Genomic DNA, 461,373 nt, shown 5'->3' with positions numbered 1-461,373 from the left:
AGCCATTAAATTTATTACATCTGGTGTTGCTTTCTCCGCTAGGGCGATAAAGTCACCTTCATTTTCCCGATCCTCGTCATCACAGACAATGACAACTTTTCCTTGTTTTAAATCTTCTAAAGCCTCTTCTATTGTATTAAACATTTTGCATCACTCCTTTCTATTATTTAAGCAAATCCGTTATCAGCTAAAAATTGAGCTGTTATGCCGGATGCTCCTTTTTTCCCTTGATCACTTTTTATACCAGTTATAAAATGACCCACATATTTTCCAATCATATCGCATTCTAAATTGACAATATCGCCTGAACCTTTTAGACCTAAGATCGATTCAGATAATGTATGGGGGATGAGTGAAATCGTAAAAGTATGCTCTGTCTTGCCAAAGACGGTAAGACTTGTACCATCAATTGCAACTGAGCCTTTTAAAATAATGTAGTCTAATATCTCTTGATTGGCTTCAATTTCATAATAGATGGCATTTTCAAATGCTTTTTTACTTTTAATCACCCCGGTCCCATCAATATGTCCGGATACGAAATGACCCCCAAATCTTCCCCCGGCCGCCATCGCCCTTTCCAGGTTCACCTTAGAGCCGCGCTTAACTGAATTTAAACTGGATGCCTTCACTGTTTCCGGCATAACATCTACGGTAAACTGTTTTCCGGTAAAGGAAGTGACTGTTAAACATACACCGTTGACAGCGATACTGTCACCAAGATGAACATCATCAAGAATTTTCTTCGCCTCAACGGTAAGAACGAAAGAATCTCCCGTTCGCTGAATATTTGAAACTAAACCAATTTCCTCAATAATTCCAGTAAACATAGTGTTCTCCTCACTTAGGTTCCGCAATTATCCGGATATCATTGCCGATGCGGCTCACTTCTTTTATTTTTAAAGAAACAACCTCTTCCATTGTTTCAAAGCCTTCACCGCCAAAAGAAGCTGGAGCCATTTTACCACCGATCAATTTAGGTGCAATATAGGTGATCACTTGTTGAAATGCACGTTCCTTTAAAAAGCTTCCATGCACCTCCGCGCCTCCTTCAACAAATAATGATGAAATGCCCATTTCTCCTATTACTTTTAACATTTCACGGATGATTATTTGCTTTTCCGGCAATTTAATCAGCTTAATCCCTAAATCATGGTATTCTTTTTCCCTTTTCTCATCAATGCCAGAGCAGGTAACAATCCATGTCGGCGCCTGACCATCCGTTACAACGTTTGCAGTTAGAGGAGTTCGAAGATTCGTATCAAGGATAATTCGAATTGGATTTTGGCCGCCTGAAGGCAACCTTGTTGTCAAGCTGGGATTATCCTTAATGACCGTATTGACTCCTACTAGAATGGCGTCATGCTGATGGCGGAATACATGAACGTCCTTCCTTGCTTCCTCACCGGTAATCCATTTGCTTTCGCCTATTGCGGTGGCTGTTTTTCCGTCCAAACTGTTGGCGGTTTTTAATGTTACGTATGGCAAACCGGTACTAATGTTGTAAAAAAACATCCTATTCAGCTCACGTGCCTCTTCCTGAAGCAGCCCTACCTCCACCTCAATCCCGGCATTTCTTATTCTTGCAATACCTTTGCCTGCCACCTGGGGATTAGGGTCCGTAGTTGCAACAAATACTTTCTTAATTCCTGTACGAATGACTAAATCCGAGCATGGTGGTGTTTTACCAAAATGGCTGCAGGGTTCTAGGGTGACATAGATGGTTGCATCCTTTGCTTTTTCGCCAGCCATTTCAATGGCATGGACCTCTGCATGGGGCTCGCCCGCTTTTAAATGGGCACCCATGCCAACGATTTGATTGTCCTTTACCACTACTGCTCCAACTACTGGATTGGGAGCAGTCTGTCCCAAAGTGCTTTTTGCCAAATTCAATGCTAGGCTCATGTAGTCTGTATCATTCATAATGGCGTTTCTCCTTCTATCAGAACATAAAAAGACCCTGAAAAAATTTCTTCAGGGTCCTAATAAAGGCAATAGGAAATTGAGGCTTAAAAAAGAGGGTTTTTTAACCAATTTTTAATCCTGCTTATTTTTTCCTTCTCCCATCCAGACTTTAACTGTCGGCCCTGGAGTTTCACCAGATCCACCGTTTAACTAATGTTAACCGGGTCACGGACTAAGAAGCAATGCTTCATCACCGCCGGTTAGGAATTTCACCTGACCCCGAAGGAACTATTTAATTTTAAATTATTTTAAGTATATCGAATTCAATCCAGAAAGGGAAATGATTTGTTCATAATTTATAGGGAATTTTCGACTTTCCTTTTTTTACGATAATTTTGTTAATATTTTCTTACCGGCAGATAAATGTCAAAAATCAAATTCCCTACAGCATACTCAGGCTTATATTCCTCTTTATAAATTTCTATGCTTAATGCCTGGTGATCCTGTTCATATCCATAGTCTTTCATCCACGAAAAAATCTTCCGGTATGTATTTTCAACCTCTTCCGCTTTCCCCTTATGGGTAGTAAATACGTAATTTTTACGTGGAATCGTGAATCCAACCATGCCTTCAGGAACTTCAGTAATTTCTTCCACTGGTGCAGTAACAAAATAGGTAAACTCAGTTTCCCTGCTATGGAATGGAGCAATCAAAACAGGTTCATTCGTTTTATTTTGTACTTCACGTAGTCGCTCTTCCATCACAGTAAATAGATTTGGAATCTTCTTAGTTTGTGAATATGTTCCATTCCATGCAATCCCAACAACCTTTAATTCCTCTTTTTCTACCACTTTTACCTGCAAAATAACTCCCCCTTTTACAAACATCCTATTTTTATAATTCTTAATTTAGTACCGAAATTCCTGCCTATAATCAAACAAAAAAAGCATCCAAATTAAAAAGGGATGCTTTTGTAAAATTATTTTAGAATATTAGGTATCTTTAATCTGTATTAATCGGCAATGCTGTACTAAATTTTATCTCACGTAGGGATAAACTTGTTTGAATCCGATTTACACCAGGGAGTAAGTTCAACTTACGAATAAATTTCTCCAGTTCCTCGCGATTTCGATTGGCAACTTTTAAAAGATAATCATATTCCCCTGTTAAGCAGTGGCATTCCAGAATTTCCGGCATCAAATTCAGCGCCTTCTCTAAATATTCGAGTTGTTCCTTTTGGTGTATATTCGTACTTACAAAGATAAAACAAAGTAAATCAAATCCAAGCTTCCTAGAATTCAAAACTACAACCTGACGGTCAATATAGCCTTCATTCTCCAAGCGCTTAACTCGAGCATGAGTCGCAGGAGGAGAAAGATTCACCCTTCTTGCCAATTCTGCATTACTAAGTTGTGCACCCTTTTGCAGTAAATCTAAGATCTTTCGGTCAAGTAAATCTAACGGTTTATTCCCTTCCATTACATCAAACATCTTATCCCTCATTCCTTGTACCGAATATTTGATTGTTTACCACCATTTTATAACACATCAAATTAACAATAATACATTTTATACTTATTTTACTTTTAATTATTCTTATTATATCCATATTTACAAAATAAATCATAAAAAAACCGATATTTCTGTTACTATTATTAATATAATATCATTGAAAAGGGGCAAATCATAATGCCAATCTTTTATGTTTTTTTATTGCTTCTTACCAGTCTTCTATGGGGAGGAAATTTTGTTTTCGGAAAATTTCTTGTCGGTCATGCCTCACCGATGACCATCACAACATTAAGGTGGATGATTGCCATCCTTGTCCTATTGCCGATTGTTTTAAAGCAGGAAAAAAAGCTAATTCCCCCAAAATCATCCATTATCCCATTACTATTTATGGGATTAACAGGAGTTGTTTTTTTCAACCTATTTCAATTTTTGGCACTTGAAAAAACCTCTGCAACAAATGTTGGATTGATTTCTACCTTAAACCCGATTTCTATTGCAATCTTTTCTTCCTATTTGTTAAAAGAGAAACTAAAAATATTGCAGATATTTTCAATGGGAGTCTCTTTTTTAGGGGTATTAATGGTATTGGCGAAGGGGGAATTATCACATTTATTATCCCTTCATTTTAATATTGGGGATTTGTGGATGATTGCAGCTGTCATCATTTGGGGGCTTTATTCTATTTGTAGTAAATGGGTGATGAAAAAAATGTCACCCATGCTGGCAACTTTCTATTCTGGGGTATTTGGTTTGGTAATTTTGATTCCATTCAATATATCCAGCTTCCAAATTTCCAATCTCAATTCAAGCTTCCTTTGGGCCATTCTATATACTGGGGTAATTTCAACTGTTGTTTGTATGGTACTATGGAATATTGGGGTTCAAAAAATCGGCGCAACGAGTTCGGGAATCTTTTTAAACTTTAACCCTATTTTTACATCCATCCTTGCCTATTTCTTTTTAGGCGAAAGAATGTCCTGGTCAGAATTTGGCGGCAGTGTCATTGTTATTGCCGGATGTTTCCTATTTTCTTGGTTAAGGTCAGGTATGAACGGAAAATCAACAAAAGTACATGTTAAATTTGGGTCATAGAAAGAAGGTTGTTCACTTTGAACAACCTTCTATCAAGTTATACTAGATTACTTGATTCCCTGTGGAATGGCTAAATATAATCCTTTGGCAATGCGTTCGCCATATTCAGGGTCTGCTTTATAGAAATTCTGGATTACTCGTAGCTTAATATCCTCCCTCTCGGCATGAACAACCCGCTCCGGGACCCATTCCCGGTTAAAATGGGCCAATTTTTCAATTAAATGTACGTCTTGAATTAATGTCGGGCCGCGATTCCTTGCTGTCATTAAATTTTGATTATCTCCTACCGGTGCCCCTTTACTACTATTAAATTATTAAAATTACAAGTTGTTATTCCAATTCTTTTAAAATTAATGTCCAATTTTTTTAAATGTGCAAATTTAGACGGATGTACAAACCAAATCAAGCTTTCAACATTTACTGTAAATAAGACTGACAAGAAGGTGTAGATAATGCCTGCAATATCGGGAAAAGAATATATTGATAGAATCAATCATAATCATGCAGAGATTTGGATTGAGGGTAAACAAGTAAGTGGAAATATTTCTGAACATCCTGCATTTGCTGGTGTCATGAAAAGCCAGGCAAAATTATTTGACCTGCAGGTTTCTATGAACAACATGACCTATACATCTCCTACCAGCGGTAATCAGGTTGGTGTTTCTTTCCTTGAACCAAAAACAAAGGAAGATTTGGCCATTAGAAGAGAAATGGTGCAAAATTGGGCGAGAACGAGTGCCGGGATGTTGGGACGATCACCGGATTATATGAATACAGCAGTGATGGCTTTTGCTGCTGCTGCACCTATTTTTTCAGATTCCTCAAAACTATTTGATCAAAACCTGCGGAAGTTATATGAAGATGCACGAGAAAGAGATTTGACCTTTACTCATACGTTTATAAATCCACAAGTCAATCGTTCTCAAGCTTATACAGAGGATTCAGTAAATGTCATCTCGGCCAAAACCGTAAGGCAAAATGAAGATGGTATTTTTATTAAAGGTGCACGACTTTTAGCAACACAAGGCGGAATTACTGACGAAATTCTCGTGTTTCCGACGCATATGGCTTCAATTAACAAGGATTTTGCCTATGCATTTTCAATACCAAGCAACACTTCTGGACTTAGGTTCCTTTGCCGTGAGTCCTTCCGTTACAAGGATAGTCAATTTGACCATCCTCTCGGCTCTCGGTTTGATGAGATCGATACGATCGTTGTTTTTGATGATGTTTTCGTTCCTTGGGAACGTGTCTTTTGCTACCAGAATCCGGAGAGTTCCTATAGGATTTTTTCCGAAAGCAGTTTTTATCCACTAGTAGGTCATCAAGTAACTGCACGGAGGGTGGTAAAAACCGAATTTATTTTGGGTGTCGCACAAATGCTTGTAGATACAATTAATGTCGGGGAATACCAGCATATCCAGGAAAAAATTAGTGAGATCATTGTTGGACTAGAGACGATAAAAGCATTGCTGTTGGCCTCCGAAGTGAATGCGAAACTAGATCAATGGGGAACGATGACTCCTGATTTCACCCCATTAGGTACAGCAATTATTAGTTATTCTCGTCTTTATCCTAGGCTTTGTGAGATTTTACAGCAAATCGGGGCTAGCGGACTCGTTTCGATTCCAGGTGAAGCGGATTTTTCATCAGAAATAAAGGGAGATCTTGACCAGTATCTACAGGCTGCAAATGCCAATGCATTTGATCGTGTTACACTTTTTCGCCTGGCGTGGGATATTAGTATGAGCGCTTTTGGAACAAGACAATCCCTTTACGAACGCTATTTTTTCGGTGATCCTGTTAAAATGGCCAGTAATGTATATCAAACCTACCACCGGGAACATTCAATTGGATTCGTGAAGGAATTTCTAAATAATCACTAAAACATAAAGAAAACACGCCTCTGTCTTCGCCCTTAAGGGCGAAGACAGAGGCGTAGTTGCACTTATACTTTTCCACTAAAAATTGCTTCTACGTCGAGTTTCTTCTTCGCAGCAATTTTATAATTTCTTAAAGTGCAAAAAAACAAACTCCACTAACTGGAGTTTGTTTTATCATTTTTATGCTTTATGCACATTTACAGCTTGTGGACCGCGTTGTCCATTTTCGATATCAAAGGTAACTTCTTGGCCCTCGTCTAATGTTTTGTACCCTTCGCCTTGAATGGCAGAAAAGTGAACGAATACATCATCTCCACCATCACGCTCAATAAATCCAAAGCCTTTTTCACTGTTAAACCATTTTACTTTACCATGTTCCATTTCTTTTGTAGCCTCCTAGCATTTAGCCAATACATGTTTTGCAAAAATATACTTGCTAGAATAGCTTTTCCCAAAAAAATTATTTTTAAACCATAATCATCAATTTTGAAAAAATTTTATTTTCTCAGTGCCCATTTTCGAATTGCTTTTGCCACTCCATCTTCATTGTTGGCTGCGGTAACCCATTCAGCAGTATCTTTCACGATTTCCTGTGCATTGCCCATCGCCACACCAAGACCCGCTTCTTTAATCATCGCTATATCATTTAAACTGTCCCCGCAAGCCATGACATTCTCCATATCAATTCCAAGACGTTCACAAACCATTTTTAATCCCTTGGCCTTATTTATACCAAGCGGATTGACTTCAATATTCTTAAGAGTTGAATTGCTCAGCTCAAATTCACCTTTGGATTGAAGCTCTTTATTAATGATTTCTCGAATTTCATCATCATCAATATCAAATCCAAATTTTAACCACTCAAAGCTATGCAGGTCCTCCGGCATATCATTAAACCAGTTTCGTTCCGTGCTGATTGCCCAAAACTTCGTATTATGCTGCTTTGACAATTCCCACATCCATTGGATTAGGTCAGCCTTCATTAGATTTCTTTCGACTAATTCACGCTTTTCGTCCCAGACCTCACTCCCATTTACAGTTACAAGAAAGGATGTGAGTTCAAGTGAATCTGCATGCTCCCTGCATGTTCGTAAGGAGCGTCCTGTACTTAGGACAACATAGATTCCCTTTGCCTGCGCTTCTTTTATAGCCTCACGGTTTCCCACTGAAACTTCTCCCTTATCATTTAAAAGGGTTCCATCCATATCAAGGGCAATAAGCTTGATATTAGGTTTATTTATGAAATTATCCATTTATATACTCCCTTCTCTCTTTACCGTTTAGAGTAACATCTTCTTCATGTCATTATCAAAAAATGAGCTTTTCACTTTACATAATTTTATTACTTTTAGCGAGTTAGGCTTAAAAGATGGCAATCATCAAGGTGATGATAACTAAAAATAATAAACACCCCACGATCAAATCGCGGGGTATTTTTATCATTGCTGTTTATTTAACTATTGGCTCTGCTAAACCTGGTTGTTGATTTCCGATCCAGGCACTTCGCTTCAATCAACGTTGTTCAAAATCAACATTGTCCTTTAACACAGCCTAACTATTATTAATGGTGATGGTGATGGTGATGATCACCTTTTGATGGATTGGTAATTAACCATTCTTCTTTTGGCACCTGGAAAAATTGAATCCAGATACCGTCCAAATATTCATCGCCTTTTTCAAGAATAAAATCAATGTCCTTATCTGTTTTTACTACCTCATCCTTTTCAGTCGGTGTATCCAGCATTAAATCATAATGAGCATGATCCCCATGCATATGGGTAACAAATACACGAAACAACTTCCCTTGTGCCTCTTCTTGTTCCAACATTTTTTTCAACGCTTTTGCTGCATTTCGATTAATTTTGACTTTCACTTTTATTCTCCTATTCCAAAATAATTTAATTTTATTATCCCATTTATATATCAAAATAGACACCTTTTATCCACATTTTTCCTCAAATTCCGCCACTTTCTACCCAAATGTCAAAAACTTTAACAAATTTGTCACAAATATTTTCAAAAACCTATACAAACATCACAGACAACTTGCTAAGATGACTTTAAGAAGAATCACTCTAAATTAATTAAAATTAACAACCCAGGTAAAGGGACCATGAAATGGCAAGTCAAATCACAATATTAAAAGATTAGTAGGGTTGGATCTTGTACAATATTGTGAATGAATTCACACATTTATTTGTGAAAATATGAACAACTTTATTGAAAGGAGCGTAAAAAATGTTTAAAAAGGGTTATTTGATTCCCCTATTAGCTTTTTTACCGGTATTATTTTTAAGCGGCTGTGAGCCAAATATGGTTGTTTTTCAACCTAAGGGGCCTGCAGCAAGAGAAATTTTAGGCCTGATTAACTGGTCACTAATTTTTATGGCACTTGTTGTAATTGTTGTTATTGGCTTGTTTGTATTTATTGTGTGGAAATATCGCGCAACAGATAAAAATAAAGATTACGAGCCACCAGAAGAACATGGCAGTACAAAATTGGAAATCACCTGGACTGTCATCCCGATTCTGATTGTTATTGCGCTTACCATTCCGACGGTAAAATCAATTTATAATCTTGAAAAAGTTCCGAAAGGATATGAAAATAAAAAGCCAATCACAATCAATGTTACTTCCGCAGATTGGAAATGGATCTTTAGTTATCCGGATCAAGGAATTGAAACGGTGAACTATTTGAACGTTCCAGTTGGTACCCCTATTAAATTTAAGCTTACCTCTGCGGGTACGATGAACTCTTTTTGGATTCCTGCTTTAGGCGGTCAAAAATATACAATGGCAAAAATGGAAACTCAACTTTACCTTGTAGCTGATCAACCTGGTGAATATATCGGGAAAAACACAAACTTTAACGGAAAAGGCTATGCAGGAATGGAATTTACTGTGGAAGCCCAATCACCGCAGAAGTTTGACAAATGGGTGAAGGATGTAAAGAACACTGCACCAAAATTATCGGAAAAGAAATATGTTGAACTATTAAAACCATCAAACTTAGGCCGTCAAACCTTTTCAAACACACACCTAGCCTATGTTGATCACGGTGATATGCATTCGAAAACTTACACATTCCCTGAATTGTACAGAAATCACGACTACCCAGGGAAAATTTTTAAAGAACCTGATAACCATGAAATGCACATGGAGGGTCAGGCAGAAGGAAAGTCAATGGAAATGAATAATATGGATATGAAGGACATGGACATGAGTGGAAATTCCAATGGAGGTGACCATAGTGGACATTAAGTGGGATAAGTTTTTTATTACCGGAGACCCTCTAATCTTAGGCTCTCAAGTTGCAATTGCTTTAACCATGATTGGTATTGTTGTAGGTGTAACCTATTTTAAAAAATGGAAATGGCTGTGGCAGGAATGGTTCACAACTGTTGATCATAAACGGATTGGAATTATGTATATTCTTGTCGGAGTACTCATGTTTTTCCGCGGTGGCATTGACGGGTTATTAATGAAAGCCCAAACCGCCACCCCAGATGGAAAAATACTTGATGCACAGCACTATAATGAAATTTTCACAACACACGGCGTCATAATGATCCTCTTCATGGCTATGCCGTTCTTAATCGGATTAATGAACGTGGTTGTTCCTTTGCAAATCGGTGCTCGAGACGTTGCATTTCCGCAATTGAATGCATTAAGTTTCTGGTTAACTTTTGCCGGAGCGATGCTGTTTAATATTTCGTTTGTTATCGGTGGTTCTCCGGATGCAGGTTGGACTGCTTACTTCCCTCTTGCAGGAAAAGAATTTACTCCTGGTATTGGGAATAACTTTTATGCCGTTGCCATCCAGATTGCCGGGATTGGTACATTAATGACGGGGATCAACTTTATCGTCACAGTTTTAAAAATGAGAGCTCCCGGTATGACGTTAATGAAAATGCCCATGTTTACTTGGACATCCTTCATCGCATCAGTAATTATTTGGGCATCCTTCCCTATTTTCACTGTTGCTCTTGCATTAATGACATTTGACCGGATTTTCGGAACGCATTTCTTTACCGTTTCAGGTGACGGAAACCCAATGATGTGGGCGAACCTGTTCTGGTTATGGGGTCACCCCGAAGTATATATTGTTGTTCTTCCGGCGTTTGGAATGTTTTCAGAGGTTATTTCAACCTTCTCTCGTAAAATGCTGTATGGTTATAAATCAATGGTTTTCTCGATTGTTGGTATCGCCCTTTTAAGTATGCTTGTTTGGGTCCATCATTTCTTTACAATGGGTGCAGGGCCTGCAGTTAACTCTATTTTCTCGATTACAACGATGATGATTGCTATCCCTACAGGAGTTAAAATGTTTAACTGGCTGTTTACAATGCGTAAAGGACGCATTCAATTTACAACAGCAATGCTTTGGGCATTAGCGTTCGTCCCTTGCTTTTTGATTGGAGGCGTAACCGGGGTTATGCTTGCAATGGGTGCAGCAGATTATCAATACCATAATACACTATTCCTAGTAGCGCATTTCCACTATGTATTAATTCCAGGTGTTGTATTTGCTGTATTCGCTGGACTTTACTACTGGTGGCCAAAAATGTTTGGTCATATGCTGAACGAAAAGCTTGGAAAACTTCATTTCTGGTTCTTTGTAGTTGGTTTTAATATGACCTTTATGCCAATGTTCTTCCTTGGATTAGACGGTGCCGTCAGACGTGCTTATACGTACTCTGCGGAAACAGGTTTTGGACCATTGATGCTCGTTTCTGCAATTGGTGCAGGAATTCTTGCGATTGGCTTTGGTTTCTTATGTTATAACATTTATTGGAGTGCAAGATATGCGGACCGCAATATTTCAAGCGATCCATGGGATGCACGAACACTTGAATGGGCTACAGCTTCCCCTGTTCAATTCTATAATTTTGCCAAACTACCTGAAGTGAAATCAATTGATGCCTTCTGGTACATGAAGAAACACAATGAAGGTCTAGAGTTAAAAGAAGATGACTTGGAAGAAATTCATATGCCAAACAATTCAGGTCTTCCAATTGTGATGGCAGTTGTCATGGGAATCGCAGGATTCTTCCTCATCTTTGAATGGAAAATCGCTGCACTTGTCGCACTTTTAGGCATCTTCGCCTGCTTGATTTGCCGTTCCTTTGATTATAAGGATGGCTTCCATGTACCGGTAGATGAAATTAAAAAGACAGAAAAAGCATGGAGAGACCTCCAAAAAGGAGTGAAGAAAAATCATGTCAGCTAATGTAAACACTGCGCTACCGCTTGAATATCAAACAGAACAAAGCCGAATGAATATTTTTGGTTTCTGGATTTTCTTAGGTGCGGAAATCATTCTATTTGCAACACTCTTCGCAACCTATGCAGTACTTGACCACCGTTATGCCGGTGGTCCTACCCCACATGAACTTTTCGAAATTAAAGGGGTTATGATTGAAACCATCCTGCTCCTAACCAGTAGTTTTACGTGCGGCTTAGCCATTTATGAAATGCACCGAGGTAATAAAAAAGGTCTATTAACCTGGATGATTATTACTTTATTATTGGGTGCCGGGTTTGTTGGGATGGAAATTGAAGAATTTATTGCCTACGTTCATGAAGGTGCTACGATGCAAACTAGTGCATTCCTTTCAGGATTCTTTGTCCTCTTAGGTACACACGGATTGCACGTAAGTATGGGAATTGGCTGGGCTGTTATGGTAATGATTCAAATTGCGAAAAAAGGTTTGACACCAGTAACAGCCCGTAAGGCTTTTATTATCGGTCTATACTGGCACTTCCTTGATGTTGTTTGGATTTTCATCTTCACATTTGTGTATTTAAAAGGGATGGTGGCTTAAGATGGAGAAACATTCACATGGTACACCACTAACACAAGTATTAGGATTTGTTTTTTCATTAGTTTTAACTTTTGTCGCACTCTTTGTAGCTTTAAAAACAGGTTTATCTTTCAATGCCATTATGTGGATTATCGGCACTCTCGCTGTCATACAAGCCGGTCTGCAGCTGTTTATGTTCATGCACTTAAGAGATGGTGAAGACAGTGCAGCACAAACGATTAACGTGATATATGGTGTTTTTATTGCCGTCGTTACCGTTGCCGGATCGATTTGGGTTATGTCATTTGGTGGAATGTAAAATTGTTTAAAAACCTAGTCTACATACAGACTAGGTTTTTTCATAATTTCTTTACTTTAATCGGACTTACCATTAAAACAGCCAAAAGAATCGTGATCCATGCATTGGAATATGTAAACAATCCCATTCCGGCTAATGGCAGGCCAGCAGCTGGAATCGGCAGACCCTTAAAATACCCAATGGTTGGGTTCACACTAAACCTTGCCAACCTTAGAGCACCCATAGTAGGGAAAAGAATAAAGGCTAGAGAAGTTAAAATAGACGGTGCTGCGATTGAATGAAATATAAGCGCAGGTGCTACCCCAAAGCTAACAATATCCGCCAGTGAATCCAATACCACTCCAAGTTCGCTGTTCACCTTTAATTTTCTGGCAACCCGTCCGTCGAAGAGATCAAAAATAGCCGATAAAAAAATAAAAATCGAGGCACCTCCAATAAATCCACTCATATTAAAGGTGATAGAAAAAACACCACATAAAAAATTTCCGATGGTAAATAAATTGGGCACTGCTTTGACAAGATGATTAACCAACTTCCCTCCCCCTTCATTAAGCAAAACTCCTCTTATCTATAATTTTCTTTCGTTTTCTCCTTTATTCACTTTTTGAGAAGAAATTTATTTCCATTCTTTTAAATTCAACTATACCGAGAGATGGGATTGTACATATATTGATAATATGAAGAAAAAGGGAGGCAATATCATTTTGAATCGTATTTTTCCGGTTCGCTACTTAGGAAAGTTCAAGGAGGGTTTTTCAAAGCCTCAACTATTTGAAATGAATGACGGAAATACTTATCTTGTAAAATTTAAAGACAATCCCCAAGGAACAAGGGTCCTCGTGAATGATTGGGTGGTGGGGAAACTTGCACAGTTATTAGGACTGCCTGTAGCATCTTTTGAGGTGGCTTATTTCTCCAAATCTGATTTTAAAAAGTTCCCGGGTCTTTACCGGTATGGGTTTACACCTGGACATCAATTTGCCAGTCTTTTGCTTAAAGATTGTACGGGCCTTTGGGAGCCTCGAATTAATGAAGAAATTGTCAATCGCGATGCATTGCCGGGTATTATTGTATTCGACTATTGGGTGAATAACAATGATCGGGATACGGGAAATGTTCTGTTAGAAAGGCTTTCTGACAACAAATGCTATCTTCATTTAATTGATCACGGTTTATGTTTTCCAGGATATGCACTTTCAAAAGATATGTTGAAAAAAGTCCCCATGAATTTACTAAAACAGCCTGTTCATACATGGGGTGTTACTCAAATAGACGACCCCAAATCACTTATGCAATTTACAGAAAAAGTCCTTGCACTTCCTTCTGAGCAAATCTTATCGGTCATCAACACCATACCTGACGATTGGGATGTATCTTCTTCGGAAAAGAAAGCAATGTACCAATATCTCCTCTCTGCAAAAAAGGCACTGCCTATTTTAATATTAAAATTCATCAAAAAATATTTCCGTGATTAATGAATCAGGTTGATTGAAATATTCAAAAGAAGTACAGTTCAAGTGAATTGTACTTCTCTTTTTTTGAATTTTATTTTTTTGGACCGCTTCGCTTAATCCTAACTAATTGATAACTTATAAAAGCTACATAAAGCGGAATGGCTACGTATATGAAGTAAGGAAAACGATGCTGCTCTTTCTTAAAGACAATATAAATAGCATAACCAAGGAATAAGGTGATAATAATTCCATATTTCGGCAAAGGAATATCCTTTAGGCTTGGGATTTTAATGGTGCTGACCATTAAATAACAAATGACAAAAAAGGCAATCGGCAGAATAATCGCTGGCATTTTGCCGTGAAATAAGGTTAAAAGCGTTAGTAGTCCCCCACCTGCTGTAATGGGGACACCCGTAAAATAATGTTGTGATGATTTGACCGCATTAATATTGAATCGCGCCAATCGGTATGCACCAAATAACGGGAATAATCCTGAAATCGCCATCCCAAATATACCAAAATCAGAAAAATAGGAATAATAGGCCATCATCGCCGGCGCAACACCAAAGGTTACAATATCGGCAAGTGAGTCTAATTCCTTTCCAAGGTCACTTTCGACATTCAACATCCGGGCAATACGCCCATCCATACTATCGAGCATCATTCCAATCAGAATCAAAATTGCCGCATTTTTATAATCCCCAAGCGCCGAATACATGACAGATAAAAATCCAAAAAATAAATTTAAAAGCGTAAAAAGGTTAGGAATACTGTTTCTTATAATATGTATCACTCCAATTTTTTCAAAAACCTCTCACTCATTATATCCCTGCTTCCTATTATACCGTTTTTCTTTATAAAATTGAAAAACCCAAATAGCAGCAGTCAGCCAAAAAATGCTTGCAAAATATCCCCCAATAATATCACTTGGATAATGTACCCCTAGATAAATCCGGCTTATACCAATGGCAAGAATCATAAAGCAACTAACAATAATTAAAATGGTTCTCCCAATCCTGGTTGAAATATGGCGCCAAAGTAAGAAGGCAATCACACCGTAAAAAGCAAAAGCACTCATAGCATGACCGCTAGGAAAACTATAACCGCTGATCTCAATCAGACGGTGTAAATTAGGACGTGCCCGCTGAAAAAAATGCTTTAAAACACCATTTAAAATTCCTGCACCAGCTATGACACTTACAAATAAGATCAATTCCAAGCGATGATGCAGTACCTTGTAGAGAAAAATCAAAAGGGCAAGAGAAAGAATGATAACAACCTGTGTGGAACCAATAAAGGTAAACAATTTCATTACCTTTGTAAGACCGGGCGTTTCGAGTCCTTGAACCGCCGAAATAACAGTACTGTCAAAATGCCCTATTTTTTCATCACTAATAAGTATGGAAATCATCCCAAAACCAATTACACTCACCAAGCTAATAATAAAGGCAATAAATAAATATTTTTTTATATTCATGAGCTTACTCCTTTTATGATAGAAAAAAGAGGTCCGGTCAGAACCTCCTGGTTTTTCTACGTTTATCTCATGATTTTGTTTCAACTAAAACATCCTTTTTTGAAAAAACAAACAATTTTTGCCCTAAATAATTAAGCACGGTATAAAGTCCAGTACCGACAAGGACCGCCAAATCGGTTCTTATTTTTTCAGTAAAGAATTGATTTGAAAGTAGGATGGCTGAAACTAAATTTTTTCCTAAATCATAAGAAATAAAATAACAGCACAAAATGACCACAATAAAACGGATGGCAGTTTTTGAAACAGCATTCTGACTTTTAAATGTAAAGCTTCTATTTAAAAAGAAGCTTACAATCGCTCCAATGGAATTACCGATGAAGGTTGAGATCCAGTATGAAAAGTGGAACGCATGTAAAAGAAGATACATGACCGATAACCCAACAATCGTATTCAAAATCCCTACCATGACAAAACGAATAAAAGTATATTTCATACCTGCTCCTAATGACCAATTGCCTCTTTTATTTGCTGATTTGTTTGACTAACGGAAAAGCTGTCTCTTTCAATCGCATATCTTGGACGTTTCTTCACTTCAAAATATATTTTGCCAATATATTCACCAATAATACCTAACCCCAATAGCTGCAAACCTCCAACAAACCAAATGGAAATGACTAGTGATGTCCAGCCTGAAACAGTATGTCCTAATAGGTCTTGAATTAGTGCATAGACTCCGGCAAGAATACTAATAAACATCGCCAAGAAACCAATAAAGGTTACAAAGCGGATTGGGGCTACACTAAAGGAAGAGATTCCATCGAATGCAAAGGCAAGCATTTTTTTTAACGGGTATTTTGATTCTCCCGCAAACCTCTCCTTACGATCATAATATACCTTTGCAGATGAGAATCCCACAAGTGGGACCAAGCCGCGCAAAAAAAGGTTCGTCTCTTTGAATTTAAATAATTCCTCAAGTGCCCGTTTACTCATAAGCCGAAAATCCGCATGATTAGGAACTAATTTTATCCCAATTCTCTCCATAAAACGATAGAACCCGACAGCAGTGGTTCTTTTAAAAAAGGTATCTGTTTTCCGGCTTTCTCTCACTCCATAAACAATATCATACCCTTCCCAATACTTTTCAAGAAATGCTTGGATTACGCTAATATCATCCTGTAAATCAGCATCAATGGATATGACACAATCCGATTTCTTCGCTGCCGTTTCAAGACCCGCCATTAATGCATTTTGATGTCCGACATTTTTAGCAAGCTTTAAACCTTTAACAAAAGAATTATGTCCACTCTCACTCTCTATTAACTCCCATGTCCTGTCCTTGCTGCCATCATCCACAAACAATAATTTACTTTCCCTTGAAATAAGCGAGTCAGCGATTAACATTTCCAATACATGTGATAATTGGGTAGATGTTTCCATAAAGACATCTTCTTCATTATAACAAGGTACAACGATGGTTAATACCGGTTTATTCATGTTAAGACTCCTTAAACCACATTATTTTACTTCATAAAGATAAATTTTCCAAGCAGAACTCTTTTGGTTAAATGCCTTTTTAAATTCCAGCTGGTTTTCTTTGGCGTTTAGAATTGGAACAGCCGAGAAAATATATTTTCCTCCCATCATTTTCAATACCTTCGTATTAAGCTGCAGATGATGGATTTCGACTTTTGAATCCTTTGTAAAATCGTACTTCTTTCCTAATTCAGAAACAAAAATATAACATCTCCCGCCCCAATGGTCGAAATAGGATTTTAAAGTGGGACTCTTATCCAATTCTTTTGCAATTATTTTGCGGAACTGATGCTTGTACGCTAGTGGATAAAAATTATTATAAGTATCCAGCGTATAAAAACCATTGTATTGAGCGATAGCAGGATGAATTCCGATACTGACAACACGATAGCTATTTTGCGGCTTACCAATGTACTTTTTAATATCGGAAAATTGAGTAGTTGCATAAAATTGTTTAAAGGTCGGTGTTCCTGCCACACGATAATAGATTTCATTATTTGCCCCAAAAAGCACTAGGAGCTGCGCTGCCAGACATAATTTTACCAATAGTTTCCAACGATTACCCCTCCTCCATAGAATATAGGCACCGACGGCAAACATCAGGTATATAATCAATGGCCTTAAAAAATGAAATCTAGAAAAATTAAAGGTATTTAAAAAAGACACTCTTTCTTTTAACGGTATCCATCCTTTGTAAAACCAAAAAGCATACCAAACAGATAGTATAAAATTCAAAAGAAATAGGTAAAGAAACCGTTTTTCGATATGACCTTTCTGTCGATTCTTTATGACCCAAATCACAAGGAAGGATAGCGGAACAATCACAAATGTATGCAGGGTCATTACATGGGTGTGTCCAAGAAAATAATTTTTGAAAATTAAACGAATCGTACTCCAGAAACCATTGGTTGATTCAAAAAATTCATTCCGATTTGTCGGGGCCTCAGGAAACACTAAAGAATAAACAAGGCGGTACTCGATTATTAAATAGATTAGTGTCATGGCAAAAATGCTGCCAAAGAAGACCCAGTTTACTTCTTTCTTAACCACTAAATCCCGGAGCCAGAGCAACCCAATCGCTGTAAGAAAAAAGAAAAATCCAAGCACAAAACTTGAATAAAAAGGAAGCAGAATGAGCGTAAGCCACTCCTTCCAAGAGTACCTTCCTTCTCTTATATTTAAGAAAGCCCAAAGTGCAAGTGGCATACCGAGAGTGCTCAGCATTCCCGAAGGCCAAAATGGCGTAAGTGCAAATGCCAGCGAAACATAGATACGGATTAAATAAGACTCCTCCGTCTTAACAAAATGTCTTTTTAATAAAAGGTACATACCCAAAAATGCAAAAATCCTTGTAATTGCCTGACTGATTGAAAAGGCAAGCATCGACGAAAACAAATTATGCAGCCACTGGATCCCACTGAATTCTGTCCCAAATGCATTTCTTGGTAATCCATTAATGATTTGCGGGATAACCGAGTTTATTCCGCCAAACAGTTGTCCACTATCATTAAGCACTTTATACCAAGAAATATTCGAATCCAAATTATCATGAACCCGGATATGTGAATTTTCACCTAGAATAAATAATGGTGATAAATAAAGGGCTAATAAAAAGGCTGCAAAATATAAATGCTGTTTTTCTTTACTCAAATTTGTCCAGAATATCTTCATTTTCCCACCGATTCTTAAATCATATTGTTCTATTCCCTTTTTACTTTCCAATTATCTCGAACTATTTTTCATTTTTTATAAGAGTAGTATTGAAAATCTTGCTTTCAAGTTTTTCATAAACATTGATAAGAACACCAATAAACTGATTAAATTTCCCCCATCTTACTGTTAGTAGATAAACTACAACTGCAGTTACTATTCCAATTACCATACCGGCGATGACATCTAATGGATAATGAACACCTGTCCAAATGCGAGAAATTCCAATTCCTGCAGCTAAAATCAACCAAATCCAGCCATCGCGCTTTTTCCATAGCCAAATAGTCATGGCAATCACAAATGCTGCGGTCGCATGGTCACTTGGAAAAGAAGCATTCTTTGCGTGTGAGATCAGCATAATTACATGATGGGAGACAAATGGACGGGAACGATAATAAAAGTCTCCAATAATCATGTTTGTTGCTAATGCAAGACAAGCTGCAATACAGGCAGTTGCAACCATTTTCCGATTTTGCTCTTTATGAAAAAACCAATAAAATAGAATACCTGCAAAAAATAAATACTCTGCTTTATCAGCTAAAAATACCATGAATGGATTCATAAAATGGTCCGTAATGGCTAAATGATTAACCCATTGAAATGCTGTATAATCTAAGTGTGTTAACATTCTTCCACCACCTTTATCTCACTCTTTTAAAATATTCCTAGTAAAAAACATTTTTACCCACACATGATTAGAATAGACCTCCAGCATAAATTTTGTATGAATCGAGTATTAAATATTTATTAAATTCGATTGTAAAAGAGGGTTTACCCATTAAAAAATTGAAATGATAAAAGAAATGGAGGGTGAGATGAATTTATGTCGTGGCTTATTTTTGCCCTATTATCTGCTGTATCTGCTGCCTTTGTTTCAATTTTCGGAAAAATAGGATTGCAAAATATTGATGCAAATACGGCTACCGCCATTCGAGCGATTGTGATGGCATTCTTTTTAATGGGGGTTGTTGTGTTTGAGGGGAATCTCAATAAAATCCCTGGTATTTTACATGATAAAAAGGCTATTTTATTTATCACTTTGAGTGGTATCGCAGGTGCTGCTTCGTGGTTGTTCTATTTTTTCGCCTTAAAATTAGGCAAGGTTTCTCAGGTGGCTCCTGTAGATAAATTAAGTGTGGTTATTGCAACATTGCTGGCCATTTTCCTTTTTGGGGAGAAGCTTAGCTTGGTGAATGGAATGGGAGTAGTATTAATTGCGATAGGAGTGATTTTGACGGCATTTCATTAAAATGAAAAAGTAAAGGCAAATATAATATGCCTTTACTTTTTTAAGTGTATATTATGAAGCTTTCGATTCTTTTTTCGCTGATTCCCTTGAAAGAAACCATCCTCCTGCAGCAATCCCAACTAAGACGAGATAAAAGCTCATTTTCCACTCGGTTGAATGAGCAAATTCTTCATTTAAAATCGCAAGTGCTGGATGTGAAAGTGTATAGACAACAAGCTTTACCCCTACCCAACCGACAATCATAAAGGCCGCCATTTCTAGACCAGGGCGTTTCTCCAATAACTGGACAAACTTGTTTGCGGCAAAGCGCATAATGATTAATCCCAAGAAGCCTCCTGCAAAAATCACCAAGAACTTACCCCCATCAAGACCACCTATATTTGGAAGCTTTGTTTCAGGCAGCACCACCGCCATAGCCACCGCCGCAAGAATGGAATCAACCGCAAAAGCAAGATCGGCTAATTCAACTTTTAAAACTGTAGTCCAAAATCCACTCTTTTTTGGCTCTTTCGGCTGCTCTTCCGTTTTACTCTTCACTAACTTACGGAAAATATGATTTCCCGCCATGAATAACAAATAGATGGCTCCTATTGCCTGTACCTGCCAAACATCCACAAGATAAGAAATGACAAATAATGAAGCAAAACGGAACATGAATGCACCTGCTAAACCATAAAATAAAGCTTTTTTTCGTTTTTCCTCCGGAAGATGTTTCACCATGATTGCCAGCACCAACGCGTTATCTGCTGCTAAAAGACCTTCCAAAGCCACTAGAACCAATAATACCCAGCCATACTCCAATAAAACTGTAAAATCCATTAAACAAACCTCCTTAAATTTTTTAAATTTCTCCTTTTGCCATTTGAATATTGCGAAAGCTCAGTATCTACAAGAATGTGAGCTATAGCAATAAAAATAGGCCTTTACCCGTGGGTAAAAGCCTAACTTTTCCCCTGTAATGGCCTAAAAATACAAAAAGACCTTTACCTGAGAATAAATGTTTGATCATTTACCCTAAGTAAAGGTCTTGCTAACAACGTCATTGTTGCCAATAAAGCCGGAGAAATCTGATTTCTCGAAATGACGACTTTACTGTACAGCTACTCCCCTTTAAAAGGAAATATTTAATTACTATAATTATATATTTAGTGTTTCATATTTGTCAATAAAATTACAACCCATATACCTCAGAATATTTCTTCTCCAAGTATTCAACTAAATATTCTGCATTCAATTCTTCACCCGTTACCTTTTGAATCAATTCATTCGGGGTGTAGAGCTTACCATATTGATGAATATTTTCCTTTAACCAATCTTGAATAAGATCAAATCTTCCCTGTTCAATATGATAATAGAAATCTGGCAGGTCTTGTTTAATCTTTCTTAGTATTTGTGCCGCATACAAATTCCCTAATGAATATGAAGGGAAATAGCCAATTCCGCCAAATGACCAGTGGACATCCTGCAGCACTCCCTCTGTATCAGTGCCTGGTGTGACTCCCAGATAATCCTGCATTTTCTCATTCCAGATAGCTGGCAGATCTTTTGCTTCAATTTCTCCCGCCATTAAAGCTTTTTCTATTTCATAGCGAATCATAATGTGAAGATTATAGGTTAATTCATCTGCTTCCACTCGAATAAACGATGGCTGTACGGTATTAACAGCACGGTAAAACTCCTCAACCGTAACATTTTCAAGTGCCTCCGGAAATTGATTTTGAATCTGCGGATAAAAATAATTCCAAAATTCTTTACTGCGACCAACCATATTTTCCAAGAATCTTGATTGGGACTCATGAATTCCAAAGGAGGCACCGCTTTGAAGAACAGAGCCTTCAAATTCCGGATTGATATTTTGCTCATAAATTCCATGACCCGCTTCATGAATCGTGCCAAACAAAGCTGATCGAACATTATGCTCTAAATAACGGGTTGTTAAGCGGACATCTCCGGTATTGACTGTTTGGGCAAAAGGGTGGACGGTTTCATCCAAACGCCCCGCCTCCAGATCAAACCCAATCAGCGGCAATATGAAGCGGTTAAATGCTTTTTGTTTTTCCACATCATAGGATTGGTCAAAAATTTCCGCTGGTGTTGGCCTTCCTGATTGTTGAATTCTTTCTAGTAAGCTCACAGTTGATTCTCTTAATTTAGCAAACAATGGATCGAGTTTTTTAACGGTTAGGCCCGGCTCAAACTCAGCTAACATCGCATCGTATGGATGCTCTTCATAACCATAAATTTCGGCAAACTTTCTTTTATAATTTATAATTTTCTCAAGGTAAGGTAGAAAAAGATCAAAATCATTTGTCCCCCTTGCCTCTTCCCATGCGTCATTTGCTTGAGCAGTCAAGATTGAATATTCCTGAAAGAGGTCCGCCGGAATAGTTTTTGCCTTCTGATAATAATCTTTATACTCCCTTACTTTTGCCATCGTAACAGCATCCAATGATGAAGCGCTTTCATTTACACTAAGCACGTCTATTAAGCTCCCCATCTCCTCTGAAACCGACAGTTTAAATACTTCCGTCCTTAATGTACCGATAGCCTTCGCAAAGGTATGCCTACCTTTTTTGGGTGCCATCACCTTTTGATCCCAGTCTGATAAACCAATGATGCTAGAAAAATGTGAAATTTTTTCATCTAATACTCTAAATTTTTCTAAAGCCTTTTGAACAGTTGGATCAACCACTTTATTCTCCACTATGTATGACCCCCTAATGGTATTAAACAAGCTAATTCAAAACCAGCCCATTCCCTTCTAATTATAAAATAATCCATCCAATATGGGAAAAATTTAAAAAATCTTTTTATTGACAATTTTTTTAATCTTGGTTTCCTAATGCATTTAATTCCCAGTTCCCCTGTATAATTTTTACATCTAAAAGAGAAAAATATAAATTATCTTAGATCTTACATAGGCCATCATGTTTTATAGGAGGCAGCAAAAAAATGTTGGAAGTTAGAAAAACAATTGGAAAGCCCGAACAACGAGTGGATGTCATCGAAAAAGCCACTGGGACGGTAAGGTTTATTGGAGATTTTTCCATGCCCAACCTGGCCCACGCTAAATTGGTTACAAGTACACAGGCACATGCCAAGATTAAGTACGTTGATGTAACAGAAGCATGGAAGTGCCCCGGTGTTCGGTCGATTGTAACGGGAAATATGTTCCCCTTTCACATCGGTCCCATTTTAGCGGATCGGCCACCGCTTGCTTTTAATAAAGTACGATACTATGGAGAACCGATAGCGATTGTTGTCGCCGACCATGAACATCAAGCTAAAAAAGCAGCAAAGATGGTTAAGGTAGAATATGAACCATTGCCAGTTGTGAATTCTGTTCAAGATGCATTTAAAAACGATGCTCCTTTAATTCATGAAAACTCAGGGCAATATGTAAAAATTATCAGTAATGTTTATCCTGTTCAGGGGACCAATATCGGCAGTCATATCAAAATCCGTAAAGGTGATTTCATAACTGCCTGGGAGAACTGTGCAACAAAAATAAAAGAAACCTATTCTTTTAATCTTTCCGACCACGCAGCAATGGAAACGCGCGGTACCAGAGTTGAAATCAACCCGGCGGGAAAAGTTGTAGTCCATTCCAATACACAATCACCCTACACGATTAAAAAGGTGTTAAATCAATTTTTCAATATTCCGGTTGGAGATATTGTTGTACATGTCCCATTAGTGGGCGGAGCGTTCGGCGGCAAGGGAACCGTTCAACTCGAGCCGCTTGCTTATTTAGCCTCAAAGTCAATTGGCGGGAAAATGGTTAAACTCGAATATGAACGAGAAGAGGATTTGATCACCGCTCCCTGCCATATTGGTCTTGATGCGACCATTTCACTAGGAACGGATAAGGACGGGAAAATTATTGCGGGGCAGTATACCTTCCTGATTGACTCCGGTGCATACACGGATCAGGCTGCCGGGATTACGAGAGCAATGGCGCTGGATTGTACTGGTCCATATGATGTACCAAACGTTTGGTGTGACTCTTATTGTATGTATACGAACCACCCGTATGCGACCTCTTTCAGGGGGTATGCACATCCTGAATTAACCTTTGCTGTCGAGCGTACAATGGATCAGCTTGCAAAAAAATTAACCATGTGCCCGATTGAACTGAGAAAAATTAATGCCATTAAACCAGGGAATACTTCCCCGACGCAAACAGTACTTAATGCGAGTAATATTGGCGATGTCGAGAAATGTATTGAACGGGCCAAGGAACTTGTGAAATGGGATGAGGGTCAGCGAATCGAAACTGATACTGAAATGATTAAATCAAAAGGAATCAGTGTTTTTTGGAAAACCTCCACAACGGCTACCAATGCGCAGGCAGGTGCCATTATCACATTTGAAGCAGATGGCAGTGTAAATTTGAACTGTGCTGCCATTGAATTGGGCCAGGGTACCAAAACAATTCTTGCTCAGATTTTAGCTGAACGATTAAAAATGGATATGAACAAAATTCATGTCACGATGGAGGTCAATACCCAGTACGATCCCCATCAGTGGCGGACGGTGGCCAGCAGTACCACCTTTTTAGCAGGAAGAGCGGTAATGGCAGCAGCAGATGATGCCATCTCCCAATTAAAAAGAACAGCTGCTATCGCTCTGCAGTGTTCGGAAGAAGATCTAGAGCTGGGCGGCGGCCGTGTCTACCTAAAACCAAGCCCTGAATACGGTGTTAAATTTGAGGATATCGCTCTCGGATATAAGTATCCAAATGGCCATGCCGTTGAAGGTCAAGTGGTCGGTCACGGAAAGTATATCCAAAGACATCTGACACCAATGGATAAGGAAACCGGATTCGGCAAGCCGGGGCCTTGGTGGTCCGTTGGCGCCCAGGCTGTGGAGGTCGAATGGAACCCGAAGGATTACTCCTACAAGGTTATTAAAGCAGTAACCGTTTTAGACGGTGGAACGATTATTAATTATCAAACAGCGACACAGCAAATGAGAGGCGGGATGTATTTGGGTTTAAGCTTTGCCAGCTGTGAGTCATTTCATTTTGATGAAAATGGTGTGGTACAAAATACGCAATTAAGGGACTATCAAATGCTGCGTTTTGGCGAACAGCCGGCAGAATACCTAGTTGACTTTGTTGAATCCCCAGCAGCTGACGGGCCATATGGAGCCAGGGGGATTGGTGAATATGGTGTAATTGGCATGGCCGGCGCACTTGCGAATAGTTTATCGGCTGCAGCCGAAGTAGAGTTAAATTACCTGCCATTAATTCCGGAACCCATTTGGAAAATGAGAAAGGAGAACATGAAATGATTCCTTTTGACTTTGAGTACTATAGACCTGAGACGATACAAGAAGCTGTCCAAACCTTTGAGGATATCCAAAAACAAGGTAAATCCGTCCTGTACTATAGTGGAGGAACTGAATTTATTACGTTTTCGCGTAGAAATCATCTTACAGCAGATGCCGTGATAGATTTAAAAGGAATCCCGGAATGCAATGTTTTAGAAGTTCAAGAGGAGCAATTGGTTATCGGTTCCGGTGTAACATTAAATCATATAACGGAATCCAATTTGTTCCCTTTATTAGGGGAAGCCGTAAAAAAAGTGGCAGACCATACCTCACGGAATAAAATTACCATCGGGGGTAATCTAAACAGCCGGCTCATTTATCGGGAAGGGATATTACCCCTGCTTTTATCCAACGCAATGGTTAAATTGGCCGGTTCCGAAGGCGAAACTCTAATACCTTTGGAAGAGGTCTTCCAACAGAACTTACAAATCAGTCAAGGTCAGTTCCTTGTACAAATTTTAATAAATAAATCCTACCTTCACCTCCTGCATTTTAGTTTAAAGAAAACAAAGAGTACGAAGGTTGGCTATCCAGTTGTATCTATCGCCGCCTTAGTAAAGGACAAAAAATTACGGACCGCTTTCAGTGGGATTTGTAGCTACCCGTTTCGATCAATGGAAATTGAAAATATTTTAAATGATTCTTCTCTTCCCGTTGATGGTCGCGTACAGCGGGCTGTGGAACGGCTGCCTTCAACGATCGTACATGATATACAAGCCTCCGCAGAATACCGGGAATTTGTTTTTAAAAATGCGTTATCGGAAACGATTGAAGCTTTAAAGGAGGCCATTACATGATCTCAAATGGTTCAGAAAAAACAGTTGCCAAGCTTCATGTAAATGGAGGGACCAAGGAAGTAATGATTCGAAGTGCAGATACACTATTACATACCTTACGGGAGCAATTGGGACTGACGGGTGCTAAAAGGGCTTGTGAAAATGGTGACTGTGGAGCGTGCACGGTATTAGTGAATGGAGAACCACATCATTCTTGCCTGTCACTGACAATTGAAACGATTAACAAGTCAATTAGCACCATTGAAAGTCTATTAGATTCCCCTATCCAAAAGACCTTTATCGAAAAGTGGGCCATCCAATGTGGTTATTGCACACCGGGATTCATTCTGAATTGTCATGCCCTAGCGGAAAAACATCCCGATGCTGATGATTCTGTTATTGAAGAGTGGATGGAATCCAATTTGTGCAGGTGTACTGGGTATCATGAAATAAAAGAGGCGATTGGGGCTGTACTAGCGGAGGCAAAAAATAACCCAGCTTCATAAATCGAAGCTGGGCACTATTTTTAGCCTTTTTTAAAGCTGTTATTTCCTTGATTCAGGCTGTCAATTAGGCCAAGGGTTTGTGAAGCCTGCTCAATTTGCTGCTGGACCTGTTCTAATTGTTGCTGGGTTGCAGTGGTCGATTGTGTAATGGCAATCCCTTGCATTTGGTTTAACTGCTGGGTCGCCTGCTGCAGCTGTTGCTGAGCTTGCTGCAGTGACTGGAGATTATTCATGGAAGCACTTTGTTGTATAGTTGATGTTGCTTGCTGCATCGATTGAAGCGCCTGTTGTTTCTGGGTTTGAAATTGCTGCTCCATCATGGACTGATTTTCCTGCAGCTGTTGTTGCTGCTGTATCATTTGCTGCTGCTGAAAGCTTTGCGATTGCTGCTGAGCATGTCTTTCCACAAAGAGTACCTCCTTTAATTTTCTCTCTTCTTCTAGCTTTCATTAATCAATTTCCTTTTATCCATCATTTTTTTAAAGCCCTATTTACAAAAAATTGTTGAGAAGGTAATCCTTTACACCTATGCAGCTCCATCTGTAAAATAAATAGTAATAATACCAACTTATGGATAGGGCATAATAAAATAGACTTAGCACGGTTGGCATAAAGGATGTGTTACAAAAATGGAGAAAAAGCAAAAGTCCCACTTTCCTTTTCGAATTAATCTATTGTTTTTTTGCGTTTTTCTATTATTTTCTGCACTTATACTACGTCTTGGTTTTGTACAAATTGTTTACGGCGAGAATTTCAAGCGTGACCTTGAAAGGAACGAGGATATTACGATAAAAAATCCTGTTCCAAGGGGAAAAATGCTCGATCGTAATTATAAAGTGATTGTCAATAACATCCCGAAAAAAGCCATTACCTATACAAACATGGGATCCGACCAAGAGGAAATGCTGAATACTGCAAAGACTTTAGCAAAACTTATCGACAAAAAAACTGATAAACTGACAGATTGGGATAAAAAAGATTATTGGATTTTAAAATACCCCGAGTTAGCGGACGACAAAATCACTAAAAGTGAAAATGAACTATACAAAGCAAAAAAATTAAAAGATAAAAACTTATATGAATTAAAAATAATGCGGATTACCAAGCAGGATTTAAAACAACTTACACCAGAAGACCTAGAAGTGGCTGCGATTTTTCGTGAATTCCGAAATGGTTATAAATTCACCCCGCAAATCGTTAAAAATGAAGATGTAACGGAGAAGGAATTTGCAGTTGTCAGCGAAAATCTTCAGTCCCTTCCTGGCGTGGATACGGCAACGGATTGGGAAAGATCCTATAATTTTGATAAGACCTTAAAATCTGTTTTAGGTAAAGTTACGAAATCAGATGAAGGGCTGCCTGCGGATCAACTGCATTATTTTTTATCAAAAGGTTATAATCGAAATGACCGTGTCGGAAAAAGTTATTTAGAAGCCCAATATGAAGATATCCTGCATGGATATAAATCACGGGTTAAAAACGTCACCGATACACAAGGAAATGTGGTAGATACTGAGGTTGTATATGATGGCCAGCGTGGGAAAGACGTTGTTCTAAGCATTGATATGGAATTGCAGAAAAAGGTCGAACACATTATTGAGGAAGAGCTCTGGTCATTAAAGAGACTGCCTGGTACTCATTTCTTAGATCGTGCCTATGTTGTTTTAATGGACCCTAAAACTGGTGAAATTTTAACAATGGCGGGAAAACGCATCGTTCGGGATGAGAAAACTGGAAGAACCGAAATGATTGACGATGCACTTGGAACTTTTACCACAACGTATAATGTTGGTTCTGCTGTTAAAGGAGCTACTGTATTAACTGGTTATAAAACAGGGGCAATCTCTCCTAATACCTATTTGAGCGACGAACCAATCAGAATTAAGAGTACGCCTGTTAAGAAATCATGGATGTATTTAGGGACCTTAAACGATCTTAATGCCCTAAAACTGTCCTCTAACGTCTATATGTTCCGGACAGCCATCAAAATTGGCGGGGGAAATTATATTCCCGATCATCCATTATCACTAAAACCAAATAGCTTTGATATTATTCGTAATTCCTTTGCAAGCTTTGGTCTAGGAACGAGAACCGGAATTGACCTTCCAAACGAACAAGCAGGGTTTAAAGGTTCAAGTAGATTGCCGGGATTTTTACTTGACCTTGTCATCGGACAATATGATACCTATTCTCCAATGCAAATGGCTCAATATGTTTCGACACTTGCCAATGGCGGCTATCGGATGCAGCCCCATATGGTAAAAGAAATTCGAGAACCATTAACTGGCTCTGAGGTGGTCGGTCCTGTTTTTAAACAAATCCACCCGAAAGTTTTGAATATGCTTGACATGAAACCAGAGTGGATAAGCCGAGTTCAGCTAGGGTTTAAAAAAGTGTTTCAAGAGCCCGGTGGGACCGCCTATCCGTACTTTAAGGGTGCCCCCTATTCTCCGGCAGGAAAAACAGGAACGGCGGAAGGATTTTATGACGGGCCTGACCGCTGGAGATATGGTAAAGAACCACCGGGGGTTATTAACCTAAGTCTTGTGAGCTATGCACCGAGCTACAATCCTCAAGTTGCCATGGCTGTGCTCGTACCATGGGCCTATACAGGTCAATCAGAAAATAAAGCAAATTTCCGCATTGGCCGTAGGGTAATGGATACTTATTTTCATTTAAAACAAAAATAATCATCAAAAATGGCTCGGAGTTCATGACTCCAAGCTATTTTTCATTTAAAGATATCCTTTTTTGCAAATAAGATTAGGATTCATAATTATTCCAAAAAAGGGAAACATAATCGGAAAAGAAAGATGCCTGGGAGTTGGAATCAATGGTTTGGTTTAAAAACAAACAAGGACAATATGATAAAAAAGAAGCATTGGAACAATATCTTCAGCAATCAAAAGATTTTAAAAAAGTTTCTTATGTCAATCAGAAAACCAACAACCATTTTAGCTTTTCATTTATTTCCACTCTCATTGATGAGTCAATTATACAGAAAAGCGCACTTCCTTACTTACTTGAAAAATCGTTTGAAACAATCGAGGACATAAAAAAAATCATCCCCCTCTCGGACGTGGAAATCAGCGAGGATCAAAGTATTATCGAACAAAAATTATTTAATGGATATATTCTCCTGACGCTTGAATCAGAAAAAAAGAAATTTGCGTTTTTAGCTGCGCAAAAAGAAATTGTCCGAAGTGTCACAACTCCAGAGGTAGAGTTTAGTGTTATCGGTCCGAAGGAAGCATTTGTTGAATCAATCGAGCAAAATATTAACTTAATTCGTAAAAGGCTGCCTATTAAAGAACTTATTTTAGACGAGTTAACAGTAGGTTCTCTTTCTAAAACAAAAGTGGTGATAATGCACATTGACGGCATTACAGATCCCGTCAATGTCCAAACAGTTAAAGAACGGATAAAAAATGTTGAATTTGATGCGATTACTGACAGTTCCTATATTGTTCAATTAATATCGGATAATAAAAATTCCCCTTTCCCGCAGCTTCTAGATACGGAGCGTCCGGACAGGGTTACAGCAATCCTGGCAGAAGGTAAAGTTGCCATATTTGTTGATGGATCTCCACATGTTTTAATTACGCCAACAACATTGGTTGAATTTTTTAGCTCATTCGAGGATTATTTCTTAAACTGGATTTTATCATCTTTTTTTCGGCTGATTCGGTTGTTTTCCGTTGCATTTTCTATTTTAATAACCCCAGTGTATGTAGCTACATTGTCTTACCATTACGAACTAATACCTACGGATTTGATGAATACATTGGTTACGTCCCGGCGTGCCATTCCACTTCCCCCTATCCTTGAGGCTCTATTTTTAGAGCTCACCATCGAATTGCTCAGAGAGGCAGGGGCAAGACTTCCGACCAAGGTTGGGCAGACCATTGGTATCGTAGGCGGTATCGTTATTGGAACTGCGTCTGTTCAAGCAGGATTGACAAGTAATGTCCTCCTGATTATCGTAGCACTTGCAGCACTCGCGTCTTTTACAACACCCGTTTATAAAATGGGCAATTCGATTCGTTTACTGCGCTTTCCATTTTTGTTTTTTGCTGAATTGTGGGGACTGATTGGAATCGTATTCTGTTTTTGTATATTATTAACCCACTTAATACGACTTACATCCCTTAATCGGCCTTTTTTAGAACCACTCTATCCACCTAGAATGAAAGACCTTAAAGATTCACTTATTAGGCTTCCATTCAGCAAACAATCACACCGGCCGTTAACTTTAAGAACACAAAACCCTATTCGTTTTACTCCGAGTAAAAAAAGTAAAAAAAGTGATATTGACGAATAGGAACCGGAGGAAGGAATATGGAACAAGTACTGCCTGAAAAAGCAAAAGTATCTCCTTTCTTAGTATTTTTTCTCATTCATACGATGCAGTTTGGTGTCGGGGTCCTCGGCTTCCAACGCATTATCGCATTAACAACGGGATATGATGCATGGATTTCCGTTGTGATTGCCGGTTTAAGTGTAAATATCATTATTTGGATGATGTACAGAATCTCAGAAACAGTAAATGGAGATATAATGTCAGTCCATACCTTTATATTTGGGAAAATAATGGGTAACCTCCTGTCCTTACCATTTGTTTTGGTATACTTGCTTGCGGCTATTATCACGTTAAGACCTTTTATTGAAGTCATTCAAGCCTGGATGTTTGAAGATTTAAGTACCTTTTGGTTTTCCTTGGCTTTTTGTGGATTAGGAATCTATATATTATACGGAGGTTTTAGAACTGTCGCAGGTGTAGCATTTTTTGGAGTAGTGCTTCCAGCATATTTACTATTCACCTTCCTGTTTACCCTTCCATATGCGGATATCAGGAATTTACTTCCAATCTTTGATCATTCGATAAAGGATTTGGCTTTTGCCTCCTATCAAATGTCCTTTACTTATTCTGGGTTTGCAATACTATTGTTTTTTTATCCCTTTATTAAAGAACCAGAAAAATCTAAGAAATGGGCCCATCTGGGCGCCCTTACTACCACTATTATCTATACACTTATTTCTATTGCGACCTTTTCCTTTTTTTCAGAGGGACAGTTGCAAAAGTATATCTGGCCGACATTGACCATGTGGAAAATAGTCGAAATGCCTTTTGTTGAGAGATTTGAATATATCGGCATTGCCAATTGGATTATCATCATTCTTCCCAATTTTTGTATTGCGCTTTGGTGTGCCGCACGCATTTTAAAAAGGATAACAAACCTGAAGCAAAAAAATGGTGTCATCCTCTTATCATTAATTGTATTAATAGTGAACGTTTTTATTAAGACAAGGCAGCAAATTAACACCATTACCGACTATTCTGGAAAAATATTCTTTTACATTAATTATGGATATGTTCCATTACTTTTTTTTCTGATATTGATTATGAAAAGGGTGAAGAAAAAATGAAGAACATCATCATACCCGTTCTAATCGTATCCCTTGTGCTTGGTGGTTGTGTACAAAAGAGAATCTTGGATGATGTCAATCTTGAAACGGGAAGTGCCTATGATTATGTGGATGGTAAAATTCTCGGAACGGCCTTAGTTCCGATCTATTTACCAGATCAAGCTGTGAAAAACAAATCCTTCACGGCCTCCTCTGCCTTAAGCAGAGACCTCTTAAGAGATATCCAGCGCCAATCCTCAGATCCACTCGTGACGGGGAGCATTAAGGTGGTTCTTTTTGGGGAAGAGCTTGCGGAAAAAAAGGGAATTTTAGATTTGATGGACTCATTTCAGCGGGATCCGAGCATTGGCGCCGGCCTTTACTTGGCTGTAACCGAAGGGGAAGCAAAGGATTTCATTGAAGGTAATTATGGAGAAAGAGGAAATGCAGTTTATTTAACCAATCTCATCAAGCATAATATGGAAACAATGGATGTTCCTAAAACAAACCTGCAGCGTTTTTTATTTGATTTTAATCAATTAGGTAAAACGCCTTATCTTCCAAGGCTAAAAAAAATCGGAAAGGACCAAATACAAATAACCGGTATCAGTTTTTTTCGATATGGTCATGTTGTTTACTCGATTCCTGACGAAAAAATGTTCTTCTTTAAGCTGCTTGTTGACGATTACAGTAAAGGAACTTTAAAAGTAACATTAGGCAAGGAAATGGCAGCCATCGAGAGTATCCGATCAAAATTCAAAATGAAGATTACCTCCAGGGATCCTTTAACCGTCAATGTACTGATTAAGCTAAATGCAGTGTTGAAAGAATACTCGGGAACAAAAGTTACCCCTAAGGAAACTAAGGAAGTAGAAAAAAAGGTAGAAGAAAAAATTGAATCAGAATGTAAGAATTTAATAAAAGAATTTAAAGAAAAAAATATTGACCCTGTAGGTTTTGGCCATTTTATAAAAAGCAAAACAAGAAATTTTAATTTTTCTAAATGGAAAACCGACTATCCAAATCTCAAAGTAAATGTTCATGCAGATGTAAAGATTATGGAATCTGGGGTTATTGAGTAGATCATGAAGGACACCTACCTGCTGCTAACAGAGACTGTGTCCTTCATTTTTTTCATTTTTCCTTTAATACTGATTTAATCGCTTTTTCAATCTCCGCGTATCCTGTACAGCGGCAAATATTGGACCTCAACCACTCTTTAATTGTTTGATCACATGCATCCGGGTGCTGCTTAATTAAGGAATGACAATTCATGATGAACCCAGGTGTACAATAGCCGCACTGAAACGCAAAATTATCAACAAAGGCCTTCTGGATCGATGCATTCTTTAATCCTTCAATACTGGTAATCTTTTTTCCAACAGCCTCCACAGCCAACATTAAGCATGATTTCATCGGCCAGCCATCAACATTTACGGTGCATGCACCACAATCCCCATTTAAACAGCCCGGTTTAGCTCCTGTCAGCCCAAGTCTGCTTCTGATAACAAATAATAAGGTGTCAGCAGACCGTACTATTACAGGGTGATCTTCCCCATTAATATGAATAACAATCGAATGGGATCCCAATCAAGCCACTCCTCTCTTCTAGTTCTCCCGTCAAACCGTCGCCCCATCAAGTTCGAATATTACATCTTCAAATAAATGTCGTAAAACAAATAAACGGTATTCACTTGACCCTTCGATATCACTTAAAATGGGTTCGGGTAAGCCCGATAAAGCACGAGTAATACGCTCAGAAACGGGCAATGAACGGTTATTTAACGAGCTTTCTATTTTTTCCGAGCGAAATGGAAATGGACAGAGACCACTCACTGCCACACGGATTTGGCCATCAATTTTTAATGCATTAATTGTAATTAAAGGATACCCGGTATCCCATTGCTGTCTCCGCTTGATGCTGATAAACGGGGCTTCAATATACCTTTTCTCTGTCGCTAATTGAATTAGAAATTCACCCCTGTTTAATTGCAGCTGTTTTTGAAAAATATCATTCAGGGAAGCTACTTTTACTCCTTCAGGACCAACGCTGACCGCTTGACTATCCGCTAATAAAAATGGCAGTACTGTCTCTCGGTAAAAAATTTGTGCGCAAATATTGCCGCCAAGCGTAATTTTCCCCCGCGCCGTATGGTCTGCCACTTCGCTGGCTGTTTTCGTTAATAAGGGAAATGGATCTGCTTCCTCAATTTGCGTAAGGGTTAGGGAACTTCCCAGAACAAGATAATCCCCATCCATCTCCATAACATGAGATTCTGCCAATCCCTTTAGATCAATAACGGCTTCCGTATAAACAAGATCAATTCTTCCAAGGGTTATTAATTCAGTCCCGCCGGAGATAAACATCGGTTGTTTTCCCTGCTGGTCCAAATATTGGTATAAATCCACTGCTTCCCTTACCGATGTTGGTCTATAGTAATCAAAGTCAAATGGAATCATCACTGTGTCCCCCCTTTGTCTTCCAGATTAGCTCCGGAATCAGAGGTAAATGATGAAGAGATACTCCGGCTGCGATGGAGAGGGCATTCCCAAGTGCACCAGGCATTCCCATTAAACCATGCTCCCCAACACCGCGAGCCCCATATGGTCCATCAAGCTGCGGGGTTTCAACAAAACCGACTAAGAATTCGGGGTTTTCTCCATAGTGCAACGGTCGGTACGTTCTAAGCTGTGGATTCAATACCCTGCCAAGTTCATCAAAATAAAATGTCTCCCTGCCGGCAAAAGCGAGACCCATGCTCATCGCCCCCATCACCTGGCCTTCTGCCGCTTTTTCATTCATGACCTTTCCGATATCAACTACAGTTGCAGCTTTTACAAGACGGTAAGTAAAGTTCCTTCGGTCAAACTCTACTTCCACTCCATAGGCTGCCACGGTCCATTCCGGCCCTGGCTTTCCTGCGCCAGTTTCCGGATCAATCGTTGTGAGATGCCGTAAAATATAATTCCCCTTACCGATGATTTGTCCGCCAATCGCATTTCCATTCGGATATTTATAACCATAGCCAACGTCTTTAAATTCAAGTCCAATGGAAGGATCATCCCGGAGAAAAACCCGGCTGTTTGCCACTTCAAGGTCCTCAATTGGTGCTCTTAAAACACAGGCTGCCACTTCCTTTAACTGGCGAATGACATCATCTGCTGCTTCTAAGACAGCCCTCCCTCCCATAAACGTTCCCCTGCTTGCAACGGTTTTCCAATGCTCGGGTGTTGTTTGGGTATCGACTTCCATTCGTACGTGAACTTTGTTTACGTCCATATTCAATCGCTCTGCAAGAATTTGCGCCAGAATCGTCTTTGTCCCTGTTCCAATTTCAACGACACCGGACATTAAATTAACGCTTCCATCTTTATTAAAGGTTATAATTGCACCAGAAGGAGCATCCGAATCGACAGTAGATGTCTTCCAACTGCAACTTACTCCCTTTACACGTACATAGCGGTCATCAATCTCTTTAATAGCTCCCTCCTCCCAGTTGAAAATTCCTCTTAATCTCTCAATACATTTCTGTAAGTTTCCTACATTACTTTTATTTAATAGAACCCTAGAAGGAGTTGTGTTTCCCGGCTTGATTGCATTCTTATAGCGAAGCTCTAGCGGGTCCATCCTTAATTTTTGGGAAAGTAAATCCATTGTTCTTTCAATCGCAAACGAAATCTCAGAATGGCTGAAACCTCTAAATGGTGAAGCATATGGATGATTCGTATACATACAGTAGGAGTCACACCAAACATTTTCGACATGGTATGGTCCCGTACAATCCACGGCCCCTGATCTTGAAACATCGATGGCTTTATCGGAATAGGCCCCGCCATCCCACCAATAGCCTATTTCCATTACTTTTATATTCCCGCTTCGGTCAGCACCAATTTTAACCTTTGCATCTAATCCAATATGACAGGGAGACGTGAGGATATCCTCTTCTCTGTCATTCAATACCTTGACCGGTCTTCCGCCCACTGCCTTTGAGGCTAAATATGCAAACACTTCAAGCTGGACTGGTGCCTTGCCGCCATAAGCTCCACCAACAAAAGGAGTATGAACAACAATTTTCCCCATATCCTCACCAAAGTAGTCAGAAATAAGTCTTTTGACCATGAAAGGGGCCTGCGATGAAGTGGTAATGTTAATGATGCCATCGGGCAGAATCTCGCAAATCGCACATCTTGTTTCCATTGCTACATGATCCGATGGTGAAAAGGAAAAACTAGCCTCGACTGTTGTTTCACTTTCTTCCCAGCCCTTCTCCATGCTGCCCTTGCGGATTTTATAATGAGTAGCAATATTGGTGCCCGGAACCGGGAAGGATACCTCATCCTTTTTATATTCACCTAACAGTGGGTGTAGAAGGGGAGCATTTTTTTGAAAAGCCTGTGTCGGCGAATTGACTACCGGAAGTAATTCATATTGAACCTTTACCCGACCTGCTGCTTTTTTTGCCTGTGGTGCGGTATCCGCAACTACAAGGACCACGGGCTCTCCATGGTAACGCACCCTTTCATTAGCGATTGGCGGGCGGTCACGTACGCTTTCTCCGATTAGAGGAAGATTTGCACTTCCTTTTACAATGGCCCTAACCCCTGGCATTTTTTCTGCTTCTGTTGTATCAATGGACACGATTCGCGCATGCCCATATGGACTGATGACCATTTTACAGGAAAGCATTTTGACTGATTGGTGGTCATGCGTGTAGCGAGCCCTTCCTGTCACTTTTTCCTGTGCTTCCTTACGTATGACACTTTTCCCAATAATCTCCAATACTGTTTCCCTCCTAACAGCACAAAAATTCCTACCCTATTTATATTCATGCTTTATATCATCCTAGAAGGTTAATTTTTAACTTTGTGAACGCATAATCTTTTAAAAACATCCTTTGTTAGGAGCGGTTGGTGTGAAATTAACCAAATTTATAGACCCTTTGCCAATTCCACCCGTACTAAAGCCAAAATGGAAATCAGCAGATTACACGTATTATGAGGTAAAAATGGAGGAGGTAAAACAAAGTCTGCATAGCCAAATTCCTCATACACCCATATGGGGATATGAAGGATTATACCCTGGTCCCACCTTTGAAGTGGAAACTGGTGAAAGGGTCTTTGTGAAATGGATGAACAATCTTCCTGAAAAGCATCTCTTTCCAATCGACCATACGGTTCACGGCGCAGAAAAGGTTAAACCAGATGTTCGCACTGTTGTTCATCTACATGGGGGCAGGACAGAACCGGAGAGTGATGGCTATCCAGATGCATGGTTTACAAAGGGATTTGAAAAAAAAGGTCCCTTTTTCACGAAAAAAATTTATGAATATGGGAACCTGCAAAGTGCAAGGGCACTTTGGTATCACGACCATGCAATTGGGATTACCCGATTAAATATTTATGCCGGGTTAGCAGGATTTTATCTCATCCGCGATCCGCGTGAACGATCACTAAATCTCCCTAGCGGAAAGTTTGAAATTCCCTTACTGCTTCAGGACCGTTCCTTTTATGAAGATGGTTCCTTATTTTATCCTGAACAATCATCAGAACATCCGACTGAATTTACGCCCTCCATAATTTCTTCCTTTTTTGGGGATACCATTGTTGTTAATGGGAAGGTCTGGCCCTTTCTTGAAGTGGAGCCAAGAAAATATCGACTTCGCTTATTAAATGGAGCAAATGCGAGGTTTTTTCATTTGTTTCTCAACTCGGGACAACCGTTCTTTCAGATTGGCACAGACAGCGGTCTTTTGGAGCGGCCCAATAGAGTTCAGTCACTTCTGCTCGCCCCGGCTGAGCGGGCTGATGTGATCGTTGATTTTTCCAAGTTGAATGGAAAGTCCATCCTTATGAAAAATGATGCACGTACACATTTCCCAATTGGAGATCCCGTGGACCCTGGCACCACTGGGACGGTGATGCAGTTCCGTGTAACAAAACCACTTTCAAGCATGGATACAAGTGTGATTCCACCCTTTATGGAAACAATTCATCGTCTACCGGAGTCTACTGCCCATAAGCAAAGGTTTTTACAATTGAGCGAAGAAAAAGATCAGTTTGGCAGGTCGCTATTTTTATTAGATCAAAAAAAATGGGATGATCCGATTTCCGAAAATCCTCAGGTTGGGACAAATGAGATTTGGTGCTTTGTGAATACAAATGGGGATGATCATCCTATTCACGTCCATCTTGTTCAATTTCAAATTTTAGACCGACTGCCTTTTGATGTGAAACATTATAAAAACACGAGGAGAATTAGATACACTGGTTTACCCGTAGCCCCTGATTCGGGAGAAAGGGGCTGGAAGGATACCGTGAAATGCCCACCTGGTCACATAACAAGAATTATTATTCCATTTTTCCCTTTTACAGGCCGATATGTATGGCACTGCCATATGCTTGAGCATGAAGACTATGAAATGATGAGGCCATATTGGATTCTCCCGCCATATTAGTTTTCTTTTAATAAGGCCGCAGTTTGATTGAATAACGCGATGAAGTATTGCTGGTTTTCCAGTTCCTTTGCAATTGAAACATGCAGGTACTCACTCGGCGGACTACGGTCTGCCGAAGTTTTCTGAAATAAAGGAGCCAAGGCTTTCACTTGGTCACCCCAGACTTTTTGATTCTCAGCTGTCATACTTCCGGATCTAGCCCATGCCATCAAGATTTCCACACTCTGAGCTAAATATGAATAACCCTTTGTTAAGGAGTAAATCCTTTGCTGGTCGAGAGCCAGCTCTTTGATACTTTTACTTGCATATGGATTGTATTTAAGACTTTCTTGGGCATTCTGAATCATTTGCTTTGATTGATGAAGTTCTTCGAGAAGTTGATTTATTTCTATTTGGAGTTGTCCCCCCGCATTCTGATCAAGCCCATGATGAATCCAATCGGAAACCTTGGTAAAGGTGGCTGTTAAATGTTCTGTAAGCTGTATAAGATTTTTTTTTGATTGCTTTGTAAAATTCGGAGGATAGACAAGCATATGGATTATCACAGCTATCATTGCACCAATTAATGTATCTCGAAAACGATCGATTGGATAATCCCCCGCTCTCTGCCCGACGACAAAAACTAGCAATATCGTTAAAGCGACCTGATGGATCGCCGTTTCATCACTTTTCAACCATTTGGCAATGAAGCATCCGATAAGGATTAGAATCCCTATCGTCCAACTTGTTACATTGATATAGGGTGCTGCCAAAACGGTAACGGAAATCCCGATAATGGTTCCTGCCATTCGATGATAGGAGAATCGAATCGAACGATTAATGGTTGCCTGCATACAAAGAATCACCGAAATCGGGGCAAAATAGGGATGATGCGACCCAGCAATTTGCGCAATTTGCCAAGAAATTGTGCTTGCTACGGCCATTTTCCAAATGAGAAGGGGTTTATTTTGTTTATGTTCAAATGACGGGCTCCCCATATCTTCTCTACCTCACCTTTTGTTAATTACATTTAATCATTATCCTTCCCGCAATGATTTCAAGGTATCCAGTGATAATCTTGTCTAGACACTGGTTCGTTAGGAAATGCTAGGGTTAGAAACTTTATGGGTATGGTGAATTAAATGGGGTTAGTATATTTTTTATTAATAACTTGGTTTGCATTAAGTTTTTTCTTGCTAATGAAAAAAAGTCTTTCAAATACTATTAATATCCTCACCTTTCTGTCTTTTCAGATTGTTCATATTAATTTCTTTACAATTTTTACTTTTACTTTAAACCATTTAATTCCAAATACAAACCCAATGGCTTTTACCACTATTCTTCTTTTTCGTGATCTATCTCTTCCGATTTTTCTCCTCATCTACGTAAATCTGTTTTTCTCATTTAAAATGAAATGGGCTAAAGTAGGCATTACTGCTGCAATCTTTTTAACAATCCAAGCTGCCGAAAATTTATTTTTGCAGCTGGGATATTTTCATTATCGTCATTGGTCCCATTTCCGAGAAGCTTTATTTAATATTAGTTTAATACTTATCTGCCTCCTATTTGCGTACCTGTTTAGGAAAATATTTTCAAAGGAGAAAAATTTGAATGATCATCTATCAAATTTATGATCGTCACTTTAATATTAACGAATATTTTATTCTGTTCATGATACTTGGGGGCTTTAGTTTGGTATATTTCATGCCAAAAATAATGCCGATGTCTGCAATGCTATTCTGTCTTCTATTCGGACCATTTTTTGGAATGTTCTTTGACCATTCCATTGCTGTTCCACCACTTGATTTTTATGATGTTGGCGATGTATCAGACTATGAATTTTTTGATATTTTGTCCTATATGATGTATTGTCCTTTTGGATACCTCTTTATTTATTTCTTTGAAAAATTTAAAGTTAGCGGACTACTGTGTATGGTATATATTTTGGCGTGGACCGTTGGTGCCATAGCGCTTGAATGGCTGTGTGTAAAAATCGGAATTTTTCATTATAAAAATGGCTACGGGTTACGTTATTCCATTTGTGTTTACGTATTTGTTGAAAGCCTATTAGTTATCGTCTATCATTATTTTTTTAGAAAAAGAGTTTATCGCTAAGATTATGTTTATCGAAACACCTAGAAATTCGTTTGCAAAGGGAATGAACACATGAAGAAAAATCGCGCCTTATTTTTAACGGCGGTCGCTTCTGGTACCATGCTGAACCCGTTAAATTCATCAATGATTTCACTTGCCTTAACGAGCATCCAAAAGGATTTCCACCTTTCATTTACAACTGTTTCCTGGTTAATTTCATCCTTTTACCTTGCTAGTGCTGTTGCTCAACCTGTTACTGGAAAAATTGGTGATTTAATTGGCCGTAAGAAGACCTTTATCACGGGATTGTTTCTTGTTGCCATATCAGCTTTTACAGCACCGTTTTCCACAACCTTTCTAATGTTATTGTTCATGCGTCTGATTCAATCGATTGGCAGCAGTGCTATTTATCCTTCTGGGGTATCGTTGATTCGGGACAATATTAAAGATAGACAAGCTTCAGCATTATCGGTTCTTTCTATTTTTGCTTCCGCTATGACAGCACTAGGTCCAACGCTTGGAGGATTTTTGATTGTATGGGGAGACTGGCCGGCGATTTTTTGGGTAAATGTCCCCTTCCTCCTTATTAGTTTGCTACTAGGATGGTATATGTTCCCAAAGGATCCTCCACGAGAGAGAGAAAGTATGAAAGAGTTTCTTTCTCATCTTGATTTATTAGGGATCGCTTTTTTTGCGGGCGGAATGGTCTTCCTTTTATGGTTTTTGTTATCATTTGAATCAAAAATTCATTATCTATCCGGAGTCGCAGGGTTAATATTTTTCTTATTATTTGTTTGGCGGGAGTTACATGTGAAGGTGCCATTTATTGATGTACGGATTTTTAAAACACATCGCCAGCTTTCATGGGTTTATCTGCAGTTTATCGTGTTAAATATCTTTTTTTATTGTTTATTTTTCGGTCTCCCCCTTTATTTCCAGGATGCCATGCATTTTGGTGTGGAAAAAAGCGGTTTGTTTATGCTGTTTATGTCTGGGATGAGTATTATTATTTCACCCATCACCGGTAAATGGATTGATAAGTCGGGGGTTAAGCAGCCGATTATATTTGGTGCGCTGCTATCTGTTTTAGGTGCTATTATTTTGTCTCTTTTCTTTATCAAGGCAGCCAATTGGTGGCAAATTGGGTTGATTTTGGCAATAATGGGTTTGAGTTATGGGATTGGAAATGTTGTTTTGCAAGTGGCGATGTTGAAAGAAAGTCCGAAAGAAATGCTTGGGACCACTTCAGGTTTATTTCAAACCTGCCGATATTTGGGCTCGATTTTATCTTCAATAGTTCTGGGATTAATTTTTGGGTCCGAGGTTTCGTCGGAGAACATGGAAATACTTGGGGGCGTGTTGATTGGAATTGGTGTGGTTAGTTTCATGATGAGTTTGTGGTTTACCGGTGTTAAGAAGAAGAGAGTTAATGTAGGGCTTGGGTAGGGTGCAGGCTTGTTCGTTTAGTGTTTTTGTCAGTTCCCATGCAGGTGATTTTCTGCCATTTGGTGGGCATCGAGACCCGTGTTAGTTCCCGTGCTGCCAATTTTTCAGACCCAAAAAGCACTATCAATTATTACCTTGCTTATTGTCCGCCTCAAACGGACAATAAACCCGTTTTGTCCACGAACGGTGCCTGTCACCGCATTATGTCACCGCAATAGTTTTTTGATATGTTCTTTTGGGGTCCAGCAGTTGAATTTGTAGTGGGTTTTGGTTTCGTAGCGTAGCCGGCTGCAGTAATAGTGCATGTTTTTTTCTTTTTTCTCTGCCTTAAAATGCTGGCATGTGGCACAGCAATGGTAATCTTTCATAATATTCTCCACCTTTAATTTAAAACTTACATTTCCAAAACTATTAAAGTTTCCTTCATAGTTTGTTCATAAATTTTCGTTAAGATAAAAACAGGTTCAGGACGAACCTACACCGCTCCCCTTTTAATATAGATTTGTATTGTCAAGCCCGGCAGGCATTTGCCGGGTCATTTTTTTGCCCAACAAACTATAACTTTCGTTCCATATAAAGATCCCGATTTTCAATCGTCTTAAACCCATATTGTGCATACAGTCCGTGGGCATCATTAGTAGCCAACATTAATTTCGCAGCGTCCTTTAAATCAGACTGTTCCGTAATGATTTCCATCAGCCATTTGGATAACTCTCTACCGCGAAATTCATCAAGAATGAAAACATCCATGATCCAGCCAAACCTACAAAAATCACTGACTGCACGGGCAAAGCCGATCTGTTTAGCATTTCCTTGGGCTGGATTTCCCTCGTATACCCCAAAACAAATCGATGAATTCTCGATTGATTTTTTTACAACTTCAAGTTTAATTCCTGGTACCCAATAGGATTCCTCACTTAAAAAATGATGAACCACTGAGACATCAAGGTATTGTTTTTCCGTACAAATAAAAAAACCATCTTTTTTCCAAATTGACATGTTTATCACCTTTCAGAAAAACCATTTCATTTATGGGTATACGAACCCCGTTCCCTGTCAATAACAATACCAATCAAGTAATAAAATGGGGTGGTCATAAATGAAAGGCATTTATTTTATAAATGAACAAATAAAAATAAATAATTTATCGAAGGAAGAAAGCTTTACCCTCCAAGAACAAAGCATTTTAAATCATATTCAAAGCAAAAGCATTCAAATTGTAAAATTAAATCCTAACCAAATCTATCAACATTATTCGATTCCTCATGCACTGCTTTATGATTTGAAAAAGAACAAAGCCCAATTGGATTGTTTGGTCTTCTATTCCCCAGAAGTGATGGAGGATTTTATTTACTCTTACCCGGCCAGGTGGCTTATTTTAAAAAGCTACTTCAAAAAAATCGTCACCTTAGAAGGAAAAAATAACGAGATATCGATTAAAAGCGTTATTTAAGTGTCTTAGCTTTCTTGCGGTAGACAATAACAAAGTTAATCAGAAAGATAACTAATATATAAAAGCCATATAAACCAAAGGATAAGAGCTTATTGCTGCTTAGCGTTGCACCAACAAACGATAACAACAATATATTCGGGATCTTACCGATGGTTGAAGCGGTAAAGAATATGAGCCAATTTACTTTACTAAGACCACAAATAATATTTACAACCGGTGCTGGAATAATTGGAACTAATCGGCAGGCTAAAATGGCAAGAAAGGAATTGCGATTGAGAAATTTCTCATATTCCTGAAACTTAGGATATTTCAAGAGCTTTTCCTGGGCATAATCCCTAAATCCATATCTGGTGATAAAAAAGAAAACTATTGTTCCAGCCATGGCTCCTATTAAAGAGATAAACATACCTTGGGCTGTCCCAAATATTGCCCCAATCATTCCGGCTAACACAGGAAATGGAATCAGCGGGAAAAAGACACAAATTGCTACTAAAAGCATACTGATAAAAATCGAAACTGTCCCGCCTTGCTTTATCAAGTGGACAAGGTCATCTTTCTGCAAGTAGCCGAGTACAATAATCAAAATTAATACACTAATACTGACTAGTCTTTTTAGCATCTATTTCTCCTCGGTTAAAATTTTTATTCTTAGCTATACTACATATTCATTATTTTAATAGAAGAATCCTTCTTCTAACATTAAGACTTTTCAAATGCATAAAACGGCCTTTTATCGTTCGATAAAAGACCTTCCTCGTTTTCTATCAAAATGCTGTTTTTGCACCTAAATATCTAGGCTTCCAATAGGTATTATTCATATCACTAACCGTAACCCCAGATGATGAGGTTGCACTGATAAATTGGTTGTTGCCCAAATAGATTCCAACATGAGTAGGGCCTGGTGCATACGTTTCAAAAAATACTAAATCACCTGGCTGCGGGGCGCTGATTGTTTTTAATCCAGACCATTGTGTCGCAGCAGTTCTTGGGATCGTTATCCCAACTTTATTAAATACATAGCTACTAAATCCGCTGCAATCAAAACCGGTTGGAGTACTTCCCCCCCATAAATATGGAGTTCCAATATATTTTTTTGCCTCAGTCATTACGGACTGTGCCCTCGTTTCTACCGAAGGAGCCATAGCAGTCGTTCCCTTTACCTTTAAAGTTTGTCCCACATAAATGGTATCAGAAGTTAACCCATTCAAACTTTTCAATGCTGCAACCGTTGTATTGAAAGCGGTAGCAATTTTCCAAAGCGTATCTCCAGATTTTACCGTATAGGTAGAATTAGTGACAGCAGTAGTCTCTATTTGAGCTGAAAGTAATAGCTTCTGATTTACATAGATAGTATTAGTAGAAAGGTGGTTCAAGGTTATTAGATTACTAACCGTTACATTGTTAGCTTGCGAAATCTTCCAAAGTGTGTCGCCAGATTTAACAGTGTATACATTTTCTTCTGCACTAGCCGAACCTCCAAATGCTGTAAATAATAATCCGGCAGCAGCAAAAGCTGTTAAAAGTTGTTTTTTCATGGTGGCACTCCTCTTTATTTATTGTTACTACCATCATAATAGAAGATGTAATGTTGGAAATAGCCGTAAAATTTGGAGGGATTGGCTATCTATTCCTATATTGGTAGAGAAAGCACTTAATGTAACAATCATTAGAACCAATTCCAACCTTTATCATAATTGGATTCAGGGCTGTTTTCTTCATAGAACCCCAATGGATTGTAACATTCTTGTAATATATTTTTAATAGTTTAAAAGGGAGAATAGACAAATATCTGTAAAAAGGATTTAGAAATATTGTAACAAACCATCCATTCACAACTGAAAGACAAATTTATAATAAAACTTGAGAGATAATTCTTACAAAATACATAGAATTTTGGTGATAAAGATGCATGGTTTTGAGAAAGGACATCCATCAAGTAATGGCCATCCTTATGGTTTAGGTAAAATCATTGATTACAATCAAAATCCGTTTATTGTGATTTGGGAGGTAACACGGGCATGCCAACTTAAATGTGTCCATTGCCGGGCAGATGCCCAACTGACACCAGACACCAGGGAGCTGACCCATGAGGAAGGCCTTAACCTGATTGATCAAATCTTTGAACTGGATAACCCAATGCTTGTATTTACTGGCGGGGATTGTATGATGCGTGAGGATCTTTTTGAGTTTGCTGATTATGCAGTTAAAAAAGGGATGCGTGTCTCAATGACTCCCAGCGCCACTGCAAACGTTACAAAGGAACGCATGGAGCGAGCAAAAGCGGTCGGTCTTTCCCGCTGGGGCTTTAGTTTGGATGGCCCGACACCCGAAATTCATGATCATTTCCGCGGAACACCAGGATCCTTTCAATTAACGTTTGAAAAAATAAACTACTTAAATGAACTTAACATGCCGCTTCAAATTAATACGGTCATTTCCCGTTACAATTATGATTCATTAGAAAAAATGGCCAAGCTTGTCGGAGAATTAAAAGCAGTGATGTGGTATATTTTCTTACTCGTTCCAACCGGCAGGGGCCAGTTAGATGCTTGCATTACTCCCGCAGAGCACGAAAAAGTTTTCCGTTGGCTATATGAGTTAAGCAAAACGGCACCGTATGATATTAAAACAACTGCTGCCCAGCACTACCGACGTGTCGTACTTCAGCAAAAAGCACGTGAGCACCTCATTACAAACGGCGAAATTTGTTACGAAAATTCGATAACCACCGACTTTGCTTCGATGCACGACGGCCTGAAACGAGCTCCTAAAGGGGTGAATGATGGTAATGGCTTTCTTTTCGTTTCCCATATTGGGGATGTCATGCCGAGCGGATTGCTGCCAATTGTCGGTGGGAATGTTCGCAAGACGCCTCTTGCGGATATTTACCGTGATTCAAAAATATTTAAAGAACTAAGGCAGCCGGACAACTATCAAGGGAAATGTGGTGTATGTGAATATAACAAGGTTTGCGGCGGTTCCCGCTCGAGAACCTATGCCGTAACAGGGGACTATATGGAGAGTGAGCCTTACTGTGTTTACATTCCACAGGCACTTAGAAATCAAGCACCAATAACCGTTTAAAGGGAAATCGGGGCATCCTCTGAGCAAGGATGCCTTTTTTAATGAAGGAATTGATCATTTCGTTTATCAATATATAAGGAACCGTCCTTTTGTAATTCCGCATAAAAGACTTCAGAAAGAATTGTTCCGGCTCGTGTTAATTGCTCATCTACCCAATTTCTGTCTATATTTAATTGCTGTAAATTCTCTTCAATTACCTTGCCATCTGTAATTATCTGCATTGGTATCGGTGCTTGTTGTTGTTGTTTGACCTGAAATGGCAGTTGTTCCTGCTTCAATGGCTGTTTCGCTTCCTTAAGCATTACCGATAATTCCCCACTTGTTTCGAAAATGGCATAATCAACATCTTGAAAAGAAAATACATCTTTTTTACGAAGAAGCATCTGTAACTGATTTATATCCAAGCTCGATTTTTTTAAAGCCTTTTCTAATACCTTCCCTTGTTTTATGAGAATGATCGGTTCCCCTTCAACTATCTTTCGAAACTTTCTAAACTTTAGATCAACAATACCTACCAATACCGTTAACCCGGTCCAAGTTAAAAGGCTGACAATTCCTGTTGAAACTTTAATACTTGAATCAATGGTCATAGAACCGGCCACCGCACCAATCGAGATACCTGTAATGTAATTAAAAAAGGTCATTTGTGAAATCTGTTTTCTACCCATCAAACGTGTTAATAGAATCTTCGGGAGTTAACATTAGTTTAATATGAGATTTATCCATGAGCCCAACTTTATTGATTTCAAAAATTTCTTTTTTAGCCTCAATGATGGGAAGAAATGGGTCCACTCCTTTTTCAATTAATTTTCTTTTCATTTCAAAAATAAATTGTGAGATTATGTAGGGAGTTTCCGATCCGTCTTTTCCAAGAGACAAAAATAAAGAATTAGAAGGAATCGTTTCTGATTTAGGTCTTACCTTTAAAACGGCCTCCGCAGTTGGTTTCCCGATTGCAGCCCATGCAATTTCCTGAATATCCCTTCTTCTGGTAAGCCAATAATGAATACCTTTATTCCCTCTTTGTTTTAGTACCTTTTCTCCATATACAACCAGCTTTGCATGGCTGAAATCAATCTCTCGATCCACCTTTGTTTTAATAATTCGTACAGCCTCCCCCATAGAATTTGCTTCTTCAGTAACAATCACATATTCACTTGGTGAATCTTTACTTATAGCAGGAATCGCAAATTTAAGGCTGACAAGGTATTTTTTTGAACTGTTTTTCGCAAGATCAACACCAATGCTGACAACAAAAAATCGTTTATCAATATCTTTAAAACCACCTCCGCAAAGAAGCAAGACGACGATGAAAATAATCACTATTTGGATCTTTTTTAAAGAACTCTTCAAGCTGTTTTCCTCCTTGCCCATAAGAAGAAAATGACGATTGTTACAACTTCAAAACAAAAGCGAATTTGCAGCCAGTAAACAGTAAACTTATTTAATAGAACCGTATTTAAATACTGCACCCCAGCAACGGCACAAACAATAAATATCGAAAGCACAATCCATTCCTTTTTCTTGCTTCCTTTATTCTTGAAAGTTCCCTTTAATAATTCAAAGGACGCATGCCAGTGAACCGATATGCTTACAAGGGTAATACTCATATAAAACATTAAAAACAGAAAGATTACCCGTTCAATTGGGCTGTATACCAACCGCAGGCAATCCGCAGTTGAAATCCACGGATATAGAAATTCATTCGCCCCATCAGACCCTTGAAACCCGATGGGAATTAAGAATGTAGTAAAAAGGTTAAAAAGGCCTAGAAAAAAGACGGCAATAAAATTCCAGATTTTCAATTTCCCTTTAATCACACGATTAAAAATCATCAGATTTGTATACCCGGAAAAAACATACGTTGCTGCCGCAAGTGCTTTTAAATTTGGAAATTCAAACAGATGAGTTCCAACCTCGAACATAGAGTCCCAGCTTAATTGGTCACTTGTTAGGGCTTTAAAACCGTAACGAGCATAACAGGTATAAGTGAACGATTACTTTTTTTGATCGCATCCAAAAGCTGTTCGCCCGTTTGAAACATGTTAATGTCTACAGATGTGAGAAATTGCTTAATACGATTTAATACATCTGGGTCAGCGAATTTTTTATCATGCAGAATCATTACCTTAGTTTTGGAGATTTTCCCCACTTCAGTTGTCTCAATTGTTAAAGTAGTTTCGGGATATCGCTGACGAATTAGTCCCAAGTTTGTTGGCAAGCTTTCACTAAAACCTGATTGTGGTCCTTGAATAGTGGTCTCAACGGTTGTATCTAATACAGAACTATTCCGATCCACCTTGCTATCGAGCATGAAAATGGCATCCTGATAGAAAAGAACTGTCACTCCCCTGATTAACTCATCAAGTGTTTTTTGCTCATTTTCAAACGCCTTTATCTTTGGCTGTGATTGAAGATACGCTAAAAAACTATCAGGAGTAAGTATTTCAAAAAATGGTTTTATCAAATTGTTCTGAAGGATATTTTTATCACTAATCGATTTAATATAAAAAGTTTCAATGTATTTATCCTTAGTATGAAGTTCTTTAAAAACCACATCTTCTGCCTGCTGAATTTTGCTTCTTAATGATTCTTTAATCGTTTCGATTCGATTAAACGTCATTTTATTCCCCCGCGTTCCACTTCTTTCCTTTTAACTTTCCTTGAAAATGGGATTTTATTCCGAAATCCCATTTATCGACCAGTATGAATAATTGGGATGAGTTTCCATTACTTTGCCAAGATATAAAAATGGACCTAGAGTAGTTTGTTACGATAAAAGAATGATTTCCTGTTTTTTTCTTCAAATTCGTTTATAGTTAGTTTTAGGAATTTGAATGTGATAAGGAGTTACTATGATTAGAACGCTTGCAATAAACCAGAATTATGAATTAGTCAAGAACGTAGAGGTTTCAAAGCTGGTGAAGGGAGAGTTTCGCTGGTATTGGATTGATTTTCAAGAGCCAAGCGAGGAGGAAACGGATATGCTGCGGGAACCCCTGGACTTTCACCCATTGGCGATTGAGGATTGTATTCATACATTACAGCGACCAAAGCTCGACTATTATGATGACTATGCCTTTTTTGTCACACAGTCACTGAATCCCCAGACGATTACTAGAGAAGAAGTGGATTTTTTTCTCAGTAAACATTATATTATTACATTTCATCATAGATCCTGCTCAGAAATAGATGAGGTTTGGAATCGATTCAGCTTAGGAAAGGCCGTAAAAAAATGGGATCCTTCCCATGTGCTTTATAATGTACTCGATAAAATGGTTGATAATTATTTTCCCTTGGTCTATCAAATCGAAGATACATTAAACGAAATAGATGAAAATTCAAAGGGACGTTCAATGGAGGCTTTGCTGGAGGATCTATTTGATGCCAGACATGACCTTCTCTCACTACGGCATACGATTACCCCGATGCGTGATTTGCTGTATCGAATTATTAATTCACAGCGGTTGACAAGTATTCAAGGCAGGATTGCTTATTTTTCTGATATTTATGATCATTTACTAAAACTGTCGGAGATGATTGAAGCAAACCGTGAGCTGACGACCGATATTCGTGATAGCTATATTTCGATCAACTCACACCAAACGAACCATGTGATGAAAGTTTTAACAGTTATCACTACGATTTTTATGCCGATAACCTTCATTGCTGGACTCTATGGAATGAATTTTCATTATATGCCGGAATTAACCTGGAAATACGGGTACTTTGCCGCACTTTTTCTTATGGCGTTAATTAGTTTGGGGATGTATCTCTGGTTTAAGAAAAAGGGCTGGTTTAAATAAGGAACGGTCAAAAGGGAACGGTGTCCAGTTCCCTTTTGACCGTTAAATTGACTTGAAAACAATCTCCTGAAGTTCTGTCCAATTAACGATTCTTGGAAGCTTCAAATGTCGATTATAGGATTGATCTTTTATATAAACCCTTAATGTTTCGTTCAAAAGTGTATTTAAAACCTCTGGTTTATCATCAAAATAATAATCAAGTTTTAATCCTTTAATGATTTCAACTTTTTCATTGTCTTGCATCCCGTAGAAAAACCGATCATTTTGAACAGGAAATCCTCTTCCCTTTAACCATTCCCTTGTACGTTCTCCATGTTCTTTTGGTCTTGAAGTAATATAGTATATTTCATGTCCTTGCTTTTCTAACTCTTGTAATGTTTCCACCGCCTGTGGGAATGGAGGACATTCGGTGTAATAAATTTCCTCTAATGAATCGTTCCATAGTTTTTTCCCTTGTTCATCCGTTAATCCAAACGGTTCATGAATTTCCACTCTATTTAATCCATGGAACACATTGAGTGGAACATTTTGATTCAACTTTTTATTATAAAGATGAAAGGCATGGCCCCTTAGATCGATTAATGTATCGTCAATATCAAAACCAATTTTCATTTAAAAATCCCTCATTTGTAAATCGGGTATCCTACGAATTTAAAATCTTTGCCAATTTTTATAAAAGAGGTGTCCTTTAGCTCGACAGCATCTCTCATTTTATCTATCCCCTCTCCTTCTAGAAAGGTAGGTGCCTGCCCTCCGCCAACTAATTTGGGAGCAAAATATAAAATTACCTTATCAATTAATTTATTTTCTAGGAATGATGCATTAATCGAACCTCCCCCTTCAATTAATAAAGAAGAGACAAGGTTTTCGCCCAATATTTTTACTACTTCCTTAGGGTCTACAAAGTCTGCAATTGGAAAAATCTTTATTCCTAATGACTTCAGTGATTTCCACTTTTCCTTATCGTAGTTCATGCTCGTGAATATCCATGTTTCCGCTTTTTTATCCTTCACTACCTTCGATTCTAAAGGGATTTTTAATGTGGAATCCATAATCACTCTAATAGGATTCCTTCCATTCGGAATGCGTGTTGTCAACTCTGGATTATCTTTAATGACTGTGTTAACTCCCACTAAAATAGCCATATTTTCATTTCTAAGTTGATGGACATCTACTCTGGCTTCTTCAGATGTAATCCATTTGCTGTCGGATGTACGAGTGGCAATTTTACCGTCAAGCGAAGTCCCAGACTTTAATGTAACAAAAGGTTTTTTCTCCACAATAAATTTGTTAAATACCTCATTCATTTGTTGGGATTCTTCTTGACAAACCCCTATAATTACTTCAATTCCGGCATCCTTTAGTATTTTGACACCATTACCTGAAACAACCGGATTCGGGTCAAGAGTTGCTATCACAACTTTATTAATGCCCGCTTCAACAATTGCAACTGCACATGGCCCTGTTCTTCCATAATGAGAACAAGGTTCAAGTGTTACATAAATGGTGCCCCCTTTAGCCTTATCACCAGCCATACGAAGAGCATGAATCTCAGCATGCGGCTCTCCCGCTTTTAAATGAGCACCGATCCCTACCACTCTGTTCTCATTTACAATTACAGCCCCAACTAGAGGGTTCGGATCTGTCTGACCTTTCATTGCACGAGCATTATTCAAAGCCAAATCCATAAAAAATTCATGACTAGTCATTACAACAAGTCCCTTCATCTTCCAAATGACCTGACTTATTAATTTTAGTCTTCAAATACTTCTCGTTATATTCGGAAATATCCCCCCATAAAGGTTCTCTGCCTGAAACCACTAAGCCAGCGTTTTTTAATGCTTGAAGTTTTTTTGGATTGTTTGTAATTAACGTTACTGGCTTGGACCTTAATGCTTTTAATACTTGTATTGAATCGCTATAATTTCTGGAATCATCCACAAAACCTAAAGCTTGATTAGCTTCAACTGTATCGTAGTCATTTTCTTGAAGGATATAGGCCATTGCCTTGCTGAATAATCCAATTCCACGTCCTTCATGGTTAGCTAAATAAAATAAGGCTCCATTACCATGTTCCACAATCATTTTCATGGATTGTTTTAATTGAAACCCACAATCACATCTTTTACTTCCAAAAATATCACCTGTATGACAAATCGAATGCATTCGAATAATCGCATCATCTGCATATTCGAAATCTCCATAAGCCAAAACACTTGATTGCTGAAATTCTGCTAAATTAACTGAAGATAATTTTTCAATGATCCGTTCAAAATCCTCTGTTACTTCGTCACAATTTAACCAGCAATACCACTTGAAAATTACCGTTTCGCCATATAAGTTAACAGGGAGGCGTATCGGTCCGACTAAATATATTGCCCCTTTTTCTGTTTTAATTAATTGAATTTTATCTCCTAAAACCGAAAGAACTTTAGTGTCTAATTTGGCTTGTTTCATTATAAATGAATCCCCCTTACGTTTTTAATTATCTTCCCCAGGATTGTAGTAATAAGGATTATTTTTATTACTTTTAATTTCATTATTATCAATAAATAATTTTCCATTGTCTAAAAAAGTGGCTAGCATAATGTTTTCTACCTTTTCACCCAATTTTTTAACCTCGTTCATTAGCCAACCTTGTTCAAGTTTTAGATATTTTAAATTATGATAAATAATTTGCCCGTCCATGATCAGTGGAATGGGAATATATTCTTTCTTTATTGTTAGCTTTAAATCATTAGGTTGAACTGGTCGATATTTGGACTTGGGAATCACGCTAATACTTCCTGTTTCTTCCATCACAGCAAGAGCAATATTCCTTGTGTCGGTGTAGCCTTTTACTCTTAAGTGTGACAATAATTCATTTATCGGCATACGCACCTTTTTAAGTCCTTTTCGATCAATATCACCGTTTCGAATCAAGACTGTTGGACTTTCATATAAAATCCATCTTAATTTATTATGTATGGATAATCGGATAAAGATCTTATATAAAATGACTGTGATTACACCATAAATGATGGCTTTTCCTAGATTACTATCCTCAACGGGCGTACTAATTATATTCGTTAGGACAAAAATATACAATAAATCGAAAGTGTGCATTTGGGAAACTGCCTTTTTTCCTGTCACCCTTAAAAACAAATATCCTGCCAATAAAACAATTAATGTACGGTATACGATTTCCAACTTAATCTCCCCTAAAAACACCACTTTTTGCAATCATCTATTTGAATTATTCCCTAATCTGTGTTAAAAACTGCAATAAATATAAAATGCACATCAGATTTTTACCGAGGTAAAATCTCATGTGCACACGTATAATCAATTCAAACTAACTTACTTCCAATTCTTATAATCCACCTTGCCACCTGTTAAATCGATGGTATTGCGCTCACCTTTATAATATTTTTTGCCATCTTTCTCAATAATTAAATTTTCATAGGTATACACCTTTTGACCGTTTGGAAGATGGATGACAACCTTCCTCCCTAAATCCTCCGACGGTGCTTCAATTCGAATCGTGCTAAAATAAAAATATCGAAAGACAAAGAAACCTACTGTTAAAATAATACAAGCAAGAATGAAAAAGAGTGGACCTTTTCGTGAGTATTGCTTCGGCTTATCATGGTATAGTTCTAATCTGGTCATTTTTCTCCCTCCGCCAGTCTGTAAATCACTAATTTTTAATTTCCCCTTACCTATTAAATTGGTCCATTTATGTCCAATTTTCTTTTGTTTTATCCATAAAAAGAATTAATCACTGCTAACCTATGCGCAAACCTGAAAAAAATTGCCGAAAAAACGATTTTTGTCATCTAGATTTCAATTAGTTGTATAATAAAAAAGAATGATTTTGAAAGGAGAATCGCCTTGTCAAACGCAAATACAGCAGAAACCATGAAATTAATTGCGGACCTTGTATCAATCCCAAGTCCGTCCGGAAATACAAATGATGTTATTACATTCGTCGAAAATTTCCTCACAGAGTTACAGGTTGAAACAAAAAGAAATCGTAAAGGCGGATTGATTGCAACCATCCCTGGGAATGATACGAGCCGGCATCGGATGTTAACCGCCCACGTTGATACACTTGGGGCAATGGTGAAGGAAATTAAAGGAAACGGGCGTCTGCGAATTGATCTCATTGGCGGATTTAAATACAATTCAATTGAGGGTGAATACTGTCAAATTGAAACCAGCAGTGGAAAAAAATATACAGGGACCATCTTGATGCATCAAACCTCGGTCCATGTTTATAAAGATGCTGGTAAACTCGAGCGCAACCAGGAAAACATGGAAATCCGGATTGATGAAAAAGTACATAATGCAAAAGATATCCGTGCCCTTGGAATTGAAGTCGGGGATTTCGTTTCATTTGATCCACGGGTCGAAATCACTCCAAGCGGCTTTATTAAATCGCGGCATTTAGATGATAAAGCAAGCGTCGGAATACTTTTACAATTAATTAAGCAAATCAAATATGAAAACATTCCCCTGCCCCATACAACTCATTTCTTAATTTCTAACAATGAAGAAATCGGCTATGGCGGCAATTCCAATATATCACCAGAAACAGTTGAATATTTGGCTGTTGATATGGGGGCAATGGGTGACGGGCAATCTACGGATGAATACACGGTATCCATCTGCGTCAAGGATGCCAGTGGTCCATATCATTATGAATTAAGAAAAAAATTAGTCCGTCTTGCAGAAGAAAATAAAATTCCCTATAAACTTGATATTTACCCATTTTATGGCTCGGATGCTTCAGCTGCGATTCGCGCCGGACATGATATTGTTCATGGATTGGTAGGTCCTGGAATTGATTCGTCCCATGCGTTTGAACGGACACATCAATCATCTATTGAATCAACAGCAAAACTGTTATTCCATTATGTGCAATCAGAAATGGTTTAATAAGAAACGGAGGCTTCGACAAATAAATGTCGAAGCTTTTGTATTTTTGTGATAAAGTTTTCAAATTGACCGGAAACAAAATGACCGTTTTTCTAGTATTTTTTAGAATCGGTATGTGGTTGCAAAAAGTGTACTAAAGAATTAAAATAAATTGCCGATGCAATAATTTTGCACCGGGTTTTTCAATGTTTTTTATATATACAGTCAGAAAAAATTAATAGTGCTCTCATTTATTTTTAATGCAAGAAAATACGATGGGGATTATGATTAAAACGTCAAAGGAAGCATTCACCTGTTTCCTTGAAAGGGCAAACATTCACACTAAAAATCTCAAACAAACTAATATTTTTTCAAAAAAAAGTTCATTTCACATATAAAACGTACACATATTTGACAAATTCAAACGCGGGGTAATTAGTATGATTGATAAACTAAAAGATTTTTTCTATCGTGAAAAAGTGAGGTGGGTCAACAGATTTATTTACTACCTGATCATCCTCCTCTTATTGTTTTTCATGTACGGATTCAATGATGCAAGTGCTGGATCCTATATTTACAATGATTTTTAATGGGGGTACTACCTATGAAACTATTATCAAATATTAAAAAAATGGCGGATACAAAGCCGGAAACACTAGCGTTCGTTTCGCAGGACCAAACAATCAACTACGGTGAGCTTTGGAAGAGAGCGGAACAAACTGCCTCGTTTATTTTAAACACAGAACTTAAGCCGCTATCGCCCATTCTAATTTATGGGCATATGGAACCAGAAATGCTTGTTGCTTTTTTAGGCAGTGTCAGGGCCGGTCATCCGTATATTCCGGTGGATACTTCGATTCCGTTGGAACGGATTGCAAAAATCATCGAGAGCTCGAAAACGAAACTAGTAATTAATGTGTCTAAAGATACCCTACTGGTTGAGGATACATCTGTTCAGGTTGTAAACGTAAGTGAAATCAAAAATCATTCTTTTTTACCCGTTACAATGGATACTTGGGTAAGAGAAGATGAAACTTTTTATATTATTTATACGTCAGGAAGTACGGGAAATCCGAAGGGTGTGCAAATTTCCGCCGATAACCTGCAAAGCTTTGTAGATTGGATGGTGGAAGACTTCCCTATCAGTGGCGGGCTGCGCTTTTTAAATCAAGCACCTTTTTCATTTGATCTTTCCGTCATGGACCTTTACCCTGCACTCGCAAGCGGTGGGACCATTTGGGCAATTACAAAAGAAATGATTGCAAAACCGAAAATTTTATTTGAGGAATTAAAAAAATCGAACACACAGGTGTGGACGTCAACACCTTCATTTGCCCAAATGTGTCTAATGGATCCTTCCTATAATCAAGAACTGCTACCGGAATTATCCGTATTTCTTTTCTGTGGGGAGATCCTTCCTGTTTCGGTCTGTAAGCAACTGAAGGAGCGATTTCCGAAGGCGAAAGTATTTAACACATATGGTCCAACAGAGGCAACGGTTGCGGTAACTTCTGTTGAGGTGACCGAAGAAATTTTACAGGAATATCAAACCCTTCCTGTCGGTAAGGCAAAAGGCGATACGCAAATTGTGTTATTGGATGAAAACCAAAAGCAGATTCTAGATGATGAAAAAGGTGAAATTATTATTGTTGGTCCAAGTGTCAGCAAAGGATACCTTGGGCAAAAGGAACAAACAGAAAAGGCCTTTTTCATGTATAACGGTGTGCAAGCATACCGTACCGGTGATGCTGGTTATATGAAACAGGGTCAGCTTTTTTATAAAGGGCGAATGGATTTTCAAATCAAATTGCATGGCTATCGTATGGAGCTAGAGGAAATCGAATACCATATAGCAAAATCGAAATATGTGAAATCAGCAGTTGTTGTTCCTGTCTACCAAAATGACAAGATTGATTATTTATCCGTTTTGATAATTCCAGCAGAGCACAACTTTGAAAAAGAATACCAACTGACCGGTGCAATAAAAAAAGAATTGGCTGAAGAACTTCCTGCATATATGATACCAAGAAAGTTCTCCTATCACGCGGAACTACCGATCACACCAAATGGAAAAGTCGATCGAAAACAAATTCGTGAAAAGGTATTATTATGACACCATATGGTTCATTTTCATTCTTTTTCATCCTAGCGATTCTTTTAGCACCAACGGTCATTCTTGGACTGCAAGGAAAGAGATTTCATACCTATAATATGATTGTCTCCGTTCTTGTCTTAGCCATTATTTTTTCATCAAAGCTTACCGGATTCATCGCTTTAATTATTTTTACTATATGGCAAGTTCTGTTAATTCAAGGCTATATCCGCTATCGGAAAAAGGCGAATAGCGGTTTGGTTTTCACTTTGGCAGTAATCGCTTCGATCCTGCCGTTAATGTTTTCCAAGTTCATGCCCTATTTTTCACCGATAAATTGGGCCTCCTTTTTAGGAATTTCTTATTTAACCTTTAAAGCAACTCAAATGATTATGGAAACAAGGGACGGGCTGATTAAACAAAATATCCCGCTCCATCGCCTGCTTTATTTTATTTTATTTTTCCCGACGATTTCATCTGGTCCGATTGATCGCTATCGCAGGTTTGATAAAGACCTAAAACAGGAATTAACAGGCGAAGATTATAAGCTGCTTTTGTATAACGGGATTAATAAAATCTTCCAGGGTTTTTTATATAAATACATTATTGGTTATTCGATCAATCACTTTTTTCTTGCCAATCTAAGATTTATCGCAGCCAATCATTTCGAGAGCCAGCTATATTATATGTATGGCTATAGCTTTTATTTATTTTTCGATTTTGCCGGCTATAGCGCGTTCGCCATTGGCGTCAGCTATATTATGGGTGTTAAATCACCGGAAAACTTCAATTTGCCGTTTATCAGCCGGAATATGAAGGATTTCTGGAATCGCTGGCATATGAGTCTTTCTTTCTGGTTTAGGGATTATGTCTATATGCGGTTTGTTTTTTGGATGACGAAAAAGAAATGGATTAAAAATCGAAATATTACTTCCAATCTTGGCTATGTTTTACTATTCCTGCTCATGGGTTTTTGGCATGGGCTTGAGATACAATACATTGTGTATGGAATTTATCATGCGCTGTTAATGGTCTGCTACAATATGTTTGAGCAATGGAATAAAAAACATAAATGGTGGCCGCAAAATAAATTTACACAGGTTGTTAGTGTCCTGCTAACCTTCCATGTTGTTTGCTTTGGATTTTATATTTTCTCAGGACATTATATTCATTAAGGAGTTTGATTAAGATGGAATTTAGAGAACAAGTAATTGAGTTACTAGCAGAAATTTGTCAGGATGATGCTGTAAAAGAAAATCCGGATATCAACTTATTTGACTCTGCTCTACTTGATTCATTTGGAACAGTAGAATTGCTCGTTCAAGTCGAAGAGCGCTTTGGTATTACCGTACCAATTACCGAATTTGACCGTGATACTTGGGATACTCCTAATAATATCGCCATACAGTTGGCGGATATGAGATGAAACAACCCATTTTTATGCCGCTTTTCCTAGCCTTTTTTGTTTTAATTGGGCTAGTTATCATTCCAAATAAATGGATCGAGAAACTGATTCCGAAGAATAGTGTCAGCGAGGCGGCAACGCAATTAAATCCCTTCATGTTTCAAGGGAAGTATGTGCAATCGAAAATGCTAGAGGATCCCAAGTATCTGCCAATTTATGGTTCATCAGAGCTGGCAAGGCTGGATCGCTTCCACCCTTCCAATTACTTTAAAGTAGCCAATGATGGGTTTACCCCGTTTCTTGTTGGACGGGGGGCTCTGAATCATTGATTCATTTTTTAAATTTTTCCGAGCATATACATCAGCTCCAGGGAAAGAAAATCGTGTTCGTCTTGTCTCCTCAATGGTTTAATCCTAAAGGAGCGGATGAATCACATTTCGTACCAAACTATTCTTCACTGCAAGGATATGACTTTGCTTTTAATCATACAATTAATCCTGAAGTGAAGAAAAAAGCAATCAAGCGTTTATTGACATATTCCTCCGTAAAGGATGATCCAATGCTATCCACCCTTTACAAAGCGGAGATTTCCCAAAATCCTTGGACAAAAAACGAAGCTATTTTCATTCGTCCGTTTGCACTTGTTTATAGAAGTTTACTAGAAAAAAAGGATTTATACTACACATTAGCAGGCGGTATAAACCGTAAGCGGGATATCAGTCATAAGCTGCAAAATAAATCATGGCAGCAGCTTGAGCATACAGCAGACCAATTCGGAGCAAAACGAGCAACGAATAATCATTTTTATATCGTAAATTCACAGTATAATAAAATTAAAGGTTTTATGCCTTCTTTAAAAAATAAAAACATCCATGCTTCCTATGGAAAGTCCAGGGAATATGGCGACTTCCAGCTTGTGTTAGACGTATTAAAGCAAGCTGGTGCAAAACCATTATTCATCTCGGTTCCCGTCAACGGGCAGTATTATGATTATACCGGTTTCCCAAAACAAGGACGCCTCGCCTATTATCATAGAATTAAGAAACAAATTGAGGCTGCAGGTTTCCAGGTTGCCGATTTCTCCGGACATGAATACGATCCCTATTTCATGAAGGATACCATTCACATCGGTTGGAAAGGCTGGGTTTACACCAACAAGGCTATTAAACAATTTTATGATAGCAATGATAAAAAGGTTGTTTCATTGAATTAAACTAAAACGCTTGGGCTTTAATTGTAGTCCAAGCGTTTTTTCTATTCCATATCCTTTTCAAAATTACACCTATTACTCAACCAATGGGCTATCAAATAGATAATAAAATAAAACGGAACAGAATAAAGATATCTCCATGTTAATGGTTCATAAATACCAATCCATTTAAAAAAGGGTTCTCCAACGAAGGAAGTTAGTACGGCAAACAAAAAGGCTTTATAGACTGGTCTCATCAGCGGTTTCACTTGGATTAAGAACATGACAGACACAGGCATCAACGCTAAGTCATAAGGTAAATAGGCTGGAATTAATGGGATTATCGGATATAGGTAATTCCATGCTTTAAGCTGCATTCCAATAGCATCCAATGAAAGTGAAATGACCATGATGAAAAAGCCTGCAAATAATAATCGATTAGAACTGTTCTTTTTTCGAAAAATCCACCAGCTCCCCCAACATAGGATAACCAGTCCTAAACCAAGCCACCAACGCCATGAAAAAAGAATTTCCTCCATCCATATATCATTTCTGATTTTAAAACCTTGATGGATTAGCTCCATACCCTTATTCATTTCGTCATAAACTTTATTTTTCATAAAATCACCTAAATGTAAAATAAAGTCTATTTTTTACTTTTTAACAATAATTATACATAAATAAAAAAGCCCTCTATTTGAGGACTCTTATTTTGTCTTTTGAAATTTTGTCATATTGGCATTTTTATTTACTTTTTGCAAACCAAATAAACGGCAAATACCAGAAGCCAATCACTCCAGCACTTTTCCATGAACACATCCCCTTAAAACACATCTATCTGTTATCCCTTCTATCCGGTTTGGGTTTTACTACCCTATCTTTGTTCCTGCCTTTAGGTAATACATCTAGAAGTACTTTCCTTTGCTTTTCAATAGACAACTCTAATCAATGAAACAATCGTCATTAAAATAAATCACTTCAGTCAGAATTTTATAACCTTGAATCCCAGCTAAAACTTCTCTTGCTTCTTTTTCAGTATTAAACTCAAACATTTTAATGTTATTCTGTGAATGGACAGTAATAACCCACATAAAAAATTTCCTCCAATTAATTTTTAATTTCTAATAACTAAACAATGCAAGTTCTATGCCAATCTTTACTTTTTATAAAATTCTAAATTTATAAAGTATAAAAACAATGATTTGCCAATTTTTTTTGCGTTTATATAGATAAAAAGTTCATTTAGCGCATAATAATTTGGCAGAAGAAAATATTGCCTTCTTTGGATTAAATTTAGATAGTAGGAGATTATTTGACAAACCTCCGGTTCATTGAAATTAAGTAATTCTTATAATGGTTTCAAATCAATAAAAACAACAAAACACGCTGAAAAAAGAAACTCAGCGTGTTTTTAATAGCCATTTTTAATTAATCGCAGTTGTAAAGAATTTTTTAAACCGTAAACTAGCAATCACTAAACCTATTAATCCAAATGCTAAAAGGATCAGGACGGTTATCCAAATATCCCCCAAATGTGCACCGCGAATCATGACGTTTTGCATGCCCTGCTGTGCCCAATACTGAGGAGTGAATTTGCCGACAATCTGTGCAAATCTTGGCAGGAAATCATAGGGAAACCATAAACCTCCAACAACAGCACCGCCCATCGTAATGATTTGCACGAACGCAACGCCTTGATTTTCACTGCGAACAAATACAGACAATAGTAAACCTAAGCCGGTTGCGCATATCGCCAAACTTATAACAATTAAGATAATTGAAAGCAGGTCTCCAATATGCAAGCCATATACCACTTTTCCAAACACTAATAATACAGTGGATTGAGTTAAAACGACCAATATATTAGGCACCCACATTCCTATTAAATAATGGTAGGATTTCATCGGTGTACTCCTTAGACGCGAAAGCATCCCTGATTCTTTGTCTTTAATGAAATTTCGAACAATTGTGATCATGATAAAAAATACAAACATGACCGTATATCCTGGGACAACTTGCGTAATCATATTTAATTTAGCGGCATTTTCTTTGATTTCTTTCACTTTGACTGGCGGTGTCAAAGTGATTTTTGCCTGATCAGTGTTTTGCCCTAAGGTTTGAAGCGTTTGTGAGAGTTTCGCTTCTCTAAACGATGTTGTCATATTCTCGAGTACCGCTTTAATCGGTGCAACGGCTGAATCTGCTGTTGCATCTCGGAATAACTGGATTTCTGCAGGTCTATTTGCCTTTAAATTTCTCTCGTAACCTTCTGGAATAACCAAAAGTGATGTGGACCGCCCCTCTTTTATTTCTTTAATTTGTTCTTTTAATGAGAGAGAAGAATCCTTTTTTAATTCAAAACCGGGAATTTGCCTTAATTGCTTTAAAAACATTTGAGACATCTCGGAGTGGTCTTGGTCATAAAAGGAAATGGTGATTTTATCTGAGGTGTTTCCAAAAATCGATGAAAAAATGACTATAAAAAAGATGGGAAGTAAAAACAGCCAAAAAAAGGTCCCTTTTTCCTTTAGGACTACTTGAATTTCTTTACGAATAATGCTTTTGATCATTGGCAAGTTCTCCTTTTCTTCGTTAATCTCGGAGGGTCGTTCCTGTTAAGGATAAGAAAACACTTTCGAGTGAAGGTTTCATCATTTCTAATGCCTTTACCTTGGTTCCTGTCTCCGTAACAGCTTGAATGGTATGTTCCATTGAAGGTAAAACCTCATCCGTTTCAAGCAGCCAGCCCTTCTTATGTTCGCTAACCTTATTGATACCTGGGATTACAGGCGGATGTGACTGATTTTCTAACTCAAGGTAAATCGCTTTTGTTGCATATAAGCGTAGTAAGTCATCCAGATTCCCTTGGACAATGACCTTACCATGATCAATAATGGCAATATCATCGCAAAGTGACTCCACTTCTTCCATATAGTGAGTGGAATAAATAATCGTAACACCCTCGGAACGAAGATTCTTTATAATTTCAAAAATATGATTGCGCGATTGCGGGTCAATCCCGACCGTTGGTTCATCAAGAATAATCAATTTTGGTTTGTGGAGCATTGCGGCGGCAATATTAATCCTTCGTTTCATCCCTCCTGAATACGTATGAATAGGGTCATTTACCCTTTCACTTAACCCCACCTGCTCTAACACTTCCTTAATTCTTTCCTTAAGCAGCCTTCCCTTTACCCCATACATTTCTCCAAAAAAGATAAGATTGTTATAAGCCGAAATTTTATCGTATAAGGTAATTTCTTGGGGAACATAGCCGATAAGCCGACGAATTTGATCAGCGGATTTGCGGATATCCTGTCCAAAAACATCTACCTCTCCTGAATCCGCATCAATAATTCCGGTAATAATTTTCATCGTTGTTGATTTTCCTGCCCCATTTGGACCAAGCAACCCAAAACAGCTGCCTTCCTTTACTTGAAAAGAAACATTATCAAGGGCTGTTTTTGCTCCATATCTTTTTGCCAGGTTATTTACTGTGAGAGATCTCTCCATTTCTATCCTCCAAAAAAATCCATTTTTTACAACCCTTATATTATACTTTTCTATGAAAATTGAAATACCTAATTTGGTAAAAGAAAAAATTTAATCATTTTCTAATAATTTAGGGAATCTTAAGAAATAATTAATACTTATCATTTATAATTAGCAAGAACAAAATTTTGAGGTGGTGTTAACCATTAAACAGATCAATAAAACGGGGCTATTGGCACGTTATATTTCTAATCCAAAAGAACGAAGAATTGTTTTAATTTCCTTCATACTATCAGCGATATTCATCATTATTGGAGTTTTGTATGTTGCCCTTTCTTATCAAACCTTAATGATGGAGGAAACACGTCAATATAAGGAGAGTTTTAAACAATTAGGCTCGATTTCACGAATTGGTTTCTTTGCAGTGATTGCCATTTATCCTGTCTTTTTATTATTAAAATGGAAAAAAATAAAGGGAATTCGCCTTGGAGATATTCAATTAAAAACGGTCTTACAGTTTCTTGCTAAATGGGTACGGAAGTGGCATGTACCGGTTGCCTTGATCTCTACAGCAATAGTCCTCCTGCACGGGTACTTGGCCATCATCAGAGGGTTTAAACTGGATTTTACCTATATTAGCGGAATAGTTACGACCATTATTTTGTTTTTCCTGATGGTTATGGGATTAAAACGGTATAAACGAATCGACAAGCAGTGGCATTTGAAGCTGGGTATAGGATTTTTTATATTATTTATGATTCACGCTACCTTTGCTTAATATACTGTACAATCTAAGATAAAAAGTTATAATGAGGATAGAAGTAATTAACCATCTTCGCAAGGAGTGTTACCATGTTTTCAAATATTGGAGTACCAGGATTAATCTTAATCTTAGTTGTTGCATTAGTCATTTTTGGACCAAATAAGCTCCCTGAAATTGGACGTGCTTTTGGGAAGTCGATTCGCGAATTTAAGAGAGCAACCGAAGGAATTGCCGACGATTTAAAGGAAGAATTTAAAGAGGATATTAAAGAAGCCAAACAAATTGATTTGAAAAAATAAAAGGCAAAATGCAAGATGATTGATCATCTTGCATTTTTTTGTTGGTTTTAATACTCGTCCAGATTTCCAAAGGAGCCGAAGAACTCGTAGTGGATCTGTTCTTCAGGGACATTCCATTGTTTTAACGATTGATTGACAACTTTCATAAATGGCGAAGGGCCGCAAAAGTAAAAATCTGCGTCATTGGAAGGTAAAATACTTTGCAGCCATTCAAGTGTAAAAAAGCCTTCCTTATCGTAATTCTTCATTTCATGATCGGTTTCCGTTGGTTTTTCATATATGACGAAGGATTTCACGTTTTTATGTTCCGCGGCAAGGCCGTTGACATGATCCTTAAAAGCATGCATATTGCTGTTAATCGCCGCATGAATATAATAAACTGTTCGATTCGGATTTTCGTTCACGGTTGTATTCAACATACACATCATTGGTGTTAAACCAACTCCGCCGCCGATTAAGACTAATGGCAGGCTGGAATCCATATTTAAGTAAAAATCACCAGCAGGTGCGGAAATCGGGATAATATCGCCTTCGTTGACATGATTGTGTAAATAGTTGGAGACAACTCCATCAGGAATTCCTTCTTTTCTTGAGTCCTCACGCTTTACACTTATTCGGTAATAATCCAAACCAGGTCTGTCCGATAAACTATATTGTCTTAAATTTGTGTATTGTTCTCCGCTCATTTTATCCATTTTCACAGTAAGGTATTGACCGGGAATAAATTTAGCGATTTGTTCGCCATCTTTCGGTTTCAGATAGAACGAAGTAATTACCTCACTTTCTTTCACCTTTTTGTCGACGACGAAATCACGGAAACCTGCCCAGCCCCCCGGCTGCGATTCGGTTGTTCTATACATCTTATCTTCCATTCGAATGAACACATCCGCAATAACCCCATAGGCATCCGCCCATGCATTCATGATATCATCTGTAGCTGCATCGCCAAGGACTTCTTTGATGGCTCCCAATAAATTTTCACCAACAATCGGATAATGCTCTGGCTTAATTTGTAAGCTTCTATGCTTTTCGCCAATTCGCTCCAGGACCGGCATGATTTGACTGAAATCTTCGATGTTTGCGGCGGCACCATAAACAGCATCCGCCAATGCTTTTGGCTGATGACCTGTGATCTGATGTGCCATGTTAAAGATATTTTTCAGCTCAGGGTGCTGTTTAAACATTCGCTTGTAAAATTGCTTTGTAATCGCCTCACCATGTTCTTTTACAACCGGTAAGGTCGCTTTAATAATTTCTAATTTTTTAGGATCTAGTGATTTTACTGTATTGATAACTTCTTTCCATGATTGTTTTGCTTCCAATGTAGTGTTTAAACTCAAGATAAGTTCCCCCTTCATAGAAAGTATGTCCGGACTAAAAGAATGGCATTAGAGTAGGTTTTGCATGTTTAATTAAAGGCTTTGTTATACTAGGTTGTTGATTCCCATCCAATCAATGTTTTCTAATGATCAACATTCACATTTAACGTAGCTAAATAATAAAACATCCCCTAAGTAATATAGGGAATGTTTTGAGGGATCATCTTCTTGATTTATCTGCAAAGGTTTGGAATTGACCCATAAGCTTTTGCCGGGATTTTTTATTTCTAAGTAAATATGCAGCACCAAGTGCAACAGTAGTCATCATTAAATTTTTTCGATTCATTCTTATTCCTCCTCGTGATCTAGCCTTCAATTATATATCTTCCCTCTACTTTCTGTTTTTAAAAGTGGTAATCAAAATTTAACTGTTTCGTAAAACTATACATTTACGTTTTTGAAAAATTAATGTATTCTAAAAATATAAATAATTAAATTTTCAGTTTTTAATAGAAGGTGGAAATTATGTATTTTCACATTGTGGTTGCTGTGCTTTGCTGGGTGTTGGCTATTTCGATTCCTACACTGTCAGATAGGTATATAGTTGCCTTAATGGTCTTAGGTTTTATTGCTCTTCTTTTCTTTTTGAGAGAACTTCTAAGGCAGGTTAATGAAAATTTTCTTGTTCAAGTGGAAGAAGCAGAGAATTCAGACATTCATACTCTTTCTAGTTTTCAAGGAAGATTTTTGATGATCCGCGATGAGGAATCACCGTTTTCGGATGAATTTACCTATATTATTTTTCAAAGCGGATCTGTTGAAATCCCTTTGTTTTGCAGGAATCTTATGATCATTCAAAAGGCCGCACAGGCAACCAGCGAAATAATTGTCTACTATAAGGACAATGTCTTAGTGAATGTGGAAGAATTGGATGATTGAAAAAACAATCCTGCTTTTTTGAACCAAAAACGCTCATTCACAAAGAATGAGCGTTTCGCAAAAAACTATTTTGCCATTAAATCTTTTAACATTTGGTTATGTGCTTTGTATTGCTCCAATAGTTGATTTAGGTACTTTTTAGCCTCTTCGTTGTTTTTTTCTGCAACGGCTTCCTCTATTTCATGGTAAGTTTGCCAATGACTCATGTCCTTGCCGCCATGAACTTTTTTAAGGAATTCCTCTTTGGTTATCTTTCCTTCATCATACTGCTTGCGGAACTTCTCCATTTTTTCCATGCGCTCTTTTTTCCACTGCTCGCGCTTTGCTGCATTTTGCGGGCTTAACCATATCATCATCAGAACCTTTTTCTCTGAGAACATTTTCGTCCATGCCTCTTTTTTCTCAGGGGTATATTGGTTCACCCAGCCTAAAATTTTCCCTTCTCGCGCAGCCATTTTTGCCTTCCAATCTCCATGCATAAAATGGTGACGATGATTATCTTTATCACAGCAATCTTCCTTATGAATATCATGACCTTCATGATCAACAGGAATATGTTTGTGTGCTGATGCTAGACCTGGTACGGCCAAAAACAACCCAAGAATCAATACAAAAAGTTTGTTCTTCATATAAATCTCCCTCCATTAGTAAAATCATCCATTTTTTAAATGGCACGAATTTATGATGCCCTTTCGCTTTAATAATATTCAATAAAAAAATCCCTCCATAAAGAAGGGATTTTAGAATGAAATTAGAATTCCTGCAAGTTCATCAAATCTCAGTTTACATCCATTCCATAAATTCAAGGCGGTTGCCAAACGGATCATGAACATGGATTCTGTTTGCACCTGGCAAATTATCATCTTCCGTAAACGGTACATTTTTATTTTTTAAATGTGCTTTTAAATCCTCGATATTTTCAATCACAAATGCAGGGTGGGCTTTTTTCGCTGGTATAAAGGGGTCTTCTACCCCAATATGAAGCTGGAAAGTGCCAAATTCAAACCAAACTCCGCCGCGTTTCTTTAATTCTTCCGGTTTTTCTACTTCGTTTAAACCAAGAATCCCATTAAAAAATTCTCGGGCATGATCCTCACACCCTTTTGGTGCTGCAAGCTGGACATGATCAATTTTTTTAAATGAAAAGGCCATTTTTATCCCTCCGAAACATATTATGGGTGCATAGCCTTATTTTACAAAATTTTTAAAATTCCATCAAATTTTATTCATAAAAAAGAGAGCTATCTCTTTTTAAAGAAAATAGCTCTCTTTTTGTTATTTACCTATAAACTCCTGTGTCCAATAATTACCCTTAGAGTTAAAACCAACCCCAATATTCGTATAGTTAGGGCTTAAAATATTTTTCCGGTGGCCTTCACTATTCATCCAAGCAGTGACAACTTCTTTTGCAGTAGGTTGTCCCATGGCAATATTTTCACCAGCTGATTTATAGGTTACACCAAAGTCCCGCATCATATCGAACGGTGAACCGTAGGTTGGACTTGTATGTGAAAAATAATGTTTTGCTTCCATATCATCTGATTTAGTCTGGGCAACTTTACTTAATAAAGAATCTGCTGAAAGTGCTGGAAGCCCATTTTTCTTTCTTTCCGCATTGGTTAAATCAATGACCTGTTGCGCCATATTGCTTATCCCAGCTGGTGCCTGAGTGGTTGGCTGCTGGGCTGGAGGTGTTGTAGTTTTTGGTGTAGTCTTATTTACAGTGCCCTGATTCCCTGTATTTGGATTCGTAACTACACCATTTTTACCTGTACTAGGTAAATTCGTTTTTGGATTTACTGCATTGGGATCAAAACTATAGTACCAAAAGTTTCCTTGTTGGACCCGCTTACTATGTGGAAACTGATGACTTGGCGTATCCGTACTAAAGGAATTCGGGTCGATGGTAATAAACCCATTTTTATTGGCATGAATCTCAGTTGTTGACATCATTTTCCCAAATTCGGTAACCCGATTGTCCCAGCCATTACCATTATTCCGATCATTCCAATCGTAGTCCCTGGTTGACACATTTGGATTGGTTAAATCCCCAGTTGAAACATTACGCGGGTTTAATACCCCCGGATGGTTCATTTCGTCATTTCGGTCATTCCATGTACGATTGTCGTTTAAAGGGTTATTTACTCTTGTTAAATCTTTGTTCAAAGCACTGCGATTATTTACATCATTTGTTGAGACATTTCGATTGTTAACACCTGTATTATCAACATCTGCCTTATTAGTGGAACAAGCTGCTAATGAAGCAATGGCTAATGAAGCAACAACTATTTTCGTTTTTTTAAAGCCCATCGTCACATACCCCCTTAGATTTTAGAAGATACGTTTATTATCTTTTCCACTAAGGATAAAAGTATCGATGGGAATTGCTATACTAATACACATCTTTTTTCATAAAAACAAAAAAAGATACAAAAATGGCTGCAACCCACCAAATGAGGAGGACAGCCAATGAAAAGGATAATGTCATCCCTTCAATCGGTGGAGCCATTCCCCTTAAATAGTCAGTTAACCGTAAATTGACCATAAAAAAATATTTTGCTGACTGCCAGGATGAGACCATGTTGTTTAAAATTGCACCTGAAATAAGAGCTGCAAGCATAATTCCCATCCCCGCTGCCGTACTGCGGATTAAAACGGACAACATAAAAGATAACGTTCCAACGACAATGGCTACAAACCAAACCAAGCCAAAATCCATTAATAAAAATTGCCAAAGCTTTAGTATTTTAACGGAGGAAGTGTTAAGCCCCGACTCACTTACATTAAATCCTGTTAAGATAGGAGTCCCCCATCCTTTGTAGCCAAAAACAAGACCGGATATTAAATAGGAAAAAATTCCGGTGATGGCAATAATTAATGAAACGGCGAGGCAAAGGGTAATATATTTACTCATTAGAATTTTCCATCGTTTCACAGGTCTAGTCAGAAGGAGCTTTATCGACCCGAGACTATGCTCAGATGAAACTAAATCACTGGCAATCACCATCACCATGAGCGGTATAAATAAGTCAATTGAGTTTTCTAAAAACATTCTAATAAAGGTTGGAGCACCCGGTGCAGATGGATTAATATCATGATCCAAATAATATTGTTCCTGCTGCAGGGTTATTTGCAGTTGTTTTTTCCACTCTTCTGAAATTCGACTGCTGCTTAATCGATTCGTCGTATCGACAATTTGCTGCTGCAAAATAGTCCGCCAATCACTTGTGCCCAATTTTTCTCTTTGAGTTTGGACTTGTTTAAACTGCGCGTATGTAAATAAAATAACGAGGACACCTATTATTAAAGCAATGACCACAATCCGCTTTTTAGCGATTAATTTCATCATTTCATTTTGAATCAATTTATTCAATCGAATCACCTCCGGTTAATTCGAGGAATAAGTCTTCAAGTACAGGCATTCTTCGGCTCATTTCTGTAATAAACACCCCTGCTTCCACCAATTTTCGGTTCCACACCGGTGTCAACTGATCATCGAATTCCGTTAAAATAGCACCGTCCTCTGTTTCTTCAATGGTTGTTAGTGAACTTAAGATCTCTTTTCCTTTTTCAAATGGATAAATACGCCATTCCATTCTTTCACGATTCGCTAACAAATCCTGAACTGTATCAATCTTAATAATGGAACCTTTTGAAATGATTGCTACACGGTCGCATAATTGCTGAATTTCACTTAACAAATGGCTTGATACAAGGACTGTAAGGCCTTCATCAACTGCTAAAAATCGTATAAATTCACGCATTTCCCGAATTCCCGCAGGATCTAAGCCATTTGTTGGTTCATCCAGGATTAGCACTTTCGGCTTTCCTAAAAGGGCTTGAGCAATTCCGAGACGCTGCCTCATTCCAAGCGAATAGGTCTTCACCTTATCATAAATTCGATCGGTTAAGCCAACAAGCTTGCTCACCTCTTTAATCCTTTCCTCACCAATCCCTTCAAGCATTCTCGAAAAATGAAGCAGATTATCATATCCTGATAAATAGGGATATAATTCAGGATTTTCCACGATACAGCCAAGGTTACCCATCGCTTCTTGAAAGGAATTTTCTATATTATAACCGCAAATTTTTATAGAACCTGAAGTTGGCTTAATTAAACCCACCAGCATGCGTATTGTGGTTGTTTTTCCTGCACCATTTGGACCTAAGAATCCAAATACTTCACCTTCTTTTAACTCGAAGGACAAGCCTTTGATAATTTCTCTCTTACCGATTACTTTTTTTAGATTCTGTACAGATAATGTGATATTCCCCATCATGACACTCCTTACCAGGTGAGCAAGGCCGCAACGCGTTCAGCAATTAAACGGTACCCCTTCGTATTTGGATGAAACTTATCTGAATACAGATAATCATTCACTTTTAATTCAAATAAATCAAACGTTGGCACAAAAATAATTTTTGGATAGGCAGCACTGATTTCTGCACTGTCATAATTCCAGTGACGAATCACTTTTGACATTTCTTTTCCTTGATCAAATTCGATGAAGGGATTATATAAACCAATGAAAAATACATTAGCAGTACTGTTCACTTTGCGGATCTGCCCAAAGATGTATTTTAAATTATTGAGGTACTTTTTCTCTATGGTTGCAAGACTGCCGGCTTGAAAGTCCATTATTCCTTGTCCGCCGCGGAATAAATCGTTGCCGCCTATTGTCAACAAGATGATGTCTGCTTTTTGAATTTGCCGCTGCACCTCTGTTTGCTTTACTTGTTTTCTTAGCCCGTCGGATTGCTGTCCATTTATTCCGAGGTTGGTAAGCTGTACAGGCCGCTTGGTTTTCCCCTTTATTTCATCTAGCAAATCACCAACATAGCCTTTTCCCGTTTCATCCCCGGTTCCTCTTGTGAGCGAGTCACCAAGCGCAACTATGGTTAAACCTTTTGAATTTTTAGCTTTTTTCGCAACCGTTGCAATCGGAACTTTTTCCGGTTTACCGGCATAATACTCCCCAACAGACCAGCCAAGACCGACCAGCCAGAGAAGGCAAAACAAGATCGAAATAAGGGTAATCGAACGGATTATATTTTTATTCAAACCTATCATCCCTTCTGGCAATTTCTACCTTCATTTAATCATAAATTGTTAGAGAATCAAACTTTTTGATTCTGTTAAAAGACTGAATCACATTACAGTGAGTCAATCCTTTTTAAACCCGAATCCGGGACCTCTTTTTCGAAGAATCGATGGTTGTGAGCAATCGGAAAATTTCTAATAGCATGGTTGTCAAACCAAGCCAGACCCCGCCAAATACATAGCCTGCAGCAATCTGACTTGGGTCTTGGACATGAAAGTAAATCCGGCTAATCCCCATGAACAATAGTAATACAATCCATAGAACAACAAGTATTGTATGGACCAGAAGGTATTTACTATGCCGCAGCATGATAAAAAAGAAAAAGCCGTAAATCACAAAGGCCATTAGAGATTGTTCACTCGGAAAACTATACGGAAACCGTTCCAGCAAGGAGGGTTCGTCCGGTGACAACCGGTGGAAAACATTCCGAAGGATTTCTTCGTATATTTCCCCGCCGGCAACGGCAATGAACAGAAAATAAAGTTCAATCAGCTTATTCTTCCCTTTCCAAATAATCCAGAGAAGTGTATAAAAGATGATGCTAACTAACATCGTTGCCGTTCCAAGCTTCAAAAAGAAATGCATTAATAGATCAAAGTGATTTTTAAAAATGTATGAAATTAACATATTGATGACAGTATCTAATTCATTGATGTCGTTCTCAAGATAGTTTTGAATCAGGTTAATCATTAAAATAATGAAACCTAAGGTTACAAGGGAAATTCCGGCAAGGAATAGCTCAGTCCTCCTCCGTGTATGAAAGATTTCAAGCGCTCTCTTTCCGATGAATACCAGGGTAAGGATAATTTCCTTCTGAAATTTTTTAAAAAGATAGAAGAGGACTAATAGACCCGCAATAATAATACTTCCAATAATTAAATATTTTTTGATAATTTCATGAAAAATTTCCCATTTAGGTCCTAGCATTTTTCCTAACAAAATAAAGGTAGAAACCCAAATGAGGGAACCAATCGCTGAAAAGGTTGAAAAAATGATGAAGGGCAGCCGGGTAATTCCCGAAAAGTAACCGGTAATATGTCTGACCCCCGGAATAAATAAGGCTACAATCAGCAGCTTATTACCGTACTTTTTAAACCAATTCGAGGTTGAATTCAACCGCTCCGGTCCTAAGTGAATTTTTGAGCCGTATTTTTCAAAAAACGGCATTCCTAATTTCGCCCCAATCCAATAAGCAATCATCATCCCTAATAAACATCCAACAGAGGCACAGAGCACACTTGCTAACCAGTTCAACTGGCCTTGATAGGCCAAAAATCCTGCGTATCCCATAAGGGCCTCAATTGGTATGGGCAGTGCCATGATTCCCAAAACTAATGAAAGAAAGAGAACCAAGTAGCCGTAATCGTTCATAAAACTGGTTAAATACTGCAATTTGTGCCCTCCTCTCTTATGTTATAATGGTATTTTATCCATACATCTACAATATAGTAATCGTTACCCAGAAATTTAATAGAAAAAACCGACTTCCGTGTTAGGAAATCGGTTTGCCTTTTTGATTATACTAAGCTTCCTTTTGGTCCAAAGAATTCAAAATGGATATTTTCTTCGGCTACTCCAAGATCTTTTAGGGAGCGGTAGACGGACTGCATAAACGGAACTGGTCCACAGAAATAGAATTCGGCATCCTTGTAGGTGACATTTTCTTCAATCCAATCACGGGTTACATAGCCTTCCACATCAAAACTATTATTTTGGCGGTCCTCTTCTGTTGGTGAATCATAGAAGAAGAAGGAATTCACTTGCTCAAGCGCTGTAAGTGCTTCAACTTCGTTTCTTAAAGCATGGACATTTCCGTTGGCAGCTGCATGAATAAAGGTAACCTTACGTTCTGGCTGCATTTCTACAACCGTTTTTAACATACTTAACATTGGCGTGATTCCCACACCGCCGCTTAATAAGGCAATTGGTGTATTTTTCGTCGTGTCTAAAACAAAGTCGCCTGCAGGTGCACTCACTTTAAGTACATCTCCCTCTTTGACTTCGTCATGAAGATAATTAGAAACCCTCCCATCTGGATTAGCAGTACCAGCTTCGCGTTTAACGCTGATCCGGTAATATTCTTTTCCAGGTGCATCTGAAAGGCTGTATTGACGAATATGGGTAAACTTTTCTCCTTCAATTTCAAGTTTAATGCTAATATATTGACCTGGGATAAAGTGGGCAATTTCTTTTTGATCCTCCGGTACTAGATAGAAAGAGGTAATGACATCACTTTCTTCTACTTTGCGGTTAATAATGAAATTACGGAAGCCATCCCAGCCGCCTTTTTGGTTAGTTGCTTCATCATACATTTCTGCTTCAACACTGATAAAAGCATCAGCGATGATACCATATGCTTTTGCCCACGCATCAATAATTTCGTCCGTCGCTGCATCGCCTAATACATCTTTAATCGCTAATAATAAATGTTTTCCTACAATCGGATAATGCTCTGGTTTGATACCAAGGCTGCGGTGCTTATGTGCGATTTGTTGTACAACCGGTAAAATCGCTTCTAGGTTATCAATATACATCGCTGCAGCATAGACTGCACCGGCAAGTGCTCTTTGCTGTCTGCCTTGTTTTTGGTTTGCATGATTGAAAATATTTAAGAGTTCAGGATGATTTCCAAACATTAATTGGTAAAAACGAGTCGTAATTTGCTCTCCATGTTTTTCTAAAACGGGTACAGTGGATTTCACAAGGTCAATTGTTTTTTGGTCTAACATTTTCATACACTCCTCACGTTTTTAACGGTTATCTCTAATCCCAATGTGATTATATGAAATAATTCATTTGAATAATGTGATTTAAATCACACATAAAAAAATAAATCGAGGTCCGAAAATTAAAATTAATACTTTTATGTTCCCAAAGTTGGTATTTTTATGTAATATTTAAGGAAAAAGGTCTTGTGCATTTACCAAATAATAGTTGAAATGGAATAAAAAACATGAATAAAAAACTTTTAATTTTTTTAGTATTTATTTTTGTCACTGGTGTTATTTATTTAGCAATTTTACAACTTAAGATAACTCAATCCAGTCATACGATCGTTCCTAAGAATGCAGATTATGTGATTGTTCTAGGGGCAAGAGTGAAAGGAACTGTTCCTTCCCTCGCGTTAAAATATCGAATTGAGGCTGCAGCCAACTATTTAATAAAAAACAAAGACACGATCGTTATTGCCTCTGGTGGATTAGGTCCAGGGGAAAAAATATCTGAAGCCAAAGCGATAAAAAAAGGATTAATGCAAAGGGGAATTAAGGAAACACGAATAATTTTAGAAAATCATTCGACAACAACATATGAAAAAATTCAGTTTTCGAAAAGGCTAATTCCTTCAAGTGCCAATACCGGTATTCTCGTGACCAATACTTTCCATGTTTACCGTTCACTTGGTATGGCCCGTGATCAGAAGCTAAATGTTTATGGTCTGGCAGCCAAAACACCTGCATCTGCTGTTTTGAAATCTTATACGAGAGAGTATTTAGCAATTACGAAATATTATTTGGAGAAGTATATTTTTTGATGGAAAAGAGCACCTGCTGTTTGCAGATGCTTCTTTTTCTTTATCTTATTTTTGAGAAAACGCAAGTGTCTCTTAGTTCTTTCCCATCACCGGATAAGGCGTCATTTTTTAAAATACCTTCTAAAGTAAAACCTAATTTTTCAGGGATTGCCCGGCTTTTTGTGTTCTTGGTGTCACAGCGGATTTCTATCCGTTTTGCCTTTAGCTTAGTAAATGCAAATTCGGTAATTCCTTGCACTGCTTCCGTTATATAACCCCTTCGACTGTATCGGGTATCAATCCAATAACCAATTTCAAATTTGGGTACGGTCCAATTGATTCTATGTAATCCGGATGACCCGATAAATTCACCTGTTTCTTTATCGAAAATATGAAGCCTTAAATCCTCGCGGGTTAAGAATTTGGCATGTGCATCACGGATATTGACTTCAACATCTTCTTCGGTTTGATTTTTGTGTGCCCATGGCATCCATGGCTTTAGTTCATTAATTGATGCCTGTGTTGCTGCGTAAACGAGTTTTCCATCTCCAGGGAGCGGCATTCTGATTCGTAATCTTTCTGTGCAAATTTGTTCTGGAAAATCTAGTAGGATTGGTTTCATTTTTGATGTCCCCTTTCAATGGTAATTAATTCGGTGAAGGGAGGGGGAAATCCTTTTTAATTACTTGGTTTATAATAGACTCTTCCCTTGTTTTTCCCGGTATAAGATAAATTCATTGACTTTAGAATATGGTTTGCAATACTTATGGAATCGATATGTAAAAAGTTTCGAAGTTCTGAGTTCGTGGTGGAAGGTATAATGAGAAGAAAATAGTCTTAGAGAGCTTGGATATGAGCATCTTTTGACCGAGTTCCACATTTTGGACAGTACCAGGTTCCGTAGCGATATTCCATACCGATAAAATTACAGTCTGTAATGGGACAATGTGCACTAGTTTGAATATCTTCTATAGAAAGATCAAAGTATGCAAGAATATCGCGATCTTCTGGTATATGATTAGCTAGTAATAGGCGTGTATTTCCCAGTTATCCTTTTATATTTTCCACTTTCCTGAGTTATTTGCCACCTGCGAGAGTATATTTTCCACATCGGCTTTTTTGTTTGCCACTCCACTTCACTCCATCCCTCCCCTATTACACAAAAAAAGACCCTCCCAAATATAATGGAAGAGTCTTAAAAATTAATAAGCTTTTGCCCAATACACCATCTTTTCTGCTTTACCGCCGCAGCATACGCATGTATCGGATAATTGCTCTTGTTCGAAAGGCATACATCTAGATGTTGCACTTGTTTCTTCTTTAATTTTTTCCTCACACGCTACATCACCACACCACATGGACTTAATAAATCCGCCTTTTGTTTCTAGCGTCGTCTTGAATTCATCGAAATTCAACGCAACAGACGTCCTTTCTTCACGGTGGGTCAATGCTTTGTTATATAAATTCGTTTGAATATCATCGAGCAATTCAACAAGCTTGGTTTCTAATTGGTCCATTGGGACAACAACTTTTTCTAAAGTATCGCGTCTAACCAGTACCACTTGCTTGTTTTCGATATCTTTTGGTCCAACTTCTAATCGTACTGGTATACCCTTCATTTCGTATTCATTAAACTTCCAGCCTGGCTTCTTGTCACTGGCATCAATTCCAACGCGGGCAACTTTAGACAGCGACTCCTTCAAATCATAGGCAAAATCAAGGACGCCTTCCTTATGCTGAGCAATTGGCACAATCATCACTTGAGTCGGTGCTGCTTTTGGCGGAATCACTAGACCGCGGTCATCACCGTGAACCATGATTAAAGCACCAATAATACGAGTCGTGAATCCCCATGAAGTTTGGTGAACATGCTGAAGCTTACCTTCTTGGTCGGTATATTGAATACCGAAAGCTTCCGCGAATCCTGTTCCTAAGTGGTGGGAAGTACCTGATTGTAAGGCTTTACCGTCATGCATTAAGCTTTCAATGGTATAGGTAAATTTCGCACCGGCAAACTTTTCTTTTTCCGTCTTTTGACCTTTTACAACCGGAATCGCCAAAATATTTTCACAAATATCGGCATACACATTTAGCATTCTAGTTGTTTCTTCATGTGCATCCTCATCAGTCGCATGACATGTGTGGCCTTCCTGCCATAAAAACTCTAATGTACGCAAGAATGGGCGGGTAGTTTTTTCCCAACGTACAACGTTTGCCCATTGGTTATATAGTTTTGGCAAATCACGATAAGAATGGATAATATTTTTATAATGTTCGCAAAAAAGAACTTCTGAAGTTGGACGAACAACTAATCGCTCTGTTAATTCTTCAGAACCGCCATGTGTGACAACAGCCACTTCCGGAGCAAATCCTTCCACATGGTCCTTCTCCCTTTGTAGCAGACTTTCAGGAATAAACAGCGGCATATACACATTTTCATGTCCTGTTTCTTTGATTCTGTGATCAAGCTCATTTTTAATATTATCCCATAAAGCATATCCATACGGACGAATAATCATCGACCCGCGTACGCTGGAATAATCAATTAAGTCCGCTTTTGTGACAACATCGGTATACCATTGGGCGAAATCCTCGTCCATGGCTGTAATGTCTTTTACAAATTCTTTTGCCATTTTGACACCTCATTAAATTTTTAAATATAAAAAGGCCTAGAATCCCCAAAAAAGGGACCAAGGCCTTGGCGGTACCACCCTAAATTCATAAAGCACATGCTTTATACACTCATCATGATAACGGAATTAATCCGCGTGTATCTTCAAAAAGGATCCGATACAGAACTCAGAGGCAGGTTCAAATGACCATCTTAAGAAACCTTCCACCAAATGGTTTCCTCTCTAGATAAGACAACTTCATTTTACTAGTCCCCGTCAATGTTTCAATTAGTATTTTTGAAAAAATTATATATTTCTCGACACAAATTGTCAAATCCTATTTTGGAATATATTTCTGAAGGGATTTCCCAGCCTGATAAAATCGGTTAAAATGTCAATAAAAGGAGTGGATTTCCATGAAACAGGAGCAAGAGGATTTAGATAAGGAAGAGGAAGAAAAAAAATTCCTTCTTGACTATATAAAAATGCAAAATGAGGCATTAAAGCGGATTTTTAAAAATACATTCGATAAAGAAAAAGATAAATGATCAGCCTCCAGACGTGCCTATGCGTCTTTTTTATTGTCCTTCAGTTTTCATCAAACGTTCAAAAAATCCCTATAAAAAAGAAATTCCATTTCAATTATTCCCTTTATAATATACTTATCTTGTTTAATTTTTCATCCCATCTCAATATGAGGAGAATTACATATGAATATTTTATCCATAATCACCACTGCTGTTTTAAGCATCATGACTGTATATTGTCTTTATCTGGTTCACCGTGAGAAAAAGAAAATTACCTGCATGTCCGGCATGATGATTGCAATGGTCGTGGCGATGATGGCCGGACTCCTATCCGGATATTTAATTGGCCTCTATTCGGGTGATATGTTTCTTTCAAGTGGTGCTAGTATGATTATTGGTTTCTTTATTGGATTCCTAGCTGGACAGCCGATAGGGTTAATGGCAATTCTTGATGGAGCCCTTGCCGGATTAATGAGCGGCCTAATGGGGGCAATGCTCGGAGTGATGCTTCAGTTTGAAAATCCATTTATCATGCTTGCTATTTTGCTAGGATTATATATCATCATCATGGGTCTTGTTATTTTATTTGTATTGGTAGAAACAAACAAAAAGTTTTCGCTCGATACCCAGGCAATTTCTCCTTTTGCGATTGCTTCTGCCGGCGTGGTTACTGTTTCATTATTTTTATTTATGTATGGAAGTGACTATGTAAAATTACCAGGTGATGATGCATATGCTCAAAATAGCGCCTCAATTACGCAAGAGGAAATCGATGTATCCAATGAACAAACACCAAAGATTCAAATGAAGGTCACTGAACAGGGCTACTCTCCAAACGTCATCACTGTGAAAAAAGGAGTTCCCGTCGAGCTCATCGTTGATAATCCGTTAGAAAATAGCTGCTTATCCACTTTCACAATGCCTGAGTTTAATATAAACAATGTCAATTTAAAAGTTGGAACAACCAATCTCTCTTTTACACCGAACAAAACGGGTGAATACACCTTTAGCTGTGGAATGGGGATGTTTAAAGGGACCGTGATTGTAAAATGATTTTGGGCTTGGTCATGAAACCAAGCCTTTTTTCATATTTATTCTAGTATATGTTGTTTTCCTTTGGAGGTGGATTTGTGGTAAAAAATGAAAAGGAGATTTCCCCTGGCACACACAAAAACAAAAATGATGTGAAAGTGAATAATCAGTTCAGCTTAACGATTAACTTTGGAGATTCATTGAATTTATTAGCATTAATTACTGGAATTTTTGTGATTAGAAGAATTGGAAAAAGGAACAGAATGAAGAAAAAAGAACAAAAAGCTGCCGGCTGAATGGCAGCTTTTTTACCAATCTTACAGTACTTCGGAAGGGTCTTCGCTGCGATTTTTCCGTTTTCTTTCAGCACTAAGAACTTTAATGGATAAATAGATTCCAGTTCCTGTCAGGGCCATCAATGCTATTGCTACTAAGTCAATCAGCCATTTGATGTTTGTTGTACCAATTCTCCCTTCATGAAGTCCACGAATTATTCCCATCATTCCTTGAGATTCTCTTTTGAACATGCCGGGAGTAAAATTCCTATTCCCTCCGAATCCTCTCCTGCCTTGGAATTGGCCATTATTATTCATCCCTGGTTGTCCAGAAGCCTGACTTGATCCTTGTGAATTTGACCCTTGACTAAATTGTTGATTAAATTCTCCAGGCTGGAAATTTCCGCGAATTCCTTCACCTTGAGTTTGTCCAATTAACCATGGCTCGTTCATCAACAAACCAGTAAGTGATTCCATAAAAATAAAGATGGATGCAATCAAACCAATCCATAAATGTGCTCTTCTAGTTTTTTTCATCGCAAAAAATCTCCCTTCCCGGTTCAGTTGGATAAAAATATTATGAAGGGACTTCCTTAACTTTTTCTTAAGAAAAGGCTGTGTTTAACTTGTTTTTGATTTCCGCTCTAAGCAATGTCCTTTTAAAAATCAACAATGTACTATAACACAGCCAAGAAAAAAGAACCCAAATCAACTCTTCTGGGTTCTTGGAAAAATAATTTCGATCGTTGTTCCTTTTCCATCACTGCTTTGTATTTTTGTTTTACCATGGTGCTTTTCAATAATCCATTTTGCAATCGACAAGCCCAATCCCGTACCTTCCACGGATGTTCGCGCCTTATCACTTTGGTAAAAACGATCAAAGATTTTCGGGATATCTGCCTCCGGAATTCCAATTCCATTATCCTCTACCTTCAATATAATCGAAGAATAGCTTTGCCGGCAGGATAACCGAATTTTGCCGCCTTCGTTCGTATATTTCGTTGCGTTATCCACCAAAATTACAATCAACTGATGAATCCTTTCTTTATCCGCAAGAAATTGAACCGGTTCCTGAACATCTAAATGGATGGTCTTCCCTTGATACGAAACAAACTCTTCATAGTGCTGATAAATTTCCTTCAACAACTCGTCTAACCGAAAACTCTGCTTCTTCATCTCAATTTGATCTGAATCCGATCTAGCCAACATTAATAAATTGCCAACAAGCTTTGAAAGTCTCCTAGACTCCGTTGAAATCGTGGAAATGTCGAGAACTTTCTCCTGAATCGTTGCTTGAGGAGAGCGAAAAAGCAATTCTGTTTTTGCCTGGATAACCGCAAGAGGCGTTCTTAATTCATGTGAAGCGTCTGAGACAAATTCCTGTTGTTTTTGCCAGGCATTTTTTATCGGTACCAATGCTTTTCCCGCTAAGAAATAACCTATACCCACGGCACATATAACCCCAATTCCACAACCAATCATCATAATTAATAACAGGCGGTTTAATAATTCCTTTTCGGAATTGGTATTTCGAATCACTTGAACGGTTACTTTTCCTAAAAGCGGAACATCAATTTTTGTGGAAATATAGCGATAAGAAAAATTTTCAACATTCACATCTTGCAAAGAATCCAATTTCTTCGGTCGGATGCGTTTTTCATTATCTTTAAATAACACGGATTCCCGGTTTTGGTCAGTTATGAGATGATTGTTTTCATCCCATATTAATGTCATAATCCGCGGGTCTCGGTGCATAAATTTCGGCCCATTGTCATCATCAAGCCCTTGATCTTGATGATACTGTTCATTCTGAAAATGATTCACAGATTCCAACAGGGATCGATTCACATCCTGATATAATTTTTTCTCAGTATAAAAATAAATGATACTTCCAAGAATGCTAATTAAAATGATAAAGACTAAAGAATTTAACAGAGTAAGCCGTATATGTGTTTGCCGAAACATTCGCTGTCCCCTTTACTCCTCATTCAGCATATAGCCGACACCGCGGATAGTTTTGATATCTGAATGATAGCCGAATGGCTCCAGTTTTTTGCGGAGATGGTGCATAAACACTTCAACAATTGCAATCGTTGTGTCTGAATCAAAGCCCCACACCCGGTCATAAATTTGTTCTTTTGTTAAAATCGCCCCTTTATTCTGAATGAGGTATTCTAATAATTCATATTGCTTTGTTGTTAATTTAACTGGTTCCCTTTCAACCAGAATATCTCTTTCTTTTCCCAACAATTCAATACCGCGATATTTGATGGTTTGATCGGTAGTGAGACTGCCGCTTCGCCTTAATAAAGCACGAATTCGCGCTTTTAACTCAGCTGCCTGGAAGGGTTTTACTAAATAATCATCACCGCCGCTGTCCAACCCCTTTACGCGATCCTCTAACGAGTCCCTTGCAGTTAAAAAAAGAACCGGAGTCTTCAAACCTTCCTTGCGAATCAACTGGAGGACTTCGAATCCATCGATTTCGGGAATCATTACATCCAGAACAATGGCATCATGTATATTTTGCCTTGCTAAAAACAAGGCATCGTCTCCATTTGATGCCTGATCAACTTCAAATTCATCTGACAATAATTCAACAATGGACTCTAACAATGGCAGATTATCTTCAACAACTAATAAACGCATGATTTGCGCTCCTTTTAAAAAAAATAGTCTAGCTCCTATTATAAAGGAAACAAAGCGACCGCAATATACGATCGCTCTTTTTCCATCATTTATTCATAACGAAGAGCCTGTATCGGGCTTAATTTTGATGCCTTATTGGCTGGGAATACACCAAACACAACACCGACCAAAAGCGAGAATATAAAGGACAAAACAATCACCGATGTCGAATAGGCAATCGTTAAGTTCATCAATGAGGCAATGATCTTTCCGAATCCAATTCCAGCAAGAATGCCGATGATTCCCCCCATTGAACTTAAGACAACCGCTTCAATTAAAAATTGCAGTAGGACATCGCGCCGTTTGGCACCGATTGCTTTCCGGATACCGATTTCCTTTGTCCGTTCTGAAACAGAAACAAGCATGATATTCATGATTCCAATACCGCCTACTAACAAGGAAATGCTTGCAATTCCGCCAAGCATCATTGTCATCGTATTAGAGACTGAGCTTAATGTGTCCATGACATCTTGCTGATTGGTAACGCTGTAAGAATCACTTTTATTCGGGTACAAGCTTGCCATCTTTCGCTCCACTTCATTCATGACAAAATCCATCTGGTCTTGGCTTTTTCCTTGTAAATATACTTGGTTTATACTCGTACTTTTCACTAAGCGCTGACCGGTACTTAACGGAACAATAATGACATTATCTCCACTTTGACCTAAGGAACTTCCTTTTGATGCTAAAACTCCTACCACTTTAAAAGAAGTGCCATCCACTTGGATATATTGGCCGATTGGGTTGTCTACCCCAAAAAAGGTTGAAGCTGTTTCTGAACCTATGACAGCAATTTTCTGTCGATATTCAATATCCAAATCATTGATGAAGCGGCCTTGAGTCACCTTTGCATCCCGAACAGAGGAATAGGTAGCATTAGTGGCAGTTAAGCTAACTTGTGAATTGATCCGGTCCTTTTTCACATTAACACGTCCCGAAACAACCGGGGAAATGGCTTTAACTCCATTTAATTTGGTTAATTGATCAATTTTATCCTCTGTTAACGATAAATCTGTTCCAAATGTATTGATGGTCAACAAATTGGTCCCCAGCTGATTGATACTGCTTGTTACATTTTTCGCAGAACCCTGTGCAATCGAGACTAATATGATCACGGATGAAACACCGATGATAATCCCCAGCATTGTTAGAATAGAACGGAGTTTATTGCTTTTTATGCTGCGAAGCGCCATTTTAATAGATTGGTAAATGCTCAAAGGGGCTCACCTCCATTCTCAAAAAGCTGCCCGTCCTGGATGCTGACCATTCTTTTTGCCTGTTTGGCGACTGCAAGGTCGTGGGTAATTAATATTATCGTGTGACCAACTTCATTTAATTCCTTCATCACTGTAATAATTTCTTTACTTGTTTTACTATCCAATGCTCCTGTCGGCTCATCTGCCAGAAGGATGGAGGGAGCTCCGGCAAGGGCCCGGGCAATCGCCACCCTTTGCTGCTGGCCGCCTGATAGCTGTGATGGTAAATGTCCTGACCTTTCCAGCAATCCTACCTTCTTAAGACTATCCAATGCTTTATCCTTGCGCTCTTTTGCCGATACTCCGCGATAAAGCAGAGGCAATTCAACATTTTCAATTGCCGTTAATTTCGTTAAGAGGTTAAAATTTTGAAAAATAAATCCTATTTTTTCATTACGAATGATAGCAAGCTGGTTATCATTCATTTTGCCAATGTCTTTTCCATCCAGTAGATAGGTTCCAGATTCAGGTCTGTCGAGACAGCCAACCATATTCATTAACGTCGATTTTCCTGATCCAGACGGACCAATGATGGCTAAAAATTCTCCCTTATTAATTTCAAGGGAAACATCATTCAGGGCATGAACAGTTTCTCCGCCAAGCTTATAAGTTTTCATGAGATGACTGATTTGGATAATCGTTTTTTGCATTAATTACCAGTCCTTCCGCTAAATCCTTGTCCTCCGCCATTTCGGTTAAAACCGCCTCCGTTTCCAAAACCGCCTATACCGCCGCCAAAGCTGCCTTGCATCATACGGCGATTCATTCCGGTAGTGGAAGAAGAATTTTGCACAAGCTGCGGTAATTTAACAATTTCTCCTGCTGTTATACCTTTGGTAATTTCCACATAATCTTCATTGGCTAATCCCGTTTTTACTACTTTTTGCTGAGAAACAGCTGTATCAGTGTTTCCATTCTGTACTAATACATATTTTTGATTATTCATTGTATGGACAGCATCAATCGGAACATAAATGGCATCTTTCTTGCTTGCAGTTAGGATACTTGCTTCCGTACTCATACCTACTTTTAAATTACTTGGCTTCGTAATATGAATGGTTACATCAAACGCAGAAACACCATTTGTCGAAGTTCCTTCATCCGCAATGGAGCTTACTTTTCCAGTGTAGGTTTGATCCGGATATGCATTAACTTTGATGCTGACTTCTTGACCTTTCTTCACTTTCGGAATATCAAGTTCGTCAATTTGCACAACGGTTTGTAAATTTTTATAGTTTGTTAGATGAGCGACAACTTGTCCGTCCGTCACCCGCTGACCTGCCTGGACGGAAAGGGATGTGATTTCACCGGATGCAGGTGATGTAATGGGATCACTTCCGTCTGTGAAAGTAATCAATTCTTCCCCTTTTTTGACCGATTCACCAGTTGATACCAACACTTCATCGATTTCATTGTTGTTAATCGGAGAGTTAATATCCTCAGATGTTACCGGCTGGACTGTACCTGAACCGCTGATTTTCACTTCCATTTTACCTTTTTGAACAACAGCTGTCCGAACTTGAGTAGTTACTTCCTGCGCACTTGTTCTTGAGTTATACCACTGAAATCCTACGAAACCTACTACTAGAATACAAAGAACGATAATAATTCCTTTTTTCATACATACTTACTCCTTTTCTTATTGTCCAATAGGACACTGATAGTTTGGAATAAGCCTATTATTCAAATTAATTCTTAACTTTTCCTTAAAAAAAACCCACATAAGGGCAGAAGTAATTAAAAATATGTACTTATCTATCTAAAAAAAATACTGCCACTCAAAAATGGCAGTATACCTTAAATAGAATTTTTACCAATTAGAATCAGTTTCTAGCCGCTTCATAAACTCTTCTGCAGCATTGTATCCTTGTTGCTTCAAAAGCCAGTTATTTGCCGCAGCTTCAATTAAACCCGCCACATCACGGCCAGGTTGGAGCTGTATCTCAATATGAGGAATTGGAACTCCCATATATTCTGTAAATTCAGGTTCGTAATCCAATTCATTATTAAGAGAATTTTTCTGCCATTTTGTCAGTTCAATATCAAGCGCTATCCTCGTTTCCTCCTGAAAAGCTTTAATTCCGTATACGCGGACCACATTTAACAGCCCGACACTACGTAAGGCTAGAAATTCCTTTGTTTTCCCATCATGCGTACCGAGAATCGTACGTGGGCTGAGCTTTTTCAACACAACTAGATCATCAGCGACCAGCTTGTGTCCTCTGCCGATCAATGTGTGAGCAATTTCACTTTTGCCGACACCAGATTTTCCCCGAAGTAAAATACCCATTCCAAACACATTGATACAGACACCGTGTACGGCGATTTCCGGAGCTAATTCTTTCACCATATAAGCGTCAAGTTCGGTAATAAATTCAGAAGTCGTTCGAGGTGTGTTTGTACATAATAACGGGATACCCTCTTCTATACAAGACTTTCTTAAATAGGTCAGCCCTTCATCCCCAGCAGTAACAATAAAGCAAGGAGGATGATATTTGACGATATTTCCAATGCGCATCTGACGTTCCTCAATGCTTAACTTATGCAAATAATTTACTTCTTTTCTTCCCAGTATTTGAACACGTTCAGTCGGAAAAAAATCAAAATGTCCAACGAATTCCAAACCCGGACGATGCGACCGTGATTGCTTGATTTTTTGTTGTAATTGGTTTTCACCAGTTAATACCTTCAATGAAAATTTTTGCACTAAATTTTCTACCGTTAATATTTTCACATCTATATAGCACTCTCCATCTCTTCAACCCTCTTATACTTGATTTTACTTATAAAAAGAACGAATACAAGGTCACTTTTTGTATATTTTCAAAAAATTGTACACTAAACATTGAAAAAGCACCAGCCTATTGCGGCTGATGCTTCCATTTTTTAAAATTTAAACTACATGCTTTTTATTCTTTTCAGCCTTTTCATAGCCATTGGCCCAGAAATCTGCATTCTTAATTCCTAGTTTAGCAGAATTAAATTCCGGATCCTTCCCTTGCTTCAGCTGCTCTTCATAATCCTTTAATGCAAGCAAAGCCGGCTTAAATAGGATAAGAATGGCAATTAGGTTTAACCATACCATAATACCAAGACCAATATCCCCCATAGCCCAAGCTGTAGATGCAGTTTTTACTGCTCCATAGAACGTAGAACCCAATAGAACTATTTTTAATAATGTCATAGCTAATTTTCTGTTTTTGCCTTTTACTAGATAAGCAAGATTTGTTTCTGCAATATAGTAGTAAGCAAAAATCGTTGTGAAGGCAAAGAAGAATAGTGCAATGGAAATAAATCCTGAACCGAAACCTGGTAAAATCGTATCAACCGCTGCTTGAGTATATCCTGGACCTGGTTCGACGCCTTTTAGATGTTGAACTAAGAATTTTCCTGCTCCGTCTACAGTATTGTAAGAATTTGTAAACAAAATCATGAAAGCTGTTGAAGTAACGACTAAGAATACATCAAGATAAATCGAAAATGCTTGTACAAGACCTTGTTTTGCAGGGTGAGATACCTCTGCTGCAGCTGCTGGGTGTGCACCAGTACCTTGACCTGCTTCGTTTGCATATAGTCCGCGTTTTACGCCCCACATGATCGTAGAACCAAGAATACCGCCGAACACTTCTTCCGTTCCAAAGGCACTCTTAAAAATAAGTGTAAACACTTCTGGGATTTTATCAAAATTCACCACAATAATGGCAATCGCAATTAGTAAATATCCAATAGCCATAAACGGAACAACCAATTCTGCTACTCTTGCAATCCGCTTGACTCCACCAAAAATAATCAGACCCATAAGTGCAATAACCACAATTCCAGTAACGGCATTGTTAATACCAAAAGCATTCTTAACGCCTTCTGCGATTGAATTTGCCTGAATACCTGGCATTAATACTGCCATAGCAAGCAGTGTTGCAACTGCAAAAATTACAGCAAACCATTTAATTCCAAGTCCCTTTTCAATATAGAACGCAGGACCGCCTCGATACTCTCCATCTTGCTTTTCTTTATAGATTTGAGCAAGTGTGGACTCTACAAAGGCTGAGGCTGCACCGATAAATGTAATAACCCACATCCAAAAAACGGAACCTGGTCCACCAAACGCAATTCCTGTTGCCGTTCCAGCGATATTCCCTACACCGATACGACCAGATAATGACATGGCTAATGCCTGAAAAGAAGAAACACCCTCATTTGAGCTTTTGCCTGATAATAATAGACGAATCATTTCTTTAACATGGCGAATCTGCAGGAATCTTGTTCGGAAACTAAAGTATAATCCTACCGCTACAATAAAGATGACTAACACTGGGCTCCACAAAAAACCATTAATAATTGTTACCAATTTTTCTACCATAAAAATCCCCCTTTTTATCTATATCTGAATTTTCGTAATTCTCTAGTTGCTATTAAAAGTATAAATGACAGCAGTTGATATTTCAATAAAATATCCGTGTATCCTTCATAAAAAATCTGACTTTACTAAAATATCTTTACTATCCTAATTTTCCGCCATTTCTCATATTATTTAACCTTTTTGCAGTAACAATTAGTTTCCGAGTATATTTATCGAAAATTCACAATATTATTATTTCCTATTCGGAATATCTTTAATAAAAATATGAAACCTATCATCTATTTTTCCGTATTAATTAACAGGGAAATTTCTAGAATTACATATCTCGTTTTATAATAAAATTATTATGCAAGTGGATAGGAGTGAAGGTTGTGGGTGTTTCGCTTAGTAAAGGTCAAAAAGTAGATTTAACCAAGTCTCACCCGGGTCTTGAAAATGTTGTTGTAGGATTAGGCTGGAATATTAGTAATATGGGTTCCAATTTTGACCTAGATGCTTCCGCGTTCCTGCTCGGGCAGAACGGAATGGTGCAAAATGATTTGGATTTTGTTTTCTATAATAACCCTTCTGGAGGAAACGGATCGATTCTATACAGTGGCGATAACCGAGTTGGTTCTGGGGTTAAGGATGATGAGCAAATTAAGATCAATTTAAAAAACGTTCCCTTTCATATTCACCGGATTGCTTTTACGATTACAATTCATGATGCTCAAGTGAAACGTCAAAATTTTGGACAAATTTCCGATTCCTATGTACGAATTTTTAATGAACTAACCAATGAAGAATTGTTACGCTTTAATCTTGGCCGTGATTTCACAGTGGAAACGGCGATTGTGGCGGCAGAATTATATCGACATAATGGCGAATGGAAGTTCAATGCAATCGCTAGCGGCTTTCAGGGCGGATTGGCAGCACTTTGTAAAAATTTCGGTGTAACTGTTGATGATACTCCGGCACCGCCTTCTAACCAACAGCCGAATTATCAACAAAGCCCTCCTGGCCAACAACAAAATCAATCTTTTCAGCCAATTCAGTCATCTGTTACACCTTATCAGCAATCAAATCAAGCTTATCAACAGCCTGCCTATGGATACCCAGCTGCGCAAACCTATCCTCAGGCTCCAAGTGCTCATTCAACCTATGGTGGCGATGATATTATTTGCCCTCGCTGCCATTCATCTAATGTCCGTACAGGACAAAAGGGTTTTGGGCTGGGAAAAGCGGCAATTGGAGGGCTTATTCTTGGGCCAATCGGATTATTAGGTGGCTTTATTGGGAAAAATCAGCTGAAATTTACTTGTAACAGCTGTGGAAACTCCTGGTCCCCTTCTCAGACGGACTATGTAGAATGGGCCAATACGCAAAAAAGAAGGGCACAAGAGGTATTCAACCGTTATAAAAGTCAAGATGTTTTAGAGGCAGTTGTTGCTGCGTGTGCATTAGTTTCGATGGCAGATGGTCATCTTGATGCATCAGAACGACAAAAAATGCTCGAGTTTGTTCACCAAAGCGAGGAACTACGTGTTTTTGACTCACAAAAAGTCATTCAGAAATTTAATTTATTTGTATCTAAAATTGAACAAGATCATATGATGGGCCGTGCAGAGGCATTTCGTGCATTAGGTAAAGTAAGAACTAAACCGGAAATTGCAAGATTGATTGCCCGTTATTGTATCGCCATTGGGTATGCAGATGGAAATTTTGATCAGTTTGAAAAGCAAATGGTATCGGATATTTGCCATGAGCTTGGATTAAATCCTGGAGAATTTCTTTCCTAACAGGGTAAAAGCCGCAATCCTAGTGGATTACGGCTTTTTTCATTTCACCCAAATACGTTTATTTTCAACCCTGTTTGTAAACCCCATTGAGTCTAATTTTTCTAAAAAAGGAATCATGTATTTTCGAGAAAGATCTAAAATTTCCTTTGCATTTCCAACTTCAAACTCTCCACCGGTACCACTGCGAAGTTTTTCCACTGCTGCATTGAATACCTCCCCAGCATAAGCAAGTTGTTCATCTAATAAAACAATCAATTTCTTATCTTCTAAGAAACGCTCTAAATCCAATTCCAACGATTCAGGAATACCTGCAGCCGAAAAATAATCTTTTAGATTACGAACCTTTAAGCCATCTTTTTTCAATGCTTCAAGCATATTTTCCGAACGTTTTTTCCAGTTCTTTGGCACATGCGAAATAAAACTAGAAATAGAAACAAATTGATCTTTTCGTTTAAAAACTCCATTATTGATACCGTTATCTAGTACGAACTCCAATAATGCCTTCGGTATCCGTTTTTGCATGGTTTGAAGCAACTCTGCTTTATTCATCCCGGATTTCATTGGGTGCAGCTGCTGATAGTCCTGCAAGCGGTCATAGATTTCCTCTTCGATTGAATGGATGAGCGTCATCATTGTAAACTCTTTACCATTATATAAAATAAATTCTTCATCCATTAATTGCTCCGTTAACTTCACTTCGTCAAGTGCAGTTCGCTTAATTAATTCTGTAATGGAAAGACTTTTTGCTTCCATTAAAGCTGTAAAGATTCGCTCTTTCGGGGAACCTGCCTTTTTCTTCTCCAACTCTTCAATCGTCTGATTTCCAAATTTATATTTATCTCCTCGAGGATCAATAACCCAGCCCCCGCCGATCGTCTCCGCTGGGCTTGGCCTGCGAAGAATAAAGCGGTCTCCGCGTTTCGTGAGAATTTCTTCTTCTAACCTAAGCTGGCAAAGAATTTCATCCGTCTTCTCATCAAGCACATTTCGGTCAAAAAAGACAATTCTCCCCATTACCTCTGAAGTTCCAATGTGAAGCTTAATAGGCATCCGCTGTTTGACAATATGCTCAAGTTCTTCTACAACCCGTATCGCAACATCCAATGTTTTTGACACGATAAAATGTTCGGATGATACAAGAACATGTCCTCGTTCCAATTCTTCCTTTGCAACCCCTGATATATTAATGGCGGCCCTTTGTCCAGCGAAGGCTTTTTGTGCCGGTTGGTGGTGAACCTGAATTTGCCTAGCCTTGACATCAAGCCCTGTGGGCATAATTTTTAATGTCTGTCCCTCTTCAACCGTCCCTTCATATACAGTACCTCTTACCACCGTTCCCTGGCCTTTGACCGAAAAAACCTGGTCAATCGGCAGGCGAAAAGCCCCCTTGGCATCGCGCATTTCTTTTTCCTTTAAGGTTTTAATGATTAATTCCTTTATTTCTTCAATTCCTTTTTTAGAAAGACTGTCCACTAGAACAAATGGTGCATCTTCAAATACAGTTCCTGAAAGTTCACCTAAAATATCATCCTTGACCAGTTCAATGAATTCCTCTTCTACACGGTCAATTTTAGTAATGGCAATAATCCCGTTTTGGATTCCTAGGAAACGAAGAATTTCCAGGTGTTCACTTGTTTGCGGCATGACGCCTTCATCAGCCGCCACGACTAGTAACACCAGGTCAATTCCTGCAACCCCGGCAATCATTTGCCGAATAAACCGCTCATGTCCTGGAACATCAATCACTGATATTTGTATTTCATCATCTTCATATAATGGAGCAAATCCGAGTTCGATTGAGATTTGACGTTCTTTTTCTTCCTTTAAGCGGTCGGTATCGACATTCGTGAGGGCTTTTGTCAAGGATGTTTTCCCATGATCAATATGCCCCGCCATCCCAATTGTAAAATACCTTTTTTCCAAGCCTGCCACCTACTTTTTTGTTCTCACCTTTACTGTAGCTTTAATGGTTAATTTGTTCAAGCGAACATTTTTAGACAGAAAAGTAAGCCCCGACTGCCCCGCAGTATTCACCCTTTTTTAAAAACACTCCCGTAAGTCCTAGCCTGTTCATGTAAAATTCAAGTCCTTTTCGTAACGACTGGTTCCCGACCAATGTGCTTCCGATAAAGACCACTTGCTTTACTTGATGAATGGCCGCTGCCTGGAGCGTTAATAACACAATTGTTTCCGTGATCATATTTGAAAGGGCCGCCATTTGATCTGCATCTGTGTGCTTCACCTTATTCCCTTTTGCAAAATTGGCAGCGGTTAGGTTCCCATCAATCGGTGGTTCGGCCGATTCATAAATATCCCTCACCAGTAAATCCACTTTGCCTTTGTCACCTTCATTTGCTAGCATTGTCAGCTCTTGAAAATCCTCCACTTTCGTTAACAAAGAACCGAGCCCTGTAAAGGTTCCTCCCCCCATTCCGCTTCCAAGAATCCGTTCATACTCACCCCCTTTCACAACATGCCACGATGTTCCAGTTCCAATATTGACTAATAGAAAGGGATCCTCCAAATTTCCCCCTTCCTCTTGTAAAAGTAACTTTGCTCCCTCACATGTCGCTTGAAATTCCGGAATGATGATTTCATCTGGAAAAAAATCTTGTTGAATTATATGTGCTTTTCCACCTGTCAAAGCAGCTTTTACATTCGGTGCAACAATTTTTAACCAAGCTATAGCAGTTTCCATCTCAAAAATTGGAAACTTTTTATAATGCATTCTATTTTTTTCTTGATACACAATCTTAATCAACGTGCCGCCCGCATCTATTCCCACTTTCAAACTAAACACTCCTTTATTGTTGCTTTTCATTAAGTATTTGACAATTTACTTAGGTTTCCCTTCCCACCTCTCATAAACCTTAGGGTATATAATGCCTCGTTTCCTCTTTATCCTAATAGTTAAATGCCCTTTTTTAGAATTCGAATATTTTTTCAAGCAAAAGCGTACACAAATTTTTCAAAATTTTATATAATAGGGATATAGAAAGTTTGCACTAGGGAAACTTTTATTGACGAACGAACAAACCTTGGTACAACGAAAAATAAACTTAAAGAAAGGATGGTGTCTTATGAGCCAAACAGATTCAGTTACTGTTCAGAGGGCTCAGGCTGCAGAAAGCAGAACGGTCTCAGCAGCAAGAGATGCCATTAATGGAAAGGTTAAAGGCATCCGTGCATTGCTTCCGTTTCTCGGACCTGCATTTATTGCCTCCATCGCCTATGTAGATCCAGGAAATTTCGCAACCAATATTCAAAGTGGTGCGAGCTTTGGTTATAAAATGCTTTGGGTAATCGTTTTAGCTAACTTGATGGCTATGTTGCTACAAAATATGTCAGCAAAATTAGGAATTGCTACTGGCAGAAGTCTTCCAGAGGTTTGCCGGGACCATATGCCAAAATGGATGACCTACGGCATGTGGGTGGTTTCAGAACTGGCCGCAATGGCTACCGACCTTGCTGAATTCTTAGGTGCAACGCTCGCACTAAATTTACTAGCCGGTATCCCAATGCTATATGCAACGATTATCGTCGGTATTGTCACCTATCTTATTCTAATGTTAGAAAAATTCGGATTCCGCCCGTTAGAAAAATTCATTGCCGCATTTGCTGTTCTTATCGGCTTATGTTATTTAGTTGAAACCGTCATTTCCAAACCGAATCTCAGTCTAATTGCCTACCATAGTGTCACACCGTGGCTCGGCAACAAAGAAAGTATTATACTGGCAGTTGGTGTAATCGGTGCAACAGTCATGCCACATGCAATCTATTTGCACTCCAGCCTGACGCAAAATCGAATTGTACCACGAAATGATATGGAAAAAATCAAAATTCAAAAGTTTAGTACAAAAGAAATCATGATTGCCATGACGCTTGCCGGGTTTGTCAACTTAGCCATGATGTATATGGCTGCATCCGTCTTTAACACCACTGGAAACAGTCATATTGCGGATCTTACTACGGCCTACCATACCTTAACACCGCTGCTTGGTTCAGCCGCAGCAAGTGTATTCTTGATTTCATTACTTGCTTCCGGTGTTTCAAGCTCTGTGGTGGGAACGATGGCTGGTCAGGTCATTATGCAAGGATTTGTTGGATTTACGATTCCATTATGGATTCGACGATTGGTTACAATGCTTCCAACCTTTATTATCGTTGCTATGGGGGTTGATCCAACCCGGACACTAGTTATCAGTCAGGTGGTTCTAAGTATTGTTCTACCTTGTCCGATTATTGCGCTCATCTACTTCACCCAGAAGAAGGAATTAATGGGTGTGCTAACGAATAAACGAATAACTACGATTTTATCAACAATCTTTGCTATCGTGATTTTAGGGTTAAACTGCTGGTTAATTGTTCAGACATTTTTTGGATAAAAGTAAAAAGCACACGAGTTAGATATCGTGTGCTTTTTGATTGTTCAATGTGTTTACCGACCTTTGAAGGACATTTCCATTCCTTTTTAAAACGTTTTGGTCTTCATCGTCCTTATGAACAACATTCCACGAAAGCTTCACTGCTCTTTTGGCCTTCATCGTCTTTATGAAGAACATTTCACGAAAGCTTCACTGCTCTTTTGGCCTTCATCGTCCTTATGAAGAACATTTCACGAAAGCTTCACTGCTCTTTTGGCCTTCATCGTCTTTATGAAGAACATTTCACGAAAGCTTCACTGCTCTTTTGGCCTTCATCGTCCTTATGAAGAACATTTCACGAAAGCTTCACTGCTCTTTTGGCCTTCATTGTCCTTATGAAGAACATTTCACGAAAGCCTCACTGCTCTTTTGGCCTTCATCGTCCTTATGAAGAACATTTCACGAAAGCCTCACTGCTCTTTTGGCCTTCATCGTCCTTATGAAGAACATTTCACGAAAGCTTCACTGCTCTTTTGGACTTCGTTGCCATCCAAAGTAACGTTATCAGGGACCTGTTCATCGAATTCGTTATTTATTCCACCTTCACCTTAATCGTATCGATTGCATTATAACCATACCCCTTACGGTTCCAAACCGCTTCCTTTGGCTGCTTCCCGCCTTCTGATTCCATAGCCCTCGAAAGGATGGTGTACTCCCCTTTTTCAAACACCTCCCATTTATATTCCCAACGAACCCAAGCATATTTTTCCGGCGATTGCACCAAATTAGCGAAGCTCCAAGTCATCCCCCCGTCCACACTCACTTCAATTTTCGTGATCACCCCTCTCCCAGTCCAGGCAATCCCTGCAATAGTATGAAATCCGGTATTAAGAATTTGCCGATCAATTGGCTGTTGAATCGTTGAGTTTATTTTCATTGTTGTCACAGGTAATTTTCCCTCATCTGAATCCTTTTTGGGGTAATAAACATAATCAACCGCCTGAAAAGGGCCTTTAAATTCATGGTCAATCACGGTGATTTTTTTAATCCATTTTACCGAGGCCATCGCATACCATTCCGGGACAATTAACCTCAGAGGAAAACCGTGCTTAAAAGGAAGCGGCTTTCCATTATACTCATAGGCAATTAAGGTATCGGGATGAAGTGCTTTTTCAATCGGCAAACTCCTACTAAAATAAGTAAGATCGTTTGAGTCTGTTCGTACGCCAAAGTCATATCCCTCAAAAACTACTTCCTTCGCTGCTTCTAAGACACCCGTGTACCTAAGCATCGTCCTTAATGAGACACCCTTCCAAATTCCTTGGCTAATCGCCCCTTTTTGCCACTGCTCACCAAATACCATTGGTTTAAAGAAACCTCTTTTATTCCCTGCACATTCAAGAACTGACTTTAACGTCTTGGACGGTAATGCTTGAATTTCCTCTAGCGAAAAGGTTCTCGAAAAATTCACGAGTCCACCTATAGACAGCCAGTAAAAGGAAGATACAAAATTCGGATATGAAAAATGGTTCCTCCGATAAAACAGTTTTTCAGTTACAAAATCTTTATGGATAAATTGAATCGGTGTTTCCTGATTCTCAGGATCTAACGTTTTGGTGATCAAATATGATTTCGCACCCGTTTTTTGTGAACTTTGCATAAATCTCCTCTCTAAAACTTATATTTTTTTACTTCATTCATATGAAAAAATCCACAAAAAAGAAGACCTAACGAATGAGTTTACTTTAGAGTATTTACAAATTCTAATAGAGGGAGTAAGATATGATTCGTAATTTAATTTTTTGAATCGCTGAGTTCCAATTGGGAACGGGGGAACCATCATTGAAGAGTCTTACAAAAACTTTTCTATGGGGTGAATCTTAAAAAGATATTTCTATTCTAATGCTTGTCTTTTTAAGTAGGGTGACTCTTACATCCGAATCCGTCAGCTAACCTCGTAAGCGTGTTAAAGAGATATCATTTTAATCGTGCAAGCAGCATGTTTATTTCATGATGCAAAAAAACCGCCACGAGGAGATTTCTCTCTTCCGTGGCTTTTTTATTTTTTTAGGTGGTTTGTGAAAAACCCACACTATCATACTCTTAAATAATGTTTTTCGGGAGATGTCTTACATATGACTAAACAGTTTGCAGTAATCGGTATGGGCCGCTTTGGTTCGAGTCTTTCAGCTGAGTTATTTAAAGACGGTGCTGAAGTTTTAGTGATTGATAAAAATGAAAAAAGGATTCAAGAAAATTCAGATTTCTCAACACATGCAGTAGTTGCAGATACAACAGATGAGAGGGTAATAAAAGAGCTAGGTCTTCGAAACATGGATGTAGTTGTGGTAGCCATAGGAGACGATATTCAAGCAAGTATTTTAACTGTTATGATTTTAAAAGAATTAGGGGCCAAACAAGTTATAGCAAAGGCAGTAACAAATCAGCATGCAAAAGTTCTTACTCAGGTCGGGGCTGATCGGGTCGTTTTACCTGAACGAGAAACTGGCATCCGAATTGCTAAGAATCTTTTGTCACCTAATGTCCTTGATTTTATTGAACTATCCGATGAATATAAAATAGAAGAAATTGTTGCCTCTTCATTTATGATAGGTAAAAGCCTTCGTGAATTGGATATTCGGGCAAAATACCAATTAAGTGTTATCGCCATTAAAAGTAACGGAAAGATGAACATCTCACCATTTCCAGATGACACGATTAATCCTGGTGATACTCTTGTTGTCCTGGGTGAAAAGAAACTATTAAAGAAATTCGAAACAAAAACTGAAAAGGCACTATTTATCATATAAAAAAGGAAAAAGAGCTAGGATCGCTGAAAACAATTGATCCACAAGCTCTTTTTTTACTAGGCTCTGTTAAACCTGGTTGTTTATTTCCGCTCCAGGCACAAGCGGTTCGTGGGCGGTTCGGGGAGCCTCCTCGTCGCTTCGCTCCTGCGGGGTGTCTCCCCTGTCCAGTAATCCCACAGGAGTCTTCGTGCCTTCCGCTCCAATCAACGTTGTTTAAAATCAACATTGTCCTTTAACACAGCCTTTTACTAAATAATCCCCCTGATTTGATTACCATTTTCCATAAGCTTAGCTGTATTCTCCTCGTACAAACCCAGTGCCCATTCCCGAATTCGGTCTGAACTTAATTTCTCCCATTTTTCTAAACTAGGAATCTCCTCTACTCCAAATGCAAGTTCCGATAATCTCTTCAAAATGACCAAAGAAGAATAGGAATGCGGTAGAAACGGATCATTTTTCTTTTCATAATAAAATTTATTTATAAGTTTAAATGAATTTGGTTCGTAAATTAATTCAACCAGCTTTGCACGGTATTCTAAATCCTTAGCCTGAAGATGGGGGAAACGAGAAAAATCACTGAAATGCTGGGCCTCGTGCTTCAAATAACTGATTTGAAATTCCCTGCAATCCTGATTCTCCTTTTTATGCTCCGGACGGTCCGCTACATAATAAAGTCCATCTGGTTTTGCCCAGCCGCCGGCAAATTTTTCACCAAATGTAGCATAATGGGCCCAGCTTTGTAAAATAAAATCAGACAAAAAATAAACCGTTACTTTTTGGGTATGGTGTGGCAGTTCAACTGTAAAGTTCTCTTTATCGGTTGTTTTCCAAATATATGGGCCCCTATATGGCGGTGTTACCCCACCGACAAACTCATAACCTTTTTCTTTAAATTGGATCGATAATTGCTCCTCCAATCTATCCAATTCCTCATCTTGTTGATGACCATAAATTAATTCTGAAAGTGAAAGCCTTAGTCGATTTTCTGAATAAATCACACTTTTATGCGTCAACACCGACCTGAAATATTCGAAATAGAAAGAAAGAACCTTTTGGATCCACGGATCCTCGGATTTAAAACGATCATTCGGATTTTCACTAAAAAAACGTTGATAATATTTCGATTCCAGTTCTAGAAATTTAGCATTTTTATCTGGAACTGAACGGAGATATTTATATGCTGCGATTACATCTCCTTGTAAACAATAGGCATACAATTTTGACTCATCCATCCTAAGGCTACCCTCTCCTGTTTTGCATCATAACTTTGATTGTACCAAACTTTTTTACATATAAGAAAAAATAAGTTTTTCCTCTAAGTATTTATTTAGTGAAAAGTTAATCTCCAAAAATCGGATTTTACCTCAGCTTTTAACAAAGCCTAAGTAAAAAAACAAAAAGCTACCTAAGCAGCTTTTTTAAATCCTATTATTTAAATTGGAAATAAATCAGATGATAAGTAACGTTCACCGGTATCCGGTGCCAATCCTAAGACATTTGCATCGGATGGAAGTTTCTTGGCAATTTCTAAAGCATAATAGATAGAAGCTGCTCCTGAGGCACCAACTAAAATTCCTTCTTCAGCAGCCAGACGACGTGCAATGTTCTGGGCATCCTGATCCTCAATTAATAAAATTTTATCGTAAATAGATTGATTTAAAATTTTTGGTATAAACCCAGGGCCCGTCCCAGGGATTTTATGCGGGCCAGGACGTCCTCCGGATAAAACGGGTGACCCCGCAGGTTCAACCACAAAAATCTTTAGATTTGGTATTTTTTCTTTAAGAACTTCACCCGTACCAGTAACGGTACCGCCTGTGCCAGCCGTACAAATGAAGGCATCTAATTTCCCCTTAAATGCCTCGTAGATTTCAATCGCTGTTGTATCCCGATGAGCATCTGAATTCGCACTGTTTTCAAATTGCATCGGAATAAAATAATCAGGGATCTCTTCAGCAATACGGTAAGCTTCTTCAATTGCTCCACGCATGCCGTGTTCTGATGAAGTTAAATGCACCTCTGCACCATAAGCTTTTAGGATTTTAATTCTCTCTTCTGTTGCATTATTCGGCATCGTAATGATACAACGGTACTTCCTAGCGGAACAAACCATCGCTAAGCCTATTCCGGTATTTCCTGAAGTTGGCTCAATAATAACGGTTTTTCCGGGAGTAATTTTCCCCTCTTCTTCGGCTACCTTAATCATGTTAAACGCAGCACGGTCTTTTACACTGCCTCCGGGATTAAAGGACTCCAATTTAATGTAAACAGAAGCACCACTTGGGTCTGCCAAATGATTTAACTTCACGATTGGAGTATGCCCAATCAGCTCTAAAATAGAATTATGTAGTTTCATAATAGCACTCCGTTTCATTCAGTATATTTCTATTGGAATTATAAGCTTTTGCTCTCTATAATTCAATTATCGAAGTTTTAGAAAAGAAGAAGCAACCTCGCCTCTTATTTTAAATTATTTTACTAAAAATCACTATAAACCTATTTCGTTCATTCCCAACTTCATTTTTTATTCACAAATACTTTTTACCTTCCATACTATAAAAGAGAGCAATATCTATTGTAAAATGGCGTTAATATTGTATAATTCATAGTATAGACATCGGAATTAATGGATTAGGAGGTTAAGTATGGGGCTTTTTAAAAATCTATTTATTGATCGTTGCCCTAAGTGCAATAAAATATTAGAAACTCATCAATCAAAAACTTTAAAAGGGATTGTCATCAAATCCTGTCCGGATCAACATTATCAAAAAGAATTTCATCCAGCTTTTGAAACATATATTGAAAGTCATAAGGTTTCTTAACTCAACAACCCAGCAGAATCTGCAGGGTTGTTTTCATTTCCAATCTGCCTTTCTTTTTTCAAAAGTACTGATAAACAAACCTGGAACAACTTCAATGTCCTGAATTAACTGATAACCATTTTTTAAGTAAAGGTTTTTAGCAGGCGTATTATCTCTGCCAGTCGATACTTTAAAAATCGGAATTTCTTTTTTGTCCTCCTCCAGACATAATAATAATTTTTGAGCAATCCCCTTTCGAAAATACATGGAATCAACAATCATTCTACAAATCGTGAGTTCATTCCCTTTGAGTTCGTATGATAATGCTCCTGCTAGCTCCTCTCCTTCAAAATAACCAAAAAAGGTTTCTTTCGATTCTAATAATTCCTCAAAAGACTCTTTTAGGGGAGGTATTTCATAAAAATTAATTAACTCAGCCTCAATTAGATAGGAGGCTCTTTGGAGTTCATATAATTCTTTAACAAGACGTTTATTTTCAAAATCAATTTTTTCAATCATTCATTACCCTCCTAAAGTGAAAATTCCTTTTACATGGAAAAGCAGGTCAAGCATCCACTCATATTATTTCTATAAACATACACTATTTGAAAGGAAATAAGGAGGCAAACAAATTTGGAAAAACAAAATTCACGAAATTTTGGCGGCTCTGCGTATCACCACGGGCATGGTGGCTATTATCCTGGTACAGGTTATCATCATGGGCACGGGGGTTATTATCCTGGACAAGGTTATCATCATGGCCATGGCGGATATTATCCTGGGTATGGATATCATCACGGGCATGGTGGTTATTATCCTGGGTATGGGTATCATCACGGGCATACTGGTTACTATCCTGGATATGGGGCCCATCATGGGCATGGTACCTACAAGCCTGGTAACCGCGAAAAATGATTATGAGCAGCAAACCACAGGTAGTCTCTTGGGAACTACCTGTTTTTATTCCAATTAGAAAACTTTTATTGAACAAACTTATTGCATAATAATAATAAATCATGGGATATGTTCAAAATCATATAAATGTTAAACTAGTTCTATCAGGAATTCTAAAATGGAGGTTTTTAAATGAATTTACAAGATATTATCAAGTTAGATTTTGCCTATTTGGAAACCTTTACGACTCGTACAGACACCACTTGGGGTGCCTTGTTTTGTAATGAAAAGCAACCTGTTTATTATGATGCAAATCATGCTCATATTGATCAAGTTTGCGAGCAGCCTCAATTAATTATCGATGAAGTAATCAATTTCTATCAATCTAAAAATATTATTCCAAGGTTCTATATTTATAATATAGAGTCCCAACAAAATTTAATATCCCAATTAAAATTAAATCACTTTGGCTTTGAGGAATTAAGTAGTCCTGTTCAAATGTGGGATCAAAAGATTGTGGAAAAAGAAGTGAATGAGAATGTAACGATTGAATTGGTAACGGATGATAATTTTGCAGAAGCACTACATATAGAATGCTGCACTAAGGAATTGGGTGGCAAAGCAGTTAGAGAAAAAGCGTTTGAGGTGGAATTTAATCATCCTAATTTTGAACATTATTTACTCCGTTATAACGGGTCGGCTTGCTCAACTGCTTGTATTTTTGTAAGCGGAAATCAGGCCAGGATGGAAAGTGTTGCTACATTAGAAGAATTTCGAGGCAAAGGCTTAATTGGTGAACTTATTCACTATATTCAGGTTGAGGTTGCTGAAAAGGGGCTTGAAAACCTTTGGGTGTTTCCGATCAATGAAAAGGTGGAGAAAGTGTATCAAAAGTACGGCTTTCGAACGGTTACGAAATTAAAAACGGGACATGCATTTTTGGGTGGAAAGAGTATCGCGGAATTACGAGATTGACTTCAAAAAATAGAAAAGTAAAAAATGCCCAGAATAAAGAATCTAGGCATTTTTGTATCATCATTTTGGATAAAGAATCTCATCAATAATCCCGTATTCTTTTGCTTCCTCGGCGCTCATGAAAAAGTCGCGGTCGGTATCCCTAGCTACTTTTTCAACCGGCTGACCGGTACGATCCGAAATAATTTGATTCACATGCTCCCTTAATTTCAAGATACGTCGTGCGGAAATCTCGATTTCGGTTGCTTGCCCGCGTGCACCCCCAAGGGGCTGATGAATCATGATCTCACTATTTGGGAGTGCATATCGTTTTCCTTTTGTTCCTGCGAGCAACAGCATCGCTCCAAACGACGCCGCCATTCCTGTGCAAATCGTCCGAATATCCGGTTTAATATATTGCATCGTATCAAAAATCGCAAATCCAGCTGAAGTCGAACCGCCGGGACTGTTAATATAAAGAGAAATTTCTTTATCAGGAGCATCAGCTGCTAAAAATAATAATTGTGCTACTACACTGTTAGCAACTTGATCATTAATCTCATCACCTATGATAATAATCCGATCCTTTAGCAAGCGTGAATAAATATCATAGGACCGTTCCCCACGGTTGGATTGTTCTATTACATATGGAATCGTACTCAAATAAACTCCTCCTTAAAAGCGTAATTGGCTAAGCAGCCATGCAGAGAGCGCTTATAGGAAAGTGAGTTTGTTTTAAAGGTAAAGTAACAAGTTTAGGCGAATCAACAACACTTTTTATTTGAGGAACCATTTCAATTAGAACGGTTGGATCTTGAAGCTTCAAAGCTTCGTAAAAAAGCTCTGAAAGCACCTCGCGCTCCTCTTCATCCCAATATTTTTCAGCTGATCCCTCTTCTTTCGCTTTTTCTAAACGCTGCTTTGACCGATGAAGATTCGCTTTCACAGCCATTTCGGTGGTATTTAAAAGATCAGCAATTTCCTTGAGCTGATATTGAAAACCTTCCTTTAGCAAAAAAATGACTGCCTGCTTCGGAGTAAACTGCCTTAGCATGATGTCGACAGTAGCCATGATATTGTCTAACTGACTCCTTGCCTCTTCGTAATTAAGCTCGACCTCCGCCTCAATCGATTCATTTTTCCTTTTACGAATCTGGTCAACCCAATGATTGTAAGCCATTTTATTTAATAAAGCAGAAGACATTTTTTCATTAATGGTGTAATTCTTTAATGCCTTCAAAATGGTCTCTTGGGCAATATCATCACCATCCCATTGGTTTTGGGCAAGAAAATGACAATAGCGCTTGAGTTTTGGATAATATTCAATCCATAAAGATTCTTCCTCGTTATCTACTGGACACGAATTTACTCGGTTTAACATTGTGTTCACTCCTTTAGCACTCTCTATCCTTTAAACGTTTCAAGGGGGCTAAAAAGATACGGGGTAAATAATTTATTTTATGTTTTAATCCACATATTGATTTAATTTTTATAATTCAATCTGTTTAATGATTTTTGCAGGATTGCCGCCAACAACAACATTGTTAGGGATATTTTTTGTGACAACCGAACCGGATGCGATTACCACGTTATTGCCGATGATTACACCAGGATTAATCACAGATTTTCCTTCAATCCAAACATTATCACCAATCGATACCGGTTTTCCGTATTCCTTCCCGGAATTCCTTTCTATCGGATGGATTGGATGTGTAGCCGTGTAAATATGAACACCCGGAGCAATGAAGCAGTTAACACCGATTCGAATTTCACATACATCTAAAAATACACAATCGAAATTTGCATAAAAGTTTTCTCCGACATGGAGATTAAAGCCGTAATCACATCTTACATTTGGCTCTACAGATATATTTTCACCTGTGGACCCAAATAGTTCTTTTAATATTTCTGAGCGTTTGCTGATCTCCGTTTCAAGTGATTGATTAAATAAACGGATTAGTCTCCGTGCATTTTCGCCATCCTTTACTAATACCGGGTCAGCTGGGTTATACAGCTCCCCATCTAGCATCTTTTCTTTTTCTGTTTTCATCCAAATTCTCCTTAAAAGGAATCTTAATTTATAGTAATATTCCATCAGTAGACAGTCCAATGAAAAGACGAAAAAAGAGTTGCGAAATTTTTCACAACTCAATTCTTCGATACTTGTCAGCGATAAAAGTCCAATCCTCAACAAACATGGTCCAAAGGTTTGGGCGGCGTCTTACTGCTAATGGATGGTACCCTACGGCTGTTTGAAATCCTTGAACTCGATGCATCTTGCCCCGTAAGCTTTTAACATCTACTAAAGGATCATGGAAAAAAGGTTGAACCGCAACATTTCCTAAACACACAATTATAGCAGGATGTTTTACTTCAAGCTGTTCTTTTAAATGGCCCATACAGACTTTGCGGGTTTGTTCTTTATCATAAGCACGTACTGGTTTTCTTTTTAAAATATACGTAATATACAAGTCATCCTTGTCCAAGCAAACCTGATGGACTGCCGCTTGTAATGCTTGCCTTGTCCCGCAAACAAAGGGTGTTCCTTCCCGATCCTCGCGGGCTCCCGGGTTATCGAGAATGACCATAATCGGAGCATCAGGATTCCCTTCGCCCCAGACCATTCGGGTACCATGCTGTATGAGACCGCATTCTCCGCAATCCTTTAGCAGTTCAGGAGTTGGTTCCTCCGGCCAGAGTGATGGACAGAAATCTGTCATTAGGTTCCCTCCATAATATGTAGTACATCTTAGTGTCCCATTTTCAGAATGGTTCAAAACCTTTCTGACTGATTAAAATCTGATTTTCAGAAAAAAATGGCTTTAACCTTTCATACACCAACCGATATGCTTCTGGCCCGTACCATTCTGTTAAACCCAAATTCTCATATATCTGCTCAATCCCCAGACGCTTCGTCCGTCTACCGCCGCTGCCGTCTCCCATAAAAAAATCATCGATACAAACCCGATTGACTAATGATTTTAATTTTTCTGGAAACCCTTCACTGCTTGGTAAAACCGGTGCAATCGTTGCCTGTGTTGGAATCCCTGCATCTTTTAGTTGCTCGAGCGTTTTTAATCTTGCTCCGATCGGTGGAGCATGAGGTGTAAAATGTGTGCGAATCTCTTCTAAATCCGTTTCAATCGTCATACTGACCCGTACCCTGTCTTCTAATCGAAGCAGAAGGTCTATATCTCGGCAAACAAGCGGACTCCTTGTTTGTACCATTAAAAAATCAGGCGGTTCAATGGTCATGACCTCCAGCAAGGATCTCGTTAATTTTTCCTTATACTCAATCGGTTGATAGGGGTCAGTGGCGGAGGACATAAAAATCGTAACCCTTCCTTTACCCTTTTCTCTTCTTAGTTCTTTAATAAGTAAATTGGCAGCATCCTGCTTGATATCCACCCATGTGCCCCACTCTTTTTTTCGAAAAAGCGAAACCGGCATTTGCCGGACATAGCAATAGGAACAGGCAAAGGAACAGCCAGTATACGGATTCAGAGAATGCGTATATCCACCAAGATAACCCGTTCCTTTGTTTAACAGCGTTTTCGGATTTTTATAAGAAAGCTCACTTTGCGTCATGAAAAATAATCCCAAGTGTATATCTTGTTCCCGACGTAATTGTACTGACTCCATGCTTTAAGGTTGTTCGATAATACCCGTTTGTTCCCAATACAGGTCGGTTGTTTGTTGGAAAAATTAATCCCGCACCTTGTTCTAAGGTAATAACATGTCCTCGGCTTTGTGCTCTCGGGCGCTGCTCCACTAACAGGAACTCTCCGCCAGTATAATCTAACTCTTTTTGATTCAAGGCAAATACGACTTGGAATGGAAAAAAGACATCACCGTATAAATCCTGATGAAGGCAGTTGTAACCACCGGATTCATATTTTAATATCAATTGCGTGGAGCGAAGCTGATCCTGCTGGTGACACTGTTCAAGAAATTCGTCCAGTGACCGAGGATACGTAGCATCTCTCCTCAACTGTTCATTCCAGCGATTTGCTATTTTAGCAAGTTCAGGGTAAAAACCTTCTCTAAGTTGTTGGAGTTGGTCCGGCAATGGGGCCAGATAATATTTATACTCCCCAACTCCGAACCTGTATCTGGCCATATTAATTGTGCTTCGAAAATAGTATTCTTGATAATAGGTATTCACTATTTCATTACATTCTTCTTTTTCCAGTATCACAGGCAGGTGTGCGTGACCATTCTCCTCCAGTTCAGTTTGAATATTTTCCCAATTTAACCCCAAAATTCGATCTTTGATCCTCATTTTATTTTTCCCTGCCTTCTCGTTCAATAGTAAGCAGATGTTTTTTCATTTCCAATCCACCACGGTACCCGGTTAGCGAACCATTTTTTCCAATGACCCGATGGCATGGAACGGTAATTAGCACCGGATTAGCGCCAATTGCGGTCCCGACTGCTCTAACTGCAGCTGGTTTTTGGATATGTTTCGCAATATCTGAATAGGTCCTGGTTTCCCCAAAGGGAATTTCACAAAGGGCGTTCCAGACAGAGACCTGAAATTCTGTTCCATGATAATCCATTGGTATGGTAAATTCTTTGCGGTATCCATGCAAATACTCAGTTATTTCCACTACATATGGCTGTAATTTTTCATCATCACGGATTAACGTGCTGCTGGGATATCGTTTCTCCGCCCAAGTAGATAGCTCTTCAAACGGTTGATTTTTTGAACCTACAAAACAAAGCCCTTTTTGGGTTGCTGCTATATTGAGAGTCCATCCTTCATGTTCCATTAATGTCCAGTAAATTGTCGATTTACTCTTTGAACTCACTTTTTTCCCACCTCCTTGTTCCGATATTCAACGGGTGTTAGCCCGTTTTTCTTTTTAAACAATGTTATAAAATATGGTGTATTCGGTAATCCAACCAATAAGGCAATTTCAGCAATTGTTTTTTTTGAATGGATTAAATAGTTTCTGGCTGTATTTACCCTTATTTGCTGAATGTACTCTACCGGGGTTACTCCTGTTATTCTCTTAAATGTTCGATGCAAATGATAGGGACTGCCATGACAAACATCAGCCAATATTTCCAGTGTAAGTTTATCAGTGTAATTTTGATCAATATAGTTTTTTATCTGGACAACCCATTCCTGGTCAGGAAGCCGGTCACCAGTTGGTTTACATCGTTTGCATGGACGGAAATGAGCGGTCAGGGCCTCTTCCGCATGTTTAAAAATAAGGACATTTTCCTTTTTTGGTGGTCTTGATTTGCATGATGGCTTGCAAAAAATACCCGTACTCTTCACTGCATAGAAAAATTGCTGATTGTAATTGGCATCATTGAGTAGAATCGCCTGCCATTTTTCTTCAGTCAGTTCTTCAGTTCCTTGCCCAATTTTCATTTCCATCACCTCTGAAAATAGTATACCTTCTCTGAGAGACAAATTTACAGATTTAATATGTAATAGCAAGATATCGAAATCATTTTTATGTTAAAAATAGAATAGGGATTTTTTAAAAATTGGAGGTTTTACTTTGATTAATTGGCAAGACCATGAGCATGAACTAACCTTGTTTACTCCAAAGGAATTTAATTTTAAAGAAAATCTAAATTACTTAACGAGATCCCCTATTGAATGTATGTATATGATAAAGGACGAACGGATCTATAAGGCTATATCGATCGGGCAGGAGATATCCATTATTGAAATAAATGCGGATGCAGAAGATAATTTAATGATCCGTTTTTTAGGAGATTCCGCCCCTCCAAGTAAAATGACCAGAACGGCTGTAGCCTACTATGTGTGGGAGTGGTTTGATTTGGAGAGAGATTTGGTACCGTTTTATGTGATGGCAAAAAAAGATTCCTTGTTAAAAGGGACAGTCAATTCGTTTTATGGATTACGGATTATGGGGATTCCTGATCTTTTTGAGGCGCTTTGCTGGGGCATCCTTGGCCAGCAAATTAATTTGACTTTTGCTTATACTTTAAAAAGGCGACTCGTTGAAAACTTTGGGCAGTGTGTGGAATTTGAAGGTGAATCCTATTGGATATTCCCTAAACCTTCCGAAATTGCCAATTTACAGGTAGAGGATTTAGTTGGGTTAAGAATGACCGTTAAGAAATGCGAGTATTTGATTGAAGTAGCCAATTTAATGGTAAAGGGAAAATTAACAAAAGAAATTTTATTGGATGCTGGAAATTTAAAAGGAGCGGAAAAAAAGTTAGTTAGTATTCGCGGGATTGGACCATGGACGGCCAGTTATGTCCTGATGCGCTGTTTACGGTTTCCTGAGGCCTTTCCAATTGATGATGTCGGACTGCATAATGCGATTAAACATATATTAGGAACGGATAAAAAGCCAACAAAAGATGAAATTTCAGATTTAGCTGCGAACTGGGACGGCTGGGAGGCCTATGCAACTTTCTATTTGTGGAGGGTTCTATATTAAATATTAGATCACAAAAGGGGGAATCCAGATGAAAATTCGACTTTCTGACTTTAGCGAAAACTGGGGAGAAATGTTTCAAGCGGAGGCTGAATTGCTAAAAACTATTTTTGTGAATCAGATCATTACATTTGAACATTTTGGGAGCACCTCCGTGCAAGGCATGAAGGCAAAACCTGTGATTGATATGATGTGTATTGTAAAAGACATTGAAAAAATTGATTTATTCAACGATAAAATGAATTCTTTAGGCTATGATGTTGCTGGGGAATTTCAGGGAGAAGATTATTCCGAAAAGGCGGGGAGAACAGGACACATCATATCCACTTTTAACAATTCGCTAACCCTCAAATTGAACGCCATTTAATATATCGCGATTACCTGCGATCCCATCCTGAGGATGCAGCTAGGTACAGTCATTTCAAAGAAGAGTTGGCCCAACGTTTCGAGCATACCAGAGAATATAGCGCGGCCAAAAAAGGATTCGTGAAGGAATTGGAACAGCAAGCACTCCGGTGGTTTGCAGAAAAATTCCAATGAATATGAATAAAGGAATCAACACCCATTTTACTTCAATAGAGGAAATCAATATGTATTTTGAGAAGTTATAACAAGATGGTAAAGTTCTTATGCCACTTGGACCTACACTTGTAAGTCAAACTTTTGGCTGGGTAGAAGATCAATATGGAGTTTCATAGCAGCTGAATCTCCCCAAAAATTAAAACAAAAAGGATGGTCTATAATAATATTGGACCATCCTTTCTACAATTTTCTTAAAGAACTGGTATCCAGATTTCCGAATAGTAATCGTCGCCGGATGGGTCTCCTTTTGGATAAACTTCCATCTCGAGTGAGGCTGCATGCCTATAGCCGCTGGTTGGAAACCATTCGGTAAAAATTTGTTTCCAAGCGTTTTGCATAGCATGGGGCATTGCACCACGGACTTCGAAAACAGCCCATTTAGAGCTAGGAATTTTTAAATGGTTTAGTCCTTGTGGAACCTCACCTTCAAATTCCGCTGCTACCCAATAATCCATTTCATCTGAATGTTGATTGGAGTTAGCCACACATACCCCTAAAACACCTTTTATGTTTCCATTATTCAAATGGTAAAGACGTTCACTCGTTCCATTTGCATTCACCTCATCCCAGAGTTTTGGAATACCATCGAGATTTTCTCCATTCACCAGTAAAAATTTCCGTTTAATCCCTACGATTGTAAATGGGTCTTTTTCAATCATTCTGTATTTCATCGTTTCTGCTCCTTTTTAAACAAGCAATAAAATGGTATATTCTAACTATACATAATATTTGGTGAATAGTGTTTAGTCAAACTAAATCGGAAGAAGGTAAGCTATGGGATATGACGTAATTGTTGTAGGCGCTGGTATTGCAGGTTTAGTGACAACAGCCGAACTTGCTGAAGCCGGTAAAAAAGTACTACTTTTAGATCAAGAACCGGAAGCTTCCCTTGGAGGCCAGGCCTGGTGGTCATTTGGCGGTTTATTTCTTGTCGATTCACCTGAACAGCGCAGAATGGGAATTAAAGACTCACGCGCGCTTGCCTGGCAGGATTGGGTAGGTGCTGCTGGATTTGACCGGTTGGAGGATGAAGATTATTGGGGGATGAAATGGGCGGAAGCTTATATTGATTTTGCCGCAGGAGAAAAACGGCAATGGCTTTACGAAATGGGTGTGCGATTTTTCCCAGTTGTTGGATGGGCGGAACGTGGAGGATACCTTGCTGATGGGCATGGTAACTCTGTACCGCGGTTTCATATCGTTTGGGGCACAGGTCCAGGGTTAGTAAAACCTTTTGAAGAAAGGGTCCGGAAAGCGATGAAGAATGGAATTGTCGCCTACCGTCCGCGACACCGCGTTACTGAATTAATTACCGAAAATGAAGCAGTAACTGGAGTTCGTGGTGATATCCTTGTTCCAAGCTCGGTCGCCCGTGGTGAAGCAAGCTCACGAGAGGTTGTTGGAGATTTTGAGTTCCACTCACAAGCAGTAGTGGTAACGAGCGGCGGCATCGGCGGCAATCATGAACTGATTCGAAAAAATTGGCCTGCACGGCTTGGGGATGCACCCAAAAATATGATTTCCGGTGTTCCAGAACATGTCGATGGTAAAATGCTTGCCATCACAGAGAAGGTCGGAGGCCGCATTGTCAATCGAGACCGGATGTGGCACTATACGGAAGGCATCAAAAACTGGAATTCAGTTTGGCCAATGCATGGAATTCGGATTTTGCCCGGCCCTTCCTCCATTTGGCTTGATGCAACCGGCAAGCGCTTTCCAGCACCGAACTTCCCTGGGTTCGACACATTAGGAACACTGGAAGCAATTATGAAAACAGGATATGATTACTCGTGGTTTATTTTGACTCAGAAAATAATTGAAAAAGAGTTTGCACTATCTGGCTCTGAACAAAATCCCGATCTGACTGAAAAGAGTATCAAAAAAGTTTTATCCCGTGTCCTTCCAGGCCCTACTCCACCAGTTAAAGCGTTCATGGATAAGGGTGAAGATTTTGTAGTGTCAAATACTTTGCCTGAACTGGTTGCCGGAATGAACAAACTTTCGGGAACGAATTTGCTTAAATATGAAGAAATTGAAAGACAGATTTTGGCCAGAGACCGTGAAATGGATAATACCTTTACAAAGGATTTGCAAATAACGGCTTTACGCGGTGCCCGTAACTATCTTGGAGATAAGCTAATACGAGTTGCATCTCCTCACAAAATCCTTGATCCGAAAATGGGACCGTTAATTGCAGTCCGACTCAATATATTGAGCCGTAAAACGCTTGGCGGCTTGCAAACGGATTTATCCGGCCGTGTTCTAAATATATCAGGGAATCCCGTCCCAGGTCTTTTTGCTGCGGGTGAAGTTTCCGGTTTTGGAGGCGGCGGTATTCATGGGTATCGTTCATTGGAAGGGACTTTTGTCGGCGGATGTCTTTTTACAGGAAGGCAGGCGGGGCGTGCCTTAGCAAAAGAATTAAAATAGGTGCAAAAGCAGCGGGTTACACCATGAACTTCGCTGCTTTTGCACCTATTTCTTTTTCAAATAAAAGATTTCTTCGTTTTTGTCATTCCATTTAATGGTGACCTTCATCGGTTCACTTGCATCTATCACAGCGCATCCTGAACAAGCATGAGAGATTCTAATAGTCGCCCCTTTATGATCCTCTTCCTTTCGTTCCGATTTTCCCGAACTATTTTCAATTATGACTTGAAGATTCTTAAAATTGGTATTTTTATTTGCATTTTTATAACCAAAAATGAAGGTTCCATCTTCTCTATTCCCTTCAATATTAGCGGAATATTGGCCTTCCCAGTGTTTACTACTGCCAGAAAGAAAAACCGATTGATTGCTACATGCTGCGAGGCAGAAAATGATAAGAAGAACAAACAGTTTTTTCATCGGATCCCCCAATCTAACGGTTTATATTACATATTCAACATAAGGTAAAATTATCCTTTTTTGAGGCTTTTAATTGATGGTTAGATTAATTATTTTTGGAAGATTTATTTGCCCGTTTTAAAGTTTGTTTGTCACTTTATGCAATATATTTTCTACAGTACCCCATCGCAAAAAACACCGCACTGCTTAAAGTACGGTGTTTCCTATTCATAAATTAATTCATAAACACAAATTCCGTCCTGCTTCCTGTCTGACCGGCAATTACTTCGAGTCTGGCATCAATCCGTTCTTTTAGCTCAGGGACATGGGAGATGATTCCAACCAACCGGCCGCTGCTTTGGATATCGATCAACGCTTCAATTGCCTGATCGAGCGATTCAGGGTCGAGAGTTCCGAACCCTTCATCAATAAACATCGTTTCCAACGAAACGCCGCCAGCGTAGTTTTGAACGACATCCGCAAGCCCCAATGCTAATGAAAGTGCAGCCTTAAAGCTTTCCCCGCCAGATAATGTTTTTACATGACGCTCCTGGCCTGTATATTGGTCAAAGACTAAAAGCTCTAAGCCACTTTGAACATTCCCTTTCGAACGGTCCGTTTTCCGACTAAGATGGAACCGTCCAGATGTCATCCTACGTAAACGAACATTCGCCTCTCTCAAAATATCATCTAAGAAGGCGGCAAGCACAAAGCGTTCAAAGGTAATCCGGAAAGTATTTTTTCCGCTGGAGATATCGGCAAGATGACCAATCAGCTTATGCCTTTCTTCCAGTACCTTCATTTGTTCATTCAAACCGACAATACGTTGATATATTTCTTCGTTATCACGCTTTTTCATAATAAAATCGGTACGATCATGATTCAATTGGTCTACCACTTGGACTAATTTTTCCAGGTCCTCTCTTATAGCTGCAACATCAGGTGTTTTAACATCCTTCAATAGCCCCTGTAACTGTTCGAATTGGTCGGTAACGGATCTTACATCCTCGCGGTAACCGCGGATTTCCATTTCAATAGCTTGGATTTCTCCATCTGATAGTTTCGCTGCGCTATAATCTCCCCATTTTTCAAAACCTTGCACTGATAACTGATTTAGGAACGCTGCACGTTCTGTATCAAGTTCAGCCGCTTTTGCAGTGAGAATTTTTTCAGCATCTACTAATCTTGCAGATTCAGCGGAATGACGTTCCTTTACTACTTGTAATTGTTGTTTAGCAGCCTCGAACTGTTGAAGTAATGACTCATGAAGTTTCTTGGCACCTGTAAGTGCCTTTTCATACTCAGCTTCCGTTCGAAGGTTTTCTGGAATACTTTTCATCATTCGTGTCAAATCAGTATTCTTTGCTGTAAAACGAACCCTTAGATCCATAACCTCATTGGCAAGTTGTTGAAGAGCATTCTGTAAGGCCGTTTTTCCCGTTTCCGCTTTCTCCAAATTCTCTTGCACCTGTCCAAGGAGTTTGATTTGTTCACCAAGGTTTTTCTGAACCCGATCCAATCGCTCTTTTTCAAATGTAACCTCCGATTTCACATCATTCAAATCATTCTCTGTAAAATCGGCCCGATAAAAGTGTATTTCCTTGAGAATTTCATCCAATGCTTCCCGTTGCCTTTTTTCTTCTGAAAGGCGTTCGTAGTAACTGGATTCATCCTTCGATTTATCCTTTTCTAATAGAGTTACCTGATCCTTAGCTGCCTTTAAATCTTGTTCATTAGGAATAGAATCTTCATGAAAGGGTGCAGGGGATGGATGATGTTCGGAACCACAAACTGGACAGGCTTCTCCCTCATGAAGCTTTGCTGCCAAAAGTGCAGCTTGCCCATGAATCCATTTATTCTCTAAGGTTTCAAGATAAGTCTTTGCATCTAAATATCGAGCAGATGTGTTTTCATAACGCCCTTTTACAACCTTCAAATTATTTTCAGCTTTTTGATGTAATACCAGTGTTGTTTCATATTTCATGAGACGTTCAATCTCTGACTGAAGCCGATCCAATTGACCTTTATTTTCTGCAAAGGCAATCTGACCCTTTTCAATTTCCGCTTTTTGCTGAGAAAGAGACTTGAACTGTTCTTCTAGGTGCGCTAATTTCTTTTCTGTTTTTTGCTGCTCTTCCTGCTTTAGTTTCAGCTGGTTTTCAATATGTCTTTTCTCTTTATCGAGTGTTGCAAAGGAATAAACATCCTCTTTCATGTGAACAAGATGATTGATTTCTTCCTGGGCAGCCTGACGCTCCCCTTCCCGCTCGAGTTCTGCTTGCACCTTGCGTTCACTTTGTTGGATAAGGGTAGATAATTTTTCAATTTCGGTTTGAATAGCAGTAACCGAATCTTTCGCTTCATCCATCTGTCGCTTTAAACGATGACAAAGCTCCTCCTGTTTTGCTAAAAGTGCAGCCTTCCGCGCTTTTTCAACTTGTTTTTCTTTGCCCGCAAAAGTATCTCCTTTTGCTTCCAGCTCGTTTTTTCGAATCCGCAGCTTCTCCTTAGTCTCAAGCTGTTTCAGGATCGCTTCTGCCTCAAAAAGCTGTGCCTTCCGCCCATCCTGTTCCTGTATTTTTTCCTTCACTACTTGTTCCAATTTTTTAAGTTCTTCCGCCATTCCGGCAATTTCCTTCAATAATATCGGTAAGATGATCGTGTCATTCTCACTTCCCGCTTCCACGTATTCACGAAGCTCCTCATTGGTTACAGCATGTATTCGGTGAATTGCTTCATTTCTCGCTTTGACCTGCTCCTCAACAGATTTTTTCAGCTCAACCGCTTCATTCTTAAGTTTTTCCTCAACCAATTTATAGACCTGTGTATGGAAAAGCCGCTGCAAAATGACTTCTTTATCTTTACTATCAGAAGTTAACAGTTTTCGGAATTCTCCTTGAGGAATCATCAAAATCTGGCGAAATTGATTGCTGTCAATCAGCATGATTTCTTTAATTTTTTCCTCAACATCACTGACTTTAGATGCAATCAGCTTTTTCTCACCGGTTTCATCTACCATGAATAACTCCGCTTTTGCACCTATTTGCGTATAGCCATCGCCTTTTTCTTTCTTTTTTAATTGCTGGGGCATGCGTGTAATCGAATACCGTTTGTTTCGAAGGGAAAAATCAAGTGAAACCTCGGTCAATAATTCATCCGATGCAAACTGACTGCGAAGTTCCGGTCCATTGCGGTCTTCACCGCTTGCTTTTCCATAGATCGCATAGCTGATAGCATCAAAAATGGTTGTTTTACCCGAACCGGTTTTTCCTGAAATGACAAACATCGTTCGATTGCCAAGCTCCTTAAAGTCAATCGACTCAGAACCCGCATATGGCCCAAAGGCCTGCATCGTTAGTTTTATTGGCTTCATTTCGCTCCCTCCTCTTTTAAAACTTTTTCAATCACTTCAGCCATAACCGACTTTTTGTCGTTTGTAAATTCGGCTGAAGTCATTTCGTTATAAAATTGCTCGAATAATTCAATCTCTGATTTTTTATCCCCTTGCATTGCATTGTAGGATTGTTTTTTCTTCATATCCGTTAAATCGATTTTCCGTTCAAGATGCAGCACATTTGGGTATACCTGGCGCAATTTATTAATCGGGTCGATTAATGCCCCTTCATCTAATAACGATATTTTCAAATAATCATGGACACGTTGTTTTTCGTAAAATGAAGGGTCTAATAATTCGTCCAGATGTCCTTCAAGCTCCCGCATATCATGTGTAGGGGTTAACGAACGGTAACGATGTGTAAACTGACCTTTGTCATCCATTTCAATAATGGAAATAGATTTATTTTGTTTCGCTTCAGAAAAAGAATATTTTAGAAGTGAGCCTGAGTATTTCACCTTTTGGTGGTTAATCGCATCAGGACTATGAAGATGTCCAAGTGCGGTATAGGAAAAGGGTTCAAATAGTTCCGCACCGACACAACCGGAACCGCCGACAGATAATACTCGTTCAGAGACCGATGTCTTTCCTCCCAACACAAAGGCATGCCCGACCAAAACGTTCGGTTCGTTTGGATTTAACGTTTCCTCCATTTTACCGATGAGTGCCTTCATTGCATCATGGTGGGAATGGATTGAATCATCCTCCAGAAGCTGACGGACGACACCAGGTTCTGCATAGGGTACAAGATAAAAATTAACACCATTCACTTGGACTGGTGTAAACGTATTGGTTAGTTTCCCTGATAAATAAAATTGACTATGCTTGTACCATGAACTTCCAAATGAGAGCCGCTCTGCACTGTCATGATTTCCTGCAATTGAGACAATCGGCGTTTTCAGTTCGACATTGATTTTAAAAAGGATTTGATCTAATAATTCGACGGCATCTGTTGGCGGGACGGACCGGTCATATAAATCTCCAGCAATTACAACGGCATCCGGCTGTTCTTCAGCAACAACTTGCACAAACTGTTCAAGAATTTCGCGCTGATTCTCGGTCATATAGACGCCATGCACCAATTTCCCTAAATGCCAGTCGGCAGTATGGATAAACTTCATTCTTTTCACCCCGTTAGCTAGATTTCAATACTACTATTATAGCAAAATACCATATGTAATAGTTTGGGAAATCTAAGAAGGAAATGAAGGTTTTGTGGATGGCTTGATGGTGAGTGGGAATGGAAAGTATTTTAACTAAACTGGAAAATAAAATGTATTAAGTAGAAAGTATTTTGACCAAACTGGAAAGTAACCCACCCAAACTGGATGGTATTTCAATAACACCCAGAACATTCACCAAAAATAAAAAACAGCCCGATAAATCTACCGGACTGTTGGAATTGGTTTCGTTAAATTACTTTTTAGTTACGTTAGCAGCTTGTGGTCCACGAGCTCCTTCAACTACTTCGAAAGAAACTTCTTGACCTTCTTCTAAAGTTTTGAAACCTTCAGATTGGATTGCAGAATAGTGAACGAATACGTCGTTTCCGTCTTCAGCTTCGATGAATCCGAAACCTTTTTCAGAGTTAAACCATTTTACTTTACCGTTTTTCATGTAAAAAAATCCTCCTATTGGCCTCCATAGAAACCATGTGTAAAATTCACCAAATTACAACGTGATAGCTTTACTTTCACTTTCTTATCCAAACTTCGGTTAAAACTTTGAACAAGCTTTTGCATAAATCTAATCTCGTGCAACGGCTGATTAAAATTTAACATTTATTAGGTATATTGTCAAGAAAGGAACAGTTGACACAAATCTACAATATCCTACATCCATCGCAGTAAATCGTTCCTATTCCATTGTTTATTACCTCATTAAATCTTCTAAAAGGACAGGGTAATGAAAATAAAAGAGAAGGAAATTGTCGAATAATATTTGAGCTATAAATAGGAAAACGCCGAAGAACTTAATTCTTCGGCGTGAGCGTCAACTCTTCTTCTCCATCTTTAAATTTATCTAATATAGAGATGGTATCAACAAGGTGGTTATTAAAGATTTGACGAGCTACAGCTAATAATTCAATAATCATAGGATCTTTTAGGGTATAAATCACTTTATTTCCTTCTTTTGTCCCTGAGACAATATTTTTTGCCCTTAAAACCTGCAACTGCTGGGAAACAGCGGATCCTTCACTGCCAACTAAGGTTTGAATTTCATTAACATTTTTATCCCCTTCAGCTAACAGTTCTAAAATGCGGATTCGTAATGGGTGGGCAAGCGCCTTGAAAAACTCCGCTTTAAATTGCTGCATTTCTAAATTCAAATTTTCCACTCCTTTCTAGAAGGTAGCCGATAACTTTTTCCTACCTTCTGCAGCCCCAGAAGCAGATAACTTACTACACTCCCTAAAGGCAAAATGTTTACAGCCTAAACATTTGTTTTTGTTAATCTGTATGAGGGCGTACTGAATCGCTTCACCTGTATGCTCAAAGAAATGATCCTCTCCAATCATTTGATAGAGGCCGGTCTTCTGTAGAACTCTTTCCGGCTGTGCATTCAGACCTGATATGATAACTATACCACTTTTTGAAAAATGACGGACAATACTGGCTAAAATCGCCTCACCCGTTGTGTCCATAAATGGAACCCGTCCCATTCGCAATAAAAGGATTCCTGGACGGTAGTTAATCGTACTCATGATTGTTTTTTCAAAGGTTTGAGCTGCCCCGAAAAACAATGGTCCCTCCACATTAAAAATACTAATTTGCGGACAATCATGTGTATCCGTCACCATATTTGTATCCACTTTTTCATGCTTATGCTCGCGGTTTGGCAAAGCCTTTGCCGTAACCGTTACATCACTCATCCTCTTCACAAAGATAAGCGCTGACATTACAAGACCTACTTCCACCGCAGTTGTCAAATTGACAAAAACCGTTAATAGAAAAGTAACGAGCAAGGTTAAAGAATCCATCGATTTTGTTTTAAATATTTGGGAAAACACTTTTCTTTCACTCATGTTCCAGGCAACCACCATTAAAATCGGCGCCATACTCGCTAGCGGGATATAGGATGCATGGGGGGCAAAAAATAAGAGCACAAGTAAAACCACGATCCCATGAATAATCCCGGAAAGCGGTGAAACAGCTCCATTTTTTATATTGGTTGCTGTTCGGGCCAAAGCCCCGGTTGCCGGAATTCCACCAAATAATGGCGTTATCATATTAGCTATTCCCTGCCCAATCAGTTCCTTATTGCTGTTATGGCGGCTATTTGTCATTCCATCCGCAACAACAGCAGATAATAGAGATTCAATCCCGCCAAGCATGGCAATGACAAAGGCCGGTTTTAACAATTTCACAATCATTTCCACACTTAAATGTGGAATCTGAATTTGTGGCAATGTACTAGGGATTTCCCCATAGGATGTTCCAATTGTCGCTACTTGACCAGGATAAAAAAATGTTGCCGCAAGGGTGGATACGACTAAACCAATCAGCGGGCCGGGCACCCTTGGCACGATCTTTGGAGTCAATATAATTGTGATCAAGCAAATCCCAGCTGTTAAAATACTGTAAAAATTGGCAGTACCAAGATGAACAAAGATTTCCTTAAGGTTGAGAATAAACTCTTCATGTTTTTTGATTCCCGAAAGCCCTAAAAAGCTTGCCACCTGCCCTGTAAAAATCGTTACGGCAATCCCGGTGGTAAAACCAATTGTGACTGGACGCGGAATGTATTTGATGAGCGAGCCCAGCTTAAAAATCCCCATCAATGTCAGCATAATCCCGGCTAAAAATCCAGCAATTATCAGGTTTTCATAGCCATAAGTCATGACAATTCCGAAAAGAATCGGAATAAATGCTCCGGTCGGACCGCCAATTTGATACTTCGAACCGCCTAATAAGGAGATAAGGATCCCTGCGACAATCGTCGTATAGATTCCATACTCCGGCTTCACCCCTGAAGCGATGGCGAACGCCATTCCTAAAGGAATCGCGATGACGCCTACAATTAATCCCGAAATGAGATCTTTTGGTACACTGCGTATGGAATAATGATGGAATCTTTTGTCAATCAACATATGAACCCTTCTTATCTTCTTATTTTTATATATCTGATTATTTGAATATAGGATAACACGAAGGTTTTAGCAATACTTTTTTCAAAAAAATTTCACTTGTTTTCTATTTTCGCAGATGCTATAATAACAGAGCGATGAGCTGAGTTGTGTAAGCCGAAGAACATTCCTTCATGGAACACACTATGTGGAGTGTGGTTCTTCGCCTCAATACGCGAGAAGGCGCCTTCTTTGAAAGGCGTCTTTTTTTGTTCAATTTCTCCAAATTCTATTAGCACTTCTTTCCTAAATCTTTTACAATAAAGATGGAAGCTTGATTTGAAAAGTGGAGGGATAGACATGAATAACCACGAAATTGATTATAAAATTTATGGGGATGACATGCAGTTTGTAGAGGTAGAATTGGATCCGCAAGAAACGGTCATTGCTGAAGCCGGAAGCTTTATGATGATGGAAGATGACATACATATGGAGACAATCTTTGGTGATGGAAGCGGCGGCGGTGGCGGCCTAATGGGCAAACTATTCAGCGCCGGAAAACGGATGCTGACCGGTGAAAGTCTATTTATGACTACCTTTACGAATCAAGGCGTAGGTAAAAAACATGTTTCCTTTGCAGCCCCTTATCCCGGAAAAGTAATTCCGATGGACCTAAGTGAGTTAGGCGGTAAAATTATTTGTCAAAAGGATGCTTTCTTAGCCGCTGCAAAAGGGGTTACTGTAGGGATTGAATTCCAACGAAAAATTGGGGTTGGTTTTTTTGGCGGTGAAGGTTTTATTATGCAAAAACTTGAAGGCGATGGACTAGCGTTTGTTCACGCCGGTGGTACGATAATTCGCAAAGAACTACTTCCTGGTCAAAGCCTGCGTGTCGATACCGGTTGCTTAGTGGCATTAACGAGTAATGTTCAATATGATATTGAATTTGTAAAAGGAGTCAAAACAGCTTTGTTCGGAGGCGAAGGTTTATTCTTTGCCACCTTGCGTGGACCGGGTTCTGTTTGGATTCAATCACTGCCGTTCAGCCGGCTTGCTAGCCGTGTGTTTGCAGCAGCCCCTTCCCGCGGAGGCGCTAAAGATGAAGGCAGCATTGCCAAAGGCATTTTTGATATGTTTAATGGAGATTGATAGAGAAAGCAGGGCCGTATTTTTGGCCCTGCTTTTAATCTGTTTAAAATAAAAGTGACGAATTTTTCTTGTTCGTCACTTTTAAAAACATTATTTGGTTGGATTCTTTGGACTATTTTCAAGAATTTGAATGTTTTGATCCCTCTCCCCGCCATCTGAAAGCTCTTCGGAAAACTCGTGATTTGCTTTGTTCCCTAATAGCATCTCAGAAGAACGAATGGTCTTTGGTGGTAAATTATTATTAGCTGCTGCCTGCTCGTTCCATTTTCCCATCAAAATCACCTCAAGCTTAGTATTGATATTTTTCATTCCTTTATGATAAAAATACAAAAAACGCTCAAAATGAGCGTTTTTTGTATTTTATATAACCATTTTTTTGTTTTCTTTTAACTGCAGTTCTTGACTTTCTGTTCCATCCTGCTCACGATTCTTCTTAATTTTGAAATGATAAATTAAGTAGCAGGCAATGACAAACGGAACTCCCAGGTAAAGCGCCAAGCGTTGATCCTTATCAAACGCTAAACTTGCAAGAACGATAATGTTTAATGTTAAGCCTAAAATTGGTACAAGCGGGAAAAACGGGGTTCTGAATTTTAGGTCCTCCACTTTACCACCCTCACGGATAAACTTTCTACGAAAAGCAATTTGCGAAGCTGTGATAGAGATCCAGCCTACTTGGGCGCCTAAGCCTGCTACTGAAAGCAGCCATAAAAATACAGTTTCTTCAGCAAAAAATCCTGATAATAAAGATAATAGTGCAATAACCATCGTAATGACAAGTGCGTTAATTGGAACACCGCGTTTAGAAACTTTCGTAAGAGCGGGGCTAGTCATTTTCTCTTTTGACATCGCAAACAACATCCGAGTTGCTGCATAAAGGCCAGAGTTTGCAACTGATAATAATGCAGTCAGGATAACAAAATTCATGATGTCTGCTGCATAAGGGATACCAATGCTATCAAAAACAACAACAAATGGACTTTCGACTACCCCTGCTTTATTCATTGGGATAAGTCCTGCTACAACAAAAACCGCTAATACAAAGAAGAAAAGTGTACGCCAAACTGTTTGTTTAATTGATTGCGGAATAGTTTTCTCGGGTTCTTCACTTTCTCCTGCTGCAATCCCGATCAGTTCGGTGCCCTGGAACGAAAAGTTAACCGTAATCATGGTAATAAGTAAAGCAGTAAGACCATGCGGTAGAAGTCCATGTGCAGTGAAATTTGATAAGAATGGTGCAGGCGTTCCGCCCTTCATATGGACTAATCCAAACATCGCTGCTCCACCTAACACAATAAATAAAACAATGGCAGCAATTTTTATGCTTGCAAACCAAAATTCAGCTTCAGCAAATGCACGTGCGGAAAGTGCATTTAGAGCGAATAGGATGATTGCAAAAACAGCACTCCAAATCCAAACTGGTGTATCAGCAAACCATCTTTGCATCATCTGACCGGCAGATAGTAATTCCAAAGCAACTGTTACTGCCCATCCTAACCAATACAACCATCCAAGTGCAAACCCAGTTCCGGGACCAATAAATTTAGTGGTATAGGTTTGAAACGAACCGGAAACTGGCATGGCAACCGATAGTTCTCCAAGGCATAGCATCGTTAAGAACATTATAAATCCGCCTACGATATAAGAAAGAATGGCACCAGTTGGTCCTGCCTGGCTAATGGTATACCCAGATCCAAGGAATAAACCAGAACCGATTACTCCCCCTAGGGAGATCATGAAAATATGCCTTGCCTTCATCGTTCGTTTTAATTCGTGATTGTTGTTTTCTGGAAAATTCATAGAATTTCTCCTTTCATCCCTGATGTGAATTCGCTTTCAATATGATAAAAAAAATGAAAATAGCGACAATTCTATGCAATAGGGAACGCTTTCAATGTTCCTGCTTGCAATGAGTAGAATAAGCTAATTTGAAAAAATGCGCAAGAGCCAATTCTTGTTAATTTATCACTATTTCTCTTTTAAATATGCAAGTTTCATGCCAACTATAATTGTTTGATTTATGAACTTTTTCGACAAAATGCGCCAAATTTCTTTGCGTTTATATAAATATTTTTGCACATTACTGCAAAAAAAATGCTCCTTCCAAACAAAAGGAAAGAGCATTATATATTTTTACATACAATGTTAAACCGACTCTTATACCCAGCCACGGAAGCGTGATGCTTCTGCAACTTTTCGAATTCCTACCATATATGCTGCTAATCTCATATCTACCTGATGAGTTTGAGCAGCTTGGTAGATATTTTCAAACGATTCGACCATTACTTTTTCAAGCTTCTCTTCAACTTCTTCTTCTGACCAATAATAACCTTGGTTATTTTGTACCCATTCGAAATAAGAAACAGTTACACCACCGGCACTTGCAAGAATATCTGGAACAAGAAGAACGCCACGTTCAGTTAAAATTTTTGTTGCTTCAAGTGTAGTTGGTCCGTTCGCTGCTTCTACAATAATCGAAGCTTTAATTTTATCTGCATTGTGAGCAGTAATTTGGTTTGAAATTGCAGCAGGGATAAGAATATCACAATCTGATTCAAGTAATTCTTCATTTGTAATCGTATTTTTAAATAGCTGAGAGAATGTTCCGAAACTATCTCTACGATCTAACAGATCATTAATATCAAGACCGTTTTCATCATAAATAGCACCATACACATCCGAAACGCCAACAACTTTTGCACCTGCGTCATGCATGAATTTTGCAAGGAAGCTTCCAGCGTTTCCGAACCCCTGAATAACAACGCGTGCGCCTTCAAGAGCCATACCTTTTTTCTTAACTGCTTCTTTAACACACATTGTAACACCAGCTGCCGTTGCAGTTTCGCGTCCTTGTGAACCACCAAGCACTAATGGTTTACCTGTGATAAATCCTGGAGAGTCAAACTCGCGTAAGCGGCTGTATTCATCCATCATCCAAGCCATGATTTGTGAGTTTGTATAAACATCTGGTGCTGGAATATCTTTTGTAGGTCCTACGATCTGGCTGATTGCACGTACATAGCCACGGCTTAAGCGTTCAAGCTCTCTGAATGACATTTTTTTGGGATCACAGATAATACCGCCTTTACCTCCTCCATATGGAAGGTTGGTGATTCCACATTTTAAACTCATCCAAATTGACAGTGCTTTTACTTCTTCTTCATTTACCTCTGGGTGGAAACGCACGCCGCCTTTGGTTGGACCCACTGCATCATTGTGCTGGGAGCGGTAACCAGTAAAAATTTGAACAGTTCCATCATCCATTCTTACTGGAATGCGCACAGTTAATAAACGAATTGGCTCTTTTAATAACTCGAACATTTCGTTTGTATATCCTAATTTTGAAAGTGCTTTTTGAATCACTGTTTGGGTTGAGTAGAACAAATTTAATGCTTCTTCTTCTTGTTGTTGTTCTTTTGTCATTTGATCTATCACAGTATTTGCGGTCATGATTGACACCTCTATAAATGTAATGGTATTGGTTTAACAAATAAAATTATTTAGATAATACTTTTTCAATTTTTTCGAATGCCCAATTGATTTCTTCTTTAGAAATAATAAGCGGTGGGGCAAAGCGAATTACTGTATCATGTGTTTCCTTACAAAGGAGACCTTCTTCTTTCAATTGTTCGCAATATGGTCTTGCCTCTTCTGTTAATTCAACCCCAATAAATAATCCTCTTCCTCGAACATCTTTAATCATTGGATTGTTGATGGTTTTTAATTTTTCAATGAAATAGTTACCTAATTCTAAAGAACGTTCAGCTAATTTCTCATCTTCAAGTACTTCTAAGGCTGCTATGGATACAGCACATGCAAGTGGGTTTCCACCGAATGTAGATCCGTGTGAACCTGGGTTAAATACGCCTAATACATCTGAGTTTGCAACCACACAGGAAATTGGGAATACCCCGCCTCCAAGTGCTTTACCCAAAATCAACATGTCTGGAGTTACCTCTTCCCATTCAACTGCAAACATTTTACCTGTACGAGCAAGACCTGCTTGAATTTCATCTGCAATGAATAATACATTGTTTTCTTTACATAGTTCAGATGCTGCTTTTAAGAAACCTTGTGGTGGGATAATGATTCCTGCTTCCCCTTGAATAGGCTCGATGATAAATGCAGCTGTATTTGGAGTAATTGCAGCTTTTAATGCTTCAAGGTCACCATATGGAACTAATTTAATTCCTGGAAGCATTGGCCCGAATCCGCGCTTATATTCTGCATCAGATGACATACTTACCGCACCCATTGTACGTCCGTGGAAGTTGCCAATGCACGCAATAATTTCCGCTTGATTTTCAGCAATTCCTTTTACATCGTAGCCCCAGCGGCGAGCTGCTTTTAAAGCAGTTTCCACTGCTTCTGCACCAGTGTTCATAGGCAATACCATGTCTTTACCAGTTAATTTACTTACTTTTTCATACCATGGACCAAGTTGATCACTGTGGAATGCACGTGATGTTAGTGTTACACGGTCTGCTTGGTCTTTTAATGCTTGAATGATTTTTGGATGACGATGTCCTTGGTTTACTGCTGAATACGCACTAAGCATATCCATGTATCGAATACCTTCTGGGTTTTCTACCCATACTCCTTCAGCCTTCGCAATTACGATTGGCAGTGGATGGTAGTTATTAGCACCATATTTTTGTGTTTGCTCAATAATGTTAGATGATTTTTGTGTTGTAGCTACTGTCATGTTATATTTCCCCTTTCATTTCGTTGCATTAAATTAATATGCAAGTTTCGTGCCAACTTTATTTTTTGCGGTTTGAAAAGGGTTTCAGCTTTTTGAGCGCCATATTATTTTGCATATATTGATTTTTCAATCACTTAAACGCAAAAATATTTTGCGTATCACCTATTTTTCCGTTAATATAGAATCATAGAGAAAGAAGCAAGGGGAATGACTATGGAGAAAAAATCTATTGAATACTTAGAATATGTAAATCAGATGTACAAACAGATTTTGGATGAAGTGGATGTTGGTGTTCATGCCGTGGACGGTTCGGGAAAAACCATTATCTATAACAAAAAAATGATGCAAATGGAATCGATGGATATCCAAGACGTTATTCATAAAAATCTATTAGATGTTTTCCGGTTCAAGGATAATCAATCTAGTACACTCGTAAAAGCTTTACAAGAAGGTAAGGAAACGAAAAATGTAAAACAAACCTACTTTAATAATAAGGGACGAGAAATTTCAACCATCAATAACACGATTCCAATTTATACCGACGGAGATATTCAAGGTGCAGTAGAAATTGCAAATGATATCACAAAGCTTGAGCGCCTTATGAAGGGAAATATGAATGGTAAGGGTGCACCAAGTTTTACCTTTGATAGTATTATTGGGGAAAGTCCGGCAATCAGAGAAGTCATTGAAAGTGCAAAGCGGGCAACGCGTACCTCTTCCTATGTGTTAATTGTCGGTGAAACCGGAACTGGGAAAGAGCTTTTTGCGCAAAGCATCCATAACGGCAGTAACCGCTTATCAGGTCCATTCATTTCCCAGAACTGTGCGGCTCTGCCTGATAATTTAATCGAAAGTTTGCTTTTTGGGACAAAACGCGGGGCGTTTACAGGTGCAATGGATACCCCAGGACTATTTGAACAAGCAAATGGCGGAACTCTGCTGCTGGATGAAATTAATTCCTTAAATATGAATCTGCAAGCAAAATTATTGCGCGTTCTTCAGGAAAAAACAATAAGAAGGATTGGGGATACAAAGGATACTCCAGTGGATGTCCGTGTCATCGCTAATATTAACGAAGATCCGATTGATGCGGTTGCCAATAATCATATGCGTAAGGACCTTTATTACAGGCTTGGGGTCGTAACTGTTTTTATCCCTCCATTAAGGGAACGGAAAGATGATATTCCATTACTCGTCGAGCATTTTATTCAAAAATATAATAAACGATTCCATATGAATGTAAAAGGATTGCACGAAGAGGTACAGGAATCCTTTCTTGAATATGACTGGTTTGGTAACGTTCGTGAGCTTGAACATGTTATTGAAGCGGCAATGAACAATATGATGGATGAGGAATTAATCCGCTATATTCATCTTCCTTATCAATATCGGAATAAAATGCAGTTAAAAGAACGGATGATTCCAATTTCCTCCGTTGAAACCTTTATTAACCGCAATGAGGAAGTTGCTGTTCCATTGAAGGAACAGATGGAGTTATTTGAAAAGTCTTACATCGAACATGTTTTGAAAAAGAATGATGATAATATCTCTAGAACAGCAAAATTACTTGGGCTAAGCCGACAAAGTCTGCAGTATCGAATGAAGAAACTGAATATCGAATAAAAATTAGGCGGTGTGCAAAATTTTATTGCACACCACCTTTTGGTTTTAAGATTTGCCCGCTACTAAGGTGTACGTTTTCGGTAAGCCAATATCATGGATTTTGTGATTAGGTTCTTCTTCTAATACCGTTATTCGAAGGCCGTTTTGCCCTACAGCAGTTACTACTTCCCCTAACATCCATTTCCGCTGTAATGACTTCGAAAGCTCCGTCTGGTGTTCGGAACCCATATGCTTCGAAAAAGCGACATTGACTTCTTCTAATGACGGATCAAAATAATTCCCCGTCACTTTATGTTTCTTCCCGCTTGAAGTAATGAGCTTTGTTGAGATGGGATGAAATTCATGAAGAATAAAGATTCCACCTTTAGAAAGCTTGGAATAAATGGTTGAAAATAACGGATGTAAGTCAATAAAATAATGTAATACCCCTAATTCCAGTAAGACCATGTCATAATCTTCGTTTTGAATGAGATCTGAAAGGTTTAAGACATCTGAGACTACATACTCTAGTGTAACTCCTGCTTCTCGGGCTACTTCTTTAGCAAAACGTTCATTTTCCACAGAAAAATCAACAATCGTTACATTTGCCCCCAATAAGGAAAGGGCTACCCCCTTAACCCCGTTCGATCCCATTAAATGAAGGATTTTTTTATCTTTTAGATCCCCCATATATTTTAAAAATGGATGCAGACGCCATTCCGGATTCTCTATTATTTTTATCGCAGCATTGGCAGGCTCTCCATATCGATTGATTAATGCTTCGTAATTATTTTGATTCCATGCCCTCTGATTGGCTTTTGTCATTTGTTTTTGATTATTTAAGAGATAAGAATGAACTTTTTCAGCTAGCACCGGATTAACTTTGGGGTTATTCAAGTATGTATAAAATGATAAGCACCAAACCATTACTTCCTCTATTTCTACCGCAATTCGGTAAGGGTTGGTTCGGATAGTTGTATTATATTCGCAATGAATATGTACCCTATTTTCATTGTAACCAAAAGTGAACGAAGCACTTTTGACATCTTTTTTAATCTCAGAAGGCAAATCATCTAGAAACAAAGCATAAACCTGTTCAAGCGCATCCCATTGGACATCAATAAAAATAGATTTCGAACTTTCCATCTGAATTCCCTGTATAGCCAAGGAAGTTGGACCAACAAATTGATAAGAGATATTTTTTTCTTCAAATAATTTAGCGAGACTAAGAATAGTTTTCATAGTGCCTGGCACCACCCGAATTTTGTCGAATTTTATTTCACAAACTTAAGTATTAATACATAAACTATTAATAAGAGGATTGCTTTTTAAGATATGAATCATTATAACAATTAAGTAAAATTCTCTGCAATGGAATCTAATTATTATAACGGATTCTGTTTTTAAAGGAAAAATACAAGCATAAATATTCCATTTTTTACTCATACTAATGAAAAACTGAGGTGATGGAAATGGGATTACTCAACTCCTATAATCAATGGAGAGAAAATAAATACCAAAATTTTGTCTCCAACATGAAAGACCAAGGCAAATGTCCTGATTGCCAAGGCAGAGGCTACACCGTTTATCCCTATAATGAATTTGCTTATTTCAATTCCTTTGAATGCCCAGGCTGTCAGGGCAGCGGTACGTATACAGATTGGGAGGAAACGAGATAATCATTAAAAATCAAACCCTTCGATGGAAAATCGAAGGGTTTTTTGCTGAAATCATTTTCTATTTCTTGTAAAAAACTACCTAAAGGAATGTATCTAGTATCATTGCTACAGCAAACGCTACAAATGAAAGAATCGTTTCTAACACGGTCCACGTTTTAAAGGTTTCTACCACACTTAATCCTAAATACTCTTTTACCATCCAAAAGCCGGCATCGTTCACATGCGAAAACATTAAGGAACCTGCACCTGTCACAATAACCAGCAATTCAAGGTTAACCCCCGACATATGCTGAATGACCGGTGAGACAATTCCGGCTGCAGTGGTGAGTGCGACGGTTGCAGAACCCGTAGCAATTCGGATTAAACCCGCAATGATGAAAGCAAGCACCAATGGTGACAAGGATAAATTATTTGCCATTTTAGCAATGGTATCCCCTACCCCACTCTCAATTAAAATCCCTTTAAATCCCCCACCTGCACCAATAATGAGCGCAATCGATCCAATTGGGAGCAGGCATTCTTCGGTTAATTTTTTAATCAGGCCTCGGTCCATTCCCTTGCGCATCCCGAGAAAATAATAAGCCACAAAAACGGAAATGAGAAGCGCAATAATCGGACTGCCGATAAAAGTAAAAAATTTCATTAACCCTGGAGTCAATCCCAAATATGGTGCTACAGCCGATAAAACCATCAAAATAACCGGAAGAAGGATAATAAAAAAGGATATCCCCGTTCCAGGTAAGGAGGTGGACCTGGTTTCAATTTTAATTAATTCAGGCTCTCCTTCTGGAATCACCCGTTTATGAACCCATTTTGCAAATATCGGGCCTGCGAGGATTGCCGGTATAATTGCCACAACGAGAGAATAGATTAAGACTTTTCCAAGATTGGCTTTATAAATACTAATGGCTGCTAATGCCCCTGGGTGCGGCGGGACAAGGCCGTGAACAATAGATAAACCTGTAATACACGGCAGTGCGATTAGTAAAATATTTTGCTTTGATGTTTTCCAAATGGAAATGACCAATGGTAATAAAATTAAAATTCCTACTTCAAAAAATACGGGAATACCGATAATAAAACCAGATAGTAACATCGCCCATGGCAGGTTCTTAACTCCAAATGCTCGAATAAAAAATTCTGCTATTTGTGTCCCTGCACCTGTGTCGGCCATCATTTTACCCAATATGGTTCCTAAGGCAAGGATCCCAATTAAGTGTCCTAAAACACCGCCAACTCCTGTCTCATAGGCTGCAACAATTTTATCAAGCGGCACTCCCGCTACTAGCGCTAAAAACATACTGGCTACAAGTAAACTAATAAATGCATGCCACTTAAAAACCGATACTCCGACCACGACAATGAGAATCGAGATGACTGTCATCAACAATAAGTATGTATCCAAATATATTCACCGTCCTACTAATATGTTTTCCTGAATTTCTCCAGGAAGATAGTGAACAATTAATCCTCCTATGAATTTCTATTAGATTAGGTGTATTGTTTACCATGTCACAAATGAAAATACAAATTTTTTCTCCCGCATATTAAAAAGGTTTTTGGAAACGTTAAGCTTATGTCTGTTCAACATTTTCTAGGGGGTTAAACAATGTCTGTGTTTGTTTACCAAACGTTTGAAATAAAACAAGACAAATTTAAAGAAGCCATTGAAAATTTAAAAGAAATTAAAAAATTTAGGAACGAAAATTATAATCATCAAGTAGAAATCTTAACACCGATTTCGGGAAAAGATCATACGTATTCCTTTTTTTCCACTTATGAGGGGCTGGCAGAAATGGAATTACAGAACAAAAAAATGTTTGACGATGAGGAATACTTAAAATTAATCAGTGAGTTCTTTTTAGAAAATGTTGTTCAAGGAAGTATGTATACACAAATCTTTCGGACCATTAATGAAGGGAAAGGGTAAAAAATGGGTCCAGCTCCCTCTACGATGGAACTGGATCCCCTTGCCTATTAAAAACTGGAATTCAAAATATCCCTCCTCCTACGAAAATGATATGATTATCACCGAGATTACTATATTACAAGGATGAATTACATGAACAAATTAGTTGTCTTCGCACTGATTTCCACTATAATTCTTGCCGGCTGCAGCTTAAAAGAGGCCAACGCTAAAATGGGCAAAGAAAATAAACAGATAGGCCATTCTTCGAAAGCGCGGTTAAGGATCCAAAATGATTCTTTTCCGGAAGTGGACAATCGGCCTATTTTTCAACCGAGAGCCACTATTTCTATAAGTCCTATTACTTTTGAATCTATAAATGCAATCATTACTACAGAAGATCTTAAGGAAAATGTTCAAGAAATTCGTTACCATATTTGGCGTACAGCTGACGGCCCGCAAGACAGGAAAACCTTTTCTTCTGCTGACGCCGCCAGTGATTTTTCATTCGAGTTTAATACAAATGAATTTTCAGGAAAACGCGGTGAGTACCAAGTGGCGGTCTATGCCGTTCAGGGGGATGGTTTAGATAAGCTTATTGCAAAATCTACTTTAACCTTCCAACAGCATGTCCCGATTTTGATGTATCATGCCATTGATAATTATAATGGTATTGGACTGCGGGAATTATTTGTTTCTCCCGCTAATTTTGAAGATCAGATGCGCTATTTAAAGGATCACGGCTATTCCTTCCTGACTTTTGAACGCTGGGGCGAGGTCAATAAAGTAAATAAGCCAGTTCTAGTTACCTTTGATGACGGAATGAAAAATAATCTAAATGCTTTATGGGTCCTGCAAAAATTACAGGATGACACCTTTCATCCGGTTGCGACCGATTATGTTATTGCTGGGTCGATTGATAAAACTCCTACGCGGCTATCTTCTGCTGATATAAGAGAAATGGTGGATTCCGGTATTTTCTCCATTCAGTCTCACACGATGTCACATGCTGATCTGCCCATGGTGACAAATTTGGAAGAAGAGCTTAAAAGCTCAAAGGAAAAAATCGAACAGGTTACCGGGAAACCTGTAATAGCCATTGCCTATCCCTTCGGTCATGTTGATCGCGCTGTTGTCGAAGAGGCAAAGAAATACTATCAATATGCAACAACTACTAAACCGGGAGAATTTATTGAAACAGGTGAGCCAGACGAAATGCTGCTCATGAGGCGGGTACGGATTTCTAACTCAACGACCATTAATCAATTTGCTGCGTTAGTACAATCATGGTAGTAAGCTATTGATGTGCTTCCTTTTTTATTTGTTAAATGGACACTTTACACTTAGTCTTGGAAATTTTGTCTATAAAACCTCTTTTAAAAAAATCGCTATTAAAATACGAGGAAAGAAAATAAAAAAACCAAACAATGCCATGCACTGTTTGGTTTATTTTCTTGAGGAACGATTGTATTTTCTTAAAAGCTGTCCGAATAATTCTCGTTCTTCTGCCGACCATTCCTCTAAAACTTCACTGATTCTTTCAATTCGTGCTTCCTGATGCTCAAAAAATTCCTTTTTCCCTAATTCCGTTATCTGAAGGGTGTAAGCCCTGCCATCCAATGGGTCCGGTATTCGGTATACATATCCTTTTTGTTCAAGGGCAGCCGTCTGCCTGCTTACCGTAGAAATATCCAACTGGAATTCATCCGCAAGGACCTTTGCTCCTGCGGGTCCTTTTGAAATAATCCTATGTAATAAAAGATAGGCGGAACGATCAAGATGCCCAATATTTCTATTTGCCGAAGTCACTCGGCGGATTAGGATTGCCAGCTCAAGATCTATGGTTACCACTGAATGATCTCCCATATATATCCACCCCGCTTTATCAATTCTTTATCAACATCGTACCACACGGAATATTATTTTGGAATCAATTATCTATAGTCGAACTGAAACTGTAAATATTCTCCATCAATTAGAATACACTATTGACAGGAATAAAAATGGTTGTATAATACAAACATATACTTTTATTATACAACTTGTTTAACATGGGAATCTATGTACAAGGAGGGGTTAGATGCAAGCTCACGATATCATGATTAGTCAAGTACACAAAGTAAAGGATACAGACACAGTCCGGTCTGTGATTGAGAAATTTATTGAATTTGGAATCAGCGGTCTTCCAATTGTAAATGACAGGAATGAAATTGTTGGTTATATCAGTGACGGGGATATTCTAAGATTTATTGGAAAACATGAAGACCGAATCGTTGACTCTTTCTATTATGCATTCGTCATCAAAGGGGATAATGAGGAATTCGAGGAAAGAGAACGAAGAATCTTGGCGTTAAACGTAATGGAAATTGCCCAAAAGAAGGTTTATAAGGTTTCTTGGGATGAGGAAATGGAGAATATTGCGGCTGTTTTAGGAAAAAAACAAATTAAAAAAGTTCCAGTTGAACGAAATGGAGTTTTAGTTGGGATTATTAGCCGCGGGGATGTTATTCGAAATTCATTTAAAGGCCTTCTTTAATCTTCATAAAATTAAATATAAACAAAGGGGAAATGTATATGTCATCATCACCAGAATCTGTTGCTTCTTCGCCGACAAAATCGGCCTCAAATGTAGAAGCTAAGGCAGGTTTACTAAGTCAACCAAGAGCAGTATGGGCTGTTTTTTTTGCCTGTATTATTGCCTTCATGGGGTTAGGCCTTGTTGACCCAATTCTTGTTACCATAAGTGAAAAACTCCATGCAACACCAAGTCAAACCACTCTTCTATTCACAAGCTACAATGCTGTTATGGCTGTGGCCATGTTGGTCACTGGAATGATTTCTTCCCGACTCGGCATCAAATGGACACTCCTCTCCGGTATCGTTATTATTGCCATTTTTTCAGCTCTTGGCGGGTTATCAAATAATATTTGGGCACTTGTTGGATTACGCGGCGGCTGGGGTCTTGGAAATGCCTTATTCGTTGCTACTGCCTTGGCAGCGATTGTTTCACTATCAAACAGCGGTACTGCAAAGGCGATTATTTTATACGAAGCAGCTATTGGGCTTGGAATTTCCGTTGGTCCGCTTCTTGGCGGCTGGCTCGGCGGCATGTCTTGGAGAGGTCCATTTTTAGGTGTAGCTTCTTTAATGGTTATTGCTTTTATCGGTCTTATTGCCTTAATGCCAAATGCTAAACCGAAAAATGTTTCTCAAACTAAAACATCTTTAAAGGATCCATTTAAAGCATTAAAGCATCGTTCTTTATTGGTTTTTGGTATTGCAGCTGCTTTATACAACTTTGGCTTCTTTACACTGCTTGCTTTTGCTCCATTTGTTATGGGATTGGATGAACATGGAATCGGTTTTGTTTTCCTTGGCTGGGGAATTTTGCTTGCCGTTACTTCCGTCTTTATGGCACCAATTCTTCAAAGAAGATTTGGAACCGTTAAATCCATGTGTTTCATGTTAACCATATTCGCAATTGTGTTAGCAATCATGGGAATCTGGACCTCTACACAATGGGTGATAATTGCAGCGGTTATTTTTGCTGGAGCATTATTGGGAAATAACAACACTTTAATTACAACTGCCGTGATGAATTCTGCTCCTGTTGAGCGCTCTACTGCATCTGCTGCATACAGTTTCTTACGTTTTATTGGTGGAGCAATTGCTCCCTATTTCGCAGGAAAATTGGCTGAATGGTATAACCCTAGTACACCGTTCTATGTTGGTGCAGCGTTTGTTTTATTATCAGTTATCTTTATTGCATTAAATCATAATCATATCAAACATGTCGATAACGCTGAAGTCGGTCATTGATTTGATTAGAGGGTCTGCCCCGTTTTGGGTAGATCCTTTTTAATGGATCTTGTTTTTCTTAAAGCGGCCCCGAACATCTGATACATCCGCAATCGCCAAAAATGCGGAAGGATCAATATCCTCCACCAAATTTTTTAACTTTGATTCCTCAAGTCTTGTAATAATACTAAAAATAACCTTTTTATTGTCACCAGAAAAAGCACCTTTCCCTTCAAAATAGGTAACTCCTCGACCTAAACGTTCAGTAACTGCCTGTCCAATGACATGTGCTTCTTCGCTTATGATCCAAACAGATTTCGATCCCTCCATTCCGGCTACCACTGTATCAATCGCTTTCGTGGCGAGAACATATGCCAATAAGGAGTACATAGCTCGGTCCCAACCAAATAAAAATCCGGAAGCACCTAAAATAAATACATTAAAAAACATGATGATTTCCCCGACGGAAAAGGGAACCTTTTTATTGATGACGATTGCAAGAATTTCAGTGCCATCTAAAGCACCGCCATTTCGAATTACAATTCCAACGCCTATACCAGCGATAATACCGCCAAAAACAGTTGCAAGAAGAATATCATTTGTAAAGGCAGGAACGGGGTGAAAAAGAGAGGTAAAAATAGATAAAACGAAAATTCCATATATCGTTGAAATCGCGAATGATTTACCTAGATGCTTAAATCCTAAATAAACGAAGGGCAAATTAAAAAGGAAAAGAAAAATTCCAAGCTGCCATCCTGTTATATGTGACAGCATAATCGAAATTCCGGTAATACCCCCATCAATAACATTGTTCGGTACTAAAAATATTTCTAGTCCGGTCGCCATTATTATAGCTCCAATGGTAATGGCTATCGCTCTGCGAATGATTTTATTTAATGGATACTTACGTTGTTGAATCGTATTGATCCCTTCGGTCATATCATCACCCTTACTATTTATGTTTTTAAGTTACCAATTCATTAATAAATATATCTATCTTTATTATATCATATTTTTTACAAAAATATGAACTTCAGTTCATTTTTAGAGCACTAAAAAACCAGCACGCGGCTGGTTATCTTATATATTCAATATCTTTCAAGTAATTCTATGATTACTTTAAATGTCGAAGTAGTATCCATATAGGCATATCGCCCTTTGCCATTCCAGAAGTTTCCCCTTTGGATGACAGGATAACCCATTTCCTCAAGCATTTTTATTTTTTCATCCATATCCTCTACCACAAATGAAATATGGTGGACACTTTCCCCATATGTATCAAGATGTTTTTTCCACGTGCTTGGGGAATCTCCTGGTTCAATTATTTCGAGTTGAATGAGTGGAGTATTAATAAACATATACTTGGATTTGCCTTCTGTTGGCTCCCCTTCAAAAACAACCTGGGTAAGATCGCATGGACCAGATTTTATCACAGCTGGTTTTTCCACACCTAACAACTTACAATACGCTTTAGCAGCAGCATCTAAATCCTTCACAACAATCGCTAGCTGCTCTACTTTATTCGTGCCAAGGAGCGGAGGAGTATATACCTCCGTACTTGGAGTTGTATCCCTTGGTTCCGCACTTTCAAGCAATTCAACTAAAATCTTATGATCCTTCAATGTATCCACATAAACGTATCGTCCATCACTAGAGGTAAATTCACCGCTCTGCAGTAGAGGATAACCATTTTCCTCAAAAATAGAGAGCGTATCTTTAATGGAATCTACATCAAAGGCAAGATGATGAATTCCTTCGCCAAAGGTATCCAGAAATTCACGCATAGTCCCTGGTTCTTCATTTGGTTCGATTAATTCAAATTGGACAGTCGGGGTATTCATAAAAACCAGCTTACTACGTGAATCGGTAGGCTCCCCGCGAAAAACAACCTTAGAAACTTCTCGGTCTCCTGTTAAAAACCATTTTTGCTTTGGTATCCCCAAAAGTTTTGAAAATGCCTCTGAAGCCTGTTCAATATCGTGTACAACAAAGGCAAGTTGATCGATAACATTATTTCCAGCCAATGGCTGTTTTGCTGTCAACGGCTCATTCATTTAAACCCCTCCCCATTAACAAATCAACCAAGACCGCGTACAGAAAGACCCCCGTCGCTTGAAATCACTTCACCAGTAATGGCTTTAGCCTGATCGGAAGCAAGCAATACATAGGCTCCAACATGATCTTCAGGCATCTGGGCGAGTTGAAGCGGGTTTCGCTTTTTAATGCTTTTTGCTTTCGTCTCATTATCCACAATTTTAACGAATGGATGAAGTGGTGGAATAACCGTGAGTTCTGTGAGTGTGCCTCCTGGTGCAACCGCATTTACCCGAATATTTGGCGCGAGTTCGAACGCAAGCTGGCGCATTAGTCCGACTTGAGCGTGCTTGCTTGCTGTGTACCAAACGCCGCCGCCATCAGGATAGAAACTTGCACCTGAAACAGAAAATATAATATTTCCATTTGTTTTTTGTAATTCTTCAAGAGCTGCTTTCACCCCGAAAAATGAGCCTTTTAGGTTAATATTGAGCAGAAAATCATATGCATCGGAAAGGGCCTCAGGAGTCACATCAGCAAATTTAGCAAAACCATCGAAAACACCAGCATTAGCAATAAAAACATCTAACTTTCCAAATTTTCCAACAGTCGCTTGAACAGCTTGCTCATTGTCTTCGTATTTGCTTACATCGCCCTGACAAGTAACAATATTTTCACCAAATTCTTCTTTCATTTTCACTAACTTTTCTTTAGAGCGGCCGATTATGCCCACTTTTGCTCCTTCTTGTATAAACCGCCTTGTGACGGCTTCTCCAATACCTGAAGCGCCGCCTGTAATCAAAACTACTTTATCTTTTAAATCCATCGCCATTGAACATACCTCCCTGGTTATCTACCGTACTTGAATAAGCTGCTATACGAAGATTGCAAGATTTCTTGTGTTTATAGTTGTTTGATCAATAATGAATTCTCTTTTGGAAAGCTTCCACTCCCCATCAACGTAGGTGAATTCATCGTGCCGTTCCCCTGAAATCAGATCATGATGAATATCCGTACTTCGGCTTCGGTAGATAGTTAAATAGCTGTTCACTACCGCTTTTTCATTTGGAGTGAATTCCAGTAACTGTACATTATTAACAGATCTCCTTGTACGCGATGGCGGGATTTCAGCCCAAGCATAATCGGTTTTTAAACGGTCTACTCGAATTTTCAATAATTCATAGTCATCATCAAAAGCAAACATATTTAACGAATAATCAGGACGTTCTACTCCTTCTTTATTGACCCTCACCGGCATTTGATAAGCAATATTCGGGTGCAGTAAATTAAACCATCCATCAAAATCAATATCATCAAGAAACTTTGCTTCACGGTATAACCATTGTTCAAATTCATATGTCGCCAGCATTTTTTCCATACTCATTCTCGATTCCCCCAATCAACGAAATCCCTTACATTAAAAACCTGCCAAATAATTTAAACATGGCGGATTACTTCGTCATCAAATCCAACCAATAACGATAGAAGTTCCTTTGATTCGCCTCAGTAAACTTATCATCAAAAGCAACACCTGGACCAGTAAAATCTTCAACAGGCTTTCTGTGCAAGCCCATGGTATAGTTAAAAGTAAGTTGTTTTACGAGTGGCATAGTTCCTGATGCTGCTGCTGTGATATCCGTGAATACCTCTGTATCATCCTGTTCAAAAATTCCAGATGGACTGAAGGTTAAAACAAATGACTCGCGGGAACGTCTTTTCCAATCCTCTGAAGCGTTCTTCTCTATCAAGAACCAGGTAATAACCTCCATCTTATCAACACCAACTGGTCTCCAAAGTCGAACAGATGTATTTGAAATTAACTGTCCTTTTACCTTGGTATGCGAAATTAAGAATGAAAGGTTTGGAAAAATATTTCCAATCATATTTTTTAGATTAGATAATACTTCATACTGCTCTTCCGTCAAATTAGACTTATACTCTTCTCTCAATTCCTCAGGAAAAGCAAAATCAGGATTCGGAGTACCAAGGTTTAAACCATGTCCATGATCAGTATAAATTTGGTATCCCTTTTTAGAATAAGTCGCGCTTGGAACCATTCCTAGTTTTGCAATGGATCCATGTGTAACCATTGTGTGGTAGGAATCACCAACAAAGTTATCTGCTCCAATTTTCCAGTTTGAATGAATGATGAATCTTTGCGGCGGCCCCAATACTTCCATTTCTGCCCGACCCGCCAAAATATCCACATACCATTTAAACTCGCCTAAAAACTCCTCTAATGGTTCTGCCTCATCATTCCATGTTCCAAAAAGTAAACCTTTATAGGATTCAATTCTGATTTTATAAAGTCCAAGACGTGATTTATCTAAATCCTCACCGTAAATATCTTTTTGCAGCGGCACGCCGACACAATCACCGTTATTTTTAAAATTAAAACCATGATACGGGCAGGTAAACATTGTCTTATTTCCGGCATCGGCACGGCAGAGCTTCATTCCGCGGTGTGTACACATATTATAGAGGCCGCGGATTTCTCCGTCAGCACCTCTTGAAATAATAACGGAATAACCGGCAACATCTCTTGTGATGAAATCATTCTTTTTCGGAATTTCTGATTCATGACCAACGAACAACCAAGTTTTTAAAAAGACTTTTTTATGTTCAATATCATAAACAGTGGGATCCCCTAAAAGATAAGCTGGAATTGCGCCTATTTCGGGTTGTACAGATTCTTTTAAGTAGTCGATTGCTTCTTTTTGCGACATTTCTTCTAGATTCACGTTGGTTTTTAACATCTGCTTATTCCCCCTAAGTATTAGATTTTCTTTCATAATGCAAGTTACCCGGCTTGCTATATTATATTAAAAGAACATCTCCTGCAAAAGTTTAGCATTTATCCAACTAATATGGAGGCATCTTTATTTTTCAATGATGATAGGACACTTAATGCAGCTAAGTAGCTTGTTTTTGGATTATTCGGCATCGGATTGTTTTCCACCTGTAAGGATAACTTCCCAAAAGAGCCAGTTGCTTCTATTATATGATTATTTTTTTCTACTCCAGGATCGGAGATAATTTTTACACTCGTTTGCTTCGGTCCCAGACCTGCTAAAGATAAAATGATAGAAACATTAATATTTTTCGGGAATAATTCAATTGCGTCGGCAGCTGAACCTTCGAACATTACATGTTCACGATCAGTTGGTGCCCCTGGCAATGCTCGTGGAGGTTTTCTCGTAATAATGGAAACAGATTCAAGTTCCCCGATTGATTTTGCCGCTTTAAGAACATCCAACCCTCCTATCGCACCGGATGGTAAGTAAATTTTTGTTCCTTTTTCATGACATATTTTTTCAAGGCTCTGATAAAAATCAACATCAGCTAGGGCTCCCACACTACTTAATACTAAGTCTTTTCCACTTTCAAGAGCAGATGCAGCAACGTCTTTTGCCACTTGGACGGTTGCTGCTTCAATGATAACATCTACATTTGATTGTATAAGTGATTGCATCGATGAAAAACGTTCTGTACTGTATTGTTCAGCCAATTGCTTTGCAGATATTTCATTTCTTGTATAAAGTCCAACAATTTTAGAGTTTGGCAAAAGCCCTTCAATATTGATGCTCTGGAGGAGGAACTTTCCAATGTTTCCTCCTCCAATTAACCCAATTCTCATTTAATATTCCCCCTATTAGTTCGCAAATCCGTATGAGTCTGCGAAATATTCCAAGCCGCAATGTCTTACTTCACGGGATAATCCGCTTTCTTTAAGGCCAGGGAAATCTAAATGAAGATCTTGGAAGATAGTATGGTTATTATGGAAAACTGCTCCTGCCTCTAACCGGTCTGCCAATGTCGCTGCCAACGCCTCGTCCTCTGTCCAAACAGATGCTCTTAAACCAAACTCACTATCGTTCGCTAGCCGGACTGCTTCATCTGCATTAGAGAAAGATAGTATTGGAATCACTGGGCCAAATTGTTCGGCACGAACAATTTCACTTTGCTGGTCTACACCGGTAATAATAGTAGGTAAAATATAATAGCCTTGCTCCCAGGATTCCGGATCTAATTGAATCCCTCCGGTAATTACATTTGCACCCGATTCCTCAGCGCGTTTAATGAGACCTTTTACATAGTCATATTGCGATTTATTATTTAATGGACCCATTTCAACATCTGGTTGAATTCCATTTCCAACTCGAATATGGCTGAATTCCTTCTTTAATTTTTCAACAACTTCCTCATATCTGGATTCATGCACATAGATTCTTTTAATCGCTGAACATACTTGCCCTGCAGCACGTAAAACTCCAAAACGAAGGCGCTTAATGGCAGCTTCATCCAAATTAGCATCTGATAGAACAATCGCCGCATCATTGCCGCCAAGTTCCATATAAAGTTTCTTAACCGTTCCTGAAGCAGCACGGATAATTTCTTTACCCGTCTCAGTACTTCCGACAAAAGCGATGGTACGAACCCTAGGGTCGGTGCAAAGCGCATCTCCAATCACAGCGCCTGAGCCCGTTACGACATTGATGACACCCTCAGGAAAATAGGATGCGACTACTTTTAAGAAAGTCATGATCGTCAAAGGACAGCTCGTCGCTGGCTTCACAACCACTGTGTTTCCTGTTAAAACAGCTGGAATCACGCGTTTGAACGTAAGAATCATTGGCGAATTCCAAGGCGAAATGATGGCTGCCACTCCGCGTGGACGCTTGCGAACCTGTACCTTCTGATTCCCCGGTAAGCTTTCAGGTTTCCACCATTCTATTAATTCTTCAGCACCTTGAATCATAATATCTGAACAGCGGAGCAAATCTTTTTTCGCTTCCACTAATGCTTTTCCATTCTCCCGAACAAGTAGTGAAACATTCTCTTCTACGATTGTTTTGATTTCTTCTGCCGCCATTTTCATGCGGTGTGCCCGATCCTCCAGTTCACTTTGAGACCAGCTTTCATATGCCTTAGCAGCAGTTTCTACCGCCAAATCGACTTCATTTTTCGAACAAATGGCCACCTCACCGACTACTTCATTATGATCGGCGGGATTGATGACATTAGCCGTTTTTTCAGCTTGAAACCATTTTCCGCCAATAAGATATTTGCCTGATACATATGGGTGTGTTGATATCACGTCAATTCCTCCTTATAACTTTTTCGGTTTAAACGCTTCTGCTGCGCCTGGAGGTCCTCCAAATGGTTTTGCCATTGGGCCAACCGCTTCCATATCGACAACGATCATCGTAGGATTTTTTGTGTTTACCGCCTTTTCGAGCTCGGTTACAAATTCTGCCGGGGAACCGATTCGAGCAGCATCAAATCCCATTGATTGAGCTAATAACACAAAGTCAGGGCTCATTAGATCCACCGCAACCTGACGTCCATAGGCATTACTTTGAATATTTCTAAGCACACCATATCCGGCATCATCAAATAGAACAACGATCATTGGCAGTTTTTCCTGAGCGGCAGTTGCCATTTCCCCAACATTGACCATAAAACCGCCATCTCCAGCCATGAGGACAACAGGGCGATTTTTATCGGCCATTTGAGCACCGATGGCAGTAGGCAGCCCCTGCCCTATTCCACCGCCTGATGCGTGAATCGATGTTCTTGGTTCATAAATTTCAAATAATCGGCTTCCCCAAACATTTGCCTGAACGGTAACATCCCGGACTAAAATAGTGTTTTGAGGCATTATTTTGCGCATTCCGTCAAGAATTTGTTCGTACGGACCAAGTGTTGCTCTTAACTGGGAACGTAATTCCTCCCGTACAGACTGCACTTCGTCTAAATATGAAGGATCTGGATTAACTGCAGTTTTATCTACTCCCTGATTTAATGCCTGGAGAATATGCTTGGCATCCCCTACTAAACTATAAGTAGCTTCATAGTTTCGATTAACTGCATGAAAGTCCGCATCTATGGAAATATGTTCTGCTGGAACGGCGACCTTCCAGTTCGAGGTTTCGTTTCCTCTAAACCGAACACCAACACTAATTAATAAATCAGCGTCTTTTATTAAATTTTTAGTCAACTCATATGCTGCAAAATGGCCGATACATTGAGGATGATCTTCCGGGATACTTCCTTTCCCAGATTGACTTGTAACCACTGCTGCACCAATTTTTTCAGCTAACTCTTGAACTTCTCTAGATGCACCTGATGTAATTACACCTCCGCCTGCCCAAATAACCGGTCGTCGAGCATTCTTAATTTTCGTTACGACCTCTTCGGGAACGGATGGAATCGTTTGATTAGCAGAAGCAATTGTTTTAATTTCTTCCATTGAATGATTCGGTATAATGGCAGATTGAAAATCAATCGGAATTTCAAGTGTTACCGGGCCGGATGGATAAGCGAATGCTTCCTGAATTGCTTGTCTAACAACCGCTGCTGCCTGCTCAGGTCTTCTCAAACGAAGCGCCTTCTTAGAAGCTCCTTCCATCATTGACAATTGATCTTTACATTCATGGATGTAGCCTCTTCCTGTTCCTAGATAAGAAGATGCTACCTCACCTGTCAAATGAAGAACGGGAACTCCAGCTGCCCATGCTTCAATTAAAGAACCCGCAGCATTTCCTGCTCCTGTTCCGGTACTTGTAATTACCACTCCCAATTTTCCTGTGGCTCTAGCATATCCATCTGCCATATTGGCTGCACCGCTTTCACCACGGGAACATACTAAGTGAATACTACCCTCGCGAAGAATCGCATCGTAGATTGGCATATTGTGAATGCTGACAATTCCAAACGCTACCTCCACACCAGCACGTACAAGTTCTTTTACGACCGCATCTGCTGTAGTAAATTCCATTTGCTTTTGCTCACTCATCATTTATTCCGCCTTTATCTAATATTAAAGCGCTTTCCCCAGCGCTCCAGCTGTTTCAATTGTTGAACCCGCTACATAACTTGCCTTGTTTGAAGCAAGGAATAAAATTACACTTGCAACTTCTTCAGCTTCCCCTACTCTTCCTAACGGGATATTTCTCTTTTTCGCTAAGTCCGCATAATAATCTTCTGCTTTCATGTCGGGAGCATTTTTCATTCTTCTTCGCTCCCATTGATCCGTACGAATTAAACCAAGACTCACTGAGTTGACTAAGATATTATCTGCAGCCAGTTCTTGAGATAAGGTTTTACTTAAGTTTAAGAGACCAGCTCTTGTTGCCGCAGTCGCAACCATATGTCTTTCCGGTTCTTTCGCTAATGTGGCATTGATATTAATGATTCTGCCTCCACCTTGCTTTACCAAATATGGATGAACTGCTTTTACTGCATAAATGATGGCAAAATATTTTAATTGAATTTGCTGCTCCCATTGCTCATCAGTGACATCGAAGAAATGTCCCATGACGCTTTGGCCTGCTGCATTTACAAGTATATCAATACCGCCAAAAAATGTTGCTGTACCTTCGATAAAATGCTTAACTTCTTCTTTATTTGTTACGTCACAGGTAGCGGAATAAATGGATTCTGCCGACCCAAACTTTAACAGGTGATCGTATGCTTTTTCTTTACGCTCTGCATTTCTGCCGCAAACCGCAACTTTGGCACCTTCTTGTAAAAACATTTCTGCTGTTTTTAACCCAACACCAGATGTTCCCCCCATTATCACCGCTACCTTGCCCTTTAATCCTAAATCCATCATGACACCCCTTTTACTAAAGCCTTTAAACTAGCGTATCTACAACTGCCCAGCCAGGATCAGGAATGCCTGCCATAGCTTTGCGAGCTTCCGGTTTTGGAGGGCCGGCAATACCCCATTGATCCATCAGGTGCGGAACACGTTTCCAGACACGCGCTCTCCATTCTGATTCATCTTCAATTGTTTCTAAATAACAGGTATATTCCATTACAAACTTTCCTGGGTCTTGGAAGTAGCAAAAAACATTATCTCCAGGACCATGACGGCCAGGACCCCAAAGTTCTTGGTAACCCGCTTTTCTAACGTTTGAAATTCCTCTCATAACCTCATCCACAGTATCGACTTCATAGGCGATATGATTTACAGAGGCATGTTGATCTTGGTTAAAGGCAATCGAATGATGTTTTCTGTTACAGCGAAGGAAGGACATTTGATGCTCGCTCCAGTCCGTAACCTTAAATCCTAAAACATCTGTATAAAATGCTGTAATCATATCAAGATCTTTCGTGTTCATAACGACATGGTTCAGTTTTACCGGGTCAACATTTTTCTTATTCCAAATCGAGGTATGAATTTCTACCCACGCGGATAATTCAATACAACGATTCTCCGGGTCAAGAAAACGCAGCCCATAACCTTTACCTTCTTCATCCAAATATCCCGGTTTCGCAACAATCCTAACACCTTTTGAAGCTAGCGTCTCTGCCGCTTGGTCCACCGCGTTCTTATCAACCATCCCAAAAGCAATATGATGGAGTCCTCTTTTTTCACCTGCGTGAAGACTTAATATATGATTTTCAGGGCCGGCCCCGCGAAAATAAACCGTATTCTCATCCTGTGCTACTTTATCGAGACCCCAGATTTTTTCATAAAAATCGGCCTGTTCCTGAAGTACCGGTGTAATTAATCCTATATGCCTTAAATGTGTGATTCCTAACATGATGCCACCTCCACTATTCCTCTGCTTTTCCCTATTCTATATGTTTATAAAGTAGACAAGGATGATCCCGCATGTTAATAAAGAGGACCATCCCTGTCGAACGAAAATTTCTACCAATCAGGGAGTATGTTTAAGCTTTGAAACAACTGCCCATTTTTCATTATTTTGCGTTAATGATTGCTTCTCTTTCCTTTGCACGCTTAATTCGAAGTTCCTCTAACGCACTACCTTTTGGATACGTAGGAAGATTTGGCTTAACAGCACCCAGCATAACAAGCATCAATGCTTCTTCATCGCTGTCGTTTCGAAGTCCGCGGTATACCCCAGGAGGTGAGCTGATGCAATCCCTTTCATTTAAAACGATTTCATGAACTTCATCGCTGCCTTCTTCTTGAATTAGAGCAGTGATGCTTCCTTTAATTACAAAGAAAACTTCTTCAACATCGTCATGTAAGTGAAGCGGGCCTTGGCACCCTGCAGGTAAAACCATTGTGCTCAAAGTAAAGTGTTCAGCCTGGATTACATTTGCATCATTGTTAGCTGTAGCACCACGGCCGATGTATCTCATTTGCGCTCTCTTGTAAGATGGGTCAACTTCTTCTTGGAATTTTAAAACGTTCCAATCTAGCGTACGATCTTTTAATCTCGCAACATATTTTTTTTCGAACCCAGCTAAATCAAATTTTTCAGTAGACATTTTTACAACACTCCTCATTTATGTTTTATATTTGAAACATTGTTTTCTTTATAATCTAATATTAAATCCCAACACTATAATTGTCAATTATAAATATTGAGAAATTTTTAAATATAAAAATATGTTTTATATAGGTAACATATAGCGTAAAATTCGAAAATTTATGCCGAAACTCGATTTTGAGACATTTTTTCAATTTTAATTTCCTCAGCTTCTTTTTTCAAAGTAAATAGGTATGCAATGATTCCAAGTGAGGCGGTTATGATTAACATCAAAATCGATGGTCCAAAATCTCCATGAGAAAGATCCACCATCCAACCCATGATATAGCTTGAGAAACCGCCGAGAATATTTGTGAAGCCCATTAGCCCAGCTGCACGCCCTGCAGTCTCAGGTGTTGAAAATTTAACAATAAATAAATTACTTAAATGGAAGACACCGCCTTGAGCTCCCATTGCTAAGCCCATACAGACACCGGCTACAACAGGTTGTGGAGTCAAAATGGCAATAGTTAAAAATAATGCTGTTAAAACAAATAAAATGGTTGCAAGTAAGCTTGGACGCTTTGTTTTATCAGATAGAATTCCACAAAGGATGACAAATCCCAAAGCAAAGAGCCAAGATAAAGAGGTAATTCCGGTCATGGCTTCTTTCGAAAATCCTTTCGCCCCAACTAAATAGGTTGGAAGCCAAACACTAATACCGAAGAATAAGAAGGATGCTACTAACATTCCGAACCACACAATCCAATAACGGAAGTCTTGAGCAAAGTTTTGTTTTTTCGTGTTTACGGATGAATCTGACTGGCGAATATAGGCTAATTCACTTTTATCAAGTCTTGGATGTTCTTCCGGAGTATCTCGAGTCAGGAAAATAAACATTGGCAGTACAATTAATAAGTTAAAACCGGCAAGCAAGAAAAACGCTGCCTGCCAATGGAAAGTTGCAATGACAGTTGTGATGATGATAGCACCACAAGCTGGGCCTAGATAGTTTCCGGCAAGCCAGGAAGATTGTGCTTTCCCAAATTCACGCTGATTAAACCAATTAGAAATAAATTTTCCGCATATTGGGATCATCATCCCCTCGCCAATTCCCAATATGATCCGGCTTACTATAAACATTTCATATGACGTCGATAATCCCCCAACAACCATGGTAATTGCCCAAAGAATTAGACCAAGGATTCCGGTTTTTCTCGCTCCGAGTTTGTCAATAATAAACCCCCAAATAACATTTGATAAAGCATAGGAAATCGTAAAAACAAAAGTAATCATCCCGACTTTTGCCATTTTATCTGCACCCGTTAAGCCTAGATCATTCAGGAAAGTCTGATCCGTTTGGATGATAGAAATACCTAATTTATCAATTTGCCCAAAAAACCAAAAGAAGAATATCGGCACAGCTATATAAACCCATCTTTTGTTACCATTTAACATGAAAAACACCCCTTTTGTTTTACTTAGAAGAATGTACACGCTTCCAAAACTCATTTTATTATTTTACAATAATTTGTATAAAAACGAACTAGTATTCCTCCTTTTTTTAAATATCGCAACTTAATGTTTCGCATACAAAACATTGTTTTGCTTATATTCTTATTTTAAAATTTTACGAAAATTATGTCAACACAAAACACTATATTTGTGTTGTAAATTAAAATTAGTTTTATATATAAAACGCTTATAAAATAAAAAAACTTGCGCAATCGCAAGTTTTTTTATTTATGCATGGAATCCCAAAAATCCAGATAGAATTTGAGATGTTTCAAGTACCTTAGGAATTGCCACTTTTTCAATAAATTCGCTATGAAAAATGGTCTCGTTTGCTACCACATTAATTGAGGCCATTACTTTCCCGCTGCGATCAAAAATAGGGGCTGCTACAGATTGAATCCCTTGATGCAGTTCACCTTTTGTCATCGCATATCCCTGTTCACGAATCATCGCTAATTCATGTTGAAAATCAACAAAATCAGTTTGTGTACGCTCCGTGAATGGTTTTAAGTTTGAACCATATAAAATTTGGCTTAAACGCTCTTGCGGCTGATATGCTAGCTGAACTTTACCATTTGCCACTGCATGCGCTGGAAGTCTCAAGCCGATATTAACTGTAACAGCAGAAACTCCTCTAGCTGGTGCACTGCCAACATAAACAACCTCATTGCCATCCAGAATCGATAAATGACAGGATGCTCCGGTCTCATCCCTTAATTTTTCCATATAAGGCTGAGCAATTTCAGGAAGCTTTAATGTGCTCAAAAAAGAAAAACCTAGTTCTAAAACCTTTGGCGTAAGACTATAGCGCTTCGTATTTTCATCCTGATGAAGGTATCCAAGTGATTGAAGCGTATACAACAATCGAAATGGAACGGTACGGCTTACTTCTAATTCTTTTGCAATTTCCACTAAGGATAAAGTTGGGCGCTCCTCATTAAAAAGTTTTAATATTTCCAATCCCCTAACTAAGGCATTGGCATTATAACGTTCTTTTTCTTCTTTTGCCATAAACTTTCACCATCTTATTGTTAATAACAAGCTTGTCTTACAATTTTATCAAATTTCCATCAAAAATGGATAGAGGTCCATCAAAATATTTTATTATTTGATAGGGACTTCCGTTTGCTTTATTAAAGTGTTCGCAAAGTCGAGGACAATTGTATTAAAGGTCTCTGGAGCCTCTTGATAACACAAATGTCCAGTCCCAGGGATGATCACAAATTTCGAATCTTGAAGCTTTTCATGAAAAACTTGTGACTCTTTTACCGGTGTGACTTTGTCCAATTCTCCGCAAATTACAAGGGTAGGAACATGAATGCAAGACAGTATATCCATATTATTTAAATGATAAAGTGAGTAAGCAACTGAGCGAAAGCCCATTGGCCGTATTTGTGAATAGATTCTTTCCACTTCTTTTAAAACTTCAGGACTCGGCTCCGGTGAAAGCAGGCTTTTCACACGAAGTTTGGCAATTTCTTCCGGTGTTAAGGTTTCGATGTTCTTCAAACGATTTTTTAATTTGCTTTCATTTTCTTCTTTAGTTAACGCTGCTGAACCTCTTGTTGCATCTGAAATAATTAATGCGTCTACTAAATCCGGAAAACGGTAACAAAAATCAAGCGCAATCGCCGACCCCATTGAGTGCCCAAGAAGTATGACGGATTTAAGCCCAAGCTTCTCAATAAAACCCTTTAAGACATCCGCGAATTCCTTAAATTCCTTGAATTCCACTTTTGGATCAGAACTCAAACCATATCCAGGAGCATCCCATGCAATCACTGTATATTGCTCGGATAACCCTTTAAGTTGTTTTTTCCACGATTGTGAATTATTCCCCATCCCGTGTAAAATGATCAAAGGCTTACCATTACCTTCTATTTCATAATGAATAGTTAAATCCTCCACCTGTACAAATGCCATTTTTCCTCCTCCTCATTTTTTGTTGTTTTATTGGTAAAACGGTGTTTTATATTTATTATAATAAAACATCTTTTAAATAAGTCAACAGAATTATCAGAAGTCTTATGGATTCATAAGAAGGTTTTTCGACAAAAAACGGGTGGTGCCAGGCACCACCCGTTTTTTGTCGAGTTGTTAAAGGATGACTTGGTTCGTTTTTATTTCGGCTACTTCTATTGATTCTTTTCTTAAGGAGAGCATGTAGACGACCATTCCGATTAGGGCGACGACGATTAACATGATGATGGATGGTAAGAAATCACCATGGGCTAGGTCGCGCATCCAGCCCATTATGTAGCTGGAGAATCCGCCTAAAATGTTTGTGAAACCCATTAAGCCGGCAGCTCGTCCTGCTGTTTTTGGGGTTGAATATTTTACTGTCAGCATATTGGTCACATGGAAAATACCGCCCAAGGTGCCAATTGCCAGGGCCATGCAAACGCCTGCTAATAAAGCGCTATTCGATGATGCTGCAATCCATAAGAAACTTGCGCATAAACCAAACCAGATAACCGCAAGTAAATTCGGGCGTTTTGTTTTATCTGAAAGAAAACCGGATATGAGTACAAACCCTAAAGCAAAGATGAAGGCAAAAGATGTAATTCCTGCCATCGTCTCTCGTTCAAAATGCTTTGCTTGAATTAAGTAGGTTGGGAGCCAGATGCTAATTCCATAGAAGATAAAAGATGCCATAAGGTTTCCAACGAAAACTACCCAATAACGAAAGTCTTGTGTAAAACCTTGTTTTATTGTTTCACTTTCAGCTGAATCATTTTCGCGAATCATCTTAAGCTCTTTCTCACTTATTCCAGGATGCTGTTCTGGTGTTTCACGTGTGAGGAATATAAACAACGGAATATTGATTAATAGATTACAAAAAGCAAGAAAGAAAAATGCAGCATGCCAATGTAAACTAGCGATAATCGCAGATAATGCTAAGGCGCCAATTGCAGGGCCAAGATAGTTACCGCTGATCCAGGAAGCCTGTGCTCTTCCGATTTCTTTCCTGTTGAACCAATTGGAAATAAGCTTTCCACAGACAGGAATCATAATCCCTTCCCCTATTCCAAGTAAAATTCTGCTCGTCATAAAGGTTCCATATGAATCTGCCAGACCACCCATGATCATCGTGATAGTCCAAATGGTAATACCAATAAATGCTGTCTTTCGTGCTCCGAGTTTATCAATGACAAACCCCCAAAAAATATTCGATATTGCATAGGAGACCGTAAAAATAAATGTTAGGAAGCCAATTTTTGCATTATGATCCGCACCAGTCAATCCTAAATCTTTTAGAAATCCAGGGTCCGTTTGAATGATTGAGATTCCTAGTTTGTCAATTTGTCCAAAAAACCAAAAGAAAAAAATAGGAACTGCTACATAAATCCATCTTTTGTTGTTCGTGAACATTTTTTACCTCCTTATGGTCGTTGCAAAATTTAACTTACCGGAAAAGTCTCTTTTACCCCCTTTCCACTATGTTGACATTAAAAAACATAGTTTTAATAATAGGACTTTATAATTTTTTAAATATTTAGTCAATAGATTTCGATAAAATAGTTTTAAATAATAAATTATGTTTTATATACAAAACTTTTAAATTATTAATTATTTGATGAATACCTATGTAATCTTTGGATTTTTCAGAATTCTTCATTGACATTTAAAACTGTCGATTATAAGATTTATTTGTAGACACAAACTCCGTTTTATATATAAAATATATCTCGGATTACTGTTTTTTATTAAATTCTCTTTTGGGAGGCAAAAGAAAAAACCTGCGTTTAAACAGGTTTACATCTAATAAATTATTTTAAAACTATAAAGGAACATATTCTTCATTTTTCAAAATGGAAAAATATTGGAGCGTCATTTTAAATTTCATTACTAATAGAAATTGCTTTTTTATAATCCTTAGCCGTATCAATATCCATCCCCCAAAATGATGACTCAAAAACCTGAATCTTTGTATAGGCATTATATTTTTTGATAATTTCTTTTCCACCTTGATCTCCCTCTAAATCGAGAAATTCTGAAAATAAACTGCTGCCAATTAAGATAGGATGACCAAGATTCTCATTATATTGAGGCCTGACAATCCTGATTCCTTTTTGCCTTTCCTTTTTATAATCTTGAATTAGTGATTGAACAACTAGATCCGAAACAAGGGGCTGATCGGCTAAAAAAATAAATGCGGCATCCACTCGACCCTTAATTTTATCAATTCCTAATTTTAGAGAAGTAGACATCCCCTGCAGGTAATTATTATTTTTGATATATTCTATTCCATCTAAATCTGCTGCACTTGTTTGAAAATCTTCCAGATATTTCCCTCCAACAAATACGATTGGATGAAGCTGCTGCCTTTTAGTAAGTTCAATCGAGTATCGAAAAAGCGGTTTTCCCTTTAATGGCAGCAAAAGCTTGGGGTTCCCCATTCTACTGGACATTCCAGCAGCCAAAATAATGGCTCCTATTTTAGGCATGAATCTTCATTTTTCCTTGCAATGATGTACCAGATTTCATTGACCGCACCATCATAAGTTCAGAAATGATACTGACTGCAACTTCCTCCATTGTTTCAGCTCCAATATCTAAACCTACCGGGGCATGAATTTTATCCAAAACGGGCAGATTTTCACCTAAGTTTTCAAGCATTTCTTTCGTCCTTGATACGGGACCCAAAACACCGATATATTTTGGATTACTTTTTAATGCGAGAAGGAGTGCGGCTTCATCTCGATTTTGCGAATGATTCATAATGACCCACCAGGCGTCACTGACATCCGCTGGATTAAGGGATTCGGGATTTTGGGTAATATGTACAACATTTGGAAAATAGCGTTTGTTATTAAATTCGCTGCGTGGGTCTAATACAGTAACTGTAAACCCGGTTTTTGCTGCCAGGTCTGCAACCGGGATTGCATCTTTACCGGCACCAGCAATGATAAGCCGTTGACTTGAACGAATGATATCGATGACAAAGCGTCGGCCTTCCACTTCCATAATTTCAGCACGTCTCTGTGATTTCATACTTGTTAATGCCTGTTCATAGACTTTATGAGGCAGTGAACCCTTCGTTTCAACCATTTCACCATTTTTTGCTATTATCGCCTTTATACCCGTTGGAACCTCAAGGATAAAAGAAAATTCCTCATTCTTTTGGAGGAACTGCTCCGTCGTCTTCCAAAATAGGTCCTCCTCTTGAACCGGAAGAATAAGAATTTCTAATGAACCTTTGCAGCCAATTCCTAAAGTCCATATTTCTTTTTCACTTAAATCATAATTCTTGATTAGTGCAGTATTTTCTTTCAAAGCTCGTTCAGCATAGGCAAAAAGATCGTTTTCCAAACATCCACCGCTTATCGAACCGTTCATTTCTCCATCGGTTGTCATCATCATTTTTGTACCTGGAAGCCGGTAAGCAGACCCATTGACTCCAATTAGCATGACAATGACAGTCTTTTTTTTCATCTCCCATGCCCGTTTAATGGATTGGAAGATGGTTCGAAATTCTAATAAGCGAGACATTTGCATTCCCCCTTTTTTAATGACTCGTTCGTTTACTCCTGTTTTTAAACAGGAGTTCAAAAATCTTTTTGCTCAATCCCATCCACACCATGCTGTAGAACAAGGAAAACAACAAAATCATGAGAACCACCGGAACATAGATTGTATGGGAAACAGAAGGACCTAAAACAGGAAATTTAACGATATAAAGTAGAAATAGTATCCCAGCGGCTAATGAGACTCCTCCAAAAAAGGTAATGGCAATCCAATTTTTCCACCATCTGAAGGCTATTCCTAATGACAATCCTAAAAGACCTGTGGTGAATGGAAAAACGAATATTTCACTGGGTTGAAGGATGAGAAGCAGCAAGATGGTTAAGAAATACGACATTATGCCAAGATGAATTGAAATCATTGCGGAAAGAACGATGGGCATAGTAGCTAAAATACTAAAAGCATATCCAATCCCGACAAAAATACCGGCCGATTGAAAAATGGTGGCAATAGCCGCAAGGATAGAGCCTAACACTAATTTTTTCGTTCTCGAATAACCGTCGATTCGAGATTGGACAATTACAAAAGGCGGAAGGTTCCCTGGTTGTTTTTTCAATGTTAGCACCCCCTTTTTTTAGGTAATGCCTCAATAGATAAAAATATGAAGGATTTTAAAAAATCAATATATGTAGAAATGAAGTTTTTGAGTTTACAAGATAAATATGGAATAATTAGGAGAGCGAAGGAATAATTCAACACTTTAAACTATTAGTGAGGTATTTTTGTAATGATAAAACGGGTAACGAAGATTCTATTTTTCTTTTTGATTTTTCCGGTTATGATGTGTTTTTCATTTGACAGAGTTTATGCAGCGACAGACCCTAATCAACCAAATGTAGTGACTGAAGGAACGATCACTATTATCAATACAGACGCAGGTACAAAGAAGCCGATTAAAAATACCCAATACCAACTGTTCGATGTTAATACGAAAAAAGTAGTTCAAGTCTTATCAACTAATAATCAAGAAAAGCTATATCAAAACCTCTGCCAATTGGTTCTAAATATAAACTGAAACAATTAAAGGCCCTACTGCCCTTTAAAGTTAGCAGTAAAGAGTTTTTGATTGAAGTGAAAACAGCCAATAGTGACATCCGGCAGACCAATCGGGTATTTTCTTATATAAAAGAATATAAGTATTTATCAAATGGGCGATTTGATGTCAAAAAGGTATATATTCCTGTAAAATCTCTTAGGCAAAAACCCCAATTACCGAATGGCTGTGAAATCACCTCCCTTACAGCTGTATTAAATTATTACCATTACAATGTCTCGAAAACAAAAATGTCAGATCAATACTTGCCCAAAAAGCCTTTTTATTTCAAAAAGGGTAAACGTTATGGTCCTGATCCCTACAAATATTTTTCCGGGAACCCAAGATCCCGACATGGTTTTTTTTCTTATGCGCCGCCTATTGTAAAAGCTTCGAACAATTATATAAAGAAGGTAAAGGGAAAATACATAGCAAAGGATTTAAGCGGCCGAAAAATAGATGTAATGCTTGATCAATTGGATAAAGGCGTCCCTATAGTCATTTGGGTCACCTTAGATTTAAGTAAACCTAAAATTAAATACGGCTGGTATCTGAGCGGAACCAAAAAATATTTCCATGCCCCCGTGAACCTGCATGCCGTTGTCCTTAATGGATACGACGATAAATATGTATATGTCATGAACCCCCTAAAAGGACATGTCAAATACGACAGCAAAAAGTTTTTCTCCAGCTACAAAGCATTAGGGAGCCATGCAATGATGGTAGCCCCAAAATGATCATTCGACAAAATTCAAGTGGTGCCAGGCACCACCCGAATTTTGTCGAATGCTATCAATCTATTCCAAGTTGACCCAAACGCTTTTGATTTCTGTGTAGCTTTCTAGTGCGTAGGCGCTTAGGTCCCGGCCGAATCCAGATTGTTTGTATCCTCCAAATGGGGAGGCGGGGTCGATGGCATCGTAGCAGTTGATCCAGACGCTGCCTGATTTTAGTTGGCCAGCGATTTTGTGGGCCGTTTTAACGTTTTCTGTCCAGACCCCTGCACCTAATCCATATGGTGAATTATTCGCACGTTCAATGACTTCTTCAACCGTATCGTAAGCCATGACGACGACCACTGGACCAAAGATTTCTTCTTTGGCAATCATCATGTTTTCTTCGACATTTACAAAGATGGTTGGCTCAATAAAGTACCCTATATCAGATTTTCCGCCACCTGACACCACTTTTGCCCCTTCTTGAATACCTGTATTAATATATTCAAAAACTCGTTCCTGCTGCCTTTTTGATACTAATGGCCCCATGGATGTTTCTTCCTCCAACCCGTTCCCGAGCTTAACCTTTTTCGCCAATTCAATCATACCTGCTACCACTTCATCAAATTGATCCCGATGAACATATACGCGTGATCCGGCACTGCAAACTTCGCCTTGATTAAACATAATTCCGTTAAACACACCTGGTATTGCTTTGGAAAGGTCGGCATCTGGGAGGATAATATTTGGGGACTTTCCGCCAAGTTCAAGTGTCAACCGCTTCATCGTATCAGCTGCTTTTTTCATGATTTGCTTTCCAATCGCCGTTGAACCTGTAAACGAAATTTTATTCACATCCGGATGCTCGACAATCGCGTTCCCGGCAATTGCACCAAATCCAGGGACAATATTGATGACACCGGGTGGGAAACCAGCTTTTTCAACAAGCTCTGCAAAATAAAGGGCTGATAGTGGCGTCTGTTCAGCTGGCTTTAATACGATCGTACAGCCGGCAGCTAAAGCAGGAGCCACTTTCCAAGAGACCATATTGATGGGATAGTTCCAAGGAATAATCTGTCCTACCACTCCAACCGGTTCATGGCGAGTATAATTTAAAAAAGGACCGGAAACAGGGATGGTTTGTCCCATTACCTTTGTCGCCCAACCCGCAAAATATCGAAACTGCTCAATCGTACCAGGGAGGTCGACTGCCCGCGTTTCATGAATTGTTTTTCCATTGTCTATCGTATCTAATTGAGCAAATTCTTCTTGGTGTTCCTCTATCAAATCCGCCAATTTATAGATGATTCTCGCCCGTTCTGCGGCTGACATTTTCGACCAGGGTCCCTGTTCAAAAGCGGTCTTGGCCGCTTTGACTGCAAGATTAATATCTTCTCTACCCGCTTCGTAGACAGTTGCTAAAACCTCTCCCGTGGCAGGATTATAGGTTTCAAATGTTTTAGAAGAAAAAGATTCTACAAATTCACCATTTATATATAGTCTTTTTATCCCCTTTAAAAACTCAGTGACTTTACTGCTTATTTTTAATAGTTGATTTGGCACGTAAATTCCTCCTAATCTATGTAAATAAACAGGTCAGGAAGCCCGCTTCCGTGGCTTTCAGCTGACCTGTAATTGTTCTTAAAATTAAAGTGTTCTTTCAAAAGCAGTTAGGGCATCGTCTACAATACTGATTATCTCTTCTACTTCTTCCTTATTAATAATGAGCGGAGGTGCAATCGCAACAATATTTTTTCCTTCCTCAAAATCAGCAGCCCGCAGAATTAATTTATTGTTAAAACAATGTTCAACCACAAAAGCTGCAGCGCGGATTGATTGTTCAAAAGGTGTATCAGTGTCACCGTCAGCCTGTAGGTCAAAACCAGCAAGAAGGCCAACTGCTCTTGGTTTCGTGAAATGCTGATGCTTATCTGCCAGATAAGCAAATCCCTTTTTCAGTACAGTCTCCATATTGTTTACATTTTCAAGAAGGTTGTCGCGTTCAAAAATTTCGATATTTTTCAAAGCTACAGCACAGGCAGTCGGATGTCCGCTATATGTAAATCCGTGCCCTAAAATTTGATCATATTCCACAATGGTGTCCCGAATTTCTTGATTCACCAAAACTCCGCCTAATTGGGCATAGCCGCTTGTAATCCCTTTTGCGACACTCATAATATCCGGAACAACATTCCAGTTATCCATACCGAACCACTTACCGGTACGGCCAAAGCCACAAATAACTTCATCAGCGATTAATAAAATATCATTCGCTTGGCATAAGTCTTTTACCGCTTTTAAATAACCATCCGGTGAAACATGAACTCCGCCTGCCCCTTGAATTGGTTCAAGAATGACGGCTGCAATGTTTTCAGAACCAAGTTTTTCGATGGTGTCACGAATACAGCCTACATAATTCGGATCGGTCTTATCACCCAATTCACAATTGGTTACATGGCCCCTCGCATTGATAATGTCAATATCCCTTGAACCGGCAAAATTGTGGAAGGCATCTATTCCGGTTGCAGTACCTGCTGAAACCGTTGCACCATGGTAGCTGCGGGTGATTGAGATAATTTTCTTCTTGCTAGGACGTCCTTTTAAATTCCAATAGAATCTCGCCAGCTTAAAGGCTGTATCGTTTGATTCGGAGCCTCCGGAAGTAAAGAAAACGGCTGATAGATCCCCAGGAGCGAGGGAAACTACTTTTTCTGCTAAGCGAACCGCATTTTGGTTTGTATAACCATAAAAAGACGAGCTGTATGCAATGGAGCTCATTTGATCATAGGCAGCTTGTGCAAGCTCCTGATTTCCATGTCCTAAATTGACATTCCAAAGCATCGAAACACCATCGATAAAGGTGTCTCCCTTTATATCGGTGACACGGATCCCTTTTCCTTCCTGGAAAATGATTTTCGGACCATTTTTTTGGAACAAGCTTGGCACCGTTGTTGGGTGTAAATAATGCTTCTTATCGGCTTCAATTAACTTTTCAATTTGAGAAACTGTTTGTGGACTTACCATGGGTATTTACCTCCTAAAATTAATTGATTCATCTATTGGGGTTTTACATTAGCTGCTTTTTTAGCTATCAAATTCTTAAAAACTATTACCAAATTGAATATAGTGCAAACAACTTACGGACATATTAAGGAATACTTCCATATTAAAAAATACAAAATATTTAGATAATTGTCAATAAAATTATTCTAACGAATGTCCACCCCATACGGACAAAAATGGCAATTTGTCCACGAATGGTGCCTGTCACCAAAGCTAGGTGGTAACGGTTGAGTTTTCTGTTTGATCGATGGTGATTTTTTGTTCTTCGGCTGGCAGGCGGTTGATTCTTATGTTGAGGTAGCCGTAGGTGATGGCGACTAGGGTGCTGATGTAGCAGAAAAAGGCATATGGTGCATAGTCTAAGGCTGAAACTTTCAGGACAGAGAACATAAAGATCCCGCATGTTGTCCAAGGAAGAAGACAGGCGGTTACAGTCCCGCAATCCTCTAAAGTCCGTCCGAGCAATTTTGGGTGGAAACCTCGTTTCTTATATTCATTTAAATACATCCGCCCCGGGATCACGACAGACATAAACTGGTCGCAGCCGACAATATTGGATGTAATGCACGTCGCAGCTGTTGCCCCAATTAGGCTTCCTGTCCTTTTAATTTTTCTAAGCATTCCGCCTAGAATGGCTTCTAGAACCCTTGCTTTTTCAAGCGTTGCTCCAAAAGATAAAGCAATAAGAATTAAGGAAACCGTATACATCATACTTTGAATCCCGCCTTGATTCAGCAGTTCGTCCGTAACATTATTTCCCGTTTCAGTGGAAAAGCCGTTATTCATGATGGAAAGCATATTACCTAAGGAAATATGTTGAACGAATATAGCAATGATGGCTCCGATCAAGACACCCACGGATAATCCTGGAATAGCAGGAATCTTTAAGGCAAAAATTAAAAAGATAAAAATTAGAGGCGCCAATAACCATGGCGAAATGGTAAAATGTTCTGATAGGATGTTTTGAACATTTGCTGCCATGGACAAATCTGCATGCTCTCCATGAAATTTAAGCCCCAACAATGTATATAACAAAAGTGAAATGATCAGTGTAGGAACTGTGGTGTTCATAAGGTTTCGAATATGTTCAAAGAGATCTACTCCTACTACCGCTGAAGTAAAATTGGTTACGTCTGATAAAGGACTCATTTTATCTCCAAAATACACTCCGGAAACAACCGCTCCTGCTACCATTGGTAACGGAATACCTAATCCTTGGCCAATCCCCATTAAGGCAACGCCAATCGTCCCGGCGGCGAACCAAGCATTCCCAGCCATACTTACTAACACAGAGATTATACAGGCTGTAACTAAGAAGTAGGTGGGCGATAGAATGCCAATTCCGTAATAAATCATTGAAGGAACAATTCCAGCAGCCATCCAAGCGCCAATAAATGCTCCAATGATCACTAAGATAAGCAAGGCTTTAATGGATACAGCAATTGTTTTTGAAATATCCTCTTCAATGGATTTCCAAGAATGTCCCAACTTCAAGGCAACCATTACCGCGACCACAGTACTCAACAAAAGAGGTACATGCGGATCAGCACCGTACACACCAATTCCCAGTGCAAGGGAGGCTCCCATAAAAACAATCGGGATGAGCGCCATCCATACGGAAGGTAATTCATTTACGGCTTTTTCATGTTTCATTCCATCACTCTCCTTAACGAATGGTAAAGTCATCCTATAGACCTTAAATTAACAACTATGCCAACTAAATAAGTGCTCGGTCCAAATTTAAAATTCCTTTCAACATAAGATTTCCAGCCCTCTCGATATCCTTGGGAACACTATACTCCGCTGGACAATGACTTTTCCCACCGATACTTTTGACAAAAATCATCGCCGATTTTGTAACCGTTGCCATTTGTGCGGCATCATGAACAGCCATACTTGCCAATGTCAAAATGGGCTCACTCATTTCTTGTGCAGTTTTTTGAAGGATTCGAACCACCTCTGAATCCAAAGTAATCGGAGCTTGCTTTAAAAAAATATCTTCCTGGAGTTGAACCTGCCTTCTCTTGGCAATTCCCTTCCATCCTTCTTGGATCTTGCGGACCATTTCATCAATCTTTTCTGTTGATTCTCCTCTAATTTCAAAGGTAAAAACAACTTGACCGGGGACAATATTCGTTGCATTAGGAAATACTTGCATTCTACCGACAGTACCAACTATATCTGTTTCATCTTTATTACAAAGAAATTCTACTTCAAGAACCATTTCTGCTGCCGCCGCCAGAGCATCCCTTCGGTGTTGCATCATCGTTGTACCCGAATGATTTGTCTCTCCGGTAACAGTAACCTTACTGCGATACATCCCTACAACCTTATCAATCACCGCAGCTGAAATATTTTGGTGTTCAAGCCGCTGCCCCTGCTCAATATGAAGTTCAATAAAGGCCTTTTTTTCCTTTGCCAATTCCTTCATTTGCGGAAACCTTTCCAGATCTCCTCCAACCTTAACCAGCTCATATTTAAGGTGATTTCCCTTTGAATCTATAACATGCTCCAATTCCACAGCCGATAATTTACCTGCAAATGCACGGCTTCCAAATGTTGATAAGTGAAAATCATTGGATTCTTCGGCAGTAAAAGATACAATCTCAAGATCATGGTCCAAACGGATCCCATCTTCAATCAAGGTTCGTACAATTTCTTTTGCAACAAGCGTTCCCAGTGGACCATCATATTTTCCGCCATTTGGCACTGAATCTAAGTGTGATCCGATGACAATACTTCCTTTTTTACTCCCGTTCCCTTCCCATTTCCCCCAAATATTTGCTGCACCATCAATTGTTACGGTTAAGCCCAAATCAAGAAGTTCTTGAATGAATCGATTCCGAACTTCTTGATCTTCCTTTGAAAAACTTGGCCTTGTTATACCACCATATTGATTTGCACCAAACTTTCCATAGGTTTCGATATCAGCAAGTAATCTTTCGAGATGAATTTGCATGGATTTGTCACTTCCTTACTCTTATACAAAATAGATAAAAATTACTCATCCCCCTTTACCCCATAGGACGGGGCATCGTCAGGCCGAATCGCTCTTACCTTATAGCTTTCAGCCTGCGGACCGTAAATCTCCCAAAGCTTCTTTAAATCACCAAAAGGATCTTCACTATAATCAACCCGGAGGTCAATATAGGCAAACGGAGTATCAGGATGGTAGATTAATAATGCGATTGAATGTTCTTGATCTAATTCTCCACCCATTTCAAAACCAACTTCAATCGTTGAGATCAATCTCTCTTCCAAAGACTTCCCACGATGTTGATTAAAATATCGGCCCATTGCTTCCGGAATAGTTGGATCACTTAATAGATTTCCAATACAAGCAACATTATCTGTATAATAATCCCCATGGACGCCAAGTGCTTTTTCCCCGGTAAATACAGCTGCTTGACCTTGCGCATCTACTACGGCTAATTGCCGGTACTCAGGAAAATCAGACGCTGCTATCATCGTCCTAATGGCAGACTCAGCATTATATCCATTTTCTATTGTTGAAAATCCGACATCTGCTAATCTAGGATCGGTTACATTTTGGGTGAGAACAATACCTATATTTGATTTTATCCAAGGACATCGTGCACCGACTGCTGGGCTGCTGGATGTCACAATCGCACCAAGGGCACCGGTTTTTGAACAGCGGCCTGCTACAGAAAACGTCAAACCTCTTCCTCCTCTTTAAAAATGGACAGCAGAGCTAAACCCTTGCCTAATTACTGCTGCACCATGATTTTTTATCAATAATCTTTATCCCTCATCACTGATAACTGCTTCGACATCAATCTCTACCAGCATTTCCGGAAGCGCAAGTCCGTTCACAACAAGACCTGTGCTGACAGGGTAAACCCCTTTAAAATGCTTGGCAATTACACTATAAGCATCCTTGCGATAGGAACGATCCGTTAAATAAGTAGTAATTTTACAAATATCTGTCATTTCCCCCCCTGCTTCTTCTAAAAGCTTTTTAATGCAGCGGCATGCATTTTCTGTTTGTTCAATTACATTATCAATGCCATGGAAATTCCCTTCTAAGTCAAAACCAGTCTGGCCTCTCATATAAATATGATTGCCGGCACGCACTACCATACAAAATTCATTAGCTACGTGATGGGACTCTTCTCCAAAACTAGTTGGATAAAAATTATTCGTTTCAAATTTTCGAAATCTTTCATGTGTCATTTTCCAATTCTCCTTTTTATTTAATCTAAATATAGTGATTCTCCATTAATACGACGCGGCATGGTTCCAGCCTAGAAGTTGTTCAGCCTGCACCCGCTTATTTTCTTTTATAAGACTGCGTATTCTGCTCGAGGAAATAACTTCTCCCGATGGACAGCGCAGTGACTCTGTGATCTTTACGGAAAAATATTTCTGTAAAGTAGAAATATTTCCTTCACGATTTTTTCCAAAATGAAAATCAGGTCCTTCCCAAATTTCCACTGGGTTAAGTTCGCCAATTTCCTCAATAAACGAACTTACTTCCTTTGTCATGTAGTGTTCATTGAAGGGAGCAATGATACAAATGTCTACTCCAAGAGATTGAAGCTTCAACAATTTTTCAGACAGAGAGGAGAGCAGCAGCGCATTTTTAAAATAAACCCTTGGCGGCGGGTCAAATGTGTACACAACTAGTGGAACCCCTAACTCAATTGCCCTCCCCTTTGCGGTTTTAATTAATGCTTGATGTCCTTTATGCACTCCATCGAGCGCCCCAATGGTGAGTACCGATGCAGAAAGCTGTAAAGCTCCGTCAAAAAATGTTTGCAATTGTACCGCTCCCTTCCATTATTCTTAAACGGTAAGTGATGTTTTTGGATTAAGATTCGCTGCTTTTCGTACCAAATCACGCATTGGCTCTGCATCAAAGCTACTGTAAGCAGCCATATATTGGGCAAATGGCGGACTTTGAGCAAATAACTCAAATGTCACCTTATGGCCTGCGTAAGAAGAATTGAGCAAATCCCGAGCAAAATAAAGTAATTTCCCACGATCCTCTGCTGACCATTCTCCTACTGAATAATAACGATCGATATAATCAATAATTGCCGGATCCGACATTGTAGTCGTATCAGGTGTGACAGCTAGCTGTCCGCCAACTAACTCTCTCGTCAAGTGAGCCATCGCCGGGAAATTTGTTAGGGCAAAAATTCTTCCAGTATAGAGTAAGGATTGATTAGGCATCATTAAACCGCCAGGGCTGCGTTCTGCATTTGCTACGGCAGCGGTTAAATGTGCATTAATTCCTTCACGATACGTAATTAATTGAGCGATTTTTTCCTTTACTGCTTGAAGCTTTGTCAACCCAGTTTGTTCTACATTCAATAGAGCTGCACCTAGTAAATAATCTGCTCTCCGTAAAACCCTAAGGGTGTAATTAAAGGCTGAATAGCGATGTAAGGTGGAGCGAATGTAGGCAGCCGATTGTAAGGAACGGTGGAACAACACATTTTCCCATGGAATCAGGACATTATCAAAGATTAGTAATGTATCAATCTCTTCAAATTTGGTAGATACAGGATAATCTTCCGGATTTTTCCCTGCCCCAAGTGAAGAACGGCAGATATGTTTTAGTCCTGGTGACCCCATATCGCAGATAAATCCACAAGCAAATGGTGCCATTGCCTCCTGCCCTGCTTCCCAATCTAATATCGTTGGTTTTACGAACGCCTGGTGCGCATAAGCTGCTGCTGTTTCAAATTTAGCCCCTTTTACTACAATTCCTTTATCGTTTTCCTCCACTACATGGAGCAGGGTTCCACCATCTTTTCCGCTGAATAACTTACTTCGGTCACCTTTTGGATCGGTATTGGCCGAAACATGGAAAAGATCCTCTCTTGCGACCCTGTCAACATGGTATTTAATATTTCTAGCATAAGCAGGATCGATTTCATTTAACTTATCTTGCGCATCATATAAGGACCACATTTCTCCAATTGTCTCATCCCCAACCCGGTAAACTACACCGCCAAGATCATCTAAGACCGTTTCGACATACGTACGAATCGCTGCCAAGTCTTCTTTCGTTTCAGGTGTTTTGTAGCCCCTGCAGATTTCCTCACCATCCGGCAATACGGTCTTTACTTTGTCAGCATATTTTTCCTCATGATTAAGATCATACATCCTGGCTTTGACATCCACGATTGGTTTAAATGCGGGGTGATCAGCGACATTTTTGACCTTTTCCCCATCGATATAAACTTCCCTTCCGTCATTTAATGAATCCCGGTATTGCTTCCCTGTCATTAACGCCATCTAAAATCCTCCTCCATATTTTCATAAATTTAATAGATTCATTATTATGTTTCCAAAAATTGACCGAATTTTCCTCGAAAATAGACGAGCGGCTCACCTTCTTCGGCATGCGCTTTCAGAACCTCCGCAAGAAATACGGAATGAGTTCCCCCTGTTACTTCTTCTACAACCATGCATTCTAGCTGCGCAAGCGTGTTAGTTAAAATGGGATTTTCTAGCTCTCCATAATTAAAGGAAACACCGTTGAATTTGTCCGTATTTGCTCTAGCAAATTTTAAGGCCAATTCCTTTTGATTTTCGGCAAGAATATTTACAGTAAAGGATCCTTCGTCTGAAATTGCGTGACAAGTTCCTGTGCTTTTGTTGACACAAACGAGCAGCATCGGAGGTTCTAACGCTAGTGAGCTAACCGCGCTTGCCGTAATTCCAAAATCCACTCCATTATGGTTAACGGTAATAATGGACACCCCGCTGGCAAAATGACCAATGACATTTCTAAATCTCTCTTTATCTTCTAAAGGCAAAAGTTCGTTTCCCTTCAATCCATTTTCCTCCTTTAATCATTTATGGAAATATTCCTAATGTATTCCCTTATTAACACTATACAAATATGAGAAATGATTGTCAATTGAATTTTCAAAAAATTCTTTTCATTTTTTTGGATATTCTTGCGAAAATGAATAATAGTTACGAATGGTGTGATGAATTGCTATAATGTAACTACTTGGAAAATATATTTAGTTCATGAATTGGTGGTGGCTTTTTTGAAACCTAGAGCCGGTATTGTGGGACCAAGTGATTTTGTCCAATTAATCTGCGACATTGCCGCTGAATACAGTGACCAAATTGAGGCAATTCCGTTTACCTATCAAAATATGGAAGAAGCAACGAATATCTTACTGCAAAATCAACATCGGACGGATTTATGGATTTTTGCAGGACCTGGCCTTTATAAGGCTGCGCAAAGAAGCGGAACGAATCAGCCGTTTTTTTTCCTGGGGTTGGATGGAGCGAGTTTAACAAAAACACTCGTTGAAATCGGTTATAAGGACGGGGCAAGTCTTGAACGGGTAAGTATTGATATGCTGACAGAACGTGATGTGAATGAAACCTACCGTGATTTAGGAATATCAAGCAATCAGGTTTATGTTCACGAATACTTACACGACACTCCTCACGTGGATCTTTTGGCCTTTCATCAAAAACTATTTAATAACGGAAAAGTTAACTTATGTGTAACCTGCCTATACTCAATCTATGAGACTCTCCGTTCTCAAGGCATCCCTGCCTATCGTGTGACGCCGACTAGGAGCAATATTCGCGAAACCTTAAAGAAGGCGATTCAGCAGTGGGAGATGCTGCATTTTAAACAGTCACAAATTGCTTCGCTACTGATCCAAATACAAAGAATGGAGAAAAAATCCGATTTCCACACCGTGTCCTATGATCTTCATCGCTTGAACTTGGAATTACAGTCAGCCGTATTAAATTTTTCCGAATCCATTTCAGGATCGTTTATGTCGATTGGTGTGGGTACGTTTATGATTTTTTCAACGAGAGGTTCTTTACATGATTCACGGCAACAAATACCTTCCCTATTGGAGGAATTAGCTTTAATAACCGATTTACCTGCGAATATCGGCATTGGCTATGGGGATTCTGCACTTGCCGCAGAGGAGAATGCCAGATTAGCCTTAAATCATGCCCAAAATTATGGTACCTTTTCGGCCTTTTTAGTAGATACAAACGGAACCATCGAAGGACCTTTAAAAGAAGGGGAAAATATTACATACAGCTATCGAACGGATAACAAGGAAATGAGCGATAAACTGAAAGATAGCGGAATCACCATTACTACGTTCAATAAAATTATATCTGTTCAAAAACGCATAGGGACAAACTCGATTACTGCTGCAAATATCGCAGATTGGCTGAAGATGACACCGAGAAATGCCCGAAGGATTCTTAACGGGTTGGTCGAACAGGGAATTGCGGAAATCATCGGAGAAGAGGCACCTACCTCAAAGGGCAGACCAAGAAAAATTTATTATGTTAATAGTGAATAACGAAGGACCTTCCATTCGGAAGGTCCCTGTTTATAGTATTAAACGGTGCCGGTAGTCGAAGATTTCATCTCTTTGCTGACTACTCTCCCATCGACCATCGTCATTTTAACTTTTGTCTCCAATAATTCTCCAATTGGTTTTTCAAAAATATTACGATCGAGTATGGTTAGATCAGCAAGCTTTCCCACTTCTAATGTCCCAAGTTCATGCTCTCTGAAACTACCGTAGGCCGGTCCAATTGTATAAGCTTTCAATGCTTCCGATAAGGAGATACAATCGTTAGAATTCCATACAGTCACACCGCTACAATCCATTCTAGTCACCGCTGAAAAGATTTGCGTTAAAGGATTAAGGGAACGAGCAATCGGTGTATCCGTTCCAAAAGCAATTTGTGCTCCTGACTCTTGGAAGGTTTGAATCGGGTAAACATATTCTAATCGTTGTTTACCAACAAGCTTTTCGTATACCCCCCTTTCCACAATCGCAATTAGATCCGGCTGAAAGGAAGCGATCACACCTAGTTCTTTAAAGCGAGGAATGTCATTTGGGTCGATAATATCGATATGTTCAATTGTATGCCGCGCATCCCGTTTCCCATTTATTTTTTGTGCCTCTTCAAATGCATCAAGCGCAAGCCTGACAGCTCCATCCCCGACTGCATGAAAACGAACTCGATGCCCCTGCCGATCCGCATTCACAACCCAATTGATTACCCTTTCAGGTGGCATTGCAGGTTCACCGCAAAAACCCGGTTTATCTTCATATGGTTTTAACAGCAAAGCAGTGTACCCAGTTATTACCCCATCAAGGAATCCTTTTAAACCGGAATATTTTAATTTTCCGGAGTTTAACTCTTCACCCATTTTTTGTGCAAAGGTTATATCTTCCTTTATTTCGGGGGTCAAATGGATTCTCACTGATAAACGATCATTCAAATCCATTTCCTCTAATAGCTTATAATCCCGAAGAACTTCATCAAATGGAGCAAACATATCATTTACGGACGTAATCCCATATTTAGCCGCCTCCTCCATAAACCTTTCTAGAATCCGGGATTTTTTTTCTTTTGAAAAATTTAATGCCTTTTCGGAGGCGGTAGTCACAGCATTTTCATATAAAATTCCTGTTAATTTACCATTTACTTTTTCATAGGAGCCGAATTCTGGATCCGGTGTAAACTCATTAATTTGTAATACCTCAAGTGCCTTGCTGTTGAGCCAGGCAAAATGTCCCTCCGCATGTAATAAAAACACAGGGCGGTCCAGGATCACTTGATCAAGTGAGTGTCGAGTCGGCATTTGCTGTGGACCCCAATAACTTGAATCCCACTGCATCCCAATAATCCATTCTTCATCAGGATTCTCCTGAGCAAATTCAAATACTTTTTTAGCTGCTTCCTCCTCAGAACGAGCTGAAGCGAGGTCGACACTAACCAATTGGAGCCCGGCCATCATTAAATGAAGATGAAAATCATGAAAACCGGGCATGACCAATTCATCTTCAAATTGATAGATTTCTGTATTTTCATTTATAAGTGGCAGCATTTCATTCATTGAGCCCATACCGATAATTTTATTATCCCTGATTGCAATGGATGCTGGTTCCGGCTTATCTGCCAAGCCTGTAAATATAGAGTTGCTTGATATAATTATATCTGCGTGTATCATTTGTCCATTAACTCCTTTATAAAATAGGCTTTTTTAAATGCGGGTTGTCAATTGTTCATTTACATCAAGCTCGTTCGAAATAGACTTTGATTTTAATTTTTTCATAGGATAATAATACAAAAGGACCGGTACAATTAGCCCGACAATCCAAGCCAGGTCGGTTCCACCTAAATTATCAACAAGCGGGCCAACATAAAAAGAGCTGTTGATAAATGGAATTTCCAACAGGATCGCAATAATATAAGCTCCAAGGGCAATCCAGTTAATTTTTCCATATTGGCCATTTAAATCAAGGAGGGCTGTAACATTATAATGGCCTTTCTTCAAAAAATAATAATCAATTAAATTAATGGCCGTCCATGGGAACATAAAGTAGGAAAGGAAAAGAATTAAGTTTGTGAAATTATTTAGAAAGTCCCCATTTCCCCAAATGGCAAGCCCGCCGCATAAAATTAAGCAGCTTAGCATCAGCCAAAATCTTGTTTGAATGGTACCCTTTAATTTTGTGAAGGTTTCTATGATGGTGGTAATGGACATAAATGCTCCATATAGATTTAGTCCATTGATAGCGGCAAGTCCCATAATGATAATCGCATAAATAATCGGAACAAAAATAGGGCCTAAAAGATGGGAAACTTCTTTCCCGGGATTATCTAAAAATTTTGGTATCGCAGTAGCTAATACAGCCCCCAAAACCATCATCCAAACCGTACCAATTACAGTTCCGGTATAAGTATAGAAAAATGTTTTTGATGAAGGTGTTTTAGAAGGAAGATATCTGGAATAATCCGCAACATAGGGCGCGTATAACAATTGCCACGCAGCAAAAACACTCACACCTAATAAAAATGGTGCGAGCTTAAATTCACTTGGTGACCAACTTCCAGCCGGAAGGTCTAGACCGAAGGCTGCAATCGTTACAAAGAAAAATACGGCTGTGAAGGCAATGGTCAAATACTTAACAATTATGTGAATTAAATCATATCCATAAAGGGCGATCATAAACCCTGTAATACAAATAAGGGCAATTCCGATATTAATTGGAATGGAAGAAGCACTTGAAAGCGCCTGTGCACTGACAACAGCATTACTTGCAAAAAATCCAATATACATGATTACTACAATTAAAAGCGGGATGATTGCCCCGATGATACCAAATTGGGCCCTGCTCTGGATCATTTGCGGGATTCCAAGATTGGGTCCCTGAACGGAGTGTGTGGCCATAAAGATAGCCCCGATAAGGTTTCCTAATAGAATGGAAACCACTGCCCAAAAGAGATTTAGTCCAAATACAATTGCAAGAGCCCCGGTGACAATCGTGAGAATATGCATATTCGCACTAAACCAGATCGAAAATAGATTTCGGACACTTCCATGCCTTTCCTCTTCAGGAATAAAGTCAATGAAATGGTTTTCAATTTTCAAGTAATATCAGCCCCTTATTATTGAATGAATCCAACGAAATGAGGTAAATTTACTGGTGGGTCCTTTCTACATCCAATCCCCTCCCTTTTATTTATGGAATACTTATGGATATTTTCCTATTTTAATCATATCGATAGTGAAAACCTTCGTCAATAATATTTTTAAATTTTACAAATTTTCTATAAATTTATCTACTATTTGTTATTGTAATAAAAAAACAAGATGCCCCCAATAGGTCATCCTGTTTTGAAATCTATTATTAAGCTGCTTTTGTTTCCTTTACTTTTTCCATCACATTCCGTTCCTTCATCACAAACGGATATAAAACCAAACCCACTACAAATAATCCAATTCCTAAAAAGAATGTTTTCATGTCAGCTGTTCCGGTTTTGATTACCCAGAGTGAATAAACCAAGGCTAAAACAGTGATCACACCATCCCTCACCCTGGAACCCTTAATCGTGTCATAGGTTTCACCGGTAAGGACTAATTTTAATTGATAGAGTGCCGATACCAAATAAGGAATCAAATAGGCTAGAGTTGCGACGACAATAACAAAATTATAGGCTTCAGAAATCGTACCGGAAATCGTTGAAAACAAAAAGATTTGCGTCATGATATTTGTTAAGGTTAATGAATTAATTGGACTACCTTTCCTATTCGTTTTCGCGAAAAACGCTGGGAATAATTGAGCTTTTGCCGCCTGATATGGGACTTCAGAACTGACGACAATCCAGCCGACAGTTGATCCAAATAGTGAAACAAGGGCAAGCAAGGCCATGATTTTTCCGCCGCTTGAACCAACTACTTGTCCAATTGCGTCTACTAGTGGTTTTTGTGAAGTTTTTAACGCTTCTACAGGCAGTGCTCCCATTGTTAAAAGTGTGATTCCAATATAGATTACAAGCGAAATAATTAAACCAATAATGGTTGCCATTTTTACATCTCTCTGTGACTTTGCCCGATTCGATAACATCACCGCTGACTCAATTCCAATAAAGGCCCATAGGGTTAAAATCGCGGCAGAATTGATTTGGCTGCCAAATAAAACGGACTTTCCTGCTTTATCAATGAACTCTTTCCCATTACCAATGTTTGCAGAGTCAAAAATAAACAAAGTAATGACGATGAATAAGGCGAACCCGATTACTTTTGCAGCAGTTGCGATAAAGTTCAATTTACCGCCGTCATTGAAGCTTTTGGATAAAATCGCTTGAATGCCCCATAGCATAACCGTACAAACCATGAAGTTAATGAATTTACCCAATTCCAGTGAGAAAGATCCTGCAGTAAAAAGTACTTTTGAGCTTTGCATAATCGGGAAGAATGTGGATAGGTACCCTGCGAATGTAATGATGACTGAGGCAGTTGCTGCCCAGTTTGCTGCCCAATATCCCCATGCCATGCTATACCCCGCAATGCGTCCCGCCTTCGGTGATGAGAACATCGCTTGCGCATAACTTTGCGGACCTGCTTTCAATTCTGGTTTTCTAGTAGACAAATTTCCAAAAACAAGTGCGATAAATAATACGCCTAAACCCGTGATACCCCAAGCGGCCATTGAGCCAAAAGGGCTAGCCACTTGCGCCATATTGCTAGGAAGCATGAAAATGCCCCCGCCAACCATATTCCCAACAACAAATGTTGTTAAAATCCATAATCCCCATTTTTTATTTTCCATGATGGTAATTCCTCTCTTGTAAGTTTTACTCTCAAATTTATTATGCAGTTTCATTAGTGGTCATAGAGTTAACATCAACAAGAATGATGATGATAACGATGGTGGTAGTTCATCGAATGGAATTCATAGTTAATTGTTATCATCATACTAAATCACCTCATCTAATTGATTACGTGAAAAATTATACTACGATATTTTAGTTTGGTAAAGTGGTAAATTAATAGTGAATTAAAGTAAAAATTTAATGAAAGTCAGGAATTTTCCAAAAACAAAAAATAATCGACATAATTCGGGCGGTGACAGGCACCGCTCGAATTATGTCGATTTACCTTTAAGCTAAGTATGCCTCTCTCACTTCTTCATTTGTGATTAGGTCATAGCCGTTTCCTTGGAGTTTGATTTCGCCGGTTTGGATGACGTAGCCCCGGTGGGCGACTTGCAGGGCTTGGTAGGCATTTTGTTCGACGAGCAGGATGGTGATGCCTTCTTCGTTGAGTTCTTTGATGATTTCGAAGATTTGTTCGACGATGATGGGAGCAAGGCCCATGGAGGGCTCGTCTAGCATGAGTAAATCGGGTTTCATCATTAGGGCTCTTCCAATGGCGAGCATTTGCTGTTCACCGCCACTCATGGTCCCGCCCTTTTGCTCGAGCCGGTCTTTTAGTTTCGGAAAATAATGAAACACCTTCTCCATTCTTTTCTCGATCACCTTCTTGTTTTTAACTGAAAATGCCCCCATTAACAGATTTTCCTTTACCGAAAGTCTTGGAAAGATTCGTCTGCCTTCGGGAACATGAGCAATCCCTAACAGGGTTGTTTCATGTGCAGGTTTATTCGAAATATCCGTTCCATTATAAACAATACTTCCTGTCTTTACTTTCGCCAGTCCGCTGATGGATTTTAAAGTTGTTGATTTTCCGGCTCCATTACTGCCAATCAGGGTGACGATTTCCCCTTTATTTACGGAAACATCAATCCCTTTTAAAGCCTGAATCCCGCCGTAAAAGGTTTCAACATTATTTAATTGAAGCATCTCTTTCCCCCTATCCAGCATGAACGGCACCTGACCCAAGGTAGGCCTCGATGACCTTCGGATTTTTCCGAATGTCTTCCGGCTTTCCTTCCGCAATTTTTTCCCCGTGGTCGAGCACAACGATATGTTCAGAGATTTCCATTACAAGCTTCATGTCATGCTCAATTAAAATGACGGTCAGATTAAATTCATCTCTCATTTTTTTAATCAGCTGGGTCAATTCCTTTGTTTCCTTTGGATTCATCCCTGCAGCTGGTTCATCTAATAAAAGTACCTTTGGACCTGCAGCAAGAGCCCTTGCAATTTCCAATCTTCTTTGTGCCCCGTAGCTTAAATTGCAGGCCTTTTCATTTAGCAAATCTGCCAGCCCTACATATTCCAATAATTGATAGGCCTTTATTTCAGAAACCTTCTCTTCCTTCCGAATCCCGGGAAGATTAAATAAGATCCCAAAGAGTCCTGCCCTTAAATGTGTATGCATTCCAACCATAACATTTTCAAGGACAGCCATCTCATTAAATAAGCGTATATTCTGAAAGGTTCTGGCAATTCCCTTTTTACATACCTCATGCGGTTTTAATCCGACTAATATTTCATTTTCCAGTAAAATTGAACCAGAAGTTGGCTGGTAAACTCCTGTAATCATGTTGAAAAAAGTTGTTTTTCCGGCACCGTTCGGACCAATAACAGCGGTAATCGAATTTTTCTCAACCGCCATCGATACATCATTGTTCGCGGTTAGTCCCCCAAAGGTTTTCGTTAAGTTTTTCACTTCTAAAATGGACATTCCTTACACCTCCTGAGCTTTTTCAAGCTGTGATGGATCAGGAGTGATCGCAGTTTTTGTTTCCTTGCTACCATCTCGTAATTCTTTTTCATTATATTTACGATTTTTAGCAGGCAATAGCCCTTTGGGTCGATATAATGCAAAAAGGATTAACAGTAAACCGAAAATCAGCCGTTGCATTTTTGAAGGGGAAAGAGCATCTGGAATCGAAATGACCCCCGTCGAACTTAACTGATTCAGCCAATTCGTCACTTCTGTTAATACTTGAAGGTTCAGTATAGTCATTACGGCTGCACCGAGAATGACCCCTGGAACACTTCCCATCCCTCCTAAAATAACCATAACTAAAATGGTAATTGACTCCAGCAGCGTAAAACTAGTGGGGTCAACAAAGGCTTGTTTTGCAGCAAAAACAACCCCCATCATCCCTGAAAAAGAAGCTCCAATCGCAAAGGCCATCAGTTTCGTCCGAACTAACGGAACCCCCATCGCCTGTGCGGCAATTTCATTTTCCCTAACAGCCTTCCAAGAACGGCCAATTTTTGAGTGTTCGAAACGGCGAACGGTAAAAATCGTAAACAACAAAATGACGAGAACCACATAATAAAATTGGCTAGGATAGAGAAAATCAATTCCAAACAGACGGGGCGGGGTAACAGAGGCAAGCCCCATGGCACCATTTGTAATATTAACCGGACGATCCAGGTTATTAAAAATAATTCTGATAATCTCTCCGAACCCAAGGGTAACAATTGCTAAATAATCCCCTTTTACGCGAAGAACCGGGATCCCGAGCAGAACCCCAAACAATGCCGCGACTAAACAGCCAATGATAATGAAGAACCAAAAGCTTTCCCCTGGAAGCGGGAAATGCCCAAATGGCATAAAATTATTAGCCTGTGCAGTGGCAAATATCCCGTACGTATAAGCTCCAACCGCGAAAAAGGCTATAAACCCTAAATCTAGGAGTCCTGCCATTCCGACGACAATATTTAAGCCCAGAGCCATGGAAATATAGATTCCAACCAGTGTGGCAACTTCCATATAGGATTGATACGCATCCCCGTTGCTTGCGGTAAATGGGAGGAGAAATACCAATACAACCCCTGCAATCAACCATTTTGTGAGATTCTTAAAATTCGTAAAATATAAGAGTAATAGAGAGGTTAGCAGTAGTAAGAATGCAATAACTGACTTTTGAGCTAAAAATAAACTTAAAGATGTAACGCCAATGTAAACGAGAAGAAAGATTCCCTGGAAGATTTTATTATTTTTATAGTTGTTCCATAAAGTTTTCATCTTCTCACCTACACTTTCTCAGTGACCGGCTTGCCTAATAGGCCTTCCGGTTTAAACAGTAATACGATGATTAAAATGATAAACGCAAAAACGTCTTTATATTCTGCCCCGAAGACACCACCGGAAAGCAGCGTTAAATTGGCAGATGCAAACATTTCTAGGACCCCCAGCAATAAACCACCGAGCATCGCACCGCGGATATTTCCTATACCACCTAAAACTGCAGCAGTAAATGCTTTTAAACCAAGGATAAAGCCAATATAGGGGTCAATTGTCCCGTATTGCACAGCAAATAAAACACCTGTGGCCCCACCAAGGGCGGAACCGATAAAAAAGGTCATTGAAATCACTTTATTTACGTTAATCGTCATTAAGGAAGCAGTTTCACGATCCTGCGCAACTGCCCTCATCGCCATACCCCATTTTGTACGATTGACAAATAAGTCAAGCCCAATCATCATGATCACAGCCGTGACAATGACAATCACAAAAGAAGTTTTAATATTCGCATCATTAAACATAGAACTAATCGATGAAGCCTTGATCGATAGCTGGTGGGTAAACATACTTGGACCAGTTACAATATAATTTCCCTTTTTCAATTCAGCTATGAATCTCACAATATCCTGCAATAAAAAGGAAATCCCAATTGCCGTAATCAACGGAATTAGCCGTGGTGCATTTCTGAGCGGCCGATAGGCAACTCGTTCAATCCCCATTCCTAGTAATCCCGTTAATAGTGCTGTTAAAAGAAGTGCCGTAATTAGCATTACAATGGACGGTACGGCAGAAACCCAGCCCATTCCTGTAAAAACGAGTAAAATGGCTGTTCCCATAAAAGCACCTGACATAAAGATTTCCCCGTGTGCAAAATTAATTAATTCCAATATCCCATAAACCATTGTGTAACCTAATGCAATAACAGCATAAACTGCCCCTAACGTAAGTCCATCAATCAGCACCTGCGGAATTGTCTGGACTATTTCATTCAGCATAGTAAACCTCCTTGTCCCAAAATATAGAAGAAAAAGGGTACTCTCCCTCTAAAGTGTACCCTTTTCAATCTGTTACCCCTTATTTACTCACTTCACCAACAAATTCTGCCGGATATTTTGCTTCTTTAAAGCTATAAATAAACACTTTTGCATATTTGTTGTCCCCGATATCATCAAAGCTAACCTTCGTTAACACACCTTGATAATCCTGGACACCACGGACTGCATCTCTTACTTGCTCACGAGTTGGCAATTTGTTGTTATTGGATTTAATCGCATCCTCAATTCCTTTTAAAACTACGCCCATCGTGTCATAACCATACACGGAATAGGACTCTGTATTCTTATTAAATTTGGCTTTATAGGTTTCGATAAACTTTTGACCTTCTGGAGATTTCGTTGAATCCCCTGCAAGTGAAGTAATATAAGTATTTTTAATCGCGTCACCAGCAATTTCAACAAGTGTGGACGCATCCAGTCCATCCCCGCCCATGAATGGAACATTGATGCCTTTTTCACGTGCTTGTTTGATTAACAAACCGCCTTCAGCATAGATTCCGCCAAAATAAACGAGGTCCGGTTTTTTGGAGACAATTTGGTTAAGGACTCCATTAAAATCTTTTTCACCAACGGTAATTCCTTCAAAGCCAAGAATTTGCGCGCCTTTTTCTTCTGCAGCTTTCTTGAAGGCTTCAGCTAGACCTGTTCCATAAGCTGTTTTATCTTGAACAATAAAGATTTTCTTCGCATGTAAGGTATTCACTGCATATTCGGCACCGGCAGGTCCCTGGAAATCATCACGGGCTACAATTCGGTTGACCGTTTTTAATCCTCTGCTCGTTACTTCAACTGCAGAATTGGCAGGTGATACCATAGGGATCGCATATTTTTCATAGACCTCAGATGATGGAATCGCAACCCCTGAGTTAAAGTGACCGACAACTGCTAAAATTGATTTATCGGCACCAATTAATTGGGCATTCGCCACTCCTTTTTTCGGATCTCCTTGATCATCATAAGGAACTAGCTGCAGATTATAGCCTAATTCTTTAAACTTTGCCTTTTCTTCGTCTAATTTAAGCTGGGCACCCAGTTTAATGGCCTCCCCAATGGTCGCACTTCCACCTGAAAGTGGTGTTTGTGTGGCAATTTTGATCAAATTCGAACTACTTTTTCCGTCGTCACCTGACTTTGAGCTACAGCCTGCTAAAAATAAACTTGCCGCCAATCCTCCCGTTAACAATAACGCTAAAGATTTCTTTAACTTCAATGTTGACCCTCCCCATTTTTTATATAAAAAAACAAGCCCTCTATATGTATATGGGTCAGAATCAAAAATAGGACAAATTATTCATTTTCCATTATTTTGAAAAAATAACCAAATAAAAACCAACACCGTTCAACGGTGTTGGTTTTTAAAGTTATTTTGTGGCACAAAGTTGTTTTTGTTGGTTAAACCACTGAATAAAGTTATTTACCACCTGATCCAAAAATTTAATGGTAGGTTCGTGGGTAAGGTTTCCATCCTGATCTATTTTTTCGTGGACCTGGGCAACATAGACTTCATTTCCTGGGATTAGTAGTGAACCAATACCCGGGCAGAAGAGAATATCACGCAAATGGTTCTGAGCACGAACAGTTCCGAGCGTCCCCATTGTTGCACCCATGATCCAAGATGGTTTACCAATCATTACTTTATCCACCCGTGATAACCAATCCATTGCATTCTTTAATACCCCTGGAATCGAATAATTATATTCCGGAGTAACCCAAAGAACGGCATCTGCTTCAGCAACTTTCTTCTTAAAATCAAATACCACCTGCGGCGGGTTTAATTCGATATCCTGATCATAATGAGGAAGGTCACGAATATTTAAAATTTCAAGGTCAAAGCGGTCCTTATAAGTTCTTTGCACATATTTCGCCAACTTAAGATTATACGATTCCTTCCGAATACTTCCAACGATTGCTACTAGTTTCACAGCTATTTCCTCCCCTTCAACTAAATACTTGTATGCTACAACTCATTAAGCTTACGTAATAAAAGGTAATCATGTCAAAAATGTTGCTCTATTTAAGGGACCATCCTTATTTTGAATTGTCCCTTAAATATTTCTTAATCATTATCACTGTTAAACCATTCCTCTTCCCATTCATCTTCCTCGAATTCACTGCACCATTTGTAGTTTCTTTTTTGAAAGGTAAGTATGTAGTTTCTTAACATGTTATAGCGTAGATTTTTTTCATCTTGGGTAAGGGCACCTGCCCAGGCATATGTTTCAATCAGGCTGATATAATCCATATAAATACGATGATAAATTTGGTCGAGACTCTGCTTTTGTGCCAAAGTATATTTAATATCCTTTGTACAAGTTAAATCCGAATCCCATTTTTCACTATCTTTTTTTTCACCATCTGATTCTTTTTCGGAATTATTTTTTTCATCTAATTCGCTTTCCTTTTCCTTATTAGGCAGAGGCATCACTTTTTCTAACTCGTTATCCTTTTTTTCATAATCCTTTTCTGCATTGGCATGGTATCCGGCGGCGATAAAACAAAAGAGAAAAAATATAAGACTTACGTATTTTTTTATCATTAATTTTCTCCTATAAGTAATTTTCTCAATATAAAAAACGGCACATCAATTATGACGTGCAGCTTTTTTAAAATTTCTATTAGTCTTCTCCCTGATCGTCGTCACCAGGTCCATCGTCGTCGTGGTCATGACCGTGGTCATCGTCACCATGATGACGATCATCATCACCGTTAGATGCCCCTTCTTTTTCTACCTCTAAAACTTTACCTGTCTTCGCATCGATTTCAACTTCATAAAAAATGCCTGCACTTTTAATTTTTACTTCGTAAACGGATCTTCCATCATCCTCTTCTAGGACAACCTTAACAATTTCACCTTTTACTTTTGTTAAAGCAATATCCCCTGCTTCTTTTTCAGAGATCACCTTATTTTCGGCTCGCAGTTCCCCCATTACTTTCGCATGGGCAAACTGAAAACTGCCAAAACTGATTGGGAATAGTAAAACCAGTAAGAGAACTATTTTTTTCATACTCTCACACTCCTTTAGTTTTTTATATCTTGTGTAAGAGTATGAAATTTATTCATTTGTCACATTAAATCCCATTTGTTTTTAATTACAAATCTAAGCCAAGTTCCTGTCATCCAGGAAGTAACAAGGGCAAGCATAACTAGTATCGCAAAAAACTCCTGATTTATAATCCCTGACATGAAAGCCACTGTCGATAAAACAATTCCTGGGCCTCCCCTTGCATTCATAGCGAAGCCAAAGTTTAAACTTGTCAGAGAATTAAGCTTAATTAATCGGCAGGTAAAGTAAACAATGGTCATTTGAATAAAGGTTGCAATTAATAAGTACTGGATAAAGAAATAAATATCAAATGACTTGGCTAAATCTAATTGAAGCCCAACTGTTGCAAAATAAACGGGCACAAACCAAGAAAAGGATAAATTAGAAACGCCTTCTTCGATCTTCTCAGAGACCGTTTCCGGAAGATAAAGCTTTGCCGCAATCCCGACCAGCAAGGCACCGAAGATGGTTTCGACGTGAAAAAAATAAGCAAGTACACAAGCGATAAAAAGAATCACTAAAACATAACCGAGGTTTGAAGATTGGAAAAATATGTTTCTGTCATTCATGGTTAAATGTTTAAAAAGCACTCTTAGCACAAAGAGAATTCCCAATAAGAACAAACAAGTCGTTCCAATACTTAAAAGAACATCACTATAGGATAATTGGTTGCTATGATGGGCAACAAGATTTGTCGCTACACCTAATACCACCCAAAGAAGGATATCGTGCAGTCCGGCAATAATAACAACGAGTTTTGCAAACCTTGTTTTCATAATTCCAAGATCAATAAAAATTTTAGAAATAACAGGGATTGAAGTGACTGCAATCGAAATACAAACGATTAATTTAAGTGCAAGCAAATCATTAGCTGCACCCACAAATTTATTCAAGTCGATAAAACTTGTAACCAACCATCCAATAATAAACGGAAGAACACTGGAACCAATCGTAATAGCAGAGGTGATTTTTAAATCATCCTTCTCAAATTCAGTATGAAATTTTAATCCTGACACGAACATCAAAAGAATTAAACCGATTTGATAAATGAGCCCGAATAATTGATCCTCCAATGGAAATCCGTGAAACAGCCATTGATATGCTTGAGGGTAAAAATAGCCTAATAAACTTGGTCCAAGGATAATTCCCGCTCCAACTTCCCCAATTACCCTCGGAATATAGATCCGCTCACAAAGGTAGCCAAGAATATGCGCTAACGCCAGCAGGCAGCCCATTGCGAACAAAAAATGGCTTACCTGTATTTGTTCGATTGTAAACATATTTCTCCCTCCATAAATACTGTCAGCCTCTTTCAATAGAATAGTTAAAACGCTCCGATTCAATGGTTTTTGCACTAAACATCATATGCTTGTTCTAATTGAATGGAAGCAACTTGTCTAAAAATGGGCAGGATGGAAAAATTTTGGACAAGAATGGGACAATGCCGTTCCTTTTCTCTTATTGGATGCAAATAATATAATAGCTTTAATTTCAATCAGGGAGAGAGACCAATGGGAGAGGAAGGGTCGTACTTTCGCAGATTATACAAGCTTTTCAAGGGGGGATTTAAAAAGGACAAGGAAGAAGATGGGGGATTAAAATGGGGCCTCGGGATAGCTGTTCCGTTTTTCTTCAGTTCAAAGTTTGCCGTCCATGATGAAACCATTACGATTCATGGAATTCAAACCACTCACGATGAGTACTCACCCATTAAGTATTCAATCGTTAAAATCACCAAGTTAGGCACTTCAATTGAATATTTTGATAGTGTAACTTTCTACGGGGACTCAGGTGAGGAAGGTATTAACTATACCTTTACGGTTCCAAATGGTACAGGCTATCAGCTGGAGATCTTTAATTATTTTCATTACCATGCATCAGGAAATGTAAAAATGCTAAAAAAAGAGCTGCCATCATGACAGCTCCCCTTTAGTTATACCATAATTTTACAAATATCATTTGTAAATTCTACAGGATCAGGAACCTGAAGCCCTTCAATAAGCAATGCTTGATTATACAAAAGATTAGTATATAGCGATAGTTTCTCTTGATCCTTTTCAAAAGCTTCTTTGAGTGAAGTAAATACCTCATGTTGAACATTGATTTCTAAAATTCTGTCAGCCTTTACATTTTGGTTACCTGGCATCGATTTTAGAATTTTTTCCATTTCCAAGGTGATTTCCCCGTCACTTGTGATGCAAACAGGATGGCTCTTCAACCGTTTTGATATCCGAACATCTTTCACCTTGTCAGCTAAGATTTTTTTCATCGCTTCAAATAGCTCTTTATTTTCCTTTTCCTCTGATTCGGTGTTATTTTTATCCTTATCAGATTCAATTCCTAAATCACCACTAGAAACCGATTTGAATTCTTTGTCCTTGTAAGCCATTAACATCTTGATGGCAAATTCATCGATATCATCAGTGAAGTAGAGAATTTCATAGCCCTTATCTGCAACTAATTCAGTTTGTGGCAGCTTATCAATTCTATCAATGGTTTCACCAGATGCATAATAAATATATTTTTGGTCCTCAGGCATTCTCAATACATACTCATCTAAGGTCACCATTTTCTTCTCTTTAGAAGAGTGGAATAATAATAAATCCTGCAATTCTTCTTTGTGCATGCCGTAATCACTATACACACCAAATTTTAATTGTCTGCCGAAGGACTTATAGAATTCTTCATATTTTTCACGTTCATTCTTTAATAAGCTTTGCAGTTCACTCTTAATTTTCTTATTTATATTTTTTGCAATTAGCTTAAGCTGACGATCGTGCTGAAGCATTTCTCTAGAAATGTTAAGCGATAGATCCTCAGAATCCACCATTCCTTTAACAAAACTGAAATAGTCCGGGAGCAAATCAGCACATTTGTTCATGATTAACACGCCATTTGAATATAGCTCTAAGCCCTTTTCATATTCCGGTGAGTAAAAATCAAATGGGGTTTTCTCCGGAATATATAAAATTGCATTATATCTTACAGCCCCGTCTACACTAATATGGATATGTTTAAGCGGTTTGTCAAAGCCGTAATGTTTTTCGGAATAAAAATTCTGATAATCTTCATCCGTTAACTGGCTTTTATTTTTACGCCAAATTGGAACCATACTGTTGATCACTTGTTCCTCTACATCATCCTCATATTCATCTTCACTGCCCTCTTTAAGCTTTCTTGAGGTCACATCCATTTTAATCGGATAGCGGATAAAGTCTGAATATTTTTTAATGATGGATTTTAGGCGGTATTCTTCTAAAAATTCATCGTAATTCTCATCTTCGCTATTTTCTTTGATTTTTAAAATAATTTCAGTCCCAACTTCATCTTTATCAACTGGGACAATGGTGTATCCTTCCGCACCTTTTGATTCCCATTTATACGCTTGGTCGCTGCCTAAGGCCTTACTGATGACTGTTACAACATCAGCAACCATGAAAGCAGCATAAAAGCCAACACCAAATTGTCCAATAATATCATGGCCATCCTTTGATTCATTTTCCGTTTTAAAGGCTAATGAACCGCTTTTGGCAATCGTTCCAAGATTATTCTCAAGCTCTTCCGCTGTCATCCCAATACCGGTATCTGTAATTTTGAGCAGTCGATTCTCTTTATCAGCGGCTACTTTTATGTAGTAGCGGTCATTATCAAAAGTTAAATTATCATCTGTTAATGATTTATAATAGATTTTATCTATTGCATCACTGGAATTTGAAATTAACTCTCTTAGAAAGATTTCTTTTTGTGTATAGATGGAATGAATCATCATATCTAATAATCTTTTCGATTCAGCCTGAAATTGTTTGGTTTCCATCAAAATTGCTCCTTTCAAGGGGTATATTGCCAATTATATCATTATTTTAGCACTCTATTATCAGGAGTGCTAACACATAATTTAATAACATATTTAAAATGGTTTCGTCAACTATTTTAAACAAAGCGAAAAAGGAACCCTTCTGGATTCCTTCGTCATGTAAAGTGTTCTATGTAGACGAGTTGGAGAACAATAGACTTAACCAAAATAAGTCTCCGTTTCTGCCGAGATTCCAAAGGCTTCACGGTAAGCTGTTTCCGCCTCGTCTGCGGTTTGATAAGCGGCCACTTCATCGGTTAAAGGATAATAGGTTTCATAGAGAAAAAGCGATAGCTCCTCAGGTGATTCGGGATTTTGGACAACTGCTGCTTCTTGGACATTTGCCACATCCTGAGCGTGGGGGTTTCGAATAATTACATAGACAATTTGTCCGGGTTGAAATGATTTGGATGCAGACATCTACTCAATTCCTTTCGTTTACGAATTATTTAAGCGTCTTTAGGATAGAGTTAGCATCCCTCCGCTTAAAAATGCTTTTGGTTAATTGGAAAATATCTATAAAAGTTACTTCATAATCTACTTCCAAACCTCATAAAATGGACAAGGAGAGCAGTTATGGGGGGATTAAAAGTGGCATTAATTACTATACATATTGAAGAAAATTATCAACAACCATGAAAAAAAAAATCCTTACCTTTTTTTGTTTACTGGTTGGAGCCACCCTCCAGGGAATGTCTATGTCCCTGTTTTTATTTCCACACTCTATCCCCTCCGGCGGTGCGGCAGGCCTGGCTATTTTGATGAATCACTGGTTTCATTTATCGCTTGGTTTTTCATTATGGCTTGCTAATATTGTTTTTTTACTATTTGCTTTAAACTATTTCGGTTATACCTGGACTTTACGCACCATTCTAGCTGTTGCAACCACTTCAACAACCGTCGGAATCCTGACCACTAAATTTTTACTTCCCCATATCAATATCGTTTTTGATTTAGCAGCAGGAAGTATTTTTTTTGGAATTGGTGTTGGACTACTTATCCGGGCAGGGGCATCGAGCGGAGGAATGGTAATCCCGGCCCTAATGATTGCCAACTACAAGAAATGGAGTCCGGGAAAAGTGATGATGGGGATAAACCTGATGATTTTTATCTTAACTGCGCTTGTGATTGATTATAAAATCGTCATTTACGCAATTATTTGTCAATTTTTCTCGACGAATATTATCGACTATATTTATACGTTAAAGCTGCAAAAAATAAATATTTTCACGGCAAATTGGAGAAAAAAATAAGAAGAAGCCTGATTAAAGGATCTTCCTCTCTTTTAAAACAAATAGAATTTTGTTTACTGATTCCTCAATCGTATAGCGATCCGTTTCAATTAAGATTTCTGGACGATCGGGGCTTTCATATGGTGACGAAATTCCAGTAAAATCAGGAATTTCACCGTTTCGCGCCTTTTTATATAATCCTTTAGGATCCCGATTCTCACAGACATGTATTGGACATTTTAAAAAAATTTCGATAAATTCGCCGTTCTCAAACATGCTGCGGACAAGCGCCCGATCACAGCGAAAGGGAGAAATAAATGCAGAGGAAACGATATGACCGCTATCTACAAAAAGCTTCGAGACTTCCCCGACTCTGCGAATATTTTCCTTTCGATCCTCTTCACGAAAGCTTAAATCCCGATTCAACCCGTGACGGACATTGTCCCCATCCAATACATAACTTTTAATCCCATGTTGAAACAAGGCATAATCGACCGCATTTGCCAATGTTGATTTTCCTGCACCTGATAATCCGGTAAACCAAAGCACGCAACTTTTATGGCCATTCAACTGATGCCGGTCTGATTTTGTTACAGCCGATTGATGCCAAATAATATTTCTCTTCATTCCCCTACACCCTTTATTTTTCTGTATAGACCTGTTTCATCCCTTGGATTAATATTTGTACAACTTCAGGCCGACTAAACTCTTTTGGCGGCAGTTCCCCGTTTTTTAACATTCCTCTAACCATTGTTCCAGATAATACCACTCGGTGCTCCCGGTCATGAGGGCATGTTTTTTCAGATGCCATGTTTTCGCATTTTCTACAATAAAAACTATGTTCGAAAAAGAGAGGCTTGATTCCTAATTCATCTTCTGTAAAATAGCTGAATATTTTTTGTGAATCATATGTTCCATAATAGTTGCCAACCCCTGCATGGTCTCTGCCAACAATAAAGTGGGTACAGCCAAAATTTTTCCTGACGATGGCATGAAAAATCGCTTCCCTTGGACCAGCATAACGCATAGCTGCCGGGAAAACAGATAAAAAGACTCTGTCCTTCGGATAATAGTTTTCAAGTAATACCTGATAACTTTTCATCCGGATTGCTCCCGGTATGTCATCTGACTTCGTTTCTCCTACTAACGGATTTAAGAAAAGACCATCAACGGTTTCTAGTGCGGATTTTTGAATATATTCATGGGCCCGGTGAACAGGATTTCGTGTTTGAAACCCAACGACGGTTTTCCAGCCCAATTCTGCAAATGTTTGTCTTGTTTCAATCGGGTCTAGGTAATAATCTTCAAACTGAATTTTAATTGGTCTTTTTGTAAGTATGATCGGACCTCCAATATAGACTTCCGCTCGCTCAAGAAGTTTTTTAACCCCCGGATGAACATTCTCTGTTGTTCGGTAAACCTTCTCTGCCTCTACTCTTTTATCAGGAAGATAGATTTCCTTTAGCTCCATCACACCATAGACAGTACCTTGATGAATTAAATTAATGGTTTCACCAATATTCAATTCCATTGCTTTTAATCGGTCAATCGCCAGTGTAATTGGTAGCGACCAGGGCAGTCCGTTTGAGAGTCTCATATTTTGAACGACAGAGTCATAGTCGGCTTTCACCATAAATCCTTCGAGTGGACTGTAGGCTCCATTAGCAATTAACTCTAAATCACTTAATGCCATTTTATCTAGTTCAACAACATGATTGGATAAATCAATTGGAGTGTTCAGATTGATACGATTTACCAATTTACCGCCGTGCGGTACACTTACAACCACTTATTTTCCCTCCCTAGCTTTTCCCACAAAAAAGACAGTTATTTCCGCATTTGTATGTGTATTTGCGAATCTGAAGTTGTTTATTTCGAATCCAGCAGTTTATTTGCGATTCAAGCTTCAAACCCCTACGATGGATGTAGTCCGCATTCTGTTTTCGAAGTCCCTGTCCAGCGCCCGGATCGAGAATCAGCAGCGTCTGTTACAGGCAAAGTACATGGGAAACAGCCAATACTTGGATAACCTTGATCATGGAGAGGATTATATGGAAGGTTGTAAAGCTGGATATAGGTTAAAACATCTTCCCACGTCCAATGGATAAGGGGGCAAATCTTGATGTTTTTAAACTTTTCATCCCTATTAATGTACTGAGTTTGGCTTCTTGTAGGAGACTGTTCTCTCCTTAGTCCAGAGATCCATGCTGTTACATCTTTTAACGATTCTTGTAAGGGGAGGACTTTTCTGATGTGGCAGCAAAGATTGGGATTGTCAGTCCAAAGTGCTTCTCCATGTTCTTTGGCTTGTTCTTTTAATGCTAGCTTTGGTTTCACCATGTTAATATCCAAAGAAGGGTAGCGTTTTTTTATTTTATCAATTAATTCATAGGTTTCCGGAAAATGAAGTCCAGTATCTAGGAAAATAATTTTCGCTGTTTTATTCACCTTAGAAATTAAATCAATTAACACAATGCCTTCCGCTCCAAAACTACAGGCATAAACGATTTCATCCCCATATTCTTGATAGGCCCATTTTAATACATCAAAATAATCTGGCTGAGTATCTAAAAATGTATCTAGCCTCTTTTCATCCCAATTTTCATATGTTAGAATCTCAGTCATTTTTCACCCCTCCTTTTTATTATGATTAAATGATAACGTTATACAGGAATTATTTTTTACAGTAATTTTATTCATTTCATTGATATGACCATACTTAATATAGGAAATTAGAGCACGAATCCAAGATCCATGACCAAACACTAAAATATTGTGTAAATCATGATATTTATCTAGAAAAAGAACAATCCTTTCTTCAAAGCTTGTTAAGCTTTCGCCTAAAATGAGTTCACTTGGTTTTTCAATCCATAGACGGTTTTGGTGTTCCACCAATTTTTCCTTCGGTAAACCTTCAAATGGACCGAAATCTAGTTCATCGAGCAATCCTTCTACTTCAGGAACATATCCATAAAGCTGTGCAGTTTGATGTGTCCGTTTTAGCGTACTCGCCAAAACGAGATCAAATGGTTCAATTTTTTTTAAAAGCAATCGATTTTCAGTAATGTCTATTTGAAATTCCTCGGTTAGCTGCGAAATTTCAATATCTTTTCTTCCTTGGAGCCATGTTTTTCTATTCCATTCCGTTGGCAAATGCCTGATTAGAGTAAGTTGCATTCAATGTCCTCCAAATAAAACGTTTCACTCCTTAATCCAAGGCGTTGTGCCTCGAGGATTAACACATCGATAATTTTTACATTTCCCAAGTTAACATTTGGTCCAATTTCCTTAATAAAATACATTTGGTGCTTTGAAGAAGGTGCTTCAAAAATGATCTTGTTTGGATCGATATCTTGAAGTAATTCTTGAATTAAGTCAGTTTTTATCGTCCCACATTTCTCATATATCCCAGAGGTCCCTGAATCTCTTCCTTCCGTAATAACATATTTGCAGCCAGCATTTAGTAAAAGATTGATTTCTTCTCTCCATTCGGAAATTGGCATTTCTTTATCGGCATCCTTTGACCCCACCTCTGCAATTACATGAAATTCTTCCTTTAATTCAGAGATGATTTGGAGGCGTTCTCGAAGCGGAATCTCTAAGGTACCATTCGATACCTCAATCCATTCAATCCCCAGATTGCGTAAGTACGATAGATATTCAGGAATTTTATTTTGAAAGTAACTTTTTTCAAATAATGTCCCACCGCAATAGGGCTTTACATTGTACTCCTGATAGAGCTGAACCTTCTTATTTATATTAGGCGTTACATAAGCTGAACCAATCCCTAATTTTGCGATATCGATAATATGACTGTAATCAGCTAAAATATTTTTTAATTCTCCCAGTGGGGTTCCAAAATCGACAACTGACGTCAAACCAAAAGTTCGATTACCGGATGTCCTTTTTGGCAAGGAAAGAAAATCCATAGGGAAAACGCCTCCTCTTTTTATCTAGGATAGATTATTCACTAAATGGGTGAATGTGTAAATAATGGGCTGATTCCCTCGAAATATAGGCATTTGCCACTGAATAAACATACGACTCCTTTCAAACAATAAAAAAAGGCTTCAATCTAATAGTTAGGGGTGTACATCCATTGCCTAAAAAAAAACATAAAGGCATGACAATATTTGCAATAGGTTCAATCCCGCTAATCTTGGTTTTGGGTAATTCGATGTTGATTCCAATTCTTCCAAAAATGAGGTCAATTCTCGATATTTCACAATTTAAAGTTAGTTTAATTATTTCTGCTTTTTCGATTGCTGCAGCCATCTCTATTCCTGTTCTTGGCTATTTATCAGATCGGTTTTCACGAAAAGCAATCATTATACCTTCACTTATTTTATATGGAAGTGGAGGGTTACTTGCAGGCGCCGCCGCGGCTTGGTTTTCAAATGCTTATCTCTGGATAATGGCGGGAAGAATCATGCAGGGAATTGGTGCAGCCGGAACTGCTCCAATTGCAATGGCCTTAACAGGGGATCTATTTAAAGGCAGCGAACAAAGCAAAGTGCTTGGATTAGTAGAGGCCTCTAATGGTTTGGGAAAGGTCATTAGTCCAATCATAGGTTCTCTCTTAGCTCTTCTCTTTTGGTACGCAGCATTTTTTGCTTTCCCGGTTTTTTGTCTCATATCTGTCCTTTTGACCATATTTTTTATTAAAGAAAAGAAAAAGGAAAAAGAGCCTCCTTCTCTTGGCAAATATGTAAAAGGGCTTATTTCTGTATTTAAAACAGAGGGACGCTGGCTGTTTGCTGCCTATTTAACTGGAGCAGTTTGCTTATTTACCTTATTTGGAATTTTATTTTACATTTCCGATATTCTTGAAAAAGATCATCACATCGATGGTGTCTTAAAAGGAGGCATTCTCGCGATCCCACTTTTATTCATGACGACAACTTCTTACATAACAGGCAGTAAAATCGGAAAAAAAATGAAATTAATGAAAGCTTTGATTATCTTAGGACTTTTATTAATGACATCTTCTTTCGCATCGCTGATTTTTTTAAAAAAACTAATTCCATTCTTTGCTGTTTTAGTAATCAGCAGTATTGGAACAGGACTAGTACTCCCTTGTATTAACAGTTTTATAACTGGGGCGGTTCCGACTGACCGGAGAGGCTTTGTCACCTCCTTATATGGTTCAGTCAGATTTTTAGGTGTTGCAATTGGCCCCCCGATTTTTGGTACGTTAATGGCTTGGTCCCGTACAGGAATGTTCCTGATCACCGCCGGATTAACCTTAATCTGTGCATTTCTTTGCATAGTGTTAATTCATGTAGCGAAGAAAGATCCATCAAAAGAAACCGACACATTGTTTGAAAAATTACAATTTACTTAAAGCGAAAGTGCCTTCCACAGCGCTGGAGCTAGACGATTAAAAAAGGATGAGATTTAATTGCAAATTTATTTTTCACCCGAAGTAATTACCCCCCAATTTCAAGTATTAAATGTGGTTGATTCCACTAATAAAGCCGTTGGAAATGTGGCCTTTCTCTTTGACGAAAAAAAGCTCTATGTATATGGAATCTTGGAGGAAGAAGGAGTTGCCGCTGACTTTAAGGATTTAGTTACTCCTTATTTAAAAGGATTGGTAAAAGCAAAGCATGGCTTAGACATTTTCTCATGCTTGTATGTTGGTTGTAAAAAAATTAAGTTAAATGAGGAAGAACAAAAATAAACCTATTTACTGATGGGGCTTAACCTGGTTCATACTAGATTAAGCCCCTTTTTATTTTTACCAGCAAAGGTTTGTAACAAGGCATTTACCCACTTCATAATTTAGGGATAAATAATAGATTTAAATAATTTGGAGTGTTTGCCTTATGAGTATCGGCATTATAGTGATGGGGCTTTTTATTGGCATTTTGGTCGGACTTACAGGGGTAGGCGGCGCTGCATTACTTACACCCATCCTGGTTTTATTAGGGATCAATCCAGCAATTGCAGTTGGAACGGACCTTGCCTATAATTCCATAACAAAATTTTTCGGATCTTTTCAACATTGGCGGCAAAAGACGATTAACCTTAGGCTTGTGAAATACCTCGCCATTGGCAGTATTCCAAGTACAATCATTGCTGTAGGGACTCTTCATCTTTTCGATGCCTTTTTTCATAATCAAGAACTTGTTATTAAACATGCTTTGGGCTATGTGTTAATATTGGTTGCTTTAACCACCCTGATTAAAACCTTTATCAAGGAAAAATTCGAATGGAATCCCTTTCAAATAAAACCCTTGGAGGAAAAACGTGCTTTAACCATTACAATCGGAGCAATACTGGGTTTTATTGTCGGGCTAACTTCGATTGGGTCGGGCTCATTATTTGCCTTGGCGATGCTTTATTTGTATAAAATGACTCCTTCTGAATTAGTTGGAACAGATATTGCTCACGCTTTTTTATTGGTCACTGCCGCTGGCTTAATGCATGCAGGGATTGGGAATGTTGATTATTCATTAATGTTTAATCTTTTGCTTGGTTCCATTCCAGGAGTCCTTTTAGGGAGCACCTTATCCTCAAAATTCCCTGCGAAACCATTACGGACGATCATGGCATTGATTATCTTATTTAGCGGATTTAAGTTGATATAAAAAACGGCTGTACCCAGCCGTTTTTCTTTTGAACTTCAAAACATTTTTTGACCTGTCCTTATTTTGAAGAATACGACATATACTTTTTTAGATATATTTTTTCTTCGGGAGGCAAAAATGTTTATTTTTCTTGAAAAAGCCGTATTAGGAATGGCATTATTAAGAGTTCTTTCAGGCAGCATCGAAATATTTGCCGCCATTTTAATGATCAAATTTAACTCAGTTGAAAAAGCCTTAATGGTGAATAGCTCTCTTGCACTTGTGGGACCCATTATCTTAATCCTTACCACCACTATTGGCGTTTTAGGGATGGTTGGAAACATTTCGCTTTACAAAATTGCATGGATATTTCTGGGGGTTTGTTTTATTTTAATCGGGGCAATGAAAGGGTAAAAAAAGTACGCAAGATAATTCTGCGTACTTTTTTACTGCTGGAAAGGTATCCTAGTTATTTCATACAAAACTGAAAAAAATTATTAATGTAATTCAACAAGTTCACTTCTTCTCTGACGATTTTTTCTGCCATGTAAGAAATAATATAAGAAGATACATGCAAAAACAACGACACCAACACTAAAATACAGACCTCGGTAGCCAATTAAAGGAACGAAAAAGCCGAGGATGAAAGGCCCAATTCCAACTCCACCATCAACAAAAATGAAAAAAGTTGAAGTTGCCAGCCCCATCCGATTTTTTGGCGATACTTTGATGGAAATCGCTTGGGCACTTGACGAAAATGTTGCATATCCAAGACCGACTAAGGCACCAACAACTAATAGCATTATCCCTTGATGAACCTGGCTAAGCAGGATTAAAGCAACCGCGAAGAATAAAAAGGATGGATACATCACAAAGTTTTCACCTTTTTGATCAAACCATTTGCCGGTAAATGGTCTTGAAATCAGAGTGAAAACAGCGTAAATAATAAAGAAGAAACTTCCGACATCTACTAAATTGATTTCTTTTGCATAGGAAGTTAAGAATGTAAGGATACTTGAGTACCCAAATCCCACCAATGCACCGATAATCGAAATCGGTATGGCTTTTACTTCAAAGAATTGATGAATCGAGAACCCCTTCATTTTGGACAATTGTTCATGCGATAGTTCGACTTTTGGAACATTTAAAAAGAATATCGCAACAAAACTCATGACTAAAAAAATAAGACAAACAATAAAATTCATATTAAAACTTGAATGCTGCATAAGGAACATCCCTAAGAAAGGCCCAATCGCTGCAGCAAGCGTTACACTTAATGCATAATAACCAGTGCCTTCACCGCGTCTTGCATTTGGGATAATTTTCGCAACGATTGTTCCTGTTGCTGTGGAAGCAACCCCCATTGCGGCGCCATTCAAGAAACGATTCACAAGAAGAAAGGTAAGACTGTTTACTGCAAAATATAATAATGTGGTAAGTAAGAATAAGATAAAGCCAATGTATAACATCTTTTTCCAGCCGACACTGTCGATTGATCTTCCAGAAAATAATCGTGCAATCAATGTGCCTACTACAAATATTCCAGAAGCAAGCCCAGCTTGACTTGGAGATGCATGAAATTTCTCTGAAGCGAATATAGTGATGGTTACCATTAATAAATAAAATGTAAAGTAAAGAAAAAAGTTTGCTGCTGAGACAATTAAAAAATCCTTTGTCCATAATTTTGGTTTATTCATCTTTTCTACCTTCTTTAAGAATGTTTTTTCTTAATTTTGGGAGTAATTGAAATGCGGCGTTTTGTTCCTCTTTCGAAATCCCACTCATGACACTGTACTCGAGCTCGGTTATTTTCTGTCTAATAATCTGATAAAGGTCTTCCCCTATATCCGTGAGCTGGATCACTTTCTCACGCTTATCTTTCCCAGGGATGACTTTTATAATGAGCTTCTCCTCTAATCGTTTAACAGCCCTTGTAACCGTAGGCTTTTCCACATTATAATAATTGGAAATATCTACTAGGGTTGACTGTTGATTTTTGTTTATATACCAAATAACTTGCCACAAGGAATACGATAGCTCATATTCTCCGAGTGTCTCATTTAATTTGCTTATAAGAGGGCGATATACCCTTATATATTGTTGAAAAAAACCTTGCATTTGAAAACACCACATCTCGCGCTAATTAGTTACCTAAGGTAACTATTTAACACTATACTCTTTTTAAAAAAATTGTCAATTGCTTTGACATAAAAAAAGCACCAATACGGTGCCATTATTTAAAACTTGAATATTTTTTAAGTGGACCTTTACTTTCCCCCGCTTGATGGTAATGATCCGAATCCATTTTCGAATTCTTGTCCTTCCATTGATCATAAGTCATACCGTAGGAACCTTCATCGTTTAAATATTTAATATAATCGTTCCCGTATGGATACAACATATAATCACCCCCTTATTATCAATGTATGCGCTTTCATAAAAATGTGAACAAAAAAAACGCCACTTCTTTTGTGACGTTTTAAGCTCATTTATTTTTCTGCCAATGTATTTCTCTTTATTGGTCTGTTTAACATATTCCCTTTTCTATACGCCATACCCGTAGCAGTTAATAGTAATAGTCCTGTTACAATAAATACAATTTGAACGGGAAAGATTCCACCAATAAAACCGCCAATCATTGGACCGACCATCCCGCCAATTTGATTGGCAGTTTGGTTTAATCCAAATGCTCTTCCCCTGAAATCGTCTGGTGTTGATTTTACGACAAGCCCATTTAATGCTGGAAATACGGCACAGAAAAACACACCATAAACAAAACGAATGACTGAAAATCCCCAAATTTCTCCGAATAGGATTTGTGCCAATGTTCCAACTCCACCGCCGAGCAGTCCTATGACAAGCACTTTTTGGAAGCCAACCTTGTCAGCCCATCTTCCCCAATAGGGAGCAAACAGGGCACTGGCAATCCCCGGAAGAGAGAATACGATACCTGCTAGTAATGAAGCATCTTCAGAAGAGCTCCCTAATTTCACAATATATAATGGGAGAACCGGTTCAATCGTCATGACCGAACAGCTTGTTACAACGGTTAAGGTGAGAACCATCATTAACGTCCGATTGGTCCATGCCACCTTGAAATCATTTTTAACGGATCCCTTCTCTTTACTAGGAGTAAAGTTTTCTTCTTTCACCCAGAAAATAATAAGAAATGTGGCAATAAAGACGAAGATTCCGGCGCTAGCAAAAGCTAAACGATTTCCGACGAGATCAGCAATTCCACCTCCGAGTAATGGTCCAAGAATCCCCCCGAAGCCGTAGCGGTGGAGATTAAAGAAAGGGCATACCCAATTTTTTCATTTGGTGTATTGGTTCCAATTAATGCGATTGAGCCAGGAATAAATCCACTCAATAATCCCTGCATTATTCTTAATGCTAAGATCTCATAAGGATTCGTTACGAAGGCCATTAATGTATAAATGACAAAAAGAACAAATCCGGCCCGAATAATCATTGGCTTTCTTCCGTACCGATCTGCTACCCTTCCCCAGAAAGGAGAAGCAATTGCACCGGCAAAAAAGGCCGAACTAAAAAGCAGCCCTGACCACATTTCAGTATGTTGATGAACGCCAATTTGCAGTAGAAAAAGGGGCAAAAAAGGAATGACCATCGAAAAGCTGGCCGATGTAAAGAAACAGCCAATCGAAAGCACCCATAAATTCCGTTTCCACGTTTCCATTCTAATCGCACTCCCACTATTTCCTTTGAATGACAAAGATGGAGTCCACCTTACATCCGATCGGTTTGATATTGCCATCATAACACAGAGCGGTTTTATTTTCATTCCCGAAATATTCGGGTGTGAAAATTAAGGATATAAGACCAGGATAGATTCCCACAAATAGAGCTTTATAGATAAATTTCCTTTTAAAATGTGGATATTAACTATAAATAATATATCAACTCCTGATCCCTTTTTATCTTGAATTCTTATTACATCTATTGTTAACTTTAATTATATTGATTATGGCAATGTCTCATTAGATAGATTGTATAGGAGTGATATTTATGAATTCGTCACAACCGAATATATTAGTATTTGACCCCCACCACGCTGAAGAATATGCGAACTGCGTACGTGAATGTGGTTTTAAAGCTGTGAAGGCAGCAGCAACTTACGAGGAAGCAGAAATGTTTTTACCCGGTACTGAGATTATCTTAGGCTGGAAGTTCCCTACCCAACTCCTTCATACACCAAATGCCTTATCTGTCCGTTGGTTTCAGTCGATGGGCGCAGGTGTGAATGATTTAGTGGCCAATTCTTCCATCCCTGATGACATCCTCCTTACTAGAATTGTCGATCAGTTTGGCACATATATTTCTGAATATATTTTTGCCTATCTTCTACATATTGTTAAGGACATTCCGCGAATGAGACAAGCACAAACAGAACGGAACTGGGATTCCTTTATTTCTGACTCCCTTGCAAAAAAAACCATCGGAGTAGCTGGACTGGGATCGATTGGAGCTGAAACCGTCCGTAAGGCTAAAGCATTTGATATGAAGGTTCACGGATTAAGTTTTAGCGGGAAGAATGCCGAAATCGTGGACCAGCACTTTACTGCAAACCAATGGAAGGATTTTGTTAAAGATCTTGATTACCTTGTCCTTACGCTTCCTTTAACAGAAAAAACCTACCATGTTATCAATCGTGAGATCCTTTTCTCGATGAAGCCTGATAGCTGTCTTGTAAATGTGGGAAGAGGTGCACTGATCGCTGAAAATGATTTACAATCCGTTCTTGAGGAAGGGCACCTGAAAGCAGCTATTCTTGACGTTTTTGAAACAGAGCCATTGCCAAAGGATCATCGTTTTTATTCGATGCCAAATGTCTATGTCACTTCGCATTTGTCTGGACCTAGCACTACTGAAGGTGTGACTCAATTTTTTGTGGATAATGTAATTAAATATTTAAATGGGGAAACTTTACACGGAATAGTGGATCGAAAACGCGGATATTAAAAAGGGTCTCCCCAATAGCTTGGGGAAGACCCTATTTTTAATTCAAAAATTTAAATGCGGCATGAACAAAGATGTTAACCGCCATTTCCAATGATTCTTCATCAATCGTAAAACGTGGATGGTGATGGGGATGGACAATTCCTTTTTCAGCATTCCCTGCCCCAATATAGAAAAACGCTCCGGGTGCTTTTTGCTGGAAAGCGGAAAAATCTTCTCCGCCCATATCCGGTTTAATTGACGCTAAAGCCTCTTCCCCGAACAGTTCAAGAACAGTTTCCTCTATTCCCCTTGTAACAGCTTCATCATTTACAACAGGGCGGTAGCCGTAATTGTAGGAAAAATCATAGTCAGCACCGTGTGCCAGCGTAATCCCCTTTATGATTCGTTCCATTAGAGGCGGGATAGACTCGCGCAGTTTAGCATCAAAGCTGCGGACCGTCCCGCCGATTTCTACAGTATTCGGAATCACATTATGAGCGGTTCCCGCCATGATTTTCGTAACTGAAACAACAAGATTATCGAGTGGATCTGTGTTTCTAGAAACAATATGCTGCAAGTTGCCAACTACCTGTGTAGCAATTGCAATCGCATCAACAGTATGATGCGGCTCAGCGGCATGTCCACCGGCCCCTTTAATTGTAATATCAAAGGTATCCGGCGCGGCCTGCATTTTACCATAAACAATCCCAACCTTGCCTACTTCAATCGGCGACCAAAGATGGGTTCCTATTACGAGGTCAACACCCTCCATTACCCCTGCTTCCACCATTTCCTCGGCGCCGCCCGGAAACATTTCTTCCCCATGCTGAAAGAGGAAACGAACCTCCCCTTGGATGCGCTCCTTCATTCCCGAAAGTATCTTTGCAGTCCCAAGTAAAATTGCCGTGTGTCCATCATGCCCGCAGGCGTGCATCACCCCGGGAGTACAAGATGCAAATTCAAACGTGTTTTCTTCTTGAATCGGCAAGGCATCCATATCAGCTCGGATTGCAAGGACCTTACCAGGCTGTGAACCGATGAGGCGAGCCATCACACTTGTCTTTGTCGGGCGGGAAAGCTCCAAGTTCCCAAAGGATGCGAGTGTTTCGTACACAAATTGTGCCGTTTTTTCTTCTTGAAATGATAATTCAGGATTTTGATGGAGATATTTCCTCCACCCGATTACCTCGTATTTTAGTTGGTTTACTTCATTTTTAAAGGTATTAAGCAGCATCTAATGGACCTCCGCATGATGAAAAATTAAATTGCCGAGAAAATTCATAATTATCACTATTTCATTATACGTTAACACATGAGAAAACTAAATAGATTCGAGAAGTCAAAAAAAAACGGTCACCACATGAGGAATCGGTGTCCGTTTTTTCATCAAAAATCATACTAAATTTTTATTTAGGCTATTTTTCCGAAGTGCCTGTTTATCACGAATTCTTGTTAGTCGTTTCGTTTTTTGCTTTTCATACAAATAGTAGACTATAAAGTAAGAGATAATCCCAAGAACGATACCAAAAATGGTCATTCCAATTAAAACATGGACTCCCCCGTGGAGGATACTGATAATGACACTAAAATCGCCATGTAGTAGTTTTTCAAATGAAAATGGTGTACTTTGTCCAATCTGTACTTTCAATGGAAAAACCGCTTTCCCGAGTTTTTTTGCAAAAGGTAACAGGATCACAGGCAGAAAGGTTAGTTTGCCAATAACATTTCCAATGATTGCAGCCGGAAAGGATCCTTTGGCCAGACGTACAATCGGGATAAATAATATATAGATAAGTGACGCAGATGATATCACCAACATTTCCAAACCAAAGCCAATCGCAAAACCTAATGACACTTTTTTGGCCCCGCCAGGAGAACGAAACAGTTTTAAGAAATTCAACCTAAACGCACGTCCGATTCGTTGAAAAAAATTATATTTCTTTTGCCTTATGTTCATATGAAAAACCTCCTTTGTTGCAGGCCAATTTAACAAAAATCACAAAAATAATAACTTTGTATTAATTATAATCAATTTTCGAGTCAGATTGTCACTATTTTTATATTTTTTAGACAGGAAATTTAATACTTCTTTGGGTTTCAACAACAATCGATCTTATTATTCTTGATAAAAAAGATTTTGGAGCTCTATTTTGTTGAAGAATTATATGAGATGGGAGTTTTTTTAGGGAAATTTATCCAAAATATCTTTTACTTTAAAGCTAAATTGGCATACTAAAATAAATGAATTTTTAGGATGAGGATTTTAATAATGAACACAATTATCAAGACATTTTTGGAAAATATGACCTTTATCATCTCCTTTATGTTTCTCGCTAATAAAATAAGTGAATTTATTGGATTAAAGGTCAAAAAGATTTCTAAATATATTTGGATTTCTCCGCTTCTCAGCAGCCTGTTAAGTCTGTTTATTATGAGCTTCCCCTTTGAAGACAAAGGAATGCGGATTGATTTAAGAGCTGTTCCACTTTTCTACACAGCTTATTTAGGAGGCTGGAAATTTGGCCTTATAGCCATTATATTACCAACCATATACCGTTTTTACCTCGGTGGATCGACCACTTTCGAAGGAATTACTCAAGGGATCCTACTCCCTTCTCTTATCGGTTTCCTTTTCCATAAAAAAGCATCTTTTAATCCTCCTTATACTATTATTCATTTGAAGCATATGATTACTGCCTTTTTAGTTTTACATTGCATTCGATCTGTCCTTATGCTTTGGACAACCCCTGTAACCTATCAAACAGTTGCAACCAGGATTTTTTTTGAAACGATTGGCTTATTAAGCATCGCGGTTATGCAAAACGACGCAAAAAGAAATATTTTATTAAGGAAGGAACTTGAATTTCAAGCGAGACACGATGCAATGACAAATTTATATAATTTGCGCTATTTCCGGAAAAAAGTCGAGGAAATGATCAAACAAAAAAAAACATTTGTAATTGCAATGTTCGATGTAGATTACTTTAAAAACTATAATGACACACATGGACATTTGGCTGGGGATGCAGTTTTACGAACGATTGGCAAGCTGTTATCTGATAGCATGCGGGAAGAGGATATTTTTGCCCGCTACGGCGGGGAAGAATTTATTATCTGTTTTAACAACGTCATAAATGTACAAAAAGCCATTTCGGTTGGGGAACGAATCCGCACTAAGATTGAATCTTATAAATTTTACGGTGAAGAAACACAGCCTTCCGGCAAAATAACTATATCGATTGGCATAAGCGGCTGTGCAGATGGAAAAACCTTAGATACTTTAATTAAAGAAGCAGACACAGCCTTATATCTTGCCAAAAGAGCAGGAAGAAATCGAACTGAAGCAAAACTTTAGAAAGACCGTTCTATTCATTGAACTGCCCTCATCAAACTAAAATAAAATCGAAGATAAATACACCACTGTCGTGACGGTAATCATGCTAAAAATCGTAGACATCAATACCACCTGTGCCGCATATTCCGGATGATTTCCATATTCTAAGGCAAAAAGTGCGCTGTTTCTTGATGTAGGAAATGAGCTAGCGATAAATAAAGCCTGCGCTGTAGTACCGTCCAACTTTAATATAATAATAATAAGGAATGCGATAACCGGAGAAAGGACTAGGCGGCCAAGCAAACTTAGGACTAGCAGCAACGAGAACCGGCTAAATTTCAAGTAGGCACTTTGTGCTCCAAGTGTTATAAGCGCTACTGCAATAAAAGCATTAGATGTATTTTTAACAGGCGACCATAAAAACTCGGGAATTTTTATATGAAGCGTATGGAGCAGAAGACCTAATAAAAAAGCATAGATCACCGGATTTTTCAAAAATTCTTTGATTGCTTTTACTTTGCTGTTATCACCGGAAACAGAATTTAGCAGCCCATAGGTATAGGTTAGCAAATTTTGAAAAATCATTACCACAATCTGAATGGATGCCCCTAATGGGTTCTGGTGGAACACCAATTGACTGACAGGCAGGCCAAAATTCCCGGAATTATTTAAGACAATACTGTTTTTAAAAGTAGATGATAAACCGTTATCAAATTTTGCCACTTTACCAATGAATGAACTGAATATCATCAAACTAACTGCTTGCAAACTTAAGAATCCAAGAATATGCAGCATTGTTTCTCCGCCCACATTATTTTGATAAATATTTGTAAAGCTTACAGCGGGCATTAAAAAATACGTATTTAATTTAGATAAGGTGTTCATATCAAAATGAAATTTCCGGTGCAGGAATACCCCAATTCCAATTAAGATGAATACTGGCAAAACAACATTTAATAAGATTTGAAAAAATATATACATAATAAACTCCTATTTTAAAAATCCAAAAAGCCCCTAAGAAGGAGCTCTTTTGAGAAACTTTTAGAATGGTATAATCGTTAAAACGAGAGCAACTAAAATCATGACAACCGTTGAACCGCAAGCCCATTTTAAGAAGGATTTCTGCAGGTCTCCGAAATCCGCACCAACCATCCCTACTAGTAAATAAGTAGAAGGAACGAGCGGACTCAAGAGATGGACTGGTAATCCTAATAATGAGGCTCGTCCAATCATCGCCGGGTCAATTCCAAAACCGCTTGCCGCTTTTGCCAACAAAGGTAATACTCCATAGTAAAATGCATCATTTGACATAAAGAAGGTAAATGGTGCACTAATAATGGCTGTGATCAGCGCAAAGTGTGAACCAAGTGCATCAGGAATATGAGAAATCATGCTACTTGCCATGGCATCAACCATTTTCGTTCCTGTAAGAATTCCTGTAAAAATACCAGCCGCAAAAACCATTGAAACGACAGATAAGGCATTATCAGCATAGTGCATGATTCGTTCTTTTTGTTCTTTCAAATTCGGATAATTGATTGTGATCGCAATCGCAAAACCAATCATAAACAAAACAGTTGTTGGAAGCACTTCTTGAATTAAAGCATATAAAAGTATAATCGTAAGAAGGTAGTTTACTAGAATTAATTTTGGACGTTTGAGGTAAGCATCCTCAGTTGTAGCTGCCATCTGCGCCATTGTGCTATAATCAATTTCCAATACTCCTATCCGTTTACGCTCTTTTCTTCCAAGACAATATGCCATAAACAATACAAACAACACTCCGCCAATCATACTTGGAATGACTGGAGTAAATACATCTCCCATTTCAAGATGTAATGCCGTCATAACCCTGGCAGTAGGACCTCCCCATGGAAGCAGGTTCATAACTCCGGAAGCTGATACTGCAATCCCCGCTAAGACTAATGGTTTCATCCCAATTCGCTTGTACAACGGGAGCATTGCTGAAATGGTAATCATATAAGTGGTGGTTCCATCTCCATCAAGGGAGATTAATAGTGCAAGTACAGCTGTACCAATTGCTATTTTTACTGGGTCCCCTTTCACCACTTTTAAGATTTTTTGAATAATCGGATCGAATACTCCTGCATCAATCATAATTCCGAAAAATAGAATGGCAAATAGAATCATAATCCCAGTTGGTGCCACACTCTTGATCCCTTCTAATGCCATTGGACCCATATCCTTTCCGAACCCGCCGATTAAAGCAAAGGCTACTGGAACGACCATGAGGGCAATCATAGCTGAAAGACGTCTTGTCATAATTAAAACCATGAAAATAATAATCATTAAAAATCCTAAAATTGCTAACATTGTCTTCACCCCTTTTGTTTGTAAATTAATAATAATCAAAATTTTATATAGTGAAAACGTTTTCAAAATAATGTTAATATCGTAAATTAAATTACATTTTGTACATATTGTTCACAGCAGGGATATTTTTCCTGAAATTGTTTCTTTTAGAAATATGACTTGATAACTTGGTTGTTGATTTCCGCTCCAATCAACTTTGTTTAAAATCAACTATGTTATTTAACATATCCCAAAAAATAAAGGACTGCTTTTTCGCAATCCTTCTTACACGGGATAATATTTTCTTTCCGGTCTTCCTACAATTCCATAAACCACTTCCGCCTTCACTTCTTTGATAGCGGATAAATATTCTAAATAACGGCGAGCCGTTATCCGTGATGCACCGATTTCCTGTCCGACTTCTTCTGCAGATAGTCCTCCATTTTTGGAATGTATAACTGCTTTCACTTTTCCAAGCGTAATATCATCAATTCCTTTAGGCAATCCAGCACTTTTCCCTGTTCTTTCCTGTTTTCCTTTTCCAAATAAAAGGTCTACATAATTTTGATTCACCTCTTGTTTGGACATTAACAGGGTGTGTTTTTGAACATATTCCAAAATTACCTCATCAAATCGTTCCCGGTTAACCGGTTTGATTAAATAATTCTCTACTCCATAACTTAATGCTTTTTCAAGAAAAACTTTATCGGTTGCAGCTGTAATCATGATAACCCCCATCTTAGGGAAACTCTCACGAATGACAGGCAATAGTTCAGCCCCGAGCATGTCCGGCATGTACACGTCCAAAAGTAGTAAATCAGGCTGTTCTTTTTTTAGTATTTGCAAGGTTTGATCCCCGTTCAAGGCTTTACCAACTACTTCAATTTCCTTGAATTTCTGTAAAAATTTCTCGTGAATATCTGCAATTCGAAAATCGTCTTCCGTAATCACTACCTTGATCTTATTCAAGTTTTCTCCCCCTCTCGCTATCTTTAGGAAGATACACAGTAAAAACAGTTCCACTCCCTGGACTGCTTTGTACCTCAATCATTCCACCCATCTCTATTACAGCCTTTTCTGCATTTGATAGACCAAATCCTCTCGACTCGGTCCCTTCTTTCGTGGTATAACCCTTTTGAAAGAGAAGCGGTATTTCATTTTCATTGATTCCCTTACCATTATCTGAAATTTCAAAGATAATGTCACTACCAATATCCGTTGCGAAGAATTTAACGGTAGAAGATTCTAACCCATATACCGCTTCAAAGGCATTATCGATTAAATTTCCAAGGATGACAATGAGGTTGGAAAGTTTTATATGGTGCGGTAAGTTTTCCAAATAACTATCAGAAGCAATTTCAAAATGAATCTTCTTTTCCGATGCTTTTCCCAGCTTTCCTAAGAGTATAGCCTGGATTTTTGTATCTTTAATCTGGTTAAAAACAACAGAATTTTGAAATTGCAGTGCCTGTGTTTCCAATTGAATCATTTCAATCGCCTGTTGATGTTCGCCCAGCTGAAGCAGACCAAGCAACACGTATAATTTATTGGTAAATTCATGTGTCTGCGCACGAAGGTCTTCAGAATAACTTTTAACCTCCGATATCGTGTTTAACATTTGCTCAATTTCAGTTTTATCCCGAAATGATGCAACTACGCCAGTTATTTCATGTTGATTGAAAAGGGGTGTGCAGTTTACAATCACTGTTCGGTCCTTCCAGACCATTTCTTTATCAATTTGAGGTGTTCCTGTTTCTAAAACTTCATATAAATAGTCTGAAGGAAATAGTCCATCCACCTTCATGAGTCTTACTGAACCATGAATATTTAGGAGTTTTTTGGCTGGTTGATTCATCATCGTGATGAACCCTTTTTGATTGATTGCCAAAATCCCTTCTTTCACCGCATGTAATACTGCGTTTTTTTCTTTATAAAGCCAGGCAATTTCATAGGGTTCAAGCCCCATTGTATCCTTACGAATATTCCGCCCTAGTAAAATGCTGGCAATTAACGAGATGATGAGAGCGAAAACTGCGACATACAGGACCTTGATCACGTTTTTCATGATTTGCTGATGGATATCCTCTAGCAAAAATCCTACAGAAACAATCCCAATGATTTCACCTTTTTGATTAAATATAGGTGACTTTCCCCTAATAGATGGACCGAGTGACCCCTTTGCAGTGGATACATAATATTCTCCCTTTTGAAGGGCTCTTTCGTTATCTCCGCCCCTCATTTTTTTCCCGAGCTTCGATTTTAGTGGGTGAGAATATCGGTTTCCCTCTTTATTTCCTATTACAACAAATTCAGCACCGGTCTGTTTGCGAATTTTTTCAGCTAGCGGCTCAATGGTTTGCGATGGATTTTTTGATTGAAAAGCCTCGATAATAGTCGGTATAAAGGATACCGTTTTTGAAATTTCCAGTGCCATTCTGCCCCGGTTTTCTTCGATTTGCTTACTTTCCATGTAGCTGTAAAAAGCCGTCAGCAGCACGATTAATAATAATCCCAGTGACAGTACCAGCCCAAAGATTTTCGTCTGCAGAGATATTTTTATTGTGTTCAGGCAGGATCCCCCCATACAAAAATGCGAATTCTATTCTACATTATAGCGGTATTTTGGGGAGTTTTCCTTTTTGAAAAGTTATTTATCCTTATTGATGTTTCGTAGATTTTGTTTTTCATGAACACAATTTCGTTATTTACTGAACATAAAAAGGGATAAATCATATAATAAATAATAGTACCGAGGAATGGAGGAAATTTGAATGCCTTCAGTCATTAATTTAGGAGTATTAAATGTTAACACTCCCCAACAAAACGCCAATGTATCAATCGGCGAATCCATTATTACAGGGATGGATTCCAACAGAAAATTTAATCAAGGTTTTGGTAGTACCTTTGGCTTTTTTAATGTCCTTACACTAAATGTCGCGAATAATTTGGATAACTTGGATGGAATTGATGGAGTAATCTTTGACCAAGATATAAAACCAAATTTTGGTGCAAATATATAAATTTCAAAAGAAAAAAACCTTTCATGAAAGGTTTTTTTCCGCTTTATCAGTTGGAGCTTTATCCATTTTATCACTAGGCTTCTTTTTATTCTGATCCTCCTGCATAGTAGTTAACGAAGCTCTTGAATGAGATAAATTATTTCGGTCCCCGTGGATGTTTCCTAACCCCTGGCTATGTTTTTTATTGCTTTTAAAATCGTCGATAAAATTATTTCCGATACTAAAACATGACGCCTCACCAATACTCCCGATTTTGATGGTTCCGATATGAACTGATGGAGATAAAAAAGAGGAGCCCATCGTTTAATCAGCCTCCCCCTTCTCTTTGTTGTTTACCCATAAATTGTCCATCATTAAATTTTCTTTACCTGACAACGTTCCAATTACTTCAGTAACAGTCTGATCGCTTCGAAATTTTTTAATCATATTCTTTTCCCCTAAAAATACACCAGCAGAATTTTTCATACTTGCTATAGTTACATGGTCAAAACGAATATTCATCCGCTAATCCCCTTTTTCCATTTTTATCAGCATATTCCGTTACTGATGAGATGACACAAACCACCATTAAAAAAGTGGGCATTTATCACATTATTTACATCCAGGTCATACTGTAAAGCAGAAATGAAAAAATGTGGTGAGAAAATGTTAAAATCTTCACAATTTCAATTTACAGGGAATATTAATGTCCAAACCATGGAGAGGCAGGCAGGAATCTTTATCGCTGAAAAAAATACGGCGGTTGGCTGGAATGCGCACGGGAAGGAAAATAAAGTTTTTGGTGATGTTAGCGGGGAATGTAATATTCTCTTGCATAATATCTCTATTTTGAATGACCCGGATTTTATTGATACGCCGATCGATGACCGGGATATCAATTTTTCATTTGAGACTCCTGGTAATGAAAACGAATCGAATATTAGCCTTGATTCTGTTAATGTGACAACGATGCTCAATAATTCCTCCCTGCTCGTCGGGAAAGGTCAGATAAATGGAATAGATGCTAATCAAAAACAAAATGTCTCACACGGTAATACTTATGGAAATATGAATCATATTACTAAAAATTTAAGTATCAATAATGACCCGGATATGATTGATGCAATAATAGATGATCAAGATATCAAAATCGCCAATATCAATTGGGATTAATCAGAATTTATTTTGAAAACGATACCCTTTTGGAGTTTTCATTATTTTTTGTTCATCATCGGAAGCAGTTTCTACCATTGCTTCCTTTTCGTTTTCTTTCTCTATTTTTTGAATTATGGATTTGGCTAATTCTTCTGTCCCACTAATATTATTACCAATTAATAATTTTCCGCTTAATTCGTCAATTTCAATATTCTCAAGCTGAAAATTAATGTTCTCTAGATGATCAATTTGTACATGTTCAAGGTGGATATTTCCACCTTGTTTTTCTTTTTCTCTTCTTTGACTTTCTCCTGTTGTTGTTTTTCAAGGAGCTCAATAATTCGATCCAGTTTCATAAGAATATGGGGTAAATGGAGGGATGGCTGCTTTTCTTTCGGTTTTTTTTTAAAAGAAAAAAATTTAAACATCAACTCCCCCCTTGTTGATAAACCCTTTGTTAAAACTTATGCAAAAGATAAAGGATTATTAGTAGTTGTTACTAATGTTCACGGTACGATAATAACGTGACAACTCTACCACCATCGCCCCCATTCTTTCATTTTCAGGAGTAATTACTCGGTCTATCCCTTCTTCCCTTAAAGCCTCTTGAGTGACCTTTCCAACAGCAACAGCATGAGTATTAAACTCGAAGGCCTTCAAGATTCCATCAACGCTTCCCATTCTTTTTGCAAAATCAAAGAGAGAACGGACTTGATTTGCGGTTGTAAAACATACGGCATCTAGCTTATCTGTTAACAACTCATCACAGATTGTTGTAATGGTTTCTGCCTCGGGGGCAATATGTTTATAGGGTAGAAGTTTAGTGACAATAGCTCCCCTATCCTCCAGAAACTTGGTTAGTTTCGGAGCTTGTTCACCATGGAGCTGAACCATCACTCTTTTATTGAAGAAATCAAATCCTTCTAGTGATTGAATTAATCCCCGAGTTGTCCCATCCTGATCTACGGCTAAAGGGTTAACCCCAAGCTCTTTTAATGCTGATAAGGTTTTATAACCTCTAGAAGCCGCTTTGGCCAGACGAATAACCTGTAAAAACTCGTTTTCAACATCCAATTTTTTAGCCAATTCATATAGAGTGTTTGTGCCCATACCTGTTGTAAAAATCACCCAATCTGCTCCGTCACGAACAAACCTTTTTAAATCCGGCTCCACTTCCTTTTCCGATAAAAGAACCGTTCCTTGTAATGACCGTACAAGCGGGATACCGCCTTGTTTTTTAATAAGCATGCTGATTTCTTCTGTTTTCCTTGATCCAGTAATGGCAATACGCTTTCCCATTAAATCTTTTTCCATCTATGTATCCTCTTTTCAAGTATGTATTTAATGAAATTATATCTAGAAAGTATGCTGTTGACCAAACAATAAATCCGAAGTATAATACAAACATAAGTTTAATTTACAAACAAAAGTTTAAAAAGATTATCTGCTAATCTTATTACATCTTAGGGGGAGCATATTTTGAAAAAGCGTAAAATCGGAATGGCCTTATCGCTTGTACTCGCAGCTGGTACACTATTAGGAGCCTGTGGAAAAAGCAATGAGACCGAAACTGCGAAAGGAAAAACCTTCTCAGTAGCAATGGTTACGGATATCGGTGGTGTCGATGATAAATCCTTTAACCAGTCTTCTTGGGAAGGGCTTAAAAACTTCGGTAAAAAAAATGGTCTGACAAAAGGTAAAGGCGGCTATGATTACCTTCAATCCCAATCAGATGCAGATTATACTACAAACCTAAATACACTTGTTCGTCAAGGGTTTGATCTGGTATATGGGATTGGTTTCTTAATGCCAAATGCGGTAGAAGCAATTGCAAAGCAGCAAAAAAATACTGAATTTGCCATCGTTGATGCTGAGGTTAAACAACCCAACGTTGCTAGTATTCTTTTTAAAGAGCAAGAGGCAGGATTCCTTGCAGGTATAGCGGCTGCTCTTTCAACAAAATCTAACCATATTGGATTTATTGGCGGGATGAAAATCCCTGTGACCGAACGATTCGAATCTGGTTACTTAGCTGGAGTAAAGGCTGCAAATCCTACAGTGAAAGTCGATGTTCAATATGCAGGTGCTTTTGACAAAGCTGAGGTTGGACAAGCCATCGCTGCTAAAATGTATTCAACAGGCGCGGATGTAATTTTTCACGCTGCAGGAGCCACAGGTGTTGGTGTATTCAAAGAAGCCAATGATTTAAAGAAAAAAGACCCCAACAAACAAATTTGGGTAATTGGGGTTGACCGTGACCAAGCCGATATGGGACCGGATGTCGTTCTTACATCCGCTCTTAAGCGCGTTGATGTAGCAGTCCAAGACCTTTCTCAGAAAGCCAAGGATGGAAATTTCCCTGGCGGAAAGGTTACGTTATACGGTTTAACTGAAGATGGTGTCGGCTTAGCACCAATCAATGAAAAAGCTGCTAACAAAACAAATATTGATGCAGCTGTAAAAGAATGGGTAAAAAAAATAAAAGACGGTAAAGTAAAAGTTCCTGAAAATCAGAAAGAATTAAAAACCTTTAATCCAAAATAATCGTACTGTTTAGGAACGAGGTGAGTTTTGTGCCTGAAAAAATGAATGAGAAAGAACAATTAATTTTAGATTTAATCCGAAAGAACCCATACGTTTCCCAGCTAGAACTTGCGGAAATATTAGGATTATCCAGACCCTCTGTTGCGAATATGATTTCCGGTTTAACTAAAAAAGGAAAAATTATAGGAAGAGCCTATATTTTAAGTGAATCACAGCATGTAATTTGTATCGGTGGAGCGAATATGGACCGTAAATTCCATATGAAAGAGAAAGCCCAATTAGGTACATCTAATCCGATTTACGCCACTCATAATGCAGGTGGTGTAGCTAGAAATATAGCAGAAAACCTAGGTCGGATTGGTATGGAAGTGGACCTTATCTCAACAAGCGGTGCTGACAAAGACTGGTCTTTTATTGAGGAAGCATCGTCTTTATACATGAATTTGGAAACGGTCACCCAATATCCAGAAAAATCTACTGGTTCATACACGGCTGTTCTAGACTCTAACGGAGAATTAATTATTGCTTTGGCAGATATGGAAGTGTACGAAGCAATCACACCTGAATTACTTCTTAAAAACGATGTTTATTTAAGCCAAGCAAAATGTATAGTGGCGGATTTAAACTGTCCTAAGGAAACCATTCAATTTTTGTGTGATTTCGCAAAAAGTCATGAAATTCCGATTGTTTTAATACCTGTTTCATCTCCAAAGATGAATCGATTACCAGAAGATTTAGAAGGTGTATCATGGTTAATTACAAACTGTGATGAAACGGAAACTTACTTTCATACTGAAATCAAGACTGAAGCGGACTGGAAAAAAGCATTAGAAAATTGGTTATCACTCGGAATATCCAATGTGATTATTACGAACGGTAAAGAAGGTTCAATGATCGGTAATAAAGAAGAAGGAATTTTCCATGTCCCTTCAATTGAAATAAAGGAAATCATCGATGTAACAGGAGCAGGAGACGCCTTCTCTTCTGCTGTTATTTACACCTGGTTAGAGGGGAAATCATTACCCGAGATTGCTAAAGCCGGAAATGTGAATGCTGCAAAAACGCTTCAAACCCCGTATACCGTCCGTCAGGATTTATCAGCTGAAAAACTACTAAAAGATATGGAGGAATCACCATGAAACAATATATTGAATTATCTGAAGAAGTACGTGCCGCAAAGGAACAAGGAAAACCAATCGTAGCATTAGAATCAACTATTATCTCACATGGTATGCCCTATCCGCAAAATGTCCAAACAGCGCGTGAAGTGGAACAAATTGTCCGTGATAATGGGGCCGTTCCGGCAACAATTGCAATTGTGGATGGAAAAATTAAAATCGGACTATCCGATGAAGAGTTAGAAATGTTCGGTAAAAGCTCAGATGTAGCAAAAGCATCAAGACGTGATTTAGCGTATTTAATTGCAACAAAAAAACTAGGAGCTACAACCGTCGCTGCTACTATGATTTGCGCTGAGGCTGCGGGAATTAATATCTTTGTTACCGGCGGTATTGGCGGTGTTCACCGTGGTGCCGAAACGACAATGGATATCTCGGCAGACCTGGAAGAACTTGGACAAACAAACGTTGCCGTTATTTGCGCCGGTGCAAAGTCGATTCTAGATTTAGGCCTGACAATGGAATATCTTGAAACAAAAGGCGTTCCGGTAATTGGATATCAAACGGATGTACTTCCTGCCTTTTATACCCGCACTAGTGAATTTGCTCTAAACTTACGTGCTGATGAAGTGGAAACTATTGCCTCCACATTAAAAGTAAAATGGGATTTGAATCTTAAAGGCGGAGCTGTTATTGCCAACCCAATTCCTGAAGAATATGCCATGGATGAAAAAAAGATTAATAGCGTAATCGAAACAGCTTTAAAAGAAGCTGATGAAAAACATATTTCCGGTAAAGATGTAACACCTTTCATGCTTGGAAAAGTAAAAGAATTAACCGAAGGAAAAAGTTTAGATGCAAACATTGCTCTTGTGAAAAACAATGCAGTTGTTGGAGCTAAAATAGCAGTAAGTTTTAATGGAATGAAATAAGCTCTTTTAAAGGCTTCAGCTTGCAGGCAAATTCTAGATCCTAGATAAGTCTGCAAGCTTTTTATTTTTTTGTTATTCGTCGGGTGATTTCATAGAGGTTAGAGTAGTTTTATATTTCTTTCAAAAAATAACAAGAAGATTTGAAGAACAAGTTAATCATTTTCTTTCTATCCTTCAGCCGCTCTATTGAAGGCAATTTTCCTCTTTTTTACATGACTTTGTCCTTCCAGCACCCTTTGAAGGACACTTCCACTCTTGATCAACAAAAATTTGTCCTTCAAATAACCTCACTCACCAATAATCATCACCGAAGAAACAACACTTGCTGCCTTTTTCTCATTTTGAAATAAATCGGACACGACGTAGGCAACTTTCCTTCCCAATCTTTCCACCCTTGCCTCAACCATGACCTCTCCCTTTAAAATGGGTCTATGAAAGGTCGTATGCAGGTCAATAGAAGTAAAGCTTTGTTCACCCTTCAACTTAGATGCAACTGCATAGGCCATCATAATGTCTGCCGCTGATGAAACAAAGCCGCCCATTGCCACACCGAGTCCGTTCATAAACTGCTCATTGACTTTCCAAATGCCCTGTGCGACCCCATCCTCCGCCGATGTCACTTCAATTTGCAAAGTCAAATCACATGGAGGTGGTGCAGCGCCATCTGTTACAACCTTCAAAAGATCAAATTCCTTGTTTATTTTCCCCATCCCCAAACTCCTCTCAAGAACTTTTACATAGTAAAAAGACGCAGGCGCTCCTCCATAACTGCACGTGCCTCACTCATCATTCCATCTAATAATTCCTGTACAGTTGGAACATCTTCAATAAGCCCAGCAATTTGTCCACTGTTCATGAAGCCATTTTCACCGTCACCACGCAGGGCACCTTTCAGATGGAAATCCTCCGATGTCATCTGACGGTATTGTTCTTCTGATAAACCGTGACGTTCCAAATCAATAATTTGTTTTGCATAGCCTGATTTTAGTACTCTCCTGACCTGGCCAACCGAACGGCCCAAAATCACCGTTTCCTGATCGCTAGCCTCAATCAATCGATTTTTATATGTAGAATGGAAAGGTGCTTCCATTGTTGCAATTAAGCGTGTCCCCATCTGTACTCCTGACGCCCCGAGCATTAATGCAGCAGCTAAACCATGTCCATCGCCTATCCCCCCTGCAGCTAAGACAGGGACAGAAACATGTTTGCAAATTTGCGGGATCAGCGTAAAAGTGGTCAATTCTAGATTGGAATTAATTCCGGCTGCTTCAAATCCTTCCGCAACCAAAACATCGGCACCAGCCTCTTCTGCCTTTTGTGCATGTTTAACAGCCGCAACAATAACAATCACCTTTATGTTATATTCGTGCAATTGTCCAATATAAGGTGCAGGATTGCCGGCAGACAATGAAACAACAGGTATCTTGTGTTTAATGACAAGTTGAATCATTTCATCAGTATAGGGACTAACATTGATAGGTATATTGATTGCAAAAGGCTGATCTGTCAGATCCTTCGTTTCCAGAATAATCGATTCAACCTGCGCAGGGGTCATCGTTCCGCATCCAATCGTCCCAAGCCCTCCAGCATTCGATACAGCTGCTGTCAGTTGAGCATTACTGATATTACCCATTCCTCCTTGGATAATTGGATATTTTATCGATAGCAATTCATTTACTGATTTCACACAAATTCTCCTCTCATTAAAAAGAAATTGCACGGTTCCATTTACAACAAAGCAGCTCTTCAAAAAAATGGTTGAAAAGCTGCTTTGTTTGTCACTGAATCATATACGGATGGTGTTTAGCATCATAGGAGTCGTCTTTTTTACATAAATCATTATTTTCCTTAAAAATGCTTTCAAAAAAACGACTGGCCGGTTCCGCAAGAAGTTGATAATATTGGTTAAATAATGTGGCTGCAAGGTTTCCATTCCAATTTTCCGGCAATAGTTCTTTTGGAAGTCCGGGATCGATAAACAAAAATTTGCGATATTCATGGACAAGCTTAGTCCGTTCAACAAAACATTGGGCATCGGTCATTTCACCGCGACTAATAATCTCTTGATTGGCAAAAAATTGCTTGCTGTACGTGATAATAAATTCTTCATATTTCTCAACCACATCTTCTAACGGCCAGCTTTTTTCAACTAGAGTTTTATTATCTCTTGGACCGATATATTCAGAGACGAAAAAGTCTACATATTCGCTGATATCATATTTTTCAATAAGGAGTTTCACTTCTTTTTCCAAGTTATTCGGAGAAATCCAGCAGGCATTTGAAAAGCTGCCAAAGCCGCTCCATAATAATTCTTGACGAAGTTCATCCCGAATCTGTCTCTTCTCTTCGGGAATGGTATACATAAGAACACGCCATTTTCCATCCCATTCACTTGGATTCAGCTTGAAAATACGATTTCCTGCTTCTTCAATTCGGTCTATACCCTGTTTTGTTAGAAAATAATAGCTGCGATTCTCGACCTTTTCAGATTGGATCCACCCTTGTTTCAACATACGGGAAACGGCTACCCGAACGGCCTGCTCATTATGACCGAATTCCTTTAGTAGTCCAATTAGACTGCCAATCCAAATTTTATTCCCATAGTGATGAATATAATCACCGTATATTGTAAAAATCATGGAGCGTGTATTTTCACCCATTCATTTCACCCCCCCATTCTTTTTATCACATAATTTATACGAGCGTTATAATTTTTATATATTTTACTCAAAAAAGCAAGCTATTTCCCTGAAAAACGAGGGGCTCTTTTTTCACTAAATGCATTTAAGGCTTCTACGCGATCTTCCGTCGGTATCGTTAGTTCGTATGCTTTTGCTTCAATTTCAAGCCCTGTTTGTAAATCGGTGTTAAGCCCTCTTGTAATCGCATATTTTGCCTGTCTGATGGCAACTGGCCCATTTTTCATTATTTTTGCAGCAAATTCCTCACAAGCAGACATTAATTCGTTACGAGACACTACCTCTAGGACTATACCCAATTCTAGTGCTTCTTGGGCAGACAATTTCTTTGCCGTGAAAATTAATTCCTTTGCCTTTGTTTCGCCAACTAATCGCGGCAATCGCTGTGTTCCGCCTGCTCCTGGAATAATTGCCCAGCTTGTTTCAGTTAATCCCAAAGAGATTCCTTCTACAGCAATAGCAAAGTCACAGGATAGCAGCCATTCAAATCCACCGCCAAGCGCATAGCCATTAACAGCTGCAATTGTTGGCTGCGGTAGCAATGCAATACTGTTAAACACATCGCGAATGGCTTTTACATTTCTTCTGGTTTCTGTTTCTGTTAATGTTTTTCTTTCCTTCAAATCAGCGCCTGCGCTAAAAGCCTTTTCTCCAGCTCCGGTAAAAATAACGACGTGAACATCGGGATTTAACGAGATTTCATTCACCACTTCTTGAAGCTGGGAAAGTGTAGCATAGTTAAAACAGTTTAAAACGTCAGGTCGATTAACGGTAACATAACCAATATGATTTTCTACTTTATATAAGACATTTTCCATAAAACAATTCCGCTCCTTTATTAAGAAAAAATAGCCCTTATAGTCAGACTATATAAGGGCATTAATAGTTAATTTTCAATATTTTCAATGATTGCGGCAATTCCTTGTCCAACACCAATACACATGGTTGCCAGACCATATTGAACGTTTTGTTTTTTCATTTCATGGACAAGGGTAGTCAAAATACGGGCCCCACTTGCTCCAAGCGGATGGCCAAAAGCAATGGCACCGCCATTAACATTTACTTTATCCGCATCAAGCTCCAATTGTCTCATACATTCGATGGACTGGGAGGCAAAGGCTTCGTTTAATTCAACTAACCCAATCTTATCGATTGATAGATTCGCTCTTGTAAGGGCTTTTCTTGAAGCATAGATAGGTCCTAATCCCATTACAGATGGTTCAAGACCCGCAACTGCTCCCACTACATATTTAGCAAGCGGCTTTAAGCCAAGTTCCTTTGCTTTTTCAGCGCTCATTAACAATACGGCAGAAGCACCATCATTTACACCGGATGCATTTCCCGCAGTGACCGTACCTCCTTCAAAAATAGGCCGAAGTTTTGATAGCTTTTCTAAGGAAGTATCCGGGCGTGGATGCTCGTCCTTTGTTACCACTACCTCGTTCCCTTTCCGATCTTTAAAGGTGACAGGAACAATTTCATTCGCAAACCGTTCGTTTTCCATAGCGACTTTGGCTCGTTGCTGGCTTCGAAGCGCAAATTCATCTTGTTCTTCACGTGTGATCGAACAGCGCTGCGCTACATTTTCAGCTGTTTGAGGCATCGATTCTGCCCCGTACATTTCTTCTAATTTTTTATTTGTGAAGCGCCAGCCAATCGTCGTATCCTGAAGTTCCATGGAACCTCTTGGGTAGTCAACCTCAGGCTTGCCCATGACATAAGGAGCACGTGTCATGCTCTCCGTTCCACCAGCAATATAGATATCTCCTTCACCCACAGCGATTGATCTAGCTGCTAGAATTACAGCATCTAAACCTGAACCGCAAAGACGGTTAATCGTTGTGCCACCTACAGTAATCGGCAGTCCAGCAAGAAGTCCTGACATTCTGGCAACATTTCGATTGTCTTCCCCTGCTTGATTGGCATTTCCAAAAATGACATCTTCGATTTGTTCCGGAGGAAGGTTAGGATTTCTTTCAAGAAGAGCCTTGATGACGATGGCGCCTAAATCATCTGGGCGAACACTTTTTAAAGCACCTTTATATTTTCCAATTGGCGTTCTAACTGCGTCGACAATTACAACTTCTTTCATTTTTTCACCAACTCTTCTTTTTTGGTATAATCATAAACACCTTTACCCGTTTTACGGCCAAGTCTGCCTGCAGCTACATATTGTTCAAGTAATGGTGCTGGACGGTATTTTTCGCCTAATTTTTCATGCAAGTATCTCAAGTTATTTAAACGGGCATCCAATCCAACAAGGTCAACTAATTCAAATGGGCCCATTGGATAGTTCAATCCAAGTTTGATAGCTTTATCAATGTCTTCAGGTGTTCCAAGTCCTTCTTGAAGCATATAAAAAGCTTCATTACCGACAAGACAGCTGATACGGCTAGTGACAAAACCAGGGAATTCATTGATTACAACCGTTTCTTTCCCCATTTGTTCCGCCACTTTTTTAATCGTTTCAGCGGTTTCATCACTCGTTTCAAGACCGCGGACGATTTCTACAAGCGGCATTTTGTGAACCGGATTAAAGAAGTGCATTGCAATCGTTTGATCCGCGCGTTTACCATATGATGCAATTTCTGTTGGACTCATGGTAGAAGTATTGGTAGCAAATAAGCAATGTTCTGGTGCAAATTGCTCCATTGTTTCAAAAACCTGTTTTTTAATTACTGCTTTTTCAGGGACAGCCTCAATAATTAAGTCAGCAATAGAACATGCCTGCGGCAGATCACTCGCATAGGATAGATTCGCTTTCGCGAAATTTTCCTGTTCAGAAGAAATTTTTCCTCTTTCGCGTCCTTTTGCAAAAATGGAATTTAATTCACCTTCGGCACTTTTAAGCGCATTTTCATTCACATCAACCAATGTAACGGAAAATCCACCAAGTGCAGATACATAGGCAATCCCTCTACCCATTACACCAGAACCAACAACAACGATGTTTTTCATCAAAGATCTCTCCTTTGTCTAATTAAAACGTACGAATGAGACGTGGAAGTCTCATTCGTACGTGTGGGATATTAAACACCTAGTGGATTTATTGGACGACTTCCAAAGTAAGAAACAATGCTCTTTGTTTCGGTATAAAGATCGAGTGTTTCAATGCATAACTCACGGCCGAAACCTGATTGCTTATAACCGCCAAATGGTGTACCAGGGAAGGCCGAGAATGGGCAGTTTACCATCACGATTCCTGCTTCAATTTGCTTTGCCACACGAGTTGCGCGCGCGCCATCTTTTGACCAAACTGCTGAACCTAATCCGAATTCTGTGTCGTTTGCAAGTTTAATTGCTTCTTTTTCATCCTTAAACTTCATAACTACTACAACAGGCCCAAAGATTTCTTCCTTTACAACTGTCATGTCGTGATTGACATTTGCAATGACAGTCGGCTCATACCAGAATCCACCTTCATATCCTTCTACAACAGCAGGCTTTCCTCCTGCTAAAATCTCTGCGCCTTCTTCAATTGCGGATTTTACAAAGCCATCGATAACTTCTAATTGTGCTTGATCAATGATTGCACCCATATGAGTGCCTTTATCAAATGGATTCGCAAGTACTAATTTCTTTGTTTTTTCAACAAACTTCGTGATGAATTCATCGTAAATATCTTCATGAACATATAAACGTGAACGTGCTTCACAGGATTGTCCAGAGTTATAGAAGATTCCGAAAAGAGATCCATCAACGGCAGCATCGATATCCGCATCTTCAAATACGAGATTAGGAGATTTACCGCCTAATTCAAGCGTAACACGTTTTAATGTTTCAGAAGCTTTTGCCATAATATCTTTACCGATTGGTGTAGAACCAGTGAAAGCCACTTTATTTACTTTTGGATGTTCTACAAGGTAGTTTCCAACCTCTGAACCTGATCCAGGAACAATGTTGACAACACCAGCTGGTACGCCTGCTTCTAAGCAGATTTCACCTAAAATAATCGCAGTAAGCGGAGTTAAGCTAGCTGGTTTTACAATAACAGAACAACCAACTGCAATCGCCGGAGCGATTTTCCAAGCAGCCATCATCAATGGATAGTTCCAAGGAATGATTTGCGCACATACGCCAACAGGCTCTTTTTCAGTAAAATTATGAAATTGGCCAGGCATATTATTAACGACACCGCGGTGTCCGACAATAGCCCCTGCATAGAATTCAAAATCTTCAATCGCTTGTGATACTTGCCCTTGTGCAGCAGCTAAAGATTTACCAGTGTCCAAAATTTCTAATTCTACCAATTCATTGAACCGGGAGCGCATAATTGCGGCAATCTTATTTAACACTTGTGAACGACGGTTAATTGGATATTTACGCCATTTTCCGTGATCAAATGCTTCGCGTGCTGCTAAAACGGCTCTCTCTGCATCCTCTTGTGATGCTTTTGCTACTTCAGCAACTAATTCACCAGTAGCTGGATTATAAGTTTTAATCGTTTTTCCATTGGAGCTTTCTACCTTTTCGCCGTTTATAATTAAATGATAGTAATCTCTTTTTAAAGAAACCGCTTCAGTTACTTGTGTTGTCATGAGTTGATCCTCCTCTTATTTGCCGATAAAGGTTGGTTTTCTTTTTTCCATAAAGGCCTGAACGCCTTCACGAGCATCTTTTGTTAGACCAGCAATTCTTTGGGCTTGCGCCTCTTCTTCTAAGTAGTCAGTAAAGGATTTTTCACCTGTAGATTTGATTGTGCGTTTGATTAATCCAATTGCTTTTGTTGGTAATGCCGCAATTCGCTCTGCAAATTGGGTGACTTCAGCATCCCAGTTATCAGTAGATACCACTTTAGTCGCCAGTCCCAATGAAAGCGCTTGATCCGCAGGGATTTTTTCACCTAAAATCGAAATTTCCAATGCTTTTGCTTCTCCTACTAATCTAGTAAGGAAGTAACTATTACCTGAATCTGGGATTAAACCAATGTGAATAAAAGCATTTAAGAAGCTTGCGCGTTCTGAAAGAATACGAAAATCACAGGCTAATGCAAGGCTAAAACCTGCACCGGCAGCAATCCCGTTGACAGCCGCTATAATCGGTTTCTCACATTGATAAATTTGCTTTATCATCGGCCCGTATTTCTCCCTTATTACCTGCCCATGATCCATATTTTCATCTACTTCTGACAGGTCTTGACCGGAGCAAAAACCACGTCCTTCACCGGTAATAACGATGCAGCGGACCTCTTCAGCTGTAGAAGCTATTTTAATGGCTTTAGTAATTTCTCTATTCATTTGAGCCACGAATGCATTTAATGTAGTTGGCCGATTTAACGTAATCCAGGCCACACCGTTTTCAACAGCATACAAAATCGTTTCGTACATATGGTTATCTCCCTTTAAATTCCGGCTTCCGCTTTTCAATAAAAGCGTTCATACCTTCTTTTTGATCTTCGGAAGCAAATAATAAATAGAAATTTTTCCGTTCATATTGCATTCCTTCATAAAGAGAATAATCCACCGCTTTATTGACTGCATCTTTAATATAACGAATTGAAAGCGGCGCTTGGTTTGCAATAAATCTTGCTGTTTTCATCGTTTCTTCCATTAATAATTCAGGATAGACAACTCGATTAATTAATCCGTGCTGAAAGGCACTTTCTGTTGAAATTCGAGTGCCGTTCCATAACCATTCCAACGCTTTCGTTCTGCCGACAATTTTTGTCAAGCGCTGGGTGCCACCCGCTCCCGGCATAACCCCAAGGTTCACTTCCGGGAATGAAAATTCCGTACCGCTGGCTGCAATTAATAAATCACAGCTCAGTGCCAACTCAAATCCCCCGCCAAAAACAAAGCCTTTTACCGCACCAATGATTGGCTTTTTGATTAAAGATAGACGGTCCCACTCGGCAAATTGATTTAATAGCTCCAATCGAATTGGATCATCCCCTGCCATTTCATCAATATCTGCACCTGCTGAAAACGCCCGTCCTTTCCCCGTGATCACGATAACCTGAACTTTCTCATCCCCGTCGAAAGTTTCCATCGCATCAACAATTTCGTGTACCATTGTTCGATTTAAGGCATTATATTGAGCTGGTCTATTTAGCTCAATAAGCGCTACACCGTCTTGATGTGAAGCTTCAATAAATTTATAAGCTTTCATTAATCGTCTTCTCCGATAACCAAAGTAACTAGCTTACCGGCAAATTTCATTAAGTCTTTTCCAGAAGCTTTACCTTCTTCGGAACGCATGCCCTTTTGTAAATCCTCATGGCTGTCATAACGCATTTCACACATTAAATAATAAGGAGGCTCCCCGCCCATTGGCGTTCCAGTAAATCTTGTTACTTTGATTTCACGCAAGCCAGGAATTTTTTCCGTGATTGGAACATGTACATTATTATAATGTTCATCAAATGCAGCCTTGTCTTCCGGTTGTTTATATAAAGCAATTAATTTAGCCATAATCGATTCTCCTCACATTCTCTTTATCTACATTAAAGTTGATATCGGTTTCATTGCTTCAAATGGGTTTTTACAATTTTTACAGTATAAAATACTTCTGCAAGCTGTCGGCCCAAAGATGTTATCCATGGTCACATAGGTAGAACCGCAAAACGGGCAATCAACATGCCACGATCCATCACTGTCCATTAAACGAGGTGGAGGAGCAATTCCGAATGCTTTAAGTCCATTTCTGCCTTTTTCAGATATCCGATCTGACGTCCATGGCGGGTGGTTGATAAATTCTACCTTAACCTTTTCTACATACTCAATGGCCTTCACGGCATTTTCGATATTTTTTTGAATAATGCTAAGGGCCGGACATCCTAAAAAGGTCGGCAGGATCTTTATCTCAATCACACCGTTTTCGGCCATTACCTCCTCTACCATACCCAAGTCAATAATACTCACTGTATCGATTTCAGGATCTTTAACCTCATTTAATACATCTAATACCTGCTTTTCCAGTGATTTTATAGACATTTGCATGATCACACCTCTTTTCTATGTTTACATTACCATGATGCAGCTGTATCTAAACGATAAACCTCTGAAAGTGTCTCAATCGCTGAAACTAAATCTTCTGTATGTTCTAAATTACGGCCATTTCTTTCTGGGTTTGCCGGAATTTCAGGAAGACTTAACCCAACCGATTGAAGCACTTGCTCCAGTTGTTGTTTCCAGCGGTGAATAAGAACATCGCTTTTTTCAATTAAACCTAGTTCAACAATTTTTTCTCCATCCTTGCCAAGTGAAAAGACATCCCCAAAATCACTCATGACTTGTTCAATTGCGATATTCATTCTTTGCTTTGCTTCGTCTGTTGAACTTAGAAGTTGGACGAACCATGTTTTCCAGTGAAGCAAATGATAGTACAATTCCATATTTACTTTAATGGCAACTTTAGCCAGCGGGTCATAGGAACTATTTTTCACTGAATCAATTTTCACTTTCTTTGCTGTTGTGTAGAAATAATTCCGAACGACTGCGTAAGCCCAATCGTATTTTGGAACTTCCATGTAATAGCCCTCACCATTCGGCCTTTCTACTAAAATACTATTTTTTCTTTCATTAGCAGGTCTTAGGTGGGCGAGTGCATCGGCGTTTCCAATTCCGATTTCTTCTAATAATTGATAGAACATTGCAGCATGCCCCATGCTGTCCTGACTAATTGAGGAGGAGGCAACATCCTCTTCAATATGGGGTGCTAGCCCAAGCCATTCTGATCCTCGATACGAATATAAGAAGTCATCGTCTGCAAGTTGAAATAATAAATTTACAACTGATTCCTTTAATTCAGGAGTGATAGTTACATTTTGTTCTGTCATTTTTTGTTCCCTCCGCCCATGAAAGAATTTCTTTTTCATCGAGCATTTGTTGCTCATAATGCCGCCATTTTTTCTTTAAGTAGCCGTAGCCTTTCGTTGTACGATAATCTTTATTGTCTAATCTTTGTAAGGTAAGCTTTTCTTCCTTTGACATACCACGGATATCTTCACGGTTTACGACCCAAATATCTGCAACCGGGTCGCGTCGCATAAAGTTTTCTTGAGCCATTACCATCGCCATTTCAGCATTTGGAGCTAACAAGCTAAATTGGTGCTGAAAGGGTGAAGAAGGTGTCCGCTTACTGAAGACTTCGAATTCCTGATAAAATGTTTTCTTTTGATCCATTTTTCTCTTCCCCTTTCGTTAATTAATCGCTGCAGCTAAGGCATCGCGTACCCATGCGTTGTTTTCATAAGAAACTCTCCGCAAGTTCAAGCGTGCTTGTGAGCGAGGGCCATTGTTTTTAATAATTTGTTTGAATTTATTCCAATCAGGCTGTTGGTAAACCCAAAGCTGTTGATCTTCATCAAAATGAAGAGTTGGATCCGGAATCGTTAAACCTAATGATAAAATTCGCGGAATGTACTTTGTAAAAAAGCTTTGGCGTAATTCTTCGTTTGTACTTGTGCGGATTCCATATTTGATCGTTACATCCTGTTTACTTGTACCAGTTGTCGTACTACTTGCCGGTCCAAAGAACATCAGAAGCGCTTCCCACCAGTCATTTAATGACTCCTGGATCATTTGTTTTTGTTCCTCTGTTCCTTCTGCAAGCGCCATGATAATCGCTTCCCCATGCTGTGCATGGAATACTTCCTCTGCGCAAATGCGGTGCAATGCTCTTGCATATGGACCGTAAGAAGCACCAAGCATGTTTGTTTGCGTGATAATCGCTGCACCATCAACAAGCCAGCCAATCATTCCAGCGTCAGCCCAAGTGTTTGTTGCCATATGGAAGACATTATGAAATTTTAAATCTCCATTAAACAGATCCTGCATTAAATCGCCGCGATCTTTTCCATAAGGTTTTAATAAGTCCTCTGCCACACGAAGGAGCAGCTGACCATGACCCATTTCATCTTGAACTTTGGCCATAATCCCCAATTTTCTTTTAAGCGATGGTGCTTTTGGCACCCATTCTTTTTCAGGTAACGCACCCATAATCTCACTAATTCCGTGCTGTGAAATTAATTTGATTAATGCAATTCTGTATTCTTCCGGCATCCAGTCATCTGCTTCAATTTTGTCGCCCGCTTCAATTCGAGCAATAAACTTTTCTAATTGTGCTTGTTCGTTTAAATCTTTTTCAAGGACGCTCACATCTATACCGCCTTTCTCTATATAACGTTTATTTAACGTAATTATATTTTATTGTTATATAAAAAGCAAGAAAATTCTACTATTTTTATAGTACATAACTTATCAATTAATCTATGCTTGCAATCCCGTGCGTATAGAGATGCAAGCATAGATTAAACGTTTACAATTTAATTATATGTCAACTTAATTTGTTACAGGTGTTGCCTTCCGTTTATCTACAACTCTTTTCGCTTTCCCATCAGATCGAGGCAGGCTCCCCGGTTTATTAATAATCGTATCCATTGATACTAAGCATGTTGATTTCATTTGATGCTGGATTGTACGTTTTAATGCTTGAACGGCTGCATGTCCTAAATCTTCACCAACTTCTTGATAAAGATGCTTCTCAATTTCCACATGGAGTTCTACACTATCCAAACTTCCCTTTTTAGTCAGGTGAATTTGATAATTCGGGAAAAGCCCTTCAATTTGTAAAAGTACACGTTCAATCTCAGAAGGGAAAACATTTACCCCGCGGACAATCAGCATGTCATCTGTCCGTCCTTTTAACCGGGACATACGCGTATGTGTTCTTCCACATTTACATTTTTCGTGCGTAATCGAAGCAATATCTCCTGTACGATAGCGAATAATAGGAAGCGCTTCCTTCGTTAAGCTGGTAAATACAAGTTCTCCATCTTGACCATCTTCGACAGGCTCTAATGTTTCAGGATTTAATACTTCTACTAAGAAATGATCATCCGCAATATGCAAACCATTTTGCGCTTCATAACATTCAATCGCTACACCAGGACCCATTACTTCACTTAAACCGTAAATATCAATCGCTTTAATATTCAACTTTTTCTCAAGTGTAGCACGCATTTCTTCTGTCCATGGTTCAGCGCCAAAAATGCCATATTCCAAACTGGTATCACGCGGATCCAATCCCATATGTTCCATTTGTTCCACAATATTTAAAATATAAGATGGGGTTCCACAAATTCCTCTAGGCTTAAAATCCTCAATAACAGTTATTTGTCTTTCAGTGTTTCCTCCAGAAATAGGAACTACTGCCACTCCCAACTCTTCCGCTCCATGATGAAGGCCAAGTCCGCCTGTAAAAAGTCCATATCCGTAAGCGTTGTGGAAAATATCGGACTTTTTTCCCCCTGCTGTTACGATAGCACGTGCTACAATCTTAGCCCAATTACTAATATCGTTTTTCGTATAACCAACAACAGTCGGTTTACCGCTTGTCCCCGATGAACCATGGATTCGATTAACTTCTTCCATTGGTACAGCAAACAATCCAAATGGATATTGATCGCGCAAATCTTTTTTCTTCGTAAATGGAAGCAATCTTACATCCTCTAATGATTGAATATCATCTGGTGTAATTCCTAATTCATCAAACTTTTGCTTATAAAATGGTACATTTTCATAAACCCTTTTTACGGTTTGTTTAAGTCGCAGGAATTGTAACGCTTTCATTTCAGAACGACTCATTGTTTCTATTTCCGGATTGTACATACTATAATCCCCCTTACTTTCATCATCATCAAATTTTTGGATAACACAATTTACACGATAATTAAAATTAATGTAACATAGTTATAGATTAATACCATATTCACACCGTGTCAATGATAATAACTGAAAATTTTAATTTTATGTAAAAATATTTATTTCACCCTTTAAATCCGTTAAAAACAGTGATTTTAGCAAAAAAAGCACCCTTTTCACTGAATTTTATACCCATTATGTTCATTTTTAAATTGATACTACTCTATCAAAATGATATATTTCATTTATAACACTCAACGTTCCAAAAACGTTTTATTAACTAATTAAATAAAAGGGAGGATTCTATGAGTACTCATATCGAAGAAAAAGCGATTCACGAAAAACATTATGAACAGATTGTAGACCTAATGAAAAATGAACCTTATGGTCGATTCCTTGGCATGAAATTGACAAAACTCGGACTCGGTACAGCAGAAGCTGAGTTAACTCCGGGCAAAAATATGTTAAACGCGCATGGAACTGTCCATGGTGGGGTAATTTTTTCTCTTGCTGATTATGTATTTGCCGCAGCCAGTAACTCATATGGAAAAACAGCTGTTGGTGTGACAACCAATGTAAATTTCATGTCTGCAGGAAAATTAGGGGAAACACTCACGGCTACTGCTGAGGAAATTAAGAAAAATCATAAACTGGGGTGGTATGCTATTCGTGTTTTTAGTGGCAAGGAGCTAATTGCTACAATGGAAGCAATGGTATATCGTAAAAGTCAGGCTTTTGTTGGAAATGAGGATTAGGGCTTTATTTTGATTTGTTTTTGCTAGCATATGAAGGCCGTTTCTTGGGGGGCCAAGATGGTTTTGTCCTTCATCAATCTTATGAAGGACATTTCTTCGCGGGTCCTCTCTGGTTTTGGCCTTCATCGACCTTATGAAGGACATTTCTTCGCGGGGCCTCACTAGTTTTGGCCTTCATCGGCCTTATGAAGGCCGTTTCTTTGCGGGTCCTCACTAGTTTTGACCTTCATCGGCCTTATGAAGGTTATTTCTTCGCGGGGCCTCACTAGTTTTGGCCTTCATTGACCTTATGAAGGCCGTTTCTTTGCGGGGCCTCACTAGTTTTGACCTTCATCGGCCTTATGAAGGTTATTTCTTCGCGGGTCCTCACTAGTTTTGGCCTTCATTGACCTTATGAAGGCCGTTTCTTTGCGGGGCCTCACTAGTTTTGGCCTTCATTGACCTTATGAAGGCCGTTTCTTTGTGGATCCTCACTAGTTTTGGCCTTCATTGACCTTATGAAGGCCGTTTCTTTGTGGATCCTCTCTGGTTTTGTTCTTCATCCACTCTATGAAGGACATTTTTCCAGTGTTCCCCGCTAGTTTTGGCCTTCAGAAAAATTTTCTCAACCAACTTCAATAAAGGAACTGGGAATTTCCCAGTTCCTTTGCTTTTCCTTAAAATTCATCATGTGAAGTAAATGGTACATGTAACCTGTTTTCTACCACCCGAAGCCGCTGATTCACCCGTTGAAGACGGAATTGAAGCTGATCAATTTCTCGATCCTGCCGGTCATTTTGCCTTTCTAGTTGATTCAATCTGCGTTCCAGCTGCTGCCATTGGGGTAATTGAAGCAACTGCGATAATTGCGGCATTTGTCGTTCAGGCTCATATTGATACTGTTGTACATAAGGATTATAGTTGTACTGAACTTGCGGAATTGAATAATTTCCATAAGGATACATCTGAGCATCGCTCCTTTATAGTTGAATATCCTATTAATATGTAACCAATTTTGATACGAAACGGCGAATACCTAATAAATAATGCCTATTTCAATATCCCTTTCTACTCCTTAGCATAGTACCCAACTCCAGTGAATAGCATAGTGTAAATTATAAGTGTTTTAATGGGAGGTTTAGCATATGAGCGGCAACATGATTCGCCAACTGGTCAGAGAAAGACAGCAAGAATTAATCGACCTTGCGTCTGCGCTTATCCGAATACCATCCGAAAATCCATCCCCTGAGTTTACTAAATATTCACGAGAAGTTGGACAGCATATTAGTGAGTATTTAAAGGCAAAAGGGTTCACGATTTCAGAATACATCCACCAAGAAAGTGGGCTTGTTACGGTTGTCGGAGATGCTTCATTAGCCGGTGCCGCAGGGCAAAAGCTCCTTTTTTGCGGACATTCAGATGTCGTTCCTGCGGGAGACCGAACACATTGGTCCTTTGACCCGTTTTCAGGGGAAGTTCAAGCAGGTATGTTATTAGGTCGAGGGGCCTCCGATATGAAGGCCGGTCTGGCAGCTCTAGTCTTTGCAGCTGGAATAATTCAAGAACTAGCCCAAAAGCTTAATCTTAGGGGGAAACTGGGTGTTGTTGTTGTGCCAGATGAAGAAACTGGCGGCTATGCTGCCGCGAAATTCATCGACCAAGGAATGATTCAAGGGAATGCCTGTCTAATTGGCGAGCCATCGTACCCTCGCAACCCGGATGTTGGAGAAAAAGCAAGCTTATGGTTTAGGGTGACAATTCCTGGTCAGCCCGGGCATGGTAGCCAACAGCCGATTTCAGGAATCTCCGCTATTAGAAGAGGAGCATTAGTGGTTGAGGCACTGGCAAGGTTATGGGATTTAAAGGCATCTCCACCAGCGGAACTTGTTCCTCTTTTAAAAAAAAGCGAGTGGTTCTTTTCCCAGGAGTCAGGAAATCCCTCACTTGCACAGCTGCTTTATCGCCCATCTTACAATCCGGGTATAATCATGGGCGGTACCAAGGTAAATGTCGTAGCTGAAAAATGCGTGATTGAGGTTGATACACGAGTCCCATTCGGTATGAAGCCTGAGTTTGTACTAAATACGGCCAGAAATCTTGTTGAACAAGTTGCACCAGGCTCGATTGTGGAGCCAATGGGGTCCCTATTAAACCCAAACTGGACCTTGGAGAATCGTCCAATCGTACAGGCATTAGAAAAAGGGATTCGACGAGTCCTTGGAAATAAAAAACCAATTTTCAGTAAATTGCTACTTGCTTCCAGCGATGCCCGTCACTTCCGGAGTAATGGAATTGACACAGTCCTATACGGACCTGGTATTCTAAATACACTTCACGGTTTTGATGAGCGAGTTTTAGTTCGGAACTTGGTTGAATCTGCTGAAATATATGCTGCAACAGCGGTTAAGTACCTTAAATAAAATAAAAAGGGACGAATAAACCGCCCCTGTAATACATTAAAATATTTATTGTTCTATCTTATACGACATTCTCTTCTTGAATCTTAGTATCCTGGTCTTCCGAGTTTTTAAATTTCAAAATTGAGATCGCAACTAACACTGCCAAAACAACTAGACTAGTAATAATACTGACGCGGTTTTGCACGTTAAACACAAATATCACGGATATAAAGCTTAAAATTAAAACGGTAATCGCTGTGATATAGGGGAAACCCCACAATTTGAAGCTCGGATTCATTGGATAGGTTTTCCGAAGTTTTAATTGTGCCAAACAAATGCTGATCCACACTAATGATACGACAAATCCCGGAACCGCCATTAATAACATAAATACTTGATCCTGAGCAACATAAGCAATCATCGAACCGCCGATTAAAACCACGGCACTTAGCATTAGGCTGTATAATGGTACACCTTTGTTTGTTACATAAGAGAAGGACTTCGGTGCTTCCCCTTCTACCGCTAAAGAATGCAGCATTCGCGTACATCCATAAATTCCAGAGTTCGCTGCAGATAATACTGCGGTAATTAAAATAAAGTTCATCAGATGCGCGGAGCCCTGAAGACCAGTCATCGACAATACCTGGACAAATGGACTTGCGTGATCACTTATTTTATCCCAAGGAATTAAACCACAAATGACTAGTATCGGAAGTGTATAAAACAATATAATGCGCCAAATAAAACTCTTAATCACCTTGGGTAATATACGATCTGCATCTTTTACTTCTGTAACCGTTAACCCGATCAGTTCTGAACCGCCATACGAAAACATCACAATTAACAGCGCTGAAAAGATGGACGTCCATCCTTTTGGAAAAAATCCACCATGTTCCGTAAAATTTTGCAGATAGTTCGATTGATTACTTGGAATAAGTCCAAATAGAATACAAGCTCCCAAAATGATAAATACGATAATCATGGTGATTTTAATGCCGGCAAACCAAAATTCAAACTCCCCATAATTTTTCACATTCATCATGTTAATGCCAATAACCAATGCAGCACAGCCCAAACTTAATTCCCAAAGTGGAATAGAGGGAAGCCAATATTGTAAGAAACTGCCGGCCACGACAATTTCAATGACACACACAGCCAGCCACATAAAACAATACATCCAGCCAATTACGAAAGAGGCACGCTTACCGAAGGCTTTCCGAACAAAACCTTTCATATTTGTATTTGGATAGACAATTGCCATTTCTGCTATAGCACCCATCACAACAAGCAGCAACAGACCTGCGAACACATAGGTAAAGATTACTCCCGGTCCGGCTATTGATACCGTTTCCGCGCTCCCTTTAAAAATCCCGGTCCCGATTGCTCCTCCCATTGCCATTAAGCTAATATGGCGTGGCAATAACTTTTTTTGCAGTGATGCAGATTTCAAACATACTCCTCCTTCACTCGATCAAACGATTCAATCCATGCTTTCTATCATACCACGTTATTGACGTTTCGTATTTTTAGATTTCTAGTTTTTTATGTTAATTCAATTGGCCATAGCTTTGGATTTTCAATTAATTGCTTAAAACGATTTGTAAAGGCCACGGCCGTAGCACCGTCAGCCACGCGGTGGTCAAACGCCATCGACATCGTCATGATTGAACGAATCGCAATTTCATCATTCTCCACGACAACAGGCATTTTTTTCGTTTTATGAAAAGCAATTAATCCCGTTTCCGGATAATTAATAATCGGTGTTGCCCCGATACTTCCTAATGGACCAACATTACTGATGGTAAATGTTCCGCCTTTTAAATCCGCTGGTGTCAGCTGATTTTCTTGTGCTTTTTTAGTCAATTCTTTTAGTTTGTCATGAATTTGACGAACCGTTAATTGATCTGCATGATGGATGATTGGGACAATTAAACCATCTTCAGTATCTGTAGCAATTCCAATGTTATATTCTTTTTCTAAACGAATCACTTCGTTTTCTTCATCGAGTTTTGCATTGAATACTGGGAATTGTTTTAATGCTACGGCAATGGCTTTAATAAAGAAAGCAACTGCCGAAACATGGATCCCTATTTCTTTTAAATCCATTCTATAAGCAAGCAGGTCCGTTAAATCGGCCTCTTCAAAATGTGTCACATGTGGAATGGTATAAAGAGATTGGGTCATTTTCTTTGCTATCTGCTTCCTGCGGCCTCTAAAAGGAATCTCTTCACCTTTTGTTTCCTTTTCATTTCGGACTTCCCGTCCACGATTGTCTACGTTTGGCTTTTTTATTTGTTCTATCGATTCTGCGGAAATCGCTTTCATTTCCTTGGAAGACTGCACCAAGTCGCGTTTTTTAACAAAATTGTATATATCTTCTACTGTGATCCGTCCGTTTATTCCTGTGCCTGAAATTTCGTTAATATCTACTTGAAACTCGCGAGCAATTTTCCTTGTGTATGGGGCTGCAATGATAAATTGTTTTTCTTCTTTTCCCTTAGCTTGCTTTGTTGGCTGTGGTTGTGTTGTAGGTATATCCTTTTCTAGGGGTGCTGTTTCTTCCAGTTTCATTTCCATCAATTCTTTTGCTTCTTTTGTCTCCTCTGCTTCCAGCACAAGAAGTGTTGTACCAACAGATACAGTGGTTCCATAATCGACCACAATTTCTTTTACTTTTCCCGATGCAGGAGATGGAAGCTCAGCCACCATTTTATCTGTTTGTACCTCAACCAGAGGCTGATCAACTTTTACTCTATCGCCAACCTTAACAAAATAGTGAATAATCTCTCCCTCTGTCATTCCTTCCCCAATATCATGAAGTTTTACTTCAACCAATGTTTTCCCCTCCTAAAAATACATAACTTTTTCGATTCCGTTTACTACCCGCTTAGGTGTTGGTAAATAATGTTCCTCAAGCGCAAAAAGCGGAACTGGCACATCAAAACCTGTAACACGTTCAACCGGAGACTTCATAAAGAGAAACGATGTATCGTTAATAATGGAAACAATATCATTCCCCACGCCGCCTGTTTGATGGGCTTCATGAACAATTACGGCACGTCCTGTTTTTTGAACAGACTCTGCAATTATGTCTTTATCAATAGGATAAAGGGTTCGCAAATCAATCACATCACAGGTGATCCCTTGTTTTTCTGCCTGTTCTACTGCTTTCAAAGCTACCGGCACCATTGCTCCCCATGCGATAACCGTTACGTCTTTCCCCTCTTTAAGCTTTTTCCCTTTACCGATTTCAACGATGTATTTTCCTTCTGGAACCTCTTCCCGCTCTGAACGGTAGATTCTCATCGACTCTAAAAATAAAACAGGATCCGGGTCTTCGATGGCAGCAATCAGCAGCCCCTTTGCATCGTATGCCGAAGAAGGACAAACAACTTTTATTCCAGGCATATGCGCAAACAATGCTTCCATACTGTCTGAATGCACCTCAGGAGCACGGATGCCTGCACCATATGGCGCCCGAATCACCATCGGAACCGAATAGCGCCCCATAGTTCGCATCCGAATCCGTGATACATGTGTCATGATCTGCTCAAACGCTGGGTAGATAAACCCTAAGAACTGCATTTCCGCTACAGGTTTGAATCCATTGATTGCCATTCCGATAGAAGTACCAATAATGCCCGCTTCACTTAGCGGCGTATCCATTACACGATCTTCACCGAATTCCTCCTGCAGGCCCTCAGTAGCGCGGAATACCCCTCCGTTTTTTCCAATATCTTCGCCAAGTAAAAGGACATTTTCATCCTCTTTTAACATTATGCGCAATCCATCTGTAACCGCTTGAACAAGTGTCAGCTGATTCGTTTTTACGGCAGTTTGTTCTAACGGTCTCTCTAAAGTCATCACCATCACACTTCCCCTCCAATTAATTGAAGATACTGTTCTTTTTGTTTTGCAATCGTCCAAGTTGGCTTTTCAAACACATTATCAAATAAATCATTGATATTTGGTTTTGGAAAACTTTCCATATCTTTTACTGCTTGCTCTACTTCGCTTTCCGTTTCCTCTTTAACCTTAAGCGCCCATTCTTCATCCCAAAAACCGTTTACCTTCATAAAGCGCTCGACACGAAGAAGAGGATCCTGCTTTTCCCTAATGGTATCGCTTTCTGCTTGATTGCGGTATTTCCTTGGATCGTCCGCAGTGGTATGGGCACCGTACCTCCATGTGATCGCTTCAATTAAAGTCGGTCCTCCTCCATTACGTGCACGTTCCATGTACTCTTTTGTCTGGAAATAGACAGCAAATATATCGTTTCCATCCACACGTACACCTGGCATATCGTAACCAAGTGCCTTTTGGGCAATGGTTTTGGAATTCATTTGTTTTTCGATCGGAACGGAAATGGCAAATCCGTTATTTTGATTAAAAAAGATTACGGGTGCTTGAAATACACTGGCAAAGTTCAATCCTTCATGGAAATCACCCTCTGAAGTAGCTCCGTCTCCAAAATAAGCTATTGCTGCATTCTTCGTTCCCTTTCTTTTTTCTGCCATTGCCGCTCCCGCTGCATGCGGGATTTGTGTGGCAATTGGTACGGCAGGTGGGAAAATCTTTTTACCTTCTTCCGGTACACAACCTTCCACTCGACCGTTCCAATATAATAGAGTACGAGCCATGCTAGCACCGAATGTTAAGGTAGCTCCGTGATCACGGTAGGTAGGGAATACCCAGTCCTCTTTGCCAAGCGCCAGAGCACTTCCAACTTGAGAAGCTTCCTGCCCTTCAAATGGGGCATACGTTCCAAGTCTCCCTTGACGCTGCAAACTGATGGCTTTTCGATCAAAAGTTCGGATGCGAACCATATGATAGTAGAATTGTTTGACAAGGTCTTCTGTTAATTGGTCTTTATACTGTTCATTTATTAATTGCCCAGTTTCATCGACAATTTGAAAAATTGGAAATTCTATTGACATTGACATCCAATCACCTCATTAGGAGAATTTTTATTTACAAATATCCCATTTAGGGCGTTTTGTATGTGAGAAGAAGCTATTTTGCCTTTGTCGGTCTTCCATTCGTTTTTCACAGAACCGGTTTGCAGCTTGAATCGTTGTGATATTATCCAGCTCTGCCTGCTTGTAAACTTCCAATAAAGACGTGTAAATGGAGCTCGTTTTGGCTAGCACACGCTCTTGATTGTAGCCGTAAAGTTCATCTGCTACTTGAATTAACCCACCGGCATTTACAATGTAGTCTGGAGCATATAAAATCCCTTTTCGTTTTAGTGCTTCTCCGTGATTTTCCATTAGAAGCTGATTGTTCGCCGATCCTACGACTGCCTTAACCTTTAACAGGTCTATCGTTTCATCATTAATAATTCCGCCGAAAGCACATGGAACAAATACATCGGCATCAACTGAATACACTTCGTCTCCGGTTACACGAACGACATTGCCTCCTAATTGTTTTGCATGTTTTTGAATGGCCTTGACTGCTTCTTCATTGATATCGCTTACATATAAATCGGCACCAGATTCTAGCAATTGCTCAGCTACTTTGTAACCTACCTTCCCAAGCCCTTGGATGATATATTTTTTATGGGAAAGATTATCTGTACCAAAAACGACTTTATTGGATGCTTTTAAACCGTAAATAACTCCAAGTGCAGTTGGAATAGATGAATCGCCGCCTCCTCCATATGCTTCTGGAATTCCTACGATGCAATTAGTCTCTTTTGCAGCGTGGATAAAATCATCCATTGAAGTTCCCATATCTGTCCCTGTATAAAAACGGCCGTTTAAAGAATCAACAAACTGACCAAAAGCCCTAAATAGTGCAGGGGTTTTATCCCTTGCTGGATCTCCTATGATAACTGCTTTTCCACCTCCGAAATCCACATCTGCGGCAGCGCATTTATAGGTCATCCCTTTAGATAAGCGAAGTACATCCTCCAATGCCTCATCCATCGTTCGATATGGCCGCATACGGCAGCCTCCCAAAGCAGGGCCAAGGGTTGTATTATGGATAGCGATAATCGCTTTTAACCCTGTTGCCGGATCATTACAAAAAACAATTTGCTGATGCTCATGCATTTTATCAATTACTGTTGCGGTTGTTTCTAAAGATGGTTGGATTGTGTTCATTGTTTTACCCCCATTATCACTGTGATTATAGTAGAAATTATTCCTAAAAAAGAGAAAAATCAAAGTCTTTCTCAATGGTTAAAACTTTTCGATACATCCCCTCATTTGACAACGTTTACATATTCTGAAAAGATGTTACCCAAACTGAACTTTTAGTTATTTAATAATTACAAAGATTATGTTTCTATTAAATAATAAGGTATAATGTAATCGGAAAACATAACAAATCGCATAAGATTCAGGTGGTTAGTTTTCTATTTGCATAAATTTTTTGATATTTATCTACATTTTGAAAGGAGAACATTCAATGGATCCATTAGACATTCGTCTTCTTGAACTTCTTCAAATGGATGGACGAATAACCTTAAGTGAATTATCGAAGAAATTATCTCTTAGCCGTCCAAGTATTACCGAGCGTTTAAAGCGGCTGCAAGAGCGAGAAATTATAGAGGGATTCAGTGCACGGGTTTGTCCAAAAGCCGTCGGCAGAGATGTAATCGTTTTCATACAGGTCAGCGAAATGAAAATCCTTTCCTATTCAGATTTTGAAAATTTGCTAAGGGACGACCCTGATATCATTGAGTGTCATCGTTTAACCGGATCTGTCAGTTATTTACTTAAGGCTGCCGTGACAGGGATGGACCATCTGAGTAATCTAATTGATCGCCTAACTCCTTACGGAAATGTGAATACTTCCATCGTTTTATCATCACCGGTCTCATTCCGATGCATTACCCCAAATTCCATTGCGCAGTCATAATGGAAATAATTTTTCCACAGAATTTATGTATTTTGCTAGATTGTTAGAAATTTCAACACTTTCATTTAAAAATGGGGAGAATTGTATAACCTTTATTCTCCCTCTTCATTCATTTCTGCCTATTATTTTTTGAAAACCCTTTCATAATCTACTTGAATTGTCAGAAAAAAACAAATATAATATGATTACCAATACATATATGTTGTTTTCTCATATAAAAAAGAGTGCTCCTTAAATGGAACACTCCCTAATCATTCATTTCATTATTTAGTTTGAACGTTCCGCAAGCCATCCACCGATAGTAGGATAAGTAATTTTCGTAGCTTGACTGCCAAATGTAATGGACGTATGACCAACAGGCAGATTCTTATATTCTTTATCCTTGCTAGATATTTTTCCCATCAATGCCTCTACCATATGTGGTTGAGCAATAAGGTCACTCTTACCTGCCAGGTTTAGAACATTCGCTTTAATATTCTTTAGGTCGACTTTTCGGCCGCGGACAACAAGTTCGCCATTAATCAGTCTGTTCTTCTGATAGAAGTCTCTAATCCACTGACGATACGCCTCACCAGGGAACGGAATACCATCATTCAGCCATTTTTGCAGTAGCTTAAAGCTTTTAACAAATCTGTCATTATCTGAACGATCAACAAGACTAATAAAAGGTCCATAAATGTTTGCCATTGGCTTAATCATTTTGTTTCCAAAATCAATCATCTCAGGAGGAATTACTCCTAGAGTATCTACTACTTTATCAATATCAAAATATCGCTCATCAAGCATTGCACCGTAAAGACCAGAATCTGCAAAGTCAAACGGGCTGGTCATAAACACAAGGTTACGGATTGGCAATTCAGGATGCAAGGCCGCAAAAATAGATGTCATGGTACCGCCCATACAATATCCTAAGATGGAGACTTCATCCACTTTTGAAGTTCTCATGACCTTTTTAACAGCACGCGGTATATAATCCATAATGAAATCATCTAATTTCAGATTGCGATCTTCATAACCAAATGTTCCCCAATCAATCATGTACACATCAAAACCTTGATTCACTAAATATTCAACTAAACTGCCGCCCTTGGTTAAATCCAAAATATACGGCTTATTGATAAGGGCATACACCATAAGAAGTGGAACTTTATGTTTTTTCGGATGATCAGAAATAAAACGATAAAGCTTTGTTTTATTCTTTGTCCAAATCACTTCCTTTGGCGTTGGACCTACTTCCGGTTCGGCCTCAGTTGTTAACACTTCAGTAGCCCTTTTAACACGGTTCATTACCTGCTTATATTCCTCGGGAACCATTTTGGCATACTCTTCCCATTCTTTTGTAACTAAAATGCTAATGATTGCTCACTCCTTACATCATTTATTCTGTCTATAAAATATATCTTTAAATCAAACTTTTCATGACAATTACATGTAAAGTCCGCCGTTAATATTTAATTGTTGTCCAGTAATATAGGCACCGTCTTTACATAGGAATACTACACCACGGCCAATTTCTTGAGGAGTCCCTAAACGTTTTTGTGGGATTTTAGCCACAATTCCATCAAGAACTTTCTCAGGAATTGCTTGAACCATTTCAGTACCGATAAATCCTGGGCAAATTGCATTTACCGTTACATTTGATTTCGCTAATTCAAGAGCAAGTGATTTCGTGTAACCAATCAAACCTGCTTTAGCTGCTGCATAGTTGGTTTGACCGAATCCGCCAGCCTGGCCAATAATGGATGAAATATTAATAATGCGGCCACCATCTGATTCAAGCAAGTGCTGAAGAGCTGGCGAAGTAGTATTGAAAACACTGTTTAAGTTCACATCGATGACTTTTCTCCAGTCTTCTTCGCTAAGCTTTTTAAACGTACTGTCACGTGTAATTCCTGCATTATTTACAAGAATATCTAATTTACCAAAGTGCTCTACCGCTGCTTGAACTAGGCGCGCTGCATCATCGCTGTTGGAAACATCTGCTTGAACGGCAAAAGCTTCTCCGCCAAATTCCTGGATTTCTGCAACCATTTTTTCGGCTAATTCTGGACGGCTCACGTAGTTAAGAACGATTTTCACACCTTGTTTTGCTAATTCCAATGAAATTGCTGCTCCAATTCCTCTGCTTCCACCTGTTACGATTGCTACTTTATTTTTTAGTTCAGTCATTTTCTTTTCCTCCTGATGTAAATTAGTTTGAGATTTCACAATGTTTCTCGTTATTTATGTACTACCGGATTATTTTGAAGTTTCCGGTAATTTAAGTGCTGCAAGAATTTGATTAAGCTTATTATCAAGATTTTTCATATCTTTTTTAATTGCTGCTAAATCACGTTGATAACTTGCTGGGTCAATCGTTTTGTCTGCCGCATCTTCCAATAATTCTTCTAAATTATCAACTTTTGCATCCACATTCACAATCAATGAAGATAGATTTGCAAGATCAGTACGTGAAGGAACATTTACAAATTCCAAGTATTTTTCTGTACTCTCATCAATCATCTTTTTAAACATAAGATTCATTTCTAAAATTTGTCCCATTCCTTTAGACGGAAAATCCTCTTTCACCTTATCGTCAAAAAAACTACTAGACTTTGAATAAAAATCTTTCCACATTTCATAAATATTGGTTTCAGAACTCATGATTTCTCCTCCTTTTTCGTTTTGGACATATTAATCATACTAGTTACTTCACAAGAAATGAAGATAAAATATTAGAAATAATCGCAAAATATTACTGCTTTTTTCGACAAAATCCTACATGAATCTTTATTCATTTTAATATTTTAAGAAACTTTTCAACTAAGTGTAAATTACACATATAGAAATGTTTGACAAAGTTAATCTATAGGTGTAAATTACACGTATAGATTATATTTTTTGGAGTGATATGATTTGACCATCCATCAAAATGAATCTGCTAAAGACACAACTGCTTCGCATCAAGATCGCACGATGAATACGATGCCGAAAAACTTAATGGTTCCGTTTCTGCTGTTAAGTTTACAAAATGTAAATTTACATGGTTATAAGTTAATTCAAGAGCTGGCACAGTTCGGATTTGCTACTATAGACCAAGGCAATGTATATCGGACATTAAGGCAGCTTGAAAAAGATCAATTAGTTTATTCTGAATGGGATACAACAACTGAAGGTCCGGCAAAACGAATTTATTCGATTACAAAAGCCGGTGAAGATTATTTGAAAACCTGTTTTACTACACTTGAGCAATATCAATCCATGATCAATCGCTTTTTTAGTATTTACATGGATATGTTTCTTCCCCCATCGCGCAAACAACAAGAAGGAACAGAAGATAAATAATATTTTCAAAACTAAAATTGTTAACACTGCAGTTAATTAGCTGCAATGATTATAAAATGGGAGGGTTTTTACATGGCACAAAATGTAAAAAAACAAGAACAAGAACAAGTTCGTATTGGAGAATCACTTTTTAACACATGGGTAAATAGTTTGGACAGAGTTACCAATGCACAGAAGGAATTGGAAGAATTATTTTTGCAATCCCTTGAAAAACAAAAATCAACTCTAGAAAAAATGACTGACGATGTTACTCTTATTCAAGAAGAACAAAAGAAATTATTTAATGAACTAAGAGAAAATGCAAAGTTAAACTTGCAAAAGAACTTTGGTCCTTCAGCAGGTCAAGTTTATGAACAGTGGAATACTCAATTGGATGAAGTTTCAAACCGCACATTACAATTAATCGAAACTCCATACAAAGAAAGTTTAAAATTGATTAATCAGTCTCAAGAACGTTTCCAAGAAACTATTAAAAATGGAATTTCTCAACAACAAAAAGTTCGTGATGAAATTACAGAACAAATCAAAGCATCCCAAAAAGTTCTTTTTGATATTTTTGAAACAAATTCAAAAGCTGCTTTTGCTCTTTTTAAGTAGAAATAGTAGAACAGAGGAATTTCCTCTGTTCTTTTTTACTGATTTCAGGAATAGTATGAATATTGAAAATTGTGTTGGCTTGCCACGGTTGCAATTCCTGTATTTTTAAATAACCCTTATTTGACATGACCTTTTAGAAAAACAACAGTTTGTCAGCAAATGAAATTTTAACTAGAGGTGGGGAAATTTTGAAATTTACTGGAAAAGTTGTTTTAATTACTGGGGGCGCACAGGGTATAGGAAAGGAAACAGCAAGGCAATTTCTTCAAGATGGAGCAAGTGTTGTCATCTGTGATTACAATGAATCTTCAGGCAGGGAAGCTCTTGAAGAACTTCAGTCTGAGAATGTTACCTTTTTTAAAGTTGATGTAACAGACAGTTCTCAGATTCAGGATATGGTTCAATCTACAATGGCAAAGCACGGGCGAATTGATGTGTTAATTAATAATGCAGGGATAACGATGGATGGTTTTCTTACAAAAATGAAAGAAACCGATTGGGAAAAAGTTATAAGTGTGAATTTATCTGGGGTTTTTAAGTGCACAAAGGCCGTTGCCCCTATTATGCTTAACCAGGGGTCCGGAGTCATCCTGAACGCATCCTCAGTAGTGGGGTTATACGGCAATATCGGTCAAACAAACTACGCAGCAACAAAAGCCGGCGTAATTGGCTTAACAAAGAGCTGGGCAAAAGAGTTCGGTCCTAAGGGAATTCGAGTAAATGCGGTTGCTCCTGGTTTTATTGAAACCGGCATGACAGCAGCAGTACCAGACAAGGTTCTAAACTTCATGAAGGAAAAAACCCCTCTTAGAAAAATTGGAAAACCCGAAGATATTGCTTCAGCCTATTTGTTTTTAGCCTCTGATCAAGCAGGTTACATTAATGGAACAATTTTAAGTGTTGATGGCGGATTAGTCATATAAGTAAACGTTAGCAAATACGTTATCCTGTCCCATAGAGGTAAATAATCCTGGAGAAACAATTAAATGTTTCTCCTTTTCTTTGATTGAAAATTCTCGATATTTTTCGACATTTTTTAACAAAGTTCCCTATTATTCTATAAAGTTCATTTTTAACTAAATTCTAGTTCCATTTCAATAAAGAGTTGCGTTACCCCCATCCATAAATAAAATGAATGAATCTTCATTTATAAAAAAACGCTAAATTTGTCGAATAATAATTCAAAAAATTGTGGTATTTTTACTGTATTATTTTAAAGGGGAATTGATAATACATAAATTTTTTGGGAGGAAATAAAATGGCAATCAATGAAGTTGTAATTGTAAGTGCAGTAAGAACAGCAATTGGAAGTTTTCTTGGGGGCTTAAAAAACGTCCCAGTCACTCAATTAGGTGCGACTGTAATCAAAGAAGCCATCCAAAAAGCAGGAATTAGTGCAAATGATGTTGATGAAGTCATCATGGGGAACGTACTACAAGCAGGAGCTGGCCAAAATCCGGCGAGACAAGCTTCCCTTGCAGCAGGAGTTCCGCAAGAAGCACCAGCTACAACCATTAATAAAGTCTGTGGATCAGGATTAAAAGCTGTTCACCTAGCAACACAAGCAATTCTTGCAGGAGATGCCGAGATTGTTGTTGCGGGCGGAATGGAAAACATGAGTCAAGCTCCTTACCTTTTAAAAGGCGGACGCGATGGATTTAAAATGGGCGACCAGAAAGTTGTTGACAGTATGATTGCAGACGGCTTATGGTGTGCTGAAAATAACTACCATATGGGAATTACTGCAGAAAACCTTGCTGAGAAATATGAAATCTCTCGTCAAGAACAAGATGAATTTTCAGCTGCAAGCCAACAAAAAGCACAGGCAGCCATTGAATCCAACCGTTTTGCCGATGAAATTGTTCCTGTAGAAATTCCTGGACGTAAAGGTCAAGTAACAATCTTTAGTCAAGATGAGTTCCCTCGATTTGGAACAACTGCTGACAGCTTAGGAAAACTTCGCCCGGCCTTCAAAAAAGATGGTACAGTTACTGCGGGTAATGCATCAGGAATTAATGATGGTGCAGCAGCATTCGTTGTAATGAGTCGTAAAAAGGCGGAAGAATTAGGTCTTAAGCCATTGGTATCGATTAAAGCCAATGCAACAGCTGGCGTGGACCCAAGTATTATGGGGATTGGTCCTGTACCAGCTGTCAAAAAAGCGCTTGATAAAGCAACTATTTCATTAGAAGAGATCGATTTAATTGAAGCAAACGAAGCATTTGCTGCTCAGTCAATCGCTGTAGACCGTGAGCTTCAATTTAACAAAGAAAAATTGAATGTAAATGGCGGAGCAATTGCCCTTGGTCACCCAATCGGTGCCAGCGGAGCAAGAATCCTTGTTTCTTTAATTCATGAAATGAAGAAAAGAGAAAACCGCTATGGTTTAGCAACACTTTGTGTTGGCGGCGGTCAAGGCGTAGCCACTATCGTCGAAAATATTTAATCCTAAAATGAAATCAAAACGAGACTTCCGATAAGGGGTCTCGTTTTTTATTTTTAAGAAAATTTTTTAAAAAAATTCAAAAATCTGCCACGCACTTTCCTTCTATTTTTAATCAAATGGGACTATAAATAAATTAAAGGGTTAAACCTTTCTTAGCCCTAACCTATTAAGAATGGAGGTCTTTAACCATGTCAATGGCTGATTTTGATGATATTTATCAAATTTGTTGCAACTTTGATCCGACTGAAAAATCGAAAAGTATGAGAAAAGTTGAAGTAAATCAGTTAGCGACTGAAGTAATTCCGGATTCAAGATTAACATGTTCGGAAAATTGGTGGGAGATTGTCGAGAAAGATATTCTTGAAGAAGAGATAACCGTATTCGTATAAAAACCATTAGAAACGGCAGGTACATCGAATGAATGATCTATGCACTTAATCCCTTGTTTAATCCATTCCTGGAAATAAACAAGGGATTTCATTATGAATGATTACATAGGGTCAGTCTCCTCTTCCAAGTTTCGCTTTAAACAGGCGGCGGGTTACTGACCCTTCCTACTTATTTAATCATTAATTCCTGACTTACAATGAAAGCTGCTTCTGTGTTTTTGTCTACGTCCTCAACTGTTATGCCAGGCTGTGTTTCGACAAGAACCATTCCTTCCGGTGTAAAATCAAATACAGCCAAATCTGTAATTAAACGGTGTACCACTTGTTTTCCTGTTAATGGAAGAGTACAGGATTTTTTAATTTTAGATTCCCCGTTTTTATTAGCATGTTCCATAACGACGACAACCCGTTTTGCCCCATTTACTAAGTCCATGGCGCCGCCCATACCTTTTATCATTTTTCCTGGAATCATCCAGTTAGCTAAATCTCCTTGTTCTGAAACTTCCATACCTCCCAGGATGGCGAGATCGATGTGTCCGCCTCGAATCATGGCAAAAGATTCAGCACTATCAAAAAAAGAGGCTCCTCTAACAGCAGTTACGGTTTCCTTTCCAGCATTAATTAGGTCAGGATCTTCATTGCCCACGAAAGGATAGGGTCCGATCCCTAATAACCCATTTTCTGATTGAAGCAAAACATTATACCCACTTGGAATTTCATTGGCAATCAAGGTGGGTATTCCAATACCAAGATTGACATTCATTCCGTCTTGAATCTCCTGAACAGCCCTTTTCACTATCAACGACCGTGCATTACTCATAGAATATCCTCCTTCCTTTTATTGAACTAAACGTGGACAACTGTCCGCCTTTCAATCCTTTTTTCATAGTTTTCACCAAGCAGCAACCGTTGTACATAAATTCCAGGGGTATGAATTTCATCCGGGTTTAACTCCCCGGCTTCCTTTATCTCCTCTACCTCTGCAATTGTGACCTTGCCAGCCATTGCCGCTAGCGGATTAAAGTTACGTGCTGTTTTTTGATAGATTAGATTGCCTAATGGATCTGCTTTCCATGCTTTTACAAGAGCAAAATCCCCAACGATACCCTCTTCTAAAATATAAGTTTTACCGTTAAAAACCTTATGTTCCTTCCCTTCGGCTATCGCTGTTCCTACACCTGTTGCAGTATAGAAAGCAGGAATTCCTGCACCGCCTGCACGGATTCTTTCAGCTAGTGTCCCTTGTGGAACGAGCTCTACTTCTAGTTCTCCGCTTAAAAACTGCTGTTCAAAAATCTTGTTTTCACCCACGTAGGAGGAAATCATTTTCTTAATTTGCTTGTTAGCTAGTAAAAGACCTAGTCCCCAATCATCAACGCCACAATTATTGCTGACTATGGTTAAATCCTTTGTACCTTTATCCCGTAAAGCCATGATGGCTTTTTCAGGAATTCCGCACAATCCGAAGCCTCCAACAATTATGGTCGCTCCATCCGGAATATCTTGGACCGCTTGTGTAAAAGAGTCTACGATTTTACCCCTATTCAAAGAAATAACCTCCTTTTAAATAGATTTCTATTAAAATCTATACTGGATAGACTGCATGTTTTCGTTCAGAGAATTGAGTATACTTTGAAGCATACGCTTCAAAACGATTAACCAGTTCCTTACGTAAAGCGTTTCCTGGGATAATGCCGTCAATGATCATCTCAGAAGCAAGGCGGTAAATATCAATGTCCTCTTTATATTCTTCACGTTTTTGCTGAATAAAGGCAGCCTTCTCGGAATCTTGCAATTGTTCAATTTTATTGGAATAGACAGCATTTACTGCAGCCTCTGGTCCCATTACGGCAATTTGGGCCGTTGGTAAAGCAAGGCAGCAATCCGGTTCAAATGCAGGGCCTGCCATTGCATAAAGACCTGCACCGTAGGCTTTACGGACGATGACAGAAATTTTTGGCACCGTCGCTTCCGCCATCGCCGAGATCATTTTTGCCCCATGGCGGATGATGCCTGCGCGCTCCACCTTTGTCCCAATCATAAAACCAGGAACATCTACAAGGAAAAGAATCGGGATATGGAATGCATCACATAGATTAATAAATTTTGCTGCTTTATCGGCCGTATCGTGGAACAATACTCCGCCTTTCACTCGCGGCTGATTGGCAATAATACCGACTGGTTTTCCATTCATACGGGAAAGGCCGGTGATTAATTCAGCAGCAAAAAGCTTCTTAATTTCAAAAAAAGATCCTTCATCAATGATGCGGTCGATTAAATCATACATATTAAAAGGTGAATTTTGGTTTGTTGGAATCAGGTCTTCGATTGTTTTTTCAAATGACTTAGGCGGTAATGTCACTTTGGTCGGCGGCTTTTCTGAGAAATTTGCGGGAAAATAAGAAAGGTATTTTCGGGCCATTTCAAGCGCTTCCTCTTCGGTTTTCGCCAAAACATCACCGCAGCCTGAAATCGAACAGTGCATCCGCGCACCGCCCATTTCCTCAAGCGTTACTTTCTCACCGATGACCATTTCCGCCATCCGTGGTGACCCTAGATACATAGAAGCATTTTTATCGACCATGACCACGATGTCACAAAATGCCGGGATATACGCTCCACCCGCTGCAGATGGTCCAAACAGCACACAGACCTGTGGTATTTTCCCGGATAATTTCACCTGATTATAGAAAATCCGTCCTGCTCCGCGGCGTCCTGGAAACATTTCTACCTGATCGGTAATCCGAGCTCCTGCGGAATCGACGAGATAAATTAATGGAACTCTCAGTTTTTCAGCAGTTTCTTGAATACGTATGATTTTTTCAACCGTCCGTGCCCCCCAGGAGCCTGCCTTGATTGTCGAATCGTTCGCCATAACACAAACAACTTGTCCGTTTATTTTTCCGATCACTGTTACGACACCATCCGCTGGAAGATCTTCTGCCATGCAATTGGCAAATGCTGCATCCTCCAAGACAAAATCTTGGTCAAACAAAAGCTTTAAGCGGTCACGAACAAAGAGTTTTCCCTGCTCGCTATTTTTTTCGTGGTATTTTGCGGCACCGCCTTTATAAATCTTTTCAAGGCGTTCTTGTAATGTAAGATTCTCTGAATGAACTTCTGTAGTCATGAAGTGATCCTCCCTCTCATGTTACTCCCCTTTGTAGACAGGTTTCCGCTTTTCTTTAAAAGCCTGAAGTCCTTCCAAACGATCCTTTGTTGGGATTGTGACCTCGTAGGCATTTTGTTCGATGGCAAGCCCTGTCGCTAATTCCACATCGTATCCTTTATCAATGGAAAATTTAGCCTGCCGAACAGCAATTGGACCATTCTTAACAATTTGTGCTGCGATTTCCAGTACCTTGTCTAACAATGATTCCGGCCGTTCTACAAACTCAACCAAGCCAATTTCCTTTGCTTCTCGTGCATCAATACGTCTAGCCGTAAAAATAAGCTCTTTTGCCCTACCTTTTCCTACGAGCCTTGGGAGGCGTTGTGTACCGCCTGCACCAGGGATAATTCCGAGTGAAGTCTCGGTCAGTCCGAATTTTGCTGTTTCTGAAGCAACACGAATATCACAGGCCAAGGCTAATTCCGTTCCCCCGCCGAATGCCGCACCATTTACAGCAGCAATCACAGGTTGTGGTAATGTTTCCAAGCTGTTGACGCACTCCCTAATCAAGGAAACAGTTTTCTTAACCATCTGCGCATCCATTTCAGCTCGTTCCTTTAAATCAGCTCCGGCACAAAATGCTTTTTCTCCTGCCCCGGTTACGACTAAACAACGGATTGAAGGGTCAAATTTACAAGTATCGATTACATTTTTAAATTCTTCCAGAAGCTTGATTGAAAGTGCATTAGCCGCATTAGGACGATTTAAGGTAATCACAACAATACCGTCTTCTCGTGTTAAAACCTGTAAAACCTGATCCATATCACTCACCTCTTTCATTGGTCAAGCATGCTTGAAGATTTCGGCTAGGTAAACTTCTTCCGATTTTTTCTTGAATAAAGCGTCCTGCTCCCAGTAGTTTTTCTAAGTTGACGCCTGTATTAATTCCCATATTGCCCAGCATGTACAAAACATCTTCCGTCGCTACATTACCTGAAGCACCCGGTGCATAGGGACAGCCGCCTAATCCACCCGTAGAAGCGTCATAGGTGGTAATGCCCATGTCTAATGCTGCTAAAATATTTGCTGCGGCTGTACCGTGTGTATCATGAAAGTGCAGTGCTAATTTTTCAATCGGGAATCGTTTTAAAAGGACATTTAACATCTCTTGAACCTGCTTAGGATTTGCCACGCCAATGGTATCTCCGAGTGACAGTTCTTGAATGCCCATCTCAAATAAATGCTCTGATACCCGAATTACGTTATCAATCGAGACCTGGCCTTCATAGGGGCAGCCAAAAACAGTTGAAACATAGCCGCGAACAGATTTTCCTGCCGACAAAGTTTCCTTTACGACCTCTTCCAAAATGGGAAAGGTATCAGCAATTGATTTGTTAATATTTTTTTGATTGTGTGTTTCACTGGCTGACATAAACACAGCCATTTCATCAACATTTCCTTCTAAGGCCTTCTCCAGCCCCCGCCGATTTGGGACGAGAGCCGTATACGTGACACCTGGCATGCGCTCAATACCTTTTGCTACTTCCAATGAATCGGCCAATGCCGGAATCCACTTTGGATTGACAAAAGAGGTAATTTCAATAGATTGAAGGCCCGTTCGGGACAATTGATTAATCCAGTTAATTTTATCCTCTGTGGAAAGAAAGGACTGCTCGTTTTGCAGCCCATCTCTTGGTCCTACTTCCTTAATGGTTACATTTATGGGCCAGTTCATGCTCACATCTCCCTTGAAGGTTTATTCTATTTCGATTAAAACATCTTCTTCATTCACAAAGTCGCCTTCATTTACTTTTACTTCCTTAACCGTGCCACTAACTTCAGCCGTAATCGGAATCTCCATCTTCATCGATTCCAAAATGATCACATCCTGCCCTTCCTCAACCTTATCACCCGGTTGAACTAATACCTTCCATACATTTCCTGCCATCACTGCAACAATTTTATTCATTAATTAACCCTCCCTGTGTTATTTCGTGACTGTTTTTTTATTTTCTTGCAGATACTTTTCAACAAAATTTGTGGTCGTATCACCGGAAACGAAGGAATCGTGCTCCACTACTTTTTGAAGCATCGGGATATTGGTTTTAATCCCTTCCACCACATAGTGGGATAGAGCATCCTTTAAGATTTCAATCGCCTCATTGCGATCCGTTCCCTTCACAACAAGTTTGGCAATCATAGGATCATAAAATGGGGTCACGACCGACTGCTCGCTCACACCCAATTCATGACGGATGCCAAGACCTTCCGGTAACACAAATTTGGTAATTTTCCCTGGAGATGGGAAGAAGGTTTTTGGATCTTCCGCATAGATTCGGACCTCAATCGCATGCCCATTACGCTTGATCTCCGATTGTTTAAAGCGTAATGTGTCTCCCCATGCAATTTGAAGCTGCTCAGCAACTAAATCTATTCCCGTTATTTCTTCCGTCACGGGATGTTCCACCTGCAGCCTTGTATTTACTTCTAAAAAGTAAAAGTTTTTATTCTCATCCACTAAAAATTCAATCGTGCCGGCATTTTTATAACCAATCGATTTGGCCGCCTTTACAGCTGCTTCCCCCATCTTACTGCGAGTCTCTTCATCTAAAAATGGGGATGGTGCTTCTTCGACGACTTTCTGATGACGCCGTTGAATGGAACATTCTCGTTCCCATAAATAAACAGTGTTTCCCTCTCCATCAGCAAGAATTTGAATTTCAATATGCCTAGGATTTTCCACATATTTTTCAATAAACATTTCTCCGTTACCAAAGAAACTAACGGCACGTTTCTGATTTCCCTCAAATGCTTTTCTAATTTCATCCTCGCCTCGGACGATCTGCATACCAATGCCTCCGCCGCCTGCTGAAGCCTTTAACATCACCGGATATCCGATTCTCTTTGCCGTTTCCACCGCTTCTTCGACATCGGCTAAGGGCGATGTAATTCCTGGAACAACTGGAACTCCCGCCAGCTCCATTAGCTTTCTAGCTTCAATTTTACTGCCCATTTTGGAGATAACCTCTGGAGACGGTCCAATAAAAACAAGACCTTCCTCCTCACACCTGCGGGCAAATTCAGCATTCTCTGAAAGCAGTCCGTATCCAGGGTGAATGCCCTCTGCGCCTGACGTATGTGCGATTTCAATAATTTTATCGATATTAAGATAACTTTCGGAGACCTTTGCTGGACCAAGTAAATAAGCTTCGTCCGCTGCCGTCACATGAAGAGCGTCCTTATCCGCTTCGGAATAAACCGCAACCGTTTGTATTCCCAATGCTTTACACGTTCGGATCACACGTCTGGCAATTTCACCGCGGTTGGCAATTAATACTTTTTTGAACATACCTTTCCACCCTTTCTAATATCATTAAGGAGATATGTAAAAACTAATCATTCATTTTGCAATATTCTATACGACTATCTTTAACTACCAATCTAGAATATTGGAACCAGTCATTACCGATCATTTACATGGAAAATGACTGGTTCTAATTTATGACTATTTGACTGTCGATTTTTCAGCAACTATTTTTTGTATTTGAGTAACGGACGCCGGATCTTCTAGTCCTGTAATATCACCATGAACACTACCTGATACAACAATCTCCTTTAATAAGCGGCGCATAATTTTTCCGCTTACTGTTTTTGGCAGCATATCTGTAAAAACAATTGATTTTGGAGCAGCAATTTTACCAATTTGTTTTATGATCTGATCATTTATTTGTTGTTTTAATTCAGCTGTTCCATTGAAGCCATCAGCCAGACGGACAAATACGAGTGGAACTTCTCCTTTTATTTCATCAGGAATTCCAATAATGGCGGTTTCAGCGACACCCTGACATTCTAGGACCGCGCTTTCCATCTCCATTGTACTTAAACGGTGTCCGGCTACATTAAAGGCATCATCTGAACGGCCAACTACCCATATATGGCCATCATCATCGATTAATGCAAGATCGCTGGCATAATAATTGCCTTCTACCTGGCTAAAATAGGAACCGTAATAACGCTCCGGTTCTTTCCAAAGTGTCCGGCACAGCATAGGAAATGGTTTTGTGATTACAAGATTTCCTAACTTACAAGGTCCCACTGGATTTCCTTCTTCATCCACAACATCTAAAACTGCTCCTAAAAATTGAGTGCCTGAGGATCCCGGTTTCATTGGCGTTAGCCAGGCTGCCCCAGCGATCGGACATCCGGCTGTTTCCGTTTGGCCCCAAGTATTATTGATATAGATCTTTTTCTTTCCTAAAACTTCATATGTCCAGTGCCATGTTTCGGGATCGAAAGGTTCACCAACTAGAGATATGACATCGAGACAGGATAAATCAAATTTTTCTAATGCCTTTTCTCCCATACTTTTTAACATTCTTAATGCTGTTGGGGCAGTAAACAACTTATTCACCCGGTATTTTTCAATAATTTGATAAAAACGGTCCTTTGTTGGATAATCAACTGCACCTTCATAGACAACAGTTGTTACACCATTCGCTAAAGCACCTGCAATTCCCCAAATATGCATCGTTAACCAGCCGATATCCGCGGTACACCAGAAAACATCGTCATTACGGTGATCCATATGATACTTAGCATAGGTATAATTTTGAGTGACAAATGCCATACCGGAATGCACAACACCTTTCGGTTTACCGGTCGTACCACTCGTATAGAACACAATACCGCTCTCATTCGCTTCAATTCTTTCAGGCTCACATAAGATACTTGCCGCTTTTGTCTCTTCATGCCACCAGTAATCCCGGCCTTCTTTCATTTGAACCTCTGAACCTAATCGATTTACAACAATGACTGCCTCAATCGAAGAAATAGATGGCACTACATTATCGACTTTTTCTTTTAAACGAATGACTTTTCCCCGTCTTTCCGTTGCATCTGCAGTGACCAATACTTTTGGTTCAAAACTGATGAGCCGGTCTGTTAATGATTTTTCGGAATAACCTGAGAAAATCGTATTATAAATCGCACCAATACGAAAACAAGCTAAAACGGCAATAAAGGCTTCGGCTAGATTTGGAAGATAAATAGCTACGCAATCACCTTTTTTTACACCAAATGATTTAAGAACATTGGCAAATCGATTTACTTCAGCAAGAAGCATACTATAAGTGTAAAATCTGGTGTCCCCGTTTTCGCCTTCCCAAATGAGAGCGGTCCGGTTTCCTGCCCCATTTTCTATATGTCGATCAAGTAAATTTACACTCGGGTTACTAATACCGCCGACAAAAAAGCTAAAATCAGGAAGTTGCCCACTAATGGTTTCATTCCACGGTTCATACCAAACAAGTTCACGGGCTGCACGATCCCAAAAGGCAACAGGATCTTCTTGAGATTGTTTAAGAAGTTCTTGAAAAGCTTCGCTGCTTCCAATAGAGGTTGAACGCACTTTTTCTACATCTGGATAAACGAGTTTACTATTTGAAACTACTTGTAAAATTCCACTGACATCCATGTAAAATTGCTCCCTTATCTATTTTTTCATCCTGTTGATTTCCGCTCCAATAATCAACATGGTCCTTCAACACAGCTTGCTATATAAATCCTTTAGCAGCCAATTTCACGTGCAATAACCATTCTTTGTACTTCGGAGGTTCCTTCCCCAATTTCTAGAAGCTTTGCGTCCCGGAAAAAACGTTCCACCTGATATTCCTTCATATACCCATATCCGCCATGGATTTGGACCGCTTGATCACAAACCCGCATGCAGATTTCTGAAGCAAATAATTTCGCCATAGCAGCTTCCTTTTTAAATTTCTTGCCTTGATCCTTTAGCCAAGCGGCTTTATAAACCATATTCCGAGCTAATTCAATATTCATTGCCATGTCAGCCAGTTTGAATTGAATTGCTTGAAACTTCGATATGCTTTGACCAAATTGTTTTCTTTCTTTTGCGTATTGAAGGGCTTTCTCATAGGCGCCTTGAGCAATCCCAACAGCCATTGCGCCAATGCCAATCCTTCCGCCATCAAGTGTAGCTAAAAACTGCTTGAAACCATTGCCTTCCACACCTAAAAGATTCTCCTTGGATGCGCTTACATTTTCAAGGATTAGTTCTGTTGTATTCGACGCGTGTAGGCCCATCTTTTCATAATTGTTAATGACCCTAAATCCTGGAGCTTCTGTCGATACAATAAAAGCGCTAATTCCATTGGTACCTTTTGAGCGGTCGGTTACGGCTGTAATCGCAAGATTTTTAGCAAAGCTTGCATTCGTAATAAAACATTTGGAGCCGTTAATTGTCCACTGATCCCCCTCTAACATTGCCGTTGTTTGCGTTCCCCCGGCATCAGACCCTGCATTCGGCTCTGTCAGTCCAAAAGCACCCAAATATTCTCCCGTACAAAGTGGTGTTAAGTACTTTTCCTTTTGTTCATGTGTTCCAAATAAATGGATTGGTGCCCCTCCTAAGGATATATGGGCAGAATATGTAATTCCCGTTGACGCGCATACACGGCTTAATTCTTCTACTGCTATGGCAAAACTAACGGTATCTGCACCACCGCCGCCATATTGTTCAGGAAAAGGCAGCCCCATGATTCCTAACTTGGCTAACTTATTGAAAATTTCCTTTGGAAATTCTCCGGTCCGGTCTCTTTCATCTGCACCTGGCGCTACTTCCGCCTCTGCAAAATCACGAATTAGTTTTCGTATCATCGCCTGTTCTTCTGTTAAGTCAAAATTCATCTTCGCATCCAGCCTCTCATTTTTTTGAATAGAGTAACCAAATCTTGATGCAACCTTTTGAAAAAGGTTTCTTGATGAATACCATTAACATATTTCTTAATCTTCTAATAATTATAACGCAAAAAATTCAGAATACTATGTCAATCTTCATGAAAATGATTCGATAAAATTTGTGGGTTTTATACAAAAACAAGAATTGAAACGCTTTCAATTTACTTCTATAATTTTACTATAGAGATATTTTTTTAGCAGATTGTTAGACTAAGCATTGGTTTCTACGGAATTAGCAATTTTTGATTTTAGTAATAAACACACTAATCTTTTCAGGAGGACCAAAATGGAAGATACATTAACACATCGCCAGCTTCAGTCCTTAATACATATTTCGAATGTCCTCAATACCTCATTCGATATTGAAACCATTATTGAATTAATTATGCGTGAAACCATTTCAGTGGTTGAAGCTGCGGAAGGCGGCTCATTATGGTTATATAATAAAAAACAAGATTGCTTAATTGCTCAATCCGCACAAGGTGTTTTTTACCCTAAAATTTTCCGACAAATCCGTCTTCAACCTGGAGAATCCATGACTGGGATAACATTTGAAAAAAGAAAATCGGTTATTTATAAAAACGAGAATGAAATTAAAACAGCCTTAGCAACATTATCTTTTAAAAATTCAGGTTTATTAAGCAGATCGATACCTGAAAGTTTCCATTTTTCAACGGTTATTTCTGCCCCGATTTTTTTGAAGGGTGAATGCATTGGGGTGTTTACTTTAGATTCTTTCCAACAGTCTTTAAACTTTAAGCCGGAAGACCTTCATCTATTAGAAGCAATCTGCCATCAAGCGGCTGTTGCATTAGAAAGATCCAGTCTCTACAAGGAAAAAGAGCAGACTGTCAAAAACCTTTCGTATTCTATTGAAACGCATAGAACCCTAGCGAATCTTGTTCTTCAAGGAGAGGACCTTCATTCTATATTACAATACATACACCGGTGGATTGGACAAAACACGTTTCTTTTCGATGAGTTAGGAGACCAAATAACCTCTTCCTATGATCCCGTTCTTTCCACCGAGATTCTAATGTATGTTAAGCATCAAGCTGCTATATTGATGAAATCAACTGAAAATTCTCTTTCCGTTAAGGAAGTTGAAGTGGTCGGTGTCCCATATCAGTTGGTCAGCTTACCACTTGGCTCGAAACCGAATTTCCTTGGTTTATTAATGATTCTTTCAACGAAAAAATTGGACGAAATGGATTTGGCCGCTCTTGAACATGCCTGCACGGTTCTTTCCTTACAAGTATTTAAAGAGCAGACCGTATTCGAGACCCAACAGCGTTTAAAAGACGAATTTGTGACAATGCTCTTTACTGAGCAAATGGACGAGGCGCTTTTACAAAGAGCAAAAAGCCTGGACCTAAATCCAGGAGATAACTACATTGCAACTATTATTGAATTTTCAATGGATTCTAACCAGAAGAATCAGCCTAAAGAAGGCATAATTAGAAAAATGATTCAACTTACGAACCAGGCTTTTCTGGGACCTTATACAAAGGGTATGACAGTAACATATCATCATCAAATCGTAGTGCTTCTTTCCGATCATTCTAATACTGCCAATTCTTTCATTGTTTCGCGGGTAAAGGAAAAGATAAAGTGGATTCAACAGGAAATAATGTCGAGAAATTGGGAGGTTGAGGTCGCTTTTGGAATAGGCAGAGTCAAACAAGGGCTGCAGAATGTCCACAAATCTCTCAAAGAAGCTGAGAATTGTTTGAACTTTATTCGCCATTTTCACTGGGAAAATTCAATTCTTAGTTATTCAGATCTTGGGATTCAAAGGTTTATACTGCAAAATCCCGAAGAAGAAGTGATGGAGTTTATCCATGAGGTGCTTGGTCCCCTCATTGACTATGAAAACTCTCGAAAAGGAGACCTTCTCAAAACCCTTTATATCTATCTAGAGGGAAACCAAAATGTGAAAAGGACGGCAGATACCTTACATGTCCACATCAATACTTTAAGCTATCGTTTAAAAAGGATTGAAGAAATTCTATCGATGGATTTAACGGACAGTAAACAGGTACTTAACCTTCATTTGGCTGTAAATTTATACCGATATATAAAAAAACAACCAAGCACACAAATGGTGTGAAATGTATCTAGAGGCAGGCTCAGTTAAATTCAAATTTTAATCGTGCTTGCCTCTGGCTTCCCATAAATCTACATGTAATTCAAATAGTACAATCAAGGAACCAGTTTAGTAGCTTTCGCTTTTTCAGCTGTTTTCTGGATTCGAGTTCCTAATGGTTTCTTTAAGACAAACGCAATCAGAAAACTAATACCTACAAAAACAAGTAGGGCAAAAAAGTCTTTGACAACAATCTTATTTATCATTCCACCGACTGTTTCCCGCAGCATGCTAACACCGTACGTGAAAGGCATGAAAGGATTTAGCTTTTGGAAAAAGGTTGATGTCACACTTACGGGAAATGTTGCGCCAGAACTGGAAATTTGCAGGACCAAAAGAATAATGGCTAATCCTTTCCCGATATTGCCAAACACTGAACACAATGTGTAGGTAATAACGATAAACACCATGCTTATGAAGATACTGAACAACACAAACCATCCTTTATCCACCACATAGGTATGAATGATAAACAAATCTCCAAAAGAAACAATTGCTGCTTGAAATATACCGATTGTTAGAAAAGTTAATAGTCTAGCAAGATAAAGCTGATAGTCCCTATAGCGATTATCCAGATTTTCTACGTCTACTCTTAATGAAGCCACAAGGAGCGTAGCTCCTACCCACAAAGCAAGCATCGTATAAAATGGAGACATCGCAGAACCGTAATTGGGGATAGGAAAAATCCGCTTTGTTTTTAACAGAACTGGATTGGACAAAAAATTGCTCTCCTTCGTCGGGTCATGCTTTAAAAATTGTATCAAATCGTAAATATTGGCACTATTTTTAAACTGTCTAATTCTATCTGCAGCTGTTCTAACTTTTTCTTCAAATCCAGGTAAATCATTTCTGGCCAAATCCGCTGCTTTGTGAATCACCCTTTCAACTTCCGGAAGCTTGGTCCTGACAAGATCCGCTGCTTTTCGAATATCCTCTTCTAGTCCTGGCAAATCATTCCGGACAAAATCGGCAGCTTTATCGATTTTTTGTTCAATTGTTGGTAACTCATTTTTTACAAATGCCGAAGCTGTGTTAATTCCCCCTACTACTTTATCTACTTTTTGTTGTAAATCAACTCTGGTAGCTTGGACGTCATGTTGGATTTTTACTAGTTCATCATAAACCTGGTTCAACTGTTCCTGATTACCCTTGGTATCTGCCTCGTTTGCAGCCTTCGCTTGTTCCATCGCATCCTTAATTTTTGTTTCGATCTCAGTAAGATTTGCTACTACATCTGCTACAATTAAAGATGTTCTTTGTATTTCCGAAAGCTTTCCTTGGAGGGCGAGCACCTTATCGCCTGCATCCTTTACAAGCTGTAAATTATCTTTAACTTTTAAAATACTTGCACCTGCCCGTTCTAGCTCTGGTATTCTTTGCTCCAATTCAATAATTTGTTGACCTTTCCTGTGAATCTCAGGAAGTTTACCCTCGAGTTCAATTGCTTTTTTCCCCATCTGATCGATGACCGGAAGTGCCTTCTCTAGTGCAAAAACTTGTTTTTCTACATCTAGAATCGACGGTAAATCTTTTTCTAGTTCCACTCCAGCCTTATAAAATCCTGAAAAAATCGCATCTCCAACGGTTTTAATAAAAGCCTGGCTAATTTGAGCTGTCACACTTGATGCACCTGAGCTAGCAATTTTTGGTGCAACGGCATTGATTTTTTCATTTACCCCAAAAATAATTTCCGGTTTTTCAGGATTCGCGGATATAATGCTAGTTATTTTTTTAGAAAATTCCTTTGGAATGATAAGATAGGCATAGTAGTCTCCCTCCTCCACTCCCCTTTTGGCTTCATTAGTCCTCACAAACACCCAGCCCAGTTTATGATTCTTTTTTAAATTCTTTACTGTTTCATTTCCTACATTAATATTTTTTCCACTGATTCTAGCACCTTCATCCTCATTCGCAACGGCAACTTGTATTCCAGATGTATTCCCATACGGATCCCACATCGACTTGATATTAAACCATGCATACATAGAAGGCAGTATCATAAGTCCTACTACCAACAAAGCAACGGAAGGAACCCTGAATATATTTTTCCAATCTGATCGATAGATGTGCCAAATTTTGCCCATTTCAAAACACCTCATGTCATAGTGCATCCTAACTATTATCTTTTGAAAATGGGCTGATTTTATGACTTAATATTTTATTTGACCATAAAGTGGATTTTTAATGGAGGACAGATTAAGTGAGTTTTTCAATGTGTAAATTAAAAAAAGCAGATACATTAATCATCTGCTTAGTCCTTTAATTTTTCTTTATTAACAATATCCTTCACAACATCTTCAAGAGTCACATTTTCCAAGGTTTTCTCCATAGCTACTTGAGCAGAGGTAAATAACGGGCCAATTGCATCTTGGATATTCCTTCCCACCAGGCAAGCGGGATTGGGTTCTTCATGGACACTAAACAATTCATTCTCTTGTACAACATTCACTGCCTTATATACATCAAGTAAAGTAATATCAGATAAATCCCTGGCTAGTTTCGCTCCCGCAATACCAGGATGTACTTCGACTAACCCGGCTTTTTTAAGCATCCCCATAATTTTCCTTATCACGACTGGGTTTGTATTTACACTTCCAGCTAGAAATTCTGATGAACTGATTCCCTCTTTATTAATTTCAATAAGCGTTAATATATGAATTCCAACTGCAAATCGACTACTTATAGACAATCACAGTCACCTACCTTATCCTTGTTTTCATGTAATTCTTTTAATTATAAAAATATTATACTTAAAATAGGGAACAAATTATAGTGGTCGGGTTTTTTAATGGAACTTCATTGGGTAAACACATTTGAGTATTCATCATAATCTCCATTACTGAACACGTTAAATATGATTTTTTCAAAATGATTTGGATGTCCAGATGATTTTTGAGTCTTAATCAATATTAAAAATATATAAACTGTTATTAACCAGGCGTTTTGACTTATACCTTATTACATATTCCTAAATAGTAAAGTACCATTAGCGCAAACACTAATGGTACTTTGTATATTTAATTGGTTAGAAAATTTATTCTACTTCACCGACAACAGTGAAACGTTCATTTATATGTTGTGGATTTTCACTTTCATCCAATACAGCAATAGCATAGTCTGCATAACTGATATAACTTTCACCTTTTGAATTAACAAGAAGATGATCTTTTCCTGACTGATAAGATCCAGTTCTTTTTCCTTCCGCATCAAATACCGCAGACGGACTGATAAATGTCCATGTAATAGTAGATGTTTCTTGTAATTCTTGCAAGTTTCTTCCTTGCCCTTTTGCAGTTGGGAAAAATATATCTGGAAAATCAGGTGTATCCATTACCTTAACGGTTTTATTCTCATCTACATAAAGACTTCCAGCTCCACCAACAATGATTGCTCTTGTATTTGTTCCTTTTAGTGCCTCAATTAAAGAATGTCCTGCATCCACGTGTGCCTGCTCTTCACCAAGAGGAGCACCGAATGCATTGACCAATACGTCAAACTTTTTAACATCATCAGATGTGAGGTCAAATATATTTTTTTCAATTACCGCAATGCTTTTATCTTTAAGTTTTGACACCTCTCTTACAATCGCAGTTACTTCATGTCCCCGACTAACTGCTTCTTTCAAAATAAAATTACCTGCTTTACCACTTGCACCAATGATTCCAATTTTCATTTTACATTCCTCCCATAATTACAATTCTATTGTAACTAAATTAATTACATGTAATTATAATAATTACATCATTAGCATTTGTCAATACATTTAAAAATCCTTTCCTAATAAGAAAGTAGGGAAACCTCTCTCGAGGCTTCCCCCTTATCAAACCGTACGTGCCCTATTAAGGCATACGGCTTACCAAATGTTACAATGTTTATCAAGAGGATGCATTCCAGGCATTTTGCATCTTTTGTAAGCGATGAGGGGTAAAATATTCCTCACCTTTTTCTTTTGCTCTTTTGACTTTGTATTGGAATCTTCTTTTTGCAGATTTACTCATATCGCTTAGGTATTGTTCTATAGTGTATCCGTAGACTTTATTTAGATAAAGCCAATAGGATGGGATTAGTTTAATCTTTAAAAAGAATTCGTTATTCCAAAGGGTATTCATTCTCATACCTTTTCTTTGGGTTGGGTGCTTATGGATTAACGCAACACGCAGTCTTTTTCTTATATATCCATCAATTCGCTCAAGAATTTTCCTTATCCATCGAGTTCTACAGTGACTCTTTTGTCCGTATTCTTCGTTTGCTTTTACCGCTTTGATAATAGTCACATAGTAATTTACCTTACCTCTAATAATAGGATTTACCCGATTTATCCATTCTTCTTTGCTAAGAGTTAGGGATTTCCTAGTCTTTTCCTTGATTTTCAATCGAAAATCCCTGATGGATTCTTCCTTTGGTGTAACATTAAAGAAGGGTTTATTATCTTTCCTTCTCTTTGTCCAATGATGGAATGTGAACCCTAAAAAGTCAAAGTCGTCCTTATCAAAGTTGACAAACTCTGGTCTTCTCTTTAGAGATTTCCAGTCCCAACTCAGCTAACTTATTCTTAGTTAAGGTAGCCGCCTTCTTGATTTCTTCGTTTGATTTAGCAAATAACAAGAAATCATCTGCATATCTGACAAATCGAATACCATTCAAGTCCCACTCCCAGTCAAGTTCATTAAGGTATACATTTGCAAGTAGTGGTGAGATGACGCCGCCTTGAGGTGTGCCATAGTCAGAATGGATAAGTTTCCCCTCTTCCATGTGCCCAGCCTTTAACCATTGTTCAACCAAACTCAGGACCGTACGGTCTGACACATATTTCTTTAAAACCCCAATCAGTTTATTATGGGGTATATTGTCAAAGAAACCTTTTATATCACAATCGTAAATATGGTTATATCCTTGTTCAATATTCCAGAGGATTATTTGCAGGGCTCTTTGTACCCCTCGATTCGGTCTGTATCCAACCGACCAGTTATGAAACAACAAATCTTCAAATTTTGGCTGTAGTACATTTACAATACTTTGTTGAACTATGCGGTCCCCGATAGTTGGAATACCTAAAGGACGTTTCTTTCCATTCTTCTTTGGTATGTATACTCTTCTGACTGGTTGAGCTTGGTAAGTCTTTGCTCTCAATTTGTTTAGAAGTTCCATGATGTTTTCTTGTAATTTGGCATCATAACTTTCAATTGTTTCTCCGTCGATTCCTCCTGCCCCTTTGTTTGCTTTAACTTGTTCGAAGCTTTGGGTTAATTTTCGGTCAAACAATATCTGCCCATATACACTGTGTAATTTAAACTTCCACTCTTGATTCATTGCGTATTCCACGCCTTTCCTTGATGTACATTCAAACGGTTTTACCGCAGTAACATGATTGTTTACATTACACCTAGTTAATGGCTTGGAGCCATAGGTCGTTCCCCTTCCGTTCACTCGATGTTATGGTCATCGAATTACTTCCGTACTATGAGAACGTCTGACTTCTCCACCCGTTCCTCGTCATTTCGGATTACCCTTATAGACTAGAACCCTGCCTGTTTGGTAAGGTGGAGACCTCACGGGGTTATCGCATTTCCCTTCTAGACATACCCTGCACCACCACGTTATAAGTCACATTTTCTCGCTCTGACTTCTAAAGAAAATGCCCCTTTAGCGGGCTTCCTCACTTTTCGAAGAGTCGCCAACTTATCCCGCCGCCGTGCTTCACACTTATTGCATTAGGGTCTATCTAGTTGCCTACGGGTCTCTCGACTTACCGCATCTCCTTCAGACAATACCTCACGGTATTGCCCTAGATTAAGCTTCCCGAGCTAGGTCAGTCTCCTCGGAGATGGACTTTCACCATCTGGGATTCAGTATCATCATCATCAACCAGTCGTTTCACCGAGATGACGTCTCTGTCAGATAATGAAAAGAAGAGTGTCGACTAGATCAACACTCCATGCGACTGCCCGTCGCACAAAAAGACCCCTTTTTAGAGGTCAATTGTTTTTTAACTCTTCTAATGGCAGACTGAGATTCTTTAATGTATAAAGTCTCGCTGTAAAAATGAATAACTCATGATAATTATTTTTTACATATTCATCAATAATGCTGATTCCTTTATTAAATCCATCAACAAGATAGAGCGTATATTTTTCATCCCAAGAAAACTGATTGATTCTGATCAACTCATCTGCAATGATTTGAAACTTAAAATCCTCAATCAGCAGTTTAATTTGATAGATTTTATCTTTCTCCACACGGCTTTTATCTTTGTTTTCATAATTTTTTTGAACGAATTTTATAAAATCATTGATATTTTCCGCTAACATTAACGCTTTTTGCATCTCGAAGTTCATCTCTCCATCTCCTTAATATCTAAAAATCTAATCCTTAATTAAGAAGATTGTATGTATTGAAATGATCATTTAATACTGACAAGCCAATTACCCAACGGTCTCTAAACCATTATTGAAATGGTATTTGCTTACTTCTACTAATCGATTAAATAATTCCTGCATCTCCGGATGTTTTTCTGACATCGATTCAGGATGCCATTGAACGGCGACCAAATATGGATAATCCTTTCCTTCGACCGCCTCAATAATTCCGTCATCAGCTAGCGCTGTAATGACAAGGCCTTTTCCTAATTCCTCTATCGCTTGATGATGAAGAGAATTTACTAGTGTATCTTGATGTCCCCAAATCCCATTAATCAAGCTATTTTTCTCCAGTTTTATATGGTGGAATGGCAGAGGTCGGGGAATGGTCTGCTCATGAAGATGGACTTCTTTTTCTATTAAAGAAGGAATATCTTGTATAAGTGTTCCGCCACAGGCAACATTGATTAGTTGTATTCCCCTGCAAATCCCAAATATTGGCTTTTTTGTTTTTGAAAAATAGTCAAATAACTTTATCTCGAATTCGTCCCTCTCGCTTCGAAAAAAACCTATTTTTACATGTGGAGGCTTCCTATAAAATTGTGGATCAACATCTTCACCGCCGCTAAAAATGATCCCGTCGCAAAGCGTAACATATTGTTTAATGGCCTCTTCATCTTTAACAACTGGAAGAAGTATCGGGATACCGCCGGCTCGTTCCACAGCTCGGTGGTAATCGTGATGAATATACACACCTTCCATGTTGTCATTATACTTAACATAAGATGTTGTAATGCCAATGATTGGTTTTTTCATTTTTTTCACTCTTTCTCTTCTTTATTTCGAATAAGGAAGGGGGAAGCTACAAATACATCCTTAAAGGACCTTATCTAGAAATGAACGAAGCCGCTCACTTTTTGCTCCTCCAAATATCTCTTTAGGTGGTCCATCTTCAACAATCACACCTTGATCTAAAAATAAAATTCGATCAGCAACTTCTCTTGCGAATCCCATTTCATGTGTGACAATAATCATCGTCATACCCTCATTAGCCAGGGTACGCATAACCTGTAATACTTCTCCAACTGTTTCCGGATCTAGAGCGCTAGTTGGTTCATCAAACAACATCACCTTCGGATTCATTGAAAGGGCTCGTGCAATAGCCACCCGCTGCTGCTGTCCGCCTGATAAACTTTTCGGATATTCACTTGCTTTTTCAGTCAAATCTACTTTCTTTAGATAATTCATGGCAATCTTTTCTGCTTCAGCTTTGGTCATTTTTTTAATTTTAATGGGTGCCAGCGTAATATTCTCTAAAACCGTTTTATGAGGAAATAAATTAAACTGCTGAAAAACCATCCCCATTTTCTGCCTCGTAACCGTAATGTCATGCCCTTTTTCTGTTACGCAGGTTCCTTCAAAATAAACCTCTCCACTTGATGGAACTTCGAGCTGATTGATACAACGCAGAAGCGTTGATTTTCCCGAACCAGACGCACCGATTAAACAAACAACTTGTCCTTTAGGAATAAATAAATCAATACCTTTTAAGACATCATTGGAGCTGAAGGTTTTATGTATCTTTTTCATTTCCAGCATTAATTCGACACCTTCCTTTCCACAAGCTCAGTTAACCAGTTAATCGAGGTGTATAATACCCAGTACATTAATCCAATCGTAAAAAGATAGGCGAATATCTCATAGTTTTGCGCATAGCCAATTTGGGCACTGTACGTCAGTTCAACTACTCCGATAACGGCTAAAAGAGAGGTATCTTTTAAACTTATACTAAACTGGTTCATAAAGGCTGGAGTCATTCGTTTTACTGCTTGCGGTAAAATAACATAAAAAAATGTTTGCCGTTTTGTGAACCCAAGAGCGCTGCTCGCTTCCTCTTGTCCTTTATCAATTGATGCAATACCAGCACGAAATACTTCGGCAAGGTAGGCGCCTGCATTGATGGAAATCGTCATCGCTCCAACAACCATCGGAGATAGGCCCCCGGGGACAATCATGGGCATGATGGCAAAATAGACGAAAATAATTTGAACATATAAGGGTGTACCACGAATGATACTTACATACACTCGGGTGATGCTTTGTAAGATTCGATTGGAACTTATCCGAAACATCCCAAAGATTAAACCGATGATTGTCGCAAAAAGTAATGAAATACAGACAATTTCAAGAGTCTTTCCCGCTCCTACTAAAAGGTTAGGGAAGTCCTGCCATACCATTTCAATTCCTCTCATCGTAACCCCTCTTTCTTCTATGTTTGAAAAAAGGCGCATTCATCTCATGCGCCTTTTTGTTCATCTCATATCTATGTTGTATTTCCTGCAGAATGAAAACACTTATTCGCCAAAGTACTTCTTATGCAATGCATCGTATTCGCCATCGTCTTTTATTTCTTTTAACCCTTTATTGAAATCCTCTAAAACCTTTTCCTCATCCTTTGCGATAGCGATCCCATATTGTTCCCCGGTTAAGCGCTCCCCAACTCTTTTTAGGCCTTTCGCTGTACCGGATTTCATTTTGTCGGTTACAAATGGATAGTCGTTAACTAACGCATCGGATTGTCCATTTTGAACATCTAAGTAGAGAGTCGGCTCATCCTCTAAAATTTTCACCCTTGCCCCATATTGCTTCGCTAATTCTTTTGCCTTTTCCAATCCGGAAGTTCCATTTTTAGCAACAATGCTTTTTCCCTTTAAGTCAGCGGGACCGTTTATATTACTTCCCTCTTTTACTACGAGCACCAGACCACTATCAAAATAAGGATCGGTGAAATTGGTTACCGCCTTGCGCTCTTCTTTAATCGTAATGGCTGCAGCAGCCCCATCCACCTGATTCGTCTTTAAGGATGGAATGATTCCATCGAATTTCATATCCTTCCACTGGATCTTATATCTTTCTTTTTTTGCAATCGCTTCTACCACCTCGATGTCAAAGCCCGCAAATTTTCCATTCTCTTTGTGTGCAAAAGCCCCGCCGTCCGCACTTGTCGCAAATACTAGTGTTCTTTCTTTTGAATCACCATTTGAATTGTTCGTCGTGGTTGAAGCTTTCCCACACCCTGCAAGTGCCAGTGTTATGGCACCACAAACAGCAATCGATTTCAGCACTTTTTTCATTGAATCCCCTCCCAAATTTAGTTACCTTTTACTTTGTTATTCTTTTAATCTATCTAAAAGGAGTGTAATCTCCGAATCTATATTCTATTTATTGTAAAAGGTTGTCCAAGTTTTTTTAAATCGTCTACTAGTTTCGTTGATATGATTTATATTCAAATTTAAAACTTTTAGACCTGAATTTAAGGATAAGGATTCTTCTCTTTTTTATGACATTAAAAAAGTTAGCATGAAGATTCTTCATGCTAACTTCCTAATTATTACAAACTATCCAATTTAACTTTCCTTTACTGTTCAGCAAGTCCTTTGAACAATTCCACTCCTGTTTCAATGAGATCGTCTCGAAAGTTATATTCATAGCTATGCAGATTCGGATAGTTTTCTCCGTTTCCAATATAACAGTAAGAACCTTTTGTTAATTTTGTATAATGGCCAAAATCTTCAGAACCACGGAACGCTTCAGTTAGCTCTTTCATTGGAATCCCTTTTTCTTTGCAGACCTGACGAATTTTGTCAGAGCTTTCTTTGTAGTTTGCCGTTTCTGGGAATTCATCCTGATATTCGAAGCGAACCTTCAGACCATACTTCCCTGCTTCGGCCTTCGCAATATCTTCCAAATTCTTTTGTAGTCTATCCAATTCTTCTTCATAGAGTGCACGAATCGTCATTCGAAGCGAACCCTTGCTGGCATTAACACCAAAGGCTTTTGCACCAATATCTACCTGAACAACAGTACAGAGAACAATTCCTTTATTGATTTCGGGGTCAACAAATCCAGGGATCGCATCAATTATCTTCGCAATAGCGAAGGACGGATTGATTCCCTTTTCCGGTTCGCTGGCATGAGATGGAACACCCTCCATTTGGATCGTCATACCTTTAGATGCACAGTGTGCGGTCCCATCAATAACGAAAACGGTATTATGTTTAAAGCCGCTCATATTATGCCAAGCAAAAATCTCATCAATGTTATTTTCCTTTATGAAAACAGCACACTCGGCAGCACCGTCTCCTGTTTCTTCTGCATGCTGAAATAGGAAAAAGATATTGTTGTCGGAACCTAACTGATCAATTTCAAGGGCAAAACCCGCCAAAGTTGCAGAGTGTCCGTCATGACCACATTTATGTGAAACCCCTGGAAACTTAGAACCATATGGAAGTTCAATTGTTTCCTCGATTGGAAGTGCATCAAAATCCGCACGGAATGCTACATTTCTTTTACCCACGTTAGAATGATAGATGGCATAAAACCAACGGCCTCTATCTACAATTTCAAGCTTCGTGTTTTCTTTGAGAAAATCAATTAAATGCTGCTTTGTCCATACTTCATGGTTTGATAATTCCGGATGAGCATGAAGTTCATGACGAAGTTGAATTGCCAAGTCTAGATTTTTCTTTTCCATATTCCATTCTCCCCTTAGATTTATGATGATCTTTTGCAATTTATCTTAAAACGCTTTCACTTTTGCAAAAGTCTAGCAATCCATGGTCGTACCTTAACTTAGATTTTACATTATTCAAGTACAAACTAAGGATTACTAAAAAAGGCTAAAAAATAATCACAAATATTCAGTCTCTTTTATCGAAATATTTAATTACCTGTATATATTATATTATATACTTTATATTTGACTGTCAATAAAAAAACGACTTTGTCGCTGTTGGACAAAATCGTTTTCCTTAACATTAGTTTATATTCTAGAGCTGCAGGTTCTCCACCTTATGAATATTCCAATGTACGTCTTTCATGAAACTGGCTAATTCAACAGAATCCTTGCTTTTAAAAAGTTCCATCATCGTTCTATGCTCATTATTTATTTGCGATAATCTTTCCTTCAGTTGATCCTTTGGACCAATTTCACCTAAATTTATTAAAAACTTCTTTTCTAATTGCAGCAAAAGATCAACTAGGCTCTTGTTCGGGCAGATTTTTAAATAGACACCATGAAAAGCTTGCTGCATCTTATCATACATCCGGTAATTCTCTGTATTAATGGCAAGATCAATACTTTGGATATAAAATTCCATCTCTTTTATGTCCTTCTCCGTTAAAAGCGGAACCGCCAGTGAAGCAGCCAGACCATCCAATGCACCGATGATGAAATATGTTTCTTCCGCCTCTTGTTTTGTAAGGCTTTTTATGACGAACCCTTTTCTTGGAACATTGTCAAGCAACCCCTCTGATGAAAGCTGTATGAGGGCCTCTCTTACCGGTGTCCTGCTGACTTTCAGCATTTCGCAAATATGATTTTCATTTACCTTTTTACCGGGAAGCAATTTTCCACTGTTAATTTGCTCAACGATATAGTTATACACATGGTCTTTTAGCGATAAATATTCCATTTTTAGAGTCTCCAATTATATTGTATATAATTGGATTTTATATTATTATAGGATTTTTCTCAAATAATTTCTTAAAAACTTTTTAAAAATAGGCAATCACGACATTAAGTATGTCATGTTACTCTAACCCATAGTATCCACAAACAACATACCCTACTGATTTTGCAGCTACAATGAGTGAATCCTCATCAATATCAAATTTTGGATGATGGTTGAAAAAAGGTTTTTCCATACCTTTTGGGGTACAGCCAATATAAAAATAACAACCTGGGATTTTTTCCAAATAATAAGCAAAGTCATCAGATGGTGACATCATTGGATATTCTTCTACTTCCTTTATATCCGGGTCATTCGCATTTTCCAGGTTTTCTTTTACCGCTGCTGTTACCTCAGTATCATTATAAAGTGGCGGATAATCGGAAGTGTAGGTTAACTCACACTGGACACCAAATTCCACTTCAATACCGCTAACAATACGGCGAACCTCTTTTTCAATAATTCCCTTTGTTTCCACCTTCATGTAACGGATATCCCCCTCAAGTTCCACACGGTCTTTAATGACATTGAATGTACCCTTTCCATCAAAAGAACCAATGGTTATAACGCCAGCGTCAAAGGGATTTAACCGTCGGCTTATAATTGTTTGTACGGCTGTTACAAAATAAGACCCTGCAACAATCGCATCGTTTGCCCTATGCGGGGAAGAGCCGTGCCCGCCGACTCCTTGAATCCCAAGTTTAAAATAAGATCTCCCGGCAAACGAAAAACCGCTGTGATAGCCGACATGACCCGCTGGAGCTATGGGAAGTAAATGAATCCCAAAAATATTGTCTACATCATCAAGCTCCCCAGAGTCTACGATACTCTTTGCTCCACCAGGAGGTACTTCCTCTGCATGCTGATGGATGATTTTAATTGTACCAGGTATTTGATCCTTTAATTGAATCAGGCACTCCGCAAGAATCATTAAATAGGCCGTATGCCCATCATGACCACAAGCATGCATAACCCCTTCATTCTTTGATTTAAAGGGAAGCTCTGTTTCTTCCATAATTGGAAGGGCATCAAAATCGGCACGAAGCGCAATCGTTTTTCCAGGCTTTCCACCTTCAATTGTCACGATGATCCCATATCCATTTCCTACATTTCTTTGTACCTCAACATCCTTACCATTGTAATAATCAGCAATATATTGAGCCGTTTTTTCTTCTTTAAAAGATAACTCTGGGTTTTCATGCAAATAACGACGAATCTGAATCATTTCGTCTTTACGAACTTCTAACATTTCGATTAGTTGTTTTCTCATTTTAAAACCTCCCAAAATCGATACCCTATCTATGCATGACTTGCGACTTGTTTATTCAGTGACTGGTGCGGAAGAAATCATTAAAACCTTTGCCCACCGCCACCTACTTATTAGTTACATCTAGTGTGCCCGCAATTGCATTTAATAAGAAGTTAGAAATCGTTGTAAAGATAGAGTAGTTGTTGCCTGATTCACTAACTCCTGCTTAGAAATTATTTGCATTTAGTAAACTGTAAACCAGTTCTTTTAGAATTTTCACTTGAATTATATACCTAGATCAATAAAATACTTCAAATTGTTAACCCAGCAACAAAAAATACCACCTTGTAAACCAAGGTGGTATTTTTCGTAATTTATAAAAGGTTTAAGAAATTAAATCCTTTATTCCCCTACTATTTTAGCATCCTTTAACTGATCATCTGTTAATTTGATTCCTTCCTGCTCAGCCGCTTTTTTATTAATCATCAGCTGAAGGTTTTCTGGGAAACCAACAGGAATTTCGCTTGGTTTCTTACCCTTTAGAATTTCCACAGCCATTTTCCCCGTAGTGTAACCAAGGTCATGGTAGTCAAAACCATACGATGCAAAGGTTCCTCTTTTGACGGAATCCCCTTCACCTACAAAGGTTGGGATCTTTTTCGCATTCGCTACCTTGATAACGGATTCAAGAGCAGATACGACAGTGTTGTCCTTAGGAATATAAAGTACATCTGCACGCCCCACCAAGGATTCAGCTGCCTGCTTTACTTCGGAACTAGTAGAAATCGTCACTTCAACAGATTCAAGCCCTGCTGCCTTAATAGCTTCATTAGCGTTTTTCACATTAACAACTGAGTTAGGTTCACCATTGTTATAGATGATACCCACCTTCTTGGCATCTGGAACAAACTTTTTAATGGCATCAATCGTATTTTTGATCGCTTCTGGATGTGTATCAGAGGTTCCTGTTACGTTACCACCCGGCTTATCAAGACTTTGAACCAGTTGAGCCCCAACTGGATCGGTAATGGCGGTAAACAAGACTGGAATATTTTTCGTAGACTTGACCACAGCCTGTGCGCTAGGAGTGGCAATCGCCAAAATAAGATCATCCTTGTCATCCACCAATTTTTGAGCGATCGACATATTGGTATTCATGTCTCCCTGGGCATTTTGGTAATCTAGCTTCAAGTTCTTTCCTTCTTCATAGCCTGCATCCTTTAGTGCTTTGATAAAACCTTCTCGTGCAGCATCAAGAGATGGATGTTCGACAAGCTGTGTAATGCCTATTTTCACAACCTTCTCTTTTTTCTCCCCAGCGGTTTCTTTGCTTCCTGCTCCGCACGCGGAAAGCAATAATAGCAATCCACAAACGATGATAGCAAAACTTTTCTTCATCTTCTTCCTCCCCAATTTCTTTGACTACATATGTACTTTCTTTTAGAAAAATTGATAAAGTAGTCTTCTATTTTTCTATTGCTAGAAATTTATAATATTCAGATTTTAACACTATTATTTCAATAGGACAATATAATTTTAAGAATTTTTTGTCAAATCATACATCATTTTAGATTTGTACCGGGATAGACCAAGAAACGAGGAAAATTGAAAAGCCCCTTTATGGAAGGGGCTAGATTAAAATATATTTGATTATTAGGCAGAGTCGCCGCCTCTCAGTGACTTATTGTACACCAGGATATTTATAACTAATTAGCAGCAAAACTAAATAGCTTCTCTAACTCCCGAACAATTATTTGATTGTCCGCCTCAATAACCTCTAGATATTGTGGTTTATTAAACAATTGACTGATTTGTTCCGGGAAAGTCTGCTTAATACCACAACGTTCGATTGACTCATTAAATTTAGCTGGATGAGCTGTTGCAAGAGTGACACAAACCTCATTTGGTTCATTGCATACTTCGAATGCAGCAACCCCGCAAGCTGTATGTGGATCTAATAAATAGTTCGTTTCATCATTGTACTTCTTAATCGTTTCTAAGCATTCTTCTCCCACTACTCCATGTGCGGCAAAATCCTTTTTAACTTGAAGAAGCAGCTCCTCAGTTACGGCAATTTTTCCTTCTGCCTTGAATTGATTCATTAACTCCGTTACTTTTCCTGGATTTTCACCAACTAAGTAGTACAGATAACGTTCGAAATTACTGGCAACTTGGATATCCATAGAAGGGCTAAAAGTGCTTTGGAACTCACCTGGCTTGTACACTCCCTCATGGATAAACCCTTCTAAAATATTATTCTCATTCGTTGCAACAATAAGCTTTCCAACAGGAAGACCCATTTTCTTTGCAAGATACCCGGCAAATATATCTCCAAAGTTCCCTGTTGGGACACTGAAGTTAACACTTTTTGCGTTTGTCTCTTTTGCCACTTGGAAATATGCATAAAAATAATAAACGGTTTGTGCTAAAATTCGGACAAAGTTAATCGAATTAATGGCACGGAGATGATATTTATTTTTAAATTCAACATCGGCAAACAATTCCTTAATGATTCTTTGGCCATCATCGAACGTACCTTTTATCGCAAGATTCAAAACACTTTCGTCATGAACGGTCGTCATTTGCAGTTCTTGTACCTTACTTACTTTTCCATGTGGATGCAAAATACAAATGCGAATACCTTCTTTTCCTCTTACGCCCTCAATGGCTGATGCACCAGTATCCCCTGAGGTGGCACCAAGAATATGAATGGTTTCACCTGTTTTCTTGGAAACATAGGAATATAGATTTCCTAAGAATTGCAGCGCAATATCTTTGAAAGCAAAGGTTGGACCGTGGAACAATTCCGACACATACATGTGATCCTTCACTTTTTGGACAGGTGTTACCTCTGGATGGCGAAAAGTTGCATAGCTTTTCTCGATTAATTCCTTTAGCTCGTTATCCGGAATTTCCCCCTCTACATAATAAGAGAAGATTTCATAAGCTAATTCCTGATACGTAAGCTTAGACATTTCCTGCAGTTTTTCAGCAGGAATTTGCGGGATTTTTTCCGGGACTAAAAGTCCTCCGTCATTTGCGAGCCCCATTAAAACTGTATCAATAAAACCAATTTTACTTACATTTCCACGTGTACTTACAAAGTTCATAGGTGATCCTCCAAGCTAATATTATGTATTACTATCGTTACTCAAAACTGGTCGTAAGTCAATATTAAATGCCTGAATATTTCGCTTTTATTTCTACCTTTATATTCCATAAAACTTTAGAAGAAAATGGGGAAACTAGCTGTATCATACTGTAGGAGTTGAAAGAAGATGGCTTTGAAACAACAAAAAATAGATGTGACAGATAGTGTAACCGGGAAAATTAAAAACGGTGAAATGGAGTTATATTTAGAAAATACTTGTATTGGAAAAATCATGCTTTCTGGAAATCTTCAATACGATTTGGATCATCATTTTGAAGCGGACCAGCAAAAAATTTACCAGCACGTTACCATAACAGATGGCCCAGATGCCAAATATACGGATTGTGATGATGGTGGCTGGTGTTAACAAGCTCTTACATTTAAAAAGCCTAGATTTTAAACCTCCAAAACCTAGGCTTCTTTATATTTGAAGAATTTAGTTGGCTGCTAAAGTGAAAAATTCTTCATACAAATAATTAATCTCAGATAGGAGTAAAATTTTATTTAGAAATGGGGTAGTAAATTTAATAGCAGTGCCATAACTAATCCTACCAGTCCTATGATTGATTGAATAACGGTAATCGTTTTAAAGGTTTCTCCCATTGACATTCCAAAAGATTCTTTTACTAACCAGAAGCCTGCATGATTAGCGTAGTTAAAGAATAAGGAACCCGCTCCAATGGCTACTACTAATAATTCCTTATTAATACTAGGATCTGACCCAACTAGCGGTCCCAACAGTCCTGTAGCTCCAACAATTCCCACGGTAGCAGACCCAGTTGTGACAGATAATAACGCAGCGATCAGCCAGCCAATTGCAATGGCAGAGAGTTTCATCCCCGAAGATAGATGGATAATTGCATCACCTACATGGGAATTAACAAGTACCTTTGCAAAGGCACCGCCCCCTGCGATAATTAACAAGATGCTTGCAATAGGCTTAAGACTCGCACCAAATGAATCGCGAAGTCTTTTTGTATCTACTCCGCGTCCATATCCCAATAAAATGATCCCTACGATTAAACCAATAAGCAAAGCAATAACGGGCTCTCCTATAAATTCAGTGATTTTATTAAACATGACCGAATTCTTAAACACCGTTTCAGCTAATGTACGACTTAACATGATAACCATTGGCAGCAAAATAACTACAAATGCGGTTACAGTTGAGACCGGACGGTGTTCTACTGTTGCAGCCAAAAATTTTGAGGCGTCATTTGATACTGAAGTTTTCTCTGATCCTACGGAAGCTGCGGTATATTGTTCAAGTAAAAGTTGATCGGGACGAACGGTCATCCGTGGAGCAATAAATTTACCATATACAGGTCCCGCCAAAATCGCTGAAGGAATTGCACAAATAAGACCATAAATCATCGTAACCCCTAGATTTGATTTAAACCCTTCAATCGCGACAAGAGGACCTGGATGCGGCGGTACCATACCATGCATGGTTGCGAGAGCTGCTATCGCAGGTACGCCTATATAAATGAATGCTGAACCTTTTAAATTCCCTTGCTTTTCCACTTGGGCTGCGACCGAGAAGACAAGTGGTAAAATCATGATCAATCCTACCTCGAAGAACATGGGGATTCCAATAATAAACGCTGCCGCACCTATTAACCATGGTAAGGTTCGCTTGGTGGATCGTTTTAAAATAACCGACGCGATTTGATCAGTTGCACCGGAATCACCCAATAGTTTTCCAATCATGGCACCAATTGCGACCTGCAGTCCGACCCCTCCCAGTGTATGACCAGCACCGTCTTCAATGGAAGTGACAATGGTTTCAGCATCAAGACCTGATGCAAACCCTACACCAATTGAAACCACCAATAATGCTAACATAGGGTGGAACCGTAATTTTGAAACAATAAGGAAAACTAACAGCAAAATACCACATACTGCAACAATGAGCAATGAAATATCATGACCTGTCATAAACTGCACCCCTTTTAATATCGTAAAATAGTAAATTTGAACCTTTGAGCAAGAGAGCGCTCTCAAATCTCCCTAAAATAAAGCTAGATAACGCTTTCAAACCGTCGTTTGAAGAAGCTATTAAGATAACTTTATAGTTTAGGCAGAAAAATTAAAATATTATCTAAATTAGTTGAATTAAAATAATAAACCAAAAATTTACATTTATTGTAAATATAAAAGAAAACAAAAAAAGATTGGCTTTCACCAATCCTCAGGTCATCATTTCTTTTTCCATTTGTATTTACGTTCTGGCCGGCCCACCGAACCATACTGGATATCTACTTCCATTTCATCAATAGATGAAAGATATTCTAAATATTTTCGTGCAGTGGAATCTGTGATTCCAAGAAGGACAGCTAACTCCTCTGCACTTACACTCCCTTTTTCAAAATGAAGCTTGTCACGGACTCTCATCAATGTAAATCGATCGATGCCTTTGGGAAGTTGTTTTTCTTCCCTTAGTTTAGGAGTAGCAGGGTCTGCTAAGGAGAAAAAGGCATCGATTTCCTTCTGAACCATCGTTTTTTTAATCTGAAGCTGCTCCATCGTTAGCTTATATCTAGTCAATTCATTCGTGAACTTCTTAATATCAATTGGTTTAATTAAATAACTAAAAACACCCCCGCGAATCGCCTCTGTAACGGTTTCTGCGTCATTTGCAGCGGTGATGGGAATTATATCTATTCCCCTAATTTTCATTCTAATTACTCGAAGTAAGTCGATGCCATTCATATCCGGCAGATAGATGTCTAACAAAATTAATTGGGGTCTAAATGTATGAAGATAGCCAAGCGCATCCTCCCCTGAATTTGCAATAGCAGAAACCTCAAATCCCTCAATTTTTTCAGTGAATTTTTTATAAATATTTGCCGCAATTGGATCATCTTCAATAATCAAGACCTGAATAGAGTTTCCTGCCATGAACATTCTCCTTTATCTTTTCGGAATCACAAGTGTAAATTTAGAACCTCCCAAAAGGCTGTTCGTGATAAATACTTGACCATTTAATTGCTCAAGGGAATTCTTAACGATGCTTAGACCAATGCCGCGATTTTTCCCTTCTTTGCTTGTATATCCTTCTGTAAAAATAGTATTTTGCTTTTCGTTTGGAATACCGGATCCATTATCTTGAATATCAAAAACAAGATCCCTGCCAATATCGGTGAAAGAGACTATTACTGTTGCCCCCACTTCGTGTTTTTCCTTTGCGGCTTCCATCGCATTATCAATAATATTACCGAGAATGGATACAAGCAGCTTCGTATCCATTGATTCAGGTAGCTCAGAAAGAAGACTTTCTTGATCAATATTTAAGTCTACCTTTAACTCTTTTGATCGATTTATTTTACCTAGCAAACAGGCTACGAGGAAGGGGTCCTTAACAGCTGTCATTAAAAATACGATTGTATCTTGGCGATCCTCCACTTCACTCGATATGAGATCCCTGGCCTTATCGTATTCTTCAATACTTAATAATCCATATATCGTATTTAATTTGTTAAGAAATTCGTGATTGAGGGCTCTAATGTTTTCGGAGTAAGATTTAATTTTTGAAACTTCATCAAACAATTGCTCAATTTCAATTTCTGTACGGATTGTTAGGACAACGCCTGCAATTTCGCTCATTTGTGATACGATTGAAAAATCGATAACAAACACTTGATCACCCAACAGGATCTTTTGATTGGATCTTCCTGTTTTGGTTTCAATAACTTCTTGAATCATTTCTCTTAAACGAGAGGTTTGGATAATCGAATCATGCAGCGGAAAATTCCCCGAAAGCAATTCCCGTGCTCTTTTATTCACAGAAAGTACATGAAAATCACTATCTACCGCTATGATTCCATCCCGAATCGATTCTAGTATTGCTTCCTTTTCTTTAAAAACATAAGAAATTTCCTCAGGTTCGAGACCAAACATTTTCTGTTTTATTCTCCTTGCAATAAAAAAAGAAGCTGCTACTCCCATTACGAGTAGCAATAGAGCGAGTACAATAATTTCTTCTCTATAGGTAAGAATTCTTTTTTTTACATCTACCATTAAGAAACCGACAGAGGAAACACCAATTATCTTTCCCTTTTCATCCAGAATAGGGGTTTTAGCTTTGATCGCAGGACCCGAGATTCCTTCACCAAAATATACAATGGAAATGTGCTGCTTAAAAACAGGCTGATTGCTTGTAGCCATTGATTTACCGATATATTTTGGATTCGGGTGGGAATAACGGATTCCCTGTTTGTTTCCGATCACGATATAACTCGCGCCTGTTTGCTTTCTCATCCTCTCCGTAATCGGTTGAATTTCCTTTGACGGGTTTTCGCTTTTAAAAGCCCGAATAATCCTATCATCTTGTGCTGCTAATTTTGCTACAGACATTGCCTCGTGACCAAGATATTGTGTTGAAAGATCATTAATTATTTTCGTAAAAAAAATAGCTGCTACTACCGTAGTAGTGCAGATAACAATCGATATGTGCAATACCATCTGAGTAAATAATTTCAATTTCCTGTTGGGTAATTTCATATACAGATCTCCATGGTTTGAAAGCGTATTATATTTCTAGTATATCAAATAGGATCTAACGAAAAAGCCATAAGTTTTTTATTTATTGACTAATATGAAAAAGGAGCCGCCCAATTATTTTAGCAGCTCCATAAATTACATTTAAAGATTTCACTTTATAGGTCAGATTTCATTAATTTTCTTGTATTTCTCTACGGTTTTTCTTAAATAATTTTGATAGGACTTCATATACAATTGGTACAACCACTAAGGTTAATAAGGTCGAACTTGTTAAACCTCCAATTACTGTAATCGCAAGTCCTTTTGAAATCAAACCTCCGCCGCCTTCTCCAAGCGCTAATGGGATTAACGCACCAACTGTAGCAATAGCGGTCATCAGGATTGGACGTAAACGCGTTGCTCCTGCTTCTAAAACAGCAGTACGCATACTCAATCCATCACGTTCCATATGGATAATCCGGTCTACCAAAACGATCGCATTCGTGACCACAATCCCGATTAACATCAGCAGCCCCATCATAACGGATACAGAAATGGTTTCACCTGCGATGAATAAACCCACAAATGAACCGATGACGGCAAATGGTAACGAGAACAGGATGGCAAATGGTGCGACACCTTCACGGAAGGTTACCACAAGGATGAAATATACGATGGCAATTGCAGCAGCCATGGCTGCACCAAGTTTCGTAAATGTATCAGACATATCTGCCTGGACACCAGCCACACTAACCGTAACCCCTTTTGGTAAATCAAGTTTATCCACTTTTTTACCGACTTCAGAGGTTACCTTAGAAATATCCTTGCCTTTCACTTTTCCAGAAACAGTTGCGTAGTATTCACCTTTACTGCGTGAAAGCGTATTTAAGGTTGTTCCTTTTTTGACTTTGACAAGCTCGGAAAGAGGAACGTTTTTACCGATTGCTGTTGGGATTTGTTTATCTAACAGATCCTTAATCGATTTAGGCTGCTTCTTTTGTTCTTGCTGAACAATTACATCTAATGCGTTACCGTCTTTTTCTACCGTAGTTAATACATTCTCTGTTTTTTGCGGACTTAGCATTCCAACGAGCTGACCGGTGGTTAAACCGTATTTTATCAATTCATCTTGCGCCACACGGAATGTATATTCAACAAAAGGGTCCTCCGCACTTGAAGTAACATCTTTCAAGCCGTTATTCTTTTTCAAAACATTTTCTACCTTATCAACAGACTTATAAAGTTTATTTAAATCTTCACTATAGAGGGTATAGCTGACCTCATCATTAGAACCAGACATCGAAGAGAAGTTCTGACTCTTCCATTTTCCTGATTGATTCATACCCGCTACATACTTTTCAATTTTCTCTTTCACTTTCGGGAAATTCTTCGTATCCGGATCAAAGATGAGGTACATTAAACCTCCGCCGCCTGCTCCGCCAAACATTGCGGTTGACGTGTCTCCAGCTTCTGTAACTGATACTTGAACGATATCAATATCATCACGTTTTTCCATTTTTTGTTCAACAGCTTTGACGTTTGCTAAGGTATCTTTACGAAGTTCGCCCGCTTTTGGAGTATACGTTAAGTACATCACTTTATCCTCTTGGCTACCCATAAAACTAAAGCCGATTAACGGGGTTAAGGCCAAACTCCCTGCTAATAAAAGGATCGCTAGGATAGAAGCAATCACTTTATGGTTAAGCGACTTGTTAAGAAAACCTTTGTACCATTTTGCTAATTTACCAACTTCTTTATGTTGTTTTTCTGTCTTTTCACCATATAATTTTTTCTTAAATAAGAAGTGAGAGAAAGCAGGAACGATGGTAATGGCCACAAGTAAGGAAGCCCCAAGCGAAAACGCCATCGTTAATGCAAACGGTGCAAATAGCTCCCCGACCATGCCACCAACGAAAATCAGCGGTGCGAATACTGCAACCGTTACTAAGGTTGATGACAGGATTGGTTTGAACATTTCAATTGTTGCCTCACGAATCAGAGCCCGTCCATTTAATGGCTCTTCTTTTAAATGTAATCGTCGATAAATATTTTCAACTACAACGATGGAATCATCAATTACACGGCCGATTGCAACGGTAATCGCTCCAAGTGTCATAATATTCAACGTAATATCCATCCAATGAAGAATCAATAGCGCCATAAAGATGGAAACAGGAATCGAGACGATTGAAATAATCGTTGATTTAAAATCACGCAAGAAGAGGAGGATGATTAATACAGCAATCAACCCACCAAATACTGCTTTTTCAATCATTGTTGTAATGGACTCTTGGATAGGTTTTCCTTGGTCAAGGGTCACATCAATCGCAAGTCCTTCTACTTTTGCTTTTTCATCTTTTATTACCTTTTTCACCTTGTTCACAACATCAACAGTGTTAGCTTGTTGACCTTTGACAATTTGGATCGCAATTGCCTCTTTGCCATTTGTACGTGAAATGGACTGCACTTTACCCACTACATGAATTGAAGCAATGTCACTCAGTTTCACAAATGGCGAACGATTGGTCGCAGAAGGTGTAACTGGAATTAACATATTCTTTAATTCTTTAACTGACATGAACTTGCCGTCGATTGCAACCGCTTGTTCACCTGCTTTAAACTCATAAAGTCCTAATGAAACTGCCATATTACTTGCCTGGATCATTTGTTTGACTTTATCTTCTGTTAAACCGAATTGAGTCATTTTTGCTTTATTATACGTTAAATCTACTTCATCGATGTGCTGACCTGTGATTGTTGCATCCGCAACTCCCTCGATTTTCTTGATTTTGGGAAGTAAACTTTCCTCTACAGTTGAGGTCAATCCAACAATATCCTCTTTGGAACTACTGACACTTAGGGCAACAACCGGCATCATGTTCATACTTATCGCTGATGTTGTCGGCTCTTTTGCCCCATCTGGCAATTTCACATTCTCTAATGCAGATTTTAGTTCCCGTTTTGCTTCGTCCATATCAATACCATATTCGTATTCCACCTGAATACTAGCCATGTTAGAATAGGAATTGGAATAAACGGACTTTACGTGATCAAGACCTTCTACCGCCTTTTCGATTGGCATTGATATATCTTCCATTACATTCTTGGGAGTCGCTCCCGGGTAAACATCCGTTACCATTAGGTAAGGAATCGATATATTCGGAATAGTCTCCATGTTCATTCGTGTGCCGGAATATATACCGGAAACCGTAATGATGATCGTGAGCAGCCAGACTGCCAATTTATTTTGAAGAACAAAATTAACTAACCCTTTCACTTTTACACCTACCCATAATTGACTTAATAAACTCAATTCCTTATAATAATGACCAATCGGTCAATTGTCAAACGAAAGGTAATAGGAGTGCGATTTAATGGTTAAAAGACAACTAATTATGGAAAAGGCTTTAGAACTCTTTGCCAAGCAAGGATTTGAAGCCACTTCTGTTCAACAAATAACTGATTATTGCGGCATATCCAAGGGGGCATTTTACCTTTCATTCAAGTCAAAGGACGAATTAATTATCGCATTAATTGATCAATTTATGATGCAAATTATTTCTGATATTGACTACTTAGTCATAAATTCGAATGTTGAAAAGCTTTTATATGATTTTTATTATGCAATCTACTATAATTTTCAGAAGCATTCGGATTTTGCAAAGGTTATTATGAAAGAGCAGTCACAAACCCTTAATAAAGAACTCATTTTGAAAATGAAGTACTATGATAAATTAATTGAGAAAAGTATCCTAAGGATGATTGAACGGTTATATGGGGATGAAGTGGAAGAAATACAATATGATTTAATGTTTTCCATTAAGGGATTTATGAATACTTACTCACAATTATTTGTATTTTACAATGTTCCACTTGATTTGCAATTACTTTCGGTATCATTAGCGGAAAAGACAAACTTATTGGCTCAACATATGACCATTCCATTTGTTTCTAGGGAACTTCTTCATTTGCTGGAGCCTCTTAATGAGGAAATCACGGGGGAACAAATTCTTGATAATCTTGAACAAATAATAGGGGAAATGGATGAATCGATTGAAAAAGAATCGTTAATGCTGTTAAAACAGCATCTGCAAGAACCGGTATACAGTATAGCTATTGTTAAAGGGTTAGTGGAAAATATTCGAAGTCATCCACATTGTAAATGGATTTCTTATTTGCTTCGAGGGTATTATGGGTTTTAAAAACTAAGGGTCAATTTCCTCTTCCGATCACTGATAACCTCTTTTGCTAACTCGAGATTCCCTTCCTAGCAAAAGAGGTTTAATAGATTATTCTATTCATTCGAAAAATAAGTTACGTTAATTAAATTCCTTAATCCCTGTTACTATTTCTAAAATGATCATAGTCAGTTTTAATATAATGAAAGGCTGCGGCATTTCCGCCATGGTCTGGATGGGTTATTTTTAATAGTTTTTTATAGCTTGTTACAATCTCTTTTTCGGTTGCTGTTTTGGAAAGACCTAATTTTTGGCGAAAATGATGCGTTTTAGGTTGTGAAGTACTTGGTTTACTCTCAGGGATTCTTTTTGTTCTATAAGAAGGATCTTGTTTTAATTTTAAAATTTCATTGCGTAAATCCCTGTTTTCTCTTAGTAAATTCATGCTTTCGTTCTGTATTTCACTTTTTTCACTCTCGAGGATAGCAACTTCTCTATTTAATTTATCTCTTTGCTGTTTTAAGGTATATATGGAAGTTTTGTGGAGTTGCTCCATTCCTTTAATATGTTCATTTTGAGCATTAATCTTTTCTTTTAATTGCTGGATAATCTTCAATTGATCTTGAGGATTATTTAAAAATGGATTGGTCTCAGCCCTACTGGGATCAGTAACTGTGTTCTTCTTCCTATTCCTCACGTTTTTAATTTTCCCTTCACTCAGCCAGCGTCCGACAATTTGTGCACTGTCACTTTCAGCTACTCCAGCATCCTTTAACATGAATAATGCTTGTTCCATATTATCAATTATGTATTCATTATTTCGGTTTCCTTTTCCTTCGAAATAAATCTTTCTTTCGCGCAGCCATCGTCTAATCGTAACAATACTCGTTTCTTCTTTGACGCCTGCATCCATTAAGAGGGCATAAGCTTGATCTGTATTCAAAATATTCTCCTCCCTTTTGTAAAAATCACCACTCAAGAGACCAATCTATTTATTTCTTAATACTATATAAGGAAACGAAAAAAGTGAATGGATAAAAATTACTAAACATGACCTCCTTCTACACTATTTTTGTAAAGGTTGTATTAAAGGACAATGTTGATTTGAAAAACGTTGATTGGAGCGGAAATCAACAACCAAGTTTAACAGAGTTTTTATAAAAACTGTAAAATAAAATACAAATAGCCTATTTTGTTTGTTGACATAACTTATTGAACAATATATGTACTTTTTGGCAAAAATCACAAAAACAAACAAAGGTGGATTATAATTTAAACAAACACCTTCACTTGTCAAGGAGATGGAGAAAATGAACACACTATTTATTCAATTAACATGGTGGGAAATTGCTTTATTGGGAATTTACTCATTTTACACAGTGATCAGGGCGTTTTGGATTTTTGACAGCGGCTTACGGCAGGCAACCATCGGAAAAAGCAGAGATATCAAGTTATATCACATCTTATGGTCTGTCATCGATATCCCTGCCATTATTTTAGGTACATTATTTCCTTTATTTAAAAGGCTATTTTCCATTACAATTGTCCATTTAAAACATTAAAAGAGAAGTTGCTTGGAAAAATTATATACTGTAAATTCAAGAGAAAGTTCCTATAATCCTTTGGAGTTCTTTTTCAAAATCCGCAGGTTCATTGGCATAATTATAGATTCCTAGAAATTTCTCGATGGCAGATGGATGGGTACTAATGATTTTATTGATAGCATCTTGTTGTTCTGTGATAATTTCATTCTTAGAAAGCTCACAGCCCATATAAAAACGAACAATAAATTCTTTTTCCATTGATTTTTGATACTTTTCAGCTAATGGTTCCCATTCATTTGTTTGCCAATTATTATTTTTAATTAAGATATCTGCTAAGATTTGAGCCCCACGGATTGCATCATGGATTCCTTGAGCCATTGCCGGATCCTTAAAACAAATGGCATCTCCAACCAATGCCCAACCAGCACCCATTCCCTGGTACCAATAATTATCATAGCCAATCAATCCTTTAATTGGTTCTGTCAATTTTGAATCCTTTAGACGATAACTTAATGTTGTGTTTAGAAAATAATTATCGATAAATTGACGAAAACTACTTTCTGAATCTTCTTTAAAGTTATCAACCAAGGTCTTATTTTCTACAGGAAAATTAGCAACCACTACATATAAATCATCGTTTGTAGGAAAAAAAATCGCCATTTTATCCTTTTTCTTATATACCTCAAATTTAGGAACAGAATCATGATGAATCCCTGAGAAATATCCGAAATAAATGGCAATTTTGGAAGGACTGCTGATTTTCAGTTGACTCTTTACTAGTTTTCGAATCTTAGAGTTTCTTCCGTCCGCACCAACCACCAAACGAGCTCGGTACTCTTGTACCTTTTTAGACCTATCTTCCCCTTTTACACCTGCTACTGTATTTTCATCATAGATTACATCTGTAACTCGAAACCCTTCGATTACTTTAATATTTTTATAGGATTTTGCTTGGTTAAGCAAGATATGATCCAGATGGGTTCTTCGAATACAATAAGCAGTATCCTCGTCATCAACCACAGGTATTGGACCTTCAATCACGGTGTCCTCGAACTGAAATTTAATTCTCCGGACAGGTGTGACATTTGTTTCTAATAGTTGCTCCAATACCCCCATCTCCCTAAGAATCACTGTCGTGTTATTAAAGAATGTATTGGTTGACAAGGTATCACTTGGAAAGGTTGTACGATCCACAAGCAGTACCTGAAAACCTGCTTCAGCAAGCTGGATAGCCAAAGCTGCTCCTGCACACCTCGCTCCTGTGATGATCACGTCATAATTCTTATTCATTGTATCCCTCCATTTGTCTATTTAAAATAACTTCTTGAATGGTTTAGCTGTTCCTTTTTTGAAACAGGTGATAGCAAAAAATGTATTACCCAATCAAATTATTCATCCTTCAACAAAGGAAAGGACTATCTAAATAGATAGCCCCATAAATATAAATCTAGTGTTATCCTAACCTGAAAACTATCCCGTGGCCGCCCTTCGGATACTCCCATTTAATATTCTGATGCGGACAGCCAATCCGACAGCTGCCACATTCATGACAGCCTTCATACCCAACATGCATGCGGATATCTTCCCATTTATATACCTCAGCCGGGCAAAAAATGGTACAGATTTTATCGGGGCATTTCGTTAAACAAATATCATTATCTTTTACATGGAGATGTGATTTGGTATCGGCATTAAAGCGAACAAGATATTGCTTTTCTTCGATAGACTGAAATTTTTTCTGTTCACTCATTATTTCATCACCTTCCAGGCTTTATAAACATCGCGGGCAAGTTTCATCTTCTCTTTCGCAGATCCTATACCTCTTATGACTTTCTTTTGTTTCTCCCATTTGGACGATCCATCAACGGTAAACATTTGACTTGCAGCTTTATTGATCATTGGAATATACTCTTCAAAATATTGCGGGAATTTATTAAAATGATGGGTTGAATCTTTATATTTTTTCATATCTTGGCCGACAAATCCTGCAAATAATTTTTCTTTATAGTGGCTGAGCATACTTTCAGAAAAATTTTCCGATTGCATTGCTAAAAGAACCGTTTCCGCAGCCAGTCTGCCAGAAGTCATCGCCAAATTCGAACCTTCCCGATGAATTGCATTGACCAACTGGGAAGCATCCCCGATGACGATGACGCCGTTCCCGACAATTTTCCCCATCGAATTAAATCCGCCTTCTGGAATCAGGTGAGCTAAATACTCTGCTGGCTCACTGCCTTGAATATACGGGCGGATCATCGGATGGTTTTTTACATATTCAAGTAAGTCATATGGTTTTATTTTATGTTTAATCATCCCTGATAGAAGTGTCCCGACACCAATGCTTAATGTATCTTTATTGGTATACAAAAACCCTGTGCCGAGAATTCCTTTTGTGGCATCTCCAAATAATTCAATCGTGCAACCCTGATTTTCTTCAAGGTTGAAACGGTCTTCAATGATTTTCTTATCAAGCTTCAAAATTTCCATCGTGGCCAAGGCCGTTTCTTCTGGTTTTAGCTCTTTGTGAAACCCAAGCTTTTGGGCCAAAAGTGAGTTCACCCCGTCTGCTAAAACGACGACATCTGCATAAATATCTCCGTCTGGACGATCTGTTCGGACACCTATTACCTTTCCATTTTCAACAATACATTCTAATACGACGGTTTCGCATACTAAAATTGCACCTTGTTCGACCGCCTTCTCGGCAAACCACTGATCAAAATTTGCTCGTAATACGGTAAAGTTATTGTAGGGTTCCTTGGCCCACTCCAAACCTTTATAACTAAAGGTGACAGCAGACTCCTTATCCATCATCATAAATCGCTGCTCAACGATCGGACGTTCTATCGGAGCCTCCTTATAGAACTCCGGGATAATATCCTCCATCATTTTTCGATAGAGGACACCCCCCATGACATTTTTGGAACCTGGGTACTCTCCTCTTTCAATAAGCAAAACGTTTGCGCCGCCTTTTGCTAAATCATGGGCACAGGAGATCCCTGCAGGCCCTGCCCCGACGACTATACAATCAAACTTCTCCGGCATAGCTCTCTACCTCCTCTCTTGATAATGCTTTCTTAAACTGTTCTATTAATACTGGTACAATCTGAAAGGCATCACCGACAATTCCATAGTGACAAGATTGGAAAATAGGCGCTTCCGGATCTTTATTTATGGCAATGATCAAACCGGAGTTTTTCATCCCAACGACATGTTGAATCGCTCCAGAGATTCCTATTGCAAAATAAATCTTTGGCGTGACCGTTACCCCGGTCTGCCCAACTTGGTGAGGATGAGCGATCCACCCCGCTTCCACTACATCCCGGCTGGCACCGACAGCTCCGCCAAGCGTATCGGCTAAATGGTGAACTAACTGAAACCCTTCTGCACTCCCCAACCCTTTTCCTCCGGCAACGATAATATCTGCCTCGTCGATTCGGACCTTTTTTGTGGTTTCCTTCACAATTTCTAATACTTTTGTCCGAATATCTTCTTCTTGTAAGGAAATGGTTTCTTCAATAATCTTGCCAGATCTGCCTGATTGCGGAGTCAGCGCCTTCATGACCTTGGCACGGACCGTTGCCATTTGCGGGCGATATTTTTTACAAAGAATCGTCGCCATAATATTTCCCCCAAAGGCTGGGCGGCTGGCTAAAAGTAAACCGGTTTCCTCTTCCACATCCAACTCGGTCGTATCTGCTGTTAATCCGGTTGGCAAGTCGGTAGCGACCGCACTGGCTAGGTCTTTTCCGGTTGAGGTTGCACCGTAAAGGATAATTTCAGGTTTATATTTATTGGAACAATCTAGAAGCGCCTTCATAAAAGATTCTGTTCGGTAATGTTTAAAAATCGGCTGATCGTAGACATAGGCAGAATCCGCTCCATATTCAAAAATCGTTTTAGTTAAAGATTTAATATTTTCCCCGATTAAAACGCCCGCCAGCTCACATCCACGTTTATCGGCCAATTTCCTCCCTGCCCCTAATAGCTCAAGAGAAACTGGAGCAATTTCCCCGTCTTTTTCTTCGATAAATACCCAAACACCTGAATAATCTTTAAAATCCATCCATTATCCCTCCTTGACCGTAAACAATTCTTTCTTTTCAAGAATGACGGAAAGCAATTGGTCCACTTGTTCTAATGGATTGCCTTCAATCATCGTTCCCCCTGCTGGCGGCGGCGGTGCCCATACTTTCGAAACAATGGTGGGAGATCCTTTCAACCCAAGCTGTTTAATATCCACACCCTCCAAGTCATCAACAGACCAGATAATCGGCTCGTATTTCGCTGCTTTTAACATGTTCGGAAAAGAAGAATAGGGAACTTCATTGATGGTTTTTTCAACAGAAAATAAACAAGGTAAAGTGGATTTTATAACTTCAAAACCGTCCTCCAATTTGCGATGGACAATAGCATACCCCTCGTCTTTATTAATTTCCACTACTTTGTTCACCGACGTAAGCGGCGGAATATCGAGCCTCCTCGCAATTCCAGGGCCGACTTGACCGGTATCTCCGTCAATGGTCATTTTCCCACAGATGACGAGATCCACAGGATTGGTTTTTGAGATTTTTTCTAAGGCTTTCGTAAGAGCATAACTGGTTGCTAACGTATCCGCTCCGGCAAATCTTCGGTCCGTGATCAAATACCCTTCATCAGCCCCTATTTCAATACATTTTTTAATCGCCTTCACCGCTGGCGGCGGACCCATCGTTAGGACAGATACCGTTCCACCATACCGCTCTTTTAGTCGGACGGCCTCTTCGACCGCATGGGAGTCGTAAGGATTTAAGATGGCAGGTGCCGTCCTGCGGTCCATGGTGTTGGTTTTTGGATTCATTTTAATAATTTTCGTGTCAGGTACTTGCTTAATACAGGCCACTATATGTAGCATAGAGTTCCTCCTTATCAATAGAAAAGTGCAAGGCATTAAAAGATGGTTGAGTAACTGCCTTTATGCTTTTCGGCATTTTAGATTACAATACTTAGTTGGAATTGGGTGAACGGTGTGGAACCATCTATAAAAAAACTAGAAAACTTGTACCGATTAGACACAATAGATGGCTATTCATTTTAACTATATTAAGGGAGTTGTACTAACATTCGAGTTTTAAGATAAATTCTTTTTATTTTGATGTGTTAAATTTATCTGGTGATTTCCGCTTCAGGCACAAGCGGTTCGCGGGCGTTCCGGGGAGCCTCCTCGTCGCTTACGCTCCTGCGGGTCTCCCCTGCCCCGTACTCCCGCAGGAGTCTTCGTGCCTTCCGCTCCAATCAACTGGGTTAAAGTTCAACGATGTCCTTTTTCCATGTAATTAATCTTACATATTTAAATCAAAAAAAATCCCTCTAAAATAAGAGGGATTCTGCATTAAACAAGGACTTCCTGTTTTACTGACTTTACTATTTCTAATGATTTGATATGGTAACCATCCACTTCAAGGACTTTAAATTCGTGATGACCATGACAAATAATTTCGCCTGCAGTCACGTCCATCTTTTGGGATAAAATCCATCCGCCAATGGTATCAATATCCTCATCGTCTATATCTAAACCAAATAAATCATTTATTTCTTCAATAAGGACTTTACCATCTACAATCGTTTTATGTTCATTAATTTTATTAATTTCCGGTACTTCGTCTGCATCAAATTCATCCCGTATCTCACCAACAATCTCTTCGAGAATATCCTCAACTGTCACTAAACCAGCGGTACCACCATATTCGTCTAAAAGAATTGCCATATGAACACGTTCTTTTTGCATTTTAACTAATAAATCGTGGATTGGAATTGATTCAATTACTTGGATGACCGGACGAACATAATGTTCAACAGTAGTTCCTAAACCCTTTCCTTTAATAAATTCAGTCATGACTTCTTTAATGTTCAACATTCCGACGATGTTATCCTTTTCTCCATCAATGACTGGGTATCTCGTATAATTTTCCTCTGTAACAATTTTAAGACACTCTTCTAATGATTGTGATTTATCAAACGCCACAATTTCAGTACGGGGAACCATTATTTCTTTTGCAATACGATCATCAAATTCAAAAATATTGTTCACATATTTATATTCAGACTGATTAATTTCCCCGCTTTTATAGCTTTCTGAAATAATGATTTGGAGCTCTTCCTCAGAGTGAGCAGCTTCGTGTTCGGAAGCAGGTTTCAATCCAAAGATACCTGTAATCAAACGGGCTGAGCCATTTAATGCTTTTATAAAGGGATACATAATTTTATAAAAAAGCATCATTGGTCTCGCAAAAAGTAATGTAACCGTTTCTGCTTTTTGTATCGCAAATGTTTTAGGGGCAAGTTCCCCTACTACGACGTGAATAAATGTGACTACAGCAAATGCGATAACAATCGATGCAATACTTGAAACGGATTCTGGCAAATTAAGGTTTACTAATAAAGGATGTAGAATATGATCCACTGTAGGTTCACCTAACCAACCTAATCCTAATGCGGTAACGGTAATCCCCAACTGACATGCGGATAAATATTCATCAAGATTCGAAACAATTCTTTTGGCCGCAATTGCATTCTTGTTTCCTTCGCCAACAAGCTGATCAATTCGTGTACTGCGGACTTTCACAATGGCAAATTCATAGGATACGAAAAATGCCGTAAATGCAATTAAAATTGCAATGATCATTAAATTAATAATTATCAATAATCTCCTAACTTACTAGTAAGTTAGGAATACACCTCCTAGTATTCTAAAACGTTTAATCAAATAATAATAACAATGTTTGAGCCAGTATAACCCCCTGTGAAGAAAGCTTATTTACAAGCATTTCTTTTTCAGTTTGGTTTAATTTTTGAAGAATAGGCTCAATCACCTTTATTTCCTCTTTAAGATGTCCCATAAGGATAGCAATTTGTTCACAATGTTTTTCTACTTTCACTTTATCAATCCCATTATCGGAATTTAGCATTTTAATAGAAGATTTAATTTCCTCAAGTGGCATATTAAGAGTTTTATAATGTTCAACCATTTCCAAAATTTTAATACAATCTTCTCCATACAATCGGTAATTCGAATCCGTTCTCACAGGGTTCAGTAAGCCTATTTGGGTGTAATAATCAATGGTTCTTTTAGAAATACCCATTATACGTGCTAATTCACCAATTCGATACAACTTCCCAACTTACTCACCCCTTTTTTGTTATGTTAACTATATCACAATCAAAACCATACAGTCAACGTGATAGTTTAATAAAATCACAGTTAACAAAAATGTGTTTAGAAATCATTTATAGAACTAAAAGAAAAGCATTAAACCAAAAAAACCTCCTTAACTAATTGAATTTCCACTTTAGTAAGGAGGCTAAACAATATTTTTAATATTAAAAAACGACTCAATGTAAAAAGTATATCTTTATTACCTTTTTGAAGATACAACCCCTGTTTTCTCAACAACCATTGGCCAGCTTAATTTTAATCTTCGGCAAATGGTTGTACTTAAAACCAGGCCTTTTTTCTTCAACAAATCATAATCCCTTTGGTTCGTTGAACCGATCCGAAGCAATTCCTCTTTTAAATCTCTAAGGGTTTCTTCATTTGATTTCAAGAAAACCACCCCCTAAAAAAAAGTATTTATTTTGTTGTATATTTTACCGCTTCAATAACCTGGGAGGTAGTTTGCATAGTTAAAACTTCTTCTGCAAGCTTTTCCATGTCCGATTTTTTCAAGTTACATATGAGTGAACGGGCTTTTAAAATAGAAGTGGCACTCATTGAAAATTCGTCAAGGCCAAGGCCAAGAAGTATTGGAATTGCCGTTTCATCTCCTGCCATTTCTCCACACATTCCAGCCCATTTACCTTCAGCATGTGCTGCATCAATCACCATTTTTACTAATCGTAAAATCGATGGACTATACGGTTGATAAAGATAGGCAACCCTTTGGTTCATCCGATCTGCTGCCATTGTATATTGAATTAAATCATTCGTTCCTATACTGAAGAAATCCACTTCTTTTGCGAATTGATCTGCTAAGATGGCAGTTGAAGGAATTTCAACCATAATACCAAGTTCAATCTTTTGGGCTATTTGTAATCCTTCAGAAACAAGCTTTTGCTTTTCTTCTTCCAAGATAGCTTTAGCAGAACGGAATTCATCGAGTGTTGCAATCATCGGGAACATGATCTTTAAGTTTCCATAAATGCTTGCTCGCAGCAGGGCTCGAAGCTGAGTGCGAAAAATATCTTGTTCTTCCAGGCATAGACGAATGGCACGGAATCCTAAAAATGGATTCATTTCTTTGGGTAAGTCTAAATATGGAAGTTCTTTATCCCCCCCGATATCAAGTGTCCGAACGACTACTGGCTTTCCATTCATTCCTTCTAATACAGCCTTATACGCTTCGAACTGTTCTTCTTCTGTTGGAAGTTGATCTCTGCCCATATATAGGAATTCAGTCCGATAAAGTCCTACACCTTCCCCACCATTTGTCATAACCCCTGTTAAGTCATTCGGTGTACCAATGTTAGCCGCTAATTCAACGTGGTGGCCATCGGCAGAAACTGTTTTTTCGTTGACAAGTTTTGCCCATTCCGCTTTTTGAATTTCATATTTTTCAGCCATTTTACGAAATTGCTCAACCACTTCAGTTGTTGGGTTAATGTGAACCTCCCCCTTTAAGCCATCCACAACCACTAGATCGCCATGGTTGATTTCCTCTGTAGCTGTTTTTGTACCAACAACAGCAGGGATTTCCATTGAACGGGCCATAATCGCTGAATGCGATGTACGACCCCCGATGTTCGTCGTAAATCCTTTTACAAATTGTCGATTTAATTGTGCTGTATCAGATGGCGTTAAATCTTCTGCCACCATGATAACTTCTTCACAAATCATTCCTGGATTCATCATTTGAACACCTAGTAAATGCGAGAGAACACGTTTTGTCACGTCACGAATATCTGCAGCACGTTCTCTCATATATTCATTATCCATTTGTTCAAACATCATAATGAACATATCTGCCGTTTCGCTTAGGGCAGACTCTGCATTTACTTTCTCAGTATAAATCTTATCTATAATCGGACCCGTTAATTCAGGATCATTCAAAACAAGAAGATGCGCTTCAAAAATGGCTGCTTTATCTGCACCAAGGTCCACTTTGGCTCTGTCGCGAATGGCTTCAAGCTCTGAATTTGCTTTCTTTACTGCGGCATTGAAACGTTCTACTTCTGCATCAGTATGATCAATCGTTTTCTTTTCAAAAGATAAATCTTGGTCAACGTGACGATAGGCCTTGGCAATGGCAATCCCATTTGAGGCAGCAATTCCATGTAAGAAGCTCATTATTCAGCCAAACCTTTCTTTGTTAAGATTTCTTCGAGGCTTCTTAATGCCTCTTCCTCATCACTGCCTTCTGCAGAAATGCTGATTTCTGCCCCTTGACCTATGCCTAAAGACATTACACCCATAATCGATTTTAAGTTTACACTTTTTCCTTTGTATTCCATATTAATTCCAGAATCAAATTTACTTGCAGTTTGAACTAATAGTGTCGCCGGTCTTGCATGAATTCCTGATTCTTCTATTATTTTAAATTGTTTTTCTACCATCGTTAAATCTAACTCCTTTAATAAATATGTAAGGTATATGAAAAATTGGCTACTCTGTAAGGTTTAAAACGGTTACTTTCTCCCGTGTCATCGATTCGATACTCTTACGAATTCCTTGAACTCCTATTCCCGATCCTTTTATACCGATAAACGGAAAATGATCTGGGCCGCGCTCGGTACGACCATTAATTTGGACGGATCCGGCTTCCATTTTATTCGCAATCGCAAACGCTTTGTTCACATCTTTTGTAAAAATACTTGCCTGGAGGCCATATTCAGATTCATTTGCAAGTTTAATTGCCTCTTCATCAGATGAAACGCGAATGATTGGTAGTACAGGTCCAAACGGTTCCTCCCATGCCACACGCATTTCGCCTTTAACATAATCAAGTAGAGTTGGATGAATCAAATTACGTTCCCTTTTGTTTCCAATTACAACCTCAGCCCCATGACCAAGTGCATCAGCAATCAAAATTTGAATAAAATCGGCGGATTTCATATCAATTAAAGGAACAATGGTACAGCCATCTTCCGGAGAACCCACAGTCAATCTTTCCACTTCTTCTTTTAATAATCCCACAAGCTCATCGGCTACGTTTTCATTTACAAGCACACGTTTAATTGCTGTACAGCGTTGACCGGAATAAGAGAACGCGCCGCTGATGATTTGTTTAGCTGCTTCTTTCAAATCGGCATCTTCACAGACGATGCCGGGATCTTTTCCACCAAGCTCAAGGACAAGAGGAACCATGGCTGATTTTTTGGCTAATCTAACGCCTGTCTGGGTCCCGCCCGTAAATGAAATCATATTAATTCCCTTATGTTCGACTAAATAATCACCTATCACAGAACCTTTGCCTGTAACAAGGTTGACAAGACCTTTTGGTAACCCTGTTTCGTCAAGGGCTTCAATCATTTTTGTACCGCTGATAGCACCTTGTGTCGCTGGTTTAAAAATAACAGCGTTTCCTGCCATTAAGGCCGGTGCTATTTTTGCTGCAGCTAGGTTTACCGGGTAGTTAAAGGGAGAAATCGCTAATACTACCCCTAATGGCACGCGATCAACAATGGCAATTTTATTTTTAGAGCCACCTGGAAAACTTTCGCCCCTCATGCTTTCGCCATGCATATGCAGGGCTTCTTCAATGGTGTAACGGATAAATTCCGCTGTGCGGGTAACTTCACTTTTGGCATCTTTAAAGCTTTTGCCTACTTCTTTCATAATCATTTCAGCGATTTCTTCTTGCCTGCTTACTAATTCATCTGCCCATTTATATAAGTAGCTTGCACGTTGTTGAAGAGAGAACTCTGCCCATAATTTTTGCGCTTCATAGGCCGAATAAATCGCTTCATCCACCTCTTCTTTTGTGATTGCTTGCACTTTTCCAATTACTTCCGAAAGGTAAGGTGACATGATGTTAATGGTTTCGCCTGAAAGGCTTTCTTTCCATTCTCCGTTACTATAAAACTTGTAAGATGATAAGTTTAATACGTTTGTCCCCAAAAAAAATTCCTCCTTGAAAATAAATTGTAAATGAACTTAGAACTAGATGAATATTTCAAAGGGACAAATTAAGTCCCATCAGGACATAAAATGTCCCGGATGAATTAAAAAAATTTAATCCTGTTCCTGATACTTTTATTATTCTAGCAAGACTTCATTTTTTTCACAAGAATTTTTTCTATATTTCTAAATATTTTCTATTTTCATTTACCTAACTACATGAGTTAATTTCATAATTGTTATTTGAATTTGTGAAAGAAATCTTTTTAAAATAACGAAAAAGTAGCAGAACATCTCTCTGCTACTTCATTTTTTAAAAATCCATATCTATTACTTCTTCAATAGTCCCTGTAACCTGATCACTTTCGACCAATTGGCCTTCTTTCAAATCGTTCTCTACTTTAGCCTGTTCCAAAGTGGGCCTTGTGGTATTTGGGTTAGCAGGATCGACAGAACGAAAACTAAGTTCATTTTTAAGTAAGTGAATCTCACTTAATAACTCGCTGCGAAGAGATTTTAACAGCGTTTGGAATTGATCCTTATCTAATTTTTGCTCACCTAGTTTCGTTACAAAATCCCGTAATTCGTTTGTTTGAACGGACCCCACCCCGATATGATCAACATCGAGACGGGAGGCAAATTCTTGTTTAAGTGAGTTGATCCTCCCTAAAAACTCTTCACGAAGAGTATCTATTGTCTCTGCTTTTTCAATTTTCTTCATATCCTGCTCAACAAGCTTTGTTATATAATCCTCCAATTCATTTGCCTGTGATTTTTGCTCAAGAAATGAATATACCTTTGGAGAAATTTTCGATGTTTTTAAAGTCAACTCTGCAGGTTCGTTTTTACTTCCTGATTCTATATTCATTAATCTGAACACATCCGTTTGGAGATTAGCAGCCGTTAAAAAAAAGTTTGATAGAGCGTAAAATGGTGCAAACATCTGTGCACCCAGTGACGAATCCATATTGTACAATCCGAATCCAGTCTTATCACCATGAAGATGCTCTTTGTTGCTCATACGTTCTTCTCCCCTTCTTAGGCGAAAACTACGTTGGTTTCATGCCTGCTTAAAATTTCTAAACCATATAAATTTAGTTTTCTTGAATCAGGTAGGAATAGATGATTTTGTTCTCTTATTTCGACCCCATACCTTTTATCAATTGATTCTTCGATGAATTGTTTAAGGATTCCAGCTATTCCACCTATATAAACATATTTATAGACCTTATCTTTAGGGGATGGAAAGGTGTTTTCAATTTTCGTTAATAATATTTGCGTGTACTCCCTCAATGACTCATGGATTTGTTCTGTAAGATCCACTTTTTTCCCGCTATTTCCATCGCGTTGCTCCATTTTTGTTTTCTCTATTGTTTTTATAATGAATTCTTCTAGCGAGCGAACATCCTCAAAGTACTCTAGTAACTTTTCATTTCTCAGTTTTTCGATGTGTTTTAAGTATGAAATATCAGCGAAACAGTTCAAAGAATCCCTGCTTTTAGGAGATTGAAGACCTGCTTGGAGCAAGGCAAGATCAACGGTCCCTCCTCCTAGATCCACAATTAGAGTTTCATAGTTTTTAAATGAATTTGCTTCCTCACGATCCTGTAAATCAAAATCTTTTTTAATGGCCCAACGAGCAACTTCGCTTTCAATCCGGCATTTGCTTGTTTCAACGTGAATGGTTACAACTCTTTCTAACCCTGGAGTTAGAATCGCTACCTGATGCTCCCCTTTAAATCGGCTTGCCATTTTATTTTGCATATCACTGAACTTGTTCGTTTTCTTAAGTAACCAAATTGGAAGCATGGTTGAAAAATAATTAATGTTTACTCTAGTATCTTCTTTGTCTTTTCCTTTTAATACATTGTAATAGGCAACTGACGCAAGGAAAATTACGTAAGGAATCTCAGATTCTGTTTTATCATGAAGCTTGTTGATGTGAATATTTCCTAACACCTGTTTTTCCGCTGAATCGCCTACCAGATAATATTTCTCTACACCATCTATCGTGGTTGAAATGAGCATATTTTGAAGAAGGGATTGGGGATCATTAAAAGTAGTCGGGTAGTGACCGTCTGCCTTTTCCTTCGTTATTTCTACTACATTAGTAGGAATCTCAAAGTAATAACCATCCACAAGGGTTTGAAAGATCGAATTACCAAAATCGACATTCTGACGTTTTATATCCATTATTTCTCCTCTTTTCATGCTTTTTCCTGATAATAAGTATATATTCTTCTTTCCTTTTTGTCTAAATATGTTAACAATTTTTTAGATTATGATAATTTAGTATTCCACGTTATTCTGTCATTTAAACTTAGTAAACTCAGTTTCTAATTTTCTAGCCTTGCATGTATAAAAAAAAGACTGCAGGTGCGGAAACACCATACAGTCTAATGCAATTACCTGTGCCATTTTGCAAGCTAATCTATTTTTAAACCCATTGAATTGAGCCAAACTCACCATGCGGATGGTTTTGTAATTTAAATTTCCTATATTCATATTCTAATTTCGATAGTGGCAGCTTATAAAGCTGTTGATCTTCTTTGTTATATACATTTAAAAAAATTAGTTTATTGATAAGTTTATTTCGCTTTTTATCATCGTTTTTTCTCATCATAAACACTCCTTCAGTTTTACATAAAACTCTTCTTGAGTACAACAACTTTAAATTCGGTCTGATTAATTCTTTTATTAGATTAATTGTATTATAAACTCATAATCCCTATCTGTAAAGTATGAATTAAAAAATAATGAAGGAACCCACATAATAACAGTGCCTGGCACCACCCGAAAAATCTTGTTCCACATAAAAGTTCTACATACCAATGAGGGAATTTATCTTTAAATGAAAAAACACACTGGTAAAAACTCCCGTGCGGTTAAGCAGGTATTATGCCTTTTCAGTCCCAGCCTAAATTGGTACTAATAGAACAGTTCTGCTCATATTTTTATAAAAAAAACAATTGAAGGAGTGGGAAGTTAGGTGATAAAAGTTAAGGTTCGTTTACGGCCCGTTGTTAGTAAGATTAATTTACCCACTGTTTTGAGATCAACTATACTTCCCAGTGACTCGATTGAGAAATTATTTATTGCAACCCAAGTAGGTGAGATCTTTTACATAGACAATGGAGTTATACGGACTTTTTTAGATATTCGCCCGCGAATCATAAAACTAGGAGGTTCTGGTGGTGGTTATGATGAACGGGGATTGCTGGGGCTGGCGTTTCATCCCCAATTTTATAATAACCGTTTATTTTATCTTCATTATTCAGTAGCAGGAACACAAGGTCCAGGTGCTCTTTCTGAACATTTTAGTCCTGACCCGTGTGATCCCAAAACATTAAACCAAAAATGGATAAATCGAGAAACTCAATATGATCATATTGATACAGTGGAAGAATGGATTTTACAATCGAATGGCCAGCCTCAAAAACGACGAACATTGCTTAACTTAAGAAGACCCTTTATGAATCATAATGGTGTCAATAGCTTAAATTTTTCACCTGAAACAGGAAAACTTGTTTTAACAACCGGAGATGGCGGTTCAGGCTATGATCCGTTTAATGTAAGCCAAGATAATTTGGAAATAGCCGGAAAAATTATTGAAATTGACGTAGTTAAGAATACTTTTATCGAGAATCCGCCTGTAGTCACACGTTTTAATGAACTTCCCGTTCCTATTCAGGAAACACTTACGGTTATTGCCAAAGGGGTTCGCAATATAACAGGCATTTCATTTCAAAGGTTTTATTACCAATATATCAAAAATGTGGGAAATGTCGGACAGGATTTGGTAGAATCCATTTTTTCATTCGTTCATTATAAACCAATACCAGTTACTCAGCTTGTTCAAGCTTCTTTAAGAAACACCGAATCTGACCAAGAAGGATTTATTAACTTTGGCTGGCGAGGGTGGGAAGGTGCTTTTCCTACTTCAATTATAAGGGGCTGCTCAGCAAATCCGGCTTTGGATGAGAAAACTATTGCTTATTTTGATGAAGCAGTTAACACTTCAGCGAGGCGTCTTCCGCCTTTAACTAATTATTATCATAAAGATCAAAGGCCCGATAAGTTTGGAGGAACTTCGCTTACAGGAGTGCAAACCTATATGGGGAATGGAATCCCCACGTTAACGGGAAGCGTTGTATTTACCGATCTTGCGAGACATGATGAATCTCGACCTCCGGTTAGAGGAGTTTTAGCCTATACCAGGGTAAGAACAGATGGTAAACTAAATGATTTCAGTGTTATTGAAACCGATTATAATTTTGGGCCTCAATCCGCTTATTACGTTAGTTTGGGAACGAATCTGGATCAAACCAGACTATATTTAGGGGTATATGGCTCTATGAAAGTGACTGATTTTAACCAGGGGACAGTTTTTGAAATTGTTCAGTAATTTATCAATTTGACTTATGAACTCGTGCCTAGTCACTATCGAAATGTTTGTTCAACATATTAAAAGGAAAAAACCGCTCGAGTAAAAATTCATCATGCGAGTTAACATTTACTATTAGTTTCAAAATTGCCAGGGCTGCGTGGGAATCAAACCCACCAGACCCGGCACGCAAATCTCATGCGGTTTTGAAGACCGAGGGTGCTATATAAGAATTATTATAAACAGAATTATCCCCACCAAATCCACTTCAAACAGGTATGTTAAAGAGATTATCACTAGTATTTTCTATTTTATTCACTTATACCCTTGTCAAATCCAGTAGTTTTAGTATACGTGATAAAGTGTAAAATCTAAACCTTACTTTTAAAATGCTAGAAACCTTTATATTATTAATAACACCATTTTTATAACGATTTGATATAAAATTAAGGGTAAACTTCTCTTTAGCCTTTAAACTACAGCCTTAATCATACCCTGACAAAATCAGGTTAAAAAAATTAGATCATTACTAATGTGGAATGATCATTATAGTAAACAACCTCTGAAAGAATTTTGCACCCTTTGCAATTCTTTAAAGCTTCTCTTGCTTCCTTCTCCGAGTTAAACTCATACATACTTATATTATTTTCATTTGAATAAACAGTTAAAATCCACATTTACATCCCTCCAATTTTTATAAAACTTAATTCTTGTACATTTGTTAGTTATTTTAAATTTTATTATTATTTCTTTCCGAAACTTAAACTAGAACAGGTTTTGAAACATCCGTTAACATTAAGATCACATTCTTTACACTTCCTGGGTGTTGTTCTGGATGAATCCGGTACTGCTTTATGGGATCTCAATGTTGGAAGCTCCTTTCTTAAGATAAATCTCTAATAGAACCATATAATAGTTTTTCTATTTAAAAAATATCAATTATTTTATGAGTTAATAGAAAATTTTTATGATTGGATTCTTAAAAAATGGTTTACCCCTACATGGCATAACCTCACTAATTACTAACCATTGAGTGATGAAGCACTTGATGTAATGACCAAAAAAGAAAAGAAGCTTCACTTCTATTTAGGCCTGTAAATAAGGAAAGAACATTAAATATTAGAAAACTATCAAGCATTTTGGCGTACTCTTTGCCTAAAACCTAAAAGATAGAGGCAAGTCATATGATATGCCTAACTTTCCATTAACCTAACATTATAGTCAACCACTTGCCTGTCGAGGCTGACTTTGCTGAAAGGATAAACAATATGTGTATAAGGATGTGATGAAGGGCCAACAATGGCTAATTTGCTGGTTGTGGATGTTCCACCGTCCAAACCATCAATTTGACTGTGTTGTCGCGATTTCCAAATATCCTTAAGAAACTCCAGCTCTTAATGAATACCAGAAATATTGATTGCTTATTTAACCACCATAAAAACTTTTTATAATAGAATGAAAAAATCGCAAAGGGTCAATCTTGTTTTACGTTGCTAATAATATCAGCATAATGTTCAAAAAAACATTTGTTGATTTGTTGGTTGAATATTGAAATTTTGTTTTTATAGATAAGGAGGTTAAATGTTTCAATGAATGAAAAGGATTGGGTCATTCTCCAAACCATCTTTGAAGAGAGAAATATTTAATTTTTTATTATTTGGCAATCCGTTAAAAATTAGATCATAATAAAAGGGCTTTCGGTTATTTTAATTCACCTAAAGCCCTTTTATTTATAAATTCTACTTTACATATAGGATTACCTATTCCTGGCATTGCTTTGTTTTTTTGAAATATTTTGCTTGTATTATACTGTAATCAATGTTTGCCTACAACTGCTGTACCTGTCTTAACAGGCTGTTATCCAGCTTTCACTTCTTCTTGAACAGGATGATGTGCAATGCGCTCTTCTTGTGCATAACGGATAAGTGCTAAATAACGATATACAAAGTGTGCAAATTTAGTATACGGAGCTGTGAAAAATAGAGCTGCAACACTTCCTAAATGCATTGCCAACAAAATTCCCATTGCGGCCGTTTCACGAGCCAGCAACAAGATCATCCCTGTCACTGCCACAACTAGTAATGAAACGATAAATGAAGTTCCTGACTTTGCCGCTTTTTCCTCGCCGACTTCAGGATCGCTTTTTGCTTTAAGCACCAACAGTCCAATCGTTCCAATAATAATTCCAAGGCCACCTAGGGTTCCCAGAATGACTACTGGATGGTACACAGGATATGGCGCAGGAATGTGTAATATATGAGCATAAAAAGCCCCTAATGTTGTTGAAGCAAGGTCAAGCATAAAACCATAAGATACAAAATGGTGAAACTTGCGGCGGATTGTAGAAGGCTCCTCTGTTGGATAATTGCAGCCTGCACCTTCTCCTCCTAAATAACGAAGGCTTAGCGCATACTTTGTACCAGTCACAATATCTTTTCCAAGGATTTTTTCAGACTTAGCCGACTTAATGTCCTTCCAGAATCTGCTCATTCCGTTCAACCAGCCGCCAACCATCCAAACTCCTAAGGCCAAGAAAACAATAATCATGTCAGCTTCTGAAATAGACTTATAAAATGCTCCTGTTCCTACATGCGCTTCTAAAAGCCCAGAAGTCCCGTTGGTTCCCAAAATTAAAGTGAACATTAATATGATTCCAAAGAAAAATGTAATCCAAAAGCCGCTGCGTTTTTCTCCGAGTACCTTGGCAAATATTCTCGGGCTTGCATACTTTCGATAGGTTTCTTCACGCAATTGCGCAAATAGTTTTGGCGGATTAATGCCAAATTCATGTGGTGTTGTAAATGGACATGCATGGTAGCAGTCTCGGCAATCATGGCACAAATTGGCCAAATAAGTCATATCATTATCTGTAAAATCCCGGCGCCACTCAATCGATTGCCATACGGCACAGTATCCCTCACAGTAGCGACAAGAGTTACATAATCTCATTTGTCGTTTTCCATCATCTAGTAGCTCTTTTGATTCCATTTGCTGCTTCCTCCCCTGCAATTCTTCCTAATACTGCGCCCATCGTGAGTCCAAAACCAGCCAAATACCCACGGCGCAGTACATTACCTGCTGCCATTTCTCCTGCCGCAAACATATTGTCACAAAGGCTTCCATTCTTCCACTTGATCCTCGCCTGCTCGTTTACTGCAACTGAAAGGTATGTAAATGTAATTCCAGTCTTCAGTGGATAAGCATAAAACGGAGGCTTATCGATCTGAACCGCCCAATGGCTTTTCACCGGAGTTAATCCTTCTGTTTTACAGTCGTCTAATTCACCTGGATTAAAAGTTCCCGGACGAATGGACTTGTTAAAGTCTTTAACCGTCTTAGCAACTGCTATAGGGTTTAGGCCCAGTTTTTGCGCCAATTCCTCGATTGTTCCTGCAGATACTGGTTCGAATACCGAAGGCATGAATTTTCCAAGTGTCTTACTGTCAATGATCGAGTAAGCAACTTGATCTGGCTGCCGGGCAATCAGTCCTCCCCAAATGGCATAGCGTTTTGGCCAGAAGTCTTCTCCTTCGTCGTAGAAGCGCTCACCATTCTTATTTACTACAATCCCAAATGGAACACTGTCAAGCCGGGTAACAATTCCTCCGTCAAACTTTGGCGCCCTGCCATCAACCGCGACGGCGTGAAACGCATCGGGTTCTCCTATCTTGGCTGCACCTTTATTTAGCAGCATCTCTAGAACATTCCCCTGATTATATGGGGTACCACGGATAATGAAATTCTCAGCAGCGTCTCCCCAGTAACGTTTGTGCCATTCTATATTGGCTTCAAAACCGCCAGAAGCAAATATGATCGCTTTTGCTTTGATCGTCTCGATCCCATTTTTCCTGCGAACTTTAGCAGCTTTGAACTTAGTGCCACTCATTTCTATATCTTCAAGCATTGAATCGTACCAGACTTCTACCCCTTTTGCTTTAGCCGTTTGATAGTAGGAATTGATGACAGCCCTACCGCCGCCAAGCTGGAAGATATTCGTTCTTCCTAAATGAAGGGTCCCAGATAGTGCCGGCTGCCATTGAATCCCCTGTTTGCTAAGCCAGTCCGGAAGTTCCTCGGATTTACGCACCACTAATCTTGCAATAGGTTCATTTATTTCCCCCCCAGCAACACGCCGTAAATCCTCCAGGAATTCTTCCTCATGATACATCCCAGTCATATACTTATTCTCACGTGTATTCATCACCCTATAATCCCGGGTGAGCCTGCTATTTCCGCCGCGATAAAATTTAGGAGCCCTTTCAATTATCAACACCTTTACCCCATGATCGCGAGCTGAAAGTGCAGCAGCAAGAGCAGCATTCCCGCCACCGACTACTAAAACATCTGTCTCCATTTTTAAATCTCCTTTCATGATTTATCATCTTTAATATAACTTTAATATAATATTAGGAATAAAAAAAATATTAAAAATTTATACAAGTACATAGAATTAATTTATGATAGATTATTAGTGATATAAAAAAGGTTAAGACTAGTATCTAAAAAAAAAGCTAAAACTAGTTTAGCTTCTCTCCGTAAGATCATTTAAATCCAAAATAATCCTATCAAAATAGTGTTAAACCATTGCTGCATGCTTCCCACCTGTAAAAATAGAAGCAGGTACATATGCATAACCTTCCATTAGCCTTCTTGCTGTGCGGCCATTTCCAGACCGATCTACTGCCATTGATCTCCAATTTTCTCCACCTCTGCAGCTTCATATAAGGTTCCTGAAGGATGTCCAACCCGGATTCCATTAAGCCCCCCGGAAACAATTTGATTCGGAATGGTTCCCGTAATTTTTAATGCCGCCGCAAGACCCATTGCTCCGCTTACTGCATGGGCACGATGAAGGGATCCCATCGTAATATAACGTGAAAGAACATCAATATCTTCATTTTTGACATGTTGTTGATCAACCGTTTGATAGTCCTTTGGATTTGAGACCATTACTCTTTTTGGCAATGCGTGAGTGTAAGGGGAAACCTGTTCACCTTCTTTGATAAGGCCAATCTTGATTCCGGCTTTGACACGAATTTTTTCTAGTATATCAAGTAAATTAGTATTTGCGTTTACTTCGTTGGGAAGCTTTGTTCCAGTTTGGCCAACATCTTCTGCGCGCACAAATATGAGCGTATTGACACAATCAACAATGCTAACTTCATATTCCCTTCCATCCTCCAGCTTGATGATATCTGAAGGGTTACTGGATGGGAGTGTTTTTCCTGTAAATGTTCCACCTGCATCTAAAAAGTTAAGCATGATTTGAGCTGCTTTTCCGGAACACCAGTGATCGAAAATTCACCCTCATATTGATTTGTCCATTTTTCACCGGTATTTCCACAAATATCATCTTATCTGTATTTGTGTTATATATGTTCACAGCAGTGATTGGTTCAGTTAATGGGACATATCCTTCTTCCACAGCATACAATCCAACTGCAGTAACAAAATTTCCGCAAGTAACATTATAGTCAACCACTTGCCGATCCAGGCTAACTTGACCAAAAGTGTAATCAATGTGTGCATCAGGATGTGTGGAAGGACCAACGATTGCTAATTTGCTGGTTGTTGAGGTTCCCCCTCCTAAACCATCAATTTGGCTGTTGTCAGGACTGCCATAAATCCATAAGATGACTCCATCCCTTAAAGCAGGATCTGCAGGAAGGTCTGATCTTCTTAAGATAAGCCCTTTGCTGGTTCCTCCTCTCATAATAACATTTGGAATTTTATGTAATTGCCCATAATCAAACATATTGTATTGCCCCCAGTATCCCCAATATTCTGATAACTATATATTTAGCGTCGGTGATTGAAAACGACACCCCGCAGGGTGCCGTTTTTTAGATTAAAGATTAGATGATGCTTGATATTTATTGTTCGATTGAGTCCCGTTGATTTCTTCAAGACTTCTCTTAGAAGTACGTGGACCAAAGAATATTGCTACAGCTGTTAAAGCCCAAACAACTGAGATAAGACCAAACACATTTAAGTATCCAAATCCTGTGTATACAAAACTAATAATAAATGGCCCGATAACATTGGAAGCACGGCCAATTCCATATGTCAATCCTTGACCAAAAGAACGCACTTCTGTTCCGTAAAGTTCTGATGTATAAGTATATAGATTTGATGAGAAGGTTCTTTCGATATAGTTAATAAGGAAACCAAAGATAACGATCAAAACAGGATTCAATGTGGCCCCGAATAAGAAGACAGCAATGGCAATGAAGAAGCAGGAAGCAATAATATTTGTTTTTCTCTCAAAGCGGTCCGAAATCATTGCACCTGTTAATGAACCTAATGGAGCACCTAAGGTAATTAATGTGCTATAAAGTAGGGTATGCGAGATATCAATTCCTTGTTTTACCAATAAAGTTGGAACCCATGATCCAAATCCATAGAAAGCGATTGTTTGAAGAATCCAAACTACAATTAGAATGGTTGTACGTTTAAGGTAAATTCCCTTGAAGACATCAGACATTTTACCTGTAGTTACTGGAGCAATTGCAATCTCAGGATCTGGCTTAGCTAAAGGACCTTTTTCACTTGCAACGATTTTTTCAATTTGTTCAATGGTTGCTTTCGCTTTATTTACTTGTCCCTTCATTTCATACCAACGTGGTATTTCAAACAATTTTACGATTCCGAATAAAGCGAAGATTCCCAACGCTCCCCATACAAATACAAGTCTCCATCCAAAATCCGCCATAGGAATTACCCAACTAGCAACATAACCCGTAATTGGGATACCCGTAATACCAATTGCTACTGCCAATCCTTGATACTTCCCACGAACAGCTTTTGGGAAGAATTCAATGATGTAAGTATTTGCATTCACCAATAAAGCTGAAGTAGCCATCCCTGTTACAAATCTGGCAATTGAAAGTGACCATACATCCCAAGAAAGGGCATTCAACGCCGAAAATACAGATAATAGTACTAGTGATATAATAATAGATTTCTTTCTTCCTGCTTTATCGCCAAGCCAGCCGCCTAAGGAAGCCCCCAAAAACATTCCGAAGAAGGCACTGGAGTTAATGGTGGCTATAAGATGCATTGGCAAATTCCACTGTTTCACTAATGCAGGTGCAGCGTATGAAAACGTATTCAAATCTGCAAATTCAAAAAAATAAGCAACTGCTAAAGCAAAAATAACTTTCTTATGAATCGAAGAAATAGGTAAACGATCCATACGATTTGCAATGTTAAGCCCCGTAGTTCTACTTATGACAATTCCCTCCCATTTTTCATCTTCTATCCAAGTCTCTTCTTTGTTACTTTTTCTCAACTTAATAAGCTTATTAAAGGTGGTATTTAAAAATTATCATAATTTATTGAATAAAAAAAATACTGATTGTTTATAAACTACCATAAAATTTTTTTATCTTAGAAAAGTGATATTCTCATACGTTTAAATTACAGCCTAATAATAGCAAAATAACAAAAAGTGATATATGCGAGTGATAAATATCACAAACAAATAGCTAATACATATTATCACACCAATAAAAACCGGAAATAGTTTCATTAAAAAATAGACGCACCTTAATGGAAGGTAGGTCTATTATAGGTATTCTTCTCTATTTTTTTGCACGAGAACTAAATAAATTGTTATTTTTATATTTCAATTTTTATAATAATAGTATAATAGGAATCATAAAAATAATTTGTTTATTTGCTATTATTAGATAAGTATTGCTTATGGATAGGGGGATTCCTGAAACGATGAATGAGAAGGATTGGACCATTCTTCAGACGATCTATGAAGAGCGTAATATTACTAAAGCAGCTGAAAAACTTTACATTTCCCAACCGGCTTTGACCTATCGGTTACAGCAATTGGAAAAAGAATTTGGAACGATGATTGTTGCTCGAGGAAAAAGAGGAGTAGAATTCACCTCCGAAGGTGAATATATTGCCCAATATGCCGTAAATATGATCTTACAGCTTCGAAATACAAAAGAATACGTCCAAAACATGGGCCATGAAATTAAAGGAGTACTAAGAATGGGAGTTTCAAGTACTATCGCAAGGTTTGAACTCCCTTTCATTTTAAAAGAATTTGCGTCACTGTATCCAAATGTTGAAATTCATTTAAAAACTGGCTGGAGCACTGAGATTAACCATATGCTTCATAAAGAAGAAGTTCATCTCGGTTTTGTAAGAGGTAATTATGTCTGGCCCGAAGGAAAATATTTGTTTCGTGAGGAACCTATTGTCATCGTCTCCAAAGATCCGATCAAAAATATTAAGGACTTACCTAAACTTCCTAGGGTTAATTACGAAACTGACCAATCCTTAAAGACAACAATCGATAATTGGTGGCAGGAAACCTTTGAGACCCCTCCTACCATTAACATGGAAGTAGACCGCATTGATACATGTAAACAAATGGTTCTAATGGGTCTGGGCTACGCAATTCTGCCTTCTATGTGCTTATTAAAAGATGAAGATGTTCATAAAATAAAAATCACTAAAAAGAATAACAAACTAATAACAAGAAAATCCTGGCTGCTTTACCGTGAAAGGTCGCTTTCCCTATCGCCAGTTAAAGCATTTGTCGACTTTTTAAAGGAATATCCAAATGCATAAAAAATAAGAAGGGCAAATCTGAAGTTTGCTCTTCTTATTTTCACAAAAGAGAATCTGAATTCATTCAGATTCTCTTTTGTATTCTTTGTGGTTATTTTGCAAAGTATAAAAATTTAGGGGTAAGATGAACTTGGTAGAAGAAAGATCAAAAAGCACAAGGACTAAAGTGCTTATGCATATAATTATGAACCTACAATAGCTTTTTAAATCTTTAAAAGAAGAAACCTATTATATTTAAATGAACAGTTAAACAAAAAAACTACTGAAAATTGCATATTTTTTGGCGGGACTGCGTGGGAATCGAACCCACCAGACCACACACGGTGGTCTCATGCGGTTTTGAAGACCGAGGAGGACACCAGTACCCCTTTCAGCCCCATAAATGTGGACGAATATTATTATACTAATAAAACCAACCTGCTTACAATACCTTTCACCAAATCGTAAAGTTTTACCGGTTTACTTGTCTTCTTTCCTGCAAACAGACTATAATAAGATGAAAAAATGTTTTTTTGTAGGTGAAGAAAATGCTTCATGGTTGGTTTTTATGGTTTATTTTATTTTGGGTTGTGTTCCTGATTACTTCGTTTGGAATTGGCGGATTCTTTATGTTCCGTAAGTTTTTGAAAAAGATGCCGAAAGAAGACGGTAAGTCCGTAATGGACTGGGAAGAATTCTATGTGAACGAATCCCGTCACCTGTGGAGCGACGAAGAGAAACTCCTTCTTGAAGATTTGGTAAGTCCAGTTCCCGAATTATTCCGTGATGTAGCGAGGCATAAAATTGCCGGTAAAATTGGAGAAATTGCGTTAAAAGAGAATGCTCCAAAAATTACCGAGGAATTAGTAATTCGCGGTTATATCCAGGCTACTCCGAAAAGGGATCATAAATTTTTACGTAAAAAACTTTTTGAAAATAGAATTGATGTGGCTCCCTATGAGCATTTGTTCTAAACCGTCCAGAAATGTTGACGGTTTTTATTTTTGTCTCTCTTTTTTTAACCCTTTTTAGGCCACCCCTTAAATAAAAAACACCGATCCCCAAAAGGACCAGTGCTCACCGTACTACTTTTTAGTCAAATGAAGCTCCCTATAAAGCTTCTTATAGTCCACATACATGGCAATTCGCCATGGCAAAAGCATACTAAATGCAAGCAGGAAGAACATTCCGCTTAATTGGAACGGATCAATAGTTGAGCTTAGTACTGATTTTAAAGCAATCCTAATAACCAACAGACCCACTAAGATAAAAATAAAAGCCTTTGAACGTTTTAAATAAATATCGTTATCTCGAATTTCAAACTTCGAGGTTTTAATTAGAAAAATGGAAAATAGAGCCCCTACAACGACTGCCTCAACGATTTCCCATCCATTCAGCCTAAACTTGGGAACCACGTACATTAACGCTCCTGTCGCCATGAAAAAGGGAGGTAAGATAATTTTTCTTGCATTTGTCGGTTTTTTTGCCGCTTTAAGACGGACGAACATGACCATAATGGCCATAAATACAGCACCGATTGAAGAGATAACAACCGTGTTCATAGGATATTCATTCCTTATCTACATATTTTTCTTACTCATTATATATCAAAAATTTATGTTAGAAAAAGATATTTGCAACTTATTAATCAGATTTTAATCCCATTTTAAAAAAATCAAAGCAATACATCCACAAACTGGAAAATGAAAAACCATTTCGGGAAAACCCCTGAAATGGTTATCTATTTTAAAGCCCGATTGAGTGCTTCCATCACGCGGCAATCGTCGAATGGTTTAACAATAAAATCTTTTGCCCCTGCCTCAATGGCCTCCATAATAATTTTTTGCTGACCCATTGCTGAGCACATAATCACCTTTGCCTCAGGAAAATCCCGGCGAATAACTTTAATCGCTTCTAGTCCGCTCATTTTCGGCATGGTTATATCCATTGTTACCATATCGGGTTTCAATTCTTTGAAAAGCTGGATAGCTTCCATTCCGTTTTCTGCTTCCCCGACAACAACGTGGTCTGTTTTATTTAAAATCGCCTTTAAGGTATTTCTCATTAAACTTTTATCATCCACTATCAATATTCTTGCCAATTCACTTCCCCCACTATGGATGCAAAACGAGCATCCTCGAATAAAAATTATCCATTTATGAGTCTATTATATTTGAAAACAAAGAATATTCACAGGATTTTCAAGTTATTTCAAATTAAAAACCACTAAAGCCGCCAAATAAGCTTTGAAAAACAGTAATAATTTTTGTCATCCAGTCGAAGAAGAGAATAATCCCCATGACAATCATGATATAGCCTCCGATTTTTACAATCTTCTGACTATATTTCTTGATCCATTTCATGCGTCCGACAAAGAAGGAGAGAATAAAAAATGGAATCGCAAATCCAAGAGAATACGCAGTCATATATAAGACACCAGAACCCGGGTTTGATGTTGCTAAAAGGATAACAGAAGAAAGAATGGGTCCGGTACATGGTGTCCAGCCAGCCGCAAAGGCCATTCCAATTAATATGGATCCAATATAACCGGATGGACGATTTTTAAATTCGAATTTACGGTCTTTCATCAAGAATTCTGGGCTTAAGATCCCCACAATCATCAAACCAAAGAAAATAATAAATATTCCGCCCAGCTGGCGAATAAGATCTTTATATTCTCGGAAAAAACTGCCTACAAAGGAGGTTCCGAATCCAATGGCAATAAAGATGCACGAAAAACCTATGAGGAAAAATAATGTATGTAGCAAACTCCGCCTTTGAAGCATAGCATTTTCACTTTTCAGTTCCCCTACTGACATTCCAGTAATATACGATAAAAATGCCGGATACAAAGGCAGACAGCAAGGTGAGATAAAGCTAAGAAATCCCGCACCTAATGCTAGAAAAATATTTACATCAGACATATAAACACTCCCAATATAGTCGATACCTATTTCATTCTAACAAAAGTTTTGCCTAAAAGATAATGATTACCATGAATATTTTGTGACTATCGCTCATTTCCTTCCCCTATTAGAAAATACTCTCAAAACTCCAATAATATCCCTTGCCCTAATGGATATTTTTTTACAAATCCCTTTGAATTTATTCCCACAATAGGTTATACTAGTAAAACAAATTAATAGTTTTAGATAATTCATTCTTCGAACATACAATTTAGGAGTTTTCCGGAAAGGACATCGGCCGTGATCAAACAAGAACTAATCGCATTAATCGAAAAAAAGCGAGCTGAATTAATTCAAGTCGCGATCACCAACGGCTTGAGTTCCTCCGTTGCTATACGCTACAGCCAGGAGCTTGATCATTTACTAAATGAATATAATCGAACTTATATAAAAAAAACTCACCAATTAGTGAGTCAATAAGAGAGCCTGGCAAGCAAACTGCCGGGCTCTTTCTTATTCATTTATCGCATTTTCATAGCGTTCCATCGCACCATTCTGTAATAAGAACATTTTATGATAAAGTCCTTCCTGGGAGAGTAGTTCTTGATGGGTTCCACGCTCGACAATTTCCCCTTGATGGAGGACTAGGATAAGGTCCGCATCCTGGATTGTTGATAAGCGATGGGCAATGGCAATCGTTGTCCTCCCTTTGCGCATTTTTGCCAGGGCAGTTTGAATCGCCTCTTCTGTTTCCGTATCAATATTAGCGGTTGCTTCATCCAATACAAGTATTTTCGGGTTCGCTGCAATCGTTCGCGCGAACGCAATCAATTGTCTTTGACCACTGGAAAAAGTAGAACCCCTCTCCACCACTTTATGATCATATCCATCTTCCAGCTTTTCAATAAAACCATGAGCTTGAACAAACTTGGCCGCTTCCACTACTTGTTCGTTCGTTAATTCCGTATTATGCAAACGGATATTATCCTTGACCGTCCCATAAAACAAAAACGGATCCTGCAAAACAAGCCCCAGCTTTTCCCTTAATACTTCTTTCGAAAACTCACGAATTGATACGCCATCTATTAGAATATCACCACGCTCATATTCATAAAAACGCATCAATAAATTAATAATCGAGCTTTTCCCGCTTCCAGTATGTCCGACAAGGGCAACCGTTTCTCCCGGGTTTGCCGTAAACGATATATTCTTTAGCACATCCCGCTCCCCATCATAGGAAAAGCTTAAATGCTTAAATTCAATTCTTCCAGCTTCAATGTTCAGTGACTCTTCTTCTTGCTGGGCAGGTGCCAGCTCTTCTTCATCCAGCAATTTAAATACACGGCCCCCGGCAACAATTGCCTGCTGGTACAAGGACAGGCGCATCATCATTTGATTCACCGGCTCAAAAAAACGGTCCAAGTAACTGATAAACGCATATAGGACACCAATCTCAACTGTATGTTGGAAGGAAGTAATACCAAAATAACTTAATACAATGATTAATCCAAAGACATAAATCAGATCAATAGCCGGTCTTAATAAAAGCCCATCCACCTTGATGTTTTTCATTCCAGCTAGATAATGCTGTTCGTTGATATCCGCAAACTCTTTCCGGAGTCTTTTTTCCTGACGAAACATTTGGATAATTGACATTCCTGATAATGATTCGCTCAACTTTGCATTCAATTGGCTTAAACGTTCGCGCATATCGGTATAAAAGCGGGAGCTGTATTTTCGGTAGAGGTTCATGACCAGCAACACAATTGGGATGATGACCACACAAAGAACAGCAAGCTTTACATTTAAGATAAACATCGCGATAAAAATTCCAATTAACAAAAATCCACTTTGAATAAACGTGGCCAAGACCGTCACAAACATGTCTTTTATCGCTTCGGTATCATTGGTCACCCTTGAAACGATACTCCCTGCCGGTGTTTGATCAAAATAACGTAACCCCAAGGCCTGAACCTTAGAAAACACATCAATCCGCAATTGTTGGATGATTTTTAAGGCAATTTCTTGGAACTTAACTAATTGAAAAAACATCAAGATGGCTTTGATGATTTGGATTCCCATATACACTGAACCTAATATCAGTAAGGGCTTAAATGTTAATTTCCCAGGTGTTAAATAATCATCGATAAATATTTTTACGAGAATCGGACCGACGATATCTCCTATCGTGGTGAGCAAAAGGAATAGGAACCCCCAACTCAGTGCTTTTTTATGTGGTTTTGTATAAGAGAGCAGCCGAAACAAGACTTTTTTATCTGTTGTTTTGTTCATAAAAGCTGCTTTTTCCATCTTAGTGCCCCCCATGCTCTACCAACTCCTCAAGCTGCTGGTGTAAATACATTTCTTTATACCACCCATTAGAATCCATCAACTCATCATGCGTCCCTCTTTCGATGATTTTCCCCTCATCTAAAACAAGAATCAGATTAGCATGTTGAATTGCGCTTAACCGATGCGAAGTAATGATGGTCGTTTTCCCTGCTCGGTTCTCTCGTAAGGCGGACAGTATTGCTTCCTCGGTTTTTGCATCAACAGCAGACAAGGAATCATCCAGCACCAACACTTCTGGATTCATCAGGAGCGCTCTAGCAATCGATATCCGTTGTTTTTGCCCACCGGAAAGCGATACGCCACGTTCCCCTACAACGGTTTGATATCCATCCGTAAATTGAAGAATATCCTCGTGAATTTTCGCTAGTGCAGCAGCCGCCTGAATATCACTAAGAGGAGCATCAGGATGGGTAAAGGCAATATTTTCAGCCACAGTTGCTGAAAATAGAAAATGATCTTGGGGAACATACCCGATCGCCTCGCGAAGTTTTTCCAGTTTGTATGCTTGAATGCTTTTTCCACCAAACAAAATTTCCACGCGGTCATTTTCGAATTCACGGACGAGCAGTTTCAATAGCGTCGTTTTTCCAGCACCTGTTTTACCAACGATTCCGAGCGTTTCCCCTTGATTTAATACAAAGGAGATATCCTTTAACTTAGCTTCCGTCTCATCTGGATAAGTAAACTCCGAAATTTCATATTGTATATCTCCTGTTGGGACTAAATCTAATGCTTCTTTAGAATCGCGGATTTCTATCGGTTCACCAAGAAGTGTTGATACACGGTCATAAGAAGCGCGTCCACGTTCAACAATATTAAACAACCAACCAAACGCGAGCATTGGCCAAATTAAGAGTCCCAAATAGGTGGTAAATGAAATCAGTTCCCCAATGGTCAGCTCCCCATTGATAACATATTTTGCACCGAAGACAATCGAGAGGAAAAAGGAAATCCCAACAATAACCGATATCGTCGGATCATAAAGCGAATCTATTTTCGCAACAACGATATTTTTTTGAACCACATCCTCTGATTGTTTTCGAAAATCCTCGATATCTTCTTTTTCCTGACCAAAGGTTTTAATAACCTTTATCCCGGTAATGCTTTCCTGTGTTTTATCATTTAAGGATGAAAACGCCTCCTGTGCTTTGTGAAAAGTTCGGTGCAGCATTGTGCCGAACCAGCTGGTCAACATCGCCATAAACGGCATCGGAATAAGGCAAATTAACGTAAGCTTCCAGCTGATTGAAAACGCCATTGCCAAGATAACGAACCCACCAGTAGACAGTGAATCAACGAGGGTAAGAACACCGGCACCTGCTGTTTGCTGAATGGCCTGCAGGTCATTGGTCGCATGGGCCATCAGGTCACCAATACGGCGCTTTTGATAAAATGACGGAGACATATTGGTGAAATGCTGATACAACTGGTTTCGTAGAATTTTAGAGAGTTTCACCGATGAACCAAATATCATCATTCTCCAATAATATCGCAATCCATACATCATCAGAGCAACCACAACAAGAATACCCACCCACTCTACCAAGATACCGGTTGTCATTGTTCCTTCCTTTATATGATCTGCAATTATCCCGATTACTTTCGGAGGAACCAGTTGAAGCAGCGCGACGAATAATAATAAAAGCGTTCCTGTTATGTACGATTTTTTCTCTTGCTTAAAAAACCAGCCCAAATCCAAAAAGACCTTCATGTACACTCCCCCGAAATCTCTATCTATAGGATTTTTATTTTAACAAATTTTCGAAAAATAATAAAGATTTCGAAATTCAATTGAAAAGCATGAAAAAAAGCACCCATTTACACGAGTGCTTGTCTTTTATTTTGATTGCTGCTTATTCATAGCATTCATCATTTGGTTGATCTTCTTTTGTGAAGGTTTCATACCCATTTGCATCATCATCATTTTAAGCATTTGTTCATTAATTGGCGGATTTTTCTTTAAATAGCTCATCATATACTTACGAGCAATGAAAAATCCTAGTGCTACACCAGCAGCTAATGCCAGTATACCAACTAGAACGTACATCATTAAATTTCCTCCTTCATGTTGTCTACCATACACAGTGTACTAAAATTATTAGGAATATACAATATCCGTTTTTAATTATACATATTTTCTTTCTTTAATCGGCTTTAACCAGCCAAAACGCTCGTGTTCTAAGTCGATTGCTAAAAACGAAGATTCACATTTCCTAAGAACTTCAAAAAACACTGTTTCTGCTTCATAGCTGCCAGTTGCTTCTACTGATATGAAATCCTGGAAGACGGCTAATTTTGCTGTACTTAGTCTTCCATTCAATTCAATAGAATATGTGCCATGGTCCGCCTTAAATCCCTTTATTTTACCAAGTTGTTTCTGCAAAAGTTTATGAATTTTTAATACCTCAACCGTTTTGGTTATATAAGTAATTTGTTTTCCTGTAATATATTTTAGCTCGCCGAATGCTCTTTCATGTTCACGAAAAAGCTGAAAAAACATGCTCTCTCTTCCGAAGTAATGGGCGGCAAATTCATCTTCTATTAAATATAGCCGATAGTTTCTCACCACAATCTCTCCTTCGCCAAAAGCCCTTTTTTCTATTATAAAAAAACAAAATCAAAACTTTTGTCTTTCGGCGGCAAAAACTTTCACTATTTTTGTCGATTTTCATATATGTAATAAAAAGCCTACAAATTCACCTTAATACGGTGGAAAATTTCTAAGATTAAAAAACTTTATCAATATAAAAAGAGAACAGCCATTATAAGCTGTCCTCTCAATGAAAAGGTAATATTTTTATAATAATGCTTTTAAACGAGCCACCACGTTATTTACTGTAAAGCCGTATTCTTCCATAATTTTTTCACCAGGAGCAGAGGCGCCAAATTTATCAATGGCTAGTACATCTCCTTCGTCTCCTACATATTTATGCCAGCCTAAGGAAGCACCCACTTCAATTCCAAGACGTTTTTTCACATTCTTAGGAAGAATAGAATCTTTGTATTCTTTTGATTGAGCTTCAAAGCGATCCCAAGAAGGCATGCTGACTACAGAAACCTGTATACCTTCTCCTGCTAATGCTTTTTGAGCTTCCACAGCTAGTCCTACTTCAGAACCAGTTGCTAGCAACAATGCGTCTGGAGTTTCTTTTTCAGAAGCAGAAATAACGTAAGCACCTTTTGAAACACCTTCATACGCATTTACATCAGTACCTTTGATCGTAGGTAGATCTTGGCGAGTCAGTACAAGAGCCGTTGGCTTGTTTGTTGACTCAACAGCAAGTTTCCATGCTGCCGCTGTTTCATTCCCATCTGCCGGGCGAATGAGGGAAAGATTCGGCATTGCTCGCAAAGCGGCAATTTGTTCGATTGGCTCATGTGTTGGACCATCTTCCCCAACTGCAATACTGTCATGGGTAAACACATACGTAACTGGTAATCCCATTAACGCAGCTAGACGAATGGATGGACGTAAGTAGTCAGAGAAAACAAAGAATGTTCCGCCGAATACCTTAACACCGCCATGAAGCGCAATTCCGTTCATTGCTGCTCCCATTGCAAATTCACGAACGCCAAACCAGATATTACGGCCTTCATAGGAATCAGGCATGAAGTCATTAGAGCCTTTGATTAAAGTTTTATTTGATCCAGCAAGGTCTGCAGAGCCGCCAATTAAGATTGGTAAATTTTTCGCAATGCCATTAAGCACTTCACTTGAAGATGCACGGCTAGCAAGGCTTTTTCCCTCTTGGTAAACTGGAATATCTTTGTCCCAGCCCTCTGGAAGTTCATGATTTAATGCTTTTTCAAGCTGTGAACCAAGTTCAGGGTATTCCTTTTTGTACTGTTCAAAAAGGTCATTCCATTCTTTTTCTTTCTTTTCTCCATTTTCAACAATAAGCTTCTGGAAGTTTTCATATACTTCTTGTGGTACATGGAAGTCTTCTTCAAAGGTCCACTTATAAGCTTCTTTTGTCAATTTTAATTCAGCCGCACCTAATGGAGCACCGTGAACACCGGAAGTTCCTGCGCGGTTTGGTGAACCATAGCCAATGACTGTCTTCACTTCAATCATTGTTGGACGGTCTAAATCACTTCTCGCTTCTTCAAGGGCTTTTGAAATTTCTTCAAGGTTGTTGCCATCTTCTACACGAATATACTGCCATCCATAGGCTTGAAAACGTTCTTTAACACTCTCAGAGAACGATTTATCTAGGTCTCCATCAAGAGAAATATCATTTGAATCATATAAAACAACTAAACGTCCTAATTTTAAATGACCTGCAAGTGATGCGGCTTCAGCAGACACACCCTCCATTAAATCACCATCACCACAGATACTGTATGTATAATGATTCACAAGTTCATATTTATCCTTATTGTAAACACTTGCTACATGGCGCTCTGCCATTGCCATTCCGACCGCCATGGCAATACCTTGGCCAAGTGGTCCTGTTGTTGCTTCTACCCCTTCAGTGTGACCATATTCCGGGTGACCAGGTGTTTTACTGCCCCATTGACGAAATTGCTTTAAATCATCCATTGTTACATTGTAACCGGACAAATGAAGCATGCTGTATAACAACGCGGAACCATGTCCGGCGGATAATACAAAACGATCACGGTTAAACCATTGAGGATTCTTTGGATTATGGTTCATAAAGCGAGTCCATAATGTATAAGTCATTGGTGCAGCACCCATTGGCATTCCAGGGTGGCCTGAATTAGCTTTTTCAATCGCATCAATAGAAAGTGTGCGAATGGAGGTTACCGATAATGCATCAATCATATCAAACATAAATTACATCCTTTCCTGAATAATAGGATTATAAGTACACCAATAATATTATAGTCCCGTTCCGATTTATTCAACTAATTGCATCAAAATTAGTTTTTGTAAGCCTTATCATTTTATATTTTCCCACAGAAAGCGCTTTAATATGTAAAAGAGGAATACAAAAATGTATTCCTGCCCTCTTTTAATGTAAGTTATTCTTTTTTCTAGCCTTGATTTTATCAGGTGTTACATCATTACCTAGTGGATCGATAATTTTGGTGTTCGTTAATGTATTTAACATACTAGAACGGAAAACAGCTAAATATTCACTTCTTAATTTTGATTGTTCTTTTGCTTCTAGTTCCGTTAATCCAGTTGATTTTGATTTTCTTGCTAATTCATTAATTCTCGCTAATTTTTCCTTTGAAAGCAAATTAAACCCACCTTTCGAAGCAAGTTATCATAAATACTAAATCCATGACAACTGATTTTACTAGAAAAAGCTCCGTCTGACAAGGTAATTGTTTAATCTTCTTCTTTTTGAATATATTCTTGATATCGTCTATGTACGGTTGCTTTTGAAATATTATAACCAAATCCCCTTAAGGTAGCGGCAATTTCAGCAAAGGTCAATTTGTTTTTTCTTAGCCTGACAATTTCTTCAATAGGTGCATCAATTTTTTCCCTGCCTGAGTTTTCTCCGAGATTCTTAAGATTTTTCTCAGGTTTGTATCCTTGCTGGACTGCCCTTTTCATACCACGTTTTATTTTGATGTTATGGAGCTTGCGCTGGTATTCCTCTACCATCCCAACAATTTGTAACACCATTGAATCTGATTCAGAAAGCTGCAGTTCTCCGTTGTGTGATATACTAAAAAGCTTTATATCTTCTTTTAAAACACAATGCAACAGAGCAATCTTTGCATTACCTCTGCCCAGTCTCGTTTCATCCTGAATTAATACGGCCTGGATCGGTTCATCTTTAATTTTTTGAAGCAGTTGAAGGATCCCATCTCTTTCCAGTTCATAACCACTTGCTTGTTCCTTAATGATGGCTACAACATCAAAATGATACTGTTTAGCGAGCTGGATGAGTTCTTCCTCCTGCCTTTTAAGTGAGGTTTCCTGTGTCTCTTTCGTTGTACTGACTCGGCAATAAATAATTGCTTTCATACTTATTCTCTCTTTCTATTCTTCAGCTGCACTTGCTAACTCTGTAGTAGAAAAGGTTTTCTTGTTAACGGGAATAACAATCTCTTCACCTGGATAAATGTGTTCATCTTCTATTTTATTATGGAGTTTAACCCAATTTACAAATTCCTTATTGGTAAGAGAATGCTCATTTGAGTATTCCTTAGAAATTTTCCAAAGGGAATCACCTTCCGAAACAGTAATTTTTTTATAGTGGTCATTTGCAGTTGAACTAAAATCAATCGAAAGTATAAAAGCTAGCAGGCAGCTTAATCCAATTAGAATAATAGAAAATGAATATTTGGTCCATATTTTTTTCATTACAAACACCTCTCAACAGAATATATGTTCGTTTTAATTGATTTTATTATAAAACGAACGTTTGTTTGTTGTCAATGATATTCGAACTTATGTTTGTATAAAATTGGCGAACATGCTATAATTAAGGTAACAATTACTAGTAGCGAGGTGGAAATTACCATGGCTAAAATTTCTAAACGGCAGCAGGATATTCTTGATTTCATTAAAGGCGAGGTAAAGAAAAAAGGGTATCCACCCTCTGTTCGGGAAATCGGTGAGGCAGTCGGTCTTGCTTCCAGCTCTACCGTTCACGGTCATTTAGCTAGATTAGAAAGTAAAGGGCTTATTAGAAGAGACCCTACTAAACCAAGAGCAATCGAAATTTTAGAAGTAGATGAAACAGCTCAAATCCCAAGAAATAACGTTGTCAATGTTCCTGTTGTCGGTAAGGTAACCGCCGGGCTTCCGATTACAGCGATAGAAAATGTTGAAGAATATTTTCCACTTCCCGAAAGACTTGCCCCATCTGATGAACATGTATTTATGTTGGAAATTATGGGTGAAAGTATGATTGAAGCAGGAATCCTTGATGGGGATTATGTCATTGTTAAACAGCAGCCAACCGCAAATAATGGTGATATTGTTGTCGCTATGACTGAGGAAGATGAGGCAACCTGTAAACGATTTTTTAAAGAAAAGGATTATATTCGCCTTCAGCCGGAAAATTCCGCAATGGAACCAATCATTTTAAGGAATGTCTCAATTTTGGGAAAAGTGATTGGTGTTTATCGACATATACATTAATAATAAGAAGTCAGTACAAAATAATGTGCTGACTCTTTTTTTTGGAGATTTCACTATTTTTATTTTACAAATATTGAAAATTCAGTATTTTTTACCCATTCTTTATAGAATACAATTTTAATATAATGGAATTACACCAAGATTTACCTTAGGTCAAAAATTTAGGCTTAAGGAGGTTGAGAAACTGTGTTAAAAGACATTATTTTCTCTTTCGTAATTGGTGGTATAGTTGGAATTATTGGACATGTTCGAAAGCACGGAAAAATCATCATGCCGCGTAAGACCAAAAAGTTTATATACCTTGGATTTTTAGAAGAAATGCTTCTTGGCGCCTTTGCTTCACTGCTCCTTGTTTTGTATATTTCCCCTAATTCTTATGTTGAAAAAATGACCATCTCGATTACCGCAGGGATCAGTGGTGATTTAGTTCTGACCGGTTATAAGCAATTCAAGCAAAATGGTTCAGAATAAATGGAGCCCCCTAAATCCAAAAAGCTTACTTGCATAATAATAAAACTCCTAAGCAGCAATGTGCTTAGGAGTTTTTTGTATTAATACATAGACATGTATTGTTCTCTTTCCCATGGGTGAACTACTGTACGGAACATATCCCACTCAATTTCTTTCGCTTCAACAAAATGTTCGAAAATATGTTCACCTAGAGCAGCAACCATAGTTTCATTGTTTTTTAACTGATCTAATGCTTGTGCTAATGTTGCAGGAAGATCGATAATGCCCTCTTCGATTCTTTCTTCCTTGCTCATTACATAGATATTGCGATCGACTGCAGCAGGAGGTGTAATATTATTTTTAATTCCATCTAATCCTGCTTTTAATAGAACCGCTAGTGCAAGATATGGGTTTGCTGCTGGGTCAACGCTTCGCACTTCTACACGTGTGCTCATTCCACGTGAAGCTGGAATACGAATTAATGGTGAACGGTTTTGTGCAGACCAAGCAACATAACAAGGTGCTTCGTAACCTGGTACTAAACGCTTATATGAGTTAACTGTTGGGTTTGTAACTGCTGTAAAGCTTGGAGCATGCTTCAAGATTCCAGCGATAAATTGACGAGCTGTATCACTCAATTCAAGGTCACCTGTTGGCTCATAAAATGCATTTTTACCATCTTTAAATAAAGAGAGATTACAGTGCATTCCGGAACCGTTCACTCCGAATAATGGTTTCGGCATAAATGTTGCGTGTAAACCATGTTTGCGTGCGATGGTTTTTACAACAAGCTTAAATGTTTGAATTTGGTCACAAGCTGTAACGGCATCCGCATATTTAAAGTCAATTTCGTGTTGCCCAGGAGCTACTTCATGATGAGATGCTTCAATTTCAAAGCCCATTTCTTCAAGCTCAAGGACGATATCACGACGGCAGTTTTCCCCTAAATCGGTTGGCGCTAAGTCAAAGTAGCCGCCTTGGTCATTAAGTTCTAATGTTGGTTCACCTTTTTGATCTAACTTAAATAAGAAGAATTCCGGCTCAGGCCCTAAGTTAAAGTTTGTGAAGCCAAGTTCTTTCATCTCTGCTAGAACACGTTTCAGGTTATTACGAGGGTCACCGGCAAATGGTTTGTCATCCGGAGTATAGATATCACAAATTAAGCGGGCAACTTTACCTTTTTCCGCAGTCCAAGGGAAAACAACCCAAGTATCAAGGTCAGGATGAAGGCGCATATCGGATTCTTCAATTCGTACAAATCCTTCAATAGAAGAACCATCAAACATCATTTTGTTATCTAATGCTTTTTCTAATTGGCTGATTGGAATTTCGACATTTTTAATCGTTCCAAGGATATCTGTGAATTGTAAACGAATAAATTTAACATTTTCTTCTTGTGCCAAACGTTGAATATCTGCTTTAGTATACTTAGCCATTTTATTACCCCCTACTAATAATTAAATGATTAATGGAAAAAGCGTGACATATCTCCCTGTCTTAAAGTTGGACGACTCAATTTGTTGCTATGCAACAATTCATTGCGAAGTAGTTTTCTAAGCTGTTCATCCGTTAACTCGCGTTTGGATTTTTCAGACTGCTGTTGAATAATATTGGTTTGTTGCTCCTTCACAAGAAATAGCTGTTTGATCCCAGCCATATTGACCCCTTGATCAATTAAATCCTTGATCTCTAAAAGCCGGTCAATGTCATTTAAACTAAATAAACGCCTGTTTCCATCCGTTCTTGCTGGAGAAATTAATTCGTGCTCTTCGTAGTATCGGATTTGTCTTGCAGTTAATTCCGTTAGCTGCATGACTGTTCCGATGGGAAACAGTGGCATGGAACGGCGAATTTCTTTTCCGCTCACCTATCCTCGCCTCCCTTTTTCGTAATTCATATTGTTATTATATTTGGTGTTAGAAAATATGTCAATTATATGTTAGATTTTCTTACATGGTTTTTTTCATTGAAAATTTTCAGATTAAAATGACGGTTATTACTATGTAACGGTATTATTTTAAAATAAACATTAGAGCCCATTATCTATAATTTTTTATGTTCATATGTACTTTGAGCTTTTTTTAGTTTCCGAGCAACGAATTTTTTAATCTTTACGGGCACTATGAGGCACTGATTGTTCCCGCTCTATCCATTTTTTCACCTTCACGGGCGCTATGACACCTTGTCTGTTCCCGCTCTACCCATTTTTTCACCTTCACGGGCACTATGACACCTTGTCTGTGTCCCGCTCAACCTATTTTTTTACCTTCACGGCACCTAGAACACCTCTAAGTTCCCACGCAACCCGCTTTCTCACCTTCACGGGCACCTAGAACACCTCTAAGTTCCCATGCAACCCGCTTTCTCCCTTCACGGGTACTTAGTCCGATTATATAATCCCGAAAAAGGGCCGCCACATGTAGCAACCCCCATAGTTTTAGCTAATTTAGTTGAATTAATCCTTTTTCCAGCAAACGATCCACTGCCAGGCAAACAGCTATTTTAACATGTGAATAGGTGAGACCGCCTTGAACATAAGCCACATACGGTGGCCGAATTGGACCATCTGCCGTCAGCTCAATACTAGCCCCCTGAACAAAGGTTCCGGCCGCCATAATCACATCGTCCTCATATCCAGGCATATAAGCAGGATACGGAGTGACATGTGAATTAATCGGCGAAGCAAATTGAATGGCCTGGCAGAAAGCCACCATTTTACCGCGGTCATCAAATTGCACCGCTTGAATCAGGTCTGTCCGCTCCGAATCCCATTTAGGTGATGAATTCATCCCCAATTTTTCAAGCATAGCCGCGGTAAATACAGCACCCTTCACAGCCTCCCCTACCACATGTGGAGCAAGGAAAAACCCTTGATACATTTCCTGAAGACTGTAAAGAGAAGCACCTGCTTCCGCTCCAATACCAGGTGAAGTCATTCGGTAAGAACAAGCCTCAACCCACTGTTTTTTCCCAACAATATAGCCACCCGTCTTGGCAATTCCACCGCCAGGGTTTTTGATCAGCGAACCGGCCATTAGATCCGCACCAACATGACATGGCTCCAATTCTTCAACAAATTCACCATAGCAATTGTCCACAAACACGACAACATCGCTTTTGATTTCTTTTACAAATGCAATCATTTCTTTGATTTCCGCAATCGTAAACGATGGTCTTGTTGCATAGCCCTTTGAACGTTGGATACCAATCATCTTGGTATTCGGCTTGATTTTAGCTGCAACCGAATCCCAATCAATTGAACCCGTGCTACTTAAAGATACACTATCATAGCTAATCCCAAATTCTTTTAGCGACCCGACCCCGTTTCCGCGAATCCCAACAATTTCTTCAAGCGTATCATATGGTTTTCCGGTCATATATAAAAGCTCATCACCTGGCCTGAGTACTCCAAATAATGCGATGGAAATCGCGTGAGTACCGGAAATAATTTGCGGGCGGACTAGACCTGCCTCTCCCCCGAACACATCAGCATAGACTAATTCCAATGTATCTCGGCCAATGTCGTCATAACCGTAACCTGTTGACGGGATGAAATGCGAATCACTTACCTTATGTTTTTGATAACTCTGCAACACCCGAAACTGATTTACCTCAGCTCTTTCTTCAATCCATTTATGTACTTTAGCAACTTGTTTCTCCACTTCCTTGACAATTGGCTGAAGCTTTTCCCCATTTTTCAACTGTTGAAACATTTTGTATCTCCTATTCTACACTTTAAATTTCTCTAATTGTCCTGTAATCTGATGGTCCATAAGTGAATATCCCCGGCATTGGTAAAGCTGACTTTCCTCATTAAAACTGAGATCACGCAATACGGTTTCATTTTTTAATAAGGACAACAGTTTTCCTTCAGTAGATGGAACTTCTACTTGATACGGAACCATCACTTCAATAACGACACTTTCCATTTTTCTTTTTAGCTCATTCCGATCCTCTTTGTCAAATGCACTAATAAAAACAGATGGGGTATTAGCTGTCGGAACAAAATCCGGGTGCTTCTGATCTCTTTTATTATAGACGGTTAATTGCTGGATATCTTTAACTTCTAAGTCCTCAAGCAGTTTATTAACTGTTTTTTCATGATGAAAATAATCCGGATTGGACATATCGACAACATGAAGCAGCAGATCTGCTTCCTTCACCTCTTCCAATGTGGAGCGAAAGGCAGCAATCAAGGTGGTCGGAAGATCCTGTATAAAACCAACTGTATCGGTAATCAAGGCGAGGAACCCGCTTGGTAAAATTAACTTCCGAGTCATCGGATCAAGGGTTGCAAACAACTGATTTTCCTCATAGGACTCTGCCTCGGATAGACGATTAAACAAAGTTGATTTTCCAGCATTCGTGTAGCCGACAATGGCAACTTGAAAGGTTTTATTTTTCTTTCGTCTCTCTCTGTATCGGTCTCGGTGCTGAACGATCACAGCGAGCTGTCCTTTAATATCATCAATCCTGCGGCGGATATGACGCCGATCCGACTCCAGCTTTGTTTCCCCTGGTCCTCTTGTTCCAATTCCGGCACCAAGACGGGATAAAGCGGTACCCTGTCCGGCTAGGCGCGGCAAAAGATATTGGAGCTGTGCGAGCTCTACCTGTAATTTTCCTTCTTTAGAACGTGCCCTTTGCGCAAAGATATCAAGAATCAGTTGGGTTCGATCAATAATCCGGGCACTGATTTCCCTTGCTAAATTTCTCTTTTGGCTTGGGGAAAGTTCATCATTAAAAATGACTAGATCGGCATCAAGCTCTTCCGTTAATGCCTTTAATTCTTCGACTTTCCCTTTGCCTAAGTATGTAGCAGGATGGATGCGTTCACGTTTTTGAACAACCGAAATCAGGACTTCACCTTGTGCTGTCTCTGTTAAGGAAGCTAATTCATCCATCGAATATTGAAAACGTAAATCGTCCATCTCTTGTGTTTGACATCCAACAAGAATTGCTTTTTCAACGGTTTTCTTTGTCTCCGCATATTCCATCAGCATTCTTCCTTTCGAAAAGTTCTTCCCCCATCATATCAAATCAGTCCAAAATTCTCTAATTTCCACCAAAAATCAGTTGATTTATTACCTTTAAATGTTAAAATCATATTTGCTTATATGAATATATTATTTTTATATAACGTTTTAGAAAAAAGAAATTTTGGGGAGATATGAGAAGAAATGACTTGGGAAGTGCTGAGTATGATAGGTACAATTGCTTTTGCTGTTAGTGGAGCAATTGTGGCAATGGAAGAAGAATATGATATTTTGGGAGTTTTTATTTTAGGAATTGTTACAGCCTTTGGCGGTGGTGCGATTCGAAACCTGTTAATTGGTGTCCCTGTATCGGCCCTATGGGAGCAGGGATTACTTTTTCAAATAGCCATTATTGCCATTTTAGCGGTATTTTTGTTTCCTGCAAATTTACTGAAGCAATGGCAAAAATGGGGAAATTTATTTGACGCGATTGGACTTTCGGCTTTCGCCATTCAAGGAGCCATCTATGCTTCTAACATGCACCATCCCATGAGTGCGATTATTGTCGCTGCTGTTTTAACAGGAATTGGCGGTGGAATTATTCGTGATTTATTGGCAGGAAGAAAACCGGTTGTGCTACGGGCTGAGATATATGCCGTTTGGGCGATTCTAGCTGGAATCATCATTGGCTTAAAGATTACATCTAGTCCATGGGAGTTGTATACCTTATTTGCAATCGTGACTGTTTTACGAGTCTGTTCTTATACCTTTGATTGGAAACTGCCGATTCGAAGAATTGAACATTATTAATCCTTTCCCATAGATTTGAGGAAGGTTTTTTATATTTAAAATTTCTCATCTTTCTATTTATATGGAGATAATTTCGATTATATAATTTAAAGGTTCATAAGAAAAGACGGGGATTGAATCTCCGTCTTTCTTTCTAATCTTCCTCAAAAATCAAATCATTGCTTCGCAACGTCATTAATTCATGCCGATCATATGAATTTAACATGAGCAGCCTCATCGCTTGTGCTCGAATTGATTTTTCAATAATGTTTCGCACATAACGGCCATTTGAAAAACTAGTCGGGCTCAACACCGCTTTAACCCAAATTAAATGATCTTTTACCTTTTTTTCCGCTTCATGACTGAAAGTATATTCTCTTTCAGCCAGCATCCGTTTAGAAATTTCCAACAACTGCTCAATGTTATAATCAGGAAAATCAATTACAAGAGGAAACCGCGAATGGAGACCGGGGTTTAAGGTTAAAAAATAATCCATCTCCCGAGAATAACCGGCAAGGATTAAAATAAACTCATGCTGCTTATCCTCCATATGCTTAACAAGCGTATCAATCGCTTCTTTGCCAAAATCCTTTTCTCCGCCGCGCCCTAGGGAATAGGCTTCATCAATAAATAAAATACCGCCCTGCGCTTTTTTCACAAGGTCGCGTGTTTTTTGTGCAGTATGACCGATATATTCCCCGACAAGGTCAGCCCGTTCCGCCTCAATTAAGTGCCCCTTTGATAAAACATTCATTTTTTGAAAAAGTTTACCAATCAATCTGGCCACGGTCGTTTTTCCGGTTCCGGGATTTCCTTTAAACATCATATGAAGGGCTTGTTTTTTTGCCTTTAAACCCATTTCTTCCCGCTTTTTGTTGACATAAATCCAGGCATAGATTTCTTTTATCATTTTTTTCATTTCATCCATGCCAACCAAAGCACCAAGCTCTTCCTCTATTTCAATTAAAGCCGAATGCTCGGGGGGGATTTCCTTTGGAACAACTTGAAAGTCAGGCATTTTTTTTGGAATGTTTTTTTTCTTTTGTGTGTTGAGGACAACTCTTATTTGACCGTTACTTTTCTCTCTGAATTGTTGATCCAAAGCTTTCACCTCTCAATCTGAAAAACAGTCTGCTCTCAAAATAATCATTATTCCCTCAATCTATGTGTATTCAGTTTTTATACATTTTATTTTGAAAAATAAAAAAGAGCCCAGAGATTTGGGCTCAAATTTATATTTGGATTTTATTCAGCATTCAAATCAAGTTGAACATTTCTTTGCGGAGCAAAGGTTGAAATAGCATGCTTATAAACTAATTGCTGCTTTCCTTCCGACTCAAACAGGACGGTAAAATTATCAAAGCCTTTGATTTGACCCCTTAATTGGAAACCGTTCAATAGGAATACGGTTACATGGGTGTTATCCTTCCGGCATTGGTTTAAAAATTGATCCTGAATATTAATGGTTGTTTTCATTAGTATATCCTCCTCTTTTATCTCTACTAATATGTATTCGATTTTACTTGTAGCTTTCCTTCAACATAATGTGAAATTTCCGTTAATTTTTTCGGGAAATTCTGCACTTCTGTTACATCAAACCATTGTACACTCATCTTGTTTCGAAACCAAGTTAACTGCCTTTTTGCATAGCGGCGTGAATTTTGTTTGAGGTTTTCAACAGCCTGTTCGAGGCTGATTTTTCCATCAAGGTAATCATAAATTTCCTTATAGCCAATGGCTTGGATTGACTGGCAATCCCTTAGTTCTTGGTCATGGAGCTGTTTAACTTCTGTTAAAAGCCCTTCCTCCATCATTAAATCGACACGCATATTAATTCGCTTATAAAGTATCTCTCGGTCCATTGATAATCCAATAAGCGCTGTCTCATATAGAAGGTCCGGCTGTTGTTCGCTTTGCACATCACTCATCTTTTTTCCAGTGCAGTGATAAATTTCGAGTGCCCGAATAACCCGCCTAACATTGTTTGGATGAATTTGCCCAGCACTCTCCGGATCAATCTGGGTTAATTCCTGGTGAAGTACCTCAACACCTTCATTCTTCGCTCTTTCTTCCAGCTGCAGGCGGAACTCCTCATCGGCAGCTGCATCGGAAAATTGGTAATCATAAATGACAGACTGTATGTAAAGTCCGGTACCCCCGACAATGATGGGAAGCTTACCTTTTTCTGCAATCTCACTGATTTTGGCACGAACGAGTTGTTGAAATTCCGCAACAGAAAAGCTTTCATCCGGCTCGCGAATGTCAATAAGGTGGTGCGGAATCCCTTCCATTTCTTCGAGCTTTATTTTTGCAGTACCAATATCCATTCCACGGTAAATCTGCATGGAGTCACCCGAGATAATTTCCCCCTCAAACCTTTTCGCCATTTCAATGCTAAGCTTCGTTTTCCCAACTGCTGTCGGCCCAATAATGACTAATAACTTTTGTTTTGAATCCAATCTTTTCACACTGCCCTTATTCCATTTTGAGTGAAAGATTACTCCTTCACGTTCCTATCGTAACACATATTTAAAAAGCAGTTGAACATCAAATAAGTATAATCAAAAAATAACCTTTCTATGCATTATTTCAAAGTGAATTTTTTATGACAAATATATTTCCAATAAAGCAGGCTTGTTCATTAACATTACAAATGGGTAACGTTTCATTTACAATCGACAAATTACCCCCAAATTCGTGGTAGGGTATTCGTAGGTTATTCTGTAAGAATACTAGAGAAAAAGGTGAAAAAAACATGTTATCTACATCAGAAATTGGTATTGATTTAGGAACTGCTAATATATTGGTATATACAAAAAACAAGGGAATTGCCTTAAATGAACCCTCCGTGGTGGCAATTGATACCACTACGAAGCAAGTAGTGGCAGTAGGTACCGAGGCAAAACAAATGATTGGGAAAACCCCGGAAAAAATTGTCGCAATCCGCCCGTTAAAGGATGGGGTCATTGCAGACTATGATGTAACCACCGATATGCTAAAAGCAGTTATGAAGAAAGCTGCTAAAATAGGCGGTTTTTCCATCCGTAAACCAAATGTCGTGGTTTGTATCCCGTCTGGATCGACCAGTGTTGAGCGAAGAGCGATTCATGATGCTGTTCGGAACGCAGGTGCAAAAAAAATAAGCTTAATCGAAGAACCAGTGGCTGCAGCGATTGGTGCAGGTTTGCCGGTCGATGAACCGGTAGCAAATGTTGTCGTAGACATTGGCGGTGGAAATACCGAGGTTGCCATTATCTCCTTTGGCGGCGTCGTGGCTTGTCACTCCATTAAAGTGGGCGGTGACCGTCTTGACGAAGAAATTATTCAACACGTACGTAAAGTATATAATGTGCTAATTGGGGAAAGAACAGCTGAAAATATTAAAATGGAAATTGGCTATGCCCTGATTGATCATGAAGAAAAATTCATGGATGTCCGTGGACGAGATTTAGTGACTGGATTGCCAAAAACGGTGAAACTATCATCCTATGAAATTCGTAATGCTATGAAAGAGTCATTATTACAAATTTTAGAAGCAATTCGGGCAACGCTTGAGGACTGCCCTGCAGAGCTGAGCGGTGATATCGTTGACCGAGGCGTGATTTTAACAGGTGGCGGCGCCTTAATGAATGGAATGGAAGAATGGTTGAGTAAGGAGATATTTGTTCCGGTTTCCCTTGCGTCAAATCCACTTGAATCAGTTGCAATTGGTACTGGAAAATCACTGAAATATATTAAAATGCTGCAAACTGCGGCGAAATAAATAATTTTAGAGGGTCGAAATCTGTGATGGTTTCGACCCTTTTAATTTGCACCTCATTTTTTTGACCCGTTTGGATGATTTATTTGCCGGATTATCTGGATATTTGCCACTTTTAAATTTTTACTTGAAACACTCAATTAATGATTAAACAACAAATTCCTAAAAAACTACATCCAATATAAAGACAACAATCATAATTAACTGAATAAATGCTTTTGCAAAAGTTCCGCTTAAAAAAGCAATTAATGTAGCAAACGCCACTTTTATCGAACCCTGGAACGTTTTCTTTTGCACTAATTCGGCAATCAAGACCAAAACAAAAGGAACTAAAATAACACCAAAAGGAGGAATGATAAAGCTGCCGACAATTAATCCGATTGTAGCTGCCCGCATCCCCCACTTGGATCCCCCCGCTTTGTCCACAAAGTGAAGATTCGCCAAATAATCCGCTAAAAATAATAAAATAGTAAGGATCACAAGCATGGTCCACGAAACCCAGGAAAGTTCATTTGAATTAATACCGAATTGATACAGCAGGACACCACCCCATATCAGCAAAACGGACGGAATAATCGGATAAACAAGCCCAACAAAACTGAAGATAAAACAAACAATTATTATGGTCCAAAATATAATAGCTAGGATACGATCACCTCTTTTCCTGCATTATACTATATTCAAAACCACCTTCAAAAAAATTAGAGCCTGGCGCTGCCAAGCCCTATCTAATCATTATTTACTTCTTCAATGGAATTTTAATACCCTCTCCAACTTCAAGCACACAGTTTTGGCGGTCCTTAACCGGAGCAAAAAACATAATGTATTCGTCATCTGCTCCCTGTACCTCACCTTTACTAAAAATGGGATCCACCCTTTTACCAGCTGATCTTAAAAACACACCAGATTTTTTCTTATCAACGATATAACCGTATTTTTTATTAAATTTCCTTGCATGTAGGAATTGATTTTCCAATTTACTCATCACGTGGTATTTTTCACCATTTTCAGTGATAAGTTTAGTATCAGAACCCGTAATGACCACTCTTGTTTCCATCGCTGAAAACTCAACTTGCTTAATCCTGTAATTTTGGTTTTCAAACGTGAAATCTTTATCTACATTTACTGTTTCCCTTGTTGAAATTGCGGATTCGCCTAGTTTAAACTCAAGCGGCCATATGGTTTTTACTTCACCTGTTTTTTGATCATCATATATGGTTAAATTTTCAATTTCCAAACGAATATTTTGCCCTTCATATTCTTTTATTGAATCAAATGATTCGGCTTCGACCACTTTATTTTCCTTTGCATCATAATACCTACTGCCCCATCCAACAGAATGTAATCGTTTTTTTGGTGTATTACCAACCATCAATTTGATTGAGCTTTTCCCCTCAAAAATGTCGACATAATAATGCTTTAAATTTGTTTTTTTACTTTGATAGGTTAATAAGAGTTTTGTCTCCTTATCATCTGTTAAAACACTCTCAAAGCGCACGGTTATATCATGTTTCTTATCATAATAAGTTTGATTTACCGTTTGGCCGTGTCCTTCGTTAATCGCCATTTTTAAACCTGAATCATCAATATGTTTACTTGAAAATATTTTATCCAATGCCTCTTGAATAGCTGCCAATGCGGGGGTAAAAGTTAAAGTTGATACGGTAATTAGGCAAATGGCAGCAGCAATAGTTATTCTTTTATATAGACCTCTTTTTTTGTTTTTGGCCGTGACATTATTTTGCATTATAATATCTCCTTGATATCCTAGGTTGTCTGTCCTATGTACCTTATTCTGTACTTCATTCCAAATATCCGGTACCTGCTTTTCTATTGCATTGTCCAAGTGCTTCAGAATTTTTTCCTTCTTCAACACCATTCCTCCCTACTCTATTCCTTTTCGAAGTTTTTTCATGGCCACGTTATATTTCCAAAGAACTGTTCCTAACGGCATTTCTGTGATTTTGGCAATTTCTCTATGCTTCATTCCCGAGATATCCTTCAAGATGACGATTTGCCTCTCCTCTTGATTAAGCAATTCTAAGTATTTGGATAAAACCATTTTGTCTATAGGATCCTCCGAAATAGATTGCAGCCTTTCGAAATAATCACCATCAAATCCCGTAATTTCCCGTTTTTTCTTTCGATAAAGATCTAATGCTGTATTCCTGGATACTGTTAACAACCATGCTTTCACATTTGAAATCCTTTGATGTTTCATATGCTGAAAAAGTTTGATATACACTTCCTGCAGCACATCTTCAGCCATTTCAAAGTCTCTAAGTATCGATAAGGCCATTGCAAAAACATGTTTTTTATGTGCATTGAATAATTGCTTAAATTCTGCTAAGTTATCAATGGGCATTTCCGATTGTTTTATATTCGTGTGAACCATTTTAGGCCTCCTTTCATAGAGTAGACGGTTCCATGCCACTTTTTATTGGAAAAAAATTATATTTTTAATTTAACAAATTATTGAATAAGTGAGGCATTGTAAATGAAGATTGAATTACCAAAACTTTCAGATGAATTACCTACTAGGAATTTCCAAGATATTTTTTATGAAGAAGACCCTGAATTGGAAATGTGTAAAATTGTTGATTCCGTTTTTGAAAACGAAACGGTTAGCAGAGCACGTCTATCTAATATGGTGATTAAGAATAGTAGGTTTAACCACACCGATTTTCAAAATATCGATATAACGGATGTTGTCTTCGAGAACTGCGATTTATCGAACGCCAATTTGAGCAAGTCGTCTATTCACAGAGTCGTCTTTAAAAATAGTAAATTATTAGGTGTCGATTTTACGGACTCTCGTTTTGGAAATGTTCAATTTGAAAATTCCGTCTTAAACTTAACAACATTCGGAGATTCCAAGCTGGAAAAAGTAAGCTTCCAGGACTCTTCATTAAAAACCACAGATTTTTTTAACTGTAAACTTAAAAATATCGAGTTTCAATTATCTAATATTGACGAGGCAAACTTTGATCAAACATCCCTAAAGGGAATCGACATCAGCACCTCTAATTTTAATACACTGGCTGTAGCAATGGATGATTTAAAAGGGTGTAAAGTTTCATCTTATCAGGCGATTCAATTTGCTGCATTAATGGGGTTGATTATTAAGGATTAGCTACGGTGATGAAATGCTAATTGTATGTGGGCGTTTTATAGTGTAGTTCAAGAATTCGAGATTAGGGAAATTCCTTTTGGTCATGGATTAACATATTAATATTGCTTATGGTTTCAAGCGGAAGAAGACGTTCAGAACTAGAATTGTTCAAACGTCTTCTTTTTTAATTAATAAGATCATTTTAGAAGCCTCATTATTTTGATTAATAATCCATAATATTTATCTTCGGAAATTGCGTCTTGGTGTTTTTGAGGGTAATGATTTAAATGGATCCAGGCATTCTCCGCTTTTCTTTCCAATTCCTTTTTTTTGGTTTCAAGAAATATTTGGTATTCATAAGGCGGCACTGTTCTTTCCCTCCTTTGCCATTTGCTCTTTTATAAATAAAACGACCAGACGGTTTATTTTAATTCTATGAATCTGTCTTGAAAATGTTCCAACAATGTAGGAAATTTCTAATGATCTTCATGAAGCACAACGTTCATGGATGATCCTGATGGAAATGGACTTCATGGGGACGATGAACACCAAATCCCGTTAATGAGCATGTGAAAATGGGCTTCATATGGGCGATGAACACCAAATCTCGTTGATGAGCCTGGGAAAGTGGGCTTCATATGGGCGATGAACACCAAATACCGTTAATGAGCCTAGGAAAGTGGGCTTCATATGGGCGATGAACACCAAATACCGTTAATGAGCCTAGGAAAGCGGGCTTCATATGGGCGATGAACACCAAATACCGTTGATGAGCCTGGGAAAGTGGGCTTCATATGGGCAATGAACACCAAATCCCGTTAATGAGCATGTGAAAATGGGCTTCATATGGGCGATGAACACCAAATCTCGTTGATGAGCCTGGGAAAGTGGGCTTCATATGGGCGATGAACACCAAATACCGTTAATGAGCCTAGGAAAGTGGGCTTCATATGGGCGATGAACACCAAATACCGTTAATGAGCCTAGGAAAGCGGGCTTCATATGGGCGATGAACACCAAATACCGTTAATGAGCCTGGGAAAGTGGGCTTCATATGGGCGATGAACACCAAATCTCGTTGATGAGCCTGGGAAAGTGGGCTTCATATGGGCGATGAACACTAAATTGAAATGTCGACCCTGTTCATACGATTGCCTCCTTCAGGTAATAACACCCGCTTGTAAGTGCCTATTTTAAAAAAAACGACCAGACGGTTTATTTATAGGGTAAAAAAATAAACTTAACCTTTAAAAAACCGACTGTTAGGTTTATTTTAATTTGAACTTCCAAATTTTTCAACATTCCTTTAGCTGTACACAAAAAAATTTAAGAAGTAGTCATTATTCTTTGTAAATACATTTCCTTCACTTCGTTTATTGTCTGTTGATATGGATAATCTTTGTATACAATCGTTTGAGAAACTACTCCATCTATAACGGACCAAAATAAATCTGCAAATACTTCAGGCTGAACATTTTGCTTAATCTCACCAGCCATCTGCCCCTCTGAAATAATCTCGGCAATTTCCCTAACAAAATATTTATGGCGGCGCTCGTTTAGAACTTCCATTAACTCCGGATTCCTTGATGCATGAAGCTTAAACTCAATATGAATCGCGAAATGCGCTTTATTTTCTTCCAAAAAAGGATCCATTTCAAGGTAAGCATCAAACCAGAAATTTAATTTTTCAATCGCTGATTTTTTTTTCGATAATTCCAGTTTCTTATTCTCATATACTTGAACAGTTTGATTACTCATCAATTCCAAATAAATTTCATCTTTGCTTTTAAAATAATTATAAATGGCTCCCTTACTGATTCCTGAATGTTCAACAATATCATTAATGGTTGCCTCTTGAAATCCTTTTTTGGCAAAACACACGAAGGCACTATTCAAGATTTCTTTCTTTCTGTTCTCTTTGTGGGCATCAGATACAATTGGTGGCATTTCCGTCCCCCTTAAAAATAATTCAATATTTCAAATTCATTTAAACATATTTCCCCACCTATGCCAACATACTTATTAGTTCGACGAAAAAATTTTCGAATCCGTATAATAGTAATATTCAAACTCCAGTGTCCTTGCCATTCTTGATTTGTTTTAACAAATCAACTATTCTTTCGTTTGTCCTATTAGCTGCCGCAACTGTTTTTCTATCGATAAAATGGATACTATTACAAAAAAAATTAGCGATACTATTCCTAATCCAAAAATGAATCCCAAATTATACACTCCTTTTTTTATAAGATTTCCTTTCTTTTATGCAAAATTATGGTTAACAAAAATTCAATTGTTTTTCAAGAAGAAAAGCCACCACAAGGCAGCTTTGTCTGTTACAGTACTTCTTTAACATTAGCAGAGCGAATAAACCCAAGATATCTTGTTCCCTGAAACGTTAACTCGCCTTGATCTCCTTCAACAAGCATACCGAAGTCATCATCTTTTACCTCAAGTTCCATTCGGTCTCCACTTTCAACTTCAAATGTTACAAAATAATCACTATGGGCCCTAGTTTCTCCACCCCCACGTACTGCAGTTCTTTTTGCAACTACTCGTGCATTTACGTTTAATTTTGGAGAATGATTATTTTTATTCCACTGTGTTATTCCTTTTACAATAGTAAACAAAATTGTAGAAATAACGATGATAAATATCACTCCTATAAAAATAGGCGCAAACTGAAACATAAAATCCCCCGCAAACATATAAACCTCCAAAATACTTTTTTCTATATTTTAACATCAGAGGAATTAAAAGTGTCATTTATTTTTTCTAAATTTTGGAATGAAAAAGCGATACCTCACATGAAGTATCGCTGATTGTTTAATTTACTGCAAATAGTGAGTAAAATATACAACGCATACAAAAAGCCAGGCAAACTGCCTGACTTATTGCATTATACTTACTCAATATTTTTCCTATAATTTACTTTTAAAAGACTTTTAAAATCTAATTCGCCAATCAGCACACTGATTAATAATAGCATTGCACCCAGGTAACCTTTGTTTGAAAGAGTTTCCCCAGTAAAAATGAATGCAAATCCTGAAGAAAAAACAGGTTCTAAAGTAAAAATAAGGCCAGCATGAGTGGGGGTAGTATATTGTTGTGCAATGATTTGAACAATAAAAGGTATACCTGTACAAAAAATACTTAAGACAAGAGTGGAAAACCATGCTTCCGGATTGTCCGGCAATTTAGGCGTTTCCATAATTAAGGAGAAAATGGTACTAAAAACTCCAACAAAACCAAGCTGCAAGACTCCTATAGAAATAGGATTAACATTTCCTGCTATCTTTCCCGTAACAATAATATGAACTGCATAAAATAAAGCACAAAGGATACATAATAAATCACCGTTTGCTATTTTGAATTGATTATTCAATGTTAAAAGCCCTATACCACATAGCGATAAAGCGATCGCCCATACAACTTTTTTTTCAGGCTTTTGTTTTAAAAATAGGGTTATTATAACCGGAATAAAAATGACGGTTAAACTCATTAAAAAACCGGCATTCGAAACGGATGTATACTTTGTACCGAAAGTAGCAAAAACATAAACAAAAAACAAAATAGCTGCTAAAATAAAGGCATATTTTACTGTTTGAAAATTAATTTTTAATAAGTGTTTATAGAATACAAGCCCTGATACAAGAAATGCAATCATAAAGCGCAAGGCGATTAAATTATATTCTTCCATATGATAGAGCGCAATCTTCGTAAGTAAAATAGACGCCCCCCAAAAAAATGTAATCATAAGAAGCATTAAATCCGCTCTTAGTTGTGTTTTCATGTTTTTTCCCTCGACAATCCTTAAAATTATGCTCGAATCAAATCCAAACATAATTATATTCAATATTCGTTTCCCCATAACCTGCTAAGTATAAATTTTTTTAATATTGGCTCTGTTAAACCTGGTTGTTTATTTACGCTCCAGGCACAAGCGGTTCGTGGGAGCCTCCTTGTCGCTTCGCTCCTGCGAGGTCTCTCCTGTCCCGTACTCCCACAGGAGTCTTCGTGCCTTCCGCTCCAATCAACGCTGTTCAAAATCAACATTGTCCTTTAACACAGCCTTAATATTAAAGAGCCAGGCGAATCGCCTGGCTCTTCTTACATCACCCGTTTAAACATCTTCTCCATATCATATGAGGAATAATGCACAATGATCGGTCTTCCATGCGGACACGTAAACGGGTCCGATGCTTTCCTCAAATCATCAAGCAATGCCTGAATTTCATCATTGCGCAAATGCCGGTTGGCTTTAATGGATGCCTTACAGCTCATCATGATTGCCGCTTCCTCGCGCAATTTTTTTATATCCACCTTTTTCATCGAAAGCAGCTGCTCAATCATCTCTTCAATGATTTCCTTCTCCTCACCCTTTGGCAGCCATTGCGGGTGAGAACGGACAATAAAACTATTTAATCCAAACTCTTCAAGAAAAACACCGACATTTTCAAGTTCATGGATGTTTTCATTGATCTTTAAAAAGTCATCTGTGGAATATTCAAAGGTTAACGGAACCAGCATTTCCTGCAATTCAGAAGCAACCTGTCCAACCTTTTCACGGAAGTATTCATACTTTAACCGCTCCTGGGCGGCATGCTGATCGATTATATATAAGCCATTTTCATTTTGGGCAAAAATATACGTTCCGTGCATTTGCCCAATCGGGTACATTCGCGGAACCCGGCTTTCATTTTGCTCTTCAACCTCAGGCGGTTCGCAGAACGTATCTTCTTCCATCTCCTGCTCGACAGGTTCTTCATGAAATTCTTTAAACGATTCTGGAAAATCCCAGGTTTCCGGTTCTTTTTGAATCGGATGATTAAAAAATGATGGTTCCAGCCGAGGTCGGGTTTCTTGAATTACCGGAGCCGGAATAGGCTGCGGCTCCATTACCTTCGCTGCTGGTATTTCCCTTGTTCCCTCATCCAGAACCAATGAAGTCTGCTCCGACTTCGGCAGTTCTTTTTTTGCAACCGTATAAGCAGTAGGAATTAGAATCTTCGATTTAAACATCTCTTTGATGATCGATGTCACCAGCTCATTTAACTCCGCTTCCTTACTAATCCTAACCTCCATTTTCGAAGGGTGCACGTTCACATCAACCAGCAGTGGATCCATCTCAATGTTTAGAAGGACAATCGGAAAGCGCCCAATCGGCAGCAATGTATGATAGCCTTCTTGAATGGCCTTCGCCAATGGATAGTTTTTAATAAAACGTCCATTGATCATCGTTGAGATATAGTTTCGTGATGCCCGCGTTACTTCCGGCATGGAAGCAAAACCGCTAATTTTATAATCAAGTGACGTTCCTGTTATTGGCACCAACTGTTTAGCAATCCCTAGACCATATATGGACGCCAAAACTTGACGAACATCACCGTTTCCGTTCGTTTGCAGCAATTTCCGTTCATTATGAATTAAGCGAAAGGCCACCTCTGGATGCGAAAGCGCCAAACGATTGACCACATCCGTAATATTCCCAAGCTCAGTGTGGATGGTTTTCATATATTTCAAGCGAGCAGGCGTGTTGAAAAATAAATCCGTAATCGTGATATCAGTACCGCGGCGGCTTGATGCTTTTTCAAACACTTCGACCTTTCCGCCTTCAATTAAGACTCGATTTCCGGCACCTTCTCCTGTTGAAGTTTTCATCTCTAACCTTGCAACGGATGCGATACTTGGCAGGGCTTCGCCGCGGAACCCTAGTGTCCGGATTCGGAAGAGGTCACTTTCATTCTTAATTTTACTTGTGGCATGGCGCTGAAATGCGATTAACACATCGTCTTCTTCAATCCCGTAGCCATTATCCGTAATACGGATTTTCGCAAGACCCGCTTCTTCAACCTCAATTTCAATTACCGTACTTCCGGCATCAATCGCATTTTCCACTAACTCTTTTACAACAGATGCAGGTCGTTCAACAACTTCTCCCGCGGCAATTTTATTGGACAGGATATCATCCAATTGAATAATCTTGCCCATTTACGTCACCCCCTATTTCAACTTTTTATGGAGCTCGTACAACAAATTAATCGCCTGAAGTGGTGTTACATCCAATAAATCTATTTCTTTAATTTTATCTAACACACGTTTTTCTTTTGAAGATAGGTCTGTTTTCTTCTTCTCAGCAGGTTCGTCGAAAAAGGATAACTGGGCCGGCTGTTCCACCACTGTATCAGGTTTTGCCGGAGCAGCCTGAATTACATGAGCCTCCGATTTCCTTGGAATTGCCTGAATATCCGGCTGCTCTAACGCCGTCAATATCTCATTTGCCCGATCAATCAATTCCGGCGGCAGTTCCGCCAACTGGGCTACATGAATCCCGTAACTCTTATCCGCAGGTCCTTCTTTAATTTTATGAAGGAAAACTACCTTGCCATTATGCTCAATCGCACTAACATGAATATTTTTCAATTTGGATAGTTCTTCTTCTAAAACGGTTAGTTCATGATAATGCGTTGAAAAAAGTGTTTTCGCCCCAATTCGGGTATGAATATATTCAATGATCGCTTGTGCCAACGCCATTCCATCATATGTGGAAGTTCCGCGGCCGATTTCATCAAACAGAATCAAGCTGTTTTGTGTTGCATTGACAATCGCATTTCTGGCTTCAAGCATTTCTACCATGAATGTACTCTGCCCAGAAATTAAATCATCTGCCGCCCCGATCCGGGTAAACACTTGATCAAAAATCGGCAGGACAGCTTCCTCTGCCGGTACATAACAGCCAATCTGCGCAAGAATTGCCGTTAACGCAATTTGACGCATGTACGTACTTTTACCGGACATGTTTGGTCCTGTGATGAGAAGAACTTCGCGATCACCATCCATAAAGCAGTCATTCGGAACATATTCTTGTGAGTTGAGAACTTTTTCGACAACCGGGTGACGGCCATCCTTAATCACAACACGACGTTCATCTGAAAATTTCGGTTTCACATAACGGCGCTCCTCGCTTACCTGTGCAAAGCACTGTAGGACATCGAGCTCGCTGACTGCTTTAGCCAAAGCCTGCAGCCTTGGGATTTGCTCTTTTACAATTTCACGAATTTCGGTAAATAGCTCATATTCGAGCTCCCCACATTTTTCTTCCGCTTGTAAAATTAACGCTTCTTTTTCCTTTAATTCCGGTGTAATAAATCGTTCAGCATTTGTTAACGTTTGTTTCCGTTCGTACTGCCCTTCTTGTAACAGATGCAGATTCGCACGGGTTACTTCTATATAATAGCCAAAAACGCGATTATAACCGACCTTCAAGGATTTAATGCCCGTCTTTTCACGCTCTTCCCGTTCCAATTGGGCAATCCACGTTTTCCCGTTGCGGCTCGCATCCCGGTATTGATCCAATTGTTCATGATAACCATCGCGGATGATGTTTCCTTCTTTTAACGAAAGCGGCGGATTTTCGACAATCGCCTGCTCTAACAAATCGGTTACTTCTTCACAAGGATCAAGAGATTCCGCAATTTGAATCATTTCTTGGTTTTGCATGTTTTGTAAGATTTGTTTTAAAAATGGGACTTGGAGCAGGGAACGTTTTAATTGGACTAAGTCCCTAGCATTTACATTCCCGAACGCAACGCGGCCTGCTAAACGTTCTAGGTCGTAAACTTCTTTCATTTTTTCACGAAGCTCTTGGCGCTCAAAATAGTGATTAATCAGGACATCAACAAGGGTATGTCGATGCACAATTTCCTCTTTATTAATCAAAGGCCTGTCAATCCAGTGCTTGAGCATGCGGCCCCCCATTGCGGTCATCGTTTCATCCAAAAGCCATAATAAGGATCCTTTTTTCCCTTTTGAACGGATGGTTTCTGTTAACTCAAGATTTCGCTTTGAATAATAATCAATTTTCATATATTGATGGATTTGATAAGTTGTCACGGGTTGAAGATGGTCGAGGCTGCGCTTTTGCGAGCGGTACAAATAGTTAAAAAGCCTTGCTGCAGTTTGTTTCAATTTATCTTGGTTTAAGTCCTCCAGCAGCCCAGCAAAATTCATTTCTATTGAACTATTATCCTCAAAAGAAATCGCCAAAACATCTCGTTCACGCATTTTCTTTTGAAGATCCCCAGCAAAATCGCTCCTCACTACTACTTCTTTGGCACTTAATACTGCGATTTCATTGAGTACTTCTTCAAAGTTGTTTGAAAGTAATGTTACTTTGCTTTCACCTGTTGAAATATCGTTGTAGGCAAAACCATAGGTTTGATCATCAAAAGCGGTAATCGAAGCAATATAGTTGTTCTCTTTATCTGATAACCCTTTTCCCTCCATCACGGTCCCAGGGGTGATCAGCTGCACGACTTCACGGCGGACAACCCCTTTGGCCTGTTTCGGGTCTTCGGTTTGTTCACAAATGGCTACTTTATAGCCCTTACCGATTAATTGTTCAATATAGTTGGCCGCAGAATGGTACGGAACGCCGCACATCGGAATCCGGTCTTCCGTCCCGCCTTCCCGGCTCGTTAACGTAATCTCTAATTCTTGCGATGCTTTAATAGCATCATCAAAGAACATTTCATAAAAATCGCCTAAGCGAAAAAATAAAAAGGCATCCTGATAATCTGCCTTTACTGCTAAATATTGTTGTATCATCGGCGTATATCCAGCTGCCATAATGACCTCCACGTTTTCATCATTTCGAGTATCTTCGACAAACTATTATATCATATTGGAATGGTGTGGGGCACATGTGGAAATTACCAAGTTAGTTTTTGGGGGTATTCATAGCGAGCGGGGCGGTATCGCAGATAAACCTTTTATAAAAGGCTGCGGTAAAGAATTTTATAAATAAAACATTGACCTTTTAACCTAGTCTAGCCATTCGATCCACCTACATATAATTTTATATAGAAAAATACAGAGAATTGGGGTGGGTGTATGCCGAAATGGTTTGGAGGCAGTAATAATGGATATGTCTTTGAAATGTATACAGTCAGCCATTTGGCAATCCTCACTATCTTGATTCTTGGTGCAGCTTGGATTTACTTTTTCCGAAACAAAATAAAGTGGAGAACGGCAGAAATTGGAACAGCGTTAGCCCTATTAGCCTTTGAAATCATTTATCATATCTGGATGCTTATAAATGGTAGCTGGGAACTCAGCTCCGCCCTGCCTCTTGAGCTTTGCAACATCAGTCTAATCTTAACCGTTTTACTCCTGCTTACTCGCAAAAAAATAATCTATGAAATTTTACTCTTCACAGCATTGCTCGGTGCAACTCAGGCACTCATTACACCGGTATTACATTTCGATTTTCCGCATTTTCGCTTTTTTCATTTTTTCTACACGCACTTAATGATTATTTGGGTGCCATTGTATTTCACCTGGGTGCACGAATACAGGCCCACCATCTGGTCTGTAGTCAAACTCTTTGTGTTTCTAAATGTGCTATTGCCATTCGTCATATTGACCAATAAACTGGTAGGCGGTAATTATATGTTTTTAAGTCATAAACCTACTACCGCCAGTTTATTGGATATCCTCGGCCCCTACCCTTGGTATATCTTATCGATGGAAGGTCTGCTCATTACTTTTAGCTTGATTGTTTGGCTAATTTTTAGAGAAAGAGGTCTGAAAACTTCACATGTCGTCAGGCAACATGTAAATAAAAGAACTTTTTATTGACCTTTTTTATCCAATTCATTATAATTAAAGACGTTCCAAAAAATATGTCCCGATAGCTCAGCACGAATGAATTTGCTTCCATGAATATGCTTCAGCGTACTGACCGAACTGCTTCTTGATTAATCATTCTGAGGGCAGGACGGGATATGAGTAAAATTTGGGTGTGCAAACAAAATAATTAAGTTCCACTTTGTCCCGATAGCTCAGCAGGATAGAGCAACAGTTTCCTAAACTGTAGGTCGGAGGTTCGAATCCTCTTCGGGACGTACAAAACCTTGAGAAATCAAGGTTTTTTTTTGTAAATACAAAAACGCTGCAAAACATACAGCAGAATTTACCTTACTTTGTTAACTTAATTCTAAATGCTTTCGCAACGAAAGCTTTATTCTGCGAGAATCCTCGATAAATACGATGTGAAATTTCGGATATTAAAATGTTTTAATATTTAGGTGGGTATTCAGTTAATCATTAACTTCAACATTAGCTAATTTTTAAAGCGACCATATTTTAATTGAATAATTATCGTATAAAAAATCATTAGGCAAATTCACCTGTAAATTTTTCAGCAGATTTTTACAAAGTAAACTACTTTTCAGCGGATAAAACACAAAACGGCGCTTGTATACGAGCTGCGATTGTGTTTTCTTTATCCCTTTAACACTCGACAAATATTTTCTGCAGCAAAAGCTAAGTTTTCTTGGCCTGATTTGAGAGCTTCCTCGAGTGGGGTAACCTCTTTTAAGATACCGATAATGGCGTTAAATCCATTATTGTATAAAACCTCAACACCATTGCCAATTCTACCGGCAAAAGCTATTACAGGAACGGAGTGTTTCTTTGCAACTCCAGCCACTCCGTAGGGTGTTTTACCGAACAAGGTCTGACCATCAATGCTGCCTTCTCCTGTAAAAACGTAATTCGCCCCTATGATTTTCTCCTCAAGTCCCGTATACTCGATGACAAGTTCAATCCCTTTTTTTAGTCGGGCATTTAAAAACGCCAATAATCCCGCGCCAAGTCCGCCAGCCGCTCCTGCACCTTCAATGTATGCAATATCGAGCTGCAATTGAGTCTTTATGACTTGGGCAAAATAAGCCAAATTTTGGTCAAGGAGTTTCACCATTTCCGAATTTGCCCCTTTTTGTGGCCCAAAAATGGCTGACGCACCATTATCACCAATTAAGGGGTTGGTTACATCACAAGCGACATCAATCTTTGCCGTTTTAAGCCGTTCATCCAATCCACTTATGTCAATCGAATGTAATTGGTCCAATGCGCCCCCGCCAAATGGAAGCTCTTTTCCACCTTGATCCTTAAAAGAAACTCCAAGTGCCTGAAGCATTCCCATTCCGCCATCATTGGTAGCACTTCCGCCAATTCCTATTAAAAAACGGCTCACACCCTTATCGAGTGCATGCTTAATTAATTGACCCGTCCCATAAGTAGTCGTTAATAGTGGATTTCGTTCTTCGAGTTTAATAAGTCCTAATCCACTTGCACTTGCCATTTCAATAACTGCGGTTTGTCCTCCATCTAAAAGGCCATATTCTGCTGTAACAGTTTTTCCTAATGGCCCGATTACTTCTGCTTTGATGACCTCGCCGTTTGACAAACTCACAAGGGATTCCACAGTACCTTCCCCGCCATCTGCCATCGGAACAATGACACATTCTGCATTAGGAAAAACCTTTTTGATTCCTTTTTCCATTGCAAGGGCAGCATTCTTCGCAGTCATACTTTCCTTAAATGAATCTGGCGCTAGCACAAATTTCATCACAATCTGTCCTTTTCCTAAATTTCTTGTTCAAACAATGGAATGTGACGTTTTAGTCACCCCATTTTTTATCGTACAAGACACGGAAGCTTATTATCAAATTTCCAGCCTGAAATTAACTATTGCATTTCGGCCGCATCGTCACAGAAACCTAATCCCATGTTTTTATAAAGTTCATTTGCCTTTAAAATTTAATCGAATCGACTTCAATTCCTAAACCTGGCTTACTAGGATTCGTGAGATGTAAAATGAGACATTCCTCATAATTGAGATGCCCTCTAAAAAAAACATCCTTCACTAATACAGTGAAGGATGTTTTTCTTCCTCTCTAATCGATTAAGGAGATAATAGTGATGCCAATTAAGGCTAAAATAGAGAGATGGAGGCCATTTAGCCGTAGACCTGTTTGTACTCCTGAAACACCGGCAAAACGGCTGACCATTACATTAAGACCTGAGAATGGGCTAAGTCCCGTTGAAATCGACCAGGTCAATAATAGCAATAACGCCAAAGCCATGTGACCAGTTCCGCCGGATTTAATTGCATTGCTAATGCCACCACCACTAATTGAAGCCAAGATATTGCTTAAAGGAAGCAAAGAAAAAGAAATAATGAAATCGATACAGTAGAGAGCGTACTAGACACAAAAAAATAACAGCCTTTAGTAAGGGCTAGGCTGTTTTAATTAAGTGCCATACTGCATAAACTATTGTTACTCCGTTCCAATTATATAAATTTTCCGTTAGTCCAATAAGAAGGGACCGCCGAAGCACGAAGCAGTCCCCCATTTAAACTACTAAAATATACTATGTAACACGAAATAAAGTAAGATTCCACCTAAAAAGAACCATGGTGTAATTTTAAAGGTTCCACGATTAATTAATGGCAATAATAATGTTCCACAAAGATATAGGAAAATTCCGGCTGTTATGGATAAGCCTATGGCCACAATTTGTTCTTGATAATCTTTAAGCCCAGATACTAAAATTGCAGATCCTGCTCCTAACCAAGTGAAAATTCCTTGAACGATAAGATAAATTGTCGTTTTTCTGCGGCCATTTAAAAAAGCAAGCATAACGGAAGTATAAGAAAGTCCCTCTGGAATTTTATGAATTACCAGTGCGATTGAAACAAAGACACCTAATTCAAAAGATGCAGAATAACTGATCCCGATAGATAACCCCTCAAAAAAATTGTGAAGCAGCATTCCAATAGATAATCCCCTTATGGTTGCATTATCACTGTTTTCTAATCCATTTTTCCCGTTTGTTGTTGTTGGCAGAAAGATAAAATACATAATAAGGAAACCAATTAGGACAAACAAAGTACTATGTTCTAGGCCTTCTTGTCCTTCAGGAATTAAATCCAAAAGAGCAATGGATATCAATAAACCAGCGCTAAGTGCGACCAAGGACAATAAGGTTTTTTCCGACCAATTTTTCCTAAATAAAACGAGAAAACCTCCAAAAATGTAGGCAAGGGATGAGATTACTACAACAAGCAATACCGTTGGAGTCAGTTTAATCCTCTCCTTTATCGTTCATTCCTCAATATTTATTCATAAAATTGTGAAATGATTACAATATTGAGATGATACACCCATTGAAACACAGAAAAATGAGGTGTCTTATCCAGACCACCTCATTTTCTGTGTGTTATTAATAGAAACTGCTTGCTCCAACAATAATTAAAAGAATGAACAATACAACAATTAAAACAAATGGACTAAATCCTCCATATCCACCGAATCCGCCATAGCCATAACCACCACAACCGCACCATCCGCACATAGTAAACGCACCTCCTTAAGGTTGTTTACAATATTAATATGCATCTTTATCCTTTAAAGGAAATGGTAATATAACATGTCAGTTAAAATGGATGTTTGTCCTGCCCTATATTTCTACAAAGCAAAAGGGGACACACAGCTGTCTACTTTACAATCTATGTTTGAAGAAGGTGCAGTGAATTTTCAATGTCGTTATAGTAAATAACCTCAGATAGAACCTTATAACCCTGTACGTTGCCAAAAGCTTCTCTTGCTTCTTTTTCGTTATTAAATTCAAACATGGTAATTTCTTCTTTTAAATAGACAGTAATGACCCACATAAGTTTTCCACTCCTTCAAGATTGTTTTCACCTCTTTTAATTGCAAATAAAGTATAATCAAAATATTCTGAAGTGAGAACGTTTCCCAAATTAAGTTTTTTTCATAAATAAAATATATTTTGTTCATTTAGTTCATGTGTGGAATTTAATATCCATAAAAAAATAGCCCTGCTTTAATAGGAGGGCTAGAACCTTTATGGCAACATAAAATGTGCCTTCTTTCACTTTTTCTTGGATCGTGTGAAAGATGATTGATTTCAATAGTTGTTGAACCTTGATTACTAATTTTGAAGATTTAAGTTTCTTGATTTTCGTTTATTCGTCAGGTTTCGCCTTTCAAAATAATAAGTTGGTATGATGATGGCCGCCCAAATCGCAAAATAATTTAGAACATCACGAAACGGGTTGCTGCTGCCACCATGTCCATCTTTTCCATGAAATTTTCCTTCACGAAAATCTCCACTAGGCTGTCCCTGTACTGTATTTGTTGTTATCCCTGTATTCCCATTGTTAGATGCCTGCTCACTTTGTTGTATTTGTTTAGGTGCAAAATCAGCAATATTTGAAGAAGCTGTTGCGGAAAACAATTGAATTCCGCCTGCTAAAAGGGCGATGGATAGGACTACTGTTGCAATTACCCCTTTTCTAAGTTTTCCATCTTTTGATTTAAACGCCTTTTTACAAATACTCATTACCCATTGCCAATGGACCCCAACATGAAGGCCCACTAATGCAAGCGTTACGTCTGCTGAGAAACTGTGGATTCCTCGAATCGAGTGTCCACTTTGTACCGCAAGATTTGGAAAAACTACCCTTGAAATAAATATACCTGTAATAATGACGGTAGCCATAGAAATTAAAAGCAGGATATTTAACAAATAACTAAATTTTGTTTTTTTAGGAAGTTTAGAATCGAAAATCTTTTTAGTTGTATTAATCACCCAGCGATAGTTCAATCCGATATGTGTAAGAATCGCTACTCCGATTACCAAACCTGCCACTTCATGAAAAGGTAAACCATTTAATACCCTTGGATCCATTAACAACACAAAAGTGATTGCCATTAATAAATCCAGAACAATTCTTGTATAATTCTTTTTCAAGTTAATTCCCCCAAATTTAAATTTTGTCTCTATCTGTTTTCCATCTTAATGGGAGAACCTTAATATAAGCTTAAGTTCTTTCATCCGCGTTATTCCATTTTAACTTCAACAAAAAAGCGCCTAATCCATTTAGATTTAAGCACTCTTTTTGTTGAAAAATTAAAGTTTCTCTCCATTTGTAGAGATAACATCCCTATACCAGAAGAAGGATTTTTTCTTTTTGCGTTCTAATGTACCGCTGCCATCGTCATGTTTGTCTACATAAATATACCCATACCGTTTCGAGAACTCGCCTGTCGACATACTTACCATATCAATACAGCCCCAGCTTGTATAGCCCATTAATTCAACCCCATCTTCTATAGCTTCACCCATTGCTTGAATATGTTCACGAAGATAGTTAATTCGATAGTCGTCGTTTATTGTGCCGTCTTCTTCTACCTTGTCATAGGCGCCTAACCCATTTTCGACAACAAACAGCGGCTTCTGGTAGCGGTCGTATAATTTGTTTAATGTAATGCGTAATCCGACTGGGTCGATCTCCCAGCCCCAGTCACTTGTTTTTAAGAATGGATTTCTAATGCCGCCAATAATATTCCCTTCCGAACTATCCTCATCCGTCTTCGCTTTCTTCTCTGTACGGGACATGTAATAACTAAAGCCGATATAATCAACCGTCCCTTCTTTCATTAATTCCAAGTCACCTTCTTGAATTTCTAATTCAATATGATGTTCTTTAAAGTAGCGATTAATAAACGCCGGATACTCCCCCCGTACTTGCACATCCGTACAATAATAATTAAAAAGCTGTTCTTCCTGAAGGGCATACATCACATTTTCTGGATTGCTATCAAAGGAATAAACAGGTGCAAAAAGAATCATACAGCCAATTTTGGAATTCGGAATAATCTCATGACACATTTTAACCGCAAGAGCGCTGGCAAGAAATTGATGATGGTAGGCCTGGAAGGTAGGCTGGTATCTATCCTGTTCTTTTTGAATGGAAAAACCAAGACCTTGTATCGGCATCACCAAACTGCTATTGATCTCATTAAAAGTCATCCAGTACTTTACTTTATTTTTGTATCGGTTAAAAATGGTTTTTACATATCTTTCAAAGAACGTCACCACTTTCCGGCTTCTCCAACCGCCATATTCTTTTACCAAATGCAGAGGCATTTCATAGTGGGAAATGGTTACAACTGGTTCAATACCGTGTTTATTCAATTCATCAAACACACAGTCGTAAAATGCCAGCCCTTCCTCATTTGCCTCTACCTCATCGCCGTTTGGAAAAATTCGCGTCCAGGCAATCGACATCCTGAAGGCTTTGAACCCCATTTCGGCAAACAAGGCAATATCTTCTTTATATCGATGGTAGAAGTCAATTGCTTCATGATTTGGATAGTAATATTGATCAGGGTGGATCTCAAAATCAAAACCTGGGTTTAGTAAAATTTTATACCGCTCTTTTCCACCTGGAAGGACATCGGCAATATTTAGTCCTTTGTTCCCTTCATTAAAACCGCCTTCTATTTGATTGGCCGCAGTAGCCCCTCCCCATAGGAACCCTTCGGGAAAATCATATTTTTTCATTCTAAGTACCTCCAAAATTTATTCCATCATTAATATTTGTTTTTTAAGTGAATTTATTAATTCTCTTCCTTTTAAAATAAAAACAAAGACTACAATAAAATGATAACTACGTTTAGTAGGCTAGTAAATAAATGCAGATTATCTAGTTTTTAATAACAAAAGAAGTAACTTGTTACATTAATGTAACACAGTGTTTTCCATTGAATATGTATGTTAAAATGCGATTATCCATTTTTTAATAAAGGAGAATACTTAATCCATGTTTTCAAATGAGATTATCGCTTCATTTAATGAACTAGAGACTTCTTTATACAACTATATTAGTCAAAATAGTGAGAAAGTGGCTTATATGCGAATTCGTGAACTGGCAGATGAAACCCATGTATCGACAGCAACAATTTTACGTTTTTGCAGGAAACTTAATTGTGAGGGATTTTCCGAATTTAAAGTAAAGCTTAAAATGCTGTCAAAAGAGCAAAAAAAAACGATAGTAAAGAGTTCTCAACAATCGGTAGTTGATTTTTTTGAGCGAACATTAAAGGGCGATTTAGAAGAAAAAATTAGCGAGGCTGCAAGGCTTGTTTCCGAGGCAGATAATGTTATTTTTATTGGAATTGGGAGCTCTGGTATTCTTGCTGAATATGGTGCAAGATATTTCTCAAGCTTAGGGAAATTTTCTTTGTATATTAAGGATCCACACTTTCCGATTCACTCCAAGCTCATGTTTAACAGTGTCACCATTGCTTTATCTGTATCTGGAGAAAATAATTTTACCGTCGCGCATCTTAACCAGCTTAAACAGGAAGGCAGTAAAATTATTAGTATTACAAACAATAAATTCTCAACGATTGCAAAAATCTCTGATATCAACATTGCTTATTATGTAACAGAGGAAGTTTTTGAAGAATCGAATATTACAACACAGGTACCTGTTATTTATATTTTAGAATCAATGGCTCGGGAAATTTATAAACTGAATCATTAGGTTAAATTCCTTTATTATAAAAAGGTTCAGAATCCGATTTCTGAACCTTTTACCTTTCCTTCAACCTTATTAAGGTTTCGAAGGGTTTTATATAAAGATACGCTGCAAACTGAGCATAGTATGGCCAATCCTGCGATAAACACATAACCAGCCTGAAGGCCAATTAGTTCACCTCCTGCACTCCTCTGCCCCCATACCCGATTGAAAAAATCAATGATAAAACCGACAAGCAAATTTCCCATTATACTGGAAATTCCTAAGAGAGTTACCGTAAAAGTGATCGCTGTCCCTACTCCTTTAGAGTATTGTTTGGCAAGCAACGCCATAACGGTCGGATAAATTGGAGCAATCCCAATACCTGCAATGGCAAAAAGAATGGCCCCTTTTTCTCCGCTGAAAATGGCAGCAAGGCTGGATACACCAGAAAAAGCAGAAAAAAACATAATGGAAAGGGTATATCCAATTTTATCCGTGATGGGTCCGGCAAACAGCCTTGAAAGGGTAAAGAACAGAAAAAAGGACGAAAGCATTCCCGATGCTCTATTTAATGACCAATCATAAGCATTTTCCAAATAATAAACAAGCCAGCTTCCGATTGATATTTCAGACACCACTCCAAACGAAAGGATGGCCACAATCTTCCAAGCAATCGGATCCCGAATCAGATTTCGAAACGATGTGGATTCACCATCTTTTTGATGTTCCTCTGGAAACCTTCCAAAAAATGAAGGAATGATGGGCAAAATGGATAGTGAAAGAACCATTAAATACATACCTCGCCAGTCAAGTTCCCCATTCAAAACATTCCATCCCATCATGGAAGCACCCAAAATAGGAGCCCCGATTGAACTGAGGCCATAAAAAAAATGGGCAAGGTTCATCATTGTCCCCGTGTTCTTAGTAAATATGCGGGCAGCCATGATTCCAAGCCCAATCTCGAGTATGCCGTTTCCCAGATATAACATAAAATAAGATAGCGTTAATGATGTATACCCCTTAGACAAGAACATGAAAATACCCGACAATGTCATCGAGGCAAATGCAAGGATTCCTATCCATTTAATTCCGATCTTATTGGACAGGTTTGAAGTAAATGAGCACGCCAACAGATACCCAAAAGAATTTAAGGCAAGCAAGAAACCAAGCTGAGATTCATGCAGTTTGAATTCGGATTGCATGACCGGCAGAGCAGGGCCTTTTACATTTTCCGATAAACCAAAGATAAAAAAGCCGCCAAACACCACAAATAATAACAGGATCGAATTCATTCTTTGATTCTCCAAATATCTTAACCTCCAGACAATGTCACAACATTGAGACATTATAAACTGAATTTCTCATATTAACATTAATGATTAGCCAAGGCATGTGTAAAATTGTATGCAATGAATTACGCATTTTTTCTTAATTGCTGAAGACAGTATAAAAATTGTTTTTAACGTTTAAGTAATGTTTTTCAAAAAAGGTGAATAGGATAAGGTAAGTACTCCAATATTCGAATCTTCTTTTGGAAGGGGTCGATATTTGATGTGGCAGCTATGGCTTACAGGTTTAATTGGTATATGGGTATTTTTCTCTCCGTGGGTATACAACTTTACTGATAACACCGGCGCCTTATGGAACAGCATCATTTTTGGAGTTATCCTTCTAATTTTAGCGATTTGGGCAGGAAGTAAGGCGAAAAATAATAATCCTTGATTGTACAGCAAGATTAAATAGCTTCATATTGGAGTACGATTCCCCTCCTTTTTGGAGGGTTTTTATGTGTTAGGATTTCCATTCCATAAGCGAAAATAGCCACTAAAAGAAATAAGGCTGGACACTAGCATGGGCTTTACATAACTGATATTACTTTGTTAAACACTTCACAAAAATGTTGACAGAATACTAGAACAGGTGTAACGTAAATATTAGTTAAATATTTTAGAATATTCTTATCAAGAGAGGTGGAGGGACTGGCCCTTTGAAACCTCGGCAGCAGACTTTTTGTACTGTGCCAATTCCAGTAGCGTTTTGCTAGAAGATAAGAAGAGAATCGATTACGTTTATGCCCCCCTCTTCTTATTTATGAAGAGGGGTTTTTAATTTTTATTGAAAGAAGGAAATTAATTATGACCAAAACACTAGTCAAGGCTCCATTTAAAGCAGACCATGTCGGTAGTTTTCTAAGACCGGAACAGATTAAAGCAGCAAGAAAAGCATATGCAAACGGGGAAATCGATCATGCAGCCCTTAAGGTGATAGAGGATAAAGAAATTGAAAAACTGGTACAGAAACAAATTGAGGCAGGCCTTAAATCCATCACGGATGGTGAGTTTAGACGTGCATGGTGGCATTTAGACTTTTTAGCTGGTTTAGAAGGTGTTGAGGAATTCGAAGCGGAGTATGTAAGTAACTTCAAAGGTGCCAAAACAAAAAATAAAGCAATTAAGGTAGTTGGTAAAATCGACTTTAATGGTCATTATATGTTAGAGCACTTCAAATTCCTAAAGCATGCCGTTGATCAATACGGTGATGGAACTCAAGTTGCTAAGTTCTCCATTCCAAGCCCCAATATGTTATTCACAAGAATTCAGGGCGATGAGTATTACAATGGCGACACAGAGCAGTTCTACCATGATACAGTAACAGCTTACCAAAAGGCCATTCAAGCTTTCTATGATGCGGGCTGCCGTTACTTACAATTAGACGATACTTCCTGGATTGATTTTGTTTCCGAAGAACGGATTAAGGCTGTTGTTGAAAAACTTGGCATGGATGTACAAGACATTATCGATACTAGAGTACGCTGCTTAAATGATGCCATTGCTAAGAAGCCTAATGATTTATTAATTACGATGCATATTTGTCGTGGTAACTTCCGATCTACTTTCATAACGAGCGGAGGATACGATCAAATCTCTGATGCAATTTTTGCAAATTTAAATGTAGATGGCTTATTCTTGGAATATGATGATAATCGTTCAGGTGATTTTGAACCACTTAAAAGCTTTAAACGTGATGACAAAACCGTTGTATTAGGATTAATTACCTCTAAATTCCCTGAATTAGAAGATCCCGAAACGATTAAAGCAAGAATTAATGAAGCAAGTCAATCGATTCCATTAGAAAACTTGGCATTAAGCCCTCAGTGCGGATTTGCCAGCACAGAAGAAGGAAATGTTTTAACAGAAGAGGAACAATGGAAAAAGATAAAGCATATCGTAAAAATTGCTGAAAGCGTATGGGGCGGCATTTAAATACATCGAAAAACCCTTCTTCCCTTAGGTTGGAAGAAGGGTTTTTACTTGGATACCTAATCGATTTCACAATCCTAATTATTTTGTAACGGTCGCCAATTCCACTTCTGGTGACGTAACCTTATCATAGAAATCAACGAACTTATCACGATCCTCAGTATTACGGTATGCCATTGCAACACGTGGATGTTCATTCAATACACCGGAAATCATGTAAGGAATGATATAGCCCCACTCCCATTTTTGACGCATTTCCAGCATATGTTTTTCAATAATACCAAGAACAGGCTTAAGCTCATAGCTTGTTTTTTGAATGTAGCTAACAAGAAGCTCTGTGTGACAGTTACCGGCTGCACGACCCATACCATATACAGAGGAATCCAAGAAAGTAACTCCACTTCGCATTGCAGCGATTGTATTGGCAAACGCTAACTGCATATTGTTATGTGTATGAATTCCAAGTTCTTTGTTAGGCACCAAATCTTTAAACTTTTTCACGAGATGTTCAATATCAGCAGGATCTAAGCTTCCAAAGGAGTCAACGATATACACAACATCTACAGGACTGTTTCGTACCAATTCAAAAGCTTCAATTAGTTGCTTTTCAGGTACACTTGATAACGCCATAATGTTAAGGGTAGTCTCATACCCCAAATCATGAAACATTTTAACAAGTTCCAAGCCCTTGTCCACTTCTCGGATATAGCAAGCGACTCGGATCATATCTAAAACACTCTGTTCGCGTGGCAGGATGTCATTAGGGTCTACACGACCAATATCTACTAAAGCAGATAACTTCGTAAACTTTTTCTCAGGAATGATTTCTTTTAGGAAGTTATCGTCAAGAAATCTCCATGGATTGGGTTCCGTTGCTTTAAGAAGCTTTGGTGAGTTTTTGTAACCAATCTCCATATATTCAACGCCAGCTTCACTTAGTCCATTATACAGGTCTTGAACAAATTCGACGCTGAAATCCCAATTATTAACCAAACCACCATCCCGAATCGTACAATCTAAAATTTTACTACGTTGTCCCATGATGTAACTCCCCCTATTTTCCCACATACTAAAATTATTTTACCTTTAATACGTTTATTTATTAAAATTCTTATTGTGTTTATATCATTTTTCGATAAAATGTGTCAATCCATTTTCCTGAAAATTCAAGATTTTTCTTTTTATTCACTGAAACTTACAGTATAAATTACCTAATTCTTTCTACTATAACTATAATTCGTTAGTTAGGGAATCCTTTTAAAATAAAATTCTTTCAGAAATTCATAAAAAGCCGCAACTGTGTTTAATTCTAATATTTCTTTTGGAATTGTTGTGAGATTGGGATTAAAAAAGAATTCTTCCCATCGTACCAAAGTTTAACTTACTTGAAAGAAGCTTAAGTTTGATATAATTGTTTTACATACATTTTTAAAAATACGTTACATGCCATTTGGGGGAACTGAAATGTGTCCTTTTTATAATTATCAAGGAAACTCAGAACAAGGGAACACTCTATTTAAAATCAAAGTGAAGGAAATGATGGAAGAAAAAGAAATTGAGGTCTCTTCAGGAATTATCGAAGAAATCATCACACGCTCTATCCTTGACAATAGGGAAATTGTTTTTCTATGTATTGGCTCAGATCGATATGTCGGAGACTCACTGGGACCACTAGTGGGTACGATGCTTAGAGAAAGCGATGTTCCATATCATATATACGGAACCTTGAAAGAACCCGTACATGCCTTTAACTTAAAGGATATTTTGAAAGACATCCATAAGCAACATAAAAAGCCGTTAATTATCAGTATTGATGCTTGTTTGGGAGAAAAAAACCAAGTCGGTTTTATTTATTTTAACAAAGGACCACTCGCCCCTGGGAGTGCCCTTGAAAAAATTCTTCCGAAAGTGGGGGATTACCATTTCAAAAGTATGATTAACTATATTGATCCATTACCAGCATCACAGTTTCTCAATGACACCCGTTTATTTACTATTTTTAATTTTGCAAGAACCATTGTAAAAATTATTTGTCATACAATAAAATAAACACCATTATTTAAAAAAACCAGAGCTCCTTTACAAATTTCTAAAGTAGCTCTGGTTTTTTCATTATTAAAAAATACTAAATGCACCAGTTAGTATAGCAACGATAATGATAACGAAAGAGCAGAATACAGACCATTTAAATGCAGACTTCTGGAACTCTCCCAGGTCGGTATTAATCATTCCTACTAATAGCAGTGTAGAGGCTACTAAAGGGCTTAAAAAGTGTACAGGCTGGCCCAATACAGAAGCTCTGGCGATTTCTAATGGGTCTACCCCATATGTGGACCCCGCTTCCGCCAAGATTGGTAACACTCCAAAATAATAAGCATCATTTGACAAAACGAAAGTAAAAGGCATACTTGTCAGAGCTACTACTGCTGGAAAGAATGACCCTAAAGAATCGGGAATAATCGAAACGAGTGAATGAGCGATTGCGTCCACCATCTTTGTTCCAGAAAAAATACCCGTGAAGATTCCCGCTGCAAAAACGAGTGTAACAACCGTCAACGCATTTCCTGCATGTGCCATTATCCGCTCTTTTTGTTGCTCCAAATTTGGATAGTTGATCAGGCAAGCTAATACAAACCCAATAAGAAATAGTACCGGAGCCGGTAATATTCCCATTACCAAAACAACCATTACCGCAATTGTTAACAGCAGATTGAACCATATTAGTTTGGGACGCTTGATATTTCCTGGCATCTCAATCGCAATAGCGGCTTCAGGAATAGCTGAAAGGTTTCTGGAAGGTGGCTCTATAGTAATTACACCAATTTTTTTTCGTTCCTTTTTGCCTAGAAAATAGGCTGTAACAAGGATACTTCCAATTCCAGCAAACAAGGTAGGTAAGAGCGGGAGAAAAAATTCATTTGCGTCAAGGCCCAAAGAGGCAATGGCCCTTGTAGCAGGCCCTCCCCATGGAGTCATACCACTCATTATACTGACAGAAAGCATTGATATAGTCCCAAGTACTAGTGGACTCATGCCCAATCGCAAATATAAGGGCAGCATTGCTGAAATCGTAATCATGTGTGTAGTTGTACCGTCTCCGTCAAGAGCAACTAGCAAGGCAATGATTGCAGTTCCAATGGCGATTTTTACCGGATCCCCTTTTACGAATCTTAACATTTGCTTAATAAGCGGGTCGAACAATCCTGCATCAATTAAAATACCGAAAAAAAGAATTGCAAACAATAATAGTGCCGCTGAAGGGGCAACAACCTTTAAACCCTCCATCATCATATCTCCCAGCTTTAAGCCAAAGCCGCCAATTAATGCGAAGACAATTGGAACCACTACAAGGGCTATAACCGGAGATAATCTCTTTGACATAATCAAGTAAGTAAATACGACAACCATTGAAACTCCTAAAAAAGTAATAATATAAATCCCCTCCATCAAAGAAATCGCTTACAAACCCAGAGAAAAAAAGATAATGGTTATTTCCAACCCTATTAATTCTCTGAAAACTATATTTTTAGAATATTTCATCAATCAAAATAAGTAAAATATATATTTTTTTAATATTTTCTAAAAAAAAACTTATAATCCCGTTCGTTTATTTTATTGCAAGCGATTTATAGAGTGAAGACAAGAAAAAAGTATAACTTTTCCTTACACTTTTTTCATAAATTAGGATTTTGGTTTAAAAAATTTATAAAAGTTTTTACAGTTGTTAGCTGCAATTCGTCTTTATTGTACATTAACCACGTACTTCTTAAAACAGGTGTACCATTCTTGTAAGACAATCCATAAGTAAATAAATTATCAGAGGGTTGCAAACAAATTTCAGGCAATATTGCAATTCCTAAATCATTTTTAACCATTTCTTTGCAGGTTTCTTGTCGATCCGTTTCCATTGTTACGAGTGGCGGTTCTGTAAATCGGTCGTGCCACCAGCCATTAATAAGATTTTTTAGGGAACTGTCTGTTTGATAATGAATAAAGGGAAGTTCCGGCAATTTTTTCATGTCGACCTCACGTTTGGAAATAAGACAAAGTCTTTCTTCGTGGAGCATCGTTTTAGCTCCATACCAATCGTAATTTCCGCGCAGTATTCCCAATTGGACACTTGAAGCATTAAGTAAGTTCATAATACTGGTACTCCAACCCGTATTAACACTAAATTGAACATTAGGATATTCGGTAGAGAACTGCTTTAATAGTTTAGGAAGCTTATATTGTGCAAAGTTACTCGATACTCCTAATCGCAAAGTTCCTCTTACTTCCTCCTTCATATTAAGGATGTAATCTTTCGTTTGTTGAAGTTTTTTTATCATTTCTTCTGCATAATCAGCTAAATAAACACCCTCTGAAGTAAATTCAATCCCTCCTTTTATTTTATAAAACAATTCCGTTCCAAGCTCTTTTTCTAAATTCTTCAATCTGTAGGTTAAAGCTGGCTGTGAAATATATAGCCGCTCCGATGCTCTGCTAATATTTTTTTCTTCGAACAAAACTTTGATCGCAACCCAATCTTTCTCGTCCATTGGAATCCTCCATTCATAGAGTTATAAATTTTTTTTTGTATTTTCCTACAAAATTATCTATTTTACTTATGATCTAGCTTATCATATTATGTTTTCAAAAGAACAACAGTTTTTCAAAAAATCAAAAAGGTGGTTTTGTAACATGAGAGTCCCAGTTGTCATTATGCGTGGTGGAACCAGTAAGGGAGTATTTCTCAATTATGAGCACATGCCGGAAAATCGTGCTATTTGGGAGGACTTTCTTCTTGATATCATGGGCAGTCCCGATCAAAGGCAAATTGACGGGCTTGGCGGTGCAAATTCCTTAACTAGTAAAGCTGCTATTATTAAAAAATCTACTATTCAAGGTGTAGACATTGAGTATACCTTTGCACAGGTAAGCCTTGATAATCAATTCGTAGATTTTAGTGGTAATTGCGGCAATATTTCTTCTGCAGTTGGGCCCTATGCAATTGAACAAGGTCTTGTACATCCAATTGAACCAGTTACAAAAATCAAAATATTAAATACAAACACAAACAAGTTAATTATATCTGAAGTTGAAGTAAAAAATGGGAAAGTTCAAACAGAAGGAAGTTGTTCAATCCCTGGTGTCCCGGGAACAGGTTCCCCTATTTACCTTTCCTTCACCCGTTCGGAAGGGGCTGTAACCGGAAGGCTTTTTCCGACCGGAAAACCATTGGACTGGATTGAAACAAAAAATGGAACCATACCCATTTCGATTATTGACGTTGCCAATCCACTTGTTTTCGTCAGAGCACAGGATGTGGGGCTTATTGGAAATGAATCGCCTAACGAGTACACTCCTGAAAAATTAATGGATTTAGAAGAAATTAGATCTGCAGCAGCTGAAATGTGCCACTTTTCTAAAAAAGAGGACGCAACTAAAAAATCTCCTGCCGTACCGAAAATGACTATCATTGCCCCTCCAATGGAGTATATTGATTCAACAGGTACGATGAGAAAAGCGTCGGATATGGATCTGACAATCAGAATGATGTCCATGCAAAAGCCGCATCAAGCGCTTGCGATTACAGGCGCGATTTGTACAACTGCGGCTGCTTTCCTGAGGGATACTATTTTATCAGATATTGTAATACCTAACCATGAAATTGTTAGATTGGCACACCCTGCCGGAATTATGGAAACAAAGGTAGATTTGCTTGCCGGCCATATCAATGCAATAAAGGTAGTTCGTACAGCCAGAACCATCCTTGAGGGTTTTGTTTTTACAAAGGAAAATTATCAAATTTTAGAACTAGCTGCTCAAGCAAATTAACTTTCTACTATTGTCGAAGTCATAAAAATTAAGAAGAAACGGGGACATTTTATATGTGGGTAATCACCTTGCATACGGAGGAAAGTATTAAAATATTTGAATTTTCTACTGAAAGAGAAGCTAGAGATGCAATGCTAGAAATGGGCGGAAATTTGATCTTAACCGAAGTAATTTATTTTAATGACCCGTGCTTCGTTTAGATAGTTTCTATTATAAATGTTGTGTAACGACAATAAACTACTGCTCAAGAAATGGAAGTGTCTAAGGAAATAAATAAAAGCGATGTTATTTTTAAGTTATAATACATCGCTTTTTTTATTTCACAATAAAACGACTCCTTTATTGTTTAAATTTGGTCCCTTTATTTTCTTAAATTTCTATTAAAATCTACTAAATTATTTCTTAATTTCTTCTTACATTCTTCTTAGCCTGTTCATTATTTATTCATATTCATTCATTAATATAGTTTTTAACATCTAATAGATTACAAATTTTAGGAGTGGAAGAATGAAGAAATGGATTCTTACGGGCATCATGATCAGTGCACTGGGATTGTCTGCTTACAGCAATAGTACCGTCATGAAATCCGATTCAGGAAATATCTCACAAGATGAATTATATCAAGCATTGAAAACAAAGTATGGTACACAGACACTTCAAGAGCTTGCGGTTGAAAAAGTTTTGTCTAAAGAATATACCGTTACTAAATCTGCAATTGATGCGGAGGTTAAAAAAGTAAAAGAACAACTGGGTGATCAATTTCTAACCACTTTACAGCAATACGGCTACAAAGATGAGGCCGACTATAGGAACGTAGTGAAGCTAAATCTTTTAGAGGAGAAAGCGGTATATAAAACCCTTAAAGTTACCGATCAAGAATTAAAGGATGCATACGCTAGTTACAAGCCAGAAATTCGTGCCCGTCATATTTTGGTCAACGATAAGAAAACTGCAGATGAAGTGGAAGCTAAACTCAAAAAAGGCGAAAAATTTGAAGATTTGGCGAAAAAGTATTCACAAGATCCAGCAAGTTCATCAAATGGCGGTGATCTTGGGTGGTTTGGAACTGGTGAAATGGACGCGGATTTTGAAAAAGCAGCCTATGCTTTAAAACTAAAAGAAGTCAGTGACCCGGTCAAAACTCAATATGGATACCATATTATTCAATTGACAGATAAAAAGGCGAAAAAATCATTCGCACAAATGAAAAATACCCTTACAGATCAAGTGAAAGAAACAAAGGTCACGCAGGAAAAGATTGCAACTGTTTTAAAAGCTGAATTTAAAAAGGCGCATGTTAACATTTCGGATAAAGATTTGAAAAAAGCCACAGATTTCTCAGCCTTGACCAGTCAATAAAAGCAATCTCTTACTCTATAAAAATAGGAACTCTTATTCAAAATAAGAGTTCCTTCAATAAACTAAAATTGCCTTGCACCTAGATACCGAGGCTTCCAATAAGAATTATCCATATCGGAAATTTCGACTCCCTGAGATGATCCGGAATGAATGAACTTTCCATTCCCTACATAAATCCCCATATGCGAAGGACCTGATTTATACGTTTCATAATAAACAAAATCACCAACCGATAAAGAAGATACCGGCTTCATCATGCTCCAATAACCAGCAACCGTCTGACGAGAGATAGGCTTTTGTTTTTTTATTACATAGTAAATAAAACCGCTGCAATCAAAGCCGCTTGTTGTCGTTCCTCCCCATTTGTAAGGGGTTCCAATCACTGCTTTAGCATCGCGTATCAACTGATCTGAATTTAATTCTTCCGCGGTAGAACTTGTGGTTTCATTCGTTTTAATCGATTGAGTGGTCATTTTACCGCTGACTTTAAGTTTTTGACCTAGTCGGATAAAATCTGTTTTCAGTCCATTTAATGACTTCAATTGGTTTACAGTTGTATGATATTTTTTAGCGATTCCTGACAGTGTATCGCCTTTTTTTACTGTATATATGTATGAAGTCGGAGTGGTGCTCACTTTGGCAACACTTTTTCCATTTACGGGGATATTAATATTCTGCCCGACAATGATTCGATCATTTTTTAATTTGTTCGCAGATTTTATTTTAGCAACTGAAATATGGTATTGCTTGGAATACTTTGATAAGGTATCTCCTTTTTTAACCTTAATATTCATGGCCATTGCTGAAGTGCTATATAAAGAAGTCCCAAATACTGTAGCTGCTACCAATGTTAAAAGTTTCTTTTTCATTTTCTCCCCCACGCTATCTATATAATCACTTTTCCAGTTTACTTACTATTTGGAGAGATTGCTAGATTATGTCGAAAATTGTTAGCTAAATGAAATAATTTTGTAATATATTGTGGTTTAAATGAAAGTTTAGGAGAATATTTAAAATTTCATAAAAAAACCAGAGAGTAACTTTACTCTCCGGCAGACACTACGATCTCATATCCGTGTTGTTTAAGATCGCTTTCATATACTTCAGGCGTTACTATGTAATAGGTTTCGCCATCGTTATTCGAAATAACAATTTCGCTTGGACTTTTATCAACTTGGGCCTCAATTAAATTTTCATACGGAGCACCAAGTAATTCTGTTACGTTACCAGCCATGATTACACCCCCTATTTCGAGTGATTGTAACAGAATTTTATGAAAAATGAAAGGAGAAACCTTCAAAAAGCAAAGAAGAGAACCTCTCCTTTGCAAGGAAGACTCTCTTCTGATTAGCGGAGATTAAACTCCCTTATATGCCAAACGATAAATCTCAGCCAATTCCGTAACTAGCGGAAGCTTCGGATTTGCGGTCGTACATTGGTCTTCAAAGGCACGCTCTGCTAAAAATTCCACCTTGCTCTCAAATTCAACTTGATCAAGATGATTGACTTCTAAGCTCATTGGAACATCAAGCTCTTTAGCTAGTTTAATAATGGCCAGCACGAGGCTTTCAACACCCTCTTCTGTTGTCCGAGTAGGAAGTCCAAGGGTTCTGGCGATTTCTGCGTATCGTTTGTCCGCTATGAAATGATTGTATTTAGGGAATGCCGTAAACTTCGTCGGCTTTGTTGCATTATAACGAATGACATGTGGCAAGAGAACCGCATTGGCACGGCCATGGGCAATATGAAATTCAGCTCCCAACTTATGTGCAAGACTATGGTTGATTCCAAGGAAGGCATTGGCAAATGCCATACCGGCAATTGTGGATGCATTATGAATCTTTTCACGTGCTTCTTCATCATTTCCATTTTTATAGGCCCTTGGTAAATATTCGAATACTAATTGAATGGCTTTCATGGCTAAGCCATCAGTAAAATCATTTGCCATACAGGAAACATACGCTTCAATTGCATGGGTTAATACATCGAGTCCAGTGTCAGCCGTAATATATTTTGGTACCGTCATCACGAATTGTGGGTCAATGATGGCGACATCAGGTGTCAATTCATAATCGGCCAGCGGGTATTTAATATTTGCCTCTTTATCGGTAATAACTGAGAAAGAGGTCACTTCAGAGCCAGTTCCAGATGTGGTTGGAATCGCCACGAATTGGGCTCTTTCCCCTAACTTCGGATATTTTACAATCCGCTTACGGATATCTAAGAATTTTTGTTTTAGGCCAAAAAATTCAGAATCCGGATACTCATAGAAGAGCCACATTCCTTTCGCAGCATCCATGGCAGAACCACCTCCAAGGGCAATGATGACATCTGGCTGGAATTTTGCCATCATTTCCGCCCCCTTCAGCACGGTTTCGATGGAAGGGTCCGGCTCCACTTCTGAAAAGATTTCACAGTGTACATAATCAGGACGTTTTCTTAAATAATAGAGTACGCGGTCCACATAGCCAAGATTCACCATACCAGCGTCTGTGACAATAAACGCCTTCGAGATTTTTGGCATTTTTGCTAAGTATTGAGTTGAATTTTTTTCAAAATAAATTTTGGATGGAACCTTAAACCACTGCATATTCACGTTCCTTTTCGCAACCTTTTTAATGTTAATCATATGGATGGCACCAACATTGGTAGAAACAGAGTTTCCTCCATACGTACCACATCCCAATGTTAGTGAAGGCATATAGGCATTATAAATATCACCAATTGCCCCTTGTGAAGAAGGTGCATTAACAATAATCCGGCCGGCTTTCATTCGCATGCCAAATTCTCTAATAGCTGTTTGGTCATTGGTGTGAATCACAGCAGAGTGGCCTAAACCGCCAAATTCGAGCATTTCTTCTGCTCTTTTAAGCCCCTCTTCGAGACCGTTCACCTTGTAGCAGGCTAAAACCGGGCTTAATTTTTCTCTTGAAAGGGGATATGCCGGCCCTACACCTGTTAATTCGGCAATCAGAATTTTGGTGCCTTCGGGAACCGTTACCCCGGCCATTTCAGCTATTTTAAATGCAGGCATTCCAACGATATCCGCGTTTACGGCGCAGGAATGTTCATTTATGACTAGTTTTTCCACCTTCTCTTTTTCATCTTCATTAAGGAAGTAGCAATTGTTGGCAATCATTTCTCTTTTCACGTTATTATAAATCTCTTTATCTATAATAACGGCCTGCTCAGATGCACAAATCATACCGTTATCAAAGGTTTTCGATAAAATCAAATCATTTACTGCTTGGTTTAGATTGGCTGATTTTTCTATATAGCATGGAACATTCCCCGGCCCAACTCCTAATGCCGGTTTACCAGAACTATAAGCAGATTTGACCATGCCGGCTCCACCTGTAGCAAGGATGAGCGAAATATTCTGGTGATTCATCAAGGTTTGGGTAGCTTCAAGGGATGGTGTTTCAATCCATTGAATACAATATTCCGGAGCACCGGCTTTAATTGCGGCATCTCTTAGTATTCTTGCTGCCTCACTGCTGCATTTTTGTGCAGATGGATGGAAGGCAAAAATAATCGGGTTTCTTGTTTTAATTGAAATTAATGCCTTAAACATTGTGGTAGATGTTGGATTGGTAACCGGTGTAACTCCTGCAACTACCCCCACAGGCTCGGCAATTTCAATGATGCCTTCATGATCGTTTTCATTAATTATTCCGACCGTTTTATCGTATTTAATATTATGATAGACATATTCGGTCGCAAACATATTCTTGATAATTTTGTCTTCATACACGCCTCGTTTTGTTTCCTCAACGGCAAGTTTTGCAAGTGGCATATGCTGGTCAAGTCCCGCCAACGCCATTTGTTTGACGATTTCATCAATTGTATCTTGATTAAAGCTGCGGAATTCTGCCAATGCATTTAAACCATTCTCGACTAATTTATCAATTGTTTCTGCGACTGTTTGGGTTTGCTTGACTTTTTCATCGATTACCATATTTATTCCCTCCAATAGGTCATGATTGTGAATTATTTCACATGTTAATCCAAAATTTTTTCACTCACAATCAGGATTACGCGGTATTTTTTCAAAATAAATGTCTGTTGTGACCTTTGAGCTTCTTTTTACGATGATTACATAATTGACGGTCCAAATATAGGAAGGAATCTGCTCATTTTTTTTTAACATCATCGCCTCAAATTCGTCCTCAACTACTGCTTCAAACGTATCTAATGTATAGGTCTCAGAATCAGTTGAAAAAGTCTCCCATTCACACAGCATCATGTTGATCACTCCTTATTACCTTTTGTGATTTTATCTTAGCATGTATTCTGAAGAAAATATTGTGAAATATTGAACAAAGTATGAAACTTGAAGAAAAAATTTCCTATTGAGAAAATCCTACAAGTACGGGGATTAGTTACGGTTTTAGAATGGAAATGTGAAAGTGCATTCAATATTAATATTATTTTAATATCATATCAATTGCTGTTTTTAGTGTTTTAATCGGATCTATTGATTGATTCATTTGCAGTAGTTCGGGCTTAGCGTTTATAAACGACAGCCAGTGATGAGTTGTATAAGGCTGCAAAAGCGGCGACCCTAGATAGTGCTGGGTTACCGCGGGAACTCTTTTTTATTGTTTTCGGGCATCTAGAGCCTCTCTTGGCTACCGCGGGAACTCTTTTTTATTGTTTGCAGGCATCTAGAGCCTCTCTTGGTTACCGTGAGAACTCTTTTTTATTGTTTGAAGGCATCTAGAGCCTCTCTTGGTTACCGTGAGAACTCTTTTTTATTGTTTGAAGGCATCTAGAGCCTCTCTTGGTTACCGTGAGAACTCTTTTTTATTGTTTGCAGGCATCTAGAGCCTCTCTTGGTTACCGTGTGAACTCTTTTTTATTGTTTGTGGGCATCTAGAGCCTCTCTTGGTTACCGTTAGTACTCTTTTCTTTCAATTGCAGGCATTTAGAACCTTTTTCGATGACCGCAAACTCTTCTTTTTCGACCACACGGGCACTGTCACCCCGATAGTGCCCATGTTGAAATCTCCTAATCTATTTCTGCCGCCTGCAATTTTGATAATAATGGCCGGTTGTTTTCCCAAAAAACCTTAACTGGCAATCCAAAAAATTCGGTAAGCTGTTCTCCGGAGATCATTTCACATGTTCCTCCTGCCGCAAAAACCTCTCCCTGTTTAAGTAACAAGGTTTTATTGAAAACAGGTAATATTTCTTCCACATGGTGGGTGACATAAATCATTGTCGGTGCATCTGGATTTTTCGAAATCAATTCAATCGATTCCAACAATTGTTCACGCGCGATAAAATCTAGTCCGTTCGTTGGCTCATCCAATATTAGCAGTGAAGGTTCGGCCATTAATGCCCTGGCAATCAGGACCCGTTGTTTTTCCCCTTGGGACAAGGTTTCATAGTTTCGATTCGCATACTCAATGCAGCCAAGATTTTCAAGTAAATTAGTCGCTTTTTCACGAATCTCATCTGTAGGAATTTCATACAAACCTATGGAAGCAAAAGCCCCACTTAAAACAACCTCAAATGCATTATCGCCAGGGTGAAATTTTTCCTGTAATGACGACGAAACAAAACCAATTTGTTTCCGGAGCTTTTCTCCTAAATACGTCTTTCCAAATTCAAGACCGAGCACTGTGACTTTTCCGCTAGTCGGGAAGTAAAAAGCATTTATCAGTTGAAGAATGGCTGTTTTCCCAGCACCATTTAAACCAAATAATATCCAGTGATCCCCCTTTTCAATTTGCCAATATATATTTTGTAAAATCCAAGAACCATCTCGTTTTAATGAAACATTTTCTAGATATAAAACCATGACAGATACTCCCTTCTATATAAAAACCTACCTCTATATTATCAAAAAATGCGAAAATTTAAAAAACACTATAATTTGTGCAGAAAAAAAATTCACATGGAGTAACCATACCATGTGAATCTTCAAGATTATTATTTTTCAAAAGTGAATACCACTGTAACTTTTTTGCTTTCGTTTATAAACCATGATTGATAACATAATGCTTACTTCATAAATAATAATAAGCGGTATTGCTACTGAAAGATGAGAGATGAAGCTCTGGCGGAGAAATCATAGAAGCAATAATGACCAAGATTAAATATGCATATTTCCTCATTTTAGCTATTCGAAAAGGATTGACAATTCCCATCGTTGTTAAAAACATCAGGACAAGAGGCAATTCAAAGGCAACACCGAACGGTAAAGTCATATTGATTAAAAAGCTAAAGTATTTTTCTGCTGTAAAAGAGGTAGTCATTAAACCATTACCCAAACCGATGAGAAACCTCATGACGTTTGGGAAAATGAAAAAGTATCCAAAAGCCAAACCTCCGATAAATAGTAAAAATAAGGATGGAATATAGGCTAAAGCAACCTTTCTTTCTAAAGGTTTTAATGCCGGTATAACAAATATCCAAATCTGCCATGCTGCAACAGGAATCGATCCTGCAATGGCAACAACCGATGCAAGATGAAAATAAATCATAATGATGTCACTTGGCCCTAAAACCATAAGTTTATAACCTAAATTCCCCATAAAAAAAACATAAATCTCTTTGGAATAAACGAGTCCAATCACTAGAAAAATCAGAAAGGCCACAACTGTGATTATTAGTCTTTTACGTAATTCATCCAAATGCTCTACTAGGTTAATTTCTTTATCTCCCAAAATTATTCGCCTTCCTATACTAAACTTAAAATAAAATATGCCATTAAGAAAATTGTTCAATTTAAACTTTTAATAATTTGGATCTGTTTTCATTTTTTCATTGATAGTAAATTCGATACAAGCTGTACGGCGACGGCATCATCTAAATAACCAATCGGAAAGATGTAATCCGGAATAACGTCAACTGGCATGATGAAATATAAAAGGGCACTTCCTATAACGGCCAAATGATGTGAAGAAGCCTTCTTCGTACAAAATTGTTCAAACATTACTTTTAAATGACTAATAAATGGACCTATTCCCCCTAATTTTTGGAGCTTCTTCTCAAAGTTATTTAGGATGGTTTCTTCCCCTTCTTCCGTTTGCGCGAACTGCTCGTATTTCACTAATTGTTTTTCTACACTTTCAATTGTAAATTTTTTATTATACAAATTAGAAGATTCTAGGATTTTTTCAATATTATCCACCGTTGCATTAAGATCATCTGAATAGCTTTTTTCTGTCTTTTGATCAATTGGGTACCCTGCAGCACGAAATAAAGCTGCAAACGGAACTCCAAGAGAGACTGCAAATTTATTTAAATGTTCAGGTGTAGCTTTTCGTTTACCATTAATAATACGTGAAATGGTGGCAGTGTCGATTTCCGTAAGCTCGCTCAATTTCCTCATGGATAAGGACTGTTGTTTTAATAAATCTTTTAACACCAACCCAATATTGCTATTTTTTTGATCTTCTGACATTTCCTACTCCCCCATATTCATATACCCCTTCACAGTATTCCCCAGTTCCAAATGGCCTTAAATCTATTCACTAATATATCTACACGTTGACAATTCGTCAATATTGTCATTAATATTTGTCAATTCAGTTATTTTAAAAGAAAGCGGTTATCGCAATAATGAGAATAATGATTCCGCTAATAATGGTACCAAATTGCCCCAATGTATAGGGGCCAATCCGAACTGCGGATAATTTAAAACCTAACTTAACACCTGCCCAAACACTAATTAGACTGCCAATTGCAGCTGTTAGAGAAATAGCATGGGGCGAAAATCCAAGTAAGCCTGCACCTAAGCCATTCGTAAGTGCGTTAGATGATAAAGCAACACCAAGAAGCATGGCTTCCCCCAGCCAATTTCTCCCGATTGGTCCACATCGGCTAATTCTGGATTTTTGATAACCGTTTTTATACTAGTGGATTGACCGTCATATCCATCATGTTCCTTTATTGCCACATTCTTTCGGGGAGCTGCTAACAAAATAATTCTAATTCCAATAATTGAGAGCAATAATCCTCCAATTACCACTGGAAAGATGCCAGGCAGAATACGCGAAACCCAAATTCCAAAAGTAATACCAGCAAGGCTCATAAGATAGCAAATAATGGCCATTAAAATGTTTGCCCCAATGCCAATTCGGATCTTTCGAACACCGTAAGAAATACCAATACCTAAATTATCTATGCTTGATGATGCTGCAAATGCCAAGATGATTAGCCAAGACAATGTAAATCACTCCTAATTTTTTTACATTGTATTACGTTCATTGACTAAATTTGTATGTCCGCTTAAAATTTGTTGACAAAAAAACAACAGCTATATTAAATCCAAGGAATCAATGTCTGGAATACGAAAAAACTAAAAGATGGACAAAAATCTTTGCAATTGAAAATAATGAATCAATCCTTAAAAAAGAACAAATTTAGGCCACAGTTCCAAGAACTGTGGCCTAAATTTGTTAGCTCTGAAATTCTTTGACATCAATCTTACATTCTTCCAAAGGAATAACTTTCGTTTTCTTAATAAATTTAAAGCCAATCCAAAACGCAAGAAACACAGGGATGCCCAGGTAGGCTGCAATAACCCCCATCCAATCAATATGTCCTGAAGTGAACCCCTGATAGTCTTGAGCAATCAGAATCACCAAGCAAACCACGAAAGCAAAAATCGGTCCAAAAGGATACCATTTTGCGCGATATGGAAGATCTTTTATCGAATGCCCTTGTGCCACATAGGCTTTACGGAAACGGTAATGACTAGCCGCAATTCCAAGCCAGAAAATAAATGTCGTCACCCCGACGGAGTTCATTAACCAAAGATAGATGGTTCCATCCCCTACAAAGGATGCTAAAAAAGCTAACATTCCGACAAATGTTGTAGCAACAAGAGCTGCAACAGGGACACCACGTTTGTTTACTTTAGCAAAAATTCGTGGTGCTTGTCCTTCCTGAGCCATTGCATACATGATCCGGCTCGTCACATAAAGACAGCCATTTCCGGCTGATAAAACTGATGTTAGAATTACGGCATTCATCACTGAAGCGGCCAAAGCTAGCCCCGCTCTTTTGAACACGATAGTAAAAGGGCTGGCCATAACAGTTGAGTTTTGAAGACTTTCATTCGTATAAGGTACAAGAAACGAGATAATGAGAAGCGCTAAAATGTAAAACAGAAGAATTCGCCAAAAAACACTCCGTATGGCTCGTGGGATATTTTTGACCGGATCCTCACTCTCTCCTGCAGCAACACCTATGCATTCAGTCCCTGAAAAGGAGAATCCAGCAACAAGAAAGATTCCTAATGTTCCGATAAAACCGCCAACAAACGGTGCATCACCTACAGTAAAGTTTTGAAATCCAGCAGGTTGATGGCCATTCATGATTCCAAAAATCATTAAGTTTCCAACCACGATAAAGATGATGATTGTTGCTACTTTAATAAAAGAAAACCAGTATTCTCCTTCACCAAAACCCTTAACAGATAAGACATTTAAAAAGAAGAGGAAGGCTAAAAATAATCCGCTCCACAACAGTGATGGACTATCAGGGAACCAATATTTCATTAACAGGACAGAGGCCGAAAGTTCAGCGGCAAGGGTCATTGCCCATGACAACCAGTAGTTCCAACCAAATGCAAATCCAAGTGCTGGGTCAATAAAACGTGTGGCATAAGTACTAATCGAACCGCTTGTCGGCATAAAGGTTGCCAGTTCCCCAAGCCCAGTCATGACAAAATACACCATAATTCCAATAATTCCATAGGCTACTAAAACCCCACCCGGTCCCGCTGTTTGAATGGCTGGCCCGCTTCCAAGAAAAACACCCGTTCCGATTGTTCCGCCTAAGGCAATCATTGACACATGACGTGGTTTTAATTTTTTTTGAAGTTTACCAGATGACTGAGATTCGATTTCAGAAGAATATTGCAGCTGTTGATTTTCCAAAAGAATACCCCCTAATATGAATAGAACATATATTGATAGATTATAAGCAAGGACTAATGAGGGAGACGGTTTAAAACTGCTGATTTACAAAAATGATGGCAGGGACATGATCCGGCCCCTACCATCCTTTTAAGGAACTAAGCCTTTACTTCTTCTTTCTCTAAATCTTTTGGTCCAAATGTTGCTGTTGGTGACCACCATAATGGCACTTTAATACTTTCTTCTGTAAGTTTTCCATTTCCGTTGGCAACATCACGGGCAATTTCATAACCTGCTTGGGCATGGCGGATAACCCCAATCCCTGAGTCAACAGTCATTGCTACTTCCAGTCTCATATCGGATTCTTCTGTACCATCTGCAATCATCGTTACGCCGGTATGAACTGCTTCACCCATGGAATAGTTTGCTTGAAGCGCAATTAAGTCACACATTCCAACCGCATTCAATAGACCATTCAATACTGGCCAGTCAGAGATTAAATCGCCGCCGTCCTTCATGTTTTCAGATTCAAATGTTGGGTTCACGATTGAACCGGAGTCAAGGTTGTCACGGGAGAAGGCAACTGGTCCGGCAAGTTCTCCTTTTCGAATCATATCATTTACCTTTAAAGCAAATTTCTTACGCTGTCCGAAGCCCATATAACAAATACGTGCCGGAAGTGCCTCGATTGGAATATGCTTCATAGCCAGTTTAATCCAGCGGGTTACTAGCAGGTCATCGCTAAACTCTTCAAGAATCATTTCATCGATTTTGCGTAAGTCTTCTGCGTCACCAGATAGACAAATCCAGCGGAAAGGTCCACGACCTTCACAGAATAATGGACGAATGTATTCTGCTACGAAGCCTGGTAGACGTTTTGCTTCTTTTTCATCCATACCGGCATCGATACACTCTTTTCGGATGCTTGTACCGTATTCAAAGGATTTCACCCCTAAATCTAGGAATTTAATCAATGCTTTCAATTCACGAGTCATTGTCGCGCGGGCTTTTTCAAGGTAAAGCTCGCGATTCGTATCGCGGAGATGATCTGCCTCTTCCACTGTATAGCCAGATGGTAAATAAGAAATTGGGTCATGAGCTGGTGTCATGGATGTTGTTATATCCGGCAAGAACCCTTTTTCCAATACTGCCTCAAATACATCAGCTGCATTTCCGACAACACCAATTCCCAGTGGCTTTCCAGCAGACGCATATTCTTTTGCTAATACTATGGCTTCATCCAATGAATCTACTAAAACATCAATGAATTGTTTTTCAATCCGGCGGTTAATAATTTCAACGTTAGAGTCGCAAAGGATGGCTACACCGCCGTGCATCGTCATTGCTCTCGTTTGGTTACCGCCCATACCGCCTGCACCTGCTGTTAGTAGGATTTTTCCAACAAGTGAATCGTTATAGTGTAGACGTGCAATCGCAGAAAGTGTTTCAAAAGTTCCTTGGATAACGCCTTGTGTACCGATATATTCCCAAGGTGCAGCCGTATAGTTTGCATACATTGTTAAGTTTTTATCTTGAAGATCATAGAATGTTGGCCAGTCCGCCTTCATAATATTTGTCGTTGCCATCACAACGGTTGGTGCATATTTATGGGTTTTGAATACGGCAACCGGCATACCAGATTGAACAACTAATGTTTCATCATCTTCAAGTTCTTTTAGGGATTTAACAATCGCGTGGTAGGATTCCCAGTTACGAGCTGCTTTACCGATACCGCCGTAGATTACTAACTCTTCAGGTTTCTCAGCATTCTCCATATTGTTTTCAAGCATTCTTAGGATTGATTCCTGTCTCCAGCCCTTACAACGAAGTTCTGGTCCTCTTTGTGCTTTGACTGAATATAAGATTTCTGGTTTTGTCATTACTAATTCCTCCTAATATGTAATTTGGTATACTCGTCTTTATATACTGCAAGTACCGTGCCAAGTTGGTTGAATTGGGGGAATTTTGTGTTTTTCCTTTAAAAAGGGCTGAAATCTTAGGAATCTATGTAAAAATCTATTCTCCATTCTGATTAAAAAATCTTGTATTCTATTCTTAACCGCAGGTGTTTTTTGCACAGCGAAACACTTCATTATTCGACAAATAGTTCGAATTGCGTAAACGGTTCCAATCAAATGCTGCAGATAAAATTTGCATGCAAATCTTTCCTAGTATGCTCTAATTGTTGGATTTGGTCCTCTCATTGTCGGATAGCATGTTCCCATTTATCGTTTTGAATGCCCCAATTGTCGGATAAACCGTTCCAATCGCCATAGAGCATTCTAGTCTAGAAAAAATAAATAGCGGGGTGGCCACAATTGACCACCCCACTTACACAACCTTACCTATAAATTTGGTTATTGCTTCAATGCATTTACATCTGGGTCTGACTTAAACCACTGTTGATAAATCTTTGCATATTCACCGTTTTCAAGCACTTTCGTAATCGCCTTGTCAAAGTCAGCTTTTAGCCCGCTGCCTTTTGGAAACATTAACCCATAAAATTCTTTTTCAAATGCTGTATCGTCTTTTATTACGACTAAGTTCTCATTCGGATTATTTTTAACGTATTCTTCGACAACTGTATTATCTGCGACAACGGCATCTGCCCCGCCGCTCTTCAATTCCATAATCGCTAGATTGTTACTTTTAAATTTCTTAAGATCGTGATTATTTTTTCCTATTAATGCTTCTACCGCTTCTTGACCGGTAGTTCCATTTTGAACGGCTACTTTTTTACCCTTTAAATCCGCAGCACTTTTAATTGGGCTGTCTTTTGGTACGAGAATTTCATTTGTAGATAAAAAGTATGGTGTTGAGAAATCATAGGTTTGTTTTCGTTCATCATTAATCGTAATGGCGGAAATACCAAAATCTGCAGTTTTTCCTTTTACTTCAACGAATAGTGGATCCCAGCCGGTATTTACCACATTAATGTCATATCCCGCTTCCTTCGCTACCATTTTGATAAAATCAAGGTCGAAGCCTTTGATTTGTCCTTTATCGAGAAATTCAAATGGAGCATATTCGGCATTGGTTACAACCTTTAGCGTTTTCTTTTCAGATTCCTTTACTTTCTCCCCGCTGTTGCTTGTCTGGCTTGTCCCACAGGCAGATAGAATAACCATTAAAACTAAAACCATAGATAAAGACTTTAATGCTTTCATAATTGACCCCCTAAGATTTTTAAATTTATTTAACTGAAAATTCAGACTTTTTATAAACTAATTATTCCTGGATAGCCTTAAAAATGCGGTGAAAACTTGAAGTAAATCTCGGAGTAAATTGTGATTGATCATGGGGAATTTTTTCAATGGAGTTTTTAGAAAGGAGGCCCATCCTTAATCTCTATTTCATGGACGGCCTCCAGAATATTATTTAACTAATGAATTGTCTTTTAAGATAAATTGTGCAAGCTCTTCCATTTGATCCGAAATGGCACGGTCGCCTTCAAGCGGCGGGCAGATTTCACGGATTTTTTCTAAATAGGCTCTTGTTGCCGGGGCTAATTCTTTTTCTGCATTTTCTAAGTGAATCGCTTGTGAAGCACAAATCATTTCAATCGCGATGACTCTAGCGGAATTATGAATGATTTCTCGTGCTTGACGTGAAGCAATGGTTCCCATACTCACATGGTCCTCTTGGTTGGCCGATGTAGGAATCGAGTCAACGCTTGCAGGATGGGCAAGGACTTTATTTTCAGAAACAAGGGATGCTGCGGCATATTGTGCAACCATCAAACCGCATTCTAATCCTGGATCTGTTGCTAAGAATGGAGATAATCCGCTTAATTGCGGGTTAACAAGACGTTCTGTTCTACGCTCAGAAATATTCGCCCATTCTGCTGCAGCTACTTTTAGAAAGTCCATTGATAGTGCGATTGGCTGTCCATGGAAATGGCCTCCTGAAAGAATTTCACCGCTTTCAAGTACAATCGGATTATCTGTTGTAGCGTTCATTTCAACACTTAGGCGTTCATTGACATAATTAAATGCCTGCCAGGATGCACCGTGAACCTGTGGAATACAGCGAATCGAATAAGAATCCTGAATACGGATCTCTCCCTGGCGTGTTACCCGTTTACTGCCTTCAAGCCAGTTCCTCATCCGTGATGCCACAAATTCAAGTTCTGGGTGAGGTCTCACCGCTAAAAGCTCATTGTCAAAGGCAGAAATAATACCATTTAATGCTTCCATTGTTAGGCATGCTGCCATATCTGCGGCTAAACCAACACGTTCTGCTTCGTTTAGTGCAATTGTACCAACTGCTGACATTGCTTGTGTTCCATTGATAAGAGCCAACCCTTCCTTCGCTTCTAAAGAAACTGGTTTTAGACCAGCACGTTTTAAGGCTTCTCCGCCTGGCAGGATTTCGCCTTTGTATTCGGCTTTCCCTTCACCCACTAAACAAATAGCAATATGGGATAGGGGTGCGAGATCACCGCTTGCCCCAACGGAACCCTTACATGGCACAACCGGATGTACATCGTTATTAATCATATCAAGAAGCAGTTGCAGGGTTTCTTCTCTAATACCTGAGAAACCTTTTGATAATGAGTTAGCTCTTAACGTCATCATCGCTCTTACAACTGGAATTGGGAGTGGTTCACCAACTCCAACAGCATCAGCTCGCAATAAATTTAACTGTAATTTTGCATTATCTTCAGGATTAATTTCGATATCACTTAATTTTCCAAAACCAGTATTGACACCGTAAACTACTTTTCCGTCATTAATGGCCTTTTCGACTCGTTTTCGGCTTTCTCTTACCCGTTGCCAGTTTGCTTCTGGGATTGCAACTTTCGCTTCACCTTTAGCAACACTTTCCACTTTATAGCGGTCTAAAGAAAAACCGTCTAAGTCTACTAATTTTAACTCTACTAATTCTTTGCTGCTCATCGGTCCCATCTCCTATAATGTTCCGCCAAAATATTTCGACTTTATCCAATATTATAAATCAATTTCTCGACAAAATCCTCACTATACTACCATTCTCTAAAAATGTTAATCTGGGATGTTTTGCATTCCTTTAGGAATTTTTATGGTTCACATACCATTGTTCAATTAATGCTGCTGTTAATTTACCCGTATTAATAAGGTTTTCGATGCTGATACATTCCCTGAAAGAGTGAATATTTTGGAATCCTAATCCAAGTGTGATCGTGGTAAGCCCATTTTCATTTAACACATTTGTATCGGCCCCGCCCAAGGTTTCCGTTAAATACGGCTTAACGTTAATATTTTGCGCAGCCTCTAAGGTGTTTTTCACTAAAATATGGTCTTCCGGAATATCAAAGCCAAGATATTTTTTCTCGATGCGGACATCTACCTTTCCACCTTTTTTCTCGGCAGCCTGCTTCATGACTTCTTCCATATGTTTAAGTTGGGTATCTAATTTTTCTTTAGAAAAACTTCGTACTTCACCGGCAACCGTTACACTTCCCGGGATAATCGATGTCAGTTCCCCTCCTTTAATAATTCCAATATTTGCTAGCGTTTCTTCATCGATTGCACCGAGCTTCATGTTCGTTAATCCTTCGGCTGCAAGAATGAAAGCACTATTTCCTTCCTCAGCATTCAAGGCAATATGTGCTGCATTCCCTTTAACTTCCATCCAAATCCGGCTGCTATATGGCCCTTTTAAAATCGTTTGGCCAACATCACCGCTGCTGTCAAAAATATAGCCTAATTTACTTTTCGCCTTGCTATAGTCCATATAAGTTGCCCCAACAAGACCCGGTTGTTCATTTACAGTTAGAATGAATTCAATGGCGCCATGTGGCACACCGCTATCAATGATGGCGCGAATGGCTTCTAAATAAGCGGCTAACGCAGCTCTGTCGTCTGCGCCCAAAATTGTCGTACCATCAGAATAAATCACACCATCCTTAATGACTGGTTTCAAACCTTCAGTTGGTAAAACGGTATCCATATGAGTCGAGAAAAATAGAGGCGGAATCGACGAATCTGTACCTTCACGATACGCAATCAGGTTACCGACTTCACCATTAAAGTTTTTATGTGCTTCATCAAATTCCAGGGTAAAACCAAGCTCTGGAAGCACCTTTTTCAAATATTCCGCCACAAGGCTTTCTTTTCCGCTTGGAGCGTTAATTTTGGCAAGTTCTAAAAATAATTCTTGCAATCGTTCTGCATTTACATGTTCAGCAGCTTTCGATACTTGTGTTTTCATAAAAGTCCCTCCTAACGGCAAACGACAACCTTACCGTTTTTGATTACTGTTTCCACAATGTTTGTTCCAAGTTCATATGCAACATGTTTATAAGTTGGGACATCCCAAATTTGCAAATCGGCTATTTTTCCTTCCTGAATCGTACCCCTGTCATTAAGATCAAGCGCTTTTGCCCCACCATATGTTGCGGCTTTAATGGCTTCCTCTACGGAGAATTGATAGAGTCTGCATGCAAGGTTAATGACAAATTGCATGGATTGCGTATAACTAGCCGGGCAAAGATCCGTTGCCAGTGCCACCTGCATGCCTAAATCCAGCATTTTTCGTGCATCAAATGGTCTTTTATGGCTTACCGCAAAATCAAGGGATGGCATTAACACTCCTGTAACGTTTGCTTCCGCAAGCTTTTCCATCACTGCAACTGGTGTATAATTCAAATGGTCGACTGAAACCATTTTCATCTCAGCAGCCAAATCCGTACCGCCAATATAGGAATAAGCATCCGCATGAATTTTGGGCTTCATCCCATATTTCAGTCCAGCTTTTAGGATTTTCTCTGATTCCTCTGCTGTAAAATAACCGTCATCACACCAGACATCACAAAATTCAGCGAGACCACGTTCTCCTACCCGCGGAATCATTTCATTAATGATTACATCCAGGTATTCTTCCTTTGTTAAATCTTCAGGGAATCCGTGAGCACCTAAAAAAGTGTTTAACACATCAAGCGGTGTTTCTTCGTGCAGCCTTCTACTAACTTCTAAAATTTTGATTTCACTCTCAGTTGTCAAACCATAGCCACTTTTGCTTTCCACTGTTGTGATTCCATAATTGAGCATCGTCATCAGCCGTTTTTTTGATTGTTCAAACAATTCTTCTGAAGGTCTGTTCCTTGTTAATTCAACGGTCCGATTCGGCCCCATTGAAATTCCTAGTTCTTCTAATCTCTCAGGAGTGTATCCTGCCACCTTAGCTGCATATTCCTCTACCCTTGTACCGTAAAATACTAAATGGGTGTGAGAATCAATAAATCCTGGAGCAACGACTTTCCCCTTTGCGTCAATTACATCAGATCCTTCTAGTTCAAAGCTTTCTTTGATTTCCGCTTCCGTTCCGACACCGGCAATTTTCCCATCCTTGACGGCAACCCAGGCATTTTCCAAGACACCGATTTCACTCATGCCTTCTCCTGCACAGGTAATGACTTCAGCAGCATTTGAAATCCATAAATCTACTTTTATCTTCACTTTTGTATCAGACATTTTAAAACCCCCCCCCAACATTTTCTGTCATTTCGTGGTTAGTAATTGCTATGTAGACTCTTAAAATAACAAAAGAATAGTAGAGACCTGCAAGATGACGATCTCTACTATCTAGTTTTATTTCATTTATTAAGCCTTTACATCTTCTTTTTCTAAATCTTTCGGACCAAATGTTGCTTTTGGTGACCACCATAATGGTACTTTAATGCTTTCATCTGTAATCTTTCCTTTACCGTTGGCAACATCACGGGCAGTTTCATAGCCTGCCTGTGCGTGGCGGATAACCCCGATTCCGGAGTCAACTGTCATGGCTACTTCAAGTCTCATATCAGATTCTGCAGTTCCGTCTGCGATCATCGTTACACCGGTATGAACGGCTTCACCCATAGAGTAGTTCGCTTGAAGGGCAATCAAATCACACATACCCACTGCGTTTAATAGACCGTTCAATACTGGCCAGTCGGAGATTAAATCGCCGCCGTCTTTCATGTTTTCAGATTCAAATGTAGGGTTAACGATCGAACCAGAGTCAAGGTTGTCACGGGAGAAGGCAACTGGTCCTGCAAGTTCACCATTTCGAATCATGTCATTTACTTTTAAAGCGAATTTCTTACGTTGACCAAAGCCCATGTAACAAATACGTGCTGGTAACGCTTCGATTGGAATATGTTTCATTGCCAGTTTAATCCAGCGGGTTACCAATAAATCGTCGCTGAACTCTTCAAGAATCATTTCATCGATTTTACGTAAATCTTCTGCTTCACCGGATAAACATACCCAACGGAATGGTCCACGGCCTTCACAGAATAATGGGCGAATGTATTCTGCAACAAAGCCTGGAAGACGTTTTGCTTCTTTTTCATCCATACCGGCATCGATACACTCTTTACGGATACTTGTACCGTATTCAAAGGACTTAACGCCTAGGTCTAAAAATTTAATAAGAGCTTCTAACTCACGTACCATGGTTGTGCGGGCTTCTTCTAAATAAAGCTCCCGGTTTGTATCACGTAGTTCCTCTGCTTCTGCAACTGTGTATCCAGATGGCAAATACGAAATCGGGTCATGCGCAGGTGTCATGGATGTAGAAATGTCTGGTAACCATCCTGATTGAAGTACCTGCTCAAAAATATCTGCAGCATTACCGACAACACCAATTCCTAGTGGCTTTCCAGCAGCCGCATATTCCTTAGCCATTACAATTGCTTCATCCAATGAATCTACTAAAACATCAATAAATTTCTTTTCAATCCGGCGATTAATGATTTCTACGTTAGAGTCACAAAGGATGGCCACACCACCGTGCATCGTCATTGCCCTTGTTTGGTTACCGCCCATACCACCTGCACCTGCTGTTAGTAGGATTTTTCCAACAAGTGAATCGTTATAGTGTAGACGTGCAATCGCAGAAAGTGTTTCAAAAGTTCCTTGGATAACGCCTTGCGTTCCGATATATTCCCATGGTGCAGCCGTATAGTTTGCATACATCGTTAAGTTTTTGTCTTGAAGATCGTAGAATGTTGGCCAATCGGCTTTCATAATATTTGTTGTTGCCATTACAACGGTCGGAGCATATTTATGAGTTTTAAAGATTGCAACCGGCATTCCAGATTGCACAACCAATGTTTCATCGTCTTCAAGTTCTTTTAATGATTTGACGATAGCATGGTAGGATTCCCAGTTACGAGCCGCTTTACCGATACCGCCATAAATGACTAATTCCTCCGGTTTTTCAGCATTTTCCATATTATTTTCAAGCATTCTTAGGATTGATTCCTGTCTCCAGCCCTTACAACGGAGCTCAGGTCCTCTTTGCGCTTTAACGGAATATAAGATTTCTGGTTTCGACATAAATAATTCCTCCTAGATTAAATGTTGTTCTTGCTTTTATATATTGCAAGTACCGTGCCAAGTTGGTTGAATTAGGTTAATATTTTGTGAATTTTATTTAAAAACGCTCTATTACACTAAAAATTCAGTTTAGCTTTTGCGATACATTGGTTAGAAAAATGTATTTCATTCATATAAACCGCAGATGTTTTTTGCACATTATCGGCTAGGATAATATAAAACATGTATAGTCCTTGTAAACGGTTCTATTCTCTGGTCTGCAGATGAAATTTGCATGCAGATTTAACTTTGCTTGCCTTATGGATTTTTCATGTATTCAAGTAGTTCTGTCAAAGTTTTCACAGAAACTCCTGCTTCTTGATTACCCTAGATATGCTTTTTTAACTACATCTTTTTCACGTAGATTTTTGGCCGTATCCTGTAAATGAATTTCTCCATTCTCCAAGATATATCCACGGTCCGCTACCGATAGGGCCATTGATGCATTCTGTTCAATTAAAAGAATCGTTAATCCTTCTTGCTTAATTTTATTTACCGTTGAAAAAATACTTTTTACGACAATAGGCGCCAAGCCCATCGAAGGTTCATCTAATATAAGCAGCTTTGGCTTAGCCATTAGTGCGCGGCCGATGGCCAACATTTGCTGTTCCCCGCCGCTCAATGTACCAGCCATTTGCTGGCGCCTCTCTTCCAAACGGGGAAATAATTCATAAATCTTCTCAATTTCCTGATGCAATTCTTTTTTTGATACCTTTCTCGCATACGCTCCCATAATTAGGTTATTAACCACCGATAACTTTGGAAAAATCCGCCTGCCCTCCGGTACCATAATAATTCCTTCTTTTACGACTTTGTGTGGAGCCATCCCATTAATCTCTTTCCCCTCATATTGAATCGAACCTTTTGAAGAAATGACACCGGAAAGCGCATTAACGGTGGTTGTTTTCCCAGCTCCATTTGCCCCAATTAGGGCCACTGCCTCTCCTTTTTGTACCTCCAGGGAAAGATTTCTTACAGCGTGGATGCTTCCGTAGGACACATTGAGATTATGAATTTGCAGCATATTCGTTCTCCCTTTCCACATCTTCTTTACCGATATATGCCTCGATTACCTCAGGATTTGTTATAATCACTTCCGGTACGTCATCGGCAATTTTTTCACCGTGATCAAAAACGGCAATTTGATCACAAAGACCCATGACCCAGCCAACATTATGTTCAATCAAGATAACCGTTGTACCATTTTCTCTAATTTTAAAAATAAGCTTGCCAATTTCGTCTGTTTCTTCATCGTTCATTCCTGCTGTCGGCTCATCGAGAAGGAGCAGTTTTGGCTTCGAAACCAATGCACGTGCTATTTCGACCCTCCGCTGATTTCCATAAGAAAGACTGTTAGCGAGCTCATTTTCAAATCCTTTTAAACCAACAAGCTCTAAAATTTTTCGGCTATCTTCCCTAACGATCTCTTCTTCATTTTTTGCAGAACGTAAGCCCAAAATGGCAGACCAGAGTCCTGAATGCGTCTTTCCAAACATCCCGACCATAACATTTTCGAGGACAGTTTCCTCTTTTAACAAACGGATATTCTGAAAAGTGCGGGAAATTCCTAATTTCGCAATTCGAAATGGCTTTAATCCTTGAACCGGTTGATTTTCAAAAAGAATTTTCCCTTCATTTGGTTTATAGATCCCTGTTAACATGTTAAAAAATGTTGTTTTCCCTGCACCATTCGGACCGATTAGTCCAAATATTTCTCCTTGCTTTACCTGAAGACTTACATCGCTTACTGCAACTAAACCACCGAATCGTTTAGTGATTCCTTCTATCTTAAGCAACATGTTCACCGCCCTTTGCTGATTTCCTTTTACGAAGAGATTTGACTAATACCTTTTTCGCACCTTGTTTACCAAAAATTCCATTTGGACGGTAACGCATCATTACAACCATCAGCAAGCCATAAAGCATCATTTTATACATATCGAGATATTTCATATCGATAAAAGTGAATTGGAATAGGCGGAACAACTCAGGTAATAAATAAAGTACACTTACACCAAATAATGTGCCACGAATACTGCCTAGGCCACCGATTACCACCATGCTCAAGATTGTCGCGGAAATCGAAAAACCGAAAGAGTCCGAGCTAATGTAAGTAACTTTATGAGCAAAGAAAGCACCTGCCGCACCGGCATATGCGCCGCCGATTGCAAACACCAATACCTTGTAATAGGTGGTGTTGATTCCCATTGATTGGGCGACAACATCATCTTCACGAATAACCATCCAGGCTCGCCCGATTCGGGACTGAGTCATTTTCCTGACTACATAGATCCCTATCAGCATGACAATCAAAAGAAGTACCAAATAACTCACATTCTCAAGCTTCATCCCAAACAGAGAGAGAGTAGGTATCATATCAATCCCGAAAGCCCCACCGGTAATGCTGGCATTTTTAAAAAAGGACTGGATAATTAAACCCATTCCCAGTGTGGTGATTGCAAGAAAATCTTCACGGACCCTGAGAGATGGTAATCCTAAAATTGCGCTAATAATAACAGTAATTACAATGGCAAAGAGAATCGCTAGCCACGGATTTAAATCAGCTTTCGTAGACAGGATTGCTGAGGAATAGGCACCAATTCCAAAAAAGGCAGCGTGTCCAAGTGATACTTGACCTGCGTAACCGGTAATCAAATTCAGTCCTAAACCAAGTACGATATAGATAATTAAGAAAACAATAATGTCAACATAATAAGGATTAAATATTGCATCCATCACCCTCACCTACACTTTCTCGACTTTTTTCCCAAACAATCCGGACGGTTTAATTAATAGGATAAAAATTAAAATAACAAAGGCTATCGCATCTTTATCAATCACCATTCCAGACAAATATCCATCGCTCATCGTTTCTACCAGGCCAAGGATTAATCCACCGATAATCGTGCCGCCGATGGATCCTAATCCTCCAAGTACCACAACACAAAATGCTTTTAGACCAGGAATCGAGCCCATGCTTGGAAATAAAGAATTGTAATTTAAAGCAACTAATACACCGGCAGCTGCTGCAAGAGCAGACCCAAGCATAAACGTCACCGAAACAACACGATTGGAATTTACCCCCATTAAAGATGCTGCGCGCATATCCTGTGCTACTGCTTGAATTGCTAAGCCCATTTTCGTAAATTTTAAGAAGGCGAATAGAAGTCCGAGTCCAATGACACCGGCTAGGATTATATAAAATTTATAATTCGTAAGCGAGACTGATTGACTGAGATGATAGATGGTATTGGTTGTCCCTGTTTCTGGAAACGGCTGTGTATCGGAAGAAAAAATAACTTGAAATAAATTCTCGAGAAAGATCGCTACACCTACACCGCTAATTAATGTTGTAATTGGGTGCCCACCTCTAAGTGGACGATAAGCGAAGCGTTCAATTGCCATCCCGAGGATTGCGGAAACGACCATCGCAAAAATTAAAGCGACCAAAAACGGTAAATGAAGATACATAATTCCAATCATGGCAGCAAAGGCGCCGACCATATAAATAACGCCATGTGCAAAATGCAATAGTTTCAGTACTCCATACACCATCGTCAAGCCAACAGAGACAAGGATATAGACAAAACCTATTGCAAACCCGTTTACAAGCTGTTGTGCTAACATTTTTACCTCATTCCTTTCGATTTTTCTTATATCAAAAGCAAAGAGGAGACCCAAGGCCTCCTCATCCCGCTCAAGTCCAAATGAACCTTAGTAATTCAAAGATTTTACGTATTGGAATTTTCCATCCTTCACTGTCATAAAGATGACCGGTTTTACTACTTCATGTTGGGCATCAAAAGAAATTTTCCCTGAAGTTCCTTCAAAATCTTTTGTTTCGTTAATTGCTTTAGCTAATTTTTCTCGATCTGTTCCAGCCTTTTTCATGGCTTCTAATATAACTTCCGTTGCATCAAAGCTTTGGGATGAGAGCATATCTGGTTCACTATCTTTATATTTGTCATGCCATGCCTTAACAAAGTTTTGAACTGCCTCCCTTGTATCTGTTGCAAAGAACGAGGTAGTAAAGGTTGCACCTTGTGTATTTTCCTTACCCAATTCCAGGAATTTAGGTGAATCAAAACCATCTACTCCTAAAAACTGTGCATTAATCCCTAATTCCTTCGATTGTGTAACGATTCCTGCTGCCTCATTATAGTAGCCAACAACATATAAAGCATCTGGTTTCGACTCTTTCACAGCAGTTAAAACAGAGCTAAAATCTTTATCCCCCATTTTAAATGGTTTCTCAATCACGATATTAGCTCCAAGTTTTTTGGCTTCGGTTTTAAAGGCATTATAGATGGAGATTCCATAATCAATATCTACATACATAACGGCAATGTTTTTCTTTTTCAGATCATTAACCGCATAATCAGCCATTGCCTTTCCTTGAACATCTGCCGTGTAAATGACACGATTTACATAATGGCCGCCTTTTGTGATATCTGGATGAACTGCATAGGCCACAACCATCGGAACCTTAGCAGATTGAATCTTTGGTGTAACCGTTTTCATCGGACCGCTGTAACCACCGCCAACGATTCCCGAAACCTTATCACTATTTATCAGCTTCTGTACGGCTTTTAATGCTTCCTCCGGTTTTCCTTGATCATCTTCCGCAACAAGCTCGACCTTTTTACCATCCACACCGCCATCTTTGTTAAATTGTTCAATGGCAAGTTGTGCGGCATTCCGGCTAAGTGTACCATCTGTTGATGTCGGACCTGTCAAAGGACCTACCCAGCCGATTTTAATTGCATCCTTACTTGATGTGGTACCCGACGATTGATTGCTTGCACAGCCTGTTACCAACAATGAGATCACTAACAAACCGGAAAGAATAAAACTGCGTTTTTTCACTGCACACCACTCACTTTCTTTTAAAAATAAAATCTAGTAAAATTCCTCATTCTATTTATTGCAAGAAATATGCCATAGTCCTGCCATCTTCTTTACTTTTTCAGAAAAGTGTGAAATTATAGAGGTTGAAATTTTTTTTAATAACCTTTACTTTTAAAAAATAGTTTAAAAAAACGCAGATATTTTTTGCAATAACCTAATAAAGCACTAAAGTAATTAAGTTTCCATTCTTGTAAAATCAAACTTTCTATTATGCAGATGTTTTTTGCATGCAGACTGTTTTAACTTTTCCTTATAAATAATATATTCTGAAATGGGTGTGTATAAAGGAGGGCTTTTTAATGAATCCAGCATCAATCAGTTCACTGATTAGAAGTTTTGTAGATGGAGTTATTGTTTTAGACGATCATAATGAAATTTTATTTTATGATGTGAAAGATGACCTTCAATTGAATCTCACGGTTGGGATGGATATCTTTCTTTTTCTGCCATGTAACCAGGAACCTTTAGAAGAGAATCAAATCTTTCAAGTGACCATAAACGAAAAGAAGCTGGCAATAGAGGTTAAAAAATTCTCAAGTAACGCGGAATATTTGATTTTATGTATAAAAGATACAACTAATCTTTTAACCAATCAGGAAGCTAGGGTATACTGCCTTGAAAAAATTATAGAATCTCTGAACGAAGGCGTAATGATGAGTGATAGGGATGGGAAGATTGTGCTCTATAACAATGCGCAGGAAAAGTTAGAAGGTTTGGACAGCAGAGAAATTCTTGGAAAACATCTTTGGGAGGCCTATAATTATAACCCGCAGTATTCAGAGCATAAACATACTTTTAAAACTGGTAAACCTATATTCTCCCGGTATCGAGCACACTCCACGGTTAATGGAGTACCTAAATATGTAAATTATAGTACGTACCCAATCCAACAAGACGGGGAAACGGTCGCTGTATTTTCGATTAGTACAAATGAATCCCATCTTAAAAATCAGCTCCATCAAACGATTGAAATGAGAAGGCAAATTGTCAATTCCGACGCCAATGATCGGCCCAATAAAAATGGAACAACTTTTGCCTTTAATGATATTAAGGGCAAGAGTATGGCGCTGAAAAACTTAATTCAGGAAGCGGAGAACATTGCAGTCCATAATACCGATGTGTTAATCGTTGGGGAAACAGGAACTGGTAAAGAACTATTTGCACAAAGTTTGCATAATCACAGTCCAAGAGCGGAAAGTCCCTTTGTTGCGATAAACTGTGCTGCTATCCCGGAAACGCTATTAGAAAGTACATTATTTGGAACCGTCAAGGGAGCCTTTACAGGAGCATCAAACCAAATTGGACTTTTTGAATATGCCAAAAACGGCACACTTTTTCTAGATGAAATTAACTCGATGCCCATGACCCTACAATCTAAATTAATTCGTGTTCTTCAGGAGCGATTAGTTCGCAGGGTTGGGTCCAATGAGGTAACACCTGTAGAATGCACGGTAATTAGTGCCTCCAACGAAGATCCGGAAAAATTAATCGACGACGGCAGGATGCGTCTTGATTTGTTTTACAGGCTTGCACACACAAGTCTCTTTATTACTCCACTGCGCGAGCGAACAGAAGATATTCACTTTTTCATTCAGTTTTTCATTGAAAAATATAAGAGGAAATTTAATAAAGAGGTACCTCATCTCTCAAATGCATTGCATTCGATGTTGCTTCAATATCATTGGCCCGGTAACACAAGGGAATTGGAGCATTTAATCGAAAATTTAATCATACGAGCCAATGAAAATGATGAGGAGATTGGAACCGACCACCTTCCAGCCTATATGAAGAAAAAAATATTAACAGCACCTTCGATAAAAGTAGAAAAGCAAAAAGAGTTAAAAAAGAATCCTTTTAAATCGATTTTTTCGAACTCACAGGAACACTACATCCAAAAGACACTGGACGAAGTGGATTGGAATATCTCTAAAGCAGCCAAAACACTTGGAATCACGAGACAAAGCTTACAATATCATATTAAAAAACATGGGCTCGTAAAGCCTAACGGTAATTAAAAAATAAGTGCCAAGCATATGTGAAAACTTCACATGGTGCCTGGCATTTTTTTAGATTATTTATTTTTAGCTACTACTTGAAATAATTCTTCCCTATCTATCATGCTCCCGCTAAATTCGTGCGTTAATTCCCCATTAGGGTTAAAAATAAACGTTTTATTGTCATGCATGACAACATTACCATGTTTTTTAAAATGCTCACCGAGGGTATTGGCTACTTTATTGATTTCACTCATTTTTCCAGTCAACATTTTAAAATAGGTCATGTCAAAGTTCATTTCTTTTGCATGTTCTTTCATCGCTTGTGGAGTGTCATTTTCTGGGTCAACAGAGACGGATACGAGCAGAATTTTGTCTGTATCTATCCCCCTTGTTTTAAGGTCTTCTTGTAAATGGTGAAAATTCGCCAATAATACTGGGCAAGCAGTAGGATCTGCACATTTGACATACGTAAAGGTCAATACCACAGTTTTCCCTAAAAAGTCCTTTTTTGTGATTTGGTTTCCGTTTTGGTCTTTTAGATTAAAATCTGGCAGGGAGACCTGTTTTGTTACCCTATGGACATTTTCCTTTGTAGCAGCCTCGACTGAAAATTCCTTTTCCTCTTCAACAGATTTTCCGTTTCTCTCCACTTTTATGGTGGCAATCCAATCCCCATTCATGGCTAAATTACTTAGGCCAATATACTTCCCGTCCTCGGCTTCCTCAACCGTTACAGGGATTGTTCCATGGTCCATGGTTTTCATATTTAATTCTGCCGTAACATGAGCTCCCTTGACCGGACTTCCCTTTTGATCTGTAATTTTAATTTGCATCGGAAAGATCTTTCCCTCCGTAAAGGTATTAGGTGTTGAAAGCTTAACTTGAAAGTCTTTTGTTCCCCCGCAACCTGCGATGATGATTACCAACAGACTTATCATATAGAACATTACTATTTTCATGAGACCAGACCTTTCAAAAACTATTTTCCCTTTTTATTCTACATTGATTTTTAACCTCAAGATTTTATTAATCATGACAAAATTACGAACTTGGACTTTGGTTATAGGCTGAGAAAGTGGAAAGTATTATTACAAAAGGGGAAAATAAATAGACTAAAGCGGGGAGTATTTTGATAAAACTAGAAAATAACTTCATCAACCTGGAAAATATCCGTTATTATAACTTCCAAAAAAAGAAGACCGGAAAATTCCAGCCTCCACAATTCAACTCAACAACTTTTCAACTTCCTGATAGATTTGATCCGCCTTAGCTAATCCAACTCTCTCAATTTCAAAAAGTTCATTTTCAATCTTATTTTTCAGCTCCTGATCCTTCATGATTTTCGTATTAATCAATACATTGAGCTTTGCCCCTTGAAGTGCCGCCTTACAAAATGCAACCCCCACACCGACATCACTAATAGCAATCCTAGTACCTTTTTTTGCATATTCTTCATGTAATAAGATTGCTTCTAAGCAGTTTTTTGCAATCTCAAGCGGTATCCTTGATGCTTCAATAAGAGCTTCCTGCAAAACGGACTCCTTATAGTTCTTTTCCTCTTCTGTTGCTGTAGGTAAGCCATAGGCCTGTGACAACGGGTAAAATACTTCGGCATCCTTCTGAACTAAAGCTTTCAGTTGACCAATTATCACTTCTGATTTATTCAAAAGTTCGATGATATCCTCTTCAACATCCTTATATTTCTTTTTCCCAATGGTAAGGTTTCCGACCATACTCCCCAATGCCATTCCAAGTGCTCCTACATATGCTGAAGCACCGCCTCCACCCGGCACGGGTGATTTTGATGAAAGCTCCTCGATAAAATCATTGCAGCTTTTTTCTAACAAAGGAATTCCCCCTATATGTAAAAATCTCCAAAAGAAGGCAGAATAAAAGAGTCTGCTTCTACGTTTAATTTATTTAAATACCAGTTAATCTTTCACATGCCTGCACCACATGATCCAACAAAATTGTCGTCGTGATAATTCCGACTCCCCCTGTTGCCGGTGTAATCGCTTTGACTTTTTCCAAAACGGAATCAAAATCGACATCCCCGCAAATTTTTCCAGTGCCATCATCGTTAACACCTACATCGACAACAATCGAATTTTCACTAAAATATTCTCCGGTCATAAACTTAGCTTTACCAATGGCCGCAACGACAATATCTGCCTTAGATGTGAGAGACGGCATCTCTTTTGTCCTCGAATGACAGATTGACACTGTAGCATTTTCATCTAAGAAAAGCATGGCAAGCGGCTTACCGACAACAAGACTTCTGCCTGCTACAACAACATTTGCTCCATTTAGAGGAATATCATAATATTTCAATATTTCCATCACTGCTTTTGATGTGCATGGTGCGAACCCAGTGGAATTGCCTTCAAAGACCTTTTCAAGGTTTACTGGGGACATGCCATCAATATCTTTGATAGGGTCAATTAAATTACGAATGATATTCAAATCCAGGTGATCCGGAAGAGGTCTGAAAATCATGATTCCATGAATAGAAGGATTGTTATTGGCCTCCACGAAAACCTTTTTAAGTTGATCCATTGATATCGAAGAAGGAAGTTGTTTAACTGTTCCCTTAATTCCTAGAAGTTCACAATTCTTTAAAATACTTTTTTCATAGAAAATATCATCCTCACGTTCTCCAAGTCGAATCAATAAAAGCGTGGGAAAAATATGGTTCTTTCTTAATTCACCAACACGTGATTTAATATGTTCCCTTAAAAACTGAACGACTGGCTTTCCATTAAGTCTTATACCCATTAAAACTCCTCCATTTAAGAAAGACCAATAATCTCTCCATCTTCTGTAATATCCATTCCATTCGCCGCCGGAGTCTTTGGGAGACCTGGCATTGTCATAATGTCGCCGGTCAGTGCCACAATAAATCCGGCACCTGCAGAAACCTTCACCTCTCTGACTGTTAAAGTAAATCCGGTTGGCGCACCTAATAGTCCCGGGTTGTCAGAGAATGAATACTGTGTTTTTGCCATACAAATTGGCATCTTATCTAGACCAAGAGCTGCGATTTCATCAATCTGTTTTTTAGCAGCAGAAGTGAATTCCACTCTTCCGGCACGGTAGATTTCTGTTGCAACCGTAGTGATTTTTTCCTCGATGGTTCCATCAACATCATAAAGGGGGGCATAATGTGCTTCTTTAGTTTCACAAATTTCTACTACTTTATGGGCTAATTCAATTCCGCCTTCGCCGCCCTTTGTAAAGACTTCAGCTAGAACAACTTCTACACCCTTTGTGGCACATTTTTCTCGTAACAGCTCAATCTCTGCATCTGTATCTGTTGGGAATTTATTGATCGCAACAACTGCAGGAACACCAAATTTCTCAACATTTTCAAGATGTCTTTCGAGATTCGCAATTCCTGCTTCAAGTCCAGGAAGGTTTTCAAAGCCAAGTTCATTCTTAGGAACACCGCCGTTCATCTTAAGCGCACGAATGGTCGCAACAATCACGGCAGCATCCGGTTTTAGACCGGCAAATCTACACTTAATATCAAAAAATTTCTCCGCACCAAGATCGGCTCCAAATCCGGCTTCGGTTACGACATATTCCGCTAGTTTTAAAGCAATGGTTGTCGCCATAACCGAGTTACATCCATGGGCTATATTTGCGAAAGGTCCCCCATGGATGAACGCAGGAGTATTTTCAAGGGTTTGCACTAGGTTGGGCATAATAGCATCTTTCAATAATAACGCCATTGCTCCGGTTGCTTGTAATTCTCCCGCAGTAATAGCCTTTCCATCAGTGGCATAGGCTACGACCATTTTGGAAAGTCGTTCTTTCAGGTCTGATAAACTGGTTGATAAACATAGTATAGCCATTATTTCTGATGCTACCGTAATATCAAAGCCGCTTTGTCTAACAAAGCCGTCTGCTTTACCGCCAAGACCGATAATGATATTTCTGAGAGCCCGGTCATTCATGTCGAGAACCCTTTTCCAAACTATTCTCTTTGGATCGATGTTAAGCGCGTTTCCTTGATGTATATGGTTATCTAACAGTGCTGCCAGTAAATTATGTGCAGAAGTAATCGCATGGAAATCTCCGGTAAAGTGCAGATTAATGTCATCCATTGGCACGACTTGGGCATAGCCCCCGCCTGCTGCACCGCCTTTTATGCCGAAGCATGGTCCGAGCGATGGTTCTCTTAATGCGGTGATTGTTTTCTTCCCAATCTTATTTAATGCCATTGAAAGTCCAACATTTATCGTCGTTTTTCCCTCTCCGGCTGGGGTTGGATTAATGGCTGTAACAAGTATAAGCTTGCCATTTGGTTTGTTCTCTAGTCTCTTTAAGACTTCTAATGAAACCTTCGCTTTATATCTTCCGTATGGTTCTAATTCGTGTTCATGAATTCCAAGGTAATCTGCAATCTCATGAATCTTCTTCATTTGTGCTTCCTGAGCAATCTGAACATCTGTCTTCAAAACAATCTCTCCCTTGAAGTTAGTAACATGAATGAATCTGAAACTCTTTGAATCCGGTTACATTCAAATTTTAACATTGGTGAATACTTTATACATTGTAAAATAACCCACAAAAAATGAACACTTTTTGAATTTATAAAAAATAAATAATTGTTATCCAATAGCAAATCTCTTTCTCTTATCCATGGAAATGGTTTTCATTCCCTTGATGAAAACCAAATCTCTTCCTCTTATCTATGAAAATGGTCTTCATCCCCTTGATGAATAACCAAATCTCTTCCTCACATCTATGAAAATGGTCTTCATTCCATCGATGAAGACCAAATCTCTTCCTCTCATCCATGAAAATGGTCTTCATTCCTTCGATGAAAACCAAATCTCTTCCTCTTATCCTTGAAAATGGTCTTCATTCCCTCGATGAAAACCAAATCTCTTCCTCACATCTATGAAAATGGTCTTCATTCCCTCAATGAAGACTAAATCTCTTTCATAGCTCAAAAAAATTGTCCTTCATCATTCGATGAAGACCAAATCTCTTCCTCTTATCCATGGAAATGGTCTTCATTCCCTTGATGATAACTAAATCTCTTCCTCACATCTATGAAAATGGTCTTCATTCCCTTGATGAAGACTAAATCTCTTTCATAGCTCAAAAAAATTGTCCTTCATCATTCGATGATAACCAAATCTCTTCCTCACATCCATGAAAATGGTCTTCATCCCCTCGATGATAACCAAATCTCTTCCTCACATCTATGAAAATGGTCTTCATTCCCTTGATGAAAACCAAATCTCTTCCTCACATCTATGAAAATGGTCTTCATCCCCTCGATGAAAACCAAATCTCTTCCTCTTATCCATGAAAATGGTCTTCATTCCCTTGATGATAATCAAATCTCTTCCTCACATCTATGAAAATGGTCTTCATTCCTTCGATGAAGACCAAATCTCTTCCTGCTATCCATGGAAATGGTCTTCATTCCCTTGATGATAACCAAATCTCTTCCTCTTATCCATGAAAATGGTCTTTATTCCCTTGATGATAACCAAATCTCTTCCTCACATCTATGAAAATGGTCTTCATTCCCTCAATAAAGACTAAATCTCTTTCATAGCTCAAAAAAATTGTCCTTCATCATTCGATGAAGACCATATCTCTTCCTCTTATCCATGGAAATGGTCTTTATTCCCTTGATGATAACCAAATCTCTTCCTCACATCTATGAAAATGGTCTTCATTCATTCGATGAAAACCAAATCTCTTCCTCTTATCCTTGAAAATGGCCTTCATTCCTTCGATGAAGACCAAATCTCTTCCACTCATCCATGAAAATGGTCTTCATCCCCTCGATGATAACCAAATCTCTTCCTCACATCTATGAAAATGGTCTTCATCCCCTCAATGAAGACTAAATCTCTTTAATAGCTCAAAAAAATTGTCCTTCATCATTCGATGAAGGACAGTCTTCAACCCCAAAAAAGCCTTTTACACCCATTTCTTCTGGAATGCGGCAATATTTTCATACTCTTCCTGCAAAATCCGTGATAGACGGATATAAATTGGCGTTAAATCTTCATAAATCGATACATTCTCGCTATTTGGTGTATGATGGTAGGTCGCGCCGACCATTTCCGAAACTGCATTTAATGAATCAATTTCGCCCATACTGTAAAGCCCCAAAATTGCTGCCCCTAAACAAGAGCTTTCAAAGCTCTCCGGAATCGATACATCCTGGTTAAAGATATCAGCCATCATCTGCCGCCATAGCTCAGATCTGGCGAACCCCCCGGTAGCCTGAATCTTTTTCGGCTCTCCCATTAATTCCGACAACGCCAAAAGAACGGTATAAAGGTTAAAAATGACTCCTTCAAGCACGGCGCGGATTAAATGTTCTTTTTTATGATGCATACCAAGGCCAAAAAATGATCCTCTGGCATTTGAGTTCCACAATGGTGCTCTTTCCCCAGCTAAATAGGGATGAAATAATAATCCATCAGCACCAGGCGTTACCCGGTCGGCAATTTCTGTCAACACCTCATAGGGGTCTTTTCCCAAACGTTTCGCTGTCGCAACCTCCGCATCACCCAGCTGATCGCGAGCCCAGCGGAAAATCATTCCGCCATTATTGACAGGGCCGCCAATGACCCAATGATTTTCTGTTAAGGCATAGCAAAAAATTCTTCCCTTAGGGTCAGTCATCGGCCGATCCGTTACAGCCCGAATAGCTCCACTTGTGCCAATTGTCACCGCAACGACTCCTGGCTCAATGGCATCGACTCCTAGATTCGATAACGGTCCATCCCCGGCGCCAACAACGAATGGTGTCGTCGGAAGCAGGTTCATCTCTTTGGCGTATCCCGCGTTCATCCCATTTAATTGATAGGTAGTCGGGACAGGCTCCGAAAGTTTATCCGCTGTTACCCCTGCAACATTAAGCGCTTCCGCGTCCCATGTTAATGTATAGATATTAAACAAGCCTGTTCCAGACGCAATGGAGTAATCGATAACATATTTTCCAAACAGCTTATATAAAATATATTCTTTAATAGAAATAAATTTTGAACTCTTGGTAAAAAGCTCAGTATAGTCATTACGCAGCCAAACTAACTTCGCTAATGGGGTCATTGGATGAAGCGGTGTTCCCGTACGAAGATAAATTTCGTGCCCATTCATTTCTGTTTTAATTTTTTCGACCCAGTCAGAGCTTCGATTATCAGCCCAAGTTATACATTCTGTTAATGGCTTTCCTTCCTGGTCAACTGCAATTAAACTATGCATGGCAGAACTAAAGGAAACACAGAGAATATTCGCCGGGTCAATATGACTTTTCTGCATGATATTTTTGACTGTATTGATAACGGCCTGAAATATTTCTTCCGGATCCTGTACAGCCGTTTCAGGTGTTGGAGAAAATAAGGGATATTCAATTCCATGATTTGCGATAACTGTTCCATCTACGGCATAAAGAACAGATTTTGCACTTGTTGTTCCGATATCTACTCCGATTACATATTTTGAATTCATTCTATTTTCCTCCTAGAAAATCTCTGTTGCAAAAAAGAATATATTTTTCACTAATCTATACTTATTTTACACCTTATGAAATTTTTTTTCATACAATTTAATTATACGAAAAAAATTTCACCTAGCAAACGGTTTCATGAAAAAATTTTTTTCATTCATCAATTATGCTATACTCAGATTAGGACCATATTGAAAGGAAAGTTTCATGTATGACACTAAATTGTTTAGGTTCCATCCGATCCAACTATGCCAAATTTAGCGAAAAAGAAAAAAAAATTGCTGATTATATATTAGAAAAACCTGAAACGATTATTCACCGTACCATCAACGAAGTAGCGGATGATTTAAATATAGCGGATGCCACTGTGTTTCGATTTTCCAAACGGATTGGTTTCAAAGGTTTTCAAGCAATGAAAATTGCTCTTGCCTCAGAAATTATGACTCCGATACGGACCATTCATGAAGAAGTGTCATTTAAGGATAACGAAAAAACTCTGACGGAAAAAATTTTCAAATCAAATATAAGAACATTACAAAATACATTACAAATCGTTGATCATAATAAGATTAAAATGGCAATCGATTTCATCCTCCACGCTAAACGGGTTGAGGTTTTTGGTACAAACGGTTCTGCCATTATTGCCATGGACGCCTTCTCCAAGCTCGGTCGGGCTGGTATTAGAGCTTCCTCCTATATGGAAACCCATTATCAACTGATGTCAGCTTCCCATTTAACCGAAGAGGACACAGCCATTATCATTTCTCATTCAGGGTCAAACAAAGAGACTATGAATATTTTAAAAATCATTCATGAAACCGGTGCCAAAACGATTGGAATAACGGGATTTCCTAAATCCCCAATTAGTTTAAACGTTGATGTAGCACTTTATACCAATACCGAGGAAATCGAGTACCTATCAGTGGGATTTGAATCACAAATTGCTCAAATAAGTATGATCGATGCCTTATGTTTAAATATTGCCAATCTAAATAAGATAAACCAAGAGACGAAATAAATTTTCATCTATAAAAAAAACCTCCTTCACCTGTATTCGATGAAGGAGGTTTTTTCATTAAATAAACATATTTACAATTAAAGCTACACCAAAAGCTACGAATGACAAAATCGTTTCTAATACTGTCCAGGTTTTAAAGGTTTCCTTAACAGACAAGCCTAGATATTCTTTCACCATCCAGAAGCCTGCATCATTTACATGTGAGAACATTAGTGAACCTGCACCTGTAACAATTACGAGAAGCTCCATATTGACACCTGACATATGTTGAACGATAGGTGCCACAATTCCTGCTGCCGTTGTTAAAGCAACAGTTGCTGAACCAGTTGCAATACGAATTAGTCCTGCAATCATAAATGCTAACACAAGTGGTGATAGGTGGATATTCTGTGACATATCACCGATTGTAGCACCTACGCCGCTATCAATAAGGATTTGTTTAAATCCGCCCCCAGCACCAATAATAGCAATGATAGAACCAACTGGAAGGAAGCATTCCTCCGTAAATTTCTTAATCCCATTTTTATCAATGCCTTGACGAATTCCAAGGAAGTAGAAAGCGGCAAAACAAGCGATTAAGAGTGCAATAAGCGGACTACCGATAAAGATGAAAAATTTCGTAATTCCGCTTGGAATCCCTATATATGGAGCGACAGCTGAGAAAATCATTAAGATTACAGGTAGTAATATAATAAAGAATGATAATCCTGTGCTAGGTAATTTCTGTGCTGCCATATTGATTTTAATTAATTCAGGCTCATTCTCTGGAATGACCCGCTTGTGAACCCATTTAGCAAATATTGGACCTGCAATGACTACAGATGGGATTGCAATAAGCAGGGAATATAGCAGTACCTTTCCCATGTTCGCATTATAAATCGAAATAGCGGCAATTGCACCTGGATGCGGTGGCACTAAACCATGCACGATAGATAATCCTGCGATGGCTGGAAGGGCAATCAATAAAATATTTTGTTTTGATGTTTTATGGATTGAAATAACCAATGGAAGTACAATTAAGATTCCAACTTCAAAGAATACAGGGATCCCGATAATAAAACCGGCTAACATCATGGCCCATGGAAGTTTTTTTACGCCAAATTTATTAACGAAGAAATTCGCAACCTGAACGCCTGCTCCTGATTCAGCCATCATTTTACCTAAAATTGTACCTAATGCTAAAATACCGACTAAATGACCTAAAGCACCGCCAACTCCTGTTTCAATTCCGCTAACAATTTTATCCATCGATAAACCTGAAAAAATGGCTAGAAATAGAGTTGCGACTGTTAAACTTATAAATGCATGCCATTTAAACACTGAAACTCCGATTATAACAATAATAATAGCTAATAAGGTAAGCAATAAGCTTGTCATACGTTGAATTCACCTTCCCTTTTTTTGTAAGCCCTTTCGAACGTCTATAAAATTTTTTCTCTCATTTTGTTGAAAAACTTTATATCATTATTTGGCCAATAATTGATGAAAGCACTTTCAAGGCATACTCTGATTATATGAAAGAAATTTTCTTTTATCAATAGTTTTTAAGAAAAAATTTTTTTCGTATTTTTCCCATAAAAAAATCTACCCTAAAAGGTAGATTCTCTCTTAATAAATACTAGCTCTTATAATAGAAGTATTAATGTCCTTATCCCTTTGTAAGGTGATATTCCTTACTTCTGAGTTGATAATCATTGTGTCACCCTTTTCTAACAAGAATGCTTCATCTTCACTTGCGTCAACATGAACCGTTCCATCGACACAATAGAAAATCTCAGTTTGTCCATTTAATACCAACCTAACATCAGGATTCACTTTTCCAAGATGGATCGCAGAAAGATCCCCCTCAAATCCATTTGCCAACATTAAATTAAAGTCTGTTACCTCCCCTTTACTCCGTGTTGTCCACTCTCCATCAAAACGGTCCAGGTCAAACGGCCTTAAATACACTGAACGTTGTCCTTCATGCTCAAGGTACATTTCACCTTCAAGAATCATAATGACTCTATTGATTCCTGGTAGGTGCGTAAAAAGGGATTCTTCAACTTCTACTTCAGCAGTACTAATCCGCCAATTAAAATTACGCAAAGAATAGTCCGCATTTTCCGGGTAAATAGCCAATTGGGTTGTTTTTCCACCCGACCATAAGCTTGTTTTTTGTTGATTTTTTTTGATTATTTTTATTGAATGCATTATACAATCACTCCAGTAAATGTTGTTATATAGTAGATAAAAAACAACTGTATTTTCTATGTTTAATTTACCGTTTATTTCGGGAAACATAAAGAAAATTATTTGTTTCTCTTTTAAGATTGGAATGATTTTATGGGCATGAAATTAATCAAATTCCTCTATTACCTAACCATGGTAAGGGGTAGAATTTTTCTGCCCTTTATTCTTTTTTACATCTTAATCGCTTCATTTATTGCTTATTCTCTTGAACCCAAAACCTTTGAGTCCTATCTTACTAGTGTTTATTGGGTTCTTACTACGTTGGCAACAGTTGGTTTCGGAGACTATGCTCCTGTCACCAATACTGGAAAAACCTTTACCATTTTTCTTTATATTACCGGAGTCGGCCTTTTAAGTTTATTCTTTGGGAAAATCTTTGCCTCATTTAGGTTATTTGAAAAGCATAAAGCTGGAGGGAAAATGAAATATACAGGTAAAAATCATTTTATTTTAATTGGATGGAGTGAAAAAACAAAATTAGCCATTCAAGAAATTTTTAAAACTGATAAAAAAGTTGATATTGTCGTAATTGATCATGTCGAAACTGCACCAATAATGGAAGAACGCTTGTTTTATGTTCGCGGGGATGCTACAAATGAGGAAACCCTAAAGCAAGCAAACTTGTCAAAGGCAAAAGGGGTTATTATTTTTGCTGATCGATCATCACAAGAAACCTTTCCTAAAAAAGATCCCCTGTTAGTCGATGGGAAAACGTTATTAATTGCCACTGCCATCACAACAATGGAGGAAAAATTAAATAAATCAATCCATGTAACGGCAGAAGTCATTAATCAAAACCATTTACCATTATTCAAGCAAGTCAATGTTGATGAATTTATCCCGACGGAAGAAATGATTTCACATGCTGCAGTTAGATCACTCTTTTCTCACGGTGTAACACATATGTATTCAGAATTATTGAGCACTGAGGCAGGGGAATCTGTCTTCGAAATTACAAAACAAGCTCATTGGAAAACCTACCGAGACGCATTTTTGGATCTTCTTAACAAAGGAGCCACTCTTATTGCCGATGGCGGTGATCTTCACATCAATCAAAAATTAGACGAGCCAATTCCCGCAGATGCACAACTATTCATTATTTATAACAAACAAAGCTTTACCAATTTATGCGAAAAAATGCCAGATACCTTCTAAAAGGTCTCTGGCACTAAAGGGAATCATTTTGTCATCCAAGATTGAAAATGATAATACCAAAACATGCAGCAAACAACAAGATATTAAGACCAATACCAATCAATAATCCCTGACCTAATTGTTTTTTTCCTTTCGAAAAGCTGACAACGGTCAAAATAATAAGGGCAATCGGGGCAACAAAGATATAAAAAATGGTAATCATTGGAACGGCAAACATGATCAGAAGACCTAATAAATAAATCCCAACTGATATTCCAATCCCTTTCCAAAGGTCTTTTAAAGATCCATTTCCGCCTTTCCCATCCTGATTTTGGTCCAAACCACTCAGCTCCTTTAAAATTAACTATTTAACGGTTGTTTTCCCCTCAAGCTCTTCCCTGATTTTCAGTAACTCAAGTTCCTTGTCGTCACGGTAAAATAAATTATAGGTATCAAACGGAATAATTCTTCCATCTGGATGAGCAATGTGTACACACGATTTTTTAACAGAACGGACATCAAAATTGTAGGCATCTAAAAATTGCATGATAATGACGCGAAAAACATTATCATAGCCGATTTCTCCCGGCATCGCCACCTTTGGCAGGCAGCATAATAAATCCTTTAACGATAAGGCAGAGGAATCGGGCGAATGATTTAACGAGAATAATTTGAAAATCATATTTTTGATTGTTTCGTCTTGTTCAAAAACAATGGTATTGCGTTCCCCTTCTAACAGAATCTTTGGATCCACTAACCCAGTTAAAGGAGTAACCTCTCCATTGAGTTTGAGAGCATAACCCATTGCAAGGCAATCAGGATGACATGGGACAGGGATGATATCCTTTGAGCCAAATACATTGGATTGGTCGATGATCATTTGGCGGACTTCACTTAATGTTAAACGGTTGACTGCTGGATCGTATTCTTCTAATCTGCCTGCCGCCTGAATCGGCTGGAAAGTCACACCGCGAACACATTTTTGCTGCAGGCCGTATTGTATGATATTTCCTACTTCGTGATCATTTAGCCCTTTTTTCAAAGTAACTACTAGTGTCGTAGAAATATTGTATTCATTTAGGTTTTCGATTGCCTTTTGTCTGATATCTCTTAAATCTACGCCTCTTAATTCTTCAAGTGCATCTTTTTCAAAACTATCAAATTGGAGATAAATCTCAAATCCTGGTGAATAGGTGGCGAGCTTCTTCACAAATTCTTTATCATTAGCAATCCGGAGGCCGTTTGTATTGACCATTATATGCCGGATTGGTCTTGATTTTGCGAGATCAAGAATTTCAAAAAACTGCGGATGAATCGTTGGTTCCCCACCGCTTATTTGCACAATATCCGGTTCCCGTTCGTTTTTAATAATTTGATCTAACATAAACTCAATTTTTTCTAAACTACGGAAGGTTCCCTTTTGCGGGGAGGATTCTGCATAGCAAATCGGGCATTTTAAATTGCAGCGCTCGGTAATTTCAAGTAGTGTTAAGCAGCTGTGCTGTTCATGGTCGGGACATAGACCGCAGTCATAGGGGCATCCATATTTAATTGGTGTGTTCCAGCGATATGGCATTTCCGAAGGCTTAATAAACTCACGGCACCATTTGTAATACTCAACATCTGTTGAAATTAAGACCTTTTCCCTGCCGTGTTGCAGACAATTCTTCACGAGGTAAACCTTTTCATTTTCAATAATGACCTTAGCTTCGACTTTTCGCAAACAGGTGGAACAAATACTATTGGTCAATTCATAAAACAAATACGGACGATTAGGCATAAAGTGCTCTCCTCTTTTCGGTTTGTTTTTTGTTTACCAGCCATATGTAATACGTAATTCCAAGCAAACAAGCAATTTGGATATTATTAAAAACCCAATAAGGATGCGGTGTTGGTTTGATAAAATCAATTAAAAGGCGAAACGTTAAATAATTAAGCATGAAGAGTTGAAACAAAAGCCCCTCCCAACCGAATTTTTTTCTTTTCATTTGAAACAGACAGAATACAAGAATTCCTAGGAAAAAAATTTCATACAGCTGTGTTGGATGCCTTTTTACACCATCGCCAAAGTCCACACCTGTAAACCATGTTGTTGCAACCCCGTAGGTATGATCATCTAACCCAGTTAAAAAACAGCCAATCCGCCCAATCATCATACCCACTGCTAGAGGAAGAACAAAATCATCTCCAGTGGAACGTGTCCATCCGATACATTTCTTCGCAATTTCCACCCCAATTAATCCGCCCAATAAACCACCGACAATGGTTTTCCCTTCCATTAAATATAGGATACTATTCCAATGTTCCAGCGTCTTTTTGGGGTCCTCAAACCAATAAAGCAGTTTTGAACCCAAAGCTGCACCTAATGTAGCACCGACAACAACCCACAATGCTTTGTCTATTGGAATCCTTTCCTTATTTCTTGTATATAAATAAACGCGAAAGCCGATGAAATAAGCAAGTGATTCGAATAAAAAATGGGGGTGTATTCCAAAGATATAGAACGGAAACTGCATTTCATCCTTCCTCCCTTCTTCCCTCTATAGTATCAGAATATTGGAAAATAATACTTCCCTTTTACTATTTTTTAACTATATTCATAGAATAAGAGAAGAGTGATTTTACTCAACTCCTTCGCTTCTTTAATTTCCGATAAACCCGGTATCCTTTTCTAACCCCATCAATGATAAAAAAAGGAATCCTTGGATGATGTTTTAATAAAAATGGTTGATAAATTTTATAATAGGCTTTTTTCAGATCATCCCATTTACTACAATATCCCACTTTATAGAAATCCGAGACATCTACGATATAGCCTCTTCCCTCATACATCACGACATTTTTCCCGTGAACATCATAGGGGTTTAAACCAACTGATCTGGCATAGTCTAAGCCACGATCAATATCCTTTATTACCGTTTCCGGTATCGGAATTCCCTTTATGATTGCATTAAACAACGTAATTCCCTCAAGCTTTTTTAGTACTAAATAATTCTCCCCATAAGCTATTAAATTCGAAAAAGTTTCATGATTACCTAATCGCTTATAGACTTCAATTTCTTTTTTCAGTTCCTCAGGACTTCTTCCGTAAACCTTGACAACACGACCTGGATCAGAACCATGTGAAAAAACACCGGCATAATTTCCATTTCCAATTGTTATCCATGACTTCGACTGATTTCGAACAAAAATGGGGTCAAATGGATTGGGAGAGATTAATTGTATATTAGGCAATAATTCATTTTCTATTAGTTTGATATAATGATCCGTGCTCATTTTCCCCACTCACTTCCTTTTTTCCTTCCTTTTTTATATGCAACGTAATACACTGAGTATACAGTAAAAATAATTGAAAAACTGATTTGAAATGAAAAAGAATGGAGGGATAAGATGGCATTTCCCATTTTAGGAACAAAAAGACTTAGGCTAATTGAAATTGGCCACCAGCATGTGAACAGCCTATATGAAATTTTATCATTAGACGAAGTAATGAAATACTATGGGACTGACCGTTTTACTTTCCCTGCTGAAGCTTCAAGATTAATAGATATGTTTCAAAGAAATTTTATTGAAAAACGAGGGATTCGTGGGGGATTGTCTTAAAAGGGAATCAAAAGTTTATTGGTACTATAGGACTCAATGGATTACAGCTAAAAAATAAACGAGCCGAGATTGGATACGAAATACACCCTCATTATTGGAGAAATGGATATACATCTGAGGCAATTAATGAGGTTTTACAATTTAGTTTTGAAAAATTAGATTTATATCGGATTGGAGCGGTTGTATATCCCGAAAATGTGGCATCAGTTAACCTTCTTAAAAAGATAGGTTTCATAAAGGAAGGATTACTTCGCGGCTACATCAAACAAAATAATCAATCCCATGACACGTATGTCCTTTCGTTATTAAAGCCTGAATGGGAAAAAGAAAGGCGCTTGATCTAGACAATTTAAAAAGCCAGGAGCAATCACTGGCTTTTTCTATTCATCAAAAAATTCTTGAAATTCTTTTGTGTTTTCTCCATGATAATAAGGATTTTCTTCCTTTACATTTTTTGAATCAAGATTGGTTTTAATCACTAACATGGGCTCGGATGGTCTTTCCGCAATGATCCGGTCATTTAATTTGTCAAAATCAGGCAGCTTTTTATTTCCAGGCTGTTTTGGATTCATACACAACCCACCTCCTAGAGATAGGGTGCTTATTTTCCCTTCAAATCATTCAATCCTTTTAAATGCCCACAGAATTCATCAAGACAATTCGCCAGCCATCGGGATCTTCAATCGTAACACCGCCTCTTCCCCAATAAGGGTTTTCAGGGGTGACTTCACCGTACCCCATCGCCGACAGTCTATGTATCATTCGCTCCAACTCAAACTGATTAGGAAGGTAAAAAACTAGTAAATGTTCTTTTGTCGGGATTGGCAATTCCACCTTTTCCTCTGACTGAGTAAATTCTAAATGGTAACTGTTATTAGGCAGACCGAACATCACTCCATCATACCCTTCATGGCCGCGAAACTCGCCAATCTGTTCCAAACCAATGCCATTTCGATAAAATTCAATTATTTTATCGATTTGATTCGTTGGACGTGCCATCCGGAATTGTACTGCTGGAACACTTTCATTCCATTCCTTTCTCACAATGATGGTATACGGAAGATCAGGATGATTGAACCTCTCCGACTGTAACCCGGACACAATAGCGGTAATAGGATGAATCGTTGCACTTCGGTCTGTTGGATACCAATTTCTTCCCTCCCTTACAATCACAAAAACCCCCTGTTTATCTCCATAAAAAGCAAAGGTTTCACTTTCCTCTTTTTGATTGTCGGATACTTTCGAAAACAAAAGATTTTGCATATCCTTTACGGAAGGAACGGGCAAACCAATCTCTCCAACATCATACCATGAGGATTTCGGCCGATTTTCTCCCCAGTGAAAAGGTCTTTCAAGCATTTCGAGAATATTACCGTCCGGATCATGAAAATACGCTTGTTTTCCTTGCCAAAACATGCTGTAATGCCCGTCTTCATCCGGTAATAAAAGCTTTCTTTCAGCAAGTTTCACATACATTTTGTCATAGTATTCCGAGTTTGTCCGGAAGCAAACATGATAATATGGTGAATGATTGTCCAGTTCAAATATTAGTTTGGTTGTCCCCGCCCTTACTGCAAAATAAGTTTCTGCATCACTTATGAGTTCCATTTCTAAATCCTCTGTATAAAATTTCTTCATTTCATCCAGTTTAAAGCATTTTAACTGTAACTGATAGATTTTCATTCTCCTTACTCCCTTACCTTTATTATAAACAGGACGAATGCAGAATTTGTTAATCAAAAGTCTGAAAACATCCCCTGCAAAGAAAAAAGAAAAAACTAGGAAGTAAAAACTTCCTAGTATCTTTATTCTTCCTCTGAGCCGACTAAGAAATCTGGGTTTAGTTCTTCGAATTCTTCGTCGTCAACATCCATTCCCCATTCTTCATCGTCACAGGAGCATCCTTCAGGGTTAATGACTACACAAACCTTTGTTTCGCCAATTACCTCGACAAGGAATTCCCTTTCAACATGGACGATGATGCGATTACCATTAGGGGAAATGACGGCTTCACAACAATTCGGCTGTTGCAGCACCCGTGCAACAATTTCATTGTCATCAAGGCAGTCATGGTCACGATACTTTAACTTTATGACATCACAATATTGAACACGTTCGGTCACTACTTCTGTTTTAGTATTATCATTATATGAATACCAAACGTTGATATCATAGGAGCCGTGTATCTCTACTGTCTTGCCGACTTTTTTCGCGTTATATTTATGGTTGATAATCCAACAGCCAAGAATACTTGTTGGATTATGCGCCGGGCTAATCGTATGATTGGACTGGGTGAATTTACGTCCTTTCGCGACTACGGCTTTCGTAATTATCTCTCTGTATTCTCCCATTTCGCGCGAACCCTCCTCATTCAGTTTCATTTCATCCTATGCTAATATTTAGACTAGTGTGCGATATATTTTGAAGAACACTGGTTAAAAGTTTAGTCATGATTCATTTTATGCGGGATATTTATGTATGTTCCGAAGTAATCAGGATTTTGAGGTCTCTTCCTATTTTTATGAAGGGCGTGCTGGACTTAGAAGGTATTTAATCATAGGCTCTGTTAAACTTGGTTGTTGATTTCCGCTCCAATCAATGCTGTTCAAAATCAACATTGTCCTTTAACATAACCTAATCATAAGAAAAACCAGGCTTTATAAAAGCCTGGCTTACAATTTTTAATGTTCGTGATCACAATCATCGTGGCCTTCGCAAGCACTGCCGCCATGTTTCAAGCTGGCACCCGTTTCACCCATCAATACATCTCCGCCGGTTGAAGTAATGATTTCATCGGTAACCGTATTAGAAATCGTTGAAGCTATGATCTGTAGTAATTCATTCACTTCAAGCTGTGATTGTTTAAAATCTTGGACAACAGGAATTTCATCCAATTCTTGTTCAATGGATGCAATTTTGTCTTCCACTTTCTTCAAAGCTTCCGGTTTTCCATAATGCTGCAGGTTTACCGCTTGCTTTTGTAACCCTTTAATATCAGAAATTAATACTTTAACTTTAGGGTTTTCATGAATCTGTGCTTCTGCCCGCTTGAAAAAATCAACTTCCTCTGTTTCCGCAATCATACGCGCTAGCTCTGTTGCACGAGCGACGATATCGTCTTTTGTATACTTCGTCACTTTACTTCACCTCTGCCGGTTCGAATTTCTCCACCATTTCTCCGTTTAATGACCATGTTTTTGCATCTGTAATTTTTACTTTTACAATCTTGCCAATTGCAGTTTTGGGAGCAAAAAAGTTAACAAGCTTGTTTTTAGATGTATATCCTGCAAGAACATCTGGATTGTTCTTACTTTCACCTTCGACAAGGACTTCCACGACTTGGCCTACATATTTTTTCATTGCTTCAGCAGAAAGCTCGTTCACAAGATTATTCAAACGCTGCAAACGCTCTTTTTTGACTTCCATCGGAACATTATCCTGCATTTTGGCAGCAGGAGTACCTTCCCGTGGAGAATAAATAAATGTATAAGCAATTTCAAACCCAACTTCACGGTAGAGTGATAAGGTTTCTTCAAACTGTTCATCCGTTTCATTTGGATATCCAACGATGATATCAGTCGATAATGCAACATTTGGAATCGCAGCTTTTATTTTACGAACAAGCTCTAAATATTGTTCTCTCGTATATTTCCTAGCCATGATTTTTAGTACTTCCGTTGAGCCGGATTGAACAGGTAAATGGATATGATCCATTAAATTGCCACCCTTGGCAAGCACTTCAATCAAATGGTCATCAAAATCACGTGGATGGCTTGTGGTAAAACGTATTCTTGGTATATCAATTTTACTTAGCTCATCCATTAAGTCACCTAGACCGTAGTTGATATCCTCAAAGTCTTTGCCGTAGGCATTCACGTTTTGACCAAGAAGTGTAATTTCTTGGTATCCTTGTGCAGCTAAATGACGAACCTCCTGAATAATTTCATCCGGTCTACGGCTGCGCTCTTTTCCACGTGTGTAAGGCACAATACAGTACGTACAGAATTTATCACAACCGTACATGATGTTTACCCATGCCTTAATATTTCCGCGGCGGACTTTTGGAAGATTTTCAATTACGTCGCCTTCCTTAGACCAAACTTCAATCACCATTTCTTTTGACATATAGGCTTCATGCAGAATGTTTGGCAGGCGGTGAATATTGTGGGTTCCAAAAATCATATCAACCTGTTGATAGGTTTTTAAAATCTTATTGACGACAGACTCTTCTTGGGACATACAGCCGCAAACACCTAAAAGCAGGTCGGGTTTTTCCATTTTTAATGCCTTTAAGTGACCCAATTCACCAAAAACCTTGTTCTCTGCATTCTCACGGATGGCACAAGTATTTAAAAGAATAACATTGGCATCTTCCGTGTTATCTGTCGGCTCATAGCCTAAAGCTAAAAAGATTCCTGCCATTACCTCTGTATCATGTTCATTCATTTGGCATCCATAGGTGCGAATATAGAATTTACGCCCTTCACCCATGCCGCGAAATTCTTCCGGAATGGAAAAATCGTTATGATACTTAACTTCTTCTTTTCCGCGCTTTTTCGCTTCCTTTAACGAAGGAGCCGTTATCACTTGTTCAAAATACTTACTGTAATCCTTGGCGGATTTTTTGTCCGAAGAATTAGCAGACTTTACTTGTTTACTATCTAAACGTTGTTGTTCATTCATCAGGAAAAATCTCCTTTCTTGATTTTAATCATAAGATGCTTCCTCTATGAAAATTAAATTTGGCAGTCCTTACCATTTATTTGCAGTTTGGAAAGGGTGCACAATAATCTGCACATTATTATAGTATAAAGGTTTATAGGAATGAAAACAATAGAAAATCCCTATCTACACACCAGCGATAAAATGGTTGGGCAATCAAAATATACCTTTGTAGAATTCACCGCTCAATGGCTAATTGTAGCTTATTTTCCAAAAAAAATATGTGACAATCCTCACGTAATACATAAAGTGTAGACTAAGCAGCTAGAGATTAAACCTTCGAAAGGAGGAATTTGGAATTTCATAGAGTTGATAAAAAAAACCCGTGGTTCGTACCCACGGGTTTTTACAAATTCTATTACATAAACTCTGCTGCTAGTTTATCAAAATGCGCTTGATCAAGGTTAAGATCAGCATTTACTAAAGGCTCCTCAGAGTATCCTTTAATTAATTCTTGATAAGAAGCACGCTCAGTGTTTTGGTAAATAAGACCAGTCACAAGGCCATTATGCTTCATTAATGTTTGCATAGCCATTTCACGGTTTGATGGATCATAACCTTCAATGTCGCTTAACTTTGTTAAGTTTTCTTTAAACCAGTCATATGTGTTCACTTTATTGTAAGTAACACAAGGACTGAAAACGTTAATTAAAGAGAAACCTTTATGTTTAATTCCAGCTTCAATTAAAGCTGTTAAATCTTTTAAATCGGTTGAGAAGCTTTGTGCTACAAAAGTACCACCTACTGTTAATGCCATTTCCATTGGAGAAATTGCTTGTTCAATAGACCCACCTGGAGTTGACTTTGTTTTAAAGCCTTCAGCAGAACGTGGTGATGTTTGACCTTTTGTTAAACCATAAATTTGGTTATCCATAACGATATACGTTACGTCTAAATTACGGCGAATCGCATGGATTGTATGTGCCATACCGATAGCATAACCGTCACCGTCACCGCCGGATGCGATTACAGTTAAATCACGGTTTGCCATTTTAACACCTTGAGCAATTGGAAGTGAACGTCCATGAATACCATGGAAGCCGTAAGCATTAATATAACCAGAGATACGACCAGAACATCCAATCCCAGAAATAACCGCAAGATTTTCAGGTTCTAAACCAACATTTGCAGCTGCACGTTGCATTGCAGCTTGTACAGAGAAGTCGCCACAGCCAGGGCACCAGTTCGGTTTTACATCATTTCTAAAGTCTTTAAAAGTGGCCACTTAGAACAACTCCTTACATTTTGAATAAACTTCATGTGGTAAAAATGGATTTCCATCATATTTAACAAACTTCGTAATTTTTTCAGCATGACCAACATTCATTTTCATAATATTAGCAAGCTGACCTGTTGCATTATTTTCAACAACAAGTACTTTTTTCGCAGAACGAATAAGCGGAAGAATTTCGTCTGATGGGAACGGATGGATTAAACGAACCTGTGCATGATTAACTTTCATTCCGTCCTTATCCAATCGGCCCATTGCCTCTTCAATAGCCCCACGAGTTGAGTTGAAACCTACAACTAGGAGATCAGCATCTTCATGTGGTGCATTTTTATAAACAGGTGTATCAAAACGAATATTTTCAACCTTACGGAAACGTTTGTCCATTTGAGCAATACGATTTGCTGCTGATTCAGATGGTTTACCAGTCTCAGCGTGTTCAACACCTGTTACGTGGTGAATACCATTTTTCATTCCTGGAATTGAACGCGGTGATACACCATCTTCTGTTACTTCATAACGCTTGAAATAACCTTTGTTTTCAATTTCAGGAAGTTCTTCAGTTACAAGTTTACCGCGTCTAATTTCAACTTTAGAAGCATCAAGTGGTTCCACTGTTTGCTTACCTAATGATAATTGAAGATCAGATAAAACAATTACTGGGCACTGATATTCTTCAGCAAGGTTGAACGCTTCTGCTGTATCATAGAAAGCCTCTTCAACCGTACTTGGAGCCATAACAATCTTTGGAATTTCTCCGTGCGTACCATAAATCATGGCCATTAAGTCTGATTGTTCTTGCTTTGTTGGTAATCCTGTTGAAGGACCTCCACGCTGTGTATCAACAATTACAATTGGAGTTTCAGTGATACCTGCAAGGCCAATTGCTTCCATCTTCAATGATAACCCAGGGCCAGAAGATGCAGTTAGGGCACGAACGCCGCCATAGTTTGCACCAATTGTCATTGTACATGCAGCAATTTCATCTTCAGTTTGAATAACTGTTCCGCCAAGAGCAGGTAATTTTTTAATTAAATATTCCATGATATCTGAAGCAGGAGTAATTGGATATGCTGCCATAAAACGACATCCACCTGCAATAGCACCTAGAGCAATGGCATCATTACCAATCATGTACATCCGTTTTTTACCATCAGCTTTTGCAAGTTCCATTGTTGGAACGTTAGCATCCATTTTTTCTTTCATATACTCAAAGCCGGCTTTGATTGCATCCATGTTCTTCGCAACTACTTGCTCGCCTTTTTTACCAAAAATTTCACGAACTACTTCTTCAAAAACATGAATGTCTAAATCTAATACCGCAGATGTAGCACCAATTGCTACCATGTTTTTCATTAAAGAAGTACCTAATTCTGTAGCCATTTCAGTAAATGGAACCGCATACAACGAGCTTTCCGTATCTTCCGGTTTCTTTGGATTAAACTTTGCATCTGCAAGAATTACGCCGCTGCTAGGAAGTTCTTTGTAGTTAACGTCAATCGTTTCTTGGTCAAACGCAACAAGAATATCAAGATCATCAGAAATTGAACGAACATCTGTAGTGCTTACTCTAATCTTGTTGTTTGTATGACCGCCTTTAATACGTGAAGAAAAGTGACGATAACCATACAAGTAATACCCCAGGCGATTCAATGCAATTGCAAAGATTTCCCCAGTACTTTCAATACCTTCCCCTTGTTGTCCTCCAACTTTCCACGAAAGTTGATTGATCATGACTTACACCCCTTTGGATATGTAAAAAATAAGTAAACTAATCATCTAATACTATAGCACATTTCCAAGTAAACCACTAGACTTTTACACTTTAAAGCCAAAAAGTGTTTTATATTTAGATACGTACTAAACGCTTACAATAATAGACCTATGAACTAAAAATTGCAACCCTTTAAATAAAAATATTGACTAAAATATGAATATTTTTTTATTATTAAAAAACTGCCTGTTTTGGTAATGTTTTATCGAATTAAATTGTTAATTAAAAAACGTAGAATCATGCTGTCCTACTACAGTTTTTTTATTGTCCATATCCTATATCCTACTATTGTTTTATATATACCAATATAATAATTTCACTGGTAAATTTACATAAAAATACCTGCTCAGCTTTAAACCGGCAGGTAAAGGATTGATTATTGTAGCCCTTTATTTAATACTTTCTACTTTGTTTACCTCGGCTCAACAATGAGCTTTATAGCTGTGCGTTCTTCCCCGTCTATTAAAATATCGGTAAACGCAGGGATGCAAATCAGATCAACTCCGCTAGGTGCTACAAATCCTCGAGCGATCGCTACTGCCTTAACGGCTTGATTTAATGCACCCGCACCAATTGCCTGTATCTCCGCTGCCCCTCTTTCACGAAGAACTCCGGCAAGCGCACCAGCTACAGAATTAGGATTAGACTTTGCTGAAACTTTTAATATTTCCATTCCTAGCTCCTCCTTGTTTAATCCCGATCCCGCATGAGCAGTTCATGAACCAATCAGGTATATATAATACTCCACTGCTACTATATTCGGGCGGCAAAAAACATATTCCGGCTTGGACAAAAAAAGTTCAATTAAAATGCGAAAAAACCCTGCATATAGAAGGGTTTAAGAATACCATGGATGGTCATCATTTATTAAGATTCGCTCGATCTTTTTACATTTGCCGGTTTTCCGATCCAATTCAATCATTACTGCACTTAGCTGTGTTCGGCCTGTTTTTGGCACTTCAAAGCGAACTGGGAGACTCATTAGAAACCTCTTGAGAACCGCATCCCTTTCTACACCGAGAATCCCATCATAAGGACCCGTCATTCCAACATCGGTTAGATATCCTGTCCCTTCAGGCAAGATACGATTATCCGCTGTCTGAACATGTGTATGAGTCCCAACAACAGCTGAGACTCGGCCGTCAAGATACCAGCCCATCGCTTGCTTTTCACTCGTTACCTCAGCATGAAAATCAACAAAAATAAATGGGGTCCGAGCACGTGCAATTTCCACCAATTCATCTGCTTTTCTAAAAGGACAGTCTAATGGAGCCATAAAGGTACGCCCTTGTAAATTTATCACAGCAATTTCAACATCGTTCAATTTAAAAAATCCAAGCCCTTTGCCAGGAGTCCCTTCCGGAAAATTTGCAGGCCGGACCATATTTTTGGCACTATCGATAAATTCGAAGATTTCTTTATTATCCCAAGCGTGGTTCCCAAGTGTGATTGCCTGCGCCCCGAAACTTAAAAATTCACGGTAAATCTTTTCCGTGATTCCTTTTCCTGAAGCTGCATTCTCTCCGTTGATGATTGTAAAATTAGGGCGGAATTTCTCTTTTAATTTAGGTAAATATTCTTTGACCATATCTCGGCCTGGTGACCCTACAACATCACCGATAAATAATATATTCATTTTTTTACCCTTTCTCTCTAAAATTATCTTCTATCTTAAATTGTAACACAATATTAATCCCTTTAATCTTAGGCAAAAAATAAAGCGGTGCGAATGCACCGCTTTATTTTGCGTATTCTACAGCCCGTGTTTCACGGATAACTGTCACTTTAATATGTCCTGGGTAATCAAGTTCTTCTTCAATGCGCTTACGAATATCACGTGCTAAGCGATGTGCAGCCAAATCATCGATTGCATCTGGTCTAACAATGATTCGAACTTCACGACCAGCTTGTATCGCAAATGACTTTTCAACGCCTTCATATGACTCGGAAATTTCTTCGAGCTTTTCTAGTCGGCGGATATAGTTTTCAAGAGTCTCACTGCGTGCCCCTGGTCTAGCTGCAGATAATGCATCGGCTGCAGCCACAAGTACAGCGATAATGGATGTTGGTTCTGTATCCCCATGGTGAGAAGCAATACTGTTTATGACAACAGGGTGTTCTTTATACTTCGTAGCAAGTTCAACCCCGATTTCAACATGGCTTCCTTCCACCTCATGGTCAATCGCTTTTCCGATATCGTGAAGTAATCCTGCTCGGCGTGCTAATGTTTCATCTTCTCCAAGTTCAGCTGCAAGCAGCCCTGAAAGCTGTGCAACCTCCATCGAGTGTTTAAGAACATTTTGCCCGTAGCTTGTGCGGAATTTCAAACGGCCAAGAATTTTGATAAGATCCGGATGTAGCCCGTGAACACCGACTTCAAATGTCGTTTGTTCTCCAACCTCACGAATATACTCATCAACTTCCCGACGAGATTTTTCTACCATTTCCTCAATACGTGCAGGATGGATCCGACCATCTTGAACTAGTTTTTCCAGTGCAAGTCGTGCAGTTTCACGACGAATTGGGTCAAACCCTGATAAAATGACAGCTTCTGGCGTATCATCGATAATTAAATCAATCCCTGTCAATGTTTCAAGAGTACGGATATTACGTCCCTCACGGCCGATAATACGACCCTTCATTTCATCATTCGGCAGGTTGACTACAGAGACAGTTGTTTCCGCAACATGGTCAGCAGCGCAACGCTGGATTGCCAGCGATAAAATTTCTTTTGCTTTCTTGTCGGCGTCTTCTTTCGCTCGATTTTCACTTTCCTTGATCATTATGGCTGTATCATGAGAAAGTTCCTGCTCAACACGATCTAATATAATCGCTTTTGCTTCTTCGCGCGTCAAGCTCGAAATTCGTTCGAGTTCACTTTGTTGTGTTCTAACCAACTCGTCCACTTTGCTTTCCATCTCTTCAATATGCTGTTGTCTTTGGTTTAGAGAATCATCCTTCTTTTCTAAAAGAGTTTCACGCTTATTTAACGATTCATCTTTTCGATCTAAATTCTCTTCTCTTTGCAGTAAACGGTTTTCTTGTTTTTGCAGTTCATTTCTTCGTTCACGAACCTCACGTTCAGCTTCAGTACGAAGCTTGTGAATTTCATCCTTCGCCTCGAGCAATGCCTCTTTTTTCAATGCATCAGCATCACGCTTTGCATCATCAAGGATTTGCTCTGCAGCACTCTTTGCTCCTGCAATTTTTGTTTCGGCAGAGGATTTACGAATAAAATAGCCAACAACGGCACCGACGATAAGGCCAAGCAAAATGGAGATGAGTGTAATTGGTTCCATCGTTACACCTCCTCTTGCTATGAACTTTTGTTACATTTTTAAGTGTCGGCATGTACATTGTTTAGACTCAACATACAGCAAGCACCATGGCTTTTCAATGTAATATTTCCAAAAATGTAAAATATACATGTTAATTGTAAATGTGCGCAAATTTATTGTCAAGGGTAGATACAGACAGACGTTAGAAATATTTTGAAATTGTTCAATGATTTACAAACTTTGGAGGAATTTTGTTTTGAATAAATATACATTTTTATGTATTGAAATTCATTCTTTTGAAAAAGAGCAAAGCCGATGTCCGGATTTGCTCTTTTTTATTAGTCAATTAGTTCAATTTGATCTGGTTCGTCTGTCTCGGTAACAGTCTTATCTCCATCTAATCCGTAGTGATCACGAATTTTCTGTTGAATGTCCAGACGAATTTCAGGGTTTTCTTTTAAGAATAGTTTCGCGTTTTCACGTCCTTGGCCAAGTCTTTCGTCATTATAAGAATACCAAGAACCACTCTTTTGAACGATATCTAATTCTGAGCCAAGATCGATGATCTCACCCTCTTTAGAAATCCCTTCACCATACATAATATCCACTTCTGCTGTACGGAATGGAGGTGCAACTTTATTTTTGACGACTTTAATTTTTGTTTTATTACCGACCATGTCATTTCCTTGTTTTAAGGTTTCTGCACGGCGGACTTCAAGACGGATCGTTGAATAGAACTTAAGCGCACGACCGCCTGGTGTTGTCTCGGGGTTTCCGAACATAACTCCAACTTTTTCACGAATTTGGTTAATAAATACTGCGATTGTTTTTGATTTATTGATAGCACCTGATAGTTTACGAAGGGCTTGAGACATTAAACGTGCTTGTAAACCTACGTGAGCGTCTCCCATTTCGCCCTCAATCTCCGCTTTTGGAACTAAGGCTGCTACTGAGTCGATAACAATAATATCGACTGCACCGCTTCGAACAAGTGCTTCAGCAATTTCAAGGGCTTGTTCACCTGTGTCTGGCTGTGATAATAATAACTCATCAATGTTTACACCAAGCTTTTGTGCATAAGTTGGATCGAGTGCATGCTCGGCGTCGATAAACGCTGCTTGGCCGCCTTTTGCTTGTACTTCTGCAATTGCATGTAATGCTACTGTGGTTTTACCCGAGCTTTCCGGTCCGTATATTTCGATAATACGTCCTCTTGGATATCCCCCAACACCAAGAGCTGTATCAAGTGCTAATGATCCACTTGGTACTGTTGAAATCTTTGTTTCTGTCTGCTCACCCATTTTCATGATTGAGCCTTTGCCAAATTGCTTCTCTATTTGCTTTAGAGCCATTTCTAAAGCCGCTTTACGATCACTCACTAAATCGTTCCTCCTCATATATATAAATATAATGATTAAAGCCACAAACTATTAAATTAAAACCTATTAATAATATAACCTCTTTTCATCTTTTTGTCGAGAAAAAAGACGAACATTCATTCGACTAAATTGCGTGGAATCTATATGTAAAAACAGGTAAATCCGTCGGATAAATGGAACTTTTATATGAATTTGTCCAAGGCAAATAAAGGAATTCCAATTATTATCTGATAATTACATTTTAATTTTTTGGCGATTGATTGTACTTACCACATATTCCATATTATTCTCCAGTTAGAGTATAAAATTTTCCAGTTTACACTATTTAGTTTCCACTTGAGCCATCTTTTTTTCCAATACCCTTAAAAGACCCGAAAATTAGACTATTAATCCAAGGTACTATCAAAATAGAGTCAAATTTTTGATGAAAATTAGGTATTTCAAGTCCTTATTTTCCACTTGAAGTATTTTATTTTCCGATTTTCACAAAATACTTTCCACTTTCCCCGTTTTATTTTCCACGTCCACCTCTTTATTCCCCACCACTCATCCCCCCAATCAAAACCACCATCAAAACAAAAAAGAATCACAGAACGCCTCTAAGCATTCTGTGATTCTTTTAAATGTTTAAGCAAATAATAATAACCAAATTTCACCGCACGGGTCCGGTTCGCTTCCCTTGAACCAGCAAGGATTACTTTTTCCACAACACCCGGCCGTCCCTGAATAGAAAGTCCAATATAAACCGTACCAACCGGCTTTCCTTCCTGTTCATCCGGTCCGGCAACACCTGTAAAACTGATGCCAATATCCGCACCTACAAGACTTGAAACATTTTCAGCTAATTCCAGCGCACACTGCTCACTTACAACTCCGTACATATCAATAGTTTCCTGCTTCACTTTTAACACCTGGTGTTTCACTTCATTTGTATAGCAAACCACGCCGCCTTTTAAAATCGAACTTGCACCGGGGACGGAGGTTAACTCCTTCTGAAACATTCCGCCTGTCAGGCTTTCGGCAGCCCCAATCGTTACATTCTTCGCTTTTAAAACTTTGCTTAACTCTTCAACTAGCGATGTATTGTTATAGCCATATAAAAATTGTCCGACTCGGGCACTAATCTTTTGCTCAACCTCATCGAGCATTTTAATAGCCGTATCATGGTCCTGATGCTTCGCCGTCAGTCTTAAGGTTACCTCACCATCTCCAGCTAATGGCGCAATCGTAGGATTACTCTGTGAATCAATGAGATCGATAATTTCAGTTTCCAATGCGGCTTCGCCAATCCCGAAAAAGCGCAGCACTCTGGATACAATTTTATCATTGCTCTTTACTTGCAATGACAATGCCGTAAGACCGTATTCAATGAACATCGGTTCCATTTCCTTCGGCGGTCCAGGCAAAAGCATATAAACATGCCGTTTACTCTCAACCACCATTCCCGGTGCCATCCCATGATCATTGGCCAAAACGTAAGAACCTTCTAATACAAGTGCTTGTTTCCGATTATTTTCTGTCATCTGACGATTTGTCTTTTTGAAATATGCCTCAATTGACTCCAAGGCATTTTCGTCAAAAACTAATTCCTTACCGATATGCTTTGCAATCGTTTCTTTCGTCAAATCATCCTTCGTTGGCCCCAGACCGCCTGTAAAAATAATCAAATCAGATCGGTCTTCGGCAATCTCGATAGCTGATTTTAAACGATCAGGGTTATCTCCAACTACGGTATGATAATAGACATTAATGCCTGCACCTGCTAAATGCTGGGAGATAAACCGTGCATTTGTATTGACAATTTGCCCAAGAAGTAACTCTGAGCCAACCGCAATAATTTCTGCGTTCACAATCCATCACTTCCTATTATTTAGAATTCTTTAGCACATGGCTGTTCTTCGCAAAATAATCCCAGCCCGACCAGATGGTAAAAATCAATGCTACCCATAAAGCAATATCAGCAAATGGGAATGAGACCATTTCAAATAAAATATTATGTAAAAGAAGTGCAGAAATCGCGATGATTTGCGTCCAGGTTTTAATTTTCCCAAGCATATTGGCTGCAACAACCTCGCCTTCACCGGCAAGCAGCAGGCGTAGTCCGGTAACCGCAAACTCCCTGCTAATAATAACAATGACAATCCATGACGCAGCGTACCCCAGCTCAACTAGCACAATCAAAGCTGCGGAAACAAGTAATTTATCAGCAAGGGGATCTAGGAATTTCCCCATATTTGTCACAAGATTATATTTACGGGCGTAATAACCATCTACCCAGTCAGTAGTAGAGGCAATAATAAAGATGAGAGCCCCGACAAAATGGGTAACAGGCAGGTCTACTCCAAGCAAATGTAAATTTCCCCATTTAAAGGGGACTAGCATAATGATTAAGAATATAGGAATTAATAATATTCTCGATACCGTTATCCTATTTGGTATATTCATAAAAATTTCCTCCTAATTAAAAAACAAGAACACAATTGAAATAAACTGAAACTATTTCAATTTAATAATAAACTGAAAAATAGTCATCATTTCGATGACTATTTGTTCTTCGGAACATATTGAATCGTAATGTTCTGACGAACCATTTCAGTCGGTGCCACTTCATACTCTAACTTTTGATCATTCACATAGATTTCAGTATCCAATGTCCTTCCTACAACAATCACAGCTTGATTTTCTTTGGATAAATCTACTGTTTTACTTTTTGTACCATCTGTTGTAAGCATCCCCTGGAAAAAAGAATAGCCCTTGCCATTTTTTATATTCACCCATGTTTGACCCTTTGAAACCAATTTCACTTTAAACTTATCTGTATTGCTTAATTTAAATGTGGTATTTGGGCCGCTGCTCTGAACCACTTTTAAATCCTGCTTAGAAACAGTTTCTGCAGAGGTATCCACACTGTTCTTTTTTTCATTTGCGCTGTTTTTAACTTTTGTAGCTTTTGAACTTTTTGTTTCTGTCGCTTTTGCTTCTTCAAGATTTTGAGATTTTTCAATTTTCGCCTGGTCATTTACCTTATTAACGGATTCATTCGAATCACTGCTCGCATGACTTAATAGAAAATAATAGACTAACCCTGCAACCCCAATAACAAAAACACCAATTAGTATTTTCGGGAGCACATCAAAAAATTTCGAATTCCCTTCTGAAATCGCTTTGCGGCTTTTCACCCTCGATAATTGATCCGTTATTTCTTCATTATGAGTGATAGGGATATCACTTTTATAGGTTTCAAAAATTTCATCGGGATTTAGTTGAAGCGCCTCTGCGTATTGCTTTATAAAGGCACGAACATAAAAATTCCCGGGCATACTAGTATAATTTCCTTCTTCAATACCAATTAAGTAACGCTTTTGGATTTTTGTAATGGCCTGTACATCATCCAAACTCAAGTTTTTGGCTAATCGGGCTTCTTTTAGTCGATTACCTAATTCAGTCAACTTTTAACACCTTCCAATTTTCAAAAATCAAAATCTCCAAAATCAGAGCCGGAGAGTATGTTACTCTGTTCTACTACCTCATATGTAATCTCTTCGTCCGCGTGATTTCTTAGTTCGATAATATAATCAAAATCATCTAGCGTGTACTCTGAATTTTGAACAAAAACGTCTGGATGTTCAATCACTTTCACGGCAGGCATGCGCATTATTTCACGAACAAGCTGCCAGTGGCGTTCACTTGCGCGTTTTGTTGAGACAATCCCATCCAAAATATATAAATTATTTTCATTGTACTCATCTTGAATTAGCTGATTTCGGATTGTTTGTTTTAAAAGAGTGGAAGAAACGAACAACCATCTTTTATTCGCACAAACACTTGCCGCAACAAGAGATTCTGTTTTGCCCACACGAGGCATCCCGCGAATTCCAATTAACTTATGGCCCTCCTGCTTAAACAATTCTGCCATAAAATCAACTAATAATCCAAGTTCATCCCTTACAAAGCGGAATGTTTTTTTATCATCCGCGTCTCTCTGGATATAACGTCCATGTCTGACGGCAAGACGATCACGCAGCTTTGGTTCTCTCAACTTAATTAATTTTATTGTATCCATTGTATTAAGAATTGACTCTAAACGTTTAATTTGATCATCATCTTTTGCTTTAATTAAAAGGCCGCGTCTGCCTTCATCCACACCATTAATTGTTACAATATTAATAGCAAGCATACCTAATAGTGATGAAATGTCGCCCAACAAACCGGGACGGTTTTTTTGAATCTCATATTCTAAATACCATTCTTTTTTCTCCACAATAAAAACCCCCTAAGTATAGGCGTGATTGATTCGACAAATTTTCACATTCCGATATCTAAACCTTATAATAAATGATTTTGAGTGAAGATGAAAGAAAAAACAAGGAGAATGACCTTAAATCTGGAGAAAATATAAACAAAGAAAAAAGAGAGGACCTGCCTCTCTCTTAACGAGTACCATTATTTGAAATAAGTTTAACCATTATATTGGCAATAGCTTGTTGTTCTTGTTTGTCTGCAACAGACCATAAATCTGAAAGAACTCTTTGCTGCTCATTTTTTGGCTCTACCTGGCTTGCTAAATAATCTCCAATTTGAAATGCAAGGTTGGTGACAGCTCCCTCACTCATTCCCTCATTTTGCGCATGATGCAGACGATCAGCTAAAAAGTCTTCCCACTGTTTCCAGTTATCTAAAACAGACATATTAAAACCCTCCTTTAGAATAGTACAAGGATATTTTGTGACTTTCCGAAGAGATTTATTCATCCTAGAAATTAATTTTTAAGTGTACCAGCCGCCGTTTATGGCAAGAATTTGTCCTGTTATATACGACGATTCTTCGGATAATAAAAAGGCGGTGCCTTTTGCGATTTCTTCCGGTAATCCAAGCCTTCCCATTGGGATTTCTTCATGGATTGATTCCAATTCTTCCTTAGTAAAACCCGTCATCATCGGCGTTGCTACGGCGCCCGGAGCAATCGCATTTACACGAATGCCACTCCGTGCTACTTCCTTACTTAAGGCTTTTACAAAGGCAATTTGTGCGCCCTTCGCAGTGGAATAGGCAACTTCACAGGCAGCTCCAGTTTGTCCCCAAATGGAAGTGATGACCACAATACTCCCTGACCCTTTACGATATAATTTCGGCAATAATTCTTTGGTCATCATTAAAGGATTAAGAACATGTATGTTCATAAGTGCTGCCGCCTCTTCCTGTGACAAATCCACTAGCAATCCATAAAGACTGTTGCCGCCGCAATGAATCATGGCATCAAGTGAAAAAATTTGTGAACAAATGTGTTTGTATCCATTTGAGTCGGCCAGATCCGCGTGAATAGGCATATACTCCCCGCCAAACAATTGCAACTTTTCCATTAAATCCGTTATCATTTTTTCATTTCGATTGTAATGTAAATATAAATGGTAGCCTTTTGCAGCTAATGTTAAAGCAATCGCTTGTCCGATTCCTCCACTTGCCCCCGTGATGAGTGCATATTTTTTCAAAAGCCTCACTCTTTCTATTTATAAAATAAAAAAGCGCCGTTTTACGACGCTTTCCTAAACTAATTTTTCTTCGGAATAACCTGACAAACCGAAAATCGCTCTTCAGAAACAATTTCAGATGCCAATTGCTGTACATCCTTTAAGGTTATCTTTTCAAGCGTAGGAACAACATCAAATAAATTCATATCATTAAATGCATACCGGGTAAATTGATTGGCAATATATTCAGGAGAGTTGACTGCACGTAAAAACGATCCTATTTTTTTCTTTTTCGTCCGCTCCAGTTGCTCTTCCGTAAAGATGCTGCCATTCTTTGCATCCAGCAGCATTTTTTCAAGTCTTTCAGCAAGTTGATCTGCATCCCTTGTATCCCCGCCGACCATCGCAAACCCAAACCCCTGCTCTTGGGTATAATCATAAGAAAACGAGTCATCAATCAGCCCCTCTTTATAGAGCTGATCAAAATTTTCCGAGCTCTTACCGAATAGCAAATCAAGCAAGATATTGGTCGTCAATTCATTTTTTAACAGGTCATCGCCTTTTTGATCCACATGAAGAGCTTTGATTCCTACTAAGCACTTAGGCGTTTGCACATTCATTTCAAGCACCTGTTTCTTTTCCGCAGCCTCAGTTGGTTCTTCGTCAAATTTCCGTTTGATTTCCGGCTGGTCTTTAAATGGTTTTTTCGCCTGGTTTGCTCTTACTTGGTCCATAATTGCGTTTGGATCAACCGGTCCGACAATAAACAATAACATATTGCTTGGATGGTAAAAAGTATTGTAGCATTCGTAAAGCCAATCTTTCGTAATATGGGAAATTGACTCAATTGTCCCGGCAATATCAATTTTAACCGGATGGTTTTGATATAAATTTTCAATTAAGCCAAAATAGAGACGCCAGTCGGGATTATCATCGTACATCGTAATTTCCTGTCCAATGATTCCTTTTTCCTTTTCCACTGTTTTTTCCGAAAAATAAGGTTCCTGTACAAAATCGATCAACGTTTCTAGATTTTTTTCTACATCAGATGTGCTGGAAAATAAATAAGCAGTCCTTGTAAACGAAGTAAAGGCATTGGCGGATGCACCTTGACGGCTAAATTGCTGAAAAACATCGCCATCTTCTTTTTCAAATAACTTATGCTCTAAAAAGTGGGCAATCCCATCAGGCACCTTAACATACTCATTTTTCCCAAGCGGAATAAAGCAATTATCAACAGAACCATATTTGGTCGTAAAGGTTGCATAGGTTTTATTAAAGCCCTTTTTCGGTAAAATATAGACTTGGAGTCCATTGTCCATTTGTTCATGAAAAAGTTCTTCTTGGAGCTGGTCAGACTTAAGTATCTCCATTATTGGCCCGCCTCCGTTCCTGTTAAGAAATAAATCGTATCAAGCTGAATTTTTTCTGAAACAGCCACGATTTGTTCCTTTGTTACTTTTTGCATTTCTTCAACCCAGGTACTTAAATGAATATCGGTATCAGCTACCACATTATGATATAAAACTTCAATTAGGCCTCTTGAGGTATCTATAGTCTCAAGCATTTGATTTTGAATCACAGCTTTCGTCTGGGTTAATTCTTCGTCCGTGAAATCACCCGTTTTCATCGCTTCCATTTGTTCATGGATAATTCCAACTGCTTGATCATAATTCTTTAAATCAATGCCCGAAACGACGATCATTAATCCTTTATGACTTTCCAAGCGACTTGCGGCGTAGTAGGCAAGGCTGGCTTTTTCCCTTACATTAATAAATAGTTTGGAATGAGAAAAACCACCGAAAATACCATTGAAGACTTGCAGGGCAAAATAATCGGGGTCCCCGTAGCGAACATTCGTGCGGTAGCCGATATTTAATTTCCCTTGCTTGACATCCTGCTTTTCTTTCACTTCATTCACTTGCTCAATCTTCTTTTGATTAGCTTCGTTCGTTTTTTTCGGTGTTCGCGTTTCAAATTTGAGCAATTCATCAGCTATTTTTTTAACCTCTTCCTCTTTCACATCACCAATTACATATAAATCTAATTCATCTTCAGAAAATGCTTTTTTATAAAATTCATATAAGGTCTCTGGTGTGATTTTATCAACATCGTCTAAGTTCCCGTTTACATCGAGAGCATACAGCTCCCCTTTGCACATTTCTTCAATCAAACGGACATTGGAGTATCTCATTTTATCATCATAAACAGATTGAATTCGCTGCCTTAATGTTCGTTTTTCTTTCTCGATTGTATCGGAATCGAAAGCTTTGTCGGATGCATTTGGTTTCGTTAATATTTCTGCCAATAACTCAAAACCCTTTTTCAATAAAGGACTTGGGTCACTTAGAAATTTTTCATTAGCTATTTCGATCGTAAAACTTATAACATGATTTTCACCTTTTTTAGATAAATCCACAAACAAGGTTGCCCCATACAATTCATCTAAATATGAACGAAGTGCCGTAGTAGATGTAAATTTTGCCGAACTGCTTTGTAAAACATGGGGAAGCAGAGCCCTTTTGGTTACGTCCTCTTGCGATAATGGTGCTTTCATTTTCCATATAAATGTATTGGTTTTATATTTATCTGTTTCAATGACATGAAGCTTGTATCCTTGCATTTCTGTCATTTTTTCTGCAGCAGCATCCATTTTCATACCTCCTTCAAATTAAAAAAATCCCTTATCTAACCATATGTAAAAAATCATGCAGTTATTTTATCTTTTCCTTAGTTAAACATACGTATACTTTTACTATAATTTGCCACGTTTGCTCACACAAGTTTCAAACGTAGAAAACCCTTGGACTTTTGGTCCAAGGGTTTAAGAAATTTTAACGACTGCCTTTAATATAATGCACCCCATCTGCTTTTGGTGCTTCTGCCCGGCCGATAAAGCCAGCTAGTGCTAAAATCGTTAATACATATGGAGCAATTAATAGGTATACATCCGGAATATTTTTTAAGAAAGGTAAACTTGAGCCGATAATACTGATACTTTGGGCAAAACCAAAGAATAGTGCCGCACCCATCGCACCCAGCGGATGCCATTTACCAAAAATCATTGCAGCAAGTGCCATAAAACCTTGACCGCTAATAGTGGAATGGCTGAAGTTCGAAGAAATCGATTCAGCATAAACTCCGCCGCCAATTCCGCCCAGAGCACCGGAAATAATAACCCCTAAATAACGCATTTTGGTTACGTTAATCCCCATTGTATCTGCAGCCATTGGGTGTTCACCCACTGAACGAAGACGCAGTCCGAATGGAGTTTTATAAATAATATACCATGCGATAATTGCAACAATTATAGCTACAAATGAAGTCCAGTAGGTATTTTGGAAAAAGATTTTTCCGATAACAGGGATATCCTTTAAAATTGGAACATCGATTTTACTAAAGCTTTGTTGGATAATGTCCGTTTCACCTTTATTGTAAATTAATTTAACAAGGAATAAGGTAAGTCCTGTTGCTAACAAGTTGATGGCCACCCCGGAAACCGTATGGTCCGCACGGAATGTGATTGCCGCCACGGCATGGAGAATGGAAAAAATCGCTCCGGCTGCCATTGCTACTAATAACGATATCCAAGGAGTTGCAGCACCGAATGTACCGGCAAATGTTAAGTTGAAGACAACTGCTGCAAAAGCACCTATAACCATTAATCCTTCAAGTCCGATATTAACAACACCGGAACGTTCAGAGAATACACCGCCTAATGCAGTGAAGACAAGTGGAGCTGCCCATAATAAGGTGGAAGGTACTACAATCGTCAAAATCTCCATTAAGCTCACTTACTTCACCCCCTTCTTACTGAATCGGTCAAGAACTATTCTTATGATATAACTTGAAGCAACAAAGAATACAATCAAGGCAATAATGATATCCACTAATTCCTTTGGTACTCCTGCCTCAAGCGGCATGGATAATGCTCCAATTTTTAAAATACCGAATAAAAGGGCTGCGAAAAATACTCCAAGTGCAGTATTACCGCCCAATAATGCAACCGCAATTCCGTTAAAGCCTACTCCTGTAAACCCGCCTTGAACCGCCATATATCCGAAAGTACCAAGACCTTCCATTGCACCGGCTATTCCTGCGAAGCATCCGGAAATCACCATTGAAAGAATTATATTTTTATTTACACTCATCCCTGCATAATGTGCTGCATCTTGATTGAATCCTACGGCACGCAGCTCATAACCACGGGTTGTTTTTTCTAATAGGAACCACATAATAAAGCAGCAGATGATGGCAATAATGATCCCCCAGTGCATGGTTGAATGGGTAGTTAATTCTTGAAGCCATGGAGAACGTAATGACGCTGAGTCACGAACCATTCCGGTTTTAGATGACCCTTGATTTAATTTATTATTAATAATGTAGTTAACAGTATGCAAAGCAACATAGTTCATCATAATGGTAACAATTACTTCATGTACACGGAAACGTGCTTTTAACAGGCCTGGAATAAAGGCCCAAAGTCCACCGGCAACCATTGCTGCGATGATTGCTAACGGTAAATGAATGATTTTGGGTAAATCAAAAGATACCCCTACCCAAACGGCGGCAAGCCAGCCAACAATAAATTGACCTTCAACACCGATATTAAATAACCCAACTCTAAAGGCAAAGGCAACGGCAAGTCCTGCTAAAATATATGGTGTTACCTGCCTGATTACCTCTCCAATATAATAAATATCACCGAAAGCACCATCCCACAATGCTGCATAGGCGGCAACAGGGTCATAACCACTTGCTAACATGATGATGGTCCCAACAATTACCCCTAAAATAACAGCAATAAGGGGTGTTAAAATATTGCGTAAGCGTTTAGACATGTGTTCCTTCCCCCGCTTCTTTTCGATTCGAACCGGCCATCAGCAATCCCAGTTCTTGTTCCGTGGTTTCTTTTGGGTTTACCACTGCAACAATTTTACCCTCATAAATAACGGCAATCCGGTCACTGACATTCATAATTTCATCCAGTTCAAAAGATACAAGTAAAACTGCTTTACCATTATCTCGTTGCTCAATCAAACGTTTGTGAATAAACTCAATTGCCCCGACATCCAAACCGCGTGTAGGTTGTGCAGCAATCAGTAATTCCGGATTTCGGTCTACTTCACGGCCGATAATCGCTTTCTGCTGATTACCACCAGATAATGCACGTGCCAAAGCATATTCACTAGGAGTTCGAACATCGAATTCTGATATTAATTTTCTTGCTTTGTTATATATCTCTTTAAAATTTAATATTCCATTCTTTGAGTATGGTTTTTTATAATAGGTTTGCAGCACCATATTTTCAGCAATTGGATAGTTCAAAACTAGACCATGCTTATGTCTGTCTTGTGGAATATGACCGACCCCGGATTCAGTTACTTTTCTCGGTGAAAGTCCGAAAAGTTCTTTTCCATTTACTTTCACACTTCCGCTATCAGCCTTTCTTAACCCAGTAATGGCCTCGATGAATTCTGATTGGCCATTCCCGTCGACTCCGGCAATTCCAACAATCTCACCCGCACGAACTGTTAAGCTAAGTCCATTTACAACCGTTACACCGCGTGAGTCCTTCACTAGTAAATCCTTGACCTCTAGCACATCTTGTTTCGGATTTGGCGGTTTCTTTTCCGTTTTAAAAACAACCTCACGTCCAACCATTAAATTCGCCAGTTCATTTGGGTTGGTCTCACTGACATTAACTGTACCGATCCCTTTTCCTTTACGAATAACAGTACAGCGGTCAGCAACCTCCATAATTTCTTTCAATTTATGAGTAATGATAATGATGGATTTACCTTCTTTTATCAACGTTTTCATGATTTGAATAAGTTCATGAATTTCCTGAGGCGTTAAAACTGCGGTAGGTTCGTCAAAGATCAAAATTTCCGCCCCGCGGTAGAGTGTTTTTAAAATTTCTACACGCTGCTGCATCCCTACGCTGATATCCGAAATTTTAGCCTGTGGATCAACGGCTAACCCATAACGCTCTGAAATGTCACGAACCTCTTTTTCCGCTTTTTTTAGATCAATCCTTCCGGCGGTTGTGATTTCTTTTCCTAAAATGATATTTTCTGTTACCGTAAATTTATCAACAAGCATAAAATGCTGATGCACCATTCCAATTCCAAGGTCATTGGCAATGTTCGGATTTGATATTTTTACAGGTTTACCATGAACCCGAATCTCCCCTTGCTCTGGTTGATATAAACCAAAAAGGACGTTCATTAATGTAGTTTTCCCGGCTCCATTTTCCCCCAGTAACGCATGGATTTCTCCCTTTTTCAATTGAAGGGTAATGTTATCATTTGCAACAAAGCTGCCAAATTCCTTGCGGATATTAAGCATTTCAATAACATATTCCATCATATCTCACTTCCTTTTAAAAGGTTTTTGAAATTTTATACATAAGTAGTAAGAGGTCAGACCTTAATTTTTATTAAAAAAATGGGAATTCTTCCCTAGGTAAACCCTAACTGAAAAGTAGAATTAAAAATATAATTCTACTCTTCATTTAAGGTTCAAAAAAATAAGCGGGCCGGTAATTAAACCCGCATTTTATAGTAAAATGAATTATTTCTTGACTTTGAGAATTGTCCAGCTCCAGCGCCTAGCCCCTCGAGGTTGCTTCGGTCCCGCCGATGAAGTCAAAGAACGACTTCACCGTCAGGCCCTCCAGCACTTGTCGGGGCTGAACAAGGCGCTTCCGCTTTTCTTATTTATTTAGCTTTAAATGTCTTTAATTCTTTAAGTGTTCCAGGAACTTTTACAGCACCAGATTTAATCTTATCTGTCCAATCTTTTACTGCTTTTTCAATTGCAGCCTTGTTAGATGCCTTGCTGTTAATCGGCGCTAAGCCAACTCCATCCTCATGTAAGCCGTATACAGTTGTTTGGCCTCCAGGGAAGTTGCCTTCTTTCGCTTTTGTAGCAATATCTTTAACTGCAAGGTCAACACGTTTCATTGCAGATGTTAAGACAACATCCGGACCCATAAAGCTTTGGTCTTGGTCTACACCAATTGCCCAGATTTCCTTGCTTGGATCTTTCTTCTTAAGGTCAGAAGCTTCCTTGAATAGACCGTTACCTGTCGCACCAGCAGCATGGAATACTACGTCATCACCAGAAGAATACATTTTAGAAGCAATAGTTTGACCAAGTTCTGCTTTATCAAATGCACCTGAATACTGTACATCAACTTTTGCTTCAGGCTTAGCAGCTTTTACACCTGCTAAGAAGCCAGCCTCAAAACGTTCGATAACAGGGATTTTCATACCACCGATGAAACCGATTTTGTTTGTCTTTGTTTGCAGGGCTGCCGCAACACCAGCAAGGAATGCAGCTTCTTGCTCTTTAAATAGGACGCTGGCAACATTTGGTTCTTTTACTTCATCATCAATGATAGCAAAATTATTTTTAGGTTGTTGTTTAGCAATTTCATCCACAGCATTGTGCATGAGGAAACCAATTCCAAATACTAAATTAAAGCCTTGGCGTGCAAGTGTATTTAAGTTTGTTGAATAGTCAGCATCAGAAGTAGATTGAAGGTAATCGAATCCTTCTTTACCCTTTGTTAATCCATTTTCTTTACCATAATCTTGAAGACCTTGCCAAGCAGATTGGTTAAATGATTTGTCGTCAACACCGCCGACATCTGTAACCATTGCTACAGTAAAGGCTTTTTCTTTCTTGCCGCCATCTTTAGCAGTATCGTTTGTGTTGTCATTGCTTTTTCCACAAGCACCTAGAAGTGTTCCAGCAGCAAGAACGAGTGATAGCGCCATTCCAATTTTACGCTTTTTCAAGATATTGACCCCCTAAAGATTGTTGTTTTGATTAAGTAGAAATCGAAGAAAGCAGAAATGTTTCCGTTTTCATAATCGCCTAAAAAAAATTAAAATCTTTTCCGAAGCACACGAAAACTAAACTTATCTGCTTTAAAATAGTTTACCGAAAAAAGTATAGGTTCATCCGTTTCATCGAAATGCATTTGCTTTAAAACAAGCAAAGCAGTTTCAGGGTCACATTCTAGAATTGGGGAAATTTTCTCATGGTAACCAATTGGTTCAATCTGGGCAACTGCATATGTAATTTTGCGATTCGCCTCTTCTTCTAAAATCTTGAAGATTGACTCTTTCCCGTGAGAAAAAGTTTCGGGCAAAATATTTTCAGGTACCTTGTCAACACAATAGACAACCGGTTCCCCATTTGCAGTTCTGACCCGTTCCATGACAACCATTTCCTCATTTATAGAACATGAGAAACGGCGAATATCTTCCTCGGTAGGTCTTTGGGTAGATGAACTTAGGAATATCGTCCCCGGTTTCATCCCCGCTTGCTTAATCATGTCAGTGACACTATTAAGTTGTTCAATCCCAGAAGTAAACAATGGCTTCGAGTTTACGAAGGTTCCCACTCCGTGGCGCCTTATAATCACATTTTCCTCCTCGAGAATACGAAGCGCCTCTCGAAGAGTAGCCCTGCTTACACCTAGATGTTTTGCAAGATCAAATTCGGAAGGTAATTTTTCTTTTTCTTTATAAACACCTTCTTCAATATCTTGCTTTAACCGATCGATAACTTGTAAATACAAGTGCCGATTATCTGACCTAATAGACATGCAGGTTCCTCCAGCCTTTTCCTAAGACATCAGACATCTGATGTATAATCATTCCTACTAATCGAAAATAATATAACATTTTTTCGGTGATAAATAAATAGAAATTATTCATTTTGTCGAAAAAAGCCACAATTGATGAAATTTGTCGAAATTTCAAGTGTTTTGAACTTGCAAATATGATATAATTCCTCTTCCAAATATATCATATAGGACTTTTGCAATAAGGAGTTTCCCAATATTATATGTTTCTTTAGTGAAATTATAGAAAAAAAGAGCCAGAAGCTGGCTCTTTTTTTCATTTATTTAGGAACTAATCTCCTCATTTGGTTTACTTGTTAACAATACTACGCGCGGCTTACTACCTTCATATGGTCCAACGACACCGCGTGCTTCCATTTCATCAATGAGCCGGGCAGCTCTCGTGTATCCAATTCTAAATCTCCGCTGCAGCATCGAAACAGAGGCCGTTTGCATTTCAATAATTAAATTAACTGCTTCGTCATATAGGTCATCGTCCACTGCACCGGTGGTTTCGGGGAGATCGTCTGGAATCATTTCTTCTTGATATTGTGCTTTTTGTTGTCCAATAACAAAGTTTACTGTATCCTCAACCTCATCGTCGGAGAGAAAGGCTCCCTGAACCCTAATTGGCTTCGATTCCCCCACCGGGAGGAAAAGCATATCCCCTCTGCCCAGAAGTTTTTCCGCACCACCCATATCAAGGATCGTCCTAGAGTCGGTTGAACTTGAAACCGCAAAAGCTATTCTTGATGGAATATTTGCTTTAATAACCCCTGTAATGACATCAACAGATGGACGTTGTGTTGCAATAATTAAGTGAATCCCGGCTGCTCGAGCCATTTGCGCCAATCTTGTAATGGAGTCTTCAACATCTGAGGAGGCCACCATCATTAAATCTGCTAACTCATCAACAATAACCACTATATAAGGTAATAATGGCTGTTTTTCACCCGTTTCCAAATTGTGGCGTTTCATATGATCATTATAACCTTCTATATTCCTAGTTCCAGTATAGGAGAATAATTCATAGCGTCTTTCCATTTCACTAACAACCTTTTTTAATGCCTGAGATGCCTTTTTTGCATCAGTCACGACTGGTGCTAATAAATGGGGGATACCATTATAAACATTTAATTCAACCATTTTTGGATCAATCATCATTAATTTTACTTCATGCGGCTTTGCCCGCATTAAAATACTAGTAATAATTCCATTGATACAAACACTCTTTCCGCTTCCTGTAGCACCGGCAACCAGTAAGTGGGGCATTTTATTTAGTTCTGCAAGAACCGCTTCCCCTGTGATATCCCTGCCTAATCCTATTAACAGCTTGGCTTCAGGCTTATCATTTTGCGTTGCTTCAAGAACCTCTCTTAGTGAAACCATTGCTACTTCTGAATTAGGCACTTCGATGCCAATAGCTGATTTTCCGGGAATAGGTGCCTCTATCCGGATATCCTTTGCAGCTAGCGCTAGTGCTAAGTCGTCACTCAGGCTGACGATTTTACTAACCTTTACCCCGACGTCTGGGTGAACCTCATACTTGGTTACTGCCGGCCCTAAATGAACTTGAGTTACACGAGCTTTAACACCAAAACTTTGAAACGTCCGTTCAAGCTTGGCAGCATTTGCATGGATTAATTCATACTCACCACTTTGGTCTGTTTTCCGCGGCATCCGCAGCAATCTAAGAGGTGGCAGTTCATAAGCTGTATTTTCCACCTCGGTAAACGTAATCGGCGGACTTTGATCATCTTCTTCTACGGTTGGTACCATCGCATTTTCCTGCATTCCCTCTTGTTGTTCACTTACTGATGGTACGTCATCCTGATAGGCCCTGTCAGCAAAACTTGATATGATAGGTTCAGGCATTCTAATCTCTTCCGGCTCAGTCGGATCGACGTTTTCAGGCTGAACTCTAGAACGTCGATTTCCCCGTTGCTCCCGCTGCTGGTTCCTTCTTTCTACTTTCCGCTCTTCCTGTTTTTGTTTCCACTCAGCCATGTCTGCTTTAAACGCAATCCACTGACTTTTTCCAAAGGCAAAAATGGTCATGAGAACATTTCCAATAAAGTCTCCAAATGATTTCCCCGTTATTAAAATAAAACCAATCAGAACAAAGATAAAAGCAACAATTTTGGTCCCGGTTTCCGCAAATAGAAAATGAAATAATGCAAATAACACGGCTCCAATCATCCCGCCGCCAAGATCGGTTGTACTGGTTTCCCCTTTTACCTCCATCATAAACAATTCCCAGGTGTTATTTATTACACTAGGATTTTTAAATCTACCACCGTTGGATAGTAAATGAAACAACGTAACATGGCTTAAAAGTAGAATCGATGAGATAATAAAATAAGAACCTACTAATTTAAGATTGAAAAAAAAGGGCACGGTTCTTTTCCACATTAAATATACACTCATCACCACTAATCCAATTAAACAGAGCATATACCATTCTCCCATCCAAAAACGGAAGAATAAGACTGAAGATTTCCCCACTGCCCCAAGCTTCGCCATTGAAATAATGGCTAAAGCTAATAACGCTAATGCTGTTAATTCATATTGAACAGTCTTTTTTAATTGACTGTCTCTTTTTTTGGCTTGCCTTCTCTTTTTTTTCGCCATTAAATCACCTGTAATCGTTTATATTAACTCTTCAACTATTCTGAAATAGCATTTTTAGGATAAAAAGGAAGAAAGCAGCCTGCTTGGCTGCTCTTGTCTTCTTGTCCTAATTATACCATAATGCCTGTTAGAATGCGGACAAACCTTCACTGTTCGAAAAAGAAATTTTTGCTCCCGGACAAAATCGATCGTCTAGGAAATGCTGAGGATCACTGCTTAGTACACGGATTACCTGAACATTTTGAGGATCCATCATATCCACTAATAGTGGAACCCCTTGATAGTTAATCAATTGCTGTTTCGAGAAAGCTTCTGTTTCGCTTGGAAAAATAAGTTCTTGCGGCATCATCGTATAAAGAATCATTGAATCAGCCCTTCTTTTTCTTCTTTTTGTAAATCAATCAACTCATTTAACTTTTTCATCGCAGCTCCAATTCCGCCAACTTCATCAATTAGACCATTTTTTACAGCATCGGCACCAATTACGTTTGTCCCAATATCCCGAGTCAGATTGCCCTTTGCAAACATTAGGTCTTTAAATGTATCCTCGGTAATTTTTGAATGCTTTGTAACAAAGTTCACGACCCGCTCTTGCATTTTATCTAAATATTCAAATGTTGCAGGAACACCAATGACTAGCCCTGTTAAGCGAATCGGATGGATGGTCATCGTTGCGGTTTCTACAATAAAGGAATAATCGCAGGAAACGGCAATAGGTACCCCTATAGAATGCCCCCCACCCAAAACAACAGAAACAGTCGGTTTTGAAATCGTTGCAAGCATTTCTGAAATGGCAAGACCTGCTTCCACGTCCCCGCCTACCGTATTCAAAATAATGAGCACTCCTTCAATTTTAGGATTCTGCTCAATGGCAACTAACTGCGGTATGAGATGTTCATACTTCGTTGTTTTATTCTGCGGCGGCAATGCTAAATGACCTTCTATTTGTCCGACAATCGTTAAACAGTGGATTCTCGAGTCAGATGATAATTGAGGAACATTTGTTTGACCAAGCTGTTGAATTTTTTCTATTAAATTGGAAGATGGTTTTTCCTCTTTTTGAGGCTCCCCTCCGTCTGGATTTTCGGATTCATTTCGAAAAATATTATTTAAAATATCCATCCCTAGACTCCCTTCACACATGATGACTTTAGTATTGACGTCTGCTTGAAATTCATGCCTTTTTTTCAAATAATAAAAGGCACTGGAATTTCCAGTGCCTTTAAAATTAAATTTCCATGATGATTGGTAAAATCATCGGTCTTCTTTTTGTTTTTTCAAATAAATAGCGGTTTAGTTCATCGCGGATGTCCTGCTTTAGGCTTGACCATTCGAAGGTTTCCTTTGCAATATTCCTTTCCACGATTTCACGAACCAATTTTGTCGAATCATCCATCAACTTTTCTGATTCACGAACATAAACAAACCCTCGTGAAATAATCTCAGGACCGGCTGCAATTTTTTTATCCTGTCTTGTTAAGGTAACAACCACAATCAATATGCCATCCTGGGATAAAAGTTTTCGATCCCGCAATACAATATTTCCAACATCACCGACACCAATCCCATCAATCAGAACATTCCCTGAAGGCACTTTACCGCTAAAACCAATTTTCCCATCTTTAATTTCAACAATTTCTCCACGCTCAGGGATTAGAATCTGTTCGTTCTTGAGGCCAATTTCCAGTGCCAATTTCCGATGTGCTTGAAGCAAGCGGTATTCTCCATGAACTGGTATGAAATACTTAGGCTTCATCAGGTTAATCATAAATTTTAATTCTTCTTGACTTCCATGGCTGGATACGTGAATAGTCCGTTTACCAGAAATGACATTTGCTCCAGCTCTAAACAGCATATCAACCGTTTTCGCTAAAAACACTTCGCTTCCCCTTAATGGTGAAGCAGCAATTAAAACGGTATCACCCGGTTGAATATTGACGAATTTAGCCGTTTGTTTCGCCATTTTCTGCAAGGCTTCAATCGGCTCACCTTGGTTTCCTGTCATTAAAATGACTACTTCATTGTCTTTATAGTCTTTTAATTCACTAATGGGGATGATTAAATCTTCTTCAACCTCTAAATAACCTAAATCAAGTGCAATATGATAAATTCGTTCGAGGCTTTTCCCAACGACCGCAACCTTTCTGCGGTTTTCTATTGCAGAATCAAAAATATGCTGAATCCTGTTAATATCAGATGCAAAACAAGCAGCAATAATCCTTCCAGGTGCATTATAAAATGCATTGGACATTTCTCTTACAACAATTGCCTCTGAGGTGGTATAGCCTGGCTTTTCAGCTTCTGTACTATCCGATAACAGACATAGTACTCCTTTTTCCCCAATCGCAGCCATTTTTCCAATTTCAGGCTTATAAAGCTTCGTTGCGGCCTGATCAAATTTAAAATCACCCGTATAGACGATAATACCTTCAGAAGTGTGAATACAAACGCCAACAGAATCCGGAATACTGTGATTCGTTTTAAAAAAACTGATATCTACAGAATTCATGTTTAAAATGGTATCGGAATCCACTTCAATAAACGTTGGTGTTCCGTTAAATTCTTGTTCCTTAAGTTTTGCGCTTGCAAGAGCTAATGTTAATTTCATGCCATAAACCGGAACATTTACCTGCCTTAATAAATAAGAGAGTGCACCAATATGATCTTCATGACCATGGGTAAGGAAAATAGCTTTTACTCTGTCTCTATTCTCTGTCAAATAGGTCATATCTGGGATTACGATATCGATACCGAGCATTTCTTCCTCGGGGAACATTAAGCCGGCATCAATGACAAATATATCCTTGTCCACTTCGACAAGGTACATATTTTTTCCGATTTCTCCGATACCACCAAGAGAAATTATCTTAATGGAATTATTTTTTTTGCTTGTGATCAATGTTTGAATCCTCCTACGTTATTTATGCCGACCGAAATCAGTTATGATTATTATACTTGAAACACGAAAATCATTACAACCATATTCTGCGATTTGAGGCAATCTACTCCATTAAACTAAAAAAATCCAACCGAAAATCGATTGGATTTTTTTAATTATTACTTTTTTAAGAGCGCCGTCAATCTGGTGCGTTCCTGTTCGGTTAATGGGACCAATGGAAGCCTTACTGAACCTACATCTAACCCATTAAGCTGTAACGCTGTTTTGACCGGACCAGGACTTGGTGCTGCAAATAGGCCTTGCATGATTGGCAGCAATTGCTGATGGAGATTCGCTGCTTTAGAATTCTCCCCATCAAAATAGGCCTTTATCATTTCTTGCATTTCATTTCCAATTATATGTGACGCAACCGAAATAATACCGGCACCGCCAATCGACAGAACTGGCAATGTTAAGCCATCATCACCACTGTATAATACAAAGTTTTCATCTGTATTAGCAATGATATGGGTCATTGCATTTAAATCACCGCTAGCTTCTTTTACTGCAACTATATTGGGAATTTTGGAAAGTCGAATAATTGTTTCTGGAAGTATATTGACCGAGGATCTCCCTGGAATATTGTAAACCATCACTGGTAGAGATGTTGCTTCAGCTACTGCTTGAAAATGCTGATATAATCCCTCTTGATTTGGTTTATTATAGTATGGTGCCACAACCATTATTGCATCAACGCCAAGTTCTTCTGCTTTTTTGGTGAGTTCAATGGATGCGTACGTATTATTGCTGCCAGTTCCGGCTATGACCGGAACTCTCTTGGCAGCAACTTTGACAACATGAGCAAATAAAGCAAGTTTTTCTTCCTTTGTCAATGTGGGAGATTCACCTGTTGTGCCAGCCACCACAAGTGAATCAGTTCCATTTTCAATCAAATAATTGACTAATTGAGTGGTCTTTGAAAAATCAACATGCCCCTTTTTATCAAAAGGAGTCACCATCGCCGTCGATACTCGACCAAAATGAACCATTTTCTAAGCTCCTTCCATTTGGTTGCCGGGTTAGAATGAGTCTTTTATATAGACTCCTTGCCTCATACAGTTTACACCTTACATTTCATTTCGATATACTTCAATTGCTTCTTCTTCCAATTGAAATGCATCATGCAGTGCATTGACTGATTTGACTAGGTCTTCTTGTTTGACGAGAACCCAAATGGTGGTATGGCTATCAGCTGACTGCAAAATTCGAATTCCATGATCAGACAACGAAGTAACGATTTTGGAAGTCACCCCAGGGACACCGGCAATTCCAGCACCCACAACGGAAACTTTTGCACAGTTGCGTTCAATTGCAGGTTCATGACCCAAATCCTGTAAAGTTTTGATCGCCTTATCCGTCATCTCATCCGTCACCGTATAAACAACACCGTTCGGAGAAATATTGATAAAATCAACACTAATATTTTCATTTGCCATTGCCTTAAAAACCTCGGCTTGCAAGTAGTATTGATCTTTTTTGGCAAAAACTTTAATTTGCGTTACATTGGAAACATGAGCGATTCCGGTTACAATTCGTTCCTTAATATCACTGCCGCGATTTTCTTTATTTAAGGTTGTTACGAGTGTCCCGAGACTTTCAGAATAATTTGAGCGGATTCGAATGGGAATTTTCGATTGCATCGCAATTTCTACCGCTCTTGGATGAATCACCTTTGCCCCCTGATAGGCCATATTACATACTTCGGTATAAGTAACAACTGAAAGCGGCCTTGCATTTTCTGCTATCCGGGGATCAGCGGTCATAACTCCTTCTACATCGGTAAAAATATCAATCCATTCCGCATTCAGGGCAGCACCTAATGCAGCTGCAGAAGTATCACTTCCACCTCTTCCAATCGTTGTGATATCCCCATTTTTTGCTGCTCCCTGAAACCCTGCCACGACAACCACATCAGCATGTTCCAATTCTCTTAAAATCCGGTCACATTTCATTTCTACGATTTTAGCATTTGTATGTTCGCTATTTGTACGAAACCCCGCCTGGGCGCCCGTTAATCCGACAGCTTTGATTCCTGACTCAAGCAACTTGTTTGTAAAAACAACACTCGAAATGACCTCACCGCAGGACATAAGCAAATCTAGTTCGCGTTTACTTATTTTACTGTTATTCCCGCCAATTAAGGAAAGAAGGGTATCCGTTGCATAAGGATCCCCGTTTCTTCCCATTGCTGAAACCACTACGACTACCTTATAACCGTCTTTTAACGCCTTTTCAATATGAACACTAGCATGTTTCCTGCCTTTTTCATCCCTGACAGATGTACCTCCAAATTTTTGCACGATAATTTTCATGTTGACATTCAAAACCTGCCTCTTTATGAAAACTTTATTTGTCTAGCTCCAGCGCCTAGGGGCTCGAGGTCATAAGTCAATCCGTCAAGAAGGTAAAAGGCAACCTTCTCGCCGGCCCGCCTTATGCTTGTCGCCCCTGGGCAAGGCGCTTCCGCTTTTCTATTTTTCTTTCACTAAACCAAGTTTCACTAAACTTTGTGCAATTTGTACAGAGTTCCAGGCAGCGCCTTTTAGTAAGTTATCAGAGACGACCCACATATGGAAACCTTGGTCTTCATCAAGGTCCTTTCTGATTCTTCCAACAAATACATCGTTACTTCCAACACAATTTGCTGGCATTGGATAAACCTGGTCTTCTGGATCGTCTTGTAAAATGACGCCTGGTGCATCCTTTAACAAAGCTTTAATTTCATCAGCACTGACATTCTCTTGGTCAATTTCAAAATAAACTGACTCAGAGTGACCTACTGCAACTGGAAGACGGACACATGTAGCTGATACAGCTAATTCAGGTAAATGCATGATTTTTTTCGTTTCATTGATCATTTTCATTTCTTCGAAAGTAAAACCATTTTCTTGGAACTTATCAATTTGCGGAATGGCATTAAAAGCGATTTGATAGTGGTTTTTATCGCTGCCTACTGGTAAAATTTTTGGTTCCACTGGTTCATTTGCCAAAATAGATTTCGTTTGATCCATTAATTCTTGCACAGCTTTTGCACCTGCACCTGAAACGGCTTGGTAAGTTGAAACAATAACTTTTTTTAGACCGAATTTTTGTCTAATTGGTTCTAAGGCAACGACCATTTGGATAGTTGAACAATTTGGATTGGCAATAATCCCTGTATGTTGGTGTAAATCTGTTTCATTTACTTCCGGCACTACCAATGGTTTATCGGCATCCATTCTAAATGCACTCGTATTATCAACAACAATTGCCCCGCGTTTTACGGCTTCCGGCGCAAGTTCTTTGGAAACACTGCCGCCTGCTGAAAATAATGCAATATCAATACCTTCAAAGCTCTCAGGCTTCGCTTCTTGAACCGTATATTCTTCACCGTTCACGACAATTTTTTGTCCTGCTGAACGGCTTGATGATAATAATAGTAATTTCTTGTAAGGGAAATTTTCCTTTACTAAGGTTTGGATCATCTGCTGTCCAACTGCTCCTGTTGCTCCGACTACTGCGACGTTAAATCCGCTTTGCTGACTCATTACTATAAGACCCCTTTCAATCTCTTATCCAGTTATTTCTTTTGGAAATAATTTAATTAGTAAAAACAATTCGCATGAAGAGAATAACCATCTCCAGCATTTGAATTATTTATATATTCTAACATATTCCTTTAAAAGAAATAACCATTTTCATACGAAAGAGGGAATAATTAAACATCATCTCGAAATCTTTCTACCAGTACGGGTTGAATCTGTTTTCCTTCAATTGCAGCTTCCACCGTTTCCATTAACATTGTCATTCTTGCTACCATTGAATTTGGTTTCTTAACCGGATCATCCTGTCCGTAAGGAATAAAATAAATGTGTTTGGTAGCCATCAGCCTCATTAAATTTACCCCATTTAAACCTAATGCATCATTCGTAGAAATTCCGAGCACAATCGGCTTAAGGTTCCTTAGTGTTGCTTTGGCTGCCATTAAAACAGGACTGTCGTTCATAGCGTTTGCGAATTTACTCATGGAAACCCCTGTTAATGGTGCGATGACCATACAATCAAGAGGCATTTTGGGTCCCAGCGGCTCTGCTTTAACAATGGAGTCGATGGCCTTATTACCGGTAAGGTCTTCAATTCTTTTGACCCAATCTTCGCCATTGCCAAAGCGGGTGTCGGTACTTTTTACGGTATAGGACACTACCGGAACGACTTCGGCACCTGCTTGCACTAGTTTCTCAATTTCAGGGAATACAGCATCATACGTACAATGTGACCCTGTTAATCCAAAGCCAATTCTTTTTCCTTTTAAACTCATTATTCTTTCCCCTTTCTATTTAATAGGTCATCCTGAAGTAATTGTGTCAGAACATCCGCGAGAATTAATCCGGCAGTCTTAGGAGCTACAATCCCTGGTAAACTTGGTGCGAGCAATGCCTTTATTCCCCGTTTTTCCGCATATCTAAAATCAGTTCCACCCGGTTTAGAGGCAATATCAATAATGAGTGTATTGGCAGGCAGCTTAGAAATGACAGCAGCACTTACCACTGGATGCGGAATCGTATTGATTAATATATCGGTATCCGACACTTCTTTTACAAGATTACTTAAATGAAAAGGTGTTACGCCCATTTCTGTAATTCTTGCAAGATGTTCACTTTTTCGTGCACCGACCTTTACCTTCGCCCCAAGGGCATGAAAGGCTCGAGCAGTACTCATACCACATCTTCCTAGGCCCAAAACCATTACATTTGATCCGTGAATCGTATAATCCGTATGCTGGATGGCCATCATAATCGTTCCTTCAACCGTAGGAATCGAATTATAAATAGCTACATCATCCCTTGAAAAAAGTTGGATAAGTCTTCTCTTCGATTTAGTCGTGATTTCATTTAAAAATGCATTACTTATCCCTGAATAGATCGTACAGTGTTCAGGTGTCTTTATAAGCATATCTTCTGTCAAAATAACCTTCTCATTTGAAAAGATTGTTTCAACCTGTCCTTCTAAATTTGTACCGGGCACGGGTAAGATAAGGGCGTCTATAGTAGAAAAATCCACCTCATCTAACTTTTCCTTAACAGCACCAGTAAAGGCATGATCAAGCTGTTCGAAGCCAATGAGCGATAATCTGGCATCTAACTCGGTTAACTTCCGGATAATTTCCAGCTGTCTTGCATCACCACCGATTACGGCTATCTGCATCCCTGTCAGCATGAAAACATTCACCTTCTTTTTAAAAAAATCCAATTCAGAAATCTGTTTCTTCTATTCACTTCAACATCTTATGTAGGAGAACATCAATCTGTGAGTTATTCATGATTAGTTCATAAAAAAAGCCCAAGCAAATATCCATTTGCTTGGGCTTTGAACCTTAGTCTATTCTTTATTCATCTTCATTTTCAGGAATATCGATGATAATCATGTCTGTTCCAATCTTTTTAATATGATTCCAAGGAACTCTAATTTCTTCTCCCTGTTTTCGAAAACCAAACCATTTGAGGGATGGGATGAGAAGAGCTTGAATTTGGCCCGTTCCCTCATTAATTTCAAGATCCGTTTGACCAAGGACTCCAAGTCGCTCCGCTTTTTTCACGTCAACAATTTCTTTTCCACTTAACTCACTCAGTCTCATCAATACGGACTCCCTTCACTTTCTATATTCTATTTTATAAGGGGAAGTCCAAGAATAGAACAAGAAAGCGGAAGCGCCTTGAAGAGCCCCGACAAGTGCTGGAGGCCCTGACGGTGAAGTCGTTCTTTGACTTCATCGTCAGGGCCGAAGCAACCTCGAGGGGCTAGGCGCTGGAGCTGGACTATAAAAAAAACAGTTCGAGTCCTCGAACTGTTTCTTTTTATTTTAGGCCCTTTGGAAATTCTCCATCAGGACTGATTAAGGAAACGGAAAATTGATCAGTGAAAATGGACCTTGCCATTTCATCTGCGCTTTGCTTGGTTACTTGATCAATTTGTTCAATAATTTCATCCAATGAACGATGACGTTTTAACAATAATTCGTTTTTCCCGTTACGGCTCATTCTGCTATTAGTGCTTTCCAAACTCAGCATCAAGCTTCCTTTTAATTGTTCTTTAGTATTCGTAATCTCTTTTTCGGTAATTCCATCTTGTTTTAACTTATCCAATGTTTCCTGAATGGTTTCAAATAATAAATCGAGCTGCTTAGCCCCTGTCCCCCCATATACTGTGACAATTCCACTATCTTGATAAGCGGAATGATAAGAGAAAACAGAATACGCTAAACCACGCTGCTCACGGACTTCCTGAAACAATCTGCTGCTCATACTGCCGCCAAGGACGTTATTTACGATAATTAAACTATAGATGTCCTCGTGACCAATCTTTAATCCTTCAAAACCTAAACATAAATGGGCCTGCTCTGTTTCCTTTTTTCTAGAAATCTGATTAGAATGAAAAACAGGGGTGTTTTCACGTGATTCATGGTTGCCACCAGTGTACGAGCCAAAGTATTTTTCCACTTCATTAATAAACGCATCTGAAACATTACCGGCAATTGAAATGACAACATTTTCCGGAGTATAGCGCTCATGTATATATTCTTTTAACTTTTCACCCGTAAACGTATTAAGTGTCTCTTCCGTTCCCAGGATTGGATAACCAAGCGAATGATCCTCGTATACGGCACGGCTTAATAAGTCATGAACGATATCATCAGGAGTATCTTCATACATTTTAATTTCCTCTAGGACAACATTTCTTTCTTTATTTAATTCTTCTTCTACGAAAGTTGAATTAAAAAACATGTCAGCTAATACATCTAAAGCAAATTTCGAGTGAGTATCGAGAACTTTGGCGTAATAACAAGTATATTCTTTTGAGGTAAAAGCATTCACTTGACCGCCAATACTGTCAAAGGATTCAGCAATATCTTTTGCAGACCGTGTGGTTGTACCTTTAAAAAACATATGCTCTAAAAAGTGGGAAATCCCATTAATTTCGGGATGCTCATTCCTAGATCCGGTACCAATCCATACACCAATGGCTACAGATCTAACGGTAGGAATTTGTTCTAATACAATTCTTACTCCATTTTGACAAGTGTATCTATTTATCATCGAATTCCTCCTGATTATAACAGCTCAAAACCTCATTACTTATATTTTATGCTACTCTTCCGATGTTATTTCATTATTCTTTCCTCGCTCATTAACTCTGAAACAGTACCAATTGTTAGATTTTTTTTCTCAATTAAAGTAATGAGGCGGTCAAGAGATTTAGCAGTTGACTCGGTAGGGTGCATTAAAATCATCGAGCCGTTATCAACTTTACTTATTACACGATTAATAAGGGCATCTGGAGTTGGCTTTTGCCAGTCGACAGTGTCGACGGTCCACATAACCGTTTTCATTTTTAACTGATTTGCCACCGTCACAGTCTCATTACGATAGCTTCCGCTAGGCGGAGCAAACCATTTGCATACTTTCCCAGTTGCCGCTTCAATGACTTCATTCGCTTTTATCATTTCCACTCTCGTTTGGGAGGCAGTAAGTCTCTTCATATCCGGGTGGGAATAGGAATGGTTCCCCACTTCGTGACCAGCGTCAACAATCATTTTGGCCAGATCCGGATTCTTCTTCACCCAATTGCCCTCCAGAAAAAAGCTTGTGGTAACATGATGTTTTTTTAAGGTTGCAAGCATATCCGATAAAAATTCATTTCCCCATGCTACATTAATAATAAAGCTAACCATTGGCTTATCAGGATGGCCTTTATATATAGGTGAAGGCGGTAAATCCTTTAAGTGCACTTTCGGTGAAGTTTGTGTAAAAACCAATTTCTTCTCATCAAATTGATTTTTACTTTTCATCTTCTTATAGGAGGCTGAAATATCAACCTTTAATCCATTATAACCTGGTATCGCCTTCCAAACTGGGTCAACTTTGGCATTGGAAGGTGGGACCTCATATGTAGGAGCATTTTTAACAATGCTTTCATAAAGAGGATTGGAATGTTGCTTTGAAACCATCATTGCAGAATCCTTCAGGGTATCTACATACGGATTTACAATTGGATTATTTACCGAGACCCATCCAGCCAAACAAATCAGCATAAATATAATCACTTTTTTCATCTTCCCGTTCCCCCTTCCATAAACATTATGAATAAAAGGGACAAGGTAGAACATAAAACAAGCGGACAGTTATTTACACAAAGAAAGTCAGGGGGTTCCCCTGACTTTCTTTTGTCTGGCAGCTTTGACAAGACCGGGGTTTATCCATTATCGCTGCTCTTCAGCCTTTTCTTTCTGTTCCTTTAAAACAGCTTTCCGTGAAAGGTTTACGCGGCCTTGTTTATCAATTTCTGTTACCTTGACAAGTATTTCATCACCAATTTTTACAACATCTTCTACTTTTCCAACCCGCTCTTCTGCAAGTTCAGATATATGGACTAATCCGTCTTTTCCGGCAAAAATTTCAACAAATGCACCAAATTTTTCAATCCGTTTTACTTTACCAAGGTACATTTGTCCGACCTCTACTTCACGTACAATATCTTCAATAATCTTTTTAGCCTTTTGATTCATTTCCTGATCTGCAGATGCAATAAAGATTGTTCCATCTTGCTCAATATCAATTTTAACACCAGTTTCTTCAATAATTTTATTAATTTGCTTGCCACTTGGTCCAATAACATCACGGATTTTATCCGGGTTGATTGTCATCGTTAAAATTTTCGGAGCAAATTTTGATAACTCAGCTCTTGGTTCATTAATTGTTGCAAGCATGGAATCTAAAATTTGCATTCTTCCTTTTTTCGCCTGCTGAAGTGCCTCTTCTAAGATTTCACGGGATAGACCTTCAATCTTGATGTCCATTTGAAGAGCAGTTACTCCCTTAGAGGTTCCAGCTACTTTAAAGTCCATATCGCCAAGATGGTCTTCCATTCCTTGAATATCTGTCAAAACAGTGTAATGTTCTCCGGATTTTACTAGTCCCATTGCAATTCCTGCTACAGGTGCTTTAATCGGTACACCGGCATCCATCATAGCAAGAGTACTTGCACAAATACTTGCCTGTGAAGTAGAACCATTGGATTCCAAAACTTCAGAAACCAATCGAATGGTATATGGGAAATCCTTTTCATTCGGAACAATTGGTTCAAGTGCCCGTTCTCCTAATGCACCATGACCGATTTCGCGACGACCCGGGCCGCGAATAGGACCAGTTTCTCCAACGCTAAAGGAAGGGAAATTATAATGATGCATAAAGCGTTTTTCTTCCTCAATACCTAAACCATCAAGTATTTGAACATCTCCCATTGCACCGAGTGTACAGATACTTAAAGCCTGAGTCTGACCACGTGTAAATAAACCAGATCCATGCGTACGTGCAAGTAGCCCCACCTGAGAAGATAGTGGACGGATTTCATCAATTTTACGGCCATCTGGACGAATCTTTTCCACAGTAATTAAGCGGCGAACTTCACCCTTAACAATTTTGTCAAGGATTTGCTTAACTTGTTTTAAATTCTCATCCGTTGCTTCCTGTTCTTCATATTTAGCTAAAACTTGTTTTTTCACTTCAGTTATCGCAGCTTCACGTGCGTGTTTTTCTTGAACTTGAATGGCATTAATCATATCTGCTTCACAGATTGCTCTGACTTCTGCTTCAAGTTCTTTATTAATTTCGTAAAGCGAAATTTGCATTTTTTCTTTGCCAATTTCTGCAGCAATTTTCTCCTGGAATTCAATTAAGCGTTTGATTTCGTCGTGTCCAAACATAATGGCTTCAAGCATTGTTTCTTCAGGTACTTCATTTGCACCCGCTTCAACCATGTTAATGGCATCCTTTGTACCGGCGACAGTTAAGTGGATGTCGCTCTGTTCTGATTGCTCAACAGTAGGATTAATTACAAATTCTCCATTGACACGGCCAACTACGACTCCCGCAATGGGACCCTCAAATGGAATATCAGATGTACTTAATGCCAATGACGAACCGAACATTGCTGCCATTTCAGTAGAACAGTCTTGATCCACACTCATTACAATACTGATAACTTGTACATCATTACGGAATCCGTCAGCAAATAATGGACGGATTGGACGGTCGATTAAGCGGCTCGCTAGAATCGCTTTCTCACTTGGACGGCCTTCCCTTTTAATAAAGCCCCCTGGAATCTTACCGACTGCGTATAAACGTTCCTCGTAGTTTACAGTTAACGGAAAAAAGTCAAGGTTTTTTGGTTCCTTTGAAGCAGTTGCTGTACTTAAAACTGCTGTATCACCATAACGGACAAGGACAGCACCATTTGCTTGTTTTGCTAATTGTCCAATTTCGACAGTCAGCTTGCGGCCTGCCCACTCCATGGAATAATCATGTTTCTTATGTTCCATATTGTTACCCCTCTCAGGTCAAAAATCATTTCAGAGGATGATTCGAAAAATATTTTCGCTTTAATCATCATTTTTCATATATAAAAAGCCGTAAAAAGCTTATGTTAGAAATTTCAAATATAAGAATAGTATGCACATAATTCCGCGATTTTAAATATGTATAGAGGATTCTTTATTTTTGTACAATTCTAGAGCTTATCGGGACTGGTTAAGACGTTTCCAATTTTCTTTTAAAAAGCTAACAAAAAAGCGGGAAAAATCCCGCTTCTGTTGATTATCGACGAAGACCAAGCTTATTGATTAGCACACGGTAACGTTGAACATCTTTGTTACGTAGGTATGATAAAAGATTACGACGCTTACCAACCATTTTCAACAAACCACGACGTGAGTGGTGATCTTTTTTGTGAGTACGTAAGTGCTCATTCAAATTGTTGATTGATTCAGTAAGGACAGCGATTTGAACCTCTGCAGATCCAGTATCGTTTTCATGAGTTTTATACTCAGCGATAATTTCATTTTTACGCTCTTGAGTGATTGCCATCCTAATTCACCTCCTAAAATATGAATCCCCTGTTACTGAGCAAGCGTCGGTGACTCGACTTGCCAAGCAAAGGTTTTTTAATACGTTAATAAGAATACAATGTTTCAGTCTAAAATGCAAGTGAAACCTTGATTTTAATGTAAGAAAGTGGTTGATTCACTACAATCTTCGGAGACTTTGTCGAATTTTTTAAAATAATTCAGCGCAGTTTGTTTATCTCTTTCAATTTGCGCTACCAATTCTTCAATACCCGAAAACTTTTGTTCTTTGCGAATAAATTGATGCCATTCAACCTTTACCTCTTTACCATAAATCATTTGATTAAATTCGAATAAATGAACCTCAACTGAGGGCTTTTTCGCTTCATTATTGAAAGTAGGTTTTATCCCGAGATTACATACCCCGTTGTACCACTTTCCATCTACCTTCATTCTCACCGAATAAACACCAAGCGGAGGTAATAGATATTCCTCCCCAACATCCACGTTCGCGGTAGGAAATCCAATTGTCCTTCCGCGTTTATCACCATGAATAACGGTTCCCGCAGTTGTATAGTTTCTTCCTAATAAATCGGGAAGCTCAGCTGTTCTCCCTTCTTTTAATAAATTCCTTATCCGGGTCGAGCTCACCTTTTCTTCCTTTTTGGTTAGCTTTGGAATGACTGAAAAGGTGAATTGTTCTCTTGAATGGAAAGGGATGGTTTCCATTGTCCCTTTTCCCATTCTTCCGTATGTGAAGTCAAAACCCGCCACGACATGTTTAACATTTAGGTTTATTACATATTGGTCGATAAATTCTTGCGGAAGAAGGTTGGCAAATTCCGTAGTAAAATGAATAATAAATACATAATCAATACCCATCTTTTCGAAGATGTAAATTTTTTCTGATAATGGTGTAATATAACGGACATGCTGCTCAGATTTCCCCAGCACCACGGATGGATGTGGATCAAAAGTCATGACAGCGCTCTTCAAACCAAGCTCTTTCGCCTGTCTCATTGCTTCTAAAATTACTTGTTGATGGCCAAGGTGAACTCCGTCGAAATATCCGAGAGCCATTGATAATGGCGGTAAATCACTAATGTCTGTAAAATTAGGAAAATTAAGCTTCTTTACTTCCAATTGAAACTCACTCTTTCTATACCGTACCTTGATTAATCGTGATCATTTCTTAACACTTTAACTGGTTTCATAAGTCCGGGCTTGCCTGGATGCTCTGCATAGATAGCGAGTGCCTGTCCTTCCCCAGTTTCAGTGACTATAGGTCCGTTACTATTTTTTAAATGTTCTGGAATCGGTAAAATCGCACCATTCTTTACTTTCTCTGCTACTGTATCATTAATTACGTATTTCGGCAAATGGGAAAGTGCTGATTCTAGAGGCCTTAATATTTCTTTGATCCTTCCTGTTTCCATTAAGTTTCCTATTTCATCAAAGGTTAAACAATCTTCTAACGTATAGGTTGCTGATTGAATTCTTGTTAATTTTGACATATGGGCTGGATAGCCAAGTTTTTCACCTATTGTTACTGCCAGGGTTCGGATATAGGTTCCTTTGCTGCAACTGACTCGAAATCGAAAGGATATCGTGTCTCCCGAGAATACTTCCCTATCATCAAGAAGTTCAATGGATTTGATGAAAACCTTCCGGGTTGGCCGTTCTACTTCAATCCCTTTTCTCGCATATTCATAAAGGCGGACACCATCGACCTTAACCGCTGAAAACATTGGCGGGGTCTGCTCAATTTCACCAGACAGGGATTGTAGGACTTGGAGTATTTCTTCTCTTGGAATAGAACGGTTAACTTTTTTCTCTTCAACTACTTCACCAGATGCATCCTCTGTTGTCGTAGAATACCCAATTGTTACTTCTCCCTCGTACGCTTTGCCGGCATCTGTGATATATTCTGCTACCTTCGTGGCCTTTCCAATACAAATTGGAAGGACTCCGGTTACATCTGGATCAAGTGTACCTGTATGTCCAACTTTTTTTGTCTTTAATATCTTCCTTAATTTAAATACACAATCATGTGACGTCATTCCGGCTGGTTTAAATAATGGTAAAATACCTTCCAACAAATTCACTCCCTATCAAAAAATGGATAGACAAATGTCTATCCATCGATATCTACTCTTCATCATTCTTTTGAAGTGGTTTATCTTCATGGTGTAATTGATGAAGAAGGTTTTCAATTCGATTTCCGTAATCAATGGATTCATCGAATTCAAAGATGATTTCTGGTGTTTTGCGCAGTCGAATACGGTGGCCGATTTCTGTACGAATAAATCCTTTCGCTTTAGCCAGACCCTTTAATGTATTCTCCTTTTGTTCGTCATCGCCTAATACGGATATATATACCTTTGCTTGTTGGAGATCTCCAGTAACCTGGACATCTGTAACCGTCACAAAACCAATCCGTGGATCTTTAATTTTACGTCCGATGATGTCACTCAGTTCTTTCTTCATTTGTTCTCCCACACGATTTGCTCTGTGGCTCATCACATTCACCTCTTAATCTAAAGCCATTCAATCTCGGTGATCGCTCTCTCTATCTCTGGGAACGAATCAATCAATCGTAAGGCATTCTGTAGTTCCTGTTCGGTTGAAACTTTTGCCTGGGTAACCACAACAATGGCAATTTTTGTTCTTTGCCATACATCCTGGAAATCTACCTCTGAAACAGAAACATTAAATTTTTGCCTTAACCGAGTTAGGATTCGTTGCAGAACGGAACGTTTATCCTTTAATGAATGGGCATCGTAGATGATGCATTCACATACGGCCGAGCCGATGATCATTTCCGTTCTACTTCTTCCATTACATAGGCTTCAATGATATCTCCCTCTTTAACATCATTAAAGTTTTTAATGGTAATTCCGCATTCATACCCTTGTGCAACTTCTTTTGCATCATCTTTAAAGCGTTTTAAGGCATCAATTTGCCCTTCAAAGATGACTACGCCGTTTCGAATTAAGCGAATGCCGCTGTCGCGGGTGATTTTTCCATCCGTTACATATGAACCAGCAATCGTTCCCACTTTGGAAACCTTGAAGGTTTGGCGGACCTCAGCTTGACCAATAATCTTTTCTTCAAATTCTGGATCAAGCATTCCCTTCATGGCCGCTTCAATTTCTTCAATTACTTTATAAATAATGCGATGTAGACGTACATCAACATCCTCCGCTTCAGCAGCACGCTTAGCATTTGCATCTGGACGAACATTGAAACCAATCACAATCGCGTTAGAAGCAGCAGCGAGCGTAATATCAGACTCGTTAATCGCTCCAGCACCACTGTGTATGATTTTGATATTAACGCCTTCTACATCGATTTTCATGAGCGAGGCGGCAACAGCTTCAGCTGATCCCTGAACGTCTGCTTTAATAATGACATTCAAGTCCTTCATTTCACCCTGTTTTAATTGTTCAAATAAGTTTTCTAAGCTAACACGGGACTTTTCGCCACGATGTGCGGCAAGTGCCTGTTGTGCACGAGCTTCCCCAACCTGACGTGCCGTTTTTTCGTCGTCAAAAACAACAAAGCGATCTCCAGCTTGTGGAACATCGTTAAGCCCAGTAATTTCAACAGGAGTCGATGGGCCTGCCTCTTTGACACGGCGTCCTTTATCATTTACCATTGCCCGAACACGACCAAAAGTGTTTCCTACAACAATCGGATCCCCGATTTTTAATGAACCGTTTTGAATCAGTAAGGTTGCAACAGATCCGCGGCCTTTATCCAATTGTGCCTCGATAACTGTACCTAAAGCCTTTCGGTTAGGATTCGCTTTATATTCCTCTACTTCACTGACAAGGAGAATCATTTCTAATAAATTATCGATTCCATCCCCTGTTTTTGCAGAAAGTGGTACAAAGATAGTATCCCCACCCCATGCTTCTGAAACCAATCCATGCTCTGTTAATTCCTGCATAACACGATCGGCATTTGCGGCTTCCTTATCCATTTTATTAACAGCTACAATAATTGGAACCTCAGCAGCCTTTGCATGGTTAATGGCCTCAACCGTTTGCGGCATTACACCGTCATCTGCAGCAACAACAAGGATGGTAATATCGGTAATTTTTGCCCCGCGAGCACGCATCGTCGTGAAGGCAGCATGTCCCGGTGTATCTAGGAAGGTGATTTTCTTCCCGTTTTCAACTACTTGATAAGCACCAATATGTTGGGTGATTCCACCCGCTTCTCCTTCGGTTACTTTTGTATTCCGAATAGAGTCAAGTAAAGTTGTTTTCCCATGGTCAACGTGCCCCATAATCGTAACAACCGCTGGTCTTTCTACAAGTTCTTCCGTTGGATCCTCTGTAAAATAGACCTCTAAATCGGTTGTATCGATTTTGATTTCCTCTTCAACCTCAACTCCATATTCACTTGCAATCAATTCAATCGCATCTTTATCTAATACTTGGTTGATTGTCGCCATAACACCAAGTAAAAAGAGCTTCTTGATGATTTCAGAAGGCTCACGGTATATTTTTTTAGCTAGCTCTCCAACAGTCAAAGATTCGCTAAAGGTAATTTTAGCCGGTAGCTCTTTTTCTTTCTTCTTTTGTGGCTGTGCTTGTTGAACAGGTGTATGGTTCTTTTTACGATTGTTATTATTATTGCGATTTTGATTATTATTAAAAGGTTTTTTATTACCTTTTCCTGAATTGAAAACTTTGTTTTCCTTTGATTGGAATTCTTGGTTTTGCTTTTTACCTTCAGCCGTTTTTGGAGGAGAGACAACTTTTACCTTACTAGGAGCAGCGTTTTTTGAGTCATCATCATCAAAAGCCTTTGGACTTGTTTTACTCTGCACCTGTGGCTTCTCTCCCTGCTGTTGTGGTCTTTGATTTGAACGATTCTGCTGTTGCGGTTTTGTTTGTTTCTGTTGTGTATTGCTTGTGTTTTTGTTAAAGGTTACGTCAAGTTTTACTATATCTGCATCTTCAATTGTTGCCATATGGTTAGAAACCTCTATATTCATTTCTTTTAATTTTGTAATTACATCTTTACTTGAAACATTATGTTTCTTTGCATATTCATAAACACGTATTTTACTCATTTTTTCACCCCCGCTAAAATTAATCGAGCAACGTTACCAGTTTTTTAGCAAATCCATCATCCAAAACAGCTACAACTACGCGGGCTTCTTTACCAATTGCATGGCCAAGAAGATGACGATTTTCCACTATTTTCAATGGAACTTCATACGATTTACACTTGTCTGAAATTTTTTTGGTTGTATTTCCAGATGCATCTGCTGATAATAAAATGAGCTTTGCGCCTCCACTCTGAATCTGTTTGACGGTAAGCTCCTCACCCGATGTGATCTTACGTGCTCGATTGGCTAAGCCAAGCAATGACATCCATTGTTGCTGGTTCATTTGGATAGTCTGTTCTCCTTCTCTATCAGCTCTAGTAGTTCTTCATACAATGATTCTTCTATAGAAACCTGTAGGTGGTTAGATAAGATGTTTTTCTTCTTGGCTTGAAGGACAGCTTCCTTGTCCTTTGAAAGATATGCACCCCTGCCTGATTTTTTCCCGGTCAGGTCGATGGAGACATCTCCTTCCTGTGAGCGAACGATGCGAACGAGTTCTTTTTTGGGCTTCATTTCACCAGTTGCCACACATTTACGCATTGGAACTTTTTTACGCGTGTTCACGATCATTCACCTCCACCAATTAATCTAATTCATCTTCGAATTCGAAATGATCGTCTTCGACTTGATCATCAAAAAGTCTGATTGTTTCTTCACGTGGATAAATTCCTATATCACGTGCTTCGGTTTCTGATTTAATATCAATTTTCCATCCCGTTAACTTCGCTGCCAGTCTTGCGTTTTGACCGCGTTTACCAATTGCAAGGGAAAGTTGATAATCTGGGACAACTACTGTTGTTGCTTTATCCGCTTCATTTACCATAACATCCAAAACTTTAGAAGGACTTAAGGAATTAGCAACAAAGACAACAGGATCATCTGACCATTTTACGATATCAATTTTTTCACCTTTTAACTCATTCACAACTGCTTGAACACGTGTTCCTTTTGGTCCGACACAAGAACCCACCGGATCAACCTCAGCATTATCGGAATGAACGGAAATTTTGGAACGATCTCCTGCCTCGCGGGCAACGGATTTAATTTCAACCGTTCCATCGTAGATCTCAGGTACTTCGATTTCAAACAAGCGTTTGAGCAATCCCGGATGTGTACGAGATACAAAGATTTGCGGTCCTTTTGTTGTTTTTTCTACCTTTGTAATAAATACCTTGATACGATCATGTGGTTTATAGCGTTCATTTGGCATTTGTTCGTTAACCGGAAGCAATGCTTCAATTTTGCCAAGGCTTACATAGATAAACTTAGAATCCAGTCTTTGAACGATACCTGTCATGATATCTTCTTCACGATCAATAAATTCAGAATAAATAATACCTCTTTCAGCTTCTCTAACACGCTGTGTCACCACTTGCTTTGCTGTTTGAGCTGCAATTCTCCCAAAATCTTTAGGTGTTACTTCCATTTCAACTACATCTTCTACTTGGTAATTTGGATTAATTCTTCGTGCATCTTCAATTGAAATTTCAAGACGCGGGTCAAATACTTGATCCACTACCTCTTTTCTAGCAAAAACCCTCATTGATCCTGATTGTAAATTCAAATCAATTCTCACATTTTGTGCCTGATTAAAATTACGGCGATATGCTGAGATAAGTGCCGCTTCAATCGCTTCGATTAAAACATCTCTGGAAATTCCTTTTTCTCTTTCCAGTATGGTAAGAGCATCTAATAGTTCGCTGCTCATTTTCTTGTATCCCCCTAACCATTATTTAAATTTCTCAATTATGAAAAAGAAACAGCCAGTCGTGCATTTGCAATCTTTTCATAAGGAATTTCAATGTTTTTTTTGCGAGTTTTTATTTTTACCTCTATGATGACGGTCTGCCCATCAAACGCTTGTAATAGACCCTCAAAGCTTTTTTCACCATCAATAGGTTCATATGTTTTTATGAATACATTTTTTCCAATTGCTTTTTCAAAGTCCTTACTTTTTTTCAAAGGACGTTCAGCACCGGGTGAAGATACTTCAAGGAAATAATTATGGGGAATCGGATCCAATTCATCGAGTTTTTCACTAAGACGTTCACTCACTACTCCGCAGTCTTCAATATCGACTCCGAGATCTTTATCAATATATATGCGGAGAAACCAGCTTTTTCCTTCTTTTACATACTCAATCTCGACTAACTCCAAACCAAGTTCTTCAAGGATTGGTTCTGCTAGCTTTTCTACTACTTCAGTTACTTTGCTCATGCTTAACCTCCTTTTACCGACTTTTTTCACCCATATTATATGTAGTTCACGGAAAGTTTTATCAATTTACCCTATTTACAAACAAGAAAGAGTGGGTTGCCCCACTCCTTGATTCGAGAGTATTTCTTAGTATTTCCAATAAAACTATACCATAGTCACTATATATATGCAAACAAGAAAAGCGGAAGCGCATTCGGAACAAGCACAGCTTGTTCCTGCGATGATTATTCTTTGAAGCTTTCCTTAGTGATCAGCCTCAGGCATAGCATAAGACGAGCCGGCGAGAAGGTTACTCTTTACCTTTTGACGGATCGGCTGTAGACCATAGGGGCTAGGCGCTGGAGGTAGACATCTAGAAAAGCGACAGCTGGTTTTGTTCTGGCAGGGATCCAAGGCAGCCTTGTTTGTCCAAATATTCAAGAATGGTCTTGGATACTTTTCCACGCTGCTGCAGGTCTTCTTTCGATAAAAATTCGCCTTCTTCCCTTGCCTTTACAATACTCCAAGCAACGTTTGTTCCTAGACCAGGGATAGAATTAAACGGTGGAATTAATGAATCTCCCTCTATAATAAACTCTGAGGCGGAAGATTTGTATAAATCAATTTTCTTAAATGAAAATCCTCTTTCCGTCATTTCTAAAGCTAATTCAAGAACAGTCAAAAGGTTTTTCTCTTTATTTGACGCCTCAAGTCCCTTTGCATTGATTTCCTCAATTCTTGCCCGAATAGCTTCTGAACCGCGGGCCATTGCTTCCACATCGAAATCCTCAGCACGGACAGTGAAGTAGGCTGCGTAATAAAGAAGCGGCAGATGTACTTTAAAAAAGGCAATCCTTACGGCCATTAATACATATGCAGCAGCATGGGCTTTCGGGAACATATATTTGATTTTTTTGCAGGAATCAATGTACCATTCCGGAACTTCATTTTTGCGCATTTCTGCTTCCATTTCTTCACTTAAGCCTTTCCCTTTACGAACGGATTCCATAATTTTAAAAGCAAAAGACGGATCAAGTCCTTGGTAAATTAAATAGACCATTATATCATCACGACAGCCGATAACTTCACTAAGCGTACAAGTTCGATTATGAATTAGTTCTTGGGCATTTCCTAACCATACATCTGTCCCGTGGGATAGACCGGAAATTTGAACAAGTTCAGAAAAGGTTGTCGGTTTTGTATCTTCAAGCATTTGCCGAACGAATCTTGTTCCAAATTCCGGGATACCCAATGTTCCGGTTTTACACATGATTTGCTGTTCGGTTACCCCGAGTGATTCGGTTCCACTAAAAATCTTCATCACTTCCGGATCATCAGTCGGAATCGTTTTTGGGTCAATTCCGCTAAGGTCCTGCAGCATCCTGATTACGGTTGGATCGTCGTGTCCGAGTATATCAAGCTTTAGTACATTATCATGTATCGAATGGAAATCAAAATGAGTGGTCCGCCACTCTGAAGTTTTATCATCTGCTGGAAACTGGATCGGTGTAAAATCATATACATCCATATAATCTGGAATAACAATAATCCCACCCGGGTGCTGACCCGTGGTCCGTTTTACTCCTGTACATCCGGAAGCCAGTCTTTCAACCTCTGCTCCCCGAATTTGGAGATTATTATCCTGTTGATATGCCTTAACATAGCCAAAAGCCGTTTTATCGGCAACTGTTCCGATTGTTCCAGCACGATAGACATATTCCTCACCGAAAAGCACCTTTGTATAGTTATGTGCGCGCGGCTGATACTCACCGGAAAAGTTCAAGTCAATATCCGGAACCTTATCCCCTTTAAAGCCAAGGAAGGTTTCAAACGGAATATCATGTCCATCTTTTCGGTATTTCCCTCCGCACTCAGGGCAATCTTTATCAGGTAAATCAAATCCGGAACCAACCGAACCATCATTAAAGAACTCGGAATGTTTACAGGTTGGACAAATATAATGTGGCGGAAGTGGGTTTACCTCGGTAATCTCCGTCATAGTTGCAACAAATGAGGAACCGACCGATCCACGTGAACCAACAAGGTATCCATCATCAAGCGATTTTTTAACGAGTTTATGCGAAATCAAATAAATTACGGCAAACCCATGGCCAATGATACTTTTTAATTCTTTTTCCAAACGGGCTTCCACTATTTCCGGAAGCGAATCACCATAAATTTTACGAGCCATGGCATAACTCATTTCTCTCATTTCGTCATCTGCGCCTTCAATTTTTGGCGTGTATAAATCATCTTTAATTGGTTTAATAACATCAATCATATCGGCAATTTTATTGGTATTCGTTACAACAATTTCCTTAGCCTTTTCCGCACCTAAAAATGAAAACTCATCAAGCATTTCATTCGTCGAGCGGAAATGAACATCTGGAAGCTGGTGACGGTTAAGTGGATTTGCACCACCTTGAGAGTTAATTAATATTTTTCGATAAATTTTATCGTTTTCGTTTAAATAATGAACATTTCCCGTTGCAACAACGGGGATACCCAACTTATCTCCAAGCTTAACAATGTTCCCAATAATTTCTTCAAGCGCCTTCTCATCTCGGATTAATTCCATTTCGATCATTGGCGCATACACAGGTTTTGGCATTACTTCAAGATAATCATAAAACTGAGCAAAGGCTTCTACCTCTTCAGGGGATTTTTGCATCATCCCTTCAAATACTTCCCCTTTATTACAGGCGGAACCAACAAGGATTCCTTCGCGATATTTTTGAAGAACGGAGCGAGGTATACGAGGCACCCTGTAATAGTACTCAATATGTGCAATAGAAACTAATTTAAATAAATTTTTTAAACCTACTTCAGTTTGTGCTAGTAGGGTGCAGTGATATGGACGTGCTCTTTGATAGGCATTTCCTTTCCCCATGTTGTCATTGAACTGATCATGATATTCAATACCCTTTTCAAGTGAATCCTTAAGCATTTTTAGCAATAAATAGCCTGTTGCTTCCGCATCGTAAATAGCACGGTGGTGCTGGGTTAATTCAATATCAAACTTTTTCGCCAGCGTATTTAGGCGGTGATTTTTTAGTTCAGGATATAGAAAACGACCGAGTTCCAGCGTATCGATTACCGGATTTTTCGCTTTTTCTAGACTAATATTTTTGTAGCCGACATTCAGGAAGCCCATATCAAAGGATGCATTATGAGCGACAAGGACAGCATCTCCAACCCAGTCATGGAAATTGCGGATGACTTCCGCTACCTCTGGTGCATTTTCGACCATATCATCCGTAATACCGGTCAAATTAATCGTTGTTGCTGATAAACGATGATGTGGATTTGCAAATGACTCAAAGCGGTCAATAATTTCCCCATCATGTATTTTTACAGCAGCAAGCTCGATGATCGTATCATATACAGCTGAAAGCCCCGTGGTTTCTACGTCAAAAACTACGTAGGTATCTTCAGCCAAAAGCCGATGTGCGTCATTATAAGCAATCGGGACGCCGTCATCAATTAGATTGGCCTCAATTCCATATAAAATTTTAATGTCATTCTTTTTACCTGCACCGAATGCCTCCGGAAAAGATTGAGCAACTGCATGATCGGTAACAGCAATTGCTTTGTGGCCCCATTTTTTCGCCTGAGCAATAAGGGTGCTTACAGGTGTAACGGCATCCATTTGACTCATCGGAGTATGAAGATGGAGTTCTACACGCTTCTCATCTTCTGGAGCAGTGTCTTTCCGGCCTGCTGGTTTTATTTCATTTATATCATTTCCAATCATCACAAGATCACGGACGAATGTGTCATTCTGGATACTTCCTCTAACCTTTACCCACATTCCTTTTTTAACATGTTGAAATAGGGCTGCATCCTCTTTATCTCTCGAGAACATTTTAACCATGATTGAACTTGTATAATCTGTAACTTTAAAGGTTAGCAGGGTACGTCCGCTTCTAAGTTCTCTCGTTTCAGCATCAAAAATGTACCCTTGAACAGTTACTCTTCTTTCCTCATCAACAATATCAATCATCGTGCGGTAATCTTGATCATCCTTAATTGTAAGACCAATTGTAAGCGGACCTTGCGGAATATCACCGTTCGATTGCTCTTTTTCCGCTTCCTTCCTCTGTAGCTCTACGAGTGCTTGAAGCCCGCGTTCCTGGTCTTCTTTTTGTTTAGCTTGTAAAAATTTTTCATATTCATCGTTCTTTTCTAGACTTTGGACATTCGTTTCAATTGTTAGAACTGGAAAGCCAAAGGATTGATAAATCTTGCTGATCACACCTCCATATTTTCGTGAAAGTGCAAGACCCTCGGTTTCATTTCGTACTGAAAGCGATACTTTATTCCCGTTAATCGTCGGGATTTGTTCATTTAATAGCTTTAATAAAGGCGGAGCAATGCCATCAATCTGCTGGATACAATGGTTCCAGTACTCTAATAATAAATCCGGTGAAAAGGTTTGCTCGGTAACATTTATCTCATACGAAATACGGGCAATATTTGAAAATGTTCTTTCCAATTGGGTCGTAAAGCGGATATATACATTGTAGGGAAGGATTTTTTCTAATAGAAATTGAAAATGCCACTTACGGGCTTTTTTTTCGACGATTAGTTTTTCAATTTGTGCATTTGGAAATTGTGCTACCACAGCATCTTCTTGCATTTGCAGCTGCTGGAGCAAGAGTAAGAATCGCTCTTTACTGCCTAAGGCATTTTCGCTCATCATTCTCTCTCCCATCTATCTTTAATCTCTATTGTCTTTTATTCAAAGGCTCTGTTAAACCTGGTTGTTGATTTCCGCTCCAGGCACTTCGCTTTCCGTGGGCGGTTCGGGGAGCCTCCTCGTCGCTTCGCTCCAGCGGGGTCTCCCCTGTCCCGTACTCCCACAGGAGTCTTCGTGCCTTCCGCTCCAATCAACGCTGTTCAAAATCAACATTGTCCTTTAACACAGCCTATTCAAAAAATAATTATATCATATCAACCAAGTTGATTCGTCTTTATTCGACAGGAAACTTCATCTAATTTTAGTCAAAGACTTGTTAACCTTGGTTGTGGATTTCCGCTCCAATCAACGTTGTTCAAAAATCAACATTGTCCTTAACAAGCCTAGCCTAATCAAAAAAGAAAGGTACCCCTTAAAAGGTACCTAGAATACTTTATAAGAAAAATCTTTGGATATCATTCCAAGTTACAACTAGCATTAAAAGCATTAGCAAAGCGAACCCAATAAAGTGAACCATCCCTTCTTTTTGACGGTCGATTGGTTTCCCTCTAAGTGCTTCAACTGCAAAAAACATTAATCTTCCACCGTCAAGTGCCGGTATTGGCAGTAAATTCATTATGCCTAAATTTATACTTAAGATTCCTGCCCATTTCATTAGATAATAAATACCTGATTTCGCAACTGTATCGGTAGCTTGATAAATACCTACTGGACCAGAAAGCATATTAATTGAGAATTGACCTGTAACCAATTTTCCAAGCATCCCGATGATTTGCATTGTCCAGGTATACGTATCTTTAACCCCGGCAGAAATAGCTTGAATAGGTGATTTTTCAACAGGGCTATATACACCGATTAACCCCATTTTCTTTCCATCAACCGTTTTTTCAATTGGCGTTACTTGCACATCCATATCTTTCCCATCTCGGGTAATTGTAAAATCTAATTTTTTATTCGGGCTATTTCGAATGATTTCTACCACATCAGCCCAGCTGGTAACCTCGGCACCATTAATACTTTGGACTACATCTCCCTTGTGAAGCCCTGCAGCTTTTGCAGCCCCATCAGCAGTAATTTCACCTAATTTAGGATCATTAGTAGGAACCCCTTGCAAAAGGGCAATCACAATAAAAATGATAAAAGCGAGAACAAAATTCATCATTGGCCCTGCAAAAATAGCCATCGTTCTTTGCCATAATGTTTTTGCTCCAAATTGGCGATCAAGTGGAGCAATTTGAGATTCGATTCCATTTTCTACAATCATTGCTTTTGGATGAATCACAAAAGTCTTTAGTTGGTCATCCTCATCATCTGGATACCCCTTGATGATAAGGTCTTTTTCAATATCAGCAAATTCAACTTCAATGATCCGGCAATCAGGATACTTTTCTTTATTATTTAAAATAATTTTATTTACTGTTTCATCTTTATCAAACAATAAGCCAATACGGTATCCAGGCTTGATTTCAACCATTTCAGGATCCTCACCTGCCATACGAACAAATCCTCCAATAGGAAGCAAGCGAATGGTATAGGTTGTTTCTCCTTTTTTATGTGAAAAAACCTTTGGGCCGAAGCCAATTGCAAATTCCCGGCAAAGAATACCTGCTCGTTTTGCAAAAATTAAGTGACCCAATTCATGAAAAAAGACAAGTGCGCCAAAGATTACAATAAAGGCTATAACTGTTGTCAATAGTAAAACCACCTTTTATCAGGATAAGGAAGTAACTTTTAACTTCGATAACTGTCTAGCTAAAGCGCCTTTGGCGCTCCGAGCTTTCCTTATAGAAGTGAACGTACATATTGTCTCGTTTCTTTGTCGACCTCTTGGATATCAGTTAAACTTGGGTGTGCCATCGTTTGATGAGCGTTTATTGCTTTTTCAATCAAATCTTCAATTTGCAAGAAACGAATTTTCCCTTCCAAAAACGCTGCAACAGCCACTTCATTCGCAGCGTTCAAAGCAGTTGGCATTGTTCCGCCCTCTTTTCCGGCATGATAGGCGAACCTTAGACAGCGGAAACGATCTTGATCCATTTCCTGAAAATGCAGTTTGCCAATTTGCGCTAAGTCTAATCGTTTTGCTGACGGGAGCTGAGCGCGTTCCGGATAGGTAAGAGCATATTGGATAGGCACCCTCATATCCGGAGTTCCCAACTGGGCGATTATGCTGCTATCATGAAATTCAACCATTGAATGAATAATACTCTCTTTGTGAAGCAAGACATCGATTTTCTCATATGGCATATCAAAAAGCCAGTGTGCCTCAATTACTTCTAATCCTTTATTCATCATTGTGGCCGAGTCGATGGTAATTTTTGCACCCATTGACCAGTTTGGATGATTTAAAGCATCTTTAACCGTAACATTTTCTAATTCCGCACGCGAGCGGTCACGGAAACTTCCGCCAGATGCTGTTAAAATTAATCTTTCTATATTCTTATGCTTTTCTCCTTGTAGCGCTTGAAAAATAGCAGAGTGTTCGCTGTCGACAGGAAGTAGACTAACATTATTTTTTCTCACAGCATCCATGACAAGATGTCCGGCTGTAACAAGTGTTTCCTTATTGGCAATTGCAATGACCTTCCCGGTTTCAATTGCTTGTAATGTCGGGTTTAGTCCAACGCTCCCAAGCACCGCATTTACAAGAATTTCTGCTTTTTCATAAATAGCAACCTCAATTAAACCTTCGTGCCCAAATGTAAATTTTGTATTTGGAAACTCAGTATTTAAGGTTGCGCAGTCTTGATAATCCTGTACTGAAACAAGCTGTGGCCTGAACTCATAGATGAACTTTCTTGCCAAGTCAATATTCTTTCCAACAGACATTGCACCTAGCTGAAAGGTATCAGGATGCTCGCGAATAATATCTAGAGTCTGGGTTCCAATGGATCCTGTGGCACCCAGTAGGCTAATTATTTTCAACTATATTCAACTCCCAAAAAATAAACCACTTATAAATTGGGCCAAAGGTGGAAGAAATGCAACAATGGCCATACGAACAATAGGCTGTCAAATCGGTCAAGAATCCCACCGTGTCCAGGTAAAATTTTCCCAGAATCCTTTACATTAAAATGACGTTTAAACGCCGATTCAACCAAATCACCGATTTGTCCAAAAACAGATAACACTATGGTAATCCCTAATATTTCAAGTAATGATGCATTAAAATCGGAAAATAAAGCAAATAAAACGCCGACAATAAGAGCACATACTACACCGCCAAGGGAACCTTCTATGGTTTTATTTGGACTTATTTCCGGCCATAATTTGTTCTTACCGGCAGCTTTACCGATGAAATATGCACCAGAATCGGTTGCCCACATGATAAACAAGGAATAAAAAATATAAACAAGGCCGGCATCACGAGCTTCCATGAAAAAATAGAACCCCATTCCAACATAAACGGAAGACAGTACGGAAAAAGCTCCATCTTCAAAAGTAAATCGGTTTTTCGTTATAACTGTATAGGCCAACAACAACAACACAAAAGCAATGGCCACTTCTGTTTTTGTATAATAAAAAGTATTCATGATGTGGTCATATTGTTTTGGAAATATAATCACCCAAAGAAACAATGTTGCCAAAAAGCCATGTACGGTAAAAATAGAAAGGTTTTTCATTTTTAAAAGCTCGTACAAGCCAACAGTTGCCAAGAAATACGATAATAGGACGAATGGGAGTCCTCCATAAAACACAATCGGAACAAAAAGTGCGGCGGCCACGACTGCTGTTATGATTCTTTGCTTCATCTATTAGTTTCACACCTTTATGGACTATATTCCTCCAAACCGGCGCTGACGATTTTGAAATGTTTCAATCGCCTCAAGCAGATGCTCCTCACCAAAGTCCGGCCATAAAACCTCAGTAAACCAGAATTCTGTGTAAGCCAATTGCCAAAGCATGAAGTTGCTCAGGCGAATTTCACCACTTGTTCGAATTAATAGATCAGGGTCCGTCATGTTTGCTGTCATCAAATACGAGGAAAAAACCTCTTCATTTAAATCATTTTCATTCATTATATCACTTCTGCAATCACTTACGACTTGTTTGACTGCATCAATGATTTCAGCCCTGCTTCCGTAATTCAGCGCAAAGTTTAAGACTAGTCCATTATTATTTTTTGTTTCTTCAATAGCTTTTTCAATCGCGTGTAATGTATGTACAGGGAGTTTATCTTTGTATCCCATCATTTTCACTTGAACATTTTCTTTAATTAATTCCGGAAGGAACGCACCTAGAAATTCCTCAGGTAATTTCATGATATATTCCACTTCGTTTTTAGGTCGTTTCCAATTTTCAGTTGAAAAGGCATATAAGGTTAAGGTTTTAATTCCAAGCTGATTGGCAAGACGTGTAGTTTTACGAACGACCTTCATCCCTTCATGGTGTCCTGCTATTCGTGGTAATGCCCTTTTTTTTGCCCATCTTCCATTCCCGTCCATAATAATCGCAACATGCTCAGGAATCGGTAATTTTTTTATCTCTTCTATTTTTTCTCGGAGTGTGGAAGAGTTATTTTGATTCTTCCAAAGCCTTATTTTATTAAACATGACAATGCTCCTCCAAATTAAGTTAATCATATACTCCGATAATAGATTTTTCTCTAATCGAACCAATAATAAATCCTATGAATGATCATTTTAGCATGTTTTTATCATACCAAAAAAACATGAAGATATCTTCTAATAACTAACTTATGTAAAATATAAGGAATTAAGAATAATATTCAGAAAACTTATTTTGATAAATCTCAAAAAAGAATCTTAGCTCAAATAGTGAAAAAACCCCCTAAAATAGAGGGTCGCCCTGCCAAGTAAATTTGTTATACTTCCATAATTTCTTTCTCTTTGTCTTTTGTAATTTGATCAATTTTACTGATATTTTCATCTGTCAATTTTTGAATATCATCAGAATAACCACGAAGATCATCTTCAGTAATATCGCCTTTTTTCTCTAACTTTTTCAAGTCTTCATTTGCATCACGACGTACATTTCGAATCGCTACTTTTGCTTCTTCTGATTCTTTTTTTACTAATTTAACAAGTTCTTTACGGCGTTCTTCCGTCAGTTGTGGAATCGCAATCCGGATGAGCATCCCATCATTTGATGGATTCAAACCTAAATCGGATTTTAGAATCGCCTTCTCGATATCACCAAGAATGGATTTGTCATACGGCTGAATAACCAGAAGTCTTGCCTCAGGTGTTGTAATTCCAGCAACCTGGTTTACTGGAGTTGGTGCTCCGTAATAATCAACAGTAATCCGGTCTAATAGGGATGCACTTGCTCTACCGGCACGAATGCTTGCAAGCTCACGTGTAAATGCTTGAATCCCTTTTGACATTTTATCTTTTGCGGTGGAGATGACTTGTTTTGGCATTAGTTTTTCCCCCTAACAATTGTTCCAATTTTTTCACCCATTACAGCGCGTTTAATATTTCCTTGTTCCATAATTGAGAAAACAATAAGCGGAATATCATTATCCATACATAAAGAAGAAGCAGTGGAATCCATTACGGCCAATCCTTCTTTGATTACATCAAGATAAGAAAGCTCCTCATATTTAGTTGCATTTTTATCTAAACGAGGGTCTGCAGAATATACCCCATCCACATTATTTTTTGCCATTAAAATTACTTCTGCATCAATTTCTGCTGCCCTGAGTGCTGCAGTTGTATCCGTTGAGAAATATGGATTTCCAGTACCTGCTGCAAAAATTACTACACGTTTCTTTTCTAGATGTCTTATTGCACGACGTCTTATATAGGGTTCTGCAACCTGACGCATTTCAATTGAAGTTTGCACACGTGATTCAATCCCTAAATGCTCTAAGCTATCTTGAAGTGCTAAGGAATTCATTACCGTCGCCAACATTCCCATATAATCAGCCGTTGCCCGGTCCATTCCCATCTCACTGCCGATTTTCCCGCGCCAAATATTGCCGCCGCCAACAACAACAGCTACTTCAACTCCAAGTTCAGCAATCTCTTTTACTTGAGCAGCAATGGATTTAATCACAGAAGGTTTAATTCCAAAGCTCGACTCTCCCGCAAGTGCTTCCCCGCTTAATTTTAAAACGACGCGTTTGTACTTAGGACTACCCATATAAACCTCCGAATTTTTGATGATGTATTACCATTTAATTTCTTCATGCTTCAAAAATAGGGAACACAATGTGCTCCCTATTTAAATTATTTTTTATTTACTTGGTTCATAACTTCTTCTGCAAAGTTATCTTCACGTTTTTCGATGCCTTCGCCTACTTCATAGCGAATGAATTCACGAACAGTAGCACCTTTTGATTCAACGAATTGGCGTACTTTTTGATCAGGGTTTTTAACGAATGTTTGGTCAAGAACACAAACATCTTCAAAATATTTTCCTAGGCGGCCTTCAACCATTTTTGCAACGATATTTTCCGGCTTACCCTCGTTAAGAGCTTGTTGTGTTAAGATTTCGCGCTCACGCTCAACTTCTTCTTGTGAGACTTGATCACGAGAAACATATTTTGGATTTAACGCAGCGATATGCATGGAAACATCTTTTGCTGCACTTGCATCAGGAGTGCCTTCAAGTACAGATAAAACACCGATACGACCACCCATGTGAAGGTATGCACCGAATGCATCATTATCAGATTTAGATACAATTACAAAGCGGCGAAGGGAAAGCTTTTCACCAATTTTAGCAATTGCAGCATTGATATATTCAGAAACTGTTGCACCATTTTCCATTTTTTGCTCAGAAGCTTCTTCTACTGTTGCTGGTTTATTTTTTAGAAGGTGTTCAGCAAGTTCCTTAACAAGTGTTTGGAAACCTTCGTTTTTTGCAACGAAGTCAGTTTCTGAGTTCACTTCTAGGATAACTGCTTCGTTTCCTTCTGTTAAAACGTAAGTTGTTCCTTCAGCAGCAATACGATCTGCTTTCTTTGCAGCTTTTGCAATTCCTTTTTCACGAAGGTAATCAATTGCTTTTTCCATATCACCATTTGTTTCTGTTAAAGCTTTTTTACAATCCATCATTCCTGCGCCTGTTTTTTCACGAAGTTCCTTAACCATTTGAGCCGTTACTGCCATAATGTATTTCCTCCTTATATACTATGTATTCATATCTTAGCCAATCAAACCTAAGATAAACCTTCTTGCCTTTTAAACTACACCTTTGTTTGTTACCCAAGGGACCAGCCTAGCATTGAATTTTCTTTAAAAAAAGGTGATAAAGGGTCTCCCTCTTATCACCTTTTTGTTCGTTGGCACTATAGAATTAAGCTTCTACTGCTACTTCTTCACCTTGTTTTGCTTCAAGGATTGCATCCGCCATTTTGCCAGTTAATAATTTAACTGCACGGATTGCATCGTCGTTCGCAGGAATAACTACATCGATTTCATCCGGATCACAGTTTGTATCAACAATACCTACGATAGGGATGTTTAATTTCTTAGCTTCTGCAACTGCGATACGCTCTTTACGAGGGTCAATGATGAATAATGCATCTGGAAGCTGTTTCATATCTTTGATTCCGCCTAGGAATTTTTCAAGACGTTCTTGTTCTTTCTTTAATTGAACAACTTCTTTTTTAGGTAAAACATCGAAAGTACCGTCTTCTGACATTCTTTCAATATCTTTTAAGCGGCCAATACGCTTTTGGATTGTTTCGAAGTTTGTTAATGTACCACCTAACCAGCGTTGGTTCACATAGTACTGACCTGAACGAGCTGCTTCTTCTTTAACAGAATCTTGAGCTTGTTTTTTAGTACCAACGAAAAGAACTGTTCCGCCGTTACCAGCAAGTTCTTTTACCCAGTTATAAGCTTCTTCTACCTTCTTAACTGTTTTTTGAAGGTCGATGATATAGATACCGTTACGCTCAGTGAAGATATATTTCTTCATTTTTGGGTTCCAACGGCGAGTTTGGTGTCCAAAATGTACACCAGCTTCAAGCAATTGTTTCATAGAAATGACTGACATGTTTTTTCCTCCTAATGGTTTGTTTTCCTCCGCTTATCTCATCTTTAAACAAAAACTGTTTTGTTTAACAGCACCGTCTGTTTAAATCAACAAGCGTGTGTATTAACACCATGAAATAATATAGCATAAATATAGAACACAAATCAAGAACTAGTTTCAAAAAATTGAATCCCCTATTTTTTGAAATAGGGGATTCTCCTTTTTAGGTTTACTTTTTATTAATTAGATCTTAATTTATCAAGCTCAACTAAGAACTTGTCGTTTAAGACTTTAATGTACGTTCCTTTCATGCCAAGGGAACGAGACTCGATTACGCCTGCACTTTCGAGCTTTCTTAATGCATTGACAATAACAGAGCGGGTAATCCCAACACGATCGGCAATTTTTGATGCAACTAATAAGCCTTCATGACCGTTTAATTCTTCAAAAATATGTTCAATTGCTTCAAGTTCACTATAAGACAGCGAACTAATCGCCATTTGTACAACTGCTTTACTTCTAGCTTCTTCTTCAATTTCCTCTGCTTTTTCCCGAAGGATTTCCATACCTACTACGGTTGCACCGTACTCCGCAAGAATTAAATCATCATCCAGGAATTTTTCCTGTACTCTTGCGAGGATTAATGTTCCTAACCGTTCACCGCCGCCAATAATCGGAACAACAGTCGTTAAGCCTTCAGGGAAAAGTTCTTTGTTTTCAACTGGAAAGGCAGTATATTCACTATTAACATCAAGGTTTGGAGATGTTTCTTGAATATTAAATAAACCTTTCGTATATTCTTCAGGGAATTGACGCTCTTCCAACATTTTTGACATGCGTTCATTTTCAAAATGCTGATTAACTGCAAAACCTAATAATTTACCACGACGGCTAACAACATAAATATTTGACTCAATCACTTCACTTAGTGTTTCAGCCATTTCTTTAAAGTTTACCGGCTTTCCTGCAGCCTTTTGTAATAACGCATTAATTTTTCTAGTTTTTGAAAGTAAATCCATGTAATTCTTCCTCCTAATGATCTGCAACCAATATTAAATTTTATGTGACAATCATCTTTTGAATATTAGGTGTTTTTAATGTTTCCCCATAAGAAAGGGCTGGTAACACCCTCTTTTAAAGAATAAATTGACTTAAGTCCTTATTTTTTGAGATCGCTCCAAGTTTGTCGTCGACATATTGCGGCGTAATCGTAATTTTCTCCATTGTAATATCAGGTGCTTCGAAGGATAAATCCTCCAAAAGTTTTTCTAATATGGTGTGGAGACGTCTTGCTCCAATATTATCCGTATTTTGATTCACGTCAAAAGCAACTTCAGCGATTCTACGAATAGCATCGTCAGAAAATTCAATTTGTATACCTTCAGTTTCCAATAATGCTTGATATTGTTTGATAAGGGCATTATCAGGCTCAATAAGAATCCTGAAGAAATCTTCTACATTTAATTTTGTTAATTCAACCCGAATTGGGAATCGGCCTTGTAATTCCGGAATTAAATCAGAAGGCTTTGCCATATGGAAGGCTCCGGCTGCAATAAACAAGACATGATCCGTTTTAACCGAACCATATTTGGTTACCACCGTTGACCCCTCGACAACAGGTAAAATATCCCTTTGAACCCCTTCACGAGAAACATCTGCTGATGATCCACCCGAATTCTTGCTTGCAATTTTATCGATTTCGTCAATAAAAATGATGCCATTTTGTTCTGCTCTGTAAACCGCTTCTGAGGTTACTTCATCCATATCAATTAACTTTTGGGCTTCTTCACTCGTTAATACTTTTCTAGCTTCTCGGACGGTTAATTTTCTTTTTTTCCGTTTCTTTGGCATAAAACTGCTCAAGGCATCCTGCATATTCATGCCCATTTGTTCAATACCGGAGCCTTGAAGCATATCAAACATGGATGGGGCCTGCTCTTCCACTTCAACAGAAACAATTTCATCCTCTAGTTGACCTAATGCTAGCTTTTCCTTAACAATTTTTCGCTTTTCGTTAATCGAATAATCATCGGTTTGCAATGATTCATGTTCACTTTGAGAGTTTCCACCGCCAAATAACATTTCAAGTGGATTTTTATAACCGGTTGCCTTCTTTGCTGAAGGTACCAGCAGGTCTACAAGTCTGCTGTTTGCATTTTCCTCTGCCCGTTCCTTAACATTAAGCATTCTTTCTTCTTTCACCAACCGAACAGAAGTTTCCACTAAGTCGCGGACCATTGACTCTACATCACGGCCAACATAGCCCACCTCAGTGAATTTGGTTGCCTCAACCTTAACAAAAGGAGCCCCGACTAGCTTAGCAATCCTGCGGGCTATTTCTGTTTTACCAACACCAGTGGGTCCAATCATTAGAATATTTTTCGGAATAATTTCATCCCGTAATTTTTCGGTTAACAAACCTCTTCTATATCGATTCCTAAGTGCAACAGCTACAGCTTTCTTCGCATCCTTCTGCCCAATAATATATTGGTCAAGTCTCTCTACGATTTGGCGCGGGGTTAAATTTGTTGTTTTTCCCATTGATCAGGACTCCCTTCCCATTATAGCTCTTCAACAATAATATTGTGATTCGTATACACACATATTTCAGCAGCTATTTCTAAAGAAGCTTTGGCAATTTCTTTTGCAGATAAATGATCCCCTGCGTATTTCTTTAAAGAGCGGCCTGCAGCTAAGGCATAATTGCCACCGGAACCAATCGCAAGTATACCATCATCAGGCTCTATGACTTCTCCTGTTCCGGAAACAAGAAGCAAACTCTCTCGATTCATAACAATCAGCATCGCTTCAAGCTTTCGCAGCATTTTATCGCTGCGCCATTCCTTAGCAAGTTCCACTGCCGCTCTTTGAAGGTTTCCATTATACTCTTCAAGTTTACCTTCAAATAACTCAAACAATGTAAAAGCATCCGCAACGGATCCAGCAAAACCGGCTAATACTCTACCATTAAAAATCTTTCTG

Annotated in this window: 442 protein-coding genes, 2 tRNA genes, 7 pseudogenes, 3 riboswitches and 1 other annotated feature (2 of these 455 only partly in view); of the genes and pseudogenes, 100 read left to right on the top strand and 351 right to left on the bottom strand. The window is 38.7% G+C overall.

What is annotated here, in order from left to right; translation table 11 throughout:
- The 5 genes from RCG21_RS13655 to RCG21_RS13635 form a co-directional block, all read right to left on the bottom strand.
- Positions 1–144: the start of a bifunctional 3,4-dihydroxy-2-butanone-4-phosphate synthase/GTP cyclohydrolase II gene (locus RCG21_RS13655; protein ID WP_133333523.1), read on the bottom strand. It extends 1,050 nt beyond the left edge of the window; 144 of the gene's 1,194 nt are visible here — the first part of the coding sequence; it begins with the start codon at positions 142–144; the stop codon falls past the left edge of the window.
- A gap of 23 nt (positions 145–167) precedes the next feature.
- Positions 168–827: a riboflavin synthase gene (gene ribE, locus RCG21_RS13650; RefSeq protein ID WP_133333524.1), complete on the bottom strand. Its 660-nt coding sequence runs from the start codon at positions 825–827 to the stop codon at positions 168–170.
- 10 nt (positions 828–837) lie between these two features.
- Complete coding sequence (gene ribD, locus RCG21_RS13645; protein ID WP_308913272.1) at positions 838–1,920, bottom strand: bifunctional diaminohydroxyphosphoribosylaminopyrimidine deaminase/5-amino-6-(5-phosphoribosylamino)uracil reductase RibD; 1,083 nt, start codon at positions 1,918–1,920, stop codon at positions 838–840.
- A 128-nt stretch (positions 1,921–2,048) separates the two neighbouring features.
- A riboswitch (FMN riboswitch) is annotated at positions 2,049–2,193 on the bottom strand.
- 107 nt (positions 2,194–2,300) lie between these two features.
- On the bottom strand, positions 2,301–2,765 hold the full coding sequence (locus tag RCG21_RS13640; protein WP_165976196.1) for a GyrI-like domain-containing protein: 465 nt from the start codon (positions 2,763–2,765) through the stop codon (positions 2,301–2,303).
- Between the two features lie 139 nt (positions 2,766–2,904).
- Positions 2,905–3,393, bottom strand: a complete 489-nt coding sequence (locus RCG21_RS13635; RefSeq protein ID WP_372512651.1) for an Lrp/AsnC family transcriptional regulator — start codon at positions 3,391–3,393, stop codon at positions 2,905–2,907.
- 198 nt (positions 3,394–3,591) lie between these two features.
- On the opposite strand from RCG21_RS13635, the gene RCG21_RS13630 reads away from it, so the two are divergent.
- Complete coding sequence (locus tag RCG21_RS13630; RefSeq protein WP_133333527.1) at positions 3,592–4,506, top strand: DMT family transporter; 915 nt, start codon at positions 3,592–3,594, stop codon at positions 4,504–4,506.
- A gap of 47 nt (positions 4,507–4,553) precedes the next feature.
- Here RCG21_RS13630 and RCG21_RS13625 read toward each other — a convergent pair whose 3' ends face one another.
- Both RCG21_RS13625 and RCG21_RS13620 read right to left on the bottom strand, forming a co-directional pair.
- A complete protein-coding gene (locus tag RCG21_RS13625; protein WP_372512760.1) occupies positions 4,554–4,640 on the bottom strand; it encodes a hypothetical protein in 87 nt (28 codons plus the stop codon).
- Between the two features lie 24 nt (positions 4,641–4,664).
- A pseudogene (locus RCG21_RS13620) lies at positions 4,665–4,772 on the bottom strand (catalase); the annotation flags it as partial.
- A gap of 186 nt (positions 4,773–4,958) precedes the next feature.
- On the opposite strand from RCG21_RS13620, the gene hpaB reads away from it, so the two are divergent.
- Positions 4,959–6,392, top strand: coding sequence for a 4-hydroxyphenylacetate 3-monooxygenase, oxygenase component (gene hpaB, locus RCG21_RS13615; RefSeq protein WP_133333529.1), 1,434 nt, complete (start codon positions 4,959–4,961; stop codon positions 6,390–6,392).
- Positions 6,393–6,569: 177 nt separating this feature from the next.
- Here the strand turns inward: hpaB and RCG21_RS13610 are convergent, their stop codons facing one another.
- The 3 genes from RCG21_RS13610 to RCG21_RS13600 form a co-directional block, all read right to left on the bottom strand.
- Positions 6,570–6,770, bottom strand: a complete 201-nt coding sequence (locus tag RCG21_RS13610; protein ID WP_026575266.1) for a cold-shock protein — start codon at positions 6,768–6,770, stop codon at positions 6,570–6,572.
- 116 nt (positions 6,771–6,886) lie between these two features.
- Positions 6,887–7,642 (bottom strand): Cof-type HAD-IIB family hydrolase, encoded by a 756-nt coding sequence (locus tag RCG21_RS13605; RefSeq protein WP_133333530.1) that lies wholly within the window; start codon positions 7,640–7,642, stop codon positions 6,887–6,889.
- A 308-nt stretch (positions 7,643–7,950) separates the two neighbouring features.
- Positions 7,951–8,262, bottom strand: coding sequence for an iron-sulfur cluster assembly accessory protein (locus RCG21_RS13600; RefSeq protein ID WP_133333531.1), 312 nt, complete (start codon positions 8,260–8,262; stop codon positions 7,951–7,953).
- 365 nt (positions 8,263–8,627) lie between these two features.
- Here RCG21_RS13600 and qoxA point away from each other — a divergent pair, with 365 nt between their 5' ends.
- Genes qoxA through qoxD form a run of 4 tightly spaced genes read left to right on the top strand, consistent with a single transcriptional unit; the run spans position 8,628 to position 12,512 of the window.
- Complete coding sequence (gene qoxA / locus RCG21_RS13595) at positions 8,628–9,650, top strand: cytochrome aa3 quinol oxidase subunit II (protein WP_133333532.1); 1,023 nt, start codon at positions 8,628–8,630, stop codon at positions 9,648–9,650.
- The gene (gene qoxB / locus RCG21_RS13590) at positions 9,640–11,619 is read left to right on the top strand and encodes a cytochrome aa3 quinol oxidase subunit I (RefSeq protein ID WP_133333533.1); all 1,980 of its coding nucleotides are present in this window, start codon (positions 9,640–9,642) and stop codon (positions 11,617–11,619) included. Before qoxA ends, qoxB begins: the two co-directional genes overlap by 11 nt.
- Positions 11,609–12,214, top strand: coding sequence for a cytochrome aa3 quinol oxidase subunit III (qoxC, locus tag RCG21_RS13585; protein ID WP_133333534.1), 606 nt, complete (start codon positions 11,609–11,611; stop codon positions 12,212–12,214). Before qoxB ends, qoxC begins: the two co-directional genes overlap by 11 nt.
- Position 12,215: 1 nt before the next feature.
- On the top strand, positions 12,216–12,512 hold the full coding sequence (gene qoxD / locus RCG21_RS13580; protein ID WP_133333535.1) for a cytochrome aa3 quinol oxidase subunit IV: 297 nt from the start codon (positions 12,216–12,218) through the stop codon (positions 12,510–12,512).
- 40 nt (positions 12,513–12,552) lie between these two features.
- On the opposite strand, the gene pssA (RCG21_RS13575) is transcribed toward qoxD, so the two are convergent.
- Positions 12,553–13,044, bottom strand: a complete 492-nt coding sequence (gene pssA, locus RCG21_RS13575; protein ID WP_133333536.1) for a CDP-diacylglycerol--serine O-phosphatidyltransferase — start codon at positions 13,042–13,044, stop codon at positions 12,553–12,555.
- Positions 13,045–13,216: 172 nt separating this feature from the next.
- Here pssA (RCG21_RS13575) and RCG21_RS13570 point away from each other — a divergent pair, with 172 nt between their 5' ends.
- Complete coding sequence (locus RCG21_RS13570) at positions 13,217–13,987, top strand: HipA family kinase (RefSeq protein ID WP_308913271.1); 771 nt, start codon at positions 13,217–13,219, stop codon at positions 13,985–13,987.
- A 70-nt stretch (positions 13,988–14,057) separates the two neighbouring features.
- Here the strand turns inward: RCG21_RS13570 and pssA (RCG21_RS13565) are convergent, their stop codons facing one another.
- From pssA (RCG21_RS13565) to RCG21_RS13540, 6 genes are all read right to left on the bottom strand, one after another.
- Positions 14,058–14,759: a CDP-diacylglycerol--serine O-phosphatidyltransferase gene (gene pssA / locus RCG21_RS13565; protein WP_308913270.1), complete on the bottom strand. Its 702-nt coding sequence runs from the start codon at positions 14,757–14,759 to the stop codon at positions 14,058–14,060.
- A gap of 21 nt (positions 14,760–14,780) precedes the next feature.
- Positions 14,781–15,443, bottom strand: coding sequence for a phosphatase PAP2 family protein (locus RCG21_RS13560; protein ID WP_133333538.1), 663 nt, complete (start codon positions 15,441–15,443; stop codon positions 14,781–14,783).
- 67 nt (positions 15,444–15,510) lie between these two features.
- Positions 15,511–15,936 carry a GtrA family protein gene (locus tag RCG21_RS13555; protein WP_133333539.1) on the bottom strand — a complete coding sequence of 142 codons (426 nt, stop codon included), beginning with the start codon at positions 15,934–15,936 and terminating at the stop codon, positions 15,511–15,513.
- A gap of 8 nt (positions 15,937–15,944) precedes the next feature.
- Positions 15,945–16,937: a glycosyltransferase family 2 protein gene (locus tag RCG21_RS13550; RefSeq protein WP_133333540.1), complete on the bottom strand. Its 993-nt coding sequence runs from the start codon at positions 16,935–16,937 to the stop codon at positions 15,945–15,947.
- Positions 16,938–16,958: 21 nt separating this feature from the next.
- Complete coding sequence (locus RCG21_RS13545; RefSeq protein WP_308913269.1) at positions 16,959–18,647, bottom strand: DUF6044 family protein; 1,689 nt, start codon at positions 18,645–18,647, stop codon at positions 16,959–16,961.
- A 61-nt stretch (positions 18,648–18,708) separates the two neighbouring features.
- A complete protein-coding gene (locus RCG21_RS13540) occupies positions 18,709–19,314 on the bottom strand; it encodes an undecaprenyl-diphosphatase (protein ID WP_133333542.1) in 606 nt (201 codons plus the stop codon).
- Positions 19,315–19,509: 195 nt separating this feature from the next.
- On the opposite strand from RCG21_RS13540, the gene RCG21_RS13535 reads away from it, so the two are divergent.
- A complete protein-coding gene (locus tag RCG21_RS13535; protein ID WP_133333543.1) occupies positions 19,510–19,935 on the top strand; it encodes an EamA family transporter in 426 nt (141 codons plus the stop codon).
- A gap of 51 nt (positions 19,936–19,986) precedes the next feature.
- Here the strand turns inward: RCG21_RS13535 and RCG21_RS13530 are convergent, their stop codons facing one another.
- Together RCG21_RS13530 and RCG21_RS13525 are read right to left on the bottom strand one after the other, a co-directional pair.
- On the bottom strand, positions 19,987–20,754 hold the full coding sequence (locus RCG21_RS13530) for a TerC family protein (protein WP_133333544.1): 768 nt from the start codon (positions 20,752–20,754) through the stop codon (positions 19,987–19,989).
- A gap of 352 nt (positions 20,755–21,106) precedes the next feature.
- On the bottom strand, positions 21,107–22,639 hold the full coding sequence (locus RCG21_RS13525) for a carboxypeptidase M32 (RefSeq protein ID WP_308913268.1): 1,533 nt from the start codon (positions 22,637–22,639) through the stop codon (positions 21,107–21,109).
- 248 nt (positions 22,640–22,887) lie between these two features.
- Here RCG21_RS13525 and RCG21_RS13520 point away from each other — a divergent pair, with 248 nt between their 5' ends.
- Genes RCG21_RS13520 through RCG21_RS13510 form a run of 3 tightly spaced genes read left to right on the top strand, consistent with a single transcriptional unit; the run spans position 22,888 to position 26,551 of the window.
- Complete coding sequence (locus RCG21_RS13520; protein WP_308913267.1) at positions 22,888–25,230, top strand: xanthine dehydrogenase family protein molybdopterin-binding subunit; 2,343 nt, start codon at positions 22,888–22,890, stop codon at positions 25,228–25,230.
- Complete coding sequence (locus tag RCG21_RS13515) at positions 25,227–26,066, top strand: FAD binding domain-containing protein (RefSeq protein WP_133333546.1); 840 nt, start codon at positions 25,227–25,229, stop codon at positions 26,064–26,066. Before RCG21_RS13520 ends, RCG21_RS13515 begins: the two co-directional genes overlap by 4 nt.
- Positions 26,063–26,551 (top strand): (2Fe-2S)-binding protein, encoded by a 489-nt coding sequence (locus RCG21_RS13510; RefSeq protein ID WP_133333547.1) that lies wholly within the window; start codon positions 26,063–26,065, stop codon positions 26,549–26,551. Before RCG21_RS13515 ends, RCG21_RS13510 begins: the two co-directional genes overlap by 4 nt.
- A 20-nt stretch (positions 26,552–26,571) precedes the next feature.
- Here RCG21_RS13510 and RCG21_RS13505 read toward each other — a convergent pair whose 3' ends face one another.
- Entirely contained in the window at positions 26,572–26,958 is a 387-nt protein-coding gene (locus RCG21_RS13505) for a hypothetical protein (protein WP_235824740.1), read from the bottom strand.
- A gap of 222 nt (positions 26,959–27,180) precedes the next feature.
- Here RCG21_RS13505 and RCG21_RS13500 point away from each other — a divergent pair, with 222 nt between their 5' ends.
- The 4 genes from RCG21_RS13500 to RCG21_RS13485 all read left to right on the top strand — a co-directional run bounded on the left by RCG21_RS13500 (position 27,181) and on the right by RCG21_RS13485 (position 33,039).
- Positions 27,181–29,241 carry a peptidoglycan D,D-transpeptidase FtsI family protein gene (locus RCG21_RS13500; protein ID WP_133333548.1) on the top strand — a complete coding sequence of 687 codons (2,061 nt, stop codon included), beginning with the start codon at positions 27,181–27,183 and terminating at the stop codon, positions 29,239–29,241.
- Positions 29,242–29,384: 143 nt separating this feature from the next.
- The gene (locus RCG21_RS13495; RefSeq protein WP_133333549.1) at positions 29,385–30,872 is read left to right on the top strand and encodes a spore germination protein; all 1,488 of its coding nucleotides are present in this window, start codon (positions 29,385–29,387) and stop codon (positions 30,870–30,872) included.
- A 17-nt stretch (positions 30,873–30,889) separates the two neighbouring features.
- A complete protein-coding gene (locus RCG21_RS13490) occupies positions 30,890–31,978 on the top strand; it encodes a GerAB/ArcD/ProY family transporter (RefSeq protein ID WP_308913266.1) in 1,089 nt (362 codons plus the stop codon).
- Positions 31,975–33,039: a Ger(x)C family spore germination protein gene (locus RCG21_RS13485; protein ID WP_308913265.1), complete on the top strand. Its 1,065-nt coding sequence runs from the start codon at positions 31,975–31,977 to the stop codon at positions 33,037–33,039. The genes RCG21_RS13490 and RCG21_RS13485 overlap by 4 nt, the downstream gene beginning before the upstream one ends.
- A gap of 52 nt (positions 33,040–33,091) precedes the next feature.
- Here the strand turns inward: RCG21_RS13485 and RCG21_RS13480 are convergent, their stop codons facing one another.
- The 3 genes from RCG21_RS13480 to RCG21_RS13470 are packed head-to-tail and all read right to left on the bottom strand — an operon-like array spanning position 33,092 to position 36,737.
- The gene (locus tag RCG21_RS13480) at positions 33,092–33,547 is read right to left on the bottom strand and encodes a (2Fe-2S)-binding protein (RefSeq protein WP_133333552.1); all 456 of its coding nucleotides are present in this window, start codon (positions 33,545–33,547) and stop codon (positions 33,092–33,094) included.
- A 30-nt stretch (positions 33,548–33,577) separates the two neighbouring features.
- The gene (locus RCG21_RS13475; RefSeq protein ID WP_133333553.1) at positions 33,578–34,417 is read right to left on the bottom strand and encodes an FAD binding domain-containing protein; all 840 of its coding nucleotides are present in this window, start codon (positions 34,415–34,417) and stop codon (positions 33,578–33,580) included.
- The gene (locus RCG21_RS13470; RefSeq protein ID WP_133333554.1) at positions 34,404–36,737 is read right to left on the bottom strand and encodes a xanthine dehydrogenase family protein molybdopterin-binding subunit; all 2,334 of its coding nucleotides are present in this window, start codon (positions 36,735–36,737) and stop codon (positions 34,404–34,406) included. Before RCG21_RS13470 ends, RCG21_RS13475 begins: the two co-directional genes overlap by 14 nt.
- Positions 36,738–36,870: 133 nt before the next feature.
- On the opposite strand from RCG21_RS13470, the gene RCG21_RS13465 reads away from it, so the two are divergent.
- Positions 36,871–38,412, top strand: coding sequence for a multicopper oxidase family protein (locus tag RCG21_RS13465; RefSeq protein WP_133333555.1), 1,542 nt, complete (start codon positions 36,871–36,873; stop codon positions 38,410–38,412).
- Here the strand turns inward: RCG21_RS13465 and RCG21_RS13460 are convergent.
- Positions 38,409–39,389 (bottom strand): FUSC family protein, encoded by a 981-nt coding sequence (locus tag RCG21_RS13460; RefSeq protein WP_133333556.1) that lies wholly within the window; start codon positions 39,387–39,389, stop codon positions 38,409–38,411. The two genes, RCG21_RS13465 and RCG21_RS13460, sit on opposite strands and share 4 nt — an antisense overlap.
- A gap of 613 nt (positions 39,390–40,002) precedes the next feature.
- On the opposite strand from RCG21_RS13460, the gene RCG21_RS13455 reads away from it, so the two are divergent.
- Positions 40,003–40,506 carry a hypothetical protein gene (locus tag RCG21_RS13455; protein ID WP_133333557.1) on the top strand — a complete coding sequence of 168 codons (504 nt, stop codon included), beginning with the start codon at positions 40,003–40,005 and terminating at the stop codon, positions 40,504–40,506.
- 51 nt (positions 40,507–40,557) lie between these two features.
- On the top strand, positions 40,558–41,931 hold the full coding sequence (locus RCG21_RS13450) for an MFS transporter (protein WP_133333558.1): 1,374 nt from the start codon (positions 40,558–40,560) through the stop codon (positions 41,929–41,931).
- A 555-nt stretch (positions 41,932–42,486) separates the two neighbouring features.
- Here the strand turns inward: RCG21_RS13450 and RCG21_RS13445 are convergent.
- Complete coding sequence (locus tag RCG21_RS13445) at positions 42,487–42,930, bottom strand: GNAT family N-acetyltransferase (protein ID WP_133333559.1); 444 nt, start codon at positions 42,928–42,930, stop codon at positions 42,487–42,489.
- 100 nt (positions 42,931–43,030) lie between these two features.
- On the opposite strand from RCG21_RS13445, the gene RCG21_RS13440 reads away from it, so the two are divergent.
- On the top strand, positions 43,031–43,384 hold the full coding sequence (locus RCG21_RS13440; RefSeq protein ID WP_133333560.1) for a hypothetical protein: 354 nt from the start codon (positions 43,031–43,033) through the stop codon (positions 43,382–43,384).
- Here the strand turns inward: RCG21_RS13440 and RCG21_RS13435 are convergent.
- Together RCG21_RS13435 and RCG21_RS13430 are read right to left on the bottom strand one after the other, a co-directional pair.
- Positions 43,377–44,003 (bottom strand): TVP38/TMEM64 family protein, encoded by a 627-nt coding sequence (locus RCG21_RS13435; protein ID WP_133333561.1) that lies wholly within the window; start codon positions 44,001–44,003, stop codon positions 43,377–43,379. The two genes, RCG21_RS13440 and RCG21_RS13435, sit on opposite strands and share 8 nt — an antisense overlap.
- Before the next feature lie 145 nt (positions 44,004–44,148).
- Positions 44,149–44,919: a C40 family peptidase gene (locus tag RCG21_RS13430; protein ID WP_133333562.1), complete on the bottom strand. Its 771-nt coding sequence runs from the start codon at positions 44,917–44,919 to the stop codon at positions 44,149–44,151.
- 370 nt (positions 44,920–45,289) lie between these two features.
- On the opposite strand from RCG21_RS13430, the gene RCG21_RS13425 reads away from it, so the two are divergent.
- Positions 45,290–46,468 carry a TIGR04053 family radical SAM/SPASM domain-containing protein gene (locus RCG21_RS13425; RefSeq protein WP_133333563.1) on the top strand — a complete coding sequence of 393 codons (1,179 nt, stop codon included), beginning with the start codon at positions 45,290–45,292 and terminating at the stop codon, positions 46,466–46,468.
- A 38-nt stretch (positions 46,469–46,506) separates the two neighbouring features.
- Here RCG21_RS13425 and RCG21_RS13420 read toward each other — a convergent pair whose 3' ends face one another.
- From RCG21_RS13420 to RCG21_RS13405, 4 genes are read right to left on the bottom strand one after another with little or no spacing between them, the layout of a single operon-like run.
- Positions 46,507–47,112: a DUF421 domain-containing protein gene (locus RCG21_RS13420; RefSeq protein WP_308913264.1), complete on the bottom strand. Its 606-nt coding sequence runs from the start codon at positions 47,110–47,112 to the stop codon at positions 46,507–46,509.
- Between the two features lie 16 nt (positions 47,113–47,128).
- Complete coding sequence (locus RCG21_RS13415; RefSeq protein WP_208025326.1) at positions 47,129–47,821, bottom strand: Ger(x)C family spore germination protein; 693 nt, start codon at positions 47,819–47,821, stop codon at positions 47,129–47,131.
- Positions 47,818–48,393, bottom strand: a complete 576-nt coding sequence (locus RCG21_RS13410; RefSeq protein WP_208025327.1) for a hypothetical protein — start codon at positions 48,391–48,393, stop codon at positions 47,818–47,820. The genes RCG21_RS13415 and RCG21_RS13410 overlap by 4 nt, the downstream gene beginning before the upstream one ends.
- Positions 48,394–48,419: 26 nt before the next feature.
- Positions 48,420–49,091, bottom strand: a complete 672-nt coding sequence (locus RCG21_RS13405; RefSeq protein ID WP_133333565.1) for a spore germination protein — start codon at positions 49,089–49,091, stop codon at positions 48,420–48,422.
- A 232-nt stretch (positions 49,092–49,323) separates the two neighbouring features.
- On the opposite strand from RCG21_RS13405, the gene corA reads away from it, so the two are divergent.
- Positions 49,324–50,274 (top strand): magnesium/cobalt transporter CorA, encoded by a 951-nt coding sequence (gene corA / locus RCG21_RS13400; RefSeq protein WP_133333566.1) that lies wholly within the window; start codon positions 49,324–49,326, stop codon positions 50,272–50,274.
- Positions 50,275–50,316: 42 nt separating this feature from the next.
- Here corA and RCG21_RS13395 read toward each other — a convergent pair whose 3' ends face one another.
- From RCG21_RS13395 to RCG21_RS13375, 5 genes are all read right to left on the bottom strand, one after another.
- Positions 50,317–50,886, bottom strand: a complete 570-nt coding sequence (locus RCG21_RS13395; protein ID WP_133333567.1) for a 5' nucleotidase, NT5C type — start codon at positions 50,884–50,886, stop codon at positions 50,317–50,319.
- Between the two features lie 11 nt (positions 50,887–50,897).
- Positions 50,898–51,983 (bottom strand): bifunctional diaminohydroxyphosphoribosylaminopyrimidine deaminase/5-amino-6-(5-phosphoribosylamino)uracil reductase RibD, encoded by a 1,086-nt coding sequence (gene ribD, locus RCG21_RS13390; protein ID WP_133333568.1) that lies wholly within the window; start codon positions 51,981–51,983, stop codon positions 50,898–50,900.
- Positions 51,976–52,731 (bottom strand): GTP cyclohydrolase II, encoded by a 756-nt coding sequence (locus RCG21_RS13385; protein ID WP_133333569.1) that lies wholly within the window; start codon positions 52,729–52,731, stop codon positions 51,976–51,978. The genes ribD (RCG21_RS13390) and RCG21_RS13385 overlap by 8 nt, the downstream gene beginning before the upstream one ends.
- Before the next feature lie 24 nt (positions 52,732–52,755).
- On the bottom strand, positions 52,756–53,463 hold the full coding sequence (locus RCG21_RS13380; RefSeq protein WP_133333570.1) for a DUF421 domain-containing protein: 708 nt from the start codon (positions 53,461–53,463) through the stop codon (positions 52,756–52,758).
- 150 nt (positions 53,464–53,613) lie between these two features.
- Positions 53,614–53,925 carry a hypothetical protein gene (locus RCG21_RS13375; RefSeq protein ID WP_308913263.1) on the bottom strand — a complete coding sequence of 104 codons (312 nt, stop codon included), beginning with the start codon at positions 53,923–53,925 and terminating at the stop codon, positions 53,614–53,616.
- 249 nt (positions 53,926–54,174) lie between these two features.
- On the opposite strand from RCG21_RS13375, the gene RCG21_RS13370 reads away from it, so the two are divergent.
- From RCG21_RS13370 to dltD, 6 genes and pseudogenes are all read left to right on the top strand, one after another.
- The gene (locus tag RCG21_RS13370; RefSeq protein WP_165976210.1) at positions 54,175–55,194 is read left to right on the top strand and encodes a M42 family metallopeptidase; all 1,020 of its coding nucleotides are present in this window, start codon (positions 54,175–54,177) and stop codon (positions 55,192–55,194) included.
- A gap of 419 nt (positions 55,195–55,613) precedes the next feature.
- Positions 55,614–55,763: a teichoic acid D-Ala incorporation-associated protein DltX gene (gene dltX / locus RCG21_RS13365; RefSeq protein WP_081810780.1), complete on the top strand. Its 150-nt coding sequence runs from the start codon at positions 55,614–55,616 to the stop codon at positions 55,761–55,763.
- A gap of 14 nt (positions 55,764–55,777) precedes the next feature.
- Entirely contained in the window at positions 55,778–57,286 is a 1,509-nt protein-coding gene (gene dltA / locus RCG21_RS13360; RefSeq protein WP_308913262.1) for a D-alanine--poly(phosphoribitol) ligase subunit DltA, read from the top strand.
- Positions 57,283–58,440: a D-alanyl-lipoteichoic acid biosynthesis protein DltB gene (dltB, locus tag RCG21_RS13355; RefSeq protein WP_133333573.1), complete on the top strand. Its 1,158-nt coding sequence runs from the start codon at positions 57,283–57,285 to the stop codon at positions 58,438–58,440. The genes dltA and dltB overlap by 4 nt, the downstream gene beginning before the upstream one ends.
- Positions 58,441–58,454: 14 nt before the next feature.
- The gene (gene dltC / locus RCG21_RS13350; protein WP_133333574.1) at positions 58,455–58,691 is read left to right on the top strand and encodes a D-alanine--poly(phosphoribitol) ligase subunit 2; all 237 of its coding nucleotides are present in this window, start codon (positions 58,455–58,457) and stop codon (positions 58,689–58,691) included.
- Positions 58,688–59,883, top strand: a pseudogene (gene dltD / locus RCG21_RS13345) (D-alanyl-lipoteichoic acid biosynthesis protein DltD). Before dltC ends, dltD begins: the two are co-directional and overlap by 4 nt.
- A 41-nt stretch (positions 59,884–59,924) precedes the next feature.
- Here the strand turns inward: dltD and RCG21_RS13340 are convergent.
- The 4 genes from RCG21_RS13340 to RCG21_RS13325 form a co-directional block, all read right to left on the bottom strand.
- Positions 59,925–60,479, bottom strand: a complete 555-nt coding sequence (locus tag RCG21_RS13340; protein ID WP_308913261.1) for a CBO0543 family protein — start codon at positions 60,477–60,479, stop codon at positions 59,925–59,927.
- Between the two features lie 321 nt (positions 60,480–60,800).
- Entirely contained in the window at positions 60,801–60,950 is a 150-nt protein-coding gene (locus RCG21_RS13335; protein ID WP_165976200.1) for a hypothetical protein, read from the bottom strand.
- Between the two features lie 333 nt (positions 60,951–61,283).
- On the bottom strand, positions 61,284–62,429 hold the full coding sequence (locus RCG21_RS13330; RefSeq protein ID WP_308913260.1) for an ABC transporter permease: 1,146 nt from the start codon (positions 62,427–62,429) through the stop codon (positions 61,284–61,286).
- A gap of 22 nt (positions 62,430–62,451) precedes the next feature.
- Positions 62,452–63,372: an ABC transporter ATP-binding protein gene (locus RCG21_RS13325; RefSeq protein WP_308913259.1), complete on the bottom strand. Its 921-nt coding sequence runs from the start codon at positions 63,370–63,372 to the stop codon at positions 62,452–62,454.
- Between the two features lie 175 nt (positions 63,373–63,547).
- Here RCG21_RS13325 and RCG21_RS13320 point away from each other — a divergent pair, with 175 nt between their 5' ends.
- Positions 63,548–64,129 (top strand): hypothetical protein, encoded by a 582-nt coding sequence (locus tag RCG21_RS13320; protein WP_133333579.1) that lies wholly within the window; start codon positions 63,548–63,550, stop codon positions 64,127–64,129.
- A 74-nt stretch (positions 64,130–64,203) separates the two neighbouring features.
- Entirely contained in the window at positions 64,204–64,413 is a 210-nt protein-coding gene (locus RCG21_RS13315; RefSeq protein WP_133333580.1) for a twin-arginine translocase TatA/TatE family subunit, read from the top strand.
- 47 nt (positions 64,414–64,460) lie between these two features.
- Here RCG21_RS13315 and hmpA (RCG21_RS13310) read toward each other — a convergent pair whose 3' ends face one another.
- Both hmpA (RCG21_RS13310) and RCG21_RS13305 read right to left on the bottom strand, forming a co-directional pair.
- Positions 64,461–65,705, bottom strand: coding sequence for an NO-inducible flavohemoprotein (hmpA, locus tag RCG21_RS13310; protein ID WP_235824755.1), 1,245 nt, complete (start codon positions 65,703–65,705; stop codon positions 64,461–64,463).
- Positions 65,706–65,952: 247 nt separating this feature from the next.
- On the bottom strand, positions 65,953–66,078 hold the full coding sequence (locus RCG21_RS13305; protein WP_268884038.1) for a hypothetical protein: 126 nt from the start codon (positions 66,076–66,078) through the stop codon (positions 65,953–65,955).
- Between the two features lie 179 nt (positions 66,079–66,257).
- On the opposite strand from RCG21_RS13305, the gene RCG21_RS13300 reads away from it, so the two are divergent.
- Complete coding sequence (locus RCG21_RS13300; protein WP_133333582.1) at positions 66,258–66,671, top strand: hypothetical protein; 414 nt, start codon at positions 66,258–66,260, stop codon at positions 66,669–66,671.
- A gap of 65 nt (positions 66,672–66,736) precedes the next feature.
- Here the strand turns inward: RCG21_RS13300 and RCG21_RS13295 are convergent, their stop codons facing one another.
- The 8 genes from RCG21_RS13295 to hmpA (RCG21_RS13260) form a co-directional block, all read right to left on the bottom strand.
- Positions 66,737–67,300: a type 2 periplasmic-binding domain-containing protein gene (locus RCG21_RS13295; protein WP_308913257.1), complete on the bottom strand. Its 564-nt coding sequence runs from the start codon at positions 67,298–67,300 to the stop codon at positions 66,737–66,739.
- A 154-nt stretch (positions 67,301–67,454) separates the two neighbouring features.
- Positions 67,455–67,823 carry a VOC family protein gene (locus RCG21_RS13290; RefSeq protein ID WP_133333584.1) on the bottom strand — a complete coding sequence of 123 codons (369 nt, stop codon included), beginning with the start codon at positions 67,821–67,823 and terminating at the stop codon, positions 67,455–67,457.
- 123 nt (positions 67,824–67,946) lie between these two features.
- Positions 67,947–68,981 carry a CAP domain-containing protein gene (locus RCG21_RS13285; RefSeq protein WP_235824741.1) on the bottom strand — a complete coding sequence of 345 codons (1,035 nt, stop codon included), beginning with the start codon at positions 68,979–68,981 and terminating at the stop codon, positions 67,947–67,949.
- 82 nt (positions 68,982–69,063) lie between these two features.
- Positions 69,064–70,044: an ABC transporter permease gene (locus RCG21_RS13280; protein WP_133333585.1), complete on the bottom strand. Its 981-nt coding sequence runs from the start codon at positions 70,042–70,044 to the stop codon at positions 69,064–69,066.
- Positions 70,037–70,951 (bottom strand): ABC transporter ATP-binding protein, encoded by a 915-nt coding sequence (locus tag RCG21_RS13275; RefSeq protein WP_208025329.1) that lies wholly within the window; start codon positions 70,949–70,951, stop codon positions 70,037–70,039. Before RCG21_RS13275 ends, RCG21_RS13280 begins: the two co-directional genes overlap by 8 nt.
- A gap of 8 nt (positions 70,952–70,959) precedes the next feature.
- Positions 70,960–71,733, bottom strand: coding sequence for an SGNH/GDSL hydrolase family protein (locus RCG21_RS13270; protein WP_235824742.1), 774 nt, complete (start codon positions 71,731–71,733; stop codon positions 70,960–70,962).
- 112 nt (positions 71,734–71,845) lie between these two features.
- Positions 71,846–73,165, bottom strand: coding sequence for a VTT domain-containing protein (locus RCG21_RS13265; RefSeq protein ID WP_308913256.1), 1,320 nt, complete (start codon positions 73,163–73,165; stop codon positions 71,846–71,848).
- Positions 73,166–73,290: 125 nt separating this feature from the next.
- The gene (gene hmpA, locus RCG21_RS13260) at positions 73,291–74,502 is read right to left on the bottom strand and encodes an NO-inducible flavohemoprotein (protein ID WP_308913255.1); all 1,212 of its coding nucleotides are present in this window, start codon (positions 74,500–74,502) and stop codon (positions 73,291–73,293) included.
- A gap of 224 nt (positions 74,503–74,726) precedes the next feature.
- Between hmpA (RCG21_RS13260) and RCG21_RS13255 the strand changes: the two genes are divergently transcribed.
- Entirely contained in the window at positions 74,727–75,305 is a 579-nt protein-coding gene (locus RCG21_RS13255) for a YdcF family protein (RefSeq protein ID WP_133333589.1), read from the top strand.
- Positions 75,306–75,345: 40 nt separating this feature from the next.
- Here the strand turns inward: RCG21_RS13255 and RCG21_RS13250 are convergent, their stop codons facing one another.
- The gene (locus RCG21_RS13250) at positions 75,346–75,906 is read right to left on the bottom strand and encodes a GNAT family N-acetyltransferase (protein ID WP_308913254.1); all 561 of its coding nucleotides are present in this window, start codon (positions 75,904–75,906) and stop codon (positions 75,346–75,348) included.
- 580 nt (positions 75,907–76,486) lie between these two features.
- Positions 76,487–77,917, bottom strand: coding sequence for a proline--tRNA ligase (proS, locus tag RCG21_RS13245; RefSeq protein WP_133333591.1), 1,431 nt, complete (start codon positions 77,915–77,917; stop codon positions 76,487–76,489).
- Between the two features lie 49 nt (positions 77,918–77,966).
- Positions 77,967–78,185 (bottom strand) — a binding site (T-box leader).
- Between the two features lie 127 nt (positions 78,186–78,312).
- Between proS and RCG21_RS13240 the strand changes: the two genes are divergently transcribed.
- The 3 genes from RCG21_RS13240 to RCG21_RS13230 all read left to right on the top strand — a co-directional run bounded on the left by RCG21_RS13240 (position 78,313) and on the right by RCG21_RS13230 (position 79,751).
- A complete protein-coding gene (locus tag RCG21_RS13240; protein WP_268884039.1) occupies positions 78,313–78,444 on the top strand; it encodes a hypothetical protein in 132 nt (43 codons plus the stop codon).
- Between the two features lie 162 nt (positions 78,445–78,606).
- Positions 78,607–79,476, top strand: a complete 870-nt coding sequence (locus RCG21_RS13235; protein WP_308913253.1) for a cupredoxin domain-containing protein — start codon at positions 78,607–78,609, stop codon at positions 79,474–79,476.
- Positions 79,477–79,553: 77 nt separating this feature from the next.
- Complete coding sequence (locus RCG21_RS13230) at positions 79,554–79,751, top strand: hypothetical protein (RefSeq protein ID WP_133333593.1); 198 nt, start codon at positions 79,554–79,556, stop codon at positions 79,749–79,751.
- Positions 79,752–79,772: 21 nt separating this feature from the next.
- Here the strand turns inward: RCG21_RS13230 and RCG21_RS13225 are convergent, their stop codons facing one another.
- From RCG21_RS13225 to RCG21_RS13190, 8 genes are all read right to left on the bottom strand, one after another.
- The gene (locus tag RCG21_RS13225; RefSeq protein ID WP_133333594.1) at positions 79,773–80,267 is read right to left on the bottom strand and encodes a PepSY-associated TM helix domain-containing protein; all 495 of its coding nucleotides are present in this window, start codon (positions 80,265–80,267) and stop codon (positions 79,773–79,775) included.
- A 171-nt stretch (positions 80,268–80,438) separates the two neighbouring features.
- A complete protein-coding gene (locus RCG21_RS13220) occupies positions 80,439–81,695 on the bottom strand; it encodes a sensor histidine kinase (protein ID WP_133333595.1) in 1,257 nt (418 codons plus the stop codon).
- Between the two features lie 12 nt (positions 81,696–81,707).
- Positions 81,708–82,379: a response regulator transcription factor gene (locus RCG21_RS13215; RefSeq protein ID WP_133333596.1), complete on the bottom strand. Its 672-nt coding sequence runs from the start codon at positions 82,377–82,379 to the stop codon at positions 81,708–81,710.
- 89 nt (positions 82,380–82,468) lie between these two features.
- Entirely contained in the window at positions 82,469–83,635 is a 1,167-nt protein-coding gene (locus RCG21_RS13210; protein ID WP_133333597.1) for an ABC transporter permease, read from the bottom strand.
- On the bottom strand, positions 83,632–84,324 hold the full coding sequence (locus tag RCG21_RS13205) for an ABC transporter ATP-binding protein (protein WP_133333598.1): 693 nt from the start codon (positions 84,322–84,324) through the stop codon (positions 83,632–83,634). The genes RCG21_RS13210 and RCG21_RS13205 overlap by 4 nt, the downstream gene beginning before the upstream one ends.
- Complete coding sequence (locus tag RCG21_RS13200) at positions 84,324–85,295, bottom strand: efflux RND transporter periplasmic adaptor subunit (RefSeq protein ID WP_133333599.1); 972 nt, start codon at positions 85,293–85,295, stop codon at positions 84,324–84,326. The genes RCG21_RS13205 and RCG21_RS13200 overlap by 1 nt, the downstream gene beginning before the upstream one ends.
- 189 nt (positions 85,296–85,484) lie before the next feature.
- Complete coding sequence (gene hprK / locus RCG21_RS13195) at positions 85,485–86,408, bottom strand: HPr(Ser) kinase/phosphatase (RefSeq protein ID WP_133333600.1); 924 nt, start codon at positions 86,406–86,408, stop codon at positions 85,485–85,487.
- Between the two features lie 159 nt (positions 86,409–86,567).
- Positions 86,568–88,034, bottom strand: coding sequence for an alanine/glycine:cation symporter family protein (locus tag RCG21_RS13190; protein ID WP_133333601.1), 1,467 nt, complete (start codon positions 88,032–88,034; stop codon positions 86,568–86,570).
- Positions 88,035–88,405: 371 nt separating this feature from the next.
- On the opposite strand from RCG21_RS13190, the gene RCG21_RS13185 reads away from it, so the two are divergent.
- Positions 88,406–89,812 carry a TerD family protein gene (locus RCG21_RS13185; RefSeq protein ID WP_308913252.1) on the top strand — a complete coding sequence of 469 codons (1,407 nt, stop codon included), beginning with the start codon at positions 88,406–88,408 and terminating at the stop codon, positions 89,810–89,812.
- A gap of 39 nt (positions 89,813–89,851) precedes the next feature.
- On the opposite strand, the gene selB is transcribed toward RCG21_RS13185, so the two are convergent.
- Both selB and coaW read right to left on the bottom strand, forming a co-directional pair.
- A complete protein-coding gene (gene selB, locus RCG21_RS13180; RefSeq protein WP_308913251.1) occupies positions 89,852–91,735 on the bottom strand; it encodes a selenocysteine-specific translation elongation factor in 1,884 nt (627 codons plus the stop codon).
- Between the two features lie 70 nt (positions 91,736–91,805).
- The gene (coaW, locus tag RCG21_RS13175) at positions 91,806–92,597 is read right to left on the bottom strand and encodes a type II pantothenate kinase (RefSeq protein WP_235824757.1); all 792 of its coding nucleotides are present in this window, start codon (positions 92,595–92,597) and stop codon (positions 91,806–91,808) included.
- A gap of 295 nt (positions 92,598–92,892) precedes the next feature.
- Here coaW and RCG21_RS13170 point away from each other — a divergent pair, with 295 nt between their 5' ends.
- A complete protein-coding gene (locus tag RCG21_RS13170) occupies positions 92,893–94,197 on the top strand; it encodes an Nramp family divalent metal transporter (protein ID WP_133333604.1) in 1,305 nt (434 codons plus the stop codon).
- 18 nt (positions 94,198–94,215) lie between these two features.
- Here the strand turns inward: RCG21_RS13170 and RCG21_RS13165 are convergent, their stop codons facing one another.
- Together RCG21_RS13165 and RCG21_RS13160 are read right to left on the bottom strand one after the other, a co-directional pair.
- Complete coding sequence (locus RCG21_RS13165; RefSeq protein WP_308913250.1) at positions 94,216–94,374, bottom strand: hypothetical protein; 159 nt, start codon at positions 94,372–94,374, stop codon at positions 94,216–94,218.
- Between the two features lie 394 nt (positions 94,375–94,768).
- Positions 94,769–95,836, bottom strand: coding sequence for a sulfite oxidase (locus tag RCG21_RS13160; protein WP_133333605.1), 1,068 nt, complete (start codon positions 95,834–95,836; stop codon positions 94,769–94,771).
- A 138-nt stretch (positions 95,837–95,974) separates the two neighbouring features.
- Positions 95,975–96,155: riboswitch (cyclic di-AMP (ydaO/yuaA leader) on the top strand.
- 156 nt (positions 96,156–96,311) lie between these two features.
- Here RCG21_RS13160 and RCG21_RS13155 point away from each other — a divergent pair.
- Positions 96,312–96,986 (top strand): potassium channel family protein, encoded by a 675-nt coding sequence (locus RCG21_RS13155; protein ID WP_133333606.1) that lies wholly within the window; start codon positions 96,312–96,314, stop codon positions 96,984–96,986.
- 248 nt (positions 96,987–97,234) lie between these two features.
- Here RCG21_RS13155 and RCG21_RS13150 read toward each other — a convergent pair whose 3' ends face one another.
- Both RCG21_RS13150 and cysK read right to left on the bottom strand, forming a co-directional pair.
- Entirely contained in the window at positions 97,235–98,218 is a 984-nt protein-coding gene (locus RCG21_RS13150; RefSeq protein ID WP_133333608.1) for a hypothetical protein, read from the bottom strand.
- A gap of 200 nt (positions 98,219–98,418) precedes the next feature.
- Entirely contained in the window at positions 98,419–99,342 is a 924-nt protein-coding gene (gene cysK / locus RCG21_RS13145) for a cysteine synthase A (protein WP_133333609.1), read from the bottom strand.
- A 289-nt stretch (positions 99,343–99,631) separates the two neighbouring features.
- Between cysK and RCG21_RS13140 the strand changes: the two genes are divergently transcribed.
- Positions 99,632–99,808 (top strand): hypothetical protein, encoded by a 177-nt coding sequence (locus tag RCG21_RS13140; RefSeq protein ID WP_165976201.1) that lies wholly within the window; start codon positions 99,632–99,634, stop codon positions 99,806–99,808.
- 33 nt (positions 99,809–99,841) lie between these two features.
- Here the strand turns inward: RCG21_RS13140 and RCG21_RS13135 are convergent, their stop codons facing one another.
- Entirely contained in the window at positions 99,842–100,306 is a 465-nt protein-coding gene (locus RCG21_RS13135; RefSeq protein ID WP_133333610.1) for a GNAT family N-acetyltransferase, read from the bottom strand.
- A 114-nt stretch (positions 100,307–100,420) separates the two neighbouring features.
- Between RCG21_RS13135 and RCG21_RS13130 the strand changes: the two genes are divergently transcribed.
- Positions 100,421–100,702 (top strand): hypothetical protein, encoded by a 282-nt coding sequence (locus tag RCG21_RS13130; protein ID WP_133333611.1) that lies wholly within the window; start codon positions 100,421–100,423, stop codon positions 100,700–100,702.
- A gap of 171 nt (positions 100,703–100,873) precedes the next feature.
- Complete coding sequence (locus RCG21_RS13125; RefSeq protein ID WP_133333612.1) at positions 100,874–101,656, top strand: GNAT family N-acetyltransferase; 783 nt, start codon at positions 100,874–100,876, stop codon at positions 101,654–101,656.
- Positions 101,657–101,716: 60 nt separating this feature from the next.
- Here RCG21_RS13125 and clpP read toward each other — a convergent pair whose 3' ends face one another.
- From clpP to RCG21_RS13085, 8 genes are all read right to left on the bottom strand, one after another.
- Positions 101,717–102,298: an ATP-dependent Clp endopeptidase proteolytic subunit ClpP gene (clpP, locus tag RCG21_RS13120; RefSeq protein WP_026575174.1), complete on the bottom strand. Its 582-nt coding sequence runs from the start codon at positions 102,296–102,298 to the stop codon at positions 101,717–101,719.
- Positions 102,299–102,326: 28 nt separating this feature from the next.
- On the bottom strand, positions 102,327–103,016 hold the full coding sequence (locus tag RCG21_RS13115) for a sigma-70 family RNA polymerase sigma factor (protein ID WP_133333613.1): 690 nt from the start codon (positions 103,014–103,016) through the stop codon (positions 102,327–102,329).
- A gap of 108 nt (positions 103,017–103,124) precedes the next feature.
- Entirely contained in the window at positions 103,125–103,685 is a 561-nt protein-coding gene (locus RCG21_RS13110; RefSeq protein WP_308913249.1) for a maltose acetyltransferase domain-containing protein, read from the bottom strand.
- 91 nt (positions 103,686–103,776) lie between these two features.
- Positions 103,777–104,355, bottom strand: coding sequence for a uracil-DNA glycosylase (locus RCG21_RS13105; protein WP_308913248.1), 579 nt, complete (start codon positions 104,353–104,355; stop codon positions 103,777–103,779).
- A 43-nt stretch (positions 104,356–104,398) separates the two neighbouring features.
- Positions 104,399–105,223 (bottom strand): SPL family radical SAM protein, encoded by an 825-nt coding sequence (locus RCG21_RS13100; protein ID WP_308913247.1) that lies wholly within the window; start codon positions 105,221–105,223, stop codon positions 104,399–104,401.
- The gene (locus tag RCG21_RS13095) at positions 105,210–105,917 is read right to left on the bottom strand and encodes a 2OG-Fe(II) oxygenase (RefSeq protein ID WP_308913246.1); all 708 of its coding nucleotides are present in this window, start codon (positions 105,915–105,917) and stop codon (positions 105,210–105,212) included. Before RCG21_RS13095 ends, RCG21_RS13100 begins: the two co-directional genes overlap by 14 nt.
- Position 105,918: 1 nt before the next feature.
- A complete protein-coding gene (locus RCG21_RS13090) occupies positions 105,919–106,446 on the bottom strand; it encodes a methylated-DNA--[protein]-cysteine S-methyltransferase (RefSeq protein WP_308913245.1) in 528 nt (175 codons plus the stop codon).
- Positions 106,443–107,018, bottom strand: a complete 576-nt coding sequence (locus RCG21_RS13085; RefSeq protein WP_308913244.1) for a bifunctional transcriptional activator/DNA repair enzyme AdaA — start codon at positions 107,016–107,018, stop codon at positions 106,443–106,445. Before RCG21_RS13085 ends, RCG21_RS13090 begins: the two co-directional genes overlap by 4 nt.
- 136 nt (positions 107,019–107,154) lie before the next feature.
- On the opposite strand from RCG21_RS13085, the gene RCG21_RS13080 reads away from it, so the two are divergent.
- Together RCG21_RS13080 and RCG21_RS13075 are read left to right on the top strand one after the other, a co-directional pair.
- A complete protein-coding gene (locus RCG21_RS13080) occupies positions 107,155–108,069 on the top strand; it encodes a DNA-3-methyladenine glycosylase family protein (protein ID WP_372512759.1) in 915 nt (304 codons plus the stop codon).
- Between the two features lie 28 nt (positions 108,070–108,097).
- Positions 108,098–108,606, top strand: a pseudogene (locus RCG21_RS13075) (GrpB family protein).
- A 233-nt stretch (positions 108,607–108,839) separates the two neighbouring features.
- On the opposite strand, the gene RCG21_RS13065 reads toward RCG21_RS13075, so the two are convergent.
- Positions 108,840–109,319 carry a GyrI-like domain-containing protein gene (locus RCG21_RS13065; RefSeq protein ID WP_308913242.1) on the bottom strand — a complete coding sequence of 160 codons (480 nt, stop codon included), beginning with the start codon at positions 109,317–109,319 and terminating at the stop codon, positions 108,840–108,842.
- Between the two features lie 103 nt (positions 109,320–109,422).
- Here RCG21_RS13065 and RCG21_RS13060 point away from each other — a divergent pair, with 103 nt between their 5' ends.
- Positions 109,423–111,078: an FAD-binding dehydrogenase gene (locus RCG21_RS13060; protein WP_308913241.1), complete on the top strand. Its 1,656-nt coding sequence runs from the start codon at positions 109,423–109,425 to the stop codon at positions 111,076–111,078.
- A 45-nt stretch (positions 111,079–111,123) separates the two neighbouring features.
- Here RCG21_RS13060 and RCG21_RS13055 read toward each other — a convergent pair whose 3' ends face one another.
- The 6 genes from RCG21_RS13055 to RCG21_RS13030 all read right to left on the bottom strand — a co-directional run bounded on the left by RCG21_RS13055 (position 111,124) and on the right by RCG21_RS13030 (position 118,958).
- On the bottom strand, positions 111,124–111,495 hold the full coding sequence (locus RCG21_RS13055) for a hypothetical protein (protein ID WP_133333620.1): 372 nt from the start codon (positions 111,493–111,495) through the stop codon (positions 111,124–111,126).
- Positions 111,496–111,709: 214 nt separating this feature from the next.
- Positions 111,710–114,847, bottom strand: a complete 3,138-nt coding sequence (locus RCG21_RS13050; RefSeq protein WP_133333621.1) for an AAA family ATPase — start codon at positions 114,845–114,847, stop codon at positions 111,710–111,712.
- Entirely contained in the window at positions 114,844–115,989 is a 1,146-nt protein-coding gene (locus RCG21_RS13045) for an exonuclease SbcCD subunit D (RefSeq protein WP_308913240.1), read from the bottom strand. The genes RCG21_RS13050 and RCG21_RS13045 overlap by 4 nt, the downstream gene beginning before the upstream one ends.
- A gap of 295 nt (positions 115,990–116,284) precedes the next feature.
- Entirely contained in the window at positions 116,285–116,485 is a 201-nt protein-coding gene (locus RCG21_RS13040; RefSeq protein WP_026575162.1) for a cold-shock protein, read from the bottom strand.
- A gap of 355 nt (positions 116,486–116,840) precedes the next feature.
- Positions 116,841–117,197 carry an ArsR/SmtB family transcription factor gene (locus tag RCG21_RS13035; protein WP_026575161.1) on the bottom strand — a complete coding sequence of 119 codons (357 nt, stop codon included), beginning with the start codon at positions 117,195–117,197 and terminating at the stop codon, positions 116,841–116,843.
- A 15-nt stretch (positions 117,198–117,212) separates the two neighbouring features.
- On the bottom strand, positions 117,213–118,958 hold the full coding sequence (locus RCG21_RS13030) for a SulP family inorganic anion transporter (protein WP_133333623.1): 1,746 nt from the start codon (positions 118,956–118,958) through the stop codon (positions 117,213–117,215).
- Between the two features lie 336 nt (positions 118,959–119,294).
- On the opposite strand from RCG21_RS13030, the gene RCG21_RS13025 reads away from it, so the two are divergent.
- A complete protein-coding gene (locus RCG21_RS13025) occupies positions 119,295–120,083 on the top strand; it encodes a TIGR00266 family protein (protein WP_133333624.1) in 789 nt (262 codons plus the stop codon).
- 90 nt (positions 120,084–120,173) lie between these two features.
- On the opposite strand, the gene RCG21_RS13020 is transcribed toward RCG21_RS13025, so the two are convergent.
- The 4 genes from RCG21_RS13020 to RCG21_RS13005 form a co-directional block, all read right to left on the bottom strand.
- Positions 120,174–120,356, bottom strand: a complete 183-nt coding sequence (locus RCG21_RS13020; RefSeq protein ID WP_133333625.1) for a hypothetical protein — start codon at positions 120,354–120,356, stop codon at positions 120,174–120,176.
- A gap of 87 nt (positions 120,357–120,443) precedes the next feature.
- Entirely contained in the window at positions 120,444–121,883 is a 1,440-nt protein-coding gene (locus RCG21_RS13015; RefSeq protein ID WP_133333626.1) for an amino acid permease, read from the bottom strand.
- Positions 121,884–122,240: 357 nt separating this feature from the next.
- Positions 122,241–123,506: a Glu/Leu/Phe/Val family dehydrogenase gene (locus RCG21_RS13010; protein WP_235824759.1), complete on the bottom strand. Its 1,266-nt coding sequence runs from the start codon at positions 123,504–123,506 to the stop codon at positions 122,241–122,243.
- A 73-nt stretch (positions 123,507–123,579) separates the two neighbouring features.
- A complete protein-coding gene (locus RCG21_RS13005) occupies positions 123,580–124,788 on the bottom strand; it encodes an ornithine--oxo-acid transaminase (protein ID WP_133333628.1) in 1,209 nt (402 codons plus the stop codon).
- Between the two features lie 213 nt (positions 124,789–125,001).
- Between RCG21_RS13005 and RCG21_RS13000 the strand changes: the two genes are divergently transcribed.
- Positions 125,002–126,411, top strand: coding sequence for a sigma-54 interaction domain-containing protein (locus tag RCG21_RS13000; RefSeq protein ID WP_308913239.1), 1,410 nt, complete (start codon positions 125,002–125,004; stop codon positions 126,409–126,411).
- Positions 126,412–126,456: 45 nt separating this feature from the next.
- Here RCG21_RS13000 and RCG21_RS12995 read toward each other — a convergent pair whose 3' ends face one another.
- Positions 126,457–127,632 (bottom strand): class I SAM-dependent methyltransferase, encoded by a 1,176-nt coding sequence (locus RCG21_RS12995; RefSeq protein ID WP_235824743.1) that lies wholly within the window; start codon positions 127,630–127,632, stop codon positions 126,457–126,459.
- A gap of 230 nt (positions 127,633–127,862) precedes the next feature.
- On the opposite strand from RCG21_RS12995, the gene RCG21_RS12990 reads away from it, so the two are divergent.
- Entirely contained in the window at positions 127,863–128,069 is a 207-nt protein-coding gene (locus RCG21_RS12990; RefSeq protein WP_026575151.1) for a DnaJ-like cysteine-rich domain-containing protein, read from the top strand.
- A gap of 79 nt (positions 128,070–128,148) precedes the next feature.
- Here the strand turns inward: RCG21_RS12990 and RCG21_RS12985 are convergent, their stop codons facing one another.
- A complete protein-coding gene (locus tag RCG21_RS12985; RefSeq protein ID WP_133333630.1) occupies positions 128,149–129,474 on the bottom strand; it encodes a GntP family permease in 1,326 nt (441 codons plus the stop codon).
- Between the two features lie 204 nt (positions 129,475–129,678).
- On the opposite strand from RCG21_RS12985, the gene RCG21_RS12980 reads away from it, so the two are divergent.
- Together RCG21_RS12980 and RCG21_RS12975 are read left to right on the top strand one after the other, a co-directional pair.
- The gene (locus tag RCG21_RS12980) at positions 129,679–129,999 is read left to right on the top strand and encodes a hypothetical protein (protein ID WP_133333631.1); all 321 of its coding nucleotides are present in this window, start codon (positions 129,679–129,681) and stop codon (positions 129,997–129,999) included.
- A gap of 132 nt (positions 130,000–130,131) precedes the next feature.
- The gene (locus RCG21_RS12975) at positions 130,132–131,268 is read left to right on the top strand and encodes a polysaccharide deacetylase family protein (protein WP_372512646.1); all 1,137 of its coding nucleotides are present in this window, start codon (positions 130,132–130,134) and stop codon (positions 131,266–131,268) included.
- A gap of 153 nt (positions 131,269–131,421) precedes the next feature.
- Here the strand turns inward: RCG21_RS12975 and RCG21_RS12970 are convergent, their stop codons facing one another.
- Positions 131,422–131,841 (bottom strand): MarR family winged helix-turn-helix transcriptional regulator, encoded by a 420-nt coding sequence (locus tag RCG21_RS12970; protein WP_133333633.1) that lies wholly within the window; start codon positions 131,839–131,841, stop codon positions 131,422–131,424.
- 214 nt (positions 131,842–132,055) lie between these two features.
- Between RCG21_RS12970 and RCG21_RS12965 the strand changes: the two genes are divergently transcribed.
- On the top strand, positions 132,056–132,511 hold the full coding sequence (locus RCG21_RS12965; protein WP_133333634.1) for a CBS domain-containing protein: 456 nt from the start codon (positions 132,056–132,058) through the stop codon (positions 132,509–132,511).
- 38 nt (positions 132,512–132,549) lie between these two features.
- Complete coding sequence (locus RCG21_RS12960; protein ID WP_133333635.1) at positions 132,550–133,794, top strand: MFS transporter; 1,245 nt, start codon at positions 132,550–132,552, stop codon at positions 133,792–133,794.
- A gap of 39 nt (positions 133,795–133,833) precedes the next feature.
- On the opposite strand, the gene RCG21_RS12955 is transcribed toward RCG21_RS12960, so the two are convergent.
- The 18 genes from RCG21_RS12955 to RCG21_RS12870 all read right to left on the bottom strand — a co-directional run bounded on the left by RCG21_RS12955 (position 133,834) and on the right by RCG21_RS12870 (position 152,637).
- A complete protein-coding gene (locus RCG21_RS12955; protein ID WP_133333636.1) occupies positions 133,834–134,712 on the bottom strand; it encodes a YitT family protein in 879 nt (292 codons plus the stop codon).
- Between the two features lie 149 nt (positions 134,713–134,861).
- Positions 134,862–135,827, bottom strand: coding sequence for a VOC family protein (locus tag RCG21_RS12950; RefSeq protein ID WP_308913237.1), 966 nt, complete (start codon positions 135,825–135,827; stop codon positions 134,862–134,864).
- 23 nt (positions 135,828–135,850) lie between these two features.
- Positions 135,851–136,639, bottom strand: a complete 789-nt coding sequence (locus RCG21_RS12945; RefSeq protein ID WP_133333638.1) for an SDR family NAD(P)-dependent oxidoreductase — start codon at positions 136,637–136,639, stop codon at positions 135,851–135,853.
- A 42-nt stretch (positions 136,640–136,681) separates the two neighbouring features.
- Positions 136,682–137,191, bottom strand: a complete 510-nt coding sequence (locus RCG21_RS12940; protein ID WP_133333639.1) for an aromatic-ring-hydroxylating dioxygenase subunit beta — start codon at positions 137,189–137,191, stop codon at positions 136,682–136,684.
- 67 nt (positions 137,192–137,258) lie between these two features.
- A complete protein-coding gene (locus tag RCG21_RS12935) occupies positions 137,259–138,563 on the bottom strand; it encodes an aromatic ring-hydroxylating oxygenase subunit alpha (RefSeq protein WP_308913236.1) in 1,305 nt (434 codons plus the stop codon).
- A 98-nt stretch (positions 138,564–138,661) separates the two neighbouring features.
- Positions 138,662–139,444: an aspartate dehydrogenase gene (gene nadX, locus RCG21_RS12930; protein ID WP_133333641.1), complete on the bottom strand. Its 783-nt coding sequence runs from the start codon at positions 139,442–139,444 to the stop codon at positions 138,662–138,664.
- Positions 139,445–139,459: 15 nt separating this feature from the next.
- On the bottom strand, positions 139,460–140,905 hold the full coding sequence (locus RCG21_RS12925; protein ID WP_133333642.1) for an aldehyde dehydrogenase family protein: 1,446 nt from the start codon (positions 140,903–140,905) through the stop codon (positions 139,460–139,462).
- Between the two features lie 12 nt (positions 140,906–140,917).
- The gene (locus tag RCG21_RS12920) at positions 140,918–142,606 is read right to left on the bottom strand and encodes a thiamine pyrophosphate-binding protein (protein WP_133333643.1); all 1,689 of its coding nucleotides are present in this window, start codon (positions 142,604–142,606) and stop codon (positions 140,918–140,920) included.
- Positions 142,607–142,630: 24 nt separating this feature from the next.
- Positions 142,631–143,422 (bottom strand): SDR family oxidoreductase, encoded by a 792-nt coding sequence (locus RCG21_RS12915; protein ID WP_133333644.1) that lies wholly within the window; start codon positions 143,420–143,422, stop codon positions 142,631–142,633.
- 25 nt (positions 143,423–143,447) lie between these two features.
- Positions 143,448–144,362, bottom strand: a complete 915-nt coding sequence (locus RCG21_RS12910) for a VOC family protein (protein ID WP_308913235.1) — start codon at positions 144,360–144,362, stop codon at positions 143,448–143,450.
- Positions 144,363–144,522: 160 nt separating this feature from the next.
- A complete protein-coding gene (locus RCG21_RS12905) occupies positions 144,523–145,059 on the bottom strand; it encodes a cupin domain-containing protein (protein ID WP_133333646.1) in 537 nt (178 codons plus the stop codon).
- Between the two features lie 161 nt (positions 145,060–145,220).
- Positions 145,221–146,498 carry an MFS transporter gene (locus RCG21_RS12900; protein WP_133333647.1) on the bottom strand — a complete coding sequence of 426 codons (1,278 nt, stop codon included), beginning with the start codon at positions 146,496–146,498 and terminating at the stop codon, positions 145,221–145,223.
- Positions 146,499–146,783: 285 nt separating this feature from the next.
- Entirely contained in the window at positions 146,784–147,566 is a 783-nt protein-coding gene (locus RCG21_RS12895; RefSeq protein WP_133333648.1) for an IclR family transcriptional regulator, read from the bottom strand.
- Between the two features lie 93 nt (positions 147,567–147,659).
- Positions 147,660–148,478: an alpha/beta fold hydrolase gene (locus tag RCG21_RS12890; RefSeq protein WP_133333649.1), complete on the bottom strand. Its 819-nt coding sequence runs from the start codon at positions 148,476–148,478 to the stop codon at positions 147,660–147,662.
- A 174-nt stretch (positions 148,479–148,652) separates the two neighbouring features.
- Positions 148,653–149,927: an MFS transporter gene (locus RCG21_RS12885; RefSeq protein ID WP_133333650.1), complete on the bottom strand. Its 1,275-nt coding sequence runs from the start codon at positions 149,925–149,927 to the stop codon at positions 148,653–148,655.
- Between the two features lie 464 nt (positions 149,928–150,391).
- Positions 150,392–151,003, bottom strand: a complete 612-nt coding sequence (locus RCG21_RS12880; protein WP_133333651.1) for a nucleotidyltransferase family protein — start codon at positions 151,001–151,003, stop codon at positions 150,392–150,394.
- On the bottom strand, positions 150,996–152,048 hold the full coding sequence (locus RCG21_RS12875) for an XdhC family protein (protein ID WP_133333652.1): 1,053 nt from the start codon (positions 152,046–152,048) through the stop codon (positions 150,996–150,998). Before RCG21_RS12875 ends, RCG21_RS12880 begins: the two co-directional genes overlap by 8 nt.
- 16 nt (positions 152,049–152,064) lie before the next feature.
- Positions 152,065–152,637 (bottom strand): hypothetical protein, encoded by a 573-nt coding sequence (locus RCG21_RS12870; RefSeq protein ID WP_308913234.1) that lies wholly within the window; start codon positions 152,635–152,637, stop codon positions 152,065–152,067.
- Positions 152,638–152,808: 171 nt separating this feature from the next.
- Here RCG21_RS12870 and RCG21_RS12865 point away from each other — a divergent pair, with 171 nt between their 5' ends.
- Complete coding sequence (locus tag RCG21_RS12865; RefSeq protein WP_133333654.1) at positions 152,809–153,096, top strand: hypothetical protein; 288 nt, start codon at positions 152,809–152,811, stop codon at positions 153,094–153,096.
- 56 nt (positions 153,097–153,152) lie between these two features.
- Positions 153,153–153,851, top strand: a complete 699-nt coding sequence (locus tag RCG21_RS12860) for a C39 family peptidase (RefSeq protein WP_235824760.1) — start codon at positions 153,153–153,155, stop codon at positions 153,849–153,851.
- A 60-nt stretch (positions 153,852–153,911) separates the two neighbouring features.
- On the opposite strand, the gene RCG21_RS12855 is transcribed toward RCG21_RS12860, so the two are convergent.
- From RCG21_RS12855 to RCG21_RS12815, 9 genes are all read right to left on the bottom strand, one after another.
- Positions 153,912–155,393: an aldehyde dehydrogenase family protein gene (locus RCG21_RS12855; protein WP_308913233.1), complete on the bottom strand. Its 1,482-nt coding sequence runs from the start codon at positions 155,391–155,393 to the stop codon at positions 153,912–153,914.
- 84 nt (positions 155,394–155,477) lie between these two features.
- Positions 155,478–156,854, bottom strand: coding sequence for an aminotransferase family protein (locus RCG21_RS12850; RefSeq protein WP_308913232.1), 1,377 nt, complete (start codon positions 156,852–156,854; stop codon positions 155,478–155,480).
- 252 nt (positions 156,855–157,106) lie between these two features.
- Positions 157,107–158,546 carry a Na+/H+ antiporter NhaC gene (nhaC, locus tag RCG21_RS12845; RefSeq protein ID WP_165976204.1) on the bottom strand — a complete coding sequence of 480 codons (1,440 nt, stop codon included), beginning with the start codon at positions 158,544–158,546 and terminating at the stop codon, positions 157,107–157,109.
- A gap of 64 nt (positions 158,547–158,610) precedes the next feature.
- Complete coding sequence (locus RCG21_RS12840) at positions 158,611–159,852, bottom strand: Zn-dependent hydrolase (protein ID WP_308913231.1); 1,242 nt, start codon at positions 159,850–159,852, stop codon at positions 158,611–158,613.
- A 41-nt stretch (positions 159,853–159,893) separates the two neighbouring features.
- Positions 159,894–160,571, bottom strand: coding sequence for a DUF1028 domain-containing protein (locus RCG21_RS12835; protein WP_308913230.1), 678 nt, complete (start codon positions 160,569–160,571; stop codon positions 159,894–159,896).
- 84 nt (positions 160,572–160,655) lie between these two features.
- Positions 160,656–161,087 carry a RidA family protein gene (locus tag RCG21_RS12830; protein WP_133333661.1) on the bottom strand — a complete coding sequence of 144 codons (432 nt, stop codon included), beginning with the start codon at positions 161,085–161,087 and terminating at the stop codon, positions 160,656–160,658.
- Between the two features lie 45 nt (positions 161,088–161,132).
- Positions 161,133–161,675 carry an FAD synthetase family protein gene (locus RCG21_RS12825; protein WP_133333662.1) on the bottom strand — a complete coding sequence of 181 codons (543 nt, stop codon included), beginning with the start codon at positions 161,673–161,675 and terminating at the stop codon, positions 161,133–161,135.
- A gap of 24 nt (positions 161,676–161,699) precedes the next feature.
- The gene (locus RCG21_RS12820; protein ID WP_133333663.1) at positions 161,700–163,160 is read right to left on the bottom strand and encodes a 4-hydroxyphenylacetate 3-hydroxylase family protein; all 1,461 of its coding nucleotides are present in this window, start codon (positions 163,158–163,160) and stop codon (positions 161,700–161,702) included.
- 44 nt (positions 163,161–163,204) lie between these two features.
- On the bottom strand, positions 163,205–163,702 hold the full coding sequence (locus RCG21_RS12815; protein WP_133333664.1) for a flavin reductase family protein: 498 nt from the start codon (positions 163,700–163,702) through the stop codon (positions 163,205–163,207).
- A 222-nt stretch (positions 163,703–163,924) separates the two neighbouring features.
- Here RCG21_RS12815 and RCG21_RS12810 point away from each other — a divergent pair, with 222 nt between their 5' ends.
- Entirely contained in the window at positions 163,925–165,226 is a 1,302-nt protein-coding gene (locus tag RCG21_RS12810; protein ID WP_308913229.1) for a helix-turn-helix domain-containing protein, read from the top strand.
- A gap of 38 nt (positions 165,227–165,264) precedes the next feature.
- On the opposite strand, the gene RCG21_RS12805 is transcribed toward RCG21_RS12810, so the two are convergent.
- The 12 genes from RCG21_RS12805 to RCG21_RS12750 all read right to left on the bottom strand — a co-directional run bounded on the left by RCG21_RS12805 (position 165,265) and on the right by RCG21_RS12750 (position 178,497).
- Entirely contained in the window at positions 165,265–166,893 is a 1,629-nt protein-coding gene (locus RCG21_RS12805) for an amidohydrolase (protein ID WP_133333666.1), read from the bottom strand.
- Positions 166,894–166,926: 33 nt separating this feature from the next.
- Positions 166,927–168,318, bottom strand: a complete 1,392-nt coding sequence (locus tag RCG21_RS12800; RefSeq protein WP_308913228.1) for a purine-cytosine permease family protein — start codon at positions 168,316–168,318, stop codon at positions 166,927–166,929.
- 259 nt (positions 168,319–168,577) lie between these two features.
- Positions 168,578–169,999 (bottom strand): amino acid permease, encoded by a 1,422-nt coding sequence (locus RCG21_RS12795; protein ID WP_133333668.1) that lies wholly within the window; start codon positions 169,997–169,999, stop codon positions 168,578–168,580.
- A gap of 331 nt (positions 170,000–170,330) precedes the next feature.
- Positions 170,331–171,032 carry an ABC transporter ATP-binding protein gene (locus RCG21_RS12790; protein ID WP_133333669.1) on the bottom strand — a complete coding sequence of 234 codons (702 nt, stop codon included), beginning with the start codon at positions 171,030–171,032 and terminating at the stop codon, positions 170,331–170,333.
- 10 nt (positions 171,033–171,042) lie between these two features.
- Complete coding sequence (locus tag RCG21_RS12785; RefSeq protein WP_133333670.1) at positions 171,043–171,819, bottom strand: ABC transporter ATP-binding protein; 777 nt, start codon at positions 171,817–171,819, stop codon at positions 171,043–171,045.
- A gap of 3 nt (positions 171,820–171,822) precedes the next feature.
- On the bottom strand, positions 171,823–173,118 hold the full coding sequence (locus RCG21_RS12780) for a branched-chain amino acid ABC transporter permease (RefSeq protein WP_133333671.1): 1,296 nt from the start codon (positions 173,116–173,118) through the stop codon (positions 171,823–171,825).
- Positions 173,119–173,126: 8 nt separating this feature from the next.
- Positions 173,127–174,113, bottom strand: a complete 987-nt coding sequence (locus RCG21_RS12775; protein ID WP_308913227.1) for a branched-chain amino acid ABC transporter permease — start codon at positions 174,111–174,113, stop codon at positions 173,127–173,129.
- 79 nt (positions 174,114–174,192) lie between these two features.
- Positions 174,193–175,383: a branched-chain amino acid ABC transporter substrate-binding protein gene (locus RCG21_RS12770; protein ID WP_133333673.1), complete on the bottom strand. Its 1,191-nt coding sequence runs from the start codon at positions 175,381–175,383 to the stop codon at positions 174,193–174,195.
- Between the two features lie 151 nt (positions 175,384–175,534).
- Positions 175,535–176,095, bottom strand: a complete 561-nt coding sequence (locus RCG21_RS12765; RefSeq protein ID WP_133333674.1) for an NADPH-dependent FMN reductase — start codon at positions 176,093–176,095, stop codon at positions 175,535–175,537.
- Positions 176,096–176,229: 134 nt separating this feature from the next.
- A complete protein-coding gene (locus tag RCG21_RS12760; RefSeq protein ID WP_208025330.1) occupies positions 176,230–176,709 on the bottom strand; it encodes a DUF2680 domain-containing protein in 480 nt (159 codons plus the stop codon).
- 79 nt (positions 176,710–176,788) lie between these two features.
- The gene (locus RCG21_RS12755) at positions 176,789–177,178 is read right to left on the bottom strand and encodes a PepSY domain-containing protein (protein ID WP_133333675.1); all 390 of its coding nucleotides are present in this window, start codon (positions 177,176–177,178) and stop codon (positions 176,789–176,791) included.
- A gap of 59 nt (positions 177,179–177,237) precedes the next feature.
- The gene (locus RCG21_RS12750) at positions 177,238–178,497 is read right to left on the bottom strand and encodes a cation:proton antiporter (protein WP_133333676.1); all 1,260 of its coding nucleotides are present in this window, start codon (positions 178,495–178,497) and stop codon (positions 177,238–177,240) included.
- Positions 178,498–178,728: 231 nt separating this feature from the next.
- On the opposite strand from RCG21_RS12750, the gene RCG21_RS12745 reads away from it, so the two are divergent.
- A complete protein-coding gene (locus tag RCG21_RS12745; protein WP_133333677.1) occupies positions 178,729–179,136 on the top strand; it encodes a hypothetical protein in 408 nt (135 codons plus the stop codon).
- Between the two features lie 14 nt (positions 179,137–179,150).
- On the opposite strand, the gene htpG is transcribed toward RCG21_RS12745, so the two are convergent.
- Together htpG and RCG21_RS12735 are read right to left on the bottom strand one after the other, a co-directional pair.
- Positions 179,151–181,031 carry a molecular chaperone HtpG gene (gene htpG / locus RCG21_RS12740; RefSeq protein WP_133333678.1) on the bottom strand — a complete coding sequence of 627 codons (1,881 nt, stop codon included), beginning with the start codon at positions 181,029–181,031 and terminating at the stop codon, positions 179,151–179,153.
- A 198-nt stretch (positions 181,032–181,229) separates the two neighbouring features.
- Positions 181,230–181,490, bottom strand: a complete 261-nt coding sequence (locus RCG21_RS12735) for a transcriptional regulator SplA domain-containing protein (protein WP_308913226.1) — start codon at positions 181,488–181,490, stop codon at positions 181,230–181,232.
- Positions 181,491–181,705: 215 nt separating this feature from the next.
- On the opposite strand from RCG21_RS12735, the gene RCG21_RS12730 reads away from it, so the two are divergent.
- On the top strand, positions 181,706–182,323 hold the full coding sequence (locus RCG21_RS12730; protein WP_133333680.1) for a YitT family protein: 618 nt from the start codon (positions 181,706–181,708) through the stop codon (positions 182,321–182,323).
- A gap of 12 nt (positions 182,324–182,335) precedes the next feature.
- On the opposite strand, the gene cysC is transcribed toward RCG21_RS12730, so the two are convergent.
- From cysC to RCG21_RS12705, 5 genes are all read right to left on the bottom strand, one after another.
- Positions 182,336–182,929, bottom strand: a complete 594-nt coding sequence (cysC, locus tag RCG21_RS12725) for an adenylyl-sulfate kinase (RefSeq protein ID WP_308913225.1) — start codon at positions 182,927–182,929, stop codon at positions 182,336–182,338.
- Positions 182,930–182,942: 13 nt separating this feature from the next.
- Complete coding sequence (gene sat / locus RCG21_RS12720; protein WP_133333682.1) at positions 182,943–184,091, bottom strand: sulfate adenylyltransferase; 1,149 nt, start codon at positions 184,089–184,091, stop codon at positions 182,943–182,945.
- A gap of 125 nt (positions 184,092–184,216) precedes the next feature.
- A complete protein-coding gene (locus tag RCG21_RS12715; RefSeq protein WP_133333683.1) occupies positions 184,217–184,927 on the bottom strand; it encodes a phosphoadenylyl-sulfate reductase in 711 nt (236 codons plus the stop codon).
- A 3-nt stretch (positions 184,928–184,930) separates the two neighbouring features.
- Entirely contained in the window at positions 184,931–185,479 is a 549-nt protein-coding gene (locus tag RCG21_RS12710; protein WP_133333684.1) for a histidine phosphatase family protein, read from the bottom strand.
- The gene (locus RCG21_RS12705) at positions 185,464–186,231 is read right to left on the bottom strand and encodes a phosphosulfolactate synthase (protein WP_133333685.1); all 768 of its coding nucleotides are present in this window, start codon (positions 186,229–186,231) and stop codon (positions 185,464–185,466) included. The genes RCG21_RS12710 and RCG21_RS12705 overlap by 16 nt, the downstream gene beginning before the upstream one ends.
- A gap of 194 nt (positions 186,232–186,425) precedes the next feature.
- Between RCG21_RS12705 and RCG21_RS12700 the strand changes: the two genes are divergently transcribed.
- The 4 genes from RCG21_RS12700 to RCG21_RS12685 all read left to right on the top strand — a co-directional run bounded on the left by RCG21_RS12700 (position 186,426) and on the right by RCG21_RS12685 (position 189,288).
- Positions 186,426–187,646, top strand: a complete 1,221-nt coding sequence (locus tag RCG21_RS12700) for an MFS transporter (protein WP_235824761.1) — start codon at positions 186,426–186,428, stop codon at positions 187,644–187,646.
- Between the two features lie 57 nt (positions 187,647–187,703).
- On the top strand, positions 187,704–187,985 hold the full coding sequence (locus RCG21_RS12695; RefSeq protein WP_133333687.1) for a hypothetical protein: 282 nt from the start codon (positions 187,704–187,706) through the stop codon (positions 187,983–187,985).
- Positions 187,986–188,130: 145 nt separating this feature from the next.
- A complete protein-coding gene (locus RCG21_RS12690; protein WP_133333688.1) occupies positions 188,131–188,895 on the top strand; it encodes a sulfite exporter TauE/SafE family protein in 765 nt (254 codons plus the stop codon).
- A gap of 117 nt (positions 188,896–189,012) precedes the next feature.
- On the top strand, positions 189,013–189,288 hold the full coding sequence (locus tag RCG21_RS12685; RefSeq protein ID WP_133333689.1) for a YqhV family protein: 276 nt from the start codon (positions 189,013–189,015) through the stop codon (positions 189,286–189,288).
- An 83-nt stretch (positions 189,289–189,371) separates the two neighbouring features.
- Here the strand turns inward: RCG21_RS12685 and RCG21_RS12680 are convergent, their stop codons facing one another.
- The 4 genes and pseudogenes from RCG21_RS12680 to RCG21_RS12665 form a co-directional block, all read right to left on the bottom strand.
- Positions 189,372–190,571, bottom strand: a complete 1,200-nt coding sequence (locus RCG21_RS12680) for an MFS transporter (protein WP_133333690.1) — start codon at positions 190,569–190,571, stop codon at positions 189,372–189,374.
- A complete protein-coding gene (locus RCG21_RS12675; protein WP_133333691.1) occupies positions 190,564–190,992 on the bottom strand; it encodes a MarR family winged helix-turn-helix transcriptional regulator in 429 nt (142 codons plus the stop codon). The genes RCG21_RS12680 and RCG21_RS12675 overlap by 8 nt, the downstream gene beginning before the upstream one ends.
- Positions 190,993–191,107: 115 nt before the next feature.
- On the bottom strand, positions 191,108–191,275 hold the full coding sequence (locus RCG21_RS12670; protein WP_165976205.1) for a hypothetical protein: 168 nt from the start codon (positions 191,273–191,275) through the stop codon (positions 191,108–191,110).
- Between the two features lie 88 nt (positions 191,276–191,363).
- A pseudogene (locus tag RCG21_RS12665) lies at positions 191,364–192,571 on the bottom strand (MFS transporter).
- Positions 192,572–192,900: 329 nt separating this feature from the next.
- On the opposite strand from RCG21_RS12665, the gene RCG21_RS12660 reads away from it, so the two are divergent.
- Complete coding sequence (locus RCG21_RS12660; protein WP_133333693.1) at positions 192,901–193,854, top strand: D-2-hydroxyacid dehydrogenase; 954 nt, start codon at positions 192,901–192,903, stop codon at positions 193,852–193,854.
- 37 nt (positions 193,855–193,891) lie between these two features.
- Here RCG21_RS12660 and RCG21_RS12655 read toward each other — a convergent pair whose 3' ends face one another.
- Both RCG21_RS12655 and RCG21_RS12650 read right to left on the bottom strand, forming a co-directional pair.
- Complete coding sequence (locus RCG21_RS12655; RefSeq protein WP_308913224.1) at positions 193,892–195,067, bottom strand: M20 family metallopeptidase; 1,176 nt, start codon at positions 195,065–195,067, stop codon at positions 193,892–193,894.
- Positions 195,068–195,226: 159 nt separating this feature from the next.
- Complete coding sequence (locus RCG21_RS12650; RefSeq protein WP_035424195.1) at positions 195,227–195,790, bottom strand: DUF2062 domain-containing protein; 564 nt, start codon at positions 195,788–195,790, stop codon at positions 195,227–195,229.
- A gap of 312 nt (positions 195,791–196,102) precedes the next feature.
- Between RCG21_RS12650 and RCG21_RS12645 the strand changes: the two genes are divergently transcribed.
- Positions 196,103–197,188 (top strand): diguanylate cyclase, encoded by a 1,086-nt coding sequence (locus RCG21_RS12645; protein WP_235824745.1) that lies wholly within the window; start codon positions 196,103–196,105, stop codon positions 197,186–197,188.
- A gap of 36 nt (positions 197,189–197,224) precedes the next feature.
- Here the strand turns inward: RCG21_RS12645 and RCG21_RS12640 are convergent, their stop codons facing one another.
- The 4 genes from RCG21_RS12640 to RCG21_RS12625 form a co-directional block, all read right to left on the bottom strand.
- Positions 197,225–198,148, bottom strand: a complete 924-nt coding sequence (locus tag RCG21_RS12640; RefSeq protein WP_308913223.1) for an AEC family transporter — start codon at positions 198,146–198,148, stop codon at positions 197,225–197,227.
- A gap of 60 nt (positions 198,149–198,208) precedes the next feature.
- Positions 198,209–199,501, bottom strand: a complete 1,293-nt coding sequence (locus RCG21_RS12635; protein WP_235824746.1) for a CitMHS family transporter — start codon at positions 199,499–199,501, stop codon at positions 198,209–198,211.
- Positions 199,502–199,765: 264 nt separating this feature from the next.
- Positions 199,766–200,449: a response regulator gene (locus tag RCG21_RS12630; RefSeq protein ID WP_133333696.1), complete on the bottom strand. Its 684-nt coding sequence runs from the start codon at positions 200,447–200,449 to the stop codon at positions 199,766–199,768.
- Positions 200,442–202,064 carry an ATP-binding protein gene (locus RCG21_RS12625; RefSeq protein ID WP_235824747.1) on the bottom strand — a complete coding sequence of 541 codons (1,623 nt, stop codon included), beginning with the start codon at positions 202,062–202,064 and terminating at the stop codon, positions 200,442–200,444. Before RCG21_RS12625 ends, RCG21_RS12630 begins: the two co-directional genes overlap by 8 nt.
- Positions 202,065–202,251: 187 nt before the next feature.
- Here RCG21_RS12625 and RCG21_RS12620 point away from each other — a divergent pair, with 187 nt between their 5' ends.
- Positions 202,252–202,500: a hypothetical protein gene (locus tag RCG21_RS12620; RefSeq protein ID WP_026575096.1), complete on the top strand. Its 249-nt coding sequence runs from the start codon at positions 202,252–202,254 to the stop codon at positions 202,498–202,500.
- A gap of 21 nt (positions 202,501–202,521) precedes the next feature.
- Here RCG21_RS12620 and RCG21_RS12615 read toward each other — a convergent pair whose 3' ends face one another.
- Complete coding sequence (locus tag RCG21_RS12615; protein WP_133333697.1) at positions 202,522–202,800, bottom strand: hypothetical protein; 279 nt, start codon at positions 202,798–202,800, stop codon at positions 202,522–202,524.
- A 3-nt stretch (positions 202,801–202,803) separates the two neighbouring features.
- Positions 202,804–203,001, bottom strand: coding sequence for a hypothetical protein (locus tag RCG21_RS12610; protein WP_133333698.1), 198 nt, complete (start codon positions 202,999–203,001; stop codon positions 202,804–202,806).
- A 144-nt stretch (positions 203,002–203,145) separates the two neighbouring features.
- Here RCG21_RS12610 and RCG21_RS12605 point away from each other — a divergent pair, with 144 nt between their 5' ends.
- The gene (locus RCG21_RS12605; protein ID WP_308913222.1) at positions 203,146–203,652 is read left to right on the top strand and encodes a hypothetical protein; all 507 of its coding nucleotides are present in this window, start codon (positions 203,146–203,148) and stop codon (positions 203,650–203,652) included.
- 218 nt (positions 203,653–203,870) lie between these two features.
- Here RCG21_RS12605 and RCG21_RS12600 read toward each other — a convergent pair whose 3' ends face one another.
- Both RCG21_RS12600 and RCG21_RS12595 read right to left on the bottom strand, forming a co-directional pair.
- Positions 203,871–204,062 (bottom strand): hypothetical protein, encoded by a 192-nt coding sequence (locus tag RCG21_RS12600; protein WP_308913221.1) that lies wholly within the window; start codon positions 204,060–204,062, stop codon positions 203,871–203,873.
- A gap of 58 nt (positions 204,063–204,120) precedes the next feature.
- Positions 204,121–204,948, bottom strand: a complete 828-nt coding sequence (locus RCG21_RS12595) for a uroporphyrinogen-III synthase (protein ID WP_133333701.1) — start codon at positions 204,946–204,948, stop codon at positions 204,121–204,123.
- Between the two features lie 165 nt (positions 204,949–205,113).
- Between RCG21_RS12595 and RCG21_RS12590 the strand changes: the two genes are divergently transcribed.
- From RCG21_RS12590 to RCG21_RS12580, 3 genes are read left to right on the top strand one after another with little or no spacing between them, the layout of a single operon-like run.
- Positions 205,114–206,178 carry a BMP family lipoprotein gene (locus RCG21_RS12590; protein ID WP_133333702.1) on the top strand — a complete coding sequence of 355 codons (1,065 nt, stop codon included), beginning with the start codon at positions 205,114–205,116 and terminating at the stop codon, positions 206,176–206,178.
- A 41-nt stretch (positions 206,179–206,219) separates the two neighbouring features.
- Positions 206,220–207,317 carry a PfkB family carbohydrate kinase gene (locus RCG21_RS12585; protein WP_308914259.1) on the top strand — a complete coding sequence of 366 codons (1,098 nt, stop codon included), beginning with the start codon at positions 206,220–206,222 and terminating at the stop codon, positions 207,315–207,317.
- Positions 207,314–208,228, top strand: coding sequence for a pseudouridine-5'-phosphate glycosidase (locus RCG21_RS12580; protein ID WP_133333703.1), 915 nt, complete (start codon positions 207,314–207,316; stop codon positions 208,226–208,228). The genes RCG21_RS12585 and RCG21_RS12580 overlap by 4 nt, the downstream gene beginning before the upstream one ends.
- A gap of 287 nt (positions 208,229–208,515) precedes the next feature.
- Here RCG21_RS12580 and RCG21_RS12575 read toward each other — a convergent pair whose 3' ends face one another.
- From RCG21_RS12575 to paaK, 15 genes are all read right to left on the bottom strand, one after another.
- Positions 208,516–208,938 carry a PaaI family thioesterase gene (locus RCG21_RS12575; protein WP_208025331.1) on the bottom strand — a complete coding sequence of 141 codons (423 nt, stop codon included), beginning with the start codon at positions 208,936–208,938 and terminating at the stop codon, positions 208,516–208,518.
- A gap of 23 nt (positions 208,939–208,961) precedes the next feature.
- Positions 208,962–209,915, bottom strand: a complete 954-nt coding sequence (locus RCG21_RS12570; protein WP_133333704.1) for an NAD(P)H-dependent flavin oxidoreductase — start codon at positions 209,913–209,915, stop codon at positions 208,962–208,964.
- A gap of 91 nt (positions 209,916–210,006) precedes the next feature.
- Complete coding sequence (paaX, locus tag RCG21_RS12565; RefSeq protein ID WP_133333705.1) at positions 210,007–210,888, bottom strand: phenylacetic acid degradation operon negative regulatory protein PaaX; 882 nt, start codon at positions 210,886–210,888, stop codon at positions 210,007–210,009.
- Positions 210,889–210,968: 80 nt separating this feature from the next.
- The gene (locus RCG21_RS12560; RefSeq protein WP_133333706.1) at positions 210,969–211,745 is read right to left on the bottom strand and encodes an enoyl-CoA hydratase-related protein; all 777 of its coding nucleotides are present in this window, start codon (positions 211,743–211,745) and stop codon (positions 210,969–210,971) included.
- 68 nt (positions 211,746–211,813) lie between these two features.
- Positions 211,814–213,019 (bottom strand): thiolase family protein, encoded by a 1,206-nt coding sequence (locus RCG21_RS12555; protein ID WP_133333707.1) that lies wholly within the window; start codon positions 213,017–213,019, stop codon positions 211,814–211,816.
- Positions 213,016–213,888, bottom strand: coding sequence for a 3-hydroxyacyl-CoA dehydrogenase (locus tag RCG21_RS12550; protein WP_308913220.1), 873 nt, complete (start codon positions 213,886–213,888; stop codon positions 213,016–213,018). The genes RCG21_RS12555 and RCG21_RS12550 overlap by 4 nt, the downstream gene beginning before the upstream one ends.
- Before the next feature lie 68 nt (positions 213,889–213,956).
- Entirely contained in the window at positions 213,957–215,465 is a 1,509-nt protein-coding gene (locus RCG21_RS12545; RefSeq protein ID WP_133333709.1) for an aldehyde dehydrogenase family protein, read from the bottom strand.
- 15 nt (positions 215,466–215,480) lie between these two features.
- Positions 215,481–216,254: an enoyl-CoA hydratase-related protein gene (locus tag RCG21_RS12540; protein WP_308913219.1), complete on the bottom strand. Its 774-nt coding sequence runs from the start codon at positions 216,252–216,254 to the stop codon at positions 215,481–215,483.
- Positions 216,255–216,258: 4 nt separating this feature from the next.
- Positions 216,259–217,035 (bottom strand): enoyl-CoA hydratase/isomerase family protein, encoded by a 777-nt coding sequence (locus RCG21_RS12535; protein WP_133333711.1) that lies wholly within the window; start codon positions 217,033–217,035, stop codon positions 216,259–216,261.
- Positions 217,035–217,337, bottom strand: a complete 303-nt coding sequence (locus RCG21_RS12530; RefSeq protein WP_133333712.1) for an EthD family reductase — start codon at positions 217,335–217,337, stop codon at positions 217,035–217,037. The genes RCG21_RS12535 and RCG21_RS12530 overlap by 1 nt, the downstream gene beginning before the upstream one ends.
- A 27-nt stretch (positions 217,338–217,364) precedes the next feature.
- Positions 217,365–217,865, bottom strand: coding sequence for a 1,2-phenylacetyl-CoA epoxidase subunit PaaD (gene paaD, locus RCG21_RS12525; protein WP_133333713.1), 501 nt, complete (start codon positions 217,863–217,865; stop codon positions 217,365–217,367).
- Between the two features lie 26 nt (positions 217,866–217,891).
- Positions 217,892–218,704 (bottom strand): 1,2-phenylacetyl-CoA epoxidase subunit PaaC, encoded by an 813-nt coding sequence (gene paaC / locus RCG21_RS12520; protein WP_235824748.1) that lies wholly within the window; start codon positions 218,702–218,704, stop codon positions 217,892–217,894.
- Positions 218,673–219,050 carry a 1,2-phenylacetyl-CoA epoxidase subunit PaaB gene (paaB, locus tag RCG21_RS12515; RefSeq protein ID WP_308913218.1) on the bottom strand — a complete coding sequence of 126 codons (378 nt, stop codon included), beginning with the start codon at positions 219,048–219,050 and terminating at the stop codon, positions 218,673–218,675. The genes paaC and paaB overlap by 32 nt, the downstream gene beginning before the upstream one ends.
- A gap of 18 nt (positions 219,051–219,068) precedes the next feature.
- On the bottom strand, positions 219,069–220,025 hold the full coding sequence (gene paaA / locus RCG21_RS12510; protein WP_372512640.1) for a 1,2-phenylacetyl-CoA epoxidase subunit PaaA: 957 nt from the start codon (positions 220,023–220,025) through the stop codon (positions 219,069–219,071).
- A gap of 183 nt (positions 220,026–220,208) precedes the next feature.
- Entirely contained in the window at positions 220,209–221,537 is a 1,329-nt protein-coding gene (gene paaK, locus RCG21_RS12505) for a phenylacetate--CoA ligase PaaK (protein WP_133333717.1), read from the bottom strand.
- Between the two features lie 338 nt (positions 221,538–221,875).
- Here paaK and RCG21_RS12500 point away from each other — a divergent pair, with 338 nt between their 5' ends.
- The 3 genes from RCG21_RS12500 (at position 221,876) to RCG21_RS12490 (ending at position 224,724) form a co-directional block, all read left to right on the top strand.
- Positions 221,876–222,325, top strand: coding sequence for a PaaI family thioesterase (locus RCG21_RS12500; RefSeq protein ID WP_133333718.1), 450 nt, complete (start codon positions 221,876–221,878; stop codon positions 222,323–222,325).
- Between the two features lie 679 nt (positions 222,326–223,004).
- A complete protein-coding gene (locus RCG21_RS12495) occupies positions 223,005–223,313 on the top strand; it encodes a hypothetical protein (RefSeq protein WP_208025332.1) in 309 nt (102 codons plus the stop codon).
- 136 nt (positions 223,314–223,449) lie between these two features.
- Positions 223,450–224,724 carry a M20 family metallopeptidase gene (locus RCG21_RS12490; protein WP_308913217.1) on the top strand — a complete coding sequence of 425 codons (1,275 nt, stop codon included), beginning with the start codon at positions 223,450–223,452 and terminating at the stop codon, positions 224,722–224,724.
- Positions 224,725–224,782: 58 nt separating this feature from the next.
- Here RCG21_RS12490 and RCG21_RS12485 read toward each other — a convergent pair whose 3' ends face one another.
- The 5 genes from RCG21_RS12485 to RCG21_RS12465 all read right to left on the bottom strand — a co-directional run bounded on the left by RCG21_RS12485 (position 224,783) and on the right by RCG21_RS12465 (position 230,810).
- Positions 224,783–226,102, bottom strand: a complete 1,320-nt coding sequence (locus RCG21_RS12485; RefSeq protein WP_133333782.1) for an amino acid permease — start codon at positions 226,100–226,102, stop codon at positions 224,783–224,785.
- Between the two features lie 143 nt (positions 226,103–226,245).
- On the bottom strand, positions 226,246–227,538 hold the full coding sequence (locus RCG21_RS12480; protein ID WP_133333721.1) for a dihydrolipoamide acetyltransferase family protein: 1,293 nt from the start codon (positions 227,536–227,538) through the stop codon (positions 226,246–226,248).
- 12 nt (positions 227,539–227,550) lie between these two features.
- Positions 227,551–228,567, bottom strand: coding sequence for an alpha-ketoacid dehydrogenase subunit beta (locus RCG21_RS12475; RefSeq protein ID WP_133333783.1), 1,017 nt, complete (start codon positions 228,565–228,567; stop codon positions 227,551–227,553).
- 5 nt (positions 228,568–228,572) lie between these two features.
- Positions 228,573–229,640: a pyruvate dehydrogenase (acetyl-transferring) E1 component subunit alpha gene (pdhA, locus tag RCG21_RS12470; RefSeq protein WP_308914258.1), complete on the bottom strand. Its 1,068-nt coding sequence runs from the start codon at positions 229,638–229,640 to the stop codon at positions 228,573–228,575.
- A 30-nt stretch (positions 229,641–229,670) separates the two neighbouring features.
- Positions 229,671–230,810, bottom strand: a complete 1,140-nt coding sequence (locus RCG21_RS12465; protein ID WP_133333722.1) for a Leu/Phe/Val dehydrogenase — start codon at positions 230,808–230,810, stop codon at positions 229,671–229,673.
- 307 nt (positions 230,811–231,117) lie between these two features.
- On the opposite strand from RCG21_RS12465, the gene RCG21_RS12460 reads away from it, so the two are divergent.
- Positions 231,118–231,570: an Lrp/AsnC family transcriptional regulator gene (locus RCG21_RS12460; RefSeq protein ID WP_026575059.1), complete on the top strand. Its 453-nt coding sequence runs from the start codon at positions 231,118–231,120 to the stop codon at positions 231,568–231,570.
- Between the two features lie 267 nt (positions 231,571–231,837).
- Here RCG21_RS12460 and phaC read toward each other — a convergent pair whose 3' ends face one another.
- The 3 genes from phaC to RCG21_RS12445 form a co-directional block, all read right to left on the bottom strand.
- Positions 231,838–232,926: a class III poly(R)-hydroxyalkanoic acid synthase subunit PhaC gene (gene phaC / locus RCG21_RS12455; protein ID WP_133333723.1), complete on the bottom strand. Its 1,089-nt coding sequence runs from the start codon at positions 232,924–232,926 to the stop codon at positions 231,838–231,840.
- Between the two features lie 69 nt (positions 232,927–232,995).
- Complete coding sequence (phbB, locus tag RCG21_RS12450) at positions 232,996–233,739, bottom strand: acetoacetyl-CoA reductase (protein ID WP_133333724.1); 744 nt, start codon at positions 233,737–233,739, stop codon at positions 232,996–232,998.
- A 69-nt stretch (positions 233,740–233,808) separates the two neighbouring features.
- Positions 233,809–234,213, bottom strand: coding sequence for a hypothetical protein (locus RCG21_RS12445; RefSeq protein ID WP_133333725.1), 405 nt, complete (start codon positions 234,211–234,213; stop codon positions 233,809–233,811).
- Between the two features lie 258 nt (positions 234,214–234,471).
- On the opposite strand from RCG21_RS12445, the gene phaQ reads away from it, so the two are divergent.
- The 5 genes from phaQ (at position 234,472) to RCG21_RS12420 (ending at position 238,326) form a co-directional block, all read left to right on the top strand.
- Positions 234,472–234,894, top strand: a complete 423-nt coding sequence (gene phaQ, locus RCG21_RS12440) for a poly-beta-hydroxybutyrate-responsive repressor (RefSeq protein ID WP_268884049.1) — start codon at positions 234,472–234,474, stop codon at positions 234,892–234,894.
- A 72-nt stretch (positions 234,895–234,966) separates the two neighbouring features.
- A complete protein-coding gene (phaP, locus tag RCG21_RS12435) occupies positions 234,967–235,491 on the top strand; it encodes a polyhydroxyalkanoic acid inclusion protein PhaP (protein WP_308913216.1) in 525 nt (174 codons plus the stop codon).
- 188 nt (positions 235,492–235,679) lie between these two features.
- Positions 235,680–236,414 carry a 3-oxoacyl-ACP reductase FabG gene (gene fabG / locus RCG21_RS12430; protein ID WP_133333727.1) on the top strand — a complete coding sequence of 245 codons (735 nt, stop codon included), beginning with the start codon at positions 235,680–235,682 and terminating at the stop codon, positions 236,412–236,414.
- Positions 236,415–236,749: 335 nt separating this feature from the next.
- Complete coding sequence (locus tag RCG21_RS12425) at positions 236,750–237,937, top strand: acetyl-CoA C-acetyltransferase (protein WP_133333728.1); 1,188 nt, start codon at positions 236,750–236,752, stop codon at positions 237,935–237,937.
- Between the two features lie 188 nt (positions 237,938–238,125).
- The gene (locus RCG21_RS12420; RefSeq protein WP_133333729.1) at positions 238,126–238,326 is read left to right on the top strand and encodes a hypothetical protein; all 201 of its coding nucleotides are present in this window, start codon (positions 238,126–238,128) and stop codon (positions 238,324–238,326) included.
- A gap of 169 nt (positions 238,327–238,495) precedes the next feature.
- On the opposite strand, the gene RCG21_RS12415 is transcribed toward RCG21_RS12420, so the two are convergent.
- From RCG21_RS12415 to RCG21_RS12375, 9 genes are all read right to left on the bottom strand, one after another.
- Complete coding sequence (locus tag RCG21_RS12415; protein WP_133333730.1) at positions 238,496–239,146, bottom strand: 3-oxoacid CoA-transferase subunit B; 651 nt, start codon at positions 239,144–239,146, stop codon at positions 238,496–238,498.
- A gap of 26 nt (positions 239,147–239,172) precedes the next feature.
- Positions 239,173–239,859: a CoA transferase subunit A gene (locus RCG21_RS12410; RefSeq protein ID WP_372512758.1), complete on the bottom strand. Its 687-nt coding sequence runs from the start codon at positions 239,857–239,859 to the stop codon at positions 239,173–239,175.
- 52 nt (positions 239,860–239,911) lie between these two features.
- On the bottom strand, positions 239,912–241,456 hold the full coding sequence (locus RCG21_RS12405) for an acyl-CoA carboxylase subunit beta (protein WP_133333732.1): 1,545 nt from the start codon (positions 241,454–241,456) through the stop codon (positions 239,912–239,914).
- Positions 241,457–241,477: 21 nt separating this feature from the next.
- Complete coding sequence (locus RCG21_RS12400; protein ID WP_133333733.1) at positions 241,478–242,260, bottom strand: enoyl-CoA hydratase; 783 nt, start codon at positions 242,258–242,260, stop codon at positions 241,478–241,480.
- A gap of 1 nt (position 242,261) precedes the next feature.
- Entirely contained in the window at positions 242,262–243,173 is a 912-nt protein-coding gene (locus RCG21_RS12395; protein WP_133333734.1) for a hydroxymethylglutaryl-CoA lyase, read from the bottom strand.
- Between the two features lie 21 nt (positions 243,174–243,194).
- Complete coding sequence (locus RCG21_RS12390; RefSeq protein WP_133333735.1) at positions 243,195–243,407, bottom strand: acetyl-CoA carboxylase biotin carboxyl carrier protein subunit; 213 nt, start codon at positions 243,405–243,407, stop codon at positions 243,195–243,197.
- An 18-nt stretch (positions 243,408–243,425) separates the two neighbouring features.
- Positions 243,426–244,787, bottom strand: coding sequence for an acetyl-CoA carboxylase biotin carboxylase subunit (accC, locus tag RCG21_RS12385; protein ID WP_133333736.1), 1,362 nt, complete (start codon positions 244,785–244,787; stop codon positions 243,426–243,428).
- Between the two features lie 156 nt (positions 244,788–244,943).
- A complete protein-coding gene (locus tag RCG21_RS12380) occupies positions 244,944–246,911 on the bottom strand; it encodes an acetate--CoA ligase (protein WP_308913214.1) in 1,968 nt (655 codons plus the stop codon).
- Positions 246,912–247,003: 92 nt separating this feature from the next.
- Positions 247,004–248,143, bottom strand: a complete 1,140-nt coding sequence (locus RCG21_RS12375; protein WP_133333738.1) for an acyl-CoA dehydrogenase — start codon at positions 248,141–248,143, stop codon at positions 247,004–247,006.
- Positions 248,144–248,480: 337 nt separating this feature from the next.
- Between RCG21_RS12375 and RCG21_RS12370 the strand changes: the two genes are divergently transcribed.
- Positions 248,481–250,304, top strand: a complete 1,824-nt coding sequence (locus RCG21_RS12370) for a helix-turn-helix domain-containing protein (RefSeq protein ID WP_308913213.1) — start codon at positions 248,481–248,483, stop codon at positions 250,302–250,304.
- 92 nt (positions 250,305–250,396) lie between these two features.
- On the opposite strand, the gene RCG21_RS12365 is transcribed toward RCG21_RS12370, so the two are convergent.
- The 15 genes from RCG21_RS12365 to thrC all read right to left on the bottom strand — a co-directional run bounded on the left by RCG21_RS12365 (position 250,397) and on the right by thrC (position 266,565).
- Positions 250,397–252,424 carry a YhgE/Pip family protein gene (locus RCG21_RS12365; RefSeq protein ID WP_308913212.1) on the bottom strand — a complete coding sequence of 676 codons (2,028 nt, stop codon included), beginning with the start codon at positions 252,422–252,424 and terminating at the stop codon, positions 250,397–250,399.
- 167 nt (positions 252,425–252,591) lie between these two features.
- Entirely contained in the window at positions 252,592–253,029 is a 438-nt protein-coding gene (locus RCG21_RS12360) for an Rrf2 family transcriptional regulator (RefSeq protein ID WP_133333741.1), read from the bottom strand.
- Positions 253,030–253,374: 345 nt separating this feature from the next.
- Positions 253,375–254,013: an NAD(P)-dependent oxidoreductase gene (locus RCG21_RS12355; RefSeq protein ID WP_133333742.1), complete on the bottom strand. Its 639-nt coding sequence runs from the start codon at positions 254,011–254,013 to the stop codon at positions 253,375–253,377.
- A gap of 202 nt (positions 254,014–254,215) precedes the next feature.
- Positions 254,216–254,713, bottom strand: a complete 498-nt coding sequence (locus tag RCG21_RS12350; protein WP_308913211.1) for a group II intron maturase-specific domain-containing protein — start codon at positions 254,711–254,713, stop codon at positions 254,216–254,218.
- A 115-nt stretch (positions 254,714–254,828) separates the two neighbouring features.
- Positions 254,829–255,650 carry a group II intron reverse transcriptase/maturase gene (ltrA, locus tag RCG21_RS12345; RefSeq protein WP_308913210.1) on the bottom strand — a complete coding sequence of 274 codons (822 nt, stop codon included), beginning with the start codon at positions 255,648–255,650 and terminating at the stop codon, positions 254,829–254,831.
- Positions 255,651–256,315: 665 nt separating this feature from the next.
- A complete protein-coding gene (locus tag RCG21_RS12340) occupies positions 256,316–256,675 on the bottom strand; it encodes a hypothetical protein (protein ID WP_308913209.1) in 360 nt (119 codons plus the stop codon).
- An 87-nt stretch (positions 256,676–256,762) separates the two neighbouring features.
- On the bottom strand, positions 256,763–257,512 hold the full coding sequence (locus tag RCG21_RS12335; RefSeq protein ID WP_308913208.1) for a gamma-glutamyl-gamma-aminobutyrate hydrolase family protein: 750 nt from the start codon (positions 257,510–257,512) through the stop codon (positions 256,763–256,765).
- A gap of 60 nt (positions 257,513–257,572) precedes the next feature.
- On the bottom strand, positions 257,573–258,295 hold the full coding sequence (locus RCG21_RS12330) for an amino acid ABC transporter ATP-binding protein (protein ID WP_133332307.1): 723 nt from the start codon (positions 258,293–258,295) through the stop codon (positions 257,573–257,575).
- A complete protein-coding gene (locus tag RCG21_RS12325; RefSeq protein ID WP_133332308.1) occupies positions 258,295–258,948 on the bottom strand; it encodes an amino acid ABC transporter permease in 654 nt (217 codons plus the stop codon). Before RCG21_RS12325 ends, RCG21_RS12330 begins: the two co-directional genes overlap by 1 nt.
- A 102-nt stretch (positions 258,949–259,050) precedes the next feature.
- Positions 259,051–259,830, bottom strand: coding sequence for a transporter substrate-binding domain-containing protein (locus RCG21_RS12320; RefSeq protein WP_133332309.1), 780 nt, complete (start codon positions 259,828–259,830; stop codon positions 259,051–259,053).
- A 284-nt stretch (positions 259,831–260,114) separates the two neighbouring features.
- Entirely contained in the window at positions 260,115–261,230 is a 1,116-nt protein-coding gene (locus tag RCG21_RS12315) for a M20 metallopeptidase family protein (RefSeq protein ID WP_308913207.1), read from the bottom strand.
- 295 nt (positions 261,231–261,525) lie between these two features.
- Entirely contained in the window at positions 261,526–262,170 is a 645-nt protein-coding gene (locus RCG21_RS12310) for a GntR family transcriptional regulator (RefSeq protein ID WP_133332311.1), read from the bottom strand.
- A gap of 118 nt (positions 262,171–262,288) precedes the next feature.
- Positions 262,289–263,476: an amidohydrolase gene (locus RCG21_RS12305; protein ID WP_308913206.1), complete on the bottom strand. Its 1,188-nt coding sequence runs from the start codon at positions 263,474–263,476 to the stop codon at positions 262,289–262,291.
- A 381-nt stretch (positions 263,477–263,857) separates the two neighbouring features.
- Positions 263,858–264,853, bottom strand: a complete 996-nt coding sequence (locus RCG21_RS12300) for an ABC transporter substrate-binding protein (RefSeq protein WP_308913205.1) — start codon at positions 264,851–264,853, stop codon at positions 263,858–263,860.
- A gap of 308 nt (positions 264,854–265,161) precedes the next feature.
- A complete protein-coding gene (gene thrC, locus RCG21_RS12295; RefSeq protein WP_308913204.1) occupies positions 265,162–266,565 on the bottom strand; it encodes a threonine synthase in 1,404 nt (467 codons plus the stop codon).
- Between the two features lie 168 nt (positions 266,566–266,733).
- Here thrC and RCG21_RS12290 point away from each other — a divergent pair, with 168 nt between their 5' ends.
- Positions 266,734–266,973 (top strand): YusG family protein, encoded by a 240-nt coding sequence (locus RCG21_RS12290; protein WP_133332315.1) that lies wholly within the window; start codon positions 266,734–266,736, stop codon positions 266,971–266,973.
- 137 nt (positions 266,974–267,110) lie between these two features.
- On the opposite strand, the gene RCG21_RS12285 is transcribed toward RCG21_RS12290, so the two are convergent.
- The 4 genes from RCG21_RS12285 to RCG21_RS12270 form a co-directional block, all read right to left on the bottom strand.
- Positions 267,111–268,544 (bottom strand): GntT/GntP/DsdX family permease, encoded by a 1,434-nt coding sequence (locus tag RCG21_RS12285; protein WP_308913203.1) that lies wholly within the window; start codon positions 268,542–268,544, stop codon positions 267,111–267,113.
- Between the two features lie 261 nt (positions 268,545–268,805).
- Complete coding sequence (locus RCG21_RS12280) at positions 268,806–269,507, bottom strand: response regulator (RefSeq protein WP_308913202.1); 702 nt, start codon at positions 269,505–269,507, stop codon at positions 268,806–268,808.
- Between the two features lie 12 nt (positions 269,508–269,519).
- Positions 269,520–271,109, bottom strand: a complete 1,590-nt coding sequence (locus tag RCG21_RS12275; RefSeq protein ID WP_308913201.1) for an ATP-binding protein — start codon at positions 271,107–271,109, stop codon at positions 269,520–269,522.
- A gap of 172 nt (positions 271,110–271,281) precedes the next feature.
- Entirely contained in the window at positions 271,282–274,365 is a 3,084-nt protein-coding gene (locus tag RCG21_RS12270) for an efflux RND transporter permease subunit (RefSeq protein WP_308913200.1), read from the bottom strand.
- 97 nt (positions 274,366–274,462) lie between these two features.
- Between RCG21_RS12270 and RCG21_RS12265 the strand changes: the two genes are divergently transcribed.
- Positions 274,463–275,290 carry a TetR/AcrR family transcriptional regulator gene (locus tag RCG21_RS12265; RefSeq protein WP_133332320.1) on the top strand — a complete coding sequence of 276 codons (828 nt, stop codon included), beginning with the start codon at positions 274,463–274,465 and terminating at the stop codon, positions 275,288–275,290.
- A 130-nt stretch (positions 275,291–275,420) separates the two neighbouring features.
- On the opposite strand, the gene RCG21_RS12260 is transcribed toward RCG21_RS12265, so the two are convergent.
- Positions 275,421–276,209, bottom strand: coding sequence for a hypothetical protein (locus RCG21_RS12260; RefSeq protein WP_133332321.1), 789 nt, complete (start codon positions 276,207–276,209; stop codon positions 275,421–275,423).
- 367 nt (positions 276,210–276,576) lie between these two features.
- Between RCG21_RS12260 and RCG21_RS12255 the strand changes: the two genes are divergently transcribed.
- Positions 276,577–276,828: a hypothetical protein gene (locus RCG21_RS12255; protein ID WP_133332322.1), complete on the top strand. Its 252-nt coding sequence runs from the start codon at positions 276,577–276,579 to the stop codon at positions 276,826–276,828.
- Positions 276,829–276,864: 36 nt separating this feature from the next.
- Here RCG21_RS12255 and RCG21_RS12250 read toward each other — a convergent pair whose 3' ends face one another.
- The 14 genes from RCG21_RS12250 to RCG21_RS12185 all read right to left on the bottom strand — a co-directional run bounded on the left by RCG21_RS12250 (position 276,865) and on the right by RCG21_RS12185 (position 290,522).
- On the bottom strand, positions 276,865–278,100 hold the full coding sequence (locus RCG21_RS12250) for an NAD(P)/FAD-dependent oxidoreductase (protein ID WP_133332323.1): 1,236 nt from the start codon (positions 278,098–278,100) through the stop codon (positions 276,865–276,867).
- 163 nt (positions 278,101–278,263) lie between these two features.
- Complete coding sequence (locus RCG21_RS12245; RefSeq protein WP_208025302.1) at positions 278,264–278,560, bottom strand: ferredoxin family protein; 297 nt, start codon at positions 278,558–278,560, stop codon at positions 278,264–278,266.
- A complete protein-coding gene (locus RCG21_RS12240) occupies positions 278,560–279,855 on the bottom strand; it encodes an FAD-dependent oxidoreductase (protein WP_133332325.1) in 1,296 nt (431 codons plus the stop codon). Before RCG21_RS12240 ends, RCG21_RS12245 begins: the two co-directional genes overlap by 1 nt.
- The gene (locus RCG21_RS12235; RefSeq protein WP_133332326.1) at positions 279,839–280,876 is read right to left on the bottom strand and encodes an electron transfer flavoprotein subunit alpha/FixB family protein; all 1,038 of its coding nucleotides are present in this window, start codon (positions 280,874–280,876) and stop codon (positions 279,839–279,841) included. Before RCG21_RS12235 ends, RCG21_RS12240 begins: the two co-directional genes overlap by 17 nt.
- Before the next feature lie 3 nt (positions 280,877–280,879).
- Positions 280,880–281,704: an electron transfer flavoprotein subunit beta/FixA family protein gene (locus tag RCG21_RS12230; protein ID WP_133332327.1), complete on the bottom strand. Its 825-nt coding sequence runs from the start codon at positions 281,702–281,704 to the stop codon at positions 280,880–280,882.
- Positions 281,705–282,181: 477 nt separating this feature from the next.
- Entirely contained in the window at positions 282,182–283,492 is a 1,311-nt protein-coding gene (locus RCG21_RS12225) for a hemolysin family protein (protein WP_165976135.1), read from the bottom strand.
- Between the two features lie 55 nt (positions 283,493–283,547).
- Positions 283,548–283,961 carry a MerR family transcriptional regulator gene (locus tag RCG21_RS12220; RefSeq protein WP_133332328.1) on the bottom strand — a complete coding sequence of 138 codons (414 nt, stop codon included), beginning with the start codon at positions 283,959–283,961 and terminating at the stop codon, positions 283,548–283,550.
- Between the two features lie 243 nt (positions 283,962–284,204).
- Positions 284,205–284,393 (bottom strand): hypothetical protein, encoded by a 189-nt coding sequence (locus RCG21_RS12215; protein WP_133332329.1) that lies wholly within the window; start codon positions 284,391–284,393, stop codon positions 284,205–284,207.
- A gap of 26 nt (positions 284,394–284,419) precedes the next feature.
- The gene (ptsP, locus tag RCG21_RS12210; RefSeq protein WP_133332330.1) at positions 284,420–286,132 is read right to left on the bottom strand and encodes a phosphoenolpyruvate--protein phosphotransferase; all 1,713 of its coding nucleotides are present in this window, start codon (positions 286,130–286,132) and stop codon (positions 284,420–284,422) included.
- Entirely contained in the window at positions 286,132–286,398 is a 267-nt protein-coding gene (locus RCG21_RS12205; RefSeq protein ID WP_133332331.1) for a phosphocarrier protein HPr, read from the bottom strand. The genes ptsP and RCG21_RS12205 overlap by 1 nt, the downstream gene beginning before the upstream one ends.
- A gap of 49 nt (positions 286,399–286,447) precedes the next feature.
- Positions 286,448–287,902 carry an NADP-dependent glyceraldehyde-3-phosphate dehydrogenase gene (locus RCG21_RS12200; RefSeq protein ID WP_133332332.1) on the bottom strand — a complete coding sequence of 485 codons (1,455 nt, stop codon included), beginning with the start codon at positions 287,900–287,902 and terminating at the stop codon, positions 286,448–286,450.
- Between the two features lie 313 nt (positions 287,903–288,215).
- Positions 288,216–288,923 carry a hypothetical protein gene (locus RCG21_RS12195; RefSeq protein ID WP_235824674.1) on the bottom strand — a complete coding sequence of 236 codons (708 nt, stop codon included), beginning with the start codon at positions 288,921–288,923 and terminating at the stop codon, positions 288,216–288,218.
- Between the two features lie 17 nt (positions 288,924–288,940).
- The gene (locus RCG21_RS12190) at positions 288,941–290,095 is read right to left on the bottom strand and encodes a ParM/StbA family protein (protein ID WP_133332333.1); all 1,155 of its coding nucleotides are present in this window, start codon (positions 290,093–290,095) and stop codon (positions 288,941–288,943) included.
- Between the two features lie 244 nt (positions 290,096–290,339).
- A complete protein-coding gene (locus RCG21_RS12185) occupies positions 290,340–290,522 on the bottom strand; it encodes a Fur-regulated basic protein FbpA (protein ID WP_133332334.1) in 183 nt (60 codons plus the stop codon).
- 369 nt (positions 290,523–290,891) lie between these two features.
- Between RCG21_RS12185 and RCG21_RS12180 the strand changes: the two genes are divergently transcribed.
- The gene (locus RCG21_RS12180) at positions 290,892–292,307 is read left to right on the top strand and encodes a PQQ-dependent sugar dehydrogenase (protein WP_133332335.1); all 1,416 of its coding nucleotides are present in this window, start codon (positions 290,892–290,894) and stop codon (positions 292,305–292,307) included.
- 497 nt (positions 292,308–292,804) lie between these two features.
- Here the strand turns inward: RCG21_RS12180 and RCG21_RS12175 are convergent, their stop codons facing one another.
- The 7 genes from RCG21_RS12175 to RCG21_RS12145 all read right to left on the bottom strand — a co-directional run bounded on the left by RCG21_RS12175 (position 292,805) and on the right by RCG21_RS12145 (position 299,577).
- Positions 292,805–292,963 carry a hypothetical protein gene (locus RCG21_RS12175; RefSeq protein ID WP_165976136.1) on the bottom strand — a complete coding sequence of 53 codons (159 nt, stop codon included), beginning with the start codon at positions 292,961–292,963 and terminating at the stop codon, positions 292,805–292,807.
- Positions 292,964–293,479: 516 nt separating this feature from the next.
- Complete coding sequence (locus RCG21_RS12170) at positions 293,480–293,659, bottom strand: PrpF domain-containing protein (protein ID WP_268884011.1); 180 nt, start codon at positions 293,657–293,659, stop codon at positions 293,480–293,482.
- 484 nt (positions 293,660–294,143) lie between these two features.
- Positions 294,144–295,274, bottom strand: coding sequence for a tricarballylate utilization 4Fe-4S protein TcuB (gene tcuB / locus RCG21_RS12165; RefSeq protein ID WP_133332336.1), 1,131 nt, complete (start codon positions 295,272–295,274; stop codon positions 294,144–294,146).
- Entirely contained in the window at positions 295,249–296,640 is a 1,392-nt protein-coding gene (gene tcuA, locus RCG21_RS12160; RefSeq protein ID WP_133332337.1) for an FAD-dependent tricarballylate dehydrogenase TcuA, read from the bottom strand. Before tcuA ends, tcuB begins: the two co-directional genes overlap by 26 nt.
- A 323-nt stretch (positions 296,641–296,963) precedes the next feature.
- Positions 296,964–297,548, bottom strand: a complete 585-nt coding sequence (locus tag RCG21_RS12155) for a PrpF domain-containing protein (RefSeq protein WP_308913199.1) — start codon at positions 297,546–297,548, stop codon at positions 296,964–296,966.
- Positions 297,541–298,041: a PrpF domain-containing protein gene (locus RCG21_RS12150; protein ID WP_268884009.1), complete on the bottom strand. Its 501-nt coding sequence runs from the start codon at positions 298,039–298,041 to the stop codon at positions 297,541–297,543. Before RCG21_RS12150 ends, RCG21_RS12155 begins: the two co-directional genes overlap by 8 nt.
- A 93-nt stretch (positions 298,042–298,134) precedes the next feature.
- The gene (locus tag RCG21_RS12145) at positions 298,135–299,577 is read right to left on the bottom strand and encodes an MFS transporter (protein ID WP_133332338.1); all 1,443 of its coding nucleotides are present in this window, start codon (positions 299,575–299,577) and stop codon (positions 298,135–298,137) included.
- 437 nt (positions 299,578–300,014) lie between these two features.
- On the opposite strand from RCG21_RS12145, the gene RCG21_RS12140 reads away from it, so the two are divergent.
- Complete coding sequence (locus RCG21_RS12140; RefSeq protein WP_133332339.1) at positions 300,015–300,881, top strand: LysR family transcriptional regulator; 867 nt, start codon at positions 300,015–300,017, stop codon at positions 300,879–300,881.
- A gap of 281 nt (positions 300,882–301,162) precedes the next feature.
- Here the strand turns inward: RCG21_RS12140 and RCG21_RS12135 are convergent.
- Positions 301,163–301,259, bottom strand: a tRNA-Sec gene (locus RCG21_RS12135).
- Positions 301,260–301,408: 149 nt separating this feature from the next.
- On the opposite strand from RCG21_RS12135, the gene RCG21_RS12130 reads away from it, so the two are divergent.
- Positions 301,409–301,834 (top strand): DUF2621 domain-containing protein, encoded by a 426-nt coding sequence (locus RCG21_RS12130; protein WP_133332340.1) that lies wholly within the window; start codon positions 301,409–301,411, stop codon positions 301,832–301,834.
- A 111-nt stretch (positions 301,835–301,945) separates the two neighbouring features.
- Here the strand turns inward: RCG21_RS12130 and RCG21_RS12125 are convergent, their stop codons facing one another.
- The 3 genes from RCG21_RS12125 to RCG21_RS12115 all read right to left on the bottom strand — a co-directional run bounded on the left by RCG21_RS12125 (position 301,946) and on the right by RCG21_RS12115 (position 303,784).
- Entirely contained in the window at positions 301,946–302,422 is a 477-nt protein-coding gene (locus RCG21_RS12125) for a CcdC family protein (RefSeq protein WP_308913198.1), read from the bottom strand.
- A 179-nt stretch (positions 302,423–302,601) separates the two neighbouring features.
- Positions 302,602–302,961, bottom strand: a complete 360-nt coding sequence (locus RCG21_RS12120; protein WP_133332342.1) for a response regulator — start codon at positions 302,959–302,961, stop codon at positions 302,602–302,604.
- A gap of 115 nt (positions 302,962–303,076) precedes the next feature.
- Positions 303,077–303,784 (bottom strand): cytochrome c biogenesis CcdA family protein, encoded by a 708-nt coding sequence (locus RCG21_RS12115; RefSeq protein ID WP_133332343.1) that lies wholly within the window; start codon positions 303,782–303,784, stop codon positions 303,077–303,079.
- A gap of 282 nt (positions 303,785–304,066) precedes the next feature.
- Here RCG21_RS12115 and RCG21_RS12110 point away from each other — a divergent pair, with 282 nt between their 5' ends.
- Positions 304,067–304,246, top strand: a complete 180-nt coding sequence (locus RCG21_RS12110; protein WP_081810772.1) for an aspartyl-phosphate phosphatase Spo0E family protein — start codon at positions 304,067–304,069, stop codon at positions 304,244–304,246.
- Between the two features lie 33 nt (positions 304,247–304,279).
- Here RCG21_RS12110 and RCG21_RS12105 read toward each other — a convergent pair whose 3' ends face one another.
- The 8 genes from RCG21_RS12105 to yneA form a co-directional block, all read right to left on the bottom strand.
- Positions 304,280–306,076, bottom strand: coding sequence for an ABC transporter ATP-binding protein (locus tag RCG21_RS12105; protein ID WP_308913197.1), 1,797 nt, complete (start codon positions 306,074–306,076; stop codon positions 304,280–304,282).
- 1 nt (position 306,077) lies between these two features.
- Complete coding sequence (locus RCG21_RS12100) at positions 306,078–307,829, bottom strand: ABC transporter transmembrane domain-containing protein (RefSeq protein ID WP_133332345.1); 1,752 nt, start codon at positions 307,827–307,829, stop codon at positions 306,078–306,080.
- A 126-nt stretch (positions 307,830–307,955) separates the two neighbouring features.
- Positions 307,956–308,168, bottom strand: coding sequence for a YneF family protein (locus RCG21_RS12095; RefSeq protein ID WP_026574993.1), 213 nt, complete (start codon positions 308,166–308,168; stop codon positions 307,956–307,958).
- A gap of 75 nt (positions 308,169–308,243) precedes the next feature.
- On the bottom strand, positions 308,244–308,684 hold the full coding sequence (gene sirA, locus RCG21_RS12090) for a sporulation inhibitor of replication protein SirA (protein WP_133332346.1): 441 nt from the start codon (positions 308,682–308,684) through the stop codon (positions 308,244–308,246).
- 231 nt (positions 308,685–308,915) lie between these two features.
- Positions 308,916–310,916 (bottom strand): transketolase, encoded by a 2,001-nt coding sequence (gene tkt / locus RCG21_RS12085; RefSeq protein ID WP_308913196.1) that lies wholly within the window; start codon positions 310,914–310,916, stop codon positions 308,916–308,918.
- 181 nt (positions 310,917–311,097) lie between these two features.
- Positions 311,098–311,328 carry a DUF896 domain-containing protein gene (locus RCG21_RS12080; protein WP_133332348.1) on the bottom strand — a complete coding sequence of 77 codons (231 nt, stop codon included), beginning with the start codon at positions 311,326–311,328 and terminating at the stop codon, positions 311,098–311,100.
- 92 nt (positions 311,329–311,420) lie between these two features.
- Positions 311,421–312,068 carry a YneB family resolvase-like protein gene (locus RCG21_RS12075; RefSeq protein WP_133332349.1) on the bottom strand — a complete coding sequence of 216 codons (648 nt, stop codon included), beginning with the start codon at positions 312,066–312,068 and terminating at the stop codon, positions 311,421–311,423.
- Positions 312,069–312,083: 15 nt separating this feature from the next.
- On the bottom strand, positions 312,084–312,407 hold the full coding sequence (yneA, locus tag RCG21_RS12070; RefSeq protein ID WP_133332350.1) for a cell division suppressor protein YneA: 324 nt from the start codon (positions 312,405–312,407) through the stop codon (positions 312,084–312,086).
- 159 nt (positions 312,408–312,566) lie between these two features.
- Between yneA and lexA the strand changes: the two genes are divergently transcribed.
- Positions 312,567–313,190 carry a transcriptional repressor LexA gene (gene lexA / locus RCG21_RS12065; RefSeq protein WP_026574987.1) on the top strand — a complete coding sequence of 208 codons (624 nt, stop codon included), beginning with the start codon at positions 312,567–312,569 and terminating at the stop codon, positions 313,188–313,190.
- Positions 313,191–313,376: 186 nt separating this feature from the next.
- On the top strand, positions 313,377–313,661 hold the full coding sequence (locus RCG21_RS12060) for a DUF4257 domain-containing protein (RefSeq protein ID WP_133332351.1): 285 nt from the start codon (positions 313,377–313,379) through the stop codon (positions 313,659–313,661).
- An 80-nt stretch (positions 313,662–313,741) separates the two neighbouring features.
- On the opposite strand, the gene glnA is transcribed toward RCG21_RS12060, so the two are convergent.
- From glnA to hflX, 4 genes are all read right to left on the bottom strand, one after another.
- Positions 313,742–315,076 carry a type I glutamate--ammonia ligase gene (gene glnA, locus RCG21_RS12055; RefSeq protein ID WP_133332352.1) on the bottom strand — a complete coding sequence of 445 codons (1,335 nt, stop codon included), beginning with the start codon at positions 315,074–315,076 and terminating at the stop codon, positions 313,742–313,744.
- A 29-nt stretch (positions 315,077–315,105) separates the two neighbouring features.
- Positions 315,106–315,507 carry a MerR family transcriptional regulator gene (locus RCG21_RS12050; protein ID WP_133332353.1) on the bottom strand — a complete coding sequence of 134 codons (402 nt, stop codon included), beginning with the start codon at positions 315,505–315,507 and terminating at the stop codon, positions 315,106–315,108.
- 574 nt (positions 315,508–316,081) lie between these two features.
- Positions 316,082–317,353 carry a methionine gamma-lyase family protein gene (locus tag RCG21_RS12045; RefSeq protein WP_133332354.1) on the bottom strand — a complete coding sequence of 424 codons (1,272 nt, stop codon included), beginning with the start codon at positions 317,351–317,353 and terminating at the stop codon, positions 316,082–316,084.
- A gap of 15 nt (positions 317,354–317,368) precedes the next feature.
- Positions 317,369–318,637, bottom strand: coding sequence for a GTPase HflX (gene hflX / locus RCG21_RS12040; protein WP_308913195.1), 1,269 nt, complete (start codon positions 318,635–318,637; stop codon positions 317,369–317,371).
- A gap of 183 nt (positions 318,638–318,820) precedes the next feature.
- Between hflX and RCG21_RS12035 the strand changes: the two genes are divergently transcribed.
- Positions 318,821–319,426: a trimeric intracellular cation channel family protein gene (locus RCG21_RS12035; protein WP_133332356.1), complete on the top strand. Its 606-nt coding sequence runs from the start codon at positions 318,821–318,823 to the stop codon at positions 319,424–319,426.
- Between the two features lie 133 nt (positions 319,427–319,559).
- Here RCG21_RS12035 and spoVK read toward each other — a convergent pair whose 3' ends face one another.
- From spoVK to miaA, 3 genes are all read right to left on the bottom strand, one after another.
- Entirely contained in the window at positions 319,560–320,507 is a 948-nt protein-coding gene (gene spoVK / locus RCG21_RS12030) for a stage V sporulation protein K (RefSeq protein ID WP_026574981.1), read from the bottom strand.
- A 143-nt stretch (positions 320,508–320,650) separates the two neighbouring features.
- Complete coding sequence (gene hfq, locus RCG21_RS12025; protein WP_026574980.1) at positions 320,651–320,881, bottom strand: RNA chaperone Hfq; 231 nt, start codon at positions 320,879–320,881, stop codon at positions 320,651–320,653.
- Positions 320,882–320,907: 26 nt separating this feature from the next.
- Positions 320,908–321,864 (bottom strand): tRNA (adenosine(37)-N6)-dimethylallyltransferase MiaA, encoded by a 957-nt coding sequence (gene miaA / locus RCG21_RS12020; protein ID WP_308913194.1) that lies wholly within the window; start codon positions 321,862–321,864, stop codon positions 320,908–320,910.
- A 296-nt stretch (positions 321,865–322,160) separates the two neighbouring features.
- Between miaA and mreBH the strand changes: the two genes are divergently transcribed.
- Positions 322,161–323,168 carry a rod-share determining protein MreBH gene (gene mreBH, locus RCG21_RS12015; RefSeq protein ID WP_026574978.1) on the top strand — a complete coding sequence of 336 codons (1,008 nt, stop codon included), beginning with the start codon at positions 322,161–322,163 and terminating at the stop codon, positions 323,166–323,168.
- Between the two features lie 159 nt (positions 323,169–323,327).
- Here mreBH and RCG21_RS12010 read toward each other — a convergent pair whose 3' ends face one another.
- The 3 genes from RCG21_RS12010 to RCG21_RS12000 form a co-directional block, all read right to left on the bottom strand.
- Positions 323,328–323,801: a DUF456 domain-containing protein gene (locus RCG21_RS12010; protein ID WP_504928517.1), complete on the bottom strand. Its 474-nt coding sequence runs from the start codon at positions 323,799–323,801 to the stop codon at positions 323,328–323,330.
- 103 nt (positions 323,802–323,904) lie between these two features.
- Positions 323,905–325,038 carry a DUF4179 domain-containing protein gene (locus tag RCG21_RS12005; protein ID WP_308913193.1) on the bottom strand — a complete coding sequence of 378 codons (1,134 nt, stop codon included), beginning with the start codon at positions 325,036–325,038 and terminating at the stop codon, positions 323,905–323,907.
- A 12-nt stretch (positions 325,039–325,050) separates the two neighbouring features.
- Positions 325,051–325,560 (bottom strand): RNA polymerase sigma factor, encoded by a 510-nt coding sequence (locus tag RCG21_RS12000; RefSeq protein ID WP_308913192.1) that lies wholly within the window; start codon positions 325,558–325,560, stop codon positions 325,051–325,053.
- A 102-nt stretch (positions 325,561–325,662) separates the two neighbouring features.
- On the opposite strand from RCG21_RS12000, the gene RCG21_RS11995 reads away from it, so the two are divergent.
- Complete coding sequence (locus RCG21_RS11995; protein ID WP_308913191.1) at positions 325,663–326,298, top strand: pentapeptide repeat-containing protein; 636 nt, start codon at positions 325,663–325,665, stop codon at positions 326,296–326,298.
- 1,305 nt (positions 326,299–327,603) lie between these two features.
- Here the strand turns inward: RCG21_RS11995 and RCG21_RS11990 are convergent.
- The 5 genes from RCG21_RS11990 to mutS form a co-directional block, all read right to left on the bottom strand.
- Positions 327,604–328,224 (bottom strand): TetR/AcrR family transcriptional regulator, encoded by a 621-nt coding sequence (locus tag RCG21_RS11990; protein WP_308913190.1) that lies wholly within the window; start codon positions 328,222–328,224, stop codon positions 327,604–327,606.
- A gap of 386 nt (positions 328,225–328,610) precedes the next feature.
- Complete coding sequence (locus tag RCG21_RS11985; RefSeq protein WP_133332362.1) at positions 328,611–328,982, bottom strand: DUF2500 domain-containing protein; 372 nt, start codon at positions 328,980–328,982, stop codon at positions 328,611–328,613.
- Between the two features lie 197 nt (positions 328,983–329,179).
- Positions 329,180–330,067 (bottom strand): DMT family transporter, encoded by an 888-nt coding sequence (locus tag RCG21_RS11980; RefSeq protein WP_308913189.1) that lies wholly within the window; start codon positions 330,065–330,067, stop codon positions 329,180–329,182.
- Positions 330,068–330,384: 317 nt separating this feature from the next.
- Entirely contained in the window at positions 330,385–332,265 is a 1,881-nt protein-coding gene (gene mutL, locus RCG21_RS11975; RefSeq protein WP_133332364.1) for a DNA mismatch repair endonuclease MutL, read from the bottom strand.
- Positions 332,266–332,277: 12 nt separating this feature from the next.
- Entirely contained in the window at positions 332,278–334,902 is a 2,625-nt protein-coding gene (mutS, locus tag RCG21_RS11970; RefSeq protein ID WP_133332365.1) for a DNA mismatch repair protein MutS, read from the bottom strand.
- 264 nt (positions 334,903–335,166) lie between these two features.
- On the opposite strand from mutS, the gene RCG21_RS11965 reads away from it, so the two are divergent.
- Both RCG21_RS11965 and RCG21_RS11960 read left to right on the top strand, forming a co-directional pair.
- Complete coding sequence (locus RCG21_RS11965) at positions 335,167–335,913, top strand: YwaF family protein (protein WP_308913188.1); 747 nt, start codon at positions 335,167–335,169, stop codon at positions 335,911–335,913.
- Between the two features lie 192 nt (positions 335,914–336,105).
- A tRNA-Arg gene (locus tag RCG21_RS11960) sits at positions 336,106–336,179 on the top strand.
- A gap of 380 nt (positions 336,180–336,559) precedes the next feature.
- On the opposite strand, the gene RCG21_RS11955 is transcribed toward RCG21_RS11960, so the two are convergent.
- The 7 genes from RCG21_RS11955 to RCG21_RS11925 form a co-directional block, all read right to left on the bottom strand.
- The gene (locus tag RCG21_RS11955) at positions 336,560–337,687 is read right to left on the bottom strand and encodes a glycerate kinase family protein (protein ID WP_133332367.1); all 1,128 of its coding nucleotides are present in this window, start codon (positions 337,685–337,687) and stop codon (positions 336,560–336,562) included.
- Between the two features lie 328 nt (positions 337,688–338,015).
- Positions 338,016–338,264: a hypothetical protein gene (locus tag RCG21_RS11950; RefSeq protein WP_133332368.1), complete on the bottom strand. Its 249-nt coding sequence runs from the start codon at positions 338,262–338,264 to the stop codon at positions 338,016–338,018.
- 219 nt (positions 338,265–338,483) lie between these two features.
- Entirely contained in the window at positions 338,484–339,104 is a 621-nt protein-coding gene (locus RCG21_RS11945) for a ZIP family metal transporter (RefSeq protein ID WP_133332369.1), read from the bottom strand.
- Between the two features lie 241 nt (positions 339,105–339,345).
- Positions 339,346–339,477 carry a sporulation protein YjcZ gene (gene yjcZ, locus RCG21_RS11940; RefSeq protein WP_081810770.1) on the bottom strand — a complete coding sequence of 44 codons (132 nt, stop codon included), beginning with the start codon at positions 339,475–339,477 and terminating at the stop codon, positions 339,346–339,348.
- A 154-nt stretch (positions 339,478–339,631) separates the two neighbouring features.
- A complete protein-coding gene (locus RCG21_RS11935) occupies positions 339,632–339,796 on the bottom strand; it encodes a hypothetical protein (RefSeq protein ID WP_165976137.1) in 165 nt (54 codons plus the stop codon).
- 281 nt (positions 339,797–340,077) lie between these two features.
- Positions 340,078–340,899, bottom strand: coding sequence for a DUF4405 domain-containing protein (locus tag RCG21_RS11930; protein ID WP_208025303.1), 822 nt, complete (start codon positions 340,897–340,899; stop codon positions 340,078–340,080).
- Positions 340,900–341,058: 159 nt separating this feature from the next.
- Positions 341,059–342,495, bottom strand: a complete 1,437-nt coding sequence (locus RCG21_RS11925; RefSeq protein ID WP_133332370.1) for a glycoside hydrolase family 1 protein — start codon at positions 342,493–342,495, stop codon at positions 341,059–341,061.
- Between the two features lie 259 nt (positions 342,496–342,754).
- On the opposite strand from RCG21_RS11925, the gene RCG21_RS11920 reads away from it, so the two are divergent.
- Positions 342,755–343,480, top strand: coding sequence for a MurR/RpiR family transcriptional regulator (locus RCG21_RS11920; RefSeq protein ID WP_133332371.1), 726 nt, complete (start codon positions 342,755–342,757; stop codon positions 343,478–343,480).
- A gap of 26 nt (positions 343,481–343,506) precedes the next feature.
- Here RCG21_RS11920 and RCG21_RS11915 read toward each other — a convergent pair whose 3' ends face one another.
- Positions 343,507–344,748, bottom strand: coding sequence for an MFS transporter (locus RCG21_RS11915; RefSeq protein ID WP_372512757.1), 1,242 nt, complete (start codon positions 344,746–344,748; stop codon positions 343,507–343,509).
- Positions 344,749–345,007: 259 nt separating this feature from the next.
- Between RCG21_RS11915 and RCG21_RS11910 the strand changes: the two genes are divergently transcribed.
- On the top strand, positions 345,008–345,178 hold the full coding sequence (locus tag RCG21_RS11910; RefSeq protein ID WP_133332372.1) for an SPW repeat protein: 171 nt from the start codon (positions 345,008–345,010) through the stop codon (positions 345,176–345,178).
- Positions 345,179–345,411: 233 nt separating this feature from the next.
- Positions 345,412–345,510: riboswitch (SAM riboswitch) on the top strand.
- An 81-nt stretch (positions 345,511–345,591) separates the two neighbouring features.
- On the top strand, positions 345,592–346,719 hold the full coding sequence (locus RCG21_RS11905) for a 5-methyltetrahydropteroyltriglutamate--homocysteine S-methyltransferase (RefSeq protein ID WP_133332373.1): 1,128 nt from the start codon (positions 345,592–345,594) through the stop codon (positions 346,717–346,719).
- A 78-nt stretch (positions 346,720–346,797) separates the two neighbouring features.
- Here the strand turns inward: RCG21_RS11905 and RCG21_RS11900 are convergent, their stop codons facing one another.
- Complete coding sequence (locus tag RCG21_RS11900; protein WP_308913186.1) at positions 346,798–347,757, bottom strand: aldolase catalytic domain-containing protein; 960 nt, start codon at positions 347,755–347,757, stop codon at positions 346,798–346,800.
- Between the two features lie 423 nt (positions 347,758–348,180).
- On the opposite strand from RCG21_RS11900, the gene yyaC reads away from it, so the two are divergent.
- Complete coding sequence (gene yyaC, locus RCG21_RS11895) at positions 348,181–348,765, top strand: spore protease YyaC (RefSeq protein ID WP_235824676.1); 585 nt, start codon at positions 348,181–348,183, stop codon at positions 348,763–348,765.
- A gap of 66 nt (positions 348,766–348,831) precedes the next feature.
- Here yyaC and RCG21_RS11890 read toward each other — a convergent pair whose 3' ends face one another.
- The gene (locus tag RCG21_RS11890) at positions 348,832–350,148 is read right to left on the bottom strand and encodes a CitMHS family transporter (RefSeq protein ID WP_133332758.1); all 1,317 of its coding nucleotides are present in this window, start codon (positions 350,146–350,148) and stop codon (positions 348,832–348,834) included.
- A gap of 242 nt (positions 350,149–350,390) precedes the next feature.
- Positions 350,391–351,254, bottom strand: coding sequence for a LysR family transcriptional regulator (locus tag RCG21_RS11885; protein WP_133332375.1), 864 nt, complete (start codon positions 351,252–351,254; stop codon positions 350,391–350,393).
- Positions 351,255–351,396: 142 nt separating this feature from the next.
- Here RCG21_RS11885 and RCG21_RS11880 point away from each other — a divergent pair, with 142 nt between their 5' ends.
- Both RCG21_RS11880 and RCG21_RS11875 read left to right on the top strand, forming a co-directional pair.
- Positions 351,397–352,533, top strand: coding sequence for a 2-methylaconitate cis-trans isomerase PrpF family protein (locus RCG21_RS11880; RefSeq protein ID WP_133332376.1), 1,137 nt, complete (start codon positions 351,397–351,399; stop codon positions 352,531–352,533).
- A gap of 507 nt (positions 352,534–353,040) precedes the next feature.
- Positions 353,041–353,892 (top strand): peptidylprolyl isomerase, encoded by an 852-nt coding sequence (locus RCG21_RS11875; RefSeq protein WP_308913185.1) that lies wholly within the window; start codon positions 353,041–353,043, stop codon positions 353,890–353,892.
- Positions 353,893–353,954: 62 nt separating this feature from the next.
- On the opposite strand, the gene RCG21_RS11870 is transcribed toward RCG21_RS11875, so the two are convergent.
- From RCG21_RS11870 to RCG21_RS11775, 20 genes and pseudogenes are all read right to left on the bottom strand, one after another.
- Positions 353,955–354,761 (bottom strand): C40 family peptidase, encoded by an 807-nt coding sequence (locus RCG21_RS11870; RefSeq protein WP_133332378.1) that lies wholly within the window; start codon positions 354,759–354,761, stop codon positions 353,955–353,957.
- Between the two features lie 173 nt (positions 354,762–354,934).
- Positions 354,935–355,126: a hypothetical protein gene (locus RCG21_RS11865; RefSeq protein WP_035424183.1), complete on the bottom strand. Its 192-nt coding sequence runs from the start codon at positions 355,124–355,126 to the stop codon at positions 354,935–354,937.
- Positions 355,127–355,249: 123 nt separating this feature from the next.
- Positions 355,250–357,850 (bottom strand): bifunctional acetaldehyde-CoA/alcohol dehydrogenase, encoded by a 2,601-nt coding sequence (gene adhE / locus RCG21_RS11860; protein ID WP_133332379.1) that lies wholly within the window; start codon positions 357,848–357,850, stop codon positions 355,250–355,252.
- Positions 357,851–357,910: 60 nt separating this feature from the next.
- Positions 357,911–358,138: a hypothetical protein gene (locus RCG21_RS11855; protein WP_133332380.1), complete on the bottom strand. Its 228-nt coding sequence runs from the start codon at positions 358,136–358,138 to the stop codon at positions 357,911–357,913.
- A 765-nt stretch (positions 358,139–358,903) separates the two neighbouring features.
- Positions 358,904–359,698, bottom strand: a complete 795-nt coding sequence (locus tag RCG21_RS11850) for an ABC transporter ATP-binding protein (RefSeq protein WP_308913184.1) — start codon at positions 359,696–359,698, stop codon at positions 358,904–358,906.
- A 138-nt stretch (positions 359,699–359,836) separates the two neighbouring features.
- A pseudogene (gene tatC / locus RCG21_RS11845) lies at positions 359,837–360,566 on the bottom strand (twin-arginine translocase subunit TatC).
- Between the two features lie 89 nt (positions 360,567–360,655).
- Positions 360,656–361,306: a DUF1232 domain-containing protein gene (locus RCG21_RS11840; protein WP_133332383.1), complete on the bottom strand. Its 651-nt coding sequence runs from the start codon at positions 361,304–361,306 to the stop codon at positions 360,656–360,658.
- A 133-nt stretch (positions 361,307–361,439) separates the two neighbouring features.
- Positions 361,440–362,071, bottom strand: a pseudogene (gene ytaF, locus RCG21_RS11835) (sporulation membrane protein YtaF).
- A 232-nt stretch (positions 362,072–362,303) separates the two neighbouring features.
- Positions 362,304–363,755: an amino acid permease gene (locus tag RCG21_RS11830; protein ID WP_372512756.1), complete on the bottom strand. Its 1,452-nt coding sequence runs from the start codon at positions 363,753–363,755 to the stop codon at positions 362,304–362,306.
- Between the two features lie 170 nt (positions 363,756–363,925).
- Entirely contained in the window at positions 363,926–365,647 is a 1,722-nt protein-coding gene (locus RCG21_RS11825) for an N-tau-methylurocanate hydratase (protein WP_133332385.1), read from the bottom strand.
- A gap of 477 nt (positions 365,648–366,124) precedes the next feature.
- A complete protein-coding gene (locus RCG21_RS11820; protein ID WP_133332386.1) occupies positions 366,125–366,934 on the bottom strand; it encodes a basic amino acid ABC transporter substrate-binding protein in 810 nt (269 codons plus the stop codon).
- Between the two features lie 207 nt (positions 366,935–367,141).
- Positions 367,142–368,665: a histidine ammonia-lyase gene (hutH, locus tag RCG21_RS11815; protein WP_133332387.1), complete on the bottom strand. Its 1,524-nt coding sequence runs from the start codon at positions 368,663–368,665 to the stop codon at positions 367,142–367,144.
- A 130-nt stretch (positions 368,666–368,795) separates the two neighbouring features.
- Positions 368,796–369,959: a M20/M25/M40 family metallo-hydrolase gene (locus RCG21_RS11810; RefSeq protein WP_133332388.1), complete on the bottom strand. Its 1,164-nt coding sequence runs from the start codon at positions 369,957–369,959 to the stop codon at positions 368,796–368,798.
- A gap of 11 nt (positions 369,960–369,970) precedes the next feature.
- Positions 369,971–371,221 carry an imidazolonepropionase gene (gene hutI, locus RCG21_RS11805; protein WP_165976138.1) on the bottom strand — a complete coding sequence of 417 codons (1,251 nt, stop codon included), beginning with the start codon at positions 371,219–371,221 and terminating at the stop codon, positions 369,971–369,973.
- A 129-nt stretch (positions 371,222–371,350) separates the two neighbouring features.
- A complete protein-coding gene (locus RCG21_RS11800) occupies positions 371,351–373,072 on the bottom strand; it encodes an N-tau-methylurocanate hydratase (protein WP_308913183.1) in 1,722 nt (573 codons plus the stop codon).
- A gap of 361 nt (positions 373,073–373,433) precedes the next feature.
- Entirely contained in the window at positions 373,434–374,135 is a 702-nt protein-coding gene (locus tag RCG21_RS11795) for an ABC transporter ATP-binding protein (protein ID WP_133332390.1), read from the bottom strand.
- Positions 374,119–374,910: an ABC transporter ATP-binding protein gene (locus RCG21_RS11790; protein WP_165976139.1), complete on the bottom strand. Its 792-nt coding sequence runs from the start codon at positions 374,908–374,910 to the stop codon at positions 374,119–374,121. The genes RCG21_RS11795 and RCG21_RS11790 overlap by 17 nt, the downstream gene beginning before the upstream one ends.
- Positions 374,900–375,847, bottom strand: coding sequence for a branched-chain amino acid ABC transporter permease (locus RCG21_RS11785; protein ID WP_308913182.1), 948 nt, complete (start codon positions 375,845–375,847; stop codon positions 374,900–374,902). The genes RCG21_RS11790 and RCG21_RS11785 overlap by 11 nt, the downstream gene beginning before the upstream one ends.
- 9 nt (positions 375,848–375,856) lie before the next feature.
- Complete coding sequence (locus tag RCG21_RS11780) at positions 375,857–376,738, bottom strand: branched-chain amino acid ABC transporter permease (protein ID WP_026574941.1); 882 nt, start codon at positions 376,736–376,738, stop codon at positions 375,857–375,859.
- 87 nt (positions 376,739–376,825) lie between these two features.
- Positions 376,826–377,977 (bottom strand): ABC transporter substrate-binding protein, encoded by a 1,152-nt coding sequence (locus tag RCG21_RS11775; protein ID WP_133332392.1) that lies wholly within the window; start codon positions 377,975–377,977, stop codon positions 376,826–376,828.
- Between the two features lie 341 nt (positions 377,978–378,318).
- Between RCG21_RS11775 and RCG21_RS11770 the strand changes: the two genes are divergently transcribed.
- Positions 378,319–380,034: a sigma-54 interaction domain-containing protein gene (locus tag RCG21_RS11770; RefSeq protein WP_133332393.1), complete on the top strand. Its 1,716-nt coding sequence runs from the start codon at positions 378,319–378,321 to the stop codon at positions 380,032–380,034.
- 56 nt (positions 380,035–380,090) lie between these two features.
- On the opposite strand, the gene RCG21_RS11765 is transcribed toward RCG21_RS11770, so the two are convergent.
- From RCG21_RS11765 to gntK, 6 genes are all read right to left on the bottom strand, one after another.
- A complete protein-coding gene (locus RCG21_RS11765) occupies positions 380,091–380,975 on the bottom strand; it encodes a FixH family protein (RefSeq protein ID WP_133332394.1) in 885 nt (294 codons plus the stop codon).
- Between the two features lie 264 nt (positions 380,976–381,239).
- On the bottom strand, positions 381,240–381,863 hold the full coding sequence (locus RCG21_RS11760; protein WP_133332395.1) for a cyclodeaminase/cyclohydrolase family protein: 624 nt from the start codon (positions 381,861–381,863) through the stop codon (positions 381,240–381,242).
- A gap of 73 nt (positions 381,864–381,936) precedes the next feature.
- A complete protein-coding gene (locus RCG21_RS11755) occupies positions 381,937–382,791 on the bottom strand; it encodes a bifunctional 5,10-methylenetetrahydrofolate dehydrogenase/5,10-methenyltetrahydrofolate cyclohydrolase (protein ID WP_308913181.1) in 855 nt (284 codons plus the stop codon).
- A gap of 14 nt (positions 382,792–382,805) precedes the next feature.
- The gene (locus RCG21_RS11750) at positions 382,806–384,476 is read right to left on the bottom strand and encodes a formate--tetrahydrofolate ligase (RefSeq protein WP_133332397.1); all 1,671 of its coding nucleotides are present in this window, start codon (positions 384,474–384,476) and stop codon (positions 382,806–382,808) included.
- 178 nt (positions 384,477–384,654) lie between these two features.
- Positions 384,655–384,852 carry a hypothetical protein gene (locus RCG21_RS11745; RefSeq protein ID WP_133332398.1) on the bottom strand — a complete coding sequence of 66 codons (198 nt, stop codon included), beginning with the start codon at positions 384,850–384,852 and terminating at the stop codon, positions 384,655–384,657.
- Between the two features lie 1,110 nt (positions 384,853–385,962).
- Positions 385,963–387,501 carry a gluconokinase gene (gene gntK / locus RCG21_RS11740; protein WP_133332399.1) on the bottom strand — a complete coding sequence of 513 codons (1,539 nt, stop codon included), beginning with the start codon at positions 387,499–387,501 and terminating at the stop codon, positions 385,963–385,965.
- Positions 387,502–387,710: 209 nt separating this feature from the next.
- Between gntK and RCG21_RS11735 the strand changes: the two genes are divergently transcribed.
- Complete coding sequence (locus tag RCG21_RS11735; protein WP_308913180.1) at positions 387,711–388,517, top strand: MurR/RpiR family transcriptional regulator; 807 nt, start codon at positions 387,711–387,713, stop codon at positions 388,515–388,517.
- A 57-nt stretch (positions 388,518–388,574) separates the two neighbouring features.
- Here the strand turns inward: RCG21_RS11735 and RCG21_RS11730 are convergent, their stop codons facing one another.
- On the bottom strand, positions 388,575–389,894 hold the full coding sequence (locus RCG21_RS11730; RefSeq protein WP_133332401.1) for a GntT/GntP/DsdX family permease: 1,320 nt from the start codon (positions 389,892–389,894) through the stop codon (positions 388,575–388,577).
- A gap of 231 nt (positions 389,895–390,125) precedes the next feature.
- Positions 390,126–390,710: a HutD/Ves family protein gene (locus RCG21_RS11725; RefSeq protein ID WP_308913179.1), complete on the bottom strand. Its 585-nt coding sequence runs from the start codon at positions 390,708–390,710 to the stop codon at positions 390,126–390,128.
- 132 nt (positions 390,711–390,842) lie between these two features.
- Between RCG21_RS11725 and RCG21_RS11720 the strand changes: the two genes are divergently transcribed.
- Positions 390,843–391,904, top strand: a complete 1,062-nt coding sequence (locus tag RCG21_RS11720) for a potassium channel family protein (RefSeq protein WP_308913178.1) — start codon at positions 390,843–390,845, stop codon at positions 391,902–391,904.
- Between the two features lie 31 nt (positions 391,905–391,935).
- Here the strand turns inward: RCG21_RS11720 and RCG21_RS11715 are convergent, their stop codons facing one another.
- From RCG21_RS11715 to RCG21_RS11700, 4 genes are all read right to left on the bottom strand, one after another.
- A complete protein-coding gene (locus tag RCG21_RS11715) occupies positions 391,936–392,223 on the bottom strand; it encodes a hypothetical protein (RefSeq protein ID WP_308913177.1) in 288 nt (95 codons plus the stop codon).
- Positions 392,224–392,247: 24 nt separating this feature from the next.
- The gene (locus RCG21_RS11710) at positions 392,248–393,663 is read right to left on the bottom strand and encodes a radical SAM protein (protein WP_308913176.1); all 1,416 of its coding nucleotides are present in this window, start codon (positions 393,661–393,663) and stop codon (positions 392,248–392,250) included.
- On the bottom strand, positions 393,656–394,399 hold the full coding sequence (locus tag RCG21_RS11705; RefSeq protein WP_133332406.1) for a prolipoprotein diacylglyceryl transferase: 744 nt from the start codon (positions 394,397–394,399) through the stop codon (positions 393,656–393,658). Before RCG21_RS11705 ends, RCG21_RS11710 begins: the two co-directional genes overlap by 8 nt.
- Before the next feature lie 109 nt (positions 394,400–394,508).
- Positions 394,509–395,159, bottom strand: coding sequence for a protein kinase family protein (locus RCG21_RS11700; protein WP_133332407.1), 651 nt, complete (start codon positions 395,157–395,159; stop codon positions 394,509–394,511).
- Between the two features lie 114 nt (positions 395,160–395,273).
- On the opposite strand from RCG21_RS11700, the pseudogene RCG21_RS11695 reads away from it, so the two are divergent.
- A pseudogene (locus tag RCG21_RS11695) lies at positions 395,274–395,830 on the top strand (GNAT family N-acetyltransferase).
- Positions 395,831–395,866: 36 nt separating this feature from the next.
- Here the strand turns inward: RCG21_RS11695 and RCG21_RS11690 are convergent.
- The 59 genes from RCG21_RS11690 to hslV form a co-directional block, all read right to left on the bottom strand.
- Entirely contained in the window at positions 395,867–396,058 is a 192-nt protein-coding gene (locus tag RCG21_RS11690) for a hypothetical protein (protein ID WP_133332409.1), read from the bottom strand.
- Positions 396,059–396,116: 58 nt separating this feature from the next.
- Positions 396,117–396,485: a VOC family protein gene (locus RCG21_RS11685; protein WP_133332762.1), complete on the bottom strand. Its 369-nt coding sequence runs from the start codon at positions 396,483–396,485 to the stop codon at positions 396,117–396,119.
- Between the two features lie 806 nt (positions 396,486–397,291).
- Entirely contained in the window at positions 397,292–397,837 is a 546-nt protein-coding gene (locus RCG21_RS11680) for an outer spore coat protein CotE (RefSeq protein WP_026574926.1), read from the bottom strand.
- Between the two features lie 330 nt (positions 397,838–398,167).
- Positions 398,168–398,623 (bottom strand): YlbF/YmcA family competence regulator, encoded by a 456-nt coding sequence (locus tag RCG21_RS11675; RefSeq protein ID WP_308913175.1) that lies wholly within the window; start codon positions 398,621–398,623, stop codon positions 398,168–398,170.
- Between the two features lies 1 nt (position 398,624).
- The gene (miaB, locus tag RCG21_RS11670; RefSeq protein WP_133332411.1) at positions 398,625–400,169 is read right to left on the bottom strand and encodes a tRNA (N6-isopentenyl adenosine(37)-C2)-methylthiotransferase MiaB; all 1,545 of its coding nucleotides are present in this window, start codon (positions 400,167–400,169) and stop codon (positions 398,625–398,627) included.
- A gap of 397 nt (positions 400,170–400,566) precedes the next feature.
- Positions 400,567–401,433: a 2-oxoacid:ferredoxin oxidoreductase subunit beta gene (locus tag RCG21_RS11665; RefSeq protein ID WP_133332412.1), complete on the bottom strand. Its 867-nt coding sequence runs from the start codon at positions 401,431–401,433 to the stop codon at positions 400,567–400,569.
- The gene (locus tag RCG21_RS11660) at positions 401,434–403,170 is read right to left on the bottom strand and encodes a 2-oxoacid:acceptor oxidoreductase subunit alpha (RefSeq protein ID WP_133332413.1); all 1,737 of its coding nucleotides are present in this window, start codon (positions 403,168–403,170) and stop codon (positions 401,434–401,436) included. It lies immediately after the preceding gene.
- 452 nt (positions 403,171–403,622) lie between these two features.
- Positions 403,623–403,883: a stage V sporulation protein SpoVS gene (gene spoVS, locus RCG21_RS11655; RefSeq protein WP_003211281.1), complete on the bottom strand. Its 261-nt coding sequence runs from the start codon at positions 403,881–403,883 to the stop codon at positions 403,623–403,625.
- A gap of 165 nt (positions 403,884–404,048) precedes the next feature.
- Positions 404,049–404,846 carry a 2',3'-cyclic-nucleotide 2'-phosphodiesterase gene (gene ymdB, locus RCG21_RS11650; protein WP_133332414.1) on the bottom strand — a complete coding sequence of 266 codons (798 nt, stop codon included), beginning with the start codon at positions 404,844–404,846 and terminating at the stop codon, positions 404,049–404,051.
- Between the two features lie 103 nt (positions 404,847–404,949).
- On the bottom strand, positions 404,950–406,509 hold the full coding sequence (gene rny / locus RCG21_RS11645) for a ribonuclease Y (RefSeq protein WP_026574920.1): 1,560 nt from the start codon (positions 406,507–406,509) through the stop codon (positions 404,950–404,952).
- 317 nt (positions 406,510–406,826) lie between these two features.
- Positions 406,827–407,867, bottom strand: a complete 1,041-nt coding sequence (gene recA / locus RCG21_RS11640; RefSeq protein WP_133332415.1) for a recombinase RecA — start codon at positions 407,865–407,867, stop codon at positions 406,827–406,829.
- Between the two features lie 599 nt (positions 407,868–408,466).
- Complete coding sequence (locus RCG21_RS11635) at positions 408,467–409,717, bottom strand: competence/damage-inducible protein A (protein ID WP_133332416.1); 1,251 nt, start codon at positions 409,715–409,717, stop codon at positions 408,467–408,469.
- A 16-nt stretch (positions 409,718–409,733) separates the two neighbouring features.
- On the bottom strand, positions 409,734–410,312 hold the full coding sequence (gene pgsA, locus RCG21_RS11630; RefSeq protein WP_133332417.1) for a CDP-diacylglycerol--glycerol-3-phosphate 3-phosphatidyltransferase: 579 nt from the start codon (positions 410,310–410,312) through the stop codon (positions 409,734–409,736).
- Positions 410,313–410,410: 98 nt separating this feature from the next.
- Positions 410,411–411,316: a helix-turn-helix domain-containing protein gene (locus RCG21_RS11625; protein WP_133332418.1), complete on the bottom strand. Its 906-nt coding sequence runs from the start codon at positions 411,314–411,316 to the stop codon at positions 410,411–410,413.
- Positions 411,317–411,336: 20 nt separating this feature from the next.
- On the bottom strand, positions 411,337–412,128 hold the full coding sequence (locus RCG21_RS11620; protein WP_133332419.1) for a DUF3388 domain-containing protein: 792 nt from the start codon (positions 412,126–412,128) through the stop codon (positions 411,337–411,339).
- Positions 412,129–412,297: 169 nt separating this feature from the next.
- Positions 412,298–412,555, bottom strand: a complete 258-nt coding sequence (locus RCG21_RS11615; protein WP_133332420.1) for a DUF3243 domain-containing protein — start codon at positions 412,553–412,555, stop codon at positions 412,298–412,300.
- A 78-nt stretch (positions 412,556–412,633) separates the two neighbouring features.
- Positions 412,634–413,356: an elongation factor P 5-aminopentanone reductase gene (gene ymfI / locus RCG21_RS11610; protein ID WP_308913174.1), complete on the bottom strand. Its 723-nt coding sequence runs from the start codon at positions 413,354–413,356 to the stop codon at positions 412,634–412,636.
- A gap of 59 nt (positions 413,357–413,415) precedes the next feature.
- On the bottom strand, positions 413,416–414,708 hold the full coding sequence (yfmH, locus tag RCG21_RS11605; protein ID WP_133332422.1) for an EF-P 5-aminopentanol modification-associated protein YfmH: 1,293 nt from the start codon (positions 414,706–414,708) through the stop codon (positions 413,416–413,418).
- The gene (yfmF, locus tag RCG21_RS11600) at positions 414,708–415,988 is read right to left on the bottom strand and encodes an EF-P 5-aminopentanol modification-associated protein YfmF (RefSeq protein WP_308913173.1); all 1,281 of its coding nucleotides are present in this window, start codon (positions 415,986–415,988) and stop codon (positions 414,708–414,710) included. The genes yfmH and yfmF overlap by 1 nt, the downstream gene beginning before the upstream one ends.
- A 181-nt stretch (positions 415,989–416,169) precedes the next feature.
- Complete coding sequence (locus RCG21_RS11595; protein WP_026574910.1) at positions 416,170–417,129, bottom strand: ABC transporter permease; 960 nt, start codon at positions 417,127–417,129, stop codon at positions 416,170–416,172.
- A complete protein-coding gene (locus RCG21_RS11590; protein WP_133332424.1) occupies positions 417,130–418,176 on the bottom strand; it encodes an ABC transporter permease in 1,047 nt (348 codons plus the stop codon).
- Positions 418,169–419,704, bottom strand: coding sequence for an ABC transporter ATP-binding protein (locus RCG21_RS11585; RefSeq protein WP_133332763.1), 1,536 nt, complete (start codon positions 419,702–419,704; stop codon positions 418,169–418,171). The genes RCG21_RS11590 and RCG21_RS11585 overlap by 8 nt, the downstream gene beginning before the upstream one ends.
- 353 nt (positions 419,705–420,057) lie before the next feature.
- The gene (locus RCG21_RS11580; RefSeq protein ID WP_133332425.1) at positions 420,058–421,143 is read right to left on the bottom strand and encodes a BMP family lipoprotein; all 1,086 of its coding nucleotides are present in this window, start codon (positions 421,141–421,143) and stop codon (positions 420,058–420,060) included.
- Between the two features lie 89 nt (positions 421,144–421,232).
- Entirely contained in the window at positions 421,233–421,958 is a 726-nt protein-coding gene (locus tag RCG21_RS11575; RefSeq protein WP_026574906.1) for a GntR family transcriptional regulator, read from the bottom strand.
- A 303-nt stretch (positions 421,959–422,261) separates the two neighbouring features.
- Positions 422,262–424,607 carry a DNA translocase FtsK gene (locus RCG21_RS11570; protein ID WP_308913172.1) on the bottom strand — a complete coding sequence of 782 codons (2,346 nt, stop codon included), beginning with the start codon at positions 424,605–424,607 and terminating at the stop codon, positions 422,262–422,264.
- Positions 424,608–424,734: 127 nt separating this feature from the next.
- Positions 424,735–424,971 carry a YlzJ-like family protein gene (locus RCG21_RS11565; RefSeq protein ID WP_133332427.1) on the bottom strand — a complete coding sequence of 79 codons (237 nt, stop codon included), beginning with the start codon at positions 424,969–424,971 and terminating at the stop codon, positions 424,735–424,737.
- Positions 424,968–425,729 (bottom strand): ClpP family protease, encoded by a 762-nt coding sequence (locus RCG21_RS11560; RefSeq protein WP_035424180.1) that lies wholly within the window; start codon positions 425,727–425,729, stop codon positions 424,968–424,970. Before RCG21_RS11560 ends, RCG21_RS11565 begins: the two co-directional genes overlap by 4 nt.
- 106 nt (positions 425,730–425,835) lie before the next feature.
- The gene (locus RCG21_RS11555; RefSeq protein WP_133332764.1) at positions 425,836–427,503 is read right to left on the bottom strand and encodes a ribonuclease J; all 1,668 of its coding nucleotides are present in this window, start codon (positions 427,501–427,503) and stop codon (positions 425,836–425,838) included.
- Between the two features lie 161 nt (positions 427,504–427,664).
- A complete protein-coding gene (gene dapA, locus RCG21_RS11550; protein ID WP_133332428.1) occupies positions 427,665–428,534 on the bottom strand; it encodes a 4-hydroxy-tetrahydrodipicolinate synthase in 870 nt (289 codons plus the stop codon).
- A 78-nt stretch (positions 428,535–428,612) separates the two neighbouring features.
- On the bottom strand, positions 428,613–429,857 hold the full coding sequence (gene dapG / locus RCG21_RS11545; protein ID WP_133332765.1) for an aspartate kinase: 1,245 nt from the start codon (positions 429,855–429,857) through the stop codon (positions 428,613–428,615).
- Positions 429,858–430,016: 159 nt separating this feature from the next.
- Positions 430,017–431,072: an aspartate-semialdehyde dehydrogenase gene (asd, locus tag RCG21_RS11540; protein ID WP_133332429.1), complete on the bottom strand. Its 1,056-nt coding sequence runs from the start codon at positions 431,070–431,072 to the stop codon at positions 430,017–430,019.
- 170 nt (positions 431,073–431,242) lie between these two features.
- Entirely contained in the window at positions 431,243–431,845 is a 603-nt protein-coding gene (locus tag RCG21_RS11535) for a dipicolinate synthase subunit B (RefSeq protein ID WP_208025310.1), read from the bottom strand.
- Positions 431,842–432,741, bottom strand: coding sequence for a dipicolinic acid synthetase subunit A (gene dpaA / locus RCG21_RS11530; RefSeq protein ID WP_133332431.1), 900 nt, complete (start codon positions 432,739–432,741; stop codon positions 431,842–431,844). The genes RCG21_RS11535 and dpaA overlap by 4 nt, the downstream gene beginning before the upstream one ends.
- Before the next feature lie 169 nt (positions 432,742–432,910).
- Complete coding sequence (locus tag RCG21_RS11525) at positions 432,911–433,159, bottom strand: YlmC/YmxH family sporulation protein (protein ID WP_026574896.1); 249 nt, start codon at positions 433,157–433,159, stop codon at positions 432,911–432,913.
- 220 nt (positions 433,160–433,379) lie between these two features.
- Positions 433,380–434,618, bottom strand: a complete 1,239-nt coding sequence (locus tag RCG21_RS11520) for a M16 family metallopeptidase (RefSeq protein WP_133332432.1) — start codon at positions 434,616–434,618, stop codon at positions 433,380–433,382.
- Between the two features lie 65 nt (positions 434,619–434,683).
- Positions 434,684–435,634 carry a polysaccharide deacetylase family protein gene (locus tag RCG21_RS11515; protein ID WP_133332433.1) on the bottom strand — a complete coding sequence of 317 codons (951 nt, stop codon included), beginning with the start codon at positions 435,632–435,634 and terminating at the stop codon, positions 434,684–434,686.
- Between the two features lie 147 nt (positions 435,635–435,781).
- Positions 435,782–437,899, bottom strand: coding sequence for a polyribonucleotide nucleotidyltransferase (gene pnp / locus RCG21_RS11510; RefSeq protein WP_133332434.1), 2,118 nt, complete (start codon positions 437,897–437,899; stop codon positions 435,782–435,784).
- A 274-nt stretch (positions 437,900–438,173) separates the two neighbouring features.
- Complete coding sequence (rpsO, locus tag RCG21_RS11505) at positions 438,174–438,443, bottom strand: 30S ribosomal protein S15 (protein ID WP_026574892.1); 270 nt, start codon at positions 438,441–438,443, stop codon at positions 438,174–438,176.
- Positions 438,444–438,577: 134 nt separating this feature from the next.
- The gene (ribF, locus tag RCG21_RS11500; protein WP_133332435.1) at positions 438,578–439,564 is read right to left on the bottom strand and encodes a bifunctional riboflavin kinase/FAD synthetase; all 987 of its coding nucleotides are present in this window, start codon (positions 439,562–439,564) and stop codon (positions 438,578–438,580) included.
- Positions 439,565–439,596: 32 nt separating this feature from the next.
- Positions 439,597–440,517 carry a tRNA pseudouridine(55) synthase TruB gene (truB, locus tag RCG21_RS11495; protein WP_133332436.1) on the bottom strand — a complete coding sequence of 307 codons (921 nt, stop codon included), beginning with the start codon at positions 440,515–440,517 and terminating at the stop codon, positions 439,597–439,599.
- Positions 440,518–440,569: 52 nt separating this feature from the next.
- Positions 440,570–440,941, bottom strand: coding sequence for a 30S ribosome-binding factor RbfA (rbfA, locus tag RCG21_RS11490; RefSeq protein ID WP_026574890.1), 372 nt, complete (start codon positions 440,939–440,941; stop codon positions 440,570–440,572).
- A 17-nt stretch (positions 440,942–440,958) separates the two neighbouring features.
- Positions 440,959–441,240, bottom strand: a complete 282-nt coding sequence (locus tag RCG21_RS11485) for a DUF503 domain-containing protein (RefSeq protein WP_133332437.1) — start codon at positions 441,238–441,240, stop codon at positions 440,959–440,961.
- Positions 441,237–443,507: a translation initiation factor IF-2 gene (gene infB / locus RCG21_RS11480; RefSeq protein WP_133332438.1), complete on the bottom strand. Its 2,271-nt coding sequence runs from the start codon at positions 443,505–443,507 to the stop codon at positions 441,237–441,239. The genes RCG21_RS11485 and infB overlap by 4 nt, the downstream gene beginning before the upstream one ends.
- 19 nt (positions 443,508–443,526) lie before the next feature.
- Positions 443,527–443,829 carry a YlxQ family RNA-binding protein gene (locus RCG21_RS11475; RefSeq protein ID WP_026574887.1) on the bottom strand — a complete coding sequence of 101 codons (303 nt, stop codon included), beginning with the start codon at positions 443,827–443,829 and terminating at the stop codon, positions 443,527–443,529.
- Entirely contained in the window at positions 443,826–444,110 is a 285-nt protein-coding gene (gene rnpM, locus RCG21_RS11470) for an RNase P modulator RnpM (protein ID WP_026574886.1), read from the bottom strand. The genes RCG21_RS11475 and rnpM overlap by 4 nt, the downstream gene beginning before the upstream one ends.
- Positions 444,111–444,129: 19 nt before the next feature.
- Complete coding sequence (gene nusA, locus RCG21_RS11465) at positions 444,130–445,254, bottom strand: transcription termination factor NusA (protein ID WP_133332439.1); 1,125 nt, start codon at positions 445,252–445,254, stop codon at positions 444,130–444,132.
- Positions 445,255–445,292: 38 nt separating this feature from the next.
- Entirely contained in the window at positions 445,293–445,763 is a 471-nt protein-coding gene (gene rimP / locus RCG21_RS11460) for a ribosome maturation factor RimP (protein ID WP_026574884.1), read from the bottom strand.
- Positions 445,764–446,115: 352 nt separating this feature from the next.
- Positions 446,116–450,441, bottom strand: coding sequence for a PolC-type DNA polymerase III (locus tag RCG21_RS11455; protein WP_133332440.1), 4,326 nt, complete (start codon positions 450,439–450,441; stop codon positions 446,116–446,118).
- A 433-nt stretch (positions 450,442–450,874) separates the two neighbouring features.
- On the bottom strand, positions 450,875–452,134 hold the full coding sequence (rseP, locus tag RCG21_RS11450) for an RIP metalloprotease RseP (RefSeq protein ID WP_133332441.1): 1,260 nt from the start codon (positions 452,132–452,134) through the stop codon (positions 450,875–450,877).
- An 89-nt stretch (positions 452,135–452,223) separates the two neighbouring features.
- On the bottom strand, positions 452,224–453,366 hold the full coding sequence (gene dxr, locus RCG21_RS11445; protein ID WP_133332442.1) for a 1-deoxy-D-xylulose-5-phosphate reductoisomerase: 1,143 nt from the start codon (positions 453,364–453,366) through the stop codon (positions 452,224–452,226).
- A gap of 29 nt (positions 453,367–453,395) precedes the next feature.
- The gene (locus RCG21_RS11440) at positions 453,396–454,193 is read right to left on the bottom strand and encodes a phosphatidate cytidylyltransferase (protein WP_133332443.1); all 798 of its coding nucleotides are present in this window, start codon (positions 454,191–454,193) and stop codon (positions 453,396–453,398) included.
- Positions 454,194–454,217: 24 nt separating this feature from the next.
- Complete coding sequence (gene uppS / locus RCG21_RS11435; RefSeq protein WP_133332444.1) at positions 454,218–454,994, bottom strand: undecaprenyl pyrophosphate synthase; 777 nt, start codon at positions 454,992–454,994, stop codon at positions 454,218–454,220.
- A 272-nt stretch (positions 454,995–455,266) separates the two neighbouring features.
- The gene (frr, locus tag RCG21_RS11430) at positions 455,267–455,824 is read right to left on the bottom strand and encodes a ribosome recycling factor (RefSeq protein WP_133332445.1); all 558 of its coding nucleotides are present in this window, start codon (positions 455,822–455,824) and stop codon (positions 455,267–455,269) included.
- Entirely contained in the window at positions 455,824–456,549 is a 726-nt protein-coding gene (pyrH, locus tag RCG21_RS11425) for a UMP kinase (protein WP_133332446.1), read from the bottom strand. The genes frr and pyrH overlap by 1 nt, the downstream gene beginning before the upstream one ends.
- 86 nt (positions 456,550–456,635) lie before the next feature.
- Positions 456,636–457,520, bottom strand: a complete 885-nt coding sequence (gene tsf, locus RCG21_RS11420) for a translation elongation factor Ts (RefSeq protein WP_133332447.1) — start codon at positions 457,518–457,520, stop codon at positions 456,636–456,638.
- Between the two features lie 187 nt (positions 457,521–457,707).
- Positions 457,708–458,412 (bottom strand): 30S ribosomal protein S2, encoded by a 705-nt coding sequence (rpsB, locus tag RCG21_RS11415; RefSeq protein WP_133332448.1) that lies wholly within the window; start codon positions 458,410–458,412, stop codon positions 457,708–457,710.
- Positions 458,413–458,630: 218 nt separating this feature from the next.
- Positions 458,631–459,410, bottom strand: coding sequence for a GTP-sensing pleiotropic transcriptional regulator CodY (gene codY, locus RCG21_RS11410; protein WP_026574874.1), 780 nt, complete (start codon positions 459,408–459,410; stop codon positions 458,631–458,633).
- Between the two features lie 115 nt (positions 459,411–459,525).
- A complete protein-coding gene (gene hslU, locus RCG21_RS11405; RefSeq protein ID WP_133332449.1) occupies positions 459,526–460,932 on the bottom strand; it encodes an ATP-dependent protease ATPase subunit HslU in 1,407 nt (468 codons plus the stop codon).
- 20 nt (positions 460,933–460,952) lie between these two features.
- Positions 460,953–461,373: the 3' portion of an ATP-dependent protease subunit HslV gene (gene hslV / locus RCG21_RS11400; RefSeq protein WP_026574872.1), read on the bottom strand. The gene runs 122 nt beyond the window's last position; the window shows 421 of its 543 coding nt (coding positions 123–543); its start codon lies off the right edge, out of view; its stop codon occupies positions 460,953–460,955.

This window comes from Bacillus salipaludis (assembly GCF_030938565.1).
GTDB lineage: Bacteria > Bacillota > Bacilli > Bacillales > Cytobacillaceae > Neobacillus > Neobacillus salipaludis_A.
Note: the sequence above shows the minus strand (reverse complement) of the source record. Positions and strands in the feature narration are given on the sequence as shown.

Coding starts and splice junctions, on each gene's coding strand:
- ribE (WP_133333524.1), bottom strand. CDS start 827: ATGTTTACTGGAATTATTGAGGAAATTGGTTTAGTTTCAAATATTCAG.
- ribD (WP_308913272.1), bottom strand. CDS start 1,920: ATGAATGATACAGACTACATGAGCCTAGCATTGAATTTGGCAAAAAGC.
- RCG21_RS13635 (WP_372512651.1), bottom strand. CDS start 3,393: ATGTTTGATGTAATGGAAGGGAATAAACCGTTAGATTTACTTGACCGA.
- RCG21_RS13630 (WP_133333527.1), top strand. CDS start 3,592: ATGCCAATCTTTTATGTTTTTTTATTGCTTCTTACCAGTCTTCTATGG.
- hpaB (WP_133333529.1), top strand. CDS start 4,959: ATGCCTGCAATATCGGGAAAAGAATATATTGATAGAATCAATCATAAT.
- RCG21_RS13610 (WP_026575266.1), bottom strand. CDS start 6,770: ATGGAACATGGTAAAGTAAAATGGTTTAACAGTGAAAAAGGCTTTGGA.
- RCG21_RS13605 (WP_133333530.1), bottom strand. CDS start 7,642: ATGGATAATTTCATAAATAAACCTAATATCAAGCTTATTGCCCTTGAT.
- qoxA (WP_133333532.1), top strand. CDS start 8,628: ATGTTTAAAAAGGGTTATTTGATTCCCCTATTAGCTTTTTTACCGGTA.
- qoxC (WP_133333534.1), top strand. CDS start 11,609: ATGTCAGCTAATGTAAACACTGCGCTACCGCTTGAATATCAAACAGAA.
- qoxD (WP_133333535.1), top strand. CDS start 12,216: ATGGAGAAACATTCACATGGTACACCACTAACACAAGTATTAGGATTT.
- RCG21_RS13560 (WP_133333538.1), bottom strand. CDS start 15,443: ATGAATATAAAAAAATATTTATTTATTGCCTTTATTATTAGCTTGGTG.
- RCG21_RS13555 (WP_133333539.1), bottom strand. CDS start 15,936: ATGAAATATACTTTTATTCGTTTTGTCATGGTAGGGATTTTGAATACG.
- RCG21_RS13550 (WP_133333540.1), bottom strand. CDS start 16,937: ATGAATAAACCGGTATTAACCATCGTTGTACCTTGTTATAATGAAGAA.
- RCG21_RS13545 (WP_308913269.1), bottom strand. CDS start 18,647: ATGAAGATATTCTGGACAAATTTGAGTAAAGAAAAACAGCATTTATAT.
- RCG21_RS13540 (WP_133333542.1), bottom strand. CDS start 19,314: ATGTTAACACACTTAGATTATACAGCATTTCAATGGGTTAATCATTTA.
- RCG21_RS13535 (WP_133333543.1), top strand. CDS start 19,510: ATGTCGTGGCTTATTTTTGCCCTATTATCTGCTGTATCTGCTGCCTTT.
- RCG21_RS13530 (WP_133333544.1), bottom strand. CDS start 20,754: ATGGATTTTACAGTTTTATTGGAGTATGGCTGGGTATTATTGGTTCTA.
- RCG21_RS13520 (WP_308913267.1), top strand. CDS start 22,888: ATGTTGGAAGTTAGAAAAACAATTGGAAAGCCCGAACAACGAGTGGAT.
- RCG21_RS13515 (WP_133333546.1), top strand. CDS start 25,227: ATGATTCCTTTTGACTTTGAGTACTATAGACCTGAGACGATACAAGAA.
- RCG21_RS13510 (WP_133333547.1), top strand. CDS start 26,063: ATGATCTCAAATGGTTCAGAAAAAACAGTTGCCAAGCTTCATGTAAAT.
- RCG21_RS13500 (WP_133333548.1), top strand. CDS start 27,181: ATGGAGAAAAAGCAAAAGTCCCACTTTCCTTTTCGAATTAATCTATTG.
- RCG21_RS13495 (WP_133333549.1), top strand. CDS start 29,385: ATGGTTTGGTTTAAAAACAAACAAGGACAATATGATAAAAAAGAAGCA.
- RCG21_RS13490 (WP_308913266.1), top strand. CDS start 30,890: ATGGAACAAGTACTGCCTGAAAAAGCAAAAGTATCTCCTTTCTTAGTA.
- RCG21_RS13485 (WP_308913265.1), top strand. CDS start 31,975: ATGAAGAACATCATCATACCCGTTCTAATCGTATCCCTTGTGCTTGGT.
- RCG21_RS13475 (WP_133333553.1), bottom strand. CDS start 34,417: ATGATTCCATTTGACTTTGATTACTATAGACCAACATCGGTAAGGGAA.
- RCG21_RS13460 (WP_133333556.1), bottom strand. CDS start 39,389: ATGGGGAGCCCGTCATTTGAACATAAACAAAATAAACCCCTTCTCATT.
- RCG21_RS13455 (WP_133333557.1), top strand. CDS start 40,003: ATGATCATCTATCAAATTTATGATCGTCACTTTAATATTAACGAATAT.
- RCG21_RS13450 (WP_133333558.1), top strand. CDS start 40,558: ATGAAGAAAAATCGCGCCTTATTTTTAACGGCGGTCGCTTCTGGTACC.
- RCG21_RS13445 (WP_133333559.1), bottom strand. CDS start 42,930: ATGTCAATTTGGAAAAAAGATGGTTTTTTTATTTGTACGGAAAAACAA.
- RCG21_RS13440 (WP_133333560.1), top strand. CDS start 43,031: ATGAAAGGCATTTATTTTATAAATGAACAAATAAAAATAAATAATTTA.
- RCG21_RS13435 (WP_133333561.1), bottom strand. CDS start 44,003: ATGCTAAAAAGACTAGTCAGTATTAGTGTATTAATTTTGATTATTGTA.
- RCG21_RS13430 (WP_133333562.1), bottom strand. CDS start 44,919: ATGAAAAAACAACTTTTAACAGCTTTTGCTGCTGCCGGATTATTATTT.
- RCG21_RS13425 (WP_133333563.1), top strand. CDS start 45,290: ATGCATGGTTTTGAGAAAGGACATCCATCAAGTAATGGCCATCCTTAT.
- RCG21_RS13420 (WP_308913264.1), bottom strand. CDS start 47,112: ATGACCTTTTTTAATTACATTACAGGTATCTCGATTGGTGCGGTGGCC.
- RCG21_RS13410 (WP_208025327.1), bottom strand. CDS start 48,393: ATGTTCGAGGTTGGAACTCATCTGTTTGAATTTCCAAATTTAAAAGCA.
- RCG21_RS13405 (WP_133333565.1), bottom strand. CDS start 49,091: ATGACGTTTAATCGAATCGAAACGATTAAAGAATCATTAAGAAGCAAA.
- corA (WP_133333566.1), top strand. CDS start 49,324: ATGATTAGAACGCTTGCAATAAACCAGAATTATGAATTAGTCAAGAAC.
- RCG21_RS13395 (WP_133333567.1), bottom strand. CDS start 50,886: ATGAAAATTGGTTTTGATATTGACGATACATTAATCGATCTAAGGGGC.
- ribD (WP_133333568.1), bottom strand. CDS start 51,983: ATGACTAGTCATGAATTTTTTATGGATTTGGCTTTGAATAATGCTCGT.
- RCG21_RS13385 (WP_133333569.1), bottom strand. CDS start 52,731: ATGAAACAAGCCAAATTAGACACTAAAGTTCTTTCGGTTTTAGGAGAT.
- RCG21_RS13375 (WP_308913263.1), bottom strand. CDS start 53,925: ATGACCAGATTAGAACTATACCATGATAAGCCGAAGCAATACTCACGA.
- RCG21_RS13370 (WP_165976210.1), top strand. CDS start 54,175: ATGAAATTAATTGCGGACCTTGTATCAATCCCAAGTCCGTCCGGAAAT.
- dltX (WP_081810780.1), top strand. CDS start 55,614: ATGATTGATAAACTAAAAGATTTTTTCTATCGTGAAAAAGTGAGGTGG.
- dltA (WP_308913262.1), top strand. CDS start 55,778: ATGAAACTATTATCAAATATTAAAAAAATGGCGGATACAAAGCCGGAA.
- dltB (WP_133333573.1), top strand. CDS start 57,283: ATGACACCATATGGTTCATTTTCATTCTTTTTCATCCTAGCGATTCTT.
- dltC (WP_133333574.1), top strand. CDS start 58,455: ATGGAATTTAGAGAACAAGTAATTGAGTTACTAGCAGAAATTTGTCAG.
- RCG21_RS13340 (WP_308913261.1), bottom strand. CDS start 60,479: ATGAAAAATAAAGTTTATGACGAAATGAATAAGGGTATGGAGCTAATC.
- RCG21_RS13335 (WP_165976200.1), bottom strand. CDS start 60,950: ATGTGGGTTATTACTGTCCATTCACAGAATAACATTAAAATGTTTGAG.
- RCG21_RS13330 (WP_308913260.1), bottom strand. CDS start 62,429: ATGATCAAAAGCATTATTCGTAAAGAAATTCAAGTAGTCCTAAAGGAA.
- RCG21_RS13325 (WP_308913259.1), bottom strand. CDS start 63,372: ATGGAGAGATCTCTCACAGTAAATAACCTGGCAAAAAGATATGGAGCA.
- RCG21_RS13315 (WP_133333580.1), top strand. CDS start 64,204: ATGTTTTCAAATATTGGAGTACCAGGATTAATCTTAATCTTAGTTGTT.
- RCG21_RS13305 (WP_268884038.1), bottom strand. CDS start 66,078: ATGAATCGAAAAAATTTAATGATGACTACTGTTGCACTTGGTGCTGCA.
- RCG21_RS13300 (WP_133333582.1), top strand. CDS start 66,258: ATGTATTTTCACATTGTGGTTGCTGTGCTTTGCTGGGTGTTGGCTATT.
- RCG21_RS13295 (WP_308913257.1), bottom strand. CDS start 67,300: ATGAAGAACAAACTTTTTGTATTGATTCTTGGGTTGTTTTTGGCCGTA.
- RCG21_RS13290 (WP_133333584.1), bottom strand. CDS start 67,823: ATGGCCTTTTCATTTAAAAAAATTGATCATGTCCAGCTTGCAGCACCA.
- RCG21_RS13285 (WP_235824741.1), bottom strand. CDS start 68,981: ATGGGCTTTAAAAAAACGAAAATAGTTGTTGCTTCATTAGCCATTGCT.
- RCG21_RS13275 (WP_208025329.1), bottom strand. CDS start 70,951: ATGATGGGGAATATCACATTATCTGTACAGAATCTAAAAAAAGTAATC.
- hmpA (WP_308913255.1), bottom strand. CDS start 74,502: ATGTTAGACCAAAAAACAATTGACCTTGTGAAATCCACTGTACCCGTT.
- RCG21_RS13255 (WP_133333589.1), top strand. CDS start 74,727: ATGAATAAAAAACTTTTAATTTTTTTAGTATTTATTTTTGTCACTGGT.
- RCG21_RS13250 (WP_308913254.1), bottom strand. CDS start 75,906: ATGAAACCAATCCTACTAGATTTTCCAGAACAAATTTGCACAGAAAGA.
- proS (WP_133333591.1), bottom strand. CDS start 77,917: ATGGCAAAAGAATTTGTAAAAGACATTACAGCCATGGACGAGGATTTC.
- RCG21_RS13240 (WP_268884039.1), top strand. CDS start 78,313: ATGAAACAGGAGCAAGAGGATTTAGATAAGGAAGAGGAAGAAAAAAAA.
- RCG21_RS13235 (WP_308913253.1), top strand. CDS start 78,607: ATGAATATTTTATCCATAATCACCACTGCTGTTTTAAGCATCATGACT.
- RCG21_RS13225 (WP_133333594.1), bottom strand. CDS start 80,267: ATGAAAAAAACTAGAAGAGCACATTTATGGATTGGTTTGATTGCATCC.
- RCG21_RS13220 (WP_133333595.1), bottom strand. CDS start 81,695: ATGTTTCGGCAAACACATATACGGCTTACTCTGTTAAATTCTTTAGTC.
- RCG21_RS13215 (WP_133333596.1), bottom strand. CDS start 82,379: ATGCGTTTATTAGTTGTTGAAGATAATCTGCCATTGTTAGAGTCCATT.
- RCG21_RS13205 (WP_133333598.1), bottom strand. CDS start 84,324: ATGCAAAAAACGATTATCCAAATCAGTCATCTCATGAAAACTTATAAG.
- RCG21_RS13200 (WP_133333599.1), bottom strand. CDS start 85,295: ATGAAAAAAGGAATTATTATCGTTCTTTGTATTCTAGTAGTAGGTTTC.
- RCG21_RS13190 (WP_133333601.1), bottom strand. CDS start 88,034: ATGGTAGAAAAATTGGTAACAATTATTAATGGTTTTTTGTGGAGCCCA.
- RCG21_RS13170 (WP_133333604.1), top strand. CDS start 92,893: ATGAGCCAAACAGATTCAGTTACTGTTCAGAGGGCTCAGGCTGCAGAA.
- RCG21_RS13165 (WP_308913250.1), bottom strand. CDS start 94,374: ATGTTCTTCATAAAGACGATGAAGGCCAAAAGAGCAGTGAAGCTTTCG.
- RCG21_RS13160 (WP_133333605.1), bottom strand. CDS start 95,836: ATGCAAAGTTCACAAAAAACGGGTGCGAAATCATATTTGATCACCAAA.
- RCG21_RS13155 (WP_133333606.1), top strand. CDS start 96,312: ATGACTAAACAGTTTGCAGTAATCGGTATGGGCCGCTTTGGTTCGAGT.
- RCG21_RS13150 (WP_133333608.1), bottom strand. CDS start 98,218: ATGGATGAGTCAAAATTGTATGCCTATTGTTTACAAGGAGATGTAATC.
- cysK (WP_133333609.1), bottom strand. CDS start 99,342: ATGAAACTACATAATTCTATTTTAGAGCTGATTGGGCATACTCCAATC.
- RCG21_RS13140 (WP_165976201.1), top strand. CDS start 99,632: ATGGGGCTTTTTAAAAATCTATTTATTGATCGTTGCCCTAAGTGCAAT.
- RCG21_RS13135 (WP_133333610.1), bottom strand. CDS start 100,306: ATGATTGAAAAAATTGATTTTGAAAATAAACGTCTTGTTAAAGAATTA.
- RCG21_RS13125 (WP_133333612.1), top strand. CDS start 100,874: ATGAATTTACAAGATATTATCAAGTTAGATTTTGCCTATTTGGAAACC.
- RCG21_RS13115 (WP_133333613.1), bottom strand. CDS start 103,016: ATGTTAAACCGAGTAAATTCGTGTCCAGTAGATAACGAGGAAGAATCT.
- RCG21_RS13110 (WP_308913249.1), bottom strand. CDS start 103,685: ATGAAAACAGAAAAAGAAAAGATGCTAGATGGGGAGCTGTATAACCCA.
- RCG21_RS13105 (WP_308913248.1), bottom strand. CDS start 104,355: ATGACAGATTTCTGTCCATCACTCTGGCCGGAGGAACCAACTCCTGAA.
- RCG21_RS13100 (WP_308913247.1), bottom strand. CDS start 105,223: ATGACGCAAAGTGAGCTTTCTTATAAAAATCCGAAAACGCTGTTAAAC.
- RCG21_RS13095 (WP_308913246.1), bottom strand. CDS start 105,917: ATGAGGATCAAAGATCGAATTTTGGGGTTAAATTGGGAAAATATTCAA.
- RCG21_RS13085 (WP_308913244.1), bottom strand. CDS start 107,018: ATGAAAATTGGGCAAGGAACTGAAGAACTGACTGAAGAAAAATGGCAG.
- RCG21_RS13065 (WP_308913242.1), bottom strand. CDS start 109,319: ATGAAATACAGAATGATTGAAAAAGACCCATTTACAATCGTAGGGATT.
- RCG21_RS13060 (WP_308913241.1), top strand. CDS start 109,423: ATGGGATATGACGTAATTGTTGTAGGCGCTGGTATTGCAGGTTTAGTG.
- RCG21_RS13055 (WP_133333620.1), bottom strand. CDS start 111,495: ATGAAAAAACTGTTTGTTCTTCTTATCATTTTCTGCCTCGCAGCATGT.
- RCG21_RS13050 (WP_133333621.1), bottom strand. CDS start 114,847: ATGAAGCCAATAAAACTAACGATGCAGGCCTTTGGGCCATATGCGGGT.
- RCG21_RS13045 (WP_308913240.1), bottom strand. CDS start 115,989: ATGAAGTTTATCCATACTGCCGACTGGCATTTAGGGAAATTGGTGCAT.
- RCG21_RS13040 (WP_026575162.1), bottom strand. CDS start 116,485: ATGAAAAACGGTAAAGTAAAATGGTTTAACTCTGAAAAAGGTTTCGGA.
- RCG21_RS13030 (WP_133333623.1), bottom strand. CDS start 118,958: ATGTTGATTGACAAAAGATTCCATCATTATTCCATACGCAGTGTACCA.
- RCG21_RS13025 (WP_133333624.1), top strand. CDS start 119,295: ATGAATAACCACGAAATTGATTATAAAATTTATGGGGATGACATGCAG.
- RCG21_RS13020 (WP_133333625.1), bottom strand. CDS start 120,356: ATGGGAAAATGGAACGAGCAGGCAGCAGCTAATAATAATTTACCACCA.
- RCG21_RS13015 (WP_133333626.1), bottom strand. CDS start 121,883: ATGAATTTTCCAGAAAACAACAATCACGAATTAAAACGAACGATGAAG.
- RCG21_RS13010 (WP_235824759.1), bottom strand. CDS start 123,506: ATGACAAAAGAACAACAACAAGAAGAAGAAGCATTAAATTTGTTCTAC.
- RCG21_RS13005 (WP_133333628.1), bottom strand. CDS start 124,788: ATGACAGTAGCTACAACACAAAAATCATCTAACATTATTGAGCAAACA.
- RCG21_RS13000 (WP_308913239.1), top strand. CDS start 125,002: ATGGAGAAAAAATCTATTGAATACTTAGAATATGTAAATCAGATGTAC.
- RCG21_RS12995 (WP_235824743.1), bottom strand. CDS start 127,632: ATGAAAACTATTCTTAGTCTCGCTAAATTATTTGAAGAAAAAAATATC.
- RCG21_RS12990 (WP_026575151.1), top strand. CDS start 127,863: ATGGGATTACTCAACTCCTATAATCAATGGAGAGAAAATAAATACCAA.
- RCG21_RS12980 (WP_133333631.1), top strand. CDS start 129,679: ATGTCTGTGTTTGTTTACCAAACGTTTGAAATAAAACAAGACAAATTT.
- RCG21_RS12975 (WP_372512646.1), top strand. CDS start 130,132: ATGAACAAATTAGTTGTCTTCGCACTGATTTCCACTATAATTCTTGCC.
- RCG21_RS12970 (WP_133333633.1), bottom strand. CDS start 131,841: ATGGGAGATCATTCAGTGGTAACCATAGATCTTGAGCTGGCAATCCTA.
- RCG21_RS12965 (WP_133333634.1), top strand. CDS start 132,056: ATGCAAGCTCACGATATCATGATTAGTCAAGTACACAAAGTAAAGGAT.
- RCG21_RS12960 (WP_133333635.1), top strand. CDS start 132,550: ATGTCATCATCACCAGAATCTGTTGCTTCTTCGCCGACAAAATCGGCC.
- RCG21_RS12955 (WP_133333636.1), bottom strand. CDS start 134,712: ATGACCGAAGGGATCAATACGATTCAACAACGTAAGTATCCATTAAAT.
- RCG21_RS12950 (WP_308913237.1), bottom strand. CDS start 135,827: ATGAATGAGCCGTTGACAGCAAAACAGCCATTGGCTGGAAATAATGTT.
- RCG21_RS12945 (WP_133333638.1), bottom strand. CDS start 136,639: ATGGCGATGGATTTAAAAGATAAAGTAGTTTTGATTACAGGCGGCGCT.
- RCG21_RS12940 (WP_133333639.1), bottom strand. CDS start 137,191: ATGAGTATGGAAAAAATGCTGGCGACATATGAATTTGAACAATGGTTA.
- RCG21_RS12935 (WP_308913236.1), bottom strand. CDS start 138,563: ATGTTAAAAACCAACGTGAATCTAGAAGAAATGTCGCAAAAAGAAGCA.
- nadX (WP_133333641.1), bottom strand. CDS start 139,444: ATGAGAATTGGGTTAATTGGAGGAGGAAACATTGGAAAGTTCCTCCTC.
- RCG21_RS12920 (WP_133333643.1), bottom strand. CDS start 142,606: ATGAGTGAGCAAAAGCAAATGGAATTTACTACAGCAGATGCGGTCGTA.
- RCG21_RS12915 (WP_133333644.1), bottom strand. CDS start 143,422: ATGGATTTAGGATTAAAGGGCAAGGTAGCGGTGATAATGGGGGGAACA.
- RCG21_RS12910 (WP_308913235.1), bottom strand. CDS start 144,362: ATGTTAGGAATCACACATTTAAGGCATATAGGATTAATTACACCGGTA.
- RCG21_RS12905 (WP_133333646.1), bottom strand. CDS start 145,059: ATGTCTACTGAAAAATTTGATTTAGCTGGGTTCGAAAAAAAATATGTT.
- RCG21_RS12900 (WP_133333647.1), bottom strand. CDS start 146,498: ATGTTAAATGGTAACAAAAGATGGGTTTATATAGCTGTGCCGATATTC.
- RCG21_RS12895 (WP_133333648.1), bottom strand. CDS start 147,566: ATGGCAAAAGAAGAAAAAGAACGTTATAATGCCAATGCCTTAGTTAGG.
- RCG21_RS12890 (WP_133333649.1), bottom strand. CDS start 148,478: ATGGCATTTGTACAGGTGGAGGATTTAACTATTCATTATGAAATAGAA.
- RCG21_RS12885 (WP_133333650.1), bottom strand. CDS start 149,927: ATGTTCACGAACAACAAAAGATGGATTTATGTAGCAGTTCCTATTTTT.
- RCG21_RS12880 (WP_133333651.1), bottom strand. CDS start 151,003: ATGCCTAAAATAGGAGCCATTATTTTGGCTGCTGGAATGTCCAGTAGA.
- RCG21_RS12875 (WP_133333652.1), bottom strand. CDS start 152,048: ATGTCTCGCTTATTAGAATTTCGAACCATCTTCCAATCCATTAAACGG.
- RCG21_RS12865 (WP_133333654.1), top strand. CDS start 152,809: ATGATAAAACGGGTAACGAAGATTCTATTTTTCTTTTTGATTTTTCCG.
- RCG21_RS12850 (WP_308913232.1), bottom strand. CDS start 156,854: ATGGTAAGTCCACAAACAGTTTCTCAAATTGAAAAGTTAATTGAAGCC.
- nhaC (WP_165976204.1), bottom strand. CDS start 158,546: ATGAAACATGAAAAAGCCGTAAATGAATTACCTTCCGTATGGATGGCG.
- RCG21_RS12840 (WP_308913231.1), bottom strand. CDS start 159,852: ATGCAAATTCATCTCGAAAGATTACTTGCTGATATCGAAACCTATGGA.
- RCG21_RS12830 (WP_133333661.1), bottom strand. CDS start 161,087: ATGACACATGAAAGATTTCGAAAATTTGAAACGAATAATTTTTATCCA.
- RCG21_RS12820 (WP_133333663.1), bottom strand. CDS start 163,160: ATGGCGTTAATGACAGGGAAGCAATACCGGGATTCATTAAATGACGGA.
- RCG21_RS12805 (WP_133333666.1), bottom strand. CDS start 166,893: ATGATACACGCAGATATAATTATATCAAGCAACTCTATATTTACAGGC.
- RCG21_RS12795 (WP_133333668.1), bottom strand. CDS start 169,999: ATGGAAAATAAAAAATGGGGATTATGGATTTTAACAACATTTGTTGTT.
- RCG21_RS12790 (WP_133333669.1), bottom strand. CDS start 171,032: ATGCTTCAATTAAATAATGTTGAAACCTTTTACGGCGGGATTCAGGCT.
- RCG21_RS12785 (WP_133333670.1), bottom strand. CDS start 171,819: ATGTCCATTTTAGAAGTGAAAAACTTAACGAAAACCTTTGGGGGACTA.
- RCG21_RS12780 (WP_133333671.1), bottom strand. CDS start 173,118: ATGAAAACTTTATGGAACAACTATAAAAATAATAAAATCTTCCAGGGA.
- RCG21_RS12775 (WP_308913227.1), bottom strand. CDS start 174,113: ATGCTGAATGAAATAGTCCAGACAATTCCGCAGGTGCTGATTGATGGA.
- RCG21_RS12760 (WP_208025330.1), bottom strand. CDS start 176,709: ATGATAAAAAAATACGTAAGTCTTATATTTTTTCTCTTTTGTTTTATC.
- RCG21_RS12755 (WP_133333675.1), bottom strand. CDS start 177,178: ATGAAAAAAATAGTTCTCTTACTGGTTTTACTATTCCCAATCAGTTTT.
- RCG21_RS12750 (WP_133333676.1), bottom strand. CDS start 178,497: ATGTTTACAATCGAACAAATACAGGTAAGCCATTTTTTGTTCGCAATG.
- RCG21_RS12745 (WP_133333677.1), top strand. CDS start 178,729: ATGGGAGAGGAAGGGTCGTACTTTCGCAGATTATACAAGCTTTTCAAG.
- htpG (WP_133333678.1), bottom strand. CDS start 181,031: ATGGAAACCAAACAATTTCAGGCTGAATCGAAAAGATTATTAGATATG.
- RCG21_RS12735 (WP_308913226.1), bottom strand. CDS start 181,490: ATGTCTGCATCCAAATCATTTCAACCCGGACAAATTGTCTATGTAATT.
- RCG21_RS12730 (WP_133333680.1), top strand. CDS start 181,706: ATGAAAAAAAAAATCCTTACCTTTTTTTGTTTACTGGTTGGAGCCACC.
- cysC (WP_308913225.1), bottom strand. CDS start 182,929: ATGAAGAGAAATATTATTTGGCATCAATCGGCTGTAACAAAATCAGAC.
- RCG21_RS12715 (WP_133333683.1), bottom strand. CDS start 184,927: ATGACTGAGATTCTAACATATGAAAATTGGGATGAAAAGAGGCTAGAT.
- RCG21_RS12710 (WP_133333684.1), bottom strand. CDS start 185,479: ATGCAACTTACTCTAATCAGGCATTTGCCAACGGAATGGAATAGAAAA.
- RCG21_RS12705 (WP_133333685.1), bottom strand. CDS start 186,231: ATGGATTTTCTTTCCTTGCCAAAAAGGACATCCGGTAATCGAACTTTT.
- RCG21_RS12700 (WP_235824761.1), top strand. CDS start 186,426: ATGACAATATTTGCAATAGGTTCAATCCCGCTAATCTTGGTTTTGGGT.
- RCG21_RS12690 (WP_133333688.1), top strand. CDS start 188,131: ATGAGTATCGGCATTATAGTGATGGGGCTTTTTATTGGCATTTTGGTC.
- RCG21_RS12685 (WP_133333689.1), top strand. CDS start 189,013: ATGTTTATTTTTCTTGAAAAAGCCGTATTAGGAATGGCATTATTAAGA.
- RCG21_RS12680 (WP_133333690.1), bottom strand. CDS start 190,571: ATGAATAAACCAAAATTATGGACAAAGGATTTTTTAATTGTCTCAGCA.
- RCG21_RS12675 (WP_133333691.1), bottom strand. CDS start 190,992: ATGCAAGGTTTTTTTCAACAATATATAAGGGTATATCGCCCTCTTATA.
- RCG21_RS12670 (WP_165976205.1), bottom strand. CDS start 191,275: ATGTTGTATCCATACGGGAACGATTATATTAAATATTTAAACGATGAA.
- RCG21_RS12660 (WP_133333693.1), top strand. CDS start 192,901: ATGAATTCGTCACAACCGAATATATTAGTATTTGACCCCCACCACGCT.
- RCG21_RS12655 (WP_308913224.1), bottom strand. CDS start 195,067: ATGCTGCTTAATACCTTTAAAAATGAAGTAAACCAACTAAAATACGAG.
- RCG21_RS12650 (WP_035424195.1), bottom strand. CDS start 195,790: ATGAACATAAGGCAAAAGAAATATAATTTTTTTCAACGAATCGGACGT.
- RCG21_RS12645 (WP_235824745.1), top strand. CDS start 196,103: ATGAACACAATTATCAAGACATTTTTGGAAAATATGACCTTTATCATC.
- RCG21_RS12640 (WP_308913223.1), bottom strand. CDS start 198,148: ATGTATATATTTTTTCAAATCTTATTAAATGTTGTTTTGCCAGTATTC.
- RCG21_RS12635 (WP_235824746.1), bottom strand. CDS start 199,501: ATGTTAGCAATTTTAGGATTTTTAATGATTATTATTTTCATGGTTTTA.
- RCG21_RS12625 (WP_235824747.1), bottom strand. CDS start 202,064: ATGGGGGGATCCTGCCTGAACACAATAAAAATATCTCTGCAGACGAAA.
- RCG21_RS12620 (WP_026575096.1), top strand. CDS start 202,252: ATGCCTTCAGTCATTAATTTAGGAGTATTAAATGTTAACACTCCCCAA.
- RCG21_RS12615 (WP_133333697.1), bottom strand. CDS start 202,800: ATGGGCTCCTCTTTTTTATCTCCATCAGTTCATATCGGAACCATCAAA.
- RCG21_RS12610 (WP_133333698.1), bottom strand. CDS start 203,001: ATGAATATTCGTTTTGACCATGTAACTATAGCAAGTATGAAAAATTCT.
- RCG21_RS12605 (WP_308913222.1), top strand. CDS start 203,146: ATGTTAAAATCTTCACAATTTCAATTTACAGGGAATATTAATGTCCAA.
- RCG21_RS12600 (WP_308913221.1), bottom strand. CDS start 204,062: ATGTTTAAATTTTTTTCTTTTAAAAAAAAACCGAAAGAAAAGCAGCCA.
- RCG21_RS12595 (WP_133333701.1), bottom strand. CDS start 204,948: ATGGAAAAAGATTTAATGGGAAAGCGTATTGCCATTACTGGATCAAGG.
- RCG21_RS12585 (WP_308914259.1), top strand. CDS start 206,220: ATGAATGAGAAAGAACAATTAATTTTAGATTTAATCCGAAAGAACCCA.
- RCG21_RS12580 (WP_133333703.1), top strand. CDS start 207,314: ATGAAACAATATATTGAATTATCTGAAGAAGTACGTGCCGCAAAGGAA.
- RCG21_RS12575 (WP_208025331.1), bottom strand. CDS start 208,938: ATGGGGAAAATAAACAAGGAATTTGATCTTTTGAAGGTTGTAACAGAT.
- paaX (WP_133333705.1), bottom strand. CDS start 210,888: ATGGGTGAAAATACACGCTCCATGATTTTTACAATATACGGTGATTAT.
- RCG21_RS12560 (WP_133333706.1), bottom strand. CDS start 211,745: ATGGAAAATGTCTTATATAAAGTAGAAAATCATATTGGTTATGTTACC.
- RCG21_RS12555 (WP_133333707.1), bottom strand. CDS start 213,019: ATGAAAGAAGTTGTAATTGTCGACGCAGTTAGAACGCCAATTGGAAAA.
- RCG21_RS12545 (WP_133333709.1), bottom strand. CDS start 215,465: ATGACAACACAAGTAACTGAAGCGGTTTCTTTAAAAAGAGATTACTAT.
- RCG21_RS12540 (WP_308913219.1), bottom strand. CDS start 216,254: ATGTACGAAACGATTTTGTATGCTGTTGAAAACGGTGTGGCCTGGATT.
- RCG21_RS12535 (WP_133333711.1), bottom strand. CDS start 217,035: ATGAAAGCTTATAAATTTATTGAAGCTTCACATCAAGACGGTGTAGCG.
- RCG21_RS12530 (WP_133333712.1), bottom strand. CDS start 217,337: ATGGCTAAATTAATTGCTTTATATAAACAACCGGAAGACAAGGCTGCA.
- paaD (WP_133333713.1), bottom strand. CDS start 217,865: ATGCAAATGTCTATAAAATCACTGGAAAAGCAGGTATTAGATGTATTA.
- paaC (WP_235824748.1), bottom strand. CDS start 218,704: ATGACAGAACAAAATGTAACTATCACTCCTGAATTAAAGGAATCAGTT.
- paaB (WP_308913218.1), bottom strand. CDS start 219,050: ATGGATCAAAAGAAAACATTTTATCAGGAATTCGAAGTCTTCAGTAAG.
- paaK (WP_133333717.1), bottom strand. CDS start 221,537: ATGTACAATCCGGAAATAGAAACAATGAGTCGTTCTGAAATGAAAGCG.
- RCG21_RS12500 (WP_133333718.1), top strand. CDS start 221,876: ATGAGTACTCATATCGAAGAAAAAGCGATTCACGAAAAACATTATGAA.
- RCG21_RS12495 (WP_208025332.1), top strand. CDS start 223,005: ATGGTACATGTAACCTGTTTTCTACCACCCGAAGCCGCTGATTCACCC.
- RCG21_RS12490 (WP_308913217.1), top strand. CDS start 223,450: ATGAGCGGCAACATGATTCGCCAACTGGTCAGAGAAAGACAGCAAGAA.
- RCG21_RS12485 (WP_133333782.1), bottom strand. CDS start 226,102: ATGGCAATGGGAGGAGCAATCGGGACCGGGATTTTTAAAGGGAGCGCG.
- RCG21_RS12475 (WP_133333783.1), bottom strand. CDS start 228,567: ATGACTTTAGAGAGACCGTTAGAACAAACTGCCGTAAAAACGAATCAG.
- pdhA (WP_308914258.1), bottom strand. CDS start 229,640: ATGTCAATAGAATTTCCAATTTTTCAAATTGTCGATGAAACTGGGCAA.
- RCG21_RS12465 (WP_133333722.1), bottom strand. CDS start 230,810: ATGAACACAATCCAACCATCTTTAGAAACAACCGCAACAGTAATTGAT.
- RCG21_RS12460 (WP_026575059.1), top strand. CDS start 231,118: ATGGATCCATTAGACATTCGTCTTCTTGAACTTCTTCAAATGGATGGA.
- phbB (WP_133333724.1), bottom strand. CDS start 233,739: ATGACTGAACTAAAAAATAAAGTAGCAATCGTAACAGGTGGAAGCAGA.
- RCG21_RS12445 (WP_133333725.1), bottom strand. CDS start 234,213: ATGAGTTCTGAAACCAATATTTATGAAATGTGGAAAGATTTTTATTCA.
- phaP (WP_308913216.1), top strand. CDS start 234,967: ATGGCACAAAATGTAAAAAAACAAGAACAAGAACAAGTTCGTATTGGA.
- RCG21_RS12425 (WP_133333728.1), top strand. CDS start 236,750: ATGGCAATCAATGAAGTTGTAATTGTAAGTGCAGTAAGAACAGCAATT.
- RCG21_RS12420 (WP_133333729.1), top strand. CDS start 238,126: ATGTCAATGGCTGATTTTGATGATATTTATCAAATTTGTTGCAACTTT.
- RCG21_RS12415 (WP_133333730.1), bottom strand. CDS start 239,146: ATGAGTAATGCACGGTCGTTGATAGTGAAAAGGGCTGTTCAGGAGATT.
- RCG21_RS12405 (WP_133333732.1), bottom strand. CDS start 241,456: ATGACTACAGAAGTTCATTCAGAGAATCTTACATTACAAGAACGCCTT.
- RCG21_RS12400 (WP_133333733.1), bottom strand. CDS start 242,260: ATGGATCAGGTTTTACAGGTTTTAACACGAGAAGACGGTATTGTTGTG.
- RCG21_RS12395 (WP_133333734.1), bottom strand. CDS start 243,173: ATGAACTGGCCCATAAATGTAACCATTAAGGAAGTAGGACCAAGAGAT.
- RCG21_RS12390 (WP_133333735.1), bottom strand. CDS start 243,407: ATGAATAAAATTGTTGCAGTGATGGCAGGAAATGTATGGAAGGTATTA.
- accC (WP_133333736.1), bottom strand. CDS start 244,787: ATGTTCAAAAAAGTATTAATTGCCAACCGCGGTGAAATTGCCAGACGT.
- RCG21_RS12380 (WP_308913214.1), bottom strand. CDS start 246,911: ATGGATGTCAGTGGAATTTTACAAGTAGTTTCAAATAGTAAACTCGTT.
- RCG21_RS12375 (WP_133333738.1), bottom strand. CDS start 248,143: ATGAATTTTGACTTAACAGAAGAACAGGCGATGATACGAAAACTAATT.
- RCG21_RS12370 (WP_308913213.1), top strand. CDS start 248,481: ATGGAAGATACATTAACACATCGCCAGCTTCAGTCCTTAATACATATT.
- RCG21_RS12365 (WP_308913212.1), bottom strand. CDS start 252,424: ATGGGCAAAATTTGGCACATCTATCGATCAGATTGGAAAAATATATTC.
- RCG21_RS12355 (WP_133333742.1), bottom strand. CDS start 254,013: ATGAAAATTGGAATCATTGGTGCAAGTGGTAAAGCAGGTAATTTTATT.
- ltrA (WP_308913210.1), bottom strand. CDS start 255,650: ATGAATCAAGAGTGGAAGTTTAAATTACACAGTGTATATGGGCAGATA.
- RCG21_RS12340 (WP_308913209.1), bottom strand. CDS start 256,675: ATGAACTTCGAGATGCAAAAAGCGTTAATGTTAGCGGAAAATATCAAT.
- RCG21_RS12335 (WP_308913208.1), bottom strand. CDS start 257,512: ATGAAAAAACCAATCATTGGCATTACAACATCTTATGTTAAGTATAAT.
- RCG21_RS12330 (WP_133332307.1), bottom strand. CDS start 258,295: ATGCTGGAAATGAAAAAGATACATAAAACCTTCAGCTCCAATGATGTC.
- RCG21_RS12325 (WP_133332308.1), bottom strand. CDS start 258,948: ATGAGAGGAATTGAAATGGTATGGCAGGACTTCCCTAACCTTTTAGTA.
- RCG21_RS12320 (WP_133332309.1), bottom strand. CDS start 259,830: ATGAAAAAAGTGCTGAAATCGATTGCTGTTTGTGGTGCCATAACACTG.
- RCG21_RS12315 (WP_308913207.1), bottom strand. CDS start 261,230: ATGGAAAAGAAAAATCTAGACTTGGCAATTCAACTTCGTCATGAACTT.
- RCG21_RS12310 (WP_133332311.1), bottom strand. CDS start 262,170: ATGGAATATTTATCGCTAAAAGACCATGTGTATAACTATATCGTTGAG.
- RCG21_RS12305 (WP_308913206.1), bottom strand. CDS start 263,476: ATGAGAAAACAACTAATCGAAATGTTAGAAGTTCGTAAAGACGAAATG.
- RCG21_RS12300 (WP_308913205.1), bottom strand. CDS start 264,853: ATGAAGAAAAGTTTTGCTATCATCGTTTGTGGATTGCTATTATTGCTT.
- thrC (WP_308913204.1), bottom strand. CDS start 266,565: ATGAACTTTGTAAGTACACGTGGAAATGTAAGTAAAATTGGTTTTATT.
- RCG21_RS12290 (WP_133332315.1), top strand. CDS start 266,734: ATGGCTTTGAAACAACAAAAAATAGATGTGACAGATAGTGTAACCGGG.
- RCG21_RS12285 (WP_308913203.1), bottom strand. CDS start 268,544: ATGACAGGTCATGATATTTCATTGCTCATTGTTGCAGTATGTGGTATT.
- RCG21_RS12280 (WP_308913202.1), bottom strand. CDS start 269,507: ATGGCAGGAAACTCTATTCAGGTCTTGATTATTGAAGATGATCCAATT.
- RCG21_RS12275 (WP_308913201.1), bottom strand. CDS start 271,109: ATGAAATTACCCAACAGGAAATTGAAATTATTTACTCAGATGGTATTG.
- RCG21_RS12265 (WP_133332320.1), top strand. CDS start 274,463: ATGGTTAAAAGACAACTAATTATGGAAAAGGCTTTAGAACTCTTTGCC.
- RCG21_RS12255 (WP_133332322.1), top strand. CDS start 276,577: ATGAACACACTATTTATTCAATTAACATGGTGGGAAATTGCTTTATTG.
- RCG21_RS12250 (WP_133332323.1), bottom strand. CDS start 278,100: ATGAATAAGAATTATGACGTGATCATCACAGGAGCGAGGTGTGCAGGA.
- RCG21_RS12245 (WP_208025302.1), bottom strand. CDS start 278,560: ATGAGTGAACAGAAAAAATTTCAGTCTATCGAAGAAAAGCAATATCTT.
- RCG21_RS12240 (WP_133332325.1), bottom strand. CDS start 279,855: ATGCCGGAGAAGTTTGATTGTATAGTCGTCGGGGCAGGGCCTGCAGGG.
- RCG21_RS12235 (WP_133332326.1), bottom strand. CDS start 280,876: ATGGATTTTAAAGATTATTCAGGTGTTTGGGTATTTATCGAAGAAAAA.
- RCG21_RS12230 (WP_133332327.1), bottom strand. CDS start 281,704: ATGCTACATATAGTGGCCTGTATTAAGCAAGTACCTGACACGAAAATT.
- ptsP (WP_133332330.1), bottom strand. CDS start 286,132: ATGAGCTTCTTACATGGAATTGCTGCCTCAAATGGGATTGCCATTGCC.
- RCG21_RS12205 (WP_133332331.1), bottom strand. CDS start 286,398: ATGGTAGAAAAACAATTTAAAATAATAGAAGAATCAGGAATTCATGCA.
- RCG21_RS12195 (WP_235824674.1), bottom strand. CDS start 288,923: ATGAGCAACAAAGAGCATCTTCATGGTGATAAGACTGGATTCGGATTG.
- RCG21_RS12190 (WP_133332333.1), bottom strand. CDS start 290,095: ATGGATATAAAACGTCAGAATGTCGATTTTGGTAATTCGATCTTTCAA.
- RCG21_RS12185 (WP_133332334.1), bottom strand. CDS start 290,522: ATGAGAAAAAACGATGATAAAAAGCGAAATAAACTTATCAATAAACTA.
- RCG21_RS12175 (WP_165976136.1), bottom strand. CDS start 292,963: ATGTGGATTTTAACTGTTTATTCAAATGAAAATAATATAAGTATGTAT.
- tcuB (WP_133332336.1), bottom strand. CDS start 295,274: ATGGAATCAAAAGAGCTACTAGATGATGGAAAACGACAAATGAGATTA.
- tcuA (WP_133332337.1), bottom strand. CDS start 296,640: ATGGAGACAGATGTTTTAGTAGTCGGTGGCGGGAATGCTGCTCTTGCT.
- RCG21_RS12155 (WP_308913199.1), bottom strand. CDS start 297,548: ATGCTTAACTTTTTAGATGCAGGTGGAACATTTACAGGAAAAACACTC.
- RCG21_RS12150 (WP_268884009.1), bottom strand. CDS start 298,041: ATGTTTGATTATGGGCAATTACATAAAATTCCAAATGTTATTATGAGA.
- RCG21_RS12140 (WP_133332339.1), top strand. CDS start 300,015: ATGAATGAGAAGGATTGGACCATTCTTCAGACGATCTATGAAGAGCGT.
- RCG21_RS12130 (WP_133332340.1), top strand. CDS start 301,409: ATGCTTCATGGTTGGTTTTTATGGTTTATTTTATTTTGGGTTGTGTTC.
- RCG21_RS12125 (WP_308913198.1), bottom strand. CDS start 302,422: ATGAACACGGTTGTTATCTCTTCAATCGGTGCTGTATTTATGGCCATT.
- RCG21_RS12115 (WP_133332343.1), bottom strand. CDS start 303,784: ATGTCTGATGTAAATATTTTTCTAGCATTAGGTGCGGGATTTCTTAGC.
- RCG21_RS12105 (WP_308913197.1), bottom strand. CDS start 306,076: ATGGAAAAAGCAGCTTTTATGAACAAAACAACAGATAAAAAAGTCTTG.
- RCG21_RS12100 (WP_133332345.1), bottom strand. CDS start 307,829: ATGAAGGTCTTTTTGGATTTGGGCTGGTTTTTTAAGCAAGAGAAAAAA.
- RCG21_RS12095 (WP_026574993.1), bottom strand. CDS start 308,168: ATGATGTACGTTCTAGTTGGTATACTGGCATTAGCTGCTGGTGTAGCA.
- tkt (WP_308913196.1), bottom strand. CDS start 310,916: ATGTTTGATATGATTGATGCATTATCGGTAACCTCCATTCGCACACTT.
- RCG21_RS12075 (WP_133332349.1), bottom strand. CDS start 312,068: ATGAAAGCAATTATTTATTGCCGAGTCAGTACAACGAAAGAGACACAG.
- yneA (WP_133332350.1), bottom strand. CDS start 312,407: ATGAAAAAAATATGGACCAAATATTCATTTTCTATTATTCTAATTGGA.
- lexA (WP_026574987.1), top strand. CDS start 312,567: ATGGCTAAAATTTCTAAACGGCAGCAGGATATTCTTGATTTCATTAAA.
- glnA (WP_133332352.1), bottom strand. CDS start 315,076: ATGGCTAAGTATACTAAAGCAGATATTCAACGTTTGGCACAAGAAGAA.
- RCG21_RS12045 (WP_133332354.1), bottom strand. CDS start 317,353: ATGTTTCAACAGTTGAAAAATGGGGAAAAGCTTCAGCCAATTGTCAAG.
- hflX (WP_308913195.1), bottom strand. CDS start 318,637: ATGGAATATGCGGAGACAAAGAAAACCGTTGAAAAAGCAATTCTTGTT.
- RCG21_RS12035 (WP_133332356.1), top strand. CDS start 318,821: ATGACTTGGGAAGTGCTGAGTATGATAGGTACAATTGCTTTTGCTGTT.
- hfq (WP_026574980.1), bottom strand. CDS start 320,881: ATGAAAACAACCATTAATATTCAGGATCAATTTTTAAACCAATGCCGG.
- mreBH (WP_026574978.1), top strand. CDS start 322,161: ATGTTATCTACATCAGAAATTGGTATTGATTTAGGAACTGCTAATATA.
- RCG21_RS12000 (WP_308913192.1), bottom strand. CDS start 325,560: ATGGTTCACACGAATATAAAACAATCGGAAATGCCCATTGATAACTTA.
- RCG21_RS11995 (WP_308913191.1), top strand. CDS start 325,663: ATGAAGATTGAATTACCAAAACTTTCAGATGAATTACCTACTAGGAAT.
- RCG21_RS11990 (WP_308913190.1), bottom strand. CDS start 328,224: ATGCCACCAATTGTATCTGATGCCCACAAAGAGAACAGAAAGAAAGAA.
- RCG21_RS11985 (WP_133332362.1), bottom strand. CDS start 328,982: ATGTTTGCGGGGGATTTTATGTTTCAGTTTGCGCCTATTTTTATAGGA.
- RCG21_RS11980 (WP_308913189.1), bottom strand. CDS start 330,067: ATGAAAACACAACTAAGAGCGGATTTAATGCTTCTTATGATTACATTT.
- mutL (WP_133332364.1), bottom strand. CDS start 332,265: ATGGGCAAGATTATTCAATTGGATGATATCCTGTCCAATAAAATTGCC.
- mutS (WP_133332365.1), bottom strand. CDS start 334,902: ATGGCAGCTGGATATACGCCGATGATACAACAATATTTAGCAGTAAAG.
- RCG21_RS11965 (WP_308913188.1), top strand. CDS start 335,167: ATGCCGAAATGGTTTGGAGGCAGTAATAATGGATATGTCTTTGAAATG.
- RCG21_RS11955 (WP_133332367.1), bottom strand. CDS start 337,687: ATGAAATTTGTGCTAGCGCCAGATTCATTTAAGGAAAGTATGACTGCG.
- yjcZ (WP_081810770.1), bottom strand. CDS start 339,477: ATGTGCGGATGGTGCGGTTGTGGTGGTTATGGCTATGGCGGATTCGGT.
- RCG21_RS11935 (WP_165976137.1), bottom strand. CDS start 339,796: ATGTGGGTCATTACTGTCTATTTAAAAGAAGAAATTACCATGTTTGAA.
- RCG21_RS11925 (WP_133332370.1), bottom strand. CDS start 342,495: ATGAAAAAATATGATTTTCCCGAAGGGTTCCTATGGGGAGGGGCTACT.
- RCG21_RS11920 (WP_133332371.1), top strand. CDS start 342,755: ATGTTTTCAAATGAGATTATCGCTTCATTTAATGAACTAGAGACTTCT.
- RCG21_RS11915 (WP_372512757.1), bottom strand. CDS start 344,748: ATGAATTCGATCCTGTTATTATTTGTGGTGTTTGGCGGCTTTTTTATC.
- RCG21_RS11910 (WP_133332372.1), top strand. CDS start 345,008: ATGTGGCAGCTATGGCTTACAGGTTTAATTGGTATATGGGTATTTTTC.
- RCG21_RS11905 (WP_133332373.1), top strand. CDS start 345,592: ATGACCAAAACACTAGTCAAGGCTCCATTTAAAGCAGACCATGTCGGT.
- RCG21_RS11900 (WP_308913186.1), bottom strand. CDS start 347,757: ATGGGACAACGTAGTAAAATTTTAGATTGTACGATTCGGGATGGTGGT.
- yyaC (WP_235824676.1), top strand. CDS start 348,181: ATGTGTCCTTTTTATAATTATCAAGGAAACTCAGAACAAGGGAACACT.
- RCG21_RS11885 (WP_133332375.1), bottom strand. CDS start 351,254: ATGGACGAGAAAGATTGGGTTGCGATCAAAGTTTTGTTCGAAGAAAAA.
- RCG21_RS11880 (WP_133332376.1), top strand. CDS start 351,397: ATGAGAGTCCCAGTTGTCATTATGCGTGGTGGAACCAGTAAGGGAGTA.
- RCG21_RS11875 (WP_308913185.1), top strand. CDS start 353,041: ATGAAGAAATGGATTCTTACGGGCATCATGATCAGTGCACTGGGATTG.
- RCG21_RS11870 (WP_133332378.1), bottom strand. CDS start 354,761: ATGAAAAAGAAACTTTTAACATTGGTAGCAGCTACAGTATTTGGGACT.
- RCG21_RS11865 (WP_035424183.1), bottom strand. CDS start 355,126: ATGGCTGGTAACGTAACAGAATTACTTGGTGCTCCGTATGAAAATTTA.
- adhE (WP_133332379.1), bottom strand. CDS start 357,850: ATGGTAATCGATGAAAAAGTCAAGCAAACCCAAACAGTCGCAGAAACA.
- RCG21_RS11855 (WP_133332380.1), bottom strand. CDS start 358,138: ATGATGCTGTGTGAATGGGAGACTTTTTCAACTGATTCTGAGACCTAT.
- RCG21_RS11850 (WP_308913184.1), bottom strand. CDS start 359,698: ATGGTTTTATATCTAGAAAATGTTTCATTAAAACGAGATGGTTCTTGG.
- RCG21_RS11840 (WP_133332383.1), bottom strand. CDS start 361,306: ATGTCAGAAGATCAAAAAAATAGCAATATTGGGTTGGTGTTAAAAGAT.
- RCG21_RS11825 (WP_133332385.1), bottom strand. CDS start 365,647: ATGACAAAACCAGAAATCTTATATTCAGTCAAAGCACAAAGAGGACCA.
- RCG21_RS11820 (WP_133332386.1), bottom strand. CDS start 366,934: ATGAAAGCATTAAAGTCTTTATCTATGGTTTTAGTTTTAATGGTTATT.
- hutH (WP_133332387.1), bottom strand. CDS start 368,665: ATGAGCAGCAAAGAATTAGTAGAGTTAAAATTAGTAGACTTAGACGGT.
- RCG21_RS11810 (WP_133332388.1), bottom strand. CDS start 369,959: ATGAAAACACAAGTATCGAAAGCTGCTGAACATGTAAATGCAGAACGA.
- hutI (WP_165976138.1), bottom strand. CDS start 371,221: ATGTCTGATACAAAAGTGAAGATAAAAGTAGATTTATGGATTTCAAAT.
- RCG21_RS11800 (WP_308913183.1), bottom strand. CDS start 373,072: ATGTCGAAACCAGAAATCTTATATTCCGTTAAAGCGCAAAGAGGACCT.
- RCG21_RS11795 (WP_133332390.1), bottom strand. CDS start 374,135: ATGCTGCAAATTCATAATCTCAATGTGTCCTACGGAAGCATCCACGCT.
- RCG21_RS11790 (WP_165976139.1), bottom strand. CDS start 374,910: ATGTTGCTTAAGATAGAAGGAATCACTAAACGATTCGGTGGTTTAGTT.
- RCG21_RS11785 (WP_308913182.1), bottom strand. CDS start 375,847: ATGGATGCAATATTTAATCCTTATTATGTTGACATTATTGTTTTCTTA.
- RCG21_RS11780 (WP_026574941.1), bottom strand. CDS start 376,738: ATGTTAGCACAACAGCTTGTAAACGGGTTTGCAATAGGTTTTGTCTAT.
- RCG21_RS11770 (WP_133332393.1), top strand. CDS start 378,319: ATGAATCCAGCATCAATCAGTTCACTGATTAGAAGTTTTGTAGATGGA.
- RCG21_RS11765 (WP_133332394.1), bottom strand. CDS start 380,975: ATGAAAATAGTAATGTTCTATATGATAAGTCTGTTGGTAATCATCATC.
- RCG21_RS11755 (WP_308913181.1), bottom strand. CDS start 382,791: ATGGGTATAAGACTTAATGGAAAGCCAGTCGTTCAGTTTTTAAGGGAA.
- gntK (WP_133332399.1), bottom strand. CDS start 387,501: ATGAATTCAAAATATGTAATCGGAGTAGATATCGGAACAACAAGTGCA.
- RCG21_RS11735 (WP_308913180.1), top strand. CDS start 387,711: ATGACACTAAATTGTTTAGGTTCCATCCGATCCAACTATGCCAAATTT.
- RCG21_RS11730 (WP_133332401.1), bottom strand. CDS start 389,894: ATGACAAGCTTATTGCTTACCTTATTAGCTATTATTATTGTTATAATC.
- RCG21_RS11725 (WP_308913179.1), bottom strand. CDS start 390,710: ATGCATTCAATAAAAATAATCAAAAAAAATCAACAAAAAACAAGCTTA.
- RCG21_RS11720 (WP_308913178.1), top strand. CDS start 390,843: ATGGGCATGAAATTAATCAAATTCCTCTATTACCTAACCATGGTAAGG.
- RCG21_RS11710 (WP_308913176.1), bottom strand. CDS start 393,663: ATGCCTAATCGTCCGTATTTGTTTTATGAATTGACCAATAGTATTTGT.
- RCG21_RS11705 (WP_133332406.1), bottom strand. CDS start 394,399: ATGCAGTTTCCGTTCTATATCTTTGGAATACACCCCCATTTTTTATTC.
- RCG21_RS11700 (WP_133332407.1), bottom strand. CDS start 395,159: ATGAGCACGGATCATTATATCAAACTAATAGAAAATGAATTATTGCCT.
- RCG21_RS11690 (WP_133332409.1), bottom strand. CDS start 396,058: ATGAATCCAAAACAGCCTGGAAATAAAAAGCTGCCTGATTTTGACAAA.
- RCG21_RS11685 (WP_133332762.1), bottom strand. CDS start 396,485: ATGGCACGTCCAACGAATCAAATCGATAAAATAATTGAATTTTATCGA.
- RCG21_RS11680 (WP_026574926.1), bottom strand. CDS start 397,837: ATGGGAGAATACAGAGAGATAATTACGAAAGCCGTAGTCGCGAAAGGA.
- miaB (WP_133332411.1), bottom strand. CDS start 400,169: ATGAATGAACAACAACGTTTAGATAGTAAACAAGTAAAGTCTGCTAAT.
- RCG21_RS11660 (WP_133332413.1), bottom strand. CDS start 403,170: ATGATCAATCAACTTTCGTGGAAAGTTGGAGGACAACAAGGGGAAGGT.
- spoVS (WP_003211281.1), bottom strand. CDS start 403,883: ATGGAAATATTAAAAGTTTCAGCAAAGTCTAATCCTAATTCTGTAGCT.
- ymdB (WP_133332414.1), bottom strand. CDS start 404,846: ATGAATATATTATTTATCGGTGATGTTGTAGGGTCACCAGGCCGAGAT.
- rny (WP_026574920.1), bottom strand. CDS start 406,509: ATGGAACCAATTACACTCATCTCCATTTTGCTTGGCCTTATCGTCGGT.
- pgsA (WP_133332417.1), bottom strand. CDS start 410,312: ATGAATATACCAAATAGGATAACGGTATCGAGAATATTATTAATTCCT.
- RCG21_RS11615 (WP_133332420.1), bottom strand. CDS start 412,555: ATGTCTGTTTTAGATAACTGGAAACAGTGGGAAGACTTTTTAGCTGAT.
- yfmH (WP_133332422.1), bottom strand. CDS start 414,708: ATGGAGATACTTAAGTCTGACCAGCTCCAAGAAGAACTTTTTCATGAA.
- yfmF (WP_308913173.1), bottom strand. CDS start 415,988: ATGGATGCTGCTGCAGAAAAAATGACAGAAATGCAAGGATACAAGCTT.
- RCG21_RS11590 (WP_133332424.1), bottom strand. CDS start 418,176: ATGTCTAAACGCTTACGCAATATTTTAACACCCCTTATTGCTGTTATT.
- RCG21_RS11585 (WP_133332763.1), bottom strand. CDS start 419,704: ATGGAATATGTTATTGAAATGCTTAATATCCGCAAGGAATTTGGCAGC.
- RCG21_RS11575 (WP_026574906.1), bottom strand. CDS start 421,958: ATGTCTATTAGGTCAGATAATCGGCACTTGTATTTACAAGTTATCGAT.
- RCG21_RS11570 (WP_308913172.1), bottom strand. CDS start 424,607: ATGGCGAAAAAAAAGAGAAGGCAAGCCAAAAAAAGAGACAGTCAATTA.
- RCG21_RS11565 (WP_133332427.1), bottom strand. CDS start 424,971: ATGATTCTTTATACGATGATGCCGCAAGAACTTATTTTTCCAAGCGAA.
- RCG21_RS11560 (WP_035424180.1), bottom strand. CDS start 425,729: ATGGATATTTTAAATAATATTTTTCGAAATGAATCCGAAAATCCAGAC.
- dapA (WP_133332428.1), bottom strand. CDS start 428,534: ATGGTTCATTTTGGTCGAGTATCGACGGCGATGGTGACTCCTTTTGAT.
- dapG (WP_133332765.1), bottom strand. CDS start 429,857: ATGAAAATTATCGTGCAAAAATTTGGAGGTACATCTGTCAGGGATGAA.
- asd (WP_133332429.1), bottom strand. CDS start 431,072: ATGAGTCAGCAAAGCGGATTTAACGTCGCAGTAGTCGGAGCAACAGGA.
- dpaA (WP_133332431.1), bottom strand. CDS start 432,741: ATGCTGACAGGGATGCAGATAGCCGTAATCGGTGGTGATGCAAGACAG.
- RCG21_RS11525 (WP_026574896.1), bottom strand. CDS start 433,159: ATGAGACTGAGTGAGTTAAGTGGAAAAGAAATTGTTGACGTGAAAAAA.
- RCG21_RS11520 (WP_133332432.1), bottom strand. CDS start 434,618: ATGATAAATAGATACACTTGTCAAAATGGAGTAAGAATTGTATTAGAA.
- RCG21_RS11515 (WP_133332433.1), bottom strand. CDS start 435,634: ATGAAAAAAGTGATTATATTTATGCTGATTTGTTTGGCTGGATGGGTC.
- pnp (WP_133332434.1), bottom strand. CDS start 437,899: ATGGAACATAAGAAACATGATTATTCCATGGAGTGGGCAGGCCGCAAG.
- rpsO (WP_026574892.1), bottom strand. CDS start 438,443: ATGGCAATCACTCAAGAGCGTAAAAATGAAATTATCGCTGAGTATAAA.
- rbfA (WP_026574890.1), bottom strand. CDS start 440,941: ATGAGCCACAGAGCAAATCGTGTGGGAGAACAAATGAAGAAAGAACTG.
- RCG21_RS11485 (WP_133332437.1), bottom strand. CDS start 441,240: ATGATCATCGGCTCGGCCGTATGTGAATGCATCATCTACGATGCCCAT.
- infB (WP_133332438.1), bottom strand. CDS start 443,507: ATGAGTAAAATACGTGTTTATGAATATGCAAAGAAACATAATGTTTCA.
- RCG21_RS11475 (WP_026574887.1), bottom strand. CDS start 443,829: ATGAACCAGCAACAATGGATGTCATTGCTTGGCTTAGCCAATCGAGCA.
- nusA (WP_133332439.1), bottom strand. CDS start 445,254: ATGAGCAGCGAACTATTAGATGCTCTTACCATACTGGAAAGAGAAAAA.
- rimP (WP_026574884.1), bottom strand. CDS start 445,763: ATGAGCAAAGTAACTGAAGTAGTAGAAAAGCTAGCAGAACCAATCCTT.
- RCG21_RS11455 (WP_133332440.1), bottom strand. CDS start 450,441: ATGAGCGAAAATGCCTTAGGCAGTAAAGAGCGATTCTTACTCTTGCTC.
- RCG21_RS11440 (WP_133332443.1), bottom strand. CDS start 454,193: ATGAAGCAAAGAATCATAACAGCAGTCGTGGCCGCCGCACTTTTTGTT.
- uppS (WP_133332444.1), bottom strand. CDS start 454,994: ATGTTTAATAAAATAAGGCTTTGGAAGAATCAAAATAACTCTTCCACA.
- frr (WP_133332445.1), bottom strand. CDS start 455,824: ATGCCAAAACAAGTCATCTCCACCGCAAAAGATAAAATGTCAAAAGGG.
- pyrH (WP_133332446.1), bottom strand. CDS start 456,549: ATGGGTAGTCCTAAGTACAAACGCGTCGTTTTAAAATTAAGCGGGGAA.
- tsf (WP_133332447.1), bottom strand. CDS start 457,520: ATGGCAGTAACGGCTCAAATGGTTAAGGAACTTCGTGAAAAAACAGGC.
- rpsB (WP_133332448.1), bottom strand. CDS start 458,412: ATGTCAGTCATTTCTATGAAACAATTGCTTGAAGCTGGTGTACATTTT.
- codY (WP_026574874.1), bottom strand. CDS start 459,410: ATGGATTTACTTTCAAAAACTAGAAAAATTAATGCGTTATTACAAAAG.
- hslU (WP_133332449.1), bottom strand. CDS start 460,932: ATGGGAAAAACAACAAATTTAACCCCGCGCCAAATCGTAGAGAGACTT.